The organism is Stenotrophomonas sp. 8(2023) (assembly GCF_030345295.1).
Taxonomy (GTDB): domain Bacteria; phylum Pseudomonadota; class Gammaproteobacteria; order Xanthomonadales; family Xanthomonadaceae; genus Stenotrophomonas; species Stenotrophomonas muris.
Genome location: NZ_CP128404.1, coordinates 541,122 through 1,002,494, shown reverse-complemented (window position 1 = coordinate 1,002,494; position 461,373 = coordinate 541,122). Strand labels below are relative to the sequence as shown.

Sequence of the window (461,373 nt, the reverse complement as noted above, 5' to 3'; positions counted from 1 at the left end):
CTGGTCGACCGTCCCGCTTCCACGTTCGATGGCCGTCCAACGACAGGATCTGCCCCACGTCGTGGCACCCCGCGCTTCCTGTCCACGCCCTGACCACTGGCCGTGCCGTGGCGATGCAACGACACGCTGGCACTCACTGCCTGTTGCTATGCTCGGGCCACAGGGGATTGATGCCCGCTATCGGGCCGGATGAGGAACATCAACATGCGGTATTTCATGACGAAGCTAGTGATCACCTCCGCCTTGCTGATCGGCAGCGGCACCGCAGTCGCACAGGGCGGCGGTGCGGCGCAGTTCGGCGCACTGGGAGGCACGCATGCAGGCAATGCCCTGGCGTGCGGCGCAACCCCGGAACAGGCCGCCAAGCTGCGCGCAAGCCACAAGGCACAGGCAAAAACCGTGTTCGGCGCCGAAGCAGGCTTCGACCAGGCCTATGACACGGCCGAAGCGCAGACACAGAAGAAGATCACCGATGCCTGGAAGAAGGGCCAGTACAAGCCCACCAGCGAAGTCTGCAACGAACTGATGAAGCAGGTGCGTTCATGACGCAGAAGTACGGATCGACGATGTCCGCAGTGCGCGCGAGCCTGTTGGCCGCCAGCCTGGTACTGGCACTGGGTGCCTGCAAGCGCGCTGGCGAAGCGCCTGCAGAGGGTGGCGCTTCCTCGGCCGCACCTTCCAGCACCGCAGCCGAACCATCACCGCAGGCGGCTGCGGCCACGGATGGAAGCCAGAAGGCCGCAGCGTTCAATGTTGCCGAGCTGCCCGTATCGCAGGCAACGATCGGCAGCTTCCCTTATCTCGGACTGCCGCAGGGCTACACCAGCCAGGACGTCGTAGACAGCGAATTCGATCGCGTACCGTTCTGGACCGGCGATCGCGTGGAATGGATTGAAGGCAAGGTTCATTCTTCGGTCCTGCAGAGCAGCAGCGATCACCCTTATTCGCAGCTGGAGCTCAGCCGCAATGTACAGAGCCTGGTCGAGGCCCTGGGGGGCAAGCGCATTTTCTCCGGCACCATCCCGGCCGATGCATCGCGTGACATCGGCAACAGCAAGGCGGCGACCACCTATGTCGGCGGCATCGGCGACATCTACAACGAACCCGCAGAAACCTATGTCATCCATCGCGAAGATCGCGATATCTGGATTCACCTGGGCTCGGGTGGAAACTCCGGCGGCCTGCTCGTCGCAGAGACAAAACCGGTGCAGATCACGGCCAAGGTCATTGAAGCGGACACGCTGAAACAGGCACTGGACAGCAGTGGCAAGGTATCCATCCAGGTGAACTTCGCAACCGACGCCGCCGAGATCCTGCCCGATTCGGAACCGCAGATCGCACAGGTCACCCAGCTGTTGAAGGCCGACCCACAGCTTCGCCTTTCCGTTGAAGGACACACCGACAACAGCGGCAGCCAATCGCACAACCAGACGCTCTCGCAGGCGCGTGCGGAGTCGGTGCGCACGCGTCTTGTCGGCGGTGGAATCGCAGCCGAACGCCTGAGCGCGAAAGGCTATGGGCAGAGCCAGCCGGTCGCCGACAACGCAACCGAAGAAGGGCGCCGCGCCAATCGTCGCGTGGAACTGGTCAAGCGCTGATATCACCACGACGTTACTGCGTTGAAGCGCTCCGGAAAAAGCACATGCCCTGCATGTGCTTTTTTCTTTTCCGCGCCGCACGGTCATTTGTTTTGCCGCGGATGCAACGAGATAAAAACACGCGGATCTCTCATCCCGTTCGAACAAGAAGCAGGCCGTGCACGCGCCCTCTGTAGCGCGCCAATATTCCGGCACCACAAGCCGCCTGCGTGACACAAATATGTCAGTTAAGTGTTAATTTCCTTAACGAAAAGCGGTGCATCTAGCTCAAATTTGACGTGATTATGTGCAGACAATTGTTAATCTGCAATGTGCATCACATTTTCAAATATTTCATTGCATATCGGAAAAACCTGACTTGTATCGTCAATTTTCTGTCGATAGGCTTGGCCCCGTTCTCGAACAAGCGACAAATTTTCGACGAACCAGGGTGTGAGCTTCCTGTCTTTACCTCGCCCTGCCATTAATCAGGATCCCCCAGCGGACACGCCGAATATCCCGCACACCCGGGAGGATTCCTGCCATCAAGGAGGAAATACATGGAACGCAGCCGTCGTCACATCCGTTTTTCCCGTAAGCAGGCCGGTCAGGGCATGACCGAGTACATCATCATCACCGCGCTGATCGCCATCGCCGCGATCGGAGCCGTCACCTTCTTCGGAGGCACGGTTCGCAGCCAGGTGGCAGGCATGTCGAAAGAACTTTCCGGCCAAAGCGCGACGCAGTCGATCAACCGCGCCAAGAACCAGGCCAACAGCGCCCAGCAGGAAGCTGACAAGACCAAGGGCATGGACGCGTACAAGAACAAGTAATACCCCAGCCCTGGCGGCATGAAGCCGCCAGGGCCCTCCCAGCATAATCTCCCTGCGCGCACCGCACGCGGCGCGCGACGGGCAGCCATGGCCTCCGGCCCAGGAATTCGTTATGCGCAGCGCATTGGCTTTGGCACGAAGCCGTGCGGCCCGGGGCGTTTCCAGCCACCGAACGGTCGCCGGCCAAGCAATGGTTCTCGGGCTGGCACTCATTCTGGTTCTATGCCTCGGGATTGTCCTGCTGTTCAACACAGGGCAGGTGGTGAACAAGAAGGTGGAGTTGGTCAATGCGGCTGACGCCGCCGCCTACAGCGTTGCGATCCAGCAGGCACGCGCACTGAACTACGCGGCCTACATGAACCGTGCCCGCGTTGCCAACGAAGTGGCCGTGGCACAGACGATCAGCCTCTATTCGTGGCTGAACCAGATGCACACCACCTCCATCGTCATCCGCACCACGCTGGATGTGCTCTCCGCCATTCCCTACATCGGCGTGGTGTTCAAGGCATTGGCAACCGCCTTCAAGGTCGCCGAACGCATTCTCAAGGTCACCCGCCAGGCGTTCCAGCCTGTCGCGCAGGCGGCCATCATCGCCATCGACAAGCTCAACATGATGTTCGCCGCCTCGGTGCAGCTCGTCATCGAGGGCGTATCGCGGCTGGACAGCTACACCATCGCCAAGGATGTGCTGCAGCGGAACTCACCGCAGGCACAGCTGGGCACCATCGGAACCGCGGTGCTCGGCACGCAACTGGCCACGGCCGAGAACCGGCTGCTGCAGCGCTACAGCATTCCCCGTACCGCCAACGGTGGCTCGGCCACGCAGCGCCAGGGCGCCGACCGCTTCCGCAATGTGGTGATGCAGTCGCGTGATGGCTTCAGCAAGAGCCGCAGCGATGATTTCCTCGGCTTCCTGGTGCAGTCCGGCGGCACCGACATGGTCGACTACAACCGATGGGCAGCGCTGGACACCATGGCCGTCGAGCTTCCGCTGCCATGGCCGCTTTCCGATATCGATATTCCGGTCGGCTGGGGCGGTGCGCAGGCCGTGGAAAGCTATCGCAACCAGCGCTTCCTCAACGGCTTCGGCAACGGCAACGGCTGGTACTCGGACTGGGACCGCCGCCGCTACCGCCCGTATGGCGAAGCGGTGCGCCGCAATCGTGGCGCGGCGTGGATTGTCGACCGCAGCCAGGATGCCAACGTGCGCTTCGCCAATGGCCAGCATCGCAAGGCCTTCTTCACCGGCTACAACGGCCTGCGCGACTATCACGACGTCAAGGCCGGGCAGGCACTGCAGCCCTACGCCGAGAATGATCGTGACCGCGACAAGGTCGGCCCGGTCTTCACCATCTATGCCGAGACCGCCGGCACCAGCGCGCGCACCACGTCCGGCGCCGGCATCGGCGCCCCGGCCGGCTCGCAGATGGAACTGCCGGACAAGATGGCCAACAACAAGATCGCCGCACTTTCCTCCGCGCAGGTGTTCTTCGACCGCCCGGTGCAGCTGCGCATGTTCAGCCGCGATGACCGCAAGCGTGAAACCGGAAACCTGTTCAGTCCTTACTGGCAGGCACGACTGGTCAAGACCGATGCCGCCACCAAGGCTGCCCTGGCGGCAGCCGGAGCCTTGATGCCATGACGTTTGCTGTTTTCAATCGCCTGCACCTGTCGATCGCCACACTGCTGATCAGCGGCTGTGGCAGCGCGGCGGACAACGGCGAGCCCGCCGCTGCCAGGAACATGCCGGGCATCCATCTTGACCAGATTGCCGAAACCCTGGTGGATGGACGCAACGCGGCGCGCACCAGCTACCAGCAGGCACTGAGCGACTGCCAGGCAGCAGGATTGCCGACCCGCGCACTGGATGACGCCGATGTCGCCCGCCTGGGAACCGTCCGTTACGAAGCCTGGCTTTCCAGCAAAGAGGAAGTGTTCCGTACCCGCGAATGGCGCCTGCTCAACGATGGCCCTGCGACCAGCTGCCAGTTCCGGCTGGAGGCCACCGGCCTGCAGGAGACCCAGAGCGCCTCCGGCGTGGAGCAGGTCGATCTGGCAACGGGAGAGCGTAGCCAGTCCCCTGCCGACAGCGACGGGCTCACCCGCTTTGCCGCCGAAGCCGACGAGGGCAGCGCCTCGCCGGGCTTCCAGCGCGCGGGCAACCGCAGGGTCGCTGGCCAGCCGTGCAACGTGTGGAAGGACGAGAACGGACGGTTCAGCCAGTGCGTGTGGTCGGCTGGTGCCAGCTGGGGCTTTACCCCCGGTGCGCTGAACGACTACCGGCCGAGCCGCTACGCCATTGTCCTGGAGCAGGAACCCCTCGACGGCAATGGCACCCGCCTGACCACGCAGCGCATGACGGTGGGCCAACCCTTTGAACGCGGCGACCTCGAGGTACCGCGCGAACCGTCCTCCCAACGATGACCTGCTGAGGTAGCCATGGACAGGGAACGCCCATTCCGCGGCGCGCGTCGCCAGCGCGGCCAGAGTCTCACCGAAGTCGCCGTGCTCTGCGCCGTGCTGGTGCCGATCTTCCTGCTGATCCCGATCCTGGCCAAGTACATCCACGCCCGCCAGGCCACCCAGCAGGCCGCGCGCGCGATCGCCTGGGAAGCCACCGTATCGCCGGACTACAAGCTGCCGGCCAGCGGCCGCCAGCGCGATCTTGCCGTCGACCGCTATTTCGGGCGTGCCAACGATCCCATCGTCAGCCAGGCGCAGACCGGCGCACGCGATGCCGCCGTCGGCGACGTCCTGATGAATACCTTCTCCAACCAGCCGCTGGTGCGGCGCGGTGACCTCGCCCTGGTCTCCTACACCAGCACGTCGGCAGGCGGCATGATGAAGAAGATCGGCGACGTGACCTCGATGTTCGGTTCGTTCCCGCCCAACCGCAACGGCCTGACCCAGGCCCAGCTGCGGTTGGATGTGCAGGATCTGAAAAGTGCCAACGGCAGTGCTGCCGCCTATCTGGAACCCTTCGATTCGCTGGGCCTGAAGCTGCAGGCCACCCATGTGGTGCTGGCCGACCCCTGGAATGCAGCCGGTTCCGGGCTCAAGGTCAACTCGTCACGCTCGGTGATCGCGCAGGTCAAGCCACTGGTGCCATCCCAGCACATGGCGGGCATCGCCAAGGCGTTTGACGGCCTCTCCGGCATTCCGATGATCGGGACGCTGAGCAGGCTTGATCCCGGTTACATCGCGCCCGACGTGGTGCCTGTCGACAAGTTGCCTGCCTATGCGCCGTCGCGTTGACCTGCTGGCGGCACTGGCCGCGCTGCTGTTCGCCTGGCCTGCGCTGGCCGCGTCCTGGCCGGACATTCCCGAGCCCGAGGGCGCGCAGAGCGAGTGGGTGGCCAAGGACATGCTCTACAACGGCCTGCCCATGCGCATCTCGCGCTTCACGTCCGCATTGCCGGTGTCGTCCATCGTCAGCTACTACAACCGCGAATGGCCCGGGCAGACCGTGATCAACGAGGTCGGCGGCAAGACCGTGATCGGCCACGCACACGGCGAGTACTACGTGACCATCGAGGTATCGGCCAAGGGCAGTGGCAGCCAGTCACAGATCGGCATTACACGCCTGCTCAAGCGCAAGCCCGATGCCGCGGCCGGCGCCGATTTCCCGAAACCGTCCGGGACGCAGGTGATCAATGACATCACCTACCTGGACACGCCCGGGCGCAGCCTGTCCATGGAAAGCACGCTGTCTCCGTTCCAGACCGATGCCTTCTATGCCAGCCGCCTCCCTGCGGACGGCTGGAGCCGAAGTTCCGGCCCTGCGGGCTGTTCGATGATCGCGCTGCAGTGCGTTGTCCGCTACAGCAAGGGCAGCCAGGAAATGACCATGACCTTCAACCGGCACGAGCAGGGAACCTCGATTGTCGTCAACCAGTCGCAGCACTGAGACCACCGCCATGAGAAAACGCATTCCCCCGTCCCTACGCCGCCAGCGCGGGGCCGCACTGATCGAGTACGCCGTGGTCGCTTCCGTCGGTGTCCTGGTCCTGGTCGCCGAGCCGAACATCGTGCTCGAGCTGATCGATTCACTGCGCAAGGCGTACCAGGGGTTCACCTACATGCTGTCGATGGGAGTCGTATGAAGGCGCTCCCGCTGAAAGCCAACCGCAACGTCGTCTTCATCATCATCGCCCTCGCGCTCGGCCTGTTCGCGGCCCTGGTCGCCGTGCGCTACGTGCAGAAGGCAGTGAACGAGCGTGCCGCTCCGCCGGTGGAAATGGTGCCGGTAGCCGTGCCCAAGACCGACATGGAGCCGGGCAGCATTGTCACCGTTGCCGACCTTGCAGTGCGCGAAGTCCCCGCCGACCTGCCGCCTGCCGATGCGATCACGCCGGACAATGTGTCCGAGTACAGCGGCCGCATGCTGCGCGCGCCGATCCGCGAAGGTGCACCGCTGGGTGCCAGTGCACTGGTACCGCTGTACGACCAGTTCTCGCGCGTGATCGCCAAGGGCAACGTGGGCTACACCCTCCAGGTGGACGAGACGAACTCGATCTCCGGCATGATTGCTCCCGGGGATCACGTCGACATCCTGCTCACCGTCGAGCAGGAACAGACCGGTGCCCGGGTGCTGCCGCTGCTTGAGGACATCAACGTTCTGGCAACCGGCAACCGCGTCGGCGAAACGCCGGCCTCGGAAGACCAGCAGGGCTATTCGAACATCACTCTGGAACTGACACCGGCACAGGCGCAGCGACTCACGGTCGCCGCCAAGGCCGGTTCGATGCGGGTGATGCTTCGCCAGGTGGAGGATCGTGGTGCGTTCGGCCTCAGTGGCATGACGCAGAGGGAACTGCTCGGCAACGGCACGCAGGGTCGTGCTGGCGTGCAATTCATCATTGGGGGCAAAGGGTCGACGAATGCGCAGCAATAATGGAATCCGCAGCCTCATCGCCGCCACTGCGGCCATCGCTGTTGTCACCTTGCCACTGCTGGCCGTGGCACAGACCACCGGCACCCAGCTGACCCCGGTACCGGTCATGGCCGCACCGCGCCCTGCTGTCCAGGCGCAACCGCAGCCCAACACCAACCATGCACCGGTACCCGGTGGGCAGAGCGCCTTCCCGGCGCCGGTTCCCGATCCCGCCTATCGCACCAGCGCGTCGGCCATGCCCGCGGTGCCACTGCCCACCCGCGCCCGGATCTATGCCGGCCAGGCCGCCGTCTACACGCTGCCCAGCGGGCTCAAGCGCGTGGCCGTCGGTAGTGGCGAGATGCTCGAGGTCACCAACGTCGGCCCGCGCGACCTGATCATGATGGGCATGAAGCCCGGCTCCACCACGGTTCACCTGTGGCTGCAGAACGGCAAGCAGCTGCAGGTGCAGGTGGACATCTCCGAGAACGATGCCGTCAGCCTGGCCGAGACCATCCGTACCCTGCTGGCCGACGTGGAAAAGATCAATGTGCATGCGGTCGCCGACCGTGTGGTCATTACCGGCCAGGACATCAACCCGGGCATCGGCAGCCGCATCGATGCGATCCAGAAGATCTACCCGACGGTGTTGAATTTCACTACCGCCGACCCGGTGGGCATGCGCCCGATGGTGCAGATGGACGTGAAGATCATGGAATTCGACACCAATGCGCTGGAAGAACTCGGCATCCAGTGGGACAACGTCATCCGTGGCCCGGTGGCGGGCATCGTCAAGGATTTCACCAACAACAACTACTACCGCATCAACCCCGAGCAGAGCCCGGCCAACGGCGTGCTGCTGCCGAACAAGCTGCAGGGAACCCAGGCCTTCTTTGGCATCGCCACGCAGATCGGCTCGGCGATCAACCTGATGATGAACAAGGGCAAGGCGTTCCTGCTTGCCTCGCCCCAACTCAGCGCCCGCAGCGGCGGGCAGGCCAAGTTCCTGGCCGGCGGCGAAGTGCCGATCCCGGTTCCGCAGGGCTTCGGCCAGGTCACGGTCGACTACAAGGAATACGGCATCAAGCTCGACATCGAGCCCCTGGTCAACTTCAATGAGGACATCTCCACCCGCATCCTGGCTGAGGTCAGCCGTGTCGATCCGACGGTGACCGTGCAGGGCGTTCCGGGCTTCACCACCCGCCGCACCGAGTCGGAAATCAATGTCCACGCTGGGGAAACCATTGTCATCTCCGGGCTGATCGACTCCAGCGCGCAGCAGGATGCCAAGCGCCTGCCGCTGCTGGGCGATATCCCGATCCTCGGAAAGCTGTTCCGCTCCGATGGCTTCCGTGGCAACCGTACCGAGCTGGTGATGTTCGTTACTCCGCGCGTGGTGACGCCGGGCTCGCAGGAAAACCTCGATGGCCTGGAGCGTGCGCGACAGATCCAGGAGCGCGGCCAGCAGGCCATGCCGCGCCGGAACAAAGATTTCGTGCAGTGACCGGAGCCGTCGCATGTTCAACATCCTCATCGACACACCCAACCGCGACCAGCGACGTGTCCGCTGCCTGCACCGTGAATGCGGGATCGGCCGTGGCGACGGCAACCTGGTGGTGCTGCAGGGCTGGAGCATCGCCCAACGCCATGCGGCGCTGAAGCGCGAGGACCAGGGCATCTTCATCGAGAGCCTGGGAGGCCGCTCGCCGGTACTGGTGAATGGCGAACAGGTCAAAGGCAGCCGTGGCCCGCTCACCAGCCGTGACCGCGTGCAGATCGGCGACTACCTGCTGCAGGTGGTGGACGACGACCCGCCGGCCGAACCCACCGCCGATGCTGGAAGTTTCAATGCGGGCGCGGCCAACGATGTACCGGTGGACGCCACGCCCGCACCGGCACCCGCACCGGCGCAGCCATCCAGCGAACGCCAGCTGGCGCGGCCGGAGCAGCTGCCGCCGGACATGGCGGTCTATCGTGCAAAGCTGCATGCCTCGCTGGTCAAGCAGATGGACCTGCGCCGGCTTGACGTGCGCAGCATGGACGATGAGTCGCTGCGCAACGCCACGATCAAGCTGATCGATGAGGTGATGCAACGGGAGTTCTCCGAGCTGCCCAAGACGATCAACCCACGCAGGCTGGCCAAGGAGGTGCTCGATGAGGCCATCGGCCTGGGCCCGCTGGAAGACCTGATCGACGATGCGACGGTGACGGAAATCATGGTCAACGCGCACGACCAGATCTTCATTGAACGTGCGGGCCGGATCGAACGGTCCCCCATTGTCTTCACCAGTGACCGCGCGGTGCTGTCAGCCATCGAGCGCATCGTGACGCCCCTCGGTCGCCGCATCGACGAAAGCTCGCCGATGGTCGACGCGCGACTGAAGGATGGCTCCCGCGTCAACGCCATCATTCCGCCGGTGGCGCTGCGCGGCCCGAGCATCAGCATCCGAAAGTTCGCCAAGCGCAAGCTGGAAGGAAAGGACCTGCTCACCTTCGGTTCGCTCAGCCAGCCGATGCTGGAATTCCTGATCGTTGCGGTGCGCGAACGGCGCAACATCGTCGTCACCGGCGGCACCGGCTCCGGCAAGACCACCCTGCTCAACATCCTTTCCAACTTCATTCCCGATACCGATCGCATCGTCACCATCGAGGACGCGGCCGAACTGAAGCTCGTCCAGCCCAACCTGGTTGCCCTGGAAGCGCGTCCTCCCAACATGGAAGGCAAGGGCCATATTTCCATCCGCGACCTGGTGCGCAACGCGCTGCGCATGCGCCCGGACCGCATCGTGGTCGGCGAGTGCCGCGGCGGCGAAGCACTGGACATGCTGCAGGCCATGAACACCGGCCACGAAGGATCGCTGACCACCGCCCATGCCAACAATCCGCGCGAGGCGCTGTCTCGCCTGGAAGTGATGGTCATGATGTCCGGCATGGAGCTGCCGATGACAGTGGTGCGCGAACAGATCTCGTCGGCAGTGGACCTGATCGTGCACCAGAAGCGCTTCCCCTGCGGTTCGCGCAAGGTCAGCCACATCACTGAGTTGACGGGCATGGAAAGCGGAACCATCCAGCTGCAGGATGTGTTCCTGTTCAAGGCACGCTCCACTGCCGGACGCGATGGCAAGGTGGTGGGCGAGTTCGTCGCGACCGGTGCAGTGCCGGAGTTCTATGAAGAGCTTGCCGAGCGCGGCGTCGCCGTTGACCTGGACATTTTCCGTACCGGGGGAAGGCGGAATGAGTGACATCCTGCTGATCGCCCTGCTGTGTTTTGCCTGCGTGACGGGCTCGGTGCTGTTGCTGGCGCGTGCCAGCTCCGGCTTCATGGACCGTTACCGCGCCAACTTCATGGACCAGGCGCGGGTCAATCTGGCCGACATGTTCCTGTTCGTCGACCCGCGCGTGCTGTTCAGGACCAATGTCCTGATGCTGCTGGCGATTCCCGTGCTGCTGTGGATCGTCACCGGCGGCAACCTGCTGCTGCCGATCCTGGCCCTGATCCTGCTGGCCATAGCGCCACGCAAGATCTACCTGTGGCTGAAGCAGCGCCGCCTCGACCAGATCCAGCAGCAGTTGCCCGACGGGCTGCTGATGCTGGCCGGCAGCCTCAAGGCCGGCGTCGGCTTCAATCCTGCGCTGGAAGCACTGGCCCATGACGGCCTGCCTCCGCTGGCCCAGGAGCTGGCACTGGTACTGCGCGAGCAGCACATGGGCGTGCGCACGGAGGAGGCGCTGGACAACTTCGCCGCCCGCGTGCCCATTGCCGACGTGAAGCTGTTCGTGGCCGCCGTCAGCATTTCGCGCGAGGTTGGTGGCAATCTCGCCGAGAGCCTCTCCACGCTCGCCGAAACGCTGCGGCGCAAGCTCATCATGGAAGGCAAGGTCAAGGCACTTACCGCGCAGGGGCGCCTGCAGGGCATCGTCATGGCGATGCTGCCAGCCGGCCTTGTCGGCTTCCTCGTGCTGTTCTATCCAGAAACGATGAACCCCATGTTCCACACCTTCATCGGCTGGTGCGTCATGGCCCTGATCGGGGTACTGGAATACCTCGGCTACCGCATGTGCCGCAAAATCATGACGATCGATATATGAACGCCCTGCTCATCCTGGTCGCACTGCTTGCCGCTGCCGCTGTTGGGCTGCTTGCATTCGCGCTGCGCGGACTGGTGCAGTCGGTCGAGGTGGACCAGCGCAACTACCAGGATCCGCTGCCGCTGCTGCTGCGCATCCTGTGGCCGCTGATTACGGTCGCTACGCGCCTGGCCGGGCCGCGCCTGTCCTCGGCACAGCTGGAGCGCGCGCATCGCAGCCTGCAGTCGGCCGGCCAGGACTTCGTGCTGTCACCGGAAGAACTGTATGGCGCACGCATCGTCTCCGCCGCCGTGGCCAGTACCTTCCTGTTGCTCACCATCATCCTGCTGGGCCGGTTCGGAGTCGGCTCCGTGCTGATGGCCCTGGCATTCGGCGCACCGTTCGGGTGGATGTATCCCACGCTGTGGCTGGGCGAACGGCGGAAAGCGCGCTCCAAGCATGTGATCCGAGACCTGCCTATCTTCCTCGACTTCATCACCATGGCCGTCGAAGCGGGCCTGAACATCACCGGTGCGATCGAACAGTCCGTCGACAAGGGTCCACCCGGTCCGCTGTCACAGGAGTTCTCGCGCATGTTGCGTGATCTGCGCGCCGGCCTTCCGCGTGCCGAAGCGCTGCGGCGCATGTCCGATCGCGCCGACATTTCCCAGGTGACCAGCTTCACCAGCGCTTTGATCCAGGCGGACCGGGTGGGTGCCAGCCTGAGTGACACACTGCGCTCGCAGGCCATGCAGCGCCGCGAAGAGCGCTTCCTTCGCGCCGAGAAGCTGGCCCTGGAAGCGCCGGTGAAGATGATGCTGCCGCTGGTGCTGTTCTTCTTCCCGCTGATCTTCGTCGTACTGGCCTACTTCATCTTCCTGCAGATGAAGCAGCAGGGCATCCTGTGAGTCCCCGCACATGAGAACCGGCGCCCTGATCCGCAACCACCAGCAGTTGCTCAGCTGCGTCTGGCATGCCGATCGCTGGCACCAGCGGCTGCGCGGCCTGCTGTTGCGCGCGCCACTCCAGCCTGGGCAAGGCCTGCTGATAACCCCCTGCTCGAGCGTGCACACCCTGGCCATGGGGTATCCACTCGACCTGTTGTTCCTGGACCGCGATCAGCGCGCCGTTGGCTGGCGCGAGGCCGTGCGCCCATGGCGCGGCGCCTGGTGCCGCGGCGCCTACTCGACGCTGGAAATGCCGGTGGACAGCCTCAGGCATATTGCTCCGGTGCTGGGCGAGACGTTCCAATGGTGCCCTTCTCCGCCTGCGGCACCGCCATCCACGAGGGCGTTGCAATGAAGCACATCCGCACATCCATCCGCCAGCAGCGGGGGCAATCGCTGATTGAATTCTGCATCGTGGTTCCGGCCTTCGTCTTCCTCATCCTGGTCATCTTCCAGTTCGTCCTGATCTATCGCGCCAAGTCGCTGCTGGATTTCGCCACGCTGCAGGCCGCGCGTGCCGGCGCGGTCAGTGGCGTCAATCATTCCGAGATGCGCAGCGCACTGGAAATGGCAATGGCTCCCCTGTACGCGACCTCGCCGGATGCCGCCGGTGCCGTCGCCGCCCGCGCCAAGGTCGCCCTGCTGTGGAAGAACCCGTTGCTGTCACCGAAGATCGAGGTCATTTCACCCAGCCGCGCGGCGTACAACGAGTTCCGCGAGCGCCAGTTCGATGGGCGCTATGCGCTGCCGAACGACAATCTTGCCTTCCGCGATGCACGTGTCGGCAGCAGCCGCGTCAGCGTGCAGGACGCCAACATCCTCAAAATCAAGGTCACCTATCCGATGCCCCTGATCGTTCCCTTTGCCGACCGGGTGATTGCCGGTCTTTCAGACCTGGTCAGCGAAGGCGACAGCTTCCGCCCGGCCTCGATGCTGATCGAGGACCCGATCACCGGCCATCGCCGCATGCCGATCGAGTCCTACGCGATCGTCCGCATGCAGAGCCCCGTGCATGACAGCAACAACCTGGCGCGCTGACATGCAGGTGCTGCTGGCCAGCCTGTTGATGGCAGCAACCTGGGCCGTCGCCGCGCAATCCACGGACGCTGCTGACAACGAACCTCCACAGGCGCGATTGCTGGCACGCGCCTATGGCCTGGGCCCACTCGGTCCAAGCTCGCCTGGTGGTGAGGTCGAGGTCGAGATCCGTTTGCGCGGGCCTGCCATCCGTATTGATTTCCGCGGCGACAATGCGCCCGATGCATGGCTGACCACCCAGGGCCAGCGCGGCCGGGCATGGCTGGTGAGCGAGCGCGGCAACTACACGCTGCCGGTCGCCGACGCCAGTGGTCCCTACTGGTACGATCCTGCCGCCCCATGCCACACGATCGGAGGGCGCTGCTCTCCCGCACCCGGCGAGTTCATCCTGGGTCGCCTCGCTGCCGGCTGGCGCTATGACAATGCGCAGGGCCCTGATGGCACCACCTCCGGCACGTTGTGGATCGATACCCGCACGGGCCTGCTGCTGGGTTACCGCGGACGCACCGGCAACCAGCGTACCGAACGCGGCCTGCGGGTTACCGAGGTCACATTCGATGAGGTGCCGTCGAGCCTGTTCGACCCGCCCGCCGGATTGCGGCGACGCACGCAGGATGCGGCGAACTGAACGAGGTGGTTGCAGTGCCGACACCGTGGCGCGGGAGGTCTCACTCCCTCCGCGCCGGTAGATCCACGCAGCGCGTGGATCTACCGCTGGCCCGCCCCGCTTAGAAGCCTACCCGCAGGTTGATCTGCCCGCCGACATCGCGGCGGCCATCACCGTGCTGGCCCTGCACGAACATCGACAGCTGGCTGTTGCGACCCAGGCCGACCGCCACGCCGAGCTGGCTGACCAGCGCATTGCGTGCCATCACCGCGCTGTAGACATCGAAGGCATCGCCACCGACCGCGAAGCGGTTGCGGCTGGCCACATCGGTGTCACCCGATGCATGCTGCCAGCCCAGGCCGACGGTCAGCTGCGCCGGGAAGCGCGCGCCGCTACCCACGTCCCAGCGGCCCCGCACGCCCACCGTGCTGACGTTGAGCGTGTCCTTGCCGCCTTCCAGCACCAGTGCGGCACTGCCACCCTGCTCCAGCGCACGATCACTGTCGACCCAGTGCCGGGTGAACTGCACGTACGGCTGCAGTTGGGTCCTGCCATGGGTCCAGGTCCAGCTGCCTTCGACCTGGGCGATGGTCACGTCCGAATCCTGGCGGCTGTACAGGGTCTGGTCCAGCAGAGGCACTTCACGCGTGGTGCGCGTGCGGTAGTCACCGCGCGACACGCTGCCACCGACCGCAAAGCCGTTGTTCCACTGTCCCTGTGCATACAGGCCGAACGTGTTGCCGCGCAGGCGGGCGCGCGAACTGCGATCGTACAGGCGCGTATCCAGCCGTTCGTTGCCGGCCGCCGCACCCAGCACCACGTGTTCACCCAGCTGCCAGTCCACACCCGCCATCACCGCATTGCGGTTGGAACGGATCTCATCGCCATTGCCATCGCCATCCTGCTTGAACACCTTGCCGCTACCAGCCAGCCAGGCCGAGGCACGCTCACCACGCACGGTCGGCAGCTCACTGCCCAGGCGCTGGCGGATGCCCTCTTCCAGGTAGTTGTCGTACAGCAGCACCGCGCGGCTGGCCGCGTGCACTTCGCCGGAGAGCTGGTCGAATGCGCTGCGCGCAGTGCTGGCGTCATACAGCAGCACCGTGTTGTACAGGCCCAGCGCCGCGCCACTCTGCGGCAGGCTGTCCAGCGCCGCAGCGGTGTTGTACTGGTTGCGCGTGTTGGCCACGGTGGTGAACGCCGCCGTCTGCGCCACGTCGATCTGCAGGTTGGCGGTGTTGGCGGTGTAGACCGGGGTGATGGTCAGGAAGGCCGACGGCGAGTTCGCCGAGGCGAACTGCCCGCTCACCCCACCGCCCGCGTTGATCACCGTGTACTGCTGGCCCTGCTGGTAGCTGGTGCTCGGCGAGATGGTGTTCACCTTTACGGTGCTGCCACCCACGTTGGCGCTGCCGCCCACCTGTACCGTATCGCTGCCGCTGGCACCCAGATCGATGCCCAGCGTGCTGCCCGGCGACAGGGTCAGGTTGCCACCCACGGTGATCGTGCCGGTGCCATTGCCTGTGCCGCTGCCCGGGCCATTACCCGGCGACAGCACGCCACCACTGGACACCGTCACGCCACCGCCGGTGCCACCAATGGTGCCGGTGCCGGACAGCGTGGTACCGCTGCCGATGGTCCACTGGCCGCCGATGGTGCCGGTGACATTCAGGCCGCCGCCGGTGACCTGGCCGGTACCGTTGAAGCCACCACTGTTGCCGCCGAGGTTCAGGCCACCGGGGCCGGCCTGCACGATGCTGCCGCCGCCGCTGATGCTGCCGCCCAGCGTGGTGGTGCCACCGGTGTTGATCACCAGGCCACCGTTGTTGGTGATGTTGCCGGTGATCGCGCCGCTGGCCCCACCGTTGCCGACCTGCACCGTGCCACCGGCGTTGATGGTGGTGCCACCGGTATAGGTGTTGTTGCCGGTCAGGATCACGGTGCCGGTGCCGGCCTGGGTCAGGCCGCCGCTGCCGCTGATGGTGCCGCCGACGGTGCTGTTGCCACCCACGTTGAACACCAGGCTGCCGTTGTTGCTGACGTTGCCGGTGATCGCACCGCTCGCGCCACCGTTGCCGACCTGCAGCGTGCCGCCGGTGTTGATGGTGGTGCCGCCGGTATAGGTGTTGTTGCCGGCCAGGACCACGGTGCCGGTGCCGGCCTGGGTCAGGCCGCCGCTGCCGCTGATGGCGCCGCCGACGGTGCTGTTGCCACCCACGTTGAACACCAGGCTGCCGTTGTTGACGACACTGCCGCCGATCGCACCGGTCGCGCCGCCATTGCCAACCTGCAGCGTGCCACCGGCGTTGATGGTGGTCGGGCCGGTATAGGTGTTGTTGCCGGTCAGGGTCAGCGTGCCGCTGCCGGCCTGGGTCAGGCCGCCACTGCCGCTGATGGTGCCGCCCAGCGTGGTGTTGCCGGCCACGTTGGACAGCAGCGTGCCATTGTTGGTGACATCACCGACGATCGAACCGGTCGCACCGCCATTGCCCAGCTGCAGCGTGCCACCGGCATTGATGGTGGTACCGCCGGTGTAGGTGTTGGTGCCGGTCAGCAGCAACGTACCGCTGCCGGCCTGGGTCAGGCCGCCACTGCCACTGATGGTGCCGCCCAGCGCGGTGTTGCCGGCCACGTTGGAAATCAACGCACCATTGTTGGTGATGTCGCCGGCGATGGCGCCGGTTGTACCGCCATTGCCCACCTGCAGCGTGCCGCCGGCATTGATGGTGGTACCGCCGCTGTAGGTGTTGTTGCCGACCAGGGTCAGCACCCCGCTGCCGGCCTGGGTCAGGCCACCACTGCCACTGATCGCGCCGCCGACGGTGGTGTTGCCCGCGACGTCGAAGACCAGGCTGCCGTTGTTGGCGACATTGCCGGTGATCGCACCGGTGGCACCGCCATTGCCCACCTGCAGCGTGCCACCGGCATTGATGGTGGTACCGCCGGTATAGGTGTTGTTGCCGGTCAGGGTCAGCGTACCGGCACCGGCCTGGGTCAGGCCACCGGTGCCGCTGATGGTGCCGCCCAGCAAGGTGTTGCCGGCCACGTTGGACACCAGCGCACCGTTGTTGGTGATGTCACCGACGATCGCGCCGGTCGCACCGCCATTGCCCACCTGCAGCGTGCCGCCGGCATTGATGGTGGTACCGCCGGTGTAGGTGTTGTTGCCGGTCAGCACCAGCGTGCCACTACCGGCCTGGGTCAGGCCGCCGCTGCCACTGACCACCGCGCCCACGGTTGCCGTCGTGCCCAGGTTGTAGACCAGGCTGCCATTGTTGGTGATGTCGCCCAGCACCGAGCCGGTGCTGCCGCCGTTGCCGATCTGCAGCGTGCTGCCACCATTGATGGTGGTGCCGCCGGTATAGACGTTGTCGCCGCTCAAGGTCAGCGTGCCGGTGCCGCTCTGCACCAGGCCACCAGTGCCACTGAGCACACCGCCGAAGGTGGTGCTGCCGTTGTTGCCGCCGGTGGTCAGGGTCGCACCGCCCAGCACCACGCTGGATCCGGTCACGCCGGCCAGGCCACCGATGCTCTGGCTGCCACCGGCACTGATGTCCAACGTGCCGGCACCGGACAGGTTCACCGTGCTGGCACCGGACAGGCTGCCACCGGCCGCCACCGCCAGCGTGCCGCTGTTGATGGTGGTGGTACCGGTGTAGGTGCTGGCGCCGCCCAGGGTGACGGTTGCCGCGCCATCTTTCAGCAGGCCGCCAGCGCCGCTGATCGGGCCATTCAAGGTCAGCGCGTTGCTGCCCGCCAGGGTCAGCGTGCCATTGGCCAGCTGCACGGTGTTGGCCAGGGTCAGCGCGCTGGTGCCGTCCAGGCTGGCGTTGCCGCCCACGGTCAGCGCGCCGGTGCCCAGCGAACCGTCGTTGCCCAGCAGCAGGCCACCGGCATTGAGGGTCACGCCGCCCGTGAAGACGTTGACGCCAGTCAAGCCCTGGATGCCTGCGCCGTTCTTTACCAGGCCACCGGCCCCTCCGATGGTGCCGGCGAACGTGGTATTGCCCACGCCATTGAGGGTCAGCGTGCTGCCGCCCAGCACAACGGTCGAACCCGCCACGCCTGCCAGCGAACCGATCGCCTGCGCACCACCCGCGCTGATGTCGAAGGTGGTACCGGCATTGGCCAGGTTCACCGCACCGGTCGCCGCCAGGCTGCCACCGGCGCCGATCGCCAGCGTGCCGGCGTTGATGGTGGTACCCCCGGTGAAGGTGTTGGTGCCGGTCAGCGTCTGGGTCCCCGAGCCTTCCTTGATCAGGCCACCCGAGCCGGCCAACGAACCACTGAACGTGCCATTGCTGGCATCACCGATCGTCAGCGTGTTGGCCCCCAGGTTCACCGTACCGTTGCCGACCAGTGTGCCGAACTGCTGCGTGCCGCTGCCCGCCGACAGATCGAAGGTCGCACCCGAGGCCAGGTTGACGATGCCACTGGCGTGCAGGCTCGCGCCAGCACCCAGTGCCAATGTACCGGCGTTGATGTTGGTGCCACCGGTGTAGGTGTTGGTGCCGTTCAGGGTCAGCGTTGCGGCTCCCTCCTTGGTCAGGCTGCCGGTGCCGCTCAGGTTGCCGTTGAGGGTGAGGTTGTTGCTGCCGAGGACGGTCAACGCGTTGTTGAGGGTGAAGTTGTTGGCGAGGGTGACCGCTGTGTTCGAATCGAGCGTCGCAGCGCCTGCGACCGTCACCGCACCGGTGCCCAGCGCAGCATTGTTGCCGACCACCAGGCCGCCGGCGTTGAGCGTTACGCCGCCGCTGAAGGTGCTGCCGCCGTTGAGCGTCTGCACGCCTGCGCCGTTCTTGACCAGCCCGCCGTTGCCACTGATCGCACCGCTGAAGGTGCTGTCCACGGTGCCGCCCAGGGTCAGCGTGCTGCCACCCAGCGCCACCGTACTGCCGGCGACGCCGGCCAGCGAGCCGATGGCCTGGTTGCCCGCCGAAATGTCGAACGTGCCGGCACCGGCCAGGTTCACCGCGCCGGTCGCGGCGAGGCTGCCACCCGCGCCGATCGCCAGCGTGCCGTTGTTGATGGTGGTACCACCGGTGTAGGTGTTGGCACCGCTCAGGGTCACGGTGGCCGCACCGTCCTTGACCAGGCCGCCGGTACCGGAAATCACACCGCCCAGTGTCAGCGCCTGGCTGCCAAGCAGGTCGAGGTTCGCGCCCGCTGCGAGCCCGATGTTGTTGGCCAGGTTGACGCCTGTCGATGCATCCAGCGTCGCGTTGCCGCCCACTGCCAGCGCACCGCTGCCGAGCGCAGCGTTGTTGCCGACCACCAGGCCACCACCGTTGAGTGCGACGCCACCACTGAACAGATTGGCGCCTCCCAGTGTGAGGACGCCGGCGCCATTCTTGACCAGGCCACCGGTGCCGGAAATCGCGCCATCGAAGAGGCTGTTGCCCACACCACCGAGTGTCAGCGTCTGTGCACCCAGGCTCACCGTCGAGCCCGCCACGCCGTTCAACGAGCCGATGGTCTGGTTGGCACCTGCGGTGGAGATATCGAAGCCGGTGCCTGCAGCGCTCAGCGTCACCGCGCCGGTGGCTGCAAGGCTGCCGCCCGGACCAATCGCCAGCGTACCGGCAGTGATGAAGGTGCCGCCGGTGTAGGTGTTGGCACCGGTCAGCGTCTCGATGCCCGTACCGACCTTGGTCAGGCCACCCGTGCCTGCGATCGAGCCACTGAAGGTGCCATTGGTGGCGCCGCCGACTTCGATCGAGTTGGCGCCGAGGTTCACCGTACCGTTGCCGACCAGGGTTCCGAACACCTGCGTGCCGCTGCCGGCAGACAGATCCAGCGTGGCACCTGTGGCGAGGTTCACGGTACCGCTCGCCGCCAGGCTGGCACCGGCCCCCAGCGCCAGCGTGCCGGCGTTGATGTTGGTGCCACCGGTATAGCTGTTGATGCCATTCAAGGTCAGCGTCGCGCTGCCGTTCTTGGTCAGGCTGCCGGCACCGGAAAGGACGCCGTTGAGCGTCAGTGCGTTGGTCCCGAGCACAGTCAGCCCGGCGTTGAGCGCGATGTTGTTGGCCAGCGTTGCCAGGCCGGTGGTATCCAGCGTGGCAGCACCGCCGACCGTCAATGCACCGGTGCCCAGCGCCGCGTCATTGCCGAGTACCAGCCCGCCTGCATTGAGGGTCACGCCGCCGCCAAAGGTGTTGGCACCGGACAGCGTCTGTACGCCCGCGCCCACCTTGACCAGCCCCCCGCCGCCACTGATCACGCCGTCGAACGCGGCGTTGCCGGCCGTACCGAACGTCAATGAGTTTCCGCCCAGCGCCAGCGTGCTGCCGCCCAGACCATTGAGTGCGCCGATGGTCTGGCTGCTGCCGGCACCGGAGATATCGAAGCCGGCGCCCGCGCCCAACGTGACGTCACCCGCCGCGGCCAGGCTGCCGCCCGTGCCCAGCGCCAGCGTGCCGGCATTGATGGTGGTACCGCCGGTGTAGGTGTTGGCACCGGACAGCGTCAGCGTGGTAGCGCCGTTCTTGATCAGGCTGCCATTGCCGCCGACCACGCCCGACAGCGTCAGCGCATTGCTGCCCGGCACCGTCAGTGCAACGCCCGAGCCCAGCGTGACCGCATTGCCGAGCGTCACTGCCGCGCCCGCATCCAGCGTGGTGCTGGTATTCACCGCCAGCGCGCCGGTACCAAGCGCACCATCCGCACCGACGACCAGGCCACCACCGTTCAGGGTCAGGCCGCCAGCGAAGGTGTTGGTGTTGTTGAGGGTCAGCAGGCCCGTACCGTTCTTGACCAGGCTGCCATTGCCGGCCACCACGCCACCGAGCGTGACATCGTTGCTGCCGCCCAGCGTCAGCTGCGTGCCCGCACCGAAGTTCACTGCATTGGCCAGGTTCAACGCCACCGTGCTGTCCAGCGTGGTGGTGCCACCGATGCCCAGCGCACCGGTGCCGAGCGCGCTGGCATTGCCGAGGATCAGGCCACCCGCGTTGAGTGCAACACCGCCACTGAAGGTGTTGGCACCGGACAGCGTCTGCACGCCGGTACCCGTCTTGACCAGGCCGCCAGTGCCACCGATCACGCCGGCAAAGCTGCCGTTGCCGGCGCCGCCAAAGGTCAGCGACTGCGCGCCCAGCGCCAGCTGGCTGCCTGCGACGCCGTTGAGTGCGCCGATGGTCTGCGCGGCACCGGCTGCGGAGATGTCCAGCGTCGCACCGGCACCGGCAAGATCCACCGCACCGGCCGCGGCAAGGCTGCCACCGGCCCCCAGCGCCAGCGTGCCGGCGTTGACGGTGGTGCCACCCCCGAACGTGTTGGCGCCAGACAGCGTGAGGCGCGCCGCGCCATCCTTGATCAGCCCGCCGGCGCCGAACACCGGACCGGTCAGCGTCAGGTCATTGCTGCCCAGCACGGTGAGGTTGGCGCCGGCGGCGAGGCCGAGGGTGTTGCCCACCGAAAGCGCCGCAGTGGCATCCAGCGAAGCGTTGCCGCCCACGTCCAGCTGGCCGGTACCCAGCGCCTGTGCGTTGCCAAGCTGCAGTACGCCCGCGTTGAGCCCGACGCCCCCGCTGAACGTATTGGCGCCGTTCAACGCCAGTGTCGCCGCACCGTTCTTGACCAGCCCGCCGGTGCCGCTGATGACGCCCCCCAGCGACACGTTCTGGCTGCCCAGCAGATCCAGCACCGCACCGGCGCCGAGGTTGACGCTGTTGGCCAGGTCCAGCGCCACCGAACTGTCCAGCGTGGTATTGGCCCCCACCGACAATGCACCGGTGCCCAGCGCGCCGGCATTGCCCAGCAGCAGGCCGCCGCCGTTGACGGTCAGCCCGCCACCGAAGCTGTTGGCGCCATTGAGGGTCAAGGTGGTGGCACCGTTCTTCACCAGCCTGCCCGCACCGGACACCACCCCACCCAGCGTGATCGACTGCGAACCCGGCAGCGACAACGCGGCGCCTGCACCCAGTGCCACGTTGTTGCCCAGGTTCAGCGGCGCACTGCCGTCGAGCGAGACGTTGCCACCGATGCCCAGCGTCCCCGTGCCGAGTGCGCCGCTGTTGCCCAGCAGCAGGGCGCCAGCGTTTGCGTTCAGTCCACCACTGAAGGTGTTGGTACCGTTCAAGGTCAGTGTCGCCGCGCCGTTCTTGACCAGGCTGCCGGTGCCCGTGATGTTGCCGGCCAGGGCCAGGTTCTGGCTGCCCGGCAGGGTCAGGACCGCGCCGAGGTTGATCGCATTGCCCAGGTTCAACGCTGCCGTGGTATCCAGCGAACCGTTGCCGCTGACCGTCAACGCCCCGCTGCCGATCGCACTGCTGTCGCCCAGCAGCAGGCCACCCGCCGTCAGATTCACGCCGCCACTGAAGGTGTTGGCGCCGCTCAGCGTCTGCACGCCGGTGCCCTGCTTGATCAGGCCACCGGTGCCGCCGATCACGCCGGCGAACGTCTGGTTCGTGGCATCACCGAAGGTGAGCGTGCTGCTGCCCAGCGTCACCGTGCTGCCGGCAATACCGGACAGCGCGCCGATGGTCTGGTTGCCGCCGAGCGAGATGTCCAGGTCCGCGCCAACGCCGGCCAGGCTGACCGCACCGCCGGCGGCCAGGCTTCCGCCGCTGCCCACCGCAACCTTGCCGGCATTGATCGCCAGGCCGCCGGTGAAGGTATTTGCGCCACCCAGCGTAAGCGTGGCGGCACCGTTCTTGACCAGGCTGCCGGTGCCACCGATGGCGCCGCCCAGCGTCAATGCGTTCGAGCCCAGCACATTGAGCGAGCCACCCGCGCCCAGCGTGATGCCATTGCCGACCGCAAGCGCCGCGCTGGTGTCGAGCGACACCACGCCACCAACATTCAGCGCACCGGTTCCCAGTGCTCCACCGTTGCCCAGCACCAGGCTGCCGGCATTGAACGCCACGCCGCCGCCGAAGGTGTTGGCGCCATTGAGCGTCAGCGACGACGCACCGCTCTTGACCAGGCCACCGGCGCCACCGATCACGCCGTTGAACGTCAACGCCTGGTTGCCGAGCAGATTGAGGCTGGCACCCGAACCGAGGTTGACCGCGTTGGCCAGTGCAAGCGCCCCCGTGGTTCCATCGAGCGTCACGTTGCCGCCGACACTGAGCGCACCGCTGCCCAGCGCAGCAGCATTGCCCAGCAGCAGGCCGCCGCCGTTGAGTGCCACGCCGCCACTGAGGTTGTTCACGCCCGACAAGGTCTGCACGCCGGTGCCCAGCTTGACCAGGCCACCCGTGCCTGCGGCGAACGTGCCGCTGTAGCTGGTATCGCCCAGCCCCGCGAGGGTGAGCGTGTGGCTGCCCAGGTTGACCGAACCGCCGAGGCCCGCCAGCGAACCGATGGTCTGGTTGGCGGCCGCCGACAGGTCCAGGGTGGTACCGACGCCGACCGTGATCGCACCGGTGGGTGACAGGCTGCCGCCCGCGCCCAGCGCCAACGCGCCTCCGGCCAGGTTGAAACTGCCGGTCAGCGCATTGGCGCCGTTCAAGGTGAGGGTGCCGGCGCCGCTCTTGGTCAGGTTGCCGGCACCGGAGATCGAACCGTTCAATGACAACGCATTGCTGCCGAGCAGGTTCAGCGAGCCCCCGCCATTGATCACCAGATTGTTGCCCAGGGTGAAGCCCGCCGTCGTATCCAGTGAAGCGCTGCCACCCACGGTCAGGTTGCCGCTGCCCAGTGCACCGGCATTGCCCAGTACCAGGCCGCCGGCATTGAGGTTGACGCCGCCGGAGAACAGGTTTGCGCCGCCGAGAGTAACGATGCCGGTGTTGTTGACCGTCAGCCCGCCAGTACCGGACAGCAAGCCCCCCAGGCTGAACGCATTGGTCCCTGCCAGGGACAGATTGCCACCAAGGCTGAAAGCGTTGGCCAGGTTCAGACCGGCCGTGGCAGAGGCGATGGCACCGCCGTTGGCGGTGAACAGCCCTGTGCCGAAGGAACCGGCATTGTTGAAATTGACCAGGCCATCATTGAGCGTGGTCGTACCTGCACCCGCCCACGCACCCTGCAGGTTCCAGGTGCCGCTGTTGACGGTGAGCTTCTGGAAGTTGAGGTACTGGTTCCAGCCCAGCGTGGTCACCGCTCCGCCGGTGCCGGACCCCGGACCGCTGACGACGTTCTGCAACACCAGCGTGTTGTTGGCCGCACCACTGCCGGTACCGGCATCGACCGATCCCGCAGCCGCAACCTTTACCCCGGTGACACCGGTAATCACGCCGGCAAGAGCGCTGCCGCCGCCGCTCACAACGCTGGAACCCGACACTGCGGTGAAGGTGTTGCCGCCGGTTGAATCACCCAGGTGAACGCTGCCACTGACCGCCCCCGCATTGAGGAACGTGTTACCGCCAGAAGCACCCAGGCCGACGCGTCCGTCGATGGTGCCTGTGTTGGCCACATTGGCGGCTGCACCACCATAGGTCACCACCGTGGTCGCGTCGGAAACGCTGCCTGCACCGATCAGCGACGTGCTGATCAGGCCGGCGTTGTTGATGGTGGTGGTGCCGTTGACATTCTGTGCCACCAGCGCCTGTCCACCGAAGCCCAGCAGCGTTGCGATGTTGACGACACCCTTGATCTGTCCGCTGGCGTTGTTGTTGACGACGATCGCGCTGTTGTTGGCAGAACCATTGCCGATGACCAGGCCGGGCGAGGCGAGGATGATCGAGCTCGGATCGATCGTGCCATTGTTGTTGACCGTCACGTTGTCGCCGGTCAGCGTTGCTGCGTTGCCGCCACCTACGATCGGCGGCGTACGCAGCAATGCACCCGCGTCGATGTTCAGCGTGAGGCCGTTGGTCGCGTTGGAGTAGTTGTTGATGCTGGTGGTGCTGTCGCAGTTTACGGTTGTGGTGCCCGTGCACGCTGCGAATGCCGATCCGCTGGCCAGTGTGGCGGCCAAAGCCGCCGCCAGCTGGTGCGCCCGCAATCGCGGCACCCGCCCTGCGCTGACCGCGCTTCCGCCGGGGTTCTGGGCGACCTCCGAAGCAACCTGCATTACCCCAAGGGCACGATTGAAAACCAGACGGTAAATGCGGTTCATCGGTAAATCTCCATGAAAAGACCGGATGGCACAGCTGGCAGGTTTTTTGGAGACAATGCGGCCCACCCCGGCTCCCCGAACGGGAACAAGGCCTGAAGGCATTAACTCCTGAAAATCTTCAAATCTTCACGCGATCGCACCCGGGGACAGGTGCGCCAGCGCGTCCGTCAAGGCGAAAACTCCCCGATTTCGCCCGACGAATGGCGGCACTGTGCGACCGACGGTGCCAGCGGCATGTGAATCACGCGCCCTATTTTTATGACGTGCGTCAAATAACAGGGGCGGACAAAATGGTTTTGCCGAAAATGCATATTGCTGCATGTGGCGGAGAATCCATTCCCCGCCATGAGTAAATAAATTCAGCTGCTGGAGAGTTTCATCAGCACCAGGCCGGAAACGATCAACACCGCCGCACCGATCCGCATCGGGCTGACTTGCTCGCCCAGGAACACAATGCCAACCACGAACGCCCCGACCGCGCCGATGCCGGTCCAGATCGTATAGGCGGTTCCCAGCGGCAGGCTGCGCATGGCCACCGCCAGCAACCAGAAGCTGGCGATCATGCCGATGATGGTGACCACGGTGGGGGTGAGCCGGGTGAAGCCTTCGGACTGCTTCATGGACACGGCCCAGACGATTTCCAGCAGGCCGGCAAACAACAGATAGATCCAGGCCATGACGGCCCTCCTCTTGGTAGGGCCAGGCCGTCCTGGTCATTGGTTCCCGATGTGGGGGAGGTCGTTCCTCCTGGCCGGCATTCTAGCAACGGGGGTGGGTACCGGCCGCTGCCGCCGGAAGCGGGTTACGGCCGATTCAGTGCATGAAGCTGGCGTCGATGGGCCCGTCTGCGCTAGAATGCGCGTCTGCCATCGGCCAGCCCGATGTGCAGTCCGGCTGTGGTCTCCGGCGCGCCGCGCGCTGTTTCCCCTGATCCGTGAACTGGCCGCCCACCGGGCGGCCAACGTCTCTATGGTGGCCCCGTCGGCCCCTCGCGACGCTAGGTCGAAAACCCCGCCAGGGCCGGAAGGCAGCAACGGTATCGATCGACGCGGGCGCCGAGGTCAGCCGGCGGGGCCACCGCCTTTTCCGCACTGGGCTCAGATCCCTTTGCATGGCAGAGGGATCTGACCCCGGCTTCGCATTCTTGGCCCGGCATGGCGCCGCGCTACCCTGCCTCGGGCGTGCCCTGGTGGAACACCATGCGCCATCTGTCCCCGTGCCGGCGCCACAGCGAACTGCGCAGCACCCAGTGCTGCAGCTGCCCATCAAGGTGATGGCGGCTGCGGTAGCGCACCTGGGCCAGGTCCTGCGACAGCAGCCAGACGGCGTACTGCTCCGATTCGATCTGCACCTGGGCACGCTCCAGCGGAATCTCCACCAGCGCGGCCGCACGGTCGTAGCACTGGCCGGAGCTGCCGATCTCGCTGAAATCCTCATCCAGCAATGCGGCCAGTTGCTCGCGGTCGGCACGCACCTGCGGCGCATGCAGTGCGCGCTCCAGCGCCTCCAGCCCGGCAGCCAACGCCGCATCTGCGGGCTGGCCGGTACCCCTCACGGCGGGTCCTGGGCCAGCACGTGCGGGGCGGTCGGGCTCGCCAGCGGCACGCACTGCCCCGGCTGCGCCACGCGGTGCCCACGCGCAGCCAGCGCCAGACCATCGGCCGCGCTGGCGTAGTGGTACAGCATCATCCGCGCCTGCAGTTCGGCGCTGTACTCACGCTCCAGATCGTCCACGCCGGTATGCGAGGGATTGCCGTGCAGGCCGCAATCGTGAGCGATCAGTTCGTTGTCACCGGCGAAGCGGGCCAGCATCTCCGGAATCGGCCGGGTATCGCCGCTCCAGGTCAGCGCGCCCTGCAGGCGCAGCCCATAGGCCGTCTCCGGCCAGTGGTGGCGCACCGGAAACACTTCCAGGCGCACGCCCTCGTGCCAGAACGCCTCGCCCACCACGATCAGCTGGAAGGCATCCCAGAAGTTCGCACCGCCCTCGGCCAGCACGTTCGGGTAATCCCCGATGCGCTTGTGCAGCAGCGGCACCACCGTGGCGGGCACGTACAGGCGCACCTTGCCGCGCCGGTGCGCATTGAAGAAGGTATCCACGAACAGGCGCTCGAAGCCGGCCACGTGGTCCAGGTGCACATGGGTGACGAACAGCGCCTGCGGCATCTGCCCGTAGTGCGCCTTGAACGCGGTCAGGCCTTCGCCACCACAATCGATGGTCAGCCATGGGCGCCCATCGCGCTCGATCACCGACATCGGCGACCCCAGCTCGACCGCCGACGCATTGCCGACGCCGAGGAAACGCAACGCCCAGTCCATCAGGTGCCCCGGTTCCAGGCCATGTCATAGGCACGGCGCAGCCGCGCGTAGTCCTTCTGCACGTCTTCCACGCTGCGCTCGCCGCGCAGCTTGATCAGCGAGCGCAGCAGGCGCTTGAGGTTGCGCTCGCGCCAGGCGGTCGCCGGGATGCGGATCACGCCGCGGTCGAAATCGATCAGCCAGCCATGGCCGCTACCATCGAACAGGATGTTGTGCGCGTTGAGATCGGCATGGTCCAGGCCGGCACGATGGAAACGGGCAATCAGGCGCCCGGTCTCCTCCCAGGGAGCCCCCCGGCCGGCCACCAGTGCGCGGTCGGCCAGCGAGCGCACGCCCTCGATCCGCTCCATCAGGATCGCCGCCCGGTAGCGCAGGCCCTCGCGCATGTAGAACGCGGCGATCGGCCGTGGCACCGGCAGCTTTTTCTCGCGCAGGGCGCGCATCAGGCGGAATTCGGCGAAGCTGCGGGTCCGGTCCGAGCCGCGCCAGAGGTACTGGTCATGGCTGATACGGGCCGCCATGCCGCCGCGCAGATAGTGGCGCAGCACGCTGGCACCGAACGGCGCATCGACGAACCAGGCGCTGCCGCGGCCGCCCTCGCCCACCGGCCGGGCCCTGCTGCCCCAGTGCTGGGGCGAGAACAGGCCGATCTCGGCTTGCCGCAGCCGCTCGCGGTCGAACAGAATGGCCCCGATGCCGCGACCCTCGCGGCATGGCGTCAGCGCTTCATTGGCGTCGAATGCGACCATTTCATTGAGTCTAACAACACATGGCATCAGCGTCCTCCTCCTTGTGCCTCCTGCGCCTGTCCGCACTTGGCGATGTCACCCACGTGGTGCCCCTGGTGCGTACCCTGCAGGCCGCGCGCCCGGACACGCCGATCCACTGGATCATCGACAAGGTCGGCCACAAGCTGCTCGACGGCCTGCCCGGCGTCACCTTCCATGCCTACGACAAGAAGAGCGGCATGGCCGGGGTCAAGGAACTGCGCAGGCAGCTGCCGCCGGGGCGCTTCAAAGCGCTGCTGCAGATGCAGGTCGCGTTCCGCGCCAACCTGCTGTCGGCCTTCATTCCGGCCGAGCGCCGCATCGGCTACGACCGCAGCCGCTCGAAGGACCTGCATGGGCTTTTCATCAACGAACGCATTCCCGACCGTCCGGGCATCCATGTGCTCGATGCCATCGGCAGCTTCTGCGAACCGCTGGGCCTGCGCCAGACCGAGGTCAGCTGGGACCTGGCCGTGCCGCAGTCGGCATATGAGTGGGCCGCCGCGCAGTGGCACGACGATGGTCGCCCGGTGCTGATGATCTCGCCGTGCTCCAGCCACGTGCGCCGCAACTGGTACGCCGACCGCTACGCCGCCGTGGCCAACCACGCGGTCACGCGCGGCTGGCAGGTGGTGCTGTGCGGCGGCCGCAGCGAACTTGAGCGCAGCATGGCCGACGCCATCCAGGCACAGCTGCACACGCCGGCGCTGGACCTGGTAGGCAAGGACACGCTGAAGCAGCTGCCCGCCCTGCTGGCCCGCGCCAACCTGGTGATGACGCCCGATTCCGGCCCGATGCACATCGCCAACGCGATGGGCGCCAAGGTGCTGGGCCTGCATGCGGCCAGCAATCCGAACCGCAGCGGCCCGTACTCGGATCGTCGCTATTGCGTGGACCGCTACGACGATGCGGCACGCAAGTACCTCGCCAAGCAGGCCACCGATCTGAAGTGGGGCACCAAGATCGAGTTCGACGATGTGATGGAACTGATCACCGTGGAAGACGGTATCGCTGCCTTCGAACGCTACGTCGCCGACCACCTGGGGTGAGCGGCAGGCCGCCCGGGATTACACGCGCTGCGCGTAATCCTGATAGGACTTCTCCTCCACGTACGCCGAGCCCAGCGCCAGGTTGATCGCCTTCTTGATGCGCGCGCGTTCGTCATTGCGCAGGTACACGCTGCGCGCCAGGTCGATGAAGCCCTGGTCGAACGCCTGCGCCTTCTCCTTCAGCCGGATGTCGTCCTCGATTTCCCACAGCTGCTCGTTGACCACCTTCAGCTCGGCACGCAGCCTGGCGATGTCCTTCACGGCCGCCGGGTGCGCCATCCAGGTCTGCTCCAGCGCCGACAGCTCCCTGCGCACGTTGGCCAGCTTGCCCTCGTCGCTGATGCGCTCGGACTTGATCTGCAGGATCGAAATCTTGTCCAGCAGCTCGCCGAAAGAAACGGGAACGAGGATTTCAGCGGTCATGGGGAAAAGCTCCAGCAGGTGATGCGTACATGGTAACCCGCAGCGTCCGCACGGATATCCCCGGTAGATCCACGTCATGCGTGGATGAGCCTGCCAGCAGGAACAGCATCCACGCACCGCGCGGATCTCAGTGATGCATCTGGAGGACCAAGCCCCTCTGTTGAGGGGCTGCCCCGACAGGGGCGGGGAGAGGCCGGCAAAGGGAGGGGCCCACGCGTTGCGCAGCAACGTGTGGGGCGACGCGCAGAGCGCGTCGCGTCCCGCGCCAGATCAGTACAGGGTCACTACGGCGTGATGCCCGCCGCGCATCCACGCACCGCGCGGATCTCCCGTGATGCATCTGGAGGACCAAGCCCCTCTGTTGAGGGCTGCCCCGACAGGGGCGGGGAGAGGCCGGCAAAGGGAGGGGCCCACGCGTTGCGCAGCAACGTGTGGGGCGACGCGCAGAGCGCGTCGCGTCCCGCGCCAGATCAGTACAGGGTCACTACGGCGTGATGCCCGCCGCGCATCCACGCACCGCGCGGATCTCCCGTGATGCATCTGGAGGACCAAGCCCCTCTGTTGAGGGGCTGCCCCGACAGGGGCGGGGAGAGGCCGGCAAAGGGAGGGGCCCACGCGTTGCGCAGCAACGTGTGGGGCGACGCGCAGAGCGCGTCGCGTCCCGCGCCAGATAAAGAAAAAGAGCTGCCTTTCGGCAGCCCTTTTTCTTTATCTGGCGGAGAGGGGGGGATTCGAACCCCCGAGGCGCTATAAACGCCTGCCTGATTTCGAGTCAGGTACATTCAACCACTCTGCCACCTCTCCGGGTGGTCCCCGGCGGACCGGGGACGCGCATCATACGAGGAAGTCAGGCCGACGACAAGTCATTCCGGTCAATGAAGTGAAAATTTCCTGGATGCATGCCTTGCCGGATGCCCGCAGCCCCCCGATGATGCCTGTCTCCCCAGCAATACCCCGCCCCTGCACACCATGATCGAATTCGGACACCTCACCCACCCCGGCCTGCGCCGCGAGCTCAACGAAGACACCTACTACGGTGACAGCGAGCTGGCCCTGTGGCTGGTGGCCGATGGCATGGGCGGCCACGCCTGCGGCGAGGTGGCCAGCGCGCTGGCGCGCGAAACCATCGTGCGCGAGATCCGCCGTGGCGCGCCGCTGGCCCAGGCCATCCGCACCGCCGACGAAGAGATCATCCGCGCCTCGCGGCGGCGCAACGACACCCTGCCGATGGGTACCACCGTGGTCGCCGCACGCGTGCAGGGCAATCGCTATGAAGTGGCATGGGTCGGCGACAGCCGTGCCTACCTCTGGCGTGACGGCCAGCTGGCACAGCTCAGCCAGGATCACAGCGTGGTGCAGGAACTGGTCGCGCAGGGCAACCTGACGGCCGAACAGGCACGCGCGCATCCACATCGCAACGTGGTCACCCAGGCGCTGGGCGTCACCGATCCGGCACATCTGAACGTGGCCACCACCAGCGGCGAGCTGCGCCCCGGCATGCAGCTGCTGCTGTGCAGTGACGGCCTGACCGAGGAAGTGGACGACCGCGGCATCGCCCGCACCCTCGCCTTCGAGGATGCAAGCGCACAGGAATGCGTGGACACGCTGGTCGCCGCCGCGCTCGACGGCGGTGGCCGCGACAACATCAGCGTGATCCTGGTGCGCTGCCATTAACCCGTAGATCCACGCCATGCGTGGAGGCGGTAGTGCCGGCCGCTGGCCGGCTCACCGGGAAACGTGTTCACGCAGATGCCGGCCAGCGGCCGGCACTACATCATTCCCGGCATTACGCGCTGGCGGGCTCTTCCACCTTCGGCCCATCCCACAGTGCGTGGCCGGCCTTCTTGCGCAGCCGCTCCAGCCGCGCGGCATGCGCTTCCAGCTCCGACGGCGTGGCCACTACGCGCGGGCGCGGCAGCAGCTTGCTGGTATCGAAGGCCTGCAGCGCCGCACCGGCGCCACCGCCATCGTCATCCCCCAGGCCGAATCCGATCTCTTCCTGCCCCGAGGTCAGCGCGATGTAGACGTCGCCCAGGATCTGCGCATCGAGCAGGCCGCCATGCAGCGCACGGTGCGAGTTGTCCACGCCCAGCCGCTTGCACAGCGCATCCAGCGAATTGCGCTGGCCCGGGAAGCGCTCGCGCGCCATCACCAGGGTATCGATCACTGTGCAGCGATCGGTGATCTTCCCGTACTGCGGGCCCAGCAGCGACAGCTCGTTGTCGAGGAAGCCCAGGTCGAACGCCGCGTTGTGGATGATCAGCTCGGCGCCATCGATGAAGGCCAGGAACTCATCGGCGATCTGCGCGAAGTCCGGCTTGTCAGCCAGGAACTCCAGGGTCAGGCCGGTGACTTCCTGCGCGCCCTGTTCGAACTCGCAGTCCGGCTTGATGTACTGGTGGTAGTTGTTGCCGGTCGGGCGGCGCTTGAACAGCTCCACGCAGCCGATTTCGACGATGCGGTTGCCCTTCTTCCATTCCAGGCCGGTGGTTTCGGTATCGAGGATGATCTGACGCATGGGCTCAGTTTACCGGGCTGGCGTCGCGGATCTGGATGGCCGCGTTGCGCGCCAGCGTATCCACCCGCTCGTTGTCCGGGTCACCGGAGTGGCCCTTTACCCAGCGCCAGTCGATCTGATGCCGCAGCGTCGCGGCATGCAGGCGCTCCCACAGCTCGCGGTTCTTCACCGGGTCGCCGCCGGCGGTCTTCCAGTTCTTGCGGATCCAGCCGGGCAGCCACTGCGTCAGGCCCTGCCGCACGTACTGCGAATCGGTATAGAGCACGATGTTGCAGGGCTCGGTGAGCGTCTCCAACCCGGAAATGGCCGCCATCAGCTCCATCCGGTTGTTGGTGGTGTGCGCTTCGCCGCCGCTCAGTTCACGCTCGTGGCCCTTGTAGCGCAGCAGCGCAGCCCAGCCGCCGGGGCCGGGATTGCCAAGGCAGGAACCGTCGGTGTGGATTTCGATGGTTTTCAATACAACTCCAGATCAGGTGGCAACGGTGCCGAGCCAACGCACCGGCAACGGTTTCGGCCCGGGCAGGGCCAGCGTGCGCTTTTCAGCATGGAACAGGCAGGCCGCGCGCAGCGGCGCCCAACCGCCCGTGCGGCGACTGCCTGCACCGCGCCAGAGCGGGCCGAGGTAACGCATATCGTCGCACTCCAGCCCGTGGCGGCCGAGCAGCAGGCGGATCCGCTGTGGCGTGCGCACCACCAGTCCGTGCTGGCGCCAATGCGTGCGGTAAGGGCTGAACGGGTTGAGGCTGCTCAGCCACAGGTGGCCGCCCGGCATCAGCACGCGCTCGCACTCGTCCAGCAGTCGCTCCGCATCGCCCGCGGTCACATGCTGCAGCACGACCGCGTTGACGCTCTCGCTGGCCAGCGGCAGCGGCAGCGCACAGCGGGTGTCGCCGGCATAGCCCTGGCCCTGCCGGAACAGCCGCAGCCCGCGCCCGCCCAGCTGCGCATCCTCCAGCCAGGCCGCACTCGGTGCGATCCACAGCCAGGGCTGCGTCGGCAGGACAGACAGCTGCGGCAGCAGCAACTGCCGCTCCAGCACGCGCAAGGAGCCCGCCGGTTCAGTGTCGAACCACGGGGCCTGGCTCGCTTGACGGGTGCTCTGCAGCGCGGGCATGGTCCAATTCTATGCGACTGACTGCCCTGCCCGCATTTGCGGACAACTACATCTGGACGTTGATCGACGACGCTGGCGCCGCCGTGGTCGTCGATCCCGGCGATGCCGCGCCGGTGCTTGCGCTGGCCGATCAGGGCCTGCGCGTGGACACGATCCTGCTCACCCATCACCACGATGACCACATCGGTGGCGTGCCCGCGTTGCAGGCACGTTTTCCCGGTGTACGGGTCATCGCGCCCGTCGAGGAGCGCATCCCTGCAGCGACCGAGCGGGTCGGCGAAGGTGAACGCGTTCAGGCACTGGGCCGGACGTTCCACGTACTATCCGTGCCCGGGCATACCCGCAGCCACATCGCGTTTCACACTGCTGAACATCTTTTCAGCGGAGATTCGTTGTTCAGCCTGGGCTGTGGACGCCTGTTCGAAGGTACGCCGTCCCAGCTGCTGGCATCGATGCGCAAGCTGGGTACCTTGCCCGCGCAACTGCTGCTTTGTTGCGCCCACGAGTACACCGTGTCAAATGCCGTCTTCGCGCGGCATGTCGACCCCGCCAACGCTGCCCTGTGGCAGCGCCAAGAGGAGGCTTTGGCCATGCGCCGCGATGACCGTTCCACCCTGCCGGTAACCCTGGCCAACGAATTCGACTGCAATCCGTTCCTGCGCGTGCACACGGCGCCGATCCGCGCGGCAGTGTCGGCGCACCTGGGCCGCGACGTCGTTGACGACGTCGACGTCATGGCCGGTCTCCGGCACTGGAAAGACGGCTTCCGCGCATGATGCGCCGAAGTCTGCCGCTGGCCCTGGGCCTGGTCCTGGGGCTGGCCGGAACCGCCGGTGCCCAGTCGCTGGGCGCGGGCATCGGCCAGAACCTGGCCGCCGCGGCGGCCCTGCCGCTGGATCCGGCCGCGTTGCCGGCCGCGTCGGTCCGCAATGGCCAGGAGATCTTCTCCAGCTTCCGCGACGGCCTGGCCGAGCCCACCTGCAATGCCGAGGCCACCAGCCCGCGCTGGCAGAAGCAGTTCGCCCACGCCCCGTCGCGCCTGGCCAACCAGGATGACGATGCGCTGGTGCTGTTCGGCTACGTGGTTGAAGAGCTGCGCAAGGCCAACCTGCCTACCGAATTCGCACTGATCCCGTTCGTGGAAAGCGGCTACCGGCCCAATGCCCGCAATGGCAGCGGCCCGACCGGCCTGTGGCAGTTCATCGCCACCACCGCGCGCAACCACCGCGTGCCCATGGCCAACGGCTACGACGGCCGCCTGTCGGCGGTCGATTCCACCCAGGCCGCAGTGCGCTACCTGAAGACCCTGCACGGCATGTTCGGCGGCGACTGGCGCCTGGCCACCATGGCCTACAACGCCGGTGAGTACCGCGTGTTGCAGTCCATGCGCAAGGCGGGCATGAACGCGCAGAACGCCAAGCCGTCGGCGCTGCCCGGCCTGTCGCCGGTCACCCATGCCTACGTCGAGAAGCTGCATGCCCTGGCCTGCGTGCTGGAAGACGTGGAAGACCAGCCGGGCGTGATGGCCTCGCTGGACCGCACCGTGCCGGTGCTGAAGGACCACACCCTGCCCGCCGGCACCAGCGTCCAGCAGTGGGCCGCACAGCGCGCCCTGGACCCGGCCAGGATCGCCCGCCTCAACCCCGCCCTTGCGGGCGGTGGCCGCGCCTCGTCGGGTACCACCCGCGTGCTGGCCCCTGTCTCGGCTGCCAATGCGACGGTGGCGGACACCGCATCCGCCCTGGTCGCCAGCGCTGCGCCGGTCGCCACCGCAGCACCGACGTCGCAGGTGGCCAAGACCGTCGCCGCGATCGCCGATCGTCCGCGCAGCCGCCGCCACACCGTGCGTGATGGCGAGTCGGCCTGGACCATCGCCCGCCGCTACGGCATGCCGGTCAAGGCCCTGTTGTCGCTGAACGGCCTGAGCGGCAGCAGCGTGCTGAAGCCGGGCGCCGTGCTGCGCGTCGAAGACTGACGCGTAGGCCAGGGCCCTCCTGTAGAGCCGAGCCCATGCTCGGCTTTTTTCTTGCCTGCGACTTGTCGGGGTTCATGACCAGCCGAGCACGGGCTCGGCTCTACAATTCGATTTCCAGCAGCGCCCGCACAAAAAAAGGCCCGGCAGTGCCGGGCCTTTCTCATGGATGCAGCCGCAAGGCTTACAGGTTCGCCTCGGTGGTCTGGATCACGAACTTCTTGCGCATCGCCTCGATGTAGGCCTTGGCCGCGGCCATGCCATCGATCTGGCTCAGCTGTTCCTTCAGCTGCTTCTGCTGCTCTGCAGTCACTTCCTTGATGTCGCCCGGATTGACCTTGTTCACCGCGAACAGCAGTGCGTGGCCATTGACGTCGACCTTGCCATAGCTCGGCTTGCCTTCGGCCGGCACCGGCGCACTGAAGATCGCGCGGTTGATTTCCGGGGTCGGCACCGGCTGGCTGCGCGGCAGGCCCGGCATCGGGCTCAGCTGCAGCTTCTCGCTGGCGGCCAGCGACTGCAGGGTGGCACCCGCCTTCAGCTTGGCCAGAATCGCATCGGCCGCCTTGTCGCTGGCCTGGCGCTGGCGGTCAGCGCGGATCGCGGCGATCACCTGGTCACGAGCCTTGTCCAGCGGCAGGGCCTGTTCCGGGGTGTGCGCAGCCACGCGGATGACCACGCTGTGGTTGGTCGCGCCCCCCAGGGCGATCGGGTCACTGGCGGTGCCGTCCTGCACCAGCACGTCGGAGAACGCCGCACGCAGCACGGCCGGGTCAGCGGCAATGCCACTGGCGGTCGCGCGGGTGATCGGGCCCAGCGTCTGCAGCGGCAGGTTCACTTCCTTGGCCGCAGCGGCCAGGTCGCTCGGGCTCTTGTTGATGGCATCGACCAGGCGACCGGCCAGCTCGTTGAAGCCGCGCTCACCGTCGGCCTTCAGCTGTTCGGCGGCCAGCGTGTCACGCACTTCCTCGAACGACTTGCCCTGGCCACCGCGCACAGCGGCCACCTTGATGATGTGGTAACCGAACTCGGTCTTCACCGGGCCGATCACGTCACCGGCCTTGGCCGCAAACAGCGCGTCCTCGAACGGCTTCACCATCGCACCGCGCTCGACCCAACCCAGGTCCCCGCCCTGGTCCTTGGAGCCCGGATCTTCCGAATTGGCCTTGGCCAGCGCGCCGAAATCGGCACCAGCGGCCTTGGCTTCGGCAGCGATCTTGCTCGCCTTGGCTTCTGCACCGTCACCGGTGATCAGGATGTGCGAGGCCTGGCGCTGCTCCGGCGAGGTGAACTTCGCCTTCTCGTCTTCATAGCGCTTGCGCAGGGTGGCTTCATCGGCCGCCGCCGGTGCCGGAAGGTTCGCGCCGTTGATCTCGACGTATTCCAGCGACACGCTCTCGGCCTGGCGGAAATCCTTGCCGTGGCTGTCGTACCACTGCTTGATCTGCTCATCGGTGACCGGCGCGGTATCGGCCGGTACGGGCGGCAACGCGGCCAGCTCGACGTCGCGGGTTTCGCCCAGCAGCTTCAACAGGCGCTCGGTCTCTGCCTGGGTGACGAAGCCGGAGCTCTGCAGGCCCGACGGAATCACCGACTGCTGCAGGCTCTCGCGCACCAGCTCCTGGAACTGGGTCGGCGTACGCGGCGGGTTGCCGCCGGCCAGGGCCAGGCGATAGTTGTTCTCGTTGAACTTGCCGTTCGAATCGAGGAATGCGGGCATGGTCGCGATGTACTCGCGCACCGCGCCGTCGCCGATCACCACGCCCGCCTGCTCACCGACCAGGCGCACGACCTGCTCGTCGATCAGCTGGTCGAGCACGGCCATCTTGTTCTCGGTGCTCTCGAACGCGCGCGGGTCGAAGTTGTCGCCCTGCTGCTGGCGCTCACGCATGCGCTCCTGCTCGAAACGCGTGCGGAAATCCTGCGAGCTGATCTCGTGGTGCTGCCACAGCATGCGCACCGGCCACCACGACGGCGCCGAACGCCACCAGGTCGGCGGCGCGGAAACCTTGGCCACGTTCTGTGCGCCAACGCCACCGAGGTAGCTGTTGTCGATCACGAACAGGAACGGAATCATCAGCAGCCCCAGGATCACAGTGACGATCCAGCCTGAGGTCTTGTCGCGGAGTTTCTGCAGCATGGTGAGGAATCACAAGGCCTTATTGGCGAGCCCGGCAGTGTAACCCGCTTCGCCGCAGGGACCAAAAGCAGCGCCAGCGCGGCCTGCGCCCACATCGGCAGGCATGCGCCATCCGCGTGTCGGCCATTTCCACCATGGCGCAAAGAAAAAGCCCCCGGCTTGCGCCGAGGGCTTTTGAAGTTGGCGGAGCGGACGGGACTCGAACCCGCGACCTCCGGCGTGACAGGCCAGCATTCTAACCAGCTGAACTACCGCTCCGCGCTTGAACTTTGCAGGCGCCCAGTATATCCGAAGACTGTCTGGAAACCCAGCCCGATGAACACTTTTTTCAAAGTTTTTTCACAGGGACTTAAGAATTCTGCAATGGCGGAGCGGACGGGACTCGAACCCGCGACCTCCGGCGTGACAGGCCAGCATTCTAACCAGCTGAACTACCGCTCCGTTCTTGCAAAAACCTTTTCGCCTTCCTTCCGAACCTGTCGGTGAGAAGACAAGGCCCCCAGCTTCAGGCCGGGGGCCTCGATGTAGTGGCGGAGCGGACGGGACTCGAACCCGCGACCTCCGGCGTGACAGGCCAGCATTCTAACCAGCTGAACTACCGCTCCGCGTTGTTACCTTTTTTGCTTTCAGCCGGCCTGGACCGGGAGAAAACAAAGCCTCCAGCTTTTGGCCGGAGGCCTCGTTGAATGGCGGAGCGGACGGGACTCGAACCCGCGACCTCCGGCGTGACAGGCCAGCATTCTAACCAGCTGAACTACCGCTCCACACTCAAACTTTTACCGCGGTGCTGTGGTGGGTGCTGAGGGTTTCGAACCCCCGACCCTCTCCGTGTAAAGGAGACGCTCTACCGCTGAGCTAAGCACCCCAGCGAGCCGCTTAGTTTACAGCATCCTTCAGGGCCTTACCAGCCTTGAACGACGGATTCTTCGAAGCAGCGATCTTGATGGTGTCGCCGGTCTTCGGGTTGCGGCCGGTGCGGGCAGCACGGTCGCGGACCTGGAAGGTACCGAAGCCAACCAGGGTGACCGCATCGCCGTCCTTCAGCGCCTTGGTGACGGCAGCAACGACGGCATCGACAGCGCGGCTGGACTCGGCCTTGGTCAGGTCTGCAGCTTCAGCAACGGCATCGATCAATTCGGTCTTGTTCATTCTCTACAACTCCTTTGGCGGTGGGTTCCGCTTATTCGACAGGGAAGCAACCGCACGCGCTCTGCATGCGGCCGCCATGTGGAAACGGTTCGCCGAATTCAGCGATCGCCAGACTGCGATCACTCATTCGCGAGTGCTGCTTTTATACCAGTGGCCCTACCCCCACGCAAGCTGGAAAGCCAGCAACGACGCGGGTTTCGGGCCATTGGACAGCGCGCGTCAATGCTTGACGCGCGCGTTTCCACTCGGTTTGGCCTTGCTGCGCACCGTGACACGTTGCGCACTCTTGCGCGCCTTCTTCGGTGCCAACGGACGCTCCAGCGCCAGGTCCAGGACTTCTTCGATGTACTTCACCGGCACGATCTCCAGATCGCGGGTGACGTTGGCCGGGATGTCGGCCAGGTCCTTGCGGTTCTCCTCGGGAATGATGACCGTGCGGATTCCGCCACGCAGTGCGGCCAGCAGCTTCTCCTTCAGTCCACCGATGGCCGTGACGCGACCACGCAGGGTGATCTCGCCGGTCATCGCCACGTCGGCACGCACCGGCACCTTGGTCAGCATCGATACCAGCGAGGTGACCATCGCCGCGCCGGCACTCGGGCCGTCCTTCGGCGTAGCGCCATCGGGCACATGCAGGTGCACGTCGTGCTTCTGCAGGAAGTCGCTGTCGATGCCGAAGCCGACGGCGCGCGAACGCACCACCGACAGCGCCGCTGAAGCCGATTCCTTCATCACGTTGCCGAGCTGGCCGGTCAGGATCAGCTGGCCCTTGCCCGGCACCAGCGTCGATTCGATCTGCAGCAGATCGCCACCCACCTCGGTCCAGGCCAGGCCGGTGACCAGGCCGATCTCGTTCTCTTCCTCGGCACGGCCGAAGTCGAAGCGACGCACGCCCAGGTACTTGTCCAGGTTCTTGCTGGACACGCTCACCAGCGCCTTCTTCTTCGCGCCCTTCTTCGCCTTCACCGGCTGCGGGCCGGCCAGCGCGATCTCCTTCACCACCTTGCGGCAGATCTTGGCGATCTCGCGTTCCAGGTTGCGCACGCCCGACTCGCGCGTGTAGTAGCGCACGATGTCCTGGATGGCGTCACTGCCGATCTCCAGCTCTTCGGGCTGCAGGCCGTTGGCCTTGACCTGCTTGGGCACCAGGTAACGGGTGGCGATGTTGAGCTTCTCATCCTCGGTGTAGCCGGGGATGCGGATCACTTCCATGCGGTCCAGCAGCGGGCCGGGAATGTTGAGCGAGTTCGAGGTGGCCACGAACATCACTTCAGACAGGTCCAGGTCCACTTCCAGGTAGTGGTCGTTGAACGCGTTGTTCTGCTCAGGGTCGAGCACTTCCAGCAACGCCGAGGACGGATCGCCGCGGAAATCCATCGACATCTTGTCGATCTCGTCGAGCACGAACAGCGGGTTCTTGCTGCCGACCTTGTTGAGGTTCTGCACGATGCGGCCCGGCATCGAACCGACGTAGGTGCGACGGTGGCCACGGATCTCGGCCTCGTCACGCACGCCGCCCAGCGACATGCGCACGAACTTGCGGTTGGTGGCCTTGGCGATCGACTGTCCCAGCGAGGTCTTGCCCACGCCCGGCGGCCCGACCAGGCACAGGATCGGGCCCTTCATCTGCTTCACGCGCGACTGCACCGCCAGGTATTCAAGGATGCGTTCCTTGACCTTCTCCAGCCCGTAGTGATCGGCATCGAGGGTGTCCTGCGCCACCTTCAGGTCCTTGCGAACCTTGCTGCGCTTCTTCCACGGCACGCCCAGCAACCACTCCAGGTAGTTGCGCACGACCGCCGCTTCGGCCGACATCGGCGACATCTGCTTGAGCTTGTTCAGCTCGTTGCGCGCCTTGGCCTCAACGGCCTTCGGCATGCCGGCCTCGGCGATCTTGCGCGCCAGCTCTTCCAGCTCGCCAGGCGCATCGTCCAGGTCACCCAGTTCCTTCTGGATGGCCTTCATCTGTTCGTTGAGGTAGTACTCGCGCTGGCTCTTCTCCATCTGCGACTTCACGCGGCCGCGGATGCGCTTCTCCATCTGCTGCACGTCGATCTCGCCGTCGACCAGGCCGACCAGCATCTCCAGGCGGTCACCGACGGCCAGCGTTTCCAGCAGGCGCTGCTTGTCGGCCAGGCGCACGCTGATGTGCGCGGCGATGGTGTCGGCCAGGCGCGCCGGCTCATCGATGCCCGACAGCGTCTGCAGCAGTTCCGGCGGCAGCTTGCGGTTGGTCTTCACGTACTGCTCGAACAGCGACATCAGCGAGCGGGCGATCGCCTCGACCTCGCGCGCTTCGCGCTCGTCGCTGGCGTCGATCTCCACGGCCTGGCCGTGCAGCGAGCCGTTGCGCTCGTCAACGTGGGTGACCTGCACGCGCGACAGGCCTTCGACCAGCACCTTGATGGTGCCGTCGGGCAGCTTCAGCAGCTGCAGCACCTGCGCCAGCGTACCGACCTGGTAGAGGTCGGCCGCATGCGGGTCGTCGGTTTCGGCCGACTTCTGCGCCAGCAGCAGGATGCGCTTGTCCGCCTCCATTGCCTGTTCGAGCGCGTGCATGGACTTGTCACGGCCGACGAACAGCGGAATGACCATGTGCGGGAACACCACTACGTCGCGCAGCGGCAGGACCGGCAGGTCGAGGGTTTCACTTGGGGAACGGGCCATGGGGGCTCCAGGGAAGGGGGAAAACCGCCTCCGGGAGGGCATCTTCCGGAGACAAAAAAAGCCGATGGCCCCGTTATGGGGCCATCGGCTTTCAGATGCAAGGCATTCCTTGAAAATCCTTTCCAATCAACAACCTGGAAGGATCACTCGGCGCCTGCGGCCTTCTGTTCAGGGACCGCCGGGGTCTGGTAGATCAGGTACGGCTCGGACTTGTGCTCGATCACCGATTCGTCCACCACCACCTTGCTGACGTTTTCCTGCGACGGCAGGTCGTACATGGTGTCCAGCAGGACCGATTCGACGATGGTGCGCAGGCCACGGGCACCGGTCTTGCGCTTGAGCGCCTTCCTGGCGATGGCCGACAACGCGTCCGGACGGAACTCCAGCTCGACGTTCTCCATCTCGAACAGCTTCTTGAACTGCTTGGTGATGGCGTTCTTCGGCTCGGTCAGGATCTTGATCAGGGCCGGCTCGTCCAGCTCCTCCAGGGTCGCCACCACCGGCAGGCGGCCGACGAACTCCGGAATCAGGCCGAACTTGATCAGGTCTTCCGGCTCGACTTCGGCCAGCACCTTGCCCACTTCCTGCTTGCGCTCGCTGCTCTTCACCTTGGCGCCGAAGCCGATGCTGCCGACGTCGGTGGAACGGGCCTGGATCACCTTGTCCAGCCCGGCGAACGCGCCGCCGCAGATGAACAGGATGTTCTTGGTGTCCACCTGCAGGAATTCCTGCTGCGGATGCTTGCGCCCGCCCTGCGGCGGAACGCTGGCCACGGTGCCTTCGATCAGCTTCAGCAGGGCCTGCTGCACGCCTTCGCCGGACACATCGCGGGTGATCGACGGGTTCTCGCTCTTGCGCGAGATCTTGTCGATTTCATCGATGTAGACGATGCCCTGCTGTGCCTTCTCGACGTCGTAGTCGCACTTCTGCAGCAGCTTCTGGATGATGTTCTCCACGTCCTCGCCCACGTAACCGGCTTCGGTCAGCGTGGTGGCGTCGGCCATGGTGAACGGCACGTTGAGCAGGCGGGCCAGGGTTTCGGCCAGCAGCGTCTTGCCCGAACCGGTCGGGCCGACCAGCAGGATGTTCGACTTCGCCAGTTCGACGTCGTCGTTCTTCTGCCGGCTCTCGATGCGCTTGTAGTGGTTGTACACGGCCACGGCCAGGGTGCGCTTGGCGCGGTTCTGGCCGATCACGTACTGGTCGAGGACCTCGAGGATCTCGCGCGGCTTGGGCAGCGAACTGCGCGCCGACTGCGCCTTTTCCTCAAGTTCCTCACGGATGATGTCGTTGCACAGCTCCACGCACTCATCGCAGATGAATACGCTCGGACCCGCAATCAGCTTGCGCACTTCATGCTGGCTCTTGCCGCAGAAAGAGCAGTAGAGGATCTTGCCGGTGTCCGTGGAACGACCTTGGCGGTCTTCGCTCATGCTTCGCTTACCCAGTTACCCCACCCGCTGAACGGGGGTTCGATTCGAGAATAGCACAGGGCCGAGGGGACACCAGTCCCGCCCGACCCTGCAGGAACGGGGCCTCCCTGGCCCCGTGAAGGCCGGTCAACCGGCCTGGATCGACTCATCCGGACGACGCTCCAGGACCTGGTCGACCAGACCGTAGGCCTGCGCCTCGAAGGCGCTCTTGAAGTTGTCGCGCTCGGTGTCGCGGGCGATCGTCTCCAGCGACTGGCCGGTGTGCTTGGCCAGGATCTCGTTCAGGCGCGAACGCAGGGTCAGGATCTCACGCGCGTGGATGTCGATGTCGGTGGCCTGGCCCTGGTAGCCGCCCAGCGGCTGGTGGATCATCACGCGCGAGTTCGGCAGCGCATAGCGCTTGCCGGCTTCGCCCGCGGCCAGCAGCAGGGCGCCCATCGAGGCGGCCTGGCCGATGCAGGTGGTGCTCACATTCGGCTTGATGTACTGCATGGTGTCGTAGATCGCCATGCCGGCGGTGACCACGCCACCCGGCGAGTTGATGTAGATGTTGATGTCCTTTTCCGGGTTCTCCGATTCCAGGAACAGCAACTGCGCCACCACCACGTTGGCCATGTGATCGTCGATCGGGCCCACGAGGAAGATCAGGCGCTCCTTCAACAGGCGCGAATAGATGTCGTAGGCACGCTCGCCGCGGCTGGTCTGCTCGACCACCATCGGAACCAGGTTCAGGGCTTTGGTTCGGTTGTCCATTACGTGAGGTACCTATCTTGGGGGGCAACAACCCCGCGCCGGCAAAGGCGCGGGGCATCCGGTGATCCGCCGGCTTACTGGCGGATCGCGTCCTGGAACGACAGCTTCTCTTCGGTGTGCTGGGCACGCTCGGCGATCCAGTCGATCACCTGCTCTTCCATCACACGGTTCTGCAGGCCAGACATCAGCTGGGGGTCGTTACGGTACATCTCAATGACCTGCTCCGGCTCTTCGTAGGTCGAGGCGATCAGACGCATCGTTTCGTTCAGGCGCTTGGCTTCCAGGCGCAGGTCGTTGATGCGGGCCACTTCACCGACCAGCAGGCCGACCAGCACGCGCTTGGCGGCGGCGTCCTTGAAGCCTTCGTGGGCATCGGCCGGGATCTCGCCGACGTTCTGGCCGTTGCGACGCAGCTGCTCGACCTGCTGGGCCAGCATGGCGCGGGCTTCGTTCTCGACCAGGCGCGGCGGCATTTCCACCGACGAGTAGGCCGCGATCAGCTGCTCGCCCACTTCGCGGCGCAGGCGGTTCATCAGCGCGCCCTTCAGCTCACGCTCCAGGTTGGCGCGGATGTCGCTGCGGAACTGCTCGACGTCGCCACCCTTCACGCCGAAGCTCTTGATGAAGGCTTCGTCGACCGCCGGCACGACCGGCTCGGACACGTCGGCAACCTTGACGGTGACCTGCACGGTCTTGCCGGCCAGCACCGGCACGCGCCAGTCAGCCGGGAACTCGACGTCCAGGGTCTTCTCTTCGCCCTTGGCCAGGCCGACCAGGCCCTTTTCGATGGTGTCGAACATCATGCCCTGGCCGAGCACGATCGAACCCTTCTCGGTGCCCTCGGCCGGCAGGCGCTCTTCGCCGGCCTGCGACCAGGTTTCCACCGCGACCAGGTCGCCGTCCTGCGCGCCACGGCTGACCGGGGCCCAGGTGCGACGCTGGTTCTGCAGGTTCTCGATCATCTGGTCGATGTCGGCGTCGGTGATCTCGGCGGTGTGGCGCACGACGGTCAGCTTGCTGACGTCGATGTCGCCGAAGTCCGGCACCACTTCCACGGTGGCCACGAAGGAGAACTCACCCTCGTCGCCCTTGTCGATGCGCGGGCTGCCGACGACGCGCAGGTCGTGCTCGCGCACGGCCGCGTCGAAGGTCTCGCGCAGCAGGCCGTCCAGCGCCTCGCCACGGACCTGCGCGCCGAAGCGCTGCTCGATCACCTTGGCCGGCACCTTGCCCGGACGGAACCCCTTGATGCGGGTGGTACGGGCGATTTCGCCCAGGCGGCCGGCGATGTGGCTCTGCAGACGCTCTTCCGGCAGCGAGAAGCTCAGGCGGCGTTCCAGGTTGCCGGTGGATTCGATCGAAGCTTGCATGTTGACTCCTGCCACCGGTGGCCCAGGCCCCCGGCTCGATGATTGGGATGAAACGGTTGTTAGGACACGACGTCTGGGACGCGCCTGCTTGCCGCAGCCCTTTAGTTTCGCCCAATTCGGCCTGCACTGCCAGCGCGTGCCGGTCAAGGGGGCGCCGATGGCCCGATCAGGGCGGGGACAGGCCGGCACTGGTGCGAAAGGGGGGACTCGAACCCCCACGCCTTGCGGCACTGGAACCTAAATCCAGGGCGTCTACCAATTCCGCCACTTTCGCGTGGCCGGCACAGGTGTTCATTGTCGCAGGCGGCGACTGGAATCGGAAGGCCTGCACAAAGCTGAATCCACTACGCTCCGCGCCATCGCTGCATCGCGGCCAGCCCGGCGGGTGCGCGACCGCCGGGCTGGCCGCAGCCTACTGCTGCGGTACCGTGCGGGCCGGCGCCGCGCCTGAGCCCGGGTCGACGGCCGCATCCACCTTCCGGACCTCCACGCCCCCATCGTCGGTGCGACGCAGGGCCACCGACGCCGGCGCAGCCCTGCGCACATCCACCGAACCGTCCGCATTGCGCTGTACGTCCACCGCGCCGGGCAGGACCTCCCCCTCCGCGGGCCGGGCCGGCCGCAACTGCATGGCGTCGTCGATCTGGCGCGCCGGAATGCGCTCTGCGCCCGCATCACGCTCGACAGCCTGCGCGGGATCATTGCCCGGCGTGCAGGCCGCCAGTGCCATCAACGCGAAGGGAACCCACACCGTGCCGTGCAATCGAGTGATCTCAGCCATCAACATCTTCCTTCCTGCATGCGCCATCGGCGCGGAAGATCTATTGGGTGCGATGCAGGACGCCATGCGGTGAGAAGCAGTGCACAGCATTGAAAGCACTGATGACGCGTATGCCCCTGATTTCAGCACTGCTTCAGTGGATCCACGCCATGCGTGGATGAAGCGCAACCCGGCGTGCGGGCAAGAAAAAAGCCACCTGGATGACCAAGTGGCTTTCGTCTGGTGGGCTGTCAAGGATTCGAACCTTGGACCTATTGATTAAGAGTCAACTGCTCTACCAACTGAGCTAACAGCCCGAAATCGGGGCGCGAATTATGACCCGATCCGCTCGGTGGGTGCAAGCACTTTCTTCAACATCGTTGAAACCAGCACTGCGATCCCGATGCGCTGCAGATCCACGCCAGGCGGGGCCCTGCAACGTGTGGCCCATTGAAACGAAAGGGTCACACCTATAAGAAAAAAGCCACCTGGCGTACCAGGTGGCTTCCGTCTTGGTGGGCCGTCAAGGATTCGAACCTTGGACCTATTGATTAAGAGTCAACTGCTCTACCAACTGAGCTAACGGCCCGTGAAACTCAGACGCACATTGTAGCGTGCTTTCTGTTTATTGCAATACCGTTTCGGCTGCGCCGATGCGGTTGAATCAGTGGGGTGGCTGAGGGGATTCGAACCCCCGACCACCGGAATCACAATCCGGTACTCTAACCAACTGAGCTACAGCCACCACTGAAACTTTCGCTCCACCGCCGATACCGCCAGCACTGGAACCTTGAAACCTTGCCTGGAGACTGTCACCGAAGTTCCGGTCCGCCGAAGCGAGTCCGATATTCTGGTGGAGTCTTTACGCTTTTGCAAGCACTTCTTCACATCCGCCGATGCGATCCCGCTGTCCCGCCAATGGCGCGCCCGACAGGAATCGAACCTGTAACCGCCGGCTTAGAAGGCCGGTGCTCTATCCAGTTGAGCTACGGGCGCCCGAACCGGAACGGTGTCCAATCCGACGTGACGTGGGATTGGTCGGGGTAGAGGGATTCGAACCCCCGACATCCTGCTCCCAAAGCAGGCGCGCTACCAGACTGCGCTATACCCCGGTCTTGCAATCCCCTCGGGTCAGGCCCGGGGAGTTGGTCATTGTCGCCAAGCGCGTTGGGAACTGTCAACGAAGGATGCGCAGTTCCGCGGCCTGCCACAACGCCGAAAGCAGTCATCGGCTATGCTCACGCCCATCGGCCGGATGGCCGTCCTGACCCTCATTCGCACGGAGAACACGCATGCGCAGCGGCAACCCGGCTCTTTCCGAGTCGACCTTCCTCGACCTCGCCAGCGGCTCGGTGGTGACCAGCCCCGACCAGGCAATGACCCTCAACGGCACCGTCAACAAGACCGGTTTCCTGCTGCTGTTGACCGTGCTGACGGCCGCTTTCGCCTGGAACCAGACCATCGACGACTACGGCCAGGTCATGGCCGGAGCCAGGTTGTATGCCATGGGCGGCGCCATCGGCGGCCTGGTGCTGGCGCTGATCACCATCTTCAAGAAGGAATGGTCGCCGGTCACCGCGCCGATGTATGCGCTGGTGGAAGGCGTGTTCCTCGGCGCCATCTCGGCCCTGTTCAACGCCAAGTTCCCGGGCATCGTGTTCCAGGCCGTGCTGCTGACCTTCGGCACCCTGTTTGCGCTGCTGTTCGCGTACCGCAGCGGCGTGATCAAGGCCACCGAGAACTTCAAGTTGGGCGTGGTCGCCGCCACCGGCGGCATCGCCCTGCTCTACCTGGCCTCGTTCGTGCTGGGCTTCTTCAACATCAACGTGCCGGTGATCCACGACTCCAGCTGGCTGGGCATCGCCTTCAGCCTGTTCGTGGTGGTCGTGGCGGCGCTGAACCTGGTGCTGGATTTCGACTTCATCGAAACCGGCGTGGCCCAGCGCGCGCCGAAGTACATGGAGTGGTATGGCGCATTCGGCCTGATGGTGACCCTGGTCTGGCTGTATGTGGAGTTCCTGCGCCTGCTGTCGAAGATCCAGCAGCGCTGAGTCCAGCCACGCCGAGAGAGACAAGCCGCGATCCGCAAGGGTCGCGGCTTTTTTGTAGAGTCGAGCAAGCCCACACGTCCCCTGCCCCCATGCCCGACACCTTCCACAGCTACCGCCCGGCAGAGGGCCACCGTCTGCCGCATGACCCGTTCAACGCCATCATCGGCCCGCGCCCGATCGGCTGGATTTCCAGCCGCGACGCACAGGGCACGTTGAACCTGGCGCCCTACAGCTTCTTCAACGCCTTCAACTACACCCCGCCGATCATCGGCTTCTCCAGCCAGGGCCGCAAAGACTCGCTGCGCAACATTGAAGCCACCGGTGAATTCGTGTGGAACCTGGCCACCTTCGACCTGGCCGAGGCGATGAACGAAAGCTGCCGTGCGGTCGCGCCGGATGTCGACGAGTTCGTCCTTGCCGGCCTGACGCCACTGGCCTCAACGCAGGTCACACCGCCCCGCGTGGCACAGAGCCCGGTAAGCATGGAATGCCGCTGCACGCAGATCGTCCGCCTGCGCGATGCCGCCGGCCAGGACACCAACGGCTGGCTGGTGCTGGGCGAAGTGGTGACGGTGCATATCGATGAACGGCTGCTGGTCGATGGCATCTACGACACCGCTGCGGCGGCCCCGATCCTGCGCGGCGGCGGGCCTGCCGACTACTTCCGCATCGGTGCCGGACAGCGCTTCCGCATGTTCCGCCCGACCTGACGTTCAACCGGTTACGACCGCGCCAGCAGCGCCGGCATCGACGACGCCAGCAATGCGATGCCCGACGCGGTCAACAGGCTCAGTACGATCTGCCGGAAGCGCGCCTCGCTGATGCCGATGTAGACGCGCGCACCCAGCAGGGTCGGCACCAGCATCGCCGGCGCCACGATGGCGAAGTACGGCAGCATCTGCCGGCTCACCAGGCCGCTGCCGACATAGGTGGCCATGGTCACTGCCAGCATCGCCAGGTTGAAGTTCTGGATGACCGCGCGCTGCTCGTCCTTGCCGAAGCCACGCAGCGTGCTCCACAGCGTCGGCACCGGTCCGGCGAAACCGCCGATGCCGCTGAGCACCCCACCTGCCATGCCGGCGATCGCGTCACCGATACGACCACCCACGCGGATCGGCGGCAATGATCGCGCCATCAGCATCACCGGGCACCACAGCGCAAGGAAGCCGCCCAGCAGCGCCTTGAACCAGTCCATGTCCAGGTGTGGCAGTACCATCACGCCGAGCGGAATGCCCGCCAGGCCGTTCAGCACGAACGGCAGCAGCAGGCGCAGGTTGAAGCCCCGCCGCACGGTGAACACGGCCACCAGCTGACCGACCAGCGCGCCGAACACCGACAGCGCAGCGGCCAGTCGCGGCTCCAGCCCCCATGCCCAGAACGACATCGCTACCATCCCGAAGGCGAAACCGGACAGGCCCTGTACGAATCCGGCGACGATCGCGCCAAGCGCGACCAGCAGATACACCGACTCCATCATCACCCCGGCTGCAACCGCGCGACTACCCTGCCGCGCTCTCCTGTGCAGCGTAGTGCGCCGCGAGATGCTCGACCAGCGCACGCACCTTGGGCGCCAGTGCACGTGCATGCGGGTACAGCGCGAAGTAGCGTCGCTGGCCCGCATGCCAGGCCGGCAGCACGCGGATCAAACGACCGGCGCGCAGATCCTCCTGCACGGTGAAGGCGGTGAACAGGCTGATGCCCATGCCGGCCAGCGCGGCGGCGTACAGTGCGGGCGTGGCATCCACGCGCAGGCGCTGCCCGGCTTCGATGCTCGCGGTTGCGCCGCGCGGCCCCTGCAACTGCCAGGGCGGCAGTGCTGGCGTGGGACTGAAACCCAGCAGCGTGTGATGAGCCAGGTCCGCTGCCTGCCGCGGCAGTCCGTGGCGTGCCAGGTAGGCCGGTGCGGCGACCAGGATGCGCGGGCAGCTGGCCAGCTCGCGCGCGACCAGCTGGCTGTCCGGCAGTGAAACCGCGATGCGCAGGGCCAGGTCGAAACCACCACCGACCACATCGACCAGCTGGTCATCGGCCGACAGGTCCAGCGTGACCTGGGGGTAACGCTGCAGGAATGACGGCAGCCAGTGCGGCAGCTCCTGGCTGGCCACCACCTGCGGCACGCTGATCCGCACGCTTCCACTGGGCTGCGCCTGCCCGGCACGGGCACGGTCGTCGGCTTCCTGCAGGCGGTCCAGCAGCGTTGCCGCCTCACGGTAGTAGTCGCGCCCGGCCTCGGTCAACGACAGCCGGCGGCTGTTGCGATCGAGCAGGCGCACCTGCAGGTGTTCTTCCAGCTGCCGCAGTTGCCGCGACATCGCCGAGTGGGTGGTACCGAGGCGCTCGGCTGCCGCGGTGAAGCTGCCCGCATCGACGATGGCGCGCAGTGCACGCAGGGCAGCGAAGTGATCCATCGGCGGGCAGCTCCACGTGGCGGAGCCCGCGGCATGCGGGCCCCGCCAGCTTATCAAGCGCCGTCGCCGGCCTTGCGCACCGGCAGTGCCAGGATCGCGTCAGTCGTCATGACATCGCCGAAGGCGTCCTCGATCTGGGCCAGAGCGGCTTCATGCAGCGTGCGATGGCCGATGCGCCGGCCGCCAGCCAGGTCCAGGTCACGGCTGGCGCTGGCATCGGACGAGACGATCACCCGGTAACCACGGGGCGCGGCCGCCGCGTCGCGCGCGGCACCAGCCACGCAGGCATGGGTCTGCAGGCCGGTGACGATCAGGGTGTCGATGCCGGCGTTCTTCAGCAGCGGGTCGAGCACGGTGGAGGACGCGCCGGCGAACACGCTGACATTGTCCTTCTGCACCACGGTCTCGCCCTGGCGCGGCTGCAGGTCGCGATGGAAGGCAGCATTGACGCTGCCCTGTGCGAACAGCGGCGCACCCGCCGGCAGCACGTGCTGCACATGGATCACGCGGATGCCATGAGCATCGGCGAATTCGACCACCCGCTTCGCCTGCCGCAGCGCGGCCACGCCATCGGGAATGACCATGCGGCCACCGGCAAAGCCCGGTGCGGCCGTGGCATCGAAGTACTCATTCTGGAAGTCGATGACCAGCACGGCGGTCTTTGCCGCATCCAGCGAGGTCGCGACCGGCGCGCCAGCCATGTGGCGGATGGTGGGATGGGCCGGCTCGGCGGCGGCGACCGGGGCGGTGGTGGCCATGCCGATCAGGCTGGCCAGGCCGAAGGCGGTGAGGTTCATGTTCGAGCTCCAGTGCGTTGGGAAGTGGGCACAGGATGCGGAGCGCATGACGCACGAACCAGCCGCGTAGCGGCACATGATCTGTGCAATGTACGCACAGACAATTTCCATGTAGAGCCACCCCATGGGTGGCTGCGGACCAAGGCCCCGTCATTCCACGCACGGCGTGGATCTACCGGGCCGGCCCACAACGCAACGGGGCGCCCGAAGGCGCCCCGCTGTGGATCCAACCGAGGTCGGCCGGCCGCTTACAGGCGGCTGGCGATGGCCTGGGCAAAGCTCATGGTGGTGCCGGTGCCGCCCAGGTCGCCGGTCAGCGAATCCTTGGCTTCCATGGTCGCCACGATGGCCTTGCGCAGGCGCTCGGCGTTTTCCGGCTGGCCGACATGGTCCAGCATCTGCGCGGCTGCCAGCAGCAGCGCGCACGGATTGGCCTTGCCCTGGCCGGCGATGTCCGGCGCGGTGCCGTGCACGGCTTCGAAGATCGCCGCGTCCTTGCCGATGTTGGCACCCGGGGCCAGGCCCAGGCCGCCGACGAGACCGGCGCACAGGTCGGAGATGATGTCGCCGAACAGGTTGGTGGTGACGATCACATCGAACTGTTCCGGACGCATCACCAGCTGCATGCAGCAGTTGTCGACGATCATTTCCTGGAACTCGATCTCCGGGTACTGTGCGGCGACTTCACGGGCGACGTTCAGGAACAGGCCCGAGGTCGACTTGATGATGTTGGCCTTGTGCACGGCAGTGACCTTCTTGCGGCCAGTGCTCTTGGCCAGCTCGAAGGCGTAGCGCACGATGCGCTCGGAGCCCTTGCGGGTGATGCGGGTGCCGGAGAAGGCGGTTTCGCCGTCGGCCGACACTTCCTGGCCTTCGGCCAGGTAGGCACCTTCGGTGTTCTCACGGACGGTGATCAGGTCGACGTTGTCGAAACGCGACTTGGTGTTCGGGAAGGTGTGGGCCGGACGCACGTTGGCGTACAGGTCGAAGTGGCGGCGCAGGCTGACGTTGATCGAGGTGAAGCCACCACCGACCGGGGTGGTCAGCGGGCTCTTCAGCGCGACCTTGTTGCGCGCGATCGATTCCAGGGTCACTGCCGGCATCAGGTCGCCGTGCTTTTCCAGGGCCACCAGGCCGGCGTCGGCGTCTTCGTACTCCAGGCCAGTCTTGAGCTGGTCGAGCACGAACAGGGTGGCGTCCATGATTTCCGGGCCAATGCCGTCGCCGCGGATGACCGTAATTTTCTGCGTCATTGATCGATGTTCCGAACAGGGGGAAAAACGCCGTCCGGACGTGCCCGGAAACGCCGGCGCAAAGGAAGTTTCACCGGCAATTATGCCTGAGCCGGGGCCGAGGTCCCAAATAGACCATGGTCCCAGTGCCCGGCCCGGGCAGAATTGCCCGCGCATTCCGCCTTATCCCCGCGCCTGTCGGCGCGCCCCCTTGAACAACAAGGGGGCTCCTGGGCTGTTGGATCGTGGAGAAGGCCCCTCGCGGGTGCGGTAATGCCGGCCGCTGGCCGGCAACCCCGGCCATGCCGGATTCAGGGAATACCGGCCAGCGGCCGGCACGCCCCTCAGTGCTCGTGCGCTGCCGGGGCGGCGGCGCCACCTTCAAGCTGGTCGAGGAAGTCGACCGCGCGGCGCAGGTGCGGGATCACGATCGATCCGCCCACCACCAGGCCGACCGAGAAGGTCTCGAAGAACTCCTCGCGGGTCACGCCGGCGTCCTTGCACTGGGCCACGTGATAGCTGATGCAGTCGTCGCAGCGCAGCACCATCGAGGCCACCAGGCCCAGCAGCTCCTTGGTCTTCACGTCCAGCGCGCCGGCCTGGTAGGTCTGCGTGTCCAGCGCGAAGAAGCGGCGCACCACCTGGTTCGGCTCACCCAGGATCCGCTCGTTCATGCGCTTGCGGAACTCGGTGAACTCGGCGATGCGGTCCTTGCTGCCGTCGTCGGCCGCGCTCATGCCTGGCCCTGCCCGGCCAGCAGCGGCTCGAGCTTGCCTTCACGGTGCAGGGCCATCATGTCGTCGTAGCCGCCGACATGGACGTCGCCGACGAAGATCTGCGGCACGCTGGTGCGGCGGGTCAGCGCCATCATCTTCTCGCGCTCGGCCGGGTCCAGGTCGATGCGGACCTCGGTCCACTGCTGGCCCTTGCTCTTCAGGAAGTTCTTGGCGGCCACGCAGTACGGGCAGACGGCGGTGGAATAGATGGTGATGGCGGGGGCACCGCCGGCGGTCTGGGCTGTCACGGGAAACTCCACGATGGATCGACGGTCTACATATGGTACCGGTGCGCTGGAATTTCCACGCCACGGCCGCAACACTGTGGATTAACGAATGGTTGCCCCCCGCCCTGCCACGCTTGGCGCGCCCCGCCCGAGGAACTCCTGCTTGCGAGCCCTGCTGCTGACTACCGCCGTCACCCTGGCCCTGGCCATGCCGCTGGCCCAGGCCCAGGAGAAGCTGCCCGACATCGGCTCCTCGGCCGGCGAGCTGCTGACCCCGGCCCGCCAGGCCGAGTACGGCGCGATGATGCTGCGCGAGCTGCGCAACTACGGCTACCTGCTGGAAGATCCGCTGGTCAACGACTGGCTGCAGACCATGGGCACCCGGCTCGGCTCCAACAGTGACCAGCCGCGGCAGCCGTACACCTTCTTCGTGATGAACGACCGCCAGATCAACGCGTTCGCCACGCTGGGCGGCTACATCGGGGTCAATGCCGGCCTGGTGCTGACCGCCGAGCGCGAGGACGAGGTCGCTGCGGTGCTGTCCCACGAAATCGCCCACGTCACCCAGCAGCATGTGCTGCGCGGCGTCGAGCGCGCCCAGCGTGACCAGATCCCGATCCTGCTGGGCATGCTGGCAGCGGTGGTGGCCGCCCAGGCCAGCAACAGCACGTCGTCCGGCAACGCGACGATGGCCGCGATCAGCTCGGGCATGGGCCTGATGCAGCAACGGCAGATCAACTACACCCGCTCCAACGAGTCCGAGGCCGACCGCCTCGGCATCCGCACCCTGTCGCGCAGCGGCTACGACGTGGATGCCATGGCCGGCTTCTTCGAACGGATGTCGGCGGCCATGCGTGGCAACGAAGGGGGCTACAGCGTGCCCGAGTTCCTGCGCACCCACCCGGTCAATATCACCCGCATCAGCGAAGCCAAGGCCCGCGCCGAGCAGATGAAGAAGGATACGGTGCTGCTGACCACCAGCACCCCCACCGGCGAGCGCAAGGAGCGGGTGGACCCGGCCGATCCCAGCCTGGGCGAGCCGCTGCTGCGCGGCAACAACCCGCTGCTGCCCAGCAGTGTGCTGCGCCTCCCGATCGGCCAGCTCAACCGTGGCGCCAGCGGCGACTTCGACTGGGCACGTGAGCGCCTGCGCGTGCTCAGCGCGGATTCCACCCCCGAGCTGGAACGCGAGTATGCCGACCTGGCCAAGCGGCAGAAGGACGGTCTCAACGATGCGCAGCGCTATGGCCAGGCGCTGGCGGTCATGCGCGGTGGCCGTGCCGGCGCCGGCCAGGCCCGGCAGACCCTGGCCGGCCTGCTCCAGACCCATCCCGGCAACCTGTGGCTGGCGCTGGGCCTGGGCGAAGCGGAATCGCGGGCAGGCCAGGCGGCCCAGGCCAACAGCCGCTTCGAGCAGCTGCTGCGCGAACACCCCAACAGCCGCCCGGTGGCACTGACCTATGCCGAGATCCTGAACGAACAGGGCAACCGCGAGGCCGGCCAGCGCGCGCAGGCGATGCTGCGCCCCCTGTTGTCGCAAAGCGGTAACGATCCGGTCTTCCAGCAGCGCTTTGCCCGCGCCAGCGAGCTGGCCGGCGACAGCGTGCGTGCCAGCGAGGCCTATGCCGAGGCCGCCTTCCTCAGCGGTCGGCCGGAACAGGCGCTGCTGCAGCTGCAGGCGCTCAAGCGCAACCCGGCGCTGGATTACATTGGCCGCGCGCGGGTCGATGCCCGCATCGAAGCGATCACCCCGACCGTGCTGGAGCTGCGTCGCCAGGGCGTGCAGGACCCGGACCTGGACCGGCGCTGAGCGCTGCATGACCGACCGATGGCAATCCAGGCCGGTTCCGGCCGGGCAGTCACAAACATGTCATCAAACCGTAGTCTACTGGCACCACTCCAGTAACCGAGCCCTACGGTGTCCTCGTGCAGAAACGCATCCTGATCGTCGATGACGAGCCCGCGATCCGTGAAATGGTCGCCTTCGCCCTTCGCAAGGGCGATTACGAACCGGTCCACGCCGGCGATGCCCGGGAGGCCCAGACCGCGATCGCCGACCGCGTTCCGGACCTGATCCTGCTGGACTGGATGCTGCCCGGCACCAGCGGCCTGGACCTGGCCCGTCGCTGGCGCAAGGAAACGCTGACCCGCGAAGTGCCGATCATCATGCTGACCGCCCGCGGCGAAGAGAACGACCGCGTCGGTGGCCTGGAAGCCGGCGTCGACGACTACGTGGTCAAGCCGTTCTCGGCGCGCGAACTGCTGGCGCGCATCCGTGCGGTGATGCGCCGTGCCCGCGAGGACGACGAGGACGGCAGCGTGGCAGTCGGCCCGATCCGCATCGACGGCGCCGCCCATCGCGTGTTCGCCAACGACCAGCCGGTGCCGATCGGCCCGACCGAATACCGCCTGCTGCACTTCTTCATGACCCATCCGGAGCGCGTCTACACCCGCGCGCAGCTGCTGGACCATGTATGGGGTGGCAGCGTGTACGTGGAGGAGCGCACCATCGACGTGCATATCCGCCGCCTGCGCAAGACGCTGGAACCGTTCAACGCCGAGAACATGGTGCAGACCGTGCGCGGCGCCGGCTACCGGTTCTCCACTGCCACCTGAGTCTCGTCGTGCCGGCACCGCGCACCTGCGGGTGCCGGTGCCGGCAACTCTGCTATAACCCTTGGTTCACTCCAGTGAACCGCCGCACCTCAACGACGAGACCGCAATGCCCCGCCACATCCGCTCTGCCTGGTTGAAGACCCTGGCCACCGTTGCCGCGGTACTGCTGTTCGCCGGACTGGTGGGGTGGTTCACGGGCCATCTGTGGTTGTGCATCGCGCTGGGCGCACTGGCCACCCTGGCCTGGCATTACTGGCGCCTGCGCAGCGTGCTGCGCCGCCTGACCGCACGCCAGCGCTGGGATACCGCCGAAGAAGGCACCGGCGTCTGGAACGAACTGGACCGCCTGCTGTATCGCAACCAGGTGGAAATGCGCGTGCGCAAGCGCCGCCTGCTGGACATGCTGCGCAGCTACCGCGCCGCCGCCGCCGCATTGCCCGACGCGGTGGTGGTGCTGGACCGCAACAGCCAGCGCGTGCAGTGGTTCAACGAAGCGGCCACCGCCCTGCTCGGCCTGCACCATCCCGGCGACCTTGGCGAGGCCCTGGTCGAACGCTTGCAACCGATGCCGCTGGCCCACTGGCTGGCCGGTGGCCGCAATGCCGAACCGATCCTGGACGTGCCCTCGCCGGTCGATCCGGCGATCCGCCTGAACCTGCGCCTGATTCCCTATTCGTCGGATTACTGGCTGCTGATCGCCCGCGACGTCAGCAAGCTGCTGCGCCTGGAACAGGTGCGCCGCGACTTCGTGGCCAATGTTTCACACGAGCTGCGCACGCCGCTCACCGTGGTCCACGGCTACCTGGACATGATGGATCCGGAGGACTTCCCCGGCACCGGCCCGATGCTGGAAGAAATGCGCAAGCAGAGCCAGCGCATGGCCCAGCTGGTGGAAGACCTGCTGACCCTGTCGCGGCTGGAATCGCAGGAGCACAGCGAGGAAGAGACCGTGGCCATGCAGCCGATGCTGGCGACCCTGCGCCGCGAGGCCGAGGCGCACAGCCAGGGCCGCCACCAGATCAGCATCGATGATCTGGCCGGTGTCGACCTGCAGGGTTCGAACAAGGAACTGCACAGTGCCTTCTCCAACCTGGTCACCAACGCGGTGCGCTATACCCCGGCCGGGGGCCGCATTGCGGTGGAGTTCCGCCGCGAAGGCGACGGCGCCGTGCTGGCGGTGCGCGATTCCGGCTACGGCATTCCCGCCACCCACCTGCCGCGCCTGACCGAACGTTTCTACCGTGTGTCCAGCAGCCGCTCGCGCGAGAGCGGCGGCACCGGGCTGGGCCTGTCCATCGTCAAGCACATCCTCGGCCTGCACCACGCACGGCTGGAGATTGAAAGCGAAGTCGGCAAGGGCTCGGTGTTCTCCTGCCATTTCGATGCCGACCACGTGCGCCCGCGCGAGTCCGCCCCCCTGACCTCCATCGAAGAATGACGCCATGAGCAGCCTCGGATCCCTCCCCCTCCCCGTGAGCCCGGACAACGATCCGTTGCGCGACCCGTCGCTGTACATCAACCGCGAGCTGTCGCAGCTGGATTTCAACTTCCGCGTGCTGGCGCAGGCCATGGACCCGCAGGTGCCGCTGCTGGAGCGCCTGCGCTTCATGTGCATTTCCTGCACCAACCTCGACGAGTTCTTCGAGATCCGTGCCGCCGCCGTGCGCCACGCGCAGGAATTCGGCCTGCCGCCGGCGCCGGACGGCATGAGCCCGCAGGCCATCCTCAACGCCATCCATGACCGCGCTGCGGAGCTGGTGGACCAGCAGTACCGCTGCTGGAACGAGACGCTGCGCCCGGCGCTGATGGAGGCCGGCATCGGCGTGCTCGGTCGCCATTCCTGGACCGACCGCCAGAGGCGCTGGCTGCGCGCCTACTTCCGCAACGAGATCATGCCGGTGCTGTCGCCGCTGGGCCTGGACCCGGTGCACCCGTTCCCGAAGATCCTCAACAAGTCGCTGAACATCGTGGTGGTGCTGAAGGGCACCGATGCGTTCGGCCGCGCCGGCCACCTGGCGATCGTGCGTGCGCCGCGCTCGCTGCCGCGCATCATCCAGCTGCCGGAGAAGCTCGGCGGATCGCAGAACTTCGTGTTCCTGTCCTCGGTGCTGTCGACCTTCGTCGATGAGCTGTTCCCGGGCATGGAAGTCCAGGGTGCCTACCAGTTCCGTGTCACCCGCAACTCCGAGCTGGTGGTGGACGAGGAGGAAGTGGAGAACCTGGCGCTGGCGCTGCGCGACGAACTGGTCGACCGCGGCTACCGGCCGGCGGTGCGCCTGGAGATCGCCCACGACATGCCGCGCGAGATCGTGCGCACGCTGCTGCAGAATTTCGGCCTGACCGAGAACGCGGTGTACCGCATCGACGGCCCGGTCAACCTCAACCGCATCATCCAGCTGTACGACCTGATCGCGCAGCCAGACCTGAAGTACCCGCCGATGACCCCGCGCACGCTGCGCGACAGCGACGGCATCTTCGAGACCACGGCGCGCCAGGACCTGCTGCTGCACCACCCGTTCGATGCCTTCACCGCGGTGCTGGACCTGATCCGGCAGGCGGCGATCGATCCCAACGTGCTGGCGATCAAGCAGACGCTGTACCGCACCGGCAAGGATTCGCTGATCGTCGACGCACTGATCCAGGCCGCGCGCAACGGCAAGGATGTGACTGTAGTGGTCGAACTGCGTGCGCGCTTCGACGAAGAGGCCAACCTGGGCCTGGCCGATCGCCTGCAGGAGGCCGGGGTGCAGGTGGTGTACGGCGTGGTCGGCTACAAGACCCACGCCAAGATGCTGCTGATCGTGCGCCGCGAAGGCCGCAAGCTGCGCCGCTACGTGCACCTGGGCACCGGCAACTACCACAGCGGCACTGCCCGCGCGTACACCGACATCAGCCTGATCACCGCCGATCCGGACATCGGCAATGACGTGCACCTGTTGTTCCAGCAGCTGTCCGGGCTGGCCTCGAAGATGAAGCTCAAGCGCCTGCTGCAGTCGCCCTTCACCCTGCACACCGGCATCCTCGGCCGTATCGAGCGCGAGACGCGCATCGCCGCCGCCGGCCGCCCAGCGCGGATCATCGCCAAGATGAACGCGTTGAACGAACCGCAGGTGGTGCGCGCGCTGTACGCCGCGTCGCAGGCCGGCGTGCAGATCGACCTGATCATCCGTGGCGCCTGCACCCTGCGTCCGGGCGTTCCGGGTGTCTCGGACAACATCCGCGTGCGCTCGATCGTCGGCCGCTTCCTGGAGCACAGCCGCGTCTACTGGTTCGGCAACGACGGCGCGCCGGAGATGTACTGCGCCAGCGCCGACTGGCTGGAACGCAACCTGCTGCGCCGGGTCGAGACCTGCTTCCCGATCCTCGATCCGGAACTGGCCAAGCGGGTGTACCGCGAGGTCCTGCAGAACTACCTGGACGACAACCTCAACGCCTGGGAACTGGACGCCGACGGCCTCTACCACAAGCGTGCGCCGGCGCACGACGAAGCCCCGCATTCTGCGCAGATGGCATTGATGCAGGGGCTGTAGTCCTGCCCCGGTGGACCCCGACCGCTGGTCGGGATTCGATCAGCGGTCGCCCGGGGTCAGATCCCTTTCCTGCGGGAAAGGGATCTGACCCCTTGCAATCCTGCTGCACGCCTCCTTCCAGAATGTGAAGGCCGCGCGGTGACGAGCACACCGCCGCTTCGGCTAACATTCGCCCATGCCGCATACCTCCACGACTCCGCCCGCATTGCAGGATGGCGACCTGCTGGCCGCCATCGACCTTGGCTCCAACAGTTTCCACATGGTCATCGCGCGCTACACGCTCGGCCAGCTGCGGGTGATCGACCGCCTGCGCGAGACGGTGCGCATGGCCGACGGGCTGGATGGCAAAGGCGGACTGTCTTCCGCCGCACGGCAGCGCGCGCTGGAATGCCTGGCCCGTTTCGGCCAGCGCATCCGCAATGTGCCGCCGCATCGGGTGCGCGCGCTGGCCACCAACACGGTGCGCCAGCTGCGTTCTCCCCAGTCGTTCCTGGTCCCGGCCGAAACCGCACTGGGGCATGCCATCGAAGTGGTCAGCGGCCGCGAAGAAGCCCGCCTGATCTACCTGGGCGTGGCCCACGCGCAACCCCCCAAGCCCGGCCAGCGCCGGCTGGTGATCGACATCGGTGGCGGCTCCACTGAATTCATCATCGGCATGGGCATGCAGACCCTGGAGCGCGAAAGCCTGCAGGCCGGTTGCATCGCCAGCACCCGGCGCTTCTTCCCCGGCGGCAAGCTCAGCAAGAAGCGCTGGAAGGACGCGCTGGCCGAGATCGGCCGCGAGTTCCAGCCCTTCGCCAGCAAGTACCGCGCGCTGGGCTGGCAGGAGGCGCTGGGTTCTTCGGGCACGCACAAGGCGATCAGCGAGATCTGCGCGACGATGAAGCTGAGCAAGGGCGCGATCACCGCCGAGGCCCTGCCGCAACTGCGCGATGAGCTGCTGAAGGCCAAGAAGATCGACGACATCCAGTTGCCGGGCCTGTCCAGCGACCGCCGCCCGATCATCGCCGGCGGCATCCTGGTGCTGGAAGCGGCGTTCCAGGCACTTGGCCTGCAGAAGCTGCTGGTCAGCAAGGCCGCGATGCGCGAGGGCATCCTCTACGACATCGTCGGCCGTGCCGGCGAGAACGACCTGCGTGATGAATCGGTAGCTGCGCTCAGCCAGCGCTACGGTATCGATACGGTACAGGCCGACCGCGTGCAGGACACTGCTCTGTCACTGCTGGAGCAGGTGCAGGAACGCTGGAAGCTCGATGCCGATGATGCGCGCATGCTCGGCTGGGCCGCACGCCTGCACGAACTGGGCCTGATGATTGCCCACAGCGGCTACCACGTGCATGGCAGCTACGTGCTGGAGCACTCGGACATCGCCGGCTTCTCCCGCCAGGAACAGCAGATGCTGGCCGCGCTGGTGCGCAGCCATCGCCGCAGCGTGACCAAGACCGCCTTCGACGCCCTGCCCGAGCGACTGCTGCTGACCGCGCGCCGGTTGGCGGCCCTGCTGCGGCTGGCGGTGCTGCTCAACCGCGCGCATGAGGACGACCCGCTGCCGGCGCTGGAACTGACCGCCGACGACAACCGGCTGTCGCTGATCGTGCCGCAGGCGTTCATCGATGCCCGTCCGCTGCTGCGCGCCGACCTGATCGGCGAGACCGACGGGATCGCCGGGCTGGGCATCCAGTTCCGTCCGTTCGTAGCCTGAATACGCCGTCGCCTGTTGTCCACAGGACAGCAGGAGTGACGCACTTCGCACCCCCACTTTGCGCAGTCTGGCGGTTTTTTGTGCTGCTTCGCATCACGACGGCACCGTATCGCGTATCGCACCTCTCACGTAAGCGCCTGCTTTTGTTCACGTTTTGTGAAGGATGGGGGTGTCCCGTGACATAAATCGATACGAACTCTTTACAGAGCATTAACTAACGAGACTACTATCGGGTCACCGGCTCGGTCATCAACCCAGCTGGCTCCTTCGACGCCCACTTTGGCGTCTTGTGCACGACCTGAGAGAGAGAGCTCGCCATGACTTCACGCACCACCGCACTGGGGCAGGCCATCCGCTATGCCCTGGCTACCACCGCAACGTTGGCCGCCCTGCCCGCGTTTGCCCAGGACGGCAGCAACGCAACGCCCACCAACCTCGACCGCATCGAGATCACCGGCTCGCGCATCCGCCAGGTGGACGTGGAAACCGCCCAGCCGGTGTTCGCGATCAGCCGCAACGACATCGAAAAGCAGGGCTTCAGCTCGGTTGCCGACATCCTGCAGAACGTCACCGCGATGGGCAGCCCGACCATCAGCCGCGCCAATGCGCTGACCGCGGGTGAAAACGCGGGTGGCACCTACATCGACATGCGCAACCTGGGCACCCAGCGCACGCTGGTGCTGGTCAACGGCAAGCGCATGGGCATCAGCACGTCCGGCTACCAGGACATCTCCACGCTGCCGGTGTCCGCCGTGGAGCGCATCGAGGTGCTGAAGGACGGCGCCTCTGCGATCTATGGCTCCGACGCCATGGCCGGCGTGGTGAACATCATCACCCGCTCCAATGTCACCGGTGTGACCGCCAACGTCTATCACGGCCAGTACAGCCAGGGCGACGGCGCACGTGACCGCTTCGACGTGGTCGCCGGCTGGAGCAACGATCGCGTGTCGTTGACCTTGTCCGCCGAGCATGCCGAAGAGAAGGGCGTGTGGGCGCGCGATCGCGGCTTCAGCAAGTACGGCATGACCGATCGCCATCCGTACGACAGCAGCAACTGGACCACGATCAGCCAGTACGGCCAGTTCACCGGTCTGCGCGGCCCGGGCTGTACCGCCACTGCGGGCTGCGGCTATTCCCTCAACCGCGGCGCGGATCCCACCAACCCGGCCAATTACCACCTCACCGATAGCACGCCGTTCACCGGTGACGTGAGCAACGCCAACGACCAGATGCACGTGATGTATCCGGTCAAGCGCGACTCGGTCTATTTCGACGGCCGCTTCAAGATCACCGACAACGTCAACTTCCGCACCGAGCTGGGCTACAACCAGCGTGAGTCCACCCGCCAGATCGCGGGCTATCCGCTGCAGTCGAGCACCGCCGGTGTCGGCTCGATGTCGATCAACAGCTACTTCAATCCGTTCGGCCGCCAGCACGGGTATGCCACCCCGACCGCCGTGGCATGGAACCGCCGCACCTGGGAAGTGCCGCGCGTGACCACCAGCGAGCTGAAGACCTACCGCGCGGTGGCGTCGTTCGACGGTTCGTTCGAGATCGGCAGCCGCTACTTCGACTGGGAAGTGGGTTACCAGTACAACCGCAATGAACTGGAATCGGTGGCGACCGGCAACCTGCACAAGGGTCGCGTCGCCGGCGGCGTCGGCCCGTCGTTCTACAACGCCGCCACCGGCAAGGTGCAGTGCGGCACCGCCGCTGCACCGATCTCCTATGACGTGTGCAAGCCGTGGAACCCGCTGGTGCCGTACGGCACGACGGCTGCCGATGGCCTGTACGGCAACGAAGAACTGCAGGCGTGGCTGTTCCCGGAAGAGATCACCAAGGGCCGTACCACCTCCAAGAACTTCTTTGCCAACATCGCTGGCAGCATCGTGACCCTGCCGGCTGGCGACCTGGGCTTCGCGTTCGGCGTGGAAAGCCGCAAGGAAGAAGGCAAGTACACCCCGGATGCCCTGGCCCAGACGGGCGCGACCACCAACCTGGCCGCGGGCCCGACCGGCGGTGACTACACCGTCAACGAGGCCTACCTGGAAGTGAACGTTCCGGTGCTGGCCGACCTGCCGGGCGCGAAGGAACTGACCTTTAATGGCGCCACCCGCTTCTCGGACTACAACACCTTCGGCAACACGCTCAACAGCAAGTTCGGCTTCAAGTGGAAGCCGATCGACTCGCTGATGGTGCGTGGCACCTGGGCCGAGGGCTTCCGTGCACCGACCATCAGCGACCTGTTCGGTGGTGGTTCGGAGACCTTCGCGCAGTTCAGCGATCCGTGCGACACCCGCTTCGGTTCCTCGGCCTCCAGCGCGGAAGTCCGTGCACGTTGCGCACGCGACATCGCCAATGCGAATACCTTCCGCCAGCTGCGCCAGGGTGGCACCCCGGTGAACACGTCGACGGACGCGACCCCGGTGCCGTTCACCTCCGGGTCGAACCCGCTGCTGACGCCGGAAACCTCGACCAGCAAGACGCTGGGCCTGGTCTGGAGCCCGAGCTTCATCCAGGGCTTCAACGCCTCGCTGGACTGGTGGAAGATCCGCATCGACAACACGATCATCGCCGACACGCCGACCCAGATCCTGCAGGACTGCTACGAATCGGGTATCGACGCGCGCTGCTCGCGCTTCCAGCGTGACCCGGTGACCGGCATCGTGACCAACCTGAAGTTCGGCAACCGCAACGCGGGCTTCATGGAAACCGAAGGCTACGATCTGGACGTGAGCTACCGTCTGGACACCCGGTTCGGCAAGTTCAACGTGAACTCGGCCACCACCTACGTGTCCAGTGCGACCTACCGCACCTCCAACGACAGCTCGATCGTCCCGATCGTCACCAACGGCATCGGCAGCGCTTTCCGCGTCCGTTCCAACCTGGTGCTGGGCTACGAGCGGGGCAACTTCGGCGCGAGCTGGACCGCGCGTTACTATTCGGGCGTGAAGGAAACCTGCTCGAACATCGCGCTGTACCCGGACGAGTGCTCGGATCCGGGTGTGTACGCACCGTGGTACAAGGGCGCACGCAACTACAACGAGCGCGGCGCGGTCACCTTCCACGACGTGCAGGTGCGTTACTCGCTGCCGTGGGACGCCACCGTGTCGGTCGGTGCCAACAACGTGTTCGAGAAGACCGGCCCGGTCATGTACAGCAAGCCGAACTCGGCCTTCTCGTACTACGGTGGTTACGATATCGGCCGCTTCATCTACATGAAGTACCAGCAGCGCTTCTGATCCATCGCGCTGTGACGGAAGCATGACGACCACGGCCCTTCGGGGCCGTGGTTTTTTATTGGCCGCCGCGCCCAGGCGCTGGCCGGCGCCACCGTCATCTGATGGTCGCAAAGCGGTCATGTCGGCTACATCGCCAGGCCCGAGCATGCCGGAAACCCGGAGGCCCGCCATGCGCTATGCCATCGTCACCGAGACCTATCCACCGGAAGTGAACGGCGTCGCCCTCACCGTGCAGGGGCTGGAACAAGGTCTGCGCGCAGCCGGGCACGAGATCGACCTGGTCCGCCCCCGCCAGTCCAGCGAAGCGCTGGATTCGGCACCCGGCACCTTGCTGGTTCCCGGCGCCGCCCTGCCCCGCTACCCCGGCCTGCGTTTCGGACTGCCGGCGCCGATCCGGCTGGGCCGCCATTGGCAGAAACAACGCCCGGATGCGGTCTACATCGCCACCGAAGGTCCGCTCGGCTGGTCGGCACTGCGCACTGCGCGCCGCCTCGGCATTCCGGTCGCCAGCGGCTTCCACACCCGCTTCGACGAGTACCTGCCCGACTACGGCGTGGCGTGGCTGCAGGCCGCAGCCATGCGCTGGATGCGCCGTTTCCACAACCAGGCCGATGCCACCCTGGTGCCGACCCGCGAGCTGCAGCAGTTCCTCGGCGAACAGGGCTTCGAGCGCGTGCGCCTGCTGGCCCGCGCGGTGGACAGCCAGCAGTTCGATCCAGGCCGGCGCGATCCCGCGCTGCGCGAGGAATGGGGCGTGGATGGCAACGGCCTGGTGGCGATCTATGTCGGCCGCATCGCTGCCGAAAAGAACCTCGGCCTGGCAGTGAAGGCATTCCGCCGGCTGCAGCAGATCCGGCCCAAGGCACGCTTCGTGTGGGTCGGAGATGGCCCGGCCCGCGAGAAGCTGGCACATGAAAACCCCGACTTCATCTTCTGTGGCATCCAGCGCGGCGATGCGCTGGCCCGGCACTTCGCCAGCGGCGATCTGTTCCTGTTCCCCAGCCGCAGCGAGACGTTCGGCAACGTGACCCTGGAAAGCATGGCCAGCGGTGTGGCCACCGTGGCCTTCGACTACGGCGCCGCGCGCGAGTACCTGCGCAATGGCGAGAACGGCGCAGCCGTGGACAGCGACGATCAGTTCATCGATGCCGCCGTGCGACTGGCCGCCGATGACGCGCAGCGCCGCGAACTGGGCGGCAATGCCGCACGCGCGATGAAGCGCCTGCATCCACAACAGGTGGTGGCCGAGTTCGATGCACTGCTGGCCGAACTGGCACAGTCGCGGAGGAACGGCCATGCGCACTACGCCGCTTGAGCTGCTGGCCGGGCGCGAAGCACGCTGGTGCCGGCGCGCAAACCACTACTGCCGGCGGCGCCGCGTGCGTCGCCTGTTCGCGGTCATCAGCCGGCTCGGCGATGGCGTGTTCTGGTACGTGCTGATGGCCGCGCTGGTGGTGCTGGACGGCTTCGACGGCCTGCGCGCCTCGGTGCACATGGCCGCCACGGGCCTGGCCGCGCTGCTGCTGTACAAGGTCCTCAAGCGCTGGACCCGGCGCCCGCGGCCCTACGCGGCCGACCTGCGCATCCGCGCCTGGGTGGTGCCGCTGGACGAGTTCAGTTTCCCCTCCGGACACACCCTGCATGCGGTGTCGTTCACCATCGTGGCACTGGCCTACTACCCGTGGCTGGCGCCGCTGCTGGTGCCGTTCACCTGTGGCGTTGCACTGTCGCGGGTGGTCCTGGGCCTGCACTATCCTTCCGATGTGCTGGCAGCCACCGCCATCGCCATCGTGCTGGCTTCGGCCAGCCTGACCTGGCTGCCGCTGCCGGTATAGCCCCGGGGTCAGATCCTTTTCCTTCGGAAAAGAGATCTGACCCCCACAATACCGGCGGCGCCACCATCATCATTGATGGCCTAGAATGCGGGCATGACCACGCTGTTCATTTCCGACCTGCACCTGGACCCCAGCCGTCCGGAGATCACCGACCTGTTCCTGCGCTTCCTGCGCGAGCAGGCGCCCGGCGCCGATGCGCTGTACATCCTCGGCGACCTGTTCGAGGCCTGGATCGGCGACGACACGCCCTCGCCCGCCGCCGATGCGGTGGCCGATGCGTTGAAGGTGCTGTCCGACAGCGGCGTGCCGGTGTACTTCATCCGCGGCAACCGCGACTTCCTGCTCGGTGAGGACTACGCGCGCCGTGCCGGCCTGCGCATCCTGCCCGACCCGTGCATGATCGAACTGTACGGCCGCGCGGTGCTGCTGCAGCACGGTGACCTGCTGTGCACCGATGACATTCCCTACCAGCAGTTCCGTGCACAGACGCGCGACCCGGTATTCCAGGCGCAGTTCCTGTCGCAGCCGCTGGCCGCACGCATCGCGTTCGCGCAGAAGGCGCGCGAAGCCAGCCAGGCGCGCCAGTCCGAGATGAAGCAGGACGATCGTGCGCAGTTCGAGTCGGTGACCGACGTGGCCCCGGCCGAAGTCGATGCCACCTTCGTGCGCCATGGCGTGGACACCATGATCCATGGCCATACCCATCGGCCGGCGATCCACACGCTGCAGGCCGGTGGTCGCGAGCGCACCCGCATCGTGCTGGGTGACTGGTACGAACAGGGTTCGGTGCTGCGCGTGGATGCCAGCGGCTGGACGCTGGATACGCTCGCGCGCGAATAACGGATCGCAAGGTGCCAACCAAGGTTGGCATCTACCAGAGCAGGTGCATGCGCCCGGGTAGACGCCGGCCTTGGTCGGCGCCTGGACAGTGTCAGCGGAAGGCCGCGATGGTGGCCTTGGTGTTGACCAGCACGCGCTGGTTGTCGGCGGTGCTGGCGTTGCCCATCGGGATGCCGTTGTAGCTGATGTTGGGGTTGGACCAGTAGTTCAGGCGCGGGCAGCTGCGGGTGCAGTTGTAGGCCATGATCGTGCGCCAGCCGGTGCCGGTGGCCGGCTCGTAGCGGTAGCCGTGGCCATAGGCATAGGGCGAGGTGCTCGAGTCGGTGGCGATGTCATGCCGCGCACTCTGCAGATGGCCGATCTCGTGCGCGAACGAGTAATAGCCGGTCGCGCAATCCCAGTACACGGCCGCGAACGCGGTCGACGCCGTCGAGCCGATGCCCGAGGCCAGGCCGCAGTAGGCGGTGTTGTTGATCAGCAGCACGCCCACATCAGCCGTGTAGGTATTCCGGCTGGTGTGGATGCTGTCCATGTAGCCATCGCTGGTGCCACGGAAACGCGCCAGGTCGGTATCGAAGCTGCCCGATTCGGTGTAACTGGTGGTTTCGTAGCGGGCCAGTTCCATGGTGATGCCGACGTTGCTGTTGACATAGCCCTGGTTCGATTCGGCCACGGCCAGCTGCACCAGTGACTGCATGTTGCCGCCATAGGCGGCGACGGCGGCATTGGTCGCCACCACCAGCACGCGGATGGTGGCCGGCGTGCCGGACGACGCCTGCGCGATGCCGAGGCGATCGTTGTTGCCCATCGGGATCTTCGGCAGCTGGTTGTAATCGGCCGGATGGTCGGCCGGCATCCGCGACTCGTCCACTTCCACAAGCACGTGGCGGTTGCCCAGCGGGCGCAGGCGGTACAGCTTTCCATCCTTGCGGATCGAGCCGGTGATGGTATCGCCCGAGCGCACCAGGATCAGCGAATTGCCGGGGTCGTCCTGGCCGTTGGAGGTGGCCGCGGTCAGCTTGTCCGAGGGCGAACGGAACTGGCCATACCAGATGCTGCCGCCATCGGGCAGCGCTTCAACCTTGCTGCGCACGGCCTGCACGCGCTGGCCGAGCAGTTCGAATTCCAGCTGCGGCTGTGCAGTCGCGGCTGCATCAACGCGCACTTCCTGTACCGTCGCGGTGGACGGGGTGGCCAGCAGCTTGCCCAGCGCGGGCTCACTGTTTGCCGATGCGCGGCTGATGACCGTCACCGGCTCGAACAACGGTGCCGCATGCGCGGCCGCCGCCACCGACAAACCCAACACCAGGCCACCTGCCGCTTTGCCAATCGATCTGGACAACATTGCGTCGCTCCTTGAATGATGTGAACAGCGTTGATGCAGCACGACCCGGTTTGCCGGGTTTGGCCATATGGCCTGCGCGGCTCGTGTGAATTCAATAGGCGAGTGGAGTGAAAGTCAGGATTTGTGATCGACCGCATCTGCGTTCAGTCAGGTCAAAAGCGTCACTACACTTCGCCAACACACCACTTTCGCGCTACCGTGACGCAGCCACGACGGGGAATGCACATGGCACCATCGCAGGACACGGACGAAGATGTCGGCTTGCTGCGGATCGGCCTGTTCTTCGATGGCACCCGCAACAACGCGCACAACCTCGCGCGTGGTCGACCACAGCAGCCGCGACCGCGCCCGGCGCAGCTGCGTGCGGATGATGATTCGACCTACCAGAGCCGGCTGACCAGCAGCTACGACAACGGCCTGACCAACATCGCACGCCTGCAGCAGCTGTACCCGGACAGCCGCCGCGATGCGATGGCCACGCCTTCGCTGTCGATCTACGTGGAAGGTGTCGGTACCCGCGATGACGCCGACGACGACCTGATCGGACTGGCGTTCGGTATCGGCGCCAGCGGCGTCCGCGCAAAGGTGCAGCGCGCGCTGCAGGTGGTGCTGCCGGCTGCGCTTGCAGAACTGTCCACGCGTTGGCGGCAACCGCTGCGTCGCGTGCAGCTGGATCTGTTCGGGTTCTCTCGAGGCGCTGCCGCCGCACGTGATATCGCCAACCAGCTGCAGGGCTGGGATACCACGCGTTGGCGGCAACTGCTGCAGTCGTCCGGCCTGGTCTGTACGCCGGACTTCGCCCCTGCCCTTCCGGTGCTGCGATTCATCGGCCTGTTCGATACCGTGGCTGCGGTCAGTGGTGGCCGCGCCGACGAACAACCGCAGCTTGCCCTGTCCAGTGGCATCGCTGCACGCGTGGTGCAGTTGACCGCGCGCGACGAGCATCGCCAGCACTATCCGCTGACCACGGTGGCACCGCCGTTCACCGAGATCGCTTTGCCCGGCGTGCACGCCAACATCGGCGGAGGCTACAACCAGCTGGAGGAAGGCCCCAAGCTGCTCAGCCGCCCACGTCGCCAGCAGCTGCGCCGCCCCGCCGTTGCCGACTACCAGATTCCCCCGCTGGCGATGCTGCAGGCCACCACGGCTTACGCTGAAACGCAGGCCGATGCCGAACGCTGGCGGCAGCAGCTGGGCGTGGACGAAAAGGAAGTGTGGGTGGATGTCTGGCACCAGTGGCAGCAGCAGCGCCGCGCCGGCAGCCGCAGCGTGCTGCTGTCCCCGGTGCTGTACGTGACTGCCGCCGTGGTACTGCGGCGGCGCATCGACTGGCGCTACCAGTTGATCGCGCTGCAGGTGATGCAGCAGCATGCCATCGATGCCGGCGTGACCTGGCGCGCCAGCGCTGCCGAGGTTCCCGGCTGGGAACTGCCGTCGGCCCTGCAACCGATCGCACGGCGGCTGGTGGCAGGGCAGGCGTTGACCCAGACCCAGGAGGCGCTGCTGCGCCGACGCTACCTGATGCAGTCGGCGCACTGGAATTTCGACGCGCTGGGCGACACCGCCCTGACCTATGCCGCCGATGCCGGCGTCAGCGAACTGCCCTACCGGCCCGGTCCCGGCCTGTTCTACATCAACCGGCCCACCGTGGATGGCAAGCGCGTGGTGCTGCCCAACGCATGAAAAAGGGGACGGAGGGGATTAAGTCGTTTGTGGCACAAACGACTTAATCCCCTCCGTCCCCTTTTGTTCAACCGGCCTGTTCGACCAGGTTGGCGAGCTCGTCGGCGTCGAAGCCGGCCAGCAGGCGCGCTTCGATGTTGAACGGCCCGTGCAGGTAGCCGCCGGCGTATTCCACCAGCAGCGCCTTGAAGCGCGCACGCGGCTCGACGCCGGCGCGATCGCAGTACCAGCGGTACCAGCGTGAACCGGCGGCAACGTGCGCCACTTCCTCGCGCAGGATCACTTCCAGTACGTCGGCGGTTTCACCATCACCGACATTGCGCAGCTTCTCGATCATGCCCGGTGTCACGTCCAGGCCGCGCGCTTCCAGCACGCGCGGTACCAGGGCCATGCGCGCCAGGCCGTCATGCGCGGTCTTTTCGCACATTTCCCACAGGCCGTTGTGCGCGGGGAAATCGGCGTAGTCGTGGCCATGCGCCTGCAGGCGCTCGCGCAGCAGCATGAAGTGCCGCGATTCGTCGTCGGCACAGCTGACCCAGTCGGCATGGAACGCTGGCGGCAGGCCGCGGAAGCGGTACACCGCATCCCAGGCCAGGTCGATCGCGTTGAGTTCGATGTGGGCGATGGCGTGGATGAAGGCGGCGCGTCCTTCCACGCCGCCCAGCCCGCGCCGGGGCACTTCGCGCGGATGCACCAGCACCAGCCGTGCCGGCCGGCCAGGCATGCGGATCGGTTCCGGCGGCGGCGCATCGGCAGCCACCTTCAGGCGGCCGGCACGGAACGCGGCGGCATACGCCTGGGTCAACGCGACCTTGCGCAGCGGGTCGGCTTCGGCCAGGCACTGCTGCGCTGCGCGCAGCAGGTCGCCACCAACGTCGGGTACATCGACCACGCCTGGACCTCAGGCGCGGCGCTTGTGCTTGGCGTCGTCCGAACGCAGCTGCTGGATGCGCTCGAAGTAGCCCGGCTCGATACCCGTCGGGTAGTGGCCGTTGAAGCAGGACGAATCGAAGTTGCGCAGCGCCGGGTTGCCCTCGCTCACCGCCGCTTCCATGTCCTCCAGATCCTGGTAGATCAGCCAGTCGCAGCCCAGGTGGGCCTCGATCTCTTCGACGGTGCGGTTGTGCGCGACCAGCTCTTCGGCCGCCGGCATGTCGATGCCGTAGATGTTCGGGTAGCGCACCGGCGGTGCCGCGCTGGCCAGGTAGACCTTGCGCGCGCCCGCATCACGGGCCATCTGCACGATCTGCTGGCTGGTGGTGCCACGCACGATCGAGTCGTCCACCAGCAGCACCACGCGGTTGCGGAACTCCAGGTGGATCGGGTTGAGCTTGCGGCGCACCGACTTCACGCGTTCGCCCTGGCCCGGCATGATGAAGGTGCGGCCGATGTAGCGGTTCTTGATGAAGCCTTCGCGATACTTCACCCCAAGCACGTTGGAGATCTCCAGCGCGGCATCACGCGAGGTATCCGGGATCGGGATGATGGTGTCGATATCGTGGTCCGGGCGCAGGCGCAGGATCTTCTCGCCCAGCTTGATGCCCATGCGCATGCGCGCCTTGTGCACCGAGACGTTGTCGATCATCGAATCCGGACGCGCGAAGTACACGTACTCGAAGATGCACGGGGTGTGCTCGGCAGGCTCGGCGCAGATTTCCGAGAACAGCTCGCCGCGGGCGGTGATCACCAGGGCTTCGCCCGGCTGCACATCGCGCACCCGCTGGAAGCCCAGCACGTCCAGCGCGGCCGACTCGGAGGCCACGATGTACTCGTCGCCCTCGGCATGGCTGCGCTTGCCCAGCACCAGCGGACGGATGCCGTGCGGGTCGCGGAAGGCCACCAGGCCCAGGCCCAGCACCACGCTGACCACCGCGTAGCCGCCCTTGCAGCGGCGGTGCACGCCAGCCACCGCGCGGATCGCGGCTTCCGGGCTCAGCTGGCGCTGCTGCTCCAGCTCATAGGCGAACACGTTCAACAGCACTTCGCTGTCCGAATCGGTGTTGACGTTGCGGCGGTCCTGCTCGAACACCTGCTGGCGCAGCGCCTCGGTGTTGATCAGGTTGCCGTTGTGGGCCAGCGCGATGCCGTACGGCGAGTTGACGTAGAACGGCTGCGCCTCGTCCATGCCTTCCGAGCCGGCCGTCGGGTAGCGCACATGGGCGATGCCGACGCTGCCTTCCAGGGTGGACATGGTGCGTGCATCGAACACATCGCGGACCAGGCCGGTGGCCTTCTGCACCCGCAGGCGGCTGCCATTGGCCGTGGCGATGCCCGCGGCATCCTGGCCGCGATGCTGGAGAACGGTCAAGCCGTCATACAACTGCCCGGCGACGTTCTGGTTGCCGACGATTCCGACGATGCCACACATGGTGCGAAGTCTCCGCTGGGCTGTGCCCAGTTACAAGGAAGGTGGCCGTACCTGGCCGCGGTGGTCGCCGCGCCTGCGGTCGACATTGGCCGGATCGCCCGGCTCGATACTGTCTGGCAGTGCTGGGGCGTCCGGGCGCACTTCGGCCGGATCGTATGCGTCGCCCTGTTCCGCTTTCGCGGGCCGCAGCCATCCGCTGCCCGCCACTACCTGGTTGAGGATGCCATTATCGCCTGCCGCGCCCGGCTTTCCCAGATCGGCGCCTGCGCTCTTCCCCAGCTCCATCAATGCAGATGGGGACAGCATGTCGGTCGGCAAGGTCTTGGGCAGCAGATCGGCGCCGGGCACCTGCCAGTGCGGCAGCTTCCCGTTCATCCAGGCCACGGCCGGGTTCAGCACCGGGCGGACCGCCGACCGCTTCCAGGAGGGTTCGGCGGTCAGCGGGGTGAAGCCGGCCAGCAGCACCAGGATCGCCGCGATCAGGCCGCCACGCACGGCGCCCAGCACGCCGCCCAGCAACCGGTCCAGGCTGGTCAGCATGCTGCGATGGATCATCGCCTTGATGACCATGCCGATCACCGCGACCACGATCATCACGCCAATGCCCACGCCCAGGTAGCCGCCAACGAAATGCTCGCCGCCGGGTGCGGCCGGGGCCGCCCACCAGCGTGCCGCATCGTTGCCGAAGGCGAAGGCCGCCCACGCGGCCAGCAGCCACGACAGCGTGCCGATGACGATTCCAACAAAGCCACGCAGCATCCCGAGCAGGGTCGAGGCGGCGATCACGATCAGCAGCACCACGTCGATCATGGCGCCCCGCTCCTTCGGCGGCGCTGGCAACGGGCCTGCGCGTGGATCATGGGTGCGGTCGGACCATGCCGGCCACGCCGACCTTGGCGGCGACCTGCGCCTTCAGCTGCTCGGCGTCAGCGCGGTTGGCCACCGGTCCGACGCGGACGCGATGCAGCGTGCCCTTTTCAGTGCGTACCTGCTCGACGAAAGCACTGAAGCCGGCGGCGCGGACCTTGTCGCGCAGCGCGTTGGCATCGTTGGCCTGGCCGAACGCGCCCAACTGCACGGCGAAGCCGACGCCACTGGCCGCCGGTGCTGTCGGCGTGGCAGGGGCCGGCTTGCTGGCGGCAGCCTCCGGCTTCGGCTCGGGCTTGGCGTCCGGCTTCGGAGCCTCGGGCTTCGGTGCCGGCTTGGGCGGCTCTGGTTTGGTGGTCGCCGTCGGCGTGCTTGGCGGCAGGCTTTCGCTGCGCACCGGGTTGCTGGTGGCCGACGGCGTGGTGGCCGCGGCCGGGGTGCTGGTGGTCGGCGCCGGCGTGGCGGCAACCGTCGCACTGCTGCCTGCCGCCGCATCCAGGGTGATGACTTCTGCCTTCACATCGGCGCGGATCTTGACCGCCTGCAGGCGCGCGGCTTCGGCCTGGGCACGGTCGGCATACGGCCCGACACGCACACGCCACGCCTGGCGCCCGCTGATGGTGGTGGTTTCGGCGAAGCCTGGCAGCTGCGAGCGCTGCAGGTAGGCGATCACCGCATCGGCGTCGGCCTTGCTGCCGTAGGCGCCAAACGTGACGGCGAAGTTGCCGGCGGCAACCGCCGGAGACGTGTCCACGGTCGGCGGCGTAGCCGGCGCGGCCGTCTCCTGCAGCGGCTTGGCCTGCCCGGTCTGCAGGCCGGTGGCTCCACCGGCCGGAGCAACCAGCGGCAGCTCACGGGTTTCGAACTGGCCATCGGCCGGTGCGTCCGGCGCGGCGATCGGCACCGAGGCCACACCGCTGTCCGGCGCCGGTCCCTTGACCAGCATCGGCAGGAAAATCACGGCCAGCGCCACCAGCACGATGGCACCAATCAGACGCTGTTTCAGAGGCGTATCCACGTGAGGCGGCAACTGTCCGGAGGTTGCGGTCGATTATACGGGTGCCGGACCGGACGGCGTCGGCGTTGGCTGAACGCGGATCAGGCGGCGCCCTGCAACCATTGCAGCGCGGCAGCGGCGGTATGGAAGGAGCCGAACACCAGTACGCGGTCACCGCGCCCGGCCTGGGCCAGTACCTGTGCCAGCGCCTGCTCGACGGTATCAGCGCGCTGGGCCTTGGCCGCCACCGTACCGACCAGGCGGGCCTGCAACTGGGCGGCACTCTGCCCGCGCGGGCCGCCCAGTCCGGCCAGGGTCCACTCGCCGACCACGTCCTGCAGCGCCTGCACAACGCCCGCCGCGTCCTTGTCCTGCAGCGCGGCGTACACCGCCAGGGTGCGCCCGGCCGACGCTTCGGCCTTCAGCGCGCGCGCCAGCTGGCCCGCCGCCTGCGGGTTGTGCCCGACGTCGACACGGACCTGCACACCGTCACGCTCGAACGCCTGCAGGCGGCCAGAGATGCGCGCCGCCGCGATACCAGCAGCCCATGCCGCACGCGGCACCGGCTTGTCCAGCGCGCGCAGCGCAGCGATGGCGGCACCCGCGTTGGCCAGCTGGATCGGGCCGGCCAGCGCCGGGGTCGGCAGTTCCATGCGCAGGCCGACATCGCGCCAGCGCCAGCGCTGGGCATCGATTGGTTCGTAGAAATAATCGCTGCCGCCGCGGATCGCGTTGGCGCCGACCAGGTAGGCACGTGCAAGCACGCTCGACGGCGGGTCGGTCTCGCCCAGGATCACCGGCTTCCAGCCACGGATGATGCCGGCCTTCTCGGTGCCGATCGCTTCGCGGTCCTCGCCCAGCCATTCGGCATGGTCGATGTCCACGGTGGTGATCACCGCCACGTCAGCGTCGACGATGTTGACCGCATCCAGGCGACCGCCCAGGCCCACTTCCAGCACCGCCAGGTCCAGCCCGGCGTCGGCGAACAGCTGCAGCGCGGCCAGCGTGCCGTACTCGAAATAGGTCAGCGTGATATCGCCACGCGCGGCCTCGATGGTGTTGAAGGCGGCGACCAGCGCCGCATCCTCCACATCGTGGCCGTCGATGCGCACGCGCTCGTTGTAGCGCAGCAGGTGCGGCGAGGTGTACGCGCCGACCTTCCAGCCGGCAGCACGCGCGATGGCTTCGATGAAGGCCACGGTGGAGCCCTTGCCGTTGGTGCCACCGACCACGATGGTGCGCTGGGCCGGCGCCCCCAGGCCCATCGCCGTAGCCACGGCGCGCACGCGCTCCAGGCCCATGTCGATGGTCGCCGGGTGCTGGCGTTCAATGTAGTCCAGCCAGTCGGCCAGGGTGGTCGGGGTGTTCGTCACGGCAGCGGTTCCAGCAGAAGCAGTTGATGCGAGGGGATGGATCAGAGTGCGCGGTGCTTGGCTTCGCCGAAGAACGGCGTGTGGTGGGCACAGTCGTTCAGGCGCACCACTTCCAGGCTGTCCAGGTCGGCGCCTTCGAGCAGGTTGAGCGTGGTCGGCGCCTGGCGGAAGGTCCACAGGCGGGAGATCGGCAGGCCCAGCACCTTGCACAGGATCACGCGGTTGACCGCATCATGGGCGACCACCAGCAGGGTGTCGTGCTCGCCGAGGCCTTCGGTGGCGCGGGCCAGGCCGCGCCAACTGCGCTCCAGCACCAGGCGCAGCGATTCACCGCCGGGCATCAGCACGGTGTCCGGCTCCTCGCGCCACGCCTTCAGGCGCGACGGGTCCTTTTCGTTGATTTCGCTGGCCAGCAGGCCTTCCCACTCGCCGTGGGCGATTTCCTGCAGCTCCGGCTCGGTCAGCAACATGTCGGCACGGGCGGCACCGAGTGCCACCTGCGCGGTGCGCTGCGCGCGTGACAGCGGCGAGGCGACGGCACGGGTGATGTCCACCGAGGCCAAGCGGGCGCCCAGGGCCTGGGCCTGGGCTTCACCGATCGGCGAAAGCGGGATGTCGATCTGGCCCTGGTAGCGGCCTTCGGCGTTCCACGGCGTTTCGCCGTGGCGGGCAAGCAGGATGCGCATGCGTGCAAGGGGTCCTGGGGGGAGGAGGTTCCGCGTTTCGTTCACATCCTGTGAAGTGCGCGGAACAGGGATGATACCCGTTCGGCGCACCGGGCCGTGCCGGGCATGAAAAAACCCCGCGACGTGGATCGCGGGGTTTTGGAAACTCCGGCTATCTGGTCGGGGTTGCCGGCCAGCGGCCGGCACTACCGCAACGGGTTTATTTCGCCAGGTTCAGTTCCTTCAGCAGCGCCGGCGCCGGCGCCACTTCCTGCATGATCCACTGCATGTAGCGGCTGTCGACCGCGATCATGCGGGTCATCACCGGGTCGAACACCCAGTTGGAGCTGACCGATTCCCAGTTGCCGTCGAAGGCCAGGCCGACCAGCTTGCCGTTGGCGTCCAGCACCGGTGAACCCGAGTTGCCACCGGTGATGTCCAGGTTGGACAGGAAGTTCACCGGCACCGAGCCCACGCGCTTGTCTTCCAGGCCGCCGTAGCGCTTGGCCTTGACCGCGTCGAGCAGGGCCTTGGGCGCATCGAACGGATCGACGCCGGTGTCCTTGGCGACGATGCCCTCCAGCGTGGTGAACGGGGTGTAGGCCACGCCGTCCCTGGGCTCATAGCCCATCACGTTGCCGAAAGTGATGCGCAGCGACAGGTTGGCATCCGGGTACACGAACTCGCCCTGGCTCTTCTTGTAGTCAGCCAGTGCCTGCAGGTACAGCGGACGTGCGGTCAGCGACTCGCCTTCGCGGATCTTCTTCTGCTCTTCCTGCTTCAGCAGCGACGGCATGATCGCCACCGCGTACTGGATGGCCGGATCGGTGCTGGCTTCGAACGCGGCGCGGTCGGCCTTGAACCACTTCAGGCGTGCATCCAGGCTGCCCAGCTCAGTGCCCGACAGCTTGCTCACCAGTGCCTTGACCGCGCTGGCATCGCTGCCGCCCAGCCAGGTGTTCAGCACGTCGTTGTTGCGCTGCGCGGCCGGCAGGGCGACGTACTGGTCCAGCCAGTAGGTCTGCAGCTGCTGGTCCATCTTCGCCACATAGCGGCGATCCATCTGCTTCAGGCCGCCTTCCAGGGTCGGCAGGTCGCGCTGCTGGTAGCCGACCTCGCGCTCGGCGTCCGGCTTGGTGCGCTCGATCGACAGGCGGTACAGGCCGATGGCGGCGTTGACCGCCGAGGTGTTGTTGAACTGGCCGACGAACAGATCGCGCTCGCGGGTCGCCTTGCTGGTATCCAGGTGCTTGACCAGCTGCGCGTGCGCTGCCAAGGCCGGCTTGCCGGCGGCGCCCTGCTTCTTCAGCCAGGCCAGCACGGCGGCTTCTTCAGCCTGCTTCTGGCCAGCAGCGTCGATGCGCTTGAAGCCTTCCAGCTGGCCGGCGTAGTTCTTGGCCACGTTGTTCATGCTGGCCGCGGTGGCGGCGTACTTCACCTTGACGTCGGCGTCGGCCTTGCCCGCCTCATCGATCATCTTCAACACTGCGTTGTAGTGCCTGGCGATGGTCGGGTAGGTCCAGCTGGCGGTTTCGTTGAACTCACCGGCCAGCGCGTAGCGGTTGGTGCGGCCCGGATAGCCCGCCACCATCACGAAGTCACCGGCGCCCAGCGGCTGGTCGGTGAACTTCAGGAAGTGCTTGGGCTGGTACGGCACGTTGTCGGCCGAGAATGCGGCCGGCTTGCCGTCCTTGCCGACGTAGGCGCGGTAGAACGAGAAGTCGCCGGTGTGGCGCGGCCACATCCAGTTGTCGACGTCGCCGCCGTACTTGCCGACGCTGCCCGGGGGCGCGTAGACCAGGCGCACGTCCTTGATTTCCATGTTGCGGAACAGTCGGTAGGTGTTGCCGCCGGAGAAGGTGTACAGGCGGCAGCGGAAGCCGTCCTCGGCTTCACACGCGGCGACCTGGGCCTTGTCGAAGGCGTCCAGCGCACGGCTACGGGCCAGCGGGTCGTTGCCGGCGGCGGCAATGGCGGCCTTGGCCTGGGCGGTGACGTCGGTGATCTGGTCGAGCACGTAGACGCGGGCGTTCGGGCCGGCGCTCAGTTCATCGCTGTGCTTCGGCGCGTTGAAGCCGTCCTTGATCAGGTTCTTCTCGGCGGTCGAATTCAGCTGGATCGCACCGTAGGCGCAGTGGTGGTTGGTGACCACCAGGCCCTGCGGCGACACGAAGCTGGCGGTGCAGCCGCCGAGGGCGACGACCGCGCCCATCGGGTCGCCGGTGAGGTTGGACAGCTGCTCCGGGGACAGCTTCAGGCCGGCCTTCTGCAACGGACCGGCGATTTCCGGCAGCTGCTGCGGCACCCACATGCCTTCAGCGGCATGGGCGACCTGGGCCAGCCCGAGGCTGGCGACGATGGAGAATGCAAGCAGGTTCGAGCGCATGGAGCAGCCCCTGGTAGTGGAACCCTCGATTGTAGCCCGCCGCCCTGCCCCGGCCCGAACCCCGGAAGTCATGGGCCTACTTCTTGCTCTGCCATGCGCACATCGGCCGCGCACATGGAATCGTCCAGAGGGGGCGTGGTCACCCTGGCCGGGACCGTTGGCGCCATGGGCCGGGCGCATGCGACTGGCGGGTTGGGCGGGACGCCCAACCCCGGTCTTGCCGTGTGCGCAGGATAGCGCGCACGAGCAAGGCGCCATCGAGCACCATGGATGGGCTTTTGCGTGTCCCGGCCAGGGTGATCGCGCGCCCTCCCCAGGACTCAAGGAGGCGCTGCTGTTTGCAGCACGTTCGAAACGCCCGTCGGCGCACGCCTTTCGTTCCGCCATTGCACCCGCAGCGCAACATGGGAAATCCGCGCGGCACCCTATAATCCGCGCTTTCCCCCTGATGAGTTCCACCCCGATGGCGCAGCAAACGATGAAGGCCCTGGTCAAGCGCGAAGCGGCCAAGGGCATCTGGCTGGAAGAAGTTCCGGTTCCGACCCCGGGCCCGAACGAGGTCCTGATCAAGCTGGAAAAGACCGCGATCTGCGGCACCGACCTGCACATCTACCTGTGGGACGAGTGGAGCCAGCGCACCATCAAGCCGGGCCTGACCATCGGCCATGAGTTCGTCGGCCGCATTGCCGCGCTCGGCTCGGCGGTGACCGGCTATGAGATCGGCCAGCGCGTCTCGGCCGAAGGTCACATCGTCTGTGGCCATTGCCGCAACTGCCGTGGCGGCCGCCCGCACCTGTGCCCGAACACCGTCGGCATCGGCGTCAACGTCAACGGCGCCTTCGCCGAATACATGGTGATGCCGGCCAGCAACCTGTGGCCGATTCCGGACCAGATCCCGTCGGAACTGGCCGCGTTCTTCGACCCGTACGGCAATGCCGCACACTGCGCGCTGGAATTCGACGTGATCGGCGAAGACGTGCTGATCACCGGCGCCGGTCCGATCGGCATCATCGCCGCCGGCATCTGCAAGCACATCGGTGCGCGCAACGTGGTGGTGACCGACGTCAACGACTTCCGCCTGAAGCTGGCCGCCGACATGGGCGCCACCCGCGTGGTCAACGTCGCCAACCAGTCGCTGAAGGACGTGATGAAGGAGCTGCACATGGAGGGCTTCGACGTGGGCCTGGAAATGAGCGGCAACCCGCGCGCGTTCAACGACATGCTCGACTGCATGTACCACGGCGGCAAGATCGCCATGCTCGGCATCATGCCCAAGGGCGCCGGCTGCGACTGGGACAAGATCATCTTCAAGGGCCTGACCGTGCAGGGCATCTACGGCCGCAAGATGTACGAGACCTGGTACAAGATGACCCAGCTGGTGCTGTCCGGCTTCCCGCTCGGCAAGGTGATGACCCACCAGCTGCCGATCGACGAGTTCCAGAAGGGCTTCGACCTGATGGAAGAAGGCAAGGCCGGCAAGGTCGTGCTCAGCTGGAACTGACCCGAAGGGTCAATTCCCCCGCATGTTTCCTTATCCCCGCGCCTTTGGCGCGCCCCCTTGAACAACAAGGGGACTCTTCCCCAGATGGGATCAAGAACACCGCGGAACTGAAAAAGGCGCCCGATGGGCGCCTTTTTCGCAATGCGTGCCAGGCAAGCTTGGCACCTACCGTAACGCCTGCGGCGTTACTTGCCCACGGCCACGGTCAGCAGCACCCGGCTGTGGGCCAGCTTGCCCGAGTTCTCGCGTCCATTGCCGTCGGTGCCGTAGTAGCCCAGGCCGACGTTGAACAGGCCGAACTGGCGGCTGACGCCGACGTTCCAGTCGGTATAGTCCTTGGCGATGCCGTCCTCGAAGGTGCTGCGACCGACGTTGGCATTCAGCGTGAAGTCCTTCGGCAGGCCCCAGCTGCCGCCCAAGCCGTAGTACCAGCCATCGGTGCCGCTGTTCCACTGGTCGTTGGTGTAGGCCACGGTCAGCTTGTAGGTGTCGTCGAGCGTGGTGGTGGTCACCAGCTCGTTGTAGTTCTGGTGGCTGGCACCGAGGTAGGTGTAGCGGTTCAGCAGCACGTCGAAGTTGACGCGCGAAGTGACGTCCACGCCGTAGCCGATCTGGTAGTCGATCTCGGTGTTCGGATCGCCCGGACCGAAGTCCACGCCCGAACCCCAGACACCGGCATACAGGCCCACCGGCGAGGTGTAGGTGAAGCCCGCCTGCAGGGTCGGCTTCTCGTCGGTCTGCGACACGCCACGGAACAGGTAGTCGGAAACGGCGGTGACATTCCAGCTGTACGGCGATTCGTTCTCCTGCGCGCTGGCGGCGAACGGGGCGGCCAGGGTCAGGGCAGCGGCAATGGCGAGGCAGGCACGGGCGTGCTTCATGAGCGTCTCCGGTGGGGGCGGTGGCGTGGCGTGGAAGGCGGGAGCGGCCGGAGCGCGACAGCTCCGGTTCACGAATTCTTAACCACTTTGCTATTGCGATGCAACATGCGCTGCCCATGGCGATGCCCCATCCAGCCCGGTTGATGACCGGCGATGCCCGGTAGAATCAGCGGTTTCCCCGTTCAGAGCCGTGCCCACGCCATGACCGACGTCTCCTCCGCCCTGACCCGCCACTACGCCGAGGAACTGGACGCCATCCGCGCCCAGGGCCTGTTCAAGTCCGAGCGGATCATCACCAGCCCGCAATCGGCCGAAATCACCCTCGACGACGGCCGCAAGGTGCTGAACTTCTGTGCCAACAACTACCTGGGCCTGGCCGACCATCCGGACCTGATCCAGGCCGCCAAGGACGCACTGGATACCCACGGCTTCGGCATGGCCTCGGTGCGCTTCATCTGCGGCACCCAGGACCTGCACAAGCAGCTGGAGAAGCAGATCGCCGATTTCTTCGGCAAGCAGGACACCATCCTGTACGCGGCCTGCTTCGATGCCAACGGTGGCCTGTTCGAGCCGCTGCTCGGCGAGAACGACGCGATCATTTCCGACGCGCTGAACCATGCTTCGATCATCGACGGCGTGCGCCTGTGCAAGGCCAAGCGCTTCCGCTACGCCAACTGCGACATGGCCGATCTGGAAGCGCAGCTGCAGGCCGCCGATGCCGCAGGCTGCAAGACCAAGCTGATCACCACCGATGGCGTATTCTCGATGGACGGCTTCATCGCGCCGCTGGACGAGATCACCGCGCTGGCGAAGAAGTACAACGCGCTGGTACACATCGACGAATGCCACGCCACCGGCTTCCTTGGCGCTACCGGCCGTGGTTCGGCCGAGGTCAAGGGCGTGCTGGAGAAGATCGACATCATCACCGGCACTCTGGGCAAGGCCATGGGCGGCGCGCTGGGCGGCTTCACCTGCGCCAGCGCCGAGGTGATCGAACTGCTGCGCCAGCGCTCGCGCCCGTACCTGTTCTCCAACTCGCTGCCGCCGCATGTGGTGGCCGCCGGCATCAAGGCGTTCGAAATGCTGGCTGCCGCTGACGACCTTCGCAGCACGCTGGCCGAGAACACCGCCTACTTCCGCGAGAAGATGACCGCCGCCGGTTTCGACGTGAAGCCGGGCGTGCATCCGATCAGCCCGGTAATGCTGTATGACGCACCGTTGGCGCAGAAATTCGCCGAGCGCCTGCTGGAAGAAGGCATCTACGCGATCGGCTTCTTCTTCCCGGTGGTGCCCAAGGGCCAGGCCCGCATCCGGACCCAGATCAGCGCCGCGCACAGCCGCGAGCACCTGGATCGCGCGATCGATGCGTTCACCCGCATTGGTGTCGAACTGGGCGTGGTCAAGGGCTGATCATGCCGGGGTCGGATCCCTTTCCTGCGGAAAAGGCCCTGACCCCGCTGGTCAAAGCGTGCCGACCAAGGTCGGCACCTACCGGGCTGGATGGCTGCCGACCACGGTCGGCACCCGCCGTGGCCTGAGGACGTGCCGGCCAGGGTCGGCACCGCCAGGCGTCACTTCTTTTTCTTCTTGCCCTTCGGCTCTTCCTTGCTGGCCACCACTACCGGCTTGGCGGCGGCGTCCTGGCCGTTGCCCTTGGCAACGCGGATGCCGTTGGCCTTCATCCAGGCATCGAACTCATCGGCGGTCATCTTCTTGTCGCCGTTGCTCATCAGGAAGCGGTAACTGCCGCGACCATCCAGCTCCGGGGTCTTCACTTCCACCACCGGGGTCTCGGCAGGCGTTTCCGCCTTGGCCACCTTCTTGTGGCCGCCACAGGCGGCCAGCAGCACCATCGGCAGCAGCAGGCCTGCGCAGCGCAGGGTTTGGTTGAGGGTCGGGTGGTACATGGGCAGGCTCCGTTCGGGAAATTCAGCAACCAGGCGCCCCCTACGCCTGGAACGGTGGCCGGCGACTGCCGGCCGCGGGCGATGATCAGCCCGGTGCAGCGGCCCCCAGCCGCTGCTGGTCGCTGACCTCCAGCACCCGCCATTGCCCCTTGCCGAGATCGCCGAGCAGCAGCCCACCGATCGCGACCCGGACCAGGCGCAGCACCTGCAGGTCGAAGGCCGCCAACAGGCGGCGGATATGGCGGTTGCGTCCCTCGTCGAGGACCACCTCCAGCCATGCGGTCTTGTCGCCACTGCGCAGTACGCGCACGGCCTGGGCGACGAGGAACTCGCCCTCGTCCTCGACACCGGCGCGCAGCGCGGCCAGGGTGTCCTCATCGGGAAGACGATCCACCTGCACGTGATAGGTCTTCTGCGGGCCGGTCTCCGGATCGGTCAGGCGCGCCGCCCACTGCGGATCGTTGCTGAACAACAACAGTCCTTCGCTGGCCTTGTCCAGGCGCCCGACCGGCGCGATCCACGGCAGGCCGGCACCATCGAAGCAGCGATACACCGTGTCGCGACCACGCTCGTCCTGCGCCGTGGTCACCACGCCGCGCGGCTTGTTGAGCACCAGGTACAGGCGCTGCGGCGCATCCATCGGCCGGCCATCGACTTCGATCGGCGGGTGCGGACTGGCAATCGGGAACTCGGGATCACGGATGATGCGGCCGGACACGCGCACGCGGCCATCGGAAATCCAGCGCGCGGCCTCGCTGCGTGAGCACACGCCGGCCTTGGACAGCACGCGCGCCAGGCCATGGCGCACGCCATTGGAGACATCCGGAACCGCACGCCCACGCGGTGCGTGGGAGCGGGCAGCGGGGGCAGCAGGTGGGCGGCGCGTGCGCAAGCCTCTGCTCCCCGCCGCGCTTACTTCTTGTCGACCGGCTTGGTCTCAGCCGGTGCTTCGGCCGCAGCCGGAGTGGCGGCCGGAGCCGGACGCGCCTTGACCACACGCACGCCACGCGCCTTCATCCAGGCGTCGAACTCTTCGGCGGTCATGCGCTTGCCGTTCTGGCTCATGTCGAAGCGCCAGGGCGTGTTGTCGAATTCGGTCTGCGGCTTGTAGGCCGCCGGATCGTTCGGCTTCACCGCCGGTGCGCTCGGAATGGCCTTGGCGATGTTCTGGCACCCATCGATGCGCAGGCGCTGCAGCACCTGGTCCAGCGACTGCGACGGATCGTAGTTGCTGCTCAGCACGCCGGCCGGCATGCCCAGCTGGTTGCCACGGATGTAGAGCTCGTCGGCCACCGGCGCGATGGTCGTGGCCGGCAACGGCAGCGGCGAGGCGCTGGTGTTGACCGAGCAATCGACCGCAGCGTGGGCGGCGGGAACCAGGGCCAGCGCCAGGAAGGCGGCCGATGCAGAGCGCAGCATGAAGGGCATCCAGGAAAGGAAGTGACGCGGCGAGTTTAGCAATGCCGCGACAGCTTTCAAGCGCCACTTTCAATGAATACGGCAACTCATTGGTTTTACGGGCAAAATCCCGACGAACGGTTACTCCCGTGCCTGAAACGCCGGGTTCCGGACCGCAGAAACAACAAGACCCGGCCGAAGCCGGGTCCTGCTGTGTCCTACTGGCAGAGCGTCAGAACTTAGTTCTGGACGTTCAGCTCGGTACGACGGTTCTTGGCGCGACCTTCCGGGTTGTCCGAACCATCCGGGTTGGTGTTCGGAGCAATCGGACGGCTCTCGCCGTAGCCGATCGGGCCGACCAGGCGACCGGCGTCGACGCCGTTCTTGGTCAGGTAGTTGTACACGGCGGTGGCGCGACGCTCCGACAGCTTCTGGTTGTAAGCGTCGGTACCCTTCGAGTCGGTGTGACCGGCAACTTCAACGCGCAGATCCGGGTAACGCTTCAGGATCTCGGTGGCTTCGCTCAGGATCGCCACGGCGTCCGGACGCAGGTTCGACTTGTCGAAGTCGAAGTTGACGCCCTTCAGGTCGATGGAGACCGGAACCGGGCAACCGTCCGGACCGATGGTCTGACCCGGCTGCGAGTTCGGGCACTTGTCGTCGCAGTTGTTGACGCCGTCACCGTCGTCATCCAGGTCGGCGCAGCTCGGGGCAACCGGAGCCGGAGCCGGAGCAGCCGCGACCGGAGCCGGGCCCAGCGGGATCACGACGCCGACCGAAGCCAGCACGTCGCCGAACCAGCTCTCGTCCTTGGCGGCGATGCTCTGGTCGTCGAAGTCAGCGCGGTAGGCCACTTCGGCGCGGACAGCAACACGCTTCTCGAAGGTGGTCTGCAGGCCGACGCCCAGCTTGGCGGCAACGTTGCCGTCCTTACGCTGGCGCGGACCGTTGTTGTCGATTGCAGCGTACTCTTCTTCCGACTTCTGGTAGCCCAGGCCACCGACGATGTACGGGTTCCAGCCGCGGCCTTCCTTGATGAAGTGGCGACGCAGGTCCAGCGAGACGCCGTACTGCGACCAGTTCAGGTCCTGGTTGCTGTCGAAGTTCGGGTTCTGGTAGTTCAGTTCACCGTCCAGCGACCAGTTCGGGCTGATGAACTTACCCAGGCCCAGGGTCACGAACGGAGCGTCATTGGTCAGACGGTCGCTGTCCTGGAAGTTGAAGCCGGCCGAACCGGTCAGGTACCAGCGGTCATCGAACTCCTGCGCCGAAGCTGCCTGGGCGAAAGCCAGGCCGCCCAGCAGCGCGGCAGTAAGGATCTTCTTGTTCATTGAGTACAGCTCCTATTTCGGGGGTATGAAACCGGTAGAGGCATGGGCCAGCACTAGTGCGTCGATGTACGACAGCCGATTCAGCACGCCACCGCCGCGAACATTATGCTCAGGCGGGTGAAGGCCATGTTAACAGTCCCGTAACATGTGAAGTGTTGCGCCCGACCGTCGACCGGTCCGACGTTGAAACCCTATACAGGATGATGAAAATCCGCAAGACCCACACGCTGCAAGGGTTTGACGGGGTTTAAGCGCGAAAACCGACATACTGCGCAGCACATTGCATCGCACGGTTCAGCAGGTTTGCGGAAACGTGAGGAACCTTATGATGGGATCACGAACCCAGCCGGAGCCGTGATGAAAGCCGTCGCCCTGAGTCGTGAATACGCACCTGCCCTGCGTGATGTCCTGCTGCCGCCGCCGCTGCCTCCTCGCGGCCGCGATCTGCTGGTGCGGATCGAAGCGGTATCGGTCAACCCCGTCGATGGCAAGCAGCGGGCCGCTACCGATCCGGCCACCCTTGAGGTTCCCCGGGTGCTCGGCTGGGACGCCGCCGGCGTGGTCGAAGCCATCGGTGACGAGGCCAGCCTGTTCGCCTCCGGTGACGAGGTCTACTTCGCCGGTGACGTTACCCGGCCGGGCTGCAACGCCCAGTACCAGTGGGTGGACGAGCGCCTGGTCGCCCGCAAGCCGACCACGCTCGATTTCGCCGAAGCCGCCGCACTACCCCTGACCACGCTGACCGCCTGGGAGCTGTTGTTCCAGCGCATGCCGCTGCACCTGGATGATCGCCGCCATGGCGGCCAGCACCTGCTGGTGATCGGCGGTGCGGGAGGCGTGGGCTCGATGGCGATCCAGCTGGCCCGCCATGCCGGCTTCGAGGTGATCGCCACCGCCTCGCGCGAGGCCTCGATCGACTGGTGCCGGCAGATGGGGGCCACGCATGTGATCGACCATCGGCAGCCGCTGCAGCCCCAGCTGCAGGCACTGGGCATCGACGCAGTGCAGGTGGCGCTCAACCTGGCCGACACCGATCACTACTGGGACGAACTGGGCCAGCTGCTGGCACCACAGGGCCATGTCGGCCTGATCGTGGAGCCGCGTGGCGCACTGCGCATCGGCGATCCGTACAAGGCCAAGTGCATCGGCATCCATTGGGAATTCATGTTCGCGCGCTCGCGCTTCGCCACCGCCGACTGCATCGAACAGCATCGCATCCTCAGCCGCGCCGCCAGCATGATCGATGCCGGCCAGCTGCGTGGCACGCTCAGTGAAACGCTGGGCACGATCAATGCGGCCAACCTGGACATCGCGCATCAGCGCCTGGCCAGCGGGCACACGGTGGGCAAGCTGGCGCTGGTGGGCTGGGACGACTGACGCCGTGATGTAGGCCGAGCCCACGCCCGGCTGCTACTCCTGCCGCCACCAGCAGAGCACGGGCGCGGCCCTGCTCAACCGCCCGCCTGCAGGATCGGCGCTGCCTGTACCAGCGGATTGGCTGGGATCTGTATCTATGGGCTCAAGGAAATCAGGGATACGGTGGAAACAGATCTCCCCTCCCCCGAGCCCACCATGCCTACCGCCCTGCCCCTGCGCCTGCTGCAACTGATCACCGGCCTGTTCCTGTATGGCTTCGGTGCCTCGCTGATGATCCGTGCCGCCATCGGCGTGGCGCCCTGGGACGTGCTGTCGCAGGGCATCGCCGCACAGACGCCGCTGTCCTTCGGGCTGGCGACCAATGTCATCGGCGCACTGGTGCTGTTGCTGTGGTGGCCACTGCGCCAGAAGCCGGGCGTCGGCACGGTGCTCAACGTGATGCTGATCGGTCCCTCCGCACAGTTCGGGTTGTGGCTGCTGCCACCGGCCATCGGCGTGGGCTGGCAGCTGGCGATGTTCTGTGCAGGCATGCTGCTGGTCGCGCTGGCCACCGGCCTGTACATCGGCGCCCGCCTCGGCCCGGGACCGCGCGATGGCTTGATGACTGGCCTGCATGCCCGCACCGGTTGGCCGATCTGGAAGGTGCGCAGCCTGATCGAAGGCAGCGTATTGCTGCTGGGCTGGTGGCTGGGCGGCAATGTCGGCCTCGGCACCCTCGCCTTCGCCCTGCTGATCGGCCCGCTGTGCGGCGTCACGCTGGGCTGGTTCGGGATCGGCCGCCCCCCGGTCGTACCCGCCGCTGCCCGGCAGCCGCAATCACCCTGAGCTGCCCCGAATGCCGGCCAGCGGCCGGCACTACCGCCCCCGGAGTTCGGGGGCAGCGCCGCAGGCGCGGGGGGGTGGAGGCCGGTAAGTGGGGCCCGCGATTCGCGCAGCGAAACGCGGGAGCGACAGCACGCATGTGCCGAGCGTACCCGGCCAGCGGCCGGCACTACCGCCCCCGGAGTTCGGGGGCAGCGCCGCAGGCGCGGGGGGTGGAGGCCGGTAAGTGGGGCCCGCGATTCGCGCAGCGAAACGCGGGAGCGACAGCACGCATGTGCCGAGCGTACCCGGCCAGCGGCCCGCACTATCGCCCCCGGAGTTCGGGGGCAGCGCCGGCGCCATCCAGCGGCCCTTGCCCCGGCCGCCGTTTCGCGGCACGCTTCGCGCTTCCGTACGCAAGCGTATCGACCATGTCGCCAGCCAACGAAAGCGCCTATCCCCATCTGTTCGCCCCGCTGGACTTGGGCTTCACCCAACTGCGCAACCGCGTATTGATGGGCTCGATGCACACCGGCCTGGAGGATCGCGCCCGCGACTTCCCGCGGCTGGCGGCGTACTTCGCCGAGCGCGCCGAGGGCGGCGTCGGCCTGATCGTCACCGGCGGCTTCGCACCGAATGTGGTCGGCTGGCTGAAGCCGTTCGGCGGCAAGCTGTCCTGGCCCTGGGAAGTGCGGCCGCACCGCCAGCTCACCGCCGCCGCGCACCAGCACGGCGCGAAGATCTGCCTGCAGCTGCTGCATGCAGGCCGTTACGCCTATCACCCCTTGTCGGTGGCACCGTCGAAGCTGAAGGCACCGATCAACCCGTTCACCCCGCGCGCGTTGTCGGCCAGCGGCGTCGACCGGCATATCGCCGATTACGCACGCAGCGCCAAGCTGGCCCGCGAGGCCGGCTACGACGGCGTGGAAGTGATGGGTTCGGAGGGCTACCTCATCAACGAATTCATCGCCCCGCGCACCAACAAGCGCACCGATGCCTGGGGCGGCGACGCGCGCCAACGCATGCGCTTCGTGGTCGAGATCGTACGCCGCATCCGCGAGGCCTGCGGCCCGGACTTCATCATCATCTATCGCCTGTCGCTGGTGGATCTGGTCGACGACGGCAGCAGCTGGGAAGAAATCGTGCAGCAGGCGCAGGCCATCGAGGCGGCCGGCGCAACGATCATCAATTCCGGCATCGGCTGGCACGAAGCGCGCATTCCGACCATCGCCACCTCGGTGCCGCGTGCTGCCTTCGCCGGGGTCACCGCCAAGCTCAAGCCGCATGTGAAGGTGCCGCTGGTGGCGACCAACCGCATCAACATGCCCGACGTCGCCGAGCGCATCCTCGCCAATGGCGGCGCCGACATGGTGTCGCTGGCACGCCCGCTGCTGGCCGACCCGCAGTGGCCGAACAAGGCCCGTGCCGGCCGCGCCGAGGCGATCAACACCTGCATCGCCTGCAACCAGGCCTGCCTGGACCACGTGTTCGAGAACAAGCTGGCCAGCTGCCTGGTCAATCCGCGCGCCGCGCACGAGACCGAGCTGGTCTATCACCCCACCGCCACGCCGAAGAAGGTAGCCGTGGTCGGTGCCGGCCCTGCCGGCCTGGCCTGTGCCACCGTCGCTGCCCAGCGCGGCCACCTGGTCACCCTGTTCGACGCCAATGATGAGATCGGCGGCCAGTTCAACGTGGCCAAGCGCATCCCCGGCAAGGAAGAGTTCCACGAGACCCTGCGCTACTTCCGCCACAAACTGGCCGAAACCGGTGTGCAGCTGCGCCTCGGCACCCGCGCCGAAGCCGCCCAGCTGACCGGCTTCGACGAGGTGGTGCTGGCCACCGGCATCACTCCGCGCAAGGTCGATTTCCCCGGTGCCGATCACGCCAGGGTGGTCAGCTACCTGGACGTGCTGCTGGGCCGGGTCGAAGTGGGCGCCAGTGCGGCGATCATCGGCGCCGGCGGCATCGGCTTCGATGTCGGCGAATTCCTCAGTCACGCCGGCGAGTCCCCCTCCCTCGACCCGCAGCGCTGGATGGCCGAATGGGGCGTGGACAGCACCTTCGAGGCCCGCGGCTCACTGGCCAGGCCGGAGGTTGAAACCTCGCCGCGCCGGCTGTGGCTGCTGCAGCGCAGCCCGGGCAAGCCCGGCGCGCGCCTGGGCAAGACCACCGGCTGGATCCATCGCGCCACGCTGAAGGCCAAGGGCGTGCGCATGCTCGGTGGCGTCGAGTACCTCGGCGTGGACGACGCGGGCCTGCGCATCCGCGTGGACGGCAGCGAACAGCTGCTGCCGGTCGACCATGTGGTGATCTGCGCCGGGCAGGAACCCAACCGCGCGCTGCAGGCCGAACTGCAGGCGGCCGGCATCAACGCGCAGCTGATCGGCGGTGCCGACGTTGCCGCAGAACTCGACGCCAAGCGCGCCATCGACCAGGGCAGCCGGGTTGCCGCCGGGCTCTGATGAGCGCCTGAATGGGGGACGGAATGTGATTTCCGTCACCCTCATTAAACCTGAATGTCAAGCCGAGCGGTTCACGATGCGTTCGGCTGCGCCCCCCTACCTTGCGCCATCTTTCCGCTCACCAGCCAGTTTCCGGTGAGCCGGCGCAGCCCCACGATCGGTACTGGTCGTTTCTTTTGGGGCTGCCCAACGGGGCGGCCCCGATGGCCGCCTCCCCATGACGCCAAGTCGTACCCCGCCTCCTGTCGCCCTGCGGCCGGAACCGGAGGGTGCGACCCATACGGAGCAAGGAGTTATATGAAACTGGCCTGGATTCTCTGGCTGTCGCAGTTGTTGCCGCAGCCGGCCGCTGATTCACTGTGTTTGAGCACCACCGTTTACCTGGAAGCCCGCGACCAGACCCTGCGCGGCCAGCAGGCCGTCGCCGAGGTCGCACTGCGCCGTCTCGACAGTGGCCTGTGGGGCGACTCGATGTGCCAGGTGGTCACCGCGCGCAAGCAGTTCGCACCGACCATCGTCTCCCCCGGCACCCAGTTGGGCAACGACGCGGCCTGGAGCGAGGCAATGAACGTGGCCTTCGACGCCGAGCGCAACTGGGCGCTGCCGGCCGGCGAGCGCCGCGAGATCGTGCCCGGTGCCAGCCACTTCGCCGCGCTGTCCATCGCCAGCCCGAACTGGCGCAATGCCTACCAGGTGGCCACCATCGGCGATCACACCTTCTATAAGGTGCAGAACCTCAAGCCGCGGCAGTCGTAACGATCCGTGCCGGCGGCAGCGTTGCCGCCTGCCGGCAGGCTCTGGGATAGTGGGCGTTTCCCGCCCGCATCACCTGGAGTTCCCATGAAGCTGTACAGCAAGCCCGGTGCCTGTTCCACCGCCGACCACATCGCCCTGCAGTGGACCGGCCAGCCGTTCGAGGTTGAACTGCTGAACAAGGACACCCTGAAGGGTCCGGAATTCCTCAAGATCAATCCGGCCGGTGCGGTGCCCGCGCTGGTCGACGGCGACTTCGTGCTGCTGCAGAACGCCGCGATCATGGGCTATATCGCCGACAGCTTCCCGCAGGCCGGCCTCGGCGGTGACGGCAGCCCGCGTCAGCGCGCCGAAGCCACCCGCTGGCTGGCGTTCGTCAATTCCGACGTGCACCCGGCCTTCTCGCCGCTGTTCGCGCCGGGCAAGTTCATTGCCGACGAAGGCCAGTACGACGCGATCCGCGCCGCCGCGCACAAGCGCCTGCGTGGCCTGTTCGAGACCGCCGACAGGCAGCTGGCCGACAAGCCCTGGCTGGCCGGCTTCCGCAGCTTCGCCGACCCGTACTTCTACATCACCCTGCGCTGGGCGGCCGGCACCAAGGTCGACCTGTCGGGCCTGGACAATCTGGCCGCCTACAAGGCACGCATGGATGCCGATGCCGGCGTGCAGGCCGCGCTGAAGGCCGAAGGCCTGGCCTGACCTTGGTCAGGGGTCAGAGCCGTTCGCGTGGCGGACGGATCTGACCCCACCGGCCACCAGACGGGGTCGGATCCGCCTGCGCAGCAGGCGGCTCCGACCCCTCGATATCATTCGCGCGATCAGCCGATCTGGCGGATCACTTCCCCCTTGGCATCGCGCAGGTAGGTCGGCACCACTTCGATGCGCAGCGCCCCCGCCACCGGGTAAACCCCGCGCTCGGCGCGCACCCCTGCCAGGGCCTGCAGGCCCGCCTCGTCCAGTGACCAGCGCGCGCTGTCGGCGGATACGTCCGCCGCTTCACCGCCCCCATGCGCGATGAACTCCCACTGCCGCTCGCGGCTGGCCAGTTCCAGCGATTTGCCGTGGCGCAGGCGCAGCGGCAACAGTTCGCACACGCTGGCGACCTGACCGGCGCCGAGCACCAGCGTGGTGACGCCCGCCTCCTGCCGCCAGTCCAGGGTCTCGATGAACAGCATGCCGGTGCTGGAACCCTCGCGTTCGCTGCCGGCCTGCACCCGCTGTGCCAGCGCAGGGTCCTCCAGCAGGTTGTCGCGATGCAGATCGCTGATCCACAGCGGCATCGCCGGCAGCAGCGCCTGCAGCACGCCACGCGTCGACCAGCGCTTGACCGCCTCCATCTCCTCATCGGTCAATCCGACCAGCTGCAGGAACTGCAGATGGCCGTTGGCCGTGTCCCGCGCCGGCAACTGCGGGTCCGCAATGAAGGCCAGATGGCACAGCCGCGTGCCGGTCTCCAGCGCGATCGGACCGTTGGCGTTGAGGTGATGGCCATCCTCGAACACGTTCCCACTGCCGAACACGTAACGCGCCAGGTTCTGCAGCAGGTTCATCGGCCACACCGGCGGGGTGCTGCCGGCGTTCTCACCGGCCTCGGCAGCCAGACGGAAGGTCAGCTCGAAGCCATAACCGCTGGCATCTGCATCACTGCTCTCCTTGGCGTACAGCTCGGAGAAGCCGTAGGTGATGTAATGCCAGTGCGGTACCGGCGCATCCGCCCAGTACACGCTGATGCCATCCAGTGGATCCTGGCCACCGAGCGTGTACGGAAGCGCGGTGCCGAAGTGGCGCGGCTCCTGGCCGGCATACAGCGGCGCCAGCGCCGCATTGATCGCGTCCCAGCCTGGGGTGTCGGTGTCGTCGTGGTCGTCCTGCACGCGGGACTCCTTGTAGGGAAGTGAACCGATCACTTTACGCGGTGGCTCAGGCCTGCACGACCTCACTGCCAGCGTTCAGCACCGCCGCCTGGGTTTCCTGCCACCAGCGCTGCGCCAATGCCGGGCTGCGTGCCTTGCCCACCGCCGCCAGCAACTCCGGGCACAAGCGCTCCAGCGCCAGCGCGTCGGTGCAGCGTTCGATCTTCAACTGCATGAAGTAGCCCTTCAGGCCCAGGTGGCGGCGCACCGCCTCGCTCATCGCGTCGTACAACTGCTGGTACAGCGCCGGGTCCTGTTCGCGCCCGGTGCTGATGCCGCGCGCCGGCGCCACCTCTGCGCTTCCGCCGATCACTTCGATCAGGCCCTGTGCTGACAATTGCTCCAGCGCGTCCGGTGGTGCCCGCAGGCCTTCGAACAGGCCACGCAGTTCGGTGTCGTTGCGATGGCCATCGACCATCAGCAGGATCGAACGCAGTGCCGCCGGCAGGCGCCGGCTACGGTCTTCGATTTCCTGACGGCCAGCAGCCGTCTTGGCGTGCAGCAATGCCATTGCCTCCCCCTCGCTCGATGCGCAATGCCGGCGCGCCCTCGCAGGCACGCCCCCCTGTGTTGCCATCTCCGGACGGCACGCGCGTTCCCCGGCGCGAGCCGCGTATTGCAGGTCGATGACAGGCCGAGCTTAGCGCAAGTACTGCGGGTAGTGCCGGCCGCTGGCCGGCAACCTCGGGGTGGATGGGGGTGCCGGCCAGTGGCCGGCACGACCGGATCAACGGCCCAGCGCCCGGCGGATCTCCTCCAGCGCGCCGGGGTCGTCCAGCGTCGACAGGTCACCCGGGTCGCGCTGCTCGGCCAGCGCCTGCAACGAGCGCCGCAGCAGCTTGCCCGAACGGGTCTTGGGCAGCGCGTTGACCACGTGCACGTGCGCCGGGCGGGCCACTGCGCCGAGCGAGGTGGTCACCGTGGCCATCATCTCGGCCACCACTTGCGCCGGATCCTCGCCATCCAGGCCCTGCTTGAGGGTGACGAACACCAGCGGCACCTGCCCCTTCAATTCGTCCTTGACCCCGATCACGGCAGCCTCGGCCACGCGCGGGTGGCTCGAAATGGCCTCTTCGATCTCGCGCGTGCCCAGCCGGTGCCCGGCCACGTTGATCACATCATCGGTACGGCCGAGGATGAAGGTGTAGCCATCGTCGTCGCGGATTGCCCAGTCCAGCGAGCTGTACAGCAGTTCCTTGAAGTGGCTGAAGTAGCTCTGCAGGAAACGGTTGTCGTCGTTCCACACCGTGCTCATGCAGCCCGGCGGCAACGGTGGCGACACCACCAGCACCCCCTTCTGCCCCGGTGCGACTTCCTCGCCGGTGTTCTCGTCGATCACCTTCATCCGGTAGCCGAGGTTGGGGAAGCCCGGCGAACCGAAGCGCACCGGCTTCATCTCCAGGCCCGGCAGCAGGGTCAGCGCCGGCCAGCCGGTCTCGGTCTGCCAGTAGTTGTCGATGATCGGCTTGCCGAGCGCTTCGCTGATCCAGTGCGCGGTCGGTTCGTCCAGCGGCTCGCCGGCCAGGAACAGGTATTTCAGCGCGCGCAGGTCGTGGCGATGGATGAAGTCCGCATCGTGCTTCTTCAGCACGCGGATGGCAGTGGGGGACGAGAACATCGTGCGCACGTTGTACTGCTCGCACAGCGCCCACCAGATGCCCGGGTCCGGGTTGGTCGGCAGCCCTTCGTACAGCAGCGAGGTGCAGCCGCCGATCAGCGGGCCGTACACATTGTAGGAATGGCCTACCGCCCAGCCGACATCGGACGTGGAGAACATCACCTGCCCCGGCCTGCAGTCGAAGACGGTTTCCATCGACTGTGCCATCGCCACCGCGTAGCCGCCGACATCGCGCTGCACGCCCTTCGGCTTGCCGGTGGTGCCCGAGGTATACAACAGGTAGCTCGGCTCGCTCGATTCCAGCCACTGCACCGGCACGTCGACCTCACCGATCTGCGCACGCAGCGCGGCGTACTCCACATCGCGGCCCGGCACGCGTGGTTCGGCGGCATCCAGTCCGCGCGACACGATCAGCACGTGCGGCGGTGGCGACGTGGCTTCGGCGCAGGCTGCATCGACCATCGGCTTGTACGGAATCAGCTTGCCACCGCGCATGCCGGCATCGGCGGCGATCAGCAGCTTCGGCTTGGCATCGTCGATGCGCAGCGCCAGGTTGTGCGCGGCGAAGCCACCGAACACCACCGAATGCACCGCACCGATGCGCGCGCAGGCCAGCATCGCGAACACGGCTTCGGCCATGTTCGGCATGTAGATCACCACACGGTCACCGTGACCGACGCCGAGGTGCTTGAGCACGGCAGCGAAGTCGTTCACTTCCCGATACAGCTGGCGATAGGTGATCTCGCGGGTGCTGCTGGTCTCGGTGGAAATGGCAACCAGCGCGAGCTGGTCGGCGCGCTCGGCCAGATGGCGGTCGACGGCGTTGTAGCAGAGATTGGTTTCACCGCCGACAAACCAGCGCCGGAACGGCGGGTTGCTGTAGTCGAGTACCTGCTGCGGCGGTTTGTGCCAATGGATGCGCTTGGCTTCCTCGCCCCAGAAGGCCTCCGGCTCGTCGATCGAGCGACGGTAGGTTTCCTCGTAGTTCATGACGCAGCCCTCCCAGACAAAGTCATGGGTTCGAGGATAGTCCGGCGCTGCCGCGCGGGCCGCCCTACCTTGGTAGGGGGTGGGGTTTTCATGCAGGGCTGCGCCCTGCACCCGCGGTAGTGCCGGCCGCTGGCCGGCAACCTCAGAAGCAACAGCCGAAGCAACAGCGGGTTTCCCGTGGGATGGCGAGGTGGGTCCGGTTGCGGGGGACACCGTGAATCCGTCCATGGAGGCTCGGTCGCCGCATCCATGCGGCTCACGCCCCGCAACCGGACCCACCCCGCCTTCGACAGACTTCCGCGATCTGTCGGAGCACGGGGTCGGATCCCCAGATTCAATATTCAATTCGATATCTGACAGAAAAATCGTGTCGACCAAGGTCGACACCTACCAACACCAACAGCGACAGCCGTTACCAACTGCCGCAGGAATCTGTCGGGGGTGGGGCGGTGTGGGTTGGCAGGACCGTTGGCGCCATGGATGGCGCCATCGAGCCCCCTTGGGTGAGGGCGCTTTGCTTGCGAAGCACTGCTTTGCAAGCGCCCGAACGCACAGCCGCCAGCGGCTGGGCCGGACCCCGGAGGGGGGTTTACGGCGTGTCCTGCCAACCCACACCGCCCCACCCAGCAAGCAGAAGACCAGAGCCGCCTTGGCCTTTGACGTTGCTCCGGTTCGTAGCAGGTGCAGGGCTGCAAGCCCTGCCGAACCCCTAGAACGGAGTGGCGGACTCGAACGCGAGCGCCTCGCCCGTCACCGGGTGGGTGAACCGCAGGCTGCGCGCATGCAGATGCACGCGCTGCGCAGGCGCGGCGTCATACAGCACATCGCCAACGATGGGATGGCCGAGACTGGCCATGTGCAGGCGCAGTTGATGGCTGCGGCCAGTAACCGGCTCCAGCGCCACGCGCGTGCGCTGCGCTTCGGCATCACGCGCCATTACGCGCCAGCGCGTCAGCGCCGGCTTGCCGCGTTCGTGATCGATCATCTGCTTCGGCCGGTTTGGCCAGTCCACGATCAGTGGCAGGTCCACATCGCCGGCATCGCCTTCAAGCAGCCCCTCCACGATCGCTTCATAACGCTTGCCGACCTGGCGCTGCTCGAACTGCATCGACAACGCCACCTGCATGTCCTTGCCGCGCGCATGCAGCAGCAGGCCGGAGGTCACCTGGTCCAGGCGGTGCACGGTCAACGCATCCGGGTACAGCGCCTGCAGGCGCGCGACCACGCAATCCTGGTTCTCGGCGCCGCGGCCGGGCACGGACAGCAGGCCGGCCGGCTTCTCGGCCACCAGCAGCGCGTCGTCGATGTAATGCAGGTGGATCATGCGGCTCCGTATCCGTCCAAACAGAAACGGGGAAGCCGAAGCTTCCCCGTTCTGCGTACCGACCAACGGTCGGTACCTACCTCGATGGGAATGTACCGACCAGCGGTCGACACCTACCTTGATGAAAGAGGTACCGGCTCGAGCCGGTACCGCCTGCATCAGCCCAGCAGGTGGGCAACGCCGGCGCGCTCTTCTTCCAGCTCGGCCAGGGTCTTGTCGATGTACTTCTGGCTGAAGTCGTCGATCGGCAGATCCTTCACCAGGGTGTACTTGCCGTTCTCGGTGGTCACTGCGAAGCCGAAGATCACGCCTTCCGGAATGCCGTAGGAACCGTCGGACGGCACGCCCATGGTGACCCACTTGCCGTTGCTGCCCAGCACCCAGTCACGCACGTGGTCGATGGCAGCGTTGGCGGCCGAAGCGGCCGAGGACGAGCCACGGGCTTCGATGATCGCCGCGCCGCGCTTGCCCACGGTCGGGATGAAGGTGTTGGCGTTCCATTCCTGGTCGTTGATCGCATCGGCGATCGACGCGCCATCGGCGGTGGCGAAACGGTAGTCCGGGTACATGGTCGGGCTGTGGTTGCCCCACACGACCAGCTTCTCCATGCCACCGACCGGCTTGCCGAGCTTGGTCGACAGCTGGCTCAGCGCGCGGTTGTGGTCCAGGCGCAGCATGGCGGTGAAGTTTTCCGGCTTCAGGTCCGGGGCCGACTTCATGGCGATGTAGGCATTGGTGTTGGCCGGGTTGCCGACCACCAGCACCTTCACGTCACGGCTGGCGACCTTGTTCAGCGCCGCGCCCTGGGCGGTGAAGATCTTGGCGTTTTCCAGCAGCAGGTCCTTGCGCTCCATGCCCGGGCCACGCGGACGTGCGCCAACCAGCAGGGCGATGTCGGCGTCCTTGAACGCGACTTCGGCATCATCGGTGCCGACCATGCCGGCCAGCAGCGGGAAGGCGCAGTCTTCCAGCTCCATCATCACGCCCTTCAGGGCGGCCTGGGCCTTGTCGACCGGCAGTTCCAGCAGCTGCAGGATGACCGGCTGGTCCTTGCCCAGCATTTCGCCGGAGGCGATGCGGAACAGCAGGGCATAACCGATCTGGCCGGCGGCGCCGGTCACGGCAACACGAACGGGTGCTTTCATGGGGGTTTCCTCTTGCTTGCAAGCGTTTGATGGGACGCCGCGGGCAGAGCCACGCAGGCCTGGCGGGCGGCGGGGAACAGGGAAACGGCCACCCGTGGGTGGCCGTTTCGAAGGGGGATCAGGCGGCGAGGTGCTTGTTCCACTCCGCGACGCGGTCGGCCTGGGCGGCCAGCACGGCGTCGACGTCGCCTTCCAGGGTAATCGAATGGATCACGTCGCCCTGCTTGACCGAATCGACGATCGCCTGGCCTTCCAGGACCTTGCCGAAGACGGTGTGGCGGCCGTCCAGCCAATCGGTCTTGATGTGGGTGATGAAGAACTGGCTGCCGTTGGTGTTCGGGCCGGCGTTGGCCATCGACAGCGAGCCGACCTCGTGCTTCACGCCATTCTTCTCGTCTTCGAACTTGTAGCCCGGGCCGCCGGTGCCACGACCCTGCGGGCAGCCGCCCTGGATCATGAAGTCGGCGATAACGCGGTGGAAGATCAGGCCGTCATAGAAGCCGTGCTTGACCAGGTTCACGAAGTTGGCCACGGTCAGCGGTGCCTTGTCGGCGAACAGCTCGACCTTGATCGGGCCCTGGGTGGTGTCGAAAGTGGCGATGAGGGACATGAAGATCCTTGATGCAAAGGGGAATGCGTCTAGCCACCTAGTTTACACCCGCCTCGTGTCGGCGGCGGCTTCGACCATTGGTGAAGCGCCCCGCTTCAGCCCCCGGACGGGGAGCCGCGCAGCCGGGTCCTGGCGGCCCCGGCCGGGGCGGCGGATGCCCAGCTGAATGGGCCCCGTGACAGGCGTGAAATCCACCTTTTCGCGAATCGTCAAGTTCGACGTATAATGTTGGACTTCTTTTTCCAAATCCGGCGCCGACTGGCCCCCTTTCGTATGTCCATCGAAAATCTTCGCAACATCGCCATCGTCGCCCACGTCGACCATGGCAAGACCACCCTGGTCGACCAGCTGCTGAAGCAGTCCGGCACCCTGTCCGAGCGTACCGTCCTCGCCGAGCGCGTGATGGACAGCAACGACCAGGAAAAGGAACGCGGCATTACCATCCTGGCCAAGAACACCGCCATCACCTGGGAAGACAAGAAGACCGGCATCAAGAACCGGATCAACATCGTCGACACCCCCGGCCACGCCGACTTCGGTGGTGAGGTCGAGCGCGTGCTGTCGATGGTCGACACCGTGCTGATCCTGGTCGATGCGATGGACGGCCCGATGCCGCAGACCCGCTTCGTCACCCAGAAGGCCTTCGCGATGGGCTTCAAGCCGATCGTCGTGGTCAACAAGATCGACCGTCCGGGCGCGCGTCCGGAATGGGTGATCGACCAGGTCTTCGACCTGTTCGACAAGCTCGGCGCCACCAATGAGCAGCTGGACTTCCCGATCGTCTACGCCTCGGCCCTGAACGGCTACGCCGGCCTGGAAGACACCGTGCGCGACGGCGACATGACCCCGCTGTACGAAGCGATCATGCAGCACGCCCCGCGTCCGGAAGTGGACCCGGACGGCCCGTTCCAGATGCGCATCAGCCAGCTGGACTACAACAACTTCGTGGGCGTGATCGGCATCGGCCGCATCCAGCGCGGCACCCTGAAGAAGAACATGCAGGTCGCCGTCATCGACCGTGAAGGCAAGAAGCGCAACGGCAAGGTCGCCCAGGTGCTGGGCTTCCTGGGCCTGGAGCGCATCGAGCAGGAGACGGCCGAGGCCGGTGACATCGTGGCCATCTCCGGCATTCCGGAGCTGACCATCTCCGACACCCTGTGCCACCCGGATACTCCCGAAGCCCTGCCGGCGCTGACCGTCGACGAGCCGACCATCTCGATGACCTTCCAGGTCAACAACTCGCCGTTCGCCGGCAACAAGGACCTGTCCGGTGGCAAGTTCCTGACCAGCCGCCAGATCAAGGACCGCCTGGACCGCGAGCAGGTCCACAACGTGGCACTGAAGGTCGAACAGCTGGAAGACGCCGACAAGTTCCTGGTCTCCGGCCGCGGCGAACTGCACCTGTCGGTGCTGATCGAGAACATGCGCCGTGAAGGCTACGAGCTGGCGGTGTCGCGCCCGGAAGTGATCATCAAGGAAATCGACGGCCAGATGATGGAGCCGATCGAGCAGCTGGTGGTGGACATCGAAGAAATCCACCAGGGCGGCGTGATGGAAAAGCTGGGTACCCGCAAGGGCCAGCTGAAGAACATGGAACCGGACGGCAAGGGCCGTGTGCGCCTGGAATACCAGATCCCGGCCCGTGGCCTGATCGGTTTCCAGAACGAGTTCAAGACCCTGACCCAGGGTTCGGGCCTGCTGTTCCACGTGTTCGACCATTACGGTCCGAAGGAGCAGGGCGCGATCGCCAAGCGCATCAACGGCGTGATGATCGCCAATGCGCCGGGCGTCACTCCCGCCTACTCGCTGGGTCCGCTGCAGGAGCGCGGCAAGCTCTTCGCTGCCGAAGGCGACAACGTGTATGAAGGCCAGCTGGTCGGCATCCACTCCAAGGACAACGATCTGACCGTCAACGCGATCAAGACCAAGCCGCTGACCAACATGCGCGCTTCGGGCAAGGACGACGCGATCCAGCTGACCCCGGCGATCAAGTACTCGCTGGAACAGGCCCTGGACTTCATCGAAGACGACGAGCTGGTCGAGATCACCCCCAAGGAGATCCGTCTGCGCAAGAAGTTCCTGACCGAAAGCGACCGCAAGAAGGCTTCGCGCGGCGGCTGAGCCAGCACCCCGTGGACCAGAGCGGCTACAACCCGGATCCGCACCGGCATCCGGGCCTCCACGTCATCGCCCTGCTCGAAGCGAGCAAGGCGATGCTGGCGCTGTTGGCCGCCACCGGGCTGGAAGTGCTCGGACCGCAGCCGCTGCGGCACGGCATCATGGTCCTGATCCGGCGTTTCAGCCTGGATCCGGACCATGGCACCCTGCCCTCGCTGCTGCACATGATCAGCCCCGACGCGGTCCACCTGGCCGCGGCGGGGATGATCGGCTACGGCCTGCTGCACCTGGTCGAAGCCTGGGGCCTGTGGCGGGCCAAGGCCTGGGCCTCCTGGCTGGGCTGCCTGACCGCCTCCCTGTACCTGCCTTTCGACATCTTCGCGATCATCCGCCATCCCGGCTGGCCATCGTGGACGATCCTGGCGATCAACCTGATCGTGGTCTACGTCCTCGCCCGCGACCTGCGCAAGCGCCACCGCTGAGCACCGGCTACACTGGGGATTGGAGCCGACCAAGCCGCCCCATGCGCCCGTCCTTGCCGCCTCTGCTGACCTGCCTGCTTGCCGCGCTGCCTGCGCTGCTTTCGGCTGGCTGCAGCCCGGCCGCGTCCAGCGCGCATGCGGCCGAACCCGCGAGCCGCAACGTGCCGTTCCCGTACGCCGAAACCGATGTCACCGACCTGCAGGCGCGGATGAGCGCCGGTGAGCTGGACAGCACCACCCTGACCCAGGCCTACCTGCAGCGCATCGCCACCCTGGACCGCACCGGGCCGCGCCTGCGCGCGGTGATCGAGCTCAACCCGGATGCACTGAGGGAAGCCGCTGCGCGCGACCGCGAGCGCCGTGATGGACGCCTGCGCGGCCCGCTGCACGGCATTCCGGTACTGCTGAAGGACAACATCAACGCCGCCCCGATGGCCACCAGCGCCGGCTCGCTGGCCCTGCAGGGGTTCCGCCCGGACGACGCCTACCTGGTGCGCCGGCTGCGCGACGCCGGCGCGGTGGTGCTGGGCAAGACCAATCTCAGCGAGTGGGCCAATTTCCGCGGCAACGATTCGGTGTCCGGCTGGAGCGCGCGCGGCGGCCAGACCCGCAATCCCTATCGCCTCAGCCACTCGCCCTGCGGCTCCAGCAGCGGCAGCGCGGTGGCGGTCGCCGCCAACCTGGCCAGCGTGGCGATCGGCACCGAAACCGACGGCAGCATCGTCTGCCCTGCGGCGGTCAATGGCATCGTCGGCCTCAAGCCGACCGTCGGCCTGGTCAGCCGCGAGGGCATCATCCCGATTTCCTTCAGCCAGGACACCGCAGGACCGATGACCCGCAGCGTCGCCGACGCTGCAGCCGTGCTGACCGCTATCGCCGGCCGCGACGATGCCGACCCGGCCACGGCGACCATGCCTGGCCGCGCGGTGTACGACTACACCGCGCGCCTGGACCCGCAGGGCCTGCGTGGCAAGCGCATCGGCCTGCTGCAGACACCGCTGCTGAAATACCGCGGCATGCCACCGCTGATCGAACAGGCGGCCACCGAGCTGCGCCGGGCGGGTGCCTTCGTGGTGCCGGTGGACCTGCCCAACCAGGGCGCCTGGGCCGAGGCGGAACGCACGGTGCTGCTGTACGAATTCAAGGCCGGGCTGGAGCGCTACTTCAGCACCCATCGCGCGCCACTACGCAGCCTGGCCGACCTGATCGCCTTCAACCAGGCGCACAGCAAGCAGGAGCTGGGCCTGTTCGGCCAGGAACTGCTGGTGGCGGCCGACGCTACCGCCGGCCTGGCCGACCCCGCCTATATCCGTGCACGCAGCGATGCGCGCCGGCTGGCCGGCGCGGAAGGCATCGACGCCGCCCTCGCCGCCCACCAGCTCGATGCCCTGGTGGCGCCGACCACCGGTGTGGCGTGGCCGATCCGCAGCGAAGGCGACGACTTCCCCGGCGAGAGCTACAGCGCCGCCGCCGTCGCCGGCTATCCCAGCCTCAGCGTGCCGATGGGCCAGATCAATGGCCTGCCGGTCGGCCTGCTGTTCATGGGCACCGCCTGGAGCGAACCGAAGCTGATCGAAATGGCCTACGCCTACGAACAGCGCACCCGCGCGCGACGCCCGCCGCACTTCGACACCGACACCCTGATCGACGCCGGCGAGCCGTGATCGTGTTTCTGTAGAGCCGAGCCCACGCTCGGCTTCAACGGAAAATCGAAAGCAGCCGAGCATGGCTCGGCTCTACAGCGGCTGGTCGGGCTCCACCGGCACGATCGCCGCCTCACCGTCTTCAGCCCCCGGCGAACGCACATCCGCAGTGCGCGCACGTGGACCGCGCGGCATGTCCAGTTCGTCTGCATGCTGCAGCCGCGCACGCACCTGCGGCAGCGACTGCGGATGCTCGCGCGCGAGGAAATCGAGCATGCGTTCGCGCACCAGGCAGCGCAGATCGAAGGCATCACCGGAGCTGCGCGCACTGACCAGCAGGCGCACCTGGATCGCGCGCTCGCTGGTCTCGGTCACCTGGGTCACGCAGACCCGGCCATCCCACAGCGCTTCACCGCGGCAGATGCGTTCCAGCTCGGCACGGATCGCTGCCACCGGGGCACGATAGTCCAGCCACAGGAACGCGGTGCCGAGCAGGTCGGCGCTGCGCCGCGTCCAGTTCTGGAAGGGGTTCTCGATGAACCAGGTCAGCGGCACCACCATTCGCCGCTCATCCCAGATGCGCACCACCACATAGCTGCTGCCGATCTCCTCGATGCGCCCCCACTCGCCTTCGACGATCACCACATCATCCAGCCGGATCGGCTGCGTCACTGCGATCTGCAGGCCGGCGATCAGATTGCCGAACACGGGCTTTGCGGCGATACCGGCCACCAGGCCGATCAGGCCCGCCGAGGCCAGCAGCGCGGTGCCGATCTTCTGCACCATCGGGAAGGTCAGCAGCACCAGCGATGCGCCCAGCACGATGATGCCGCCCATCAGCACACGGCTGAGCACCCGCGTCTGGGTCTGGATGCGGCGCGCTTCCAGGTTGTCGGAGACATCGATGGGATGGCTGCGCAGGATGGCACGTTCGCCCGCCGCCACCGCCCGCACCAGCAGCCAGATGAAGCACGCGGTCAGCGCGATATGCAGCACCCGTTGCAGGTTGCCCAGAACGGGATCCTGCAGCGGCGTGGCCTGCAATGCAGGGATCAACAGCAGCAGCGGCCATGCGGTGGCCATCGGCAGCCCGAGCACACGCCCGATACGCGCGCGCCGACGATCGCGCCCCTTCAGCCGATGGTAGATCCACAGGATCAGCCACGCGCCGATGCCGCCCACCACTACGGCCAATCCCAACGGCCATGCGTATGCCTGTGCGCTTTGCCAGTGCACCGTTGCCACCTCCACTCGAACAGCCAAGTGGACAGACTCGCGCATGGCGCATGAGCGCCACGTCAGTCGTTCGTAAGCAGCGTGTTGGTCGGCAGGGCTTGCAGCCCTGTACCTGCGGTAGTGCCGGCCGCTGGCCGGCAACCTCAACAGCAACAGCCGAAGCAGAAGCGGGCTTCCTGTGGGATGGCGGAGTGGGGCCGGTTGCGGGAGACGCCGTGAATCCCGCTCCGCGGTCCGGCCCAGCCGCTGGCGGCTGTGCCGGACCGCGGAGGGGGGTTCACGGCGTGTCCTGCCTGCCCACATCGCCCCGCCATCCCACGGAATGCATGCTGTTGCCGTTGCTTAGGCCGTTGCCGTTGCCGTTGCGTCAGCAGGTGCAGGGCTGCAAGCCCTGCCGCAACGCCCTTACCGCACCTGCTCCTGCTTGCGCACGATCGCCATCGCGATCTCCAGCGACTGCTCGTAGTTCAACCGCGGGTCCACCGTCGAACGATACGCGCGTTCCAGGTCGCGCTCGGTCAGTTCGCGCGCGCCACCGGTGCATTCGGTCACGTCTTCGCCCGTCAGTTCCAGGTGCACACCGCCCAGTCGCGTGCCTGCGGCCGCATGCAGATCGAACGACATCTCCACTTCGCCACGCACGTTGTCGAAGCGGCGCGTCTTGAAGCCATTGGCGGTGCTCTCGGTATTGCCATGCATCGCGTCACACACCCACAGCACGCGACGGCCATCGCGCTTGACCGCATCCAGCAGCGGCGGCAGCTTATCGGCAATCTGCGCTGCCCCCATGCGGTGGATGAAGCTCAGTCGCCCTGGCTCGTCATGCGGGTTGAGCACATCGATCAGGCGCAGCAGCTGGTCCGGCGTCACCGACGGGCCGACCTTGATCGCAATCGGATTGCGCACGCCACGCAGGTATTCCACGTGCGCGCCGTCAAGCGCGGCGGTGCGCATGCCGATCCACGGGTAATGCGTGCTCAGGTTCAACCAGCCCTGCTGGCGCGGCACCTGCCGGGTCAGCGCCTGCTCGTAGGGCAGCAGCAGCGCTTCATGCGAGGTGTAGAAGTCGATGCGGTTGAGGTTGTGCACGCGGGCCCCGGCCAGGGTTTCCATGAAGTGCACCGCATCACCGATCGACGCCACCATCTTCTGGTACTCGGCGGCCAGCGGCGAATGCCGCACCCACTCCAGGTTCCAGTACTCCGGATGATGCAGGTCGGCGAAGCCGCCATCGATCAGCGCACGCACGAAGTTCATGGTCATCGCCGAATGCGCATGCGCCTGCAGCATCCGCTTCGGATCCGGCAGGCGCGCCGCCTCGGTGAACGCCGGCGCATTGATCACATCGCCGCGGTAGCTGGGCAGGGTCACGCCGTCGCGGGTCTCGGTATCGGCCGAACGCGGCTTGGCGTACTGGCCGGCAAAGCGCCCGACGCGGATCACCGGCTGGCGAAGGCCATGCACCAGCACCAGGCTCATCTGCAGCAGCACTTTCAACCGGTTGGAAATCGTGCCCGATTCGCAGTCGCTGAAGTTCTCGGCGCAGTCGCCGCCCTGCAGCAGGAAACGCTTGCCTTCCTGGGCCTCGGCCAACTGTTGCTTCAGCGCCAGGATCTCCCACGAAGTGACCAGCGGCGGTAGCCGCTTCAGCTCATGCAGTGCAGCGTCCAGCGCCACCGGGTCCGGGTAGGTCGGCATCTGCAGCGCGGTCTTGCCGCGCCAGCTCTCCGGCGACCAGGCAGCGCCAGCGGCGGTCGCGGCAGGATCGAGGACGGGCGGAACGGCGGACAGGCTCATTGCAGACTTCCGGGGAGGGGGGCGGTCATGGTCGCAGAGCCAGCCGCTGGCGCAAAGGGCTGGGCACGCCCTGCACATGACTGAACGCCGGGGAAAGGGCATCGCGATCGGCCAGAAACCGCATGGCCACGGCCGCCCGGACAGGCGCATGATTCGCCACGCACTGTTACGAAGTAACACTGCATCCCCGTCGGCCCCTTCCACAGCCTATCTGCCATGAAGCCCTCCCTGCTCGCTACCGGCATTACCTTCGCCCTGACCCTGGCCAGTCTGCCCACCCTCGCTATGGCCGCCGATGCCGCCGCTCCCGTGAAGGACCTCGACACGGTCACTGTCAGCGCCCAGCTCGACCAGGCCCGCAATGCGCTGTCGCCGGACATCGGCAGCAGCCAGTACCAGATCACCGCCGAGGACATCCAGAAGCAGCCGCTGGGTGCCTCCGCGCCGCTCAGCCAGGTGCTGCTGCAGGCTCCGGGCGTGGTCCAGGATTCCTACGGTGGCGTGCACGTGCGCGGCGACCACGCGAACCTGCAGTACCGCATCAACGGCGTACTGCTGCCCGAATCGATCTCCGGCTTCGGCCAGACCCTGGATGCCCGCACCATCAAGAGCATCCGCCTGATGGACGGGGCGCTGCCGGCGCAGTTCGGCGAGCGCACCGCTGCGGTGGTCGACATCACCACCCGCAGCGGCGCCGAGCTCGGCAATGGCGGCAGCGCCGGTCTGACCGCAGGCTCGTTCGGCAAGATCAATCCGAATGCCTCGTGGTGGGGCAATCAAGGACGCTGGAGCTGGTTCCTGACCGGCAACTACGACCAGAACGAGGTCGGCCTGGAGAACCCGACCCGCTCGCGCAAGCCGCTGCACGACGACACGCACCAGGGCAAAGCCTTCGCCGACCTGACCTACCTGGTCAACGAGAACACCCGCCTGAGCGTGTTCGCCGGCTTTGCCAACAATCGCTTCCAGATCCCGGTCAATCCCGGGCAGACCCCGCAGTTCGGTTACCTGGACACGACCACCTTCGACTCCAGCCAGCTGGATGAAACCCAGCGCGAGACCACCCGCTTCGGCATGCTGGTGCTGCAGGGCACGCTGGGCGGCACCGCCTACCAGCTGTCCGCCGGGCAGCGCTACAGCGACGTGGCGTTCAACCCGGATGTCATCGGCGATCTGGTATTCAGTGGCGTCGCCTCCCAGGTCCAGCGCAGCAACCGCGCCAACACGCTGCAGGCCGACTTCTCCACCCCGCTGGGCAACGACCACACGCTGCGCTACGGCCTGTACGGCAACTACGAGAATGCGCGCGCCAGCAACAACAGCTGGGTGTTCCCGGTCGATGGCGCCGGCCAGCAATCCAGCACCACGCCACTGCTGATTCCAGACCGCAGCGCCTTCCACGCCAGTACGCTGGCGGTGTACGTGCAGGATGAGTGGAAGATCGGCGACGACTGGACAGTGAACTACGGCCTGCGTGGTGATCGCTACAAGGCCTTCGGCCGCACCGAGGGCCAGCTCAGCCCCCGCCTGGGCGCGGTCTGGAATGCCAGCGACAGCACCACCGTGCATGCCGGCTATTCGCGTTACTTCACGCCACCGGCCAGTGAGTTGATCGCCAGCAGCGATATCGCCCTGTACGACGGCACCACCAACCAGCAGCCGGGCGGCGGCAACAACATTCCGCTGGCCGAACGCAGCGACTACTACGACATCGGCGTCTCGCAGCAGCTGGGTGAACACCTGACCCTGGGCCTGGACGCGTACGACCGCCGCGTCGCGCGTCTGCAGGACGAAGGCCAGTTCGGCGCCGCCTACATCTACTCGACGTTCAACTACCGCCGCGGCCATATCCGTGGGCTGGAGTTCAGTGCCGACTACAGCAGCGGTCCGTTCAGCGCCTACTTCAACGCGGCGTACAACAAGGCCATCGGCACCCAGGTCATCACCAGCCAGTACAACCTCGATCCGGACGCGCTGGCCTATGTGGCCGACCACTGGATCCACCTGGACCACGACCAGAAGCTGACGTCGTCGGGGGGCTTCAGCTACGCCTTCGCCGGGCACAACCGGGTCGGTGCCAACTACGTGTTCGGCAGCGGCCTGCGTTCGGATATCGAGGGCGTGCCCAACGGCGGCGAGCTGCCGTCCTACCTGCAGGTGAACCTCAGCGCCGGGCATGATTTCAATGCCGACAGCGGCCATCCGCTGCACGTGCAGCTGGCCGTGATCAACGCATTGGATCGCAGCTACCAGCTGCGCGATGGCGGCGGTGTCGGCGTGTTCGCCCCGCAATGGGGACCGCGCCGCGGCGCCTACCTGAGCCTGCAGCAGGACTTCTGAGGAGACAGGGGTCGGATCCCTTTCCGCAGGAAAGGGCTCTGACCCCACACCGGAAATGGGGTCAGAGCCCTTTGCGATGCAAAGGGATCCGACCCCATCCTGCTTCAGCGCTTGACCTTGCGCAGCGACACCACCAGTGCCCACAGCGCCAGCAGCACGAACCACACGCCCGACCACATCGGCATGGTCAGGCCCAGGAACGTCCAGTCGATGTTGCCGCAGTTGCCGGTACCGGTCAGCACCGTGCGGAACACTTCCAGCGGCCCCATGGTCTCGCGCAGGAAGCTCAGCGGCGGGCCACAGGTCGCGCCCATCTCCGGCGGCAGCATCTGCACGTAGACGTGGCGCGCAGCGATGCCCACGCCGACGGCCGCCGCGATGAAGGCGAGCACGCCGTAGGTGGCGCGGCCGGGACGGTTGGACGGCCCGTGCAGCGCACCGATCAGGAACAACAGGCCCAGCGCGGCAAAAGCCAGGCGCTGGAAGATGCACAGCGGGCACGGCTCCAGGCCCATCTTCAGCTGCAGGAAGATCGCGTAGCCGAGCAGGCCCGCGCAGATCAGGAAGCCCAGGAAGAACTGGGCGCGGAAGGGCCAGCGCAGTGGATTCATCGTCAACGCTCGAATGGATCAAGGCGCCAAGCGTAACCGAGAGCGCGCCCCGTTCGAACCGCCACAGGTGACGCCTGTCGGAACGGTGCGGGTCGGATCCGTTTGCGAATGCAAAGGGATCTGACCTGCGGTGCTGCCTGCTCGGGGTCAGAGCCCTTTCCTGCGGAAAGGGATCCGACCCCTGGAAACGCAAAAGCCCGGCAGGAGCCGGGCTTTCGCTGTGTCGCGTTGGAGCGGTCCGATTACTCGGCCACTTCCTCGGCCACGACCGGACGGTCAACCAGCTCGACGTAGGCCATCGGTGCGTTGTCGCCGGCGCGGAAACCGCACTTCAGCAGGCGCAGGTAGCCGCCCGGACGGTTCGCGTAGCGCGGGCCCAGGATGGTGAACAGGTTGCCCACGGCTTCGTTGTCGCGCAGGCGGGCGAAGGCCAGACGGCGGTTGGCGACCGAGTCGACCTTGGCCAGAGTGATCAGCGGCTCGGCAACGCGGCGCAGTTCCTTGGCCTTCGGCAGGGTGGTCTTGATCAGCTCGTGCTTGAACAGCGAGGCGGCCATGTTCTTGAACATCGCTTCGCGGTGCGCGCTGGTGCGGCTGAACTTACGGCCAGACTTCTGGTGACGCATGGTGATATTCCTTGGTTAATGATGCGGCTGTGTGGATCGTTGTCGCCATCCTGGCGTTACTGCGCGGACTGCGGTTGGTCCTGGCCGCCCGTCCTGGACGACCTGCCCGCGAACCTGCGGTTCGTCGTGGCATGGTGTGTTGCGTTGAAGGCTCCACCGCGAGCGGTGGAGCCTCCAGGCATTACCGATATCAGCCCAGCATGCCGTGGCTGGCGACGCCGGCCGGCGGCCAGTTCTCCAGCTTCATGCCGAGGGACAGGCCGCGCTGAGCCAGCACTTCCTTGATCTCGGTGAGCGACTTCTTGCCCAGGTTCGGGGTCTTCAGCAGCTCCACTTCGGTCTTCTGGATCAGATCGCCGATGTAGTAGATGCTTTCAGCCTTCAGGCAGTTGGCCGAACGCACGGTCAGCTCCAGATCGTCGATCGGGCGCAGCAGCACCGGATCCACGCCGTTGTTGGCCGGCTTGGCCGCACCGCGGTCGCGGTGGGTGAAGTCACCGAACACCGACAGCTGGTCGCTGAGGATGTCGGCGGCGGTGCGCACGGCTTCCTCGGCATCGATGGTGCCGTTGGTCTCGATATCGATGACCAGCTTGTCCAGGTCGGTACGCTGTTCGACACGCGCCGCTTCCACTGCGTAGGCGACACGGCGGACCGGCGAGAACGAGGCATCCAGGACCAGGCGGCCGATGGCACGGGTTTCTTCGTCCGGACGACGACGCGCGGCAGCCGGCTGGTAGCCGAAACCACGTTCGATCTTCAGACGCATGTTGATCGCCGTATCCTTGGTCAGGTGGCAGATCACATGGTCGCCGTTCAGGATCTCCACATTGTGGTCGACCTTGATGTCGGCAGCGGTGACAACGCCCGGGCCCTGCTTGGACAGGGACAGGGTGGCGCTGTCGCCGGAGTGCATACGGATGGCCACGTCCTTCAGGTTCAGCAGGACTTCGAGCACGTCCTCCTGCAGACCTTCGACCGTGGTGTACTCATGCAACACGCCGTCGATTTCGACTTCCGTGATGGCGAAGCCCGGGATGGACGACAGCAGCACGCGACGCAGGGCATTACCCAGCGTATGCCCGTAACCCCGCTCCAAAGGTTCGATAACGACCTTTGCACGGGTGTCGGTAAGGCGTTCGATCTGCGGACCGCGAGGACGCAGAACCTGGTTGGCGGTAACCGTCATGTTGCGGGTTCTCCTAGTGAACCCCCGGCCGTCGCCGGGGGCTCTCCAATGTGAATTACTTCGAATACAGCTCGACGATCAGCGCTTCGTTGATGTCCGCAGGCAGATCCGAACGATCCGGAACAGCCTTGAAGATGCCGGTGAACTTGCCGGAATCCACTTCAACCCACGACGGGCTCAGGTCATGCTGGGCGGCGACGGTCAGGGCTTCCTGGACGCGCAGCTGCTTGGCAGCCTTTTCAGACAGGGCGATGGCGTCGCCAGCCTTGACCTGGTACGAAGCCAGGTTGACCGACTTGCCATTCACGGTGACGCCGCGGTGCGACACCAGCTGACGGGCAGCCGGACGGGTCACGGCGAAGCCCATGCGGTAGACGACGTTGTCCAGGCGGGTTTCCAGCAGCTGCAGCAGGTTCTCGCCGGTGTTGCCCTTCTTGGTCGAGGCCTTCTTGTAGTAGTTGCGGAACTGACGCTCCAGCAGGCCGTAGATACGCTTGACCTTCTGCTTTTCACGCAGCTGGGTGGCGTAGTCGGACAGCTTGCCCTTGCGGGCAGTGGCGCCGTGCTGGCCGGGCTTCTGCTCCAGCTTGCACTTCGAGTCCAGCGCACGCGCCGGGCTCTTCAGGGACAGGTCGGCGCCTTCGCGGCGGGCGAGCTTACAGGTAGGACCGATATAACGAGCCATTTCTTATCGCTCCCTTTAGACGCGACGCTTCTTCGGCGGACGGCACCCGTTGTGCGGGATAGGCGTCACGTCGATGATGTTGGTGATCTTGTAGCCGACGTTGTTCAACGAACGCACGGCCGACTCACGGCCCGGACCCGGGCCCTTGATGCGGACTTCCAGCGACTTCACGCCGTAGTCCAGCGCAGCACGACCGGCCTTTTCAGCAGCCACCTGGGCAGCGAACGGGGTCGACTTGCGCGAACCGCGGAAGCCAGCGCCACCGGAGGTCGCCCACGACAGAGCATTGCCCTGGCGGTCGGTGATGGTGACGATCGTGTTGTTGAACGAAGCGTGGACGTGGGCAACGCCGTCGGTGACGACGCGCTTGATCTTCTTCTTGGTCTTAGCAGCGGGCTTAGCCATTTCTCAGTCCCTTACTTCTTGATCGCCTTGCGCGGACCCTTGCGGGTGCGGGCGTTGGTACGGGTGCGCTGGCCACGCAGCGGGAGGCCACGACGGTGACGCAGGCCGCGGTAGCAGCCCAGGTCCATCAGGCGCTTGATCGCGATACCGATTTCACGGCGCAGATCGCCTTCCACGATGTACTTGCCGACTTCGGCGCGCAGGCGCTCGATTTCCGGCTCCGACAGATCGCGGATCTTGGTGGTCGAAGCAACGCCTGCGACTTCGCAGACCTTCTTCGAACGGGTACGGCCGATGCCGTAAATGCTTTGCAACCCGACCCAGACATGCTTCTGGGCTGGCAGGTTGACGCCTGCAATACGCGCCATGACGCGGTTCTCCAGCTGAGTGATGGCCGACAGCGCGCCTCGGGCACGCCAATCCGGCAGGATGGATCAAAAAAGTGAACTAGCGATACTAACAAGGTTCCGGTTTACATGGAAGCCCGTGAAACCATTGGTTTCATGAACCCGGCCTGGGGAGTGTGCCCAGGCTCCGGCGCCGGATGGGGTTGGACCTGGGGTTTCCCCCGGGGCCGCCCGCGCTACTCCAGCGCGGGACCACCTCATCACACCCCCACCCGGAACCGCTGCGGGGGCCGCCCTTCGTTTGTGTGGCCGGAGTCCGCGAAGCGGAGGGACCATCACGTCAGGAAGACGAAAGTATAACAGGCCTATCAGCCGCGGGCAAAACCGCCGCGGTTGCCACCCTTCAGGTTGGCCTTCTTCAGCAGGCTCTCGTACTGGTGGGACATCAGGTGCGCCTGCACCTGGGCGATGAAGTCCATCACCACCACCACCACGATCAGCAGCGAAGTACCACCGAAGTAGAACGAGGCGTTCAGCTGCGTGCGCATCAGTTCCGGCAGCAGGCAGACGATCACCAGGTACGCCGAGCCGGCCGCGGTCAGGCGGGTCAGCACGCCGTCGATGTAGTCGGCGGTCGCCTTGCCCGGACGGATGCCCGGAATCAGCGCACCGGACTTCTTCAGGTTGTCGGCGGTTTCCTGCGAGTTGAACACCAGCGCGGTATAGAAGAACGCGAAACCGGTGATCAGCGCAGCGAACACGATCATGTGCAGCGGCTCGCCCGGGCCCAGGGCGTTGGCGACCTTCTGCAGGACCTGGCCGAAGCTGCTCTGGTTGGCGGCCTGGCCGGACCACATGGCCAGGGTGGCCGGGAAGGCCAGCAGGCTCGAGGCGAAGATCGCCGGGATGACGCCGGCCATGTTGAGCTTCAGCGGCAGGAACGAGGTCTGGTTCATGTACGCGTTGCGACCACCCTGGCGGCGCGCGTAATTGACCGTGATCCGGCGCTGGCCACGCTCGACGAACACCACGAAGAAGGTGAAGGCGAGCACGACGATGGCGATCAGCAGCAGCTGGATGAACTGGATGTTGCCGTCGCGGTAGGCATCGAAGGTGTGGATGACCGCACCCGGCAGGCCCGCCACGATACCGGCGAAGATGATCAGCGACACGCCGTTGCCGATGCCGCGCTCGGTGACCTGCTCACCGACCCACATCAGGAACATGGTGCCGGCGGTCAGTGCGACCACGGCAGTGAGCACGAAGCCCATGCCCGGCGCATACACGACCGGAGCGCCCGACGGCGAGACCTGGCCCTGCAGGGCCAGCGCGATCGAGCCGCCCTGCACCACTGCCAGCAGCACGGCGCCGATGCGCGAATACTGGGTGATCTTGCGGCGGCCGGACTCACCTTCCTTCTGCATCGCCTTCAGGGCGGGGAAGATGTGCACGGCCAGCTGCATCACGATCGATGCCGAGATGTACGGCATCACGTTCAGCGCGAAGATGCTGAAACGGTGCAGGGCGCCGCCCGAGAACATGTTGAACATGTCCACGATGCCGCCGCCCTGCTGTTGCATCATGGCAAGCATGGCATCGGGATTGACGCCCGGCACCGGCACGTAGCAGCCGATGCGATAGACGATCAAAGCCCCGACGACGAACAGCAAACGTTGGCGAAGTTCAGTGAACTTGCCCATTCCGCCCGCGAGGTTACCGATGCCAGCTTGCGCCATGATTTTCTTACTCCGTTACGCTGCCGCCGGCAGCTTCGATTGCAGCCTTGGCACCCGCCGTGGCAGCAATACCCTTCAGGGTGAACGCCTTGGTCACTTCGCCCTTGACGACGACCTTGGCCTTCTTTGCGGTGCTCGGGACCAGCTTGGCAGCACGCAGGGCGGCGAAATCGATCTCACCGGCCGGCAGCTTGTCCAGCGCGTACAGCAGCACTTCAGCTGTGTCCTTGGCGATCGGCGAACGGAAGCCGATCTTCGGCAGACGACGCTGCATGGGGGTCTGGCCGCCTTCGAAGCCAGCCTTGATCTTGCCGCCACCCTTACGGGCGAACGAACCCTTGTGGCCGCGGCCGGCAGTCTTGCCCAGGCCCGAGCCGATACCGCGGCCGACGCGGGTGCGCTCGGTGCGGGCGCCCGGTGCCGGGCTCAGTTCATTGAGACGCAGAGTCATGGTCGATTACTCCTCAACCTGGACGAGGTACTGAACCTTGTTGATCAGGCCGCGTACCTGCGGGCTGTCCTTCAGTTCACGCACATCGTTGAGCTTGTTCAGGCCCAGGGCACGCACCGACAGGCGGTGACGCGACTGGGTACCACGCAGGCCACGCACCAGGCGGACCTTCACAGTCTTGTTGGACTCATTAGCCATGGTTGAGTTCCTCCACCTTCTTGCCGCGCTTGGCCGCGATGCGAGCCGGCGACTGCGCAGCAGACAGGCCCTTCACGGTGGCACGCACCAGGTTGATCGGGTTACGCGAACCGGTGGCCTTGGCCAGCACGTTCTTCACGCCAACGGCTTCCAGCACGGCGCGCATGGCACCGCCGGCGATCACGCCGGTACCTTCCGAAGCCGGCTGCATGAACACGCGGGCTGCGCCGTGACCATCCTTGATGGTGTGCCACAGGGTGCCGTTGTTCAGGTCAACGCTGACCAGGTTCTTGCGGGCCTGTTCCATCGACTTCTGGATGGCGACCGGCACTTCGCGGGCCTTGCCATAACCGAAACCGACCTTGCCTTCGCCGTCGCCGACAACGGTCAGGGCGGTGAAGGTGAACTGGCGGCCACCCTTGACGGTCTTGCTGACGCGGTTGACCGCGACCAGCTTTTCGATCATGCCGTCGTCGATCTTCTCTTCGCGGTTACGGTCGCGATCGCGACCCCGCTGCTGACGCTCTTCTGCCATGTTGATTCCTTGGTTGTTTGGGTATGTACGGCTCGAGGCCGCTTATGGTTGTGGAGTGACGCGTTGTTCCGGTGGGCCACTGCAGAAGAGCGGCGCCGTCCAGCCTCGCTCAGGCTGGCGAGCAGGCAGGCAGGAGGCCATCGACCCCCTGCCCTTGTCCCTTAGAACTGCAGGCCGGCTTCGCGGGCCGCTTCTGCCAGGGCCTTGATGCGGCCGTGGTAGCGGTAGCCCGAACGATCGAAGGCAACCTTCTCGACGCCGGCGGCCTTGGCGCGCTCGGCGACGATGCGGCCAACCTTGGCAGCGGCATCGGCGTTCTTGCCGTTCTTCAGGCCTTCCTTGACGTCGGTCTGGGTGGTGTTGGCGGCAGCCAGCACCTTCGAACCGTCAGCGGTGAAGACCTGGGCGTACAGGTGCTGGCCGGTGCGCAGCACCGACAGGCGGGCGACGCCGAGCTCACGGATGTGGGCGCGGGTCGACTTGGCGCGACGCAGGCGGGCGATGTTCTTGTTCATTTTGATTATTCCTTGAAAGCTGAAGGATGGGCTTCTCCCTGAGGAGTCCGCACATGGATGTGCGGGCTCTTGCGAGGGACTCGCACTTACGCCTTCTTGGCTTCCTTACGGATGATGACTTCGTCGGAGTACTTCACGCCCTTGCCCTTGTACGGCTCCGGCTTGCGGAACGCACGGATCTTGGCGGCGACTTCACCGACGACCTGCTTGTCAGCGCCCTGGACCAGGATCTCGGTCTGGGTCGGGGTGGTGATGGTGATGCCTTCCGGCGCCACGAACACGACCGGGTGCGAGAAGCCCAGCGACAGGCTCAGGTCCTTGCCCTGCATGGCAGCGCGGTAACCCACGCCAACCAGCTCCAGCTTGCGCTCGAAGCCTTCGGACACGCCCTTGACCATGTTGGACAGGATCGCACGCACGGTGCCGGTCAGTGCGACCAGCTCGGCGTTCTCGGTGCTCAGGGTGGCAACGCCATTGTCGACGTTGATGGCAATGCCGGCCGGCTTGGCCAGCGACAGGGTGCCCTTCGGGCCCTTGGCGGTGACGCTGTCCGACTGGACGTTCAGTTCAACCTTACCCAGGGTGATCGGCTTCTTGGCTACGCGGGACATAGTTCTACTCCTTTCGCCTTAGGCCACGAAGCACAGGACTTCGCCGCCGACGCCCAGCTGGCGCGCCTGCGCATCAGTCATGATGCCCTTGGAGGTGGAAATGATGGAGATACCCAGGCCGTTCATGACCTTCGGCAGCTCGCTCTTGCCGCGGTACTGGCGCAGGCCCGAACGCGAGAAGCGCTTCAGGGTCGCGATGACCGGCTTGCCTTCGAAATACTTCAGCACGATTTCCAGCTCGGACTTGTTGTTTTCCAGCTGGGTCACGCGCAGGTCGGTGATGTAACCCTCGTCCTTCAGGACCTGGGCGATCGCAACCTTGATCTTGGACGACGGGGCTTTCACCGTCTGCTTGCCAACTGCGGCCGCATTCTTGATGCGGACCAGCAGGTCGGCGATGGGATCAGTCATGCTCATATGAGTACCTTTGAGTGCACCGATATCCGCTTTCGCGAAAATCTGTTGTCTCCTGGAAACGGGCCAGGTCCCTTGATGCAGCGGGCCAGGCCCACTCCTACAACCCCGTCTGCACAGGGCAAGACGCGGGAGTATACGCCAAAAGAGCCCGACTTGCGTCGGGCTCTTCGGGTTTTTTCGCAGAAAGGAAGCTGAACAGCCCCCTCCCCCGGTTCAGCACCCCCGCAAGGGGGTGCTGAGCGCAGGGCCGGCTGGGATTACCAGCTGGCCTTGCGCAGGCCCGGGACGTCGCCACGCATGGTGGCTTCGCGCAGCTTGTTGCGGCCGAGGCCGAACTTGCTGTACACGCCACGCGGACGACCCGACAGCTCGCAACGGTTGCGCTGACGGCTCGGCGACGAATCGCGCGGCAGCTTGGCCAGCTTGGTTGCGGCGTCGATCTTCTCTTCGTAGGTCGCGTCCACGGAGGACACGATCTTCTTCAGAGCCGCACGCTTCTCAGCGTACTTCTTGGCCAGCTTTTCCCGCTTGATGTCGCGGTTGACCATGGAGGTCTTTGCCATTTCGGTTTCCTCGACAGATCAGTTACGGAACGGGAACTTGAACGCTGCCAGCAGCGCCTTCGCTTCCGCGTCGGTCTTCGCAGTGGTGGTGATGGCGATATCCATACCGCGGATCGCGTCGACGGCGTCGAAGTCGATTTCCGGGAAGATGATCTGTTCCTTCACACCCATGTTGAAGTTGCCGCGGCCGTCGAAGGAACGACCGGAAACACCACGGAAGTCGCGCACGCGCGGCAGCGAGATGTTGATCAGGCGGTCCAGGAACTCGTACATCTTGTGGCGACGCAGCGTGGTCTTGCAGCCGATCGGCCAACCATCACGGATCTTGAACGACGCAACCGAGATACGCGACTTGGTGACAACCGGCTTCTGGCCGGAAATCTTGGTCATGTCCGCGACGGCGTTTTCCAGGATCTTCTTGTTGGTGGCAGCCTCGCCGACACCCATGTTCAGGGTGACCTTGACGAGCTTCGGTACTTCCATCGGATTGGTGTAGCCGAACTGCTTCATCAGCGCCGGCACCACTTCTTCCTTGTAGATCTTTTCGAGACGGGAAGTCATCTTCACATTCCTCAGGCGTCGAGCGCCTCACCGCTGGAGCGGAACACACGCAGTTTGCGTCCATCCTCCAGCACCTTGAAGCCAACGCGTTCGCCCTTGCCCGAAGCCGGGTTCAGCACGTTCACGTTGGAGATATGGATCGAAGCTTCGCGCTCGACCACGCCGCCGGCAACACCTGCCTGCGGGTTCGGCTTGGTGTGGCGCTTGACGATGTTCACGTTGGCGACGACCACACGGTCGCCGTCGACGCGGACGACTTCGCCCTGCTTGCCCTTGTCCTTGCCAGCGTTGACGACAACCTGGTCGCCCTTCTTGATACGGTTAGCCATGATTATCTCCTGTCGCTCACAGCACTTCGGGAGCGAGCGAGACGATCTTCATGAACTTCTCCGAACGAAGTTCACGGGTCACCGGCCCGAAGATACGGGTACCGATCGGCTCCTGCTTGTTGTTCAGCAGGACGGCAGCGTTGCCGTCGAAGCGGATCAGCGAACCGTCGGCGCGACGCACACCCTTGCGGGTACGCACCACGACGGCGTCATACACTTCACCCTTCTTGACCTTGCCGCGCGGAATCGCATCCTTCACGGTGACCTTGATGATGTCGCCGATGCCGGCGTAACGGCGCTTGGAACCACCCAGCACCTTGAAGCACATCACCTGCTTGGCACCCGAATTGTCCGCGACGTCAAGGTAGCTCTGCATCTGGATCATGATTCAGACTCCTTATTCAGCCGCACGCGTGATGACTTCCACCACGCGCCAGTTCTTGGTCTTGGACATCGGAGCAATCTCGGTCACGCGGACGACATCGCCTTCCTTGCAGGCGTTGTCGGCATCGTGGGCGTGCAGCTTGGTCGAGCGCTTGATGTACTTGCCGTACAGCGCGTGCTTGACCTGACGCTCAACCAGGACGGTAACCGTCTTGTCCATCTTGTTGCTGACGACACGGCCTTCGACCGTGCGCAGCGTCTTCTTTTCAGTATTGTCGCTCATAGCGGCCATCCTTACTTCGTGCTGCCGAGCAGGGTCTTGACGCGAGCAATCTCGCGACGGACCCGGCGAATGTCGTGGGTCTTCGGCAGCTGGCCGGTGACCTGCTGCATACGGACAGAGAACTGTTCCTTACGCAGGTCGATCAGGTGGGCCTTGAGTTCGTCAGCCGACTTTTCACGGAGAGTTTTGATATCCATCAGCGCACCGTACGGGTCACGAAAGTGGTGGTGACCGAGAGCTTGGCGGCGGCCAGGCGGAACGCCTCGCGAGCCACTTCCTCGGAAACACCCTCGATTTCATAGATCATGCGGCCGGGCTGGATCTGGGCCACCCAGTATTCCACGTTACCCTTACCCGAACCCATTCGAACTTCGATGGGCTTCTTGGTGATGGGCTTGTCGGGGAACACGCGGATCCACATCTTGCCGCCGCGCTTGACGTAGCGGCTGATCGAGCGGCGGGCCGCTTCGATCTGACGCGCGGTCAGCTGACCGTGTGCGGTTGCCTTCAGGCCGTATTCGCCGAAGCTGACAGCGTTGGCGCTCCAGCTCAGGCCATCGTTACGGCCCTTGTGTACCTTGCGGTACTTGGTTCGCTTGGGTTGCAACATTGTCGTTACCTCGCTTCACGGGCCGGGCGCTGACGGTCACCACGGTCGCCGCGATCGTGACGATCGTTGCGCGACGGGGTGTCGTCCTGCTTTTCCTGGCCAACCTGGGAGAAATCGAAGACCTCGCCCTTGTAGATCCAGACCTTGATGCCGATGATGCCGTAGGTCGTCTTGGCTTCAGCGAAGCCATAGTCGATGTCGGCACGCAGGGTGTGCAGCGGCACGCGGCCTTCGCGGTACCACTCCGAACGGGCGATTTCAGCACCGTTGAGGCGGCCACCAACGTTGACCTTGATGCCCAGGGCACCCAGGCGCATCGCGTTGCCGACCGAGCGCTTCATTGCACGGCGGAACATGATGCGACGCTCCAGCTGCTGGGCGATCGACTCGGCAACGAGCTGCGCGTCCAGTTCCGGCTTGCGCACTTCGGTGACGTTGATGTGCGCCGGGACGCCCATCATCTCGCTCACTTCCTTGCGCAGCTTCTCGATGTCCTCACCGCGCTTGCCGATCACCACGCCCGGACGGGCGGTGTGGATCGTCACGCGAGCGGTCTTGGCCGGACGCTCGATCAGGATCTTGCTGATGCCGGCCTGGGCCAGCTTCTTGCGCAGCATTTCGCGCACTTTCAGGTCGGCTGCCAGGTAACCGGCGAACTCGGCCTTGTTGGCGTACCACTTGGAGTTCCAGTCCTTGGAAATGCCGAGGCGGATACCAATCGGATGAACTTTATGACCCATGGTCTTTTCCTTATCCGCTTACTTGGCGGCGCCCACAACCACAGTGATGTGGCTGGTGCGCTTGAGGATGCGGGTACCGCGGCCTTTCGCCCGCGCCATGAAACGCTTCAGGGTCGGACCTTCATCAACCATGATGGTCTGAACCTTCAGCTCGTCGACGTCGGCGCCCTGGTTGTTCTCGGCGTTGGCAATTGCCGACTCCACCACCTTCTTGATCAGGTGGGCAGCCTTCTTGTCCGAGAACTTCAGCAGGTTGACCGCACGTTCGGCCGGCAGACCGCGCACCTGGTCAGCGACCAGACGAGCCTTCTGCGGGGAGATGCGCGCAGTGCGCAGGATGGCTTTCGCTTCCATTGTCATCTCTCCTTACTTGCCCGACTTCTTGTCACCACCGTGACCCTTGAAGGTCCGGGTGATGGCAAATTCGCCGAGCTTGTGGCCGACCATGTTCTCGTTGACGAGAACCGGGATGTGGTTCTTGCCGTTATGCACGGCAATGGTGATGCCTACCATGTCAGGCAGGATCATCGAACGGCGCGACCAGGTCTTGATCGGCTTCTTGCTGCCCGCAGCGGCCTCCACCTTCTTGACGAGGTGGTGATCGACGAACGGGCCCTTCTTGAGTGAACGTGCCATGGTCGATTAGCCCCTACGATCGCGGACGATGAACTGCTGAGTGCGCTTGTTATGGCGCGTCTTGTAACCCTTGGTCGGAACACCCCACGGGGTGACCGGATGCGGGTTACCCTGGCCGGCCTTGGCCTCACCACCACCGTGCGGGTGGTCAACCGGGTTCATGGCAGCACCACGAACGGTCGGGCGGACGCCGCGCCAACGCTTGGCACCGGCCTTGCCCAGCTTTTCCAGGCTGTGCTCGTCGTTGCCGACTTCGCCGATGGTGGCGCAGCACTCGACCGGAACCTTGCGCATTTCACCCGAGCGCAGGCGCAGGGTGGCGTAGATGCCTTCGCGAGCCACCAGCTGCACGGCCGCACCAGCGGCGCGAGCGATCTGAGCGCCCTTGCCCGGCTTCAGCTCGATGCAGTGGATGGTGGTGCCGACCGGGATGTTGCGCAGCGGCAGGGTGTTGCCGGCCTTGATCGGGGCATCCGAACCAGCGATCACCTGATCACCGGCCTTCAGGCCCTTCGGGGCGATGATGTAGCGACGCTCACCATCGACGTAGCACAGCAGGGCGATGTGGGCGGTGCGGTTCGGATCGTATTCGATGCGTTCCACGCGCGCCGGGATGCCCAGCTTGTTGCGCTTGAAGTCGATGATGCGGTAGTGCTGCTTGGCACCACCACCGACGTGACGCACGGTGATGCGGCCGTGGTGGTTGCGGCCACCCGAGCGGCTCTGCGACTCGACCAGTGCGGCGTGCGGAGCACCCTTGTGCAGGTCGGGCGTAACCACGCGCACGGCCGAACGGCGGCCGGGGGAAGTGGGCTTGAATTTCATCAATGGCATGGGATGTACCTCAGGCCTTGGCCGTTACATCGATCGACTGGCCGTCGGCCAGGCGAACGTACGCCTTGCGCCAATCGCCGCGGCGGCCAGCACGGTTACGGAAGGACTTGTTCTTGCCCTTGACGTTGACCACGTTGACGGCTTCGACCTTGACGTCGAACAGCTGCTCAACCGCGGCCTTTACATCGGCCTTGGTGGCTTCGTTCGAAACTTCGAAGACATACTGGTTGGAGAGTTCCTGCAGGCGCGCGGTCTTTTCGGAGACACGCGGGGCACGCAGCACGCTGAAGATTTTTTCGTTGCTGTTCATGCCAGCCACTCCTCGACCTTCTTGACCGCGTCAGCGGTGATGACGACCGTGTCGGCACCCACCAGCGAGACCGGATCCAGACCCTGGACGTCACGCACCTGCACGTACGGCAGATTGCGGGCGGACAGGTACAGGTGCTCGGACGCTTCTTCGGTGACGATCAGCGGGCGCTTGCCCACTTCCAGGCCGGCCAGCTTGGCGATCAGACCCTTCGTGTTGGTCACTTCGACATCGAAGGACTCCACGATGGTCAGACGGCCCTGACGGTTCAGCTCGGACAGGATCGCGCACATGGCGGCACGGTACTGCTTACGATTGACCTTCTGCTCGAAGCTGCGCGGCTTGGCCGCGAAGGTGACACCGCCGCCGACGAAGATCGGAGCCGTCAGTGCGCCATGACGCGCGCCGCCGCCCTTCTGCTTCTTCGACTTCTTGGTGGTACCAGCCACTTCGGAGCGAGTCTTCTGTGCCTTGGTGCCGGCGCGACCGGCGTTGCGGTAGGCAACGACGACCTGGTGGACCAGATCTTCGCTGAAATCGCGACCGAACACGGCGTCGGAGACCGAGACCTTGTTGTTGCTACCCGTGATAACGAGTTCCATCGTCATCTCTCCTTATGCCTTGCTCGCCGGACGGACGATCACATCGCCACCCGCCGCGCCCGGAACGGCGCCGCGAACGGCGATCAGACCGCGCTCGACGTCGACCTTGACCACTTCCAGGTTCTGGGTGCTCTGCTGCACCGCGCCCATGTGGCCCGACATCTTCTTGCCCGGGAAAACGCGACCCGGGGTCTGGCGCTGACCCAGCGAACCCGGCGCGCGATGCGACAGCGAGTTACCGTGGGTTGCATCGCCCATACGGAAGTTGTGGCGCTTGATGGTGCCCTGGAAGCCCTTGCCCTTGGTGACACCCTGGACGTCGACGATCTGGCCGACTTCGAAGATGTCCGCCTTGACTTCGCCGCCAACGGCGAAATCGCCGAGCTGCGCGTCTTCAACGCGGAATTCCCACAGGCCACGACCCGCTTCCACCTTCGCCTTGGCGAAGTGGCCGGCTTCCGGCTTGTTGACCAGGGCAGCGCGACGCGCGCCGACGGTCACCTGCACGGCGCTGTAGCCGTCGGTTTCGACGGTCTTGATCTGCGCGATGCGGTTCGGGGTTGCTTCGATCAGGGTCACCGGGATGGAACGGCCATCTTCGGTGAACACGCGGCTCATGCCGGCCTTGCGGCCCACGAAGCCCAACGAATACTTCTTCGTCATGGTCGTAGTCCTCAGGTCAGCTTGATCTGAACGTCGACGCCGGCAGCCAGTTCGAGCTTCATCAGCGCGTCCACGGTCTTGTCATTCGGGTCAACGATATCGAGCACGCGCTTGTGCGTGCGGGTCTCGTACTGGTCACGCGCGTCCTTGTCGACGTGCGGGGAGACGAGAACGGTGTAACGCTCGATCTTGGTCGGCAGCGGGATCGGGCCACGCACTTGCGCGCCGGTCCGCTTTGCCGTTTCAACGATCTCGCTGGCCGAACGGTCGATCAGACGATGATCGAACGCTTTCAGCCGGATCCGGATCTTTTGGTCCGCCATGGCGGTAGGTTCCTTCGTTAAAAGAGCGACAGACAAAGCCTCTGGGTTGCTTTGCCCCATGAAATTCCTGAATACGGACGGCCCGCAGTCCTGCAGGCCGACAAGGTCACTCCATGGACCTCAAAAACGTAGGCAGACCAGTTTCCCGGCCTGCCCAGACGTAGAAGCATAATGGCACGCAAGGCAGCTGTCAACAGTCGCCTGTTGACGCCGCCTGAATGGCATTGACCCTTCCTGGTCCGGGGAACACAAGGCACATCCTGTGCCTGCTTTCCCATTTGATACGCCCCGATGCCCTACCCAGGCAACATCGGGGCGCAGATACTACCAGATTACTCGATGATCTTCGAGACCACGCCGGCGCCGACGGTACGGCCGCCTTCGCGGATGGCGAAGCGCAGGCCTTCGTCCATTGCCACCGGGTTGATCAGGGTGACGACCATCTTGACGTTGTCACCCGGCATCACCATTTCGACGCCTTCCGGCAGCGCAGCTGCGCCGGTGATGTCGGTGGTGCGGAAGTAGAACTGCGGACGGTAGCCGTTGAAGAACGGGGTGTGGCGGCCGCCCTCGTCCTTCGACAGGACGTACACTTCGCCTTCGAACTTGGTGTGCGGCTTGATCGTGCCCGGCTTGGCCAGCACCTGGCCACGCTCGACGTCGTCACGCTTGGTGCCGCGCAGCAGCAGGCCAGCGTTGTCGCCTGCCTGACCCTGGTCCAGCAGCTTGCGGAACATTTCAACGCCGGTCACGGTGGTCTTCTGCACCGGACGGATGCCGACGATTTCGATTTCGTCGCCAACCTTGATCACGCCGCGCTCGATACGACCGGTCACCACGGTGCCGCGGCCCGAGATCGAGAACACGTCTTCCACCGGCATCAGGAACGGCTTGTCGATCGCACGCTCCGGCTCCGGAATCCAGCTGTCCAGCGCGTCGACCAGCTTCAGGATGGCCGGCACGCCGATGTCGCTCTGGTCGCCTTCCAGCGCCAGGCGGGCCGAACCGGCGATGATCGGGGTGTCGTCGCCCGGGAACTCGTACTTGCTCAGCAGTTCGCGCACTTCCATCTCGACCAGCTCGAGCAGCTCGGCGTCGTCGACCATGTCGGCCTTGTTCAGGAACACGACGATGTACGGCACGCCGACCTGGCGCGACAGCAGGATGTGCTCACGGGTCTGCGGCATCGGGCCGTCAGCGGCCGAGCACACCAGGATCGCGCCGTCCATCTGGGCGGCACCGGTGATCATGTTCTTGACGTAGTCAGCGTGGCCCGGGCAGTCAACGTGGGCGTAGTGACGGATCGGGGATTCGTATTCGACGTGCGCGGTCGAGATCGTGATACCACGAGCCTTTTCTTCCGGCGCGGCGTCGATCGAGGAGTAATCCTTGAACTCGCCACCGAAGCGCTCGGCACCGATCTTGGTCAGTGCGGCGGTCAGCGTGGTCTTGCCGTGATCGACGTGACCGATGGTGCCGACGTTGACGTGCGGCTTGGTGCGCTCGAACTTACCCTTTGCCATTGTTCTATACCTTGATTGTTCGTAAGTGGTTTCAAGAGAGGCTGAGCGAGGCTCAGCCCTTCTTCATGACGGCTTCGGCGATGTTGGTCGGAGCCGGCTCGTAGTGATCGAATTCCATGGTGAAGGTGGCGCGGCCCTGGGTCTGCGAACGCAGCGCAGTGGCGTAGCCGAACATTTCACCCAGCGGGATCATCGCGTTGATGATGCTGGCCGAACCGTCACCGGTGGTGTCGGAACCCTGCAGCACGCCGCGACGACGGCTGACGTCGCCCATCACGTCACCCTGGTAATCCTCCGGGGTCACGATCTCGACCTTCATGATCGGCTCCAGCAGCACCGGCTTGGCCTTGGCGAAGCCCTGCTTGAAGGCCATCGACGAAGCCAGCTTGAACGCCATTTCCGAGGAGTCGACGTCGTGGTACGAACCGAACACCAGCTTCACCTTGACGTCCACGACCGGGAAGCCAGCCAGCGGACCGCTGGTGATGGTTTCGCGCAGGCCCTTCTCAACCGACGGAATGAATTCCTTCGGGATCACGCCGCCGGTGATGTCGTTGATGAACAGGAAGTCGTCCTTGATGGCCGGAGCCAGCTTCGGATCGGCACGGTCTTCAGCGGTGATCGGCGACAGCTCGATCACGACGTGACCGTACTGACCCTTACCACCGGACTGCTTGGCGTGCTTGTAGTCCGACTTGACGTCGGCCAGGGTGATGGTTTCGCGGTAGGCCACCTGCGGCGCGCCGACGTTGGCTTCAACGTTGAACTCGCGCTTCAGGCGATCGACGATGATGTCCAGGTGCAGCTCGCCCATGCCCGAGATGATGGTCTGGCCGGATTCTTCGTCGGTCTTGACGCGGAACGACGGATCTTCCTGCGCCAGACGGCCCAGGGCCAGACCCATCTTTTCCTGGTCCGACTTGGTCTTCGGCTCGACGGCCATCGAGATCACCGGCTCCGGGAACGTCATGCGCTCCAGGATGATCGGCGCGTCCACGGCGCACAGGGTGTCACCGGTGGTGGTGTCCTTCAGGCCCACGGCAGCAGCGATGTCACCAGCCAGAACTTCCTTGATTTCCTCGCGGTTGTTCGAGTGCATCTGCAGGATGCGACCGATGCGCTCCTTCTTGCCCTTCACCGAGTTCAGCACGGTGTCGCCACCGTTCAGGGTGCCCGAGTAGACGCGGAAGAAGGTCAGCGCGCCGACGAACGGGTCGGTGATGATCTTGAAGGCCAGCGACGAGAACGGAGCCTTGTCGTCCGACTTGCGGGTCATCTCGACGGTGTCGTCGTCAACGTCCACGCCCTTCACGTCCGGCACGTCGACCGGCGACGGCAGCAGCTGGATCACGCCGTCCAGCATGGCCTGCACGCCCTTGTTCTTGAAGGCCGAGCCGCAGTACATCGGCACGATCTCGGTGGCCAGGGTGCGGGTACGCAGCGCGTTGATGATTTCAGCCTCGGCCAGCTCCTCGCCGCCCAGGTACTTTTCCATCAGCTCTTCGCTGGCTTCGGCAGCGGTCTCGACCATGAACTGGCGAGCCTCTTCGGCAGCCGCCTGCAGATCGGCCGGGATGTCGCTGTATTCGAACTTCATGCCCTGCGAAGCCTCATCCCAATGGATGGCCTTCATCTTCAGCAGGTCGACAACGCCCTTGAAGTTGTCTTCAGCGCCGATCGGCAGCTGCATCGGCACGGCGACCGCGCCCAGCTTGGCCTTCAGCTGGCCGACGACCTTCTGGAAGTTGGCACCGGTGCGGTCCATCTTGTTGACGAACGCGATGCGCGGCACGTGGTACTTGTTGGCCTGGCGCCACACGGTTTCCGACTGCGGCTGCACGCCACCGACGGCACACAGGACGAAGACGGCACCGTCGAGCACGCGCAGCGAGCGCTCCACTTCGATGGTGAAGTCGACGTGCCCGGGGGTGTCGATGATGTTGAAGCGGTGCTCCGGCAGGGACTTGTCCATGCCCTTCCAGAACGCGGTGGTGGCAGCGGACTGGATCGTGATGCCACGCTCCTGCTCCTGCTCCATCCAGTCCATGGTGGCGGCGCCGTCGTGCACTTCACCGATCTTGTGGCTCTTGCCGGTGTAGAACAGGATGCGCTCGGACGTGGTGGTCTTGCCGGCATCGATGTGAGCCATGATGCCGAAGTTACGGTAACGCTCGATGGGAGTGGAACGGGCCACGGGAGCCTCTCAGATTTCTTGGATTTCGGATGGCCGAACGCCGCCTTTCGGCGGCCTTCGGATTGGCGCAGCCCTTCTGGGACCGCGAGGCAGCACGCACCGAAGTGGTGCTGCCCTGCCTGTTTTACAAGGCCGTCAAACTCACCAGCGGTAGTGGGCGAATGCCTTGTTGGCTTCGGCCATGCGGTGGGTTTCTTCGCGCTTCTTGATGGCGCCGCCACGGTTTTCCGAGGCGTCGATCAGTTCGGCAGCCAGCTTCTTCGGCATGGTGTTCTCACCACGCTTGCGCGCGGAGTCGATCAGCCAGCGCATGGCCAGGGCCATCTTGCGCGACGAACGCACTTCGACCGGCACCTGGTAGGTGGCACCACCGACGCGACGCGACTTGACCTCGACCGCCGGAGCGACGTTGTCCAGAGCCTTCTGCACCAGTTCAATGGCGTTGGCGCTGCTGTTCTTCTCGGTGATCACGTCCATGGCGCCGTACACGATCTTTTCGGCGACGGACTTCTTGCCGCTCTGCATGACCATGTTGATGAAGCGGGCGATGGTTTCGCTTCCGTGCTTCGGATCGGGCAGGACGGAACGCTGCGGAGTATTACCCTTACGCGACATAGTGCTCTCTCCTTATGCCTTCGGACGCTTGGCGCCGTACTTGGAACGGGCCTGGCGACGCTTGGCAACGCCGGCGGCGTCGAGCGAGCCACGAACGGTGTGGTAACGCACACCCGGCAGGTCCTTGACGCGACCGCCGCGGATCAGGACCACGGAGTGCTCCTGCAGGTTGTGGCCTTCACCACCGATGTAGGAAATCACTTCTTCCTGGTTGGTCAGGCGGACCTTGGCAACCTTGCGCAGAGCCGAGTTCGGCTTCTTCGGAGTGGTGGTGTAGACACGGGTGCAGACGCCACGGCGCTGCGGGCACTTGTCGAGCGCCGGCGAGGCACTCTTGTAGGTGGTCGCTTGCCGCGGCTTGCGGACCAGCTGGTTGATCGTCGCCATCAGTAGGTTCTTCTGATTGGTGGCCGGAAAATCCGACCAGAGATGCGGAAATGTTAAAGCAGGCCGAAATTCTGGCCTGCTGAGACAGACGATTGTAGCAACCTGCCAGGAAAGCAGTCAAACGCCTCCTGTCAAGCCCGTCCCTGATCCCGGGACGTTACTGGGGGGCCTCCATGTACCCCGTTCAGGTTGACAGGGTCGATCGCGGACGATCTCCCCTGCCCTTTCCCAATCCCATCGATGGACCGATGGGGTGGTCCGGCCTTGCGGCCGGACCGGCTACCTCATTCTTCGCCCGACGCCTGTTCAGCTTCGGCTTCAACCACCGGCGCCTCGACCGCGGCCGGGGTACCGGCCAGGGTCTGCATTTCCGACTCGGTGAGACCGGAAGCGCCGCGACGGCGGTTGCTGTGGTACGCCAGGCCGGTACCGGCCGGAATCAGGCGACCCACGATGACGTTTTCCTTCAGGCCACGCAGGTTGTCCGAGGTGCCGCGGACGGCCGCTTCGGTCAGCACGCGGGTGGTTTCCTGGAACGAAGCGGCCGAGATGAACGATTCGGTCGCCAGCGACGCCTTGGTGATACCCAGCAGGACCGGATCGAAGTGCGCCGGCAGCTCGTTGCGGGCCGACAGGCGCGCATTCTCCTCGATAACGCGCTGACGCTCCACCTGTTCGCCGTTCAGGAACTTGCTGCTGCCCTGATCGGTGATCTCGACCTTGCGCAGCATCTGGCGGGTGATCACCTCGATGTGCTTGTCGTTGATCTTCACGCCCTGCAGGCGGTACACGTCCTGGATTTCCTTCACCAGGTAGGCCGCCAGCGGCTCGACGCCCAGCAGGCGCAGGATGTCCTGCGGGCTCGGCTCGCCGTCCACGATGGTTTCACCCTTGGTGACATGCTCGCCTTCGAACACGATGACCTGGCGGTACTTCGGGATCAGCTCTTCGTGCTCCGAACCATCGGTGTCCTTGATGATCAGGCGCTGCTTGCCCTTGGTGTCCTTGCCGAAGCTGATGATGCCCGAACGCTCGGCCAGCACCGCCGGATCCTTCGGCTTGCGCGCTTCGAACAGGTCGGCCACGCGCGGCAGACCACCGGTGATGTCGCGGGTCTTCGACGCTTCCTGCGGGATCTTGGCGACGACGTCGCCCACGCCCACCGGGGCGCCGTCCTGCAGGTTGACGATGGAACGCGGCGGCAGCAGGTACTGCGCCGGCAGGTCGGTGCCCGGAATCGACAGGTCGTTGCCCTTGGCGTCGACGATGCGCACGATCGGGCGCAGGTCCTTGGCCTGGGTACCACGACGCTTCGGATCGGTGATTTCGCGCGAAGCCAGGCCGGTCAGCTCGTCGGTCTTCTCGATGACGGTGATGCCATCAACGAAGTCGATGAAGCGGATGAAGCCGGCCACTTCCGACACGATCGGGTGGTTATGCGGATCCCAGTTGGCCACGGTCTGGCCAGCCTTGATCGCATCACCGTCCTTGGACGTGATGGTCGCACCGTACGGCAGCTTGTAACGCTCACGCTCACGGCCGTGGGCATCGAGCACCGAGATTTCGCCCGAGCGCGACACTGCGACCAGCGAGCCGTTGGCATGCTCGACCGACTTGAGGTTGCTGAACTTGACCGAGCCGGTGGTCTTGACGGTGATGTTGTCGACCGCTGCAGCTCGCGACGCCGCACCACCGATGTGGAACGTACGCATGGTCAGCTGGGTACCCGGCTCACCGATGGACTGCGCGGCGATGACGCCGACTGCTTCACCGATGTTGACCAGGTGGCCACGGGCCAGGTCGCGGCCGTAGCAGCGCGAGCAGACACCGAACGCCGATTCGCAGGAGATGGTCGAGCGGACCTTGATGGTCTGCACGCCGGCATCTTCCAGCTTGGCGACCCAGGCTTCGTCGAGCAGGGTGTTGCGGGTGACGATCGGATCCTCGTCGTTGCCCGGCAGGAACACGTCCTCGGCAACCACGCGACCCAGCACGCGGTCCTTCAGCGGCTCGACCACGTCGCCGCCTTCCACGATCGGGGTCATGATCAGGCCTTCGGTGGTACCGCAATCCACCTCGGTGATCACCACGTCCTGCGCGACGTCGACCAGACGACGGGTCAGGTAACCCGAGTTCGCGGTCTTCAGCGCGGTATCGGCCAGACCCTTACGGGCACCGTGGGTGGAGTTGAAGTACTCCTGCACGTTCAGGCCTTCGCGGAAGTTCGCCTTGATGGGCGTCTCGATGATCGAGCCGTCCGGGCGGGCCATCAGGCCGCGCATGCCGGCCAGCTGACGGATCTGCGCCTGCGAACCACGCGCACCGGAGTCGGCCATGATGTACAGCGAGTTCATCGACTTCTGGTCGATGGTCTCGCCCTTGGCATTGACCACCTTCTCGGTACCGATGGTGTCCATCATCGCCTTGGCGATGCGCTCGTTGGTGCGCGACCAGATGTCGACCACCTTGTTGTAGCGCTCGCCGGCGGTGACCAGGCCCGACTGGTACTGCTCCTGGATTTCCAGCACTTCGGCTTCGGCCTCGGTGAGGATGCCCTTCTTCTCGTCCGGGATCAGCATGTCGTCGATGCCGATCGAGACGCCGGCGCGGGTCGCGTAGGCGAAGCCGGTGTACATCAGCTTGTCGGCGAACACGACCGTGTCCTTCAGGCCCAGCTGGCGGTAGCTGGAGTTGATCAGGCGGCTGATGTTCTTCTTGGTCAGCTCGGTGTTGGCCAGCGCGAACGGCAGGCCTTCCGGCAGGATTTCAGCCAGCAGGGCGCGACCGATCGTGGTGTCCACGATCGAGGTCTTGTTCTGCTTGTTGCCGTCTTCGTCGGTCACCACCTCGGTGATGCGGACCTTGACCTTGGCGTGCAGTTCCACCACACGGTTGTCGTAGGCACGCTTCACTTCGGCGATGTTGGCGAAGGCCATGCCCTCGCCCTTCTTGTTTTCCAGCGAGCGGGTCATGTAGTACAGACCCAGCACGACGTCCTGCGACGGCACGATGATCGGCTCGCCGTTGGCCGGCGACAGGATGTTGTTGGTCGACATCATCAGCGCACGCGCTTCCAGCTGGGCTTCCAGCGAGAGCGGCACGTGGACGGCCATCTGGTCACCGTCGAAGTCGGCGTTGAACGCGGTGCAGACCAGCGGGTGCAGCTGGATGGCCTTGCCTTCGATCAGCACCGGCTCGAACGCCTGGATGCCCAGACGGTGCAGGGTCGGCGCACGGTTCAGCATCACCGGATGCTCGCGGATGACCTCTTCCAGGATGTCCCAGACTTCGGCTTCTTCGCGCTCGACCAGCTTCTTGGCGGCCTTGATGGTGGTGGCCAGGCCACGACGCTGCAGCTTGGCGAAGACGAACGGCTTGAACAGCTCCAGCGCCATCTTCTTCGGCAGGCCGCACTGGTGCAGGCGCAGGTACGGACCGACCACGATGACCGAACGGCCCGAGTAGTCGACGCGCTTGCCGAGCAGGTTCTGGCGGAAGCGACCCTGCTTGCCCTTGATCATGTCGGCCAGCGACTTCAGCGGGCGCTTGTTGGTGCCGGTGATGGCACGGCCGCGACGGCCGTTGTCCAGCAGCGCATCGACCGATTCCTGCAGCATGCGCTTTTCATTGCGCACGATGATGTCCGGCGCGCTCAGCTCGAGCAGGCGGCGCAGGCGGTTGTTGCGGTTGATGACGCGGCGGTACAGGTCGTTCAGGTCGGAGGTCGCGAAGCGGCCGCCATCCAGCGGGACCAGCGGGCGCAGGTCCGGCGGCAGCACCGGCAGCACGGTCATGACCATCCATTCCGGACGGTTGCCCGATTCCAGGAAGGCCTCGATCAGCTTGATGCGCTTGGTGAGGCGCTTGAGCTTGGTTTCCGAACCGGTAGCGGCGATTTCCTCGCGCAGGCGGGTCATTTCCGACTGCAGGTCGATCGTGCGCAGCAGTTCGTACACGGCCTCGGCGCCCATGGCGGCGTCGAAGTCGTCACCGTGCTCCTGGCGGGCCTGCAGGTACTGTTCTTCGGTCAGCAGCTGGCGGCGCTCCAGGGCGGTCAGGCCCGGCTCGGTCACCACGTACGCTTCGAAGTACAGCACGCGCTCGATATCGCGCAGGGTCATGTCCAGCATCAGGCCGATGCGCGACGGCAGCGACTTCAGGAACCAGATGTGCGCGACCGGCGACGCCAGGTCGATGTGGCCCATGCGCTCACGGCGCACCTTGGCCAGGGTCACTTCGGTGCCGCACTTTTCGCAGACCACGCCGCGGTGCTTCATGCGCTTGTACTTGCCGCACAGGCACTCGTAGTCCTTCACCGGGCCGAAGATGGCGGCGCAGAACAGGCCGTCGCGTTCCGGCTTGAAGGTACGGTAGTTGATGGTTTCCGGCTTCTTCACTTCGCCGAAGGACCACGAACGGATCAGGTCCGGCGAGGCCAGCGCGATCTTGATCGCGTCGAAGTCCAGCGTCTGGCGCTGCTGGTTGAAGAGGTTGAGCAGGTCTTTCATGGTGTTCTCCAGAAGGAGGAATGCTGTGTCGATGGGCTTTCAGTTGACTGCCAGCGGCGCGGCGGCGGAGGCCGCCGCGCCGGCATGGATCAGTTGTCTTCCAGTTCCATGTTGATGGCCAGCGAGCGGATTTCCTTCACGAGCACGTTGAAGGATTCCGGCATGCCCGCGACCATCTCGTGCTCACCGTCGACAATGTTCTTGTACATCTGGTTGCGGCCCTGCACGTCATCGGACTTCACCGTCAGCATTTCCTGCAGGGTGTAGGCCGCGCCGTAGGCTTCCAGCGCCCAGACTTCCATTTCACCGAAGCGCTGGCCGCCGAACTGCGCCTTGCCGCCCAGCGGCTGCTGGGTGACGAGCGAGTACGGACCGGTCGAACGGGCGTGCATCTTGTCGTCGACCAGGTGGTTCAGCTTCAGGTAGTGCATGTAGCCAACGGTGGTGTGGCGATCGAAGGCTTCACCGGTGCGGCCGTCGTACAGCTGGGTCTGGCCGCTGCTCGGCAGGTCGGCCAGTTCCAGCATGCGCTTGATTTCCGCTTCGGTGGCGCCGTCGAACACCGGGGTAGCCATCGGCACGCCGTCGGTCAGGTTGCGGGCCAGGCGCAGCAGTTCCTCGTCGCTGAACTGCGACAGGTCGACACGATTGGCCACGTTGGTGTCGTCGTGGTTGTAGATGTCGTCCAGGAACTTGCGCAGGTCGGCGACCGCCGCCTGGGCTTCCATCATCGCCTGGATCTTGCGACCCAGACCCTTGGCGGCCCAGCCCAGGTGCACTTCCAGGATCTGGCCGATGTTCATGCGCGACGGCACGCCCAGCGGGTTCAGCACGATGTCCACGGTTTCGCCCGAGGCCATGTACGGCATGTCCTCGACCGGCACCACGTTGGAGACCACACCCTTGTTGCCGTGGCGGCCAGCCATCTTGTCGCCCGGCTGGATGCGGCGCTTCACGGCCAGGAACACCTTGACCATCTTCAGAACGCCCGGAGCGAGGTCGTCACCGGCGGTGATCTTGCCGCGCTTGTCGGCGAAGCGACGTTCGAACTCCTTCTCGTGCGCCTGGATCTGCTTCTGCGCGCGCTCGATGGCTTCCGAAGCGTCCTCGTCCTTCATGCGCAGGGCGAACCAGTCAGCCTTCTTCAGGCCGTCCAGGAAGGCGTCGGTGATCACGTCACCCTTCTTCAGGCCAGCGCCACCGTTGACCACCTTGCCCACGATCTGCGAACGCAGACGCATGTAGATGGCGGCTTCCAGGATGCGGAACTGGTCGTCGAAGTCCTTCTTGACGCGCTTGATTTCAGACTCTTCGATCTGGCGGGCGCGCTTGTCCTTCTCGATGCCGTCGCGGGTGAAGACCTGCACGTCGATGACGGTGCCGTCCATGCCCGGCGGAACGCGCAGCGAGCTGTCCTTCACGTCCGAAGCCTTCTCGCCGAAGATCGCGCGCAGCAGCTTCTCTTCCGGGGTCAGCTGGCTTTCGCCCTTCGGGGTGACCTTGCCGACCAGGATGTCGCCGGCACGGACTTCCGCGCCGATGTACACCACGCCGCTCTCGTCCAGGCGGTTCAGCGCCTGCTCGGAGACGTTCGGGATGTCGGCGGAGATTTCCTCCGGCCCCAGCTTGGTGTCACGCGCGACGCAGGTCAGCTCTTCGATGTGGATCGTGGTGTAACGATCCTCTTCCACCACGCGCTCGGAGAGCAGGATGGAGTCTTCGAAGTTGTAGCCGTTCCACGGCATGAACGCGATCAGCATGTTCTGGCCCAAGGCCAGTTCGCCGATGTCGGTGGACGGACCGTCGGCCAGCACGTCGCCGCGGGCGATGACGTCACCGACCTGGACCAGCGGGCGCTGGTTGATGCAGGTGTTCTGGTTCGAACGGGTGTACTTGACCAGGTTGTAGATGTCCACGCCTGCGTCGGTGGCGCCAACGATCTCTTCCTCGTTGACCTTGACCACGATGCGGGCCGCGTCGATCTGCACGATCTCGCCACCACGACGGGCATTCACGGTCACGCCCGAGTCACGCGCCACGGCGCGCTCGATGCCGGTACCGACCAGCGGCTTCTGCGCACGCAGGGTCGGCACGGCCTGACGCTGCATGTTGGCGCCCATCAGTGCGCGGTTGGCGTCATCGTGCTCCAGGAACGGAACCAGCGCGGCCGCGATCGACACGGTCTGCATCGGCGAGACGTCCATGAAGTGGACTTCCGCCGGCGGCTTCAGCAGCGATTCGCCCTGGAAGCGGCACGGGACGAACTGCTCGGTCAGGGTGCCCTTGGCGTCGGTCAGCGCGTTGGCCTGCGCAATGACGTACTCGTTTTCTTCGATCGCCGACAGGAACTCGACTTCGTCATAGACCTTGCCGTCCACGACCTTGCGGTACGGGGTCTCGAGGAAACCGTACTGGTTGGTGCGGGCATACACGGCCAGCGAGTTGATCAGGCCGATGTTCGGGCCTTCCGGGGTTTCGATGGTGCAGACGCGGCCGTAATGGGTCGGGTGCACGTCGCGCACTTCGAAGCCGGCGCGCTCACGGGTCAGACCGCCCGGGCCCAGGGCCGAGACGCGACGCTTGTGAGTCACTTCCGACAGCGGGTTGTTCTGGTCCATGAACTGCGACAGCTGCGAGGAGCCGAAGAACTCCTTGATGGCAGCGGCGACCGGCTTGGCGTTGATCAGCTCCTGCGGGGTCAGGCCTTCCGACTCGGCCATCGACAGGCGCTCCTTGACCGCGCGCTCGACGCGGACCAGGCCGACGCGGAACACGTTCTCGGCCATTTCACCGACCGAACGCACGCGACGGTTGCCCAGGTGATCGATGTCGTCGACCACGCCGCGACCGTTGCGGATCTCGGTCAGGACCTTGATCACGTCCAGGATGTCGGAGCTGTCGCCGTGGGCAGCGACCAGGCGCTTGGACTCTTCGTCGTTGCGCTCACCGAAGTACTTGCTGTCGTACAGCACGGCTTCGCCGGTGGTTTCCTTGCGGCCCACGCGACGGTTGAACTTCATGCGGCCGACCGCGGACAGGTCGTAGCGCTCGAAGGTGAAGAACAGGTTGTGGAACAGGTTCTGCGCGGCATCCTTGGTCGGCGGCTCGCCCGGACGCATCATGCGGTAGATCTCGACCAGGGCTTCCAGCTGGGTCTTGGTCGGATCGATGCGCAGGGTGTTGGACAGGTACGGACCACGATCCAGGTCGTTCACCCACAGGGTGCCGACCGCGTCAACGCCGGCCTTGCGGAAGGCCTGCAGCTGCTCGTCGGTGATCTCGTCGTTGGCCTGGGCCAGCAGCTCGCCGGTGGAGGCATCGACCACGTCGTGCGACAGGATGCGGCCGACGATGTAGTCGTCCGGCACGGCCAGGGCGGCGATGCCCGAGGCTTCCAGCTGCTTGATGTGGCGCGCGGTGATGCGCTTGCCGGCTTCCACGATGACCTTGTCGCCGTCGGCGAGGTCGAAGCCCAGGGTTTCGCCACGCAGGCGCTCCGGCACCAGCTCCAGCTGGACGCCTTCATCCGGATTGATGTGGAAGGTGTTGATCTCGAAGAACTCGGCCAGCATCTCCTCGTTGCTGTAGCCGAGCGCGCGCAGCAGGATCGACACCGGCAGCTTGCGGCGGCGGTCGATACGGGTGAACAGCGCGTCCTTCGGGTCGAACTCGAAGTCCAGCCAGGAGCCGCGGTAAGGAATGATGCGGGCGCTGTACAGCAGCTTGCCCGAGCTGTGGGTCTTGCCACGGTCGTGGTCGAAGAACACGCCCGGCGAGCGGTGCAGCTGCGAGACGATGACGCGCTCGGTGCCGTTGACGATGAAGGTGCCGTTCTCGGTCATCAGCGGGATTTCGCCCAGATAGACCTCCTGCTCCTTCACGTACTTGATGGCCTTGGTCGACGACTCACGGTCGTAGATCACCAGGCGCACGGTCACGCGCAGCGGGGCGCCGTAGCTCATGCCGCGCTGGCGGCACTCACGCTCGTCGAAGACCGGTTCGCCCAGCTTGTAGCCGACGTATTCCAGGGCAGCATTGCCGCTGTAGCTGGCGATCGGGAAGACCGACTTCAGCGCAGCGTGCAGGCCGTGGTCCGTGCGCTTGGCCGGATCGACGTTTTCCTGCAGGAATTCACGATAGGAATCCACCTGGATGGCGAGCAGGAACGGCACTTCGAGAATCGAGCGCTGCTTGCCGAAATCCTTGCGGATACGCTTTTTTTCGGTGAACGAATAGGACGTCATGAGGTCTTCCACCTTGTTGTGCGGATCGTGCGCCCACGATCCGAAGGGAACTTGAAATTGTCAGTTGGAAGTCGCTGGTATTGCCGGCACCAGCACGCCTTCTCCCGCTACTTCCAACTGCCAACTCGTCTGCTACCACTCCCCCGCTGCCGCGCCGTGCGCTGGCCTGCCGGGGTTTGACTGCAGCCCGTGTTGGGCTTTTTCCTGCTTTTGAAACAGTCGACTAACAGTCGACCCTACCGGTACCGCAACAACGACCAAAGGCCGGGGGCTTACGCCCCCAGCCTTGGCTGCATCGCCGTGAATCGGTGACGATGCAAGGTAACTGCTTACTTGACTTCGACAGTCGCGCCAGCAGCTTCCAGGTCCTTCTTCATCTTCTCGGCGTCTTCCTTCGAAGCGCCTTCCTTCAGGACGCCACCGGCTTCGGCCAGGTCCTTCGCTTCCTTCAGGCCCAGGCCGGTGATGGCGCGGACGGCCTTGATGACCTCGACCTTCTTCTCGCCGGCGGTCTTCAGGGTGACGGTGAACTCGGTCTGCTCTTCAACAGCAGCGGCCGGGCCAGCGGCAGCAGCCACGGCAACCGGAGCAGCGGCGGAGACGCCGAACTTCTCTTCGATGGCCTTGACCAGCTCCATCACTTCCATCAGGGACTTCTCGGCGATGGCGTCGACGATCTGTTCGTTGGTAAGGGACATGATTAATACCTTTGGATGATTTTCTGGGTTGAGGTTCCGTCAGGAACCACGGTAAGTCGAAACTCAGGCGGTCTCGGCGGCCGGCTCGGCAGCGTCGGCGGCGACATCGCCCCCCCCCTGCTTCTCGCCAACGGCCTTGATGGCGCGGGCAAACATCGTGACCGGCTCGGTCAGGACGCGGGCCAGCATGGCCAGGGCCTGGTCGCGGGTCGGCAGCGAGGCCAGCACTTCGACGTGGCTTGCCGGGAACACTTCGCCACCGATGGCGACGACCTTAGCCTTCAGCTTGTCGTTGCCCTTGGCGGCTTCCTTGATCAGGCGACCGGCAGCGCCGGGCTCCTCGAGCGAGAACGCGTACAGCAGCGGACCAACCATCTGGTCCTGGGCGACTGCGAACTCGGTGCCTTCAACGGCGCGCGAAGCCAGGGTGTTCTTGACAACCTTCAAGAAAACACCGGTTTCACGAGCCTGCTTGCGCATCGCGGTCATCTGGGCGACCGTGGTGCCAGCGTATTCGGCTGCGATCAAGGAGTGGGCCTTGGCGGCGACGTCTGCCAGCTCGGCGACTACTTCTTGCTTCTGGGACAGATTGAGAGCCATTGCACTCCTCCTATTGAACTCCGCTTACGGCTCCTGCCGTGTGCGGTCCTGTGCGGCATCCGTCCTGGACGCCGGGAACATCGGGATGATGTTCCGGGGGTGGGCCGTTCTAGACCTGGAGTGGGCCAACCTGGGAAACCCAGACGTGCGTGAACCAGAAAAACTCCAGAAGGGCACCATCTACGCAGGGTGATTCCGGGGAATCGATTAAGCGCTCATGACTGCTCCGGCGGCGACTCCTTGCCAGATCGAGCTTCCGTGCCCGTCGCCGGTATTGCCACGACCGCGCCTGCGGTCTTTGACGGCTACCGCAGGCGATGCACTGCCAGCGATGCCTTCAAATGTCACGGTCACGGCACCGAAGGTACCGTGACCGCTTGAAACAATTACTTCAGGGTCAGCGACGACTGGTCGACGGTGACGCCCGGGCCCATCGTCGAGCTGACCGAAACCTTCTGCAGGTAGGTGCCCTTCGAGGTGGCCGGCTTGGCCTTGATCAGGTCCAGCAGCAGCGCGGTCAGGTTCGACTTCAGCGCGTCTTCGGCGAAGTCGGCCTTGCCGATGGTGCAGTGGATGATGCCGGCCTTGTCGGTGCGGTAACGGACCTGACCCGACTTGGCGTTCTTCACGGCTTCACCCGGGTTCGGGGAAACAGTGCCGACCTTCGGGTTCGGCATCAGGCCGCGCGGGCCCAGCACGGTGCCCAGCTTACCGACGACGCGCATGGCGTCCGGGGTCGCGATGACGACGTCATAGTTCAGATCACCGGCCTGCATCTTCTCGGCCAGATCGTCCATACCGACGGCTTCGGCGCCAGCGGCCAGGGCTTCGTCAGCCTTGGCACCGGCCGGAGCGAACACGGCGACGCGGACCGACTTGCCGGTACCGGCCGGCAGCACGGTGGAGCCACGGACCTGCTGGTCGGACTTCTTCGCATCGACGCCCAGGCGCACGGCAACGTCGATCGACTCGACGAACTTGGCCTTGGTGGCGGTCTTCAGGATGTTGATCGCGTCCTCGAAGGCGTACGCCTTGCCCGGAACGACGGCGGCCTTGATGGCCTTCTCACGCTTGGTCTGTGCCATCTTATTAACCCTCCACCACGAGGCCCATGGAACGGGCAGAGCCAGCGATGGTACGCACGGCGGCGTCCAGGTCGGCGGCAGTCAGATCCGGTTCCTTCGCCTTGGCGATCTCTTCCAGCTGCTTACGGGTGACCTTGCCGACCTTCTCGGTGTTCGGGCGCTTGGAGCCCGACGAGATGCCAGCGGCCTTCTTCAGCAGGGTCGTAGCCGGGGTGCTCTTGGTGATGAAGGTGAACGTACGGTCCGAGTAGGCCGTAATGATCACCGGAACCGGCAGACCCGGCTCGAGCTTCTGCGTGGCAGCGTTGAACGCCTTGCAGAATTCCATGATGTTCAGACCACGCTGACCCAGCGCAGGACCGACCGGCGGCGAGGGGTTGGCCTGACCGGCCTTCACCTGCAGCTTGATGTAACCGACAACTTTCTTTGCCATGTGAGTGCTCTCCGGGTGCTAGCGCCTTTCGACAACAGGCTCCCCATCGGACCGGGAATCACGCGTCCCGGCATCGCGTTTTGAAATCATGCTGAAGGCCACCTTGCGGCGGCCTCGTCCTGCTGGCTTTCCCAGCAGGGAGCCGCGCACTATAACAGGTTTTTCCTTCACATGCCTGAAGCAGCAGGTAAACGAACGAAACCGGGCCAGGCCCGGTTTCTGGTCCGACGCCGAGCATGGCTCGACGCTACAGGCAGGTCAGACGGCCTTTTCGACCTGGCCGAACTCGAGCTCGACCGGGGTCGCACGACCGAAGATCAGCACCGAGACGCGCAGACGGCTCTTCTCGTAGTTGACCTCTTCGACGACGCCATTGAAATCGTTGAACGGGCCATCGGTGACACGAACCATCTGGCCCGGCTCGAACAGCACCTTCGGACGCGGCTTCTCGACACCTTCCTGAACGCGATTCAGGATGGCCTCGGCCTCGGAATCGGCGATCGGCAATGGACGATCGGCAGTACCGCCGATGAAGCCCATCACGCGCGGGGTTTCCTTGACCAGGTGCCAGCTTTCGTTGTCGATGCGCGGAATACCGGCTTCTTCGTGGGTCTCGATCTGGACCAGCACGTAACCCGGGAAGAACTTGCGCTCGGAGCGGCGCTTCTGGCCAGCGCGCATCTCGACCACTTCTTCGGTCGGGACCAGGACGTCGCCGAAGCGCTCTTCCATGCCGTCACGGACGATGCGATCGCGCAGGGCCTGCGCCACCGACTTCTCGAAGCCCGAATAGGCGTGAACGACGTACCAACGCTTCATGCAATTCTCCTTAGCGGCTCAGGAACCACTGAGTCAGTTTCTGGATCAGGAAGTCGAAGCCACCCAGCAGCAGGCTGAGGATGAGCACCACGACGATCACGACCCAGGTCATGCGGATGGCTTCCTGGCGCGTCGGCCAGACCACCTTGCGCAGTTCGAAGCGCGACTCGGAGAGGAATTCGCGGGTGTCGCGCCCCTTGCCGGTCAGCATGAACACGCCGATACCGCCAACCAGACCGACCACGACCGCCAACGCACGCAGCTGACCTGCCCACGCACCCAGCTGGGCGGCGCGACCAGAGTCGGCGGAGAACCAGAACCAGACGAACAGACCGGCCAGCACCAGCAGCGATGCGGCGACGTACTTGACGATATCCCCGCCGTGGGCGGAGTTGTCCTTGGAGTGTTCGATCTTGCTATTCATCCGGCTGTGTCTGCTTTAGCGGCGCAGGCCGCTGGGTAAGGTGGGCAGATGGCACGCCAGGAGGGACTCGAACCCCCAACCTGCGGTTTTGGAGACCGCTGCTCTGCCAATTGAGCTACTGGCGTACGTTGAAAACTTGCCTTCCCTTAGACGGCGAAGGCGGACCGAGGTTCCCGGCCCGCCATTCGCGTAACCGGCGGCGCTATGCAACCACCGGTACTGCAGGCTTACTCGATGATCTTCGAGACCACGCCGGCGCCGACGGTACGGCCGCCTTCGCGGATGGCGAAGCGCAGGCCTTCGTCCATTGCCACCGGGTTGATCAGGGTGACGACCATCTTGACGTTGTCACCCGGCATCACCATTTCGACGCCTTCCGGCAGCGCAGCTGCGCCGGTGATGTCGGTGGTGCGGAAGTAGAACTGCGGACGGTAGCCGTTGAAGAACGGGGTGTGGCGGCCGCCTTCGTCCTTCGACAGGACGTACACTTCGCCTTCGAACTTGGTGTGCGGCTTGATCGTGCCCGGCTTGGCCAGCACCTGGCCACGCTCGACGTCGTCACGCTTGGTGCCGCGCAGCAGCAGGCCAGCGTTGTCGCCTGCCTGACCCTGGTCCAGCAGCTTGCGGAACATTTCAACGCCGGTCACGGTGGTCTTCTGCACCGGACGGATGCCGACGATTTCGATTTCGTCGCCAACCTTGATCACGCCGCGCTCGATACGACCGGTCACCACGGTGCCGCGGCCCGAGATCGAGAACACGTCTTCCACCGGCATCAGGAACGGCTTGTCGATCGCACGCTCCGGCTCCGGAATCCAGCTGTCCAGCGCGTCGACCAGCTTCAGGATGGCCGGCACGCCGATGTCGCTCTGGTCGCCTTCCAGCGCCAGGCGGGCCGAACCGGCGATGATCGGGGTGTCGTCGCCCGGGAACTCGTACTTGCTCAGCAGTTCGCGCACTTCCATCTCGACCAGCTCGAGCAGCTCGGCGTCGTCGACCATGTCGGCCTTGTTCAGGAACACGACGATGTACGGCACGCCGACCTGGCGCGACAGCAGGATGTGCTCACGGGTCTGCGGCATCGGGCCGTCAGCGGCCGAGCACACCAGGATCGCGCCGTCCATCTGGGCGGCACCGGTGATCATGTTCTTGACGTAGTCAGCGTGGCCCGGGCAGTCAACGTGGGCGTAGTGACGGATCGGGGATTCGTATTCGACGTGCGCGGTCGAGATCGTGATACCACGAGCCTTTTCTTCCGGCGCGGCGTCGATCGAGGAGTAGTCCTTGAACTCGCCACCGAAGCGCTCGGCACCGATCTTGGTCAGTGCGGCGGTCAGCGTGGTCTTGCCGTGGTCGACGTGACCGATGGTGCCGACATTGACGTGCGGCTTGGTGCGCTCGAACTTACCCTTGGCCATGGCTGCTTATCTCGAATTCGTCTGAGAGGTGATGCTTAAGATGGTGCTCACGAAAGGAATCGAACCTTCGACCTCTTCCTTACCAAGGAAGTGCTCTACCGACTGAGCTACGTGAGCCGAGTTTTGCATTATGACATGAACTCGATAAGATTCAAAGTTCATTCAATGGAGCGGGAGACGGGAATCGAACCCGCACCATCAGCTTGGAAGGCTGAGGTTCTACCATTGAACTACTCCCGCGCCGGGAATGTCACAACGTGAAACTGGTGGAGGGAGGTGGATTCGAACCACCGAAGGCGTAAGCCAGCAGATTTACAGTCTGCCCCCGTTGGCCGCTTGGGTATCCCTCCTTACCACCCCATTCCGTTGCCGCCGAAGCGTTGCGGTGTGTGGTGGTGAGCCGCTTATTCTGCTGATGGGACGGGGGGCTGTCAACGCTTTTTTCCATCTTTTTCACACGTTGTCGCAAACCCATTGATACGCAAGGTTATTGACCGGGGACCGGCAGGGTCTCGCTGGCGAAAATTGCGACATGGGGGACTCCGTCGGCGCCGATCCAGCCCCGATACATGCCCTGGGTGTTGAACGGCGTGGCCATTCTGCCGTCCGCGGCAAGCACAATCGCACCACCGTCGCCGCCCATCTGCGGAATCGTCTCGTTGATCACGCCCTTGCCGGCCTGCTCCGGGCTCTGCCCCTGGTAGCGCATGCGCGCACAGATCTCGTGCGCGGCCGCGGTGCGGATGTAGTACTCGCCCCAGCCGGTGCCCGACACCGCACAGCGCGCATCGGCCCAGGTGCCGGCGCCGATGATCGGCGAGTCACCCACCCGGCCATAGCGCTTGTTGGTCATGCCGCCCGTGGAGGTGCCGGCGGCCAGCTGCCCCTGCGCATCCAGCGCGACCGCACCGACGGTACCGAAGTGCTTTGCGGTCTCCAGGTCGGCATGGGCCTGGCCATTGGCCTCTTCCTTAAGCGCGCGCCGCAGCTGCTGCCAACGCTTCTCCGTGCGGAAGTAGGAGGGATCAACCAGAGCAATGCCCTGCTCCACCGCGAAGGCTTCGGCACCCTGCCCTACCATCATCACGTGCCTGGACTTCTGCATCACGGTCTGCGCCAGCAGGATCGGGTTACGCACCCGCTGCACGCCGGCCACCGCACCTGCTGCCTGGGTGGCACCGTCCATCACCGCCGCATCCAGCTCGTTGTGGCCGTCATGGGTGAACACTGCGCCCTTGCCAGCGTTGAAGGTCGGATCGTCCTCCAGCACGGTGATTGCCGCAGTGACCGCTGCAAGCGCCGGACGACCGGCCGCCAGTTCGGCATGGCCTTTCAGCAGTGCGGCGCGCAACGCATCGCGCGCAGCCTTCTCTTCGGTCGGCGACAGGTCCTTGCGTTCGACGCCGGCGCCGCCATGGATGACCAGCAATGGCGACGCAGCCGGGGCGGCCTGGGCGATCAATGGCAAGGACAGCAGCGCGGACAGCGCCAGGCGCAGTTTCATCAGGTACGTCTCCAGCAGGACAAGGGAATGGATTGCAGGGTAGCGCCGGCCGCTGGCCGCAAGGGGCGCATCAGCTCAGGGAAAGTGAGTTGCCGGCCAGCGGCCGGCGCTACCGAAGCGTGAACTCGATCTCGCCGTCGCTGATGTCGGCCACGGCCTGGTAGTCGGCCTCGGCCTGGAAATCGTCCAGGCGCATGCGGCTGCCACTGGCGACCACGGTCACCGGAACGGCATGGAAGCGCAATGGTTCGCCCTCGACCAGGCGATCGGCATCACGACCGGGGCTGACCACCCAGACCTTGCCCTCGCCATCAGCGCTGTAGACCTGGGCCTGGCCATCGGGCTCCACGCACAGGGCGGTGTCCTCATCAACGCCGATGCCGACGATGTCAGGGTCGCCGCTGTCCTGCGCGGCGCGTGCCACGAACACGATGAGGCGGCCAAGGCGGTCACGCTTGTCGAAATGGGTGTCGGTGACCACGCGCTGCAGGTAGGGCATCTGCAGGAAGCCACTGTCCATGGTGACTGCGCTGCCCATCGGATCGGCCAGCGCACCGGCCGAGCTGATGCTGCCGCCATCCATGGCGCCATAGGCATAGCCGCCGAGGATGGCCAGGCCAGCGCTGGTACCGGCAATCGGCTTGCCGGCGCGTACATGGGCGTTGAGCGCGCGGTTGAGTGCGGTGCCCTTCCAGAAGCGGATGTAGCGCGACTGGTCGCCGCCGGCAATGAAGATGGCATCGGCCGCAGCGACCACGCGCAGCACGGCTGGATCATCGGCACCGCGGCGGCTGTCGAAGACCAGCGTCTGTACCGCGGTGGTGCCGCCGATCTCGCGGTACAGGCGGTCCTGCAGTTCATTGCCACCGGAGGCACGCAGGATCAGTACACGGCCATTGCCGGCCTGCTTCAACCACCACTGGAAGGCATCCGGCACCCACTCGCCACCGCCCATCAGCATCATCGCGGATGCACGCGGCCCGGGACGTGGGGCCTCAAGGTCGCCGACCTCGTAATAGGAAAAGCCCGGGCCCTGCAGATCCTGCGCGGGCGCGGCCGACGGCCAGGCCAGCATGAGCAGCGCCAGCCAGGCAACAGGGGTACGCAGGGTCCGGTGAACGCGTCGCATCTTGATCTCCCTGAACAAAATCGACTTGCAAGCGTTTTCACTCTTTGCCAGATAGGGACCCAGTAGTCAAGGACATAAAAAAGGCGTTAAATGCGCGCGCCCATTCCGGAAATCTGAATGGGGGACAGGCCCCTCCTCTGCGGGCCGGCTTCATTTCCGAGAATTCCTCATGCGTAGAAAGGCGATGGCGTGGTCGATCCAGCTAGCGTTGATGGGTGTGGCTGCTTCCGCGGCCGCCCAGGCTCCGGCGTCCTCTCCGGTACAACAACTGGACGCGGTGCAGGTCACCGGTTCGCGCATTCCGCGCGCCCAGGTGGAAGGCCCCGCCCCGATCACGGTGATCAACGCCGAACAGATCCGCTCCAGTGGCTTCACCAGCGTGCCGGACGTGCTGCGTGCGATGACCCAGAACGGCGGTGAGACGCAGAGCCAGCAGTCTTCCAGCGGCGCAGACTTCTCGCCGGGTGCCCAGCAGGTGGACCTGCGCGGCCTGGGCCCGAACCACACGCTGGTGCTGGTCAATGGCCGCCGTATCGCCGACTTCCCGATGCCGTTCAAGGGCCGCAGCAACTTCACCGATGTCTCCAACATTCCGCTGGGGATGATCGAGCGCATTGAAGTACTGACCGGCAGCGCCTCGGCCATCTATGGATCGGACGCGATCGCCGGCGTGGTCAACTTCATCCTGAAGAAGAAGGCCGACGGCACCACGATCGACATGCGCATGGGCACCACCACTGAAGGCGGTGGCGAGTCGTTCGACATGAGCATCGCCAGCGGTTTCAGCCGTGGCAACTTCAACGCGGTGTACAGCGTGGAACTGCAGTCGCAGACGCCGCTGTGGGCCTATGAGCGCGACATCCAGGACTCGACCCAGGACGGCCCCACCGAGGGTTCGCGCATCGCCCGCCGCGCCTACCTGCGCACCGACTACAACGATGACTACCTGGACCCGGGCGCGGCCACCTGCGAAGCGCTGTCCGGCCAGAACCAGGGCAGCACCTACCGCGCCTACCGCCCGCGCTATGGCTATTACTGCGGAAGCGACAGCTCGATCGGCTACGGCACCATCCTCAGCAAGCGCCGTGGTGCCAATGGCTACGCCTCGCTGAGCTACGACTTCGACAATGGCCAGCAGTGGTTCGCCGATGTGCAGCTGGGCTATCACACGATGTCGCTGATGCGCGACGTCACCAAGTGGGGCCGCATGGACGCCAACGGCGATGAGTCGGGCTACTTCAACAACGAAGCCACCGGCGAGATCGAGTTCTGGCAGCGCCAGTTCTCGCCCGAGGAAATGGGTGGCCTGCGCAATGCCATGGTGCGCAGCACGCAGAAGACCTTCAGCGTGACCACCGGCTTCAAGGGCAACCTGGCCGGCAACTGGGACTACGAAGCGGCATTGAGCCATTCGCAGTACCAGTCGCGGATCAGCTGGGCGCAGATCATCGCCGCCAAGGCCAATGACCTGTTCCTCGGCCCGCAGCTGGGCGTGGATGACGACGGTTTCCCGATCTACAACGCCGACCCGTCACGCCTGTACCGGCCGCTGACCCGCGCCGAGTACGATTCGATCGCCGCGCGTACCACCTACACGCCGAAGTCGCGCACGGAGACGGCGGCATTCACTCTGACCAATTCCGCGCTGTTCGGCCTGCCCGGCGGTGACGCCGGTTTCGCCGCGACCGTGGAAGTGGGCCAGCAGGCGTACTCGCTCAATCCTGATCCGCTGGCGACCCAGTACTACTATTACAGCTGGAAGGATTCGGACGGCCAAGGTTCGCGCAACCGCTGGGCTACGGCGGCCGAGCTGCGCATGCCGCTGCACGAAACGGTCAACCTGAGCGTGGCCGGCCGCTACGACCAGTACCGCTATTCCGGCCACACCATCGGCAAGGCGACCTGGAGCGGTGGCCTGGAATGGCGCCCGATCGACACGCTGCTGGTGCGCGGTTCGTATGGCACCGCGTTCCGTGCGCCGGACCTGCACTATGTATTCGCCGGCCCGGGCAACGATGAGACCACCGCCGAAGACCTGTACAGCTGCCGCGCCGACGGCGCCACCGACTGCGCCGACTACGAGCGCAACCTGATCCGCAGCCGCACCGGCAACCGCCAGCTCGACCCGGAAACCAGCACCTCGTGGAGTGCCGGCTTCGTCTGGTCGCCGGCCGTCGGCCTGGACCTGTCGGTGGACTGGTTCGACATCGACATGCGCGACCAGGTGCAGGACATGGACGTGCGCACGATCCTGGCCAACGAAGCGAACTGCCGTCTGGGCAGCGCCGACATCACCTCGCCGACCTGCGTGGATGCACTCGCCCGCATCACCCGCAGCAACGACGGGCGCCTGTATGGCGTGCGCGTGGCGCCGATCAACGTCGCCCGCGAATCCACCTCCGGCATCGACGTCGGCCTGCGCTACCGCCTGCAGACGGGCATCGGCGACTTCATCTTCAACGGCACCCACACCTGGGTGAAGAAGCATGACTTCCAGCGCTACCCGGGGGACCGCACCGAAGACCAGTTCGCAGTGAACAGCGGCTTCGACATCCCACGCACCAAGACCAGCCTGAGCGTGACCTGGGAAAAGGATGCGTGGTCGGCAACGGTGTACGGTTCGCGCCTGGGCAAGCTGCCGACCTCGGACAGCTACGACCAGGTGTTCGACTGGGACAGCGGCGACAGCCCGTACGTGAAGGCGACCTATCGCTACAACGCCTCGCTGCAGTACCGCTTCGACGACCACTCGCGCCTGTCGCTGTCGGTGGTCAATGTGTTCAACAAGATGCCGCCGAAGGACCGTACCTACACTGCATACCCGTACTACGACGTGTCCTGGTTCGACAGCGTGGGGCGCACGATCAACCTGCAGTACACCCACAAGTTCGGTGGCAGCGCGCTGTAAGCGCCCGGCCAGCGCCGATACAGGAGACCCCCGCTTCGGCGGGGGTTCTTTTTTTCCGCCGCCTGAACGGTACCCGCGCGCAGGCTCCGGCCCGACCGGCCAGCCGGGGATTTTAGGAAACAGCTGATTCCGCGCCGCGCGCGCCGCTCCCTAGCATCGTTGCATGTTCCGCTTCCCCCGCCCTTCGCTGCAGCAGGCCGTGCCATCGACCACCGCGTCGGTGCTGCTGCGCTGCCTGACCGTGTGCGTCTTCGTCTGCCTGGCCGCCGCGGCCGGCTTCTACCTGCTCACGGCATTCACCGAGGACATCTCGACCCATCGCCGCGAGATGAATGCAGCGGCCTACAGGGCCCAGATCTATTTCGACCAGCGCGAAGCCCTGCTGCGCTATCTGGGCGATTCGGTGGTGAGGGGCAACCCGGATGCACCTGCGGCGGACAGCGAAGGCATGCGCCAGGTGCCGCTGGATGGTGCTGGCGGCCAACCGGGCCAGCGGCTGCTGTTGTCAGCGCGCGCCGAACACACGCTGCAGGCACTGCAGACGCATCTGCTGCTGGTCGATGCGCACGGCACGCACTGGCTGGCCGGCGGCGAGGTCGACGTGGACCTGGCGCACCTGCCATCGCTGCGTGCGCTGCAGGCACGCAGCGGCAGCCTGGAGGCGGCCGACCCGGTGCACTGGCTGCGCCCGGGTGACAGTGGCGTTGCATTGGCGCAGCCGGTACAGGCCGGCCCGCATCCGACGCAGTGGCTGGTGCTGCTGCTCGATGGCGCGGCGGCGGCGAGCATGATCGACGGCCAGGGCATCGGCGGCTATGCGCTGCTCGACCGTGCGGGGCAGCCGGCATTGTCCAGCCAGACCCCGCGCCTGGATGGTGCGGGCTGGAAGACCCTGCGGGAACGCCAGGACGACAGCTTCGGCACGCTGTGGAGTGGCGGGCTTCCGCGCGGTGTAGCGCTGGTGAAAAGTGTCGGCAACGACGGCTGGCGGTTGGTCTACCACCTGCCGTCGCAACTGCTGCTGGGTGACCTGGCGGTGCCGCTGCTGGTCTGCGCGCTGTTGCTGCTGCTGGCCGGCGTCGCGCTGCGCCTGCTGCGGCATCGCGTGGACCTCCAGCTGATCCAGCCGGCCCTGCAGCAACAGCGCAGGCTGCTGGAGAACCTGGATTTCAGTTCGACGGTGATCGACATGGCGCCGGTCGGCATCTGCGTCCTGCGCCGCAGCGACCGCGCGCTGCTGCTCTCCAACCAGCTGCTACGCGACTGGCTTGGCGAAGAAGGCGAACACAGCGACTGGCAGGCGCCATGGCGCGGACATGCCGGCGAGCGCGGGCGTGGACTGGAATTCACCACCCGCGACGGTCGTCAGCTGCAGGTGCTGCACGCGGCCTGCCGCTACCAGGGCGACGACGTGCTGCTGTGCGTGTTCCATGACATTTCCCGGCACCGCCAGGCACAGGCCGCGCTGTCGTCGGCACGCCAGGCCGCCGATGCGGCCAACCAGGCCAAGAGCGCGTTCCTGGCCACCATGAGCCATGAAATCCGTACTCCGCTCTACGGCGTGCTGGGCACGCTGGAGCTGCTCGGGCACACCTCGCTGGACGCCCGGCAGTCGCAGTACCTGCGCACCATCGAGAGTTCCTCATCGGTCCTGCTGCAGTTGATCAGCGATGTGCTGGATGTTTCCAAGATCGAATCCGGGCAGCTCAGCCTGGAGCCGGCGCCGTTCTCGCCGCGCGAGCTGACCGAGAGCGTGCTGCGCAGCTTCGCCGCATCGGCCACCTGCAAGGGCCTGCAGATCCTGGTCTGCACCGACCCGCGCCTGCCCACGCGCGTGCTGGGTGATGCCGACCGCATCCGCCAGGTGCTGGGCAACCTGCTCAGCAACGCGATCAAGTTCACCGAGCATGGCCGGGTGGTACTGCGCGTGCGCCAGGTACAGCGCGAAGGTGAATCGAGCGTGCTGGCCTGGCAGGTCACCGATACCGGCGTGGGCATCGCCGCGGAGGAACAGGCGCGGTTGTTCGAACCATTCCGCCAGGTCCGTGGCGCGGCCAGTGCACAGGGCACCGGGCTGGGCCTGTCCATCAGCGACCGCCTGGTGCGCCTGATGAGCGGCGAGCTGCAGGTGGTGAGCGAGCCCGGCCTGGGCAGCAGCTTCAGCGTGCGCCTGCCCTTGCCGGTGCTGGCCGCCGCCGAGGATGGCCCGACCCTGCTGCCGGAGCCGCCGATCCTGGTGCGCGGCCGTGATCGCGAACTGGTCGACAGTGCCTGCGGCTGGCTGCGTCGCTGGGGTGCCAACGCACAGCCCCTGCAGGGCGACCCTGCACTGCTGGACCATGACGGCGCGATCCTGATGGACGGCGAGGCCGGGATGCCGCTGGCCTGGGCAGGCCCTCGCGTGGTGGCATCGATCGACGGCGGCGACCAGCCCACCGTTGCCGCCGATGGCAGCCTGGTGGTGACCCTGCATGGGATGACCGCGATCGGCAATGCACTGGCCAACGTGCAGCAGCAACGTGCGGCGCTGCCGGAAACATCGCGCGCGGCAACGCCGATGCCGCTGGGCCTGCACGTGCTGGCCGTCGAAGACAACCCGATCAACCGGGTGATCCTGGCCGAGCAGCTGCGCACCCTCGGCTGCGACGTGGAGCTGGCACAGGACGGCGTGGAAGCCCTGCAGCGATGCCGAGAGCAGTCTTTCGACCTGGTGGTGACCGACATCAACATGCCGCGCATGGACGGCCACGCGTTGGCCCGGCAGCTGCGCGAGGACGGCAACCCGGTGCCGGTGATCGGCGCCACCGCCAATGCCACTGCCGAGGAGCGCGAGCGCTGCCTGGCCAGTGGCATGCAGGGCTACCTGAGCAAACCCATCGACATCGCACGCCTGCGCAAGGCGCTCACCTCACTGCGCCAAGGAGACCTCGCATGACCCAGCGTGTCCTGATCCTGGAAGACCAGCCCTTCCAGCGTGGTTTCCTGGCCAATCTGTTCGGCAGCCACGCAGGCGTGCAGGTCGACGCCTGCGAAGACGTGGATGCGGCCATCGCGCTGTGTGCGTGCCAGCCCTACGATCTGGTGGTCAGCGACCTGCTGATGCCCGGGCAGGACGGCATCCAGTTCATCCAGGCGCTGGCGGCACAGCCGCGCCCGCCACGCCTCGCGGTGGTCAGCGCGGCCCCGCGGCGGATGATGACCTCGGCACGGCTGATGGCCGAATCGCTGGGGCTGGATGTGGTCGGCCTGCTGCCCAAGCCGGTGGCGGCCGCCGACGTGGACGCCCTGTTCGAGGCCTTGGCGCAGGCGCGTCCGGCCGCCGGCGAGGCCCCTACGCGCGCGGCGGCTGCGCCCGAACCGGATGCATCGCAGCTGCGCCAGGCCATGGCCGATGGCAGCCTGACGGCCTGGTTCCAACCGAAGAAGTCACTGCAGTCAGGACGCGTGGTGGCGGCCGAAGCACTGGTGCGCTGGCGACATCCGCAGCTGGGCACGCTGGCCGCTGGCAGCTTCCTGCCGGCAATCTGCCGCTACGGGCTGGAGGGCGATCTTCTGCGGATGATGCTCAAGGCCAGCATCAGCGCGCAGGCACGCTGGCGCAAGCAAGGGTTCCGGGTACCGGTATCGATCAACCTGCCCCCTCACCTGCTGGAGCAGTCGGACCTGCCCGACGAACTGCTGGCACTGACCCTGGCCAACGGCGGTACGCCCGGTGAATTGTGCTTCGAACTGATGGAAAACAGCACCACGCGGCACGTCAGCGACTTCTATGCCGGCGCCTGCCGCCTGCGCATGAAGGGCTTCGGCCTGGCCCAGGACGATTTCGGGCAGGGCCTGAGCTCGGTCCACAACCTGGTCAATACCCCTTTCACCGAGGTCAAGATCGACCGCGCGCTGGTCAGCGGATGCGCGCGCGACCCGGCCTTGCACCTGACCCTGTCGACGGTCATCGCGCTGGCCAACCAGCTGGGCCTGACCATCGTGGCAGAGGGCGTGGAAAGCGATGCCGACCTGGCTGCCCTGCGCCAGCTGGGGTGCAGCCAGGTGCAGGGCTTCCTGATCTCGCAGGCGCTGCCGTCGGACGAGTTCACCCGCCTGCTGGACGAAGAAGCGCCGCAGTTGGACGAGTCGCCGCGAGCCGCCCTGCGCTGACACGGATTCCACGTCCGCTTCACGAAATCATCAAGTGGCATTGACGATCCTGTCTGTGCAGCGGTGGCGGATGTCCCTCCTTTGCTGCCCATGGTGCCGCTGACCGCTCCCTGCCCTGAGACTTGCCATGCCGGCCGAGGCCGCTCCTGTACGCCGACTCGCTCGCCGCTCACTGCGCGTCCACGCCCTGCTGATCGGCGTTGTGGTGCTGGCCACGCTGCAGGCCGGACTGCTGCTGTCGGCCGGCTCGCAGCTGTTCAACGAAGAGCGCAGCAAGATCGAGTACCACTTCCGCCGCCTGGACGGCACGCTGCGCGAGCAGGAGCGCTTCCTGCGCCAGTGGCGGCTGCATGATGTCGGCACGCATGGGCAGCCGGTGGCCGATGCCAGCGTGGAGCTGCAACGCGGGCCCTTGTTCGCCAACTTTGCGGTGATCGGAAGCGAGGGGGCCAGTCTTTCGCCACCGACTGAACTGGGCGACCGTTTCCTGCGCTTCTACGGCACGTTCTGGTCGGCCTCGCGCTATCCACCGCCGCAATGCCTGCTGGTCGATGGCCAAGGCACGCGCGGGCTGCTCGCACCGGTACAGATCGCCGGTACCGACGCGAGCCAGAACAGCCCGCATCACCTGCGCCCGGCGATCGCCGACATCCACCGGGTGCTGGGTACGCGACCGGCGGTGCAACGTGGTGGCATCGTCTGGGTGGGCGTGCCATGGCGCGACCGGCAGACCTGGCTGCTGGCCATCGCCCACGCCCCGCAGGATGCGCGCCTGTGGGGTGAGGACGACAAGGACTCGCAGGCCGCACTGGCCTGCCTGCTCGATCCTGGCCGTGTCGATGACTATCGCCAGGTGCTGGGTGTCCCGGTGTTCCAGCGGCTGTCGCTGTTCGATGCCAACGGCCAGCGCCTGCTGGGCGATGCAGCCGATGCCAGCGAGGCTGGCACCTCCTGGCAGGCCGGCCTCGCTGGCCTGCAGTTCCGCATGCGCAGCGAGCGCGGCTGGCTGGCGGTCTACCACGTCGGCTGGCGGCAGGTGTTCCAGCACCCGCAGGGGCCACTGCTGGGCGCGACCGTGGTCGCCCTGCTGCTGGCACTGGGTGGCACGCTGGTGCTGCGCGCGTACCGGCGTTCGGTCATCGAGCCGCTGCGCAGCAACCACGCGCGCCTGCTGGAAAGCGAAGCCTTCAGTCGCACGATCCTGGACAACGCGCCGATCGGGCTGTGCCTGCTGCGTCGTACCGATGGCAATGTGCTGCTGGACAACGCCCTCGCCCGCCGCTGGCTGGGCGAGGACTATCATGCCGGCGGCTGGCATGGCCCGTGGCGGCGCAGCGTACTGGCTGCCGGCGGCACCACGCTGGGCGATGGCCTGGCCTACGCCACGCCCGAAGGCCGCCACCTGCTGGTAACGGCGACACCGGCGCGCTATCGCGGTGAGCCGGCGGTGCTGTGCCTGTTCATTGACCTGAGCAGCCAGCATGAAGCCGAACAGGTGCTGCAGCAGGCGCGCCGCGCCGCCGACCAGGCCAACCGCGCGAAGAGCCAGTTCCTGGCCACGATGAGCCATGAGATCCGCACGCCGCTGTACGGTGTGCTCGGCACGCTTGAACTGCTGGGGCTGACGCCACTGGATGCACGGCAGCAGGACTACCTTGCAACGATCCAGCGTTCATCCTCGACCCTGATGCAGCTGATCAGCGACATCCTGGATGTCAGCAAGGCCGAGGCCGGGCAACTGAGCCTGGAGCCAAGCCCATTCGATCCAGTGCGGCTGACCGAGGACGCGCTCGACTCGTATGCTGCCGCGGCCGCCAACAAGGGGCTGCAGTTCTACGCCTGCATCGATGCCGACGTACCGCCCGGGGTGTGCGGTGATGCCGCGCGGATCCGACAGGTGCTCAACAACCTGATCAGCAACGCACTGAAGTTCACCGACAGCGGGCGCGTGGTGGTCCGTGTTTCGGCACGCTGGCAGGAGCAACGCTGCTGGCTGCAATGGCAGGTGGCCGATACCGGTATCGGCATTGCCAGCGAACACCAGGCGCATCTGTTCGAGCCATTTTTCCAGGCCAACCCGGGCACCGATGCGATGCGCGGCACCGGCCTGGGGCTGGCCATCTGCGCGCATCTTGTGGCGTTGATGGAAGGCCAGCTGCGCGTGGTCAGCGAGAGCGGCCTGGGCAGCAGCTTCAGCGTCGAACTGCCGCTGCCCTCGGCTCCACCGGATCCACAGCAGGCCCCGCCGCCGCAACTACCCGCCGGCCTGCAGGTACAGGTGCGGGGCAGCGTGCGCGAACTGGTGCAATCGCTGTGCGAGCGCCTGCAGCAGCGCGGTGCACAGGCCAGCGTGTACCGGGAGGACAGCGCAGCAGGCCTGCCATCGTCCGCCGTGCTGCTCGAGCTGGTCCTGGACGACCCTCTGCCCGCATGGGCGGGTGGACCGCGCGTGATCGCCTGCCGCGAAGGCGGGGTGCGGCCACGGCAGGTCGATGGCGCCTGGCAGGTCGGCCTGCATCGATTCGACGCGATCGTGCTGGCCCTGGCCGCGGCCAGCGGCCAACCGCTGGCGGCCAGCGCCGAAGGGCGCCTGCCGGCGACGCGTCATTTCGGCCTGCAGGTGCTGGTCGCCGAGGACAACCCGATCAACCAGGCGATCCTGCGCGACCAGCTGGAACAGCTCGGCTGCCGCGCCGTGGTCGCCAGCGATGGCAATGAAGCGCTGGGCTACTGGCAACAAGGGGCGTTCGCGCTGGTGCTGACCGACCTGAACATGCCCGGGCTGGATGGCTACGGCCTGGCCCGTGCCTTGCGGGCACGGGGTGTCAGCGTGCCCATCCACGGCGCCACGGCCAATGCCGACCCGGCCGAACGCCAACGCTGCCAGGAATCGGGCATGCAGGGCGTGCTGGTCAAGCCGATCACGCTGGAAGTCCTGCAGCGCCTGCTGACCCGGATCACCGACGGCGATGCACCGGCCGTCGCGATGCAGGAGCGCCCTGCGTCCACTGCGTCGCACGACAAGGATCCCCCGCTGCAGGTTCCCGCGAAGATGCAGTCGCTGTTCGTACAGACCATGCAGGCCGACCTGGACAGCCTGCGACAGGCGATCGCCGCTGCCGATCCCGCCAGGGTGGCGCAGGTTCTGCACCGCATCCGCGGCGCGCTGGTGATCGTCGGTGCACCTGCGCTGGTGGACAGCGGCCTGCAGATCGAACAGTGCCTTGCCGGCGGCGATGACCTGGCCACCCAGGCGGCCGCTCTTGCCGGGTTCCAGCGACGCCTCGAGCAGCTGCTGCATCCGTTGCGCGACGCTGCATCCCCCTCCCTTCCCGACGACCCGACCCTGCCATGACCACACGGATCCTCATCGCCGACGACCACCCGATCGTGCTTGCCGGCATCCGCGACGTACTGGCCGGGGAACTGGACCTGGACATCGTGGGCGAAGCGGCCGATCCGGCGACGCTGATCGAGCTGATGACCCGGACCCGGCCACAGGCGGTGATCACCGACTACAGCATGCCGGGAGGCGATCGCTTCGGGGACGGCATCAAGCTGATCTCGTTCCTGCGCCGCAGCTTCCCGGAGACGCGCCTGCTGGTGCTGACGATGGTGTCCAATCCGTCGTTGGTCGCGGCGATGTATGCCGCCGGCGCCGGTGGCGTGGTGCTCAAGAGCCATGGATTGGGCAGCCTGGTACAGGCCCTGCGCGTGGTGCTGGCCGATCGCGTCTACCGCCCCCCGGGACTGCTGCCGGTAGCCGCGAGCGAACCGGCCGATGCGGATGCGGTCCGTGCGCGGCTGTCGCCGCGCGAGCTGGAGGTGATCCGCCTGTTCACCAGTGGCATGAGCGTGGGCGACATCGCACGCCAGCTGCAGCGCAGCGCCAAGACGGTCAGCACGCAGAAGATCAGCGCGATGCGCAAGCTCGGTGTGGACAGCGACCAGGCGCTGATCGAGTACTGCTTGCAGGCCTCGCTGTTCGGCTGAGGCCACTCCCGGCTGAATCCCGCCGGCCCTGCGACGGGGCCTGCAACCGCTTTAGGAAACGCCTGATTCCATCGGACAGTGCCGATTTCTAGGCTGGAGACATCCCGCCAAGGTGCGCCTGCCGGCTGTTGCCGCATCGCCGTGGGGGACGGAAGTCCGATGGCGCCTGCAATTGCCGTGGCGTGGGACTTCCGCAGCGACGCGGCCCTGCCGCGTCAGTCCGCGCAGCCTCGCTGCGCCCTGCCACAGGAAGTCCATCAGCATGAACGCCTCCCCCACACGGCACGGCCGTGCGTACGGGCGCGCGCACGGAAAGCGCGTACCCCTCATTCCCAGCCTGTTGGCCACTGCGCTGTGGGCAGCCCTGCCGGCGCATGCCGCAGACCTCACCGGCCCGCTGCTGGTCAACGACGGTGACACCCTGCAGCTGGGTGCCGACGACGTCCTCACCCACAGTGCGGGCAGCTTCGCACTTGCGGTCACCGGTACCGGCAGCAATGCGCTGATCGACGGCAGCCGCATCCACGTGACCGGCAATGGCAGCGGCGTGTCCGCTGCCAATGGTGGCCAGGTGCAGCTGCGCGACGCAACGCTGTCGATCGCACCGGCGACCGGGACGGGCTTCTATGCGCTGTATGCCAATGGTGCCGGCAGCGTGATCGATGCGCGCGATGTCGACATCGATGCCACGCGCAACGGCAGCGGATTCGGCAGCGTGCAGGCCTACAACGGTGGCGTGATCCACTATGCCGGGGGCAGTCTTTCAATGACCGGGACCGGTGGCACGCTGGCCGGTGCATCCGGCAAGGGCAGCGAGCTGCACCTGGCCGATCTGCGGATGAGCGCCGACGGCGGTGCCCGCCTGCGCGCCGACAGTGCCGGCCTGCTGACGATCCGCAACAGCCGCATCACCCTCGCCCCCGGTGGCATCCTTGCCGGCGTGGCGGCCAACGGCGTGGGCAGCCGCGCCGAGCTGTACGACACCTACCTGCAGGGCGGTTGGTTCGATATCGACAGCGGCGGCAGCCTGCTGCTGGAGAACGTGGAAGCCCATTCGGTGGGCGGCAGCATGCGCCTGCTCGGCAGCCGCATCAGCAAGACCTATTCCAGTGCAGTGATCAACGGCGGCAGCTTCTACACCGTCGGTGGCTATGGCGTGAACATCAACAGCTGGGGACAGTTGACCGCAAGCGATGCCGCGTTCGATGTTCGTGATGGCTACTCCGGATTCTGGCTGGCCAGCGATGAGTCGCGCCTGCAGCTGACCGACAGCAGCATCGACACCTGGACCGACACCTACGGTTATGGCGTTGAGATCGCCGGCGGCGTTGCCACCGTGCAGGGTGGCCGGATCACCACGCACGGTGATGCGACCTACGGCGTGCGCGTGACCGGCTCCACCGGCAGTACCGCCAGCCGCATCGAAGCCAACGGCAGCGTGATCGACGTGCGCGGCAACGGCGGCGGTGGCGTGTTCATCGGCGGCTCCACCGCCACCGCGCTGCTCGATACCGTTGCGATCCGCAGCGATGGCGAGAACGTGTTCGGCATCGTGCACATGAACACCGCGCGGTTGACCCAGGCCGACCGCCTGGACATCCGCATGACCGGCAGCAACAGCGGCGGCTACCGCTCCTACCTGACCGCGTTCGGCCCGTACTGGAACCGTGCCACCTTCAATGACAGCCACATCGAGACCGCCAGTGGCCCCGCGTTCTGGCTGCAGGGCAGCAATCACGCACTGACCGTCAATGGCAGCGACGTGACTGCGGGCGACGGCAGTGGCCGCTTGCTGCGGGTCAGCGACACCGTGTTCACCGACGGCAGCAGCGTGGCGACCAGCCGCATCGACTTCAGTGCCGACGCCAGCATGCTGCGCGGTGACGTGGTGGTCGACAGCGCAACGGCTGAGGTGCACATGGTGCTGGGCAACGGCACCACGTTCAGCGGCGCCCTGCGCAACGACTCCGGCTACCAGGTCGCACAGCTGGCGCTGGATGGCAGCAGCCAGTGGAACGTACGCGCCAGTTCCAGCGTCGGCACGCTCGAACACGCCGGCACCATCGCTTTCGATGCGCCGGCGGCCGGCGATTTCAAGACCGTTACCGTCAGCGGCGACTACGTGGGCAACGGTGGCCAGTGGATCTTCAACCGCGCGCTGGGCGACGACACATCGGCAGGCGACCAGCTGGTGATCAACGGCAACAGCAGCGGCACCGCCAGCGTGAGTGTGCGCAATGCCGGCGGCGCCGGTGCACTGACACAGGAGGGGATCCGCCTGATCACCGTGGCTGGCCAGTCGGATGCACAGTTCACTCTGCAGGGACGCGCGGTCGCCGGTGCCTACGACTACTTCCTGTTCAAGGGTGGCGTGTCGACCCCGGATGATGGCAACTGGTACCTGCGCTCGGAATACGTGCCGCCGGTCGATCCGCCGCAGCCGCCGGATCCCCCGATCGACCCGCCGCAGCCGCCGGATCCGCCGGTCGACCCGCCGCAGCCGCCGGAACCGCCGGTCGACCCACCGTCACCGCCGGAGCCGCCGATCGATCCGCCGTTGCCGCCGGAGCCGCCGATCGATCCACCATTGCCGCCGGAGCCGCCGATCGATCCGCCGCGCCCGCAGGTGGAACGCCCGGAACCGGCGGCCTACTTGGCCAACCGCAGCGCCGCGCTGGGCATGTTCCGGCACAGCCTGCACGACCGCGCCGGTGATCCCGCCGCCCAGGCCGGCACCCGCGGTGATGCCGTGGCCTGGATGCACCTTCGCAGCGCGCAGCCCGACAGCCACGACCGCAACCGCCAGGTCCAGGTCGATGGGCAAATCAGCAGCGTGCTGGTCGGCGTCGGCCGCCGCTTCGAAGTGGGTGGCACGGGCGAGCTGCAGGCCGGTGCGATGCTCGGCCACGGCCGCGCGCGCAATGACAGCCGCTCGCAGGTGACCGGCTACACCGCGCGTGGCGTGGTCACCGGCACCAGCGTGGGCGCCTATGCCACCTGGCTTCAGGATGCGCGCATGGAAGGCGGCGCCTATGTGGATGGTTGGCTGCAGTACGGCCGCTTCCGCAACAGCGTGCAGGGCGAAGGCCTGCAGAAGGAGCGCTATGACGCCCGCAACTGGAGTGCGTCGGCCGAGGCCGGCTATGTGCTGCCCCTGCGGCGCACCGCGCAGCGCGGCGTCTACCTGGAACCGCAGCTGCAGGTGGTGCACAGCCGCTATGACAGCGACCGCGTGGTCGAGGCCAACGGCACGGTGGTCGAGGACCGCGGCGGTGGCGACACCAGCACCCGCCTCGGCCTGCGCCTGTACCGCCGTGGGTTGAGCCCGGCGCAGGGCCAGGTACACCCGTACGTGGCGGTGAACTGGTGGTCCGGCGGCAATGGTGCGGGCCTGACAATGGACGGCGAGCGCCTGCAGCGGCAGTTGCCGCGTGACATCTACGAAGCCAAGGCCGGCGTGCAGGTGGATCTGTCCGGCGGCTGGCGCGGCTGGGGTGAACTGAGCCGGCAGAGCGGTGGCATGGGCTTCCACGACGTCGGTGCCCAGCTGGGCGTGTCGTACACCTGGTGACGCGGGACGTGCCCGGCAAGGGAATGCCGGGCACTTTTTCCACATGCGGCGTGGAAAGCGATGGGGGTTTGGTGTGGACAAGTGGGTTCGAGCGTTGCGGGGCAGGCGCTTCCGGGCGTGGTGAGTTTTTGTCCACGTCTGCAGTTCTTTTCCACAACGCGCGTGGAAAGCGATGGGAACTAGGTGTGGACAAGTAGTTGTGAGCATTGCACCGCAGGCGTTTCGAAGCGTGGTGAAAATTTGTCCACACCGCACCGCCAAGCCTCGTAGAGCCGAGCCCATGCTCGGCTGATGCCAACCTGAGCCGAGCGCAGGCTCGGCTCTACAGAGGCGCGCGGGGTTTTCCACACCCGACGTGGAAAGCGATGGGAGTTTGCTGTGGACAAGTACCGGCGAACGTCACACCGCAAGCGTTTCGCAGCCTGGTGTTTTTTTGTCCATCACCGGAAACGCGAACGCCCCGCACAGGGCGGGGCGTCCGGGGTCGATCCGATGCCGCAGGATCAGACGTTGAAGCGGAAGTGCAGGACGTCGCCTTCCTGCACGCGGTACTCCTTGCCTTCCAGGCGCAGGCGGCCGGCTTCCTTCGCGCCGGCTTCGCCCTTGTACTTGATGAAGTCGTCATACGCGATGGTTTCAGCGCGGATGAAGCCCTTCTCGAAGTCGGTGTGGATGACCGCCGCGGCCTGCGGGGCGGTGGCGCCCTTGCGCACGGTCCACGCACGGACTTCCTTCACGCCGGCGGTGAAGTAGGTCTGCAGGCCGAGCAGGCTGTAGGCCGCGTTGATCACGCGGTTCAGGCCCGGCTCGCTCAGGCCCAGGTCCGCCAGGAAGGTATCGCGGTCTTCGTCGTCGAGCTGGGACAGCTCTTCTTCGATCGCGGCCGACACCGGCACCACCTGCGCGCCTTCGGCGGCAGCATGCGCACGCACGGCTTCCAGGTGCGGGTTGTTGTCGAAACCGTCTTCCAGCACGTTGGCGATGTACATCACCGGCTTCAGGGTCAGCAGGAACAGGTCGCGCACCAGCGCCTTCTCTTCCTCGTCCAGCCCGGCCGAGCGCCCAGCCTTGCCCTCCGACAGTGCAGCCTGCAGCTTGGCCAGCACCGGCTTGCGCGCCGCCGCATCCTTGTCGCCGCCCTTGGCCGCACGCTCGGCACGGTTCAGCGCCTTCTCGACACTGTCCAGGTCGGCCAGCGCCAGTTCGGTGTCGATGGTTTCGATATCCGAGATCGGGTCGACCTTGCCGGCCACGTGCACGATGTCACCGTGCTCGAAGCAGCGCACCACGTGGGTGATCGCATCGACTTCGCGGATGTGCGCCAGGAACTTGTTGCCCAGGCCCTCACCGCTGGCGGCACCGGCGACCAGGCCGGCGATGTCGACGAACTCGACCGCGGTCGGGATGACCTTCTGCGGGTTGATGATGCCCGCCAGCTCGTTCAGGCGCGGATCCGGCACCGGCACGATGCCGACGTTCGGTTCGATGGTGCAGAACGGGAAGTTCGCCGCGGCGATGCCCGCCTTGGTCAGCGCATTGAACAGGGTCGACTTGCCGACGTTGGGCAGGCCGACGATGCCGCATTTGATACCCATGGGTGACAGCTCTCTGGGGTGAAAGTGATTGGGGAAACAGCGGCCTGGGCGCTGCTTTTCCAATCATTCTCCATATCGACCAGCGGTCGATACCTACCGCTCTGGTTGGCTCCGTATCGACCAGCGGTCGATACCTACCGCTCTGGTTGGTTCCGTACCGACCAACGGTCGGTACCTACCGGTTATTTCGGGGTGTGCAGCCGCTTCATCGCTTCGTTGAAATCGCCCTGCACCGCCAGCGGCAGCACGTCGATCGCATCGTCGATGGCGCGTGCGATCAGCACGTCATCCTCCTTGGACGGGCGCCCCAGCACCCAACCCACCACGCGGTCCTTGTGGCCGGGATGGCCGATGCCCACGCGCAGGCGGTGGAATTTGCCGTGACCCAGCAGGCGGATGGTATCGCGCAGGCCGTTCTGGCCGCCGTGGCCACCGTCGAACTTCAGTCGCGCCGCACCGGGCGGAAGGTCCAGCTCGTCGTGGGCCAGCAGGGTTTCCTCCGGCTCGATCTTCCAGAACCGCTGCGCGGCGGTGACCGACTTGCCGCTGAGGTTCATGAAGGTGGCGGGCTTGAGCAGCCACACCGTCTGCCCGGCGATCTCGACCTTGGCGGTCTCGCCGAACAACTTGCTGTCCACATTCCATCGCGCACCGGCTTTTTCCGCCAGGGCCTCAACGAAATGAAACCCGGCATTGTGCCGGGTCCGGGCGTGTTCCGATCCGGGATTGCCCAGACCGACGATCAGTCGCAGTCCTGCCATGGTTCCTTCCAGTACGGTGCCTGCCCGGAGGCAGGCACCGTAACGGTATTACTCTGCGGCAGCCGCTTCTTCGTCAGCCTCGTCGGCCTTGCCGGCCTTGGCGGTGACGATGGCGTCGTCGTGGTCCTTGCCCAGCGCCAGCGCCGGGATTTCCACGCCCTTCGGCAGCTTGATGTTGGACAGGTACACGACGTCACCGGCCTTCAGCTCGCCCAGGTCGACTTCGATCGACTCCGGCAGGTCCTTCGGCAGGCAGGTGATGGTCACTTCCTTCAGTTCGTGGGTGACCACGACGTCGGCAGCCTTGCCGGCCGGCGAGGTGTCTTCGTTGACGAAGTGCAGCGGGACCGAAGCGGTCAGGGCTTCGTTCTCGTTCACGCGCTGGAAGTCCAGGTGCATGATCAGCTGCTTGTACGGGTGGCGCTGCATGTCACGCAGCAGGACCTTCTGCACCTGGCCATCCAGGTTCAGGTCCAGGATCGAGGCATAGAACCACTCGTTCTGCTGGGCCAGCCAGATTTCGTTGTGGTCCAGGCTGATGGCGACCGGCTCGGCGTTGCCGCCGTACACGATGGCCGGGATCACACCAGCGTGACGCAGGCGGCGGCTCGCACCCTTACGCTGCAGTTCACGCTTGGTGACCTTGATTTCATGGGTCTTCGACATTTTCGACTACTCAGGTTGTTGCCGCGCCCTGCGGCGTGGCGGTTGAAGATGCTTCCGCGACCAGAAGCATCCGGGTATGTCCCCCCGTTGCCGGCAGGGACGAAAACTCAGTCGACGTACAGCGAGCTGACCGACTCGCCGAAGGCGATGCGGCGCATCGTTTCGGCCAGCATTTCCGCCACGCTCAGCTGGCGGATCTTGCTGCACACCCGCGCTGCGTCCTTCAGCGGGATGGTGTCGGTCACCACCAGCTCGTCGAGCTGGGAATTGGTGATGTTGTCCACCGCCGGGCCCGACAGCACCGCGTGGGTGCAGTAGGCGGCGACCTTGAGCGCACCGCGCGCCTTCAGGGCAGCGGCAGCGGCGCACAGGGTGCCGGCGGTATCGACGATGTCATCGACCATCACGCAGGTCTTGCCTTCGACGTCACCGATGATGTTCATCACGGTGGAGACGTTGGCGCGCGGGCGGCGCTTGTCGATGATCGCCAGGTCGGCGTCATCCAGGCGCTTGGCCACCGCACGGGCGCGGACCACGCCGCCCACGTCCGGCGAGACAACAATCAGGTTCTCGGTGCCGTAGGCGCGCCAGATGTCGGCCAGCAGCAGCGGGGACGCATACACGTTGTCCACCGGAATGTCGAAGAAGCCCTGGATCTGGTCGGCGTGCAGGTCGACGGTCAGCACGCGATCAGCGCCAGCGGTGCTGAACATCTTGGCCGCCAGCTTGGCGGTGATCGGCACGCGCGAGGAACGCATGCGGCGGTCCTGGCGCGAGTAGCCGAAGTACGGCACCACGGCGGTCACGCTGGCCACCGATGCGCGCTTGAGCGCGTCGATCAGCACCAGCAGTTCCATCAGGTTTTCCGCGCTCGGCGCGCAGGTCGGCTGGATCACGAACACGTCCTGCTTGCGGACGTTCTCTTCGATTTCCACCTGCACTTCACCATCGGAGAAGTGCGACACCAGCGCCTTGCCCGGGCGGACCCCCAGTTCCTTGCAGATGTTCTGCGCCAGACGTTTGTTGGCGTTGCCGGAAAAGACCAGCAGGTTCGGGGACTCTTGCATCATGATTGTCTCGGGCGGGGACGAGTGGCGGGGATCCGGAGTCGGCAAGGACCCCGATGGACCCTTGCTGCTGACAACACCGCGGTTGTTTCCACGTCCCGCGCGGGCGATGCGCTGGAAGGCGCGGACACAGCCGCTATTGGCAGGGGCGGTAGGATTCGAACCTACGAATGCCAGGATCAAAACCTGGTGCCTTGGGCCTCTTGGCGACGCCCCTGCATTGATAAATCAGTGTTGCTCGAGTGCATCCAGCAGTGGCGAACGCGCAACGCCCGCTGCCACCCTTGCCCGCAACTCCTTCGGCAACTTCGACCGCCCCTGCTCTGCAGCAGCCTGCGATGCGAACTCGACGAAACAACCACTTCCCGAACCGGTCAGCCGCGCCGCGCCGATGTCGCTCAACGCGGCAAGCGCTGCCTCGACGGCAGGCTCACGGCGGCGCAGCACCGGTTCGAACGCGTTCCCGACCAGGGTCCCGGAAGCGAAGTCCTCTATTTTCGCCACTGGGCTGTCGCGCGTCAAATCCGGGTCTGCAAACAGGACCGGCGTAGGAACATGAACACCCGGTTCAACCACCACATACCAGGCCGGCGCCAGCGTGATCGGCTGCAGGCGCTCGCCCACCCCTTCGGCCCAGGCGTTGTGGCCACGCACGAACACCGGCACGTCGGCGCCCAGGCGCAGGGCCAGCGCGGCCAGGGCATCCTCGTCCAGGCCGGCGCGCCAGAGCCGATTCAGCACCACCAGCACGGTGGCCGCATCGGACGAACCGCCGCCGAAGCCACCACCGGCAGGAACGTGCTTTTCGACGATGATGTCAGCACCTTGCGCGCCCTTCGCCTCATCCTGGAGCAGGCGCGCGGCCCGCACCGCCAGGTCATCGGCCTCGGCCACGCCGGCCAGGCCCTCGCCCTGCCGACGCACCTGACCGTCTTCACGCAGGCGCAGGCCGATGCGGTCCCCCCAGTCCAGCAGGCGGAATACGGTCTGCAGCTCGTGGTAGCCGTCGGCCCGGCGGCCAGTGATGTGCAGGAACAGGTTCAGCTTGGCCGGGGCCGGCCACCAGGACCAGCCCGCGTCGTCGCGCCCGGCGCTCATGGCGTGCCCTGCCCCCACTGGTCCACCAGCAGGCGCACCTTGGCGTCGCCATTGCTGGCCTCGATCCGTCGCGGCAGCGCCGGTCGTCCGGCGTCGGCCGGGTACCAGTCCAGGTACTGCACCTGCCAGCCCATCTGCTGCATGCGGCGCGGCCGGCCTTCACCGTCGCGCTCGACCTTTTCCGGACCGGCAGCATCCCCGGCCACCAGGCCGCGGATCCACTCCGGCAGCTGATTGACCGGGATGTCCCAGCCAGTCGCTTCCAGCAGCAGCTGCTGGGCGTCCTCGCCATCGCGCGGACCGCCGGACAGCCCTTCCAGGCGACCGGCTTCGGAATGGGTGTCGCCGGTCAGCTTCCAGCTCTGCCGGGTCACCGGCGCGCTCAGTTCGACCACGTAGCGGCGGCCGTCCTGCTTCCAGTCGATGCGACCGCTGCCGCCGTCCTTGCCCTTGCTGACCGCCACCCGCCCCTGGAAGGCCCAGTCCGGCTGTGCCTGCAGCGCGGCCACGCGCGCTGCCTCGGCCTGCGCCGCTTCAGCCGAAACAATCTCGACCACCGCTGGCGCCGGGGTCTTCTGCGTGCCGACACTGGTACAGGCGCTCACCGCCAGGGTCACGGTCGCCAACAGCAGCGGCCGGATCAGGGAACCACTCATGGATTGAATTTCTCACGGGCGCGCAGCAGCGCGCGGTTTTCAGGGTCGAGCTTGGCCGCTTCGTCGAAGAAGTGGCGGGCCTCGTCATGCTTGCCCAGCACCCACAGCACTTCGCCGACGTGGGAAGCGATCTCCGGGTCCTTGGCCAGGGTCCAGGCCCGGCGCAGCTGTACCAGTGCCTCTTCCTTGCGGCCCAGGCGATACAGCACCCAGCCATAGCTGTCGACGATGGCGGCGTTGTCCGGCTCGGCCACGCGGGCGCGGTCGATCAGCTCCAGCGCTTCCTGCAGGCGGCCGGTGCGATCGGCCAGGGTGTAGCCCAGCGCGTTCAGCGCCGGCACGTTTTCCGGGTCGGTCACCAGGATCTTGCGCAGGTCGGCCTCGGCGCGCGGGATGTCGTCGCGGCGCTCCCAGGTGAGCGCACGTGCGTACAGCAGGCCGTTGTCGTCCGGGTAGGCGGCCAGGCCGCGGGCCAGCGCATCCAGTTCACCGGCGCTGTCGTCACCACGCTGGCGCAGTTCAGCTTCCAGCAGGTAGGCGTCACGGCGCACATCGTCGTCGACCACCGCGTCGGACTGGATCGCGTGCACTTCCTCCAGCGCCAGCGGCAGGCGCCCGGCCAAGGCCTGGGCATTGGCCGCGCGCAGGCGCGCTTCGCTCAGCTCATCGCCACCGGGCACGCTGTGGTACCACTGCACCGCCTCGGGGTAACGCTTCAGGTATTCGGCGATCTTGCCCAGCAACAGGCGCTGCGCCGGATCCGGCTTGGCCGCCTGCCGCGACAGCTCGTTGTAGAGGTTGGACAGCGCCGCCTTGTCGCCCTGCTTGGCCAGCAGCGAGGCGCGCATGCCCCAGGTCTGTACATCCTGCGGGCCGAACGCCAACACGCGCTCGGCCGCAGCCGGCTGGCCCAGGCTGTCGTAGGCGATGGCCACCGCATTGCGCAGCTCGGGGTCCTGGCGGGTCTTCGGCTCGACGTCGTGCAGCAGCGACAATGCCTTGTCGGTCTCGCCCGCCTGCTGCAGCTGGCTGGCACGCAGCAACGCTACGCGCGGTTCTTCCGGGAAGCGCTTGACCACTTCATCGATCATGCGCCGCGCCAGCTCGGGCTTGTCCATGCGCAGGGCCAGGCGACCGAACTCCTGCCAGGCCTCGATCTTCGGCGGAATCGCATTGGCATCGACCAGCTCGCCGAGCACCTGCGCCGGCACCGCCGGGTCGCGGCCACCGCCGATCAGCGCGGCCAGGGCGAACTTCCAGCCGCGCTCGTCGGGGTCGGCCAGCAGCGCCTGCAGCTCGGTGCGGGCAGCCTTCACATCGCCCTGGCGCATGGCCAGCGCACCGGCGGCGCTGCGCATGGTCAACGAGCGCGGGGCGCGCTGCTGCCACAGGGCCAGGCCCTTGGCGGCGCTGGCATCATCGTTGGCCAGCATGGAGATACGGGTCGCGCGCTCGGCCAGGCCGGCGTCGCCGTCGGTCTGCTGCGCGGCCTGCAGGTACCAGCGCGCGGCCTCGGCCAGCTTGCCGGCCTGCAGGGCGAACTCACCGGCCATCACCGGTTCCAGCGCCAGTTCCTCAGTGGCCGCGGCCCGCACGGGGGCCTTGGCCGGCACCGCCGCCAGGGCCTGGGCGCAGGCCAGGGACAGCAGCAGAACACTGGGGATGCGAATCAATGCGGGCATCGTCGGCATCGGGGCCTTAAAATGTCGTCCAATGGCCAGCAGCTTATCGCAAGCAACTGAACAATGACCCTGTGGGTGCTCGGACTGAATCACCAGACCGCACCGGTGGAGCTGCGCGAGCGCGCGGCCTTCGCCGGTGAGGCGTTGCCGCGTGCGCTGGGCTCGCTGCGCGATACCCCGCAGATCGCCGAGGCAGTGCTGCTGTCCACCTGCAACCGCACCGAACTGTATGCCGTGGCCGAGTCGGCACAGGCGCTGGACCAGTGGCTGCACAGCCAGGCAGGAGACCTGCAGGGCTACCTGTACCAGCATGCCGATGCCGAGGCCGTGCGCCACCTGTTCCGGGTCGCCACCGGGCTGGACTCGATGGTGCTGGGCGAACCGCAGATCCTCGGCCAGGTAAAGGATGCCTGGTCGACCGCGCGTGACCACGGCCTGCTCGGCCAGCGCCTGGACCGCCTGTTCCAGCAGACCTTCTCGGTAGCCAAGCGTGCGCGCACCGATACCCAGGTCGGCGCCAACCCGGTGTCGGTGGCCTCGGCGGCGGTGCGCCTGGCGCAGAACGCCTTCGCGCGCCTGGATGACTCCACCGTGCTGCTGGTCGGTGCCGGCGAGACCATCGAGCTGGCTGCACGCCACCTGAGTGAGGGCAAGGTGCGGCGGCTGCTGATCGCCAACCGCACCCTTGCCCACGCGCAGGAACTGGCCAGCCGCCATGGCGGCGTGGCCCTGCCGCTGACCGAACTGGACCGCCATCTCGGCGAGGCCGACATCGTGTTCTCGGCCACCGCCGCGCGCGAACCGGTGATCCATCGCGAGATGGTGGCCAAGGCACTGCGCGCGCGCCGGCACAAGCCGATGCTGCTGTTCGACCTGGCCGTGCCGCGCGACATCGAAGCCGAGGTCGGCACGCTCAACGACGCCTTCCTCTACACCGTCGATGACCTGGAACGCGCGGTGGAAGACAACCGTCGTGGCCGCCGCGAGGCCGCCGCCGAGGCCGAGGCGATCATCGACCTGCAGGTGTCGCGTTTCATCGAGACCCAGCAGGCCAGCGCCCACCAGGCACCGCTGCGGCAGCTGCGTGCGTTCGGCGAAGCGACCCGCGCCGAACTGCTGGAGCGCGCACGGCAGCAGCTGGCCAACGGCAAGCCCGCCGACGAAGTGCTGGAACTGCTGGCCCATGGCCTGACCAACCGCCTGCTGCATCCGCCGACCGCCGCTCTGCGCGCGGCCGCGCTCAGTGGCGATGCCGACCTGACCCGCGCCGCCGAGCGCCTGTTCCCGGCCACGCCGGGTTACCGCCACCCACCCGTGAGACCCGATGACGCCGACCCTGCGCCGTAAGCTGGAAGCGCTGGCCGAGCGCCGCGAAGAACTGGAACGCCTGCTCGCCGAACCCGATGTGGTCGCCGACAACACCCGTTTCCGCGACCTTTCGCGCGAATTCGCCCAACTTGAACCGGTCGCTGCCGCGCTCGCCGAGGAAGCCCGTGCCAAGGCCGACCTGGCCGCAGCCGAAGGCATGCGCGCCGACCCCGACCTGCGTGAACTGGCCGACGAGGAAATCGCCGCGGCGCAGGCGCGCCTGCAGGAACTGGAACAAGAACTGGCCCTGCTGCTGGTACCACGCGATCCGCGCGACGAAGGCAACCTGTTCCTGGAAGTACGCGCCGGCACCGGCGGCGATGAAGCCGCGATCTTCGCCGGCGATCTGTTCCGCATGTACGCCCGCTATGCCGAGCGCCAGGGCTGGAAGGTCGAGATCGAATCGGACAACCCCGGTGAGCATGGCGGCTACAAGGAAGTGGTGGCGCGCGTGGTCGGCCGTGGTGCGTTCTCGCGCCTGAAGTTCGAATCGGGCACGCATCGCGTGCAGCGCGTGCCGGCCACCGAATCGCAGGGCCGCATCCACACCTCGGCGGCCACCGTGGCGATCATTCCCGAGGCCGACGAGGTCGATGACATCGTCATCAACCCGGCCGACCTGAAGGTGGATACGTTCCGCTCGTCCGGTGCCGGCGGCCAGCACGTCAACAAGACCGAATCGGCCATCCGCATCACCCACGTGCCGACCGGCGTGGTGGTGGAGTGCCAGACCGAGCGCAGCCAGCACGCCAACCGCGACAAGGCGATGAAGCGCCTGAAGGCGCAGCTGCTCGATGCCGAGCGCCAGCGCCAGGACGCCGCGCAGGCCGAATCGCGGCGCCTGCAGGTCGGCAGCGGCGACCGCAGCCAGCGCATCCGCACCTACAACTTCCCGCAGGGCCGGATCACCGACCACCGCGTGGAAGGCCTGACCCTGTACGACCTGCCCAACATCCTCGCCGGCGACCTCGACCCGCTGCTGCAGCGGCTCAGCCACGAACACCAGGTCGATGCCCTGGCCCAGCTGTCGGCGGGCTGAGCACGATGTCGGCCTGGCAGCAGCGACAGCACCTGCAGCAGGCGATCGCACGCCAGCCCGGCGATTTCGTCGCCTGGGTGATGCTGGCCGACCTGGAACTGGAAGCCGGCGACATCGCCGCCGGCGAGCAGGCGGCACGACGCGCGCTGCAGCTGCGCCCGAACCACCCCGAGGCCCTGGCGCGCCTGGGCCGCGTGGCCTGGATGGCCGGCGCGCACGCCGACGCGGCGAAGCTGCTCGGCCAGGCCTCGGCATTGGCCCCGCAGCACCCGGGCATCGCGCTGTGGCTGGGCCATGCGCTGGAAGACGCCGACGATGCCGAAGGCGCAGCAGCGGCCTATCGCCGCGCGCATGCGCTGATGCCGGAGGAACCCTACATCGCCGCGCAGCGCCTGGCATGGCAGCGCCGCCTGTGCGACTGGCAGGACGTGGACACGCTGGCTGCGCAGGTACGCGCCGCGCTCGCCGCCGGCCACGGTGCGGTGGAACCCTTCGCCTTCCTCAGCGAAGACGCCAGCGCGGGCGAGCAGTTGGCCTGTGCACGTGCGCGCGCCGCACTGATCGCCGCCTCGGTCCGGCCCTTGCCGGCAGTGACGGTACGCGCGCGCGGCCCGTTGCGCGTCGGCTTCCTTTCCAATGGCTTCGGCGCCCATCCCACCGGGCTGCTGACCGTGGCCCTGCTCGAACACCTGCGTCATGACCCGGCGTTGCAGCTGCACCTGTTCGCGCTGAACCGCGCCGATGGCAGCGGCATCCGCGAACGCCTGCAGTCCGCGACCCGGCTGCATGAGGTGGCCGCACTGCGGCATGCCGACATCGCGGCCCGCATCCGCGCACAGGGCATCGACCTGCTGTTCGACCTGCGCGGCTGGGGCGGCGGCGGCACGCCCGAAGTGCTGGCGATGCGCCCGGCCCCGCTGCAGCTGAACTGGCTGGCCTACCCCGGCACCTCGGGCGCGCGCTGGCTGGACGCCGTGGTCGCCGACGAATTCGTACTGCCAGCAGCGCTGGAACCGCACTTCAGCGAACGCGTCCTGCGCCTTCCGCGGGCCTTCCAGCCCTCGGACAACACCCGCACGCTGGAGCCGTCGCCGTCCCGCGCCGAGTGCGGGCTGCCCGAGCACGGCGTGGTGTTCTGCTGCTTCAACAACAGCTACAAGCTCAACCCGCGCAGCATGGGCCGCGCCTTCGCAGTGTTGCAGGCCGTGCCCGGCAGCGTGCTGTGGCTGCTGTCCGGCCCCGGCCAGGCCGACGCCCGCCTGCGCACCGCCGCGCAGGCTGCCGGCCTGGACCCGGCGCGGCTGGTGTTCATGGCCAAGCTGCCGCATCCGCAGTACCTGGCCCGCTACCCACTGGCCGACCTGTTCCTCGACACGCATCCGTACAACGCGCACACCACCGCCTCCGATGCACTGTGGGCCGGCTGCCCGGTGCTGACCTGCCCGGGCGACACCTTCGCCGCGCGCGTGGCCGGCAGCCTCAACCACCATCTGGGGCTGGCCCGGCTGAATGTCGCCGATGATGCGGCGTTCATCGCCACCGCCAGCGCACTGGGCAATGACCCCGCAGCACTGGCCTCGCTTCGCGCCGAGCTGGCGCAGGCGCGCGAACGCAGTGGCCTGTTCGACATGGCCGGGTTTGCCCGCGACCTGTCGGCCCTGCTGCAGCGGCTTGCCGGTGAACACGGCTGGCAAGGTGTCGACAACACCTGAGCGACCCCTGCGTTACGCTCGGGCTTCCTCCCCGCGTGGTGTGACGATGGCCAAGCTCAAGCGCAAGGACTACGACGAACTGCTGCTGCCGCTGCAGCTGGAACTGACCGCGATGGCGCGCTGGGTGCAGCTCAGCGGGCAACGCCTGCTGGTGCTGTTCGAGGGACGGGATACGGCAGGCAAGGGCGGCGCGATCCAGGCCATCAGCCAGCATCTCAATCCACGCCAATGCCGGGTGGTAGCACTGCCCAAGCCTACCGACCGCGAAGCCACGCAGTGGTATTTCCAGCGCTATGCCTCGCATCTTCCCGCCGCCGGCGAGATCGTGCTGATGGACCGCAGCTGGTACAACCGCGCAGGCGTCGAGCGGGTGATGGGCTATTGCAGCGAAACCGAGTACCAGCAGTTCCTGCGCCAGGCACCGGTGTTCGAGCAGCTGCTGGTGGATGACGGCATCCTGCTGTTCAAGTACTGGCTGTGCGTGGACCAGGAGCAGCAGGAGAAGCGCTTCGCCGAACGCCACCTCGATCCGCTGAAGGGCTGGAAGCTGTCCCCGGTCGACCTGAAATCGCGCAGCAAGTACAGCGCCTATACCGAAGCCCGCGAGGCGATGCTGCGCGCGACGCATCGCGAGGCTGCGCCGTGGACGCTGGTGGATTTCAACGACCAGCGGCTGGGGCGACTGACCCTGGTGCGCAACCTGCTGGACCGGTTGCCGGACACACGGGTGGATGCACCGTTGCCGGAGCTGCCGAAGCTGAAGGGCAAGCTGCATCGCGAGCACTACGATGTGCTGAAGCCCATCGAGGATTTCCCGGTCGAGGATTAGGGTTGTTCGGCAGGGTTGCACCCTGCACCTGCTCAACGCAACGGCAACGGCAACGGCAACAGCAACAGCAACAGCTGGCATCCGCGGGATGGCGGCGCGGTGGGTGGGCACGACCGTTGGCGCCATGGATGGCGACATCGAGCCCCCATGGACGGGTCTACGGCGTGTCCTACCCACCCAACCGCCCCGCCTCTGACAGATCCCTGCGGCTGTTGGTAGGTGTCGACCTTGGTCGACACATCTGTCAGATATCGAAATGGAACCGGGGTCAGATCCGTTTTCCTGCGGAAAGCGGATCTGACCCCATCGGCAATCCCATTGGCCTGGCGGGCGTCGGATCGTGTCTGGGGCAGAGCCCCCCCTGAGCCAGGGGGCGGCCGCGAAGCGGCGGGGGTTTGGGTGTTGGTAAGTGGGGCCCGCGGTTCGCGCAGCGAAGCGTGGGAGCGGCAGCGCGCATGCGATGGCGCGTACCGAGGTGCAGGGCCGCAGGCCCTGCCGACCCACCCACTACTTGGCGGCCGCGATCTGCTTTTCGATGTCGGCGGCGGTCACCGGGCCAAGGAAAGTGTGGGCCAGCTTGCCCTGCGGATCCAGCAGATGCGTCAACGGCAGGCCTCGCGGCGTGGCGAAGTCGGCCGGCGGATCGAACGGGTCCACGATCACGATCGGATAGGTCACCGGATGCTTGGTCAGGAACGACTGCATTTCCGGCACTTCGATGTCCTCGTAGGCCAGGCCGACCACCTCGATGTTGCTGCGCATCGCATGCAGCGCCGACAGCTCGGGCATCTCCTTGCGGCACGGGGCGCACCAGGTCGCCCAGAAGTTCACCACCACCCACTTGCCACGATGCGCGGCCAGATCGTAGTCGCTGCCATCCACCGCCTTCATCTTCAAGGTCGGGAATTCGGCAGTGGTGCGCTCGGCCGGGGTTTCATCGACCGGTGCCGGAGTGGTCGGCGTCGGCGCCTGTGCCGGCGGCTGGCTGCTGGCCGGTGTCGGCTCCTGGGCCGGCTTGCAGGCCGCCAGGGCCAGCAGCAGGGTCAACGGGAGCAGCAGCGGCAACGGCGTCTTGCGGGTCATGGCATGTCTCCAGAGTCGGTATAGATATCACTGACCTTGCGCTTCAGGCGTTCGCGCAGGGGCAGCCGCAGATCGTCCAGCGCCGCCAGTGCGGCACGGCCCAGGCTGTCATCACGGTACGGCAGGTGCTGCTCGGCCACCGGGATGCGCAGCTGGGTACATTCGTACAGATCGGCCAGGCTGACCTGGTCCAGGTCACGCGACAGCAGCCACTCGCCCCGCTCGTCGCGGCGCAGCAGGTCGATCTCCTGCAGGTTGCAGATCAGGTCCTGCAGCAGTGAATCGGTCAGCATCGGCTCCAGCCGCAGGATCTCGTCATCGGCCAGGCCCTTGCCCTTGGCCCGTGCATGCTGGAAGCGGCCAAGCAGGCGCAGCAGTCCATAGAACTCATACCCCTGCGGCAGGCGCAGTTCCACCGGCTGGTAGCGGAAGGCGGCCATCGAAGAAGCCAGCGACGCCCCCAGCAGCACCGCCACCCAGCACAGGTAGATCCACAGCAGCAGGATCGGCACGAACGCCACCGTGCCATACAGTTTCTGGTAGGACTGGAAGCTGCCCAGATAGGCACCGATGCCCCACTTCACCAGTTCCAGGATGACCGCCGCCAGGATCGCGCCGGGCACGGCATGCCGCCATTTCACCGTGTGGTGCGGCACCACCCGGAACATCAGCGTGATGCAGACGAACTCGATCAGGATCGGCGCCAGCCGCAGCGCCAGCTCGGCCAACCAACGGCCCTCCTGGGTACCGAACAACGGCATCGCGAACACCCGCGCCGATACCGCAAGCGATGCGGCGGCGAGCATCGCGCCCAAGGTCAGCACGGTCCAGTAGACCAGGAAGCGGGTCAGCTTGGGCCGGGTCGAGCCGACCCGCCAGATCTGGTTGAAGGTCTCTTCCACACTGTTGAGCGTGATCAGCAGTGAGGCCACCAGTGCGATGAAGCCGGCCGCCGTCAGCTGGCCGGCACTGGCCGAGAACTGCCGCAGGTAGCCCTCGGCCGCACGCGCCGCGGAGGGCACGAAGTTGGAGAATACGTAGTCGCTGAGCTGATCGCTCCAGCGGTCGAAGACGGGGAAGGCCGACAGCACACCGAATACCACGATCGCCAGCGGTACCAGCGCGAACACCGTGGTGTAGGCCAGCGCCGCCGCTGCCTGGAACAGGCGGTCGTCGAGGAAGCGATGCCACAGGAAGCGGCCGAAACTGATGGCCCGTGCGCGATCCCGCGCGCGCTCCATCCACAGGTTGAGCGTATCCAAAGGTTCCATCGGTGGAAGGGTACCCGATGCGGAATGCTGGCAGGATAGCCATACTGGTAGCCACACGACGAGGAGAAGCGGGCACGATGGGCGAGATTCTGGTGCTGTACTACAGCCGGGGCGGTTCGGTGGCACGGCTGGCGCGCCAGATCGCGCGGGGCATCGGCGAAGTGCCGGGCATGACCGCGCGCCTGCGCACGGTGCCGCCGGTGGCCGCCGTGACCCAGACCGCGCAGCCACCGGTACCCGACGATGGCGCCCCCTACGTGAGCGTGCAGGACCTGGTCGACTGCCAGGGCCTGCTGCTCGGCAGCCCCACCCGCTTCGGCAACATGGCCGCGCCGGTCAAGCACTTCCTGGATGGGCTGGGCGCCGAATGGGTCAATGGCACCCTGTCCGGCAAGCCGGCCGGCGTGTTCACGTCCACCGCCTCGATGCACGGCGGCCAGGAATCGACCCTGCTGTCGATGCAGGTGCCACTGCTGCACCACGGCTGCGTGATCGTCGGCATCCCGTTCACCGAACCGGCGCTGAGCCACACCACCAGTGGCGGCACGCCCTATGGCGCCAGCCACGTGGCCGGTGCCGCCGACGATCCGCAGCCGACCGACGACGAAGCGGTGCTGGCGCGCGCGCTGGGGCGCCGGGTGGCCGACATCGCGCAGCGGTTGGCCCGATGAACCGCGCGCCGCGCACGGTCCTGCTGCTGGCCCTGATGGGGCTGGCCGCGCTGTTCGCAGGCTGGTTCATCAATGACAGGCACTGGCTGGCCACCCAGCTGGTGTTCACCGCGCCACCGCTGGCACTGGCCATCGCCGTGCGCCTGGGCTGGCGCAAGGCCGGCTTCTGGGCCTCGGTGCTGGCGCTGGGCTGGTTCAGCCACGGCGTGATGAGCGCCTGGAGCCACCCGGAGACGCGCTGGCTGGCGCTGATCGAGATCGCGCTGGCGCTGCTGGTGATCTTCAGCGCCAGCCTGCCCGGCCTGCGCGCCCGCTTCGGCAAGCGGCGCTGACGCTGCGCGCCCAGGGCCTTATCATCTGCATTCCTGGCCCCGCGCCGCAGTCCCTGTCCTGGTTTCGCGCATGCACATGATGGAAGAGCTCCTGGTCGTCACCACCGGTGGCACGATCGACAAGATCTACTTCGACGACAAGTCGGACTACCAGATCGGCGATCCGCAGATCGGCATGATCCTGCGCGAGCTGGGCGTGACGTTCCGCTTCAACGTGATTCCGATCCTGCGCAAGGATTCGCTGCACATCAACGACGAAGACCGCGAGCTGATCCGCGCCACCATCGCCGCGCAGCCCACCCGGCACGTGCTGGTGACCCACGGCACCGATTCGATGGTGCAGACCGGCAAGGTGCTGGCGACGATCCCGGACAAGACCATCGTGATGACCGGTGCGCTGAGCCCGGCACGCTTCCGCGGCTCGGATGCGGAGTTCAACATCGGTTGTGCGATCGGTGCGGTGCAGTCGCTGCCGAGCGGCGTGTACATCGCGATGAACGGGCGGATCTTCGACCCGCAGCACGTGCGCAAGAACGTGGCGGCGAACCGTTTCGAGTCGGTCTGAGGAACAGCGTGCCGGCCGAGGTCGGCACCCACCCGGACAAAAACGCCCCGGCCGAAGCCAGGGCGTGCCCATGGAGAGGGACTTGGGCTCAGTACTGGGCGTTGAGGGTCAGGCCCGAGAAGGTGCTGTACGCCTTCACCCGCACATACCAGGTGCCGGCGGCAGGGCTGTTGATGGTGCAGGTCTCGCTGTTGCCGCTCAGGTACGGACGGCAGGTGTAGGTGGTATCGGTCGGGGCACTGCCCTGGCGCACGTACAGGTCGGCATCACCGCTGCCGCCACTGATTGCCACGCGCAACTGGGTGCTGCCGGCCGGAACGGCGACGGTGTAGTTCAGCTCGGCACCGGTCGCGGCGCCCAGGCCGGTCACCGGCACGTTGTTCTGCAGCACGTTGCCGCCCGGGTTCGGGCCACCGCCATTGATCGCCGCATCCACGGCCGCGTTGGCGTCGACAATGCCGGCGCCGCAGCCCCCCGAGCAGGCGCCCGGCAGCGGGCGTGCGGTGCTCTTGATGATGCTTTCGACCTGTGCCGGGCTCAGCGGGCTCGGCGCCACCGACTGCATCAGGGCCACCACACCGGCCACATGCGGCGCCGCCATCGAGGTGCCGTTGTAGGACGCATAGGTGGCGCTGCCCGGCGTGGTGGTGCCCGTGTTGAGGGTGGACAGGATGCTCTGGCCCGGGCCGGAAATGTCGATGCCGGCACCATAGTTGGAGAAGCTGGCACGAGCACCGGCCGAGGTCGTGGCCGCCACCGCGATCACGTTCGCGCAGTTGGCCGGCACCGACGAGGACACGTTGGTGTTGCTGTTGCCGGCGGCGACCACCACGGTGGTGCCGCGGCTGACCGCGCCGTTGATCGCGTTCTGGTAGGTGGCCGAGCAGGTGCCGCCGCCGCCCAGCGACATGTTGATGACTTCCGCCGGATTGGCATTGGCCGGCACGCCACTGACGGTGCCGCCGGAGGCCCACACGATCGCATCGGCGATGTCGGAGGTATAGCCGCCGCACTTGCCGAGCACGCGCACCGGGACGACCTTGGCGTTGAACGCCGTGCCGGCCACGCCGGTGCTGTTGTTGGTCACCGCCGCCACGGTGCCGGCGACGTGGGTGCCGTGCCAGCTGGAGTTGGACGCCGGGATGCCCGAGCCGCACTCGTTGGCGCCATACCAGTCGCCCTCGTCGTTCGGGTTGCTGTCGCGGCCACCGCCATCGCGCGCCATCGCGGCATCGCTGATGAAGTCATAGCCGGGCAGGATGTTGGCGTTGAGATCGGGATGGTTGGTGATGCCGGTATCGATCACGGCCACCACCACGCCGGTGCCGGTGGCCTTGTCCCAGGCCGGCCGCACGTTGATCGACGCGTTGGAGGTACCAAAGCCCCACTGTTCGCTGAAGCGGGTGTCATTCGGGGTCAGCGTCGCACGCATGATCTGGTCGACTTCGACGTATTCCACGTTCGGGTCGGCGGCCAGCTTGCGCATCAGCAGCTCGGATTCAGCCTGGTCAAGCGGGCGGTCGGTCCTGACCAGGGTCGGGCCGACGGCCAGCTTGCGGACCTGCTGCAGGCCCAGCGCACGGCCCTGGCTGCTGGCCAGGCCGGCGGCGGCACTCTTCAGCGAAGAGGCCAGTGCGGTGGTGTTGGCCACCGGCGCACTGCCGTCGCGGTACTTCACGATGAAGCGCTGGTGCGTCGGCGCGGACTGCAGGCCGCTGAGCTGGACGTCACCGGCCAGCGCAGGCGTGGCCAGCAGCAGCGATGACAGAACGGACGCACCAAGGACCACCCACACTCGACGCACACGCGGTTGCGTTACCTGGGACATCGTATTTCCCTTTCTAGTGGTGTGAATGCCGGAATCGGCAGAAGCACCGGCCCGAACCATGGGCTGGCTTGCGTTGGCGAGGTTCGAAGTCCGGCGAGTCAGCGGATCCCCCTATCGATCCGCCGTGTAGATGACGCTAATGACCAAAACCGGACACCACAAGATTTTCAGCGTCTTTTCAGCAAGATGAAATGTTCGTTCTGAGACTTCCCGGGTCGAGGGTTTGTGAAGGTGAAGGAACTTTCTCATCTCCTGCACACACCTGACTGGGTCATCACCTGTCCTGCGATGACTTTGCCGACATCGGCATCCGCCGATTCGGGGTCGGAGCCGGGGTCAGATCCCTTTTCCCACGGAAAAGGATCTGACCCCACCCACCTGTCCACAACGCAGAAAGCCCGTCACAGGGACGGGCTTTCCAGAAACGCAGCCGGGCGTGGGCTCGGCTCTACAGTTCAGCGTGAGCGATCAGCCCAGCTTGACCAGCCAGTTGTGCCGGTCCGGCAGGCGGCCGTACTGGATGTCGGTCAGTTCCTTGCGCAGCGACATGGTCACTTCGCCGGCCGGCGCGTTGATGTCGCCCACCGAGAAACCCTCGCCCTTCAGCTGGCCGATCGGGGTGACCACCGCCGCAGTGCCACAGGCAAACACTTCGCTGATCGCACCGGAGGCCACGCCGTCCTTCCACTCGTCGATGCTGACCTTGCGCTCTTCGACCTTCATGCCACGGTCGCGCGCCAGCTGCAGGATGCTCTCGCGGGTGATGCCCTCGAGGATGCTGCCGGACAGTTCCGGGGTGACCAGCGTACCGTCCTTGTAGACCAGGAACACGTTCATGCCGCCCAGTTCTTCCAGGTACTTGCCTTCGACCGGGTCCAGGAACAGCACCTGCGAGCAGCCCTGCGCCTGCGCCTTCTGCTGCGGCAGCAGCGAGGCGGCGTAGTTGCCACCGCACTTGGCGGCGCCGGTGCCGCCCTTGGCCGCGCGCGCGTATTCGGTGGACAGCCAGATCGACACCGGGGCCACGCCCTTGGCAAAGTACGGGCCGGCCGGGCTGGCGATGACGTAGTAGCCGGCCTTGTGCGCGCCGCGCACGCCGAGGAAGGCTTCGTCGCCGATCATGAACGGGCGGAAGTACAGGCTCGACTCGTCGGCCGACGGCACCCACTCGCTGTCGACGGCGATCAGCTGCTTCAGCGATTCGACGAAGATCTCCACCGGCAGTTCCGGCAGCGCCAGGCGCTGCGCCGAACGCTGCAGGCGACGGCCGTTGGCATCCGGGCGGAAGGTCCAGATCGAGCCGTCAGCATGGCGGTAGGCCTTGATGCCTTCGAAGATCTCCTGGCCGTAGTGCAGCACGGCCGCGGCCGGGTCCAGCTGCAGCGGGCCGTAGGCACGCACACTGGCGTTGTGCCAGCCGGCATCCTTGTCCCAGCGCACTTCCACCATGTGATCGGTGAAGTGCAGGCCGAAGCCCGGCTTCTCCAGGATCTTGGCGCGCTCTTCAGCGCTGCGCGGGTGGTCCGAACGGGTGACGGCGAAGCTGGGAATGGACTGGGACACCGGAGGATTCCTGTTCTGGTTGCGGGTAGTGCCGGGCCCGCGTCACTGCGGGCCCTGGGTCAAAGCATGCCGGTCTCGAGCCGCGCCGCCTCGGACATCATGTGCTGGTTCCACGGCGGGTCGAACACCAGGTCGACGTCGGCCTCGGCCACCGTCGGGATCATTTCAAGCTTGCTGCGCACGTCGTCGACCAGGATCTCGCCCATGCCACAGCCCGGTGCGGTCAGGGTCATCTTCACGTCGATCTCGCGCTTGCCTTCGTCCAGATGCTTGATCTCGACTTCATAGACCAGGCCCAGTTCAACGATGTTGACCGGAATCTCCGGGTCGAAGCAGGTGCGCAGCTGCTGCCACACCAGTTGTTCCACCTGCTCATCGGTGGCGTCGGCCGGCAGCTCGAGCGGTGCCGGCGCCTCCTTGCCGATGGCGTCGCCGTCCTTGCCGGCGATGCGGAACAGGTTGCCCTCGACGAACACCGAATAGCTGCCGCCCAGCGCCTGGGTGATGTACCCATAGCTGCCGGCAGGCAGGGTCACGGTATCGCCCTGCGGGACCATCACGGCCTCGCAATCGCGTTCGAAGTGGACAGGTTCGCTGCTACGGGAATACATGGGGACCGATATGGGGCCGTGGCCGGGGCCACGCAAGACGGCATTCTAGCCCAGCCGCCCCGGCACCGCCGGTGCACTGCGGCAAACCACAGTATCCTGTGGGTGATCTTCAGGGAGCTTCGATGTCCTCCATTGCCACGCGTGCCAGGACCGTCACCTGGCTCTGGTCCCTCATGCTGTTGCTGGGTCTGCTTGTTGCTCCCCTCGCCTGGATGGTCCTGGCGCTGATGACCGGCCGACAGGTCGGCTGGATGGCGGTAGTGTCCGCCCTGGAACTGGTGTTCATGCTGCGCCTGGGCACACTGGGCCCGGGCCGGTTGCGCATCGCCCTGGTCGTGCTCGGCACTCTGCTGGTGGCCGCCGTGGCCAACTGGGCCATCGCCAGCGCCTGGATGGGCGGCTCGATCGGTCTGGACCTGTGGGACGCCACCACGCGGATGGGCCCGCACCTGGCCTGGACCCTGATCACCCTGGCCAATGGCGCGATGGAATGGCTGTGGCTGGCCGTGGCCGTGGTCGTCGGCGCCTGGCTGGCGCGCTGAGCGCGTAGATCCACGCCACGCGCGGATGGGGGGGTAGTGCCGGCCGCTGGCCGGCAAAAGCGTGCGGACCAAGGCCCGCACCTACCAGAGGCAACCACCACGCGCGGATCCGGTAGTGCCGGCCGCTGGCCGGCAAAAGCGCGCGGCCCCAGGTCCGCACCTACCAGATGCAGCCGCCACGCGCGGATCCGGTAGTGCCGGCCGCTGGCCGGCAAAGGGGTCAGAGCCCTGTCCTGCGGAAAGGGATCCGACCCCGGTCTTCAATGCCCGCCGTCGAGCGCCTTCAGCTCGCTCACCAGCGAGGCGGCCGCTTCGGCGCCGTCGCCATAGAGCATGCGGGTATTGTCAGCGTAGAACAGCGCATTCTCGATACCGGCGAAGCCGGTGCCCTTGCCGCGCTTGATCACCACCACGTTGCGCGCGTTGACCACGTCCAGCACCGGCATGCCGTAGATCGGGCTGGCCGGATCAGTACGCGCGACCGGATTGACCACGTCGTTGGCACCGATCACCAGTACCACGTCGGTGTTGGTGAACTCCGGATTGATGTCATCCATGTCGGCGATCAGGTCGTAGGGCACGCCCGCTTCGGCCAGCAGTACGTTCATGTGCCCGGGCATGCGCCCGGCGACCGGGTGGATGGCGAACTTCACCTTCACCCCGCGCTGGCCCAGCCGCTGCGCCAGTTCCCAGATCTTGTGCTGGGCCTGGGCCACGGCCATGCCGTATCCAGGCACGATCACCACGCGTTCGGCGTAGGCCATCATCGCCGCGACATCCGAGGCTTCGATCGGCTTCTGCGCGCCGCTGATCGCCTGCGCTTCGCCACCAGCACCGCCGCCGAAGTTGGAGAACAGCACGTTGCGGATCGGCCGGTTCATCGCCTTGGCCATCAGCCGGGTCAGCAGGATGCCGGCCGCGCCGACCATCATGCCGGCGATGATCAGCGCCTCGTTGCCCAGCACATAACCTTCGAACGACACTGCCAGGCCGGTGAACGCGTTGTACAGCGAGATCACCACCGGCATGTCGGCACCGCCGATCGGCAGCGTCATCAGCACGCCCAGCGCCAGTGCCAGCACGAAGAAGGCAACGATCGCCCAGGCACTGAGCGTACTGGCCGCGATGATCGCCAGCACCACCACCGCCAGCGCCACCAGCAGGTTCATCACCTGCTGGCCGGGCCAGGTCACGCGCTTGTCCAGGCGTCCATCCAGCTTGGCCCACGCGATCACCGAGCCGGACAGCGACACCGCGCCGATCGCCGCGCCGACCACCGCCAGCAGCAGCATCGTGCCGGAGGGCTGGCGCGCGGCCAGGTCGGCCAGCGCCTGCGCGCTCCAGTGGCTGGTATCGCGGTGGGCCAGGAAGGCATAGCGCAGCAGTTCCACCGCACCGATCGCCGCCGCCGAGCCACCTCCCATGCCGTTGTACAGCGCCACCATCTGCGGCATGTCGGTGATGGCAACCTTGCCGGCCGACCACCAGGCCAGGCCCGCACCCAGCAGCAGTGCCACCAGGATCAACGGCACGTTGTGCAGTTCGGGCAGGAAGAAGGTGGCCGCGGTGGCCAGCAGCATGCCCAGCCCTGCCCAGCGGATGCCGCTGCGCGCGGTCAGCGGCGAGGCCATGCGCTGCAGGCCGAGCAGGAACAGCGTGGCGGCGACCAGGTAGCTGGCCTTGACCAGCCAGTCGAGCAGTTCGACGGTGCTGATGTTCAAGCCTGCGGCTCCTTCGGTTCGTCCTTGCCGCCCCTGGGCGCGCTCGGCTTGAACATTTCCAGCATGCGCGCGGTGACCACGTAGCCACCGGCGGCATTGCCGGCGCCGAGCACCACGGCCAGGAAGCCCAGTGCCTTCTCCAGCGGCGTCTGCGCATGCCCCAGTACCACCATCGCGCCGATCAGCACGATGCCGTGGATGAAGTTGGAGCCCGACATCAGCGGGGTATGCAGGATCACCGGCACCCGCGAAATGATCACGTGGCCGGCGATGGCTGCCAGCATGAAGATGTACAGCGCTACGAACCCGTCACTCACCGGCAACGCTCCTGCTCTGTCTTCGTCGGCCCATCATAACCATGGGCTGAACCCGGCGCGCACCCGGCGTCAACCGGAGCGCCGCTCACGCGTTGTCGATGGTGACCCCGAGCGAGGAACCGTACCCTGTGCTGGTGAGCAGCCCCGCCCCCCCGAGCGCCGAGACCGATGCCCTGCCGGCATCGCTGGAGGCATTCCTGGCCAGCGTCGGCCCGCGTGCGTTCCGCTTCGCCGAGGCCGGCCTGCGCCAGCGCGAAGACGCCATGGATGCGGTGCAGGACGCGCTGCTGCGCATGCTGGATTACACCGACAAGCCGGCCGCCGAATGGGCGCCGCTGTTCTGGAGCATCCTGCGCCGCCGGGTGATCGACCTGCAGCGCCGGCGCCGCTTCCGCCTGCCGTTCTGGCGCGACAACCAGGACGCGGAAGGCGGCGAGATCGACTGGGCCGATCCCGGCCCGGACCCGGCACAGGCACATGAGCAGCGCCAGCAGTACCAGCAGCTGGTGGACGCGTTGCGCACCCTGCCCGCCCGCCAGCGCGAGGCCTTCACCCTGCGCGTGCTGCAGGACCTGGACGGGGCCACCACCGCCCGCGCCATGGGCTGCAGCGAAGGCGCGGTAAAAACCCATCTGGCACGCGCCCGGCAGGCGCTGCAGGACTACCTGGAGACCCACCCGTGAACCGCTCCCTGCCTTCCGATGACACCCTGCGCCGCCTGCACGCGCAGTCGCTGCAGGCGCTGTCGCCGGCAACGCTGGCCCGGCTGCGCCAAGCTCGCCACGGCGCCACGGCCACCACCCATCGTGGGCGCTGGCGCTGGTGGCTGGCCAGCGCCTGCTCACTGGTGGTTGCACTGGGCATCGGCCTGCAGTTCACCGGCCATGGCACGCTTGCGGGTCCGCCGCCGGACCCCGTGCTTGCGTCAGTGGAAGACAACGGCGCGCTCTACGACGAAAATCCCGATCTGTACCTGTGGCTGGGCGATACCGACCTGGCGATGGAGTAAATCATGTCCCGACTGCTTGCCCTGCCACTGCTGTTGACCCTGCCGCTGCTGCCGGCCGTTCCGGTGCTGGCGCAGAACGCCACGCCCGCCCCTGCCGCACCGGTCGCGCCATTGCCTGCGTGGGAGCAATTGAGCGAATCCCAGCGAGAGTCCCTGCTGGCGCCGCTGCGCGACCGTTGGAACAGCGCTGATGCCGGCCAGCGCCAGCGCATGCTCTCGCACGGCCAGCGCTGGCAATCGATGAGCCCGGAGGAGCGCGACAAGGCACGCCGCGGCCTGCGCCGCTTCGAGCACATGAGCCCGGAACAGCGTGAACAGGCACGCGCCCTGTTCGGGCAGATGCGCAACATGCCGCCGGCACAGCGCGACGCGCTGCGCGAGCGCTGGTCGCAGATGACGCCGGAGCAGCGCCGGGACTGGGTGCGCGACAACCCGCCGCCGGCGAAGCCGCGGTAAGGCCCCGGGGAACGGGGTCAGAGCCCTTTGCTGACGCAAAGGGATCCGACCCCTGGCAGATTGCGGGAGATCGGGGTCAGATCCCTTTGCCAGAGGCAAAGGGATCTGACCCCACGTCATTCATGCCTGCCAGCGCGTCTTTGCCAGCAGCTCGTCGTCCCAGTCGAAACCGAGCCGCCCCTCGCGCACGAACAGCGCAACGAAGTTGAGCAGGTTGCGCGCATACATCTCACTGGCCTGGGTCGCGCCGCGACTGGCCAGGCCCAGCGGACCATCGATGGTCACGCCCTGGTGTTCGATGCAGTGCCCCGGCTGGGTCAGTGCACAGTTGCCGCCGCTCTCGGCCGCCAGATCGACAATGACGCTGCCGGTGGCCATGCCCTCCACCATCGCGGCGGTCACGATGGTCGGCGCCGGCCGACCGGGTACGGCAGCCGTGCAGATCACCACGTCCACGCCGCGCAGGTGGTCGGCCAGCCGACGCTGCTGCTCGGCGCGCTCCTCGTCGGTCAACGCACGCGCGTAGCCGCCTTCACCGGCCGCGCTCACGCCAAGATCGAGGAAGCGCGCACCCAGTGACTGGATCTGCTCGCGGGTTTCCGGGCGCACATCGAAACCTTCCACCTGTGCACCGAGGCGCCGCGCGGTGGCGATGGCCTGCAGGCCCGCCACGCCGGCACCGATCACCAGCACCTTGGCCGGTCGCACGGTGCCAGCGGCGGTGGTCAGCATCGGGAAGAAGCGCGGCGCGCGTTCGGCGGCAATCAGCGCTGCCTTGTAGCCGGCCATGCCGGCCTGCGAACTGAGTACATCCATCGCCTGCGCGCGGGTGGTGCGCGGTAGCTGCTGCAGCGGGAACAGCTGCAGGCGATCATCGGCCGCCAGCGCGGCCAGCGCCGGATCGTTGGCCGGTGCCAGCAGGCCAACCACGCTGGCACCGGGCCTGAGCTGCTCCAGCACCGTCGCAGGAGGTGCCTGCACGCACAGCAGGATATCGATCTCGGCCCAGCGGCCCGCGTCGAAGACACGTGCGCCGGCGTCGTCATAGGCGGCATCGGTGAAGCCGGCGGCCAGCCCGGCGCCGGCCTCGTACCAGACCGTAATGCCGAGGGCACCGAGCTTGCGCGCGGTTTCCGGTGTCAACGCCACGCGCCGTTCACCCGGCGCGGTCTCCTTGATCCCCAGCAACGCCACGGCCATGCAGGTCCCCGCTGATCGGTGAGTTTTCCCGATCCTAGCAGGCAGCCAGCACTCAGTGCAGTGTGGTGCTGCCCGGGTCGAGGCGGTCGATCACGCCCTGCATGGCGCTGTCGAAGGCGCCATCGTCAACGTGGGCACGCAGGCGGCCGAGCCGCACCATCACCGCCAGCTCTTCTGGCGAGGCCACGCAGAAGCGCACGCCGCGACGGTTGACGAACAGCAGGCGCGAGGAAATCGGGCTGACCCAGGACAGCTTGCCCGCCTGGACCTTGCCGTCCTTGTCGACGAAGTCCAACCAGTTGCCGATTTCCATGCGTCGGAAGCGGTCGGCATCGGCGTTGTCGAAATCGTCGGCATCGATCTGCCCGCTGAGTTCCACCGCTGGCGATTCGGCCACCGGCGGTGCCGGCAGCGCGACCTGCGGCAGCTCGGGCAGCGCGCGCTGCAGTTCCGGCCGCGACTCGGCGATGCCCTGCAACGTGTCGTGCAGGGCGTCGATCGCACCGGTAGCCGCATCGCCGTGCACACCGACGCTGGCAAACACCTTGGCCAGCACCGGCTGCCAGGCCTGCAGCCATGGCTTGCCGACAATCTGCCGGCGTGCCTCGGCCACTTCCTCCAGCAGGCCGTCGCCGAGGCTCAGTGCCTCGGCCACCGACGCGCCTTCTTCGCCCTCGCGCAGCAGCGCCAGGGTCAGGTGGTGCTGCCAGGGCTGGCGCAGGAACTCGGCAATGGCCGGCGGAAGGGTGGCATCACCGATGCGACGATCCAGTTCCGCACCGGCCCGGGTGCGGGCCATTTCCAGCTTTTCCTGGCCGCGTTGCGTTTCTGCGGCGCGACGCTCGGCGATTTCCACGCGGCGGCGATGCTGCACCAGGAACTCGCGGAATTCTTCTTCCAGGGTCAGGAAGATCGCCAGGTTTTCGTTGAACTCGGCCACCAGGCGCTCGATGATCTCCTCGACCTTGGCCATCAGCATGCGCTCGGCCTGGCTCTCGCCGGTGTTGCCCTCGCAGGCCTCGGCCAGCGAATTGAGCAGCTTGCGCGCCGGATGGGTCTTCTGCACGAACATGCGGCGGTCGAGCATGGCGACCTTGACGAAAGGCACGACCAGGCGGCCGATCAGTTCGCGCGAGCGGCCTTCCAGTTCACGTTCGTCCAGCATCACGTCGAACAGCATGCCGACCAGGTCGATGGCATCCTCATCCTGCGGGTCCAGCCGGGTCTGGCCCGGATCGACGCCGAGCTGGGTGGCGCTGGACAGCACTTCGCTCTTCAGCCGCTGCGCCAGCGATTCGCCGTCCTCGCCGATGGCTGCACGCAGCGTCGCGCTCGGCGTGGCCTGCAGCAGCGACAGCACCGACATCATTTCGCGCTGGCTGAGCGGGCGCTGCTGGCCGACCGCCACCTGTGCCGCAGACGTGGCGTCCTCACGCACATGGCGGGTCTGCTGCAGCAGTTCGTGCAACGCTTCCAGCAGCATGCCCTGCTGGCCGGCGTAGGCCTCGCCGGCGGCGCCATCATCGCCGCCCAGGTGCTGCTGCATATGCCCGCGGCGCTCGGACCAGCGGGCGGCAAAGCGCTGCGCCCAGGCCGGTGCGGCCTGCTCGTCATCGCTGAACCCCGGATCGACGCCCGCGCCGTGGCGATGCTCGACCAGGTCATCCAGCATCCCGGTCATGCGCGGATCCGGTGCCGGTGGTTGTGGGCGCTGCGGAGCCCCCATCTGCGACATCACGCCGGCTGCGGCCAGCTGCTCGTCCAGCTTCTCGTAGATGCGGCCGACCGGTGCACGCAGGTCGCGCTCGCACAGCTTGATCAGCACCAGATGCACTTCCGGGGCCAGTTCGCAGCCGGCAAAGGCCTCGTGGATGGCCACGCCCAGATGTTCGGGGCTGATGGGATTGTGGTCGGCGTCCAGTTCCACGCCGCCGATCAACCGGCCCAGGCGGCGGTCCAGCCGCGCCAGCACCGGCTTGAAGTCACGCAGCAATACAGTGGCGAAATTGCGCACCGCCAACCGCGATTCCAGTACGTGTTCGGCCAGCAGGCTCAGGCCATCCTCGGCCGGCCCGGACAGGGTCGCCTCGGCCGACAGCGGCTCACCGGCCGCCAATGCGGCCCACGCCTGCTGCAGGTGGCCGGCGAAGGCGGCAGCGATCTCCTCACGGCGGCGGCGCAGTTCGCGCATCGCGTCCAGGAACAGCAACTGCGACGAGCCGGCATTGCCGGCGCGGTCGAACAGGGCATCGTCGAAACGCGCCAGTGCGGCCCCGAAGGCCTGGCACAGCGCGGGCAGGACCATGTCCCGGGCAAGCTGGAGCTGGGCCGGGTCACGGCCCGGCGATCCCATCGGTGTGGGCACGCTCATCATTCGGGAAGGCTCCCCACCTTCTCTGGTACGACAGACAGCATGGACATCGCGACGACCGGCACACCCCATGTACCGGAACGTCGATGGTAGGCCGGCCAGCCCGTCACGGACAGTGAAACAGTCCTCACTTCAAACCTCATGACCGGCGGCCCGGCAAGAGGGGTATCGTAAGCCGTGCAAGGCCCACGAGGCGAGGGGAAGCGGCTGTCCGTTTCCCGCCAGTGGCATGATGTTCATCACAGTTTGGTATTCAGGGGCCGGACGCGACACAGACGGCGTCATTGACCACCCCGACTATAATCAAACACCCGTGATGACCGGTTCAGACTCCATGCCCGACCCCGCTGCCCTGCTCGCCCTGGATGCCCGCCGCTCAGTGCCTTCGCGGCAACTGGGCGAGCCCGGCCCGGACCCGGCCACCCTGCAGCGGATGCTGGCGTCGGCCGTGCGCGTGCCCGACCACGGCAAGCGCGTGCCGTTCCGCTTCCTGAAGATCGCCGGCGATGCACGTCACACTCTGGGCGACTTCCTGGCCAAGCGCAGCCGCCAGCGCGACCCGCATGCCGGCGAGGCCGTGTTCGAGAAGGACCGCCAGCGTTTCAGCCACGCCCCGCTGGTGATCGTGGTGGTCGCCAGCCCACGCCCGGACCCGAAGGTGCCGGAACAGGAACAGCTGATGACCGCCGGCTGCGTCTGCTTCGCCCTGCTGCAGGCCGCGCAGGCGCTTGGCTTCGGCGCACAGTGGCTGACGGCCTGGATGGCCTTCGATCCTGTCGTGCAGGCCCACCTGGGCCTGGTCGAGGGTGAACGCATCGCCGGCTTCATCCACATCGGCACCGCCAAGGCCGACGTGCCCGAGCGCGAGCGCCCCGACCCAGCGACCCTGCTGCAGGACTGGACGCCGCCGGCATGACCCTGCCGGCACCGCCGCCGTCGCTGTACCTGGTCGATGCCAGCATCTACGTGTTCCGCGCCTGGCACTCGCTGCCGGACCAGTTCCAGGACGCGCAGGGCTGGCCGACCAATGCTGTGCACGGCTTCGCCCGCTTCCTGCTGGACCTGCTGGAGCGCGAGCGCCCGCGGCACATCGCCATTGCCTTCGACGAAGCGCTCGACAGCGGCTTCCGCCACCGCCTGTATCCGGCCTACAAGGCCAACCGTGATCCGGCACCGGAAGCGCTCAAGCGCCAGTTCGTGCACTGCAAGGCGCTGTGCGCGGCGTTGGGCCTTGCCATCCTCGCCCACCACGACTACGAAGCCGACGACCTGATCGGCAGCGCACTGCACGTGCACCGCGGCAGCCATCGCGGGGTGATCATCTCCGCCGACAAGGACCTGTCGCAGCTGCTGCTGGATCACGACGAACAGTGGGACTACGCCCGCAACCAGCGCTGGGACGTGGCCGGCGTGAAGGCACGGCACGGCGTGCACGCGCACCAGATTGCCGATTACCTGGCGCTGTGCGGCGATGCGGTGGACAACATTCCCGGTGTCAGTGGTGTCGGCAGCAAGTCCGCCGCTGTGCTGCTGGCCCATTTCGGCAGCTTGGATGCGCTGTACGAACGCCTGGACGAAGTGCCGTTCCTGCGCCTGCGCGGTGCCGCCCAGATGGCGGTGCGCCTGCGCGAGCAGCGCGAGCACGCCCTGCTCTGGCGCCAGCTGACCACCATCGCGCTGGACGCGCCGCTGGAAGGCAGCCAACCCGGCCTGCTGCGCCAGACCGCCGACCCCGAGCTGCTCGGCGGCCTGTGCCAGACCCTGCGCTTCGGCCCGATGACCCGCCGCCGGCTGTTCGATGCCGCCGGCGTACCCGATATTCTTCCCACCCACAGCGAGCCCGCATGAGCCAGCGCAACACCGAAGCCCCGCGTGTCGTCTATGAAGGCAAGTACCAGCGCATGCTGGTACGCGGCACCTGGGAATACAGCGAACGTACCCATGCCGGTGGCCTGGCCGCGATCATCATCGCGGTGACCCCGGAGGACAAGGTGCTGTTCGTCGAACAGTTCCGCGTGCCGCTGCAGGCCCCCACCATCGAGATGCCGGCCGGCCTGGTCGGCGACATCCACGCCGGCGAATCGATCGAAGTCTCGGCCGTGCGCGAGCTGGAAGAAGAAACCGGCTGGACCGCCGATCACGCCGAAGTGCTGATGATCGGCCCGACGTCCTCCGGCGCCAGCAGCGAGAAGATCGCCTTCGTACGCGCCACCGGCCTGCGCCGGATCGGCGAAGGTGGCGGCGATGACAGCGAAGACATCACCGTGCACGAGATTCCGCGCTCGCAGGCGGCGGCCTGGCTGGTGCAGAAGATGGGCGAAGGCTATGAGCTGGATGCCAAGCTGTGGGCGGGCCTGTGGATGATCGAGCACCACCTGGACGGGCGCCCGCGTGGCTGACGCCGACCTGCACGTGCTGCCGGCGCTGCTGGGCGCCGACGACCCGGCGATCTATACCCTCCACCGGCCGCAGGGCGCCTCGCCGTACCTGCTGCTGGCCGATCACGCCGGCCAGCAGGTGCCACGCGCGCTGACCGGGCTCGGCCTGGCCCAGGCCGAGCTGGACCGCCATATCGGCTGGGACATCGGCATCGCCGGCACCACCCGCGCACTGGCCGAACGGCTGGATGCATGGGCGATCGAACAGACCTATTCGCGGCTGCTGATCGACTGCAACCGCCCACTGGCCTCGCCGACGCTGATTCCGGAGGTGAGCGACCACACCGTGGTCCCGGGCAATGCCAGGCTGTCGGCTGCACAGCGGCAGCAGCGCATCGATGCGATCCACGCGCCCTACCATGCGCGCATCGACGCGGAACTGGATGCACGCCGCGATGCCGGCCGCCCCACCCTGCTGGTGATGATGCACAGCTTCACGCCAGTGATGAACGGCACGCAGCGGCCGTGGCACGCCGGCGTGCTGTACCACCAGGACACGCGCTTTGCGCATGCACTGCTGCAGGCACTGCGCGATGAAGGCGACCTGGTGGTGGGTGACAACGAACCGTATTCGGTCAGCAGCACCAGCGACTACGCGGTACCGGTGCACGGCGAAGGGCGCGGCCTGGTGCACGTGGAACTGGAGATCCGCCAGGACCTGATCGCCGATGCCGCCGGGCAGCAGGCGTGGGCGGAGCGGCTGGCGCGGATCTTCAGCGCCTTGCAGCCACAGTTGCTGGCGTTCGGTTGAACGCGCGTGGTCCCATCCCGTATCGGTAGTGCCGGCCGCTGGCCGGCAACCTCAATGATCCAACCACCCCGGGGTTGCCGGCCAGCGGCCGGCACCACCGCAGGCGTGGCACATCCACCCACGGCAGCGCCTTCAATCATGCCTCGTTGACCGGGCGGACGGCAGCAGCCGATTCGACCGGCGCCGGGCGCAGGCCCAGCGCGATGGCCACGCCGAACGCGGCGAACAGCGCGGCGCCGTACTGCGCATTGACCATGCCCTGCAGCGCATCAGGGCTGGTTGCCTCCTGCGTGCCACGCGCGGCGTTGGCCACCATCACCAGTACCGCCAGTCCCAACGCACCGCCGATCTGCTGTGCGGTGGCGGCCATGCCGGACGCCACACCCTGCTGCGGCCCCGGCACGCCCTGCCCGGCCACGATCCACATCGCCGTCCAGCTCATGCCCTGGCCCACGCTGAGCACCACGATGCCCGGCAGCAGCGGCCAGTAGCTGGCGCCATGCGGCATCGCCAGCGCCACCGCAGTGATGCCGATGGCACCGGCCGCGAAGCCCCAGGCCAGCACCTGCCGTGGCGAACGGTGCCGCAGCATGCGTTCGGCAATGCGGATGCCGAACGTGCACACCACGGTCGGCAGCAGGAAGGCCATGCCGGCCTGCAGCGGGCTCCAGCCGTAACCATCCTGGAAGTAGAGCGCCAGGAAGTAGTACTGCACGCCATAGCTGCTCATGAAGGCGAAGGTCAGGCCGAGTGCCGCGCGCAGGCCCGACAGGCGCAACAGCGAAAACTGCATCAGCGGGTCACGGCTGCGTTTTTCGATCTGTACGAACACCGTCAACAGCACGGCTGAAAGCAGCAGGCAGATCAGCGTGGCCGGTGCCGTCCAGCCCCACTCCGGCCCTTGCACCAGGGTGGTGACCAGCAGGCTGCCGCCGGCGGTGACGGTGAGGCAACCGGCCAGATCGAAGGAACGGCCCTGCACACGCGGGCCATCGGCCGGCAACCACGCGCCGGCCGCGACTGCACAGGCGGTGGCCAGCGGAACGATCACCGCCAGCACCGCCGGCCAGCCGAACGCCTGGGTCAGCACGCCACCGAGCAGCGTGCCCAGCGCCAGGCCGGCCGCACTGGCCATGCTCCAGATCGCCAGTGCGCGGTTGCGCACCGGGCCTTCCGCATACAACGTGTTGATCAGCGCCAGCGTGGCCGGGAACAGCAACGCGGCACCGATGCCCTGCGCCGCGCGCGCGATGATCAACAGGGTGGCATTCGGCGCCAGCGCGCCGAACAGCGACGCCAGCGCGAACAGCAGCATGCCCAGCCGGTAGAAGCGGCGGCGGCCGATCAGGTCGGCGGCGCGCCCGCCCAGCAGCAGGCTGCCGCCGAACGCCACGGTGTAGGCACTGACTACCCATTGCAGCTGCTGCGCGTTGATCTGCAGCGCGCGGCCCATGTCGTGCAGGGCGACGAAGATGATGGTGGCATCCAGGGCGATGATCAGCTGGGCAGTGGCCAGCAGGGTCAGCGCCCAGCGCGGGTACTTGAGGGGAGGCATCGGCGGTCTGGTGCGGTGGGGGAGCGCAGTCTCATTGATGCGACCGAATCAATAAACCCCCTGCCAGCCATATCTGTCATGATTTTCATCATGAATGGAACCTCGATGGACCTCAATGCAGTGCGCATGCTGGTGCAGGTGGCCGAAGCCCGCAGTTTCACCGTCGCCGCCGGGCAGCTGGGCCTGAGCCAGTCCGGCCTGTCGCGCGCGATCGGCCGGCTGGAGGCCACGCTGGGGGTGAAGCTGCTGCAGCGGAACACCCGCAACGTGGCGCTGACCCCGGATGGCCGCCAGTTCGTCGATCAGGTGGCACCGCTGCTGTGTGGCCTGGAGGATGCCGAACGCCAGTTGGCCGACCGTCCCTGCACGCCCGCGGGCACCCTGAAGATCAGCGCGCCCTCGATGTTCGGGCGCAAGGTGCTGGTACCGCTGCTGGCGCCGTTGCTGCAACAGCACCCGCAACTGCAGGTGGAGGCCGTGCTCAGTGACCGTCTGGTCGATCTGGTCGAGGAAGGTTTCGATGCCGCTTTGCGCACCGGCGTCATCGCCGACCAGCGCATCGTCGCGCGCCCGCTGCGTCCGCTGCGCTGGGTGACGGTGGCCAGCCCCGCGTATCTGGCCCGCTGTGGCGCACCGGACGATGTGGCCGCGCTGCGGGATCACGCGTGCCTGGCGGTGCGCAACCTGCGCAGTGGCCGGCTGGTGGACTGGCAGTTCCTGCAGGAGGGCCAACTGCGCGACTTCACCCCACCGACGCGGATGGTGTTCGACAGTGGCGATCCGCTGGTGGAAGCGGCCATCGCCGGCATCGGCATCGTGCAGGTGATGGATTTCGCGGTGGCCGACGCGCTGGCTGACGGCCGCCTGCAACGCGTGCTGCAGCCGCTTGAAGGCCGCAGCCGCGCGCTGTCGCTGATCTACCCACCGTCGCGCCAGCACTCGCCGAAGCTGCAGGTGCTGGCCGACGCGTTGCTGGCCGGGGATTGGTAAATCCACGCCATGCGTGGATGAAGGTTTCGGCGCGTCAGAACCCTTGGGTACCGGTAGCGCCGGCCGCTGGCCGGCGAGCCACTTCGGGCGGTGGCGAAACGGACCGGCAAGGCATTGCCGGCCAGCGGCCGGCACTACCGATCAGGCGAAGCCATCGGTGGCGCGCACCAGCGCGTCCACGTTCTCGGCTTCGAACGCCGAATGGCCCGAGGCCTTGGGTACCGGTAGCGCCGGCCGCTGGCCGGCGAGCCACATCGGGCGGCGGCGAAACGGACCGGCAAGGCATTGCCGGCCAGCGGCCGGCACTACCGATCAGGCGAAGCCATCGGTGGCGCGCACCAGCGCGTCCACGTTCTCGGCTTCGAACGCCGAATGGCCCGAGGCCTTGGGTACCGGTAGCGCCGGCCGCTGGCCGGCGAGCCACATCGGGCGGTGGCGAAACGGACCGGCAAGGCATTGCCGGCCAGCGGCCGGCACTACCGATCAGTCGAAGCCATCGGTGGCGCGCACCAGCGCGTCCACGTTGTCGGCCTCGAACGCCGAATGGCCCGAGGCCTTGGCTATCCGGTAGCGCCGGCCGCTGGCCGGCGAGCCACATCGGGCGGCGGCGAAACGACCCGGCAAGGCGTTGCCGGCCAGCGGCCGGCACTACCGATCAGGCGAAGCCATCGGTGGCGCGCACCAGCGCGTCCACGTTCTCGGCTTCGAACGCCGAATGGCCCGAGGCCTTGGCTATCCGGTAGCGCCGGCCGCTGGCCGGCGAGCCACATCGGGCGGCGGCGAAACGACCCGGCAAGGCGTTGCCGGCCAGCGGCCGGCACTACCGATCAGGCGAAGCTATCGGTGGCGCGCACCAGCGCGTCCACGTTCTCGGCTTCGAACGCCGAATGTCCCGAGGCCTTGGCTATCCGGTAGCGCCGGCCGCTGGCCGGCGAGCCACATCGGGCGGCGGCGAAACGGACCGGCAAGGCATTGCCGGCCAGCGGCCGGCACTACCGATCAGGCGAAGCTATCGGTGGCGCGCACCAGCGCGTCCACGTTCTCGGCTTCGAACGCCGAATGGCCCGAGGCCGGGGTGATTTCCAGCTTCGCCTTCGGCCACACCTTGGTCAGGTCCCAGGCGTTGGCCAGCGGGCAGACCACGTCGTAGCGGCCATGCACGATCACGCCCGGGATGTCGGCGATGCGGTGCGCGTCGCGCAGCAGCTGGTCTTCCACCTCGAAGAAGCCACCGTTGACGAAGTAGTGGTTCTCGATGCGGGCGAAGGCCAGGGCGAAGTGCGGGTCTTCGTGGCTGTTGATGAAGTCGTCATCGACGTGCAGGAAACTGGTCGCGCCTTCCCACACCGCCCACGCCTTGGCGGCTTCCAGGCGGGTGGTTTCGTCGTCGCTGGTCAGGCGGCGGTGGAAGGCCGAGATCAGGTCATGCCGCTCCACCGACGGGATCGGCTTCAGGTAATGCTCCCACGCATCCGGGAACAGGCGGTTGGCGCCTTCCTGGTAGAACCATTCCAGCTCCCAGCGGCGCAGCATGAAGATGCCGCGCAGGACCAGTTCGGTCACGCGCTGCGGATGGGTCTCGGCATAGGCCAGGGCCAAGGTCGAGCCCCAGCTGCCACCGAACACCTGCCAGCGATCGACCTTCAGGTGCTCGCGCAGCTTCTCGATATCGGCGACCAGGTCCCAGGTGGTGTTGTCCACCAGGTCCGCGTGCGGGGTGGATCGACCCGCACCACGCTGGTCGAACAGGATGATGCGGTACTTGGACGGGTCATGGAACTGGCGCATCTTGTCGCTGCAACCACCGCCCGGGCCACCGTGCAGCATCACCACCGGCTTGCCGTCCGGGTTGCCGCACTGTTCGAAATACAGCGTGTGGCGGTCGTCGACCTTCAGGGTGCCGACGTCGTAGGGGGTGATGGCGGGGTACAGCGTACGCATGCTTGCAGCTCCAGGGTGATGCCCTGCCGGGGCAGGAGAACCCCCATTCTAGGCCGGTCGCCGGCCCAGGGTGATCCGGTCGCGCTGCTCCAGGTCCTGCACGGTCTGCACCTCGGCAAAACCGGCGGCGTCGAACAGCGCGCGGATCGCCGCGCCCTGGTCCCATCCGTGCTCGATCAGCAACCAGCCACCGGGCAGCAGATGCGCCTGGCTGCCGTCGATGATGCGGCGGATGTCATCCAGGCCGTCCACACCGGACGCCAGCGCGGAGGCCGGTTCGAAGCGCAGGTCGCCCTGTCGCAGGTGCGGGTCGTCGCTGGCGATGTACGGCGGATTGCTCGCAATCAGGTCGAAGCGCATGCCCTGCAACGGCGCGTACCAATCGTGCCCGCCCTCGGCGAAGCGGACGTTGCGCAGTTCATGGCGCGCAGCATTGCGCGCGGCCACGGCCAGCGCACCCGGGCTGGCATCGGTGGCCAGCACCTGTGCCTGTGGCCGCTCGCTGGCCAGCGCCAAGGCAATCGCGCCGCTGCCGGTGCCCAGGTCAGCCAGCCGCAGCGCACGGTCCTGCGGCAGGCGTTCCAGCGCCAGCTCGACCAGCAGTTCGGTCTCCGGGCGCGGGATCAGCGTGGCCGGATCGACCTCCAGATCCAGCGTCCAGAATCCGCGGCGGCCGGTCAGGTAGGCGACCGGCTCGCCGGCCACGCGGCGGGCCAACAGCGTCTCGAAGGCGGCCTGGTCGGCGGCGGCCAGCGGATCGGTGGCATGCGCGAACAGCCAACTGCGTGGGCGTTCCAGCACATGCAGCAGCAGCAGCTCCGCCTCATGGCGGGCTTCGACGCTGCCGAGGCGGACACTGGCCTCGGCCACGATCTGGCGCAGGGTGGGTTCGGTTTGGAAAGACATTCCGCAATTGTAGAGCCGAGCCCGCGCTCGGCTGCTTCTGGAGCAGCCGAGCGCGGGCTCGGCTCTACAAAATCGGAATCCGTTCAGGTTCCGCCGGACGGGATAAGGAGGGGCTATTGGCCCCAGGCAGCGGTCCGGCGAGATTTTCCTTGTCACACAGTCAGTTGCAGGATGAAAGCGGCCGGGTTCAGTGCCTGCTCAGTGCATTTTGATAGACTCCATCTATCAAATAGATGCAATCAATGCATTGTTCTTATCGCCAGCGAATGGGTAACCTAGCTCCTGTCGATTCACCCACTCCCCTTCACCAAGAGGAAAAATGATGTCCCTCATCAACACCCAGATCCAGCCGTTCGAAGCCAACGCTTACCACAACGGCGAGTTCATCAAGGTTTCCGACGCCAGCCTGAAGGGCCAGTGGTCCGTCCTGATCTTCATGCCGGCCGCCTTCACCTTCAACTGCCCGACCGAGATCGAGGACGCAGCTGACCACTACGCCGAGTTCAAGAAGGCCGGCGCCGAGGTCTACATCGTCACCACCGATACCCACTTCTCGCACAAGGTGTGGCACGAGACCTCGCCGGCCGTCGGCAAGGCCCAGTTCCCGCTGGTCGGCGACCCGACCCACCAGCTGACCAACGCTTTCGGCGTGCACATTCCGGAAGAAGGCCTGGCCCTGCGCGGCACCTTCATCATCAACCCGGAAGGCGTGATCAAGACCCTGGAGATCCACTCCAACGAGATCGCCCGTGACGTGTCCGAGACCCTGCGCAAGCTGAAGGCTGCCCAGTTCACCGCCGCCAACCCGAACCAGGTCTGCCCGGCCAAGTGGAAGGAAGGCGAGAAGACCCTGACCCCGTCGCTGGACCTGGTCGGCAAGATCTAAGGCAGTACCGGCCTGCCGTGGCCCCACGCCGCGGCGCGCCCTTCATCCCCGTGCCGGTCCCCCCGCCGGCGTGGGGGTGAACCCAAGACAGCCAACGCTCGCCCGCCTTGGCCAGCCAGCCCCTTCCACGGTCGCTGTCTTGGGTTCACCCCTACCCCCAGCTGGTCCGCTACCTTGTACAGCGGTGCCACGCCCTCTGTTTGCCTGAAGCCAGGAGAAGACCGATGTTGGACGCCAACCTGCAGTCGCAGCTGAAGACCTATCTGGAGCGCGTGACCCGCCCGATCCAGATCACCGCGCACGCCGACGACGGCGCCAAGTCGCAGGAAATGCTGGAACTGCTGCAGACCCTGGACAGCCTGTCGGACAAGATCTCGCTGCAGGTGCTGCGCGATGGCCAGGGCCGCGTGCCGTCCTTCGACCTGGGCACCCCGGGCCAGGACATCCACCTGACCTTCGCCGGCCTGCCGATGGGCCACGAGTTCACCTCGCTGGTGCTGGCGCTGCTGCAGGTCGGCGGGCACCCGTCCAAGGCCACTGCCGAGCTGATCGAGCAGGTGCAGAACCTGGAAGGCGACTACCGGTTCGAGACCTACTTCTCGCTGTCCTGCCAGAACTGCCCGGACGTGGTGCAGGCGCTGAACCTGGCCGCGGTGCTCAACCCGCGCATCCAGCACGTGGCCATCGATGGCGCCCTGTTCCAGGACGAAGTCGAGAAGCGCGAGATCATGTCGGTGCCGACCGTGTACCTCAACGGTGAAATCTTCGACCAGGGCCGCATGACCCTCGAGCAGATCGTGGCCAAGCTGGACACCAACGCCGGCAAGCGCGATGCCGAGAAGATCGCCGCCAAGGACGCCTTCGACGTGCTGGTGGTGGGCGGTGGCCCGGCCGGCGCTGCAGCGGCGATCTACGCCGCACGCAAGGGCATCCGTACCGGTATCGCCGCCGAGCGTTTCGGTGGCCAGGTGCTGGACACCATGGCGATCGAGAACTTCATTTCGGTGAAGGAGACCGAGGGCCCCAAGCTGGCCACGGCGCTGGAGCAGCACGTGCGCGAGTACGAGGTGGACATCATGAACCTGCAGCGCGCCAGTGCGCTGGTGCCGGCCGGCGAAGACGGCCTGGTGCAGGTGCAGCTGGAAAACGGCGCGGTATTGAAGTCGCGTTCGGTGATCCTGTCCACCGGCGCGCGCTGGCGGCAGATGAACGTGCCGGGCGAAGACCAGTACCGCAACAAGGGCGTGGCGTACTGCCCGCACTGCGATGGCCCGCTGTTCAAGGGCAAGCGCGTGGCGGTGATCGGCGGCGGCAACTCCGGCGTGGAAGCAGCCATCGACCTGGCCGGCATCGTGTCGCATGTAACCCTGCTGGAGTTCGATTCCAGCCTGCGCGCCGATGAAGTGCTGCAGAAGAAGCTGCGCAGCCTGGGCAACGTGACCGTGCTGACCAGCGCGCAGACCACTGAAGTGCTGGGCGACGGCAGCCGCGTCACCGGCCTGGTCTACAAGGACCGCGTCGGCGGCGATGCCCACCGCGTCGAGCTGGAAGGCATCTTCGTGCAGATCGGCCTGCTGCCCAACACCGAGTGGCTGAAGGATGTGGTGGCGCTGTCGCCGCGCGGCGAGATCGTCATCGACGACCGCGGCCAGACCAACCTGCCGGGCGTGTTCGCCGCTGGCGATTGCACGACGGTGCCCTACAAGCAGATCATCATTGCCATGGGCGCCGGCTCGACCGCCGCACTGAGTGCGTTCGACCACCTGATCCGCTCGTCGGTGAGCAACAGCAGCGGTGCCGTTGCTGAAGCAGCCTGATCCACCGTTCCCAGATCACCGGGAACATTGTCTGCCTGTCGGGTAACCACGCCGTCAGCCGGTCCGTTACCCCTGGGGTGTAAGGATGAACCTACGTGATCTGAAGTACCTGGTAGCCCTGGCCGACCACAAGCATTTCGGCCGGGCTGCCGCCTCCTGCTTCGTCAGCCAGCCCACGCTGTCGACGCAGATCCGCAAGCTGGAAGAAGAGCTGGGCCTGCCGCTGGTGGAACGCGCACCGCGCAAGGTGATGCTGACCCCGGCCGGCCAGGAAGCGGCGGCACGGGCGCGGGTGATCGTGTCCGAAGTGGAACAGCTGAAGGAAGCGGCGCGACGCAGCCGCGATCCGGAAGCCGGCACGGTGCGCCTGGGCATCTTCCCGACCCTCGGCCCGTACCTGCTGCCGCATGTGATCCCGCGCATCCGCGAGCGCTTCCCGGAGCTGGAACTGCTGCTGGTCGAGGAAAAGAGCGACGTGCTGCTGGACCGCCTGCGCGAAGGCAAGCTCGACGCCGCACTGCTGGCCCTGCCGGTGATCGACGACCAGCTGCATGCCGAATTCCTGTTCGAGGAACCGTTCCTGCTGGCCGTGTCCGGGCGCCACCCGCTGGCCCGCCGCGAACACCTGGACGTGCAGGAACTGGCCACGCAGAAGCTGCTGCTGCTGGAAGACGGGCATTGCCTGCGCGACCAGGCGCTGGAAGTCTGCCGCCTGTTCGGCGCCAACGAGAAGTCCGAATTCCGCGCCACCAGCCTGGAAACGCTGCGGCAGATGGTCGCCGCCGACGTCGGCATCACCCTGCTGCCGAGCCTGTCGGTGCAGCCGCCGGTGCCGCGCTCGAACAACATCCGGCTGCTCGATTTCACCGGCGAAGGCCGTCCCAGCCGCCGCATCGCCATGATCTGGCGCCGCAGCTCGGCCATGAACGACTTCCTGATGGAGCTGGCCGACCAGTTCAAGCGCCTGCCGCAGGCACTGTTCACGCTGGAGGCGCTCGATGCCGGCAGCGATGCACCGGCCCTGCCCGGCCCCGCGCTGAACGGCTGAGCCCCCGCAGCACCGGCCCGGAATCGGCAGGAGTCGATTCCGGCCGCATTTGTCCCCACAATACAGACAGGCGGCGCCAGCAGGTGCCGCCTTTTGCATGGCTTTCAACCAAGGAGCTTCACCATGAACACCGCCAGCGGCCTGCCGCCGTCGATCACCGTTTCTACCTTCGACATGGACCGCCTGGACGCCATGCTCGAATCCCCTGCGCTGAGCCAGACGCCTGCCGCGCTCGCGCTTGCTGAAGAACTCAACCGGGCCACCGTGCTGGCACCGGACCAGATTCCCGAAGGCATCGTCATGATGCATTCGCGCGTGGAGTGCGAAGATGAAGTGTCGGGCGAAAAGCACGTCCTGACCCTGGTCTTCCCCCGCGAAGCCAATGTCGATGAAGGCAAGGTCTCCGTGCTGGCCCCGGTCGGCAGTGCCCTGCTCGGCCTGGCCATCGGCCAGAGCATCGACTGGAACGCGCCCGGCGGCCGCAAGCTGCGCCTGCGCGTGACCGCGGTCCACAACGACCGCCCCTGATTACCGCTGCGCACCGCGCGCGATTCGATCCCCTTGCACCAGGAGCCGTAATGAGTACCCCGTCCAAACTGTCCCAGCTGCGCGAACTGTCCGTGGTCGTTGCCGATACCGGTGACTACGAGGCGATCAAGCGCCTGCAGCCGGTGGACTGCACCACCAACCCGACCCTGGTGAAGAAGGCGCTGGACCTGCCGGTCTACGCCGAACTGATCGAACGCGAACTGGCCTGGGGCCGCCAGCAGGCCGGCGACCGCGAAGCCGTGGTGCACGCCGTGGCCGACCGCCTGACCATCGGCGTCGGCGCGCTGCTGAGCACGCTGGTGCCGGGCCGCGTGTCCACCGAAGTGGACGCCGACCAGGCCCACGACACCGCCGCCACCGTGGCCAAGGCCCGCCAGTTCATCCAGATGTACGCCGATGCCGGCGTGCCGCGCGAGAAGATCCTGATCAAGATCGCCGCGACCTGGGAAGGCGTGGAAGCCGCGCGCATCCTGCAGGCCGAAGGCATCGACTGCAACCTGACCCTGATCTTCAACCCGACCCAGGCGCTGGCCTGCAGCGAGGCCGGCGCGTTCCTGATCTCCCCGTTCGTCGGCCGCATCCTGGACTGGTACGTGGCCAACGGCCAGACCCCGGCCAGCATCGACGAAGACCCGGGCGTGAAGTTCGTGCGCGGCGTCTATGCCGAATTCAAGCGCCGCGGTTCGAAGACGGTGGTGATGGGCGCCTCGTTCCGTTCGACCGCACAGATCGAAGCGCTGGCCGGCTGCGACCGCCTGACCATTTCGCCGGACCTGCTGGAGAAGCTGGACGCCGACCACGGCGCGCTGCCGCGCAAGCTGGTGGCCGGTGCCGCTGATGGCGCGGCGGTGCCCCCGATCGATGCGGCGAAGTTCGCGGCGGATTTGGCGGCCGATCCGATGGCGACCGAGAAGCTGGCGACCGGTATCGATGCGTTTGCCAAGGATCTGGAAGCGCTGCGCGAGCGGATCCGCGCGGCACTGTGAGGATTCCGGCCAACGGCTGAGCCCCTCGTGGCAGGTCGGTTGGTCGCAAAGAGCAAAAAGCCGCGCTGGGTCGGGCGGGTTGGGTTCGCGGGAGACGCCGTGAATCCATCCCTGGAGGCTTGGCCGCCGCATCCATGCGGCGGACACTCCCGCGAACCCAACCCGCCCGCCCTCTGACAGTTTCCGGTGGTCACCCGCCACGGAAGAAAGAAAGAAGAGCAACAGCGGGTCGCGCGCTTCGCTTGCTCGGAGCCGAGCATGGCTCGGCTCTACAAGGGCAATGCAGAACCAAATAAAAAGGACGCGGCGAACGCCGCGTCCTTTTTGTTTTCCATCAGTTCGTCAGTAACCCAATGCTCTTTCCCACCGTCACCGGGAAACTGTCGGGGGTGGGGCGGTGTGGGTTGGCAGGACCGTTGGCGCCATGGATGGCGCCATCGAGCCCCCAGGGACGGGTTCACGGCGTGTCCTGCCAACCCACACCGCCCCACCCAACAAGCAGCAACCCAGAGCCGCTTTGGCTTTGGCTTTGGCTTTGGCTTTGGCTTTCAGCCGTTGACGTTGCCCGCCGCAGGCGGACCACCGCGCGTCAGCGCGGCGCCTCCACATCCAACCCGATCGGGCAGCTCACGCCGGTGCCGCCGATGCCGCAGTAGCCGTTCGGATTCTTCGCCAGGTACTGCTGGTGATAGTCCTCGGCGTAGTAGTACGCCGGTGCCGGGTACACGATCTCGGTGGTGATCGGGCCGTAGCCGGCCGCATCCAGCTGGGCCTGGTAGGCCTCGCGGCTGGCCAGCGCGGCAGCGTACTGTGCCTCGTCGGTGGCGTGGATCGCCGAACGGTACTGGGTGCCGGTGTCGTTGCCCTGGCGCATGCCCTGGGTCGGGTCGTGGCTTTCCCAGAACAGCTGCAGCAGCCGTTCCAGGCTCACCACCGCCGGGTCGAACACCACCTGCACCACTTCGGTGTGCCCGGTCAGGCCCGAGCACACTTCTTCATAGGTCGGGTTCGGGGTGATGCCACCGGCATAGCCGACCGAGGTGCTGTACACGCCCGGCTCGGTCCAGAACTTGCGCTCGGCGCCCCAGAAACAGCCCAGCGCGAAGCGGATCTGCTGCAGGCCGGCGAAGCGGTCCTTCAGCGGATGGCTGTTCACGAAGTGCTGGTTGCTGTGCAGCGGCAATGGCTGCTCGCGCCCCGGCAATGCCTCTTCCGGGCGCGGCAGGCGCTGCTTGAAGGCCCCGATGCCGAGGATGCCCTGGCCAATTCCCAACATGATGCGCTCCTACGCCGGCAGTCCGGCCATATCGTCTGCATCGGAAATGGGGTCGGCGGCGGCCTGGCCCAAGTCCAGCGCCGCGATGATGGCCTCCGCCTGCGGCCGCGCCGCGTCGGGGATGCCGACCCGCAACACACCGAACAACGGCAGCTCGCCCATGCCCCCCAGCAGCTGCTCGCCGAACACGAAGGCGGGGATGCCGGCGTTCTCCAGCGCGTGCTTGACCAGATGGGCGTCGAACAGGTTGTCGGCCTTGTACACGATGTGCATGCGGCTCCTCCTCGGGGCAGGGCTCCAGCATACGCCCGGGGGCTGAATGGTGCCGAGGGTGGGATCCGAGGTTGCCGGCCAGCGGCCGGCACTACCAGAGGGTGGGGCCGGCATTGCAGGCAAGGGGAGTGCCGGCCGCTGGCCGGCATCCCCACACCCCACCGGGCAGCCCTGCCCCGTACGCGCTAGACTGTTGGTCTTTCTGCCTTTCTTTTCGCCGACTCATGTCCGAGCACACCCCCGCCAGCCCCGAGACCCCCGCCGACAGCCACGAAAAGCGCGATTTCATCCGCCAGATCGTGCGCGAGGACCTGGCCAGCGGAAAGCACCAGGCGATCAAGACCCGCTTCCCGCCGGAGCCGAACGGCTACCTGCACATCGGCCACGCCAAGTCGATCTGCCTGAACTTCGGCATCGCCGGCGAGTTCAGCGGCGTCTGCAACCTGCGCTTCGACGACACCAACCCGGCCAAGGAAGATCCGGAATACGTGGCCGCGATCCAGGACGACGTGCGCTGGCTGGGCTTCGAGTGGAACGAGCTGCGCCACGCCTCGGACTATTTTCAGGCCTATTACCTGGCCGCCGAGAAGCTGATCGAACAGGGCAAGGCCTACGTCTGCGACCTGTCGGCCGAGGAAGTGCGCGCCTACCGCGGCACCCTGACCGAGCCGGGCCGCCCGTCGCCATGGCGCGACCGCAGCGTCGAGGAAAACCTCGACCTGTTCCGCCGCATGCGCGCCGGTGAATTCCCGGATGGCGCGCGCACCCTGCGCGCGAAGATCGACATGGCCAGCGGCAACATCAACCTGCGCGATCCGGCGCTGTACCGCATCAAGCACGTCGAGCACCAGAACACCGGCAATGCGTGGCCGATCTACCCGATGTACGACTTCGCCCACGCGCTGGGTGATTCGATCGAAGGCATCACCCACTCGTTGTGCACGCTGGAATTCGAAGACCACCGCCCGCTGTACGACTGGTGCGTGGACAACGTCGATTTCGCCCATGACGACGCACTGACCCAGCCGCTGGTCGATGCCGGCCTGCCGCGCGAAGCGGCCAAGCCGCGCCAGATCGAGTTCTCGCGCCTGAACATCAACTACACGGTGATGAGCAAGCGCAAGCTGATGGCGCTGGTCACCGAACAGCTGGTCGACGGCTGGGAAGACCCGCGCATGCCGACCCTGCAGGGCCTGCGTCGCCGTGGTTACACCCCGGCCGCGATGCGCCTGTTCGCCGAGCGCGTAGGCATCAGCAAGCAGAATTCGCTGATCGACTTCAGCGTGCTGGAAGGCGCGCTGCGCGAGGACCTGGACAGTGCCGCACCGCGCCGCATGGCAGTGGTCGATCCGGTCAAGCTGGTGCTGACCAACCTGCCGGAAGGCCACGAAGAGCAGCTGACCTTCAGCAACCACCCGAAGGACGAGAGCTTTGGCAGCCGCGAAGTACCGTTCGCACGCGAAGTGTGGATCGACCGCGAGGACTTCGCCGAAGTGCCGCCGAAGGGCTGGAAGCGCCTGGTCCCGGGGGGCGAAGTGCGCCTGCGCGGCGCCGGCATCATCCGCTGCGACGAAGTGATCAAGGATGCCGACGGCACCATCACCGAGCTGCGTGGCTGGCTGGATCCGGAATCGCGTCCGGGCATGGAAGGCGCCAACCGCAAGGTCAAGGGCACCATCCACTGGGTCAGCGCCGTGCACGGCGTACCGGCCGAGATCCGCCTGTACGACCGCCTGTTCTCGGTGCCGAACCCGGACGACGAATCGGAAGGCAAGACCTACCGCGATTACCTCAACCCGGAATCGCGCCGCACTGTCACCGGCTATGTCGAGCCGGCCGCGGCCAGCGCCGCGCCGGAGCAGTCGTTCCAGTTCGAGCGTACCGGCTACTTCGTGGCCGACCGCCGCGACCATACCGCAGCCACGCCGGTATTCAACCGCAGCGTGACCCTGCGCGATACCTGGTCGGCCTGAGGGCCTGCGCGGGCGCCTGGATGGCGCCCGCACGACCGCGACGATGATCACCGCCCTTTCCGTCCTGCTCTGGTTCATCTCGCAGCATCCGCTGCTGACGTTCTTTGCAGCAATGGTGCTGGCCGGGCTGGTCTCGTGGTGGCGGCGCTTTCCGGGCTACGCCATCGTGGTGTTCCCGCTGGCGATGCTCAACATGTTCCTCGGCCACTTCCTCAACGCCGCCTTCCTCAACGTGGTGGGCGAGCGTGGTGAAGCGGTGATCGTCAAGACCGAGCGGACCAGCTCCACGCTCAACGAGCAGTACATCTGGCGCTACGAAGGGGTGCTGCGTACCGCCGAGGGCCGCGACGTGGACGTGGTGTTCCACACCAACACCGCTTCGCTGTGGCCGCTGGAAAACGCCATCCGTATCCCGGCGCGCGACCAGCCGTTCTTGGTCAAGTACACGCCGGGCTTCCCACGCAACTTCGTCATCCTCACCAACGAGTCACCGCACGGCGTCGCCCAGGCCCGGGCCAGCGCGCGCGAGCGGGTGGAGGTGGCGGCACGCAAGCTGCATTTCAGCCCGGGCAATGCCGGTTTCCGCGCGGACTATCGCCGCGAGCTGGAAACCTGGCTGCGCGACCACGGCAACGATCCGCAGCAGCAATCCGACGCGCAGCGATATCGCGCCGAGCTCGACGTACTCGACCGCTAGCCCCAGGCCCTGCCTGGATGTTCCGCCTTATCCATCCACAGGCCTGACATGACCACGAGCGCCACCGCCCTCCTCCCGCTGCTGCAGCAGGCCCTGCAGGACACCGGCACCGCCAGCCGCATCGACGGCAACGCGCTGCTGCTCGACAGCGGCCTGCGCCTGACCCCGCATGCAATGGCCGCGCAGGCGCGCGACAAAGGCGGCTGGCAGACCTCCACCGTCATTGAAAGCCAGCATCCGCAGTTGTTCGCCGATGGCCTGTTCGAGTACCAGCACGCAAATGGTGCCGATGAGCAGGCATCGCTGTTGTCCGGCTTCCAGGCCTGGGCCCGGGTGGACCTGGTGACCCTGCAGACCGCGATCGGCGCCCAAGACGCACAGGGCCTGCCGATGATGGGCCTGACCTATCCGGTCGGCGACGAGGGTGAGGAACATCAGCGCACCGTGGTGCTGGGGCCGTTGGCGCACTACCGTGCACAGGACGTGGATGCCTCCACCTGCAGCGAAGACGATCATGGCTCCTGCCCCTGCTGCCTGTTCACCCGCAGCATGGAGGCCTTCGACGAGCTGCTGAAAGCCCGCCATTTCCTCGCCATCCGCCTGTTCGCCTCGCGCGATGCCGACGGCCTGTGCGAGGCCGATTGCCGGGTCAACGGCCACGACTTCGCCGCCGCCCTGCCCCTGCTGCGCGCCTATGCTGCCAGTTGGCCGCAGGCCGGGCTGGAATTCCGCAAGCAGTACGTGGTGATCCGCACCGGCTCGCCGGGCTGAGCCCGGCCCACGCGCGGTACAGGCCGGTGCGGCTACACTGCGCGCCGGTTTCCCCAAGCAACCGCACTTTTTCCCATCCCACACGAGGCACCCCCGCGATGCTGTACGCGCAAGTCCACCTGACCCTTCCCGCCTGGATCCACGACCAGATCGACCTGGATCGTCGATATCCGGGCGATGAGGCCAAGGTCGCGCTGGCGATCGAGCTGTCGCGGCTGAACGTCGAGCACGCCAGTGGCGGTCCGTTCGGTGCGGTGGTGTTCGGACCGGACGACAAGGTCATCGCCGCCGGCGTGAACCGGGTGATGCCGCACGCGACCTCGCTGGCGCACGCCGAGAACATGGCCTACATGCTGGCCCAGCAGCGCCTGCAGACCCCGCGCCTGAACGCGGTGCTGTCGCCGGTCACCCTGGCCACCAGCTCGCAGCCGTGCTGCCAGTGCTACGGCGCCACCGTGTGGGCCGGCATCGACCGCCTGCTGATCGGTGCCAACTCGGCCGACGTCGAGGAACTGACCCCGTTCGATGAAGGCCCGCTGCCGGCCGACTGGGTGGGTGAACTCAACAAGCGCGGCATCGAAGTGGTGCAAGGCCTGAACCGCGACGCCGCGCGCAGCGTGCTGCGTGCCTATGGGGAAAGCGATGGCGCCCGTTACTGAAACCGGCATAGGCCTGCTGTGCCTGTGCCGGCAGGGCTTCGAGCCCGAGCTGGCCGGCGAGCTGCAGTTCCGCGCCGGTGAAGCCGGTTTCGCCGGCTATGCGCGCACCCAGCGCAATGACGGCTACGTGCTTTTCATGTGCGACGAAGCCGCCGCGCTGGCGCCGCGCCTGCGCTGGCGCGAGCTGATCTTCGCGCGGCAGAAGCTGGTGGTGCTGGCCGAACTGCCGCAGCTGGACCCGGCGGACCGGATCACCCCGATGCTGGAAGTGCTGGCCGATGCGCCGCGCTTCGGCGACCTGTGGGTGGAACACCCCGATTCGGACGCCGGCAAGCCACTGTCCGGTCTGGCCCGTGCCTTCGGCAATGCACTGCGCCCGGCGCTGCGCAAGGCCGGCAAGCTCACTGATAAGCCGAACAACCGCCTGCCGCGCCTGCACGTGGTGTTCGTCGACGGCACCCATGCCTTCGTCTGCGTGGCCGACCCGACCGACAGCGCGCCGTGGGCACTGGGCATCCCGCGCCTGAAGCTGCTGCCCGAGGCGCCTTCGCGTTCGGCACTGAAGCTGGACGAAGCACTGCTGACCCTGCTGACGCCGGAAGAACGCGAAGCACTGGCCAAGCCCGGCATGCGTGCGGCCGACCTGGGCGCCGCCCCCGGCGGCTGGACCTGGGTGCTGACGCGCCAGCACATGCACGTGCTGAGCATCGACAACGGCCCGTTGCGCCAGCATGTGCTGGATACCGGCCTGGTCGAGCACCTGCGCGCCGATGGCTTCCACTGGCACCCGGAACAGCCGCTGGACTGGATGGTCTGCGACATGGTCGAGCAGCCGCGCCGCGTGGCCGAACGCATGGCCACCTGGTTCCGCGAGGGCTGGTGCCGGCATGCGATCTTCAATCTGAAACTGCCGATGAAGAAGCGCTGGGACGAAACCCGGCTGTGCCTGGACCTGTTCCAGGACCAGGCCGGCAAGCCGCTGGTGGTCCGCGCCAAGCAGCTCTATCACGACCGTGAAGAGATCACCGTGCTGGCTTCGCCGCTGCGCTGATCCGTCATCGGCGGCACAGGTTGCCGGGAGTACGCTCCCGGTACCCTCTGGCAAGGAGCCTGTCATGAACCTTCCGCGTGCTGCGCTGCTGTTGACCATCCTGCTGGCCTCGCTACCGGCCATCGCCCAGCACGGCCCGTCCACGCCGGCGCAGAGCCAGCCGCTGGGCCCCACCGGCGGCGCGATCCGCCAGCAGCCGCTGGATGCCGGCCGGGTCAGCGGCAGCGTCGAGATTCCGCAGCCGGCCGGCGAAGCACAGGTGACCGTGCGTTCGCTGGAACCGAGCAGCGTGGTCGGCCAGTACCGCGTCCATTTCGCCGCGCTGGATGTGAACGGCGACGGTTTCATCAGCCGCGAGGAAGCACAGGCCAATCCGGCGCTGGCCGACGAATTCAATTCGCTGGACCGCAGGCACCGCGGCAAGCTGGACCGCACCGACCTGGCCGGCTGGCTGGTGGATTGAAAAAGGGGACGGAGGGGATTAAGTCGTATGTGCACAAACGACTTAATCCCCTCCGTCCCCTTTTTGCTTCAGACGCCGGCGGCGCGCTTCCAGAACGCCTGTACCAGCGGCGGCCATTTGCCGACACAGCCCAGCGCGCGGCCACGGGCCAGGGTCAAGTGCATCTCGTCGTTGGAGAACAGGCGGTTGATCGCATCGAAGCTGTAGGCGGCGATCTGGTTGTCGCTGCGCCGTTCGCGTGCCCAGCGCTGCAGGCGCTGCGGCGACAGCCGCGGCTGGCCACGGCGCTCGGCCGACGGCGCCAGCCACTGCTGCAGGGCGGCGACATCGCGCAGGCCCAGGTTCACGCCCTGCCCGGCCAGCGGATGCACCACATGCGCGGCATCACCCAATGCCAGCACGCGGCCGGCCACGTAGTGACGGGCCAGTTGGCGACGCAGCGGGAAGGCCGCACGCGGTGACGCCAGTCGCAGCTCACCCAGCCGTGCCGCGAAGGCGCGGGTCAGTTCCCGGTTGAAGGCGTCCTCGTCCAAGGCCAGCACACGTGCCGCCTCGTCCTCGGGCAGGGTCCAGACGATCGAGCTGCGGCGCTCGGCCACCGGCAGCAGCGCCAGCGGCCCGCCCGGCAGGAAACGCTGCCAGGCGGTGGCCTGGTTGGGAAGATCGCTGTCCACGTAGGCCACCACGCCACGCTGGTGGTAGTCATGCTTTTCAACCTCGATCCCGGCCAGTTGGCGCAGGGTCGATTCGGCGCCGTCGGCGGCCACCGCCAACGCCGCTTCCAGGCGACGCCCGTCATCCAGGCGCAGGCGCACGCCGTCGTCGTCCTGCTCCAGCGCGTCCACCCGTGCCGGGCAGTGCAGCTGCACGCCCGCCGCCGGCAACGCCGCCCACAGGCGATCCTGCAGCAGGCCGTTCTCGACGATGTAGCCCAGTTCACGACGGCCGAAGCGATCGGCATCGAACAGCAGATCTTCGCCACCGGCCGCATCCCACACCTGCATGCGCCGGTAGGGCCAGGCACGGGCCTGCGCGATCGCCGGCCACACACCGAGGCGGTTCAGCAGCTGAACGTTGTCAGCAGCGAAGGCGAACACGCGCAGGTCAGGCTGTGCGGCCTGCCACGGCGCGGGCTCACGACCTTCCACCAGCGCAACCGACAGGCCGGCATCGGCCAGCGCCAGCGCGCACGCGGCACCGACCACGCCACCACCGACGATGGCCACATCAAGGCGCATGCGCCGGCTCATGCGGCTTCTCCGCGGCACAGGCGCGGCACTTCGCCGCGGAAGCCCATCGCGCCACCGACCAGCATCGACTGCACCGAGGCGCGTTGCGCGGCCACCAGGCCGAGGCTGCGCAGCGGCCGCATCAGCGGTGCCGGATTGCTGGTCAGCCGTGCCAGGCCACCCGAGAACGCCACCGTCTGCCGTCGGTCTTCCTGGCGGCGCGCAACATAGGCGTGCAGCAGCACATCGCTGCCGGCATCCTCGTGCGCATCCTCCAGCAGTTCGGCCAGGGTCAGCGCATCGCGCAGGCCCAGGTTGAAGCCCTGCGCACCCAGCGGATGGATGGTCTGCGCGGCATTGCCCAGCAGCACCGTGCGTTCACCGGCCAATGCGCGCGCCAGCACCTGGATGAGCGGGTAAGCGCTGCGCGGGCCGGATTCGAGCAGCCGACCGGCACGCCAGCCGATCGCATCCTGCAGGCGCTGCAGCCAGGCCGCATCGTCCAGCGCCATCACCGCATCGGCCTGGTCCCGCGCCACGCCGTGCACGGTGCCGAAGTGGCGGTCGCCGCGCGGCAGCAGGGCGGTCGGGCCGGTATCGGTGAAGCGCTCCCAGGCCGTGCCATCCGGCGCGCGCTGGCTGCGCACGCGGGCTACGAACAGGGTCTGCTGGAAATCATGCCGGTCGACCTCGATGCCCAGCGCGCCACGCACACCGCTGGTCGTGCCATCGGCACCGACCACCAGCCGTGCCAGCAGTACGCGCTCGCCGGTCTCGTCGGCCACCCGCACCTGGCGGTAGCCGTCGACCACCTCGCCCAGGCCCAGGAACCGCATCGGCCGGTAGCGCCGCAGCTGCGGCAGCTCCTGCAGGCGCGCTTCCAGCGCCTGGCCGAAGTCACGCGCGACAACCACCTGGCCGAACCACGGCCGGTCGTAGTCGGAAGCCTCCAGCTGCACGCGGCCGAAATCGCCGGCGCGGCTGACATGGATGCGGCGGATCGGGCCCGGCGCCATCGCCAGCTTCTGCATGACCCCCAACGCGGTCAGCGCGTTGACGGTCGCCGCGGCGAAACTGAGGTTGCGCTGGTCGAACACCGCCGGCAGCTCGCCGGCCGGGCTGGCTTCGAGCAGGCCCACGTCGCGGCCCAACCGGTCCAGGGCAATGGCCAGGCTGGCACCGACCAGGCCGCCACCGACGATCAGCACGTCATGTCGTTCACTCATGGTGTTCATGATACGCGCTCGCCCCGCCCGGACACCCAACAGCCCCCGACCTGCGCCAACCGGCGCGGCGGGCTAGAATGAAACCTGAATCCGCTCCGGGCCCGCTGCCATGTCCGCCACCGCCAACCGTGCCTTCGTCCTGTCCGTACTCGTGCTGTTGCTGGCGGCGACCCGGGTCAACCACTTCGCGGCGATCCCGGATGCCTCCTGGGCGGTGTTCTTCATCGGCGGCTTCTACCTGGCTGGCTGGACCCGCTGGGCGTTCCCGCTGCTGATGGTGTTCGCGGTGCTGGTGGACTGGATCGTGATCCGCAGCAGCGGCCTGGATTTCTGGCAGCACTACTGCGTGTCGCCGGGCTACTGGCTGCTGCTGCCGGCGTATTTCTCGCTGTGGGCCGGCGGCATGCTGCTGGGCCGCAACTACCAGGGGGCACGCTGGCCGGTACTGGCCAAGGGCGCGCTGCTGCTGGTGGCCTCGGTGGCGGTCTGTCACCTGCTCGCGCAGGGCGGCTTCTACTGGACCAGCCGCAACGTGGCCGAGCCGACGCTGGCCGGCTGGGCACAGAACTACGCACAGTGGTTCGGGCCGTACCTTCGCACCACCGCCATCTACGTGGCGCTGGCCTCCGCCCTGCAGCTGGCCGTGGAGCAGGTACTGAAGCTCCAGCAGGCCCGCCGCGACATCCGGCACTGAGCCGCGCCATGGGTCATCGCCTCTCGCGCATCTATACCCGCACCGGCGACGACGGCAGTACCGGCCTTGGCGACGGCCAGCGCGTGGCCAAGGATGATGCCCGCGTGGCGTCCTACGGCACTGTCGACGAAGCCAATGCCGCACTCGGCCTGCTGCTGGCCACGGCGCTGCCCGACGACGTGCGCGCGCTGGTGGTGCATCTGCAGCACCAGCTGTTCGACCTGGGCGCCGAACTGTGCATCCCCGGCCACGCCGCGATCCACGCCGCCGATGTGTCGGCACTGGAACAGCAGCTGGACCACTACAACGCCAGCCTGCCGATGTTGAAGGAATTCATCCTGCCAGCCGGTGGCGAGGCCGCCGCACGCTGCCACCTGGCGCGCACCATCGTCCGCCGCGCCGAGCGCGAGACGGTCACCCTGGCCCGCCACGACGCCGTGCGCAGCGAGGCGCTGCAGTACCTCAACCGGCTGTCGGACCTGTTGTTCGTGCTGGCCCGGGTGCTGGCCCGTGCCGATGGCCATGGCGAAGCGCTGTGGCAGCCACAGCAGCGCCAGCGCTGAGTCGGCACGATGCTGGTCTTCACCCATCCGTCCTGCCTGCTGCATGACCCCGGCCCTGGCCATCCGGAGTGCCCGCAACGCCTGCAGCATGTGCTCGATGCCCTGCACGCCGCCTTCCCCGGCCAGCTGGACTGGCGCGAGGCGCCGCCGGCCAAGTTCGGCGAACTGACCCGGGTCCACGACAGCGCCCTGCTCGACTTCGTGCTGCAGCCGCAGACCGCGCCGCTGCGACAGCTGGACATGGACACCTGGACCTCGCCCGGCTCGGCCAGTGCCGCCGTGCATGCCGCCGGCGCCGGCGTGGCGGCGGTAGATGCGGTGATGCTGGGCGAGGACCCGCTGGCGTTCTGCGCGGTGCGGCCACCGGGCCACCACGCCACCAGCAGCACTGCGATGGGCTTCTGCCTGCTCAACAACATCGCCATCGCCGCCGCCTACGCCCGTGACCGTCATGGCCTGGAGCGCATCGCGGTGGTCGATTTCGATGTCCACCATGGCAACGGCACCCAGGACATCTTCCAGCACGACGCCCGGGTCTCGTACTACAGCACCCACCAGGCCGGGCTGTTCCCCAACTCCGGCCTGCGCCGCGACCGCGGTGCCGGCAACCTGATGAACATCCTGCTGCCCCCCGGCAGCGGCGGTTTCCGCTTCCGCAATGTGTGGGCCGACGAGATGCTGCCGGCCATCGACGACTTCCGGCCGCAGCTGCTGCTGATTTCGGCCGGCTTCGATGCCCACCTGCGCGATCCGCAGGCCGACCTGATGCTGGAAACCGACGATTTCGCCTGGATCACCCGCGAACTGCATGCGCTGGCGCGCCGCCATGCGGCCGGCCGGGTGGTCTCGATGCTGGAAGGCGGCTATGACCTGCAGGCCCTTGCCGAGTGCAGCGTGGCCCATGTCCGGGCCCTGCTGCCCCCCCCACCGGGCAGCGTCTCCGGATGAACCCGAACCGGCAGGATCCGACGCCCTTCATTGCCCCTATGCAAGGGATGGGGCAAGCTACCGTCCGTTTTCGCCCGAATCCGAACCGCGTGCGCCGAGCCCTCCGCCTGCTTCCCCTGCCTCTGAGCATCGCCATCTGCCTGCCGGCAATGGCCGATGAAAAGCCGCTCAACTGGGGCCTGTGCCCGGCTACCGACGTGATTCCCGCGTTCACCGATGCCCCTGTCCCGGTCCCGGTCCCGGGGCAGGACAAGGCCGCCGCCAGCGCCGCGCGCGAGCAGCAGCCGACCGACATCGAGGGTGACCAGCTGCTGGGCACCACCACCGTGCCGCAGTACGAAGGCAACGTGGCCCTGCGCCGTGGCGACCAGTTCGTCGGCACCGACAAGCTCAGCTTCGATACCGAGACCGGCAACTACATCGCCGACGGCAATGTCCGCTACCAGGACTCCTCGATCCGCATGGTCGCCAAGCGCGCCGAGGGCAACCAGGAAAGCGACACCCACAAGATCACCGACATCAAGTACCAGCTGGTGTCGCGCCGCGGCAACGGTGATGCCGAATCGGTCGACCTGCAGGGCGCGGTCGGCCAGATGCACCGCTCCACCTACACCACCTGCGACCCGTCGCAGCCGGTGTGGAAGCTGTCGGCGCCGCAGATCGAAGTGGACAACGACGAAGGCTTCGGTACCGCCCGCAACGCCGTGCTTCGCATCGGCAAGGTGCCGGTGCTGTGGGCGCCGTACTTCAAGTTCCCGATCGACGACCGCCGCAAGACCGGCCTGCTGTTCCCGCAGCTGGGCATGTCCGGCCGCAACGGTTTCGATTACGCACAGCCGATCTACTTCAACCTGGCGCCGAACTACGACGACACGTTGACCCCGCGCTACATGAGCCGGCGCGGCCTGATGCTCGACAACGAATTCCGCTACCTCTACAACGGCGGCCGCGGCGAACTGCTGACCGCGTTCATGCCCAACGACAAACTGCGCGACCGCGACCGCGGCCGGGTGATGTTCGGCGGCTACCACAACCTCGACGGCCACTGGCAGGCCCGCGCCAACCTGGCCTGGGTCAGCGACGAACGCTATGTGGAAGACTTCGCCAACCGCCTGGTGGGGGTCACCGCGTCGAACCTGCAGAGCACCATCGGCCTGTACGGCACTGGCAGGAACTGGACGGCCGGCATCATGGCCGACCGCTGGCAGCTGACCGACTACACCCTCAACGAGGGTGCGCTGGCCTACAACCGCCAGCCGCGCCTGTATTTCAACTGGGACAAGCCGGTCCTGCCGTGGCTGGAAACCGGCATCTACGCCGAAGCCGTGCGTTTCACCCACGACGACATCAACTTCAAGTACGGCGCTGATGCGGGACCCGACCTGCAGTACACCCGCAACGGCAGCCGTCAGACCGACGGCATCGGTGTCAGCGGCGGCTCGCGGCTGGATGTCAAACCCTACGTGTCGTTCCCGATCAGCGGCGCGGCCTGGTATGTCACGCCGACCCTGGCCTACCGCTATACCGGTTACCAGCTGGACCGTGGCCTGGTTGATGGCGTGAACGGCATCCGCGGCCAGATCCTGCGTTCGCAGGGCATCGACCCGAACACCGCCACACCGGAACAGCTGCGCGGCAACACCTCGCCCAGCCGCAGCCTGCCGATCGGCAGCATCGACGCCGGCCTGTTCTTCGATCGCGAGACCCGCATCGGTGGCAAGTCCTTCCTGCAGACCCTGGAACCGCGCCTGTTCTACCTGCGCACGCCCTACCGCGATCAGGACGAGCTGCCGATCTTCGACACCCGCGACTTCACCTTCAGCTGGGGCCAGCTGTTCCGCGATTCTCGCTATACCGGCGCCGATCGCCAGAACGACGCCAACCAGCTGACCATGGCACTGAGCACCCGCTTCATCGACCAGACCACCGGCAAGGAACGCTTCTCGGCCTCCATCGGCCAGATCCAGTACTTCGACGAATCGCGGGTGACCGTCACCCCGGGTGGCGCGCCGGTGGAGAAGGGCAAGTCGGCGTGGATCGCTGACGGCAACTACATGATCAACGACCGCTGGACCCTGGGTGCCACCTACCAGTGGGACCCCAAGTACAAGCGCGAGGATCTGGCCAGCGTCCGCGCCCGCTACCTGATGCCCAACGATGGCGTGATCAACCTCAGCTACCGTTACCGCATCAACTCCGGCGCCCCGGCCACCGCCAACAAGCATGACCGCACGCTGCTGGAACAGGCCGACCTGTCGTTCCTGTACCCGCTGAATGCGCGCTGGAGCCTGGTCGGCCGCTACTACTACTCGCTGCAGGACAAGGAACCGCTGGAGATCATCGCCGGCGTCCAGTGGGACAGCTGCTGCCTGGCCGTGCGTGCGGTCGCCCGCCGCTACGTCCGCAACCGCGAAGGCGAGATGAACAACGCCATCCAGCTGGAGTTCGTGCTCAAGGGCCTGAGCTCCCTGGGCCAGGACACGGACCGTACCCTGCGCCGTGCTATCCTCGGCTACAACCGCGACGACCTCTATCTCGTGCCGCCGAGCAACACCGGGGCGACCCGGGATGACTACGATCCGAACCTGATCCCATGACCAAGCGCTTCCCCGTTCTTCTCGCCTCGCTGCTGGCGGTGTCCAGCGTGTCCGCCCCCCTGCAGGTGCTTGCCCAGGAGGCGCAGCCGCTTGACCGCATCGCCGCCGTCGTCGATGAGGACGTGATCCTGCAGAGCGAGCTCCAGCGTGCGATCGCCAACATCAAGGCGCAGTACGCCGGCCGCGAAAACCAGCTGCCGCCGGAAGACGTGCTCAGCCGCCAGGTGCTCGAGCGCCTGGTGCTGGTCAAGCTGCAGGTGGCCCGCGCCCAGGGCAGCGGCATCCGGGTCAGCGACCAGGAGCTGAACCAGGCGATGAACTCCATCGCCCAGCAGAATGGGTCCAACCTGGACGCCCTGCGCCAGCGCCTGGCCCATGACGGCATCGACTTCAACGATTTCCGCGCTTCGGTGCGTGATGAGATCACCGTGCAGCGCCTGCGCCAGAGCTTCGCGCAGAGCCGCATCAGCGTCAGCGAGGGTGAAGTCGACGCCGCGCTGAAGCAGCAGGCCACGGTGGGCAACCAGTACCACCTGGCGCACATCCTGATCGCCCTGCCCGACGGTGCCAACGCCGACCAGATCGCCACCGGCCAGAAGAAGGCCGATGGTGTGAAGACCCTGCTGGACAAGGGCGAGCTGGACTTCAACGCTGCAGCCGTGCGCTATTCGGACAGCCCGAATGCACTGGAAGGCGGTGACCTGGGCTGGCGCAGCCTGGATGAAATCCCGCAGGCCTTTGCCCAGATGATGGAAAAGATGAAGCCCGGCGAAGTGGTCGGCCCGATCCGTGGCCCGAGCGGCTTCCAGCTGCTGAAGCTGGTGGAAGTGCGTGACGCCAGCTCCGCCGCCGCCGGTGAGCATACGGTCACCGAATTCCACGGCCGCCACATCCTGGTGCGCGTGGACGACCACCAGACCGACGCCGCCGCCAAGGCCAAGATCGACACCCTGCGTGCCCGCATCGCCGGTGGTGCCGAGTTCCAGACCGTTGCCAAGGAATCCTCCGAGGACAACAACAGCAAGGGCCAGGGCGGTGACCTGGGCTGGTTCCCGGCCGACGCGTTCGGTCCGGCCTTCGGCCAGCAGGTGGAAGGCCTCCAGGACGGTGGCGTCAGCCAGCCGTTCCGTACCGATGCCGGTTGGCACATCGTGCAGCGCGTGGCGACCCGCCAGACCGACGTGACCACCGACAACCAGCGTGCCCAGGTCCGCGAGACCATCGGCCGCCGCAAGCTGGAAGACGAGTACAACCGCTTCCTGCAGGAACTGCGTGGCGAAGCCTACGTCAGCTTCCGCAGCGGCGACCGCGCGGAAAACACCGCCACCCCGCCGCAGTCCTGAACGATGCGCCCCGAGCTCGCTCTGGTACCGGGCGAGCCCGCCGGGATCGGCCCGGAGCTATGTGTCCGCCTCGTCCAGCAGCCGCGTGAAGATTGCCGGCTGCTGGCCTTCGCCGATCCGGACACCCTGCACGCGGCCGCGGCCGCGCTGAACCTGCCCCTGCAGCTGCTGCCCGAGGACGCCGAAGCACGCGCCCCCGGCGATCTGCGCCTGCGCGCTGTCCGCAACGCTGCGCCCAGCCGCTTCGGCCAGGCCGATCCGGCCAATGCCGGCGCGGTCATCGGCGCGCTGCTCGGCGCCGGCCAGGCCTGCCTGTCCGGCGAACTGCACGGTGTTGTGACCGGCCCGGTGCACAAGGCGGTCATCAATGAAGGCGGCATCGCCTACAGCGGCACCACTGAACTGCTGGCCGACCAGGCCGGGGTGAAGGTGGTGATGATGCTGGCCAACCACATCGTGCGCGTGGCCCTGGCCACCACCCACCTGCCGCTGCGCGAGGTGGCCGATGCGATCACCGCGCCCGGCCTGGAGCACACGCTGCGCACGGTGCACGCCGCACTGCGCCGTGAGTTCGGCCTGCCTGCGCCGCGCATCGCCGTGCTCGGCCTGAACCCGCACGCCGGCGAAGATGGCCACCTGGGCCGCGAAGAACTGGATCTGGTCATCCCGCTGCTGCAGCGCCTGCGCGCGGAGGGCATGGACCTGGTCGGGCCGCTGCCGGCCGATACCGCCTTCCTGCCCGCCAAGCTGGCCGGCTTCGACACCGTGCTGGCGATGTACCACGACCAGGGCCTGCCGGTACTGAAATATTCCGGCTTCGAACAGGCGGTGAACCTGACCCTGGGCCTGCCCTATCCGCGCGTGGCGGTGGACCATGGCACCGCGCTGGAGCTGGCCGGCCGCGGCATCGCCGATCCCTCCAGCCTGCAGGCGGCAACGACGCTGTGTGCGCAGCTTGCGCGGCAACGTACACTGGGCGCATGAATTCCCCGCATTCCCCCTCCGGCCCGGTGTTCACCGCACCGGCCAAGAAGCAGCTTGGCCAGCATTTCCTGGCCGACCGCCACTACATCGACAAGATCGTGATGGCGGTCAACCCGAAAGACGGCGACCGCCTGGTCGAGATCGGCCCTGGCCAGGGCGCGATCACCCTGCCGCTGCTGCGCGTGCACCCCACGCTGACGGTGATCGAGTTCGACCGCGACCTGATCGCGCCGCTGACCGCCGCCGCCGAGCCGCTGGGCGAGCTGACCATCGTTCATCGCGACGTGCTGCGCGTGGACTTCACCGAACTGGCCGCCGGCCAGCCGATCCGCCTGGTCGGCAACCTGCCCTACAACATCTCCTCGCCGATCCTGTTCCATGCGCTGGAGCATGCCGCGGTCATCCGCGACATGCACTTCATGCTGCAGAAGGAAGTGGTCGACCGCATGGCGGCCGGCCCCGGCAGCAAGGTGTATGGCCGCCTCAGCGTGATGCTGCAGGCCTACTGCCAGGTGACCTCGCTGTTCGTGGTGCCGCCGGGCGCGTTCCGGCCGCCGCCGAAGGTCGATTCGGCCGTGGTGCGTCTGGTGCCGCGTGACCCGGCCGCGATCAACATCAACGACCACAAGCGCTTCGCCGAGGTGGTCAAGGCCGCCTTCGGGCAGCGCCGCAAGACCCTGCGCAATGCCCTGAACAACGTGGTGTCCGCCGAGCAGTTCATCGCCGCCGGCGTGCGTCCCGATGCCCGCGCCGAACAGCTGGACGTGGCCGAATTCATCGCTTTGGCCAATGCCTCCTGATTACACTGCCGGTATGGAAGACGCTGACGTTTATGCCATCTCCGTCGAAGTCGCGCCGCGCTTCCTCGACGATCAATCCGCGCCGGAAGACGGTCGCTTTGCGTTCGCCTACACGATCCGCATCCACAACCAGGGGCGGGTCGCGGCACGCCTGGTCGCGCGCCACTGGCGCATCACCGATGCCAATGGTCGTGTCGAGCATGTCGATGGCGACGGGGTGATCGGCGAGCAGCCGCGGCTGCGCCCCGGTGAAGACTTCCGTTACACGTCCGGTGTCATGCTGGGGACCGATCACGGGACCATGCAGGGGCACTACGACATGGTCGCCGACGATGGCACCGAATTTGCCGCGCCGGTCGCACCCTTCGTGCTGGCCGTGCCGCGTACCCTGCACTGACACGGAGGCCGAACGATGAGTGTGTGGGCGATCGGCGACCTGCAGGGCTGCTATGACGTCACCCAGCGATTGCTGGAGAAGATCCGCTTCGACCCGGCGCAGGACACCCTGTGGTTCTGCGGCGACCTGGTCAACCGCGGCGGGCAGTCGCTGGAAACGCTGCGGCTGGTGCACTCGCTGCGCGAGCACAGCGTGGTGGTGCTGGGCAATCATGATCTTTCGCTGCTGGCCGTCGGTTCGCGTACCGAAGAGGAACAGCGCAAGGTCAACCCGGACCTGCTGCGCATCGTGCAGGCCGAGGACCGCGACGAACTGCTGGACTGGCTGCGCCTGCAGAAGCTGGTGCACGTGGACCGCGAGCTGGGCTGGATGATGGTGCACGCCGGCCTGGCGCCGAAGTGGACCACGCAGATGGCCGAGAAGCATGCCGCCGAGGTCGAGGTGCAACTGCATGGCGCCGGCTACCGCAAGCTGTTCCGCAACATGTACGGCGACAAGCCGAGCTGGGCCCCGAACCTGTCCGGTTACGACCGCTCGCGCGCGATCATCAACGTGCTCACCCGCATGCGCTACTGCACCCCGCGGGGGCGCATCGGCATCGAGGACAAGGGCACGCCGGGCACGCAGGAGCAGGGGCTGTATCCCTGGTTCGAAGTGCCCGGCCGGGTCGAGCGCGACCTCAAGGTCGTCTGCGGCCACTGGTCGGCGCTGGGCCTGACCATCACCCAGGGCGTGCACGCCATCGACACTGGCGCGGTCTGGGGCGGCAAGCTGACCGCGCTCCAGCTTGATACCGACGAGCTGCGCGTGGTGCAGGTTCCGGGCCGCGACGTACCGGCACCCGTGCCCAACGCCCGCCCGCCGGCGCGACCGGCGCACGAGCGCCCCGGCGCCGCGACGCAGGGCAAGGAACAGGGCGGCAACGCCGCTGCCACCCCGGGCAACCGTGGCCCACGCCGCCGTCGCCGTCGTGGTGGCGGAGGGGGCGGCGCGGGTGGCGGCACCAACAACAGTCCCCCGCCGCAGGCGTGACGCGGCGCGGCTGGGCACCAGGGACGGTGCTGCTGCTGACGCTGGCCCTGGCCAGCGGCTGCCAGCCCGGCTCGCCGCCTGCTCCCACGGCTGCGGATGGTGCCGCACATGCGCCGACGCAGCCGCAGGCCCCTTCGCCGCCACTGGTGGCCGCAGCCCGCGCGCAGGTCGGCGTCACCACCCGTTACGATCCTGCTTACCAGGTACTGGCCTATCCTGGCGGCGACGTGCCACTGGATCGCGGCGTGTGCACGGACGTGGTGGTGCGCGCCCTGCGCGATCTGGGCCTGGACCTGCAGGCACGCGTGCATGAGGACATGCGCGGCAGTTTCAGTGCCTATCCGGCGATCTGGGGCCTGTCACGGCCGGACCGCAACATCGATCATCGTCGTGTACCGAACCTGATGCGCTGGTTCGAGCGCCAGGGCTGGCAGCAACCGGTCACGGCCCTCGCCGCCGACTACGCGGCCGGCGACATCGTTGCCTGGAAGCTCAATGGCAACGGCCTGCTGCACGTGGGCATCGTTTCTGACCGGCGCCTGGCCAACGGCACACCGCTGGTGCTGCACAACATCGCGCGCGGCACGCGCGAAGAGAACCTGCTGTTCCAGCACGCGATCATCGGGCATTACCGGATGCCGTAGGCAATCCTGTAGAGCCGAGCCATGCTCGGCTCCGGGATGTGTCCGCGGAAAGCAGCCGAGCATGGCTCGGCTCTACAGGTGCGTTGCGATCAGCGGCGCACGTAGTGCACGAAGCGGAACGCGTAGGCGTGCCGTTCGTCGGCAGGGTGCGGCTCGCTGCTCACTTCCTGCCAGTCCTGCACGTCCACTTCGGGGAAATGGGTATCGGCGGGGACTTCGGCATCGACCCAGGTCAGGTACAGGTCACTGGCCTGGTCCAGCAACTGGTGGAAGATCTCGCCGCCGCCGATGATGCACAGCTCGCTGGCGCCCTCGCCTTCGGCAATCGCCTTCGCCTCGTCCAGCGACGCCACCGCACGCATGCCCTCGAACGGCACCTGGCCGCTGCGGGTCAGTACGAGGTTGGTCCGCCCCGGCAGCACGCGGCCGATCGACTCGGCCGTCTTGCGCCCCATCAGGATCGGCTTGCCCAGGGTGAGCGCCTTGAAGTGCTTGAAGTCATCCGGCAGATGCCAGGGCATGGCATTGCCCTGGCCGATGCCACGGTTGCGGTCCAGCGCCACGATCATCGACAGCTTCAGGGCGCTCATACCGCCACCGGCGCCTTGATCGCCGGGTGCGGGTCGTAGCCATCGATGCGGATGTCGTCGAACTGGAAGCCGAACAGGTCGGTCACCTCCGGGTTCAACCACAGCTTCGGCAGCGCGCGCGGTTCACGCGACAGCTGCTCGCGGGCCTGCTCGAAATGGTTCGAATACAGGTGCGCGTCACCCAGCGTATGCACGAAGTCGCCCACGCCCAGGCCGGTGGCCTGCGCCACCATGTGGGTCAGCAGCGCGTAGCTGGCGATGTTGAACGGCACGCCGAGGAAGATGTCGCCGCTGCGCTGGTAGAGCTGGCAGCTGAGCTTGCCGTCCACCACGTAGAACTGGAACAGGTTATGGCATGGCATCAACGCCATCTGCGAAAGCTCGCCCACATTCCAGGCACTGACCACCAGCCGCCGCGAATCGGGGTTGCGCTTGATCTCGTCCACAAGCCACTGCATCTGGTCGATCTGGCGGCCGTCGGCGGTGGCCCAGCTGCGCCACTGCTTGCCGTAGACCGGGCCGAGGTCGCCGTTCTCGTCGGCCCACTCGTCCCAGATGCGCACCTGGTTGTCCTTCAGGTAGCCGATGTTGGTGTCGCCCTTCAGGAACCACAGCAGCTCGTGGATGATCGAGCGCAGGTGCAGTTTCTTGGTGGTGACCAGCGGGAAGCCTTCGGTGAGGTCGAAGCGCATCTGCCAGCCGAACACGCTGCGGGTGCCGGTACCGGTGCGATCACTCTTCTCGGCGCCGTGCTCGAGCACGTGCGCCAGCAGGTCCAGGTAGGGCTTCATGGCTTGCCCTCGGCAGCCACCGGCAACTGCGGCTGCAATACCGGCGCGCGGCGCGACATCACCAGCAGCACCAGGCCGAAGGCGATCAGCGGCAGGCTGAGGATCTGGCCACGGGTCAGCCAGTCGAAGGCCACGTAGACGCCGTTGTCCGGCATGCGCACGAACTCCACCGCGAAGCGGAACAGGCCGTACATCAACGCGAACAGGCCACCCACCAGGTAGCGGTGGCGCGGCTTGGCCGACACCGCCCACAGCACCACGAACATCACCAGGCCTTCCAGGAACGCTTCATACAACTGCGACGGATGGCGGGCGTACGGGTTCAATGCGCCGGTGGCGAACTGCGCCTGCAGCGTCGCGTGGTCGAGCTGGTTCAGCGGGGCCGGCAGGCCGGACGGGAACACCACGCCCCAGGTCCCGTCGGTGTACTTGCCCCACAGCTCGGCGCCGATGAAGTTGCCGATGCGGCCGAAGCCCAGGCCCAGTGGCACCAGCGGCGCCATGAAATCCATGGTGTCGAAGAAATGCAGCTTGTGCTTGCGCGACCACCACCAGCAGGCGCCCAGCACGCCGAGCAGGCCACCGTGGAAGCTCATGCCGCCGTCCCACACCTTGAACAGCAGCAGCGGGTTGTGCAGGAAATCGCCCAGCGCGTAGAACAGCATGTAGCCGATGCGCCCGCCCAGCACCACGCCGAGCATGGCGTAGAACAGCAGGTCGGAGAAGCCGTTGGCATCGACGCCCGGCAGGCGCCCCGCGGCAATGCGCGTGCGGCCCAGCAGCCACGCCGCGGTGAAGCCGAGCAGGTACATGATGCCGTACCAGTGCACCTTGATCGGCCCCAGCGAAAGGGCGATGGGGTCGATGTCGTGGAAATAGATCATGGAAAACGCCTGGCGGGAGTACGGGTATTTTAGCGTCCCTGCCCCGCCCGGGGCCGGGGCCGGCACGGGCGGAGGACCACGCCGCAGATCAGGGTTCAGTCCAGGATCTGGGGCGCGTCAGGCAACGCGTCATGCTCGGACCGCATCGAGGCCGGAAAGTGCCCTTCGATCAGGCTGGAGACCTCGTCGATGGCATCCTGCAATGCCTCGACCGGATGGGCGCCGCGCAGGCCCTCGCGCAGGTGGGTGCAGACCCGCTGCCACTGCGCCGGGCTGACCCGGCCGTGCAGGCCACGGTCGGCAACGATCTCGATCGCGTGATCGGCCAGCAGCAGGTAGATCAGTACGCCGTTGTTGTGGGCGGTATCCCAGGTTCGCAGGCGCGCAAAGGCATGCTCGGCGGCCTGGCGCGGGGTCACCCTGTGCCACAGCGCACCCAGCGGCAGGTCCGCTTCCACCGCGAACATCACCTGCCCACCGTGGCGCTGCTCACCGGCCGCGATGGCCTCGGTGATCGCCTGCAATGTGGCCGGCGGGAAGGCACGCCGCATCGAGGGCGAGAATACATGGCGGAACAGACGTTGGATCATCACCAGCCTCCCGAAGCGCCACCGCCACCGGAACGGCCGCCGCCACCGCCCCAGCCACCACCACCACCGAATCCACCGCCCCCGCCGAAACCGCCTCCGCCACCCCAGCCGCCACCGCCCCAACCGCCACCGCCGGCAAAGCGACCCGGGTGGCCGGACAGCATCGCCACGATCAGGCCGACCACGCCGGCCAGGCCACTGGCCAGCAGCGTGGAGGTGAACAGGAATGCTGCCAGCGCCGCACCCGCGCCGCCGAGCAGGCCGCGCAGCGGACGCGGCACGCGCGAGAACACGCCGCGCAGGATGCTGCCGGCGAACACGCCGATGAACAGCGCCAGGAACCAGGTATCGCCACCACCACCGGGCTCGCGCCCGCGATGACCGCTGACCGGTGCCGGCAGCGGTTCGCCGTCGATCAGCTTGACCAGCACCGCCGTGGCATCGGTGATGCCGCCGGCATAGTCGCCGCTGCGGAAGCGCGGGACCAGGTATTCCTGGATGACCCGGTTGGCGATGGCATCGGGAATGGCGCCTTCAAGGCCGTAGCCCGGCTCGATGCGCACGCGCCGGTCATCCTTGGCCACCACCAGCAGCACGCCGTCATCCACGCCCTTGCGGCCGATCTGCCATTGGTCGAAGACCCGCGTGGTGTATTGCGCGATGTCCTCCGGCTGGGTGGTGGGCACCACCAGCACCTGCAGCTGGCTGCCCTTGCGCTGCTGCAGCTCGATCGCCTGCTGCACCAGCGCCTGCTTCTGCGTGGCGTCCAGCGTGCCGGTGGTATCGACCACCGGCGAGTCCAGCGCAGGAATCGACGCCAGCGGCTGTGCCTGCGCTGCCAACGGCAGCCACAGCAGCAGGGCCAGCAGCGCAGTGGCCAGGCGCATCGGTCAATGGCCCGGCTGCGGCGCCGGCTGCTGCTGCGGCGCGTTGCCGAAATCGACCGCTGGCGCGTTGGAAATCTGCGCTTCGTTGTCCACCGTGAAGTTCGGCTTGGTCTTGTAGCCGAAGATCTTGGCGGTGACCACCTGCGGGAACGAACGGATGTAGGTGTTGTAGTCCTGCACCTGCTGGATGTAGCGGCCGCGCGCAACCGTGATGCGGTTTTCGGTGCCTTCCAGCTGGGCCTGCAGGTCGCGGAAGTTCTGGTCGGACTTCAGCACCGGGTAGTTCTCGGTGACCACCAGCAGCCGCGACAGTGCGCTGCCGAGTTCACCCTGGGCCTGCTGGAACTGCTTGAGCGAGGCTTCGTCGTCGGCGTTGACGTTGATCTGGCCGACGCGCGAACGAGCGTTGGTGACTTCGGTCAGGACACGCTCTTCCTGGCTGGCAAAGCCCTTCACCGTCTGCACCAGGTTGGGCACCAGATCGGCGCGGCGCTTGTACTGGTTGAGCACCTCAGACCAGCTGGCCTTGACCGCCTCATCCTTCTGCTGGATGGCGTTGTAGCCGCAGCCGGACAGCAGGGAGGCCAGCAGCATCAGGGGCAGGACACGGGTGAACAGGCGCATGGCGGAGGTTCCGGGTGGGCTTGGCGCCGAGCATGCCACGGTTCGGGTGAAAGACCGGCCATCGGGCACCGCCCCCTCCGCGGTGCTGTGTTTGCTGGATATCGGGGTTGGCCGGGAGGGTGGGTTGGCTGGGGGACGCCGTGAATACGTCCATGTAGGCTCGGTCGCGCCATCCATGGCGCTCACGCCCCCAGCCAACCCACCCTCCCGGCCACGGACAATTTCCTGCACACCGCGGGAAGATCAAAAGAAAAATCAAAAGCAAAAGCCGGTTCTTCAGGCATTCGTGTCGACCAAGGTCGACAGCTACCAGAGCGGGGCGCCGTTGCGACAGATCGCGGGAATCTGTCGAAGGCGGGGTGGGTCGGGTTGAGGGGGCGTGAGCCGCATGGATGCGGCGACCGAGCTTACATGGACGTACTTGCAGCGTCCCCCTCAACCGGATCCACCCCGCCAACCCACGGAATGCAGGCTTTTGCCGTTGACGTTGACGTTGATTCGGCGGGTGCAGGGCTGCAAGCCCTGCCGGAATCCAACACCCCTCAGCAGGCCTCAGCCACCGCAGTGCGGGGACGCCCCAGCCACGCCAGCAGCAGACCCGATGTCGCCAGCAGGCCACCGGCCACCGGAATCGCGGCATAGCCCAGGCCCGAGCTGATCACCGCACCGCCCAGCGCCGCACCCACCGCATTGCCCAGGTTGAACGCACCGACGTTGATCGACGACGCCAGGCCCGGCGCCTCGCTGGCCGCCTGCATCACCCGGATCTGCAGCGGCGGTACGAGGGCGAAGGTCGCCGCGCCGAACAGCAGCACACCGAGGGCGGCGGTGGCATGGCTCATGAAGGCCAGCGGCAGCACGAACATCAGCACCGCCAGGACGGCCAGCAGGATCCGTGTGGCGCCATCCAGCGACCAGTCGGCCATGCGCCCACCGATGCCGTTGCCGAGGGTGAAGCCGATGCCGATCAGCGCCAGCGAGATCGCGATGAAGGTATTGGAGGCGCCGGTCAATTCGGTCAGCACCGGTGCGACGTAGGTGTAGAGGGTGAACATCGCACCTGCGCCAAGCACGGTGGTGGCCATCGCCAGCAGCACCGGCGGCTGCAGGATCGCCTTCAGTTCGCGGCGCACGTCCGGGCGCGGCCCCGGTGCAGATGCCGGCAGCGCGAAGCCCAGCGCGGTGATTGCGATCAGGCCCAGCGCCGCAGTACCGGCGAAGGACAGGCGCCAGCCCAGCTGCTGGCCGACCCAGGTCGCCAGCGGCACGCCGCCGATGTTGGCGATGGTCAGGCCCATGAACATGGTGGCCACGGCGGCAGCCTGCTTTTCCTTCGGCACCAGGCTGGCGGCGACCACCGCACCGATGCCGAAGAAGGCGCCGTGGTTGAGGCTGGTGACCAGGCGCGACAGCAGCAGCAGCCCGTAGTTCGGCGCCAGCGCGGACAGCAGGTTGCCGACCACGAAGATGGACATCAGCAGCATCAGCGCGGTGCGCTTGCCGAAACGGCCCATCAGCAGGGTCATCACCGGCGCGCCCAGCATCACGCCCACGGCGTAGGCGGTGATCAGCATGCCGGCGGTGGGGATGCCAACGCCCACGCCGTCGGCGATGACCGGCAACAGGCCCATCGGGGCAAATTCGGTGGTTCCAATGGCGAAGGCGCCAACGGCAAGCGCCAGCAAGGCGGCTCTGGAATTCATGGGGGTTTCCTGGGGGGCGGGAATCGGGAGTGCGTAGCCTGCGCGCTTTGCTGCGCCGGATTAAGCCTCGGCCCGGGAAAACACTGTTGATCCTGATTCACAAGTGGAGGCCGGAACGCCGCCGCAAGTGCAAAAACCGCAGCGCCGTTCGTTGTAGAGCCGCGCCCCACAACGCAGAACCCCCGGCCAGGCCGGGGGTTCTGGGTGACACACGTGCCAATGACGCGCTTACCAGTTGCCGGCGCCCGGCACGTTGTGTTCGCGGGCGCGGCGGCGCATCAGCAGGTTCAGCCACTCCACCAGCACCGAGAAGCCCATCGCGGCATAGATGTAGGGCTTGGGCACGTGCACGTCCAGGCCGTCCAGGATCAGCACCGCACCGATCATCAGGATGAAGGCCAGGGCCAGCATCTTCACGGTCGGGTTGGCGTCGATGAAGCGGCCCAGCGGGTTGGCGGCCAGCAGCATCACCAGCACCGACAGCAGGATGGCCGCCACCATCACCGGGATGTGGTCGGCGATGCCGACGGCGGTGATCACCGAGTCAAGCGAGAACACGATGTCGATCACCGCGATCTGGGCGATCACGTAGCCGAACACGGCCGAGGCCTTGGTGGTGCTGGGGTCTTCGTCCTCGCCACCGCTGATCAGTTCCTTGATCTCCATGCAGCCCTTGATGATCAGGAACAGGCCACCAACGATCAGTACCAGGTCGCGGATGGAAATGCCCATGCCGGCCACGGTGAACAGGTTGGCCGCCATGTGCGCCAGGTAGGCCAGCGAGACCAGCAGGCCGATGCGGGTGATGCAGGCCACCGCGATGCCCAGCTTGCGTGCGAACGGACGACGCTCTTCCGGCAGCTTGCTGACCGCGATGGAAATGAACACCAGGTTGTCGATGCCGAGCACGATTTCCAGCGCGCTGAGCGTGAACAGGGTCACCCAGGCATTGGGGTCGGCGAGGAACTCAAAGGACATGGAAACTCTTCAAGGCAGTGGGGGAATGGGGTTTCAGCCGTAGCTGCCGGCCAGCGCGTGCGGAACCACGACCAGCGCCCAGCACAGCAGCACGTTCATCATCAGCACGAACACCGCTGCCGAGCCCATGTCCTTGGCGCGGCCAGCCAGCTCGTGGATCTCGCTGCCGTAGCGTTCGATTACCGCTTCGATGGCCGAGTTGGCAAGCTCCATCGCCAGCACCAGCAGCATCGAGCCGATCAGCAGCGCGCGTTCGACCGGGGTCTGGCCCAGCCAGATCGCGACCGGAGTCAGCATCACCAGCAGGTATACCTCCAGCCGGAACGAGGACTCATGCAGCCAGGCGGCGCGCAGGCCCTGCCAGGACCAGCGGGCGGCCTGGAAGATGCGGCGCGGGCCGCGGGGCATGTGGCCGAACTGATCAGCCACGGGTGGAACATCCAGCAACAGGGGCGCGGCGCAGCGACCGCTCAGACGCACGGCAGGAAATCATGGGTGCACAGGAATAGGCAGATGGCCGCCATTTTGCCACAAGGCCGCCAACCGCACCCCGCACCGGCCCGCTGAACGGCCTGCCAGGGGCAAGCACCGGGCTGGGCCGTGCTTCTATGATGGAGCTCCCCTTGCCTGCTGGAGCGCCTGATGTCCCGTCGCCGTACCTGCCTGCTGATGCTGGGCCTGCTGACTGCCGCACCGCTTGCCCAGGCCCTGAGCCCGGCCAGGCCGCCGCAGGTGCCCGAACAGGTCTCCAATGTGGCCTGGGCCGGCGACATGGCCCGCTTCGCCAGCGCCGACCAGGCCAACCCGCCGCCGCGTGGTGGCATCGAGTTCATCGGCAGCTCCTCGATCCGCTTCTGGGAGAGCCTGGCCACCGACTTCCCCGGCCAGCCGGTGTTCAACCGCGGCTTCGGCGGTTCGGAAGTGCGCGACAGCACCTGGTATGCCGGCCAGATCGTGGTGCCGTATGCGCCGTGCAAGGTGTTCTTCTACGCCGGTGACAACGACCTCAACAGCGGCCGCAGCGCCATGCAGGTGCGAGATGACGTGGTCGCCTTCGTGCAGCGCGTGCACCGCGACCTGCCGAAGACCAGGGTCGAGTACCTGTCGATCAAGCCGAGCCCGTCGCGTGCGCACCTGCTGCCGGCGATCAACGAAGCCAACGCGCTGATCAAGGCTGCGCTGGCCAGGCTGCCCAACACCGGCTTCACCGACATCTACACGCCGATGCTCGGCGCCGATGGACAGCCGGACGCGACGCTGTTCCGCGAGGACATGCTGCACATGACCCCGGCCGGCTATGCGATCTGGACCAAGGCGCTGGCGCCGAAGGTCAACTGCAACTGAGGCACTGTGGACGTCGGGCATGGCCCGGCGCTACCGCACCCCATCCACGCATGGCGTGGATCTACCGACATTTCAGCGGGATGGGGTCAGAGCCGGTTGCGCCGCAACGGGATCCGACCCCGGCAGGTCGCCGCGTTACCGGAAGACCACCGTGGCTTCGGTGCCCTTGCCCGGCTGGCTGGCCAGGCTGACCTTCCAGCCGAAGCGGTCGCACAGCCGGCGCACGATCGACAGGCCCAGGCCGGTGCCCTGCGGGCGGCTCGGCTCGGCGCGGTAGAAGGGTTCAAACGCGCGCGACAGCGCCTCGGCGGACATGCCGATGCCGGTGTCGCGCACCACCACCCGGTCATTGAGCACGTGCACGTCGATACGCCCTTCGTCGGTGTAGCTGCAGGCGTTGCGCACCAGGTTGCTGACCACCACCTGCAGCACCCGCGGCGGCGCGTGCAGCTGCACCGGGCCTTCGCTGTGCAGGTGCACTGACACCAGACGCGTACCCAGCAGTTCGTTGGCGTTGTCCACCTCGTAGCGGACGATGTCGTTGACGTCGAACAGCTCGATCTGGGGTTCGACGTCGGCCTCGCGGGCCAGGATCAGGAACGCGTCGATCACCGCTTCCATGTCACGGCCGGCGCGCTGGATGCGCTGCAGGCTGCGGCGCAGGCGCGGCTGCAGGGTTTCATCGCCCAGGGCCATGTCGCTGGCCACGCGGATGACGGTCAACGGCGTGCGCAGCTCGTGGCTCGCGTCGCGGGTGAAATTGCGCTCGCGCGCCACATGCGCGCTGACCCGGTTGGCCAGCGAATGCAGCGCGGCCGCCAGCTGCCGGGTCTCGCCCTGCATGTCCGCGGGCAGCTTGTTCGGTTCCAGGTCGGCCGCCTCCGGGTGTCCCGGGTCCCAGCGCGAGACGCGCCGTGCCAGCCAGTTCACCGGCGACACCAGGCGCTTGGAGGCCCGGTAGGTGACCCAGCTGGCGCCATACACCGCCAACAGGGTCAGCAGCACCGGCACGATGCCGAACCAGAACGCCAGCATCTCCGCACGCGAACGCAGGAACACCAGGTACAGGCGGCCGGCCGGACGCACATCGACCAGTACCAGCTGGTCATCCTTGGGCAGCTCGTGGAAACCGGGTTCCAGATTGCGCAGGTTGGCCGGCAACGACAGCGCCGACTGCCCGCTTTCCAGCAGGTAGCCGCGGACGTTCTGGGTGTTGGGCGGTGGCTGCACCGGCGAGGCCTCGTGCAGCGTCCAGTAATAGGCCGCTTCCTCGCGCAGGGCGGCGCCGACCAGGCTGTGCTTGATCACCAGCGAAACCAGCCAGGCACCGAGCAGGATGCCCAGGCTGGCCAGGACTGCCTGCAGGATGAAGGCGATACGGATCTTGCGCGGCAGGCCGTGCGGCATTGCGGGGTCCCGGTCAGAGCGCTGCGATTATAGGCAGCGCGCTGCGCCGTAGTCGTGCACGGAGGATGACCGGCGGCAGTGCCGGCCGGTCATCCGTGCCCGGTGCGGGGTCGTTGCCCGGCCGGGCCTGATGCTGCACCGGCCTGGCCCCGATCAGGCCATCGGCTGGGCGATATCGGCAATGCGGTAACCGGCGCTCTGCACGGTGTGCAGCAGCGGACGGTCGAACGGCTTGTCGATGATCTTGCGCAGGTTGTACAGATGGCTGCGCAGGGTGTCCGAATCCGGCAGGCCATTGCCCCAGATCTCGCGTTCGATCTCCTGGCGGGTGACCACGCGCGGCGATTCGCGCATCAGGATGGTCAGCAGGCGCAGGCCGATCGGCGACAGCTGCAGTTCGGTACCGGCACGGGTGGCCCGCATGCTGACCGGATCGAGCACCAGGTCGGCGACCTTCAGCACTTCCGAACCCACCTGGCGGCGTTCGCGGCGGATCAGCGCGCGCAGGCGGGCTTCCAGCTCCTGGATCGCGAACGGCTTGGTCAGGTAGTCATCGGCGCCGAAACCGAGGCCGGTGAGCTTGTCGTCCAGCGTGTCGCGTGCCGTGAGCATCAGCACCGGGGTGGACTTGCGCGCATCGTTGCGCAGGCGACGGCATACTTCGATGCCATCCAGGCGCGGCAACATGAGGTCGAGCACCACGACGTCATAGCTGTTCTCCGCCGCAAGGCGGTAGCCATCCAGGCCGTCCTGTGCATAGTCGACTTCGAAGCCGCGACCTTCCAGGTATTCCCCGATCATCTCGGAGATGTTGCGGTTGTCTTCGACCACCAGCACCAAGCCGGAGGTCTCCTTCGTCTGACGCATGTGATTCCCTCTAACTTCAGCTTTGTGAAACATGCCGGATCGACGGTGGACGCGATGTGAAGTTCCGTCAAGAGGGTTGTAAATCGTTCAGAGCAGGGGCCGCAGGAGTGGCCAGACGTTGTCCAGCACCCTCGATTGCGCCTGCGCCGTGGGGTGCAGGCCATCGGCCTGCATCATGCCCGGCTGCAGGGCCACGCCCTCCAGCAGGAACGGCAGCAGCGGCACCTTGTACTGCGTGGCCAGCGCCTTGTAGGCCGCCGCCAGGCGCTGGCGGTAAGCGGGCCCATAGTTGGGCGGCACGTCGATGCCCAGCAGCAGCACCCTGGCGCCGGCCTTCTGGCTGGCCTGTACCATCTTTTCCAGGTTGCCCTGCACCTGTGCCGGGGTCAGCCCGCGCAGCGCGTCGTTGCCGCCCAGCGCGATCACCACCACCGTCGGCTTTTCCTTCGCCAACAGGCCCGGCAGGCGGGTCAGCGCGCCGGCCGTGGTTTCCCCGCTCATGCTGGCATTGACGATGCGCGCCGGTGTTTTCGACTGTTGCCTGACCCGCTGCTGCAACAGGCTGACCCAGCCGGCGTCGGCAGGGATATTGTGGGCAGCACTGAGGCTGTCGCCGAGCACCAGCACCGTACCTGCCGGGTCTTTGGCTCCGGCCAGCCCGGGCAGCAGCAATCCCAGCAGCAGCACCATCATCGCGCCGGCTCGCCGGCTCCATCCCGTCTTGCGCATTGGAGTCTCCTCATCGACAGCCTGTCCCCCCGCAGCACGCCCGTCGCCATCGCCGTCGACCAGGTCGGTAAGTCCGTGCAGGGCCCGGAGGGTGAAGTCCACATACTGGACAACATCACCCTGACCGTCCATGAAGGCACCAGTGTGGCCATCGTCGGCGCTTCGGGGTCCGGCAAGACCACCCTGCTCGGCCTGCTGGCCGGACTGGACCTGCCCAGCCGCGGCCACGTCGCGCTGGCGGGCCAGAACCTGGGCGACCTGGATGAAGAAGCACGGGCCCAGCTGCGCGCGCGCGCGGTCGGCTTCGTGTTCCAGAGCTTCCACCTGCTGCCGGCGCTGACTGCCGCCGAGAATGTCGCGCTGCCGTTGGAACTGGCCGGACGCGAGGACCGCGCGCGGGTGGACGAGGTGCTGGCGCAGGTCGGCCTGGCCCATCGCGCCCGCCACTACCCGCGCCAGCTGTCCGGCGGCGAGCAGCAGCGCGTGGCGCTGGCACGTGCCTTCGTCACCCGCCCGCGCATCCTGTTCGCCGACGAACCGACCGGCTCGCTGGACCACGCCACCGGCCAGCACATCAGCGACCTGCTGTTCGAACTCAACGCCGGCAGCGGCACCACCCTGGTCCTGGTCACCCACGACCTGCGCCTGGCCCAGCGTTGCCAGTACATCCACCGCATCGATGACGGCCGCCTGCTGCCGGTCGAGCGTGGGGCACAGGCATGAACGTGCTGCGCCACGCGTGGCGCGCGCTGCGCCGCGAGGCGCTGGCCGGCGACCTGCTGACCGTGTTCGCCGCGCTGGTGCTGGGCGTGGCGGTGATGACTGCGGTGGGCACGCTGGTGAACCGGGTCAACCTGGCGCTGACCGGCAGCGCGGCGGAAATGCTCGGCGGCGACCTCGGCATCGCCGGGCGCGATGATCCGCCGCAGGCATTCGCCGACGAGGCGCAACAGCGCGGCCTGGCGCATACCCGCATCGCCAGCTTCGGCAGCGTGCTGTTCAACGGCGATGCCAGCCAGATGGCCAGCATCAAGGCGGTACAGGCGGGTTATCCGCTGCGCGGCACGCTGCGCGTCCGGGCCACGCCCGGCGGTGCTTTGATCGCCGATGCCGGCATGCCGCCCAAGGGCCAGGCCTATGCCGACCCACGCCTGCTGCAGGGGTTGGGGCTGAAGGCCGGCGATGACCTCGAGTTCGGCGCCGGCACGCTGCGCATCGCCGGCATCATCGAGGCCGAGCCGGACAGCGGTGGCGACCTGCTGACACTCTCGCCCACCCTGCTGGTCAACCGCGCTGATGTGGAAGGCACCGGCCTGCTCGGCCCGGGCAGCCGTATCAACTACCGGCTGATGTTCGCCGGCGCAGCGGAGCCGATCGCGGCGCTGCGCCAGTGGCTGCTGCCGCAGGTGAAAGGCCTGCGCCTGCTGAGCGTGGACGACACCCAGCGTGGCGTGCGCCAGGCATTCGATCTGGCTGGGCGCTTCCTCGGCCTGAGCGCGCTGCTGGCGGTACTGCTGGCCGGTGTGGCCACCGCGCTGGCGGCCAACCGCTTCGCCCTGCGTCGCATCGACCAGGTGGCGATCCTGCGCTGCCTGGGCGCACGCCAGCGCGACATCCTGCTGGGCCTGGCGCTGCAGCTGCTGATGCTGGCGGTGCCAGCCTGTGCGCTCGGCATCGGCATGGGCATGGCCGCGCAGGAAGGCCTGGTGCAGGTGCTGGGCAGCCTGGTGCCGCAGCGCCTGCCGCTGCCGGAAGCGATGCCGGCGCTGACCGGTGCCGGCATCGGCCTGCTGCTGCTGTTCGGCTTCGGCCTGCCACCGCTGCTGCGCCTGCGCGGGGTGCCGCCGATGCGGGTGCTCAACCGTTCCTTCGCCGCCCTGCCGCCGGCGTCGCTGCTGGCCTATGTGGCGGCGCTGGCGGCCAGCCTGCTGCTGGCGGTGCAGGTCACCGGCGATCTGAAACTGGCGCTGTGGGTGCTGGGCGGCCTGGCCGCGTTGGCGCTGGCGGCCGGTGCGGTCGGCTTCGTGCTGCTGCAGCTGCTGCGCGGCCTGCAGCACCGCCTGCATGGCAACTGGCGGTTGGGCCTGGCCGCGCTGACCCGGCGCCGGCTGCTGGCGGTGATGCAGCTGGTGGGGCTGTCGCTGTCGCTGTGCGCGTTGTTGCTGCTGGCGGTGACCGGACCCGGCCTGCTGCAGCAGTGGCGCGAGCGCCTGCCTGCGGATACGCCGAACTACTTCCTGATCAACATCCAGCCCGAACAACGCGACGGTGTGCTGGCCGCATTGCGTGGACTGGGCGCCGGCGACGCCAGTATCGAGCCGATGGCGACCGGCCGCCTGATCGCGATCAACGGCAAGCCGCCGCTGCGCGTGGACCAGGCCGCCGCCGAGGGGAACGGCGCGAACAACGGCCCGCGCGAGGACGACGACGAGAACCGGCCGCTGAACTTCAGCTGGCGCAGCAGCTTCCCACCCGCCAATGCGCTGCTGGAGGGCCGCTTCTGGCAGGCCGGCAGCACCGCGGCGGAAGCCTCGGTGGAAACCGGCTGGGCGCGGCGCTACGGCGCGCACCTGGGTGATCGCATTACGATTTCGGTAGGCGAGCAGCAGCGCGAGTTCACCGTCACCAGCATCCGCAAGGCGGACTGGAACACATTCCGCCCGAATTTCTTCGTGCTGTTGAACCCCAATGCGGTGGGCGATACCCCGCACAACCTGCTGTCGGCCTTCCATCTGCCGTCCGGCAACGCGGCCGGGCTGGGCGAGCTGGTGCGCGCGCAGCCGAACCTGTCGCTGCTGGACGTGGACGCGGTGATCTCGCAGGTGCGCGATGTGATGGAGCGCGTGGCGCAGGCAGTGCAGCTGGTGATGGTGTTCAGCCTGCTGGCCGGCGTGCTGGTGCTGCTGGCGGCGCTGCAGGCCACCGCCGGCGAGCGCCGCTACGACAGCGCGGTGCTGCGCACGCTGGGCGCGACCCGGCGCCAGCTGCGCGGCGCGGTGCTGGTGGAGTTCGGCGCGCTGGGCACGCTGGCGGCGTTGCTGGCGGTGGGCGCGGCCGCAGCGATCGGCGTGGCGGTGTCGCAGAAGGTGTTCGAGCTGCCCTTGCTGCCGCCGTGGCCGGGCCTGCTGATCGGCGGCGTGGTCGGCATCGGCTTGAGTCTGCTGGCGGGCTGGTGGGGTACGCGGGCGATCCTGCATACGCCGCCGGCATTGGCACTGCGCGAGGCCTGAATCGGTTGCGCCTCCGGATGGCGTGCCGAGCAAGCCCGGCCCCCACCGGCAGCCGGTGAATGCGGTGCCGGGTACCCCCGGCACCTCTCTCCATCGCGGCGATCAGCCTTCCTTCGGCGCCTTTTCCACGTACTTGGCGAACACCTCGTCGATCTGCTTGTCCTTCACCTTTTTGCCGGACTGGATCGCTTCGGCCTGGGTGAACAGCGGAATGATCATCGCCATGCCATCGATCTTGGTCTTCAGGTGCACGCCCGGGGCCTGGCCGAGGAAGCCGTCCCAACGCTGGCGCACCTTGGCCCAGTAGCCGGCAGTGGCCTTCCAGTAGTCACGCGCCGGGGTGAAGTCGACCTCAGTGGTCTTCACGTAGTCGTTGAAGCCGAACTCGCGTGCGATCTCCACCTGGCTGCCGTCCGCGTTGCGCTGCACCTTGGTGTTGAACTGCTCGTGGGTCCAGCCATTGGGCGTGAGCGTGTGGCGGTTGACGACGGCCAGCGCGTTGTAGTCGCTGCGCTTGGTGTACTCACGGCGCGGCAACGGGCGCCAGCTGAGGTCGCTGGTCCAGCTCGGCACGTTGTTGGTGTAGGTCCATTTGCCGGTGCCGCAGTAGCGCGGTGCGTCGCTCACTTCGTACACGCACTGGGTCCAGGCGCCCTGGTTCACCGCTGCGGGAATGCGGCGTACCTGCCAGGTCTGGTCGGCGCTGAACTCGAATCGGTTCGGTGCTTCGTAGACCCAGTCCTGGCGCCAGTGCTTGGTGATGTGGCCGCTCTTCTCGTCCAGCAGCAGGTGCTGCAGCACGATGCGCTTCGGCGTGTCCTCGACCACGATCACCAGTTCGTTGCCGCCGCTGCGCATCGCCGGGGCGCGCTCGTAGCCGGGCTTCAGCAGCACGGTCTCGTCGAATGCGAAATCGACGGTGTACTCGCCCTGCATGGCAAGGATGCTGTCGTGGTCGCGGGCGATGCCGGAGGGCTGCGCGCTGGCCACGCCGCTGGTGGCGAGCAGCAGCAGGACGCTGGCTGTCTGGAACTTCATCGGGGTCTTCCTTCGGGGTTGCAGATGCAGTGAGAGGCCGTCCGTGGCCGACAGGCGTTCCATCGGGAAAGGGTTACAGCCGGATCAGCGGCAGGTCGCCGGGAACCCGCGGCGCCGAGCGACGTGCAGCATCGGCGCAGCAGCAATCGTCGATCGCCAGCTCGCCTTCGGCACCTTCCAGCCGCGCGATGCGACGCGCGGTGGCTGCGCCCAGCGAGGACAACGTCGACAGGCTGGCAGCCAGGGTGCGGCCGTCGTCGGCGGCATGCAGGCGCAGCGCGCACAGTCGCCAGCGCTGGCCACCGAGATGGCCGGCCAGGCGCCGCCACAGGCGTTCGCCGACACTGCCCTCGCTGTCATGCTCCGGGCCCGGCGGCAGCGCCGCGACCAGCCGGTCCCAGGCCAGGAAATCGCTGTCGGGCAACAGGTACAGCCGCCACACGCAGCGGCCGCGGGCATCAAGGAAGCACAGGCTTTCGCGCACGCCCTCGCTGTCCACGCCCTGGCAGGCATGCACGCGTACTGCCTGGCGCCAGCCACCGAGCTCGTTGCCGTCGGCGCGGTACAGGCACAACACGGTGCCGAGCGTGGCCAGCTGTGCCGGCGTCGGCCAGGCCGCGCTGCCCTGCGCGGCGATGGCGTCGTTCCTGCGTGCGGACAAGGCTCGGCTCATGAGGTCACCAGGAAACGGCAAGGCTGGCGGAGAGGGTGCGGCCCGGGCTGGTATAGCGGTCCAGCACGCGGCTGCCCGGCGACAGCGTCGAACCCACGTTGGACCAGTCGATGTAACGCTTGTCGCCCAGGTTGAACACGCCGACGTTGAAGGTGGCGCCCGGGGCGAAGTTCCAGTGCGCCATCAGGTCGGCCACGCCGTAGCCGGCCGGGCGGTACACCGTGGCGGCGGTGACGCGGTCCTTGCGCTTGACGAAGGTACCGGCCAGTTCGACGCCCCAGGTGTCGGTGTCGTACATCAGGCCGACGGTGCCACGCAGCGGGTCGACCGAATCCAGCGGGGTGTCTTCGGTCCTGTTGTCGCCGCGCGACCAGGCCACCGAGCTGCGCAGGGCCCAGCCCTGCAGCGCCGGGCTGATCTGGCCGAAGTCGACGCCGGCCTTCATTTCGGCACCATAGATGCGCGCATCCGCGATGTTGCGCGACTGGAACACCATCAGGCCCTGGGCGTTGGTGCCGACCAGCGATTGCGACTCGATGAAGTCCTTGTACTCGTTGTAGTAGCCGCTGAGGCTGACGTAGGCCGCTGGCGACAGGAAGCGCAGGCCCAGCTCCAGGCCGTCACTGGTTTCCGGCTTCAGGTCCGGATTGGGAATGGCGGTGTAACCGAAGGCGAAGTTGGTGAAGCCCAGGTTGACGTCGTTGTACGGCGGCGAGCGGAAGCCATGCGAATAGCCGGCAAACAGCGACCATTCGTCGGTGAAGCGATAGACCATGCCCAGCTTCGGCGAGACGCTGGTCTTGGTCAGCCTGGCCACCGCAACGCCGGGATTGTCTTCGGCGAAGATGCTGTCCACCTCCGGCTTCAGCTCGTAGCGGTCCACGCGCACGCCCGGCACCAGCGACAGCTTGCCGTTGGCCATGCGCATTTCGTCCTGTGCGTACAGGCCCAGCTCGGTGGTCTTGCTGATCGGGAAATCGCGCACCGGGAAGGCGTCGGGCAGGATGGTGGTGCTGGTCTGGCCATTGGCCAGCACCTGGTAACCGTCGCGCTTCTGGCGGATCTCGGTATGCGCGCCCTCGAAACCGTAGGTCAGCGCGTGTTCGACGCTGCCGGTGCTGAACGCCTTGTTGAACTGCGCCTGCAGGCCGTAGACGCGCTGGTCGAAGTTGAACGCGCGGTGGCGGCGGCTGCGGTTGGCGCGGCCCTCATCCGTGATCTGGGTGGTTTCGCTGTGCTGGGTATACAGCTGCCAATGCAGGCTGTCGGCGAAGCCCTTGTCCAGCGCATCCATTTCATGGGCGAACGACACGCGGGTGCGGTTCTGCGTATCGCGCGCCTTCATGCCGGTGGTGGTGGTGCGGTCGATCGAGGACAGCACGTTGGTATCGGTGTTGTCTTCGTTGCCTTCCACGGTCAGCCGGAAGCGCTGGGCCTCGCTCGGCGCATAGACCAGCTTGGCCAGGCCACTGCGACCATCGCGGTCCTGCGGGTTGGGCGCGGTGCGGGTATTGTCGAGGCTGCGTACATCACCCTTGTTGCCGGTTTCCTGGCCCTGGCGATGGTTGATGTTGACCATGCCGCTCCAGTGTTCGCCGCCGAACGCGCTGGTCACGCCGCCGAGCAGGCCCTTCCACTCACCGTCGTAGCCGAACTTCAGGCCGACGTAGCTGTCCTTGCCATCCTTCAGATAATCGGCCGGATCCTTGGTGACGAAGGCCACCACACCCCCGAGCGCGTCGGACCCATACAGCGAGCTGGCCGGGCCGCGCACGATCTCCACGCGCTTGAGCGTATCCAGATCGGTGAAGTTGCGGTTGGCGTTGGAGAATGAGCCGATGTTGAAGCTGGTGGGCATGGCGATGCCGTCGGTCTGCACGCGCACGCGGTTGCCGTCCAGGCCACGGATGCGGATGCTGCCAAGGCCGAAGCGCGCGGCGCTGCGGCTGACCGACAGGCCCGGCTCGTAGCGCAGCAGATCCTTGATGTCCTGCACCAGGTGCCGGTCCATCTGCTCGCGGTCGATGACGTCCACGGTGGCCGCCACATCGCTCACCGCCCGCTCGGTGCGGGTGGCGGTGACCTGCACACGGTCGAATTCGCGCGCATCGGGCGCGGCGGTGGCCGCGGCAGCAGCATGGGCGGACAGCGGCAGGGCCATCCAGACGGCAAGGCAAAGGGCGGTAGGGCGGGTCATCGGGTTCGTTCGGTCAGGCAGGGGAACCCCCGGTTACCGGCACACCCGGAGGGTGCACGCGGTAGACCGAGGGGGAGAGAGCGGGAGCGGACGGGTCGCCCACCCTGCCGGCGCGGCCGGCAGGAGGGAGGGGGGCGGGCGACCAGGCCGCGATTACTTGGTCAGGATCAGCTTGTCGTTGCTGGTGTGCCGCAGGCGATAGAAGCGGTCGCCGTGCTGGATCAGGATTTCACGACGGCCCTTGAGCAGGGCTTCGCTGTCGATGACCTCTTCCGGCGGAACGACACGGACCGGACGATCGCGGAGGGTCAGCGTTTCGGGGCGCAGCAGTACAGGTTGAGCATTCATGAGCATCTGGACTCGTGCGAGGGACGAGTCAAATGATAATGATTCTCAGTTGACAATCAACAACCATTCTCAATTTGATTGATGAGATTAATGATCGAATTCTCAAATTCGATAGATCCTGTCAATCAAATGGCGACCCAGCCGTATAGAGTCGACTCTACCGAGGCCCCCGAGGCCCGGTCGGCCCCCGGGTTCAGGCGAAGGCGGCTTCGACGTCGGCCCAGCCGGCGGCGTCGACCTGCTCCAGCACCTCCAGCGCCTGCAGGTTCTGCAGCAGCTGGCTGACCCGGCTGGCACCGAGGATCACGCTGGAGACGTTCGGGTTGCGCAGGCACCAGGCGATGGCCAGCGTGGCCGGCGCCTGCCCCAGCGCACGCGCCACCTCGCTGAAGCGGCGCACCTGGGCCAGGCGGGCCTCGGCGTCGTCACCCAGCACCAGCGCCTGCAGCCATTCCATGCCCTCGCGGCCCAGCCGCGCATCGGCCGGAATGCCCTGGTCGTACTTGCCACTCAGCAGGCCCGAGGCCAGCGGCGAGAAGATGGTGGTGCCCAGGCCGGCACCGGCATACAGCGGCGCGTACTCGACCTCGACCCGTTCGCGGTGCAGCAGGTTGTACTGCGGCTGCTCCATCGACGGGCCCTGCAGGTTGCGCGCCTCGGCGATGTCCAGCGCCTGCTGGATCTGCACTGCCGACCACTCCGAGGTCCCCCAGTAGAGGATCTTGCCTTGCCGCACCAGGGTATCCATGGCATGCACGGTCTCGGCGACCGGCGCGTCCGGATCCGGGCGATGGCAGTAATAAAGGTCCAGGTAGTCCACCCGCAGGCGCTTGAGCGCCGCATGGCAGGCGTCGGTCACATGCTTGCGCGACAGGCCGCGCTGGGTCGGCCGTGGGTCCTTGGCGCTGCCGAAGAACACCTTGCTGGAGACGCAGATGCCGTCGCGCGGCAGGCGCAGGTCGGCGATCACATCGCCCATCACCTGTTCGGCGCGGCCGTTGGCATAGCCCTCGGCGTTGTCGAAGAAGTTGACGCCGTGGTCCCAGGCGGCGGCCACCAGGTTGCGGGCCTCGTCGCGCGGGATCTGGTCACCGAAGGTCACCCAGGCGCCGAAGGACAGGGCGGAAATCGGCAGGCCGGTGGAGCCCAGGCGACGGTATTGCATGCGAATCTCCTGCTGCGGGCCCGCATCCGGGCCGGGATCGAGCCCCATTCTACCTGCCGCCGCCGGCCGCAAGCCCTTGCCGTTGCTGGCCTGATCGGTACCGATAGATGCGCGCACGCTGCTTTTTCTTGCCCCGGCCCCTGCCCTGCACTAGGCTTCCCGTTTTTCGCGACGCCCCAGGGGAGTCACTCACATGGTCGAAGGTTTGGGCAGGATCGGCTTCGGCCTGTTCGGGTTGGCGGTGCTGATCGGCATCACCTGGTTGTTTTCCAACAACAAGCGTGCGGTTGACTGGAAGCTGGTTGCCACCGGTATCACCCTGCAGATCGCGTTCGCGGCGCTGGTGATCCTGGTGCCGGGCGGCCGCGACGTGTTCGATGCGCTGGGCAAGGGCTTCGTCAAGGTTCTCAGCTTCGTCAATGAAGGCTCGGGCTTCATCTTCGGCTCGTTGATGGACACCAAGAACTACGGCTTCATCTTCGCCTTCCAGGTGCTGCCGACCATCATCTTCTTCTCGGCGCTGATGGGGGTGATGTACCACCTCAACGTCATGCAGGCGATCGTGCGCGTGATGGCGTGGTCGATCACCAAGGTGATGCGCGTGTCCGGCGCGGAAACCACCAGCGTCTGCGCCAGCGTCTTCATCGGCCAGACCGAGGCGCCACTGACCGTGCGCCCGTACATCGCCAGGATGACCCAGTCCGAGCTGCTGACCATGATGATCGGCGGCATGGCCCACATCGCCGGCGGCGTGCTGGCGGCCTATGTGGGCATGCTCGGCGGTGGCGACCCGGCGCAGCAGGCCTTCTACGCCAAGCACCTGCTGGCAGCGAGCATCATGGCCGCACCGGCCACCCTGGTCGTGGCCAAGCTGCTGATTCCGGAAACCGGCACCCCGCTGACCCGCGGCACGGTGAAGATGGAAGTCGAAAAGACCTCCAGCAACATCATCGACGCGGCCGCTGCCGGTGCCGGTGACGGCCTGAAGCTGGCGCTGAACATCGGCGCGATGCTGCTGGCCTTCATCGCCCTGATCGCGCTGCTGAACGCCCCGTTGACCTGGATCGGCGAGGTGACCGGCCTGGCCGCTGCCATCGGCAAGCCGACCAACCTGTCGACCATCTTCGGTTACGTGCTGGCCCCGATCGCCTGGGTGATCGGTACCCCGTGGGCTGATGCCACCACCGTCGGTTCGCTGATCGGCCAGAAGGTCGTGATCAACGAATTCGTCGCCTACACCGAACTGTCGCAGATCGTGAACGGCCAGGTGGCCGGCGTGAGCCTGTCCGAGGAAGGTCGCCTGATCGCCACCTACGCGCTGTGCGGCTTTGCCAACTTCAGCTCGATCGCGATCCAGATCGGCGGCATCGGCGGCCTGGCCCCGGAACGTCGCCACGACCTGGCCAAGTTCGGCCTGCGCGCGGTGTTGGGCGGTACCATTGCCACCTTCATGACGGCGACCATCGCCGGCGTGCTGACGCACTTCAGTTGAACCCTTGGTTGAGAAAAGATTCCCTATGAGCAGCAGTGTCGTTGTCGTCGGTTCCTTCAATGTCGATCACGTGTGGCGGTGTGAGTCGCTGCCGGCACCGGGTGCGACCATTGCCGGCCGCTACAGCACCGGCCCCGGGGGCAAGGGCTTCAACCAGGCGGTGGCGGCCTGCCGCGCCGGTGCCGACACGCACTTCGTGTGCGCGTTGGGCGATGACGCCGGTGGCGCCACCGCGCGTGAACTGGCTGCGCAGGATGGCTTCGCGCTGATCGCCGAGGCCAGCAGCGAACCGACCGGCACCGCGGGCATCTACGTGGACGCGCGTGGCCGCAACACCATCGTGATCGGCCCGGGTGCCAACGCCGCGCTGGGCACCGATTTCCTGCAACAGCAGCAGGCCCTGCTGACCCGCGCCAAGGTGGTGCTGGTGCAGCTGGAATCGCCGGTGCAGACCATCGAAGCGGCGCTGGCCACGGCCCGCGAGGCCGGTGTCACCACCGTGCTCAATACCGCACCGGCCGATGCGCCCTCGACCATCGGCCTGCTCAAGCTGGCCGATGTGATCACCCCGAACGAAACCGAGTTCGCTGCCCTGCTCGGCCGCCATGTCGGTGAGCGCGTGGATGCCAACGACGTCGCCGCGCTGGATGGCGCCAGCCTGCACGCGCTGTGCCGCAAGCTGGTCGGCAACGGCACCGTGGTGGTGACCCTGGGTTCGGTGGGCGTGTTCGTGTCGCATGCCGACGAGAACCTGCGCGGCGATACCCAGCCGTACTACCGCGTGGGTGCCGAACAGGTGCAGGCGATCGACACCACCGGTGCCGGTGACGCCTTCAACGGTGCGCTGGCCGCGTCGCTGGCGCAGGTGGCCGACGCCCCGTTCGCCCGCCACGTGCGCTTCGCCAACCAGTTCGCCGGCCGTTCGACCGAGAAGGAAGGCGCCGCTGCGGCGATGCCGCGCTTCACCCCGGCCGACGCTGAAGCCAGGTAATTCAACGCCACGCGTGGATGACAAGGCCCGGGTGTGCAGACACCCGGGCCATTCTTTTGCCCATTGCCCAGCCCCTGCGACCGCCTGTCGCATTGCCCACATCCTGCCCCTCGCCCACCATCCGCGCAGCTTCCTCGCACGGGCAGGACATGGACGGATTCCCCTGGCTGCTGGTCGCGGCCGCCGGCAGTGCCGTGGCGGCGCTGCTGCATATCGGCTGCATCGCCTTCGGCGCCGCGTGGTACAGGTACTTCGGTGCCGGCCAGCGCGTGGTCCGGCTGGCGCATGCGGGGCACTGGTGGCCACCGCTGATGACCGCGGTCATCACTGCCGTGCTGGTGGCCTGGACCCTGTACGCACTGGCCGCCGCGGGCTGGCATTCGCCGCTGCCGGCCAGCCGCCTGGTCCTGCCCGGCATCGCCGCGCTGCTGTTGCTGCGTGCCGCGATGGGCTTCGGCCTGGCGCTGTTCCGGCCGGGGTACAACGGCACGCGCTTCTGGGCGGTCAGCTCGCTGGTCTGCCTGGGCCTGGGGCTGGTCTTCGCTCTGGGTACCCGCCAGGCCTGGCAGAGCCTGGGGTAGCCGCCCACCATCGCCCGCCCGTGGGGGCGGCGGAAGCAACCGTCAAGCATCTGCTGATGCCGGTACGGCATGAGGTCGGTGCCGATCGGCCTGAACCGGACCGCGCGCGGCACGGCCGCACCGCCGCCCGCACCCTACAATGGGCGCATGCAGATCGGCCCGTACACCATTGCCCCCAACGTCGTGCTGGCACCCATGGCCGGCGTCACCGACAAGCCCTTCCGCCTGCTGTGCAAACGGCTGGGTGCGGGACTGGCCGCCTCGGAAATGACCATCAGCGACCCGCGCTTCTGGAACACGCGAAAGTCGATCCACCGCATGGACCATGACGGCGAGCCAGCCCCGATCAGCGTGCAGATCGCCGGCACCGAGCCGCAGCAGCTGGCCGAGGCCGCGCGCTACAACGTCGACCACGGCGCGCAGATCATCGACATCAACATGGGCTGCCCGGCCAAGAAGGTGTGCAACGCCTGGGCGGGCTCGGCGCTGATGCGCGACGAGCAGCTGGTGGCGCGCATCCTCGAAGCCGTGGTCAACGCAGTGGACGTGCCGGTCACGCTGAAGATCCGCACCGGTTGGGACTGCGACCATCGCAATGGCCCGGTGATCGCCCGCATCGCCGAGGCCAGCGGCATCGCCGCGCTGGCCGTGCATGGCCGCACCCGCGACCAGCATTACACCGGCCAGGCCGAGTACGCCACCATCGGCGAGATCAAGGCTGCGCTGCGCATCCCGGTGATCGCCAACGGTGACATCGATTCACCGCAGAAGGCCGCCCACGTGCTGCAGCAGACCGGGGTGGATGCAGTGATGATCGGCCGCTCCGCGCAGGGCCGGCCGTGGATCTTCCGCGAAGTGGCGCACTACCTGGACACCGGCGAGGAACTGCCGCCGCCATCGCTGGCGGAAGTGCGCGACATCCTGCTCGGCCACCTGCACGCGCTGCATGCCTTCTATGGTGAACCGCAGGGCGTGCGCATCGCGCGCAAGCACCTGGGCTGGTACGCCAAGGATCGTCCGGAGAACGCCGCGTTCCGCGCGGTGGTCAACCGTGCCGAAGACCCGCAGGGCCAGATCGCGCTGACCACCGAGTACTTCGACCGCCTGATCGCCGGGGAACCGGCGCTGTCTTCGGCCGCCTGACCGCCCCCGCCGCGTCGCAACGTCGAGCCTGCTCGACCGAATTGAACTCCGAGAGCCCGCCTCCATGACCCCGCCGATCTCCTCTCCGACCTACCTGCACGGATTTTCCGGCACCGAACAGCAGCGCCTGATGACCCAGGCCCGGCTGCTGGAATCGAGCATCTTCGGCCAGATCGACTACAGCGGCGCGCGGCGCCTGCTGGAAGTCGGCAGTGGCGTCGGTGCGCAGACCGAGATCCTGCTGCGCCGCTTCCCCGAGCTGCACGTGACCGGCGTGGACCTGAGCGAAACGCAGCTGGCCACCGCGCGCGAGAACCTGGCGCGCACGCCGTGGTGCAGCGACCGATACACCCTGCAGCAGGCCGACGCCGGCGAGCTGCCGTTCGAGGCACGCAGCTTCGACTCGGCGTTCCTGTGCTGGGTGCTGGAACACGTGCCTTCACCGGCGCGTGTGCTGAACGAAGTGCGCCGCGTGCTGGCACCGGGTTCGCCGGTCTACATCACCGAAGTGATGAATGCCTCGTTCCTGCTCGACCCGTACTCGCCGCACATCTGGCGCTACTGGATGGCCTTCAACGACTTCCAGTACGACCATGGCGGTGACCCGTTCGTCGGTGCAAAGCTGGGCAACCTGCTGCTGGCCGGCGGCTTCCGCGACGTGCACACCGAGATCAAGACCATCCACCTGGACAACCGCGAACCGGCGCGTCGCAAGACGATGATCGCGTTCTGGGAACAGCTCCTGCTGTCGGCCGCCGACCAGCTGCTGCAGGCCGGCTCGGTGGACGAGGAAACCGTGGAAGGCATGCGCCGCGAGTTCCGCCTGGTGCAGAACGACCCGAACGCGGTGTTCTTCTACTCGTTCGTCCAGGGCCGCGCCACGGTGTATTGATCCGGTGTTCTGCTGCCGATCGGGGCCGTAGAGCCACGCCATGCGTGGATCCAGTGATCAATGCACGGCGGTGTGGTCGGCCGCGCCCGGCGCCGCCGCCGGCTCCTGCCAGATCCGCTGCCACATCGCCGCCAGGCGGCGACCGGCGTCGGCACGCGCGGCGGGACTGCTGTAGTCCACCCGCACCTGCTCGGGAACGATCGCCCGCCACTGCCCGTCGGCCTGCCCGGCCACGACGAAGTTGAAGGTGTAGTCCGGCTCCAGCCCCATGCGCAGGTCACTCAGCACCAACCGGCCGTCAACCACCTGCGCACGCATGAAACCGCGGTTGAACCACGTCAGCTGCTGCACCGCCGGGATGGCCTGCGCTTCGCGCAAGGCCTGTACGTTGGACGCATGGCCTTCGAACCGCATCGGCCGGTGGTCGGCCACCAGCGAGCGGTCACCCACCACGTAGCCATTGGGCGTCATCGCCACCACCCGCCACAGCAGGGTGTTGAACGGCATCGGTACCGAGAAGCGCGGCGCATCGCCCAGGCCCATCGCGGCCAGGCTCTGCTGTGCGGCACGGTCGACCTGTGACTTGGCGATCAGGCCCCAGCCCAGGTAGCCACTGCTGAGCAGCAGGGCCACGCCCAGCACCTTGCCCGCCCAGGGCCGGGCGCGGCCGAACCAGGCCAGCACGCAGCCCAGCAGAAGCCACACCGTATACCCCGGGTCGATGATGAAGACACTGGATCCCATGGTCGGATGCGGGCGCAGCGGCCACCACAACTGGGTGCCATACACGGTGAACGCATCCAGCACCGGATGGGTGACCAGCGCCAGCTGGATCGCCCAGAACCAGCGCAGCGGTGACTGCGCGACGCGGCCATTGCCGAAGCGCTTGAACAGCCACCAGATCAATGCCGCCACCCATGGCAGTACCAGCAGCGAATGACTGAAACTGCGGTGCTCGATCATGTTCGCCACCGGATCGGCTGCGGTGAAACCGAGCCACAGCGCGTCGAGGTCCGGCAGGGTGCCAAGCGCGGCACCAGCGAGCAGGGCCGCGCGGCGATGTCCGGGCGGGGCGATGGCAGCGGCGACGGCGCCACCGAGCACGATCTGGGTCAGGGAGTCCATGGGCCGATGCTAGCGGCTTGCGGGCGGTGCATGTAGAGCCGAGCCCATGCTCGGCTGCGCTTCGTTCGGCGCCACGTCAGCCGAGCATGGGCTCGGCTCTGCAGTAGGACAGACGCGGGTTACGCCGCCTGCGACAACCGCGCGCCTGGCAGTTCCACCAGGGTCTGGCCGTTGTGGTCGAGCAGGCGCAGCGCACCATCATGGTCCTCGGCCAGTGCGGTCAGGCTCTCCACCCAGTCGCCGTCGTTGGCGTAGACCAGGCCATCGCGTTCGACCAGCGCCGCGCGGTGGATGTGGCCGCAGACGATGCCATCCAGGCCGCGCCGGCGCACGTCGTCCAGCCCGGCCTGCACGAAGCGCTCGATGTAGCGTTCGGCGGCCCCGCTGCGCTTCTTCAGGAACTCCGACAGCGACCAGTAGCGCATGCCAAGCCGGCGCCGTACCGCGTTCAGCGCCTGGTTGCCGGTCAGGATGCGGTAGTACAGCCAGTCGCCGAACTTTTCCTGCAGGCCACCGAAATGGGTCACGCCGTCGTAGTCGTCGCCATGCGCGACCAGCAGCCGGCGGCCATCGGCGGTCACGTGGATGGCACGGCGGCGCACCTGCATGGCCGGCAACATCAGCCCGCACACCTGGCGCAGCGAGGCATCGTGGTTGCCGGGAATGTAGATGATCTCGGTCCCTGCACGGCGCAGCGCGTGCAGGGCCTGGATGACTTCGCTGTGCGACTGCCGCCAGTTGGCGCGGCGATGCGCCATCCACCACAGGTCGATGATGTCGCCGACCAGGTACAACCGCTCGCAGCGCAGCTGCGAGAGGAACCGCGCCAGTTCGGTGGCGTGGCAATGACGTGAGCCCAGGTGCACGTCGGAGACGAACACTGCGCGCCGGTGCGGCGACAGGTTCGCCAGCGTGCTCATGCCAGCGCACCCGCGTCGCGCAGATAGCGTTTGCGCTTGTTCGGCCGGATCGCGCACAGGTCCACTTCGATCAGGCCGTCGATCGAATCGCTGAAGTCCGGGTCCACACCGAAGGCGAGGAAGCGCGCGCCGCCGGGTTCGCACAGATCGGTGTACTGGCGGTACAGCGTCGGCACGCCGGTACCCAGTGCGGCCAGGTTGGCCCTGAGCACATCGAACGCGGCACCCGCATCCAGCTCGCCGAAACTTGGCGGTGCGGCGAAGTACTGGAAGGGGCGGTTCGATTCGGCCAGCCCGGCGGTTCCGCCGTAGTAGCGCTGGTAGTAGGCCACCAGCTGCTCGCGCGCATCGCGCGGCAGCGCTGCGCTGATCGAGACCGCGCCGAACAGGTAGCGGATGCCCGGCCGGCACTGCAGGTAGGCGCCGATGCCCTGCCACAGGTAGTCCAGGCTGCGGCTGCCCCAGTAATCGGGCACCACGAAGCTGCGGCCCAGCTCCAGGCCCTCGGCAATGTGGGTGATGGCATCGTCGGAATAGCGGAACAGCGACGCGCTGTAGAGCCCGGACAGGCCGTGCCGGGCCAGGGCCTGGGCGCCGCGCATGATGCGGTAGGCACCGGCAATGCGCTGCGCCGCCGGGTCCCAGATCACGATGTGCTCGTACTGTGGATCGTAGTCGTCCAGGTCGCGGCTGCGCCCGGTGCCCTCGCCCACCTGGCGGAAGGTCAGCTCGCGCAGGCGGCCCAGTTCCAGCAGCAGCGGTGAATCGGCGGTACAGGTCGCCAACAGGATCTGCTTGCCATCGGCGGTCTGGCCCAGCTGGGTGGCCGCGGCAATGCCGGCGGCGACCTGCGAAGGCGGCACCGGAGACGCCAATGGCTCGGGGCCTGCGCACGCAGCGGCATTGCCGGCCGCGCCGTTGCGGCCCAGCGCGTACAGCGCGCGGCGCACCGCCAGCAGCTGTGCGCCCGGGTCACCGCCCTTGCCCAGCTGCATCGGCTCGCCGATGCTCAGCCGCAGCGGGCGGCCACGACGGGCGAACATTTCGCGCGCCAGCAGCGCGGTGCCGGCCGGCTTGAACAGGGTCGAGGCGCCGTAGAACAGCGCCGAGTTGCGCGCTTCCACCCGCACCGGCAGCACCGGCGCAGCGGCCGCGCGGGCAAAGCGGACGAACCCGCGCTGCCAACGGCCATCGCGGATGCCGCGCAGCGACAGGCGCGAGACCTCGCCGGCCGGGAACACGATCACGCACTGCTCGGCGGCCAATGCTTCCTCCACCGCATGCAGGCTGCCGCGCCGGGCCTTGCCACCGAGGATGCGCACCGGCAGCAGCAGGTCCTGCAGCGGCGCGATCGCCCCCAGCAGATCGTTGGCCACGATCCGCACGTCGCGGCGGATACGGCCAACCGCGTCCAGCAGTGCGAGGGCATCCAGTGCCCCGGAGGGGTGGTTGGCGACGATCAGCAGGCGGCCGGTGGCCGGGATCCTAGCCAGCGCGGCCGGATCCACCTGGTACTGGCCGCCGATGAATTCCAGGCCGGCGGCGACGAAACCGAAGCCGCGCAGTCCTGAGCTGCGCTGCAGGAAGGCTTCGATCTGGTCCAGGCGCGACCAGCGCCCGACGCTGCGCAGCAGCGGCCGCGCCAGTTGGCCGCGACGGCCATGGAACCAATCGGGGAAACGTTGCTGGAGACGCTGTTCGAGTTCCTGCATGGCGGATCCACTGATGCCCGGCGGCCGGATTGGCCGACAGCCTGCGCCCGGCAGGCGGCAGCCAGATGGCGGTTTCGGGGCAGAACGATGACGGCCGGCCCGCCTTCGCGGCGAGGTCGCTGCCTGCGCGGTCGGGGCCGGCAGCCGTCCCGTCTGTTGTCACGCTGGTGGAACACTGGGCCTCAAGGCTGGGCCCCAATCCCCAAGGGACGGCCCCTCCAGGCCTACGCGGGCTTAACCACCGGCAACCGGCACAGGTTCACAATGCACAGGCGGCGCACCCCGTGTATCATGCGCGCCCATCTTTCCATCCGAATCAAGGGATATTACGCCTGATGTCCAGCTATCTCTTCACCTCCGAGTCGGTCTCCGAAGGCCATCCGGACAAGGTTGCCGACCAGATCTCCGATGCGGTGCTGGACGCGATCCTGACCCAGGACCAGCGCGCCCGCGTGGCCTGCGAGACCATGGTCAAGACCGGCGTTGCCATCGTGGCCGGTGAAATCACCACCAGCGCCTGGATCGACCTGGAAGCGCTGACCCGCAAGGTCATCACGGACATCGGCTACGACAGCTCCGACGTCGGTTTCGACGGCGCCACCTGCGGCGTGCTGAACCTGATCGGCAAGCAGTCGCCGCACATCGCCCAGGGCGTGGATCGCAAGAAGCCGGAAGAAATGGGCGCTGGCGACCAGGGCCTGATGTTCGGCTATGCCACCAACGAGACCGACAGCTACATGCCGGCCGCGATCCACCTGTCGCACCGCCTGGTCGAGCAGCAGGCCAAGATCCGCAAGAAGAAGAACTCGCCGCTGTCGTGGCTGCGTCCGGACGCCAAGAGCCAGGTCACCCTGCGCTATGAAAACGGCGTGGTCTCGGCCATCGACGCCGTGGTCCTGTCGACCCAGCACGCCCCCGGCATCAAGCAGAAGGACCTCATCGAGGCCGTCCGCGAAGAGATCATCAAGCCGGTGCTGCCGGCCAAGTGGCTGCACAAGGGCACCAAGTTCCACATCAACCCGACCGGCAAGTTCGAGATCGGTGGCCCGGTGGGCGACTGCGGCCTGACCGGCCGCAAGATCATCGTCGACACCTACGGCGGCTGGGCCCGTCACGGTGGTGGTGCCTTCTCCGGCAAGGACCCGTCCAAGGTCGACCGTTCGGCAGCCTACGCGGCCCGCTACGTCGCCAAGAACGTGGTGGCCGCCGGCCTGGCCGACCGTTGCGAAGTGCAGGTCTCCTACGCCATCGGCGTGGCTGAGCCGACCTCGATCTCGGTCACCACCTTCGGCACCGGCAAGATCAGCGACGACAAGATCGAGAAGCTGATCCGCAAGCACTTCGACCTGCGCCCGTACGGCATCATCAAGATGCTGGACCTGGTGCACCCGATGTACCAGCAGACCGCGGCCTACGGCCACTTCGGCCGCAAGCCGAAGGAGTTCAGCTACCTCAACGGCGAAGGCGAGACCGTCAACGCCACGGCCTTCTCCTGGGAGAAGACCGACCGCGCCGCCGCCCTGCGCGCCGATGCGAAGCTGAAGTAAGAAACACGAAGGGCCGCTCACGCGGCCCTTCTGCTTTCTGTAGAGCCGAGCCCATGCTCGGCTTTCTTTTTCCTGCGACAAGAGCAGCCGAGCATGGGCTCGGCTCTACAAGAGCTACGCCACGCCGATACAATCGCCGCATGTCGACCGAACTGAAAACCCACCAGCTGTCCATGACCGTGCTGATGTCGCCGGAGATGGCCAACTTCTCCGGCAAGGTCCACGGCGGCGCCATCCTGCGCCTGCTCGACCAGGTTGCCTACGCCTGCGCCAGCCGTTACGCCGGCAGCTACGTGGTCACCCTGTCGGTGGACCAGGTGATGTTCCGCCAGCCGATCGCGGTGGGCGAGCTGGTCACCTTCCTGGCCTCGGTGAACCATACCGGCACCTCGTCGATGGAGATCGGCATCAAGGTGGTGGCCGAGGACATCCTCAAGCGCAGCGTGCGCCACGCCAACAGCTGCTTCTTCACCATGGTGGCCGTGGATGAGGAAGGCCGGCCGACGCCCGTCCCGCCCCTGCAGCCGGCGACGTCCGACGAGAAGCGCCGCCAGGCCGCCGCGCAGATCCGCCGCCAGCTGCGCCAGGAAATGGAACAGCGCCATCTGGAACTGCTGGCATCGAATCCGCCGTCACCGGAGGAATGAGGTCGTGCCGGCCGCTGGCCGGCAACCTCGCGTGTGCTGCCGGACATCATGAGGTTGCCGGCCAGCGGCCGGCACTACCATTGCGAATTCGCCGGGCCATGCCCGGCGGATGCGGATCAACCGGTGTTCTGCACGCCCTGCGCAACACCGTTCACGCAGGCCACCAGCGCGCGCAGCAACCCGTCATCCTCGCGCCCGCTGGCCCGCCAGCGCTGCAACAGGTCCACCTGCAGCACGCTGATCGGATCGACGTAGGGATTGCGCAGGCGGATCGACAGCGCCAGCCGCGCATCGTGGTCGAGCAGCGTCCGCTGGTCCATCAGCGCCAGCAGCCAGTGCCGGGTGAGTTCCAGTTCGCGCTGCACCTGCGGGAAGAAGTGCCCGTGCAGTTCACCCGACAACAGCGAAAACTGCTCGGCGATGGTGATATCGCCCTTGGACAGCACCATCGCGATGTCGTCCAGGAAGGTGCGGAAGAACGGCCAGTCCCGCGCCATCTCGCGCAGGGTCTGTTCGTGGCCGGCAGCAACCGCCGCCTGCAGGCCACTGCCCACGCCGTACCAACCAGGAATCACCGCGCGCGCCTGGCTCCAGGCGAACACCCAGGGAATCGCACGCAGGTTGCCCAGCGCGGCGTCCTGGCCGAGCCGGCGCGATGGCCGCGAGCCCAGCGTCATGCGTTCGATCACGTCGATCGGCGTGGCGGTGCGGAAGTAGTCCATGAAACCGGCCTGGCCAACGAACGCGCGATACACCTCGCTGCTGGCCGATGCCACCGCGTCCATTACCGGTCGCCACTCATCCTCGCGCGGCTCGGCGGCACGCGGGCGCAGGCTGGCACGCAGCACCGCACCGGTGGCCTGCTCCAGCGAGCGCAGGGCCAGCGCACGGATGCCGTACTTGCGATGGATCACCTCGCCCTGCTCGGTCACCCGCAGGCGGCCATCGATGCTGCCGCGCGGCGATGCGTCCACCGCGTGCGTGGTCTTGCCGCCACCGCGGCTGATCGAGCCGCCACGGCCATGGAAGAAGGTCAGGCGGATGCCGGCCTCGGCCGCCACCTCCAGCAGTTCCACCTGTGCACGCTGCAGGCCCCAGCGCGATGCGGCGATGCCACCGTCCTTGCTGCTGTCCGAATAGCCCAGCATCACCATCTGCACGTCATCGCGTGCTTGCAGGTGCGCGCGATAGATCGGGTCGGCCAGCAGATCACGCAGGGTCACGGTGCCGCGCTTGAGGTCCTCCACCGTCTCGAACAGCGGCGCGATATCCAGCGGTACTGATCCGTTCTCTTCCACCAGGCCGCCACGGCGCGCCAGCGCCAGCACCGCCAGCACGTCGCTGCGGTCATGTGCCATCGAGATGATGTAGCTGCCCAGTGCATCGCCACCATGCCGCGCACGGGCATCGGCCAGCGCGGCGAACACGGCGTCCAGTCGCCGGTTGCCTTCGTCGTCGCCCTTCGGCAACGGCGCGTCACCACTGGCATGCGGCGCCAGCAGGCGCGCGCGGCCCACTGCATCCAGGCCGTCCCACGCTGCGTCGCCGCCCAGCACCGTGGCCAGCGCGCGCGCGTGCACGCTCGATTCCTGGCGCACGTCCAACCGCGCCAGGTGGAAGCCGAAGGTCTTCACCCGCCACAGCAGGCGCTGCACGGCGAAGCCACCGGCATGTTCGCCGCGGTTGGCGCGCAGGCTGTCGAGGATCAGCTGCAGGTCGTCGATCAGTTCGTCCGGACCGGCGTAGGCGCCTTCGCCGTCATCCAACGTGGCCTGCAGGCGTGCACGCATGCGGTCGTTGAGCAGGCGGTACGGCATGTCGGCATGGCGCGGGCGCGACTGCACCTGCGGCAGCAGCTGCTGGTAGTGCGCCACGCGCGCCTGCAGCGCCTCGCTCACGCCCACCCGCTCGGTGGACTGGCTGAGCAGGCTGGCCAGCTGCAGCAGTTCCTTCTGGTAGCGACCCAGCACGGCCTGCCGCTGCGCGTCCAGCGTAGTGCGGATGGTGTGGGCATCCACGTTCGGGTTGCCGTCCATGTCGCCGCCCACCCACGTACCGAAGCGCAGCAGGCGCGGCAGCGGCAGTTCTTCGCCGTAGGTATCGCGCAGCGCCTGCTGCAGCGATTCGTACAGCACCGGGATCACCCGGTACAGCACCTGCACCAGATAGAAGCCGACGTGCTCGCGCTCGTCATCGACGGTAGGCCGCACCGGCGAGGAATCGGTGGTTTGCCATGAAGCGGTCAGCGCCATGCGGAAGCGCGCAGCATCGGCGGCCGCTTCCCCCGGCGTGCGCTGGCCGTCGAGGTTGTCGACCAGGCTGGCCACCATCAGCTGCTCTTTCTCCAGCAGCGCGCGGCGCACCGCTTCGGTCGGGTGCGCGGTGAACACCGGTTCGATGTCGATGCGCGGCAGCCACTGCGCCAGCTCATCCAGGCCCACGCCCTGCGCCTTCAGATGCTGCAGCGCATCCTGCAGGCCGTCGGGCTGCGCCCCGGCGGTACCGGCACGCTGGTAATCTCGGCGGCGGCGGATGCGATGCACGCGCTCGGCGATGTTGACCACCTGGAAGTAGGTGCTGAAGGCCCGCACCATGGTCTCGGCCTGCTGCGGCGTGCGCCCGGCCAGCCCTTCGGCCAGCTCCGACAGCGGCGTCTGGTTCTCGCGGCGGGCAATGGCGCGGGTGCGCACGTCCTCGACATCGTCGAGAAAAGCGGCCGAAACCTGTTCGACCAGCAGGTCACCGACCAGTGCGCCGAGCCGGCGCACGTCATCGCGAAGCGGAAGATCGGGGGAAGCAAACTCGATGCTGCTGCGGTACTCGTTCATCGGCGACGCACAGGCCTCGGTCAACGGATCCAGACCCCAAGCCTATCCCAGATCGGGCGTCGTGCTGCGATGCAAGAATGGTTTCATCTGCACGTATCCATGGCGGACGCAGCCGAGCATGGGCTCGGCTCTACAAGCGTCATGGCGCGTGACACCGTGTAGCGCCCGAGCCCATGCTCGGGCGGCGGCGCAGCCGCACAGGCGGCCGCTGTTGCAGCGGCCACCCTCATGCACGTATCAGCGCTTCTTCTTCGCCGTGCCCTGCTCGGCCGGGCCGATGGTCTGCTCCAGCCAGCGCTCGCTCTCGGCCAGCATGGTCATGATCGATTCGCGTGCGCGGTAGGCATGCGATTCGTTGGGCAGCATCACCAGCCGCGCGGTGCCACCCAGGCCCTTCACCGCCGCGAACATGCGCTCGCTCTGGATCGGGAACGTGCCGGAGTTGTTGTCGTCCACGCCGTGGATGAACAGGATCGGATCCTTGATCCTGTCGGCGTAATTGAACGGCGCCATCTTCTGGTAGACGTCCTGCGCCTGCCAGTAGTTGCGCTCCTCGGCCTGGAAGCCGAACGGCGTGAGCGTGCGGTTGTAGGCGCCGCTGCGCGCAATGCCCGCCTTGAACAGGCGGGTGTGTGCCAGCAGGTTGGCCGTCATGAACGCACCGTACGAATGGCCACCAATGGCGATGTGATCGCGGTCGGTCACGCCACGCCGCACCACTTCATCCACGGCCGCCTGCGCATTGGCCACCAGCTGTTCGATGTAGGTGTCGTTCGGCTCCTTGTCGCCCTCGCCGATGATCGGCATCGACGGGCTGGCCAGCACCACGTAACCCTTGGCCAGGAACGCCTGCGGGCCCCAGTAGCTGACCGCATTGAAGCGATACGGCGAATCGGTCACCTGGCTGGCCGCGGCCGCGCTCTTGAACTCGCCCGGGTAGGCCCACATCAGCAGCGGGCGCGGGCCGTCGCGCTTCGGGTCGTATCCCGGCGGCAGCAGCAGGGTCGCGGTCAGGTCGACGCCGTCCTTGCGCTTGTAGCGGATCTGCTCCTTCTGCACACCCTTCAGCTGCGGCAGCGGATGCGCGAAATGGGTCAGCGCGCGCGGTGCGCTCCCAGCATCGACCAGCGACTGCACGTAGAAGTTGGCCGGCTCGTCCGGGCTCTCGCGGCTCAGCAGCAGCGAACTGCCCTGCTTGTCCAGCAATGCCACCGGCAGCGCATAGCTCGGCGCCTGCGAGTGGAACAGGCGCGTTGCCTTGCCCGTGGCGATGTCGAAGCGGTCCACGAACGGACGGTCGCCTTCCGGCGAAGCACCGGCGCCGGCCAGGTACAGGCTGCCGCCATCGGCGCTGGTCTGCAGCAGCGAACGGCCGCGCTCGTCGCTGGCCCGCAGCGGCCGGCCCGGATCGGCGTAGCGGTCCTGCGCATCGCGATCCCACAGCAGGCGCGGTTCGGCGCTGGCATTGTCCGGGGCGATCAGCCAGGTCTTGGTCCTGCGGGTCTTCCACCACGATTCGGTCAGCAGGGCCAGGTCGCCACGGCCCCAGCTGATACCGGCCAGGCGGCTGCCCAGCTGGGCCAGCGTCACCGGCGGCGTGTCGAACGGCGCGGCCTGCATCAGCACCGCATCGCGCACCTTGGCATCCCTGTTCGGGTCGCCACCATCCTGCGCTTCAGCCCAGACCAGGGTCGCGTCGGCATCACCACGCCAGCCGATGTCACGCACGCCGGTCACTTCGGCGTCGTTGCCGGTCGGCAGGCCTTCCACCAGTGGACGCACGGCCACGGTATGCACCAGCTTGCCGCTGGCACGGTCGATCACTTCAATGCGGCGCGGGAAACTGCTCACCGGCACCACGTAGGAATACGGGCGCTGCACCGGCTGGCGCAGCACGAAGCGGCCATCCGGCGACACGGAGAAGCCCATGAAGATGCCGGCCGCGCCGATCGGGCGGGTGCTGCCATCCAGGCTGACTTCCACCGGCTGTGTGGTGGCGTAGTAGTCGAACTGGCGCGCGTCAGCCTCGTTCTTCAGCAGGTCCTGGTAGGTACGGATCGACACCACGCCATCGCCCCGGCGGGTCTGCTGCACGGCCGGGCCGGTCGGGATGCCGTCGGTGGCCGGGGCCGCACCGAGGTTGGCCGGGCGGGTGAACACCACCAGCCCGCGGCTGTCCGGCAGCCACTGGTAACCGCTGCCGATCACCGTGTTCAGGCCGGCAAGCAGGCGGCGGGCGCTGCCGGCGGCCACGTCCACCAGCCACAGTTCGTTGGCGCCGCTGGTGGCGTCGACCTGGTTGAAAGCGAGCCACTTCTGATCCGGAGACCACATCAGGCTGGCGATCGACAGCGTGGCCGGCAGGCCGCTGATCTGCCGTTCCTTGCCATCGGCCACGTTCATCAGCCACAGCTTCTCGCCGAAGCTGAAACGGCTGTCGGAGAACGTGCGCGGGTTGATGCGCAGGCCGGCCAGCTTCAGTTCCGGCTGCGCCACCACCCGGATCGGCGGCAGCGACGGCATCTGCATCAACGCGGCCATGTCGCGGCGAGGCGACAGGTGCAGCGACGGCGCGCGCGGTGCGTCGACCACCGCCTGCAGCGCCGCCGAGGGCAGTTCGTAGCCATTGGCACCCTGGGCCTGTGCTGCAGCGGGCTGTGGGGCCACCGCCCAGGCCAGCGGGGCCACGGCCAGCAGTCCCATCGACAGGACCAGGCCGGTCCAGCGCCGCGTACGGCGCGCGTGCATGCTCATCGTTCTACCTGCGTGATGCGTGAAAGCACCGACCTTAACAGGCCGTGCACGCGCCCCCATCTGCCGATGGTTGGGTCATCCGGATGTCATGCCGGGGCCGCGATATAATGGGGGTTCTCCCCTGCCGAGGGGCGCTGCGACCGGATCCGATGAGGCCCGGCCAGGCTCGGTAAGGTGGCTTTGTAACAACGGCGCCCGGCTAGATGCGAGCACCCGCTCGCCCACAACCGGAGCACACGAATGAACGCTGTTGCCAAGACCTTCTCCACCGAAGGTGATTACAAGATCCGCGACATCACGCTGGCCGACTGGGGCCGCAAGGAACTGGACATCGCCGAGCACGAAATGCCGGGCCTGATGTCGATCCGCCGCAAGTACCAGGCCGAGCTGCCGCTGAAGGGCGTGCGCGTGACCGGCTCGCTGCACATGACCATCCAGACCGCGGTGCTGATCGAGACCCTGAAGGACATCGGCGCCGACGTGCGCTGGGCCTCGTGCAACATCTTCTCGACCCAGGACCACGCGGCTGCCGCCATCGCCGCCACTGGCACCCCGGTGTTCGCCTGGAAGGGCGAGACCCTGGAAGAGTACTGGGACTGCACCCTGGACGCGCTGACCTTCACCCTGGCCGACGGCACCCTGACCGGCCCGGAACTGGTGGTGGACGACGGCGGTGACGTGACCCTGCTGATCCACAAGGGCTACGAACTGGAGAACGGCAGCGACTGGGTCAACACCGCGTCCGCCTCGCACGAAGAACAGGTCATCAAGAACCTGCTCAAGCGCGTCGCCAAGGAGCGCCCGGGTTACTGGGGCCGCGTGGTCAAGGACTGGAAGGGCGTCTCCGAAGAGACCACCACCGGCGTGCACCGCCTGTACCAGCTGGCCCAGGCCGGCACCCTGCTGATCCCGGCGATCAACGTCAACGACTCGGTCACCAAGAGCAAGTTCGACAACCTGTATGGCTGCCGCGAGTCGCTGGCCGACGGCCTGAAGCGCGCGATGGACGTGATGCTGGCCGGCAAGGTAGCCGTGGTCTGCGGCTACGGCGATGTCGGCAAGGGCTGCGCCGCGTCGCTGCGTGCCTACGGCGCGCGCGTGATCGTCACCGAGATCGACCCGATCTGCGCCCTGCAGGCGGCGATGGAAGGCTATGAAGTCAACACCATCGAATCGACCCTGGGCCGTGCCGACCTGTACGTCACCACCACCGGCAACCGCGACATCATCCGCATCGAGCACCTGAGCGCGATGAAGGACCAGGCCATTGTCTGCAACATCGGCCACTTCGACAACGAGATCCAGGTCGACGCACTGGTGTCCTTCGCCGGCATCAAGCACGTCAACATCAAGCCGCAGGTCGACAAGTACATCTTCCCGAACGGCAATGCGATCTTCCTGCTGGCCGAAGGCCGCCTGGTGAACCTGGGCTGCGCCACCGGCCACCCGAGCTTCGTGATGTCCAACAGCTTCGCCAACCAGACCCTGGCACAGATCGACCTGTGGGCGAACAAGGACAGCTACGAGAAGAAGGTGTACCTGCTGCCGAAGAAGCTGGACGAAGAAGTGGCTCGCCTGCACCTGGAAAAGATCGGCGTGAAGCTGACCACCCTGAGCCAGGAACAGGCCGACTACATCGGCGTGCCGGTGGAAGGTCCGTTCAAGCCGGACCACTACCGCTACTGATCGTGCGCGGTGCCGGCCAGCGGCCGGCACTACCGGCGCAGGCGGGGTCGGATCCCTTTCCGCAGGAAAGGGCGCTGACCCCGGCAACAGATGCAGACAGAACGGGCGCCTTCGGGCGCCCGTTCTGCGTTGCGTCGCCCCGCAGCAGATCCGCGCGCCCTGTCACAGTGCCCTAAGAAGCCGCTTGCTAGTCTCTATGCCCCCATGGACTGCCAACTGCAGGCCATGCGCCGGGACGCAGACAGCAAAGGACAGGACATGCCGCGCAACAATGACCGAGTGACCCGGGCGATGAAGCCCCTGATGATCCTGTGCTGGGTGGCCCTGCTGGCCGCCTGCAGCCCGCCTGGCAGCGATGCCGGTGCCAGCGCGCCGGCAGCGAACACCGGCCAGGCAAGCACCGACGGCAAGGCAATCAGCACCCCGGCAGCGGCCACGGGCAGCAGCGCTGCCTGCGCCGAGGGGGCATCACAGGTGCAGACCCTGATCTGCAACGACCCCGCCCTGTTGCAGCAGGAAGCTGAGCTGGCCAAGGCTGAAGCCTCCGCACGCGACACCCTCGATGCCGCCGGCAAGGCCAAGCTGCAGGCCGAGCAGCAGCGCTGGATCCAGCATACGCGCGACCTGTGCGGTGACGCGCACTGCCTGCAACAGGTATTTGCCGATCGCCTCAAGGTGCTCTCGGCCACGCGCGACGGCCTGGTCGACCAGGACGCCTGCGAAGTGCCCGACGGCCAGCAGCAGTGCGTGGACCTGCTGGTGCTGCGCGACCCCAACAGCCAGTTGGCGAACTTCAACACGCTGCTGGGAGAAAACGGCCAGGAAGGCCGCCTGCTGGGCTGTACGGCCGCCACCAACGTGGGCGGTGGCCCCAACGCCGTGCTGGCGGCCAACTGCATCCAGGAAACCACCGCCGGCAAGCGCAACGTGCAGTTGTGCAGCAACCAGATGGTCGGCCAGTTCGCCCTCGAACCGGCATCGGCCGCCTACGGCACCCAGGCCGTCCGCCAGCTGCTCGGCTTCACGCAGCAGCACTGCGCCGGCTGACATCCGCTGGGTGCGCCCGGCGCTTTTTCCCACATTGAAGGACGATGACCATGGCAAAGGATTCCACCCTTACCCGCGAACAGCTGTCCACGCTGTTCCTCAACACGGAGCTGGGCGGCAACACCCGCCACCTGGACCACTTCTCATACGCGCAGAAAGGCGCAAGCACCTACTCGTTCGGACTGGTGCAGTTCGATGTCGGCGGCAATCCACAGGCCAGGCGTTTCCTGCGCGACAACGGCTTCACCGCCGCTGACATCGAACTGCTGTCCCAGCAGGGCGGATTGAGCACCCGGCAGCTGGCGGCGCTTGACGCCAAGTTGCAGGCCATTCCGCAGGCGAAGATGGACCAGCTCACCAACGACAAGCTGGACAGCGCCATCGAGCGCGTCGATGAAGCCATCGCCAAGGTGCGTGCCACCAACCCGGCCGCCGCCGATGCCATCGCGGCCAACCCCGAACTGCAGCTGGCCATGGCCGACTATGACAACCAGTTCGGCGGCATGGGCCCGCAGTTCATCAGCTATCTGGCCGGCAACGCGGAAAAGCTGCAGGGCGGTACGGTCCAGGCCGGCAATCCACCGACCCGCGGCGACGTGCAGAACTTCGTCGATGCCACCAAGTACGGCATCCAGTCGCCGGCCGCGGTGACCAGCCGCGATGAGCGCTTCGACCGGGCCATGACCCAGCTGGGCATCACCCCCACCCATGCCCCCTCGCACGGGTCGCCCGGCGCGCCCGGCGGCAACGGCGTACTGGTCAGCGGCGCCAGGGGCGATGAGGTAAAGGCGATGCAGCAGAAGCTGGCCGACCTGGGCTATCTGGGCAAGGACGGCAAGCCACTGGTAGCCGATGGCGATTTCGGGCCCGGCACCCTGGAAGCGGTCAAGCAGTTCCAGCGTGAGCACCAGCTCACCGTCGATGGCAAGGTCGGTGCCACCACCCTGGGTGCGCTCGACAAGGCCATCGCGCAACAGCAACAGCGGGCCGCCGAACCGACCATGGCCACCCCCGGCCACGCCGACAACCCGCGTTACCAGCAGGTCGTGGAAAAGCTGGAAACGCTGGAAGAACAACGCCGCCAGGGTGGCCTGGCGCCACTGTTCAATGACCGCAGCCAGCTCGAGAACGCCGCAGGCCTGGTGGCTTACGAGTCCAAGCTGGCCGGCATGAGCCAGGTCGATACCGTGCTGGCGCGGCCGGACAACCAGGGCGTGTTCGCCGTGCAGGGCCAGCTTGGCGATCCCGCCATGCACCGCACTTACGTCGACCTGTCGCAGGCGGCGAACCACACGCTGCAGGACAGCACGCGGCATAGCCAGGCGCTGGACAACGAACTGTCGCAGCGACAGACCCAGGAACAGATTCAGACGCAGCAGTCGATGTCGCGCTGACGCGGGATGCCGACGATCACAGCCGGGACGGGCGCCTTCGGGGGCCCGTCCTGCGTTGATGCGCGAGTTTCGGTCAAGGCAATATCCCTACCTCGCGCTAGGATGCGCCCATGACCCCGGCCATCAACCTGCTCAAGCGCGAGAAGATCGCCCACACCGTGCGCAGCTACGTGCACGACGCCCACGCCGAATCGTATGGCGGCGAAGCCGTCGACAAGCTCGGCCTCGACCCGGCCCAGGTGTTCAAGACCCTGCTGGCCAGCACGGAAGCACACGAACTGCTGGTGGCGATCGTGCCGGTCGCCGGCCAGCTTGACCTGAAGGCGCTGGCCGAAGCCGCCGGCTGCAAGAAGTGCGAGATGGCCGCCGCCGATGCCGCACAGCGCGCGACCGGCTACCTGGTCGGTGGCATCAGCCCGCTGGGGCAGAAGAAGCGCCTGCGCACGTTCCTGGACGCCAGTGCCGAAGCGCTGCCCGCGCTGCATGTCAGCGCCGGGCGCCGCGGCCTCGAGGTAGAACTGGCACCGGCCGACCTTCTGCGCCTCACCGCCGGCCACTACGCTGCCATCGGCAAGTCACGCTGATGCGCTGGCCGTGGTCTGCAGCGCCGGTACCCCGGCTCGACGATGCACAGGCCGACGTGCTGCTGCAGGACCTGCTGTCGCGCGATGCCACGCGCATCACCGATGCCGCCCGCACGGTGGCACGGCTGTTCAGCACCGCATCGTTGGACGCGTTGGTCGCACATGTGGATACGATCGAACGCGACTGCGAGGGCATCGCACTTGGCGGCATGCTGATCAGCAACCAGGCGCACCTGAAGGCGGCCCTGCAACGGCTGCGCTACTGGCGGGCGCGTGAGGGGTGCCTGTGCGCACTCTACCCTTCTTATGTGTTCTTCAACCCTGCACCGCTGCTGGAACAGGGCCACGTGCTGCTGCTCGGACGAGGCGAGGCCGAGGATGGCTGGGGTGAGTGCTACCGGGTGACGTGCACGTCCTGCACGCAGCCGTGGAGCGCCACCGAGCGCGAATACCACTACCCGTGGTGGGAGTGGAAGCGCCTCTGACAGTGATGCAGCCACGCACGGCGTGGCTCCGCTGCGGTACGTCCAGATCCATGCCATGCATGGATGACGCTCACTCCACGAATTCATACCGCATCGGCATGCGCACGAGGGTCAACGCCGGCACCGTACCCTTCGCATCGGCGCGGCTGAAACGCCAGCCCTGCAGCTCCTCCGCTGCAGCGTCATCCAGCAACGCATGACCGCTGGAGGTCTCCACGATCACGGCCGCAACGCGCCCCCGCGCATCGACCAACGCCTTCAGCATGCTGCGGCCGGACAGCCCCTGCCGCATGGCCTCCACCGGATAGCGCGGCGACACGCCGTGTGGAGGCAGCCAGGGAATACCTTCACCCGCGAACAGATCCCGTTTGCTGCGTGCCGTGCAGGGCGTCGGCAGGCGCAGCTGCAGGGATACCTGCACCTCATTCACGGTCACGTGCGCCGGCGCGGCACACGTGCGCCGGCGCGGCACAGGCATGCTGCACCAGCGCCTCCAGCATTCGTTGCTGCCGACGCAGCGCGTTGCCATTGGCCGCCGCCACTTCAATCACGCAGCGGCCGTCCTGCGGCTGCATCGACAGCGCGGTCACGCCCGCATCGCGCAGCCCGGGAAGGCGTGCCATGGGTTCGCAGGCCATCCCGGCAGAGGGCTTCGCGGCCAGTACCGGGGTGGCGGGCAGCGTGCCCGCCAGCAACATCAGGATCATCCTTGCCCAGACCGCCATGCCCTGCCCTCCTTGGGTTTGCCTGGCCCGATCATAGCGCGCGCCTGGGGTCGGATCCCCTCCTCAGGGAAAGGCTTCGACCGGGGGCTCGAATGATCGGGTCAGAGCCCTGCGATGCGGGGATCCGACCCCGGCCGCCAGTTGGCGTTGTTCTCCCAGAACTCCACCGAGCGCCGGTAGGCCTCCTTGTCCAATGGCACGCCGGAACCGCCCTCCTCCACGCCCAGCGCATTGCGCATCATGGTGATCGGCGCCATCGGCACTTCTTCCGGTTCGGCGGTATAGATGCAGCCGACGATGCCCCAGTCGGCTTCGATCGGTGAGCCTTCCCTGGCCAGCTGCTCGGCGTTGTACAGGATCACCACCAGGTAGTTCGCGCGCGGCGACTCCACGCCCTCGAACCAGCGCACCAGTACCGGCAGTTCCTCGCGGTTGCGCGCTTCGTAGCCGCTGCGCAGCTGGTGGCGGTTGGCCTCGGTGACCGGCACCGTCAGGCAGCGCGTGCTGGTCCAGTTCTCGTAGACGAACAACTTGCAGAACGGGGCGTAGCCGTCGAGCACCTTCAGCGGCGCGTGCGCATTGAGGTGTGCCTCGAACTGCTCGGCAGTGCAGTCCTGGATGGTATTGCCGCGTGGCACGCGCGGGAACAGGCGGGGACGGGCGAAATCGGTGAGGACGATGGACATGGCGCGGCGTGATCTGGGAATCCGCTGCACAGGGTAACCGCTGGCAGCACCTACAACGCCATCCGCTCGCGCAGCTCGCGTGCCTGCCGCCGCGATACCTCCACCTCGCTGCCATCATCCAGCGTCAGGTCATAGCCGTCGCCGATGCTGGGCGACACCCCACGGATACGGCGCAGGTTGACCAGTGTGTTGCGGTTGGCGCGGAAGAAAAGATCCGGCGGCAGGCGTGCTTCCAGCGCGCTCAGGCTGCGGGTCAGCAGTGCGTTCTGGTCGCGGAACCACAGCCGCGTGTAGTTGCCATCCACCACCAGCCGACGGATCTCGGAGACTGCCACGAACCAGCAGCGTTCACCCTCGCGCACGAACACCTGGTCGTGCGCGCCCAGCGTGCCGCGCGATTCCGGCACGTCGGCCGCAACCGCCTCGCACTGCCGCGCCCGCTCGAGCGCTTCCAGCAGCCGCGGCGCCTCCACCGGCTTCACCAGGTAGTCCAGCGCGTTGGCCTGGAACGCACGCACCGCATAGGTGTCGTAGGCGGTGACGAAGACCACGGCCGGCACCGTGTCCAGGCCGTCCAGCACGTCGAAACCACTGCCGGAGGGCATCTGCACATCCAGCAGCACCAGGTCCGGTGCCAGCGTGGTGATCGCCTCGCGTGCGGCGGGCACGTCGTCGGCCTCGCCCACGCACTGCACCCACGGCAGCGCCGACAGCAGCGTGCGCAGCTCCTGCCGGGCCAGCCGTGCGTCATCGACGATCAACACGCGCAGCATGCCAGTCATTGCGGAATCTCCAGCAGGGCCTGCATGCGGTCACCGGCCGGTTGCAGCACGAATCGGCCACGCATGCCCAGCTGCGCACGCAGGTAGGCCAGGCCGACGCCATGGCCATGGGTGGGTTCGCTGCCGGTTGGAAGTGGATTGTCCACCTGCAACCGCAGCACGTCATTGTCCAGCGTGGCGCGGATCTGCACCTCGCCGCCGCCGGGACGGCTGGCGATACCGTGCTTGATCGCGTTCTCCACCAGCAACTGCAACGCCATCGCCGGCAGCTGCGCCTGCGTGGCATCGGCATCGATCTGCTGCCGCACCTGCAGGCGCTGTTCGAAATGGACCGCCTCGATGGCCAGGTAATCATCGACCACCGCCAGTTCCTCGGCCAGCGTGACCTGCTCGCTGCGGTTGTGGGCGAGCGCCTGGCGCAGCGTGCGCGACAGGCGGGTGACCATGTCACGGGCCCGTTCCGGGTCTTCCAGGATCAGCGCACGCAGGTTGTTCAGCGCATTGAACATGAAATGCGGATTGAGCCGCGCACGCAGTGCGTCACGTTCCAGCGCACTGCGTTCGGCTTCGGCGCGCAGGCGTGCCAGCTCGCTGTAGCGTGCCCGCCGCAGGCCGTGCAGGCCCGCCCACAAACCGGTCCACACCAGCAGGAACAACGCGGTGTTCATCCAGTACAGCAGCACCGAAGACCACTGGTAATCCGCATGGCCGCCAGGCAGCTGCACCCAACCCAGCGCCAGCGCCGGCAGCAGCAGCGCCGCCGTTACCGCCTGTGCGACGCTGGCCCCGAGCACCACGCCGGCAGCCAGTTTCAGCACCAGGCTGCCCAGGCTGCCCTCCCACCAGCGCTGGCGCAGTGCAACCGAACGCAATGCGCCGCTGCACAGCCAGAGTGAGACCGCCACGCTGACGGTGATCAGCACGATGCCACTGAACACGATGCCGCCACCGATCCGCATGCCGACCCACAGCCCGTACAGCGCATAGCCGGCCCATGCCAGTGCATTGAGCGTCCAGAAACGGCGGGAAGGCGTGGTGGCGTCCATGCGGGCTCTCGGCGGTGGCAGGAGGGCGGACAAGGGTCAGGGATGCGCGGCGAGGAATCGCTGCACCTGTTCCTGCAACCAGCGCGGATCATCCCACATCAGGAAGTGGAAACCCTGCGCGCTCATCGCGATCTGCACGCCCTGCAGGTTCGCGTACTGGGCCTGGAACACCGCACGCGTGCCGTCCTCGGTGCCGCCCATCGGCTGGTAGCCGGCCCAGCTGCCGAGCACCAGCGTCGGCGCGGTGATCGAAGCGATGCTGTCGCGCAGGTCGGTGGTCATCACCGCATGCATCGCATCGGCCGTGGTCTGGCGGTCGCTGGCTTCGCCCCAGCGGCCCAGTTCGGCCTGGCGCCGCGGATCGCGGGTCATGCCCGGCAGGCCCGCCTTCAACTGCGCCTGCCATTGCGCGGCGTCGGCGGCCAGCATGCCCTTGCGCAGCTGGTCGGCCATCGGCCGCACGCTGTCAGCGGTGGCACTCGGGTCGCGCGCCGCCGGCAGGAACGGCAGGGCATCGACCACCACCAGTGCGCTGATCGCCTTCGGCTCGGCCTGCGCCATCTGCAGGCCCAGCACGCCACCGAGGCTGTGGCCGACCACCACCACCGGCCCCAGGTGCTGGTCATGCAGGTAGGCCAGCAGCTGCCCGCGCATCGCCGGCAGGAAGCCGGCCGGGCGCGGGTCGGCCGCTGCCGCGCCAGCAAAGCCCGGCAACTGCACCAGGTGGCACTGCACGTCCTTCAGGGCCAGGCAGGTCTCGCGCCAGGCCTCGGCGCTGCTGTTGAGGCCGGGGATCATCAGCAGCGGTCGCCCCATGCCGACCACCTCGACCTGTACCTTGCCAGCGGTCGAGCCGGTGGCGGCATGCGCGGAACCGGAGCCGAGCACGGCCATCGCCATGCCGATCATCGCCAGCCGGGCCAGGGCCTTCGTCGCGTACCAGAGTGCCAGGAAGATCTTCATCGTGTGCTCCTTCATCAGGTGGGGGGTGCCGGGATGGGAGCAGCGTGCGCCCGGCTACGGCAGCCAGGTTGCGATTCCGGAGCAACGGCCGCAGACCCGGGCAAACGGTCGCCGGCGGCGGACGGTGCCAGTCCATGCAGCCAACTAACATCCATCTTGATGAAGCGATATACTGACCCGCACCCGCCGCTGCCGCCCGTGCCATGACCGCCATCAGCTTCGAGTTCTATCCGCCCAAGACCGACGAACAGCGCAGCCAGCTGGACCGCGCCGCGGCCAGGCTGAAGGACTACGACCCCGAGTACGTGTCCTGTACCTTCGGCGCCGGTGGCTCGACCCTGAGCTATACCTCCGAGACCGTGCGCCACCTCAACCAGCACCACGGCTTCGAGGCAGCACCGCACCTGTCCTGTGTCGGCGGCACCCGCCAGGAAATCCGCGAACTGCTCAAGCTGTACCGCGCCATCGGCTGCCATCGCCTGGTCGCGCTGCGCGGCGACCTGCCCTCCGGCATGGGCTTCCCCGGTGACATGCGCTACGCCGCCGAGCTGATCGACTTCATCCGCGCCGAACACGGCACCGCCTTCCGCATCGAAGTCGGTGCCTATCCGGAGACCCATCCACAGGCCTCCGATGCACTGGCCGACCTGAAGCACTTCAAGGCCAAGATCGATGCCGGCGCCGACGCGGCGATCACCCAGTATTTCTACAACCCGGATGCGTACTTCCACTTCGTCGATGCCGTGCGCCGGCTCGGCGTGCAGGTGCCGATCACGCCCGGCATCATGCCGATCGCCAACTTCAGCCAGCTGCGCCGCTTCTCCGAGCAATGCGGTGCGGAGATCCCGCGCTGGATCAGCCGCAAGATGCAGGCCTATGGCGATGACGCCGAATCGGTGCGGGCGTTCGGTACCGAAGTGGTGGCCAAACTGTGCCAGCGCCTGATCGAGGGCGGCGCGCCGGGCCTGCACTTCTACACCTTGAACCTGGCCAAGCCGACCACGTCGGTGTTGAAGCTGCTGCACGGCTGAAAGCACGCCATGCCACCGCGATCGGCGCTACCCTGCGCCGATGAACCGGTTTTCCTTCCTGCTGTTGCTGCTGTCGTTGTGTTCGGTATCGAGCATTGTCCATGCGCAGTCCCCGCGCTTGAACCGCTGCACCGATGCGCAGGGGCAGAGCGTGTATACCGACCGCCCCTGCGACAGCGTTGGCGCCCGGTCGCGATTGCCACCGCCCGCGCCCACCGGCAGCACCCTGCCACGCGACACCCTGGGTGCGCGCTGCCCACGACGCCTGAGCGAGCTGGTGGACGCACTGCGCACCGGCATCGTCAGCAACGATGTGAACCGGCTGTCCTCGCTGTACCTGTGGGGTGCGGTCTCCGATGCCGGCGCGCAGCGCATCCTCGGCCAGTTGGAATCCTTGGCACGGCGGCCACTGGTGGACGTGGTGCCGGTGTATCCGCCACAGGGGCTGGCGTCCTCGCAGGAAGAGGGTCAGAGCCCTGCGGCGCAGGAATCCGACCCTGAGCCGCCAGCGCCACGGCATCCGGTCGGCCTGCGCCTGGAGCAGACGCTGCCCGGCAGCGCGTCGCGAGCGTCCACGGTGCTGGGATTGCGGCGGCAATACGGATGCTTCTGGATCACGTTGTGATCGGGAGGGGTCGGATCCCTTCCAGCGGAAAGGGCTCCGACCCCAGATTGCCGCGATGGGGTCAGAGCCCTGCTGCGCAGGGATCTGACCCTGCATGCCGGCTCACGCCGGCCACAGCCCACGAATCGCAGCGATGCCCTGCCCGCCATGCCGACGCACTTCGGCGATATGGCCGGCGGCCATGCCGCCCAACGCGTAGATCGGCAGCGATACCTGCGCGCGCAGCGCAGCGAAGGCCTCCCAGCCCAGCGGCACCGCCCCGGGATGGCTGGCCGTGGCCTGCACCGGGCCGAGCACCGCGAAGTCGCAGCCCAGCTGCTGCGCCGCCTGCAGCTGCTCCAGGTCGTGGCAGGACGCGGCGACCAGCTGTCCTTCCGGCAAGGGCCGCTCCTGCAGGGCCAGCAACTGCTCGCTGCCCAGGTGCACGCCCACGCCCAGTGTGCGGGCCAACGCGACATCGCGGTTGAGCAGCCACTGCACGCCGCGACGATGCGCGCGCACGGCCTGTTCGATCATCGCCTGCCGTTGCGGATGCTCCGGCGGCAGGCGCAGCTGGATGCGCTGCTGGCCCGCCGCCACTGCCTGCTGCAGCCGTTCATGCCAGTGCTGCACGCCGCCGGCATCTTCGGCCGGCGCCGGCGTGATGAGGTAGCGATCCGGTTGGCGCAGTGCGGCCACCACCGGCAGGTCGGCCGGCGGCATGGAATAGCGGCCCAGCTTGTCCTGCGCCACCCAGGTGATCGCCTGGCCCTCGCGCCCGCGCGGTGTGCCCTTCCAGCTGCGCACGTGGCGCACTTCCAGGGTCAGGTGCTTGTCCGGATAGCGCTGCGGCACATCCATCAGCCAGGGCCCGACATCGGCCTCGATGCCCAGCTCTTCGCGCAGTTCACGCACCAGCGCCTGTTCGGAGGTCTCGCCGGATTCGCGCTTGCCGCCGGGGAACTCCCACAGGCCAGCCATGTCGCGGTTCTCGGTACGGCGGTTGAGCAGCACGCGGCCACGGGCGTCGGTGATGACGGCGGCCACGACATGGATCGATCGGGTGGGAGAAACCATGGGGCCAGCATGCCCAGAACAGGGCGGCCAGCGCAATCACGAATCCGCGCCGGATCGCCCGCGCCAAAGCAGAAGGCCCCGCTTGCGCGGGGCCTTCCGGGGTCAGCTCAGCTGGCCGTGGCAGTGCTTGTACTTCTTGCCACTGCCGCACGGGCACGGATCATTGCGGCCGATCTTCGGCTCGTCGCGCTGCAGCGTGGCCACGCCCTGCTGGGCGGCTTCGACCTGCGCGGCTTCCTCGTCGGCGCTGTAACCGCCGGCATCCTGGTGCTGGAACTGCGACTGGCTCAGGCGCGCCTGCGCCTGCTGGCGCTCGGCCGCTTCCAGCGCCTGCACTTCCTCGTCGCTGCGGATGCGCACGCGGGCCAGCAGGGTCACCACTTCGCGCTTGACGTTCTCCAGCATGTCCGAGAACAGCTCGAAGGCTTCCTTCTTGTATTCCTGCTTCGGCTGCTTCTGCGCGTAACCACGCAGGTAGATGCCCTGGCGCAGGTAATCCATGCGCGCCAGGTGCTCCTTCCAGCTCTGGTCCAGCACGGTCAGCATCACGTGCTTCTCCAGCGCGCGCATGGTTTCTTCGCCCAGGCCGGCTTCCTTCTCGGCGAAGTGCTGGTTGACGCGCTCCTGGACCTTGGTGGCGATGGCCTCGGCGTCCAGTTCTTCGTGTTCCTTGACCAGGTCGGTCAGCGACATCTGCAGGCCGAAGTCCGACTCCAGGGTCGCTTCCAGGCCGCGCAGGTCCCACTGCTCGTCGATCGAGTTCGGCGGCACGAAGCGCGCCACGATGTCGAAGATCACGTCGTCGCGGATGCCATCGACATTCGCCTTCACCGACTCGGCATCCAGCAGCTCGTCGCGCTGGGCATAGATCACCTTGCGCTGGTCGTTGTTGACGTCGTCGAAGTCCAGCAGGTTCTTGCGGATGTCGAAGTTGTGGGCCTCGACCTTGCGCTGCGCCTTTTCGATCTGGCGGCTGACCAGGCGGTCCTCGATGACGTCGTCTTCCTTCATGCCCATCATGCGCATGGCCTTCTGCACCCAGTCGGAGGCGAAGATGCGCATCAGGTTGTCTTCCAGCGACAGGTAGAAGCGGGACGAACCCGGGTCACCCTGGCGGCCCGAACGGCCGCGCAGCTGGTTGTCGATACGACGCGATTCGTGGCGCTCGGTGCCGACGATGTGCAGGCCGCCCGCCGCCTTCACTGCCTCGTGGCGCTTCTGCCATTCGGCCTTGACCGCCGCCTTCTGCTCGTCGGTCGCGTCCTCGCCCAGGGCGTGGATCTCGGCTTCCAGCGAACCGCCCAGCACGATGTCGGTACCGCGGCCGGCCATGTTGGTGGCGATGGTCACTGCGCCCGGGCGGCCAGCGTTGGCGACGATGGTCGCTTCGCGGTCATGCTGCTTGGCGTTGAGCACTTCGTGCTTCACGCCGGCCTTGCTCAGGTGCTCGGACAGCATTTCCGAGGTTTCGATCGAGGTGGTACCCACCAGCACCGGCTGGCCGCGCTTGGCGCACTCTTCGATGTCGGCCAGCACCGCATTGAACTTGCCCTTGCGGTTGAGGAACACCTGGTCCGGACTGTCCTTGCGGATGGTCGGGCGGTTGGTCGGGATCACCACCACTTCCAGGCCGTAGATGCTCTGGAACTCGAATGCTTCGGTATCGGCCGTACCGGTCATGCCGGACAGCTTCTTGTACATGCGGAACAGGTTCTGGAAGGTGATGCTGGCCAGCGTCTGGTTCTCGCGCTGGACCGGCACGCCTTCCTTCGCTTCCACCGCCTGGTGCAGGCCATCGGACCAGCGGCGGCCGGCCAGGGTGCGGCCGGTGAATTCATCGACGATGACCACTTCGCCGTCGCGCACGATGTAGTCCACGTCACGCTGGTAGATCGCGTGCGCGCGCAGGGCGGCGTTGAGGTGGTGGACCACGGTCAGGTTCTGCGCCGCGTACAGGCCTTCGGTCTCGCCGTCGAGGATGCCGGCTTCAACCAGCAGCTGCTCGGCGTGCTCCATGCCCGCTTCGGACAGGTGCACCTGCTTGCCCTTCTCGTCGACCCAGAAATCGCCCTCGCCGTCTTCCGCTTCCTGCTTGACCAGGTGCGGCACGACGCGGTTGACGCGGATGTACAGCTCCGGGGAATCATCGGCCGGACCGGAGATGATCAGCGGGGTACGCGCTTCGTCGATCAGGATGGAGTCGACTTCGTCGACGATGGCGTAGTGCAGGCCGCGCTGGTAACGGTCGGCCTTGGACAGCGCCATGTTGTCGCGCAGGTAGTCGAAGCCGAATTCGTTGTTGGTGCCGTAGGTGATGTCGGCCGCGTAGGCTTCGCGCTTGTCGCTGTGCGGCATGCCCGGGTACACCACGCCCACGCTCAGGCCCAGCCAGTTGTACAGCTTGCCCATCTGCGCGGCGTCGCGGCGGGCCAGGTAGTCGTTCACGGTGACCACGTGCACGCCCTTGCCTTCCAGCGCGTTGAGGTACACCGGCAGGGTCGCCACCAGGGTCTTGCCTTCACCGGTGCGCATTTCTGCGATCTTGCCCAGGTGAAGCACCATGCCGCCGATCAGCTGCACGTCGTAGTGGCGCATGCCCAGCACGCGGCGGCCGGCTTCGCGGCAGACCGCGAACGCTTCCGGCAGCACCTTGTCCAGGGCTTCACCGCCGGCGATGCGCTGCTTGAACTCCGGCGTCTTGGCCTGAAGCTGCTCGTCGGAAAGCTTCTCGATCTCCGGCTCCAGCGCATTGATCTTGGCGACGATGCGGTTGAGCTGGCGCAGCTGTCGTTCGTTACGACTGCCAAATACGCGGGTAAGCAGGCTGTTGATCATTGAAGGAACCGGGTTGGATGGACACGACGCCCGGCCTCCCCCTTGGGATCCGTCCGCCGCAAACGAAACAGGGCGCCTGGCGCCCTGTCGATGGCAACACCCATTGTAGCTTGGGACGGGCGGCTGAGGTTTCAAGCGCCAATCCGGTCGCAATCGCCCCGGATTCGGCAAAGAAACACGGATGCGGGGTCGGACCCCTTTCGCCATGGCGAAAGGGCTCTGACCCCAGCCCTCAACCGAATCGGGTCAGAGCCCTTCCGCGGCGCGGAAGGAATCCGACCCGGGCATCAGCCGCGGCTGACGCGGCCGACCGGCGTGTTGCCGCCGTCGCCGAGGAACTTGCGCGGGTTGACCACGTTGCCGTTCTCCCACACCTCGAAGTGCACGTGGGCACCGGTCGAACGGCCGGTGGAACCGGCCTTGGCCACTTCCTGGCCGGCGCGGACCAGGTCACCGGCCTTCACCACCAGGCGCGAATTGTGCGCGTAGCGGGTGACATAGCCGTTACCGTGGTCGACATCGACGACGTTGCCATAGCCGCCCTTCACACCGGCGAAGCTGACCACGCCTTCGGCCACGGCCATCACCGGGTCACCGACCTTGGCGTGGAAGTCCATGCCCTTGTGGGTGGCGGCGCCGCGGCCGAACGGGTCGGCACGGGTGCCGAAGCCGGAGGTCACGTAGCTGTTGCGGATCGGCATGCGCGACGGCACGGCGTTCTGCTGCAGCTGGTGGTCGAACATCAGCGATTCCATCACCGACAACTGGCGGCCTGAAGCAGCGAAGCGCTGCTCCAGCACCTGTAAGTCGGCGTTGACGTCCTTGACCGGGATGTCGCTGGTCGGGCCGCCGGCGTCGCCATCACCGAGGCCGGGGGTCTCGTTGAAGTCGAATTCGCCATCTTCCAGCTTGCCCATCTGGGTCAGCCGTTCGCCGAGGGCGTTCAGGCGGGTGGCCTGCGCCTGCAGCTCGCCGAGGCGGGCGGCCAGCGCGTTGACCTGGGTCTGCGCATCGCGCTTGACCTTGGCCAGCTCCGCATCCTGGCGCTCGACCTTGGCCTGCAGGCGCGAATCATTCAGCGCACTGGCGCCAATGCCGCCGGCAAGGCCGATAATGCAGCCTACCCCGAGCACGCTGCCCAGCAGGGCGCGGGGGCGGTCCTCGAAATAGAACCGCAAACGCGTGATCGGCGACGCCTTGGCCTGTCCTTCACGCGTTTTGATTACGATCTTTTTGAATGCCATCAGTGAGTTTTCATGTCTGAGCCGAAATCCAGCGTTCGCCCCGCGTCAGTGCCGAAACCGGCGCTGGATGCGGTAATGGCGGACAAAAGCGGGAACCCGCTGCGTCGGGCCTTGTGGCTCGACGCGCTGGACCGGCAGTTGCGCCCCCAGTTGCCGCCACCTCTGCGCAGCCGCTGCCGGCTGGCCAATGTGGACGGGGAACACCTCGTTTTTCTCGTCGAGTCCCCGGTCTGGCATGCCAAGTTGCGGCTTGCCGAAGCCCAGTTGCTCGACGCGGCCCGTTCCATCGGGCTGAAGGCCACCAGGGTGACCATCAAGACTGCGTCCACCACTCCCTCACGCTCCCCAGCGATCGACAACCGGAATGGCCCCCACGCAGTTTCAGCCGCCACGCACAAAGGGCTACGCGACGCCTTGGCTTGCCTGCAGGACGTTCCCTCGAAGCCGAAGAAGCGGTCCTGATGGCAACGGAGCATCCGGCTCCGCTCCCCGTCGCGCGTGTCACCACGGCGTGAAACATTTCGGGGGCCGGGTCGCATCCTAGCGGCCATCCGGAGGCCTGTCGTTAGATTGAAGTTAAAACTTCGTTAAATTCAGGCTTCCGATCCAACAGGTTCACAAAACCGTGACCTTGAACCGGCCTTGACGCCTTTCAAGCACGCTGAATGCGTCGCAAGCGCCGGAAACAACGACGCCGCCCTGGAAGGCGGCGTTTTTATCTTGAAATTCAACGATCTACGGAATCAGGCGTAGGCCGGGGTGGCATATTCCACCGGATCCGGGGTGGTCGGCGAGTCGAAGCTGACCCATTCCCAGGCGCTGGCGTCGGCCATCAGGGCCCGCACCAGCTTGTTGTTGAGCGCGTGGCCGGACTTGAAGCCCTCGTAGGCGCCCAGCACCTGGCCACCGGCCAGGTAGAGGTCGCCAATGGCGTCAAGGATCTTGTGGCGCACGAACTCGTCGGCGTAGCGCAGGCCGTCTTCGTTGAGCACGCGGAACTCGTCCAGCACGATGGCGTTGTCCATCGAACCGCCCAGGCCCAGGTTGCGCTCGCGCATGTATTCCAGGTCGCGCATGAAACCGAAGGTGCGCGCGCGGGAGATTTCCTTGGTGTAGGCCAGCGTCGAGAACTCGATTTCCTGCCGCGACTGCTTGGCCGGGATCATCGGGTGGTCGAACTGGATGGTGAAGCCCAGCTTGTAGCCCTCGTACGGGGTGAAACGGGCCACCTTGTCGCCCTCGGTCACCTCCACGGTCTTGAGCACGCGGATGAAGCGCTTGGGCGCATCCTGTTCGATGATGCCCGCCGACTGCAGCAGGAACACGAACGGGCCGGCCGAACCGTCCATGATCGGCAGCTCGGCCGAGGACAGTTCGACGATGATGTTGTCCACACCCAGGCCGGCCAGCGCCGACATCAGGTGTTCGACGGTCTGGATCTTTGCGTCGTTGCAGGTCAGGCCGGTGCACAGGGTCACTTCGGTGACCAGTTCGGCCTTGGCCGGCACCTCCACCACCGGGTCCAGGTCCACGCGGCGGAACACGATGCCATGGTTGACCGGTGCCGGGCGCAGGGTCATGTAGACCTTGTCACCACTGTGCAGGCCAACGCCGGTGGCGCGGATCGTGTTCTTGAGGGTGCGTTGCTGGATCATGGGGGATGGACCGGAAGTGACACATTAGATTAACACGCGCACTCCCCTACCCCGGCTGAAACGCCAGTTGCAGCCACCGGCAGGATCCACCGGCACGCCGCTGGAAAGCGCGTGAAGCAGGGCGGCCGGGCCCATCCTGGCCCGGCGCCCGCGTTTTCAGGACATGGTGGCGCAACCCGGGGAGGACAACCCCGGGCCGCCCCGCTTAGTCCGCCTGGCGGCGCAGGAACGCCGGGATGTCCAGGTAATCGTTCGGCAGTTCCGCCGCCGCCGGGGCCGAAGCGGCCGGGGCCGAAGGGGCGGAGGCCGCTGCGGTATCGCTGCTGGCGCGACGCAGGCCCAGGCCCATGCCACCCACCGCCTTGGAGACGGCATCGCCGCCGTTGTCGAACTCGCCGAACTCCGGCTGGCCGGTGGTGGCGTTGCGGACCAGCTTGATCGGCGCACGCTCGCCCGGACGCTGGGTCTTGCTGGCCGAGACGCGGTTCAGGCCGGTGGCCACCACGGTCACGCGCACTTCGTCCTGCATGTCCGGATCGAGCACGGTGCCGACCACCACGGTGGCATCTTCGGAAGCGAAGCCATCGATGGTGCGGCCGATCTCGTCGAACTCGGCCATGGTGAAATCGGCGCCGGCGGTGATGTTGACCAGGATGCCGTTGGCACCAGCCAGGTTCACATCGTCCAGCAGCGGGTTCTGGATCGCCGATTCGGCAGCGGCCTGGGCGCGGTCATCGCCACGGGCGGTGCCGGTACCCATCATCGCCAGGCCCATTTCGGACATGACGGTGCGCACGTCGGCGAAGTCGACGTTGATCAGGCCCGGACGCACGATCAGGTCGGCGATGCCCTGCACGGCGCCCTGCAGCACGTCGTTGGCAGCGCGGAAGGCCTGGATCATGGTCGCGTTGCGACCCAGCACGGTGATCAGCTTCTCGTTCGGGATGGTGATCAGCGAGTCGCAGTGCTGGCTCAGTTCCTCGATGCCCTTCAGCGCCACCTGCATGCGGCGACGGCCTTCGAACGGGAACGGCTTGGTGACCACGGCCACGGTCAGGATGCCCATTTCCTTGGCCAGCTGTGCCACCACCGGCGCAGCGCCGGTACCGGTGCCGCCGCCCATGCCGGCGGTGATGAACACCATGTCGGCGCCCTGCAGCGCGTCCATGATGCGCTCACGGTCTTCCAGCGCGGCCTGGCGGCCGACTTCCGGGTTCGCGCCTGCGCCCAGGCCCTTGGTCACGTTGGTACCCAGCTGCAGCTGCAGCTTGGCACCACAATTCTTGATGGCCTGCGAGTCGGTGTTGGCAGTGATGAATTCCACGCCATCCACTGCCGAGTTGACCATGTGCGCCACGGCATTGCCGCCGCCGCCGCCCACGCCAACCACCTTGATCACCGCATTGGGTGCCATCTTTTCGATCAGTTCAAAATGCGCCATGTCCGTGTCCTCGTTGTATCCGCTTTGGCTGGCATGGGCATTCGGGCGTCCTGCCGTCCTGCTGCATGCCGACGTTGCGGCTGTGTGGGTTGTGTGTAGCCGGTACTGCGTTGTGATGCGGGTACTGCGGGTGTTGCGCCCGGGCGAGGCCCGGGTTTACGGGTTCCGCGTCAGAACTCGCCGCGGAACCAGGTCTTGAGTTTCTTGAACATGCTTCCGGCGCGCCCGGTGGGCAGCGACGGCCGCCGCGGGTGCTCGATCTGGCTGCCCATCAGCAGCAGGCCCACGCCGGTGGCGTGTACCGGGTTGCCGACCACTTCGCCCAGGCCGGTGACGTGCTGCGGGATACCCACGCGCACCGGCATCTGCAGCATTTCCTCGGCCAGTTCGACCACGCCTTCCATCTTCGACGCGCCACCGGTCAGCACCATGCCGGCGCGCACCAGCTCCTCGAAGCCGGAGCGGCGCAGTTCGGCCTGCACCATCTCGAAGATCTCCTCGTAGCGGCCCTGCACGGCCTGCGCCAGCGAATGGCGCGGCATGCGGCGCGGCGGGCGGTCGCCCACCGACGGCACCTGGATGCTCTCCTCGGCCGTGGCCAGCTGGGCCAGGGCGCAGGCATAGCGCACCTTGATCTGCTCGGCTTCCGGGGTCGGCGTGCGCAGCATGTGCGCGATGTCGTTGGTCACGTGGTCGCCGGCGATCGGCAGCGAGGCGGTGTGGCAGATCGCACCCTGCACGAACACCGCGATGTCGGTGGTGCCGGCGCCCATGTCGACCAGCACCACGCCCAGCTCGCGCTCGTCGGCGGTCAGCACTGCCACGCTGGAGGCCAGCGAGGACAGCACCAGGTCGTCCACCTGCAGGCCGCAGCGCTGCACGCACTTGCTGATGTTGGCCGCGGCCGACTGCGCGCACACCACCAGGTGCGCATGCACTTCCAGGCGCACGCCGGTCATGCCGACCGGGTTGCGGATGCCTTCCTGCGAATCGTCCAGCACGTACTCGCGCGGGATCGCGTGGAGGATCTTCTGGTCGGCCGGGATCGCCACCGCCTTGGCCGCGTCGAGCACGCGATCCAGGTCGCCCCAGGTCACTTCACCGTCGCGGATCGGCACGATGCCCGGCGAGTTCTTGCACTGCACGTGGTTGCCGGAGATCGAGGCGTACACCGAACGGATCTCGCAGCCGGCCATCAGCTCGGCTTCTTCCACCGCGCGCTGGATCGACTGCACGGTCGATTCGATGTCCACCACCACGCCGCGCTTCAGCCCGCGCGATTCGTGCGAGCCGATGCCGATCACTTCGATCGGGTTGCCCGGCGAATACTCGCCCACCAGCGCCACCACCTTGGAGGTGCCGATGTCCAGGCCAACGATCAGCGATTTGTCACCCTTGCGATTCATGTCCTTTCCTGCGTGCTTCTGGCCGGGGTCGCCGGCGTTTTCGCCGGCGTGGCCGGGGTACCCCAGCTCAGCGTGAAACCATTGGTGTAACGGAGGTCGGCGCGCTCGATCGGCGCGTCCTGACGGTTGAGCTGCGGCAGCACCTTGACGAAGCGCTGCATGCGCGAGCGCGCGTCGTCGCGGCCGACCACCACTTCGGTGCCGTTGCTCAGCACCAGCGACCAGCTGCCGCGTGCGTCCATCGTCACCCGGCGCACATCGACGCCGGCCGGTGCGAACAATGCACGCGAGTCGCTGTACAGCTTCATCACTTCCGCGGTCTGGCTGTCCGGGCCATCCAGCTCCGGCAGCGCCAGGTCGGACAGCTTCTTCGGCGTGGGGAACAGCTTGCCCTGCTCGGACACCAGGCGGTCGGTACCCCAGCGGGCGAACGGCTTGTGCTCGACCAGGGTCACTTCCAGCACGTCCGGCCACTGCTTGCGGACCTGCGCGCTTTCCACCCACGGCAGCTTTTCCAGGGCGTCCTGCGCGTCCTGCAGCTTGACCGCGAAGAAACCGGCGCGCGCATACGGCAGCAGCACCTGCTGCAGCTGTTCGGCCGGCACCCGCTTGAACTCACCATGCACGCGCAGCTTCGCCAGCGGCCAGCGCTCGGCGCCGACCCAGCCATTGACCACGGCCACCACCGGCAGTGCAACCACCGACAGCGCCAACAGCCAGACGAAGATGCGCAGCACCGCGTTCATGCGTGCGAGGCCTCCAGGGTCTGTTCCAGCACGCGCCACACCAGTTCCTCGAAACCGATGCCGGCCTGGCGGGCCGCCTTGGGCACCAGCGAATGGCTGGTCATGCCCGGCGCGGTGTTCACTTCCAGCAGGAAGAAACGGCCGCTGTCGCGATCGCGCATCACGTCCACGCGGCCCCAGCCACGGCACCCGGCGGCACGGAACGCGGCCAGCGCGATGCGCCGGATGTCCTCTTCGTCGCCACCGTCCAGGCCCGGACACAGGTACTGGGTGTCCTCGGCGATGTACTTGGCGTTGTAGTCGTACCACTGGCCCTTGGGCACGATGCGGATCGACGGCAGTGCGACGTCGCCAAGGATGGCCACGGTCAATTCGTCGCCGACCACCATCTGCTCCATCAGCAGCTGGCCGTCGTAGCGCGCGGCCAGGGCCACCGCTTCATCCAGCCCGGCGTCATCGGTGACCCGGCTGATGCCCACGCTGGAGCCTTCGTTGGCCGGCTTCACCACCACCGGCAGGCCGAGTTCGGCGGCATTGGCGTGCACGTCCTCGGCAGTGACCTTGCGGTACTGCGGGGTTGGCAGGCCCAGCGACAGCCACACCTGCTTGGTGCGGATCTTGTCCATGCTCAGCGCCGAACCCAGCACGTTCGAGCCGGTGTACGGCACGCCGAAGGCGTCCATCAGGCCCTGCACGATGCCGTCCTCACCGCCACCGTTGTGGCCGTGCAGGATGTTGAAGACGCGATCGATGCCACCGGCGGCGAGCGCGCTGGCGAGCGCCGGAATGCCGTCCACCGCGAACGCATCGACGCCACGCGACTGCAGGGCTTCGAGCACGTTGCGGCCCGAATCCAGCGACACCTCGCGTTCGCTGGAACTGCCGCCCAGCAGCACGGCGACGCGGCCGAACTCGGCCGGGTCGGTCACGCGCAGCGGCGGGAAGGTCAGCGTGCTCACGCCTGGCCCTCCCCCTTGAAACCTTCCACCGCGATATGGGTGGCCACGGCACCGATGTCGCCGGCGCCCATCATCAGCAGCAGGTCACCGTCCTGCAGCACGTCCGGCAGCACGCTGGCCAGCTCGGCGGCCTTGCCCACCACCACCGGCTCACTGCGGCCACGCGCACGGATGGCACGGGCCAGCGCATGCGAGTCGGCGCCGGCAATCGGTTCTTCACCGGCCGGGTAGACCTCGCTCAGCACCAGCGCGTCAACGCTCGACAGCACGGCGGCGAACTTGTCGAACTGGTCGCGGGTACGGCTGTAGCGGTGCGGCTGGAAGGCCACCACCAGGCGCTTGTCGGCCCAGCCACCACGAGCGGCGGCGAACACTGCCTCCAGCTCGCTCGGGTGATGGCCATAGTCGTCGATGATGCGGACCTTGGCGCCACTGGCGGTGGTCACCTCGCCCAGATCGTTGAAGCGACGGCCGACACCGGCGAAGCCCTCCAGCGCGCGTGCGATCGCGTCCGGGGCCACGCCCAGCTGCCAGCCCACCGCAGCGGCGGCCAGCGCGTTGAGCACGTTGTGCCTGCCCGGCAGCGCCAGCACCACTTCCTGGCTGGTGCCCTGCGGCAGGCGCAGGGTGAAGCGCATGCGCGACCCTTCCTGCACCACGTTCTCGGCGCGCACGTCGGCCTGCGGGCTCATGCCGTAGCTCATCACGTGGCGCGGGGTCCTGGCGGCCAGCGCGGCGACTTCCGGATCATCGATGCACAGTACCGCCAGGCCGTAGAACGGCAGGCGCTGCAGGAACTCGGCAAACGCCGCCTGCACGCGGGCGAAATCGTTGCCGTAGTTTTCCAGGTGGTCGGCATCGATGTTCGTGATGATCGACATCAGCGGGTTCAGGCGCAGGAAGCTGCCATCGCTTTCATCGGCCTCGGCCACCAGCCACTGCCCGCCACCCAGCTTGGCGTTGGCACCGGCGGCCAGCAGCTGGCCACCGATCACGAACGTCGGGTCCAGGCCACCTTCGCTCAGCACCGCAGCGGTCAGGCTGGTGGTGGTGGTCTTGCCATGGGTACCGGCCACGGCGATGCCGCGGCGGAAGCGCATCAGCTCGGCCAGCATCGCCGCACGCGGCATGATCGGAATGCGCTGGCTGCGTGCTTCCATCAGTTCCGGGTTGTCTTCGCGGATGGCACTGGAGACCACCACGCAGTCGGTGCCCAGCACGTTGGCCGCGGAGTGGCCGCGCATGATGCGCGCACCCAGGCTGGCCAGGCGGCGGGTCGCCACGTTGTCGGCGTTGTCCGAGCCGGACACTTCATAGCCCAGCGTCAGCATCACTTCGGCGATACCGCTCATGCCGGTGCCGCCGATGCCGACGAAATGCACGCGCGGGAACGCGCGCACCAGGTCGTTGGTGTCGTGCAGGCGGCGGATCATGCGCGGCCTCGCGCAGGGCAGGCGCGGTGGCATGCCTTCTTCATACAGCTTCCTCGAGAATGATATCGGCGATGCGCTCGGCGGCATCGACCTTGGCCAGGGCACGCGCGGCTTGCGCCATCTGCATGCGGCGGGCGGGATTTTCGGACAGATCGCGCAGCAGTGCGGCAATGCCGTCGGCCAGCGTTCCGTCCTGCTTCAGCAACACCGCCGCGCCGCGCTCGACCAGGTACTCCGCGTTGCGGGTCTGGTGATCGTCGACGGCAGCGGGAAATGGCACCAGCACGCTGCCGACACCGACCGCGCACAGCTCGGCCAGCGTGGACGCGCCGGCGCGGCAGACAACCAGGTCAGCCCAGGCGAAGGCTTCGGCCATGTTGGCGATGAACGGCGTGATTTCCGCCTGCACACCGGCCTTGGCGTAAGCCTCCACCGCTTCGGCATGCATCTTCTCGCCGCTCTGGTGGCGCACCTGCACCGGCAGGCCGGCGCCCAGCGCGGCAATCGCCTGCGGCACGCCGGTATTGAGGGCACGCGCGCCCTGGCTGCCGCCCACCACCAGCACCCGCAGCGGGCCTTGCCGGTCGGCGAAGCGCTGTTCCGGCGGCGCGATGGCAGCGATTTCCGCGCGCACCGGGTTACCGACGAACTCCTCGCCCTTGGCGAAGGTGCCCGGGAAACCGGTCAGCAGGCGACGCGCATAACGCGACAGGATGCGGTTGGTCAGGCCCGGCGCACGGTTCTGCTCATGCACGATCAGCGGCAGGCCATGCAGGCGCGTGGCCATGCCACCGGGGCCGGAGGCAAAGCCACCGAAGGCGACCACCGCGCGCGGCTGGCGCTGGCGGATGATGAGCCCGGCCGCGCGCAGCGCGCGCATCAGCCGCCACGGCGCCGCCAGCAGGGCCAGCTTGCCCTTGCCGCGCAGGCCAGTGATGGCCAGCGTATCGATGGCGATGTCGTGCTGCGGCACCAGGCGGGTTTCCATCGCACCGTCGGCGCCCATCCAGGTCACCGGCACGCCGCGCTCGCGCAGCACGCGGGCCACGGCCAAGCCGGGGAAGATGTGACCGCCGGTGCCTCCGGCCAGGATCATCACCGGGCGCCCACTCTCGGTGGCTGCACTCATGACAGCCTCCCGAAGGTCGGTTCGATGCGCGACTGCAGGCGGCTGGTGCCACGTGCGGCGCTCGCTGCAGCGGACGCGGGTGCGACCGGCTCGGCACGCGTCGGCACGCTGGCGTCCACCGCTGCGGCGGGCTTGTCCGACGGTTCGGCCGCGGCGTCTTCGGCGCCACCGATGCGCACGGCCTGGCGGCGCTCGGCGCGCTTGAGTTCATACGACACGCGCAGCAGCAGGCCCATCGCCACGCAGGTCATCAGCACCGACGAACCGCCGGAGGAGATCAGCGGCAGGGTCAGGCCCTTGGTCGGCAGGATGCCCAGGTTCACGCCGATCGAGACGAAGGTCTGCATGCTGATCCACAGGCCGATGCCGAAGGCGATGTAGCCGGAGAAGTGGCGCTTCATTTCCACGCAGCGCATGCCCAGCCAGAAGGTGCGGCCGACCAGCAGCGCATACAGCGCCACGATCACGCAGGTACCCAGGAAACCGAATTCCTCGGCGGTGACCGAGAAGATGAAGTCGGTGTGCGCTTCGGGCAGGTAGTACAGCTTCTGCACGGAGTTGCCCAGGCCGACGCCGGTCCATTCACCACGGCCCACCGCCATCAGCGCGTTGGACAGCTGGTAGCCGTCGCCCTGCTGGTCGGCCCATGGGTCCAGGAAGGAGGTGATGCGGCGCATGCGGTACGGCTCGATGATCGCCAGCGCGCTCATGCCGACCAGGCCGATGATCACCGGCATCGACATGCGCGGCATGTTCACCCCGCCCAGCACCAGCATGCCGGCGGTGATCGCCAGCAGCAGGGTCGAGGAACCGAAGTCCGGCTGCAGCAGCAGCAGCACCACCAGCGCACCGGCCACGCCCAGCGGCTTGAGCATTGCCGGCCAGGTCGCATTGACCTCGTCGCGGAAACGCACCAGGTAGCTCGACAGCCAGACGATGTAGAGCACTTTCACCGCTTCGACCGTCTGGAACTTGGAAATGCCCAGGTTGATCCAGCGGCGCGCACCGTTGACCGTGCTGCCCAGTCCCGGTGCGAACACCGCCAGCAGCAGTACGAAGCAGCCCAGCAGCAGCATCTGGTTGTACTGCTCGATCGACTTCAGCTCGGTGCGGGCGGCAATGACCGCCAGCACGATACCCACCGCCAGGAAGATCAGGTGGCGGTTGAGGTAATAGAACGGGCTGCTCATCAGCGCGATCGAGCTGGAGGCCACCATCACCACGCCGACACCGGTGAGCGCGATGATCGCGCCCAGCAGCCACTTGTCGTAGCTGCCTTCGATGGCTTCAAGGCGTGTTGCCTGGCGGGACAGGTCGTTCATCTCAGCGCACCTTCAACGTGGCCAGGCCGATCAGCACGAGCACGACGGAGATGATCCAGAAACGCACGATCACGCGCGGCTCCGGCCAGCCCTTCAGTTCGAAATGGTGGTGGATCGGCGCCATGCGGAACACGCGCTTGCCGGTCAGCTTGAACGAGGCGACCTGGATCATCACCGACAGCGTTTCGATGACGAACACGCCGCCCATGATCACCAGCACCAGCTCCTGGCGGGTGATCACCGCGATCGTGCCCAGCACCGCACCCAGTGCCAGTGCGCCGATGTCGCCCATGAAGACCATGGCCGGGTAGGTGTTGAACCAGAGGAAGCCCAGGCCCGCGCCGGCGATGGCCGCACAGATGATGACCAGCTCGCCGGCGCCCGGGATCTGCGGGATCTGCAGGTAGTTGGCGAACACCACGTTGCCCGAGGCATAGGCGAACACGCCCAGCGCGCAGGCCACCAGCACGGTGGGCATGATCGCCAGGCCGTCCAGGCCGTCGGTCAGGTTCACCGCGTTGGAGAAACCGACGATCCAGAAGTAGGCGATGGCCACGAAGCCGATGCCGGCCAGCGGCAGCGCGACCGACTTGAACATCGGGATGTAGAACGTCAGCGCCGCCGGCACGTCGGCCGTGTAGAACAGGAACAGGCCCGCAGCCAGGCCGAAGATCGACTGCAGCAGGTACTTCCAGCGCGACTTCAGGCCGTTCGGGTCACGGCGGACGATCTTGATCCAGTCGTCATACCAGCCGATGGCGCCGAAGCACAGCATCACCGCCAGCACCAGCCACACGTAGCGGTTGCGCAGGTCGGCCCACATCAGCACCGACAGGGTGATGGTGAGCAGGATCAGCGAACCGCCCATGGTCGGCGTGCCGGCCTTGGAGAAATGGGTCTGCGGACCGTCCTTGCGGATCGGCTGGCCGCCCTTGAACTGGGCAAGCTTGCGGATCATCGCCGGGCCCAGCCACAGCGACAGGAACAGGGCCGTCAGCGCGGCAAGGATGGCGCGGAACGTCTGGTAGTTGAACAGCCCGAACAGGCTCTCCAACTGCTGCAACCATCGAGCCAGTTCATACAACATGCGGGGATTCCTCTCCTTGCGCCAGCAGCGCTTTGACAATCGTGTCCATGGCGCTGCCACGGGAACCCTTGACCAGGCAGCGCACGCCGGCGTGCAGCTCGTCCTTCAGCGCCTGCGACAGCGCGTCGTGGGTGGCGAAATGGCGGCCGCCTTCGCCGAAGGCGGAGGCGGCAGCGGCGCTGAGCGGGCCCAGTGCATACAGGCGCTTCAGGCCGGCAGCACGTGCGCGGATGCCGGCCTGCGCATGCAGCGCTTCCGCGTCCGGGCCCAGCTCGCGCATGTCGCCCAGCACCAGCCAGCCCTCTTCCGGCGCCGCGGCCAGGGCATCGATGGCCGCGGCCAGCGACCCGGGGTTGGCGTTGTAGCTGTCATCCACCAGCACCGCGCCATTGCGCAGCTGATGGGCGATCTGGCGACCCGGCACCGGCTGCGCTTCGGCCAGGCCGGCGGCAATCAGCGCCAGATCGACACCGGCGGCCAGCGCCAGGCTGGCGGCGGCCAGCGCATTGCTGACGTTGTGGCGACCCGGCAGGCCCAGCACCACGCGCGCTTCGCCGGCCGGTGCGACCAGAGTGAACTGGCTGCCCTGCGCACCGGCGCGGATATCGCGCGCGGTCACGTCCGCCGAGTGTTCCAGGCCATAGCGCAGCACGCGGCAACGCGCCGGGGTGCTGATGAAATGCTGTTCGAACCAGCGGCCATAGGCATCGTCGGCGTTGATCACCGCCACGCCATCGGCCGGCAGCGCGGCGTAGATCGCGCCCTTGGTCACCGCCACGCCGAGCAGGCTGCCCATACGTTCCAGGTGCGCCGGGGCGATGTTGTTGACCAGCGCATAACGCGGGCGGGCGATCTCGGTCAGGTAGGCGATGTCGCCCGGCTTGCCGGCGCCCATCTCGTAGACGGCGTAGTCGGCATCTTCCGGCGCATCGATCACCGCCAGCGGCAGGCCGATCTCGTTGTTGCGGTTGCCCGGGTTGGCGTAGACCACCTTGTGCGCGTGCTGGGCCACCTGCTGCAGGATCGACAGCAGAAGGCTCTTCACGCTGGTCTTGCCATTGCTGCCGGTGATCGCGAACACCTCGGTGCCACGGTCACGCTGCATGCCGGTGGCGATCTTCGCCAGCGCCAGTTCGCTGTCGGCCACCAGCACCTGCGGCAGTTCGACCGGCAGCAGGCGCTCGACCAGCAGCGCACTGGCACCGCGCGCCTGCGCGTCGGCCGCGAAGTCATGGCCGTCGAACCGCTCGCCGCGCAGCGCCACATACAGACTGCCCGGACCGAGATTGCGGGTGTCATTGCTGACCGCATCGATGGCCACGTCGTCGCCGTGGATCTCGCCACCGGCCCAGTGTGCGATCAGCGAAAGCAGGGTGCGCTTCATGCGGCACCCTCCCCGGCCTGCGCGCTGAGCACACCGGCCTTGGCCGCCAGTGCGGCGGCGGCCACTTCGGTGTCGTCGAAGTCATGGCGCACGCCATTCACTTCCTGGTACGGCTCGTGGCCCTTGCCGGCGATCAGGATGATGTCGCCTGCACCGGCACGCTTCACCGCCAGGCCGATCGCACGCGCGCGGCTGCGCTGCACGGTCACGGCATCGGCGTTCTGGAAGCCGGCCAGGATGTCAGCCACGATCACATCGCCATCTTCGCCGCGCGGGTTGTCGTCGGTGACGATGACCTGGTTGGCCAGGCGCTCGGCAATCGCCGCCATCTGCGGGCGCTTGCCGGTGTCGCGCTCGCCGCCGCAGCCGAACACGCAGAACAGCGTGCCCTGCAGGTGCCCGTGGAGGCTGTCCAGCGCCTGTTCCAGCGCATCCGGGGTGTGCGCGTAGTCGACCACCACCGTCGGCAGGCCGTCTTCACCGCCCAGGCGGTTCATGCGGCCGCGGATCGGCTGCAGCGCCGACAGCACTTCGGCGATACGCGGCAGCGGCTGGCCCTGCGCGTGCAGGGTACCGGCCACGGCCAGCAGGTTGTCCACGTTGAAGCGGCCCAGCAGCGGCGACTGCACCGCCGCGCCCTGGCCGTCGATGACCAGTTCAAAGGCGATGCCACGACCGTCCAGCTGCAGCGCCTCGGCGCGCACGCTGGCGTCAGTGGCACCACGCGAGCTCAGCCCGATCGCCTGCACGCCGGCCGGCAGGCCCGCGAACAGCTGCCGGCCGAAGGCATCGTCCAGATTGATCACCGCGGCCTTCAGGCCCGGGCGATGGAACAGCCGCGCCTTGGCCGCGCCGTAGCTGGCCATGTCGCCGTGGTAGTCCAGATGGTCGCGGGTAAGGTTGGTGAACACCGCCACGTCGTAGTGCACGGCGTCCACGCGGCCCTGGTCCAGCGCATGCGAGCTGACTTCCATCGCCACCGCGCGCGCGCCGGCGTCGCGCAGCTGCGCCAGAAGCGCATGCATCTGCAGCACCAGCGGCGTGGTGAAGCCGGTCGGCTCGACCGCACCATAAAGTCCGGCACCCAGCGTGCCGATACTGCCACTGGGCGTTCCGAGCAGATGCCAGGCCTGGGCCAGCAGCTGCACGGTGGAGGTCTTGCCGTTGGTGCCGGTCACGCCGACCATCGCCATCGCCCGCGATGGCGCGCCATGGAACTGGTCGGCCATCGCGCCCATGCGCGCGCGCAGGCCCGGCACGGCGATCGCATCAGCCGGGGCCGGCAGATCGGCCGGTGCCGGCGGTTCGAACAGGATGGCACTGGCACCGGCAGCGCGCGCCTGCTCGACAAAGCCCAGGCCATGCGCGCCGAAACCGGCGATGGCGACGAAGGCATTGCCGGGGCGCACGGCACGGCTGTCCAGCACCAGGCCGGTCAGAACGGGATCGTGACCCGCCAGGGCCACGTCCGGAAGCAACTGCGAAAGCAACATCGAAGGACTCATTGCGTGCCTCCCGTAGCGGGCGGCGTCTGGGCTTGCGCGCTCGGCAGCGCAGCGTCGAATTCAGCGGCGGCATCGACCGGCAGCGCGGTCTCGGCCGGCGGCGCAGGCAGGATCGAGGCCGAATGGCCGACCTTGCCCGACTGCTGTGCGGCCAGCCACGACTGCAGGTCGTCCAGCGGCACGTCCATCAGGCGCAGGGTGCCTTCCATCACGTTGTGGTAGACCGGCGCCGACACCAGGCCGCCGTAGAACTTGCCGGCCTGCGGGTCGTTGATGACGATGACGGTGGCGAAACGCGGGTTGGTGGCCGGCACCACGCCGGCGAACAGCGCGTTGTAATGGCCGCGCTCATAACCGCCCGGGCCGGCCTTGCGCGCGGTGCCGGTCTTGCCGGCCACGCGGTAACCCAGCACCGCCGCCTGCTTGGCGCCGCCCTGGGTGACTACCGTTTCCATCATCGCCACCACCTGCCGGGCGACGTTCTCGTCGATGATCTGCTGGCCTTCATTGCGCTGGCCCTTGACGAAGGTCGGCGCGATCAGGCGCCCGCCGTTGGCCAGCGCCGAGTACGCGGTGGCAATCTGCAGCGGCGTGACCGACAGGCCATAGCCATAGGACATGGTGGTCTTGGTGGTACCCGACCAGCGTGCCGGACGCATCACCACGCCGGCCGATTCACCCGGGAAACCGCTGTGCGGCGCCGAGCCATAGCCGAAGCGGCGCACGCCGTCGTAGAAGGTCTGGTCCGGCATCTTCGCCGCAACCTTGGCCGCACCCACGTTCGAACTGCGGGTGATCACGCCGGTCACGTTGAGCACACCGTTGTTGCGCGGCACGTCGCGGATGGTGAAGCGGCCCAGGGTCATGTAGCCCGGGTTGGTGTCGATGATGGTGTCCTTGGTCACCGCACCGGCCTGCAGCGCGGTGGCGATGGTCAGCGGCTTCATCGTCGAACCCGGCTCGACCAGGTCGGTCACCGCGCGGTTGCGGCGCGTATCGGGGATCGCGCCGGTCAGCGAGTTCGGGTTGTAGGTCGGCAGGTTGACCATGGCCAGGATCTCGCCGGTGGTCACGTCCATGATCACCATCGAACCACCGGCCGCCTTGTTGGCCACCAGCGCGTTGCGCAGTTCCTTGAAGGCCAGGTACTGGATGCGGCGGTCGATGCTGAGGGTCAGGTCCTTGCCCGGCTCGGCGGCGCGCAGCAGATCGCTTTCGACGGTCTCGCCCTTGCGGTTGCGGATCACCCGCTTGGCACCGGCCTTGCCGCGCAGCCATTCGTCGAACGCCAGCTCCAGGCCTTCCTGGCCGCGGTCGTCGATGTTGGTGAAGCCCAGCACGTGCGCCATCGCTTCGCCCTGTGGGTAGAAGCGGCGGAACTCGCGCTGCGCGGCCACGCCCGGAATCTTCAGCGCGACCACCTTCTCTGCCTCGTCCGGATTGATCCGGCGGCGCAGGTACATGAATTCCTTGTCCGACTTCTGCGACAGGCGGCTGCTCAGCTCATCCACCGACATGCCGACCGCCTGGGCCAGCTCCGGGATGCGCTCGGGCGAACGCAGCAGGTCCTGCGGGTTGACCCAGATCGAGGCGACCGGGGTGGACACCGCCAGCGGCTCGCCGTTGCGGTCGGTGATCATGCCGCGCGAGGTCTTGATCGGCAGCTCGCGCAGGTAGCGGGCCTCGCCCTGGCGCTGGTAGAAATCGCTGTTGATGATCTGCACGTAGGCCGCGCGACCCACCAGCGACACCGAGCACAGGCCAAGCGCCAGCGCGACCCAGCGCAGGCGCTGGCGCAGGTTGAAGGCGTTGCGCGGGCGGTTGCGGCCGGTCTTGCTCATGGGCGCACCACCACGATGTCAGCGGCCTCGGGGAACTTCATGCCCAGCTTCTCGCGGGCAATGCGGTCCACGCGGTTGGCTTCGGCCAGGGTGGCCTGTTCCAGCTGCAGGCGGCCGAACTCAAGGTTGATGTCATCGCGCTTGCGCTCGGCACGCGACAGCTCGATGAAGGTCTGCCGGTGGCGGTGGCGCACGAACACCACGCCGATCGCCGAGGCGACGGTGCAGGCCAGCAGGATGATCAGCAGCAGCCGGCTCATGCATCGCCCCCCCGCTTCTGTGCCACGCGCAGCACGGCGCTGCGGGCACGCGGGTTGGCGGCCAGCTCTTCGTCGGTGGCCTTGATGGCGCCGCCGATCAGGTCCAGCGTCGGCACGAACGCAACCGCCTCGGGCAGCCGGCGGTTGGCCGGCGGCGCCTTGGCCAGGCGGTTCATGTACTGCTTGACGATGCGGTCTTCCAGCGAGTGGAAGCTGATCACCGCCAGGCGGCCACCGGGCTTGAGCCGTTCCACCGCCGCATCGAGCCCGGCTTCCAGATCGGCCAGCTCGCGGTTGATGTGGATGCGGATGGCCTGGAAGCTGCGCGTGGCCGGGTGAATCTTGTCCTTCCCACGCGGCATCACCGAGGCGATCAGCTCGGCCAGTTCGGCGGTGCGGGAGAACGGCTGCTTCTCGCGGCGGGCCACGATGGCGCGGGCGATGCGCCGGCTCTGGCGCTCTTCGCCGTAGGTCCACAGCACATCAGCGATCTCGCGCTCTTCGACGCGGTTGATCCACTGCGCGGCGCTTTCACCGCTGTCCGGATCCATGCGCATGTCCAGCGGGCCGTCCTTGCCGAAGCTGAAGCCACGTTCGGCCACGTCCAGCTGCGGCGACGACACGCCGAGGTCGAACAGCACGCCGTCCAGGCCTTCGGCCGTCGCGTCCCACTGCAGCAGCTGGGCGAAGCTGCCCCGGAAAATGGACACGCGCGGGTCCGGCGCGAAATCGCGCTCGGCAACGGCGATGGCTTCCGGATCCTTGTCCATGACCAGCAGGCGCCCCTCGGGACCGAGCTGGGTGAGCACGCCACGTGCATGACCGCCACGACCGAACGTGCCATCCAGATAACGTCCGTTTTCGATCACCCTCAGGCCTTCAAGGACCTGGGTGTACAGGACCGGCAGGTGCACCGCCGGCGACTGCGACACCGGAAGGTGACCGGCCTGCGCTTCTGGGCGCATCCGGGCACCCCGGCTCACAACTTCAGGTCGAGCAACCCATCACCCAGATCCTCGTCAGACAACGTCTGCTGGATCAGGGCCCGATGCGCCTGCTCGCTCCACAATTCGAACTTGTCGCCCATACCGAGCAATACCGCCTTCTTCTCAATGCCCACCGCACCGCGGTGGCTGGCGGGGATGCTGATGCGACCGTTGCCGTCCAGTTCCAGATGGGCGGCCGAGCCGACCAGCTTCTGCTGCAACAGGCGCACGACGCGCTGGGTGTTGGGCTTGGACATCACATCGTCGCGGACCCGCTCCCATTCCGACTCTGCATACAGCCACAGGCAGCCGGCTTCGAACGGGTTGTAGGTCAGCACGAGACGGTTGTTGCTGGCGCGCGCGACGAGGTCGCGGTAAGCGGTGGGAACCGCCATGCGCCCTTTGTCGTCAACTGTGATGGCCGTCTCGCCCTGGAACACGACGCCTGCACCTTGTCCTTCGCCCGGTGAAACATTGAACCACGAAAACCCACAAAACACCCGGATTTCCCTCTGATGCCCACCTTAGCAGCGGGCCGAGGGTTGTCAACAACTTTTCAGCGGGGAAATCGCCAGCCGCATCAATGGCTTGCAACAACCTTTAGAGAATTGTTCAAGGCTTATCCACAAGTTGCTGATCCGTCTCAATTTTTGAGATTGAACGGAAGTTCAGGGGCGTGGAGAGGGCGTGAAACATCGGCCGCGCATTCATCCGGAACGGGCCGGAAACGGCGCCGGACTGCGCAAACCGTGCACAATGAGGCCATGTGCCTGCTCGCTCTTGGCTGGATGCACCACCCGCGCTGGCGGCTGGTGATGACCGGCAACCGTGATGAGTTCCACGCCCGCCCGACGGCGGCGCTGGCCCCCTGGCAGGATGAGACGTCCGTCATCGGCGGGCGCGACCTGCGCTCCGGCGGTGGCTGGGCCGGGGTTGGCGCCTCGGGCCGGATGGCGGTGGTCACCAACGTCCGCGACCCGCTGGCGGCCCAGACCGGCCCGTCGCGGGGCGCGCTGGTGGCCGACTTCCTGCGCGGCCGCGACCCGGCCGCTGTGCATATCGACCGATTGGCGACCGTGGCTGGCGCCTATGCCCCGTTCAATCTGTTGCTGGCCGATAGCGACAGCCTGGAGTACCTCGGCAACCATCCCGCCGAACGGCAGACCCTCGGCCCGGGCGTGCACGGCATGTCCAACGGCGCGCTGGACGCGCCCTGGCCGAAGACCCGGCGGCTGATGGCGGCCCTTGAAGCCTGGCTTCAGAATGACGGGGTCAGATCCCTTTCGCACAGCGAAAGGGATCTGACCCCGGACCTGACCCCACTCTGGAATGCTCTGGCCGACGAACACCGCCCTGCCGACAGCGACCTGCCCGACACCGGCATCGGCCTGGAACGCGAGCGCTGGCTGAGCCCGGCCTTCATCCGTGGCGATGACTACGGCACCCGCGCCAGCACCGTGCTGCTGATCGACGCCGACGGCCATGGCGAGATCCACGAACGCCGCTTCGGCCCGCAGGGCGCTCCCAGCGGCCAGAGCCACGTCATTTTCTGACCCGGTCATGACGGCCCTTGGCCGGATGCTCTTGGCGGGGGGGGGGTAGTGCCGGCCGCTGGCCGGCAACCTCTGGATCTTCGGATGCAGCATGAAGTTGCCGGCCAGCGGCCGGCACTACCCGCAGCGTGCTGTCGCGATCCACGCGACGGCAGTCGTCATCGCAGCGGGCCTGAAACGTCATTCAGCTTCCAGCCGCGACCGCGATCCGTCCGCGCCACAGCGGTTTCAGCATCACAGCCAGCCGACTGTGCCCTTTTCGCAATCGGCACTGTGTCTATAAATGTCGCCCCTGACCTCCCAGGGTGGTCGCGCCCGGCATCGCGCCGCGCAATCGACCACAACCCTCAAGGAGGCCCCATGCGTCGCATTCTCATCCTGTTCGCCACCCACCTGCTTGCTCTCGGCCTGGGCTTCGGCCTGGGCATCTATCTGCTGCCGATCCTGATCGCCCCCGATGACCCGCCGGTCACGCAGGTGCAGGCCGCGATGAGCGACGCCACCTATCGCACCACCTTCCGTCGCGACCTCAAAGGCAGCGACGCGGTGCACTGGGCCGAAGGCAAGGTCAGCGTCAGCGCCACCCAGGTTGCCTTCGACGGCAAGATGGGACCGGGCCCGGACTACAAGGTCTACCTGGTCCGCGACTTCGTCGACAACAAGGCCGACTTCCTGAAGATCAAGGCGCAGGCCCAGCGCATCGGCGAGGTGAAGACCTTCAACCGCTTCCTGGTGGATGTGCCCGCGAACGTGGACGTGGACGACTACACCACGGTGGTGGTGTGGTGCGAGCGCTTCTCGCAGTTCATTTCCGCCGGGCAGTACCGCACGCCGGGCTGAGGACAGCATGGGGTCGGATCCCTTTCCTCCGGAAAGGGATCCGACCCCGCAATCACGGTAGCTCCACGCCATGCGTGGAAGAAGAAGGAGGCGGAGCCGGCCGATAAGCCGGGTTCTGTCGTGGACAGTCATTCCTCTAGGCGTTACGTCACCGCAACGCTCAAGCAACCTACCCGGATCCAACGCGGGCCGCGCCAAAGGATCCCTATTTGGTCTTGCTCCAGGTGGGGTTTGCCGTGCCGGTCTGTTGCCAGACTCGCGGTGCGCTCTTACCGCACCATTTCACCCTTACCGGCCTTCCGAAGAAGACGTAGGCGGTATCTTTCTGTTGCACTTTCCGTCGGCTTGCGCCGCCCAGGCGTTACCTGGCACCTTGCCCTGTGGAGCCCGGACTTTCCTCGGCACCCCCGAAGGGATGACGCGACTGTCTGGCCGGCTCCGCCAGCGCATATTCTAGCGTACGCAGGTCCTTCCTGCCGTGCTGATCGCGGCGTCCGGTTCATCCATCCACGCATGGCGTGGATCTACTGCAGTAGCGCCACGCCATGCGTGGCTGCAGCAATCCATCAACTACCGTACAACGCCTTGCGCGGCGCGCCGGTCAGTTCCGCGGCCAGTTTGGCGGCGGTGGACGGTGGCAGGTGCTCGCTCAGCTTCGCGTAGACGCGGCGGCCATGTGCCAGCTGCGCTTGTTCGTCATCACCCGCGCCCTGCACCATCACCACGAACTCGCCCTTGCGCTGGTTGTCGTCGGCCTCGACCTTGGCCAGCAGGCCCGCCAGGTCACCATCGAGCACGGTCTCGAACAGCTTGGTCAGCTCGCGGGCCAGCACCGCCGGGCGTTCGCCACCGAAGATCGCCGCCATGTCGGCCAGCGATTCGGCGATGCGGTGCGACGATTCGTAGAACACCATCGTGCGCACTTCGCCGGCCAGCGCCTGCAGGCGGTCGCGGCGGCCGCTGGCCTTGGCCGGCAGGAAGCCCTCGAAACTGAAACGGTCGCTGGGCAGGCCGGCCACGCTCAGCGCGGCGATGGCGGCGCAGGCGCCAGGCACCGGGCTGACCTTGATGCCCGCCGCGCGCGCGGCACGCACCAGGCGGAACCCCGGATCGCTGACCAGCGGCGTACCGGCGTCACTGACCAGCGCCAGCGACTCGCCGGCCTGCAGGCGCGACACCAGCCGCTGCGCCAGGGCCTCCTCGTTGTGTTCGTGCAGGGCGACCAGCGGTTGCTGGATGCCGAAATGGGACAGCAGCTGGCCGCTGCGGCGGGTGTCCTCGGCACAGATGGCCGCCACCGAACGCAGCACCTCCTGCGCGCGCGGGCTCAGATCGGCCAGGTTGCCGATCGGGGTGGCGACGACGTACAGGGTTGGGACACTCATTTCAGCGGTACTCACGGGGCAAGGGTAGAATCGTAGCGTGTACCCGGCCAAGGCCGCTGCCCTCATCGCATGGACCCGATCATGAACAAGCCCGCCGCACGGATCTCCGCCCTGTCGTTGTCGCTGATGCTGCTGGCCGGTTGTGCCACCACCAGCCTGACCAGCACCCCCGATTCGCCGGCCCAGGGCCAGGCGCTGGCGCTGATCGAACAGGGCAAGCCGCGCGACGCCGCACTGCAGCTGGAAGGCCTGGCCGCCACGCTGCGTGGCGGTGCCCGCAGCAACGCACTGGCCGATGCGGGCTGGGCCTGGCATCTGGCCGGTGACAGTGCCCGCGCGCGCAGCCTGCTGGGCCAGCTCACCGCCCGCCAGCTGTCCGGCGCCAGCCTGCAGCGCTACCAGCTGACCGGTGCCGAGCTGGCGCTGGCCGACAAGCAGCCGGCGCAGGCGCTGGCCCTGCTGAAGGATCATGCCGACAGCGTTGCGGTCGGCCTGCGCACCCGCTGGCTGCTGGCCCGCGCCCAGGCCCTGCAGGGCACCGGCGATGCCTTCGGTGCCGCCAACGAGCGCGCCCGTGCCCATGCCGGCCTGACCGGCAGCGCGCGCAGCGAGAACCAGGCCGCCATCGCCGGCCTGCTCGGCACCCTCGACGACGCCACCCTGCGCAGCCGTGCCGCCGCGCTGCCGGCCAACGACCCGCTGTACAACTTCGCCGGCCGTGCGCTGATCGCGCGCGGCCTGCCGCTGCCGCGCCCGTTCGACCGCGATGGCGCGGCCCAGTTCGACACCAGCAAGCGCCCGCCGGCGATGAGCGACGGTTACCGCCCGCCGGCCAAGCTGGCCGTGCTGCTGCCGCTCAGCGGCCGCCTGGCCACCGCCGCGCAGCCGGTGCGCGATGGCCTGTTGAGCGCCTACTACGGTGAAAGCCGCCGCCGCCCGGACATCAACTTCTTCGACACCGCCGGCACCCCGGCCGGTGCCCTCGCCGCCTATGACAAGGCGGTCGCCTCCGGTGCCGACTTCGTGGTCGGACCGCTGGGCCGCGACGAAGTGGACGCCGTGTACGGCCGCCAGCAGCTGCAGGTGCCGGTGCTGGCCCTGAACCGTGGCAAGGACGCACCGCCGGCCGGCAGCGCCGGTTTCTCGCTGGCACCGGAAGACGACGGCATCGTCGCCGCCGAATACCTGCGTGGCCGCGAACGCAACCGCGCACTGGTGATCAGCAGCAATGACGACACCGGCCGCCGTTCCGCCGCCGCCTTCGCGCAGCGCTTCGCACAGCGCGGTGGGCAGGTGGTGGCCACCTTCAACGTCAGCGATGCCGTTGGCGATGTCGGCGCGCAGGTGCGCAATGCCGGCCAGGTCGATGCGGTGTTCCTCGCCGTGCGTGCACCGCAGGCCCGCCTGCTGGCGCCGCAGCTGGCGCTGGCCGGTGCCGGTGGCGCCACCCGCGTCGGCACCTCGCAGCTGACCGTCGGCAGCGGCAAGGTGGAAGAAGACGTGGCCCTGGACGGCATCGTCTACCCGAATGAAGCCTGGAACGTGCGCAGCGTGTCCGGCCTGCCCTCGGCCAGCCAGGTGGCCAGCACCCTGCCGAGCGCACGCGGTGCGGCCGGCCGCCTGTTCGCGTTCGGCGCCGACGCCTGGAAGATCACCGCCTATCTGGACAAGCTGTCCAACGAAGGCGGCCTGGACGGTGCCACCGGCACCCTGTTCCTGGACAGCAACGGCAACATCCTGCGCCAGCCGGCATGGTCGACCTTCAATGGCGGCCGGCCGATGCCGATCGTCGGTGGTCGCTGAGCGCAGCCAACGTGGCTCGGCGGTGGAAGCCGCCGCCGAGCAGCATCTGCAACAGGCCGGACTGCAGCCGCGCGCGCGCAACGTGCGTTATCGCGGCGGTGAACTGGACCTGGTGATGGACGATGCCGGCATCGTGGTGTTCGTGGAGGTGCGCTATCGCGCGCGATCAGAGTACGGTGGCGGTGCCGCTTCAGTCGATGCGCGCAAATGCCGGCGCCTGGCGCATGCCGCGCAGCTGTACCTGCAGGACCACCCCGCGCTGGCCAATGCGCCCTGCCGCTTCGACGTGGTGGAAGCCAGTGGCGAACCGCCGCAGCTGCATTGGCTGCGTGACGCATTCCGGCTGGATGATTGCTGATGTGTACTGTCCGCCTTGGTAGAAGCCGACCTTGGTCGGCGCGTCTGTGCCAACCAAGGTTGGCCCCCGCCAGAGCGCAGCCTGGCCGGCACTACCATGGTGCGTGACTGATGCCTTCGATCATCACCCATGCCGCCGTGCCGCTGGCGCTGTGGTGCGCCGCTGATCGTGGCCGCATCCCGCCGCGCCTGCTGGTTGCAGGCGTGATCGCCGCGATGCTGCCCGATGCCGATGTACTGGCCTTTGCGCTGCACATTCCCTATGCGGATGCCTTCGGCCATCGCGGTGCCAGCCATTCGCTGCTGTTTGCCGGCGTGCTGGCGGCATTGGCGGCGGCGTTCGCATTCTTTGGTAGCGGCCGACCTTGGTCGGCACAGCACAGCCCCGGTAGTCGCCGACCTTGGTCGGCGCAGCACAGCTCCGGTAGTCGCCGACCTTGGTCGGCGGTTTCGTGCCAACCAAGGTTGGCACCTACCAAGGCAGGGCCAACGGTGGCATCGACCGGACAAGCCGCTGTATTCGTCTTCGTCTGTGCCGCCAGCCATCCGCTGCTGGATGCGATGACCACCGGCGGCCTCGGCGTCGCACTGGCCTGGCCGTGGAGCGAACACCGCTTCTTCGCGCCGTGGCGACCGATCCGCGTTTCACCCTTCGCCCCACAGTTCTTCAGCGCACGCGGCGTGGCTACCCTGCTCTCCGAACTGCGCTGGGTGTGGCTGCCGCTGGCCGGCGCCGTTGTCGCCTGGAAACTGATCCAACCCGCTCCTGCTGCCTCTCGAGATCCGTCATGAGTCCTGCCCTGCCTGCTGCCCTGGTCGCCGAACTGTCCACCCTGCTGGGCGCGGAGGGCTGGCGCATGGATGACAGCGCGCTGGAGGCCAACGCGCAGGACAATTCATGGCGCCGCCAGCGTCCGGCAGCCGTGGCGCTGCCCGCCGACGTCGAACAGGTTCAGGCACTGGTACATGCCTGTCGCGCGCATGGCGTGGCGCTGGTCGCGCGCGGCGCCGGCACCGGAACTACCGGTGCGGCCGTCCCGCAGCCGGGCAGCATCGTGCTGTCGTTCACCCGCATGGACCGCATCATCGAGATCCGCGCCGGTGATCGCTGCGCGGTCGTGCAGCCCGGCGTGCTCAATGGCACCCTGCAGCAGGCACTGGCCCCGCATGGCCTGTTCTGGGCGCCGGATCCTTCCAGCGCCGAGATCTGCAGCATCGGCGGCAACCTCGCTTGCAATGCCGGCGGCCCGCGCGCGGTGAAGTACGGCACCAGCCGCGACAACGTGCTGGGCCTGGTGGCGGTGACCGGCACCGGCGAGGTGATCCGCTGCGGTGGTGCCTACACCAAGGACGCCACCGGCTACGACCTCACCCATCTGCTGGTGGGCAGCGAAGGCACGCTGGCACTGATCGTGGAAGCCACGCTGAAGCTGACCCCGTTGCCGGTCAGCCAGGCCGGGCTGCGCGTGCTGTACCGCGATGCCGATGCTGCTGCGGCCGCCGTGTCGCGGTTGATGTCGCAGCCGGTGGTACCCACCCGCCTGGAATTCATGGACGCGCGCAGCCTGGAGCTGCTGCGGCTCAATGGTGCTGACGTGCCAGAGGCCGGTGCGATGCTGCTGGTCGAGGCCGATGGTGACCACGACACCCTGCCCTATCTGCTGCAGGCCCTGGCCAGCGCCGCCGAAGGCGACGGCATGATCGAGCTGGACGTGGCGATGGAAGGCCGTGCACGTGACCAGCTGTGGGCGGCGCGCAAGGCGCTGTCGCCTGCGCTGCGCAGTGTGGCGCCGGGCAAGATCAATGAAGACGTGGTGGTGCCGGTGTCGCGCATTCCGGAGCTGGTGGCCGGCGTGCAGGCGCTGGCACGTGACTACACGCTGACCATCGTCACCTTCGGCCATGCCGGCAACGGCAACCTGCACGTCAACATCCTCTACCACCCGGACGATGCCGACGAGAACACGCGCGCGCATGCCGCGCTGCCAAGGATCTTCGAGCTGACGCTGGCATTGGGCGGCACGTTGTCGGGCGAACACGGCATCGGCCTGGCCAAGCGCGATTTCATGGCGCAGGCCTTCACCCCGGAAACGCTGGCAACGATGCGCGCGATCAAGGCCGCGCTGGACCCGGACGGCATCCTCAACCCGGGCAAGGTGCTGCCGCCGGCATAGACTGCGCACACTCCTGCGCGCTCCTGTAGAGCCGAGCCATGCTCGGCTCCTCTTCGACCAGATCGCGATGACGCCCGCGCTGTGTGCGCAAGCCGAGCGTGGGCTCGGCTCTACAACGACGTGTCGTTCACCTTCGCGCTCCTGTAGAGCCGAGCCATGCTCGGCTGCTCTTCGACCAGATCGCGATGACGCCCGCGCTGTGCGCGCAAGCCGAGCGTGGGCTCGGCTCTACAACGACGTGTCGTTCACCTTCGCGCTCCTGTAGAGCCGAGCCATGCTCGGCTGCTCTTCGACCAGATTGCGATGACGCCCGCGCTGTGCGCGCAAGCCGAGCGTGGGCTCGGCTCTACAACGACGTGTCGTTCACCTTCGCGCTCCTGTAGAGCCGAGCCATGCTCGGCTGCTCTTCGACCAGATCGCGCAAGCCGAGCGTGGACTCGGCTCTACACCGTCTTGTCGGCTGCGATATCGATCAGGGTCTGCCGGAAGCTGGGCAGCAGCACGCGGTTGCCATGGCCGCTCAGGTGATCGTTGTCGAAGAACAACGGTTCGCCCTCTTCCACCGCCGAACAGGCCTGCGGCCCGCACAGCAGCGGCAGCGGATCCCACACGGTCATTGACGGGTAACGTGCCGCCAGGTCATCCAGCAGTGCCATCTGCGGCGCCCGCAGCATTTCCAGATCCGCACGCGGCATGCTCAGACCGCCGGCACACGCCGGATTGCGGCGGTTGAACCAGTCTGAACAGCGGTACGCACCGGCCTTGAACAGCGGCAGCGGTGCGTCGATCACCACCTGTACGCCCAGCTTCTGCAAACGCCCCAGCACGCGTTCGGCTTCGTCGCGTGCAGCCTGTGCATGCGCGGGCGTGCGCTCGGCCAGCAGCTGTTGATAGATCTGCTGTGCATCCTGCCGCTGCCAGTCGAACCCACGCAGTTCCGGCATGCGCAAGGCCGCCAGCAGCACGATGTCACCCGGGCGCGCCTCGCGTTCGATGGTCGACAGCGTGTCTTCAATGAAGTCCTGGCAGTCGGCCGGGCTGGCCCGCAGCAGGTTGACGAAGCTGCAGCCGCCGCGATCCTGCTGGCGCACCTCCATGCCGGTCTGCCGCGCGACCATGCTGGTCATGGTGCGATACGCCGCCGCATGCGAGTCGCCGGCCACGAACAGGCGCCGCCCTTCAAGCGCCGGCGCACTCACCGGTTCCAGCGGGCGCCACGCCGGGTAGCGACGCGCCTGCCATGCGTAGCCGTTGCGGGTGACGCTGAGCGAGACCTGCTCGTGGTACTCCACCGTGGCCCAGGCGCCGGCACCGCACAGCGCCACCAGCGGAAACGCCATCGCCAGCACCTTGGCCGGTGCCAGCCGCAGCAGCGGCGCCGCACTGCGCAGCGGGCGCTCGATGAAGTGGTAGGACGCGGCCGACACCGCCAGCAGCAGCACCGGATACAGCCACAGCGCGACGCCATGCAGGCCATAGGTCCAGCGCAGCAGTACCAGCAGCGGCCAATGCCACAGGTACAGCGAATAGGACAGCCGACCCAGGTAGGCCAGCGGTGCGCAGCCCAGCGCACGGGCGATGCGCGATGTCCCCGCTGTCGACACGCCCGCCAACAGCAGCAGGGTACCGGCCACGGTCGCCAGCACGCCCGGCACCGGCATCGCCAACTGCGGGGCGATCAGCACACCCGCGGCCAGCAGCGCCAAGCCCGCCACGGCAGCCGCGTCGCTGCCCTGGCGTGGCGTACGTTTATGCATCCACTGGTAGAGCAGCGCACCTGCGGCCAGCTCCCAGAACCGCGTCGGCAGCAGATAGAACGCCGACGCCGGCGCCGATCGCGCCTGCCAGCCCGCCCACGCCAGCGACAGCATGGTGAGCGCCGGCAACAGCCAACGCGCCCCCGGCCAGCGCTCACGCCCGCGCAGCCACACGAAGAACAACAGCGGGAAGACCAGGTAGAACTGCTCTTCCACACCCAGCGTCCAGGTATGCAGGAACGGATTGAGTTCAGCGCCGGGCGAGAAGTAATCGTCCTGCTGGCCGGCCAGCACGATGTTGCTCAAGCCGACCAGCGCGGCCCAGCCGGTCTGGTCGAACTGTTCATTGCGCCACGCGCGGGGAATGAACAACGCCGACAGCACGAAGGTCGCCATCAGCATCACCAGCAGCGCCGGCAACAGGCGCAGCACGCGACGCCGGTAGAAATCGAGCAGCATCGCACCCAGCGATGCTTGGGCGCGCGAGGCCAGCGACTGGCTGATCACGAAGCCGGATACCACGAAGAACAGGTCCACACCGGTGAAGCCGCCGGGCAGCCACGTCGCGTTGGTGTGGAAAAGGACGACGGCCAGCACCGCCAGTGCACGCAGGCCATCGATGGCGGCGTTGTGGGAACGTTCGGGAGAGGACACGCGGGCAACCGGCAGAAGACAGGGCGGCAGCATCGCCACCGTTTGCGCAGTCATTCAATGGACAATCGCGACAGACGTGGACAACGTTCAGGTCCAGTCCCGGATCGGCGCGGTTGTAGAGCCGAGCCATGCTCGGCTGCCCTTCGTCCAGAGCGCTGTGAGCCGAGCATAGGCTCGGCTCCACAGCAGCAACTGGGGGTCAGAGCCCATTGCCTTGGCAATGGGATCCGACCCCGCCGCAGGCGCGCTTACCAGGCCATGCGCAGGCCCAGCTGGCCGCCTACGTTGCGGTAGCCATGATCGCCGCGCTGCACGCTCATGCCACCCCACGCACCCCAACGCTGGCCCAGCCTCAGCTCGGCACCGGCCTGCACTTCATAGCGGTTGCGCGGCACGTCCGCACCCAGCGTGTCGCCGTTGAACTGCAACGTACTGGTGCCGCTGCCACGCAGCCAGTTTACGCCCAGGTAGGGCTGCACGGTGTTGCCGGCGGCCGTGCCGTGGCTGAACACACGCACGCCCAGGCGCCCGCTAAGGCCACCGGCGTCGGCATGGTCGACCACCGTACCGTTGCTCTCCACGTGGCGATCGGCGCGGAAATCGACATGGCTCAGCTGCAGTTGTGGCTGCACATACAGTGCGCTGGCGGTGTCCTGCCACACATTGAATGTGTAGCCGGACTCCAGTGACGCAGTGGCCATGCGCGAGTCGTAGTGCTCCGGCGCCAGGCCGATGCCCTGCACGCGGTTATCGAAGCGGCCGTACTGCAGGGCTGCATCCACATACGCGCCCCGCGTGCCGTCCGCTTCCTGCATCCAGGTGCCGTACACACCCACGGCGCTGCCACGCACCCGGCCCTTGGCGCTGTAACCGGTCAGATCGGACACTACGCTGCTGTCGGCGCGGCCGCTGCCCAGCATCACACCGGCAACCGCGTTGCCACGCTGCAGCAGGTCAGTGCCGATCTGCAACATCGAGGTGTTGCCATCAATCGACAGCTGGCCGCCGACCGCGCTGAAATCCGCCTGCTGCCGACCCACGCGTGCCCAGGCCTGGCGCTCGCCGTCCATCGAACGTGCGCCATTGCGCTCGTGCATGCGGTGCGCGAACAGGTTGATCGCCGCCGACTGGTTGGCCAGGTAAGCCCCCGCTTCCGGGCGCAGCACCGGTGGCGGCAGGATCGGATCGCCCGGATCAGTCGGATCAGTCGGATCAGTCGGATCAGTCGGATCGGTTGGATCCGGATCCGGATCCGGGCCCGGATCGACCACGCACCCCGGTGCGGCCGGGTTGTCCTGGCAGATATCGAACCACTGCGAACGCAGATACCAGTTGCCATCGGAAGGATCGGCCAGGCCGCCCTGGAACAGGAAGTACTCGTACGATCCGCCCACCGCGCGGCCGCTCAGCGTGTAACTCGCCAGCGATGCACCGTCGATCTCGATCAGCGCGATGCCATCCACTGTAGGTGCGCCTACGCCACCGATGTTCTTCACCGCGATCAGCGCGTCGCCGGAGCTGTCGCCGCGCACGTGCAGGCGGTCCATCGCGCTGTCATCGCCGGCCAGCGTACCCTGGAACAGGAACGTCGCCCCTGCGCTGTGCAGGTCGCCGTCCACGGTGAGCGTATTGAAACGGCCGCTGCCGTCGGACAAGGCCACGCCACTGTTGAGTACCTGCAACTCGCCCACCGTGGCATCACCGGTCAGCGTCCACTGGCTGCCGTTCTCGATCGCCATCGTCTGCACCAGATCCGACGAACCCTGCCAGAGCGAACCATCGGCCAGCCGTACATGCACGTCCGACTGTGGCGGCAGCCCAGCGTCCTCGTCCTCCGGGGTGATGGCGATGTCACCGTCCATCCGCGAGCGGCCCTCCAGCACCACATCGAAGCGCCCGGCCACTGCGGCATCCAGTGCCAAGGCGATGCCATTGCCGCCCGATACCACCGCACCATTGGACAGGGTCAGGCCCGGGTCGCGGCTGCTACGCAGCCATACGCCACCATGCTGGACGCTCACCAGCGAGCCGCCGTCGATACGCATCCGACCGTTGTCATTGATCACCGCCGCCCACGCGCCCTCGCCTTCGGTGCGTACATGGGTGTTGTTCAAAGCGATCTGCCCAGCACCACCGGCAATGACACCGTGCGAGGATCGGCCGACGGTCTGCAAGCGGCTGTCGACCAGCGTGACGGTCCCGCCGGTGCGCGCAATCGCCGCAGCAGACCCATCTCCTTCGGTCAGCACCTGGGTATCGACCGCCTCGATCACGGGCGGCCGCCCCGCGCCGCCCTGCGCATACAGACCATGGGCAGAACGCCCCCCTGTACGCAGGTCGGTACTGAAAAGCTGCGCGCTGCCGCCTCGTGCATCAAGGCCGAGCCCACCGTCTCCCTGGGCCACCACTGAAGACTCACTCAGCACCAGCGTGGAATCGTTCGGCATCCAGATGGCGGTACCTGCAGACGTTGCAAGCGAGCTGCGCTCCACTGTCACGACGTTGCCTCGGCCATTGATATCCAATGCGACCAGCTCGCTGCGGACACTGCTGTCACGCAGGTTCACGCTGCCATTGTCCATCAGCCTCAGTCCCGTATTGCCGGACAGCTCGCTGCTCTGCACGTCCAGCGCACCACCTGACTGATCGACGGCACGACCATGGGCGCCCTGCACGCTGATGCGGCTGTCGGAAACGTTTACGCTGCCTCCCATCGCCAGACCGACGGCGGCGTCACCGCGCATGTCGATGTCCACACCCTTCATCACCAGGCGCGCGCCGCGATGCGCCGTTGCGGCCACACCCGAATGACCCACGCGTCCAATGCTCGCGTCCTGCAGGACGACCTCGGCCGTGCCGGTCGCCAGGACACCATTGCCCGCGTCACCCGCCATGTCGATGTGGACCCCATCCAGCGTTGCTGTGCCCGCATTCGCATACAGACCGTAAGTACCGTAGCGGTTCACCTGCAACTGAGCGCCCTGAACCTGCAGCGTGCCCCCCATCAACCGCAGCGCATCGCCGCCAGTGCTGCGGACCTGCACGTTTCTCAGCACGGCATCCGCGCCCTGCACCTGTACCCCGTGGGCGCTGTTGCCGCGTGTCTCGATCACTGCATCGGCGGCCTCCAGTCGGGCGCCTGCGGCAACTGACGCGCCTGCTGCAGAGATGCCGGTGGTGCTCACCGATGCACCCTGCAACAAGATCAGACTGCCGGCGCCCTCGGCGTGCGCAGCGTGCGCTCCGCGTCCTTCTGTAGAGAGATTGACCGGCCCTGTCGGAAGAATACGGCCGCCGTTGATTGCGTAGAAGGCATGCCCCGACGGGTCGCCCGGCAGCACCGGCTCAGTGGTGTGGTAATCGCCTTCGGCAGGCATCTGGTCGTCGCCGTCGGCCACGATCTGCTGGGCCGAGGCGGGAATGCTGGCAAGCAGTGCAATGGCGAGGGCGGCGGCCAGCGCATGGTGGCGTGGGGTGGGTGTATGCATGGGGTTGCTCCTGAAAGGAGACGCCATGCTCGTCATCTCCGTTCACTGCCTCCATCGAATCACTTGCAACCCGCCTGCGACAGGCTGTCGCAGTGCTGGCTGAAAGCTGAAGGCGCTACCGGTGTTCAGTGTGCTTTACAACTTTTTGCATGGGTTCGGCCGGGCTGCGCACAGAGACTGGCGCCAGTAGAGACACGTGACTTCGTAATTGCCCACCCTTCACGCCACCATCACAGAGATGAAGGATATACGGCACTTCGTCTGAATGCGGTTGCGTCGTGTCGCGTCTCTCCCCCTTCTCCGACACAAGGATTCCCCATGAAGCGCACCGCCACCGCATCCCATCCTCTGACGCCGCGCCCGCTGTTCCGCAGCCTGTTGCTGGCGCTGGCGTCCCTTCCCGCCGGGGTCGTTTTGGCCGGCGATCTCGATGGCCAGACTGCGGAGGTCGGTGCTGGCGATCCGGTCGAAGCGTGGACGTTGAAGAACGGCTCGCTGCTGACCGTGAACGGAGGAGCGGCCCAGACCATTCTGGCCGATGACTCCCGCGTAACACTGGTTGCTTCGACGGTCTCGCGCAAGCCATCGGGCGACTACTCCCAACATGCCGTAAAGCTGGATGGAAATTCGCTGCTGGACGCGCGTGACAGTACTTTCGTGGGGAACCTGCGAGTACAAGATCAAGCGCAGGTTACGCTTTCCGACTCTCACGTTGTGGTCTCGCCCGGCGCAGGCCAGCAACCTGGTGACAGGCAGTCCGTAGGCCTGAACTTTTCCGGGATGAGCGTTGGCAGTGGGCGCATCCTGCTCGACGCAAGTACCGTCAGGGTTGATGCCCTGCCCACGAGCAGTGGCAATCCTCTCTCGGACGGCGTGGGGGCACTCATGACCCATGGCAGTCTCGTGCTGCACAACCGCTCCCGTATCGATGCCGAGAATCATGGTGTTGTCATCTCGCCACTCGCAAACGGACAGAACTTCGAGGTGCATTTGGACCGTTCAACCCTGTCGGCCAAGAGCGCGGCAGCCATCTGGGTCCATGGCCGTGCCAGTGATGCTCACATCGATGTCGCCGTTGCCAACGGCAGCCAACTGCATGGAGGGGATGGAATTCTCATCCAACTGAAAGGGCGGACCGCTGTCGCAGCTGGCCGCACCACAGTCGATTTCACTGTCGATGACTCGCGCATCGCTGGCGATGTGGTGCTGGACACGACAACGGTCCCCAACGGCATGATCAACGTGGAACTGCGCAACAAGGCACAGATCGACGGCCGCTTCTTCAACGTCACCTCGGCCAGCATCGACGGCGACAGCACCTGGCTGATGTCCGGCGACAGCACTGTCGGTCATCTCGCGCTGGGTAGCACCGGTACGGTGGCGCTGGGCAATGGCAGTACGTTCAACACGCTCACCGTGGATACCTTCGACGGGGCCGGTGGCACCCTGCTGTTCAACACCCAGCTGGGCGACGACAGTTCGGCCACCGACAAGCTGATCATCAAGGGCGACGCCAACGGCCAGGCCAACGTGCGTGTGCTCAATGCCGGCGGCGCAGGCGCCAAGACCGACAAGGGCATCGAGCTGATCCGTGTGGGCGGTGCGTCCAATGCGCAGTTCGACCTGCAGGGCCGCGCGGTGGGTGGGCAGTACGAGTACTTCCTGTTCAAGGACGCGACCAACGGCGGCTGGTACCTGCGCTCGGAACTTGCCGGGGCGCCGGATCCGTGTGTGATCGACCCGACGCTGCCGGAGTGTAAGCCGGTCGATCCGGTGGACCCGGTGGATCCGGTGGATCCGGTCGATCCGGTCGATCCGATCGACCCCACGCCGGTGCTGCGCCCGGAAGCCGGCGCGTACCTGGCCAACCAATTCGCGATGGACCAGCTGCTGCGCCATGGCTGGCGCGACCGCCAGGGCGGCAACACCTCCGCCATTGATGGCGTGCGTGGCTGGGCCCGCGTGGACGCTACACAGAGCAAGCTGTCGGCGGTGGAAGACCAGCTGGACCTGCGCGTGGACCGCTCGCGCCTGCAGCTGGGTGCGGACATCGGCGTGTTCGACAACGGCCAGGGCCGCGTGGGCGTGATGGGTACGCTGGCCAAGTCCGACGCCACTTCACGTTCACAGCTGACCGGCTACAGCGCACGCGGCAAGCTCAACGGCGGCGCGCTCGGCGTGTACGGCAATTGGAGCAACGATGCACTGTATGTGGATGCCAGCGTGCAGCGCGGCCACTTCCGCAACCGCGTGCAGGGCGAAGGCCTGGCCGAGGAACGCTACGACTCGGACATCTGGCAGAGCTCGCTGGAAGCCGGCTACCGCTTCGGCATCGGCCAGATCGGCAGCACCGCGCTGAGCCTGCAGCCGGAACTGCAGCTGGTCTACACCGACGCCAACACCGATCGCCACGAGGAAGCCAACGGCACGGTGGTGCGCAGCCTGGGCGACAGCGGTCTGTCCGGCCGCGTGGGCCTGCGCCTGCAGGGCGAAGGCCGCAGTGCCGCCGGCGCGTCGGTCAGCCCGTATGTGGTGGCCAACTGGTACCGCGACGGCGCCAGCAACGGCATGGCGTTCGACGATGAAGCGCTGAAGGCCAGCGTGCCGCGCAACCGCTACGAGTTGAATGCCGGCGCGCGCGTGGACTTCCGTTCCGGGCTGAGTGCGTGGGGTGGCTTCGGCGTGATGCGCGGTGACCATGGTTACCGCGAGGCGACGGCGAACCTGAGCATGTCGTACAAGTGGTGAGGTAGAAGCGCGTTCTACTTTCTGTAGAGCCGAGCCATGCTCGGCTGCTTCTCGATGAGATTGTGATGAGCCGAGCGTCGGCTCGGCTCTACACGAATGTCGCGATCGCCACGCTGTGGCGTGCGCCGCACGATTGCAACGCTTTCGAACTTTCCAACAATTCTCATTGGCGGCACTGGCGCTTCATGCAAATCATGTAGCGCCACCGACAATGGGTGGCACGGGCTTCCAATCCCGTTCGGTTAATGTCGTTTACGCTTGCCTGCCGGCGTCGCCCTTTCCTTGTTGGGTGGCGTCGGCAGGCATTCTGTCCGCGCACCTATGGCGGGCGGTGCGTGGGGGCCTCGTGCCCGCCGGCGTTTGACGACGTTAGCCACCGGTATTGGAACCACGCACCGTCCGCCACCCTCGCTGTTAAGCAGGGTGGCCCCTTGCCGCTTGCACAGGACGCCGCCATGACCGCTTCCCCTTACCCGCACCTGTTCGCCACCCTGGGCGAGGCCGCCACGCGCCTGCCCGATGACCTGGCCCGCACGCTGGAAGACACCTTCGTTGCGCTGCAGACCGGTAACAGCCCTGGCGCCATCACCCTGCAGGCCTGCCTGCAGTACATCCGCCAGGGCGATGCCGCCGACGGCCAGCCGTGGCCCGGCACCAACCGCACACCCGGGCAGCGCCTGGCCCTGGCGCGCATCGACCGCGCCAATGCGGGGCTGAGTTTCCTGCTGGAACTGCTGCACGCCACCGAACGCGTACGCGTGGACGGTGAAATCGATCAGCAGATGGGCGATGGCGCGCGCGAAGGGCTGCTGCTGGCCTGCCGTGGGCTGGCCGAGTATGTGGATGTGCAGTTGCGAGCAGCGTAAGCACCCAACAAGGAGAAGTGCGGGGTAGCGCTCAGTTCAGTTGCACGCTGCGTGCAATTGCAACGATTCCGATGGTTCATCATCACAGGAGCACCAATAGTGCGCACTTCTTTTCAGGGAGTGCCCGGATGCACAAGATGATGATTCCGCTTACCCGCTATGCCCAGTTCAGCGGGCGCGCCAGCCGCGGTGAGTTCTGGTGGTTCCAGTTGTTCGTCGTGATCGTGTTGATACCGTCGAATGTGCTGGGCTTCATTGCTGGCTACACCGGTTCAAGCACGCTGGCACTGATATCGACGGGCGTGGGCGCGTTGGTGTGGCTGGCGATCATCGTGCCGATGATTGCAGTTACCGTGCGCCGTCTGCATGACACCGACCGTTCCGGCTGGTGGTACCTGCTGATGCTGGTGCCGATCGTGGGCCTGGTGGTGCTGGTGTTCCTGCTGCTACCCGGCACGCCGGGCAACAACCGCTTCGATACAGCGGTTCCGCACGTGTAACCCGCCCGCGTTGGTGGGTGTCGACCTTGGTCGACACGCTGTTGGCACGGGCGGCTGACACATCCGTGCCAACCAAGGTTGGCACCTACCAGAGCAACACCGAGGTATTCCCGCCTGGGTAGGTGTCGACCTTGGTCGACACGCTGTTGGCACGGGCGGCTGACACATTCGTGCCAACCAAGGTTGGCACCTGCCAGAGCAACATCGAGGTGTTCCCGCCTGGGTAGGTGGCGACCTTGGTCGACACGCTGTTGGCACGGGCGGCTGACACATTCGTGCCAACCAAGGTTGGCACCTACCAGAGCAACACCGAGGTATTCCCGCCTGGGTAGGTGTCGGCCTTGGTCGACACGGTGTTGGCACGGGCGGCTGACACATCCGTGCCAACCAAGGTTGGCACCTACCAGAGCAACGCCGAGGTGTTCCCGCCTGGGTAGTTGTCGACCTTGGTCTACATGGTGTTGCCACCGGCCGCTGAAACATTCGTGCCAACCAAGGTTGGCACTACCAGAGCGCACCGATGCGCCTCCGCGTTGGTGGGTGTCGACCTTGGTCGACACGCTGGTTGGCACGGGCGTCTGACGCATTCGTGCCAACCAAGGTTGGCACCTACCAGAGCAACACCGAGGTATTCCCGCCTGGGTAGGTGTCGACCTTGGTCGACACGCTGTTGGCACGGGCGGCTGACACATTCGTACCAACCAAGGTTGGCACCTGCCAGAGCGCACCGATGCGCCTCCGCTTTGGTAGGTGTCGACCTTGGTCGACACGGTGTGGCACGGGCGGCTGACACATTCGTGCCAACCAGGGTTGGCACCTGCCAGAGCAACACCAAGGTGTTCCCGCCTGGGTAGGTGTCGACCTTGGTCGACACGCTGTTGGCACGCGCGGCTGACACATCCGTGCCAACCAAGGTTGGCACCTACCAGAGCAACATCGATCTGACCCCACCCCGAAGCTTGGCACCCAGCAGGGCGGTACCGCTGCGGCTACGCGAAGTGCTGGTAACCGCCGTCGGCGGCTTCGCCATCCACGTTCACGCCCTGCCCTTCGGCAATCCGACCGATGCGGGTGAGCGGCACGTCCAGCGATTCGGCGAGGTAGTGCAGTGCGTCGCGCTGGTCGGCGGCGGCGGTGAAGCACAGTTCGTAGTCGTCGCCCCCGCGCAGTGCGCAGTCGCGCGCAGTGTCGCGGCCGAGCAGCTCACGCAGCGCGTGCGAGATCGGCAGCGAATCGGCGTCCACATGCGCGGCCACGTTGCTACGCGTGGCGATATGACCGAGGTCGGCCAGCAGGCCGTCGGACACATCCACCGCCGCGTGCGCGAAGGCCCGCAGGCGCAGGCCCAGGGTCACGCGCGGCGTCGGCCGCAGCAGGCGCAGGCGCAGGCTTTCGTAGTCGGCCAGCAGCGTGGCGGTGGCGATGCTCAACGCACCTTGTTGCCACAGGCGCAGCGCGCCGGCGGCATCGCCCAGCGTGCCACTGATCCAGATGTCATCGCCTGCCTGTGCGCGGTCGCGCCGCAGGGCCTGGCCACGCCCGACCTGGCCCATCGCGGTCACCGACAGCGACAGCGGACCGCGCGTGGTGTCGCCACCGATCAGCGCGATGTCGTGCTGGTCGGCCAGGGCGAAGAAGCCATCGGCAAAGGCCTCGATCCAGTCTTCAGACGCTTCCGGCAGTGACAGTGCCAGCGTGCACCACGCCGGGCGCGCGCCCATCGCGGCCAGGTCCGACAGGTTGACCGCCAGGGTCTTCCAGCCGATGTCGAAGGCAGGCGTCTCAACCGGGAAGTGCACGCCGCTGTTGAGCGTATCGGCGGTGACCACCAGTTGCTCGTTGGCACGCGGCTGCAGCAGCGCGGCGTCGTCACCGATGCCGAGCAGGATGTCGTCGCGCTCGAGGGTGCGGGCGCGGATGCGGTCGATGAGGGCGAATTCGGCCAGGGACATGGGGCGTTCTGCTTTTTTGTAGAGCCGAGCCATGCTCGGCTGCAGTTCGATCACGCGCCGCATTGCCGAACGCAACCGTGCGCTGCACGGTGAGCCGAGCATGGCTCGGCTCTACAGAAATCGGGTCAGTGACCCGATTCGACCTTGCGCCATTCCACGGCGGCACGATCCAGCACGCCGTTGACGTAGGTGTGGCCGTGTTCGGAACCGAAGCGCTTGGCCGATTCGATCGCTTCGTTGATCACCACGCGGTATGGCACGTCCAGGCGGTAGCGCAGCTCGTAGGCGGCCAGGCGCAGCACCGCGCGTTCGATCGCGTCCACTTCCTCGATGCCACGGTCCAGGTACGGGCCGAGCGCTTCATCGATGTCACGACGGTTGTCGAGCACGCCGTGCAGCAGCGCCTCGAAGTACGCCAGGTCAGCGATTTCACGGGCCTGCTCGTGGGCGAACTGGGCGATCAGCGACTGTGCGTTGCCGCCGGAGATCTGCCAGGCGTAGATGGCCTGCACGGCACGACGGCGGGCGCGCGAGCGCAGCACCGGATCGACGCCATCGCGGCGGACGGGTTTACCGGAGGGCTTGCCCTGGGTGTTCTTGTTCATGGCAGTTGCTCCAGCAGATTGACCATTTCCAGTGCGGCGAGTGCGACTTCCTCGCCCTTGTTGCCGTGGCTGCCGCCTGCGCGGGCCTCGGCGTCTTCAACGCGTTCCACCGCCAGCACGCCGTTCAGCACCGGCACGCCGAAATCCAGCTGCACGCGCATCAGGCCTTCGGCGCAGCGGTCGGCCACGTGTTCGTAGTGGCGGGTGTCGCCACGGATCACGCAGCCCAGGGTGAGGATGGCGGCGTGTTCATGGGCGGCGGCCAGGCGCGCGGCCACCAGCGGCAGTTCCCAGGCACCCGGCACGCGGATCACGTCGATGTTGGCTTCGGTGATGCCGTTGCCGGCCAGGCTCAGGCGCGCGCCTGCGACCAGCGCGTCGGTGATGCGGGCGTTCCAGCGGCTGGCCAGGATGGCGAAGCGCGCCGACTCGGGAGTGCGAAGATCGCCTTCGTAGTGGCTCATATGCGGCTTGGGGACTCGATAAGGGGGTAATTCTAGCGTGGATGGGCCCCGGCCGTGGCTGGCGGGGGCCCGCAGGGTGTGCCGACCAACGGTCGGCACCCACCGGTGGCATGGGGTCGGCACCCACCGGTGGCATGGGGCCGGCACCCACCGGTAGTGCCGGCCGCTGGCCGGCAATCCCCCATTACAGGGTGACCGTCTGCACCACTTCCAGGCCGTAACCGGCCAGGCCAACCTGGCGGCGCGGGGTGCCCAGCACCCGCAGCTTGCCCAGGCCCAGGTCAGACAGGATCTGTGCGCCGGCACCGTTGCGGCGCCACTGGCCCACATCCTTGTCCTTGCCCGGCACCACCGGCGCCGGCTGCTGGCGCAGGCGGGCCAGCAGGGCTTCACCGTCGCGCGGGGCCGACAGCACCACCATCACGCCGGCGCCCTCGGCATCGATCGCGCGCAGGGCATCGGTGGCCGCCACGCCGAAGTCGTCGCGGCGCCAGTGCAGCAGGTCGGCCAGCGGGTTTTCCACCTGCACGCGCACCAGGGTCGGGGTGTCCGCATCCGGCGTGCCACGAACCAGCGCGAAGTGCAGGTCGTGGGCGATGCGGTCGCGGTAGGTCACCAGCTTGAACGGACCGAATTCGGTGTCGATCTCGCGCTCGTCCACGCGCTCGACGGTCTTTTCGGTGGCCAGGCGGTAGGCGATCAGATCGGCGATGGAGCCCATCTTCAGGCCGTGCTCGCGGGCGAACACTTCAAGCTCCGGGCGGCGCGCCATGCTGCCATCCGGGTTCAGGATCTCCACCAGCACGCCGGCCGGTTCCAGCCCGGCGAGCATGGCCAGGTCGACGCCGGCTTCGGTGTGGCCGGCGCGGGTCAGCACGCCGCCCGGCTGGGCGATCAGCGGGAAGATGTGGCCCGGCTGGTGCAGGTCCGACGGCTTGGCATTGGGCTTTACCGCGGTGCGGATGGTATGCGCGCGGTCATGCGCCGAAATGCCGGTGGTGACGCCCTCGGCGGCCTCGATGCTGACCGTGAAGTTGGTCTGGAACTGGGCGGTATTGGCCTGCACCATCGGCGCCAGGCCGAGGTCGGCGGCGCGGCTGCGGGTCAGCGGCAGGCACACCAGGCCGCGGCCGTGGGTGACCATGAAGTTGATGTCCGACGGCTTGACCAGCTCGGCGGCCATGATCAGGTCGCCTTCGTTCTCGCGGTCTTCGTCATCGACGATGACCACCATGCGGCCCAGACGGATGTCTTCCAGGATTTCCGGAATCGGGGCGAAGTTCATGCTGCGTCTCCCTGTGGGTGCTGACCGTTGCTCGGCACACCCATCAATCGCTCGACGTAACGGGCCACCAGATCGATTTCCAGATTGACCGCGCTGCCCACGCCGGTGGCGGAGAAGGCGGTGTTGGCCACGGTGTGCGGGATCAGGGCGACTTCGAAGCCTTCGTCGTCCACTTCGTTGACGGTGAGGCTGACGCCGTCCACGCAGATCGAGCCCTTCTTGGCGATATAGCGGCGCAGCGAGGCCGGCGCGGCGAAACGCCAGCGCTGGGCGCGCGCGTCTTCATGGATGGACAGCACCTGGCCGAGGCCGTCGACGTGGCCGCTGACCAGATGGCCGCCGAGGCGGTCGGTCGGGCGCATGGCGCGCTCCAGGTTGATGACCGCGCCCTCGCCCAGCTGGCCCAGCGTGGTCAGGCCCAGGGTCTCGGTGGAGGCATCGACCTGGAAGCTGCTGGCGTCGAACGCGATGACGGTGAGGCAGACACCGTTGATGGCAATGCTCTCGCCCATCTGCACGTGGTCGAACGGCAGATTCCCGACGTTGAAGGTGAAGCGGACATCGCCGCCGATGGATTCGCGTGCGGCCAGACGGCCGACGCCTTCGATGATTCCAGTAAACAAGTAACGTTCTCCGCGAAAAGTGAGCGAAAAACGCCGCAAGGCAAACAGGCGGGCGCAGGGCCGCGAAGGCCCTGTGGCACCGTCTTCTTTCATCCGGACTATGACCGTCGGCTCCGGCATTGGACCGGATCTGCTGACCCCCGGCCGTGGGCCGGGGCGCTCGCGGGCTCGTGCTTGCGCACCTACCGCCGGTGGGGAATTGCACCCCGCCCTGAAGACGTTTGTGTACCGGCGAACCGGCGCGGCTAGTGTACCAGCCCGTGCTGAACGGGGTGGGATGCCCGGGGTCGGATCCCTTTCCGCTGGACGGGGCTCTGATCCCGGCCCTCTCGAAATCGCTACGGGTCAGAGCCGTTTTCCGACGGAAAACGGATCTGACCCCGATCCAGGCCCGCTCGCACTCTGATGACCGGGGTCGGATCCCTTTCCGCCCCGGAAAGGGCTCTGACCCCGGGTCCCTCGAAATCGCGGAGGGGTCAGAGCCGTTTTCCGACGGAAAACGGATCCGACCCCGTTGCAGGCCCGCTCGCACTCTGATGACCGGGGTCGGATCCCTTTCCTGCGGAAAGGGCTCTGACCCCGGGTCCCTCGAAATCGCGGAGGGGTCAGAGCCGTTTTCCGACGGAAAACGGATCCGACCCCGATGCAGGCCCGCTCGCATTCTGATGACCGGGGTCGGATCCCTTTCCGCAGGAAAGGGCTCTGACCCCGGCCAAGCCAGACCAGCTTGTGACGGCCGTCTCTCGCATTTTGTAAAACTTTCATTAAAATCCGCAGCGGGCGACATGAGGTCGCCACGGGCAGCCGCGAGGGCAGGCCCGCCAATGGACTGAAATTCACAGGAATTCCCATGCGCAAGATCCTGATCGTGGCCGCCCTGCTGGCCGCTGCTCCGTTCTCGGCTTCGGCCGACGCCCTGAGCTACACCTCCGTGGAAGGCGGCTGGACCCAGGTCCAGGTTGACGACAACGTGCTGGACGACCCGAAGGTCGACGGCGGCTACCTGCGCGGCTCGGTCGCGCTGGCCGAGCAGGTCTACGTGTTCGGTGGCTGGTCGCGCACCAGCAAGACCCGCCACTACGGCGAAGACTCGCTGAAGCTGGAACTGAACCAGCCGGAGCTGGGTATCGGCTACCACATGCCGTGGACCGACCGCCTGGACTTCACCGCCGATGCCGCCTGGGTGCGCCAGAACGCCGAATCGACCCTGCGCTACGACGGCGTGCGTTACCACGGCAAGGACCACACCAACCTGGGCCGCGTCACCATGGGTATCCGCGGCAAGCCGTCGCGCATGACCGAAGCCTGGGCCAAGGCCGGCTACATGGATGGCGGCAACAACTACAAGGGCACCTGGGTCGGCACCGTTGGCGGCCAGGTCAACTTCACCAAGACCTGGGGTGTAGTGGGCGAGATCGCCGGCTACCGCGACGTCACCCAGTACTCGGTCGGCGTCCGCGCCAGCTTCTGATTTACCGATCGCTCCTCGTCGTGCGATCGAACGGGCCCCGCAAGGGGCCCGTTTTTTTTGGGCCCGCGCGCGCCGGCAGGCGGCCACAGGGCACCATCGGGCCTGCGCAAAGATGCGCTACGCTTGCGCGCCTCTGGAACAGGAAACACCGTCATGAAGACTCCCTTGCGTACCCTGCTGGCCAGCGCCCTGCTGGCGGCCCCGCTGCTGGCCGGCGCCGCCCCGGCCACACTGACGCCCGAACAGGCTTTCGACCTGTACGCACGCGTGCTGCTGGAAGATGACGCCGTGGCGACCCGCGCGCTCAACGATGCACTGAAGCCGGCGTTCGAAGGCCAGGACGCGGTGACCCCGAACCCGGGTGCGCTGGCCAAGGCGCTGGCCGAACCGTGGCAGGTCGTACTAGCCAGCACCGGCGCAAAGGCCGACGCGGCCGCCAGCGAAGCGCTGTATGCCAAGGCCCTGCGTGATTCGAAGTGCCGCGCCAGCAAGAGCGTGATTGAAGACAACGAGTACGTGGAAGACCAGAAGCCGGCGCGCATCACTTTCAGCTGCCAGGTGCCCGACCTCGGCAAGGTGCGCCCGCTGTTCGCCGCCAGCCTTGCAGCCGACGCCAGCCCGGCCGCGCGCAGGCAGTTCACCGACGCCTACACCCAGGCGCTGCAGAGCGGTGCGCGCGTGCCGGTCAGCGGCACCTTCACCCTGTACCCGGCCAAGGACAACGGCTACTGGTACAGCGGCAACTTCGACGATCTGGTGGGTACCGTGACCGGCGCGCTGGCACCGTTCGAGGACTGGATGCAGGACGCGCAGGCGGCCAGCGCACCGAGGGTGACCGGCGTACCCGGCTGTGACCTGCTGTTGCAGCAGCACCGCGCCTGCGTGGCGAAGATCGCGCCGGACCAGATCAGTGGCGTGGATGCCATGACCGAGGAACTGAAGGCCAAGGCCAAGGTGAAGTCAGCCGAAGACATGACGCAGGAATGCAAGGCACTGCGCCCGATCGCCGAGATGATGTGGACCGACGAATGCGCGTGAGCGGGATGTAACGCCGAGCCTACGCGCTGCCCAGCGTTGCCGACGGCAAGGGCAACTGCATTTTCAGAACCCTTGCATGGCCCTGCGCGGCCTGCATGGTCAATGCTGTTGCCCTCTTCCACCAGGGCAACCGCATGAAACACCGTATGACGTCGACCGCGCTCATGTTGCTGGCGCTGATGGTGTGCTGGCAGGCCGAAGCGTCCAGGTTCAAAGCCACGAAGATCATCGTCGTCCAACCCTCGGTCGCCTTCGAGTCAGCGCAGCTGAGCGACAGGCACCTGGATGCGTGGATGAGTGAGGATGATCACTGCCGCGACTTCCTGATGTACCACGACCAGTGTGCCGTGCTGGTACTGCCGGATGAGTACGACGACGGTTTTACGCGTCGCCAGTTGCGGTTCAAGGCGAGGCAACTGCCGGGCGAGGCGCTCGGCGCGTACTGCCGCGACCTGCATGTGCTGTGGAAGCAGCAATGGAAAGGCCAATGCCCCGTTGGCGAAGAAGACGACGAAGCGGCCTGACGCCATGGGCGTAGCCCCCTGCCCTGCGTCATTCCTTCATGGGCGCAGCAGCAGCCTGTTGTCCTCGCCGACCTGGCGCTGGTCAACCACGCGCAGGCGACGCTGCTGGTCCATGGCATCAATGCCGAGGCCAGCCAGCAGCGGGCGGCCGTTGTCGCCCAGCAGCGTGGGCGCCTGATAGAGCAGAAGCTCATCGACCCAGCCACCGCGCAGCAGCGCACCGGCCAGTGTCGCGCCGGCTTCGGTGTGCACTTCGTTGATGCCGCGCTCGGCCAGCAGCGCCAGCACCGCGCCCAGGTCCAACCGCCCCTCTGCGCTGGGCACGCTGGCGAATTCGGCGTCGGCCGCGTCCGGTGCGCTCACCGCCGCAGCGTGCAGGTACAGCGTCGGTGCCCCGCCCTCGCGCACGCGGCTGCATTCGAGCGAGCGCAGGCGCGAATCCAGCACCACACGCAGTGGCGCCATCACTTCGGTATCGGCCAGGCGCACGGTCAGCATCGGGTCGTCGGCCAGCACCGTGTCGGCGCCGGTCAGGATCGCACCGGCGCGCGCGCGCCAGTGCTGCACGTCCTCGCGCGCGGCCGGCCCGGTGATCCACTTGGAACTGCCATCGGCCATCGCGGTACGGCCATCCAGGCTGGCGGCCAGCTTCACCCGCAACCACGGCCGATTGCGCTCCACGCGCGACAGGAAGCCCTTGTTGAGCTCGCGCGCCTGCGCCGCCATCAGCCCTTCGGCGACGTCGATGCCGGCATTGCGCAGCAGATCGAACCCACCGCCATCGACCTTCGGGAATGGATCACGCATCGCCGCGACCACGCGCGACACGCCGGCTTCGATCAAGGCCAGCGCACACGGTGGCGTGCGCCCGTAGTGGGCGCAGGGTTCCAGGGTGACGTAGGCGGTGGCACCGCGTGCTTCGGTGCCCGCCTCGCGCAGGGCGAACACTTCCGCATGCGGGCCACCGGCGCGCTGGTGCCAGCCCTGCCCGACCACGCGTTCGCCATGGGCGATCACGCAGCCGACCATCGGGTTGGGGCGGGTGGTATAGGCAGCGCGCTCGGCCAGGCGCAGCGCGTTGGCCATGTGCAGGTGGTCGAGGACGGAGAACGGGGTGGTCATGCGGCCATGGTAACGCTGCCGGTGTTGATCCATGCCGTCAGTGCCAACCAACGGTTGGCACCCACCAGTGAATGCGGCCACCGGTGCCCACCAAGGTTGGCACCCCCAAGGCAGAGGCAGTCAGCCCTTCTTCTTCTTGGTCAGGGCGATCACATCGCCCAGCAGCTGCAGCTGTTCGGTACTGGACGGCAGGTCGCGCTCGAGCTTCTCGATCTCCTCGCGGAAATCGGCCACGTCCTCGAAGCTGCGGTAGACCGAAGCGAAGCGCACGTAGCCGACATGATCGAGCTTGCGCAGTTCGTTCATCACGAACTCGCCGACCTTGATCGAGGGCACTTCGCGCTCGCCGCTGATGCGCAGCTGGTGAACCACCGCACGCACCGCTGCTTCGATCTTGTCTTCGGCCACCGCACGCTTCTGCAGCGCGCGGTCGAAGCCAGCGCGGACCTTGCGCTGGTCGAACGCCTCGCGGGTGCCATCGCTCTTGACGATGGCCGGCAGCTTCAGTTCGACCGTTTCCAGGGTGCTGAAGCGCTCGCCGCAGGCTTCACATTCACGCCGACGACGGATCGTCGCGCCGTCTTCAGAGACGCGCGAGTCGATGACCCGGGTATCGGCATGTTGGCAGAAGGGGCAGTGCATGGAACGCCTGGCTCAGGAAAGTACCTATTGCCACGGTCATGGCAGCGTCGCAAAGGTACCTGAGAAAGGGCGCAGCGGCAAATGCTGTCTGCGCGGAAGTACCTGCATTTCGGCCAACCAGAGCGTCCAGTGAGGTCAGCAGGACCAGACGTTCAACCAGGTGCCGACGGCACCGGGGCCGCGCGTGCCCAGCGCAGCCACGCCAGGTGCCCGGCCATCACCAGCAGCGGCGGGCCGAACCCAAGGAAGGCCAGGGTCGAGATTTCCCCATGCTTGAAGGTGAAGTACAACGCGGCGGCGACCACGGCCAACGCGGCCAGCACCCCCAGCGCAAGGCCGACCCAGGCGACAACCGGTGATTGGCGCAGGCCGGCAACACCGCGCCACAGGAACAGGCCGCTCAGCCACAACCACGACAGCAGGCCGATGATTCCAGCCGACGACCACAGCAGCAACCACGTGTGCTCTTCGCCCGTCAGGTACTTGCCGTCCCATACGACCATCAGCCCCAGCACGGCACCCGTGCCGCCTGCCGCCACGGCGGGCAGGCCCACCAGCAGGCCGGCGATCGCCATCCAGCGTTTGTGCAGACGCTCATCCATGCGTTCGATCTCCTTCCATGGGCCACGTCATGCGCGGCGTTTGATCCACACCAGCATCGCAGCCGGCACCAGCATCGACGGGCCCAGCAGCAACAAGCCGATGCCTTCGGCATGCACGGCGATGCCCCACCACAGCGCCAGCCCCAGCGGGGGCAAGGCGGCGAGACCGCCCGCCAGCAGCATCCACCACCAGAGGCGGTGCACGTGCAGCCCGGCACGCCCCTGCAGCAGAAAACCCGCGCTGAGCCACAACCAGGCCAGGCAGCCGGCAATGCCGGCCAGGCCCCACAGCGGCATCACCGTCACCGAGGCCAGCGTGCCATGACCGAACTGGCCCAGCCCCATCAGCAGCAGCATCGTCGCTACAGCACCGCCCACCACCAGGCTGGGCAGGCCGAAGACCACCGCCAGGATGGCATACAGATACCGGGCGCGGCGCTCATCCACGCGGGCCTACTCCTTTGACCGTGCCGGGCCGGATGGCTCGCCCATGGCGTCGGCACGCAGCCGCAGGAGGATCAACATACCGGTGGGCACCAGCAGGGACGGCCCGGCGAACAGCCCGCTGAGCACGGACGGACCCAGCTCGGCGAAGTAGTACAGCGCCATCGCCAGCAGGGGCAGGCCCGCCAGCACGCCCAGGCCCAGCAGCAGCCACCAGCGGCGTGATGCCATGTGCAGCCCGCGTGCGCCATCGCGCAGCCAGACGATGCTGAGTGCGACCCAGGCCACGAGGCCGGCGATCGCGCACGATCCCCACGCGAACATGCCGGCGGCAAACCACAGTTTGTCCGCGTCCAGCGATACGAGCCCGATCACGCCCATGACCACGGCGATGCAGGCGCCGGCACCGCCGAAGAACAGGCTGGGCAGGCCGAACAGCACCGCCAGTGCGATGTACAGGTACTTGAGGCGGCGCTCATCCATGCGCGGGATTCCTGATGACGGGGTCAGAGCCCTTCCCTGCGGGAAGGGATCCGACCCCTGCGTCGATCCGGAAGGCGGGGTCGGATCCCTTTCCGCCAGGAAAGGGCTCCGACCCCACTCTCCGATCAGCCGTAGACCGGGTACTTGCGGCACTGCGCGCTGACGGCGTCGCGCACGCGGGCGATGACCGCGTCATCGTTCGGTGCGTCGAGCACGTCGGCGATCCAGTTGGCCAGATCCACGCAGTCCTGTTCGACGTAGCCACGGGTGGTCACCGCCGGGGTACCCAGGCGCAGGCCCGAGGTCACGAACGGCGAACGCGGGTCGTTCGGCACCGAGTTCTTGTTGACGGTGATGTGGGCCTTGCCCAGCGCGGCTTCCGCGTCCTTGCCGGACACGTCCTTGCCGATCATGTCCACCAGCATCAGGTGGTTCTGGGTGCCGCCGGAGACGATCTTGTAGCCACGCGCGATCAGCGTGTTGGCCATCGCCTGGGCGTTCTTCACCACCTGCTGCTGGTAGGCCTTGAAGCCCGGCTCCAGCGCTTCCTTGAAGGCCACGGCCTTGCCGGCGATGACGTGCATCAGCGGACCGCCCTGGATGCCCGGGAACACGATCGACTGCAGCTTCTTGACCAGGTCTTCGTCGGCGCCCTTGGCGATGATGATGCCGCCGCGCGGGCCGCGCAGGGTCTTGTGGGTGGTCGAGGTGACCACGTGGGCGTGTTCCAGCGGGCTCGGGTAGACGCCTGCGGCGACCAGGCCGGCGACGTGGGCCATGTCGACGAACAGGTAGGCGCCGACCTTGTCGGCGATGGCGCGGAAGCGCGCCCAGTCGATCACCTGCGAGTAGGCCGAGAAGCCGGCCACGACCATCTTCGGCTTGTGCTCCAGGGCCAGGCGCTCGACTTCGTCGTAATCGATCAGGCCCTGGTCGTTGACGCCGTACTGCACGGCGTTGAACAGCTTGCCCGAGGCATTGACCTTGGCGCCGTGGGTGAGGTGGCCACCGTGGGCCAGGCTCATGCCGAGGATGGTGTCACCCGGCTGCAGCAGGGCGAAGTACACGGCCTGGTTGGCCTGCGAACCGCTGTGCGGCTGCACGTTGGCATAGTCCGCATCGAACAGCTGCTTCAGGCGGTCGATCGCCAGCTGCTCGGCGATGTCCACGTATTCGCAGCCACCGTAGTAGCGCTTGCCCGGGTAGCCTTCGGCGTACTTGTTGGTCAGCTGGCTGCCCTGGGCTTCCATCACCGCCGGGCTGGTGTAGTTCTCGCTGGCGATCAGCTCGACGTGGTCTTCCTGGCGCTGGGTCTCAGCGGCGATGGCCTTGGCCAGTTCGGGATCGTAGGATTCGATGCGGACGTCACGCGGGAACATCGGGTACTCCAGCAGGCAGGGAAAAGGGGTACGGCTCAGCCCTCGATTGTAGCTCCGCACTGGCCCGCTGGGGCCGAAACGGACGGGGCCGGCATCCCCGAAGGAATCCGGCCCCGTATGGTTTCGATCGATAGTTGTGGGGTCAGAGCCCTTTCCGTTGGGAAGGGATCCGACCCCGGCCGCGATCCTCAGCGACTGAGCACGTACTGGGCGATTACACCGGTGGCGATGGCCACCAGCAGCATGTTGCCGCGATCATCCCGGATCCACTGATGGCCGTACGGCGGGCGGCGCAGGTTGTAGCGCGGGTAGTCGTTCACCACGTAGACCGGGCCGCGGTAGTAGTCGCGGTAGCGGTGGCCGACCTTCCAGCTATAGCCCGGGCCATAGGCCGGGCGATAGACCACGCGCGGCGGTGCCGGGCGGTAGTAGCGATCATGGTCACGGTGCCAGTCGCGGCGGTCGCGTTCCCAGTCGCGCCGGGCCTCGCGGCGGTCGCGCTCCCAGTCGCGGCGGTCCTGGCGCCACTCACGGCGATCCTCGCGCCACTCGCGGCGGTCGTGGTCGCGGCGATGGTCGTTGTCGGCGAAGGCCGGGGTCACGGCGCCCAGCGCCAGCACAGAGGCCACGGCGCCGGCCATTACTCGATTGATGCGCATGTCAGACCTCTGCTTGGGTGGGTGGTGAGCCCATATTGCGCAACCGATCTGAACCGTTTCCGGCTGGAAACGCTTCCCGCTGCAGGACTGTGACGGAGTATTCAGGCCACGGCCAGCCTGCGCGGCTCCGGCCGGGCGCGGGCCGGAACCGGTTCCGGCTATAATTGGCGGTATTCCATTCCAGTCTGTGCCCGCTGCCGCAACGGGATGTTCCCGTGACGGGTCGGGCGCAGGGCCGCGCCTACGGAGACCGCATGTCCTCGCAATACATCTACACCATGAACCGCGTGTCCAAGGTGGTCCCGCCCAAGCGGCAGATCATCAAGGACATTTCCCTGTCCTTCTTCCCGGGCGCGAAGATCGGCCTGCTGGGCCTGAACGGCGCCGGCAAGTCCACCGTGCTGAAGATCATGGCCGGCGTGGACACCGATTTCGAGGGTGAAGCCCGCCCGCAGCCCGGCATCAAGGTCGGTTACCTGGCGCAGGAACCGGAACTGGACCCGAACAAGACCGTGCGCGAGTCGGTCGAGGAAGGCGTGGGCGAAGTGCTGCAGGCCCAGGCCGCGCTGGAGGCGGTGTACGCCGCCTACGCCGAGGAAGGCGCCGACTTCGACGCGCTGGCCAAGGAACAGGAGCGCCTCGAGGCGATCCTGGCCGCCGGCGACGCGCACACCCTGGAAAACCAGCTGGACGTGGCTGCCGATGCGCTGCGCCTGCCGCCGTGGGATGCCAAGATCGCCAACCTGTCCGGCGGTGAAAAGCGCCGCGTCGCACTGTGCCGCCTGCTGCTGCAGAAGCCGGACATGCTGCTGCTCGACGAACCGACCAACCACCTCGACGCCGAGTCGGTGGAATGGCTGGAACAGTTCCTGGCGCGCTATACCGGCACCGTGGTGGCCGTCACCCACGATCGCTACTTCCTGGACAACGCCGCCGAGTGGATCCTGGAACTGGACCGCGGCCGCGGCATTCCGTGGAAGGGCAACTACACCGAATGGCTGGTGCAGAAGGATGAGCGCCTGAAGCAGGAAGAGAACCAGGAAAAGGCCCGCCAGAAGGCGATCCAGAAGGAACTGGAGTGGTCGCGCCAGAACGCCAAGGGCGGCCGCTCCAAGGGCAAGGCCCGTCTGGCCCGCCTGGAAGAGCTGCAGTCGCAGGATTACCAGAAGCGCAACGAGACCAACGAAATCTTCATCCCGCCGGGCGAGCGCCTGGGCAACATGGTGATGGAGTTCAAGAACGTCTCCAAGAAGTTCGGCGACCGCCTGCTGATCGACAACCTGTCGATGCTGATTCCGCCGGGCGCGATCGTCGGCATCATCGGCCCGAACGGCGCCGGCAAGTCGACGCTGTTCAAGATGATCACCGGCCAGGAGAAGCCGGATTCGGGCGAGATCGTGATCGGCCCGACCGTGCAGCTGTCCTACGTGGACCAGAGCCGCGACAAGCTGGAAGGCAACCACAACGTCTTCCAGGAAATCGCCGGTGGCCTGGACATCCTCAACATCAACGGCATCGAGATCCAGTCGCGCGCCTACATCGGCCGCTTCAACTTCAAGGGCCAGGACCAGCAGAAGATGGTCGGCTCGCTGTCCGGTGGTGAGCGTGGCCGCCTGCACATGGCCAAGACCCTGCTGCAGGGCGGCAACGTGCTGCTGCTCGACGAACCGTCCAACGACCTGGACATCGAAACCCTGCGTGCGCTGGAAGACGCGCTGCTGGAGTTCCCGGGCAACACCTTCGTGATCTCGCACGACCGCTGGTTCCTGGACCGCATCGCCACGCACATCATCGCTTTCGAAGGCGACTCGCACGTGGAGTTCTTCCAGGGCAACTACCGCGAGTACGAGGAAGACAAGAAGCGTCGCATGGGCGACGATGCCGCGCCGAAGCGCCTGCGCTTCAAGGCGCTGAAGTAAGAAAGGAAGAACGGCCGCGCTCTGCGCGGCCGTTCTGCATTCGGGTAGGTCACGACCGTTGGTCGTGACACCTTATTGTTGCGAGACGCCCCATGTCCCTGTTCGAACGCCTGTTCCAGCTGCAGCAGCACGGCACCACCGTGCGCACCGAGCTGCTGGCCGGTGTCACCACCTTCCTGACGATGTCCTACATCGTCTTCGTCAACCCGGAAATCCTCGGCACCACCGGCATGGATGCGGGTGCGGTGTTCGTGGCCACCTGCCTGGCCGCTGCGCTGGGTTCGGCGGTGATGGCGCTGGCGGCCAACTTCCCGGTCGGCATGGCACCGGGCATGGGCCTGAACGCGTTCTTCGCCTTCACCGTGGTCGGTGCCGCCGGCCTGCCGTGGCAGCAGGCACTGGGCGCGGTATTCATCTCCGGCCTGGTGTTCCTGGTGCTGTCGCTGACCGGTGTGCGGGCGTGGCTGGTGTCGGGCATCCCGGCCTCGCTGCGTTCGGCGATCGTGGCCGGCATCGGTCTGTTCCTGGCGATCATCGCGCTGCAGAAATCCGGCGTGATCGTCGGCAATGAAGACACGCTGGTGGCGCTGGGCCCGTTGAACACGGCGCCGCCGCTGCTGGCGCTGGCCGGCTTCCTGCTGATCGCGGTGCTGGAAGCACGCCGTATCCGTGGCGCGATCCTGATCGGGATCCTGGCGGTGACCGGCGCGGGCTGGGCATTGGGCGACGTGCAGTACCAGGGCTTGGTCTCGCTGCCGCCGAGCCTGGCGCCGACCTTCCTGCAGCTCGACCTGCCGGGCCTGCTGCACCACAACGGTGGCGCGCCGATCGCCGTGTTGCTGCAGGTGGTGCTGGTGTTCGTGCTGGTGGAAGTGTTCGATGCCACCGGCACCCTGTATGGCGTGGTCGGTCGCGCCGGACTGCTGAAACTGCCGGGCGCGCAGAAGCGTTTCGGCCGCGCGCTGCTGGCCGACAGCACGGCGATCGTGGCCGGTTCGCTGCTGGGCACCAGCAGCACTACCGCGTTCGCTGAAAGCGCCTCGGGCGTGCAGGTGGGCGGCCGCACCGGCCTGACTGCACTGGTGGTGTCGGCACTGTTCCTGGCCGCACTGCTGTTCTCGCCGCTGGCGGCGATGGTGCCCGGCTATGCCACCGCACCGGCGCTGCTGTTCGTGGCCGGCCTGATGCTGCGCGAACTGGTGGACGTGGACTGGAGCGACCTGACCGAATCGGTGCCGGCCGCACTGTGTGCCCTGGCGATGCCGTTCACCTACTCCATCGCTAATGGCCTGGCGTTTGGCTTCATCGCGTATGCGGCGCTGAAGGCCGGCACCGGCCGCTGGCGCGAAGTGCATCCGGCGGTGTGGCTGGTGGCGGTGCTGTTCGCGCTGCGCTACGCGTTGGAATAGTCGGGGCGCGATGCCGGCCAGCGGCCGGCACTACCGGATGGTGATTCACCTGCCACCCGGGGCACGATGCCGGCCAGCGGCCGGCACCACCCGGCGCGGGGTTCACCTCCCACCCACGGTGCTCTGGGATGATGCGGGCATGGTTCGGCCCGACCTTCCCACGGATCCGTCTTCGCCGTTGCGCCGCCGGTTGCTGCGCGCGGCAGTGCTGGCGCCGTTGGCCGCTACGCTCGCCACCCTGCCCGGCTGTTCGCTGCCGGTGCAGGTGGATGGCACCTTCCTGCAGCCCTGGCGCAGCCATCTGCAGTGGGGCCCGGCCGACTGGCAACGTTCGTTGAAGCTTGCCCACGCGCTGGGCTGCCGGCAGCTGGTGCTGCAGTGGACCGGCATCGTCGGTGGCAGCGATGGCGACTGGTCGCTGCCGGACAGCAACCTGCAGCAGCTGTTCACCGCCGCCAGCGAGAACGACATCCGCATCCGCGTTGGCCTGCCCTTCCAGCAACGCTGGTGGCAGGCCATCGGCGCCGACGACGCCACGCTGCAGGCGTTCCTGGCCGACAGCCTGGCGCACGCGCGCAGCTGGTTGGCACAGGCGCCGTGGGCGCAGCAGCCCGCCTTCGGCGGCTGGTACCTGCCCTACGAACTGGAGCAGTTCCACTGGGCCGATCCGGCCCGCCAGCAATGGCTGGCGCAGTGGCTGCACGGGCTGGCGCAGGCCGCCAGCGCGCGCGGCGGTGACTGTGCGATCTCCTGCTACTTCAGCCGCCTGCAGAACGACGGCGACCTGGTCGCGCTGTGGCAGGCGGTGCTGGCACGGGCCGCGCTGCGGCCGATGGTGCAGGACGGCGTGGGGGTGGCCGGCGCCGGCAACGTGCAGCAGCTGCAACCGCTGCTCGGCCATTTCCGGGCACAGGGCATCGGGTTCGATGCGATCGTCGAACTGTTCCGCGAACTGCCCGGCAGCCCCGCCGACGGCAGCGCGTTCAAGGGCGAAACCGCAGATGCCGCGCGCATCCAGCGGCAGCTGGCGTGGGCGCACGACAGCGGTGCGCAGCACGTGCTGGTCTATGCACTGGAGCCGTGGCTGACCCAGGACACGCCGCAGGCCGCGGCGCTGCGACGACGTTGGGGCCTGCCTCAGTAGGAGAGGATGGCGGTGGCGAACAGGCCCTTGGCGCGCTGCGTATCACCGCCGCCGATCGCGAAGCGGTACTGCACGGTCAGGTCCAGGTAGGAACGCGGCGTGTTGTAGTGGTCTTCGCGGAACCAGTAGCGCACGCCCACGCCCGGCCCTGCGCCGAGTGACCAGCTGCGCTGCGTATCGTTGAGCGCGAACGACTGCGCCGGGAACAGCGGGTAACGGATGTCGCGCACCCGCGAGCGCTGGTCGAGCCAGTCCGCCCCCACCACCACATACGGCGTGACCACCCAGTGGGTCTGCCCGGCACCAAAGCGGAAGCTGCGGCCGGCACGCAGTTCACCGGCAGCGAACCACTGTTCGCGATGCAGGCGCCCGTTGGCATCGCCCACCCGGCGCACCGGCGTGCCATTGGCATCGAGTGCGTCGAGGGTGAAATGCGCGCTGTTGTCATCCCACGTGTAACCGCCCTGCGCGTAGCCACTGACCATCCACCACTGATTCACGTCGGTGCGCAGGTCGGTGCCGTGGTAATAGCCGTAGGTCAGGTAGGACATCCAGCCACCGGAACCGCTGGCCAGGCGGTAGCGGGCCAGTGTGCTGGCTTCCAGTGGCGGGTTGCGGGCCAGCTGCAGGCTGCATTGCACGGCCGCCGAAGCGGGGTAGACATCGCCCGTGCGGGTGGCGCTGCCGAGGAACTGGCGACGCTCGATGCCGGCGCTCAGGCCGGTCTGGCCGAAGGCGTAGCGCAGGCCGAACGAGGCGATGGTGGACGGCCAGCCGGTGGTGGAACGCGAGCGGCTGAGCCGTTCGGCGCGCGCGCGTGCATCGGGCGTCGATTCGCCGGTGCACGGGTCCACGGCGCGGATCGACTCGTAGGTGCCACCCTCGTCGTACAGGGTGTTGAGCAGCCGCGCGTAAAGCTCCAGCGTGCCGTGCTGGTCATTGAAAGCCGGCGGGCGCCAGAACGCTTCAAGCGTGCTGAACACCGAATCACCCGGCGTACTGATCGCCGCGCCGCCGACATTGGTCGCCGCCTGGCGCGCGCCACGGAAGCCGGCCGAGGCGATCACGCCCCACTCGCGCGAATAGTTGGCGATGGCATTGCGCACGTTGTAGCGCTGGTGCGCATCCAGTGGCAGCTCGCCGGCATCGGCACGATCAATGGCCGTCCGCAGCAGGGTCACCGCCTGCGGGTGATCGCCGTTGGCCGCGCTGGCGTAGGCCTGGTCAAGCACCACGCCCTTTGGTGCCCTGCCGGTGGCCTCGGCGGCACGGAAGTCGGCCAGTGCGCGCGCCGGCTCGTGCGCCTTCTGGTTGAGGTAGCCGCGCTGCATCAGCGCCTCCGCATCGTCAGGGCGCTGTGCCAGCGCCGCATCCAGGCGCTGCCGTGCTTCGTCCTGCTGGCTGCGGTTGCCTGCCGCCAGCGTGGTGGTCAGCAGCCCCTGCAGGCTCGCGTCCTCCGGTGCGAGCTGCACGGCCTGCCGCGCCTCGCCGATGGCCTCGGCATAGTCCCGGCGCGCGTAGGCCGCGTAGGCACGCTGTGCGGCACCACCGTCGCCCTGCAGGTCGGCCGGCATCAACTCGCAACGGTTGCCGCTGTCGCCAGACTGGCAGTGCTGGAACGGCGCCGGATAGGTCTGCGCGCTCATGCGCGGACGCTCGCGACTGGAACGGACCGCCTTGGCGCGCTGCTCGATGCCCTGCTGCAGCAGCTGCTGCGCGCGTGCATCGCTGGCATCTGCTGGCAATGCCGCGCGCAGCGGCGCCAGCAGTGCACCCGCACGTGCGCGATCCCCAGCGGCCAGGGCCGCATCCACGGCCAGCAGGCGCACGTTGCGCTGCTGCATGGTTGACCCCGGCGCGGCGAGCGCGGCGTCGAAGTCTTCATTGGCCAGCAGGCTGTTGCCCTGGCGCTGGCGCAGGTAGCCGCGCATCACCCGCGCATTGAGATCCTGGCCGTCGGCCTGCAACGCCTGGTCGGCACTGCGCTCGGCGTCGGCCAGCTGCCCCTGCTGCAGCTGCGCGGTAATCAGCAGCAACCGGTACGTCGCCACCTCCGGTGCCAGCTCGACAGCGGCACGTGCCTGCGCAACGGCCGCGGCATCATCCTGCGTGGACAGCGACCGGTACGCCTGCTGGGCCTGCAGCAGCGCGCGCTGTCGATCCAGCGCCACGCGCCGTGCGCGCAATGCCTCGACATTCGGCGCGCCCAGCTGCAGCGCGGTGGCAATGGCGGCGTCGGCCTGTTCGGGCTGCTGCTGTGCTTCCAGCGCGGCCACCCACAGCATCGCCCAGGCGCCCTGCGTTGGCTGCTGCCGGAAGGCCTGCTCGGCCTTGCTGGCTGCCTCTCCCATCCGCCCGGCGTCATAAGCGGCGTAGGCCTCGGTGGCCAGCGCGTAGGCCTGCTGCCTGGCGCGGTCTGCGCCGCTGCCAGCCACGCGCGGTGGGGAGGGTGCGCGCCCGCTCCTGGCATCCGGAGGCGTGCTGCGCGCAGCGGTGGCAGCGGCCAGCGCCGGCAACGCCGGATCCTTCAACCCCGCATCCAGTGCACGACGTGCCTGCTGCTGGGCCTCCGCCGGCCGGCCCAGTTTCTGCAGCGCGTAGATCTGCAACAGGCGCAGCCGCACCACGTCCGGGCGCAGCCGGATCGCTTCGGTGGACTGCTGGTAAGCCGCTTGATAGTCGCCGCGCTCGTAAGCGGTGAAGGCCTGCTCGGCGACGCGATATGCAGCGCCGGACAGCGGCAGGGCCGCATCGGCCTGTGCCAGTACCGGCGTGGCGGCCGTGGCCAGTGCCACGGCAATGACGGAGGACAGCAGCGTGGTCTTCATGCCGGCAAGGCTCCGGGAGGCGGCGACTGCAGCACGGCCGCACGCCGGCGCTGTTCCTGCATGGCCTGGGCGACGGCGTCCTCGGTGGTGACGCCCTGCTTGACCAGGTAATCGCCGATGCGGCCATCGCGCTGCGGCTTGTAGGCATCCAGTGCGATCTCGAAGCGCGCGTGATCGATCAGGCGCATCTCCACCAGCAGGTCGCCCAGCAGGGGCACGTTGTCCAGCTGCCAGTGCCGGTCGCCGCCGATCAGGCGCAGGCCTGCGTTGATTTCGCTTTCGCGGGCAATGCTCTGTTCGATGTGCTCGCTGCGGGTTTCCTGCTTCAGCAGTGCCAACGCTTCTTCGGGCAATGGGCTGGCCACGGCCAGCCGCAGGGTGCCCTGCTGGCGCGGTGGCAGCGGCAACATGCGCCATTGCACGCAGGCATCGGCACTGACCGGGAAGTGGCAGGCGCGCAGGTAGTCCACGTCAATCACCGCACGAGGCAGGTCGCCCTGGAAGGCGATCGCCTCGGCCAGCGTTTCATCATCCAGCCACCCCTGGGTGAGCAGGATGCGGCCCAGTGGCTGCTGCCGGCCGGCATGCTGCTGGTCCAGCGCCTGCTGCAGGCGCTCCGGCTCCACCGCCTGCCAGGTGGTCAACAGCTCGCCGAGCTGCTTGCGCGTCTGCACCAGCTGCGCCGCATCCGGGAAGTCGTGCATGGTCTTGTCCCAGACCATGCGCTTGCCGAACAGCAGGTAAGCCAGGAACACCTTCCACGCACGCGCGGTGGCCATGAAATTGATCATGTTGCCGACCACCATTCGCGGGATCGACATCAAGGCATGCTCCCAGCCGTACAGCCGGTTGACGAAGTAGAAGCGCTGCACGACGCGGGTGGCCAGCGCGGCGGTGGTCAGCAGCGCAACGTTCATCTGCCAGGTACCGGCCTGGAACACGCTGGGAAACTGCATCGTCCACACCCCGGACATCTTCAGCAGCCAGAACAGCAGCAGCTGCAGGAAGATGAGGTAGGCAATGATGCTGACGAACGAGGTGATGATGCCCTTGCGGTCGCGCGCCAGCAGGTACTTGGTGGCCAGCGAGCCGCGCCAGCCCAGCGACTCCCAGCTCTGCAGGCCGATGCCCAGCACCCAGCGCGCCTTCTGCCGGTACGAGGCACGGAAGTTGTCGGGGAAGTACTCGCGCACGCACAGCGCCATCTGCTGGGTGCGCTCGCGCACCGGCCCCCAGCCGAACCAGGACGGGCGACGCACGCGGAACTGCACCGGGAAGCGGGCGAAGATCGACTGCATGCCCATCGCCGCCAGCCGCGCACCGACGTCATAGTCCTCGGTGAGGCTGTCGGTGTTGAAGGGCTGGTTGTCGGTCTGCGCGCTCAGCGCCAGCAGCGCGCGCCGCGAGAAGCAGGTACCGACGCCCGCCGATGGCACCATGCCGGAAACACTTTCACGCACGACCAGATCCTTGGCGTGCCATTCGGCGAATTCGTCCATGTAGACACCGGCAACCAGCTCATACCACTCGCGGTCCAGCGAGGTGACCGGCAGCTGGATCATGTCCTTGCGCGGCAGCAGGTAGTTGTAGAAGCGCAGTTCCATCGGATGCAGCACGTCCTCGCTATCGTGCAGGATCACCCCGGCGAACTCGATGTCGTGGCGCTTCTCGTAGTCGAAGATCGCCAGGATCAGCCAGTTCAGGCAGTCGGCCTTGCTGGTCGGCCCGTCGTGCGGCACTTCCACGCGGCGCAGGCGCTTGTAGCGGCGACGCATGCGCTCGACCTCATCGATGGTCTGCTGGTCGTTGGGATAGGTGCCGACGAACACGACGTACTCGCGGTAATCGAGCACGTTGATCATGTTCTCCACCATCTGCGCGATGACGTCGTACTCCATCCACGCCGGCACCATGATCGCCAGCGGCTGCTGCGGGCGCTGCAGCAGGTCGTCCTGGGTCAGCGGCCGGTAGGCATCGCGGCGCTTGATCGTGAGCGCGCGCCAGCTCTCGCGTACCCAGTACCAGACATCGATGAACAGGTCATCGAGGCTGGAGATCAGGATCAGCACGGCCACCGCCGCCGCCGTGGTTTCCAGGGCGGCGTAGTAGTTGGCCAGCTGGATGTTCCAGAACAGACCGTCCACGGTGGATCAGTGCCCTGTGTTGGCGGACTTGCGGCGACGCACCTGGGTGACGCGGGCGGCCAGCAGCGCGAACACGATCACGCCGACCAGCAGCAGCAGCCAGACCATGTGCCGTTCCCACTTCGATTGCGGGTTGCCGTCCTGCGCGATACGCGTGCCGTAGGGATCCTGGCGGTCGAATTCGCGCACGGCATCACTGCCGTCGAGCACGGCGAGATCGCCCCGCAGCAAACGGAATGGGGCGCCGAACGGCGGTGACTGCGCACCGAGGTCGCTGTAAACAACGCCCAGCCGGCCACCGGACGACCCCACCTGCACCACCGCGGCACGATCCAGCCCGCTCACATCCAACAGCGGTTGCGGCTTGCCGCCGATCAGCAGGTGGCCATCCTTCAGGCCGGCCACATCGACACCGGCTGGCGCCACGCCGAACGCCAGCCACGGCGCGCCCGGGCTGACCACGGCACCGGCTTCGACCACCTTCAGTTCCGATGCCTCCGGCGATGCGCCCACTGCGCTGGTCACCGCGATGACCTTGCCCAGCGAGGCCGGCGCATCCTGCAGCCAGGTGCCGGGCACGAACACCTGGTTGCCGCGCGACAGCTGGCTGCTGGCACCCACGAAGTCACTGCCCAGCGAACGCTTGGCCAAGGTCAGGTGGCTGCTGGGCAGGATCGAGACCGGATAGCCCGTGGCCGGATCGTGGCAGTAGGGACGCGCCGGCTGGCGCAGGAAGCTGACACGGATCTCGTTGCGTGCCGACAGCGCGTAGGCCGGCACCTTGGCCACCAGCCGTTGCGGCTGGCCGTTGGCCGACAGCACCTTGCCACCCAACAGGTAATCGTTGAGGTAGATCGTGGCGACCGCGCCCTGCCCGGCCGCGTTGGGGGCCGCCGAGACATCGATCACCACCTGCTCGGGCAGGCGGCCATCGGCCGACAGTGCGCCGAGGTCGAAGCTGGCGCTGCGGTCGGCGCGGGTCACCACATCCATGGTGCCGGCGATGTTGCCGAGCCGGCTCAGCAGTACCTGGTCACCGTCCAGTCTGGGCGTGCCCGCTGCGCTGACCTGCAGGCTGCGGCCCAGTGCATAGCTGCGCCACTGCTCGGCGAGCAGCCCGGCGACCTTGCCCGCCGCCGCCGGGTCGACCACCAGCGTCGGACGCCCGGCCACGGCCACCACGCTGACCGACGCGTTGGCGGCGGGCTTTTCCAGGCCGCCCATGCCGGTACCGCGCCACGCGGCGAACGCCGTGCCCGCATCGGCCCCCGCCGCACCGACCTGTACGGCCAGCGCATCCAGCGCCGCACGCACGCCGGCGCGCAGTGCATCGCTGCCGATCATCACATCGGCGGCCAACGGCCCGCTGTCGCGCAATGACAGCAGCGCGCCGACTTCGGCCAGATCCCTGATCGCATGCCCGCGCTCACCCGTGGCCAGCGCGGCGTAGGCCGGCACGCCCTGCAGGCTGGCCGGGATGCTGATACCGGCGAGGTCAACGCTGTCACCGACCTTGGGCAGGGCCACGACCTGCACCTGTTTGCCCCCGGCCTGCAACGCGGTACCGATGCGCCAGGCCGCATCGTAGGCCGGTGCCTGCAGCGCCTTGCCATCCACCAGCAGGCGCACCCGCGGTGGCAGCGCCCCCCACGCCTTGGCAACGGTATCCACGGCGCGGCCGTCGAAGCGGTAGCTGAAACGCGAGTCCGGCGACAGCCGCAGCACATTGGCCGGCGCGCTCTGGTCGGCGCACTGGTAATCGGACACGATCGACCACCAGCCGACGCCGACCCGTACGAAGCCGCTCTGGCGGGGTTCGCCATCGATGGCCAGCAGCTGGCTGGCATCGCCCTGGGCATCGGTGATCGAACGCGCCGCGATCGGGTCGCCATCGACCGACCACAGGCCCGAGGTGCGCCCGGCGTGGCCGCGCACATAGCGCCCATCCAGCTGCAGCTGCGCGTCGCGGGTGGCCACACCGGCCGGCACCGGCAGGTAGACCTCGCGCTGGCTCTCCTGCCCGCTCAGCACCAGTGGCTGGCGGAAACCGAGTTCGCGCAGGGTCATCTGCCGGTTCACCGTGCTGTCGCTGCTCCATTCGGTGAACTGGCCGGCGACGCTGTCGGCGGCATGGGCACTGCCAACCACGCCCGACAGGACGAACGCAGCGGCGGATGCAAACAGGGAAGAGCGGCCGGTCTGGGTCATGGCGTCACTTCGCGTGGATGGGGTGGACGGCGCCGCTGCTGCGGACGCCGGGCGAGAATTCGGGAAGGGGCGCACCGCGCAGGGCGGCGACGATGCGGGCGCTGGCGCGGCCATCCCCGTACGGGCTGGCATCGGGGTCGAAGCGGGCCGGCTGCGGCGGGCGTGCCAACACCGCGTTGACCGCATCGACGATGCGCGAGGGCGTGGTGCCGACCAGCGTGACCACACCGGCTTCGACCGCCTCCGGCCGTTCGGTGACATCGCGCATCACCAGCACCGGTTTGGCCAGCGCCGGGGCTTCTTCCTGCACGCCACCGGAGTCGGTGAGGATGACGTCGGCGCGCTGCATCAGGCGCACGAAGCGCAGGTAATCCTGCGGCGGCACCAGGTGCACGTTGTCGAGGTTGCCGAGGTGGGCATTGACCGGGCCCTGCACGTTCGGGTTGAGGTGCACCGGGTACAGCACCTGCAGGTCCGGCCGCCGTGCCAGCTCGGCGAGCGCACGGCAGATGTCCTCGAAGCCCTGGCCGAAACTCTCGCGGCGATGGCCGGTGACCAGCAGCAGCCGGCGGCCGGGGTCGAGCATATGGAAGGGTTCGTCGGCCTGCGCACGCAGTGCCGGATCGGCATCCAGCCGCTGCACGGTCTGCTGCAGGGCATCGATGACGGTGTTGCCGGTGACCAGGATCTGCCCGCCCAGGTGCTCACGGGCCAGGTTGGCGCGCGAGCCGGGAGTGGGTGCATACAACTGATGGCCGACCACATCGATCACCCGCCGGTTCATCTCCTCCGGCCACGGCCGGTGGATGTCGCCGGTGCGCAGGCCGGCCTCGACATGGCCGATCGGGATGCGGTGATGGAACGCGGCCAGGGCCGCGGTCATCGCCGTGGTGGTATCGCCATGCACCAGCACGTAGTCGGGGCGGACCTGCGTGTAGAGCGCGTCAAGCCGTTCGAACAGCCTGGAACACAGGCCATTGAGGGTCTGGTTGGGCACCATGACATCGAGGTCATGGTCGGCGGTGATCTCGAACAGCGCCATCACCTGGTCGAGCATCGCCCGGTGCTGCCCGGTGATGCAGACCACCGATTCGATATCCGCAGCGTGTGCCAGGGCGCGCACCAGCGGCCCCATCTTGATGGCTTCCGGTCGCGTGCCGAACACCGACAGGACCTTCACCGGAGCGCTCCCGAAAGCCGGCGCGGAAGGGGGCAAGCAGCAGTAGCCACGTCTGGATCCTTTCGGCGTTGCCGTCCAGCACCCGCAGGCAGGAGACGGTCACCTCATGAGGAAACTCCAAATTCGCGACATACATCACACTAAGGCGTCTGTATGCGCGTCGTGGCATCGATCTTCATCGTTGCAGGATCAAGACGCAGTCAACGCCGCCCGTGAGCCGGGCGACGTTGCGGCGGAGCGCAGCAGGGGCAGCCGCCGGGGCGGCCTTACTCGTACTGGATGGTGAACGTGGCCTGGCCGTTTGCGACACCCGCGCCCACCGTACCGGCCTGGGTCTGCACGTAGCGCGCGCGCAGCGGCAGCGCCATGACGCTGGTACCCGGCGCGGTGGTGCCAACGCTGATGGTCTGGCCAAAGCGCACTTCACGCTCGGTGCTGCCATCGCGCTGGACCATCTGGATGCCGATGCGGGTGGCACTGTTGCTGGCCGCGCTCAGCTTCAGCACGCCCGGCATGTTCGAGCTGTCCTGGTCGGCATCGAGGCGGATGCCGATCTTGCTCTGGTAGGCGGCAACGTTGCTGCCCTGGCAGTTCAGGCGGATCTCGAAGTCGCGATCAACGGCCTTGGAGCCGACACCAGTGAAGGTGGTGTTGGGCACACTGCCGAAATCGACGGCAATGTTGCGGCTGCCGGCCTGCACTTCACAGGTCGGGCTGACCACGGTGGTGCCCGAGCCCTTGAACGTCGAGGTCAGTACCGGGCGCCCGGGGCCATCGCCGTCGAAGTAGTAGTTGGTGAAGCGGCCGTTCGGCGCGATCACGCCCGAACCGGTCTGCGCAGCGGTCTTGATCAGCTGGATGCGGAACTGGCCACCGATGAGGCTGACCACGGAACCGCCACCGAAGTTGATCGAGTGCGGGTAGTAGGTCTGGATCGCACCCGAATCGCGGTACAGGCGGATGCCGACGCCTGCCACATCGGTTTCATAGACGTTCGAGAAGCCGGCCACGGGGCGCTTCTGCGCTGCGTTGACGTACTCACCGATCGAACGACCGCCGGTCCAGGAATCGCAGCGGGCAACGCTGTTCTGCTGGGTGATCGGTTCACTGATTTCCTTGATCACACCGCCGACCGGGGTACTGGGCAGGATCACGATCTGGCCCATGTCCATGGTCACGTCCTGGGCGATGAACCAGCTGTTCTGGATGCGGCAGGCGGCGCTGGCCTGCTGCGCCAGCAGCACGCCGCCCAGTACGGCCAGCGCGGCCAGCGCCTTGCGGCCACGGGAAGAAATCATCGGCATGCTGCCTCCAGCGGGATGAAGCCGGTCTTGGACGCATCGGCGCCCGCCGGTACCTGGTAATCAATGGTGCAGCGCTGGTCGGCACCGGCGCCCCACTCGACCTGCAACTGGCCCTGGTTCTTCTCGCTGCGCACGTACAGGCGGCCGCCCTGGCTGACCATGCCGACCGGCTGGCCCTGTTCGTCCTTGACCTGCGCACCGAACGGCATGCTGCGGCCATCGGCGTTGCGCACCTGGATCAGCAGCGCGTTGCCCTTGCGGGTGTCGAAGCGCAGGTAGCTGATGGCACCGGCGAACGGCGCGATGGACTGGCTGGTGCTTTCCAGTTCGACGTCGTGGGCCATGCCCTGCGGATCGAGGGTGACGGTGTTGAGGCGGTACGGCGACACGTACGGCACCACGGCGTAGCCGCGGCCATCGACGCGCAGGCCCGGCGCGTTGCTGACGATCGCATCGCGCGCGCCCGGCGCTTCGACCAGCACCATGGTGTCGCCGCGCTGCGGGGTGAAGGTGAAGCCGCCCGGATGCACGACCACGCTGCCGTTGGCACCGACCGACGCCTGGCGGAAATCACGCGAGTGGCTGTAGGTGGCGTTCAACGCCGAGTAGCGGCTGCGGTACTCGGCATTGCCGACCGCAGTGGTGCCACCCTCGCGGGAATCGGACAGGGCCACGCCGTAGCTGAAGTTGTTGTCGACGCCGGCCGAACCGGTGATGCCGACGCGGCTGTTGTCGTAGCCACCGCGGTCGCGCGCGCCAAGGTCGGCGCTGAACGACACCGGGTGGGTGCCCCGGCCCAGCGGCACGCTCATCGACAGCAGGTACTGGGTATCGGAACGGCCGAGCACGCCTTCTTCGGTGCGCAGCGCCGAGAAGCCGTAGTTCACCGAGCGCCAGGCGTTGTTGTAGCCCACCTGGTACTGCTTGGAGGTGCCGGAACGGTCGTAGAAGTCACGCACCGAGCCGGTCACGTACAGCGCACCGCCACGTCGGCCCAGCGGCTGGTTCAGCGTTACCTGGAACTGGCTGCGCTGACGGCCACGGGTGGTCGGATCGATGCCGCGCTTGTCCGAATCACGGCCATACAGCGCGTCCTGCAGGCTGTAGAAGCCTTCAGTGGAGTAGCGGTAGGCGGCCAGGGTCAGGTTGGTCCCGGTCTCGCCGATCATGTTGCTGTAGCTCAGCCGCACACTGGCGCCGGTATGGCTGCCGTAGTGGTCGAACGAGGTCCGTGCATGGGTGACGTCGGCAGCGAAGGCACCGACGCGCGTGGACAGGCCAACACCGTACAGCAGCGACAGGTAGCCTTCGCTCAGCGCGCTGCCGCCGTACAGGGTCAACTGGTTGCCGATGCCACGCTGGTAGGTACCCTGCACCAGCCACGGCTCATCGGCCAGCAGCTTGTTGCGCACCTGGCCGGCGGTCAGCGAGTAGCGCGATACGCCTTCGCGCAGCATCTGCGGCACAGAACCGAACGGCACCTTGAATTCGCGGCGGCGGCCGTCGGCCTCGATCACGCTCACTTCCAGGTCGCCGCCGTAGCCGGTCGGGTACAGGTCGTCGATGACGAAGCTGCCCGGCGATACGGTGGAGGAGTAGATCAGCTGCTGGTTCTGGCGCACTTCGATGCGCGCGTTGGTTTCGGCAATGCCGCGCACGACCGGCGCGTAACCGCGCAGCGAATCGGGCAGCATGCGGTCGTCGCTGGCCAGGCTGGCACCCCGGTAGCCGATCGAATCGAACAGCTCGCCCGTGGTGTAGGCCTCACCAATGGTGAGCATGCCGCGCACCTGCGGGATGCCGCGCTGCGCATAGGTGGCAATGCTCTGCCAGTGGCGGCCGTTGCCTTCGGACCAGGTCAGGTTGGAATCGTGGCGGAACTGCCAGCCTCCCAGGTTCAGGCCGGCGTTGAGGCCGAGGTATGCGCTGCGATTGCGCTGCCCCCCTTCAACGCGGCTGTCGCTGTCGATGGCGTTGAAGCTGTAGCCGACGAAGCCAGCGTTGATGCCGCGGTCCCACAGCGACGGATTGACGTAGCCGCGCGCCTCGCGGCGCAGGAACACCTGCGGGATGCTGAGGTCGTAGCGCAGGTTGCCGCTGTCATAGATGCCATAGGCATTGGCCATGCGCCGCTGTACCGGCACGCAGCTGGTCGTGTCGGTCGGCAGCGTCGGGTCCTGCTGCAGCAGCACGGCCTCGCTGTCCACACCCATTTCTTCCAGCATCGGCAGCGGCAGGCAGGCGTCGACGCGGCCCTGCTCATCGGCCTTGAACTGCAGATCGCGACGGCCCTGCCAGCCACCGTTGACGTAGACGTCGACACGGTAGGTGCCAGCCACCATCGGGTTGCCATTGGTGAAGGAGGCCAGGTCGACCTGCTTGGCCTGGCCGGAGAGGAAGCTGGAGTTGAACTGGGCCGACTCGGGTGCACGCGCATTGGCCGCACCGCTCTGCGCCATCAGCGCCTGTTCGCCGAGATTGGCCGGCGCAGCCAGCGCCCATCCTGGGCAGGCCACGCCAGCAACCAGCAGGCAGATCGCCTGGTGGATCGACAATGTCAATCTGTTTCCGATCACACTGACATTCCTTCAATTCGCCGCACGGCGGCGGTGGCGGGATGCGCAGGCCCATGGCCGGCGCGGCGCGTTCAGCCCCCGGTACTGCCGAGGCGGACCGTGTGCTCCACCCGACCGCCGTAATCGTTGATGGTTATGAAGCGCACCTGGTCGGAGCCCGCCGGTGCGGTGAACTCCAGGCTCTGCTTCGGCGCGACCATGGCGCCCTTGTCCTCGACGGTCTTCTCGCTGCTGCCGGTCACGGCATGCACTTCGGCCAGCGTGACGTGGAAGGGGCTGGGGTTTTCCACCCGCAGGCGATCGCCCGTGCGGGTCCAGCGCAACGCTGCCGGCGCGTCGTTGGCGACGCCCTTCAGGCCCTGCGGCCGGTAGAACAGTTTCAGGCGCGAACGGAACGCGACCTGCAGGTAATTCTGGTCGCCGCTGTCGGCGTTGTCGGGCGACGGCGGCACATCCAGCACGTTGAGCCAGAACACCGACTCACGGTCGGTCGGCAGCTGCGCACCGGAGAAGATCACGCGCAGCGCCTGGCTGCGGCCCGGCTCGACACGCGCGATCGGCGGCGTCAGTACAAACGGGGCGTCGCTGTTGTCGGCGGTCTGGTTGGCGTCGCCGCTGTCGATCCAGGCCTGGACCAGCGCCGGCGAATCGCCCACGTTGTCGACCTGCACGGTCACTTCGCGCGCCTGCGCCGGATAGATCACTCGCGTGCCGTTGACCACCACGCCGGCCAGAGCGTTCTGGCAGAAGGGCAGCGTGAACGCTGCCAGCAGCAGCGCCCGGGGAAAGATTGCTTTCATCGGAAGTACTACGCTCGAGGGGTGTGGCCAGGGGCCGCGAAGCACTGGCCGGCGCGTACGCCGGCCAATGCGGGTACGACGACGATCAGTTGTAGATGATCGTGTACTTGACGCTGCTGGTGACGTCGCCCGGGGTGGCGGCGGCAGTGGCGTAGTACTCAGCGTAGTAGTTCAGATCGGCCGAGCCGTCGGTGCCGACGGTGACCCACTGCGAGTTGGTCTGCGCCAGGCCAGCGCCAGCAGCCTTGATCGGCAGGAACTGGTTGTTCGAGCCCAGCAGCTGCAGCTGCACGTTGGTGGCAGCGTTGGCCGAGGCCTGGTTGACCAGGCGGCCGCTGTTGAAGTCGACGGTCGAACCCGGCTCGAAGTAGGTGGCGACGTTGCCGGCGCTGCACTTGGTCAGGTTGATGGCGAACGGGGTACGGCCCGCAACGGCACCGGCGGTGGCCAGGGTGTTCTTGGACACGGTCGGCAGGGTCACGGCGAAGTCCTTGCCGCCCGGGGTCGAGATGGTGCAGGTCTTGTCGGTCACCTTGCCATTGAAGGTGATGGTGCCGTCGGCGGCGTTGGCGGCCAGCGGAGCGGCGGCCAGCATCAGAGCGGCAATGAGGTTCATCTTGTGCATTCGCTTTTACCTAACCCTACTGAAGAGATGAGAAGTAGAGGAGGAAGCAAGGAGCACTGCCGGGCTAACAAGACCCATCCTTGCGTCTCACCTGTGGCCGGACTCGGACATACCTCTCCCTGAATCCGTGACGCAAGTATAGGCACAACTGTGATGAAAGTCTCATTATTTTTCTGAACGCCAATTCATTGACGCATTAAATGTGACGTGCTAGGCGAAATCACAGCCTCGGGGTGCGGGGGATTTGACGCGGGGCCCGGTCACGCTACAAACGACTGGGGATGTCGCATTGCGCGACGCGTTCGGCACGCGCGGAAACAGGCATTTTTCAGGGGGAATTTGGCTTCTTTGATGCGCATCACTCTTTCTTGGTGATGGCCCTAGCAGATTCGGAATCGTCCTATTAAAGGTTGATCGATCCTGTCGCTAACTAGGACACACCGAACCAGAGAACGTGTCATGAGGAACTCCATTCTGCTGTGCGTGGCCCTGATGTCCGTCAGTGCGCTGGCCCAGGCCAGCAGCGGCAGCATCCGTTTCAGCGGCCGTATCGCCGAGCCGGGCTGCACGACGAACCTGTCCCAGGGTGAGCTGAGCCTGGCGGCCTGCCCGCCGTCGGCCAAGGGTTCGACGGTGGCCGTGACGGCACTGGCCGATGGCCAGGCGGCGACGCTGCGTGACGGCAAGCGCCAGGGCCAGAAGCTGTCGGTGTCGGCCAGCGCGATGCGCGCCGGCGATATCGCCTTCTCCGAGCGCTACAGCGTGCAGGCTTCGAAGCAGCAGCCGCTGCAGGGCGCCTACCTGGTGGTCGTCGACTACCTGTAAGCCCTGCAGGCCGGTATTACTCCGGCTGCGGCAATTCGAACACCTGGCGCAGGTAGGCCAGGTAACCCGGGTCGTCGCACATGCTCTTGCCCGGCGAATCGCTGAGCTTGGCCACCGGCTGGCCGTTGCAGCGGACCATCTTGATGACGATGTTGAGCGGCGTCGGGCCCAGGTCATTGGTCAGGTGGGTGCCAACGCCGAACGCGACCTGGCAGCGACCGCGGAAGTAGTCGTACAGCCGCATCACCTTGGCGATGTCGAGCCCATCGCTGAACACCAGCACCTTGCTGCGCGGATCGACCCGGCGCTGCTGGAAATGCGCCAGCATGCGGTCGCCCCAGTCGAACGGATCGCCGGAGTCATGGCGCACACCGTCGAACAGCTTGCAGAAATACATGTCGAAGTCGCGCAGGAACGCGTCCAGGCCGACCACGTCGGACAGCGCGATGCCAAGATCGCCGCGGTACTCGCGCGCCCACGATTCCAGTGCCGCCACCTGCGAATCACGCAGGCGCGGGCCGAGCGCCTGGAACGCCTGCAGGTACTCGTGGGCCATGGTGCCGTGCGGGGTCATGCCATACAGGCGCGCGAAGTGGACGTTGCTGGTACCGACCAGCTGCGGGCCAAGCGCGTCGCGCAGCAGCGGCAGCAGGCGGGCATGCCAGTCACGCGAGTAGCGGCGGCGGCTGCCGTAGTCGGCGATGCGGCAGTGCTCGAAACCGGGGGTATCGCGCAGCAGCGCGGCCTTGGCCTGCAGGCGGCGCTCGCCTTCGGCGAAGTCGGCCGTGGTGGTGTTGCGGAACCAGACTTCGTTGATGATCGCCAGCAGCGGCACTTCGAACAGGATGGTGTGCAGCCACGGGCCGGTGATGTCCAGCTCGATCTCGCCGGGCACGGCCGTCGACGCACGCAGCTGGATGTACTTGCGGTCCAGATGGAACAGGCCGAGGAAATCGGCGAAGTCCGGCTTCACGAAGCGCAGGCCACGCATGTAGTCCAGTTCCGCGTCGCTGAAACGCAGGCTGCACAGGTGGTCGATTTCCTCATCGATCTGGGCGATGTAGCTTGCCAGGTCGATGCCGGGGGTGCGGCACTTGAACCGGTACTGCACCTGGGCGCCGGGGTGCTGGTGGAGCACCGCCTGCATCATGGTGAACTTGTACAGGTCGGTGTCGAGCAGGGACTGGATGATAGGCATGGGGCGGATTATGCGCCCGGCGGAGTGAACCGTGGGCGCGGCGAGTGGAGCCACACCATTGCGTGGATGACCCTTTCCATGCAGCCGAGCGTGGGCTCGGCTCTACAACGACCTGCGCAGCAGGCGCGGCACCAGCATCAGCGCATGCGCCCAGATCGCAGCCCATACCGCCGCGCGCACCGGCAGCGAACGCTGCCTGGCCTCGAACTTCTGGAAGTAGCGCCACAGCCCCCTGTGCTTGTGCCATTCCACGAAGAACGGCCGCGAGCGGCTGGAGACACCGCGCACATGGGTAACCTGCAGGTCGTTGGCGATCGCTACCACCGCGCCGGCTTCGCGCGCGCGCCGGCACAGGTCCAGGTCCTCGGCGTGCAGGCGATAGCCCGCGTCCCAGCCACCGATACGGTCGAACAGCGCGCGCGGCATCATCAGCAGTGCGCCGGACAGTGCCGGCACCCGCTGCAGTGCCTGGTGCGGCTCACGCGGAACCGCCAGCTTCGAGCCCTTGCCGGGCGAACGCAGCATCCTCAGGAAATCCGGGTCGCGGCGGCGCACCGCCTCGTCGGCATGGCCATGCTCGTCCACCTGTTCAACGCCCAGCAGGCAGTCGCCCAGCGCTTCGGCGCGGGAGCGCAGTTCGGCCAGCGTGTCCGGCTCGACCATCAGGTCCGGGTTGATGAAGGCCAGCCACGGGCTGTGCGAGTCGGCCACGCCCTGGTTGTTGGCGGCGGCGAAGCCGGGATTGTCCGGGTTGCCGACGAAGCGCACGCGTGGATCGTGGCTGGCATGCCGCTGCACGATGTCCAGGGTGCCATCCAGCGAACCATTGTCGATCACCCGGATCTCGGCCACATCCTGCGCCTGGCGCAGGCGCGAGAGGCAGGCATCGATGGTGCTCCCACTCTGGTAAGTGACGACGATGGCGGCGATGGCAACATTCAAACGGGTGGCTCCGGCACTGACGGGACGAACAGGTCGCCCTGTTCCTTCGGCATTATCGCCTGCCGCATGCGCTGCTGCAGGTCGGCGCGCAGCCCGTGCAGCGGGTCGTGCATCAGGAAATCGGCCAGCCGCGGTACCCAGGCCGGCCAGCGCGCGGCCAGGGCCTCCAGATCGCCATCGCGGCTGACCGCCTCCCCTGCCCGGCTGACGAAGGCGGTCTCGCACAGCACGTTGCGCCAGCCAAGGCCGGCCATGCGCAGGCTGAGGTCGACCAGTGCCGCGTTCCAGCCAGCGTAGCTGTCCACGTCCAGGCCGCCGGCACGACGGCGCGCGTTGCCGCGCACCAGCACCGCGTGGGTGACCGCCGATGGCAGCTCCGGGTGCAGCGTCGGCAGCGCCGCGCAGGTGTGCGCCAGCAGGACCGGGTCCTGCGGCTCGGGATTGATCTCGCCCAGCCGTGGCCACGCGGCGGTCTCGCCGGCATTGCACCAGGGGGTTGCGGTGGCGATCGCGGCATCGCGGGCGAAGGCATCCTGCAACTGCTGCAACCAGCCGGGTGATGGCACGCTGTCCGGCGCCAGCACGGCCACGTCCAGGCCATCGCAGGCGCGCAGCATCTCGTCCAGATGGGCGACTTCGCCCAGTGGCCGCGCGCGCCGGGTGTACTCGGCCTGCAGCGGCGTATGCGCCAGCCAGTGTTCCACCACCGCCTGCGCGCGTGGCCCGGTCTGTGCGTCATCGGCCAACCAGACCGCGGTCCCTGGCGCCGTGCCGGCATCCAGCGCGGCCAGGCAGCGGTCGAGTGCGGCATCGTCCACGCACAGCGGCAACAACACGATCGCCCCCATCCCGCCTCCGTGGTTGTCGGTGGCCACAGCGTAGCACCGGGAGGGTATCGGCCGGGTTGCACCCGGCACCCGCGCAGGCTGGAGCTGGAGCCGAAGCCGAAGCAACAGCAGAAGCCGGCTATCCGTGGGATGGCGGGGGGGGTCCGGTTGCGGGGGACGCTGCAAGTACGTCCATGTAAGCTCGGTCGCCGCATCCATGCGGCTCACGCCCCCGCAACCAGACCCACCCCGCCTTCGACAGATTTCTGCGATCTGTCGGCAAAGCCTGGGGTCAGATCCGTTTTCCAGAGGAAAACGGATCTGACCCCATTTTCTGATTTCGAAATCTGACAGACAGTCATCCACGCATGGCGTGGATCGTGTCGACCAAGGTCGACACCTACCAACAGCCGCGGGAGTCTGTCAGAGGTGGGTCGGCGTGGGGTGGCAGGACCGTTGGCGCCATGGATGGCGCCATCGAGCCCCCAGGGACGGGTTTACGGCGTGTCCTGCCACCCCACGCCGACCCACCCTCCCTCAGTAAACCCGCTGTTGCTGTTGCTTTCGCTTTGGCCGTTGCCGTTGCTCCGGCCTCGGCGGGTGCCGGGCGCCGCCCGGCCGTAACCCCTTACTTCTTCGCGCGCGGCTGGTTCAGCGGCTCCATCGCGCGGAAGCGCTTGCTGTACTCGTCGGTCAGGTTGCGCGATTCCTGGCTGTTGCGCACGATGGTCGGGGTCAGCAGCACGATCACTTCCGAACGACGGCTGGTGCGGGTCTTCTGCCCGAACAACGCACCGACCACCGGAATCCTGCTCAGCCCCGGGATGCCGCTGCTGCCGTCGGTGGCCGAATCGGTGATCAGGCCCGCCAGCATGATGGTGTCACCGCTCTGCACCGCCGCTTCGGTGGACAGCTTCTTGGTCGAGATGCGCGGGTTGCAGTTGCGCTCGGTCGGGTTGCAGGCCTCCGGCACGTCCGAGGCGCTGCTGACTTCCTGCACGATGTCCAGGAACACGGTGCCGTCGCGGGTCACGCGCGGGCGCACCTTGAGGATCACGCCGGTGTCGATGTACTGCACCGAGCTGTAGGTGCTGGTGCCCACGCCGGTGTTCACCGTGGTGGTGTTGATCGGCACCTTGTCGCCGACGTTGAGCGTGGCCTCGGCGTTGTTGCGGACGAACACCGACGGCGTCTGCAGCAGGCGCAGGTCGGTCACCTTGTCCAGTGCACTGACCACCGCGGCCGCGTTGTGGCCGGTGAAGGCCCAGCCCACACCGTCATTGCCGGTGACGCCGCCGGCGAAAGTGTTCCACGAACCACCTGCAGCCGGCGGCAGGGTCAGGCCCGCCAGGGCTCCGGTGAGCGCGCGACCAGCCACGGCATTGTCGAAGAACCAGTTCACGCCGTACTTCAGGTCACCGGTCAGCGCGACTTCGGCCACCTGTGCCTCGATGTGTACCTGCAGCGGCATCACGTCCAGCTTCTCGATCACCTCGCGGATCGAGCGCCACGCCTGCGGCGTCGAGCGCACCAGCAGGGTGTTGGTTTCCTCCACCGCCGACACGCCGACGCGGTCGCCCTCCACTTCCAGGCTGACACTGACGTTGCCGGGCTGGCGCTGCGGCAGGTTCAGGCTGCCATTGCTGCTGCCACTGCCACTACCACTGGTTCCGCCCAGCGTCGAACCCAGGTTGCTGCTGCTGTTGTCCATGCCACGGTCGCCGTCGCCGCCCAGCTGCGACGGAATGGCGCCCGGTGCCAGCGAGGCCGGGCTGGAGCCGCCGCGGTTGCCACTGCTGGCGAAGGCCTCGCTGAGGCGCTCGGCCAGGTCGCGCGCCTTGATGTAGCGCAGCTCGTAGGAGAACAGGCGGGCGCTGCCACCAGCGGTGTCGATGCGATCCAGCCACTGCTGGATCTGGTCCAGGTAGCGCACCTGCGGCGTGATCACCAACACGGCGTTGGCATTCTCCAGCGGCAGGAAACGGAACATGCCGGCGCTGGGCGTCTTGCTCTCTTCGCCGAACACCTTTTCCAGGTCGGCCGCGACCTGCTCGGCCTTGCCCGACTGGATCGGGAACACGCCCACCGACATGCCCGACAACCAGTCGACGTCGAAGATCTCGACGGTGCGCAGGTAGTTTTCCAGTTCCGCGCGGGTACCCCCCAGGGTGATCACGTTGCGGCCACTGTCCACGTTGACGATGGCGTTGGGGCGCGCGTACGGCTCCAGCACCTTCTTCATTTCGGTGGCGGAGATGAACTGCAGCGGGACCACACGGACTTCGAAGCCGCGCGCGCTGGCCGCGGGTGCCGTGCTTGGCGCGACCGTGCCGGCCAGCGCCTGGTCGGCGGCGACGATGTTGTAGCGCCCACCGCTGTAGACCATCCGCGCGTTGTTCCAGCCCAGCACCATCTCCAGCAGGTTCAGTGCCTGCGCCGGCGATACCGGCTTGGGCGTGGCCAGGGTGACCGTGCCCTGCACGCCTGGCGCGATCACGTAGTTCTGGCCAAGCATGTCACCAAGGATGGCCTTGACCACCGCATGCAGCGATTCGCCTTCGAAGTTGAAGGTCGCCTCGCCGGTACTGGCACCGTGCAGCGCCGGTGCCGGCGCACGCGCGGCCTCGCGGTTGATCATGGTGCCGGTGCCGCGGCGGATCACCGCCTGCGGTGCCCCCTGGCTTTCACGGGCGGCATCGGCAGCGACATCGGCTGCCTGGCCGGCGTCGGCGCTGGGCGACAGATTGCCGTTGCGCTGCACGTGCGGCGCGGACACCGTACTGCAGCCGACCAGCAGCGCGAGGGCAAAGGACCAGGGAAGAAAACGCAGGTTCATGCATTCACTCTATCGGTTGGTGCCATCGCCCGGGGGCGGCGACGGTTGTTGCTGCTGTTGCTGCAGCTGGCGGCGGCGGGCCTGGATGCGCTCGCGGATGGCCTGCATCTGCGCTTCACTGGGACCGTTGTTGTTGGCCGGTGGGGTTGTTGCAGCGGCCGCCGCAGGCGCTGGTGCATTGCCAGCGGGCGACGGCGATGGGATTGCCGCGGGCGGTGGCGGCGCCGGCGGAGCGCCCGCCGAGGGCGGCACCACGATCGCACCTGCAGGCGGTGCGCCGTTGGCACCGCGCAGCACCGTCGGCGGCTCACCGCCCTGGCCGTTGAACACCGCCAGTTCCAGGACCTGGTTGCCACCAGGGCCGATCACCGTCGCCTGGCGCGGCTGCAGCGCCACCAGCTGCCAGCCATCCACGGCTTCGCCGTTGAGGCGCAGGCGCAGCGAGCGGTTCTGTTCGGTGGTGAACGTGGCCATGCCGAAATCGCCGGTCAGCAGCACACCGGTGAGGCGCAACGCGGCGCTGGCCGCCGGTTCGCTGCCACCCAGCAGATAAGGCCGCGGCCTGCGGTCTTCGGCGAACAACGGGCGCTCACCGATCGCGCTGTAGCTGTCGGCGCTGGACATGCGCTCGGCCGCCAGCGGCGGCAGCGATGGCAGCGATGGCGCGGCGTCGGCATCACCGCCGGCACCCGGCAGCTGGCTGCCCAGCCCGAAGCCGGTCGCCAGCCAGACGGCGACCGCCCAACCGGCCAGCGCCAGCAGGAAGCCGGTACGCAGGCTGATCTGCTCAAGCTTCATCGGCCACCTCCTGCCCTTCGGACGGGGGCGCCGGCTGCGGCGCAGGTGCGGCCTCGGCCGGCGACGCGGACGGTGCCGGTGTCGCAGCGGGCGCCGGAACCGTGCCATCGGCGGCAGCGCCCGGCAGCAGATAGCCGGCCAGCTCGAAGGACACGTCCAGGCCCAGCCCCGATTCGTTCGGTGATTGCTGGAAGCGCTGCGCGATCAGGTTGAGGTTGTCGACGAACAGGCGTGGGCTGCCGGTTTCCAGGCTGTGCAGCACGGTGGCCAGTTCGGCCACCCCGCAGCGCAGGCGCACCTGCATGGCGACGCGCACGAACTCGGCGTCGCGCCGGTTGTCGGTCAGCGGCGTGCGGTTGCTGATGGTGCAGCTGCGGTTGCCCGGGCTGGCCATCGCCACCGCATCCTGCAGCCGGGCGCCCAATGCAGCGGCGGCAGCTTCGGCAGTGGCTTCGCGCAGGAAGCCTGGCCGCTGCTGCAGTGCCTCGCGGGTAGCGCGAAGGCGCTGTTCGATCTGCGGCTGCTGCTGCAGCTGCGCCTGCACGCGCGACTCGCGTTCGCGCAGGGCGGCGACATCGGCATCGATCGCGCGCAGCGGCTGGGTGAACCAGGGGTGCACCAGCAGCAGATAGGCCAGGCCCAGCACTGCCAGCAGCAGTGCCAGCGCCAGCCAGCGGTCACCGCGTGCGCTTGGCATCGGCATCGGCCGCCTCCGGGGTTGGTGCGGCGGCCGGCAACGGCTGCAGTTCGGCGGTCATGGTGAAGCGGTCGCGGCCACTGGCCGCGCCATCGGCCTGCAGCACCCCGGTCAGGTTGACCTTGCGCCACTGCGGTGCGTCCTGCAGCAGCTGCACCAGCTGCGACGCCTCGCGGCTCAGGCCGATCAGCTGCAGGTTGTTGTTCTCGATCGCCAGCTTCTCCAGGTAGGTACCTTCCGGCAGGCGCCGGGTCAGTTCGTTCCAGATTTCAACGGTGCCGGCGCGCTGGCTGCGCTGCTTCTCCAGGAATGCGGCGCCATCGATCAGCGCCTGCAGCTGTGCGCGTTCGCTGGCCACACCTCGCGCACTGCGCGCGCTGCGCTCGACCTGTGCACGCAGCTCATCGGCGGCGGCCTGGCGGTTGTCGAGCAGCTGCACCGCGGCCAGTACCAGCATCACGACGGCAGCCACTGCCAGAAGCAGGTTCCAGCGTCGCATCGGGTCTGGCCGCAGTTGGCGCTGTGCGGGCGGCAGCAGGTTCACCTGCAGCACGTTGCCCTGCGCATCGATGGCATCGACGCCCGCCAGCGCATCGGCCCATGGGCCCACACTGGTGCGCCATGCGTCCAGCTGCCGCAATGGCCACGCCACCAGTTCGACCTGCAGCTGGCCCTCGCCGCCCGCGCCGAGCTCACGCACGTCATAACTGACCTGGGATGATTCGAACGGGGTCTGCCGGTCGATCTCGAAACCGACCACGGCGCGCAGGCGGTCGGCCGCTGCAGCGGGCAGGCGCAGGCTACGCCGCAGGACGTCCGTCGCCGGCAGCAGCCATACCCGCGGCAGAGTACGCAGGCGAGGCTCCAGCACGCGGTCCAGCTCCACCGGCGACAGCGGCCACGGCAGGCGCGCCACCGCTTCGCGGCGTTCGCCGGCTTCACGCCAGACCTGCAGCTGGTCGCCCTCGTGCTGCAGCAGCAGGCGTGCCTGGCCCCAGCCCAATGCCCATTGCCAGCGCACCGGCACCCAGGCCAGCAGCGACTGCCGCCACCAGCGCAGGAAACGGCCGGCGCCCGGGCCGATCCGGCCCTGCACCTGCCGCAGACTGTCCTGCCACGCCGTCATCTTGCTGTCATTCCCTGCTCCCAGCGAAGCACTGTGTAAGTCCGCCCGGGAACCCCGCCCGAGCCACTGCGTACCACTGCCTGCAACACCGACCTGCGTCCACTGCCGTCGATGGCACCGGACTCGATACTATAGGTGCCGCTGCTGCTGGCAAGCGTTGTCGTGCCGCCAGCGGAATCTGCATCACGCTCCTGCTGTGCGCGCTGCGCCATCACGCTGTCCGCATCCAGGCCCAGCGCGGTCAGCACCGGCGCGCTGGCGAACTGCGGATCCGGCCGTGCCTGGCGGCTGTAGAGGGTCAGGTGCGGCAGCATCGCCCGGTACAGGGGTCCGCGCATGCCGAGGACCCGCTGCAGCTCGCCCAGGGTCTCGAAGCGCTTGTTGCGTGGGCCGTAGGGCAATCCGGCTGCGGCGTAGTCCGGCGCTTCGGCGCCACCGCCCGGTTGCAGCAGGCTGTCCTCGTCGCGCCAGTCGATGATGGCGCCGGCCAACTGCCGGGCCTGTGCATCGTCTTCGCCCAGCGCCTTGAGGAAGGCGGTCAGCAGTGCGGCGTCGGCCAGGTTCAGGTTGATCTTGCCGTTCTCGTCCAGCACCTTGATCTCGATGCTGGCGTCGTCGAACTGCCAGCGGTAGGTACGGCCATCGGCACGCCAGGGCGCCCGTTGCGGATCGGCTGACAGGCGCAGGAGGGCATATTCGAGGCCGGCGCGCGCACGTTCCTGCCCGCGTGCATCGTCATCCAGCACGCGCTGCTGCAGGTGCTCGACCCGTGCGCTCAGCGCGAACGCACCGACCAGCGCCGTCATCAATGCGATCAGCCACAGCACCAGCACCAATGCCGCCCCGCGCTGACGGCTCATCGCGTGCCTCCACTGCCACCGGCACGCAGCGCCACCACCAGTGGCGGCCACGGCGCGCCCCGGGATGGCACGATCTGGATTTCCACCAGCATCGGCAGGCGGCGGGTGTCATCCCAGCGCGGCAGCCAGTCGGTCACCTGCCCGGTGCTGGCATCGATGCCGCGATAGCGCAGCTGCACCGACTTCAGGTTGTCCACCAGCACCTCCGGCGGGCGCGGCGGATTCTCGGCGATGCGCTCGCCTTCCTGCAGCAGCACGAGGTCCAGCAGCAGGCGCTGTTGGCCACCGCGTCCGTCCACCTGCAGCGCGTGCAGGTAGGGGCCGCCATGGCCGAGGTAACCGGGCAGGTCGGCGGCGAACAGCATGCGTTGCTCCTCGCCCTGGAAGAAGATGGGTTCGCGGGTGGGGTCCGGGGCCTCCAGCGGGGTGCGCAGTGCACCCGCCAGCTGCCTGCGCAGCAACGACTCGACCGCGCGCATGCGTTCGCTTTCAGCGGCGATCTGCTCGCCGCGCTGGCTGACCGCCATCGCCGAGCGCACGCTGGCAAAGGCCAGTGCCAGGCCGCCGGCCAGCAGCACGGTGGCCAGCATCACTTCGACCAGGGTGAAGCCCGCGGCGCGCCGCTTCATCGCGCGTTCTCCAGGTCGGGCGGCAACAGGCGCAGGCTGCGCCAGTGCAGTTGTTCGCGCTCGCTGTCGCCCCAGCGCACCCGCAGCTGCAGCTCGGCCAGCCATGGGGTGCCCGCTGACGTGGCCTGCACGACGTTGCCGGCGCGTGGCTCGACCCACGGCTGGACCTGCAGCTCCCAGTGATAGCGCCCCTGTTCCCAGTCACCCTGCTGGCTGCCCACCTGCAGCGGCGCGTCGACACCGGCCTGGGCCAGCAACGACTGTGCATGCAGCACCGCACGCGTGCGCAGCTCGGCGTCACGTACCTGCTTCGCGCCACCGGACAGGCTGCCCAGCAGCAGGGTCAACGCCAGGCCCAGCAGGGCGAAAGCGATGATCACTTCCAGCAGGGTGAAGCCACGCGCGCGCCGCTTCATTGCGCCCGCCAGGGGCCGGAGCGGACCTCGCCGGTCAGCCAGCCGACGTCGACGCGCCATTCGGCACCGTCGCGCTGCAACCGGATGCGGCCGCCGCTGGAGCCACCATCGGGATGGAACTCGATCACGCCCTGCCCCGGCGCGGTGGCCAGCTGTGCGGCACCTTCGAACTGCACCTGCAGCTGTGCCGGCAGCTCACCGTGGCGCTGGTTGGCCCCCTCCCAGCGGCGCCGTGCCGGTTCGATCACGAAGCGCTGCGGTTCGCCGCGGGCGATCGCCTGCGCGCGCACCATGCGCAGCTGGCTGGCAATGTCCTTGCCGGCGCTGCGCAGCTGCATGCCGGCGAACCCGCGCGACAGGCCGGCGGCGGTGATCAGGCCGATCGCCGCGATCAATGCGATCACCAGCAGCATTTCCAGCAACGACAGTCCAGCCGCGCGCCTGCCGTGCAGGCGCGGGCGTGGCAACCGGCGCGGCAGGAAGTGCGTCATGCGCGGTTACGGCTGGTAGCGGATGTCAGCGTCGACGCTGCTGCCGCCAGCCTTGCCATCCTTGCCCAGGCTGACCAGCTCATACGGCTGGCCTTCGCCCGGCGCCCGGTACTCCAGTGCGTGGCCCCACGGGTCATTCAGGTCGGCGGGCTTGGCGTACGGGCCGAGCCAGCCGCCGACACCGGCCGGCGCCGTCACCAGGTCGTTGAGCGTGGCCGGCAGCTTGCCGGTGTCGATCTGGTAGTTGTCGATCTTGGAGGCGACGGTCTGCACCTGCGCCTTGGCGATGTTGGCCTTGCCACGGTCGGCGCCGCCCAGCACGCGGCTGGCGACCAGGGTCAGCACCGCGCCGATCAGCACGATGACGATGATGATTTCCAGCAGGCTCATGCCCGACTGGTTGCGCGCGGCGGTGAAGGAAAGGCGGATCGGTCGGCGACGGGCAATCATGGACGGTCCTTTCAGTTGCGGAGTATCGGAGTTGCAGGGAGTGCCATCGTCAACCGATGGCATTGGTCAGGTCATACAGCGGCACCAGCACAGCCACGATCACCGCGCCGACCACCGAGGCCAGCACCAGGGTGATCGCCGGCACCATCGCCGCCAGCATGCGGTCGATGCGCCGGGCGCTGTCCTGTTCGAAGGTGTCGGCGGCCTTGAGCAGCATGGTATCGAGTGCGCCGGATTCCTCGCCGACCTGGATCATCTGCAGCGCCAGGCGCGGGAACCGCTTGCCGCGCGACAGGGCCAGCGACAGGCCGGCGCCGTTCTTCACTTCATCCGCGGCCGTTTCGACGTCAGCGGCCAGGGCGCGGTTGCCCAGCACGTTGCGCGCGATGCCCAGTGCGCCCAGCAAGGGGACGCCGTTGCGCAGCAGTGTGCCCAGCGTGCGCGCCAGCCGGGCGGTTTCCAGCTCGCCGATGAGGCGACCGATGCCACGCCGCTGCAGCAGCCAGCCATCCAGCGCCAACCGGAACGCCGGTTGCCGCGCCTTGCGCTCGAAGAACAGCACCAGCACGCCGGGCACCACCAGCAGCAGCACCCACCAGTCACGCACGAACAGGCCCAGCTGCAGTACCGCGTTGGTGAACCACGGCAGCGCCACGTCCAGGCTTTCGTACATCTGCGCGAACTGCGGCACCACGTAGCCGAGCAGGAACAACAGCGCGCCACCGACCACCACCAGCAGGATCGCCGGGTAGACCAGCGCGTTGATGACCTTGCCCTGCAGCGCGCGGCTGCGCTCGAGGTAGTCGGCCAGGCGTTGCAGGGTTTCATGCAGGCTGCCACCGGCTTCGCCGGCGCGCACCATGTTCACGTACAGGCGCGAGAACAGCCCATGCTGGCGCTCCAGCGCGGTGGACAGCGGTGCGCCACCGCGCACCACGTCGCGGATGTCGGTGATCGCGCGGCGCGATCGTTCGTCCTCGGGCAACCCCAGCAGGATCGACAGCGCGCGGTCCAGTGGCTGGCCAGCACCGAGCAGGGTCGCCAGCTGCTGGGTGAACTGCAGCAGCGCGGCCCCCTGCAGCGGGCGCTGCTGCAGCAGGTTGCGCCAGCTGCTGCCGCCGATCGCGCCGGCGTCGGCCAGCTGCGTCTCCATCGGCAGGTGGCCCTGGTCCTGCAGGCGCGCGATCAGCTCGGCCTCGCTGGCCGCTTCCATCTGCCCATCGAAGACCTCGCCATGCGGATTGAGCGCCTTGTAGCGATAGTTCGGCATGTCAGCCCCGGCGTCCTGCACGCATCAGCTTTCCTCGGTCACGCGCAGCACTTCCTCGATGGTGGTCTGCCCGCTCAACGCCTTGGACAGGCCATCCTCGTACATGGTGCGCATGCCGGCCTCGCGGGCGATGCGCTCGATCTCGCCCATGCCATCGCGGCGCATCACCGCACGGCGCAGCGCATCGTTCATCACCAGGAATTCCATGATGGTGGTACGCCCCAGGTAGCCGGTCGGTGCCAGCGCAGACGGCTTCGGGCGGTACAGGTGGATCGGCCCTTCCGGCTGCAGGCGGCGCAGTTCGAACCGCTCGATCTCTTCCGGCGAGGCTTCGTAGCGCTCGGCGTGGGTCGGCTCCAGCCGGCGTACCAGGCGCTGGGCCAGGATGCCGTTGATGGTGGACGTGAGCAGGTAGTCCTCCACGCCCATGTCGAGCAGGCGGGTGATGCCACCGGCGGCGTTGTTGGTATGCAGGGTGGACAGCACCAGGTGGCCGGTCAGCGCCGACTGGATGGCGATGCGCGCGGTTTCCAGGTCGCGCATTTCACCGATCATGATGATGTCCGGATCCTGGCGCACGATGCTGCGCAGGGCATTGGCGAAGTCGAGGCCGATCTGCGGCTTGGCCTGGATCTGGTTGATGCCTTCTATCTGGTATTCCACCGGGTCTTCGACCGTGATGATCTTGACGTCGGCGGTGTTGAGCTGGCTCAGCGCGGTGTACAGCGTGGTGGTCTTGCCCGAGCCGGTCGGGCCGGTGACCAGCAGGATGCCATGCGGCTGTTCCAGCACCTTGCGGAACTGCGGCAGGAAGGCATCGGTGAAGCCGAGCCGGTGGAAATCGAACACCACCGTTTCGCGGTCCAGCAGGCGCATCACCACGCTTTCGCCATGCGCGGTCGGTACCGTGCTCACGCGCAGGTCCAGCTCCTTGCCCTGCACGCGCAGCATGATGCGGCCGTCCTGCGGCAGGCGGCGCTCGGCGATGTTGAGCCGGGCCATGATCTTGATGCGGCTGATCACCGCGGCGGTGAGGTTGGCCGGCGGGCTTTCGCCCTCCACCAGCACGCCATCGACGCGGTAGCGGACCTTCAACCGGCTCTCGAACGGTTCGACATGGATATCCGAAGCGCGCAGCTCCACCGCACGCTGGATCACCAGGTTGACCAGGCGGATCACCGGTGCTTCCGACGCAAGGTCGCGCAGGTGCTCGATGTCGTCGACCGCACCGCCCTCGCCATCCGCGGTTTCCACGATCGCACCCATCGCGCTGCGGCCCTGGCCGAACCAGCGCTCGACCAGGTCATCGATCTCCGCGCGCATGCCCAGCACCGGTGTCACCGGAACCCCAAGGGCCAACTGCACGGCCTGCTGTGGATAGGCGTCGTGGGCATCGGCCAGCCACAGCCGCACCCCGTGTTCATCCAACTCCAGCGGGCACACATGGAACTGCTTCAGGAAGCGCAGCGACAGCGGAAGTCCCTCGGCCAGCGCCTGCGGCGGGGCCTCCGGCACCTGCTTGCCCTCCAGCAGCGGCAGGCCCAGCACCTCAGCGCTGGCCTGTGCCTGGTCGCGTTCAGACACCAGGCCCAGGCGCACCAGCAGGCCCAGCAGGCTGCCGCCGGCCTCGGCATGCAATGGCCGCGCGCGTGCCAGGTCTCCTTCCTTGAGCCGGCCGCGCGCCAGCAACGCATCCAGGATGCGGCCTTCGGCGTCGTCGGTAACGGTTGCAGCGAGCGCGTTCACGTGACTCTCCTGTCAATCGGCCCGACTTTAGCAGTTAAGCCGTGATTTCCGCCGCCCTGCGGCCACCTTTCGTAAAAAGACGAAGCCCGTCACACAGGGTGACGGGCGTCGGCCGTTCAACTACGACACGAGGTGATTACTGCGTGGCGAGAATGCTCACGCCGTTGTATGCCGCTTCGCCCGCCACCTTGATGTAGTAGGTGCCCGCCACCGGCTTGTTCACCCGCACCGTTTCGGACGTGCCGGGACGGGTCGACTTGCCGTCGTTGTCGCTGGCGCTCGGCTCACGCCCCAGGGCAATGTAGACCGAGACGTTGCCGGTGCCACCGTAGGTGATCACGCTGAGCTGCTTTCCGGCGACGGCTTCGAAGCTGTACAGCTTGCTGCTGCCGGCAGCACCGTTCAGGCCGCCGACTGCGGCCTTGTTGGTCAGCGGCGTGGCCACCGGCCCGCAGTTCTCGGTGCACGGTTCTTCCAGTGCCTTGGCCAGCGCGGCCTTGGCATCCAGGATGCCGGTACCGATCGGGGTCGCCGCCGGGATGGCGACCGGGAACGGACGCGCCGTTTCCTTCAGCAGGGTACGCATCGCGGCCGGGGTCAACGGATCCTTGCCCTTGGCGATCAGTGCGCTCTGCACCAGTGCCGCAACGGCGGCCACATGCGGCGAGGCCATCGAGGTACCGCCCATGCCCATGTAGCCAGGCGTGCCCGATTCCGGCGTGGTGGCCGCATTGGAGCCGGTCTGCCAGATGTAGCCGCCCGGGTTGCCGTCGACACTGCCGCCACCGCCCGGACCGGACAGGTCCACGCGGGCTCCATAGTTGGAGTAGTAGGTGATGCCACCGGTGATGCGGGTGGCACCCACGGTCACCACGCCTTCGCAGCTGGCCGGCTGGTACTTGGACGCGTTGTCGGCTTCATTGCCGGCAGCCACCACCACCGTGGTACCGCGCGAGATCGCGCCGTTGATCGCGTCCTGGTAGGTGCTGGCGCAGGAACCACCGCCCCCCAGGCTCATGTTGATGATCTCGGCCGGATTGGTGTTGGCCGGAATGCCGGTCACGGTACCGCCGGAGGCCCAGGTCACCGCATCAGCGATGTCGGACAGGTAGCCGCCGCACTTGCCCAGCACGCGGACCGGCAGCACCTTGGCCTTGTAGGCGACACCGGCCATGCCGACGCCGTTGTTGGTCTGCTCGGCCACGGTGCCAGCGACGTGGGTGCCGTGCCAGGAACTGTCGTCGGCCAGCGAGCCGTCATAGCACTCGTTGTCGTTCTCGACCCAATCACCGTAGTCCTGCGCACCCGGCACGCGATCGTTGGTCGGGCGCCGCGAGGTCTCCGCATCGCTGATGAAGTCGTAGCCTTCCAGCAGGTTTCCGACCAGGTCCGGATGCTGCGGCAGGACGCCGGTATCGATCACTGCCACCACGATGCCCTCGCCCTGCGAGACATCCCACGCCGCCGGTGCGTTGATGCCGCCGACCGCATTGTGCAGATGCCACTGGTTCTGCTGGTAGAAGGGATCGTTCGGCACCAGCGCCGGCTGCACGTTGCCGGCACGCAGTTCGCTGCGGCGCAGTTTCACGTCGGCTTCGGCGTACTGCACCGACGGATCGGCCTTCAGTTCCTTCAGCACGCGCTGCAGTTCGGCCGGTGCCAGGCGGCCCTGCACACGGATGAGGTCCGCACCGGTAGACAGCTTGCGGACCACCTGCGGGCCGAGCGTGCTGGCGCGTGACGTGCCGCCGGAGAGACTGGCACGGGTCAGTGCGGACTGCACGGTGGACAGCTTCGCCGAGCGGTCGGTGGCGGCAGCAGCGCCGGCCCGGTACTTGACGATGATGCGCTCGGTACCCGGCTGGGCGGTGCTGGCCTGGCGCACCGGTTCACGGGTCGGCAACCCGGCGGCGTGGACGGCACCGACCGCCGTCATCGACAGCACGGCGGCGGCAAGCACATTGATGCGAAGGTTCTGCTTCTTGATCACGTCGAATTCCTCTTCTGGGTCATGGATCGAACCAACACTGCGGCCATCATTCCTTGACGACTCCCGGCCGGCCCAGCCGGGATTGCCGTGACCTCCCCCCAGGCCCTCACTGCAGGTACGGCGCCGGCGTGGGTGGCCGCCGGCGCGATGGAGTGGCTTACCAGCCGAAGCCGGCACCGACGCCGACCGAACTGTCGTCACTGCTGAAGGCGCCGCCGAAGGTGACCGTGGCGCGATCGCTGATCGCACGCTGGTAACCCAGCGACAACGCCGACTCGCCACCCTGGAAACCGATGCCGACGCCGACACGGTTCTGGGTGCGGATACCGGCGGCACTGGTAGCCATGTTGAGCATCGCTGCGCTCATCGCGCCCTGGCGGTCGATGCGGCGGTCCATGTGGCGCAGGCGTCCGTCGATCTCGCCCTTGAACACATCGAAGCTGTCGGCAACGGCCTGGACGCGACTGTCGGTGTAGCTGTTCGCCGTCGCCATGCCACGATCCAGCTGGCCCTTGTTGACGGCGTCGGTGGCGGTGGTGCCCGCGGCGACGTTGGTGACCTGGCGTTCGTTGCCTTCGCTGCCCACCGAGACCGTGTTGGCACGATCGGCAACCGAGCCCTGGCCCAGCGCCACGGCATTTGCCGCCGTGGCACTGGCGCCCTGGCCGATGGCCGTGGACGAAGCGCCGCTGGCTACCGCGCCATCGCCCATGGCCACGGCGTTGAAGCCGGTGGCCGGGGTGCCGACCGGAATGCCCGCCCCCGCCGCGGCCACCGTCGGCGTGCCCTGCACGCGTGCGGTACTGGCCGGCGCGGCATCGGCCGTTGCCGGTGCGTCGGCCACGCTGGCCTGCGGGCTTTCATCCAGCGAAGCACTCATTGCGCGCAGGCTGGACGCGCCTGCACGCGTGCCACCGGCAGTACGACGGTCAATCTCACTGACCTTGCGGTCCAGCGCGCCCAGCGCATCGCCGACATTGCTGTAGGTGGCGCCCTGGATCACGTAGTTCGGCGCCACGAACACACCCTGCATGCCGACGCTGGCACCACCGCCGAGGAAGCTGGCGGCATCACTGAGCGACTGGAACAGCTGCCCGCCATTGATCGCCTGGCGGCTGCCGGCGGCGATGTTGCCCGCGCCGACGTTGTCGATGGTGGTGCCCTGGAAGCCGGACAGGGTCAGGCGGTCACGGCTGGCGTCGTCATAGCCGACGGCGCTGGCCGCCGTGGTCTCGACCGTGGCGATGCGCGAGTCGAAATCACCGACACGGGTTTCCACGGCGCCCACGCGCTGGTTGGTGACGTTGAGCTGCGAGCCGGTGACCGCGTCGCTGCTGCCGGCGGCGATGCGGCCGTCGGCCACATTGACGATGCGGCGCGCGGCCGGGCCATCGGTGCCGTTGCCACCACCGACCGACACCACGTTGGCATCGAGCGCACGCGAGCCCGCACCCAGTGCCACCGAGTTCGCACCGGACGCGCCGGCACTGTTGCCCAGTGCAAGCGCACCGTTGCCGATGGCCATCGCGTTGGCACCCAGCGCATTGCTGCGTGCGCCGCTGGCACTGGCGGCCGAACCGATCGCTGCGGCATCGCTGCCGCTGGCACTGGCGGTACCCGCGCCGCTGGCCTTGACGTAGCGTGCGGTGCCATCGGCGGTCGCCGCGACCGCATCGAGCTGGCCACGATTGACTGCATCGGTGCGCTCGGTACCGGCGGCGACACGGGTGATCTGACGATCACTGCTGGCACTGCCGACCGACACGGTGTTGGCACGATCAGCCACCGAGCCTGCGCCCAGTGCGATGCTGCCGGCCGCCGAAGCGTTGGCACTGACACCCACCGCGGTGGCGTTCGCACCGGTGGCCTTGCTGCCGTAGCCCACCGCAGTACCCAGTCGACCACTGGCTTCGGCGTAGCTGCCCAGCGCCGAGGCGCCATCGGCCGAGGCAGTGGCGCGGAAACCGCTGGCCTGCGACTGCGTGCCGCTGGCCGTGGCCTGCGCGCCGCTGGCGGTGCTGTAGGCGCCCTTGGCCTGGGCGCCGGCGCCGGTAGCGCTGGCGCCGAGTTCACTGGCGCTGGCAGCGCTGCCCACGGCCACGCTGTCGACACCACTGGCCTGTGCGTTGGTACCCAGTGCCGCCGCGTTGCTGCCGGTCGCCAGGGCGTCGGCGCCTACCGCCGTGGCGTTGGCGGCCATCGCGTTGGCGCCACTGCCCAGCGCGGTGGCACCGTTGCCGATGGCGTTGGACGCGTTGCCGGCGGCCAAGGCGTTGTCACCGTCCACCAGGGCACCGGCCTCGCCATCGGCATTGCCGCTGGCCTGGAACTGGCGGCTGGTCCTGTCGGCGACGCTGGCAACGGCATCCAGCTGGCCCTTGTTCACCGCGTCGGTGGCTTCGGTACCGGCTGCCACATGGGTCACCTGGCGTTCGCCACCGGCCTTGCCGACGGCCACGGTGTTGTCACGGTCGGCCTTGGAGCCGGCACCGAGGGCGACACTGTTGCTGCCGTTGGCGGTGGCGTTGGCGCCCAGGGCCGTGGCATTGCTGCCGGCGGCCCACGAGTTCCAGCCGATTGCCGTGGCGTAGTCTTCGGTCGCCCATGCGCCGGCACCGAACGCCGCCGCACCGGTGCCACTGGCACGCGACGGGATCAGGCCGAAGAAGGTGCTGCCACCGATGGCCACGCTCTCCTCGCCGCTGGCCTCGCTGGACTGACCCACCGCCACGGCACCGGTACCGGCTGCAGCAGCACCGAAGCCGACGGCGGTCGTGTTGGCACCACTGGCCGCCGAGCCGTAGCCCAATGCGGTGCCGAGGCGTCCACTGGCCTCGGCATAGCCACCGACGGCAGTGGTGCCATCGGCAGAGGCGGCACTACGGAAGCCGCTGGCCAGGGCCTGCGTGCCGCTGGCGTTGGATTCGGTGCCGGTTGCCGTGCTGTACGCACCGCTGGCCTGTGCACGCGCACCGACCGCGCTGGCGCCGAGCTCGCTGGCGCTGGCACCGGTGCCGAGCGCAAGGCTGTCTTCACCGCTGGCCTGCGCTGTGCTGCCCAGCGCCGCCGCATTGTTGCCGGTGGCCAATGCATCGATGCCCACGGCCGTGGCGTTGGCCGCCAGCGCGTTGGCACCGCTGCCCAGCGCGGTGGCCCCGTTGCCGATGGCGTTGGCCGCATCGCCGGCCGCCAGCGCGTTGTCGCCCTCGACCAGTGCCCCTGTTTCGCCATCGGCGTTGCCGCTGGCCTGGAACTGCCTGCTGGTCTTTTCCGCTGCGGCGGCTACGGCGTCGAGCTGGTTCTTGTTGACCGCATCATTGCCCTGCGTGCCATCAGCCACGTTGGTGATCTGGCGGGTGTTGCCACCGCCGCCGACCGACACGGTGTTGTCGCGGTCGGCGATCGAATCGGCACCCAGCGCCACGCTGTTGGCAGCGCGCGATTCGGCGGCGTTGCCCAGCGCGGTGCTGTTGATGCCACCGGACCAGGCGCCGCCACCGACGGCGGTGGAGTAGTTGCCCGATGCTTCGGTGGCCAGCACGCCGAACAGCGATCCGCCGACGGCGACGCTGTTGGTGCCGGTGGCCAGGCTGCCCTGGCCAGTGGCGGTGCTGTAGGCACCGGAGGCTTCCGAATCACCGCCCAGCGCCACGCTGTTGGAGCCGGAGGCATTGGCGAAGTTGCCGAAGGCTGTGGCATTGAAGGCCGAGGCCTGTGCATAGCCACCGATGGCGGTGCTGTAGCCGCCGGTCGCCTCGGCACCGATGCCGAACGCTGCCGACGCGGTGCCACTGGCGACACTCTCGCTGCCGACCGCGGTGGCGCCGCTGCCACTGGCATTGCTGAAGTACCCCACTGCCACCGCCTCCTCGCCGGAGGCTTCGGACAGCACGCCGGTCGCGGTGCTGCCAGCACCGCTGGCGATGCTGGCCGCACCGAACGCCGCACTCTGCTCGCCACTGGCCTCGCTTTCCGCACCCTGCGCGGTTGCGTATTCAGCGGTCGCCTGTGCATTTGCACCGACCGCGCTGGCGTTGGCGGCGCTGGCCAGGGCGTTGACGCCCAGTGCCTGCGCATTGCTGGCCAGCGCGTTGGCGCCACTGCCGAGTGCGGTGGCCCCGTTGCCGATGGCGTTGGCCGCATCACCGGCGGCCAGCGCGTTGTCACCGTCCACCAGTGCACCGGCCACATCACCGCCGTTGCCGCTGGCCTGGAAGAAGCGGCTGGTGGTGGCTGCCGCGCCCGCCACGGCATCCAGCTGCGCCTTGTTCACCGCGTCGGTGGCCTGGGTACCGGCGGCGACGTTGGTCACCTGGCGTTCGTTGCCGGTGCTGCCGACCGAAACGCTGCGGGCGCGGTTGGCGACCGAGCCGGCGCCCAGTGCGACGGCGTTGCTGGCGCTGGCGTTGCTGCCGGCACCGAGCGCGATCGCGCTTTCACCACCGGCCACCGTGTTGGTGCCGATGGCGATGCTGTTGAGGCTGTTGCCCAGCGCCTGGAAGCCGAGCGCCACGCTGTTGTCGCCATAACCGAATGCGCCGCGACCGACGGCGGTGGAGCTGGTGCCGTTGGCCCAGCTGTTGTAACCGATGGAGGTCGCACCACTGCCACTGGCCCAGGCCGCGTTGCCAAATGCCGAGGCATTGGTGGCCGTTGCCCAGGCGCCGGAACCGAACGCACTCGCCCCGCTTGCGGTAGCCCAGCTGTAGCCACCGACGGCGGTGCTGTCGTCACTGCTGGCGAAGGCGCTGTCGCCAACCGCAACCGCGTAGCTGCCGGTCGCACGCGACTTGCCGCCGGCCGCGAAGCTGTTGTCTCCGCTGGCCCTGGCGGCGTTGCCGAACGCATTGCTGGCAGCACCGGTCGCCTGCGCACCACTGCCGACCGCTGTGGCGTCGGCGACGGCAGTGGTGCCGACCTGCTGTGCCGTACCGTCGGCACCGATGATCGGCTGGTTGTACTCGTCGTAGGCCTGGCCGAGGCCACCGATGGCAACACCGCCATTGCCGGTGGCGTTGCTGTTGCGACCCACCGCCACGGCGTCGTCACCGATGGCCGAGGCTGCTGCGCCCTGTGCAACCGCGCCGGCGCCGATCGCATTGCTCGACGAACCCGCCGCAACCGCACCTTCGCCCTCGGCCAATGCACCCGCATCGCTGCCTGCTTCCGGCTGGGCCTGGAAGAAGCGCGCTGTGCTGTCGGCGGTGCTGGCCACCGCGTCGAGCTGCGCCTTGTTCACTGCATCGGTGGCTTCACTGCCCGCGGCGACGCTGGTGATCTGCCGTTCGTTGCCGGCACTGCCCACGGCCACGCTGTTGGCACGCACCGCTTCGGAGTTGGCGCCGAGCGCAACGCTGTTGGCACCGCGTGCGGTGGCGTAGTAGCCCACGGCGGTGCTCTGCGCGCCGCTGGCCCAGGTCTGCGCGCCGAGCGCGCTGGCGTTCTCGCCCGGTGCGTAGGCGAAGTAGCCGACCGCAGTCGCTTCGGCGCCGGACGCTTCGGTCAGGCTGCCGTTGGCCACCGCGCGATCACCGCTGGCGATGGCGCCGGCGCCGACGGCGGTCGACGCTTCGCCGCTGGCCTGGGTCTGCACGAAGAAGCCCAGGCCTGGAATCAGATCGGCCGGGCCGCCGATGGCCACGCTGCTGGTGCCGGTGGCATTGCTCTGCGTACCCAGCGCGGTGGAGTAATCACCGATGGCATTGGCAACCGCACCGAACGCGGACGACTGCGCGCCGGCGGCATATGCGCCCACGCCAAAGGCAGACGCGGCGAAACCGCCGGCCTCGGCACTCGCACCCACCGCAGTACCACCGACACCGGCACTGGTGGCGCCGGTTTCCACCGGCACGCCGCCACTGGTGATCAGCGGATTGCCATCGGCATCCACCGCAGCACCACCGACGGCGACACTGCCTGGGCCGTTGGCCTGCGCGTTGTTGCCGAACGCGGCACTGTTCTGACCTGAGGCCAGTGCGTTGTTGCCCACCGCGGTCGCGTTCTGTGCGACGGCATTGGCGCCCGCGCCCACGGCGGTGGTGCCGTTGCCGATGGCGTTGGCCGCCTCGCCAGCCGCCAGCGCCTCGTCGCCCTCGGCCAATGCACCCGCATCACTGTTGCTGCTGCCCGTGGCCTGGAAACGCTTGGCGGTGGCATCGGCCACGGCGGCGACGCCCTTCAACTGGCCGACGTTGACCGCGTCGGTGTCTTCGGTGCCCGCCGCGACGCTGGTGATCTGCCGGGTCAGGCCGTATTCGGCGGCGCCGACCGACACGGTGTCGACACGGTCGGCCAGCGAGCCGGCGCCCAGCGCCACGCTGCCGGTGGCGACCGCCGCCGAGTTGGACCCCAGCGCGGTGCTGTACTCACCCACGGCAGTGCTGAACGCCCCCACCGCGATCGATGCTTCATTGGCGGCAGTGGCGCCGCGGCCCAGTGCGGTGCTGCCCGGGCCCATCGCCACGGCACCACCGCCGACGGCCGTCGCGCCATCGGCAGTGGCTTCGGACAACGCACCGAGTGCGGTGGCCGCGCCGTTCTCGCTGGCTGCGTACGCGCTGGCGCCGACGGCTGTATCGCCAAGCCCGAACGCGGCCGCGCTCTGCCCGACCACCACGCTGGCATCGCCGATGGCCAGGGCGCCCTGGCCGAAGGCACTGGCGCCGAGACCGGCGGCAATGGCCTGGGTTCCGATGGCGGTGGTGGCGTTGGCCAGCGCCTGTGCACCGGCGCCGGCCGCGACTGCGCCCTGCCCCTCGATCTTCGCCGCGTCGCTGTCATCGCCTGCGCCGTCGGCCTTGAAATAGCGGTTTCCATCGGCGGCGACATCAGCCAGCGCGGCCTGCGTGGCGCGCGCCTGCGCGTCCAGCTGCGCCTTGTTCACCGCATCGGTGCCCTGCGTGCCAGCAGCCACGTTGGTGATCTGCCGCTCCTTGCCGGCATCGCCGATGGACACGGTATTGGCCCGCGTGGCCTTGGAGCCAGCGCCCAGCGCCACGCTGTTGGCGGCGCTGGCATTGCTGTTGCTGCCGATCGCCACCGCGTTGCTGCCCTTGGCCGTGGCCGAGCCTTCGATCAGGCACTTTTCCAGCAGCTTGCCGCTGAATGCAACGCAGGTGGCGCTGCCGCCGATCTGCACCGACTGTGCCGTCGCGCTGCCGCTCATGCCCAACCCCAATACCAGGCCCAGTGCCACCGCCAGCAGTGCGGGCGTGGCCTGTGTCGCATCGCGGCGCTGGTCGACGACCCCGCCACTGCTGCTGTCGGAGGAGGCCAGTTCCGAGGCCACCACCAACTGACCCAGTGCTTTGTTCCAGACCTTGCGATAAATCCGATTCATCGGTACGGCTCCTGATTGGACTGGTTTTGGGCAAAGCAACGCCACCGCTGGGCTTTCCGGCCCAACGTCCCCTGGGGGCGTTTATTCGCGTGATTTACTGCGGGGTATTGCCGAACGGCGCGCAGCGACAGAAAACCGAGCGCGTGCGCCAACCGGTTACTGCGAAATGAATGATTCTGAAACGGGGTTCAAGTGTTAACGGCAACTTTGCAGATCGTCAAGACTTTGACACGACAAATCCTATTGCCGTGAAGCAGTTCACTATTTCACGTGTTTATAAAGGCATTTTGTTAGACATACGTGACGAACTGCTGGCGCATGAAAAACGGATGTAACTAGCGGCCAGATCAGCAATTTCACGCACACAAAGAAAAACCCGCCGACAAAGCGGCGGGTTTTTCCATACGCGGTGGCATTGCGGCCTGCGCGGAACGATGCGATCAGCCGCACCACACCCGCGCGTTGCGGAACATGCGCATCCACGGCGAATCACCCTGCCATTCAGCCGGTGCCCAGCTCAGGTTGAGCGCGCGCGGGGTGCGCTCCGGGTGCGGCATCATGATGGTGACGCGGCCGTCGGTGCTGGTCAGGCCGGTGATGCCGTCCGGCGAACCGTTCGGGTTCAGCGGGTACTGGCTGGCGACGTTGCCATGGCCATCGATGTAGCGCAGCGAGACGCGGGCGGCAGCCTGGTCGACGGCGTTGTCGAACACGGCCTGGCCTTCGCCGTGCGCTACCGCTACCTGCAGGCGCGAGCCGGCCATGCCACGCAGCAGGATCGACGGCGATTCCACCACTTCCAGCAGCGCGGTGCGGGCTTCGAACTGCTCGCTGGCATTGCGGCGGAACTGCGGCCAGTGCCCGGCACCCGGGATGATGTTCTTGAGCTGGCTCATCATCTGGCAGCCGTTGCACACGCCCAGCGCGAAGCTGTCTTCGCGCGCGAAGAACGCGGCGAAGGCATCACGCAGCGCGCTGCGCTCCAGGATCGAGGTGGCCCAGCCACGGCCGGCACCGAGCACGTCGCCGTAGCTGAAGCCGCCGCAGGCGACCAGGCCGGTGAAGTCCTGCAGCGCCACGCGGCCTTCGATCAGGTCGCTCATGTGCACGTCGAAGGCGCGGAAGCCGGCACGTTCGAAGGCGTTGGCCATTTCGATCTGGCCGTTGACGCCCTGCTCGCGCAGCACCGCCACGCGCGGACGCGCACCGGTGCTGATGAACGGTGCCGCCACATCCTCGTTCAGGTCGAAGCTGAGCTTGGGCTTCAGGCCCGGTGCGTTGAAGGCACGGGCGACCTCGCGCTCGGCATCGGCGTTGGCCGGGTTGTCGCGGCGCTTCTGCATCGCGTGGGTGACCGACCACCAGGCGTCGAACAGTGCGTCCCAACGCCATTCGGCCAGGTTCTCGCCACCCAGCGACACGCGCACCACCGGCGCGGTGGTCGGCTTGGCGATGCGCTGTGCGCATTCGGTCAGTGCGTGGCGTTCGACCAGGTCGGCGAACGCAGCGCGGTCTTCGCGCGCGATCTGCACCACCGCACCCAGTTCTTCGTTGAACAGGCTGCGGAACGGATCATCGCCCCAGGCATCGAGCGTGATGTCCAGGCCAAGGCGCGAAGTGAAGGCCATTTCGCACAGCGCGGCGAAGGCACCACCGTCGCTGCGGTCGTGGTAGGCCAGCAGCAGGCCGGACTGGCGCGCATCGCGGATCAGCTCGAAGAAGCCACGCAGGCGCTGCGGATCGTCCAGGTCCGGAGCGGCACCGGCGAAGGCCGGCAGATCGCCATGGTCGGCGTGCACCTGGGCCAGGATCGAACCGCCCAGGCGCTGCTTGCCGGCACCCAGGCCGATCAGCCACAGCTCGCTGTCCACGTCGCGGTCGAGCAGCGGGGTCAGCTGCTTGCGCACGTCGGCGACCGGCGCGAACGCCGAGATCACCAGCGACACCGGCGACACGCTCTTGTGCGCTTCGCCCTGGTCGTGCCACTGCGCCTGCATCGACAGCGAGTCCTTGCCCACCGGGATGCTGATGTCCAGCTGCGGGCACAGTTCCATGCCCACCGCCTTCACCGCGTCGTACAGCAGTGCGTCTTCGCCCGGATGGCCGGCCGCGGCCATCCAGTTCGCCGACAGCTTGATTTCATCCAGCGCATCGACCGGGGCCGCACACAGGTTGGTCAGCGCTTCGCCCACCGCCATGCGTGCCGACGCAGCGGCGTCGAGCAGGGCCAGCGGGGCGCGCTCGCCGATCGACATCGCTTCGCCGGCCACGCCATCGAAGTCGGCCAGGGTGATCGCCACGTCGGCCACCGGCAGCTGCCACGGGCCGACCATCTGCTCACGCGCGGTCAGGCCACCGACGCTGCGGTCACCGATGGTGACCAGGAAGTTCTTCGAGGCGACGGTCGGGTGCGCGAGTACGCGCAGGCCGGCTTCCTGCAGGTCCAGGCCGCCGGTCTTCAGCGCCGGCCAGCGCGGTGCCGGCGGGTGCGCGGTGTCGCGGTGCATCTTCGGCGGCTTGCCGAACAGCACGTCCATCGGCAGGTCGATCGGCGCATCGGCCGGGGTGTGGCCCGGCACGGCACCGTAGGCCACCACCAGGTGCTCCTCGGCGGTGGCCACGCCAACGGCAGCGAACGGGCAGCGCTCGCGGGCGCACAGCGCGGCGAACTCGGCCAGGCGCTCCTGGGCCACGCCCAGCACGTAGCGCTCCTGCGACTCGTTGCACCACAGCTGCATCGGCGACAGCGACGGATCATCGGTGGGCACCTTGCCCAGGTCGATGACACCGCCGACCTTGGAGTCGTGCAGCAGTTCGGGGATGGCATTGGACAGGCCACCGGCACCGACGTCGTGGAAGAACTTGATCGGGTTGTTGGCGCCCATCGCCACGCAGCGGTCGATGACCTCCTGGCAGCGGCGCTCCATTTCCGGGTTGTCGCGCTGCACGCTGGCAAAGTCCAGGTCCTCGGCGCTCTCGCCGGAGGCCACCGAACTGGCGGCGCCACCGCCCAGGCCGATCAGCATCGCCGGCCCGCCGAGCACGATGACCGCATCACCGGCCTGCAGCGGGATCTTGTCGACCTGCACGCGGTCGATCGCGCCGAGGCCGCCGGCCAGCATGATCGGCTTGTCGTACGCACGCACCAGATCGGCGCCTTCGGGCAGCTCGAAGCTGCGGAAGTAGCCGAGCAGGTTCGGTCGGCCGAATTCGTTGTTGAACGCGGCGCCGCCGAGCGGGCCGTCGGTCATGATTTCCAGCGCCGGCGCCATGCGCGGGTTCAGCGCGCGCGGCGCTTCCCACGGCTGCGGCAGCTCGGGGATGCGCAGGTGCGAGACCGAGAAGCCGGTCAGGCCCGCCTTCGGCTTGCCGCCACGGCCGGTCGCGCCCTCGTCGCGGATCTCGCCACCGGCACCGGTCGAGGCACCCGGGAACGGCGCGATCGCGGTCGGGTGGTTGTGCGTTTCCACCTTGATCTGGAACGCGCTGGGCACCTGCGGCTCGCGGCGGTATTCGCCACTGGCCGGATCGGGGCGATAGCGCGAGGCCGGATGGCCTTCGATCACCGCGGCATTGTCGCTGTACGCGCTGAGCGTGTGCTGCGGAGTCTGCTGGTGGGTGTTCTTGATCATCCGGAACAGCGAGCGGTCCTGCTCCTGGCCGTCGATGGTCCAGCTGGCGTTGAAGATCTTGTGGCGGCAGTGCTCGGAATTGGCCTGCGCGAACATCATCAGTTCCACGTCCGACGGCGACCGGCCCAGCGCAGTGAAACGCTCGCGCAGGTAGTCGATCTCGTCCTGGGCCATGGCCAGGCCGAGGCGCTGGTTGGCGGCCTCCAGCTGGTCCACCGGCACGCGCTCCAGTTCACCTTGGGCCGGTGCCGAGAACAGCGCCTGGCCCTGTTCCACGGTCTCCAGCACCGACTGCGTCATCGGGTCGTGCAGCGCCTTGACCAGCGCCTGCTGGGCGGCGGCATCGGCCGGCCAGCCCTGCACGTCGATGCGCAGGCCACGCTCGACCCGGCTGACTGGCTGGCCGGCACCGCGGACCAGTTCGGTGGCCTTGCTCGACCACGGCGACAGCGTGCCCAGGCGCGGCACCACGATGCGGCTGACCGCGCCGTCGGCCACGGCTTCGGCCTGCGGCGCCGCTTCGAGGATGCGGCACAGGGTGGTCAGGTCGGGGGCGGCGCTGCCTTCGGGCTGCACGAAGTAGACGTGCCAGGCACCACTGATGCGCAGGGAGGGAGCGATGGACTGCAGGCGGGATTCAAGACGTTCGCGGCGGAACGGCGACAGGGCGGGCGCGCCCTCGAGGACCATCATGTCCGGGGAACCGTAGTTGGGAAACGGGCCCGACATTGTACCGGAAGCGGGGGAAGGGCTCTGGCCGGGCGGCGCCCGGCACCCGCCAAGGCCAGGGCAACGGCAACAGCAACGGCCAAAGCAAAAGCGGGGTTCCCGTGGGGTGGCGGGGGGTCCGGATGGCGGGGACGCCGTAAACCCGTCCCTGGGGGCTTGGCCGCGGCATCCATGCCGCGGACACCCCCGCCACCGGACCCACCCCGCCTTCGACAGATTTCCGCGATCTGCGGTAAATCCACGCCATGCGTGCATGCTCTGCGGTAGTGCCGGCCGCTGGCCGGCAACCAGGGAACATCAGAAATCAGGCATTGGAGAGCGCAGCGACCGGCTTCTGCTTTTGATTTTGATTTTTTGTTCTGTCTTTCGTGGCTGGCTGCGCAGGAACCTGTCAGAGGCCGGGTGGGTGGGGTCAGGCGGGGTGTCCGCGGCATGGATGCCGCGGCCAAGCCCCCAGGGACGGGTTCACGGCGTCCCCGCCTGACCCCACCCACCCGGCCAAACCCATGAATTCGCGCCCGACCAGCCACGAGGGGGCTCCGCCGATGGCCGCCGACCGCGCGCAGCGCCGCTCTCCGCCCGAATCCCGGAACCATGCGCTTGCTCACGGATTGACCACGCGATTGATGACAACGTTGTCCCCACCTGGCGCCGGACTCTCTCCCCGGCCCCCCAGGTACCCCGTCCGCCCCCTCCGTCGCCTTCCCGGGCGACGCCCGGACCTGCGTCACGCGCGGCGCCATCGGGGCCCGCGCGCCCTTTGATCGGAGACTTACCCATGTACGACCCGATTGTGCGCAGTGCCGAACGTTCGACCCGAAGCTGTCGTCCCCGCCACCTGGCCTGGCTGCTTGCCCTGGCCGCCGGTACCGCCGCCCTGCCCGGCCTGGCGCAGGCTGCCAGCTGTGCCGGCGTGGCCCAGTGGGACCAGGCCAGGATCTACCGGGCCGGCGATACCCTGCAGAAAGGAGGCGTCCTCTATCGGGCGAACCAGGACATCTGGAACGCGCCGCCGGACCATCCGGCCGGTGCGCCCTACTACACCAACCTTGGTGCCTGCGATGGCAGCGGCAGCAACCAGCCGCCGGTGGTCAGCCTGACCTCGCCGGCCAACGGCGCCACCTTCAGCGCCGGCAGCACGGTCAACGTGACCGCTACCGCCAGTGACCCGGACGGCAGCGTCGCCAAGGTCGAGTTCTTCCGCGACGGCAGCTCGCTGGGCGTGGCCACCGGTGCGCCGTATGCGGCCAGCTGGGCCAATGCCAGCGCCGGCAGCCACACCCTGCGCGCGGTCGCCACCGACAACAACAACGCCACCACCAGCACCCCGACCATCACCATCACCGTCAACGCCGCCGGTGGCGATACCACCGCACCGAGCGTGCCGGGCGGGCTGGCGGCCGGAACGCGCACCGCCAGCAGCATCGCGCTCAGCTGGAGCCCGTCCACCGACAACACCGGCGGCAGTGGCCTGGCTGGCTATGACGTGTACCGCAACGGCAGCCTGGTCGGTTCGCCGTCCAGCGCCAGCTATGTGGATGGCGGGCTGACCGCATCGACCACCTACCGTTACCGCGTGCGGGCGCGCGACAACGCCGGCAATGCGTCGGCACAGGGCACCGAAATCAGCGCCACCACGCTGGCCGGTGACGGCGGCACCACCGGCAAGCGGGTCATCGGTTACTTCACCCAGTGGGGCATCTACGGCCGCAACTACCGGGTCAAGAACATCGACAGCAGCGGCTCGGCCGCACGCCTGACCCACATCAACTACGCGTTCGGCAACGTGCGCAACAACCGATGCGAAGTCGGCATCACCCAGCCGTCGGATCCGAACAGCGGTGCCGGTGGCGATGCCTTCGCCGACTACACCAAGGCCTTCAGTGCCGCCGAGAGCGTCAGCGGCAGTGCCGATACCTGGGACCAGCCGCTGCGCGGCAACTGGAACCAGCTCAAGCAGCTCAAGGCCAAATACCCGGGCATGAAGGTGCTGATCTCGCTGGGTGGCTGGACCTGGTCGCGCGGCTTCTCCAGCGCAGCGCGCCCGGAAAACCGCCAGGCCTTCGTCGCCTCGTGCATCGACGCCTACATCAAGGGCAACCTGCCGGTGACCGACGGTGCCGGCGGTGCCGGTGCCGCGCTGGGCGTGTTCGACGGCATCGACATCGACTGGGAATACCCGGTGGCCTGTGGCATCGAATGCGGCAAGCCGGAAGACAACGCCAACTTCACCGCGCTGATGGCCGAGTTCCGCCGCCAGCTCGATGCGGTGCGGCCGGGCCTGTTGCTGACGGTGGCGGTGGGTGCCGGCATCGACAAGATCCGTGTCACCGATCCGGCCGCATACCACCCGTACCTGGACTACATCAACGTGATGACCTACGACTTCCACGGCGCGTGGGATGCGAAGACCAATCACCAGTCGGCGCTGTTCGATTCGCCGAATGATCCGTCCACCGGCGACCAGAAGCTGTACAACAGCAACGACGCCATCGAGGCCTTCATCAGCCGTGGCGTGCCCGCCGCCAAGCTCAACCTGGGCATTGGCTACTACGGGCGTGGCTGGACGGGTGTGGCCAACGCCAACAACGGCCTGTACCAGATCGCGACCGGCGCCGCCCCGGGTACGTATGAAGCCGGCATCGAGGACTGGAAGGTGCTGAAGAACCTGGCGTGGCCGGGCTACACCGACAACACCGCCGGTGCCACCTGGATCTACAACGGCAGCACGCTGTGGAGCTTCGACACCCCGGCCAACATCACCCGCAAGATGGGTTACGTGAAGACCCAGGGCCTGGGCGGCGCGTTCGTCTGGGAGTTCAGCGGTGACGATGCGCAGGGCACGCTGACCAAGGCGGTCAGTGATGGCCTGAAGTAAGCAAAAGGCCGGGGATGCGACACGCATCCCCGGCTTCCTGCCTGTAGAGCCGAGCCCATGCTCGGCTGCTGTTTCCGCAGCCGAGCATGGGCTCGGCTCTACAGAAAAAGACCAGCGACGATCAGCGCTTGGCCGACAGCTTCTCCAGCGCGGCACGCAGCTGCGCCGGCGGCAGGTAGCCGCCCAGCTGGGTGCCATCCGGCGCGAAGATCGCCGGCGTTCCATTCACGCCCAGCTGCTGGCCCAGCGCGTACTGCATCGCCACCGGGTTGGTGCAGTTCCTGGCCGGCACGCTGCCACCGCGCTTGGCGTTGGTCAGGGCCTGGCGACGATCCGCTGCACACCAGACCGAGATCATGTCGGTGTAGTCCTTGCTGCCCAGGCCCATGCGCGGGAACGCCAGGTACTCGACGGTGATGCCGTTGCGGTTGAGTTCGGCGATGTCCTGGTGCAGCTTGCGGCAGTAACCACACTCGATGTCGGTGAACACGCTGATGGTGTACTTGGCGTTCGGCGCGGCAAACACGATGCGATCGCCGTGGTTGGCCTTGGCCAGCAGGCCGCGGCGGTAACCAAGCAGGCCCTCGCTGTTGGCCGGGCCCTTGGCGCGGGTGTCGTAAGGCTGCGACTGGAACAGGTAGCGGCCGTCATCGGACACGTACAGCAGCTGGCCGGAAACGACGACCTCGCGGAAGCCGGGGAACGGCGCGGCACCGATGTAATCGACCTGGAAACCCGGATTGAGCGCGGTCAACGCGGCACGTACCGCCTGGTCGGCCGGCGCGTTGGCGGCCGGGCTGGCCTTTGCCGCAGCGGCAGCAGGCGCCTTGGCGGCCGGCGGAGCCGGCTGGGCGCAGGCGGTCAGGCTGAGCGCACCGAACACGGCGGCGATGGCAAATCGGAGCATGGAGCGATCCGCAGCAGAAGAAGACCCCGGATTTTGACACAGCCGCCGGTACCGGGCCGCGACGCCCGGCACGGCCCCGGGCAGCGATTCAGCCCGGCGCTCAGCCGCGCGGATGGTGGCGGGCGTGCAGCTTCTGCAGATGCTCGCGCGCTACCAGGGTGTAGATCTGGGTGGTCGACAAGGAACTGTGGCCGAGCAGCATCTGCAGCGCGCGCAGGTCGGCACCGCGGTTGAGCAGATGGGTGGCGAAGCTGTGGCGCAGGCCATGCGGGCTGATCCGCGCCGGGTCGATGCCGGCCACCTGCGCATGGCGCTTGACCAGGTGCCAGAACGCCTGCCGGGTCAGCGCATGCAGCGTCGGCTCGATGAACAACGGGGTCTGACCATCCGCCAGGGCATGCACCTTGCCCTTGCCGACCAGCAGCGGGCGCGACTGCTGCAGGTAACGCTCCAGCCAGTGCTGCGATTCCTCGCCCAGCGGCACCAGCCGTTCCTTGCTGCCCTTGCCGGTGACCCGCAACACGCCCTGGCGCAGGTTGACCGCCGTGGCCGGCAGCAGCACCAGCTCGCTCACGCGCAGGCCGGCGGCATACATCAGTTCCAGCATGGCGCGGTCGCGCAGGCCCAGCGGGCTGTCGATGTCCGGTGCCGCCAGCAGCGCATCGATCTGGCTCTCGGCCAGCGCCTTGGGCAACAGCCGCGGCAGCTTCGGGGGGTCGAGCAGCGCACTGGGGTCTTCGCTGCGTTCGCCACGGCGCACGCCATCGGCGAAGAACGCCCGCAGCGCCGACAGCAGGCGCGCGTTGCTGCGCGGCGACCAGCCGTGGCGGGTGCGCCAGGCCAGGTAGTCGAACAGCCCGGGACGTTCGATGCCGGCCAGGCCACCGTCGCGTCCATCCATCCAGCGCGCCAGCCCTTCCAGGTCGCGCCGGTAGCTGTCCAGGGTGGCGCGGGCCAGGCCGTTCTCGGCCCAGATCGCATCGAGGAAGCGCTGGATGCGCACACTGTCGTCGGCGCGCAGCTCGGGCAGTTGCTGGACCAGCTGGCGGCGTTCGGCGGGGGTGGAAACAAGGGCCATGCATGCAGGATACGAGGGCCACTGCGGGCACGGCCAGCTTTGCGTATGCTCGGCGCATGTCCCGCCCTGCCACCGACACGGCCCCTGCGGCCGCTACCGAAACGCTCCGTCCGCGCGCGCTGCTGCCCTGGCGCATGCTGGCGATGGTCTACGACGCGCTGCCGGTGCTGGCGCTGTGGATGCTGGCCGGCACGCTGTTCACCCTCGCCTACACCTTCAGCGGCCACGCGCAGCGCGAGAACATCGCACCGTTCAGTATCTGGCAGTGGCTGCTGTGGGCGGTGTGCTGGGCGATCACGGGGTGGTATGCCACGGCCAGCTGGCGCCGTGGCGGGCAGACGCTGGGCATGCGGCCGTGGCGGCTGAAACTGCAGTCGCGCGATGGCACGTCGTTGCGGCGCGGCCAGCTGTGGCTGCGCTTCGCGGTGGGGACGCTGTCGCTGCTGCTCGGCGGCCTGGGATTCTGGTGGGCCTGGGTCGACCGCCAACGCCTGACCTGGCACGACCGCGCCAGCGGCACCCGCCTGGTGCGCATGCCCAAGCGGTGATGCACGATCTGTAGAGCCGAGCCCATGCTCGGCTGGCAGGCGGTGCGCAAAAAGCAGCCGAGCATGGGCTCGGCTCTACAGAATCCAGCACGCTGGGCCGGGATGCTGGTGGTCGTGGCACGGATGCCGAAGCGGTGGATTGCCCCGGTAGCGCCGGGCATGGCCCCGCGCTACCAGAATCAGCCCGACTTGCGCCGGAACAACAGTCCGGACACGGCCAGCATGACGATCGGCGGCAGCGCATAGGCAATGCGGTAATCGAACTTCAGCGCACCGGCCATGCGGCCGAAGAACAGCTGCAGCAGCCAGAAGCCCAGTGCAAACAGGATGCCCAGGAACAGGCGCTTGCCCATGCCGCCGCTACGCAGCGACCCGAACGCGAACGGCACCGCGGCCAGGCACAGCGCCAGCACGTTCACCGGGTAGAACCAGCGGCTCCAGTACACATCCTCGAAATCGCGCGCATCCAGCCCGTTGCGCTGGCGGTAGGCAATGCTGGTGCTCAGCTCGGCCACACTGAGGTTTCGCGGCTTGGCGATGCCGGTGGCCAGCGCCGCCGGATCCAGCTTCGAGTTCCACGGCTCACGCGCCACTTCCTGACGGGTGGCCGAGCGCTCGCCGAAGGTGTCGCGACGCACCCCGGTCAGCACCCAACCGTCCTTGTCGTGCTCGGCGGTGGCGGCATGGGTCAACGAGGCGATATTGCCGTCTTCGGCGATCCGGTACAGGCGCACGTCACGCAGGATCAGCCGCGTGCCCTTGTCGCCCACCAGCTGTTCCTCGCCGCTCTGGGCGTTGAGGAAGGTGTCGCCTTCGCGTGCCCATAGGCCGGAGTAGCGGGTGGTGGAGATGTCCCGCCCCCACTTGGCACTGGCCTTCAATGCATCGGCACGGTCCTGCCCCCACGGGCCCAGCGTCTCGGCGCTGAGCACCATCACTGCGGTCAGCAGCGACAGCGCGATCGCCACCGACACGCTCAGGCGCTTGCGCGACAGGCCCAGCGCACGCAGGGCGGTCAGCTCCGAGGTCGCGGCCAGCTGGCCCAGACCCATCAGCGCGCCGATCACCGCGGCGGTCGGGAACATCGTGTAGGCGCGGCGCGGCACCGTGTACAGCACCCAGGCGGCGGCATGGCCCAGGGTGTAGCCGTTCTTGCCGATGTCCTTGAACTCGCCGGAGAACGCCATCACCACGTCCAGGCCGACCAGCACCGCCCAGGTCAGCAGCACCGTGGTGAACACCGACTGGCCCAGGTACAGATCGAAACGCATCGGGCGCAGCCTCATGCGCGGGCTCCCTTCGAGCGGCCCAGGCGGCCATCACGTGCATACATCCAGATCGCCAGCGCCAGCAGCGGCACGGTCAACCACCACAGGCCGAGCGCGGCCGGAATCTTGCCGTTGGCGATCCAGCCACTGCCGATGAACATCAGGTTGGTGCCCACCATGTAGGCCATCAGGGCCAGCATCATGCGGCCGTAGCGCTGCTGGCGCGGCGAGCTGCGACCCAGCGGCACGGTCAGCAGGGCGAAGGCCAGCGCGATCAGCGGCGGTGCCAGGCGGCGGTGCAGCTGCGCCTGCGCCTGGGGGCGCTCATCGCCGATCAGCTGCAGGGTCGGCATCAGTTCCGGGTCGTCCTCGGTGCGGGTCTGTGCACCGTCGGGCAGGGCCACGTCGTTGCGGGCAAAGGTCGCCAGCCGGTAATCCAGCGCGCCGGCCACCGGGCCTTCCACCTGGTGGCCATCATCCAGCTCCAGGAAGCGCTGGCGGGTGCCCTCGAAGAACATGCGGCCACCATTGGCGGACACCACTTCCAGGCGGTCATCCTTCTGGCGCTGCAGGAACACCTTGCCCAGCTGGGTGCCATCGGGCGAGATCGAGGACAGGTACACCACGCCGCCATTGGGCAGCGGGGTGAAGCGGCCCGGCTCCAGGCCGGCCATCAGCACGCTGCGGTTGGCCTCGATGATCATCTGCTCGGCCATCCGGCCGGCCCACGGGCCCAGCCACAGCGAGCAGGCGCCGACCAGCAGCACCACCGGCACCACCAGCATCAGCAGTGGCCGCAGCAGCCGCTTGGGCCCCACGCCAATGGCGGTGATGACCGCCATCTCCGAGTCGCGGTAGAGCCGGGCCACGGCCAGCAGCAGGCCCAGCATCAGCGCCAGCGGCAGGATCAGCGGCAGGTAGGCGATGAACTGCAGGCCCAGCTGGGAGAACAGCAGCTTGGCCGGCAGGCGTCCGTCGGCGATGTTGCCGAGGATGTCCACCAGCACGCCGCCCACGCTGACCACCAGCAGGACGATCAGGGTAGCCAGGAAACTCTGGACGAAATCGCCCAGCAGGTATCGGTCGAGCTTCAGCATGGGGCGGTGGTTTAAACTCTGGGGTTCGTTCGCGGTGCCGCCCAGTCTACTGTCTGGGCGTAAACGGCCTGCGATTGTACGGACTCGCCAATGGAATCTGCTCAATGGCCCTCGAATTCACCCTGAACCACGTTGCTCCGGCCGCCGCCACCGTTGATTGCCTGGTGGTCGGCGCGTATGCCGACCATACCCTGACCCCGGCCGCGCAGGCCCTGGACGCCGCCAGCGGTGGCCGCCTGGCCGCCCTGGCCCAGCGTGGCGACCTGTCCGGCAAGACCGGTGCGACCACCCTGCTGCACGACCTGCCGGGCGTGACCGCGCCGCGCGTGCTGGTGGTCGGCCTCGGCGACGCCGCCCGCTTCGGCGTGCCGCAGTACCTGAAGGCCGTGGGCGACGCGGTGCGCGCGCTGAAGGCCGGCGCCGTCCGCAGCGCGCTGTTCACCCTGTCCGAACTGGCCATCAAGGACCGCGACGCGGCCTGGGCGATCCGCCAGGCAGTGATCGCCGCCGATCACGCCGCCTACCGCTACACCGCCACCCTGGGCAAGAAGAAGGCCGACGATGCCGGCCTGGCCCAGCTGGCCGTGGCCGGTGACGACGCCCAGGCCCTGGCCCAGGGCCAGGCCATCGCCGCCGGTGTCGAGTTCGCCCGCGAGCTGGGCAACCTGCCGCCGAACTATTGCACCCCGGCCTATCTGGCCGACGTGGGCGTGAAGTTCGCCGGCGAGCACGAGGGTGCCGAAGCCGAGATCCTCGACGAGCACCAGATGGAAGCGCTGGGCATGGGCTCGCTGCTGGCCGTGGCCCGCGGTTCGGCCAACCGCCCGCGTCTGGTCGTGCTGAAGTGGAACAATGGCGGCGACGCCAAGCCCTACGTGCTGGTCGGCAAGGGCATCACCTTCGATACCGGTGGCGTCAACCTGAAGACCCAGGGCGGCATCGAAGAGATGAAGTACGACATGTGCGGCGGCGCCAACGTCATCGGCACCTTCGTCGCGGCGGTCAAGGCCAAGCTGCCGCTGAACCTGGTGGTGGTGGTGCCGGCGGTGGAAAACGCCATCGACGGCAACGCCTACCGTCCTTCCGACGTGATCACCTCGATGTCGGGCAAGACCATCGAAGTCGGCAACACCGACGCCGAAGGCCGCCTGATCCTGTGCGACGCGCTGACCTACGCACAGCGCTTCGAGCCGGCCGCGCTGGTCGACGTCGCCACCCTGACCGGTGCCTGCATGGTCGCCCTGGGCCACCAGACCGCCGGCCTGATGAGCAAGCACGACGACCTGGCCAACGAGCTGCTGGCCGCCGGCGAGCACGTGTTCGACCGCGCCTGGCGCCTGCCGCTGTGGGACGAGTACCAGCCGATGCTGGATTCGACCTTCGCCGACGTCTACAACATCGGCGGCCGCTGGGCCGGCGCGATCACCGCCGGCTGCTTCCTGTCGCGCTTCACCGAAGGCCAGCGCTGGGCCCACCTGGACATCGCCGGCGTCGCCAGCGATGAAGGCAAGCGTGGCATGGCCACCGGCCGCCCGGTCGGCCTGCTGAGCCAGTGGCTGCTGGACCAGGTCGCCCGCGCCTGATGCCGTACCCGACCCTGGCCGGCAGACGCCGGCCGGGGCCTCGCCCGGCACTGCCGGGCCCTTGCCTGACCCGGACCCTGCCATGCCCCGCGCCGACTTCTACCTGATCGCCAAGCCCCGCTTCCTGACCGAGCCGTTGCGCCTGGTCTGCGAACTGGCGCGCAAGGCCAACGACGCCGGGCTGTTCACCCTGGTGCTGGCCCGTGACCAGGCCCAGGCCGAGGAACTGGACGAGCTGCTGTGGGCGTTCGACAACGATGCCTACATCCCGCACCAGATTGCCGGCGAAGACATGGACGAGGAAGAGGCCCTGGTGCTGATCGCCGTACCCGGCACCGACGCGCCGGCACGCCCGCTGGTGATCAACCTGCGCGATGAGCCCTGGCTGGGCCAGTGCGAGCGTGTGCTGGAAGTGGTCCCGGCCGATCCGGAAGCGCGCGAACCGCTGCGCGAGCGCTGGCGCCAGTACAAGGCCGCCGGTTACGACCTCAACAAGCACGACATGTGAGCCCGGCGAGGACCCCTTGATGCGCCTGCTGATCGCCCTGATTCTTCCCTGGCTGTCCTTCTTCACCATCGGCCGGCCGCTGGCCGGGATCGTCTGCCTGATCCTGCAGATCACCCTGATCGGCTGGCTGCCCGCCGCCATCTGGGCCGCCTACGCGGTCAGCCAGTACCACACCGACCAGAAGATCCGCCGCGCCCTCGGGTCGCGCTGATCTCCCTTCCGCCTTGATTACCGGTTCCCCCGCATGACCCAACTCGCCTCCAGCTACGACCCGACGTCCTTCGAGACCGACCTCTACGAGGCCTGGGAGAAGGCCGGCCACTTCAAGCCGTCCGGCACGGGCGAGCCGTACACCATCCTGCTGCCACCGCCGAACGTGACCGGCACCCTGCACATGGGCCATGCCTTCCAGCAGACCCTGATGGATGCGCTGGTGCGCTACCACCGCATGCGCGGCTACGACACGCTGTGGCAGGTCGGTACCGACCATGCCGGCATCGCCACCGAAATGGTGGTCAGCCGCAACCTGGCGCTGGAAGGCAAGGGCGAGACCCGCGATTCGCTGGGCCGCGAAGGCTTCATCGGCAAGGTCTGGGAGTGGAAGCAGCAGTCCGGCGACACCATCGAACGCCAGATGCGCCGCCTCGGCACCTCCGCCGACTGGTCGCGCAGCACTTTCACCATGGACCCGCAGCCATCGGCGGCGGTCAACGAGGCCTTCGTGCGCTGGTACGAGCAGGGCCTGATCTACCGCGGCCAGCGCCTGGTGAACTGGGACCCGGTGCTGAAGACCGCCATTTCCGACCTGGAAGTGGAGAGCGCCGAGGAAGACGGCTTCCTGTGGTCGATCGCCTACACGCTGGATGACGGCTTGAGCTACGAGCACGTCGAGCGCGATGCCGACGGCGTGGAAACCCTGCGCGAAATCCGCGACTACCTGGTCGTCGCCACCACCCGCCCGGAAACGCTGCTGGGCGATACCGCGGTGATGGTGCATCCGGAAGACGAGCGCTATGCGCACCTGATCGGCAAGAGCGTGGTGCTGCCGTTGACCGGCCGGCGCGTGCCGGTGATCGCCGACGACTACGTGGACCGCGCGTTCGGCACCGGCGTGGTCAAGGTCACCCCGGCGCACGACTTCAACGACTATGAAGTAGGGGTGCGCCACAGCCTGCCGATGATCAACCTGTTCACCCCGGTGGCGGCGCTGAACGAGAACGCGCCGGAACGCTTCCGGGGCCTGGACCGCTATGAAGCACGCAAGGCCGTGCTGGCCGAGCTGGAAGACCTGGGCATCCTGGTCGAGACCAAGGCGCACAAGCTGCAGGTGCCGCGTGGCGACCGAACCGGCCAGGTGATCGAGCCGTACCTGACCGACCAGTGGTTCGTGAAGATGGACGACCTGGCCAAGCGTGGCCTGGAACTGGTCGAGGACGGAAGCATTGCCTTCGTGCCGCCGAACTGGATCAACACCTACCGCCACTGGATGAACAACATCCAGGACTGGTGCATCAGCCGCCAGCTGTGGTGGGGCCACCGCATCCCGGCGTGGTTCGATGCCGCCACCGGCAGCTGCTACGTCGGTCGCAGCGAAGAGGAAGTGCGGGCCAAGCACAACCTGGGCAGCGAGGTGGTGCTGAACCAGGAAAGCGACGTGCTGGAGACCTGGTTCTCCTCGCAGCTGTGGCCGTTCTCCACCCTGGGCTGGCCGAACGAACAGGCCATGGCCGAGCGCGGCTTCGATCGTTACCTGCCGTCGTCGGTGTTGATCACCGGCTTCGACATCATCTTCTTCTGGGTGGCGCGCATGATCATGGCCACCGACAACCTGGTCGGGAAGATCCCGTTCAAGGACGTCTACTTCACCGGCCTGATCCGCGACGGCCAGGGCCAGAAGATGTCCAAGAGCAAGGGCAACGTGCTCGACCCGCTGGACATCATCGACGGCATCACCATCGACGACCTGGTCGCCAAGCGCACCGGCGGCCTGATGCAGCCGAAGATGGTGGAGAAGATCGAGAAGGCCACCCGCAAGGAATTCCCGGACGGCATTGCTGCCCACGGTGCCGATGCGCTGCGCTTCACCATCGCCGCGCTGGCCACCCACGGCCGCGACATCAAGTTCGACATGAACCGCGCCGAGGGCTACAAGAACTTCTGCAACAAGCTGTGGAACGCCAGCCGCTTCGCGCTGATGAACACCGAAGGTGCGGCGTTCACCGGCGTGCCGACCCCGCGCACCGATGCCGAGCGCTGGATCCTTTCGCGCCTGGCCGCCACCACCGCCGAAGCGCAGGGCCATTTCGCCGCGTACCGCTTCGACCTGCTGGCGCAGTGCCTGTACGAGTTCGCCTGGAACGCGTTCTGCGACTGGTTCCTGGAGCTGAGCAAGCCGGCACTGAACGGTGCCGACGCGGCTGATGCCGAAAGCACCCGCCACACCCTGCTGTACGTGCTGGAAGCGCTGCTGCGCCTGCTGCACCCACTCACCCCGTTCATCACCGAACAGCTGTGGCAGCAGCTGGCCCCGCGCCTGGGCCTGGCCGAAACCACGCTGTCGCTGCGGCCGTATCCGACCGCCGCCGAATTCGCCGGTGATTTCGCCCAGGCCGAGGCCGACGTGGAATGGCTGAAGGCGGTGATCAGTGCGGTGCGTCGCGTGCGCAGCGAATTGAACGTCGCGCCGTCCAGGCAGGTGCCGCTGCGGCTGCAGGCCGGCCTGGAGCAGGACCGCGTGCGCATCGAACGCTTCAGCGCCTCGCTGTCGTTCCTGCTGAAGCTGGACAGCATCCAGTGGCTGGCCGAGGGCGAAAGCGCACCGCCGGCGGCCGCCGCGATCGTGGGCGAGCTGAAGCTGCTGGTGCCGCTGGAAGGCCTGGTCGATCTCGATGCCGAGCGCGCGCGCCTGGACAAGGAGATCAAGCGCGTGGAAGGCGAGCAGGAAAAGAGCGAAACCAAGCTGGCCAGGTTCACCGACAAGGTGCCACCGGCGGTGGTCGATCAGGAGCGCGTGCGCCTGGTCGACTGGAACACCCAGCTGGCCGGCCTGCGCGAGCAGCGCGCGAAGCTGTAACGCCGCGCTCTGGTGCGTGCCAACCAAGGTTGGCACCTGCCACGGCGGGAGAGGTTGGCACCCACCGAAGCGGAATCGGAAACGCCGGGCGATGCCCGGCGTTTCCATTTGCCCCGCATGGCATCATCGGCGGATGCCGCTTTCCATCTTCCTGCTCGTCCTCGCTGCCGCGGCGCTGCATGCCAGCTGGAATGCGATCGTCAAGCGCGGCCCGGACAAGTTCCTCGGTACCGTGCTGGTGACCGGCAGTGCCGCGTTGCTGTCGGCCGCCGCCCTGCCCTTCCTGCCCTTCCCGGCCGCGCACAGCTGGCCCTGGCTGGCTGCGTCGGTGCTGCTGCAGGTGACCTACTACGGGCTGGTCGCGCGTTGTTACCAGCAGGTCGACATGAGCCTGGCCTACCCGCTGATGCGTGGCAGCGCGCCGATCCTGGTCGCACTGGCCGGCACCCTGCTCGGTGAGCCATTGCCCGCCGCAGCGTGGCTGGGCGTGGTGCTGGTGAGCACCGGCATCCTGTGCATGGCACTGGGTGCGCGCGGCGGCCAGCTGCGCCTGCCGCTGCTGACAGCGGCGATGATCGCCACCTACACGCTGGTCGATGCGCAGGGTGCGCGCCAGTCCGGCAGCGCGCTCAGCTACACGTTGTGGTTGTTCCTGCTGTCGGGCATCCCGCTGCCGCTGTGGGCGTTGTATACGCGCGGCGGCGCGGTACTGGACTATGCGCGGCAGCATTGGCCGCTGGGACTGGCCGGTGGCGTCGGCACCACCGCCTCCTATGCAATGGCGTTGTGGGCCATGACCCAGGCGCCGGTGGCAATGATCTCGGCGCTGCGCGAATCCTCGATCCTGTTCGCGCTGCTGATCTCGGTGTTCCTGCTGCGCGAGCGGGTGCCGCGCACGCGCTGGCTGGCAGCGTCGCTCATCGTGGGCGGCGTGCTGGCGTTGCGGCTGGCGTGAGCGACGCATCGGTAGTGCCGGCCGCTGGCCGGCAACCCGTCTGCGTTACAGCGGCGGCATTTCCTGCAGATCGCCGTCGACCAGCTCGATCGCCATCACGACCGCATCCTCGCGGCCCTGTGCAGCCGGGTAGTAGCGCGGGCGGCGGCCGATCTCGTTGAATCCTTCGCTGTGATACAGCGCCAGCGCCGGCGTATTGGACGGACGCACTTCCAGGAAGACGCGCTGTGCGCCACGGTCGGCGGCCAGCTGCACCAGCGCGCGCAGCAGCTGGCGACCCAGCCCGCGCGACTGTGCCAGCGGATCGATGCAGATGTTCAGCACGTGCGCTTCATCGGCGGCGATGCTGAGCACGCCATAGCCGACCAGCAGGCCATCGCGCTCCATCGCCAGGCCGGGATAGCCGGCACGCAGGCAGTCGATGAAGATGCCGCGGGTCCAGGGAAAAGGATAGCCGCGCAGTTCGATCGCCATCACCGCATTGAGGTCGCTCTCGCGCAGCGCACGCAGGCTGACCGGGCCGGGCCGGGTGACCGCGCTCATGGCGTGCCCCGCTTGCGCAGGGCACGCAGCTGCGGCCACAGCGCACGCTTGGCGGCCGGGTCGTGGCGCAGCTGGTCCAGCGGCCAGCTGTCCATCAACCGCTGCGTAGCCGGGTCATTCGGGTTGCAGCCGGACGCACGCAGCAGCGCGATCTGCAGGCGATCCGGCAGGCGGACCACCGGCTGGCGCGCGTTGCCGCTGGGCATCGGGCGCTCAGCCGCCGGCACGGTATCCGGGGCACTGACCGGCGTTTCGCGGCGCGGCGGTGCCGGGCGTTCCGGGCGGGCTGCGGGCGCCACCCCGGCATGCTGTTCGCGCGACGGCACGGGGGCCCGCACCGGTTCCGGCGGGGCGACGCTGGCCTCGGCTTCGGCCACGCTCAACTGCAGCGCGGCATCCAGCTCGGCAGCCAGCTGGCCATCGTGATAGACGGTGTAGCCCATGGCCTGCAGCCAGGCCTGCTGGGCCGGTGACCACAGCACGGGCAGGTCCTGGCTCACGCGGCCTCGGGCTTCTTGCGCAGGCGCTGCACGGCCCACATCACCGGGCCGGACAAGGCGTACAGGATGCCGACCGCGAACAGCACGCGCGGCAGGTCGATGACCGCAATCGCGATCGCCACCGGCACCAGTGCCAGCACCAGGAACGGCACGCGGTCCGAACGGGTGCCCTTGGCAGCGCCACCCTTGAAGCTCCAGAAGCGGATGCGGCTGACCATCAGCAGCGCAGCGATGATCGTCACCGCCAGCGCCACGTACCGCAGCTGGTTGCCGTCCCAGCCCAGGTTGCCGTCGGCGAACGCCCAGACGAAGGACATCATCAGGCCCGCTGCGGCCGGGCTGGCCAGGCCGACGAACCAGCGCTTGTCGACCACCGCTACCTGGGTATTGAAGCGGGCCAGGCGCAGCGCCGCGCAGGCCGCATACAGGAAGGCCACGGCCCAGCCGACGCGGCCGAGCAGCGGATCGTCGAACTTCAGCCACGACAGCGACCAGTGGTACATCACCAGCGCCGGAGCCATGCCGAAGCTGACCAGGTCGGCCAGCGAGTCGTACTGCACGCCGAATTCGCTGCTGGTACCGGTCAGGCGCGCCACGCGCCCGTCCAGGCCATCCATCACCGCCGCCACGAACACGGCGATGCTGGCATTGACGAAATCCCCGTTGGCCGCGGCGATGATCGCGTAGAAACCGGCGAACAGGCCGGCGGTGGTGAACAGGTTGGGCAGCAGGTAAATCGTGCGCGAGCGCGGCGGCGGTGTGATCGGGTCCATGGAATCCAGTTTAATCGACTTGCCAGCGGTCGGCGCCAATGCTGCAATCGGCGTTCTGCGCCCATTCCGTGGAGTCTGCCATGCGTGCCCTGTCCTGCCTTGGATGCCTGCTGCTGTTGGCCAGTGCCAACGCCTTGGCCGGCCCCGTCTACAAATGGAAGGACGCCCATGGCGTAACCCAGTATTCGGAGACCCCGCCGGCGGGCAAGAAGTTCGAGACCCGCGAGCAGGCCCGCACCCCGCAGGCCGCAGCCGGCACCGAGACCCCGGCCGCGCCGGTCCCCGGGCAGTGCAGCACGGCCCGGGCCAACCTGGCCCTGCTGGACGGTGGTGGCCAGGTGATGCAGGACACCGATGGTGATGGCAAGGCCGATACCCCGTTGACGCCGGAGCAGCACACCGCGCAGAGGGGATTGGCGGAGGCCGCCATCAAGGCGTACTGCCCACCGGCCGGTTAAGGGTATCGGCAGGGCTGCGCCCTGCACCTGCAGAGGCAACAGCAAGGGCAACAGCCGGCTCTGGGCTATCTGTGGGTTGGGCGGGGCGGTGTCGGTGGTAGATCCACGCCATGCGTGGATGAAATCTGTCAGATCTCGAATTGAATTCGGGGTCAGATCCGTTTTCCTGCGGAAAACGGATCTGACCCCAGGAGCCATTCCGACAGCTCGCAGGAAACTGTCGAAGGCGGGGTGGGTCCGGCGGCAGGGGTGTGAGCGCCATGGGCCCGAGGCATGCCTCGGGCGGGTTGGGCAGGACGCTCAACACCGGTCTTGCCGTGTGCGCAGGACAGCGCACACGAGCAAGCCGCGACCAAGCCCCCAGGGATGGGTTTACGGCGTCCCCTGCCGCCGGACCCACCCCGCCATCTCCCAGGAAACCCGTTTTTGCTGTTGCTGTTGCCGGCCAGCGGCCGGCACTACCCGCAGGTGCAGGGCGCAGCCCTGCCGATACCCCTCCCCCCGGCCGGGCTGGCAGAATAGAGGTCTCTGCCGTTATCCGAAGCCGACGATGCGCCTCTCCCAGTTCCACCTGCACACCACCAAGGAAACCCCCAGCGACGCCGAGCTGACCAGCCATCGGCTGATGCTGCGCGCGGGCATGATCCGCAAGCTGGCATCGGGCCTGTACACCTGGTCGCCGCTGGGCCTGCGCGTGCTGCGCAAGGTCGAGCGCATCGTGCGCGAGGAAATGGACCGGGCCGGTGCCGTGGAATTCCAGATCCCGACCATCCAGCCGAAGGAACTGTGGGAGCAGACCGGCCGCTGGCAGAAGTTCGGCCCGCAGCTGCTGAAGATCAAGGACCGCAAGGACCAGGTGTTCTGCTACAGCCCGACCGCCGAAGAAGCCGCCTGCGACTTCGCGCGCAGCGAGCTGTCCAGCTACAAGCAGCTGCCGGTGAACTTCTACCAGGTGCAGACCAAGTTCCGCGACGAGATCCGCCCCCGCTTCGGCGTGATGCGCTCGCGCGAGTTCCTGATGAAGGACGCCTATTCGTTCCACCTGCACGATGAGTGCCTGGTGCGCGAATACGAGAACATGAAGTCGGCCTACAGCCGCATCTTCACCCGCCTCGGCCTGGATTTCCGCATGGTGCAGGCGGACTCCGGTGCCATCGGCGGTGATGCGTCGCAGGAATTCCACGTCATCGCCGATTCCGGCGAGGACGCGCTGGTGTTCTCCACCGGCTCGGACTACGCAGCCAACATGGAAGCGGCGATTGCCGCCGACCCGGCGCCGCGTGCGGCCGCCACCGAAACGATGCGCAAGGTGGATACCCCCACCCAGAAGACCTGCGAGGACGTCGCGGCGCTGCTCGGCATCGACCTGCAGCGCACGGTGAAGTCGGTGGCGCTGATCGCCGGCGAAGGCAAGGCACAGCAGTTCGTGCTGGCGCTGGTGCGTGGCGACCATGAGGTCAACGAGATCAAGCTGGCCAAGGTCGCCGGCCTGGACGAGCAGCGCTTCGCCAGCGAGGCGGAAATCGCCGAGCACCTGGGCAGCGTGCCGGGCTTCCTTGGCCCGGTCGCGCCGGCCAAGGCCATCCGCGTGGTCGCCGATCGCGAAGTGGCGGCGATGGCCGACTTCGTCGTCGGCGCCAACGAAGCCGGTTTCCACCTGGCCGGCGTCAACTGGGGCCGCGACCTGCCGGAACCGGAAGTGGCCGACATCCGCAACGTGCGGGCCGGCGACCGTGCCGTGGACGGCGGTGAACTGAAGATCGCACGTGGCATCGAAGTCGGCCATGTGTTCCAGCTCGGCCGCAAGTACGCCGAAGCGCTGGATGCCACCGTGCTGGACGAGAACGGCAAGGCCGCGGTGATGGCGATGGGGTGCTACGGCATCGGCATCTCGCGCGTGGTGGCTGCCGCGATCGAACAGAACCATGACGATGCCGGCATCATCTGGCCGGACGCGATGGCGCCGTGGCAGGTGGTGGTGTGTGTGATCAACCCGAAGGGCGATGCGGCCGTGGCCGACGCCGCTGCCAACCTGCTGCAGGAGCTGCGCGACGCGGGCCTGGACGCTGCACTCGACGACCGCGGCCTGCGCCCGGGCGCGATGTTCGCCGACATGGAGCTGATCGGTATTCCGCATCGCGTGGTGGTCAGCGAACGCGGCCTGGCCGCTGGCACCTACGAGTACCGCTCGCGCCGCGCCAGCGACGCGGAGAACCTGGACAAGGCCTCCCTGCTGCAGCGTCTGCAGGGCTGATCAGGAAAAGACCGGGGCCTGCCCCGGTCTTTTTTTTTGCCCGCGCCCTTCCCCGATATTGCAGCGGACATAATCCGGTCAAAATCACCGCGACGGCGTCTGCATGCCGCCACGCCATGACCCGCCTGCATTTGTGCTGTGATTAATTCATCTCTATTCTGTCCGCCGACGCCATGGACTGGCTTGTCCCGTCCACACATTAGTTTCCGGAGTAACCGTAAATGAGCATTGACCTGACCGGCCTGTCAGCACGCGAGCTGGGCGCCCTGATCCGTACCGCCAAGAAGCAGCAGACCATCGTCGCCAAGCGCCGGCCGATCACCAAGGTCCGGGCCCAGCTGACCAAGCTGGCCAAGACCGAGGGTTACACCATCGAAGAACTGTTCGGCAGCGCCCCGGCCACGCGTGCCCGCAAGGCCGCCCCGGCCGCCAAGGCCCCGTCGAAGACCGCCGGCCGCAAGCTGGGCAAGGTTGCACCGAAGTACCGCAACCCGGCCAATCCGAAGGAAACCTGGACCGGCCGTGGCAAGCAGCCGCGCTGGATGGCTGAACTGACCGCCAAGGGCAACAAGAAGCCGGAAGATTTCCTGATCAAGAAGGCCTGAGGCCGGGATCAGGTTGGAATGAAAGACGCCGGCGGACGCCGGCGTTTTTCATTCTCCGGTGTGTGGACCGGGGTCCACACCCACCGACATCATCACAGGGTCTTGCGAGCGGGCATCAGCAGGTTGCCGAACAGCAGGCCGGCGACCAGCGCCATCACCACGTTGAGCACGGTGAGGAACACGCTCTGGCCGGCGCCGACATCCTGTTGTTGGACCAGGGTCAGAACACCGCGCAGGCTGGTGCTGCCGGGCACCATCATGATGATGCCGGGCAGGCGGATGATCGCGCCTGGACGCCCGATCAGGCGACCGAACAGATTGCCGCCCGCGGTCAGCAGCATCGCCGACAGGAAGATGCCGGCCGGCGCGCCCCAGGCATGGCCGCCGAACTTGGAGATCGCATAACCGGCCACCGAGGCGGCGATCACCCACGGGTAATCGCGCCGGTTGGCCTTGAACAGCATCGCGAACGCAAAGGCCGCGGTCAGCAGCGAACCCCACTCCACCCACGGCCCCTGCGGCCGCGCGGCGCGGATCACCGGATCCAGCCCGAGCACGTCGGCCAGGGTTACCGCGATCATCGCGCCGACGCTGAGCTTCATGATGGTGGTCAGCGCGCCGGCAAAGCGCGCGGTGCCCGACACCCAGTGCTGGCTGGCCAGCTCATTGACCGCATTGGTCAGTGACATGCCGGGCAGCAGCACCACCAGCGAGGCGATGATCACCGTATTGAGGTTGAGCGCGCCAATGAAGGACGCCACCAGGGTGGCGACCATGCCGGCCAGCAGCGCCGCCAGCGCCTCGGCCGCTTCGCGGGTGGCCGGGCGGCGGTCGGTGACCATGCCGAGCAGGCCGATCATCAGGCCGATGACACCGGCGGTGGCGATGTCCAGCCACGGCAGCTTCCACATGCCGGCCACGCCGGCCGCGCCGAGGGTGAATGACAGGATGGTGCGCAGCTTGCCGCGCCGGCCCGGATCCTTGTCCAGCTGGCGCAGCGCGGTATGGCCTTGGGCGATGCTCATCCGCCCGTTGGACACTTCTTCGGCGATATGGTCGGCGACGCTGAGCTTGTGCAGGTCGTTCTCACCGGGCGCCAGGCGGATCACGCGGGTGATGTCGCTGGAGCCGATCGCCTGCGCCGGATCGCTGAAGCTGAGGATGATACCGGTGGGATTCGACCACGGTTCACAATCCAGATCGAGCTGGCGGGCCAGTGCCACCACCGCCGTTTCCAGGCGCTGGGCCGTGGTGCCATAGCTGTGCAGGCGTCCGGCGATCTCGGAAACAAAGGCCACGCGCTGTGCGTAGGTGGCCTGGGGCGTGGGGATCGTGTGAGCGTCTGCGGACATGCGCCGTAGTATTACCTACGCTGGGGCCCACCGGAGAAATTCATCCGAGTTCGACGCGAAGCCCGATACAGAACGGTTATGCTGCGACCCGAATGGCCCACGTCACCCCGAACCTCGCCCCCCAGCTCGAACAGGATGCCCATGACCCGGGCCTGATCCACCTGTCCGGCACCTGGACCTTGAAGACCGCGCTGGCCGCGGCCGAGGTCCTGCACGGCGTTCCCGACAAGCTGACCGGCATCGATGCCACCGGCATCGAGCAGCTGGATTCGGCCGGCGTGCTGCAGGTGCTGCGCGTGGCCCACCGTGCCGATCTGCACGAAGACGCACTGCAGTTCCGCGCGGACCACCAGGCGCTGGTGTGCACCATCGAGGAAGTGGCCGACGACCGCCCCAAGCCCAAGCGGGATTTCGGCGTGCTGGCCGCGCTGGAACGGCTGGGTGTCAGCGTCCACGCCACTGGCCACAACATCAAGGCGCTGTGCAGTTTCCTCGGCGAGAACCTGGTCAAGGCGGCCCGGCTGGTCAAGGAACCCCGCCGCTTCCGGCTGACCGCCACCGTGCACCAGATGGAGCAGGTGGGGCTGGATGCGGTACCGCTGGTGGCGCTGCTGTCCTACCTGGTGGGTGCGGTGATCGCATTCCTCGGCTCGACCATCCTGCGCGACTTCGGCGCCGAGATCTACGTGGTCGAGCTGGTCAACATCGCCTTCCTGCGCGAGTTCGCGGTACTGCTGACCGCGATCGTGCTGGCCGGCCGCACCGCCAGTGCGTTCACCGCGCAGATTGGTGCGATGAAGGCACGCGAGGAGATCGATGCAATGCGCACGCTGGGCCTGGACCCGGTCGACCTGCTGGTGCTGCCGCGACTGCTGGCGTTGCTGGTCACCCTGCCCTTGCTGACCTTCATCGCGATGATCGCGGGCCTGGCCGGCGGCATCACCGTCGGCGCGTTCGACCTCGACATCCCGCCGCAGATGTACATCGCGCGCATGCACGAGACGATGGAAGTGCGGCACCTGCTGGTCGGCCTGTCCAAGGCACCCGTGTTCGCGCTGGTGATCGGCCTGATCGGCTGCCTGGAAGGACTGAAGGTCGAGGGCACCGCGCAGTCGGTCGGCGAGCGCACCACCTCCAGCGTGGTGCAGACGATCTCGCTGGTGATCATCATCGACGCCTTCGCGGCGTTGTGGTTCATGCACATGGACTGGTGACATGAGCACATCCGCCCTCCCCGACCCCATCGACATGCGCGACGACCAGGGCCACGAACTGGCCATCCGCGTGCGTGGTCTGGTCAACCGCTTCGGCAGCCAGACCGTGCACGAAGACCTGGACCTGGATGTGCGCCGCGGCGAAATCCTGGGCGTGGTAGGCGGCTCCGGTACCGGCAAATCGGTGCTGATGCGCTCGATCCTGGGCCTGCGCGTGCCCGATGCCGGGCAGATCGAAGTACTCGGCCGCGACGCGCGGGCCGACGACGCCGAGAGCCGCCTGCACATCGAGCGCAACACCGGCGTGTTGTTCCAGGACGGCGCCCTGTTCTCGTCGCTGACCGTGGGCGAGAACGTGCAGGTGCCGCTGAAGGAACACCACCGCGAGCTGCCCGAGCGCTGGCACTACGAACTGGCGCTGCTGAAAGTGAAGCTGGCCGGCCTGCCCGCCGATGCGATCAACAAGCTGCCCTCACAGCTGTCCGGCGGCATGCGCAAGCGCGCCGGCCTGGCCCGGGCACTGGCGCTGGATCCGCCATTGCTGTTCCTGGACGAACCCACCGCCGGCCTCGACCCGATCGGCGCGGCCGCGTTCGACCGCCTGATCAAGACCCTGCAGGAAGCGCTGGGGCTGACCGTGTTCCTGATCACCCACGACCTGGACACGCTGTACGCGATCTGCGACCGGGTCGCGGTGATCGCCGACCGCAGGGTGGTGGCCAACGCACCCTTGCCTGACATCGAGAAACTGGATCATCCGTGGATCCAGGAATACTTCCACGGACCCCGCGCGCGCGCCGCGCGTGGCGAACAGATCGAGAGTGCCTGAGCCATGGAAACCAAAGCCAACTACGTGCTGATCGGCGCGTTCACCCTGATCACCGGCCTGGCCCTGCTGGCCTTTGGCCTGTGGGCCGCCAAATACTCCTCCGACCGTACCTGGCAGGAGTACCGCGTGGTGTTCCGCGAAGCGGTGACCGGCCTGTCGGTGGGCAGCCCGGTGCAGTACAACGGCATCGCGGTGGGCTCGATCACCGAACTGAACCTGGTGCCGGACGACCCGCGCCAGGTAGTCGCGCGCATCCGCCTGAACTCCAACACGCCGGTCAAGACCGATACCCGCGCCAAGCTGGCGATCACCAGCCTGACCGGCCCGTCGATCATCCAGCTCAGCGGCGGCACGCCGCAGTCGCCGGCGCTGACCACGGTCAACAAGGACCCGGCACCGATCATCCCGACCACGCCCTCTGCGCTGCAGAACATCACCGACGTCGCCAACCGCATCGTCGAGCGCATGGACCAGATCCTCAGCGACCGCAACGTGGCCTCGATCAACGCGACGCTGGCCAACCTGGAGACGATCAGCGGCGGCCTGGCCGACCGTGACCAGGGCACGCAGGCGCTGCTGCTCAGCGCGCGCGATGCCGCCCGCAGCCTGGACACCACGCTGAAGACCACCAACGGCACCATCGAGCGCCTGGACAGGAACCTGGTGCAGCAGCTGCCTGGCATCATCGACAAGCTCGACGCGACCCTGGCCAAGCTCGACTCGGCCGCCGGCAACGCCGATTCGATCCTTGGCGAGAACCGCGCCGCGATCAACAGCTTCGCCAACGATGGCCTCGGCCAGCTGGGCCCGACGCTGACCGAACTGCGCGGCCTGATCCGCGACCTGCGCCGGGTCAGCGACCGCCTCGAGAACAACCCCGCGCGCTACCTGCTGGGCCGCGACGCACCGAAGGAGTTCGAACCCAAATGAGCCCGACCACCCTTCCGCGCCTGCTGCTGGCCGCTTCGATGGTCACCCTGCTGGGGGGCTGCTCCATCCTCGGCAGCAGCGAGAAAACCGCGGTGACGCTGTACTCGCCGTCCGTGCAGGTCAAGGCGGACCCGGCGTGGCCGCAGGCCAGCTGGCAGCTGGTACTGGCCAAGCCCAGCGCCGCGCGCATGGTCGACAGCCCGCGCATCAATGTGCGGCCGACACCGTCGCAGCTTGAGATCTACAAGGGCGCCAGCTGGGCGCAGCCGGCCACCGACATGATCGAGGACACCCTGCTGCGTGGCTTCGAGGATTCCGGCCGCATCCGCGGCGTGGCCCGCAGCACCGCCGGCATCCGCGCCGACTACAAGCTGTCCACCGATGTGCGCCGCTTCGAATCGGATTACCAGGGCCAGGCCACGCCCACCGTGGTGATCGAGGTCAACGCCAAGCTGATCCATGTCGCCGACCAGCGTGTGGTCGCTGACCGCACCTTCCGCCAGGCGCAGCCGGTCGGCAGCACCGACGTACCGGCGGTGACCGCCGCGTTCGAGCGTGGCCTGCAGCAGCTGGCGCAGGACGTGGTGGGCTGGACGCTGCAGAGCGGGCAGGCCGACCAGCCGACCGTTGCGCGCTGATCGCAGCATTCGCCGGGCATGTGGTTACGGGGTCAGGTCCCTTTCCGGCCGGAAAGGGACCTGACCCCTTCTTCGTCAACGCGGCGAAATCCAACGGAAGGTCAGGTTGATCCGCTCGCCGTGCACCCGCGCCATCTTCGGCAGCGCGTGCTGGTAGAAGCACTGGGTCTGTCCGGCCATCAGCAGCAGGTCGCCGTGGCCCAGCACGAATTCAGCCTTGCGTGCCGGGTCGTCGCGGCGTCGCAGCAGGAATCGGCGCGCCGCGCCCAGGCTCAGCGACGCGATCACCGGGGCCGGACCCAGCTCCGGCTCGTCATCGCTGTGCCAGCCCATGTAGTCACCGCCACCGCGGTAGCGGTTCAGCAGCACGCTGTTGAAGCGGCCGTGGCCTTCGGCTTCCAGGCGCCCGCGCATGGCCTGCAACACCGGCGGCCAGGGGCGCGGCACGAACTCGGCACCGGAATAGCGATAGCGGGCCTGCGGGTCGCCGATCCAGCAGCTCAGCCGCGGCGAGTCCACCCAGTTGCCGAACATGCGGATGCGATGGGTTTCCCAGGGCACTTCGGCCTGCAGCGAATACAGGAGCTGGTCGGCCTCGGCCGCAGCCAGCCATCCCGGCAGGTGCAGGACATCGGCATCGGGCAGGTCGTGGGGGAACAGCATGGTCACACGCTAGCACGCCGCCGTTTGCCGTCATGGCCGCCAGCACCGAAAATGGCGCCATGACCGTTGCCCAGATGCTGATTCCGTCCTACCGCCCGCTGTCGCGAGGCCTCGCCCGATGAGCCTGCGCCAGTCGCTGTTCCCGTTGCTGCGCGCCGTGTTCCGGGCCTTGCCGTTGCCGCAGGCGCAGCGCGACCGGTTGCGCACCCGGCTGTTGGCACGGCATGGCGACTGGGTGCCGCCGCCCCCCAAGGGGCAGCAGGATGAGGGGGGCGCGCGCGCCAGTGCCCAGCTGCGCTGGCGTGCCGATGAACCGGCGATCGGCCACGTGCCATGGCGTGAGGGAGCATTGCCGTCACCCATGCCGGCGACGCTGGTCGCTTTCTACCTGCCGCAGTTCCATACCTTCCCGGAGAACGACGCCTGGTGGGGCAAGGGCTTTACCGAGTGGCGCAACGTCACCCGCGCCCTGCCGCAGTTCGAGGGTCACATCCAACCCCGCCTGCCGGCCGACCTCGGCTTTTATGACCTGCGCAACCCGCAGGTGATGCGTGACCAGGCACGCTTGGCTGCGGAGTACGGCATCGGCGCATTCTGCTTCTACTACTATTGGTTCAGCGGCCGCACCCTGATGGAGGACCCGCTGCGTCAATGGCTGGCCGATGACAGCATCGACCTGCCGTTCTGCCTGTGCTGGGCCAACGAGAACTGGGCACGACGCTGGGACGGCCGCGACGACGACATCCTGATCGGCCAGCAGCACAGCGCAGAGGACGATCTGGCCTTCATCGCACATGTCGCGCCCTACCTGCGCGACCGCCGTGCATTGAAGGTCGAGGGTCGGCCGATGCTGCTGGTCTATCGCCCGAACCTGCTGCCCGACGCCCGGGCGACTGCCGAGCGCTGGCGCCGCTGGTGCCGCGACAACGGCGTGGGCGAGATCCACCTGGCCTACGTCCAAGGCTTCGAGCGACCGGATCCGCGCGATATCGGCTTTGATGCCGCCGTCGAATTCCCGCCGAACATGAGTAACCCGCGCTCGTTGTCGGCACAGCAGTGGCTGCTCAATCCTGCCTTCAATGGCGATGTACGCGACTGGCGCGAACTGGCTGCAGAAATCGCAGCGCGGCCGCTTCCGGATTATCCGCTCTATCCCGGCGTGAACCCGGGCTGGGACAACGAGGCGCGTCGTTCCGGCCGCGGCCGCGTGTACCTGCACGCCTCACCCCGTGGCTACCGCGACTGGTTGCGCACCACGATCCATGAACGCCTGGCCCTGGCGCCTGCGCGCCAACGCATGGTCTTCATCAATGCCTGGAACGAATGGGCCGAAGGCGCGGTGCTGGAACCGGATGCCCGGCTTGGGCATGCCTGGCTTGACGCGACGCGCCAAGCGCTGTCCCCGGCTTCGCCCGCCGGCCCCCTGCGGGCCTGCCTGCTGATTCTCATTGATGATCCCGGGCTGATCGCTACAGCTTGCGAGGCCGCCAGCGGCCTGGGCGTGAGCTACCGTGTTTTCATTCCAATGGCGCAGCGCCCTCATGACGCTGCGGTCGATATCATCGGCCATGCGGGCAATGCCCTGTCCAGCATCGTGCAGGTCCTGGAGGCTTTTGGTCCGGATCCATCGTTGCTGGCCTGCTGGCTGGACCTCCGCGGAAGCGGCGAGGCAAGACCGCAGCTACCAGGAACGGCCGATCTCGACGCTGTGCTTCAACAGTTCGATGAGCAACCTGCGCTGGGCATGTTCGCGGCATCCACTCCGGAGGCCGTCGCCGTTACACGCCGTCATCTCCGCTGGGCGGCGCGGCTTGGGATGGCCGACGCCCCTACACCGCAGACAGCAGGCACGATGTGGCTGCGGGCGTCGGCGTTGCGGTCACTGCTGGATGCGCACTGCTATCCCAGTGAGCTGGACAACGACAATGCACTTGATCCGGTCATGCAGTTGCTGCCGGACCTTGTTGCCAACGCCGGCTACGTCGTCGGAGGCGCACAACGCCAACCCTGAGGCTGGCGCTGCGCGGCAACATCATTGTCCTCAACGCCGGAACGCGACGCCGGTCTTTTCCTTCAGCTCTTCATCGCTGACACCCGGCGCGGCCTCCACCAGCAACAGGCCCTTTTCAGTCACGTCGAACACCGCCAGATCGGTGATGATGCGGTCGACCACGCCCACGCCGGTCAACGGCAGCGTGCATTCGGCCAGGATCTTGTGCTCGCCGTTCTTGGCAGTGTGCTCCATCAGCACCACAACGCGCTGCACGCCGGCGACCAGGTCCATTGCCCCGCCCATGCCCTTGACCATCTTGCCGGGCACCATCCAGTTGGCCAGGTCACCCGTGTCGGTGACCTGCATGGCGCCAAGGATGGCCAGGTTCACATGGCCACCGCGGATCATCGCGAAGCTGTCGTGGCTGCCGAAGTAGCTGGCACCGGCACGCGCCGTAACCGTCTGCTTGCCGGCATTGATCAGGTCCGCGTCGACTTCAGCGTCGGTCGGGAACGGGCCGATGCCGAGCAGGCCGTTCTCCGACTGCAGCCACACATCCACGCCTTCGGGAATGTGATTGGCAACCAGCGTCGGCAGGCCGATGCCCAGGTTCACGTAGGCGCCATCGATCAGCTCCTGGGCGGCGCGTGCCGCCATCTCGTCACGGGTCCACGCCATGTCAGTTGCCCTCCGCGCGGATGGTGCGCTGTTCGATTCGCTTCTCAGGATGCGCGTTGTGCACGATGCGGTGCACATAGATGCCTGGCAGGTGCACCTGGTCCGGGTCGATGGCACCGACCGGCACCACCTCCTCCACTTCCACGATGCAGACCTTGCCGGCCATCGCACAGGCCGGGTTGAAGTTGCGTGCGGTCTTGCGGAACACCAGGTTGCCGGCCTCGTCGGCCTTCCAGGCCTTGACCAGTGCCACATCGGCGCGCAGCGCCGTCTCCATCACGTAGTGCTTGCCGTCGAACTCGCGGGTTTCCTTGCCCTCGGCAACCACCGTGCCATAGCCGGTGGCAGTGAAGAACGCCGGAATACCCGCACCACCGGCACGCAGGCGCTCGGCCAATGTGCCCTGCGGGTTGAACTCCAGCTCCAGCTCACCAGCCAGAAACTGCCGTTCGAATTCCTTGTTCTCGCCCACGTAGGACGAAATCATTTTCTTGATCTGCCGGGTTTCCAGCAGCTGGCCCAGTCCGAAGCCATCGACACCGGCATTGTTGGAGATCACGGTCAGGCCCTTGACGCCACTGTCGCGCAGCGCAGCGATCAGCGCCTCGGGAATGCCACACAGGCCAAAGCCGCCCACGGCCAGGGTCTGTCCATCGGCGACCACCCCCTGCAGGGCCTCCGTCGCACTGGCGAAGCGCTTGCCGCGCTTTCCGCCGGAAGTCGATTGCTGCATTGCTCTACTGCCCTGCACGTTGAGGATGACCGCATTCTAGCCGGAGGCAACGAAAGAGCTGGATGCGCCGCAGCATTGCCGAGGCATCGCCAAGGGCTGCGTTGCATGGGGGTTTCTCCTGCCGGTGGTGGGCGCGGCGCCCGGCTCGCCCGCACTGATGGCCCGGACCTGCAACGAAGAGGGCCTGCTTCGCGGGACGGACGCGTGGCCGCTGGAAAAGGGTGAACGCTGCCTGTCAGATGTCGCGGCACGCAGCCATGCGGCGACAGGCGCGTCGCCAGGGTGAAATGCTCGGCCAGAAATTCCTGGCGGGGGGAAGCAACCGCGCCACAAGCCTGCGTCATCCCTGCAGCTGTCCGCGTCCGGCCATCGCCCGCCGGTCCTGCTCCGCCACGTCAAGTACGCCAGCAACGGCGTGATCGCGTTTGGCTGCCAGTGGCAGGAACTCCTGGGGCTGCTGCTGGCTCCCGGCCACTTGACGCAGGCTGGCCTGGCCGTGATCGCCCAGCCAGCGGCCGTTTACCCGCTTGCCAAGCGGTACGGGCGCCCCCGCGTACCCGATACCCTCAGCCAATCACCGGGAGTTGCGGAATGGAAACGATTCCCATACAGGACAAAGGCTACAATCAGTGGCTAAGCTCACATTGGATCTGACCGATGCCCCTGCCCGCCTTCAAGGCCTATGACATCCGCGGCCGCGTGCCGGAAGAACTGAACGAAGACCTGGCACGCCGGATCGGCACGGCCCTGAATGCACAGCTCGCTCCGGGCCCGGTGGTGCTGGGCCACGACGTCCGCCTGACCAGCCCCGCGCTGCAGGACGCGCTGGCGGCCGGCCTGCGCGGTGCCGGCCGCGAAGTCATCGACATCGGCCTGTGTGGCACCGAGGAGGTCTATTTCCAGACCGATCACCTGGGGGCTGCCGGCGGGGTGATGGTCACTGCCAGCCACAATCCAATGGATTACAACGGCATGAAGCTGGTCAAGGAGAACGCCCGGCCGATCAGCTCCGATACCGGCCTGTTCGCGATCTCCGATGCGGTCGCCGCCGATTCATCCGCGGCACAGCCGCCTTGCGCCGGCCAGATCGCCCAGCATGACAAGAGCGCCTACATCCAGCACCTGCTGAGCTACGTTGACACCAGCAAGCTCAAGCCACTGCAGATCGTTGTCAACGCCGGCAACGGCGGCGCCGGTGCCATCGTCGACCTGCTGGCACCGCACCTGCCGTTCGAGTTCATCCGCATCTGCCACGAACCGGACGGCAGCTTCCCCAACGGCATTCCCAATCCACTGTTGCCGGAAAACCGCGCCGCCACCGCCGACGCCGTGCGCGAACATGGCGCGGACTTCGGCATTGCGTGGGATGGCGATTTCGACCGCTGTTTCTTCTTCGACCACAACGGCCGCTTCATCGAGGGCTACTACCTGGTCGGCCTGCTGGCCAAGGCAATCCTCGCCCACCATCCGGGTGGCAAGGTCGTGCATGACCCCCGCCTGGTCTGGAACACCGTGGAGATGGTCGAACAGGCCGGTGGCGTGCCAGTGCTGTGCAAGAGTGGCCACGCCTTCATCAAGGAAAAGATGCGCGCGGAGGATGCCGTGTACGGCGGCGAGATGAGCGCCCACCACTACTTCCGCGAGTTCGCGTATGCCGACTCGGGCATGATTCCGTGGCTGCTGATCGCCCAGCTGGTCTCCGAAAGCGGCCGCTCGCTGGCCGACTGGGTTGAAGACCGCATGGCCGCCTACCCTTGCAGCGGTGAGATCAACTTCAAGGTTGCCGATGCCAAGGCTGCGGTCACACGCGTGATGGAACACTTCGCCGCGCAGTCGCCCGCGCTGGACTACACCGATGGCGTCAGCGCCGATTTCGGCGACTGGCGCTTCAACCTGCGCAGCTCCAACACTGAACCGCTGCTGCGCCTGAATGTGGAATCGCGGGGAGACGCTGCATTGATGCAGGCGCGTACCGACGAGATTTCCTCCCTGCTGCAGAAATAATCAAAGGAAGGCCATGAGCACTATCCAGCCTGTCATCCTGTCCGGTGGCTCCGGTACCCGTCTGTGGCCGCTTTCGCGCGAAGCCTATCCCAAGCAGTTCCTTCCGCTGGCCAGCGAACAGACGATGCTGCAGGCCACCTGGCAGCGGGTGGCGCCGATTGCCGCGCGCGGCCCGTTGGTGATTGCCAACGAGGAACACCGCTTTGTTGCCGCCGAGCAGCTGCAGCAGGTTGGCGCCGAGCCAGCCGCGATCATCCTTGAGCCGGTCGGCCGCAACACGGCACCGGCGATCGCGGTGGCCGCGCTGGAAGCCACCCGCGACGGCGGCGACGCGCTGCTGCTGGTGCTGCCCTCCGATCATGTGATCAACAACGAGACTGCATTCCGCAGCGCCGTCCAGGCTGCCGCCGCTGCCGCCGAAGCCGGAAAGCTGGTGACCTTCGGCATCGTGCCGACCGGCCCGGAAACCGGCTACGGCTATATCAAGGCCGCCGATGGCCAGGGCCTGCGCGCGGTCGAGCGCTTCGTCGAGAAGCCCGACCTGGGTACCGCCACCCGCTACGTCAGCAGCGGCCAGTACTACTGGAACAGCGGCATGTTCCTGTTCAAGGCCTCGCGCTACCTGCAGGAGCTGGAACGCTTCCAGCCCGCCATGCTCGCCGGCAGCCGCCAGGCCTGGCAGCAGGCGCGTCGCGATGCCGATTTCACCCGCCTGGACAAGGAGGCCTTCACTGCCGTTCCGTCCGATTCGATCGACTATGCGGTGATGGAGAAGACCGCCGATGCCGTGGTGATTCCACTGGATGCCGGCTGGAACGATGTCGGCTCGTGGACCGCGCTGCGCGATGTCTCGCAGCAGGACGGCGATGGCAACGCCCACCAGGGCGACGTGATTGCCATCGACTGCCGCAACACCTATGCCTACGCACAGCGCCTGGTGGCGCTGGTCGGGCTGGATGACGTGGTAGTGGTGGAAACCGACGACGCGGTGCTGGTCGGCAAGGCCGATCGCATGCAGGAGGTCAAGACCGTAGTGGCGCAGCTGAAGGCCGAAGGCCGCAGCGAGGCCACCTGGCACCGCAAGGTCTATCGCCCGTGGGGTGCCTACGATTCGATCGACAACGGCGAGCGTTTCCAGGTCAAGCGGATCACGGTCAAGCCCGGCGGCACGCTGAGCCTGCAGATGCATCACCATCGCGCCGAACACTGGATCGTGGTCAGCGGCACCGCTGAAGTGACCCGTGGTGACGAGGTGATCCTGCTCAGCGAGAACCAGAGCACCTATATTCCGCTGGGCGTGACCCACCGCCTGCGCAACCCGGGCAAGCTGCCGCTGGAACTGATCGAAGTGCAGTCCGGCAGCTACCTGGGCGAGGATGACATCGTGCGGTTCGAGGATACCTACGGGCGCAGCTGAGGTTTGCCCGGGTCAGAGCCCGTTGCTGCGCAACGGGCTCTGACCCGTTCCTGATCGGCCCGGCAGCGCTGCGTCGCCGGGCTTGGCCCGGCGCTACGGCCGTCAGGCCAGCTCCGCCATCACCCGCTTCAGGCCATCCTGCCAGCTCGGCAGCACGACGCCGAAATCCTGCTGCAGCTTGCGGTTGTCCAGCACCGACCAGGCCGGGCGCCTGGCCGGGGTCGGATACTCGGAACTGGGAATCGCCTCGACCGTCGGCACCTTGGCCAACACGCCGCTGGCCAACGCCTCGGCAAATATGGCCTCGGCAAAGCCATGCCAGCTGGTCCGGCCGCTGGCGGTCAGGTGCCAGATACCCGACAGCTGGCCCGGATGCTGCAGTGCCTGCGCGGTGACATCGGCGATCAGCGCCGCCGGCGTCGGCGTACCGATCTGGTCAGCCACCACACGCAATACGTCACGCTCTGCACCCACACGCAACATCGTGCGCAGGAAGTTGGCGCCGTGCGATGCATACACCCACGCCGTGCGGAAAATCAGATGGCGGCCACCGGCCGCACGCACCGCGTCCTCGCCATCGCGCTTGCTGGTGCCATACATGCCCAGCGGTGCTGTCGGCTGGTCCTCGCGGTAGGGCGCGCTGCCCTGGCCGTCGAACACGTAGTCGGTGGAGTAATGCACGAACGGCACGCCATGCGCCGCACACCAGCGCGCGATCACGCCCGGCGCCTGCGCATTGGCAGCGAAGGCCGCATCGACCTCCTGCTCCGCACGATCAACTGCGGTATAGGCGGCCGCATTGACCACCAGCGACGGCTGCACGCGGTCCAGCAATGCCGGCAGGCTGTCGGGCTGGCCGAAATCGGCCGTTTCACAGGTACTTCCGTCGGGCAGTTGGCCGCTGCGCGTGGTTGCAATCACCTTCCCCAGCGGCGCCAGCGCGCGCAGCAACTCCTGGCCCACCTGCCCGTTGCCACCGAACACCAGCACGGTCATGGCACGTAGACCGGCAGGCGATCTTCAGCAATGTCCTTCAGGAACGGTGCGTTCTCGTCCTTGGCTGACAGGGTCGGTGCGCTGACCGGCCAGTCCACGGCAATGCCGGCGTCATTCCAGCGCACGCCGGCATCGAAGTCCTTGAGGTAGACCTCGGTGCACAGGTAGCTGAACACCGCACGCTCGGACAGCACGGCGAAACCGTGCGCGAAGCCCTCTGGAATCCAGAACTGCTTCTTGTTCTCCGCGCTCAGCACCACCGCTTCCCACTGGCCGAAGGTCGGCGAACCGCGGCGGATATCCACGGCCACGTCGTAGACCTCGCCTTCCAGCACGCTGACCAGCTTGCCCTGCGGCCGCGGCCATTGGTAATGCAGGCCGCGCAGCACGCCCTGCGCAGAGGTCGACACGTTGCTCTGCACGAAACGGTCCGGCAGGCCCAGCGCGGCGAAGCGCTCGGCGTTCCAGGTTTCGAAGAAATAACCGCGGGCATCGCCGAACACCGCCGGCTCGATCACCACGCAGCCGGGCAACCGGGTTTCAATCACTTTCATGGAACGACTCCACGCACGGCGAGCTTATGCAGGTATTCACCGTAGCTGTTCTTGATCAACGGCGCGGCCAGCGCTTCCAATTGTCCAGCGTTGATCCAGCCCTTGCCGAACGCGATTTCCTCGGGACAGCAGACCTGCAGGCCCTGACGGGTCTGGATCGTCTCGATGAAGTTGGATGCTTCCAGCAGCGACTGGTGGGTACCGGTATCCAGCCACGCATAGCCACGGCCGAGCGCCTCCAGGTGCAGGTCGCCTTCGGCCAGGTAACGCTTGTTGAGATCGGTGATCTCCAGTTCGCCACGCGGTGACGGCTTCAATTCGGCCGCGTAATCGCAGGCCTTGCCGTCATAGAAGTACAGGCCGGTCACCGCATAGTTGGAGCGCGGCTTTTCCGGCTTCTCCACCAGATCGATCACCTTGCCGCCCTGGTCGAACTCGGCCACGCCATACCGTTCCGGGTCATTGACCCAATACCCGAACACGGTCGAGCCGTGCACGCGCTCGTCAGCACGCTTGAGCACCTCGCGCAGGCCGTGGCCGTGGAAGATGTTGTCGCCCAGCACCAGGCAGCTCGGCTTGCCAGCCACGAAGTCGCGGCCGATCAGGTAGGCCTGGGCCAGGCCATCCGGACTCGGCTGCACCGCGTACTGGATGTCCATTCCCCACTGCGAACCGTCGCCCAGCAACTGCTGGAACAGCGCCTGCTCGTGCGGGGTGTTGATGATCAGCACTTCGCGGATGCCCGCCAGCATCAGTACGCTGAGCGGGTAGTAGATCATCGGCTTGTCGTACACCGGCAGCAGCTGCTTGCTGACACCCTTGGTGATTGGATATAGGCGGGTGCCGGAGCCACCGGCGAGGATGATGCCCTTGCGCTGGGTCATGGTGTCTCCTGGGTTCAGTCCGTGGTGCCGATGCGCTGCAGGCGGTAGCTGCCGTCGAGCACGCCGTTGACCCAGTCCTGGTTGTCCAGGTACCAGTCGACGGTGAAGGTGATGCCCTGCTCGAAGGTGTAGGCCGGTTCCCAGCCCAGCTCGTTCTTCAGCTTGGAAGCATCGATCGCATAGCGGCGGTCATGGCCAGGACGGTCGGTGACATAGGTGATCTGGCTGCTGCGCGGCTTGCCGTCCTCGCGCGGACGGCGCTGGTCCAGCAGTGCGCAGATCGCCTGCACCACTTCGATGTTCTGCCTTTCCGAGTTGCCGCCGACGTTGTAGGTCTCGCCGACCTGGCCCTTGGCCAGCACGGTGCGGATCGCTTCGCAGTGGTCGGACACGAACAGCCAGTCGCGCACCTGCTTGCCATCGCCGTACACCGGCAGCGGTTCGCCAGCCAGCGCCTTGGCGATCACCAGCGGGATCAGCTTCTCGGGGAAGTGATACGGGCCGTAGTTGTTGGAGCAGTTGGTGGTCAGCACCGGCAGCCCGTAGGTGTGGTGGAACGCACGCACCAGGTGGTCCGAAGCGGCCTTCGACGCCGAGTACGGCGAATTCGGGGCGTACGGGGTGGTTTCGCTGAACCTGCCGGTCTCGCCCAGGGTGCCATACACCTCATCGGTGGACACATGCAGGAAGCGGAAGGCCGCCCCTTGTTCGGCCGGCAGCGCCTTCCAGTAGTCGCGTACCGCTTCAAGCAAACCCAGGGTGCCCACCACATTGGTCTGGATGAAGGCGCCTGGGCCGTCGATGGAACGGTCCACGTGGCTTTCGGCGGCGAAGTTCAGCACTGCATCGGGCTGGTGCTCGGTCAGCAGGCGGGCGACCAGCGCGCTGTCGCCGATATCGCCCTGCACGAACACATGCTGCGGGTTGCCGTCCAGGCTGGCCAGGGTCTTCAGGTTGCCGGCGTAAGTCAGTGCATCGAGGTTGATGACCTTGACGCCGCGTGCGACGGCCTCGAGAACGAAGTTACCGCCAATGAATCCGGCACCGCCGGTGACGAGCCATGTGGGCACTACCTGTTCTCCTGATTGGTACGGGTTGGGACGTGTCTGCAGCGAAGGGTTCGGAGGACCACGGGATATCAAGCGTTGATCCGGCTGGGCAAGCGTAGCCTGCCCGCGGCGGCAATGATGAACAGCGCCCCTGGGACCAGTGGCAGGAGGTAGCGTCCCTGCCCCTCGAACAGCAGGATCGACACCATTCCCAGGCCAAGTGTGGCCACGGCAAGCCAATGAACGGGCTGCCAGCGGCGCAGGTGGAGGCAGATGCGCAGCAGCGCAACCATCGTCCAGGCCGTCAACGCAATGTTGAGTGCCAGCGTCAACCTACCCAGCCACACCGGAGCACCGCCTCTCTCCAGGAACGGCCAATGCAGGAGGCTGCCGACATCGAACGATCCGCGCACGCGCAGCAGCGCCAACTCCAGGAAGCGGCCGGGGTGTTCGGAAATCCAACGGCGGCCAATTGCTGAGCCAATCACGTCGGCCGCAGGCGTCCAGTGGCGGAGCTTCCAGTCCTCGCTTTCTCCGCTGAAGAACCCTTGGGGAAATCCAGCATCGGCGAACCGGGCCTTGTCGTCAGCCTGGAGGGGGACATCCTTCAAGGGCATCCACCCGCCATGCGCATTGGCATCGTTGTTGTTGACCATCAGCACATACCCGCTGTTTGCACTGACGGGCACAAACTGGCCGAAAAGAACTGCGTTGCGCAGGGTCCACGGCCCCAGTACCAGCAGAAAACCCAGCACCACCATGCTGATCCGCCGCCAGGTGGCGATGCGCATCCCATCACGCAGGAGCAACGCCAGTGCCACGGCTCCCGGCAACGGCAGCATCTGTGGCCGGTTCAACGCGGTAAGTGCCAGCACGGCTCCCAGCAGCAGCCATCGGCCCGGAAAACGCACGACCGCCACAAGCATGCCGAACACGGCAAGGAACAGTGACAGCGATTCGGTACCCAGTACATTGCTGTAGGCGACCAGCGCCGGATGGAATGCCAGCACTGCCAGAGAGGCAACCTGCCAGGCCGGGCGCAGCTGGAGGCGCACCCCCAGACCGACCCACGAAACCAGCGTGCCGGCCCAGAGCAGGACATTGAGAATCTTGCCCGCGCCCACGTTCACGCCGGTGAGCATGAACCAGGCGCCGAGCACTCCGGGGTACAACGGAGGCTGGGACACATAGGGAATGCCTGAAATCCGGAAGCCGCCACCGCTGGCAACGCTGCTGGCAACCTCCAGATAGCGGCCGAAATCGGCAACGGGCTGCAAGGGGATCCATTGCACGAACAGCAGGCGCATGGCCACACCAGCAACGGCAATCGCCAGCAGCAGGCGGTATGGAGGGGGCGAGGTCAATGAAGGCATGTGGCGGGGCAGCGGAACCGGCCGCTAGAGTAGCCATTCAGGCGACGTGGATACAGGACGCCGTTTCACCATACGCATTCGCATGGTCGACAAAGGCCAGTTAGAATCGGGGTCCCACCCCCGAACCGGTTGCTGTGCGAGGACCGGACGTTCTCTCCGTTATTGAAGGACCCCGTACCAGATGAAAATCCTCGTCGCGTACAAGCGCGTGGTGGACTACAACGTCCGCATTCAGGTCAAGCCGGACGGTTCCGGCGTGGTCACCGACGGCGTCAAGCTGTCCCCCAACCCCTTCGATGAAATCGCCCTGGAAGAGGCCCTGCGCCTGCGCGACAAGGGCATCGCCAGCGAAGTCGTGGTCGCCACCATCGCCCCGGCCGATGCCCAGGCGCACCTGCGCAACGGCCTGGCCATGGGCGCCAACCGCGCCGTCCATGTGGTCACCGACCAGGCCATCCAGCCGCTGACCGCCGCGCGCACCCTGCTCAAGCTGATCGAGAAGGAACAGCCGGACCTGGTGATCCTGGGCAAGCAGGCGATCGACGACGACGCCAACCAGACCGGCCAGATGCTGGCCACGCTGTGGGGGCGCCCGCAGGCGACCTTCGCCAGCAAGCTGGACATTGCCGACGGCAAGGCCACGGTGACCCGCGAAGTCGACGCCGGCCTGGAAACGCTGGAAGTCGATCTGCCGGCCGTGGTCACCACCGACCTGCGCCTGAACGAGCCGCGCTTCATCAAGCTGCCGGACATCATGAAGGCCAAGGCCAAGCCGCTGGAGACCCTGCAGCTGGCCGACCTCGGCGTTGAAGCCGCCGACACCTTCAAGACCACCCAGTACGCCGCGCCGTCCAAGCGCAGCAAGGGTGTGATGGTCAAGGACGCGGCCGAACTGGTTGCCGCACTCAAGCAGAAGGGGTTGCTGTAATGAGCAGGATTCTCGTCATCGCCGAGCACCACGACGGCAAGCTCAACGCCGCCACCGCCAAGACCGTCAGCGCTGCTGCCGCCATCAGCGGCGCCAGCATCGACGTGCTGGTGCTGGCCGCCGATCCGGCTGCCGTGGCTGCCGAGGCCGCGAAGATCGCTGGCGTCGCCAAGGTCCTGACCGTGGCCAACGCTGCCAACGCGCAGGCCATCGCCCAGGTGCTGGCACCGCAGATCGCGCAGCTGGCCAAGGGTTACACCCACGTGTTCGGCCCGTCGACCACCTTCGGCAAGGACCTGATGCCGTGCGTGGCCGCCCTGCTGGGCGTCAACCAGGTTTCCGACCTGATGAGCGTTGAAGGCAGCCACACCTTCAAGCGCCCGATCTACGCCGGCAACGCGATCATCACCGTGGAAGCCCCGGCCGACCAGATCGTGGTCGCCACCGTGCGTGCCGCCTCGTGGCCGGAAGCCGCCCAGGGCGGCAGCGCGACCATCGAGGCGGCCAGCGTCGATGCTGCCCTGCCGACCCACACCCGCTTCGTCGGCCTCGCCGCTGGTGCCAGCGACCGCCCGGACCTGCAGAGCGCCAAGCGCGTGGTCTCCGGTGGCCGTGGTGTCGGTTCGGAAGAGAACTTCAAGGTCATCTTCCAGCTGGCCGACAAGCTCGGTGCCGCCGTCGGTGCCTCGCGCGCTGCGGTTGATGCCGGCTACGTGCCCAGCGACCTGCAGGTCGGCCAGACCGGCAAGATCATCGCCCCGGAACTTTACGTGGCCGTCGGCATCAGTGGCGCCATCCAGCACCTGACCGGTATCAAGGATGCCGGCACGATCGTCGCGATCAACAAGGATCCGGATTCGCCGATCTTCGAGATTGCCGATATCGGCCTGGTGGGCGATCTGTTTGCAATCCTGCCGGAGCTGGAAAAGGCGCTGTAGTCGAAACCTGCGTAGCAACTCGCAGGGTGGGCAGACATTGCCCACCCTGCCACTCGTCAAAACATGTCGGCATATTGCAACACGCCTTTTGCGCTGTCTTGATTCTGTAGCATTTCCCCTCCCATCGCTCCAACCGGAGGGAGAGAATGCAGATGGCGATGAAATGCCTGTTTTTTGCGGCATGGATCGGAATGCTCGCGTTGCTTGCGCGACATTGCACACATGGACAGCGATGGAAGCTGCTGGTCACTGCGCTCTGCGGAGCACTGCTGGCGATCTGGCTTTTCATTGATGCACTCAGTGGCAACGGCATCGATTACGCCGTGATCTATCATCTGCGCGCAGGCATGCGCGGCGCAGGCGCCGCTGATTTCAGCTTGCCCATCGGCCTGCTTTCGGCAGCACTGGTGGCATGCCTGGCCCTCGCTTTCATGCCCCGCCTGCATTCGGCACGGAGGTGGGCACCCGCCGGTCCCCTGTTCGCGGCTTCTCTGCTGGCGACGCTGGTTTTCAATCCGATCGTCTACGACGTCGCGACACTGGTACGCCAGGATCGGCAGGCACGTCTTGCACCGGCACAAGGGGACCAGTACGTACGTCCCGACGCCCCGCTCGGGAATCACCGCAACGTGGTGATTCTCTACGCCGAAAGCTTCGAGCGCACCTATCTCGATGAGTCGCGATTCCCTGGCCTTGCGCCAGAGTTGAACAAGCTGCGCAGCGAGGCCGTGGATTTCCGGCACGTGGACTCGCGCGAAGGCGGCACGTGGACGATCGCCGGCATGGTCAGTTCCCTGTGCGGCGTCCCCCTTTCCCTCAGCCAGGACGCCAATGGCTATGCAAGCATCGGCCGCTTCCTGCCTGGCGCGTACTGCCTGACCGATCACCTGCGCGAGCGCGGATACGACGTCGAGTTCATCGGAGGCGCCGCTTCTGATTTCGCTGGAAAGGGACAGTTCCTCGCCAGCCACGGCTTCGGCACGGTACGCGATCGCTCCTATTTCAAGAGCCTGAAGCTGGGCGACAACCGTTTCTCGCCATGGGGCGTCCACGATGATGTCCTGTTGGATGCGCTCTGGGACCGCTTCGCTGCGCTCTCGCAGCAGACCACGCCTTTCGCCCTCGTCGGCCTGACTCTGGATACACATCATCCAAGCGGACACATCCCCCATGCCTGCCTCGATGTCGCCTATGAGGGGCTTGGCCAGCGCAGGCCGATGCTCGACGCAATCCATTGCTCGGACCGACTGGTTGCTGATTTCGTACGCCGCATCCGCGCCAGTCCCTACGCTCGCAATACAATCATTGTTGTTGCATCGGACCATCTGGCCCTGCCCAACGACATTGCCGACCTGCTGCGAGATGCTGATCGCAGCAACCTTCTTCTCATGTTCGGCAGCGACCTGCGCGCGAGGCAGGTTGATCGACCCGCGACCACCCTCGATACGGGCGCCTCACTGCTTGATGCCCTGCAAGGGGGAGTGGCACTCGGCTTTGGCCGCTCACAGCTTTCCGTGAAGGGCGCAGGTACTTCATTGAGTGTCCGACCCGGTCGGGAACCAGATGCCAGCGAGGACCACCTGCCAGGTTTCATGGCCTATTCCAGCACGCTATGGGAGCTGGGCCGGATCGACGATCACCTGCAGTTGGTGGATGGCGTCATCCAGTTGGGTAAGCAGACGCTGACTCCGCCCTTGGCCATCGCTGCCGATGACCGCGGCCGAATTGCCCAGCTTGGCACGAACGGCATCCGCTCTGGCCACCTTCTGGCCGGCGGTGATTCCCAGCAGGTCCTCTACATTGATCGTTGCTTTGCGTTCGACGAACGGCAGCCCGCCGATGAGTGGTGCCTGTGGGGGAGCGCTGACGGAACGGCTCGCGTGGTGTCACAACAATCGCTCAAGGCCGGCGCGTTGGTGCCGGAACTGCTGCAGGCTGCACGCGAAGCGCCCCCGGCATCCCAGCTGCGCAACGATTTCATCATCCGCACCCACTTCGATGCGAGCCATACGATCGTCGGTGAAGCGATGGATGGAAAGCTGTTCTCGCAGGGTGCGGAAGGGACCTTGGCCTATGGCGCCTACCAGGATCTGTGCGCAGGCAACTACACCCTCAGCCTGCAGGGCGTGGCCCACCCCGCCAACGGTGCCTGGGCCGACGTCGTTGCCAGTTACGGGGCACAGACCTACGACCGCCATGCGCTGCTGGACACGGCCGATGGACGTGACGGGACGATGCTGGAAGCCAGGTATGTATTCCCTGAAGACCTGCCCCTGGCTGAAGTCCGTGTCGGCGTATCGCCAGACGCTGCGGTGCGACTGGATGGCTATACCCTGCTGCCTGCCTACGAGGCACTGCCTGTGGGATCGTCGGTGGATTTCAGCGCCGATGCCAGCAATCGTTTCATTTCCTGTGGCTGGCACGGTCCCTCTCCCCAAGGGCGCAGCGTTCGTGGCGCGGCCGCCTCGCTACGACTGCGCCTGCCATCCGAGCCCGCCCGGCTGCAGGCAGTCCTTTCACTGTCGGCGCAGTCACCTCGCGAGCTCACGGTGCTGGCCAACGACGCCCCGCTCGGCTTGCTTCAGATCGAAGCAGGGACGCGTGAATACCCCATCGACCTGGCAGGCCTGTCCAGCGCCGCCGGCGGGCAGCTCACCTTGACGCTGGTGCCTGGACAAACGACCTGCGCTACGGAGGACTGCGAGCTGATTACCCTGCACCGTCTGCACTTGGCCCCGGCTGCGACGGCTCAACCGGCTGCTCCAGCCTGTCCCGGGATGCGCTGCCTTCACGCCCCCGCGCTGGTACCTGAATCTGTCGCAATGTAACTCCCCCTCGTATACTCCCCGCACTATTGGATGAGGGGAACTGCGGCATATGTCGCATCACAATGATGTACCGGCTGGATCCGGTGAGTTGACGCCGGGAGCAGCCCTGTGCGTCGATCTGGACGGGACGCTGCTGCGTAGCGACCTGCTGTACGAATCACTGCTGGCCCTGCTGGCGCGCAACCCGCTGTTTGCTTTGCTGGTACCGTTCTGGCTGCTGCGCGGCAAGGCCTATGTTAAGCGCCAGCTCGCTTCCCGGGTGGCCTTGCAGGTTGAAACCCTGCCATACGATGAGCGTGTCGTGGCCATGCTGCGCGCGACGCCGCAGCGTCCGCGTGTCCTGTGCACCGCCTCGGACCGGCTGTTGGTCCAGCCGATCGCCGATCATCTCGGCGTTTTTGACGAGGTCATCGCCAGCGATGGGGCCCGCAATCTGGCCGGGCACGCCAAGGCTGAAGCCCTCGTCGAGCGCTATGGGGAACGGGGGTTCGACTATCTTGGCAACCACCGCGTTGACCTGCCGGTCTGGAAGCACGCCGCAGGTGCTGTCGTCGTCAACGCCACCGGATCGCTGGCAAACCAGGCCCGCGCGCAAACCCGGTTGATCGACCACCTGCCTGGACAGCCCGGAGGGCTCCGCACCTGGATCAAGGCCCTGCGGCTGTACCAGTGGCTGAAGAACCTTCTGGTACTGGTTCCACTGCTTACCGCGCACCGTCTGTTCGAACCAGAAGCCGTAGTAAACGCGGCGCTCGCCTTCCTTGCCTTCGGCCTGTGCGCATCCGGCGTTTACCTGCTGAACGACCTGCTGGATCTGGCGCCAGACCGGCAGCATCCACGGAAGCGGAAGCGACCATTCGCGGCCGGAACCTTGCCCCTGTTTCATGGCCTGGTCGCCACCCCCTTGTTGACACTGGCCGGTTTCGCACTGGCGCTGTGGACAAGTCCTGCGTTTGCACTGGTCCTGCTGATCTACTTCATCACGACCCTGGCCTATTCGTTCACGCTCAAGCGCATCGTGATGATCGATGTCGTGGTGTTGGCGGCGCTTTACACCGTGCGGATCATCGGCGGCGCTTTTGCAATCGATTCGCCACGGTCATTCTGGCTGCTCGCGTTCTCGATGTTCATTTTCCTCAGCCTTGCCCTTCTCAAGCGCTATACCGAACTAACCGCGGCTGCAACGCAGGGAAAGCAGAAAGCCTCCGGTCGCGGATACTCCGTGGCCGATCTGCCGCTGGTGCAGTCATTCGGGACAGCTGCGGGCTACATCGGCGTTCTGGTCTTCGCCCTCTACATCAACAGCCCTGACAGCCTCAGACTGTACGCCACGCCCCAAGTGCTCTGGCTGCTCTGTCCTGTGCTGCTGTACTGGATCAGCCGTGCCTGGTTTGTCGCCCACCGGGGCGACATGCATGATGACCCCATCGTGTTCGCAGCGCGCGACCGCGTCAGCCAGGGCGTCGGCCTCGCCGGGCTGATCATCGTAATGGCGGCGACACGCCACTGGTAATGCCTCCTCATCATTCCAAAGTTGATCGCATGTATCTCAAATTCATCCCACTCATTCTGTTCTCCGTAGCCCTCAATGCGAGTGCGCAGCTTTTCCTTCGCAAAGGCATGCCGAATGTTTCGCTGGTGACCAACCAGGGCGTGCTTGAGCTCGCACAGGGCGCCATCCGCGTTGTCCTCAATCCGTGGGTCTTCAGCGGACTGTCGTGCTATGCGATCAGCATCGTGCTTTGGATGTACGTCCTCTCCAAGGTCCAGGTGAGTTTCGCTTATCCCTTCCTGAGCGTGGGATACGTGATTGTCGTTGGTGCTGCATATCTGTTCTTCCGTGAACCGGTCAGCGTAATGAAGCTGGCTGGAATCGCGCTGATCTGTGCTGGCGTCGTTCTCGTCGCGCGTGGGGGCTGAGCCGTGACCAAGCATATTGTCATTGGTGGCTCAGGTTTCACCGGATCGCATCTCGTCCGGACCCTCCTTGCACAGGGCCAGCAGGTTCAGACCGTTGACCTGCTGCCTCTGCCTGCAGAATTCTCCGGCAGGGTCGTCCATCACCAGCTGGATATTCTGGATACTGCGGCGCTGTCGCGCGTGCCATTGGATGAAGGTGATGTCGTCCACCATCTTGCGGCAAGGCAATTCCATAACGCCGTGCCGGCAAAAGAGCAGGACGCCTGGTTCGCCGAGGTCAACGTTACCGGTACAGCCAATGTACTGAAGTGGATGCGTAAACTGCGCCAGCCACGCTTGATCTATACCAGCACGGACATGGTGTACGGGCTGCCGGAATCACTGCCTGTACCTCCAACGCACCGACGCAACCCGTTGGGGCCGTATGGACGCAGCAAAGCGGCGTCGGAACAGCTGTGCGAACAAGCACGAACCGAGGGCTACCTGATTACCGTCCTGCGTCCACGCATGATTGTGGGCCCCGGACGCTTTGGCATCCTGATCAAGCTGTTCCGGCTGATGGACCTTGGCCTTCCGGTGCCAACCATCGGCAGCGGTCGGAACCGCTACCAGATGATCGCCGTGGAGGATGTCGTCAGCGCAATTCTTGCTGCGGTCGAGAAGGGATTCCCCGCCGTCGCACTGAGCTTGGGATCGGGCGATGCACCACCAGTTCGCCAGTTGCTGCGCAATACGATCAAGCGCATCGGCTCGCGCTCGATTGTAGTGCCGGTACCCGCCAAGCCGTTGAAGATGACCCTGTCGCTTCTGGAAAAGCTGGGCAAACCGCTGCTGCATCGGGAGCAGTATCAGATCGCCGACATCAACTACGTGGTCGACATTGCACCTACGCAGGAAGTTCTGGATTGGCATCCCACACGCAATGACGAGGACATGCTCGTTGCAGCGTACGCACATTACCGGAAGCAGATCTGAATGATCTGCATGGAGGGACCTGGATGGGGTCGCCTCCGTATCACTGGCCTCGCCGGGGAAAAGTCCGGCGAGGCGGGATAGAGATCAGCGCGGCAAACCACCACGATGCTGCTCCAGCAAGGAAATGGCGATGACCTCCTTGCACGGGAGCCGCTGCGATCTACGTCGGGCCGGACGCACTGGCGGCGCCTGATCAGTCATCGCTATAGACGATGACCGCGCCACCCTTTGCATCCTGGAAGAGCCTCAGTCGCCCTTCACCCAGCCCGGTTTCATTCACGGCGTCACCTTCCACCGCCATCGCGCACACTTCTGCCTCGTGCGTCCGGCAATCAACAAAACTCCTGGCCCCGGTAGCCACCACCACCGAATTCATCAAGTATTCGTTGTTGAAAGTGGCAGCTGGCTCTTTGCCACCCGGCATGCGGCCGGAAACCGCCAGTACTGAATACCGGTCTGCCGGCAATGGCAATAGCGTGTGGATCTTCTCAAACAGGAAGGAGGTCGTTTCCACCTGGGTCTGGAGGAACGTACGGGCCTGTGCCTGGAATCCAATACCACCCGCCAGCAGGAGGAGGAATACGACCGCCCGTGAGATACGATTCCCACCTCCAAGAAGGCCGAAAAACAGCGCCAGTCCAAGTACCAGCGCGATCAGGCTGCGCGTGGTAATTACTGGTGCCAACGGAATCGAGAATGCGTGGAACGCCGCAGCGACCATTGCGAGCGTCAACAGGATCTGGACTGAACCCTTCCGGCGAACGGCGAATGGAACGAGCAGCAGCACGGTTGCCAACAGCAACCAACCATCCAGGTTCGAGGCCTTGCCAATGGAAGCTACACACTTCCCGAATGATCCAATGACGTAGCTTACGTTCTGCCATAAAGAGGGAAGATCCTTGGCCGGATGTGGCGATCGCCAGTCATCCACCTGCGGACCGAAATGCCCTGCCAGCAGCAGCAGCATCATCGACATGACCAAAGCGCCGAGTACCGCCCCTCCCACCCAGCTGAGCGTGTGTTGCAACCACAACCTCCATCGATCCCGAGCACTCCGCTGTTCGGACGCGAATTCGCCGATGAACAGGAGCGGGACCAGGAAGTAGTAGCTCTGCATCGTCCCGAACAGAAGGATCCCGAGCGCCGCATAGACCGCAACCGGTGCTATCGCCACTCGCCGCGTGACCACCTCGGCCAGGATCAGGACTGCAACTGCCGAGAACGCAGTGGCCGGCCACATGCTTTGTTCCACGACTGGCGGAGAGATCGAAACGACGGCCGAAATGATCAGTGCCAGTGCAACCGACAGGCCTGCGCGGCGCGCAATGCGATAGACCAGCAAAAGATGTGCGGCGATATACGCGGCGAACCAAGCCGACGCGTCAATACTGACAAGCACATCCTTGAAGATGTAGTTCAGCCACCGGCCATCCTGCAACAGCTTCAGCTGGAAATAGTGGTTGTAGTGAACTTCATCGTGACCGAACACATGCAGATTCGATAGTTGGCTATAAGCGGATGCCACGAGCAGCATGGACAGAAGCGCAGCCACCATCTTGAATCCGCCATGGCTCGGGGCATCAGTGCACATCGAGTGCAGCTGCGACCGCGCCCGCCCAGCCAAGTTACTCCAATCCATATCTTCCCCTAACTCCAGATTCGCCCAACTGAATTTGACCGGCCTAGCATCATCCAGGCCGAGGTACCGATGGCCGTGAACGGGCCCAATCGGCTCTTTGACTGCCCTGAAGACGTCGTATCCCGTGCGGAATGCTACTCGACTGGATGATGGCCAAGCCAATCCTTTGTGAGCCAACGGCATGGTTGGGCAGGCCCGCGCGGCTACCTGCAGCCGATCCAGCGAGCGATAGGGCACATTGCCCCATGGACAGTCTCGTGCATCACAGGACTTCACTCCCGATCAGGAATGCAGCAGCAGGTGCCTGAGCCTTTGCACGAATTGACGATGGTCATAGTGTTCCGCCAGGAACAGGCGCGCCTTGGTAGACGCGGCTGACCAAGCCTGGTCGTCTTGATCCAGCGCCTGGATGGCAGCAGCAAACTTCGACGGGTCATCGGTAGTCGGCAGTATATCCTCGACTCCAGCCAGGCCCTGCGCGGCCGCACCGGTCAAGATGATTGGAACACCCTGCCCTATTGCCTCGATCACCTTCCCCTTGACCCCGCCGCCGAAACGCAACGGCGCGATGACCAGGCGCGTAGACGCGTAACAGCGCTCCAATGCAGCATCATCGATGCGACCGAGAATACGCACCGTGTCAGAGGCATGCTGGGGCACACGGTAGTTCTCCATACCGGAGCCCACCACGGTGAGGACCGGCGCCTGTCCCCCCCGCTGAAGCAAGGGCAGCACCTTGTGCAGAAACCAGTCCAGACCATCTGCGTTTGGTGCATGCGCCATGCTGCCAACGAACAGCAATCCCGATCTTTTGCCCGGGCCGGGCGTGTGCTGCATGGATCCTGCATCCACGGTCCACAGCGGGAACATCTCGCCGTTCCCAGCCAAGCCGCGATCAGCAAGGTAACGGTTCACTGTTTCAGCCTCATCTTTAGAGGGATACAGAACTACGTCGGCATTTCTCCACGCTCGCTGTTCCACCACTCTCATCAACAGACACTGCCAATGATCGGCAAGGGTGGCCTTGGACGTAGCACGCATCAACTGCAACCGCAGATAGTGGATGTCGTGCCCGTAATAGAGATGAGTACCGGCAATCGCCGCGCGCAGGACCGGTAGATACATAGCCGCGATCAGTGGGCGGCTTGACACCGACCCGATGAAACTCCCTCCGAACGTCGCCAACCATCCGTCCAGTGCCCCCGTTTCCCGTCGACTCAATGGGGTGATGCCTCTCCCTTCCAGGGCAGCTCTCCCAGCTGCGGAGGGCTCAATCGTTGCCGACCAGAAGACGACCTCCATGCCGGCATCGACCAACAGGTCAGCGAAGCATGAGATCGCACGCGATCCCGCATCACGGTCAATCTCGGGAAAATCATGGTCCACGAGGAGCACACGCGGGCGTTCCGTCGACGGAACCTCCGCGGGTGTTCCTGTGGGCCGTGACATCGACCAGCGACCGTACAACCCAGGGCCGAACATCAGCATGGCTTCCAGCAGCCGTCGCTTGACCTTGCCCCACCCCATTGCCGTCTGTGCCTCGCTCAATGCCAGGACTTGAGGTCCACGAAGAACTCCGGATACCCCTTCCACTTGTCGCGGAAGTAGGCTGCGTTGCGGTTGAACAGCTGCTTGTAGCGCTCGCTGCCCTCGCTGGCGCCGGTAGTCTGGTGCGGCTGGTGACGGACACCGGCCAGGTCACGGAACGCCACCGAATAACCAGCCTTCTTCACCTGGAAGCAGATATCCGTGTCTTCGAAGCACGTAGGGTCGTAGAACACATCGAAGCCTTCCAGACGCTCGAACAGGTCACGGGCAATGAACATGCAGCTGGTCCCCAGGAAACCCACGTCATCGCGGTATCCCTTGATGCGGGCCTCGTTGTTCATGCCGCGATTGGGAAGGTAGTCGGAGATGGGTCCACCCAGGTCATCACGCGTGGCGTCGAACCATCCTGCATTCCAGCCGATGGTGCCGACACCGGGGTTGGCCGCCAGGATGTTCACGGCTTCACTGAAGCAGGACGGAGAGGTCAACCACTGGTCGGAGTCGAAGAACGCAATATAACGGCCGGTGGAATGCTTGACGCCCAGGTTGCGACCCGAGGAGCATCCATTCTCACTGTTGCGCACAAGCTTCACCTTGGCATGCCCTGCGTACAGCGATTCAACCAGTTCGGCGCCGCCATCGCTGGACTGGTTATCGACAACCACGATTTCCTGCAGCCATTCCCCGGCGTGCTCCAGCAACGTGCTCACGCAGCGCTCAATGATGCGGCGGTTGTTGTGGATCAGCACAACCACGCTTACCGACAGCGGATACTCCGGTTGTATCAACTGCTCGACATGGCCCAGCCAGGCGTGGCGGGCGATGAATGCGTAGTCTTCCGATGCAGTGGCGCCGGCCAGCTGTGCGGACAGCTGCGCGGCATCCACCCGATGCAGGTTGGGCGACGGTGCGAATGACGGCAGCGCATCGACAAACACCGGCTTCTCCAGCAGCAGCGCCGCCATTGACAGGTCGGCAAGGCGCGTGCGGTCCCCGGCCCCGCCGACGATGACAACCGCATGCGCGCCGGCGATCAGCGGAGCCATCTGCTGCGGCTGCCACGACCAATCGAGGGGACGTACCTGGCGGCTGTCGCGGCCATCCACGTTCATTCCCGTGACATGGAAAACGAGATCGGGGGACGCCTTCAGCGCGGCATCAAGCCAGGCGTCGCCGTCTCCGCCGAGGACAACGAACAGGACATGTTGTCGCCCGTCCTCATATGCCTGCGGCAGCCCATGACTGCGGTAGGAGTCGAAGATTTCATTGTCTCCAGCCGCGCCCAGGAAGCGCGACGGCAGGCCATCGACCTTCTGCTCCGGGGTTCCGGTGACAACGCGATCAGTAAGGACGCGCAGTTCCGCGGAGAGAGAATCCGCACCGAGTGCAGCGAGGTCGACGATCACTTCGGCACCGCGTTCACGTGCCGACCGGGCCAGGCCCAGCGCCTCCGGCGATGCATCGGCAAGCAGAACGCGAGTACCCTCGGCACGCACTTCCTGCAGCCAGGCGTGCGCATCGACAGCGAGACGCGCCGGCAGGCCGCTGCCGTCGTCCGGCCAGGCACTTCCATCCACCGCGGTGATGCGCACGAAGAAGCCGGCACGATCGCCCGCCTTCGCGAAGTGCATCGCCCGGTTGGGCCAGCCGTCGGTGGTCAACGTGTTGGCGATCACCAGCAGGCGTTCGCGGCGAACCGGTCGCACCATCGGCGGTGGCGGTTCCGCCATCTGTTGCGTGGCAGCGGTCTGAGGAACACCCAGCGTCTTCATGCGTCGCGGGATCTGTTGCAGTGCGACCTTCAACCCGTGCCGCCTCCAGACCGAAGCCAACTTGAAGGGGGCGGCCAGCAGGCGCACCAGGTCGCGGCGAAGCAACTGCAGGAACCTACGCAGGCGACGCCAGAGATTCAGCGCATCTGCGGTCTCCTGACGGCTGCGCGCCAGCTCGGCCTGCACCTGTTCGATTTGCTGCAGCAGGATCGCAATGTAGACCTCCTTGTCATCAATATAGGCCTGCTTGCCTGCCAACTGCTGCTGGATCTGCTGCAGCATCTGCGCACTTTCCTCCTTGACCTGCTGCAGTGCCTGCGCACTTTCCTCCTTGATCTGCTCCAGTGCCTGCGCACTTTCCTGCCTGATCTGCTGCAATGCCTGCGCATTCTCCTGCAGCTGGCCTTGAGCCGCATCCAGGCGGACCATGTCTTCATTCATCTTCTTTTGCTTCTCGACAAGTTGCTGCGTCAGGTTTGTGTTCTGCGTCGTCTGCTCGGCAAGCTGATGGTCCCGGAACAGCAGTAGATCGTGGGCGCGTTGGCTCTGCTGCCGGGTCTGTTCAAGCTCGACCAGTGCCTGTTGCAACCACAGTGACAACCAGTCTGTGGAGGTTGCGTCGAAGCGAAGGGGCACCGGCGGCAGGGAGGAGCAGCCGTCGAGCAGCTGCAGGTGCGCGCTGGCGGACACTTCCAGGCTGTCCACCACCTGCGGATCCGGCCGCCAGGCTTCGGTGACCAGCGATTCGATCGCCTGCACGAAGCGCTCCGGGCCATCGTCGGTCGACAGCCTCAGAATCGACGGCATTCCAGCCATCGCATGGGCATGCGACAGCTTGTCGTCGTACTCAAGGCCTGCGGTGGGCTTCCCCGCCAGCAGGGCAAGGATACTGGCATGCAGGCGCATGGACAGCACCGCGTCAGCGCTGGCGATTGTCTGCCAGGTCGCATCCGTTGTTGCCGGTGCGATCAGTTCATCATTGCTGCGCCCGGGTAGCTGCTGGCGCAGCGATTCGATCAAGGGCAGGTCGGACGTCGCACCACTGCCTTCGGTATGGGCCTGGAACGCCACCCATTGGATCTGCCATCCTGCAGGAACTGCAGTGCGCAACGCCTCCACCAGGGACGTTTTCCACTGCCCCTTGTCCCATTCACGCACCACCACCGCCAGTACCTTGTTCTGCGGCTGGCCTGCATCGTGCGCGGCCTGTTGCGCCGGCAATGGGTGATAGCGGCGGAACAACCATCCCGGATCGGCGGCAACGAGGATATCCCGATCCACGCCGATCTGGCGCAGCAGTGCCTTGGATGATTCATCCCGCACGGATACGGCGGCCGCATGCTGGAACAACTCGCGCACCAGGGTGCGTGCGCCCTCTGAACTCAGCGGCCCAACCCCCTGCCCCCATACGATTGTCGGCACTCCCAGTTGCCGCGCGAGCAGCATCGGCCGTGCATAGCCGGAAATGTCGTTCGCATAAGGGAGGTACACCGCATCGAGGTTGAAGGGATGATGGTCCTGGAAGATGCCGCCGCCCCCCATCACCAGTACGTCGCAATGCATCAATGCACGAGCGATGTCCCCGACATTGGCAAACTGCACGGCATCCACACCATGCATGCGACGGGTCAACGAGGGATCGATGCTGGCAACCACCGGCTCGCCGCCCAGTTCGCGGATGCGACGGACCAGCAGGTCCAGCAGCACCTCGTCGCCCACGTTGGGTGCTCCATAGAAACCCACGACCAGGGCCCTGAATACTGGCTTGGAGTGCGTCATCATGCAGTTCTCACTGGTGCGGTGAAGCGAGGGGCGGGAGCAAGCCAGCCATGACCGGAATGGGGCTGAGGCAATACATCCACATGGCCCGCGTAGGGCACGCGTGAGTGACGGTGGTACTCGCCCGTGTCGAGGTCACCGATGCCCAGTGCCAGCACATAGCGGTTGCCGGTGACATTCAACGTCAACTGCCAGTCGAAAACATAATCGCCCGGTTCCGTCGGCAGCGGCGAAAGGCTCATGTTCTGGGTGGTGCCAGCCCACAGGGCGATGTCATCCACGCTCTTCAACTGAATTCCATAGCAGGGCTGCTCGATACGCCGGCGTACATGGATGGCGACCTTCACCAGTACTTGTTCGCCATGGCCGAACGTCGTCCTTGGCTGCCCCTGCAGGTCGAGAATCTCCACGCCGGTGATTTCGCTTGCCGGCAATGCCGCAGCGTCTGCAGGCAGGCCATCGTCCTGCAAGCTGGCAAGGGCCTCGTCCGCATAGATCACGGCTCCGCCTTCTTCGTCCACCAGGTCGTCGGCATACTTCTTGACAACCTCGCGGCACGGTCCGTCCAGCACGACCCGTCCGCGACGCAGGTAGATGCCCCGGTCGCAGTATTCCAGCAGGGTATTGGTGGAGTGGGTAACCAGGATGATGCTGACGCCTTCAGACTGCATCTTGCGAATGCGGGTAAGGCACTTGGTCTGGAAGGCGGTGTCGCCCACTGCCAACGCTTCATCCACAACCAGGATATCGGGTGACACGTGGATCGCCACGGCGAACGCGAGCCGTACGAACATGCCCGAAGAGTAGGTCTTGACAGGCTGGTCGATGAATTCACCGATATCGGCGAATTTTTCAATTTCAGGCATGAGGCGGGTCATGTCCGCCGAACCCAGGCCGATGATGGCACCTGCCAGGTAGACGTTGTCGCGCCCGCTGAATTCCGGGTTGAAACCAGCGCCCAGTTCCAGCAGCGCCGATACCCGCCCGTTGACGGTCACGCTGCCGGTATTGGCCTGCAACGTACCGACCAGGATCTGCAGCAGCGTCGACTTGCCGCTGCCATTGCGGCCGATGATTCCAACAGTTTCGCCCGGCGCGATGTCGAAGTTGATGTCGTCCAACGCATGGAACACGCGCGCCGGCTGCGGCTGCATGCCCACCAGGCGCCGGAGCCGGTTTGCTGCCGGCTGCAACAGGCGCTGCGCCGGACGGTCGAAAATGCGGAAGACCTTGCCGACACCACGTACCGAAACCACCGGCGCAGCCGTCAACGGCGTATCTGCTGCCTGCATCACATCACCCCCGCATGCCGATAGGCGGCTCGCTTGGCGTCCAGGCTTGCCTGCTGTGAATACTCGCGCGCCATGAGATCCTGCCCTGCCGCCGACAGAGCTGCCAGTCGCGCTCGGTCCTGCGCGCATTCCAGCAATGTACGGGCAAACCCTTCTGCGTCATCACGCACCAGGATGTCCACGCCGTCGGTCGCGCCGATGCCCTCGCACCCCTTGCTGGTGCTGAGTACCGGGATACCGGCAGACATCGCCTCGACGATCTTGACGCGGATGCCGCCGCCGGACAGCAGTGGCACCATCAGCAGATGCGCTTTGTCCAGCAGCGATTGCAGGTCGTCGACGAAGCCATGCACGAGAACGTTGCGGCCGTCATGCAATGCCTGCAGCGCCTCCGGAGGATTGCCGCCGCAGAAGTGCAGAACAATCTTCCGCTCCTGCAACTGGCCTGCCAGCAGCGGATGGATCTTCTCGGCAAACCAGGTCACCGCCTCCGCATTCGGGTACCAGCCAAAGCCTCCCATCCACAGTACGTGGAAGACATCATCCGGCTTGTCTTCAAAACGCGTGGTACCCAACGGAAAGTGCAGCGGCATGAGGTAGCGCGGGACCTTGTCGGTAACCCGCGACATGTCATGGCGAGAGATGAAGGTCATCGCCGAGAACCCGAAGGCATTGTCGATCTCGACAGCCTTCGCGGCTCGCCGGCTTCGGCTGGCAACCCATTCCATGAAACGCAGCTTCCATCCGGTCAGGCCTGCCGGCATCCAGAACGGAAAAATGTCAGCTTCGATGTTGTGGCTCAGCAGGATGCCCGGCACCTGTGGCAAGAATCGACGGAAGAACGCCAGATGGGTCGAGTTGACCTCGATCGCATCGATGCCCTGTTCCCGGACGATGCGACGTGCAGCCGCAACGGCGCTGCGGCTGTAGTAGCTGGCATCGATGAAAGGCAGACCCTGCAGTGCCTGCCGCGCCATCGACAGGGCTCGCTGCACCTTGGGCAGCTCGAACGGCATCTTCGGACGAGGCTCGAGATGGACCGACCGGAACACTTTGTCGTAGAGCGCGCGATGCTGCTCGACTTTGCGTCGGTCGGCGTCGCCGCCGACGTAGCAGAACAGGTGGTAGTCGATCTCCTCGGCGAACGGCAGAACTGCGTTCACCGCATAGATGTCGCCCCCCGTCACCGCCGGCAGCGAAGGCGCCAGCATGAACACGAGGACTTGTTTCTTAACCTGCGGTTTCATCGAAGATATCCGAATCAAAATACGGTGAGAACCTGGTGAGGTACTGGATATCCCGGTTGCGTTCACCGATCTTTCGGGCGGGTACGCCACCCACCACCTCATACGGTGCGACGTCGCGTGCCACGACCGCACCCGCCGCAACCACGGCACCTTCGCCGATGGTCACGCCCGGCAACAAGGTGGCGCGGGCACCGATCCAGGCATGGTCCTGGATGGTGACCACGCCGCCAATCGCGGGAAAGGTCGGTGCGTTGTGGTCATGGTGCAGGCTGAGGATGCAGGTCTGGAAGGAAACATTGACGTTGTTTCCAACAACCACGCCTACCCGGCCATCCAGATACACCTCCCGGTTGATCACGCAGTTGTCACCGATGCTGACGTGCGCGCGCACCGGATAACCGGTGACGAACCAGCGCATGCTGACGTGCGTGTCCTTGCCGATCGCCACCTTGAGCACGCGGGTCAGATAGAACCGGCGAACACATTCGATCGGAAAGCGGGCAACGACATTGTTGCCGAGGTAGTACTTCAGCCCCATAAGCACATAGAAGAAACGCTGGCGAAGAAGCCATTGCTTCAGGCGACTCATCGTGCAAGCTCCTTCTTAAAGGACATCAGCGAATCCACACTTGGTGCGACGGAACCAGACCATTCCCAGCAGGCAGACCACAGACGCGGCAGCAAACTGCCCCGCCAGCTGCCACCAGTCCGGCAGCTGACCGAACACCGCGACGGCACGGGCCTGCTCGATGATCGTCGTAAGCGGATTGGCCAGGAAGAGCGGGCGGATGTACTCGGGAATCTTGGTGACCGGGAAGAACACTGGCGAAATGAACAGCAGGATCTGCGAGAAAACACCCACCACCTGGTTGACGTCCCTCAGGTAAACGCCCACAGACGCCAGTATCCAGCTGATGCCCAGCGCATACAGCACCAGGGGGACCATCACTACCAGAATCAACGGAAAAGTGACCGGAACACCGTTCCCGACGAACACCAGTGCAAGCGCCAGAACGCTCAGACTGATGAACCAATGGAACAGCGCCGATGAACAGGAAACGATCGGCAGAATGCCGATCGGGAACACGACCTTCTTGACGTAGTTGACGTTTCCCGTGATCAATCCCGGCGCGCGGTTGATGCATTCGGCGATGAATCCATGGAGGATCAGGCCGACGAACAACAGGATCGCAAAATCCGCCTGACGCTGTGGCTGATCGCCCCAGCGAACTTTCAGGATCACCGAGAAGAACAACGTGTATACGCTGAGCATCAACAGCGGATTGACGAAGGACCAGAACAAGCCGAGCACTGAGCCCTTGTAGCGGCCACTGACTTCACGCCGGGTGAGCTGGAAGATGAGACCAGCCAGATTCGAGGCACTCATGCGTCAGACACCATGGACAATCCGACGGTCACTGAAGTGCCCTCTCCAGATCCACCTGCAGATCCCCCAGCTCCTCCACGCCCACGCTCAGCCGCACCAGCGCATCGCTGATGCCCAGCTGTTCGCGGCGCGCGACCGGAATCGAGGCATGGGTCATCACCGCCGGATGGTTGACCAGGCTTTCAACACCGCCCAGCGACTCGGCCAGGGTGAACAGTTCGGTCTTCTCGCAGAAGCGCTTGGCCGCCTCGAACCCGCCCTTGAGCACGATCGAGACGATGCCGCCGTAGCCGGCCATCTGCTTGCCGGCCAGTTCATGCTGCGGGTGCGAGGCCAGGCCCGGGTAGATCACCTTCTCCACCGCCGGGTGCTTTTCCAGCCATTGGGCCAGCGCCAGCGCGTTGGCGCAGTGTGCCTTCATGCGCAGCGGCAGGGTCTTCAGGCCGCGCAGGGCCAGGAAGCTGTCAAATGGGCCCTGCACGCCCCCCACCGAGTTCTGCAGGAAGGCCATCTGCTCGGCCAGTTCGGCGTTGTCGCCGACCACGACCATGCCACCGACCATGTCCGAGTGGCCATTGAGATACTTGGTGGCCGAATGCAGGACCAGGTCCGCACCCAGTTCCAGCGGACGCTGCAGCATCGGCGAGGCGAAGGTGTTGTCGACCACTACGATCAGGCCATGGCGCTTGGCGATGGCGGCGACCGCGGCGATGTCGACGATCTTCAGCATCGGGTTGGTCGGGGTCTCGATCCAGACCATCTTCGTCTTCGACGTGATGGAGGCTTCGAATGCCGCCAGATCGGTCAGGTCGACGAAGCTGAAGTCCAGCCCGGCGGTGCGGCGACGCACGCGCTCGAACAGGCGGAAGCTGCCGCCGTAGATGTCGTCCATCGCCACCACGTGGCTGCCAGCGTCGAGCAGCTCGATCACGGTCGAGCTGGCCGCCATGCCCGAAGCGAAGGCAAAGCCGCGGGTACCGCCTTCCAGCGAGGCCACGCAGCGCTCATAGGCGAAGCGGGTCGGGTTGTGGGTACGCGAGTACTCGAAGCCCTGATGCTCGCCCGGGCTGGACTGGGCATAGGTCGAAGTGGCGTAGATCGGCGGCATCACCGCGCCGGTGCTGGGGTCGGGCGACTGGCCGCCGTGGATGGCCAGCGTGGCCAGGGCCAGCGCGCGGTCCGGGGAAGAAGCGTTGGACATGTCGTTTCCTGATTGGCGCCGATGACCGGCGCCGTCGAAGGAGCGGGAGTCTATCAGCGCGGCCTTAACGAGCTTTGACGCGGATAAACCGGGATTCAGCAGCGATCTGCGGCGATAAACGCCTTACTGAACGCGCCGACGCAGATAATTCAGCAGGTCGATGCGGGTGATCAGGCCGAGGAAGGCGTCGCCGTCCATCACGATCGCCACCTGGCCGCGGTCGAACACCGGCAGCAGGGCCTCGATCGGCGACTTCACGTCCAGCCGGTCCAGCTTGCTGACCATCGCGGTGGCCACGGTGTCGCGGAAGCGCGCCTCGTCGCCATAGACATGCAGCAGCACGTCGCTTTCGTCGACGATGCCGACCAGCTTCTCGCCGTCCATCACCGGCAGCTGCGAGACGTCGTACAGCTTCATGCGCTGGTAGGCGGTGGTCAGCAGGTCGTTCGGGCCGATCACCACGGTGTCGCGCTGGCCGTACGGGCGCAGGATCAGGTCGCGCAGGTCGCCGTGCTGCGGGCGCTGCAGGAAGCCGTTGTCCAGCATCCAGTAGTCGTTGTACATCTTCGACAGGTACTTGTTGCCGGTATCGCAGACCAGCACCAGCACCCTCTTCGGCGTGGTCTGCTCCTTGCAGTACTTCAGCGCCGCCGCCAGCAGGGTGCCGGTGGACGAACCGCCCAGGATGCCTTCCTTGCCCAGCAGCTCGCGCGCGGTGTGGAAGCTCTCGGCATCGCTGATCGCATAAGCCTTCTTGACGCGGCTGAAGTCGGAGATCGAGGGCAGGAAGTCCTCGCCGATGCCTTCCACCAGCCAGCTGCCCGACTTGTCGTTGAGCACGCCGTCGTTGATGTATTCGGCCAGGATCGAGCCGACCGGATCGGCCAGCACCAGCTCGGTCTTCGGCGACAGCTTGGCGAACGCGCGCGACAGGCCGGTCATGGTGCCGGAGCTGCCGCAGCCGAACACGATGGCGTCGAGGTCACCGCCCATCTGCTCGAGGATTTCCGGGCCGGTGCCGAACTCATGCGCGGCCGGGTTGTCCGGGTTGCCGAACTGGTTGATGAAGTAGGCGCCCGGGGTCTGCTCGGCGATGGTCTTGGCCAAGTCCTGGTAGTACTCCGGATGGCCCTTGGCGACGTCTGAACGGGTCAGGCGCACTTCAGCGCCCATCGCCTTCAGGTTGAAGATCTTCTCGCGGCTCATCTTGTCGGGAACGACGAGGATCAGCTTGTAGCCCTTCTGCTGTGCCACCAGCGCCAGGCCCAGGCCGGTGTTGCCGGCGGTACCTTCAACCAGGGTCGCGCCCGGCTTCAGGTCGCCACGCTGCTCCGCCGCCTCGATCATCGACAGGCCGATGCGATCCTTGATCGATCCGCCCGGGTTGGCGCTCTCCAGCTTCAGGTAGAGCTCGCAGACGCCGGTGTCCAGGCGCTGGGCCTTGACGATCGGGGTCTGGCCGATGAGTTCGAGGACGGAAGAATGGATGGGCATTCGGAGGACTTTCGATTCGCGCCACGCAGGGCCGGACCGATGATTATCCGACGGATGGCGCTGAATGTCAGGTCGGTGCAGGCATGCCGCCCGCCTGCCCCATGAAGGGATGCGGGCGGCCCCGGATCGACGAGGAGACCGGTACCGCCCGCATCGGTGAGTGGTGCCTGCTGGCCAAGGCACCACCGCCTGTGGTGCCTTGGCGCGGCCGCCTCATCGGCGGTGCCGCGATGCCGGGGCGGGGTCGCCCGGCGGGGCCATCGATGGCCGGGTCACGCCGTTCCGGGCGCGACGGGGTGCGTCAAAGCGTGGGGGACGTCGTTGGGAGCGGTGTTTCGTACATTCGCAGAAGGCGTTGCTTGGCCAGCAGCTTCTCACGCTTCATGCGACCCAGGGTGACATCATCGATCGGGAGTACACCCAACTCCGCGTCCATGCACTTCTTGTTCAACTTGCGGTGCTGGTCATGGAGTGCCCTGAACTCCGGATCACGCGCGCGACGGGCGTCGATCTCGCTCTGGGGCTGATCTTCAAACATGATGGACCTCCTTCGACAGATACACGAACGCCCCGGCCGCAAGGCACGGGGCGTTGTTCATGGAGGAGTGCCGGTCGATGGCCACCTGGACGCCTGCAACGACCTGCGGCACTGGCCTGCGCACGTCGATCTGCTGCGGTTCGCGCCCTGCTTGCATCGGCCCGGCCCTCCCATCGTCCGGTCCGCGGCATTGCGTCCCGGACGATTGACCCTACGCCTGCTCAGGGCGGGGTACAAGACCCCTGCGACAAAAAGACCGAACCCCGCCGGGGCGGGGTTCAGGCTGAATGCTCATTGCAACGAAAAACAAACAATATCAATGCATTACGGCGCGATGATGACCTCGGCCGAACGGGCCCGGGTGGAGGCTGCCTTCTTGCCGCTGACCTGGATCCGGTTGCTGGCGACACCACCCGCGACCAGGGCGTCGCGCAGCGCTTCGGCACGCTTCTGGCCCACGCCGTTGGCACTGTCGTAGGCCTCGATGCGCAGGCGGCCCTTCTTGCCGATGTTCAGGTACTCGGCGAGCGCCTTGGCCTGGTTGCGGGCGCCGCCAGACAGGCTGGACGCACCTGCAGCGAACGCGTCGCCCCCGAAGGTGAAGACCTCACCGCGCGCATCGAACTTCGAACCCGGCAGCTTCTGGCCCGACACCAGCTCGGCCTCCTCGCGGGCCAGCTTGGCGGCGTTCTGCTGGGCGGCGCTGAGGCGCTGCTGCTGCTTGCCGGCCACGCTGGTCAGGGCGTTTTCGGCGTCCTGGCGGGCCAGGGTTTCGGCCTCGGCGGCCTGGCGCAGGCGTTCGGCTTCCTCGGCCTGCATCTGCGCCTGCATGCGCAGCTGTTCGGCTTCCTGGCGGGCACGGGCGGCATCGCGGCGGCTGGCCTCGATCAGCAGGTCGCTGCGGGTGCGCTCCAGGCGGTCGACCTCGCGCGCGGCCATCGCCGTGCGCACGGCCGTCTCGGCAATCTCCACCCGGCGCTCGGCCAGGTAGGTGGCCAGCTCCTGGTCACGGCGCTTGGCCTTGTCCAGGGCCGCGATGGCCTGCTGGGCCTGCATGCGCTCGAAGGCGCCCAGCTCAGCGGTATCCGGGTTGGCCTGGATGGCCATCAGGCGCTGGCTCAGCTGCGCCACCATCGGGTTGTCGGCGGCCACGGCCAGGGTCGGCAGCGCCAGCAGCGCGGCCAGGGTTGCGGCGGTCATCGGCTTCACCGGCGGTCCTCCCCGGTCGACAGCTGGCGTTGCAGCTGGTTGACCTCGTTGCGGCGCAGCTGCAGCTGCGCGGTGACGGTGGCTTCCTCGCTGCGGACGCGGGCCAGGTCGGCATCGGCGGCGGCGCGCAGGGCCATCGCCGGGGCGTTCTTCCGTTCGCGGCGGTCGCCGGCGGCGCGCTGGGCCTGCTCCAGCCCCTGCCGGGCCAGACCGATCAGGTCCGGGGCGTACTGGTCGGCGTCGGCCTGGGTGGCCTTGTCGACCGCCTGCCGGGCCTGCGCCAGTTCCAGGGCGGCGTCCTGCGCCCAGGCGGGGGCAGACAGTGCGAATGCAAACGCCATCACATACAGGCCATGGCGCATTCGTGCGAAGCTAAGTCGTTTCATTGGGGAGGCCGTACCGGTTGTCGGTTCACGGCCATTGTCGTCAAGCCGACACCGTGCTGGCAACGGGCGTCGGCCGTTTCGTTGGGGAAAATTCGCAATGGATATCGGCTACTTCCTGAAGCTGATGACCGAAAAGAACGCTTCGGACATGTTTCTGACCACCGGGGCACCGGTCTACATCAAGATCGAGGGGAAGCTCTATCCGCTGGGCAACACCGGCCTGCCGCCGGGCATGGTCAAGAAAATCGCCTACTCGCTGATGGACGAAGGCCAGGTGCCGCAGTTCGAGCGCGAGCTGGAGCTCAACATGGCCATCGCCCTGCCCGATGCCGGGCGCTTCCGCGTCAACGTGTTCAAGCAGCGGGGCGAGGTCGGCATGGTCATCCGCGCCATCCGCAGCCGTATCCCGAGCATCGAGGAGCTGAACCTGCCGCAGGTGCTGAAGGACGTCATCATGACCCCGCGCGGGCTGGTGCTGGTGGTGGGGTCCACCGGTTCCGGCAAGTCCACCTCGCTGGCGTCGATGATCGACCACCGCAACAGCACCACCACCGGTCACATCCTCACCATCGAGGATCCGATCGAGTACCTGCACAAGCACAAGATGTCGATCGTCAACCAGCGCGAGGTCGGCCTGGACACCCACGCCTTCCACAACGCGCTGAAGAACGCGATGCGTGAAGCGCCGGACGTGATCCTGATCGGCGAAATCCTGGATGCGGAAACGATGGAGGCGGCGATCGCCTTCGCCGAGACCGGGCACCTGTGCCTGGCCACCCTGCACTCCAACAACGCCGACCAGACCATCGAGCGCATCCTCAACTTCTTCCCGGAAAGCGCGCACAAGAACGTGCTGATGAACCTGGCGCTGAACCTGCGTGCGGTGATCAGCCAGCGCCTGGTGAAGAACAAGGAGGGCCGTCGCCTGCCGGCCACCGAGGTGCTGATCAACACGCCGATGATCCGCGACCTGTTGCGTCGCGGCCAGGTGCACGAGATCAAGGCGGCGATGGAAGGCTCGCTGGAAGAAGGCATGGAGAGCTTCGACCAGTGCCTGTTCCGGCTGGCCAAGGCGGGCATCATCGAGCAGGAGGAAGCGCTGCGCGCGGCCGACTCGCGCGATGGCCTGGCCCTGAAGTTCCGTTTGTCCGAAGGCAGCAGCGGCGAGCACGACCCGTACGCCGATTTCTCGGCCGGCGCACCCAGCATCACCCACGGCTTCTGACCCCACGAAAAAGGGGACGGAGGGGATTAAGTCGTTTGTGCATTTGCGACTTAATCCCCTCCGTCCCCTTTTTTCTGAAGCGTTCATGGGCGGTCTCATCCAATGAGACCCCTCATCCGTAGGTTTCCTCAATGGAAACCATCCGCAAGCTGGCCATTCTGGCCGACGCCGCCAAATACGACGCGTCCTGCGCCTCCAGCGGCTCGGGCAAACGCGATTCGCGCGCCAGTGGCGGTATCGGCAGTACCGAGGGCATGGGCATCTGCCACAGCTACACGCCCGACGGCCGCTGCGTTTCATTGCTGAAGATCCTGCTGACCAACTTCTGCATTTACGACTGCGCCTATTGCGTGAACCGGGTCTCCAGCAACGTGGCCCGCGCGCGTTTCAGCGTGGACGAGGTGGTCACGCTCACCCTGGACTTCTACAAGCGCAACTACATCGAGGGCCTGTTCCTGTCCAGCGGCATCATCCGCAATGCGGACTACACCATGGAGCAGATGGTGGAAGTGGCCCGGCAGCTGCGCGAAGAACACCGCTACGCCGGCTACATCCACCTCAAGACCATTCCCGAGGCCTCGCCGGAACTGCTGGCCAGTGCCGGGCGCTATGCGGACCGCCTGTCCATCAACGTGGAACTGCCGACCGAAGCCGGCCTGAGCGCCTTGGCACCGGAGAAGACGGTGCACTCGATCCGTGGCGCGATGGGCGAACTGCGCTGGCGCATCGAGGAAGCCAAGGAGGCTCGCAAGTCCCCCGCAGCGGTGGCGCCGACGGCCAGCCGCAGCGCTCGCCCGCGCCCTCCCCGTTTCGCACCGGCCGGGCAGAGCACCCAGATGATCGTCGGCGCGGACGGGGCAAACGACCAGCAGATCCTGGCCAGCGCCGACAGTCTGTACGGCAACTACCGCATGCGCCGGGTCTACTACTCCGCGTTCAGCCCGATTCCGGACGCCAGCCGGCAGCTGCCACTGCAGCCGCCACCGCTGCAGCGCGAACATCGCCTTTACCAGGCAGACTGGCTGCTGCGCTTCTACGGTTACGGTGTGGAGGAGATTACCGACACCACCCAGGACGGCATGCTCGACCTGGATATCGACCCCAAGATGGCCTGGGCGATCCGCCATCCCGAGCGCTTTCCGGTCGATCTGAACCGGGCACCGAAGGAAATGCTGCTGCGCGTGCCCGGCCTTGGCGTGCGCAACGTCAAGCGCGTGCTGATGGCACGCCGCCACGGGCGGCTGCGCGTGGCCGACATCGCGCGCCTGAAGGCACCGATGAGCAAGCTGCTGCCGTTCGTGCTGCTGGCCGACCATCACCCGCGCAAAGCACTGGATGATCCGGCGGCGCTGCGCGCGCAGCTGGCCCCGCCGCCGCGCCAGGGTTCGCTTTTCGATGCCCCGTCTGCGTCCTGACGCGCAGCGTTGGTCGCTGCGGGTGGATCCGCCGTGGTCGCTGCAGGCCTGGCGCGATGCTGCGCGCGAAGCGTTGCTGCGCGGCGTTGCCCCGCCGCAGCTGGACTGGCTGGAAGGGAGTGACACGTCGCTGCTGGATGCGCCGGCCGTGCAGCAGGCCCCGATGCTTGCCGATGCCGGTGCACCCAACGTTCCACGTGACTTCCTGGAGCTGGCGGCCACCTGCCTGTGCCATCGCGATCCCCAGCGCCTGGCCGTGCTGTATCGCCTGCTGTGGCGCATCGCCCATGGCGAGCGATCAGTGCTGGGCAACCCCGCCGACGCCGATGTCCTGCGCGCGACAGCCCTCGCCCAGGCCGTCCGCCGTGACACGCACAAGATGAAGGCATTCGTGCGCTTCCGCGAGGTACCTGGCCAGCCCGATGCGTTCATCGCCTGGTTCGAGCCGCAACACCACATCGTCGACCGGGTCGCGCCGTTCTTCGCGCGCCGCTTCACCGGCATGCGCTGGGCGATCCTGACCCCTTCGCGCAGCGTCGCCTGGGATGGGCAGGCGCTTGCCTTCGGCCCCGGTGCACGGCGCGAAGATGCCCCGGCCGAGGATGCACGCGAGTCGCTGTGGCAGACCTACTACGCCAGCATCTTCAATCCGGCGCGGCTCAACACACGGATGATGATGCAGGAGATGCCGGCAAAGTACTGGCGCCACCTGCCTGAAGCACAGTTGCTGCCACGCCTGGTGCGCGACGCGGCCGACCGCGTGCAGGAAATGCATGACCGGCCGGCACAGGCACCGCAACGCAGGATTCCCCCGCGTGCGAACGCTGCGACGCCGGCAGCCGATGCCAGCAGCCTGGACAATCTGCGCGGACAGGCCAGTGCCTGCCGCCAGTGCCCGCTATGGGAGCAGGCCACGCAGACCGTGTTCGGGCAGGGGCCTGCCGATGCGCGGGTGATGGTGATCGGCGAGCAGCCCGGTGATACCGAGGATCTGCGCGGGCAGCCGTTCGCAGGACCTGCCGGCCAGGTGCTGGACCGCGCACTGGCGGAACTGGGAATCGATCGCGCCCAGCTGTACCTCACCAACGCGGTGAAGCACTTCCACCATGAGCGGCGCGGCAAGGTGCGGCTGCACAAGCGGCCGGAAAGCCGCCACATCCAGGCCTGCCGCCCCTGGCTGATGGGTGAGATCGCACGCGTGCGGCCCCAGGTGATCGTGTGCCTCGGCGCGACAGCCGCAGCCTCGGTATTCGGTCGTGATTTCGACCTCGCACGCGACCGCGGACGCTGGCACACCCTCGAGGACGGCACGCGCGGCTACGCCACGGTGCACCCGGCATGGGTGTTGCGGCAGGCCGACGATGCGCGCCGCGAGGAAGCCTACCGGGTGTTCCGCGATGACCTGGCCCGTTTGCGGCAGAAAGGGGACGGAGGGGATTAAGTCGTAAGTGCATATGCGACTTAATCCCCTCCGTCCCCTTTTTTTCAGGCGGCGTCGGGCTGGTTTTCCGGGCGTGCGCGGTCGAAGGCATCCACTGCCTGGCAGGCCGCTTCGATGCGGCGCAGGGTCGGGTACGGTGCCAGGTCCAGGCCGAAGCGGTGGGCGTTGTACAGCTGCGGCAGCAGGCAGATATCGGCCAGGCCGGGACGGTCACCATGGCAGAAGGCGCCGGTGTCACGGCTGTTGACCAGCAGGGCTTCCATCGCCGCGAAGCCCTCGGCGATCCAGTGCAGGGTCCACTGCGTGCGCGCATCGGCCGGCACCTGCAGATCGCGCTCCAGGTACTGCATCACCCGCAGGTTGTTGATCGGGTGGATGTCGCAGGCCACCAGCTGGGCCAGCGCCCGCACCCGCGCGCGGCCGGCGGCGTCGGCCGGCAGCAGCGGTACCTGCGGAAAGCGCTCGTCCAGGTATTCGAGGATCGCCAGCGACTGGGTCAGCACATGCCCCTCATGCAGCAGGGTCGGCACCTGCTGCTGCGGGTTGAGCGCCCGATAGGCATCCCGGTGCTGCTCGCCACCGTCGCGCACCAGATGCACCGGCCGGGCCTCCCAGGCCAGGCCCTTCAGCTCCAGACCGATGCGCACGCGGTAGGCGGCGCTGGATCGCCAGTAGGTGTACAGCACGATGCCGTCGTCGACCGGGATCTCCATGGCCGCCTCCATGCTCAGGGCCTGGCCGCCTGTTCGATGCGCTGCTCGATCGCACCGAAGATGCTGTTACCGGCGGCATCGAGCATCTCGATGCGGACCACGTCGCCGAACGACATGAACGGCGTGCTCGGCTTGCCGTCGCGCAGGGTTTCGACCACGCGCTGCTCGGCGAAGCACGACGCACCCTTGCTGGTGTCTTCATTGGCGATGGTGCCCGAGCCGACGATGGTGCCGGCGACCAGCGGACGGGTCTTGGCCGCATGCGAAACCAGCTGGGCGAAATTGAACTGCATGTCCACGCCCGCTTCCGGCGCACCGAACCACTGGCCGTTGATGTGGGTCAGCAGCGGCAGGTGCACCTTGCTGTCCTGCCACGCGGCACCCAGCTCGTCAGGGGTGACGAACACCGGCGACAGCGCCGAGCGCGGCTTGGACTGCAGGAAGCCGAAACCCTTGGCCAGCTCGCCCGGGATCAGGTTGCGCAGCGAGACATCGTTGACCAGGCCGACCAACTGGATATGACCGGCTGCCTGTTCCGGGGTCGCCGCCATCGGCACGTCGTCGGTGATCACCACGATCTCCGCTTCCAGGTCGATGCCGTAGTCCTCGCTGACCACCTTGACCGCATCGCGCGGGCCGTAGAAGCCGGCGCTGGTGGCCTGGTACATCAGTGGATCGGTGTAGAAGCTCTCCGGCACCTCGGCGCCACGGGCACGGCGCACGCGCTCGACGTGCGGCAGGTAGGCGCTGCCATCGACGAACTCATAGGCGCGCGGCATCGGCGCGGCCAGTGCCTGCGGGTCGAGGTCGAACACGCCATCGGCATCGCCGGCATTGAGCGATTCGTACAGGGCGTTCAGGCGCGGTGCGATGTGGCTCCAGTCCTCCAGGGCCTGCTGCAGGGTGGCGGCAATGCCGGTGGCGCGCACGCCGTGGCGCAGGTCACGCGAGACGACGATCAGGGTGCCGTCGCGGCCGCCTTCCTTCAAAGAACCAAGCTTCATGGGTGGGTGTCCGGAGTCGTGGGCAAACAAGTTTCAAGTGTAATCAAATCTGCGGCGACGCCAAGCTGCAGCGCGGCATCGGCCCACCCTACCGTAGTGGGGGGTTCGGCAGGGCTTGCAGCCCTGCACCTGCTCAATGCAACAGCAACGGCAACGTCAAAAGCGGCTCTGGCTTTCTACTGGTTGGGCGGGGCGGTGTGGGTGGGCAGGACACGCCGTAAACCCGTCCATGGGGGCTCGATGGCGCCATCCATGGCGCCAACGGTCCTGCCCACCCACACCGCCCTACCCCCGACAGTTTCCCGATGACGGATCGAACATCCCCATCATTCATCGTCGAAATCCGTCAGACACCGAAATTGATCGAAGGAGATTCGACAGATCGCGGAAAACTGTCGAAGGCGGGGTGGGTCCGGTGGCAGGGGCTTGAGCCGCATGGATGCGGCGACCGAGCTTGCATGGGTGAGGGCGCTTTGCTTGCGAAGCACCGCTTCGCAAGCGCCCGAACGCACAGCCGCCAGCGGCTGGGCCGGGCCCCGGAGGGGTACTGGCAGCGTCCCCTGCCACCGGACCCATCCCGCCATCCCACAGGAAATCAGCTTTTGCCGTTGCCGTTGCCCTGGCCTCTGCGGGTGCAGGGCGCAGCCCTGCAGAGACGCCCCTACCTGAACAGGCCTTTTTGCGCGAAGTCTCGAACATCGTTTAGACTTGCAGGGTCTGCAGCGGCCGTCCGTTTCCCTCCGGGATCGCCGGCGACCAGGGTCCGCCCTCTTCGCCCGCCCCCACTCCGACGCCGTTCGTCACGCATTCCAGCCTGCGCTTCGTGCCGGCTGCACCCAATTCTCGCAGCGCGGTTCACGGGAACGCTCCGAGTCAGCCGATCAGTTTGATCTGCCCCCGTCTGTCCGCTCGGACAGGCGTTTCTTGTACTTGGAGCAAACTCAATGTCTTTTGAATCGCTGGGCCTGGCGCCCTTCCTGCTGCGCGCGCTCGCCGAGCAGGGCTACGAAAACCCGACCCCGATCCAGCAGCAGGCGATCCCGCTGGCGCTGGCCGGTCGCGACCTGCTGGCCGGCGCACAGACCGGCACCGGCAAGACCGCCGCGTTCGGCCTGCCGCTGCTGCAGCACCTGGGCACCGCCTCGCAGGAGGTACGTGCCGGCCCGCGCAAGCCGCGCGCGCTGATCCTTGCCCCGACCCGCGAGCTGGCCACCCAGGTGCATGACAGCCTGCGTGGCTACAGCAAGTACCTGCGCATCCCCAGCGCCTGCATCTACGGCGGCGTCGGCATGGGCAACCAGCTGGACATCCTGCGCCGTGGCGTGGACCTGCTGGTGGCCTGCCCGGGCCGCCTGATCGACCACCTTGAGCGTCGCAGCGTCGACCTGTCCGGCATTGAAGTGCTGATCCTGGACGAAGCCGACCGCATGCTCGACATGGGCTTCCTGCCGTCGATCAAGCGCATCCTGGCCAAGCTGCCGAAGCAGAACCGCCAGACCCTGCTGTTCTCGGCCACCTTCGAGGACAACATCCGCCAGCTGGCGCTGGAGTTCATGCGCAACCCGGAACAGATCCAGGTGACGCCGAAGAACACCGTGGCCGAAACCATCACCCACCGCGTGCATCCGGTCGACGCCGGCCGCAAGCGCGACCTGCTGCTGCACCTGCTGGCGCAGGACAGCCGCGAGCAGACCCTGGTGTTCGCCCGCACCAAGCATGGCAGCGACAAGCTGGCCACGTTCCTGGAAAAGTCGGGCATCAAGACCGCGGCGATCCACGGCAACAAGAGCCAGGGCCAGCGCCTGCGTGCGCTGGGTGACTTCAAGGCCGGCCGCGTGACCGTGCTGGTGGCCACCGACATCGCCGCGCGCGGCATCGACATCAACGAGCTGCCGAAGGTGATCAACTTCGACCTGCCGATGGTGGCCGAGGACTACGTGCACCGCATCGGCCGCACCGGCCGCAACGGCGCGACCGGCCAGGCGATTTCGCTGGTGGCGCAGGATGAAGTGAAGCTGCTGCGCGCGATCGTGCGCCTGCTGGGCCGCGACATGGACATCCGCGATGTGCCGGGCTTCGAGCTGCAGACGCCGATCCGCTGGGGCAACAGCGCGCCGGGCAAGGCCGAGCACGATACCGGTGAGCGCGCACCGCGCAAGAGCCACGCGCGCCGTCCGCACGGCGATGCGCCGCGCCATGCGCATGCTGGCCCGAAGAAGGCCGGTGGTGGCCGCCGCGAGGGCGGTGGCAATGGCCAGCAGCGTGCCGGTGCGGGCGCGGGTCAGGGCCAGCGTCGTGGCGGTGGCGGCAATGGTGGCGGCCGTGGCCGCGGCCAGGGTGGCAACGGCGGCGGTCGCGCCAGCTGATCCCCGCTGACAGGGAGGGTGCTTCCCGCTGCGCGGGGGCTTCTTACCGAGGGACGGCGCTGACGCGCCGTCCTTTTTTGTTGCTGGCTACCGGGTGACAAAGCACGCGGTAGCAGTACCGAGGGCGGATGGACATGGGGGCAGCGCAGAACACGCTGTAAATACGTCCATGTAAGCTCGATGGCGCCATCCATGGCGCCAACGGTTCTGCGCTGTCCCCATGCCCATCCGCTTCAAGCATTGCCTGCGCCTTCTTCTCCCGCCGGGTAGCCGGGAGAAGAAAGATCAAATTCAAGTTCAAATTCAAATTCAAAGGCAAAAGCCGAAGTCGCAATTCCTGCCTTTGCTTTTGCTTTTGCTTTTGTATTTGCCCTTGCTCCCGCCTTGGGGTCTGATGCGTCCGCGCCCGCAGGAAACTGTCATGGGAGGCAGGGGGCCTCAGCCAGGACCGTTGGCGCCAAGGATGGCGCCATCGAGCCCCCATGGATGGGTTTACGGCGTGTCCTGGCTGAGGCCCCCTGCCTCCCAAGCACAACAGAAACTCGGCGCCAAACACCTCAACCCCGCGCTTTCGCCGGATTTACCAGATTCCCGAAGAAGATCGCGTTGATCAGCAGCCGGTCCGTGCCATGCCAGTACTTGCGATGCGCCGGATCATCGGCGAACAGCACCACGTTACCCTGCCCCTGCGCCGACACCAGCAGCCACGCGCTGCCCGCCACCCGCGTGCGGTTGCGCTCGGACAAGTAACCGTTCACCCGCGGCGGCGTGTCGATGCGTACCACCGTCGAGAACGGGTTCGCACTCGGCTGCAGCGTCACCGTGTTTTCCTTGTTGATCGCCAGTTGCCGGCGCGGCACGCCGAACGCCAACGGATGGCTGGTATCCACGTCGGCACTGAGGATGTTGCCGCTGACCCGCTCGATCGCGGCGATGTCGCGCTGGTCGCCGAACGCACGGCGGCTCTCGTCGGCAGTCTCTTCTTCCTTGCCGAGCTTCTCGCCGTCGGCCAGCTTCTGTTCGATCGCCCACTTCGAGGCGCTGCCGTAGGTCACCAGTGAACCTCCGGCCTGCACCCAGCGCTTCAGTGCGGCCACCGCCGTGGCATCGATGCCGGTGTAGGTGCCGCCGGACAGCATGATCGTGGTGTAGCGGTCCAGCGGCACCTTGCCCAGCTGCTGCGGGTCCAGCTTGCTGGCAGGCAGGTGCAGCTGCTGGTCGAGCAGGAACCACGCCGAACCGATCTCGGTGGCGGCCACGCCCTCGCCCATCACCAGCGCGACCGTGGGCTTGCGCAGCGCCTTGACGCCGTCACTGCCGAGGTCGATGCCTTCGCGGCTGCGGCCGCTGGGCAATGCGTGCACCTGCACACCCGCCTCGCGCGCGGCCGACGTCACTGCCTCAAGCAGCGCTGCGCCCTGCAGCGATTGCCCGGCCACCGGAATCACCAGGCTGCCGGCGGCGAAGCTGACCTCGCCCTGCGCGGTCGCGGTGGTGAACGGCTGGAACGCTGCACGTGCGCTCACGCCCTTGCCCTGCAGTGCAGCCAGCGCGCGCCCGGCGTTGTAGTCGCGCCAGTCGATCGCGTAGGCAAATCCGGCCTGGCTGCCCAGCACCGCGCCCTGCGCCGCCGGCAGCGCGGTCACGCGTGCACCGCCTTCGATACGGCTGCGGCTACCGGCGAAGGCCACGCCGTAGGCCGGTGCGATTGCATAGCTGGTGCTGCCGTAGAACACATCACCCTTGATCGGCGGCGTCTCGGCAAAGATCGAATGCACCAGGCGGAACTGCGCCTGTTGGACCGGCACAACGTAGGCGCTGCCGGCATCGAAGCGCTGGCCATCGACAGTGACGGCACGATCCAGCGCGCGCACCTCGACGCGATGCAGCAGCAACAGTTCCAGCAGGCGACGGGTCAGGGCCGGATCATGCGCATCACCGAACACGAAGCTCTTCACCGGCTGCTGTGCGGCCTGCTTCAGCGCGCTCTGGAAGAACTGCTTCTGCAGGTCGAACAGGCCGCTGCGCTCGGTCACTGCGCCGCGCACGGTGCCCAGCCCGGTGGCGACCTGGTTGCGGATGGTGAACGGGAACGTCAGCAGGCCATTCACCGATTCCTGCACGCGGCCGCGTGAGCTGGCCTGTTCGACGGTCACGCCGACGGCACCATGGAAGTCCGGGTAGGTCGAGCCGTATACCGGCGAGAAGTTGTCGAAGTTCTCGCCGGTGTAGTACAGCGAGCCCAGCGCATCCAGCGCCTGCGCGTGGTACCTGGCCAGGGTCTTGTTGAATTCGTACGACGCCGCGGGAATCAGCGGACTGTGCATGCTCTTCGGCGAGGGCTCGAAGTAGTAGGTGCTGTCCTTGCCCATTTCGTGGAAGTCGATCTGCACGTTCGGGTACCACTGGTGGAACACCTCCACCTTCGGCCGCGAGTCCTGCTGGGTCAGGGCCAGCCAGTCGCGGTTGAGATCGGTGAAGTAGTGGTTGGTGCGCCCTTGCGGGAACGGTTCGACGTGCTCCTTGTCGGCCGGGTCGGCCGAGGCCGGATCGGAGGCCCACGCGTTGTGCCAGTTGGCGGCACGATCGCGACCGTCCGGATTCTGCGCCGGGTCGAACAGCACCACCGCCTGCTGCAGCCACTGCTGGGTTTCGGCGCTGCGGTTGGCCACCAGGTAGTAAGCCGTCAGCATCGCCGCCTCGGCACTGGAGGTCTCGTTGCCATGCACGCTGTATCCCAGCCACACCACCACCGGGCTGTCGCCCGCCGCACTGCGCGGCTGCGCCGGATCGGCCAGGGTCGCGTGCTGCTGGCGGATCTGTTCCAACCGCGCGTGGTTGCCTGCGGCAGTGACAGTGGCGATCAACAGCGGGCGGCCCTCATAGCTGCGGCCGATCTCGCGCACGCTGATCCTGTCCGAGCGCCGGGCCAGTTCCTGGAAGTACGCCACCAGCTGGTCGTGCCGGGTGTAACGGCTGCCGATCGGATAGCCGAGGAACTGCTCCGGCGTGGGCACGGCGGTATCGAACGCCGCTGCATCGGCAGCCTGCGGAAAGAAGTAGGTGCTCTGTGCCTGTACCGGCTGCGGCTGGAACAGTGCGGTGGCGGCGGCAAGCAGCAACGGAAGAACGGCACGACGATGCAAGGACACAGTGACTCCCCTGGAACACAACGGCAGGCGGTCGCGCGACCGGTCCCCTGGGGAGACCGGTCGCAGCGGGTGGATCAGAAGCGGTAGTCGAAGCCCAGCGTGAAGTAGCGGCCGCGCAGGTCGTACTGGCTGAAGTCGTACGGCGCGCGGATGCCCGGGAACGAGGCATCGTACGGCGGCGTCTTGTCGGCCAGGTTCTGCACCTTGGCGTACACCGTCAGCTTGTCGATGCCGGTGTAGGCCAGGTACAGGTCGTACTGGCTGTAGCTGCCGACGCGCTGCTGCACGGCCTTGGCGGCGGTGCTGGCCTCCTGGCGGTAGCTGCTGGTGTAGTACCAGGTCACCGCGGCGTTGAAGTCGCCGTATTTCCAGTCCAGGGTGGTGGTGGCCTTGTCCTTGGGCAGGGTCGCGCCGAGGTTGCTGCCGGCGTAGTCGACCAGCGGGCCGCCGACCACGGTCGGGCGACGGTAGTCGCGCACGTGGGTGTAGGCGGAGGACACGGTGAAGTCGCCGAGTGCAGCGGTCGGGATGCGCTGGCGCAGCTCGACGTCGATGCCCGATGTCTTCAGCTCGCTCAGGTTCTGGTAGCGGTTGTAGACGGCCTGCAGCTTGCCGCGCTCGTCGCGCTGCACGGCGCCGGCCACGTTGTCGTTGACCAGGGTCTGGGTGTTGTTGGTGCCGACCAGGTTGTCCAGCTGGATGCGGTAGTAGTCCACGCTCAGGTTGGTGTTGGCCCATGGCGACAGCACCACACCGAAGTTCACGCTCTTGGTGCGCTCGGGCTTCAGTGCGTTGTTGCCAACGGTGAAGAAGGTCGGGTTCTGGCGCGAGCCCGGCACGTCCGGATCACGCGGGTCGGCCACGCTGCCGTAGGCGATGCTGGTGCTGTTGGAGTTCTCCGACAGCGACGGTGCACGGAAGCCCTTCGACGCCGAGGCACGCACCAGCAGGAAATCGAGCGGCTGCCAGCGCAGGCCGATCTTCGGCGAGAACGCATCGCCGAAATCATCGTAGTGATCGGCACGCGCGGCGGCGGACAGTTCCAGGGTCGAGGCCAGCGGCACGTTCACTTCGGCGTAGGCGGCACTGACCTGGCGCTGGCCATGTACTTCGGCGATGGCCGGGCGCACCTGCAGGCCGGCATCGATCTGCCACGGGTTGTTGGAATCGAGCTTCTCGCGGCGCCACTCGGCACCGGCGGCGAAGCCGATCTCGCCAGCCCAGGTGTGGCCCAGGCTGCCGGAAATCTTGGCGTCGACGCCCTGCAGCTTGGACTCGGCCGGACGCAGCGTGGCGATGTTGATCGAATCACGTACCGACTGCGGCGTGGCCGCCGGATTCAGCAGGTTGTAGCTGCCGGTGGCCAGCGCATCGGCCAGCGCCCAGCGATTGGCGAAGCCGCCGGACACGCTCTCACGCTCGCTGCTGCGTGCGCCGAATGCAGCCACTTCCCAGTCCCAGTTCGCAGTGGTGCCACGCAGGCCGAACACGCCGCGATAGGCGGTGGAACGGTTGGTCTTGATCGTGCCGCCGAGGTCGAAGAAGGTGTATTCGATCGGGATCGCACGGCCGTACGGGTTGTACGGATTGTTGGCCGGCAGCAGCGACGACACCGGTTCGGCCAGGCCACTGTTGGCGTTCAATGCGAAGCGGCCGCTCTCCAGGGTGAAGAACGAGCTGCTGCCGAACCACGCGGCACTCTTGATCTGGCTGTACAGCACTTCGCCGAAGGCTTCGACGTTGTCGTTCAGGCGGAAGGTACCGTTGGCATAGGCCTGGTAGCGCTTGGTCGAGGGGATCAGCGTGGTGAACGGGGCCTGGTTGAAGCCGCAGGTGTCGCCGGCCAGGCCGTCGATCGGCGCGCTGGCGACGCGGGTGGTACCGACCGGGCAGTTGCCGTTGGCGTCGAGCATCGGCACCGACACGCCGTTGACCAGGTAGCGCGCGCCCTTGGCCGACCAGCCGTTCCAGCGGCCACCGGGCTTGTCGGTGTAGATGCCGCTCCTGGTCAGGTTGCGTTCGTCCTGGTCCAGGCGTTCGCGGTTGTAACCCTGCAGGCTGAAGAGGATGTTGTAGCCATCGGTGTCGAGATCACCAAGGCCGCCGACGAACTTCAGGTTCTGCTCGTGCAGGCCGCCCTGGTCGGCACCGCCGAAGCTGCCGCCGATCTCGGCGCCTTCGAAGTTCTGCCGGGTGATGATGTTGACCACGCCGGCCACGGCGTCGGAACCGTACACCGCCGAGGCGCCGTCCTTGAGCACTTCGATGCGCTCGACCGCGACCAGCGGCAGCGCGTTGAGATCAACGAACGTATCGGACAGGCCACCGGCCGGGAAGCCGTAGTTGGCCAGGCGGCGGCCGTTGAGCAGCACCAGCGTGTTCTTCTGCGACAGGCCGCGCAGGCCGATGCCGGCCGAGCCGGAGGCCCAGCCGTTGTTGGTGGTTTCGTTGCTGGCGTTGCCGGTGTTGGCCGAGATCGAACGCAGCACATCTGCCACGGTGGCCTTGCCGGTCTGTTCCAGCTGCTGGCGGCCGATCACCTGCACCGGGTTGGAGGCCTCGGTATCGGTGCGCTTGATGTTGGAACCGGTGACACGCACGGCGGCCAGGGTGCTGGCTTCGCCACTGGCGTCGGCGGAGGTTTCGGCGGCGGCAGACAAAGGCGCGGCCAGAGCGACGGCCAGGGCCGCCACGAGCAGGGTGTGCTTGGGCATGACGATGTGGGGGAGGTGGTAAGGGCGATGAAGTTCCGCAGTAGTCCATGCCTGGCCCGTGTCCGGCCAATAACATCTCTTCATACGGATATAAGAGAAACTATCATCTCTTCATCCGGATGGAAAGAGTTACTTCACGAGAGCCCGGCATCCGCTCAGGATGGCCGGCCACCTGCGGCGTACAATTGCGCCATGGAAATCTTCAAAGTCTTCATGCTCGAGGCGGCGCACCGCCTCCCCAACGTACCGCCGGGGCACAAGTGCGCGCGCCTGCACGGCCACTCGTTCCGGGTGGAACTGAAGGTCGAGGGCGAGCCGGGTGCGCAGACCGGCTGGATCATGGATTTCGGTGACGTGAAGGCGGCCTTCCAGCCGATCTACGATCGCCTGGACCATCACTACCTCAACGACATCCCCGGCCTGGAGAACCCGACCAGCGAGAACCTGGCGGTGTGGATCTGGAACGAGCTCAAGCCCGGCCTGCCGGCGCTGAGCGAGATCACCGTGCACGAAACCTGCACGTCGGGGTGCCGTTACCGCGGCCCCACTGCCTGATCAACCCATTGATCTGAAAGGTGTTTCAAAGGCGCCCCGGGCGCCTTTGTTATTTTTGTTGCATTGCCGCATCAAGGGCGTATGCTGCAATGCATCAAGCCACTCCCTGACGCCCCCCATGGCCGCCGCCTTCAGCGATCGCTTCAGTGATGCCACCCGCCAGCTCGCCGCCGCGGCAACGCGTGCGAACCGGTTGGCGTTGGAGAACGCGGAAAGCATGTTCGGCGTGCAGCTGAAGGTGATGGAGCGCAACCTGACTGCGACCGGCGGCTGGCTGGGTGAACTGGCCCGCGGCGAGGATGCGGCCGGGACGCTCTCCAAGGGCGCGCAGCTGTGGCGGGACAACCTGCAGCGGCTGGGCCAGGCCCAGCAGGACGTGGTCGGTCTCGGCCTGCAGGCCAGCAAGGCTTGGTCCGAGCTGGTGCAGGGCTACAACGAATCAACGGCGGACGCGAACAACCACTGACGCGACGCAACACTCATTGCGTGGGTCCCTCCCCCCACGCAATCCGGACCCGGCAGATCCCTCCCTCTGCCGGGTCTTTTTTTGCTTGTCGTTTGGATACCGAAGCGCGTCTTCGTGCGACGTCTCTGCAGGCTGAAGGGCCCCGCCGGGGCGGGCAGGGGTCTGGGCAAATGTCCCCCGGCGCCGGCCGTTGGCCGTCACCTCCTCCTTTACTTTGCCCAGACCCCTGCCCGCCCCGACGAGGCTCGGCGTGCGGTGAGGAGAGCGCAGCACGCGCGGCCGCCTTTCAAGGAAGCGCCGACAAACTCCGAACGCAGGGCGGACGCCCTTGCGTACGAAGTAAAGGGGGAGGTGACGGCCAACGGCCGGCGCCGGAGGACATTCGTACGCAAGGGCCTCCGCCCTGCGCCGCGCAGATTGAACCCGCCGCACGCGATGCAGGAACGGCTCAGCGCCCGCGACCACCGTGCCAGTGCTGGTGCCACGCCTGGAACATCAACACGTTCCACAGGTGCGTGTGCCACTTGCGCTCGCCCCGCAGGAACGCCTCCCAGACACCACGCACGCGCGCCACATCGAAGCAGCCCTGATTGCGCAGCAGCTGCGGATCCAGCAGCGCCTCCGCCCAGTCGCGCAACGGACCAGCCAGCCAGCGCGCCATCGGCGGGCCGAAGCCGCGCTTGGGGCGGTACACCAGCGGTTCCGGCAGATAGCGCGCCAGCAGGTGCTTGAGGATCAGCTTGTGCTCGCCATCGTGGTACTTCAGGTGCTGCGGCAGCCGCCAGGCCAGGCGCACCACCTCCATGTCCAGCAGCGGCGCACGGGTTTCAACGCCCGCCGCCATGCCCGCGCGATCAACCTTGGCCAGGATGCCCTCGGCCAGGTCCATGCGGAAATCCAGCAGCTGGATGCGCGCCTCAGCCGGCAGCGCCGTGTCCTGCTGCTGGAAGATCGTCACCGGTTCGCGCGCGCCCAGCACCACCTGCGCCGGCTGCCGCCAGCGGGTCACGCGCTGCAGGTAGTGACCTTCCACATCATTGGCAGCCACCTCGGCCACCAGGGCGCGCCAACCACCGAGGCGGCCGCGCTCGACGTTCATGCGGTTGCCGCTGCGCCGCGCCAGGTCGCGTACCCAGTCCGGCAGGCCACCACACAGGCGCGCATTGCGCAGCGCGCGGCCATAGCTGGGGTGGCCGAAGAACAGTTCATCGCCACCGTCACCGGTCAGTGCCACCGGCTTGCGCGCCCCCAGCAGTTCACTGGCCAGCAACGTCGGCAGCTGTGAAGCGTCGGCAAAGGGTTCGCACCAGACCTGCGGCAGGCGCTGCAGCAGGTCCAGGCCCTGGCGCGCGTCCATGCGATGCAGGTGGTGCTGCACGCCCAGATGGCGCGCGACCTGCGACGCCCAGTCGCTCTCGTCATGCCCCGGATCGTCGAAGCCGACCGTCCACGCTTCGATCGGCAGAGTCGATTGTGCCTGCATCATCGCCGTCACCAGCGAGGAGTCGGTACCGCCGGACAGGAACGCGCCGCACGCCAGGGGCGAGTGCATGCGTGAGGCGATGGCCTTCTGCAGTACCGCTTCAAGCTGGTCGGTGGCCTGTTCCAGGCTCGGCGCCGGCTGCAGCGGCTCCTGCAGTGCACTCTGCATCGCGTCGCGTGCGCACCAGTAACGCGCGCCGCCCTGCGCGGCCTGGCTGGAGCAACCCGCGGCATGGTCGCTGACATCGATACGCAGCATCGCGCCCGCCACCAGTTTGTGGATGCCACGGTAGATGGTGTGCGGCGCCGGCACATAGTCGTGGCGCAGCAGCAGGCTCAGGGCATCCTGGTCGATGCTCGGCGCGAAGCCGGCGAAGGCCTGCAGCGCCTTCAACTCCGAGGCGAACAGGAACTGGCCCTGGTACCAGCCGTAATACAGCGGCCGCTCGCCCACCGGATCACGGGCCAGCCACAGCACGCGCGACTCCCGGTCCCAGACGCTGAAACCGAAGGCGCCTTCGATGCGCGACAGCGCCCGCTGCACGCCCCATTCGACGATCGCCTGCAGCAGCAGCCGCGCATCGCTGCAACTGCGGGGCAGATCGCGCAGCTGCGCCTGCAGGTCGCCGCGGTTGTACAGGCGGCCGTCCAGGCACAGCACGTAGCGACCGCAGTCCGAGCTCAGCGGCTGCAACGGCGTATCGGTCGGCGCCCGGCAATGGCCCAGCGCGAGGCCGGCCTCGGCGTCGGTCCAGTAGCCGATGCGGCCACGCCCACGCTGCTGCAGCGCGCGCAGCATCGGGGCCAGCTGCTGCAGCAGCTGCTCATCCTCGGCGGGCGGCAGCCAGGCCCCGACCACGCCGCTCATCGGAAGCCTCCGCACTGGCAGCGGCGGGACAGGTTCGGCAGGCAGGGGGCGGCGGGCGACATGGGGACGGCACGCGGAGCGGAGGAGACTCCATGCTCGGCGCGGGGGCGCGCGGCGTCAGTCGCTTTGCTGTCAGCGATCGTCACCAGCCGTATCACGAAGGTAACGTTTTGTAACAGCAACAGGCTATGCTGGCCGCCAAGTTGTTGCCGGGACTGAGACCCGGCCCGCGCGCCAGCAACCCCGGCTGAATGGCGCCCGCCCCCGGGACCCGGGCGGCCCGAAGGCTGGGATAGCATCGCCGCGCTCGTGCCGTGGCGGTACGTTTGCGCCCACGGAGGCCTTGGAAATGCTGGATATCGTACTGGTCGAAGACGATGCCCGCCTGGGAACGATGGTCAGCGACTACCTGCAACGGCATGGCTACCAGGTGGCCCACGAGCGCAGCGGCGAGCGCGCCGTGGCCCGGATCCTGGCGGAGAAGCCGGCCCTGGTGCTGCTCGATGTGGGCCTGCCCGACCAGGATGGTTTCGAAGTGTGTCGGCAGATCCGGCCCCACTATGACGGCATCATCTGCGTGCTGACCGCCCGTACCGACAACATCGACCAGGTGCTGGGCCTGGAACTGGGGGCCGACGATTACATCGGCAAACCCATCGAACCGCGGGTGCTGCTGGCCCGCCTGCGCGCCCACCTGCGCCGCCACCGCCGGGTCGAACCGCGTGACGGCAGCCTGCGCTTCGGCGAGCTGAGCATCGACCCGTCCACCCGCAACGTGCACCTGCAGGGCAGCCTGCTGGAGCTGACCACCGCCGAGTTCGACCTGCTGTTCCTGCTGGCCAGCAATGCCGGCCAGATCCTGGACCGCGACGCGCTGCTGCGCGGCCTGCGTGGCATCGCCTTCGATGGCCTGGACCGCTCAATCGATGCCCGCATCTCGCGCCTGCGCCGCAAGCTGGGCGACAACCCGGAGCAGCCGGAACGGATCAAGACCGTCCGTGGCCGCGGCTACCTGTTCAGCCGCTCGGCATGGGGATGAAACGCACACCGTCGGCGATGCGCGGCCACGCCTTCCACTTCCTGCGCTACGGCATCGGTTTCCTGGTCGCCCACCTGTTGTTGATCGTGCTGGGCCTGTGGGCCTGGGACGCCCTGCTGGAAGACCGCACCGAAGCCGGCCTGCAGGCCGAGATGCGCGGCACGCACGCGCTGCTGCAGCATCGCTTCGCCGAAACCCCGCGCGAGCAGTGGCCGGCACTGGCGCGCGAACTCGACGCCGATTTCGCCTACGCGCTGCGCATGGTGCCGCTGGCCGAGGCGGTGAAGGCCCTGCCGGCCAGCCAGCGCCCGCCGTTCAACAACGGCCGCGTACAGATCGACCTGGAGCACATGCGCAGCCTGCAGCGGATCGGCGACAGCGACTACGCCGTGATGCTGGGCCCGTTGGACGAGGCGCTGCCGGACGAAGGCTGGCAGGACAGCGAAGTATCCGGTGTGGCGATCCTGCTGCTGATCCTGATGGTGGCGGTGGCACTGCCGATGTACGTGATGGTGTACCGGCTGTGGCGCGACGTCTCGCAGTTGGCCCAGGCGGCCCGCCGCATGCGCGACGGCCAGCTGGACACGCGTGCGCCGCGCGCCGGCACCGCGCTGGTGCGGCCGCTGGCCAACGCCTTCAACCACATGGCCGAGCAGCTGCAGCAGCTGCTGGAAAGCCAGCGCGTGCTGGCCCAGGCGGTCGCGCACGAGGTGCGCACGCCGTTGGCACGGATGCGTTTCGGCCTGGCCGACCTGGAAGACACCGCGCTCGACGATGTGCAGCGCGATGCGCTGGGCGGGCTGCGCACCGACGTTGATCGGCTGCAGCACCTCACCGATGCCGGCGTCGAATACGCCGCACTGGGCCGCTGCCATCAGCTGACCCGCCAGCGCCTGCAGCTGGCGGCGCTGGTGCGCGGCGTGGTGGCCCAGTTCGCACCGTTGCCGATGCCGGTGCAGCAGGCGTTGTCGCCGGTGGGCCTGGTCAACGTCAACCGGCACATGCTGGAACTGGCGCTGCGCAACCTGCTCGGCAATGCGCTGCGTTACGCGCGTCGGCAGATCCGCATCGCCAGCACGGTCAATGACGGCTGGCTGTGCCTGCAGGTGGAGGACGACGGCCCCGGCATCGCACCGGAACTGCGCGGCCAGGTGCTGCAACCCTATGTGCGGCTGGACCCGGGCAGCCCCGGCTTCGGCCTCGGGCTGGCGCTGGTGCAGGTGGTGGCCGACAAGCATGGCGGCCAGGTCGAGGTGACCGATTCGGCGCTGGGCGGCGCCTGCATCCGCCTGCACCTGCCGCTGGAAAACGGCGGTGTCGTGGAGGCCGAGGCAGCCTGCTAGACCGCCGTTTCCGCGCGCGGCAAGGCAAACACGAACAGCGCGCCCCGTTCGCTGTCGCGCAGTTCGATGCGGCGGCCATGCAACTGCACGATGCGCTGCACGATCAACAGGCCCAATCCGCCGTTGTCGCCACGCCGCGCGCCGAGCGCGGCCGGTGCCTGGAACAGCTGGGTACGCAGCGCCGGGGCTACCCCGGGGCCATCATCGGCGACGCAGACCTCCACGCTGTCGGCGGTCGCGCGCAGGCGCACCTCGATCTGGCCACCCTCGGGTGCATGGCGCAGCGCGTTGTCGAGCAGGTTGGTCAGCACCCGCTCGACCAGGCCCAGGTCCGCACGGACCAGCGGCAGGCCGGGCGGAAACGCCGCGTGCAGCTGCTGGCCACGCGCCTGTGCCGCCAGTTCGAACTTCTGCAGCACGTCCTGCAGCAGCTCCGGCAGCGCGAACACTTCCCACTCCAGCCGCACTTCGCCGTGCTCCAGCCGCGCCAGTTCGAACAGCGCGCGCGCCAGCCGGCCGACCTTGGCGCTCTGAGCCAGCGCAATGCCGAGATAGCGGCGGCGCTCATCCGGTGACAGCGTGGCGTCCTTCAACGCCAGCGTTTCCAGGTAGCCGTGCAGCGACGACAACGGCGTGCGCAGGTCGTGCGAGATGTTGGCGACCAGTTCACGGCGCTGCAGATCCTGCTGGCGCAGCTGCTGCCACTGCTCGCCCAGCCGCTGCGCCATCTGCGCGTGCGCATGTTCCAGGATCACCAGTTCGTCGCGCTCACCAGCGCGCAGCGGCTCCGGCGGCGGCAGCGGCGTCGGCGCATCGATGTCAAAGGCCTGGATCCGCCGGGTCAGCCGCCGCAACGGACGCGTCACCCAGTAGAACGCGACCAGCCCGGCCAACAGGCCGAGGCTGCCGACCAGCACCACCGACCACAGCGTGGTGTTCCACTGGCTGCCGGCGGCAAGATCGTCGGCGAGCATCTGCCGGTGCTCGCCGACCAGCACCACGTACACATAGCCGGCCGGCCGGCCCTGCACGATCAATGGTGCAGCGCTGAACACCTTGCGGCCATCGGCGCTGCGCGGGTCATCGCCGAGGATCGGCAACGGTGCACCGGCCAGCAGGCGACGCAACGGCGCCACATCCACCCGGTTGCGCACCAGATGTCCACTGGGTGCATCGTGACCGAGGATGCGGCCCTGGTCGTCCAGCAGGTAGACCTCGACGCTGGGGTTGACCGCCATCAGCTGGCCGAACAGCGCGCGCACCGCCGCATCGCGCATGCCGCTGGTGTCCATCAGCTCGCTGCGCTGGGCGATGTGTTCGGCCAGGCCCAGCGACAGCCGCTGCACGACTTCCTGCTCGTGGCGGGTGTTGGCACGCATCTGCAGTGCCAACAGCGCCATGCAGCACATCAGCATCAGCGCGGCGGTCACCACCGCCAGCTTCTGCCACAGGTTCGGCTTGATCATGCCGCCGCCCCGGCCGGGTCGACCAGCTTGTAACCGCGGCCCCACACCGTCAGCAACCGCCGTGGGTTGGCCGGGTCGGGTTCGATCTTGCTGCGCAGGCGGTTGATGTGGGTGTTGACCGTGTGCTCATAGCCATCGTGCTGGTAGCCCCAGACCTGGTTGAGCAGTTCCATGCGTGCGAACACCTGGTCCGGATGACGGGCGAAGAACAGCAGCAGGTCGAACTCGCGCGGGGTCAGTTCCAGCGTGTTGCCATCCACCGAAGCGGTGCGCGCGACCGGATCGAGCTGCAGCCCACCCAGCTCGATCGCGCCGGCATCGATGCGCGCGCTCTGCGCCATCGCCTCGGCGCGGCGCAGCAGCGCACGTACCCGTGCCACCAGTTCCGGCATCGAAAAGGGTTTTGCCAGGTAATCGTCCGCGCCCAGTTCCAGGCCGACGATGCGCTGCGTTTCACTGCCGCGCGCGCTGATGATGATGATCGGGACATACCGCGCCATCGCGCGTGCGCGCTGGCACACCTGCAGCCCGTCCACGCCGGGCAGCATCACGTCCAGCACCAGCGCATCCCACGGGCCGTCCTGCTCGAGCAGGCGCAGGCCGGCATCGCCGCTGGCGGCATGGGCGACGTCGTAGCCCTCATCACCCAGGTGCATGCGCAGCAGGTCGGCGATGTGGGCATCGTCTTCAACGATCAGCACGCGTTTGGTCGACATCGGCAGCTCGGGGCCAGTGGGGAGGCTGGCTGCATTGTGGCGCGGGACGGCCGCCGATACCTCACGAAAAATTGAATCCTGCGTGAGGATTCGTTGACCCGGGCGGGCGCAGCATGGCCCCGTCGCCCCTTCCCGGAGTCCGCCATGTCCCTCTCCCGCCGCCATCTGCTGGGCCTGGGCGGTGTCGCCACCGCCGCCGGCCTGTTCGGCCTGGGGGCCTGCAGCCGCGCCGCCCCGGCCGCCGCCGAAGCGCGCCCGTCGCGACAGTTCGAGGTCATGCACAGCGATGCCGAGTGGCGCCAGCGACTGACGCCGGCGCAGTACGCGGTGCTGCGCCAGCAGGCCACCGAGCGCCCCTGGAGCAGCCCGCTCAACAAGGAACACCGGCAGGGCACCTTCGCCTGCGCCGGGTGCGCACTGCCGCTGTTCTCCTCGTCCACCAAGTTCGAGAGCGGTACCGGCTGGCCCAGCTTCTGGGCGCCGCTGCACAACGCCATCGGCGAAGACCGCGACGTCACCTTCGGGATGCTGCGGGTGGAGGTGCATTGCCGCCGCTGCGGCGGCCATCTCGGCCATGTGTTCAACGATGGGCCACGCCCCACCGGGCTGCGCTACTGCATGAACGGTGCGGCGATGGTGTTCGCTCCCGGCGCCACGGATGGCACTGCCGACGGCTGGCGGGTGCCGGTCGGTTCTTCCCCTGCTTCCGGAGCCTGACGATGCTGCTGTTGCTGCTTGCCTATCTGGGGGGCGCGCTGACCCTGCTCAGTCCCTGCATCCTGCCGGTGCTGCCGTTCGTGTTCGCGCGTGCCGATCGCCCGTTCCTGCGCAGCACGCTGCCGCTGCTGCTGGGCATGGCGCTCACCTTCACCGTGGTCGCCAGCCTGGCCGCGGTGGGCAGCCAATGGGTGGCGCAGGCCAACCAGGTCGGACGTTGGGTCGCCCTGCTGCTGATGGCGTTGTTCGCGGTCGCCCTGCTCTGGCCACGACTGGCCGACCACCTGCTGGCGCCGTTCCAGCGCATGGGTGCCCGCCTGAGTGCGCGCGCCGATGCGGCGGATGCCGCGGGGCACGGCGGCGCGTGGACCTCGCTGCTGATCGGCATCGCCACTGGCCTGCTGTGGGCACCGTGTGCCGGGCCGATCCTCGGTCTGGTGCTGACCGGCGCCGCCCTGCATGGCGCCAGCGTCGGTACCACTGCGCTGCTGCTGGCCTACGCACTGGGTGCGATCACCGCATTGGCGCTGGCGGTGTGGATCGGCGGCCGGGTGTTCCGCGCGATGCAGGCGCGGCTCGGCCTCGGCGATGTACTTCGCAAGGTGCTGGGTGTGGCCGCGCTGCTGGCCGTCGTGGCGATCGGCCTCGGCTGGGATACCGGCCTGCTGACCCGCTTGTCCACGGTCAGCACCGCGCGTATCGAGCAACGCCTGCTGGATGCAGTGCCCGGCGCGCAGCCGGCGGCACCGCCGATGATGATGGCCGGCGCCAATGCCGGTGCCGATGCAGCGCTGCCGGTGGAGGGCACGCTGCCCGCGCTGGACGGTGCCACTGGCTGGCTCAACAGCCCGCCGCTGAGTGCACAGCAGCTGCGCGGCAAGGTGGTTCTGGTCGATTTCTGGACCTATTCCTGCATCAACTGCCTGCGCGCGATGCCGTTCGTGCACGAATGGGAGCGACGCTACCGCGACCACGGCCTGGTGGTGGTCGGCGTGCACACGCCGGAATTCGCCTTCGAGCGTGACCCACGCAACGTGATGAAAGCGGTGCAGCAGCTGAAGGTCGAGTACCCGGTGGCGCTCGACAACCAGTACACGATCTGGCGCGCCTTCAACAACCGCTACTGGCCGGCGCAGTACTTCGTCGACGCGCAGGGCAATATCCGCGGCCACCAGTTCGGCGAGGGCAACTATGCGCGCTCGGAACAGATGATCCGTCGCCTGCTGACCGAAGCCGGGCAGACCAATCTGCCGCCACCGGCCGATCCCGCTGCCGCCGGCCTGAAGGGCGTGGCCGTGCAGGCCGACATGGGCAACCTGCGTTCGCCGGAAACCTACCTGGGCCACGCCCGCGCCGAGCAGTTCGCCTCGCCCGGCGGGCAGCGCAGCGACGCCGCGTTCGACTACACGCTGCCGGCCACCCTGGCGTTGAACCAGTGGGGGCTGTCCGGGCGCTGGACCGTCACCGATGAGGCCGCACAGCTGCAGCAGGCCGGCGGCCGCATCGCCTTCCAGTTCCATGCGCGCGACCTGCACCTGGTGCTGGCACCGAGCGAGGACGGCAGGCCGGTGCGCTTCCGCGTCTGGCTGGACGGCAAAGCGCTGCCCGCCACCGATGCCGGCAGTGATGTTGGTGCCGATGGCAGTGGCGTCGTCGACGAGCACCGCCTGTACCAGCTGATCCGCCAGCGCGGCGCAGTTGGCCCGCATCGCTTCGAGATCGAGTTCCTCGATGCGGGCGTGCAGGCCTATGCCTTCACCTTCGGTTGAACCGGGAGGACATGATGAAACTCTCCTTTGAACAAGGCATCGCCGCCGGTGTGGCCGGCCTGGTGGCCACGGCCTTGATCGCCGGTGTGCTGCTGGTTGACCACGGCGCGATTGCGGCGCCGATCGAAGCCAGCGCGCAGATCCAGGCACTGCCGGCCCCCACCGGCGATGCGGCGTTCCGCGATGACGCCCCCCACGCCAGCGTGGTGTTCGCCGGTGGTTGCTTCTGGGGCGTGCAGGGCGTGTTCCAGCACGTCAAGGGCGTGAGCAATGCCGTGTCCGGCTACATCGGTGGCAGTGCGGCCAATGCGCGTTATGAGCGCGTCAGCGGTGGCCAGACCGGGCATGCCGAAGCAGTGAAGATCGACTACGACCCGCGCCAGGTCAGCTACGGGCAGCTGATGCAGGTGTTCTTCTCGGTGGTGCACGACCCGACCCAGCTCAATCGGCAGGGGCCGGACCACGGCAGCCAATACCGCTCGGCGATCTTCAGTGACGACGCACGCCAGCAGGCTGCCAGCCGCGCCTACATCGCCCAGCTCGGCCAGGCCGGCAGCTACCGCGCGCCGATCGTCACCCAGCTGGTCAGCGGCCAGCGCTTCTACCCGGCCGAGAGCTACCACCAGAACTACATGACCAACTACCCGCAGGCGGCCTACATCCGCTACTACGACGCACCGAAGCTGGCCGCGCTGGGCAAGCAGTTCCCGGCGCTGTACCGGCGCGAGGCGGTGCTGGTGCCGATGCGGTAGCCGGCATTCCCCCTTGGCCTGACCGACGCTCGGCGGTGCTCTCTGTAGAGCCGAGCCCACGCTCGGCTGCTGTTGGCGGAAGTGCAGCCGAGCATGGGCTCGGCTCTACACACAGAAAAAGACGCACGGCCATCCAGCCGTGCGTTTGGGAAGTATCGGCCGTGCCCCGATCAGGCCCGGCCGACAACGACATGCTAGGCTCGCCATCATCATGGGTACAGCACCAGATGGTGGGAAATTCGATGGATACAGATGACCAGAGCGCGATGATCCCACCCCGCTACCAACGGCTGTCCGACGAGCTGGCCGAGGCCATCCACGGCGGACGCCTTCCGGTTGGCAGCCGCCTGCCTTCGCTGCGGCAGATGGCCCTGCAGCGCAGGCTCAGCCTGAACACGGTGATTGCCGCCTATCGCCAGCTGGAGGACGCCGGCCTGGTCATTCCGCGGCCCAAAGCCGGCTTCGAGGTGGCGCCGCGCTTGTCGGTGCCAGAGCGTTCGCTGCGTGATACCCCGTCCGCACCCACCGCACCACTGCAGCAGGTGCTGATGGCCCGCGTGCTGGAAGCACAGCGCCGCCCCGGTGTGATCGACCTGGCCTTTGCCGGTCCGCGCGGGCGCCAGTTCTATCCGGGCGCGCAGCTGGCCCGGCATACCGCACAGGTGCTGCGCCACGGCCAGCAGACGGTGGAGACCTACGCGCGCCCCAACGGCTCGCCACGGCTGCTGGCGCAGATCGTGCGGCGTGGCCCGCGCATGGGGCTGCACACCCACAGCGAACGCCTGCTGCTGACCCATGGTGCGATGGAGGGCCTGCAGCTGGCGCTGCGCGCGGTCACCCAGCCCGGTGATGCGGTCGGCATCGAGGCACCGTCCTACTTCAACCTGTATCCGTTGCTGGCCAACCTCGGCCTGCAGGCCATCGAGCTGCCCACCCATCCGCAGCACGGACTGGATGTGGATGCGCTGGACGCGCTGCTGCAGCACACACCGCTGGCCGCACTGGTGGTGATGCCGACCGTGCACAACCCGCTCGGCTGCACCATGCCGACCGCCGCCAAGCAGCGCCTGGCCGAGCTGGTCAACGCACGGCAGCTGCCGCTGATCGAGGACGCGGTGTACGCCGAGCTGCAGTTCTGCGAACCGCCGGCGCCCCTGCTGAAGGCCTTCGATCGCGACGGCTGGGTGATGGTGGTCGGAGGTTTCTCCAAGACACTGGCGCCGGATTACCGCATCGGCTGGCTGGATGGCGGCCGCTTCGCCGAGCGCATCGCGCTGCTGAAATTCCAGTCCACCGGCGGCGAGCCGCAGCTGCTCGGTGACGCGGTCGCGGCGTATCTGGAAGCGGGCAGCTACGAGCACCACCTGCATCGCATGCGCCGGCTGTACCGCGAACAGGTGGGACGGCTGCGCCAGCTGGTGGCCGAGCACTTCCCGGCCGGCACCCGCGCCACCGAACCGCAGGGCGGATTCCTGCTGTGGCTGGAACTGCCGGGCGTGGATACGCGCGAGCTGTTCGAGCGAGCGCTGCAGGAGGACATCGTGTTCATGCCCGGCCAGGTCTATTCACGTGGCGCGCGATACCGCCACTGCCTGCGGCTGTCGTGCTGCCAGACCCTGGATGCGCGCTTCATTGGCGCGGTGGAACGACTGGGCGCGATCGCGCGGGAGCTGGCGGCCGCAGCACGGTAGTGCCGGCCGCTGGCCGGCAACATCGGGATCACCGGGTGGATGCGGTGGCCGGCCAGCGGCCGGCACTACCCAGGATCACTCGAGCAGGTGCGCGCTCAGCGCTTCGCCATCCGCACCCGGCAGATGCGGCAGCCGTCCCCAGCACGGCATCGGCAGGCGCTGCTGCAACGTGGCGATGTTCTCATCCTGGCGCTGCATCGCCGGGTCGATGTGGTTGCCGATCCAGCCCAGGCACTGCACGCCGCTGGCCTGCAGCGACTGCGCAGTCAGCCGCGCATGGTTGACGCAGCCCAGCCGCATGCCCACCACCAGCAGCACCGGCAACTGCAGTGCTCGCACCAGGTCCAGCTGGTCCAGCGTGGCCGAGACCGGCGCCAGCCACCCACCGACGCCTTCCACCACCACGATGTCGGCCTGTGCGCGCAGTCGCGCGAACGCAGCCACGATCGGCGCCAGTTCCACCCGCACGCCGTCCTCGGCAGCGGCCAGCTCCGGTGCCAGCGGCTGCCGCAGCGCATACGGGTTCAGATCGGCATAGTCCGGCACCGGCCAGCTGGCCGCCTGCAGCGCCAGCGCGTCTTCGTTGCGCAGGCCCTGCCCCAGGTCTTCGCTGCCGCTGGCCACCGGTTTCATGCCCACCGCGCGCAGGCCGCGCCGGCGCAGCGCCTGCAGCAGCGCGGTGCTGGCCGCGGTCTTGCCGATCTCCGTATCGGTGCCGGTAATGAACAGGGCGGGCGGCAGCGTAGCGGGCAACGGCATCGATGGGCTCCAACAGGGCAACAGAGCGTGCATTATCGCCGGCCCGGCGCGCTTGCTAGACTGCGGGCATGTTCGCCAATGCCTCGCTTACCGGCAGCAAGCCGGAACAATACGCCCAGCTGCTGGAACAGGCCCGTGGCCTGGTCTACGCCGAGTCCGACCGCATCGCCAACGCGGCCAACCTCTCCGCACTGGTCTACCACGCCCTGCCCGACCTGAACTGGGTGGGTTTCTACCTGTACGACGGCACGGAGCTGGTGGTCGGCCCGTTCCAGGGCCTGCCGGCCTGCGTGCGCATCCCGCTGGACAAGGGCGTGTGCGGTGCCGCCGCCAGCCAGCGCGTGACCCAGCGCGTGGACGACGTCGATGCCTTCCCCGGCCATATCGCCTGCGATTCGGCCTCGCGTTCGGAACTGGTGGTGCCGCTGCTGCGCGGCGATGAACTGATCGGCGTGTTCGACATCGACAGCCCGAAGATCGGCCGCTTCGATGCCGATGACCAGGCCGGCCTGGAAGCCATCGCCCGCGTGTTCGTCGAGGCGCTGGGATGAGCGCACCGAAGCTGCGCAACATCGGCCCCAAGAGTGCAGCGTGGCTGCGCCAGGTCGGCCTGCGCAGCCGCGAGGACCTGGTTGCGACCGGCGCAGTCGGCGCCTTCGTCAAGGTCAAGCGCGCCGGCTTCAAGCCCAGCCTGAACCTGCTGTACTCGCTGGAAGGCGCGCTGCTGGACTGCCACTGGCAGGAACTGAGCGAGCCGCAGCGTGAGGCGCTGGTGCAGGATTACGAAGCACGCATCGCCGCGCATCCGCTGAAGGCGGCCGGCCCGGCGTCGGGTCCGGTGCATGAGCAGCGCTTCGATGCCGACGATGACGCGGAAGACAGCGTGACCGAGGATGCGGACGAGGATTGACTGCACCGGTAGTGCCGGCCGCTGGCCGGCAACTGCGTGGTCTTTTCAACGTTCCTGAGACTGCCGGCCAGCGGCCGGCACTACCGATGGGTTACGGCTGCTGCAGTTCCAGCAGCTCGCCTGCCAGCCCGGCTTCGCCACGTTCCAGCCGTACCCGCAGGCGCGTGCCGTGGTCGATGCGCAGTGCCCAGCACAGCGACATCGGCAGGCCGCAGACCTGCGACAGCACCATGCGCAGCGGGCCGCCATGGCTGACCACCAGCGTTGGCACCGGGTCGTCATCATCGAGCAGTCGATCCAGCGCGCGCGCGATACGCCGCTCGAAGTGGCCCCAGCTCTCACCGTTGGGCGGTGGGAATGCATGCGGATCGGCATGGAAGGCCGCCAGTGCATCCTCTGGCAGGTCGAACAGCGACTGCCCGTCCCAATCGCCGAAATCCAGCTCTTCCCATTCCTCCTCCGCTTCCACGTCCAGCCCGCGCGGGGTGGCCAGGGCCATCGCCGTGTGCAGCGAGCGCAGCCGCGGCGAACTGATCACCCGTTCCCAGGGCTGCGCAGCGTAGGCGTCGACCAGTTCCTGCGGCAGGCGGGCCAGCTGCGGTGGATCGCTGCGGCCATCGAGGAACTCATCGCGACCGTTGCCGGCATGGCGGACCAGGTCGAGGATCATGCGTGCGTCCTGTACAGGCAACGCGGGAACAGCGGAAAACGGGCGGACATCGGCAACGGCACCACGGGATCGAGGGACCATTCTAAGGGCACAGCAAAGGCAGTCGGGTACGCTCGACGCTACGGGCCGCCTGCGATGCCGTAGACTGCGCGCACTTCCAGGTGACCTGCGGCCACGGCCGGCAGGTTGAAACGGGAAGCCGGTGACGCGTGAATCCACGCCAGGCCGGCGCTGCCCCCGCAACGGTAAGCACGTCAGTTCCAGGCAACAACGCCACTGTGCCGCAGGCATGGGAAGGCGCCTGGACGGTGGCCTCGCGCCACCCGGCGGCAAGCCCGGAGACCGGCCCGGAAGCCTCAGGTCGCGGTGCGGTGGGCATGGCGCTGGATGACCGCAGCCTGCGCTGCGGCGTCGGCGCATGCCTGCCTTCGCGGCTCCTCCCCTTCGCCACGCGGGCGTGCGTGGCACCTGGAGTCCCCCATGAAGCTGCAGTCCCGAATGCTGTCCCTGGCCGTGCTGGCCGCCCTGCCCGCGCTGGCCCAGGCCGCCGATGACACCACCGCGCTCGACCAGATCCTGGTCACCGCCACCCGCACCCCGATCGCCCTGCAGGACAGCATCGCACCAGCCCAGGTGATCGACCGCGCGCAGATCGAATCCAGTCAGGCCACCTCGTTGCAGGAACTGCTGCGCGGCCGCGCCGGCATCAACCTGACCAATGCCGGCGGGCTCGGCAAGCAGAGCTCGCTGTTCCTGCGCGGCACCAACTCGGGCCACACCGTGGTGCTGGTCGATGGCGTGCGCATCAACAGTGCCGACCTCGGCCTGGCCATGTACCAGGACCTGCCGCTGGCGCAGATCGAACGCGTGGAAATCGTGCGCGGCCCGCAGTCCAGCCTGTACGGCGCCGACGCCATCGGTGGCGTGATCCAGATCTTCACCCGCCGCAACCAGGGCGATTTTGCTCCGCACTTCCAGCTCGGTGGTGGCAGCAACGGCCTGCGCGAAGCCAGCGGCGGCATCGGAGGTGGCACCGAACGCGGCTGGTTCGGCGCCGACATCGCCTACCAGCATTCCGATGGCGTCGATGCCTGCCGTGGCTCGGCGACGCTGTTCACCGGCTGCTTCGCTGACGAACCCGACCGCGACGGCTACCGCAACCTGTCCAAGAGCCTGCGTGGCGGCTACACCTTCAACGACCAGTGGAATGTGGAAGGCAGTGCGCTGCGCGCCGACGGCAAGAACCACTACGACGGCTATTACAACTACTCGGAAACCCGCCAGCAGGTGCTGGCCGGCAAGGTGCGCTACACCCCGTCCGGGCGCCTGGCGTTCACCGCCAACGTCGGCCGCAGCGACAACGAATCGGACAACTTCGGCGACTTCGGCGCACGCGGCAGCGCGCAGACCCACCGCGACAGCGCCTCGCTGCAGGGTGACTTCACCTTGACCGGAAGCCAGCTGCTGAGCACCGGCGTGGACTGGAGCGAAGACAACCTGGACGGCAGCAGCGCGGGCTACCTCGTCGACAGCCGTCGCAACACCGGCGTGTTCGTGCAGTACCAGGGCCGCTTCCGCCGCCATCAGCTGCAGGCCAGCGCACGCAACGACGACAACCAGCAGTTCGGCAACCACGCCACCGGCAGTCTCGGCTGGGCAATGCAGCTGGACCACGGCCTGCGCGTCAATGCCAGCTACGGCACCGCCTTCAAGGCACCGACCTTCAGCGACCTGTACGACCCGTGGAGCGGCGTGCCGACGTTGAAGCCGGAGAAGTCCAAGAGCGCCAACCTCGGTGTTTCGCAGCAGGGCCAGGGCTGGCATTGGGGCCTGGACGTGTACGAGACCCGCATCGATGACCTGATCACCTACGATGCGTCCACGATGAAAATGCAGCAGGTGGAGAAGGCGCGCATCCGTGGCGCCGAACTGACCGGTGGCGTGCTGCTGGCCGGCTTCGACCTCAACGCGCAGCTGAGCTACACCGACCCGCGCAACCGCACCCATGGCAGCACCCAGTTCGACAACTGGCTGCCGCGCCGTGCACAGCAGACCGCGCGCCTGGACGTCGACCGCCGCTTCGGCGATTTCCGCGCCGGCCTGACCGTGCAGGGTGCGGGCAAGCGCTATGACGATGCCGCCAACGCGGTGAAGGTCGGTGGCTACGGCACGCTGGACCTGCGCGCCGAGTACGCGCTGACGCCGGCGTGGTCGCTGCTGGCACGTGCCGCCAACGTGTTCGACCGCCGCTACGAGACGGTGGCGTGGTTCAACCAGCCCGGCCGCGAGTACCAGCTGAGCGTGCGTTACCAGCCGAAATGAAGGCGCGCGCCGGGCATCGCCCGGCGCCGATCTACTGTAGAGCCGAGCCCATGCTCGGCTCACGCAATGAAGCAGCCGAGCGTGGGCTCGGCTCTACACCCGAACGCCCGCGGCCAACCCCGGCAACTCACGCAGGTCGTCAATCACCGCCACCGCCTGTGCGGTGGCCAGGTCCAGGCCACGCGGATAACCGTAACGCACCAGTGCGATCGGCATGCCTGCCTCTTCGGCGGCGCGGTAGTCGGTCAACGAATCACCCACCATCAGGCAGGCATCCACCGCCAGCCCGAAGTGCGCAGCGATGTGCCGCAGCGGCTCACCGCTGGGCTTGCGCTGCGGCAGCGAATCGCCGCCCAGTACCAGCGCGAACGCATCACCAATGCCCAGGTGTTGCAGCAGTGGCGGCACCAGCGCTTCGGGCTTGTTGGTGCAGATCGCCAGCGGAACACCGCGTGCACGCAGCTGCATCAGCGCTTCGGCCACGCCATCGAACAGGCGCGGGCTGCGCAGCAGGCACTCACGGTAGTGCACCATGAACACCGGCATCACTTCGGCCAGGTCGACCTCACGACCCGCGGCATGCACGGCCTGCTCGACCAGGCGGCGCACACCGTCGCCGATCCAGCCCAGAACCGTGGCTTCCGGCACGCGTGCCATGCCGATGTCTTCCAGCGTGCGGTTCAGTGCTTCGGCGATATCAGCTGCGCTGTCGACCAGCGTGCCATCAAGGTCGAACACGACCAGCGGATAGGGATACGACAAGGGACGGCACCTGCACGACGTGGGGCCGCCCATTGTACGCCGCTGGTTTCTGCGCCGATCCGCCTCAACCGATCCGGCGTGCGCGGGTGGCCAGGAACGTGGGCAGGTAGCGGTCGATCAGGAAGCGCGGCTGCGGCTGCCAGTCTTCCATGAAGCGATCGATGACGAACCCCGCATCCAGCTGCCCGCCGATCAGTTCGGTCAGGCTGTGGCCAAAGGTCAGCGCATCGCCGCGGCCGAGTTTCGCCTCACGTTCTGCGGCGGGCAGGTCTTCCAGGTCCGAATAGGGAATGGCGTACTGCGGCCGGATCAGGCCCTGCGCATCGAGCTGCGGATCGCGCGCGCCGACGAACAGCACCGGGTTGTAGAAGCTGGCCATCAACATGCCATCGCGCGCCAGCACGCGGCGGCATTCGGTCCACACCGGGCGCACGTCGGGTACG

392 protein-coding genes, 17 tRNA genes, 2 other RNA genes, 3 pseudogenes and 3 riboswitches (1 of these 417 cut by a window edge) are annotated in these 461,373 nt (G+C 67.0%); of the genes and pseudogenes, 159 read left to right on the top strand and 255 right to left on the bottom strand.

Annotated elements, in window-relative coordinates; all coding sequences use genetic code 11:
- Positions 1-216: 216 nt before the first annotated feature.
- The 16 genes from QP609_RS04580 (at position 217) to QP609_RS04505 (ending at position 13,964) form a co-directional block, all read left to right on the top strand.
- Positions 217-546, top strand: a complete 330-nt coding sequence (locus QP609_RS04580) for a hypothetical protein (protein WP_126411778.1) — start codon at positions 217-219, stop codon at positions 544-546.
- Complete coding sequence (locus tag QP609_RS04575; protein WP_197620933.1) at positions 543-1,598, top strand: OmpA family protein; 1,056 nt, start codon at positions 543-545, stop codon at positions 1,596-1,598. The genes QP609_RS04580 and QP609_RS04575 overlap by 4 nt, the downstream gene beginning before the upstream one ends.
- A 539-nt stretch (positions 1,599-2,137) precedes the next feature.
- Positions 2,138-2,410 (top strand): hypothetical protein, encoded by a 273-nt coding sequence (locus QP609_RS04570; protein ID WP_014036176.1) that lies wholly within the window; start codon positions 2,138-2,140, stop codon positions 2,408-2,410.
- Positions 2,411-2,672: 262 nt separating this feature from the next.
- Positions 2,673-4,052, top strand: coding sequence for a hypothetical protein (locus QP609_RS04565; protein ID WP_289213870.1), 1,380 nt, complete (start codon positions 2,673-2,675; stop codon positions 4,050-4,052).
- Positions 4,049-4,834, top strand: coding sequence for a hypothetical protein (locus tag QP609_RS04560; protein WP_014646173.1), 786 nt, complete (start codon positions 4,049-4,051; stop codon positions 4,832-4,834). The genes QP609_RS04565 and QP609_RS04560 overlap by 4 nt, the downstream gene beginning before the upstream one ends.
- 15 nt (positions 4,835-4,849) lie before the next feature.
- Complete coding sequence (locus QP609_RS04555; protein ID WP_014036173.1) at positions 4,850-5,665, top strand: hypothetical protein; 816 nt, start codon at positions 4,850-4,852, stop codon at positions 5,663-5,665.
- Positions 5,649-6,317: a hypothetical protein gene (locus tag QP609_RS04550; RefSeq protein WP_014646172.1), complete on the top strand. Its 669-nt coding sequence runs from the start codon at positions 5,649-5,651 to the stop codon at positions 6,315-6,317. The genes QP609_RS04555 and QP609_RS04550 overlap by 17 nt, the downstream gene beginning before the upstream one ends.
- A gap of 10 nt (positions 6,318-6,327) precedes the next feature.
- On the top strand, positions 6,328-6,513 hold the full coding sequence (locus tag QP609_RS04545) for a hypothetical protein (RefSeq protein ID WP_014646171.1): 186 nt from the start codon (positions 6,328-6,330) through the stop codon (positions 6,511-6,513).
- Positions 6,510-7,304, top strand: a complete 795-nt coding sequence (gene cpaB / locus QP609_RS04540) for a Flp pilus assembly protein CpaB (protein ID WP_014036170.1) — start codon at positions 6,510-6,512, stop codon at positions 7,302-7,304. The genes QP609_RS04545 and cpaB overlap by 4 nt, the downstream gene beginning before the upstream one ends.
- Positions 7,291-8,787, top strand: a complete 1,497-nt coding sequence (locus QP609_RS04535; RefSeq protein ID WP_197574228.1) for a pilus assembly protein N-terminal domain-containing protein — start codon at positions 7,291-7,293, stop codon at positions 8,785-8,787. The genes cpaB and QP609_RS04535 overlap by 14 nt, the downstream gene beginning before the upstream one ends.
- A 13-nt stretch (positions 8,788-8,800) precedes the next feature.
- On the top strand, positions 8,801-10,525 hold the full coding sequence (locus QP609_RS04530) for an ATPase, T2SS/T4P/T4SS family (RefSeq protein WP_014646169.1): 1,725 nt from the start codon (positions 8,801-8,803) through the stop codon (positions 10,523-10,525).
- Positions 10,518-11,372, top strand: coding sequence for a type II secretion system F family protein (locus QP609_RS04525; RefSeq protein ID WP_014646168.1), 855 nt, complete (start codon positions 10,518-10,520; stop codon positions 11,370-11,372). The genes QP609_RS04530 and QP609_RS04525 overlap by 8 nt, the downstream gene beginning before the upstream one ends.
- A complete protein-coding gene (locus QP609_RS04520) occupies positions 11,369-12,259 on the top strand; it encodes a type II secretion system F family protein (RefSeq protein WP_014646167.1) in 891 nt (296 codons plus the stop codon). The genes QP609_RS04525 and QP609_RS04520 overlap by 4 nt, the downstream gene beginning before the upstream one ends.
- Before the next feature lie 10 nt (positions 12,260-12,269).
- Positions 12,270-12,653 carry a DUF192 domain-containing protein gene (locus QP609_RS04515; protein WP_041863110.1) on the top strand — a complete coding sequence of 128 codons (384 nt, stop codon included), beginning with the start codon at positions 12,270-12,272 and terminating at the stop codon, positions 12,651-12,653.
- Positions 12,650-13,336: a TadE family protein gene (locus QP609_RS04510; protein WP_032958205.1), complete on the top strand. Its 687-nt coding sequence runs from the start codon at positions 12,650-12,652 to the stop codon at positions 13,334-13,336. The genes QP609_RS04515 and QP609_RS04510 overlap by 4 nt, the downstream gene beginning before the upstream one ends.
- Positions 13,311-13,964: a hypothetical protein gene (locus QP609_RS04505; RefSeq protein ID WP_239683822.1), complete on the top strand. Its 654-nt coding sequence runs from the start codon at positions 13,311-13,313 to the stop codon at positions 13,962-13,964. Before QP609_RS04510 ends, QP609_RS04505 begins: the two co-directional genes overlap by 26 nt.
- A 100-nt stretch (positions 13,965-14,064) precedes the next feature.
- Here QP609_RS04505 and QP609_RS04500 read toward each other — a convergent pair whose 3' ends face one another.
- On the bottom strand, positions 14,065-24,951 hold the full coding sequence (locus tag QP609_RS04500; RefSeq protein ID WP_289213867.1) for an autotransporter-associated beta strand repeat-containing protein: 10,887 nt from the start codon (positions 24,949-24,951) through the stop codon (positions 14,065-14,067).
- Between the two features lie 359 nt (positions 24,952-25,310).
- Positions 25,311-25,628 (bottom strand): quaternary ammonium compound efflux SMR transporter SugE, encoded by a 318-nt coding sequence (gene sugE / locus QP609_RS04495; protein WP_005415486.1) that lies wholly within the window; start codon positions 25,626-25,628, stop codon positions 25,311-25,313.
- A 301-nt stretch (positions 25,629-25,929) separates the two neighbouring features.
- On the opposite strand from sugE, the gene ffs reads away from it, so the two are divergent.
- Positions 25,930-26,026: signal recognition particle sRNA small type (ffs, locus tag QP609_RS04490), an RNA gene on the top strand.
- Positions 26,027-26,116: 90 nt separating this feature from the next.
- Here the strand turns inward: ffs and QP609_RS04485 are convergent.
- From QP609_RS04485 to QP609_RS04475, 3 genes are read right to left on the bottom strand one after another with little or no spacing between them, the layout of a single operon-like run.
- On the bottom strand, positions 26,117-26,506 hold the full coding sequence (locus QP609_RS04485; protein ID WP_053495267.1) for a nuclear transport factor 2 family protein: 390 nt from the start codon (positions 26,504-26,506) through the stop codon (positions 26,117-26,119).
- Positions 26,503-27,270: an MBL fold metallo-hydrolase gene (locus QP609_RS04480; RefSeq protein ID WP_069117572.1), complete on the bottom strand. Its 768-nt coding sequence runs from the start codon at positions 27,268-27,270 to the stop codon at positions 26,503-26,505. Before QP609_RS04480 ends, QP609_RS04485 begins: the two co-directional genes overlap by 4 nt.
- The gene (locus QP609_RS04475; protein ID WP_032958195.1) at positions 27,270-28,019 is read right to left on the bottom strand and encodes a 3-deoxy-D-manno-octulosonic acid kinase; all 750 of its coding nucleotides are present in this window, start codon (positions 28,017-28,019) and stop codon (positions 27,270-27,272) included. The genes QP609_RS04480 and QP609_RS04475 overlap by 1 nt, the downstream gene beginning before the upstream one ends.
- Before the next feature lie 20 nt (positions 28,020-28,039).
- Between QP609_RS04475 and QP609_RS04470 the strand changes: the two genes are divergently transcribed.
- Positions 28,040-29,086, top strand: a complete 1,047-nt coding sequence (locus tag QP609_RS04470; RefSeq protein WP_197620936.1) for a glycosyltransferase family 9 protein — start codon at positions 28,040-28,042, stop codon at positions 29,084-29,086.
- A gap of 18 nt (positions 29,087-29,104) precedes the next feature.
- Here QP609_RS04470 and QP609_RS04465 read toward each other — a convergent pair whose 3' ends face one another.
- Together QP609_RS04465 and QP609_RS04460 are read right to left on the bottom strand one after the other, a co-directional pair.
- Entirely contained in the window at positions 29,105-29,509 is a 405-nt protein-coding gene (locus QP609_RS04465) for a DUF6165 family protein (RefSeq protein WP_014646159.1), read from the bottom strand.
- Positions 29,510-30,222: 713 nt separating this feature from the next.
- Positions 30,223-30,313 (bottom strand) — tRNA-Ser (locus tag QP609_RS04460).
- A 165-nt stretch (positions 30,314-30,478) separates the two neighbouring features.
- Between QP609_RS04460 and QP609_RS04455 the strand changes: the two genes are divergently transcribed.
- Positions 30,479-31,183: a PP2C family serine/threonine-protein phosphatase gene (locus QP609_RS04455; RefSeq protein ID WP_014036153.1), complete on the top strand. Its 705-nt coding sequence runs from the start codon at positions 30,479-30,481 to the stop codon at positions 31,181-31,183.
- Positions 31,184-31,295: 112 nt separating this feature from the next.
- Here QP609_RS04455 and dnaQ read toward each other — a convergent pair whose 3' ends face one another.
- From dnaQ to QP609_RS04440, 3 genes are read right to left on the bottom strand one after another with little or no spacing between them, the layout of a single operon-like run.
- A complete protein-coding gene (gene dnaQ, locus QP609_RS04450; protein ID WP_014036152.1) occupies positions 31,296-32,027 on the bottom strand; it encodes a DNA polymerase III subunit epsilon in 732 nt (243 codons plus the stop codon).
- Positions 32,028-32,031: 4 nt separating this feature from the next.
- Complete coding sequence (gene rnhA, locus QP609_RS04445; protein WP_014646157.1) at positions 32,032-32,484, bottom strand: ribonuclease HI; 453 nt, start codon at positions 32,482-32,484, stop codon at positions 32,032-32,034.
- 12 nt (positions 32,485-32,496) lie between these two features.
- Positions 32,497-33,141 carry a methyltransferase domain-containing protein gene (locus tag QP609_RS04440; protein ID WP_041863105.1) on the bottom strand — a complete coding sequence of 215 codons (645 nt, stop codon included), beginning with the start codon at positions 33,139-33,141 and terminating at the stop codon, positions 32,497-32,499.
- A gap of 11 nt (positions 33,142-33,152) precedes the next feature.
- On the opposite strand from QP609_RS04440, the gene gloB reads away from it, so the two are divergent.
- Positions 33,153-33,917 carry a hydroxyacylglutathione hydrolase gene (gene gloB / locus QP609_RS04435; protein ID WP_014646155.1) on the top strand — a complete coding sequence of 255 codons (765 nt, stop codon included), beginning with the start codon at positions 33,153-33,155 and terminating at the stop codon, positions 33,915-33,917.
- Complete coding sequence (locus tag QP609_RS04430) at positions 33,914-35,116, top strand: lytic transglycosylase domain-containing protein (RefSeq protein ID WP_197621615.1); 1,203 nt, start codon at positions 33,914-33,916, stop codon at positions 35,114-35,116. The genes gloB and QP609_RS04430 overlap by 4 nt, the downstream gene beginning before the upstream one ends.
- A 181-nt stretch (positions 35,117-35,297) precedes the next feature.
- Here QP609_RS04430 and QP609_RS04425 read toward each other — a convergent pair whose 3' ends face one another.
- The 18 genes from QP609_RS04425 to QP609_RS04340 form a co-directional block, all read right to left on the bottom strand.
- A complete protein-coding gene (locus tag QP609_RS04425; RefSeq protein ID WP_046429130.1) occupies positions 35,298-37,253 on the bottom strand; it encodes a peptidyl-prolyl cis-trans isomerase in 1,956 nt (651 codons plus the stop codon).
- Between the two features lie 181 nt (positions 37,254-37,434).
- Positions 37,435-37,511: transfer RNA gene (locus tag QP609_RS04420), tRNA-Asp, on the bottom strand.
- Positions 37,512-37,617: 106 nt separating this feature from the next.
- Positions 37,618-37,694, bottom strand: a tRNA-Asp gene (locus QP609_RS04415).
- An 87-nt stretch (positions 37,695-37,781) separates the two neighbouring features.
- A tRNA-Asp gene (locus QP609_RS04410) sits at positions 37,782-37,858 on the bottom strand.
- Between the two features lie 82 nt (positions 37,859-37,940).
- A tRNA-Asp gene (locus QP609_RS04405) sits at positions 37,941-38,017 on the bottom strand.
- Positions 38,018-38,043: 26 nt separating this feature from the next.
- Positions 38,044-38,118 (bottom strand) — tRNA-Val (locus QP609_RS04400).
- Between the two features lie 11 nt (positions 38,119-38,129).
- Complete coding sequence (locus QP609_RS04395) at positions 38,130-38,402, bottom strand: HU family DNA-binding protein (protein WP_004146343.1); 273 nt, start codon at positions 38,400-38,402, stop codon at positions 38,130-38,132.
- Positions 38,403-38,621: 219 nt separating this feature from the next.
- Positions 38,622-41,069, bottom strand: a complete 2,448-nt coding sequence (lon, locus tag QP609_RS04390; protein WP_014646100.1) for an endopeptidase La — start codon at positions 41,067-41,069, stop codon at positions 38,622-38,624.
- A 143-nt stretch (positions 41,070-41,212) separates the two neighbouring features.
- Positions 41,213-42,502 carry an ATP-dependent Clp protease ATP-binding subunit ClpX gene (gene clpX, locus QP609_RS04385; RefSeq protein ID WP_014646099.1) on the bottom strand — a complete coding sequence of 430 codons (1,290 nt, stop codon included), beginning with the start codon at positions 42,500-42,502 and terminating at the stop codon, positions 41,213-41,215.
- 126 nt (positions 42,503-42,628) lie between these two features.
- Positions 42,629-43,255 carry an ATP-dependent Clp endopeptidase proteolytic subunit ClpP gene (gene clpP / locus QP609_RS04380; RefSeq protein WP_019659528.1) on the bottom strand — a complete coding sequence of 209 codons (627 nt, stop codon included), beginning with the start codon at positions 43,253-43,255 and terminating at the stop codon, positions 42,629-42,631.
- A gap of 74 nt (positions 43,256-43,329) precedes the next feature.
- Positions 43,330-44,625, bottom strand: a complete 1,296-nt coding sequence (gene tig, locus QP609_RS04375; RefSeq protein WP_014646097.1) for a trigger factor — start codon at positions 44,623-44,625, stop codon at positions 43,330-43,332.
- 189 nt (positions 44,626-44,814) lie between these two features.
- Positions 44,815-44,899 (bottom strand) — tRNA-Leu (locus tag QP609_RS04370).
- A 138-nt stretch (positions 44,900-45,037) separates the two neighbouring features.
- Positions 45,038-45,406, bottom strand: coding sequence for a hypothetical protein (locus QP609_RS04365; RefSeq protein WP_014646096.1), 369 nt, complete (start codon positions 45,404-45,406; stop codon positions 45,038-45,040).
- 220 nt (positions 45,407-45,626) lie between these two features.
- Positions 45,627-45,702: transfer RNA gene (locus QP609_RS04360), tRNA-Lys, on the bottom strand.
- Between the two features lie 196 nt (positions 45,703-45,898).
- Positions 45,899-45,974 (bottom strand) — tRNA-Lys (locus QP609_RS04355).
- A gap of 79 nt (positions 45,975-46,053) precedes the next feature.
- Positions 46,054-46,130: transfer RNA gene (locus QP609_RS04350), tRNA-His, on the bottom strand.
- A 174-nt stretch (positions 46,131-46,304) separates the two neighbouring features.
- A tRNA-Arg gene (locus tag QP609_RS04345) sits at positions 46,305-46,381 on the bottom strand.
- A gap of 39 nt (positions 46,382-46,420) precedes the next feature.
- Positions 46,421-46,497: transfer RNA gene (locus tag QP609_RS04340), tRNA-Pro, on the bottom strand.
- 180 nt (positions 46,498-46,677) lie between these two features.
- Between QP609_RS04340 and QP609_RS04335 the strand changes: the two genes are divergently transcribed.
- On the top strand, positions 46,678-47,436 hold the full coding sequence (locus QP609_RS04335; protein ID WP_014646095.1) for a Bax inhibitor-1/YccA family protein: 759 nt from the start codon (positions 46,678-46,680) through the stop codon (positions 47,434-47,436).
- Between the two features lie 89 nt (positions 47,437-47,525).
- The gene (locus QP609_RS04330; RefSeq protein ID WP_014646094.1) at positions 47,526-48,146 is read left to right on the top strand and encodes a flavin reductase family protein; all 621 of its coding nucleotides are present in this window, start codon (positions 47,526-47,528) and stop codon (positions 48,144-48,146) included.
- Positions 48,147-48,157: 11 nt separating this feature from the next.
- Here QP609_RS04330 and QP609_RS04325 read toward each other — a convergent pair whose 3' ends face one another.
- The 6 genes from QP609_RS04325 to grxC form a co-directional block, all read right to left on the bottom strand.
- Positions 48,158-48,910 carry a sulfite exporter TauE/SafE family protein gene (locus QP609_RS04325; RefSeq protein ID WP_197621616.1) on the bottom strand — a complete coding sequence of 251 codons (753 nt, stop codon included), beginning with the start codon at positions 48,908-48,910 and terminating at the stop codon, positions 48,158-48,160.
- A gap of 25 nt (positions 48,911-48,935) precedes the next feature.
- Positions 48,936-49,844: a LysR family transcriptional regulator gene (locus tag QP609_RS04320; protein WP_164077915.1), complete on the bottom strand. Its 909-nt coding sequence runs from the start codon at positions 49,842-49,844 to the stop codon at positions 48,936-48,938.
- Between the two features lie 53 nt (positions 49,845-49,897).
- A complete protein-coding gene (locus tag QP609_RS04315; protein WP_014646091.1) occupies positions 49,898-50,641 on the bottom strand; it encodes a cysteine hydrolase in 744 nt (247 codons plus the stop codon).
- Between the two features lie 248 nt (positions 50,642-50,889).
- Positions 50,890-51,894: an isocitrate dehydrogenase gene (locus QP609_RS04310; RefSeq protein ID WP_014036138.1), complete on the bottom strand. Its 1,005-nt coding sequence runs from the start codon at positions 51,892-51,894 to the stop codon at positions 50,890-50,892.
- Between the two features lie 323 nt (positions 51,895-52,217).
- Positions 52,218-52,610 (bottom strand): carboxymuconolactone decarboxylase family protein, encoded by a 393-nt coding sequence (locus tag QP609_RS04305; protein WP_004154542.1) that lies wholly within the window; start codon positions 52,608-52,610, stop codon positions 52,218-52,220.
- Positions 52,607-52,897: a glutaredoxin 3 gene (gene grxC / locus QP609_RS04300; protein WP_004154541.1), complete on the bottom strand. Its 291-nt coding sequence runs from the start codon at positions 52,895-52,897 to the stop codon at positions 52,607-52,609. The genes QP609_RS04305 and grxC overlap by 4 nt, the downstream gene beginning before the upstream one ends.
- 88 nt (positions 52,898-52,985) lie before the next feature.
- Between grxC and QP609_RS04295 the strand changes: the two genes are divergently transcribed.
- The 9 genes from QP609_RS04295 (at position 52,986) to lpxH (ending at position 66,641) form a co-directional block, all read left to right on the top strand.
- Positions 52,986-54,686, top strand: a complete 1,701-nt coding sequence (locus tag QP609_RS04295; RefSeq protein WP_169410554.1) for a M48 family metalloprotease — start codon at positions 52,986-52,988, stop codon at positions 54,684-54,686.
- Between the two features lie 116 nt (positions 54,687-54,802).
- Positions 54,803-55,492, top strand: coding sequence for a phosphate regulon transcriptional regulator PhoB (gene phoB / locus QP609_RS04290; protein ID WP_005408258.1), 690 nt, complete (start codon positions 54,803-54,805; stop codon positions 55,490-55,492).
- Positions 55,493-55,598: 106 nt separating this feature from the next.
- Positions 55,599-56,930 carry a phosphate regulon sensor histidine kinase PhoR gene (phoR, locus tag QP609_RS04285; protein ID WP_046429124.1) on the top strand — a complete coding sequence of 444 codons (1,332 nt, stop codon included), beginning with the start codon at positions 55,599-55,601 and terminating at the stop codon, positions 56,928-56,930.
- Positions 56,931-56,934: 4 nt separating this feature from the next.
- Positions 56,935-59,022, top strand: a complete 2,088-nt coding sequence (ppk1, locus tag QP609_RS04280; protein WP_046429123.1) for a polyphosphate kinase 1 — start codon at positions 56,935-56,937, stop codon at positions 59,020-59,022.
- Positions 59,023-59,197: 175 nt separating this feature from the next.
- A complete protein-coding gene (gene ppx, locus QP609_RS04275; RefSeq protein ID WP_032955928.1) occupies positions 59,198-60,724 on the top strand; it encodes an exopolyphosphatase in 1,527 nt (508 codons plus the stop codon).
- Positions 60,725-61,041: 317 nt separating this feature from the next.
- Positions 61,042-63,966 carry a TonB-dependent receptor gene (locus QP609_RS04270; RefSeq protein ID WP_032955931.1) on the top strand — a complete coding sequence of 975 codons (2,925 nt, stop codon included), beginning with the start codon at positions 61,042-61,044 and terminating at the stop codon, positions 63,964-63,966.
- Positions 63,967-64,135: 169 nt separating this feature from the next.
- A complete protein-coding gene (locus QP609_RS04265; RefSeq protein ID WP_014646086.1) occupies positions 64,136-65,281 on the top strand; it encodes a glycosyltransferase family 1 protein in 1,146 nt (381 codons plus the stop codon).
- The gene (locus tag QP609_RS04260) at positions 65,262-65,801 is read left to right on the top strand and encodes a phosphatase PAP2 family protein (RefSeq protein WP_014646085.1); all 540 of its coding nucleotides are present in this window, start codon (positions 65,262-65,264) and stop codon (positions 65,799-65,801) included. Before QP609_RS04265 ends, QP609_RS04260 begins: the two co-directional genes overlap by 20 nt.
- A 93-nt stretch (positions 65,802-65,894) precedes the next feature.
- Positions 65,895-66,641, top strand: a complete 747-nt coding sequence (gene lpxH / locus QP609_RS04255) for a UDP-2,3-diacylglucosamine diphosphatase (protein ID WP_049407506.1) — start codon at positions 65,895-65,897, stop codon at positions 66,639-66,641.
- Positions 66,642-66,732: 91 nt separating this feature from the next.
- Here the strand turns inward: lpxH and QP609_RS04250 are convergent, their stop codons facing one another.
- Positions 66,733-67,986: a M12 family metallo-peptidase gene (locus QP609_RS04250; RefSeq protein ID WP_014646083.1), complete on the bottom strand. Its 1,254-nt coding sequence runs from the start codon at positions 67,984-67,986 to the stop codon at positions 66,733-66,735.
- Positions 67,987-68,211: 225 nt separating this feature from the next.
- Here QP609_RS04250 and QP609_RS04245 point away from each other — a divergent pair, with 225 nt between their 5' ends.
- Positions 68,212-69,669 (top strand): DUF2235 domain-containing protein, encoded by a 1,458-nt coding sequence (locus QP609_RS04245; RefSeq protein ID WP_197621745.1) that lies wholly within the window; start codon positions 68,212-68,214, stop codon positions 69,667-69,669.
- Positions 69,670-69,736: 67 nt separating this feature from the next.
- Here QP609_RS04245 and QP609_RS04240 read toward each other — a convergent pair whose 3' ends face one another.
- The 7 genes from QP609_RS04240 to QP609_RS04210 all read right to left on the bottom strand — a co-directional run bounded on the left by QP609_RS04240 (position 69,737) and on the right by QP609_RS04210 (position 78,325).
- On the bottom strand, positions 69,737-70,561 hold the full coding sequence (locus tag QP609_RS04240) for a ferritin-like domain-containing protein (protein ID WP_126411770.1): 825 nt from the start codon (positions 70,559-70,561) through the stop codon (positions 69,737-69,739).
- 9 nt (positions 70,562-70,570) lie between these two features.
- Positions 70,571-72,037: an amidophosphoribosyltransferase gene (gene purF, locus QP609_RS04235; protein ID WP_005408246.1), complete on the bottom strand. Its 1,467-nt coding sequence runs from the start codon at positions 72,035-72,037 to the stop codon at positions 70,571-70,573.
- A 30-nt stretch (positions 72,038-72,067) separates the two neighbouring features.
- The gene (locus QP609_RS04230; protein ID WP_014036126.1) at positions 72,068-72,847 is read right to left on the bottom strand and encodes a CvpA family protein; all 780 of its coding nucleotides are present in this window, start codon (positions 72,845-72,847) and stop codon (positions 72,068-72,070) included.
- 46 nt (positions 72,848-72,893) lie between these two features.
- Positions 72,894-73,922 carry an SPOR domain-containing protein gene (locus QP609_RS04225; RefSeq protein WP_075076711.1) on the bottom strand — a complete coding sequence of 343 codons (1,029 nt, stop codon included), beginning with the start codon at positions 73,920-73,922 and terminating at the stop codon, positions 72,894-72,896.
- Between the two features lie 80 nt (positions 73,923-74,002).
- Positions 74,003-75,274 (bottom strand): bifunctional tetrahydrofolate synthase/dihydrofolate synthase, encoded by a 1,272-nt coding sequence (folC, locus tag QP609_RS04220; protein ID WP_197621652.1) that lies wholly within the window; start codon positions 75,272-75,274, stop codon positions 74,003-74,005.
- Positions 75,275-75,315: 41 nt separating this feature from the next.
- Positions 75,316-75,960 carry a histidine phosphatase family protein gene (locus QP609_RS04215; protein ID WP_197621653.1) on the bottom strand — a complete coding sequence of 215 codons (645 nt, stop codon included), beginning with the start codon at positions 75,958-75,960 and terminating at the stop codon, positions 75,316-75,318.
- A 199-nt stretch (positions 75,961-76,159) separates the two neighbouring features.
- Positions 76,160-78,325, bottom strand: a complete 2,166-nt coding sequence (locus QP609_RS04210; RefSeq protein ID WP_046429104.1) for a S46 family peptidase — start codon at positions 78,323-78,325, stop codon at positions 76,160-76,162.
- 478 nt (positions 78,326-78,803) lie between these two features.
- On the opposite strand from QP609_RS04210, the gene tdh reads away from it, so the two are divergent.
- The gene (gene tdh / locus QP609_RS04205) at positions 78,804-79,826 is read left to right on the top strand and encodes an L-threonine 3-dehydrogenase (protein WP_032955954.1); all 1,023 of its coding nucleotides are present in this window, start codon (positions 78,804-78,806) and stop codon (positions 79,824-79,826) included.
- A 185-nt stretch (positions 79,827-80,011) separates the two neighbouring features.
- On the opposite strand, the gene QP609_RS04200 is transcribed toward tdh, so the two are convergent.
- A complete protein-coding gene (locus QP609_RS04200; protein ID WP_014646076.1) occupies positions 80,012-80,707 on the bottom strand; it encodes a TorF family putative porin in 696 nt (231 codons plus the stop codon).
- 201 nt (positions 80,708-80,908) lie between these two features.
- Between QP609_RS04200 and kbl the strand changes: the two genes are divergently transcribed.
- Positions 80,909-82,117 carry a glycine C-acetyltransferase gene (gene kbl / locus QP609_RS04195; protein WP_041863091.1) on the top strand — a complete coding sequence of 403 codons (1,209 nt, stop codon included), beginning with the start codon at positions 80,909-80,911 and terminating at the stop codon, positions 82,115-82,117.
- Between the two features lie 161 nt (positions 82,118-82,278).
- Here the strand turns inward: kbl and QP609_RS04190 are convergent, their stop codons facing one another.
- The 4 genes from QP609_RS04190 to QP609_RS04175 all read right to left on the bottom strand — a co-directional run bounded on the left by QP609_RS04190 (position 82,279) and on the right by QP609_RS04175 (position 85,343).
- Entirely contained in the window at positions 82,279-82,614 is a 336-nt protein-coding gene (locus QP609_RS04190) for a hypothetical protein (RefSeq protein WP_005415439.1), read from the bottom strand.
- Between the two features lie 85 nt (positions 82,615-82,699).
- A complete protein-coding gene (locus tag QP609_RS04185) occupies positions 82,700-83,422 on the bottom strand; it encodes a pseudouridine synthase (RefSeq protein WP_046429097.1) in 723 nt (240 codons plus the stop codon).
- Between the two features lie 104 nt (positions 83,423-83,526).
- On the bottom strand, positions 83,527-84,033 hold the full coding sequence (locus QP609_RS04180) for a hypothetical protein (RefSeq protein WP_014646073.1): 507 nt from the start codon (positions 84,031-84,033) through the stop codon (positions 83,527-83,529).
- 218 nt (positions 84,034-84,251) lie between these two features.
- Positions 84,252-85,343, bottom strand: a complete 1,092-nt coding sequence (locus QP609_RS04175; RefSeq protein WP_014646072.1) for an OmpA family protein — start codon at positions 85,341-85,343, stop codon at positions 84,252-84,254.
- A 357-nt stretch (positions 85,344-85,700) separates the two neighbouring features.
- Between QP609_RS04175 and QP609_RS04170 the strand changes: the two genes are divergently transcribed.
- The 5 genes from QP609_RS04170 to QP609_RS04150 all read left to right on the top strand — a co-directional run bounded on the left by QP609_RS04170 (position 85,701) and on the right by QP609_RS04150 (position 91,435).
- Positions 85,701-86,720 carry a zinc-binding alcohol dehydrogenase family protein gene (locus QP609_RS04170; RefSeq protein ID WP_032955885.1) on the top strand — a complete coding sequence of 340 codons (1,020 nt, stop codon included), beginning with the start codon at positions 85,701-85,703 and terminating at the stop codon, positions 86,718-86,720.
- 195 nt (positions 86,721-86,915) lie between these two features.
- Positions 86,916-87,545, top strand: coding sequence for a membrane protein (locus QP609_RS04165; protein WP_014646070.1), 630 nt, complete (start codon positions 86,916-86,918; stop codon positions 87,543-87,545).
- A 407-nt stretch (positions 87,546-87,952) separates the two neighbouring features.
- A complete protein-coding gene (locus QP609_RS04160; RefSeq protein WP_197621654.1) occupies positions 87,953-89,983 on the top strand; it encodes an NADPH-dependent 2,4-dienoyl-CoA reductase in 2,031 nt (676 codons plus the stop codon).
- 297 nt (positions 89,984-90,280) lie between these two features.
- Complete coding sequence (locus tag QP609_RS04155) at positions 90,281-90,739, top strand: cell wall hydrolase (RefSeq protein ID WP_004154513.1); 459 nt, start codon at positions 90,281-90,283, stop codon at positions 90,737-90,739.
- An 84-nt stretch (positions 90,740-90,823) separates the two neighbouring features.
- Positions 90,824-91,435, top strand: a complete 612-nt coding sequence (locus QP609_RS04150) for a glutathione S-transferase N-terminal domain-containing protein (RefSeq protein ID WP_014646068.1) — start codon at positions 90,824-90,826, stop codon at positions 91,433-91,435.
- A gap of 119 nt (positions 91,436-91,554) precedes the next feature.
- Here QP609_RS04150 and QP609_RS04145 read toward each other — a convergent pair whose 3' ends face one another.
- The 6 genes from QP609_RS04145 to QP609_RS04120 form a co-directional block, all read right to left on the bottom strand.
- Positions 91,555-92,610, bottom strand: a complete 1,056-nt coding sequence (locus QP609_RS04145; protein WP_049406569.1) for a suppressor of fused domain protein — start codon at positions 92,608-92,610, stop codon at positions 91,555-91,557.
- Positions 92,611-92,656: 46 nt separating this feature from the next.
- A complete protein-coding gene (locus tag QP609_RS04140) occupies positions 92,657-93,160 on the bottom strand; it encodes a hypothetical protein (RefSeq protein ID WP_014646066.1) in 504 nt (167 codons plus the stop codon).
- Between the two features lie 216 nt (positions 93,161-93,376).
- Positions 93,377-95,257, bottom strand: a complete 1,881-nt coding sequence (gene prpE / locus QP609_RS04135) for a propionate--CoA ligase (RefSeq protein WP_014646065.1) — start codon at positions 95,255-95,257, stop codon at positions 93,377-93,379.
- A gap of 709 nt (positions 95,258-95,966) precedes the next feature.
- Positions 95,967-96,581, bottom strand: a complete 615-nt coding sequence (locus tag QP609_RS04130; protein ID WP_032955877.1) for an RluA family pseudouridine synthase — start codon at positions 96,579-96,581, stop codon at positions 95,967-95,969.
- 158 nt (positions 96,582-96,739) lie between these two features.
- A complete protein-coding gene (locus tag QP609_RS04125) occupies positions 96,740-97,726 on the bottom strand; it encodes a malate dehydrogenase (protein ID WP_004153634.1) in 987 nt (328 codons plus the stop codon).
- 118 nt (positions 97,727-97,844) lie between these two features.
- Positions 97,845-98,336 carry a peptidylprolyl isomerase gene (locus QP609_RS04120; protein ID WP_005408225.1) on the bottom strand — a complete coding sequence of 164 codons (492 nt, stop codon included), beginning with the start codon at positions 98,334-98,336 and terminating at the stop codon, positions 97,845-97,847.
- Between the two features lie 273 nt (positions 98,337-98,609).
- Here QP609_RS04120 and typA point away from each other — a divergent pair, with 273 nt between their 5' ends.
- From typA to QP609_RS04105, 3 genes are read left to right on the top strand one after another with little or no spacing between them, the layout of a single operon-like run.
- Positions 98,610-100,457: a translational GTPase TypA gene (gene typA, locus QP609_RS04115; RefSeq protein ID WP_014646062.1), complete on the top strand. Its 1,848-nt coding sequence runs from the start codon at positions 98,610-98,612 to the stop codon at positions 100,455-100,457.
- A gap of 11 nt (positions 100,458-100,468) precedes the next feature.
- Entirely contained in the window at positions 100,469-100,936 is a 468-nt protein-coding gene (locus tag QP609_RS04110; RefSeq protein ID WP_032955872.1) for a DUF2127 domain-containing protein, read from the top strand.
- A 41-nt stretch (positions 100,937-100,977) separates the two neighbouring features.
- Positions 100,978-102,600 (top strand): amidase, encoded by a 1,623-nt coding sequence (locus QP609_RS04105; RefSeq protein WP_197621565.1) that lies wholly within the window; start codon positions 100,978-100,980, stop codon positions 102,598-102,600.
- A gap of 72 nt (positions 102,601-102,672) precedes the next feature.
- Here the strand turns inward: QP609_RS04105 and QP609_RS04100 are convergent, their stop codons facing one another.
- Both QP609_RS04100 and QP609_RS04095 read right to left on the bottom strand, forming a co-directional pair.
- Entirely contained in the window at positions 102,673-103,860 is a 1,188-nt protein-coding gene (locus QP609_RS04100; protein ID WP_169411760.1) for a mechanosensitive ion channel family protein, read from the bottom strand.
- A 360-nt stretch (positions 103,861-104,220) separates the two neighbouring features.
- Positions 104,221-105,612, bottom strand: a complete 1,392-nt coding sequence (locus QP609_RS04095) for a 3-deoxy-7-phosphoheptulonate synthase class II (protein ID WP_014646058.1) — start codon at positions 105,610-105,612, stop codon at positions 104,221-104,223.
- A 216-nt stretch (positions 105,613-105,828) separates the two neighbouring features.
- Here QP609_RS04095 and QP609_RS04090 point away from each other — a divergent pair, with 216 nt between their 5' ends.
- Positions 105,829-107,952 carry a TonB-dependent receptor gene (locus tag QP609_RS04090; protein ID WP_088375327.1) on the top strand — a complete coding sequence of 708 codons (2,124 nt, stop codon included), beginning with the start codon at positions 105,829-105,831 and terminating at the stop codon, positions 107,950-107,952.
- 104 nt (positions 107,953-108,056) lie between these two features.
- On the opposite strand, the gene QP609_RS04085 is transcribed toward QP609_RS04090, so the two are convergent.
- From QP609_RS04085 to QP609_RS03855, 47 genes are all read right to left on the bottom strand, one after another.
- Positions 108,057-108,563 (bottom strand): disulfide bond formation protein B, encoded by a 507-nt coding sequence (locus tag QP609_RS04085; RefSeq protein WP_005415421.1) that lies wholly within the window; start codon positions 108,561-108,563, stop codon positions 108,057-108,059.
- A gap of 242 nt (positions 108,564-108,805) precedes the next feature.
- On the bottom strand, positions 108,806-109,189 hold the full coding sequence (gene rplQ, locus QP609_RS04080; protein ID WP_005408217.1) for a 50S ribosomal protein L17: 384 nt from the start codon (positions 109,187-109,189) through the stop codon (positions 108,806-108,808).
- Positions 109,190-109,379: 190 nt separating this feature from the next.
- On the bottom strand, positions 109,380-110,378 hold the full coding sequence (rpoA, locus tag QP609_RS04075) for a DNA-directed RNA polymerase subunit alpha (RefSeq protein ID WP_005408216.1): 999 nt from the start codon (positions 110,376-110,378) through the stop codon (positions 109,380-109,382).
- A gap of 55 nt (positions 110,379-110,433) precedes the next feature.
- A complete protein-coding gene (gene rpsD, locus QP609_RS04070; RefSeq protein WP_004145446.1) occupies positions 110,434-111,063 on the bottom strand; it encodes a 30S ribosomal protein S4 in 630 nt (209 codons plus the stop codon).
- A 15-nt stretch (positions 111,064-111,078) separates the two neighbouring features.
- Positions 111,079-111,468 carry a 30S ribosomal protein S11 gene (gene rpsK / locus QP609_RS04065; protein WP_004145443.1) on the bottom strand — a complete coding sequence of 130 codons (390 nt, stop codon included), beginning with the start codon at positions 111,466-111,468 and terminating at the stop codon, positions 111,079-111,081.
- 11 nt (positions 111,469-111,479) lie between these two features.
- Positions 111,480-111,836 carry a 30S ribosomal protein S13 gene (gene rpsM / locus QP609_RS04060; RefSeq protein WP_004154500.1) on the bottom strand — a complete coding sequence of 119 codons (357 nt, stop codon included), beginning with the start codon at positions 111,834-111,836 and terminating at the stop codon, positions 111,480-111,482.
- 347 nt (positions 111,837-112,183) lie between these two features.
- On the bottom strand, positions 112,184-113,551 hold the full coding sequence (gene secY / locus QP609_RS04055) for a preprotein translocase subunit SecY (protein WP_005415420.1): 1,368 nt from the start codon (positions 113,549-113,551) through the stop codon (positions 112,184-112,186).
- Positions 113,552-113,558: 7 nt separating this feature from the next.
- On the bottom strand, positions 113,559-114,002 hold the full coding sequence (gene rplO / locus QP609_RS04050) for a 50S ribosomal protein L15 (RefSeq protein WP_004154498.1): 444 nt from the start codon (positions 114,000-114,002) through the stop codon (positions 113,559-113,561).
- A 6-nt stretch (positions 114,003-114,008) separates the two neighbouring features.
- Positions 114,009-114,200 (bottom strand): 50S ribosomal protein L30, encoded by a 192-nt coding sequence (gene rpmD / locus QP609_RS04045; protein ID WP_005408214.1) that lies wholly within the window; start codon positions 114,198-114,200, stop codon positions 114,009-114,011.
- Positions 114,193-114,735 (bottom strand): 30S ribosomal protein S5, encoded by a 543-nt coding sequence (gene rpsE / locus QP609_RS04040; RefSeq protein WP_005408213.1) that lies wholly within the window; start codon positions 114,733-114,735, stop codon positions 114,193-114,195. The genes rpmD and rpsE overlap by 8 nt, the downstream gene beginning before the upstream one ends.
- A 161-nt stretch (positions 114,736-114,896) precedes the next feature.
- Positions 114,897-115,256 carry a 50S ribosomal protein L18 gene (gene rplR, locus QP609_RS04035; protein WP_169411773.1) on the bottom strand — a complete coding sequence of 120 codons (360 nt, stop codon included), beginning with the start codon at positions 115,254-115,256 and terminating at the stop codon, positions 114,897-114,899.
- Positions 115,257-115,336: 80 nt separating this feature from the next.
- Entirely contained in the window at positions 115,337-115,861 is a 525-nt protein-coding gene (rplF, locus tag QP609_RS04030; RefSeq protein ID WP_014646052.1) for a 50S ribosomal protein L6, read from the bottom strand.
- An 18-nt stretch (positions 115,862-115,879) separates the two neighbouring features.
- Positions 115,880-116,278, bottom strand: a complete 399-nt coding sequence (gene rpsH, locus QP609_RS04025) for a 30S ribosomal protein S8 (protein ID WP_005408210.1) — start codon at positions 116,276-116,278, stop codon at positions 115,880-115,882.
- Between the two features lie 257 nt (positions 116,279-116,535).
- Positions 116,536-116,841 carry a 30S ribosomal protein S14 gene (gene rpsN / locus QP609_RS04020; protein WP_005408209.1) on the bottom strand — a complete coding sequence of 102 codons (306 nt, stop codon included), beginning with the start codon at positions 116,839-116,841 and terminating at the stop codon, positions 116,536-116,538.
- A gap of 18 nt (positions 116,842-116,859) precedes the next feature.
- Positions 116,860-117,402 (bottom strand): 50S ribosomal protein L5, encoded by a 543-nt coding sequence (rplE, locus tag QP609_RS04015; protein WP_005415416.1) that lies wholly within the window; start codon positions 117,400-117,402, stop codon positions 116,860-116,862.
- Between the two features lie 11 nt (positions 117,403-117,413).
- Positions 117,414-117,731 (bottom strand): 50S ribosomal protein L24, encoded by a 318-nt coding sequence (gene rplX, locus QP609_RS04010; protein ID WP_004154490.1) that lies wholly within the window; start codon positions 117,729-117,731, stop codon positions 117,414-117,416.
- Positions 117,732-117,747: 16 nt separating this feature from the next.
- The gene (gene rplN, locus QP609_RS04005) at positions 117,748-118,116 is read right to left on the bottom strand and encodes a 50S ribosomal protein L14 (protein WP_010483978.1); all 369 of its coding nucleotides are present in this window, start codon (positions 118,114-118,116) and stop codon (positions 117,748-117,750) included.
- A 12-nt stretch (positions 118,117-118,128) separates the two neighbouring features.
- The gene (rpsQ, locus tag QP609_RS04000; RefSeq protein ID WP_004154489.1) at positions 118,129-118,398 is read right to left on the bottom strand and encodes a 30S ribosomal protein S17; all 270 of its coding nucleotides are present in this window, start codon (positions 118,396-118,398) and stop codon (positions 118,129-118,131) included.
- Between the two features lie 11 nt (positions 118,399-118,409).
- The gene (rpmC, locus tag QP609_RS03995) at positions 118,410-118,595 is read right to left on the bottom strand and encodes a 50S ribosomal protein L29 (protein ID WP_004154487.1); all 186 of its coding nucleotides are present in this window, start codon (positions 118,593-118,595) and stop codon (positions 118,410-118,412) included.
- Positions 118,595-119,008 (bottom strand): 50S ribosomal protein L16, encoded by a 414-nt coding sequence (rplP, locus tag QP609_RS03990; protein ID WP_004154486.1) that lies wholly within the window; start codon positions 119,006-119,008, stop codon positions 118,595-118,597. The genes rpmC and rplP overlap by 1 nt, the downstream gene beginning before the upstream one ends.
- A 5-nt stretch (positions 119,009-119,013) precedes the next feature.
- Positions 119,014-119,748, bottom strand: coding sequence for a 30S ribosomal protein S3 (gene rpsC, locus QP609_RS03985; protein WP_004145350.1), 735 nt, complete (start codon positions 119,746-119,748; stop codon positions 119,014-119,016).
- An 18-nt stretch (positions 119,749-119,766) separates the two neighbouring features.
- Positions 119,767-120,102 (bottom strand): 50S ribosomal protein L22, encoded by a 336-nt coding sequence (gene rplV / locus QP609_RS03980; RefSeq protein WP_004145348.1) that lies wholly within the window; start codon positions 120,100-120,102, stop codon positions 119,767-119,769.
- A gap of 12 nt (positions 120,103-120,114) precedes the next feature.
- On the bottom strand, positions 120,115-120,384 hold the full coding sequence (rpsS, locus tag QP609_RS03975) for a 30S ribosomal protein S19 (RefSeq protein ID WP_005415413.1): 270 nt from the start codon (positions 120,382-120,384) through the stop codon (positions 120,115-120,117).
- Positions 120,385-120,390: 6 nt separating this feature from the next.
- Complete coding sequence (gene rplB, locus QP609_RS03970; RefSeq protein ID WP_004145339.1) at positions 120,391-121,218, bottom strand: 50S ribosomal protein L2; 828 nt, start codon at positions 121,216-121,218, stop codon at positions 120,391-120,393.
- A gap of 10 nt (positions 121,219-121,228) precedes the next feature.
- A complete protein-coding gene (rplW, locus tag QP609_RS03965) occupies positions 121,229-121,528 on the bottom strand; it encodes a 50S ribosomal protein L23 (protein ID WP_004145338.1) in 300 nt (99 codons plus the stop codon).
- Positions 121,525-122,130 (bottom strand): 50S ribosomal protein L4, encoded by a 606-nt coding sequence (gene rplD, locus QP609_RS03960; RefSeq protein WP_004145337.1) that lies wholly within the window; start codon positions 122,128-122,130, stop codon positions 121,525-121,527. Before rplD ends, rplW begins: the two co-directional genes overlap by 4 nt.
- Before the next feature lie 12 nt (positions 122,131-122,142).
- The gene (gene rplC, locus QP609_RS03955; protein ID WP_004145336.1) at positions 122,143-122,793 is read right to left on the bottom strand and encodes a 50S ribosomal protein L3; all 651 of its coding nucleotides are present in this window, start codon (positions 122,791-122,793) and stop codon (positions 122,143-122,145) included.
- A gap of 11 nt (positions 122,794-122,804) precedes the next feature.
- Positions 122,805-123,116 carry a 30S ribosomal protein S10 gene (gene rpsJ, locus QP609_RS03950; RefSeq protein WP_005408208.1) on the bottom strand — a complete coding sequence of 104 codons (312 nt, stop codon included), beginning with the start codon at positions 123,114-123,116 and terminating at the stop codon, positions 122,805-122,807.
- A 332-nt stretch (positions 123,117-123,448) separates the two neighbouring features.
- Positions 123,449-124,639 (bottom strand): elongation factor Tu, encoded by a 1,191-nt coding sequence (tuf, locus tag QP609_RS03945; protein WP_014036096.1) that lies wholly within the window; start codon positions 124,637-124,639, stop codon positions 123,449-123,451.
- A 52-nt stretch (positions 124,640-124,691) separates the two neighbouring features.
- A complete protein-coding gene (gene fusA, locus QP609_RS03940; protein WP_014646050.1) occupies positions 124,692-126,833 on the bottom strand; it encodes an elongation factor G in 2,142 nt (713 codons plus the stop codon).
- Positions 126,834-126,974: 141 nt separating this feature from the next.
- Positions 126,975-127,448 carry a 30S ribosomal protein S7 gene (gene rpsG / locus QP609_RS03935; RefSeq protein WP_004145321.1) on the bottom strand — a complete coding sequence of 158 codons (474 nt, stop codon included), beginning with the start codon at positions 127,446-127,448 and terminating at the stop codon, positions 126,975-126,977.
- Between the two features lie 12 nt (positions 127,449-127,460).
- Complete coding sequence (rpsL, locus tag QP609_RS03930; RefSeq protein WP_004145320.1) at positions 127,461-127,835, bottom strand: 30S ribosomal protein S12; 375 nt, start codon at positions 127,833-127,835, stop codon at positions 127,461-127,463.
- Positions 127,836-128,119: 284 nt separating this feature from the next.
- Entirely contained in the window at positions 128,120-132,343 is a 4,224-nt protein-coding gene (gene rpoC, locus QP609_RS03925; RefSeq protein WP_014646049.1) for a DNA-directed RNA polymerase subunit beta', read from the bottom strand.
- Positions 132,344-132,432: 89 nt separating this feature from the next.
- The gene (gene rpoB / locus QP609_RS03920; protein WP_014646048.1) at positions 132,433-136,587 is read right to left on the bottom strand and encodes a DNA-directed RNA polymerase subunit beta; all 4,155 of its coding nucleotides are present in this window, start codon (positions 136,585-136,587) and stop codon (positions 132,433-132,435) included.
- A gap of 329 nt (positions 136,588-136,916) precedes the next feature.
- Positions 136,917-137,285 carry a 50S ribosomal protein L7/L12 gene (rplL, locus tag QP609_RS03915; RefSeq protein ID WP_014646047.1) on the bottom strand — a complete coding sequence of 123 codons (369 nt, stop codon included), beginning with the start codon at positions 137,283-137,285 and terminating at the stop codon, positions 136,917-136,919.
- Positions 137,286-137,348: 63 nt separating this feature from the next.
- Positions 137,349-137,885, bottom strand: coding sequence for a 50S ribosomal protein L10 (gene rplJ / locus QP609_RS03910; protein WP_010480377.1), 537 nt, complete (start codon positions 137,883-137,885; stop codon positions 137,349-137,351).
- Positions 137,886-138,271: 386 nt separating this feature from the next.
- Entirely contained in the window at positions 138,272-138,970 is a 699-nt protein-coding gene (gene rplA, locus QP609_RS03905) for a 50S ribosomal protein L1 (RefSeq protein ID WP_014646045.1), read from the bottom strand.
- A 4-nt stretch (positions 138,971-138,974) separates the two neighbouring features.
- Positions 138,975-139,403 (bottom strand): 50S ribosomal protein L11, encoded by a 429-nt coding sequence (gene rplK / locus QP609_RS03900; RefSeq protein WP_004145248.1) that lies wholly within the window; start codon positions 139,401-139,403, stop codon positions 138,975-138,977.
- A gap of 258 nt (positions 139,404-139,661) precedes the next feature.
- The gene (gene nusG / locus QP609_RS03895) at positions 139,662-140,222 is read right to left on the bottom strand and encodes a transcription termination/antitermination protein NusG (protein ID WP_004154362.1); all 561 of its coding nucleotides are present in this window, start codon (positions 140,220-140,222) and stop codon (positions 139,662-139,664) included.
- A gap of 10 nt (positions 140,223-140,232) precedes the next feature.
- Positions 140,233-140,646 (bottom strand): preprotein translocase subunit SecE, encoded by a 414-nt coding sequence (gene secE / locus QP609_RS03890; RefSeq protein ID WP_004154361.1) that lies wholly within the window; start codon positions 140,644-140,646, stop codon positions 140,233-140,235.
- Positions 140,647-140,695: 49 nt separating this feature from the next.
- Positions 140,696-140,771, bottom strand: a tRNA-Trp gene (locus QP609_RS03885).
- 102 nt (positions 140,772-140,873) lie between these two features.
- Positions 140,874-142,064 (bottom strand): elongation factor Tu, encoded by a 1,191-nt coding sequence (tuf, locus tag QP609_RS03880; RefSeq protein WP_014036096.1) that lies wholly within the window; start codon positions 142,062-142,064, stop codon positions 140,874-140,876.
- A gap of 41 nt (positions 142,065-142,105) precedes the next feature.
- Positions 142,106-142,181: transfer RNA gene (locus QP609_RS03875), tRNA-Thr, on the bottom strand.
- 49 nt (positions 142,182-142,230) lie between these two features.
- Positions 142,231-142,304, bottom strand: a tRNA-Gly gene (locus QP609_RS03870).
- Between the two features lie 24 nt (positions 142,305-142,328).
- Positions 142,329-142,414 (bottom strand) — tRNA-Tyr (locus tag QP609_RS03865).
- A 137-nt stretch (positions 142,415-142,551) separates the two neighbouring features.
- On the bottom strand, positions 142,552-143,568 hold the full coding sequence (locus QP609_RS03860) for an isoaspartyl peptidase/L-asparaginase (RefSeq protein WP_197621254.1): 1,017 nt from the start codon (positions 143,566-143,568) through the stop codon (positions 142,552-142,554).
- Between the two features lie 109 nt (positions 143,569-143,677).
- Positions 143,678-144,697, bottom strand: coding sequence for a cyanophycinase (locus QP609_RS03855; RefSeq protein ID WP_197621253.1), 1,020 nt, complete (start codon positions 144,695-144,697; stop codon positions 143,678-143,680).
- A gap of 169 nt (positions 144,698-144,866) precedes the next feature.
- Between QP609_RS03855 and QP609_RS03850 the strand changes: the two genes are divergently transcribed.
- The 6 genes from QP609_RS03850 (at position 144,867) to QP609_RS03825 (ending at position 159,321) form a co-directional block, all read left to right on the top strand.
- On the top strand, positions 144,867-147,605 hold the full coding sequence (locus QP609_RS03850) for a TonB-dependent receptor (protein WP_197621252.1): 2,739 nt from the start codon (positions 144,867-144,869) through the stop codon (positions 147,603-147,605).
- Positions 147,606-147,768: 163 nt separating this feature from the next.
- Entirely contained in the window at positions 147,769-150,540 is a 2,772-nt protein-coding gene (locus QP609_RS03845) for a response regulator (RefSeq protein ID WP_197621251.1), read from the top strand.
- The gene (locus QP609_RS03840) at positions 150,537-151,757 is read left to right on the top strand and encodes an EAL domain-containing response regulator (RefSeq protein WP_032956914.1); all 1,221 of its coding nucleotides are present in this window, start codon (positions 150,537-150,539) and stop codon (positions 151,755-151,757) included. Before QP609_RS03845 ends, QP609_RS03840 begins: the two co-directional genes overlap by 4 nt.
- A 127-nt stretch (positions 151,758-151,884) precedes the next feature.
- Entirely contained in the window at positions 151,885-155,112 is a 3,228-nt protein-coding gene (locus QP609_RS03835; RefSeq protein ID WP_197621250.1) for a hybrid sensor histidine kinase/response regulator, read from the top strand.
- Positions 155,109-155,750 carry a response regulator gene (locus tag QP609_RS03830; protein WP_014036089.1) on the top strand — a complete coding sequence of 214 codons (642 nt, stop codon included), beginning with the start codon at positions 155,109-155,111 and terminating at the stop codon, positions 155,748-155,750. The genes QP609_RS03835 and QP609_RS03830 overlap by 4 nt, the downstream gene beginning before the upstream one ends.
- A gap of 262 nt (positions 155,751-156,012) precedes the next feature.
- Positions 156,013-159,321 carry an autotransporter outer membrane beta-barrel domain-containing protein gene (locus QP609_RS03825; protein ID WP_197621249.1) on the top strand — a complete coding sequence of 1,103 codons (3,309 nt, stop codon included), beginning with the start codon at positions 156,013-156,015 and terminating at the stop codon, positions 159,319-159,321.
- 503 nt (positions 159,322-159,824) lie between these two features.
- Here the strand turns inward: QP609_RS03825 and ychF are convergent.
- From ychF to QP609_RS03785, 8 genes are all read right to left on the bottom strand, one after another.
- Positions 159,825-160,916 (bottom strand): redox-regulated ATPase YchF, encoded by a 1,092-nt coding sequence (ychF, locus tag QP609_RS03820; protein WP_197621248.1) that lies wholly within the window; start codon positions 160,914-160,916, stop codon positions 159,825-159,827.
- A gap of 182 nt (positions 160,917-161,098) precedes the next feature.
- Entirely contained in the window at positions 161,099-161,677 is a 579-nt protein-coding gene (gene pth / locus QP609_RS03815) for an aminoacyl-tRNA hydrolase (RefSeq protein WP_049416981.1), read from the bottom strand.
- Between the two features lie 48 nt (positions 161,678-161,725).
- The gene (locus tag QP609_RS03810; protein ID WP_010481743.1) at positions 161,726-162,343 is read right to left on the bottom strand and encodes a 50S ribosomal protein L25/general stress protein Ctc; all 618 of its coding nucleotides are present in this window, start codon (positions 162,341-162,343) and stop codon (positions 161,726-161,728) included.
- A 107-nt stretch (positions 162,344-162,450) separates the two neighbouring features.
- Positions 162,451-163,410, bottom strand: coding sequence for a ribose-phosphate diphosphokinase (locus QP609_RS03805; RefSeq protein ID WP_005415400.1), 960 nt, complete (start codon positions 163,408-163,410; stop codon positions 162,451-162,453).
- Positions 163,411-163,550: 140 nt separating this feature from the next.
- Positions 163,551-163,627: transfer RNA gene (locus QP609_RS03800), tRNA-Gln, on the bottom strand.
- 11 nt (positions 163,628-163,638) lie between these two features.
- Positions 163,639-164,508: a 4-(cytidine 5'-diphospho)-2-C-methyl-D-erythritol kinase gene (gene ispE, locus QP609_RS03795; protein ID WP_014646034.1), complete on the bottom strand. Its 870-nt coding sequence runs from the start codon at positions 164,506-164,508 to the stop codon at positions 163,639-163,641.
- Positions 164,505-165,164 (bottom strand): lipoprotein insertase outer membrane protein LolB, encoded by a 660-nt coding sequence (lolB, locus tag QP609_RS03790; RefSeq protein WP_014646033.1) that lies wholly within the window; start codon positions 165,162-165,164, stop codon positions 164,505-164,507. Before lolB ends, ispE begins: the two co-directional genes overlap by 4 nt.
- Positions 165,161-166,846 carry a tetratricopeptide repeat protein gene (locus QP609_RS03785; protein ID WP_173390336.1) on the bottom strand — a complete coding sequence of 562 codons (1,686 nt, stop codon included), beginning with the start codon at positions 166,844-166,846 and terminating at the stop codon, positions 165,161-165,163. The genes lolB and QP609_RS03785 overlap by 4 nt, the downstream gene beginning before the upstream one ends.
- A 63-nt stretch (positions 166,847-166,909) precedes the next feature.
- Between QP609_RS03785 and hemA the strand changes: the two genes are divergently transcribed.
- The 4 genes from hemA to ppk2 are packed head-to-tail and all read left to right on the top strand — an operon-like array spanning position 166,910 to position 171,794.
- Positions 166,910-168,193 (top strand): glutamyl-tRNA reductase, encoded by a 1,284-nt coding sequence (gene hemA, locus QP609_RS03780; protein ID WP_014646031.1) that lies wholly within the window; start codon positions 166,910-166,912, stop codon positions 168,191-168,193.
- Positions 168,171-169,253, top strand: coding sequence for a peptide chain release factor 1 (gene prfA, locus QP609_RS03775; protein WP_014646030.1), 1,083 nt, complete (start codon positions 168,171-168,173; stop codon positions 169,251-169,253). The genes hemA and prfA overlap by 23 nt, the downstream gene beginning before the upstream one ends.
- A 5-nt stretch (positions 169,254-169,258) precedes the next feature.
- On the top strand, positions 169,259-170,965 hold the full coding sequence (locus tag QP609_RS03770) for a tetratricopeptide repeat protein (RefSeq protein ID WP_197621247.1): 1,707 nt from the start codon (positions 169,259-169,261) through the stop codon (positions 170,963-170,965).
- Positions 170,966-171,011: 46 nt separating this feature from the next.
- The gene (ppk2, locus tag QP609_RS03765; protein ID WP_032956942.1) at positions 171,012-171,794 is read left to right on the top strand and encodes a polyphosphate kinase 2; all 783 of its coding nucleotides are present in this window, start codon (positions 171,012-171,014) and stop codon (positions 171,792-171,794) included.
- A 507-nt stretch (positions 171,795-172,301) separates the two neighbouring features.
- Here ppk2 and QP609_RS03760 read toward each other — a convergent pair.
- A complete protein-coding gene (locus QP609_RS03760; protein ID WP_014646027.1) occupies positions 172,302-172,877 on the bottom strand; it encodes a TlpA disulfide reductase family protein in 576 nt (191 codons plus the stop codon).
- Entirely contained in the window at positions 172,874-174,148 is a 1,275-nt protein-coding gene (locus tag QP609_RS03755; RefSeq protein WP_032956948.1) for a YihY family inner membrane protein, read from the bottom strand. Before QP609_RS03755 ends, QP609_RS03760 begins: the two co-directional genes overlap by 4 nt.
- Before the next feature lie 77 nt (positions 174,149-174,225).
- Here QP609_RS03755 and wrbA point away from each other — a divergent pair, with 77 nt between their 5' ends.
- From wrbA to QP609_RS03740, 3 genes are all read left to right on the top strand, one after another.
- A complete protein-coding gene (wrbA, locus tag QP609_RS03750) occupies positions 174,226-174,819 on the top strand; it encodes an NAD(P)H:quinone oxidoreductase (RefSeq protein WP_014646025.1) in 594 nt (197 codons plus the stop codon).
- On the top strand, positions 174,816-175,151 hold the full coding sequence (locus QP609_RS03745) for a DUF2069 domain-containing protein (protein WP_014646024.1): 336 nt from the start codon (positions 174,816-174,818) through the stop codon (positions 175,149-175,151). Before wrbA ends, QP609_RS03745 begins: the two co-directional genes overlap by 4 nt.
- 79 nt (positions 175,152-175,230) lie before the next feature.
- Positions 175,231-175,716: an asparaginase domain-containing protein gene (locus QP609_RS03740; RefSeq protein WP_010481766.1), complete on the top strand. Its 486-nt coding sequence runs from the start codon at positions 175,231-175,233 to the stop codon at positions 175,714-175,716.
- Positions 175,717-175,804: 88 nt separating this feature from the next.
- Here the strand turns inward: QP609_RS03740 and QP609_RS03735 are convergent, their stop codons facing one another.
- The 3 genes from QP609_RS03735 to sufT all read right to left on the bottom strand — a co-directional run bounded on the left by QP609_RS03735 (position 175,805) and on the right by sufT (position 179,718).
- Positions 175,805-177,544 carry a S8 family peptidase gene (locus tag QP609_RS03735; RefSeq protein WP_046429039.1) on the bottom strand — a complete coding sequence of 580 codons (1,740 nt, stop codon included), beginning with the start codon at positions 177,542-177,544 and terminating at the stop codon, positions 175,805-175,807.
- A 468-nt stretch (positions 177,545-178,012) separates the two neighbouring features.
- Positions 178,013-179,107 (bottom strand): branched-chain amino acid aminotransferase, encoded by a 1,095-nt coding sequence (locus QP609_RS03730; RefSeq protein ID WP_014646022.1) that lies wholly within the window; start codon positions 179,105-179,107, stop codon positions 178,013-178,015.
- 59 nt (positions 179,108-179,166) lie between these two features.
- Positions 179,167-179,718: a putative Fe-S cluster assembly protein SufT gene (gene sufT / locus QP609_RS03725; RefSeq protein WP_005415385.1), complete on the bottom strand. Its 552-nt coding sequence runs from the start codon at positions 179,716-179,718 to the stop codon at positions 179,167-179,169.
- Positions 179,719-179,840: 122 nt separating this feature from the next.
- On the opposite strand from sufT, the gene QP609_RS03720 reads away from it, so the two are divergent.
- The gene (locus tag QP609_RS03720) at positions 179,841-180,260 is read left to right on the top strand and encodes a hypothetical protein (RefSeq protein WP_041863078.1); all 420 of its coding nucleotides are present in this window, start codon (positions 179,841-179,843) and stop codon (positions 180,258-180,260) included.
- A gap of 260 nt (positions 180,261-180,520) precedes the next feature.
- Here the strand turns inward: QP609_RS03720 and QP609_RS03715 are convergent, their stop codons facing one another.
- On the bottom strand, positions 180,521-181,981 hold the full coding sequence (locus QP609_RS03715; protein ID WP_197621246.1) for an NAD(P)(+) transhydrogenase (Re/Si-specific) subunit beta: 1,461 nt from the start codon (positions 181,979-181,981) through the stop codon (positions 180,521-180,523).
- Positions 181,978-182,298, bottom strand: a complete 321-nt coding sequence (locus QP609_RS03710; protein WP_014646018.1) for an NAD(P) transhydrogenase subunit alpha — start codon at positions 182,296-182,298, stop codon at positions 181,978-181,980. The genes QP609_RS03715 and QP609_RS03710 overlap by 4 nt, the downstream gene beginning before the upstream one ends.
- A 98-nt stretch (positions 182,299-182,396) precedes the next feature.
- On the opposite strand from QP609_RS03710, the gene QP609_RS03705 reads away from it, so the two are divergent.
- Genes QP609_RS03705 through QP609_RS03695 form a run of 3 tightly spaced genes read left to right on the top strand, consistent with a single transcriptional unit; the run spans position 182,397 to position 183,763 of the window.
- A complete protein-coding gene (locus QP609_RS03705; protein ID WP_080052964.1) occupies positions 182,397-182,981 on the top strand; it encodes an RNA polymerase sigma factor in 585 nt (194 codons plus the stop codon).
- Complete coding sequence (locus QP609_RS03700; protein WP_032956964.1) at positions 182,978-183,307, top strand: membrane protein; 330 nt, start codon at positions 182,978-182,980, stop codon at positions 183,305-183,307. The genes QP609_RS03705 and QP609_RS03700 overlap by 4 nt, the downstream gene beginning before the upstream one ends.
- A gap of 3 nt (positions 183,308-183,310) precedes the next feature.
- Entirely contained in the window at positions 183,311-183,763 is a 453-nt protein-coding gene (locus tag QP609_RS03695; protein WP_197621245.1) for a DUF3106 domain-containing protein, read from the top strand.
- A 120-nt stretch (positions 183,764-183,883) separates the two neighbouring features.
- Here QP609_RS03695 and QP609_RS03690 read toward each other — a convergent pair whose 3' ends face one another.
- Complete coding sequence (locus tag QP609_RS03690; protein WP_014646014.1) at positions 183,884-184,963, bottom strand: NAD(P) transhydrogenase subunit alpha; 1,080 nt, start codon at positions 184,961-184,963, stop codon at positions 183,884-183,886.
- Between the two features lie 52 nt (positions 184,964-185,015).
- Positions 185,016-187,337, bottom strand: coding sequence for a DUF1631 domain-containing protein (locus QP609_RS03685; RefSeq protein ID WP_041863077.1), 2,322 nt, complete (start codon positions 187,335-187,337; stop codon positions 185,016-185,018).
- Positions 187,338-187,668: 331 nt separating this feature from the next.
- Here QP609_RS03685 and QP609_RS03680 point away from each other — a divergent pair, with 331 nt between their 5' ends.
- The 4 genes from QP609_RS03680 to QP609_RS03665 are packed head-to-tail and all read left to right on the top strand — an operon-like array spanning position 187,669 to position 190,523.
- On the top strand, positions 187,669-188,250 hold the full coding sequence (locus tag QP609_RS03680) for a nitroreductase (protein WP_014646012.1): 582 nt from the start codon (positions 187,669-187,671) through the stop codon (positions 188,248-188,250).
- The gene (locus QP609_RS03675; RefSeq protein WP_049408486.1) at positions 188,247-189,182 is read left to right on the top strand and encodes a 5'-3' exonuclease H3TH domain-containing protein; all 936 of its coding nucleotides are present in this window, start codon (positions 188,247-188,249) and stop codon (positions 189,180-189,182) included. The genes QP609_RS03680 and QP609_RS03675 overlap by 4 nt, the downstream gene beginning before the upstream one ends.
- Entirely contained in the window at positions 189,179-189,733 is a 555-nt protein-coding gene (locus QP609_RS03670; RefSeq protein ID WP_197621244.1) for an NUDIX hydrolase, read from the top strand. The genes QP609_RS03675 and QP609_RS03670 overlap by 4 nt, the downstream gene beginning before the upstream one ends.
- Positions 189,726-190,523, top strand: coding sequence for an N-formylglutamate amidohydrolase (locus QP609_RS03665; RefSeq protein ID WP_014646009.1), 798 nt, complete (start codon positions 189,726-189,728; stop codon positions 190,521-190,523). Before QP609_RS03670 ends, QP609_RS03665 begins: the two co-directional genes overlap by 8 nt.
- 136 nt (positions 190,524-190,659) lie before the next feature.
- Here QP609_RS03665 and QP609_RS03660 read toward each other — a convergent pair whose 3' ends face one another.
- On the bottom strand, positions 190,660-192,078 hold the full coding sequence (locus QP609_RS03660) for an MFS transporter (RefSeq protein WP_197621866.1): 1,419 nt from the start codon (positions 192,076-192,078) through the stop codon (positions 190,660-190,662).
- 105 nt (positions 192,079-192,183) lie between these two features.
- Here QP609_RS03660 and QP609_RS03655 point away from each other — a divergent pair, with 105 nt between their 5' ends.
- Complete coding sequence (locus QP609_RS03655; RefSeq protein ID WP_014646007.1) at positions 192,184-193,068, top strand: LysR family transcriptional regulator; 885 nt, start codon at positions 192,184-192,186, stop codon at positions 193,066-193,068.
- Positions 193,069-193,551: 483 nt separating this feature from the next.
- Here the strand turns inward: QP609_RS03655 and QP609_RS03650 are convergent, their stop codons facing one another.
- From QP609_RS03650 to prmC, 5 genes are read right to left on the bottom strand one after another with little or no spacing between them, the layout of a single operon-like run.
- On the bottom strand, positions 193,552-193,692 hold the full coding sequence (locus QP609_RS03650; RefSeq protein ID WP_154583308.1) for a hypothetical protein: 141 nt from the start codon (positions 193,690-193,692) through the stop codon (positions 193,552-193,554).
- 31 nt (positions 193,693-193,723) lie between these two features.
- Positions 193,724-193,864: a hypothetical protein gene (locus tag QP609_RS03645; RefSeq protein ID WP_164177619.1), complete on the bottom strand. Its 141-nt coding sequence runs from the start codon at positions 193,862-193,864 to the stop codon at positions 193,724-193,726.
- Positions 193,865-193,895: 31 nt separating this feature from the next.
- Positions 193,896-194,036, bottom strand: a complete 141-nt coding sequence (locus QP609_RS03640; RefSeq protein WP_153643694.1) for a hypothetical protein — start codon at positions 194,034-194,036, stop codon at positions 193,896-193,898.
- Between the two features lie 31 nt (positions 194,037-194,067).
- Positions 194,068-195,009 (bottom strand): prolyl aminopeptidase, encoded by a 942-nt coding sequence (gene pip / locus QP609_RS03635; protein WP_014646006.1) that lies wholly within the window; start codon positions 195,007-195,009, stop codon positions 194,068-194,070.
- Positions 195,010-195,057: 48 nt separating this feature from the next.
- Positions 195,058-195,915, bottom strand: a complete 858-nt coding sequence (prmC, locus tag QP609_RS03630) for a peptide chain release factor N(5)-glutamine methyltransferase (protein ID WP_169412571.1) — start codon at positions 195,913-195,915, stop codon at positions 195,058-195,060.
- Between the two features lie 322 nt (positions 195,916-196,237).
- On the opposite strand from prmC, the gene ahpC reads away from it, so the two are divergent.
- The 5 genes from ahpC to QP609_RS03605 all read left to right on the top strand — a co-directional run bounded on the left by ahpC (position 196,238) and on the right by QP609_RS03605 (position 201,201).
- Positions 196,238-196,801 (top strand): alkyl hydroperoxide reductase subunit C, encoded by a 564-nt coding sequence (gene ahpC, locus QP609_RS03625; protein WP_005408159.1) that lies wholly within the window; start codon positions 196,238-196,240, stop codon positions 196,799-196,801.
- A gap of 224 nt (positions 196,802-197,025) precedes the next feature.
- Complete coding sequence (gene ahpF / locus QP609_RS03620; protein WP_014646004.1) at positions 197,026-198,618, top strand: alkyl hydroperoxide reductase subunit F; 1,593 nt, start codon at positions 197,026-197,028, stop codon at positions 198,616-198,618.
- A gap of 85 nt (positions 198,619-198,703) precedes the next feature.
- Positions 198,704-199,666, top strand: a complete 963-nt coding sequence (locus tag QP609_RS03615; RefSeq protein ID WP_014646003.1) for a LysR substrate-binding domain-containing protein — start codon at positions 198,704-198,706, stop codon at positions 199,664-199,666.
- Positions 199,667-199,789: 123 nt separating this feature from the next.
- Complete coding sequence (gene rnk, locus QP609_RS03610; protein WP_014036052.1) at positions 199,790-200,194, top strand: nucleoside diphosphate kinase regulator; 405 nt, start codon at positions 199,790-199,792, stop codon at positions 200,192-200,194.
- Between the two features lie 50 nt (positions 200,195-200,244).
- Positions 200,245-201,201 (top strand): transaldolase, encoded by a 957-nt coding sequence (locus QP609_RS03605; RefSeq protein WP_032956985.1) that lies wholly within the window; start codon positions 200,245-200,247, stop codon positions 201,199-201,201.
- A 589-nt stretch (positions 201,202-201,790) separates the two neighbouring features.
- Here QP609_RS03605 and msrA (QP609_RS03600) read toward each other — a convergent pair.
- Together msrA (QP609_RS03600) and QP609_RS03595 are read right to left on the bottom strand one after the other, a co-directional pair.
- Positions 201,791-202,456 (bottom strand): peptide-methionine (S)-S-oxide reductase MsrA, encoded by a 666-nt coding sequence (msrA, locus tag QP609_RS03600; RefSeq protein ID WP_032956996.1) that lies wholly within the window; start codon positions 202,454-202,456, stop codon positions 201,791-201,793.
- Positions 202,457-202,486: 30 nt separating this feature from the next.
- A complete protein-coding gene (locus tag QP609_RS03595; RefSeq protein WP_014646000.1) occupies positions 202,487-202,750 on the bottom strand; it encodes a DUF2007 domain-containing protein in 264 nt (87 codons plus the stop codon).
- A 224-nt stretch (positions 202,751-202,974) separates the two neighbouring features.
- On the opposite strand from QP609_RS03595, the gene QP609_RS03590 reads away from it, so the two are divergent.
- The 6 genes from QP609_RS03590 (at position 202,975) to QP609_RS03565 (ending at position 208,364) form a co-directional block, all read left to right on the top strand.
- The gene (locus QP609_RS03590; protein WP_014645999.1) at positions 202,975-204,723 is read left to right on the top strand and encodes a glutamine--tRNA ligase/YqeY domain fusion protein; all 1,749 of its coding nucleotides are present in this window, start codon (positions 202,975-202,977) and stop codon (positions 204,721-204,723) included.
- A 43-nt stretch (positions 204,724-204,766) separates the two neighbouring features.
- A complete protein-coding gene (locus QP609_RS03585; RefSeq protein WP_197621365.1) occupies positions 204,767-205,420 on the top strand; it encodes a hypothetical protein in 654 nt (217 codons plus the stop codon).
- A gap of 48 nt (positions 205,421-205,468) precedes the next feature.
- The gene (locus QP609_RS03580; RefSeq protein ID WP_075077070.1) at positions 205,469-206,191 is read left to right on the top strand and encodes a DUF6348 family protein; all 723 of its coding nucleotides are present in this window, start codon (positions 205,469-205,471) and stop codon (positions 206,189-206,191) included.
- Positions 206,192-206,289: 98 nt separating this feature from the next.
- The gene (locus tag QP609_RS03575) at positions 206,290-206,850 is read left to right on the top strand and encodes a nucleoside deaminase (protein ID WP_004154307.1); all 561 of its coding nucleotides are present in this window, start codon (positions 206,290-206,292) and stop codon (positions 206,848-206,850) included.
- On the top strand, positions 206,834-207,901 hold the full coding sequence (gene rlmM / locus QP609_RS03570; protein ID WP_169412716.1) for a 23S rRNA (cytidine(2498)-2'-O)-methyltransferase RlmM: 1,068 nt from the start codon (positions 206,834-206,836) through the stop codon (positions 207,899-207,901). The genes QP609_RS03575 and rlmM overlap by 17 nt, the downstream gene beginning before the upstream one ends.
- Before the next feature lie 64 nt (positions 207,902-207,965).
- Positions 207,966-208,364, top strand: coding sequence for an EF-hand domain-containing protein (locus QP609_RS03565; protein WP_197621366.1), 399 nt, complete (start codon positions 207,966-207,968; stop codon positions 208,362-208,364).
- A 68-nt stretch (positions 208,365-208,432) separates the two neighbouring features.
- On the opposite strand, the gene QP609_RS03560 is transcribed toward QP609_RS03565, so the two are convergent.
- Together QP609_RS03560 and ubiH are read right to left on the bottom strand one after the other, a co-directional pair.
- Positions 208,433-209,614, bottom strand: coding sequence for a UbiH/UbiF family hydroxylase (locus tag QP609_RS03560; RefSeq protein ID WP_049440151.1), 1,182 nt, complete (start codon positions 209,612-209,614; stop codon positions 208,433-208,435).
- A complete protein-coding gene (gene ubiH / locus QP609_RS03555) occupies positions 209,611-210,819 on the bottom strand; it encodes a 2-octaprenyl-6-methoxyphenyl hydroxylase (RefSeq protein WP_197557515.1) in 1,209 nt (402 codons plus the stop codon). Before ubiH ends, QP609_RS03560 begins: the two co-directional genes overlap by 4 nt.
- Positions 210,820-210,928: 109 nt before the next feature.
- On the opposite strand from ubiH, the gene QP609_RS03550 reads away from it, so the two are divergent.
- From QP609_RS03550 to QP609_RS03505, 10 genes and pseudogenes are all read left to right on the top strand, one after another.
- The gene (locus tag QP609_RS03550; RefSeq protein ID WP_053495544.1) at positions 210,929-211,513 is read left to right on the top strand and encodes a hypothetical protein; all 585 of its coding nucleotides are present in this window, start codon (positions 210,929-210,931) and stop codon (positions 211,511-211,513) included.
- Positions 211,514-211,521: 8 nt separating this feature from the next.
- Positions 211,522-212,076 carry a cob(I)yrinic acid a,c-diamide adenosyltransferase gene (locus tag QP609_RS03545; protein WP_014645991.1) on the top strand — a complete coding sequence of 185 codons (555 nt, stop codon included), beginning with the start codon at positions 211,522-211,524 and terminating at the stop codon, positions 212,074-212,076.
- 9 nt (positions 212,077-212,085) lie between these two features.
- Complete coding sequence (locus QP609_RS03540) at positions 212,086-213,024, top strand: histone deacetylase family protein (protein ID WP_014645990.1); 939 nt, start codon at positions 212,086-212,088, stop codon at positions 213,022-213,024.
- 89 nt (positions 213,025-213,113) lie between these two features.
- On the top strand, positions 213,114-215,621 hold the full coding sequence (gene lptD, locus QP609_RS03535) for an LPS-assembly protein LptD (protein ID WP_197621367.1): 2,508 nt from the start codon (positions 213,114-213,116) through the stop codon (positions 215,619-215,621).
- A pseudogene (locus QP609_RS03530) lies at positions 215,618-216,949 on the top strand (peptidylprolyl isomerase); the annotation flags it as partial. The gene lptD and the pseudogene QP609_RS03530, both read left to right, overlap by 4 nt.
- 18 nt (positions 216,950-216,967) lie before the next feature.
- Positions 216,968-217,948, top strand: a complete 981-nt coding sequence (pdxA, locus tag QP609_RS03525; protein ID WP_046428925.1) for a 4-hydroxythreonine-4-phosphate dehydrogenase PdxA — start codon at positions 216,968-216,970, stop codon at positions 217,946-217,948.
- Complete coding sequence (rsmA, locus tag QP609_RS03520; RefSeq protein WP_014645986.1) at positions 217,945-218,748, top strand: 16S rRNA (adenine(1518)-N(6)/adenine(1519)-N(6))-dimethyltransferase RsmA; 804 nt, start codon at positions 217,945-217,947, stop codon at positions 218,746-218,748. Before pdxA ends, rsmA begins: the two co-directional genes overlap by 4 nt.
- Positions 218,749-218,761: 13 nt before the next feature.
- Positions 218,762-219,145, top strand: coding sequence for a Co2+/Mg2+ efflux protein ApaG (gene apaG / locus QP609_RS03515; protein ID WP_008268668.1), 384 nt, complete (start codon positions 218,762-218,764; stop codon positions 219,143-219,145).
- A gap of 15 nt (positions 219,146-219,160) precedes the next feature.
- Complete coding sequence (locus tag QP609_RS03510) at positions 219,161-220,177, top strand: symmetrical bis(5'-nucleosyl)-tetraphosphatase (RefSeq protein ID WP_197621368.1); 1,017 nt, start codon at positions 219,161-219,163, stop codon at positions 220,175-220,177.
- Positions 220,174-220,821, top strand: a complete 648-nt coding sequence (locus QP609_RS03505) for a DUF1287 domain-containing protein (protein ID WP_134808531.1) — start codon at positions 220,174-220,176, stop codon at positions 220,819-220,821. The genes QP609_RS03510 and QP609_RS03505 overlap by 4 nt, the downstream gene beginning before the upstream one ends.
- 89 nt (positions 220,822-220,910) lie before the next feature.
- On the opposite strand, the gene QP609_RS03500 is transcribed toward QP609_RS03505, so the two are convergent.
- The 9 genes from QP609_RS03500 to QP609_RS03460 all read right to left on the bottom strand — a co-directional run bounded on the left by QP609_RS03500 (position 220,911) and on the right by QP609_RS03460 (position 228,297).
- Positions 220,911-221,402, bottom strand: a complete 492-nt coding sequence (locus tag QP609_RS03500; protein ID WP_049440214.1) for a dihydrofolate reductase — start codon at positions 221,400-221,402, stop codon at positions 220,911-220,913.
- Positions 221,403-221,407: 5 nt separating this feature from the next.
- On the bottom strand, positions 221,408-222,202 hold the full coding sequence (locus QP609_RS03495; protein WP_075077063.1) for a thymidylate synthase: 795 nt from the start codon (positions 222,200-222,202) through the stop codon (positions 221,408-221,410).
- Entirely contained in the window at positions 222,199-223,086 is an 888-nt protein-coding gene (lgt, locus tag QP609_RS03490) for a prolipoprotein diacylglyceryl transferase (RefSeq protein ID WP_046428907.1), read from the bottom strand. Before lgt ends, QP609_RS03495 begins: the two co-directional genes overlap by 4 nt.
- Before the next feature lie 95 nt (positions 223,087-223,181).
- Positions 223,182-223,676, bottom strand: a complete 495-nt coding sequence (locus tag QP609_RS03485) for a TPM domain-containing protein (RefSeq protein WP_197621369.1) — start codon at positions 223,674-223,676, stop codon at positions 223,182-223,184.
- Positions 223,676-224,563 carry a TPM domain-containing protein gene (locus tag QP609_RS03480; protein WP_197621370.1) on the bottom strand — a complete coding sequence of 296 codons (888 nt, stop codon included), beginning with the start codon at positions 224,561-224,563 and terminating at the stop codon, positions 223,676-223,678. The genes QP609_RS03485 and QP609_RS03480 overlap by 1 nt, the downstream gene beginning before the upstream one ends.
- Positions 224,564-224,566: 3 nt before the next feature.
- A complete protein-coding gene (locus tag QP609_RS03475; protein WP_049404134.1) occupies positions 224,567-225,187 on the bottom strand; it encodes a LemA family protein in 621 nt (206 codons plus the stop codon).
- Positions 225,188-225,729: 542 nt separating this feature from the next.
- Positions 225,730-226,890, bottom strand: a complete 1,161-nt coding sequence (locus QP609_RS03470) for an MFS transporter (RefSeq protein WP_197621371.1) — start codon at positions 226,888-226,890, stop codon at positions 225,730-225,732.
- Positions 226,891-227,118: 228 nt separating this feature from the next.
- Positions 227,119-227,868: a TerC family protein gene (locus QP609_RS03465; protein ID WP_005408127.1), complete on the bottom strand. Its 750-nt coding sequence runs from the start codon at positions 227,866-227,868 to the stop codon at positions 227,119-227,121.
- A gap of 33 nt (positions 227,869-227,901) precedes the next feature.
- Positions 227,902-228,297: a diacylglycerol kinase gene (locus QP609_RS03460; protein WP_014036025.1), complete on the bottom strand. Its 396-nt coding sequence runs from the start codon at positions 228,295-228,297 to the stop codon at positions 227,902-227,904.
- Positions 228,298-228,510: 213 nt separating this feature from the next.
- Between QP609_RS03460 and QP609_RS03455 the strand changes: the two genes are divergently transcribed.
- Positions 228,511-229,212: an SGNH/GDSL hydrolase family protein gene (locus QP609_RS03455; RefSeq protein ID WP_014645976.1), complete on the top strand. Its 702-nt coding sequence runs from the start codon at positions 228,511-228,513 to the stop codon at positions 229,210-229,212.
- Positions 229,213-229,347: 135 nt separating this feature from the next.
- Here the strand turns inward: QP609_RS03455 and QP609_RS03450 are convergent, their stop codons facing one another.
- From QP609_RS03450 to QP609_RS03440, 3 genes are all read right to left on the bottom strand, one after another.
- On the bottom strand, positions 229,348-230,619 hold the full coding sequence (locus tag QP609_RS03450; RefSeq protein ID WP_197621372.1) for a HAMP domain-containing sensor histidine kinase: 1,272 nt from the start codon (positions 230,617-230,619) through the stop codon (positions 229,348-229,350).
- Between the two features lie 153 nt (positions 230,620-230,772).
- Entirely contained in the window at positions 230,773-231,486 is a 714-nt protein-coding gene (locus QP609_RS03445; protein WP_002811889.1) for a response regulator transcription factor, read from the bottom strand.
- Positions 231,487-231,573: 87 nt separating this feature from the next.
- Positions 231,574-232,215, bottom strand: a complete 642-nt coding sequence (locus QP609_RS03440; RefSeq protein ID WP_032956728.1) for an arylesterase — start codon at positions 232,213-232,215, stop codon at positions 231,574-231,576.
- Between the two features lie 75 nt (positions 232,216-232,290).
- Between QP609_RS03440 and QP609_RS03435 the strand changes: the two genes are divergently transcribed.
- The gene (locus QP609_RS03435; RefSeq protein WP_075076551.1) at positions 232,291-232,938 is read left to right on the top strand and encodes an ATP-binding cassette domain-containing protein; all 648 of its coding nucleotides are present in this window, start codon (positions 232,291-232,293) and stop codon (positions 232,936-232,938) included.
- Positions 232,935-235,445: an FtsX-like permease family protein gene (locus tag QP609_RS03430; protein ID WP_197621373.1), complete on the top strand. Its 2,511-nt coding sequence runs from the start codon at positions 232,935-232,937 to the stop codon at positions 235,443-235,445. The genes QP609_RS03435 and QP609_RS03430 overlap by 4 nt, the downstream gene beginning before the upstream one ends.
- 102 nt (positions 235,446-235,547) lie before the next feature.
- On the opposite strand, the gene QP609_RS03425 is transcribed toward QP609_RS03430, so the two are convergent.
- The 5 genes from QP609_RS03425 to QP609_RS03405 all read right to left on the bottom strand — a co-directional run bounded on the left by QP609_RS03425 (position 235,548) and on the right by QP609_RS03405 (position 240,866).
- A complete protein-coding gene (locus tag QP609_RS03425; RefSeq protein WP_197621374.1) occupies positions 235,548-236,483 on the bottom strand; it encodes a DUF6607 family protein in 936 nt (311 codons plus the stop codon).
- Positions 236,484-236,556: 73 nt separating this feature from the next.
- Positions 236,557-237,156 carry a hemin transporter gene (locus QP609_RS03420; protein ID WP_032956720.1) on the bottom strand — a complete coding sequence of 200 codons (600 nt, stop codon included), beginning with the start codon at positions 237,154-237,156 and terminating at the stop codon, positions 236,557-236,559.
- A gap of 4 nt (positions 237,157-237,160) precedes the next feature.
- Positions 237,161-239,317, bottom strand: coding sequence for a TonB-dependent hemoglobin/transferrin/lactoferrin family receptor (locus tag QP609_RS03415; protein WP_197621378.1), 2,157 nt, complete (start codon positions 239,315-239,317; stop codon positions 237,161-237,163).
- 189 nt (positions 239,318-239,506) lie between these two features.
- Complete coding sequence (locus tag QP609_RS03410; protein ID WP_005412278.1) at positions 239,507-239,701, bottom strand: hemin uptake protein HemP; 195 nt, start codon at positions 239,699-239,701, stop codon at positions 239,507-239,509.
- Between the two features lie 193 nt (positions 239,702-239,894).
- The gene (locus QP609_RS03405; protein ID WP_014645969.1) at positions 239,895-240,866 is read right to left on the bottom strand and encodes an aldo/keto reductase; all 972 of its coding nucleotides are present in this window, start codon (positions 240,864-240,866) and stop codon (positions 239,895-239,897) included.
- Between the two features lie 193 nt (positions 240,867-241,059).
- Here QP609_RS03405 and QP609_RS03400 point away from each other — a divergent pair, with 193 nt between their 5' ends.
- From QP609_RS03400 to QP609_RS03380, 5 genes are all read left to right on the top strand, one after another.
- A complete protein-coding gene (locus QP609_RS03400; RefSeq protein WP_014645968.1) occupies positions 241,060-242,358 on the top strand; it encodes a nucleoside transporter C-terminal domain-containing protein in 1,299 nt (432 codons plus the stop codon).
- A 25-nt stretch (positions 242,359-242,383) separates the two neighbouring features.
- Positions 242,384-243,349, top strand: a complete 966-nt coding sequence (locus QP609_RS03395) for a ribokinase (RefSeq protein WP_014645967.1) — start codon at positions 242,384-242,386, stop codon at positions 243,347-243,349.
- Between the two features lie 149 nt (positions 243,350-243,498).
- Entirely contained in the window at positions 243,499-243,930 is a 432-nt protein-coding gene (locus tag QP609_RS03390) for a hypothetical protein (RefSeq protein WP_197621375.1), read from the top strand.
- 147 nt (positions 243,931-244,077) lie between these two features.
- Positions 244,078-245,073, top strand: coding sequence for a tRNA dihydrouridine synthase DusB (gene dusB / locus QP609_RS03385; protein ID WP_197621376.1), 996 nt, complete (start codon positions 244,078-244,080; stop codon positions 245,071-245,073).
- Between the two features lie 64 nt (positions 245,074-245,137).
- Positions 245,138-245,965, top strand: a complete 828-nt coding sequence (locus QP609_RS03380; protein WP_197621377.1) for a class I SAM-dependent methyltransferase — start codon at positions 245,138-245,140, stop codon at positions 245,963-245,965.
- A 57-nt stretch (positions 245,966-246,022) separates the two neighbouring features.
- Here QP609_RS03380 and QP609_RS03375 read toward each other — a convergent pair whose 3' ends face one another.
- From QP609_RS03375 to QP609_RS03365, 3 genes are all read right to left on the bottom strand, one after another.
- A complete protein-coding gene (locus QP609_RS03375) occupies positions 246,023-247,090 on the bottom strand; it encodes a metal-dependent hydrolase (RefSeq protein WP_046428852.1) in 1,068 nt (355 codons plus the stop codon).
- A 119-nt stretch (positions 247,091-247,209) separates the two neighbouring features.
- A complete protein-coding gene (locus QP609_RS03370; protein WP_005412268.1) occupies positions 247,210-248,010 on the bottom strand; it encodes a UDP-2,3-diacylglucosamine diphosphatase in 801 nt (266 codons plus the stop codon).
- On the bottom strand, positions 248,007-249,722 hold the full coding sequence (locus QP609_RS03365; protein ID WP_197621858.1) for a lysophospholipid acyltransferase family protein: 1,716 nt from the start codon (positions 249,720-249,722) through the stop codon (positions 248,007-248,009). The genes QP609_RS03370 and QP609_RS03365 overlap by 4 nt, the downstream gene beginning before the upstream one ends.
- Positions 249,723-250,057: 335 nt before the next feature.
- Here QP609_RS03365 and metK point away from each other — a divergent pair, with 335 nt between their 5' ends.
- Together metK and QP609_RS03355 are read left to right on the top strand one after the other, a co-directional pair.
- A complete protein-coding gene (metK, locus tag QP609_RS03360; RefSeq protein ID WP_010481882.1) occupies positions 250,058-251,269 on the top strand; it encodes a methionine adenosyltransferase in 1,212 nt (403 codons plus the stop codon).
- Between the two features lie 140 nt (positions 251,270-251,409).
- Positions 251,410-251,916, top strand: a complete 507-nt coding sequence (locus QP609_RS03355; RefSeq protein ID WP_010481883.1) for an acyl-CoA thioesterase — start codon at positions 251,410-251,412, stop codon at positions 251,914-251,916.
- Positions 251,917-252,032: 116 nt separating this feature from the next.
- On the opposite strand, the gene ppc is transcribed toward QP609_RS03355, so the two are convergent.
- Both ppc and QP609_RS03345 read right to left on the bottom strand, forming a co-directional pair.
- Positions 252,033-254,744 carry a phosphoenolpyruvate carboxylase gene (gene ppc, locus QP609_RS03350; RefSeq protein WP_289214009.1) on the bottom strand — a complete coding sequence of 904 codons (2,712 nt, stop codon included), beginning with the start codon at positions 254,742-254,744 and terminating at the stop codon, positions 252,033-252,035.
- A 237-nt stretch (positions 254,745-254,981) separates the two neighbouring features.
- On the bottom strand, positions 254,982-257,498 hold the full coding sequence (locus QP609_RS03345) for a prolyl oligopeptidase family serine peptidase (protein WP_197621404.1): 2,517 nt from the start codon (positions 257,496-257,498) through the stop codon (positions 254,982-254,984).
- 120 nt (positions 257,499-257,618) lie between these two features.
- A riboswitch (S-adenosyl-L-homocysteine riboswitch) is annotated at positions 257,619-257,702 on the top strand.
- Between the two features lie 36 nt (positions 257,703-257,738).
- On the opposite strand from QP609_RS03345, the gene ahcY reads away from it, so the two are divergent.
- From ahcY to QP609_RS03320, 5 genes are all read left to right on the top strand, one after another.
- Positions 257,739-259,184, top strand: coding sequence for an adenosylhomocysteinase (gene ahcY, locus QP609_RS03340; RefSeq protein ID WP_014645960.1), 1,446 nt, complete (start codon positions 257,739-257,741; stop codon positions 259,182-259,184).
- A gap of 258 nt (positions 259,185-259,442) precedes the next feature.
- Positions 259,443-260,231, top strand: a complete 789-nt coding sequence (locus QP609_RS03335) for a lysozyme inhibitor LprI family protein (RefSeq protein ID WP_049406088.1) — start codon at positions 259,443-259,445, stop codon at positions 260,229-260,231.
- Positions 260,232-260,281: 50 nt separating this feature from the next.
- On the top strand, positions 260,282-261,625 hold the full coding sequence (locus QP609_RS03330; RefSeq protein WP_142235447.1) for a peptidoglycan-binding domain-containing protein: 1,344 nt from the start codon (positions 260,282-260,284) through the stop codon (positions 261,623-261,625).
- A 110-nt stretch (positions 261,626-261,735) separates the two neighbouring features.
- Positions 261,736-262,209: a Cys-tRNA(Pro) deacylase gene (gene ybaK / locus QP609_RS03325; protein WP_014645957.1), complete on the top strand. Its 474-nt coding sequence runs from the start codon at positions 261,736-261,738 to the stop codon at positions 262,207-262,209.
- Positions 262,209-262,694, top strand: a complete 486-nt coding sequence (locus tag QP609_RS03320; RefSeq protein ID WP_197621405.1) for a hypothetical protein — start codon at positions 262,209-262,211, stop codon at positions 262,692-262,694. Before ybaK ends, QP609_RS03320 begins: the two co-directional genes overlap by 1 nt.
- Positions 262,695-262,764: 70 nt before the next feature.
- Here QP609_RS03320 and QP609_RS03315 read toward each other — a convergent pair whose 3' ends face one another.
- The 6 genes from QP609_RS03315 to QP609_RS03290 form a co-directional block, all read right to left on the bottom strand.
- Positions 262,765-263,130 carry an energy transducer TonB gene (locus QP609_RS03315; protein WP_289213866.1) on the bottom strand — a complete coding sequence of 122 codons (366 nt, stop codon included), beginning with the start codon at positions 263,128-263,130 and terminating at the stop codon, positions 262,765-262,767.
- Positions 263,117-263,419 (bottom strand): hypothetical protein, encoded by a 303-nt coding sequence (locus QP609_RS03310; protein WP_289213865.1) that lies wholly within the window; start codon positions 263,417-263,419, stop codon positions 263,117-263,119. The genes QP609_RS03315 and QP609_RS03310 overlap by 14 nt, the downstream gene beginning before the upstream one ends.
- A gap of 101 nt (positions 263,420-263,520) precedes the next feature.
- Positions 263,521-264,105 carry a DUF3228 family protein gene (locus QP609_RS03305; RefSeq protein WP_014645954.1) on the bottom strand — a complete coding sequence of 195 codons (585 nt, stop codon included), beginning with the start codon at positions 264,103-264,105 and terminating at the stop codon, positions 263,521-263,523.
- 50 nt (positions 264,106-264,155) lie between these two features.
- Complete coding sequence (locus QP609_RS03300; protein ID WP_014645953.1) at positions 264,156-264,887, bottom strand: LytTR family DNA-binding domain-containing protein; 732 nt, start codon at positions 264,885-264,887, stop codon at positions 264,156-264,158.
- A complete protein-coding gene (locus QP609_RS03295) occupies positions 264,884-265,933 on the bottom strand; it encodes a histidine kinase (RefSeq protein WP_014645952.1) in 1,050 nt (349 codons plus the stop codon). Before QP609_RS03295 ends, QP609_RS03300 begins: the two co-directional genes overlap by 4 nt.
- A 36-nt stretch (positions 265,934-265,969) precedes the next feature.
- On the bottom strand, positions 265,970-266,896 hold the full coding sequence (locus tag QP609_RS03290; RefSeq protein ID WP_197621406.1) for an alpha/beta hydrolase: 927 nt from the start codon (positions 266,894-266,896) through the stop codon (positions 265,970-265,972).
- Positions 266,897-267,099: 203 nt separating this feature from the next.
- On the opposite strand from QP609_RS03290, the gene metF reads away from it, so the two are divergent.
- Both metF and QP609_RS03280 read left to right on the top strand, forming a co-directional pair.
- A complete protein-coding gene (gene metF / locus QP609_RS03285; protein WP_014645950.1) occupies positions 267,100-267,927 on the top strand; it encodes a methylenetetrahydrofolate reductase [NAD(P)H] in 828 nt (275 codons plus the stop codon).
- A gap of 40 nt (positions 267,928-267,967) precedes the next feature.
- Entirely contained in the window at positions 267,968-268,552 is a 585-nt protein-coding gene (locus QP609_RS03280) for a DUF4124 domain-containing protein (RefSeq protein ID WP_075076538.1), read from the top strand.
- A gap of 102 nt (positions 268,553-268,654) precedes the next feature.
- Here QP609_RS03280 and QP609_RS03275 read toward each other — a convergent pair whose 3' ends face one another.
- The 3 genes from QP609_RS03275 to QP609_RS03265 all read right to left on the bottom strand — a co-directional run bounded on the left by QP609_RS03275 (position 268,655) and on the right by QP609_RS03265 (position 273,687).
- Positions 268,655-269,608, bottom strand: coding sequence for a Nudix family hydrolase (locus tag QP609_RS03275; RefSeq protein WP_197621407.1), 954 nt, complete (start codon positions 269,606-269,608; stop codon positions 268,655-268,657).
- 102 nt (positions 269,609-269,710) lie between these two features.
- The gene (gene secA / locus QP609_RS03270) at positions 269,711-272,443 is read right to left on the bottom strand and encodes a preprotein translocase subunit SecA (protein ID WP_014645947.1); all 2,733 of its coding nucleotides are present in this window, start codon (positions 272,441-272,443) and stop codon (positions 269,711-269,713) included.
- A gap of 287 nt (positions 272,444-272,730) precedes the next feature.
- Positions 272,731-273,687, bottom strand: coding sequence for a M23 family metallopeptidase (locus QP609_RS03265; RefSeq protein ID WP_014645946.1), 957 nt, complete (start codon positions 273,685-273,687; stop codon positions 272,731-272,733).
- 12 nt (positions 273,688-273,699) lie between these two features.
- Here QP609_RS03265 and QP609_RS03260 point away from each other — a divergent pair, with 12 nt between their 5' ends.
- A complete protein-coding gene (locus QP609_RS03260; RefSeq protein ID WP_032956682.1) occupies positions 273,700-274,149 on the top strand; it encodes a DUF721 domain-containing protein in 450 nt (149 codons plus the stop codon).
- A gap of 281 nt (positions 274,150-274,430) precedes the next feature.
- Here the strand turns inward: QP609_RS03260 and lpxC are convergent, their stop codons facing one another.
- The 15 genes and pseudogenes from lpxC to mraZ form a co-directional block, all read right to left on the bottom strand.
- Positions 274,431-275,342 (bottom strand): UDP-3-O-acyl-N-acetylglucosamine deacetylase, encoded by a 912-nt coding sequence (lpxC, locus tag QP609_RS03255; protein ID WP_049440195.1) that lies wholly within the window; start codon positions 275,340-275,342, stop codon positions 274,431-274,433.
- 205 nt (positions 275,343-275,547) lie between these two features.
- Complete coding sequence (gene ftsZ / locus QP609_RS03250; protein WP_005415297.1) at positions 275,548-276,783, bottom strand: cell division protein FtsZ; 1,236 nt, start codon at positions 276,781-276,783, stop codon at positions 275,548-275,550.
- Positions 276,784-276,953: 170 nt separating this feature from the next.
- On the bottom strand, positions 276,954-278,189 hold the full coding sequence (gene ftsA / locus QP609_RS03245; RefSeq protein ID WP_005408083.1) for a cell division protein FtsA: 1,236 nt from the start codon (positions 278,187-278,189) through the stop codon (positions 276,954-276,956).
- A gap of 71 nt (positions 278,190-278,260) precedes the next feature.
- Positions 278,261-278,935, bottom strand: a pseudogene (locus QP609_RS03240) (cell division protein FtsQ/DivIB); the annotation flags it as partial.
- On the bottom strand, positions 278,932-279,894 hold the full coding sequence (locus QP609_RS03235; protein WP_014645943.1) for a D-alanine--D-alanine ligase: 963 nt from the start codon (positions 279,892-279,894) through the stop codon (positions 278,932-278,934). The gene QP609_RS03235 and the pseudogene QP609_RS03240, both read right to left, overlap by 4 nt.
- Complete coding sequence (murC, locus tag QP609_RS03230) at positions 279,891-281,327, bottom strand: UDP-N-acetylmuramate--L-alanine ligase (RefSeq protein WP_014645942.1); 1,437 nt, start codon at positions 281,325-281,327, stop codon at positions 279,891-279,893. The genes QP609_RS03235 and murC overlap by 4 nt, the downstream gene beginning before the upstream one ends.
- Before the next feature lie 40 nt (positions 281,328-281,367).
- Positions 281,368-282,456: an undecaprenyldiphospho-muramoylpentapeptide beta-N-acetylglucosaminyltransferase gene (gene murG / locus QP609_RS03225; protein ID WP_197621408.1), complete on the bottom strand. Its 1,089-nt coding sequence runs from the start codon at positions 282,454-282,456 to the stop codon at positions 281,368-281,370.
- Entirely contained in the window at positions 282,453-283,778 is a 1,326-nt protein-coding gene (gene ftsW, locus QP609_RS03220; RefSeq protein WP_197621409.1) for a putative lipid II flippase FtsW, read from the bottom strand. The genes murG and ftsW overlap by 4 nt, the downstream gene beginning before the upstream one ends.
- A 1-nt stretch (position 283,779) precedes the next feature.
- Positions 283,780-284,865 carry a phospho-N-acetylmuramoyl-pentapeptide-transferase gene (mraY, locus tag QP609_RS03215; RefSeq protein ID WP_004154219.1) on the bottom strand — a complete coding sequence of 362 codons (1,086 nt, stop codon included), beginning with the start codon at positions 284,863-284,865 and terminating at the stop codon, positions 283,780-283,782.
- Positions 284,855-286,249 carry a UDP-N-acetylmuramoyl-tripeptide--D-alanyl-D-alanine ligase gene (gene murF, locus QP609_RS03210; RefSeq protein ID WP_126411734.1) on the bottom strand — a complete coding sequence of 465 codons (1,395 nt, stop codon included), beginning with the start codon at positions 286,247-286,249 and terminating at the stop codon, positions 284,855-284,857. The genes mraY and murF overlap by 11 nt, the downstream gene beginning before the upstream one ends.
- The gene (locus tag QP609_RS03205; protein WP_197621410.1) at positions 286,246-287,754 is read right to left on the bottom strand and encodes a UDP-N-acetylmuramoyl-L-alanyl-D-glutamate--2,6-diaminopimelate ligase; all 1,509 of its coding nucleotides are present in this window, start codon (positions 287,752-287,754) and stop codon (positions 286,246-286,248) included. Before QP609_RS03205 ends, murF begins: the two co-directional genes overlap by 4 nt.
- On the bottom strand, positions 287,751-289,595 hold the full coding sequence (locus QP609_RS03200; RefSeq protein ID WP_014645937.1) for a penicillin-binding transpeptidase domain-containing protein: 1,845 nt from the start codon (positions 289,593-289,595) through the stop codon (positions 287,751-287,753). The genes QP609_RS03205 and QP609_RS03200 overlap by 4 nt, the downstream gene beginning before the upstream one ends.
- Positions 289,592-289,855 carry a cell division protein FtsL gene (gene ftsL / locus QP609_RS03195; protein WP_005415286.1) on the bottom strand — a complete coding sequence of 88 codons (264 nt, stop codon included), beginning with the start codon at positions 289,853-289,855 and terminating at the stop codon, positions 289,592-289,594. Before ftsL ends, QP609_RS03200 begins: the two co-directional genes overlap by 4 nt.
- A complete protein-coding gene (gene rsmH / locus QP609_RS03190; RefSeq protein WP_014645936.1) occupies positions 289,852-290,820 on the bottom strand; it encodes a 16S rRNA (cytosine(1402)-N(4))-methyltransferase RsmH in 969 nt (322 codons plus the stop codon). The genes ftsL and rsmH overlap by 4 nt, the downstream gene beginning before the upstream one ends.
- Before the next feature lie 14 nt (positions 290,821-290,834).
- Entirely contained in the window at positions 290,835-291,281 is a 447-nt protein-coding gene (gene mraZ / locus QP609_RS03185; protein ID WP_004143635.1) for a division/cell wall cluster transcriptional repressor MraZ, read from the bottom strand.
- Between the two features lie 324 nt (positions 291,282-291,605).
- Between mraZ and QP609_RS03180 the strand changes: the two genes are divergently transcribed.
- Together QP609_RS03180 and QP609_RS03175 are read left to right on the top strand one after the other, a co-directional pair.
- Positions 291,606-292,394, top strand: a complete 789-nt coding sequence (locus QP609_RS03180; RefSeq protein WP_014645935.1) for an NRDE family protein — start codon at positions 291,606-291,608, stop codon at positions 292,392-292,394.
- Between the two features lie 360 nt (positions 292,395-292,754).
- On the top strand, positions 292,755-293,234 hold the full coding sequence (locus QP609_RS03175) for a DM13 domain-containing protein (RefSeq protein WP_289213864.1): 480 nt from the start codon (positions 292,755-292,757) through the stop codon (positions 293,232-293,234).
- Positions 293,235-293,322: 88 nt separating this feature from the next.
- Here QP609_RS03175 and rnpB read toward each other — a convergent pair.
- An RNA gene (gene rnpB, locus QP609_RS03170) (RNase P RNA component class A) lies at positions 293,323-293,674 on the bottom strand.
- A 126-nt stretch (positions 293,675-293,800) separates the two neighbouring features.
- Entirely contained in the window at positions 293,801-294,619 is an 819-nt protein-coding gene (gene rsmI, locus QP609_RS03165) for a 16S rRNA (cytidine(1402)-2'-O)-methyltransferase (protein WP_014645933.1), read from the bottom strand.
- Between the two features lie 81 nt (positions 294,620-294,700).
- Between rsmI and QP609_RS03160 the strand changes: the two genes are divergently transcribed.
- From QP609_RS03160 to QP609_RS03145, 4 genes are all read left to right on the top strand, one after another.
- The gene (locus QP609_RS03160; protein ID WP_197621216.1) at positions 294,701-296,422 is read left to right on the top strand and encodes a penicillin-binding protein activator; all 1,722 of its coding nucleotides are present in this window, start codon (positions 294,701-294,703) and stop codon (positions 296,420-296,422) included.
- A complete protein-coding gene (locus tag QP609_RS03155) occupies positions 296,412-296,780 on the top strand; it encodes a YraN family protein (RefSeq protein ID WP_041864068.1) in 369 nt (122 codons plus the stop codon). Before QP609_RS03160 ends, QP609_RS03155 begins: the two co-directional genes overlap by 11 nt.
- Before the next feature lie 110 nt (positions 296,781-296,890).
- Complete coding sequence (locus QP609_RS03150) at positions 296,891-297,571, top strand: metal-dependent hydrolase (RefSeq protein ID WP_197621217.1); 681 nt, start codon at positions 296,891-296,893, stop codon at positions 297,569-297,571.
- Positions 297,568-298,953 carry an FAD-linked oxidase C-terminal domain-containing protein gene (locus QP609_RS03145; protein WP_197621218.1) on the top strand — a complete coding sequence of 462 codons (1,386 nt, stop codon included), beginning with the start codon at positions 297,568-297,570 and terminating at the stop codon, positions 298,951-298,953. Before QP609_RS03150 ends, QP609_RS03145 begins: the two co-directional genes overlap by 4 nt.
- Before the next feature lie 443 nt (positions 298,954-299,396).
- Here the strand turns inward: QP609_RS03145 and QP609_RS03140 are convergent, their stop codons facing one another.
- Both QP609_RS03140 and QP609_RS03135 read right to left on the bottom strand, forming a co-directional pair.
- Positions 299,397-301,397: an acyltransferase family protein gene (locus QP609_RS03140; RefSeq protein ID WP_310758170.1), complete on the bottom strand. Its 2,001-nt coding sequence runs from the start codon at positions 301,395-301,397 to the stop codon at positions 299,397-299,399.
- Between the two features lie 215 nt (positions 301,398-301,612).
- Positions 301,613-304,852 (bottom strand): autotransporter outer membrane beta-barrel domain-containing protein, encoded by a 3,240-nt coding sequence (locus QP609_RS03135; RefSeq protein ID WP_197621220.1) that lies wholly within the window; start codon positions 304,850-304,852, stop codon positions 301,613-301,615.
- Positions 304,853-305,842: 990 nt separating this feature from the next.
- On the opposite strand from QP609_RS03135, the gene QP609_RS03130 reads away from it, so the two are divergent.
- The 3 genes from QP609_RS03130 (at position 305,843) to QP609_RS03120 (ending at position 308,966) form a co-directional block, all read left to right on the top strand.
- Positions 305,843-307,600, top strand: coding sequence for an autotransporter outer membrane beta-barrel domain-containing protein (locus QP609_RS03130; RefSeq protein ID WP_289213862.1), 1,758 nt, complete (start codon positions 305,843-305,845; stop codon positions 307,598-307,600).
- 455 nt (positions 307,601-308,055) lie between these two features.
- The gene (locus QP609_RS03125; RefSeq protein WP_197621222.1) at positions 308,056-308,466 is read left to right on the top strand and encodes a hypothetical protein; all 411 of its coding nucleotides are present in this window, start codon (positions 308,056-308,058) and stop codon (positions 308,464-308,466) included.
- Between the two features lie 128 nt (positions 308,467-308,594).
- Positions 308,595-308,966 carry a DUF805 domain-containing protein gene (locus QP609_RS03120; RefSeq protein ID WP_032956635.1) on the top strand — a complete coding sequence of 124 codons (372 nt, stop codon included), beginning with the start codon at positions 308,595-308,597 and terminating at the stop codon, positions 308,964-308,966.
- Positions 308,967-309,955: 989 nt separating this feature from the next.
- Here the strand turns inward: QP609_RS03120 and thiL are convergent.
- From thiL to QP609_RS03095, 5 genes are all read right to left on the bottom strand, one after another.
- The gene (gene thiL, locus QP609_RS03115; RefSeq protein ID WP_046428783.1) at positions 309,956-310,918 is read right to left on the bottom strand and encodes a thiamine-phosphate kinase; all 963 of its coding nucleotides are present in this window, start codon (positions 310,916-310,918) and stop codon (positions 309,956-309,958) included.
- A 125-nt stretch (positions 310,919-311,043) separates the two neighbouring features.
- Entirely contained in the window at positions 311,044-311,523 is a 480-nt protein-coding gene (gene nusB / locus QP609_RS03110; protein WP_005408062.1) for a transcription antitermination factor NusB, read from the bottom strand.
- Entirely contained in the window at positions 311,520-311,987 is a 468-nt protein-coding gene (gene ribH, locus QP609_RS03105) for a 6,7-dimethyl-8-ribityllumazine synthase (protein ID WP_005415267.1), read from the bottom strand. The genes nusB and ribH overlap by 4 nt, the downstream gene beginning before the upstream one ends.
- Before the next feature lie 184 nt (positions 311,988-312,171).
- Complete coding sequence (ribB, locus tag QP609_RS03100) at positions 312,172-313,272, bottom strand: 3,4-dihydroxy-2-butanone-4-phosphate synthase (RefSeq protein WP_111206811.1); 1,101 nt, start codon at positions 313,270-313,272, stop codon at positions 312,172-312,174.
- Positions 313,269-313,895 carry a riboflavin synthase gene (locus QP609_RS03095; RefSeq protein WP_197621223.1) on the bottom strand — a complete coding sequence of 209 codons (627 nt, stop codon included), beginning with the start codon at positions 313,893-313,895 and terminating at the stop codon, positions 313,269-313,271. The genes ribB and QP609_RS03095 overlap by 4 nt, the downstream gene beginning before the upstream one ends.
- A gap of 77 nt (positions 313,896-313,972) precedes the next feature.
- Positions 313,973-314,118: riboswitch (FMN riboswitch) on the bottom strand.
- A 627-nt stretch (positions 314,119-314,745) separates the two neighbouring features.
- Here QP609_RS03095 and QP609_RS03090 point away from each other — a divergent pair.
- From QP609_RS03090 to QP609_RS03080, 3 genes are all read left to right on the top strand, one after another.
- The gene (locus QP609_RS03090) at positions 314,746-315,366 is read left to right on the top strand and encodes a hypothetical protein (protein ID WP_197621224.1); all 621 of its coding nucleotides are present in this window, start codon (positions 314,746-314,748) and stop codon (positions 315,364-315,366) included.
- 153 nt (positions 315,367-315,519) lie between these two features.
- Complete coding sequence (locus QP609_RS03085; RefSeq protein ID WP_197621225.1) at positions 315,520-316,404, top strand: hypothetical protein; 885 nt, start codon at positions 315,520-315,522, stop codon at positions 316,402-316,404.
- 146 nt (positions 316,405-316,550) lie between these two features.
- The gene (locus tag QP609_RS03080) at positions 316,551-316,928 is read left to right on the top strand and encodes a hypothetical protein (RefSeq protein ID WP_289213861.1); all 378 of its coding nucleotides are present in this window, start codon (positions 316,551-316,553) and stop codon (positions 316,926-316,928) included.
- Between the two features lie 36 nt (positions 316,929-316,964).
- Here QP609_RS03080 and ribD read toward each other — a convergent pair whose 3' ends face one another.
- The 7 genes from ribD to QP609_RS03045 form a co-directional block, all read right to left on the bottom strand.
- The gene (ribD, locus tag QP609_RS03075; protein WP_142235471.1) at positions 316,965-318,050 is read right to left on the bottom strand and encodes a bifunctional diaminohydroxyphosphoribosylaminopyrimidine deaminase/5-amino-6-(5-phosphoribosylamino)uracil reductase RibD; all 1,086 of its coding nucleotides are present in this window, start codon (positions 318,048-318,050) and stop codon (positions 316,965-316,967) included.
- Positions 318,051-318,170: 120 nt separating this feature from the next.
- On the bottom strand, positions 318,171-318,692 hold the full coding sequence (gene nrdR / locus QP609_RS03070) for a transcriptional regulator NrdR (RefSeq protein ID WP_010481984.1): 522 nt from the start codon (positions 318,690-318,692) through the stop codon (positions 318,171-318,173).
- 152 nt (positions 318,693-318,844) lie between these two features.
- The gene (locus QP609_RS03065) at positions 318,845-319,294 is read right to left on the bottom strand and encodes a hypothetical protein (protein WP_197621226.1); all 450 of its coding nucleotides are present in this window, start codon (positions 319,292-319,294) and stop codon (positions 318,845-318,847) included.
- A 27-nt stretch (positions 319,295-319,321) separates the two neighbouring features.
- Complete coding sequence (locus QP609_RS03060) at positions 319,322-319,741, bottom strand: hypothetical protein (RefSeq protein ID WP_046428774.1); 420 nt, start codon at positions 319,739-319,741, stop codon at positions 319,322-319,324.
- 6 nt (positions 319,742-319,747) lie between these two features.
- Positions 319,748-320,221, bottom strand: a complete 474-nt coding sequence (locus QP609_RS03055) for a hypothetical protein (protein WP_142235430.1) — start codon at positions 320,219-320,221, stop codon at positions 319,748-319,750.
- Positions 320,222-320,346: 125 nt separating this feature from the next.
- Positions 320,347-321,600, bottom strand: coding sequence for a serine hydroxymethyltransferase (gene glyA, locus QP609_RS03050; protein WP_014645914.1), 1,254 nt, complete (start codon positions 321,598-321,600; stop codon positions 320,347-320,349).
- Between the two features lie 188 nt (positions 321,601-321,788).
- Complete coding sequence (locus QP609_RS03045) at positions 321,789-322,259, bottom strand: RcnB family protein (RefSeq protein ID WP_289213860.1); 471 nt, start codon at positions 322,257-322,259, stop codon at positions 321,789-321,791.
- Between the two features lie 254 nt (positions 322,260-322,513).
- On the opposite strand from QP609_RS03045, the gene ettA reads away from it, so the two are divergent.
- The 3 genes from ettA (at position 322,514) to QP609_RS03030 (ending at position 326,731) form a co-directional block, all read left to right on the top strand.
- Positions 322,514-324,178, top strand: coding sequence for an energy-dependent translational throttle protein EttA (ettA, locus tag QP609_RS03040; protein WP_005415249.1), 1,665 nt, complete (start codon positions 322,514-322,516; stop codon positions 324,176-324,178).
- A 92-nt stretch (positions 324,179-324,270) separates the two neighbouring features.
- Positions 324,271-325,587: an NCS2 family permease gene (locus QP609_RS03035; protein WP_014645912.1), complete on the top strand. Its 1,317-nt coding sequence runs from the start codon at positions 324,271-324,273 to the stop codon at positions 325,585-325,587.
- Positions 325,588-325,726: 139 nt separating this feature from the next.
- Positions 325,727-326,731 carry a DUF4434 domain-containing protein gene (locus QP609_RS03030; RefSeq protein ID WP_289213859.1) on the top strand — a complete coding sequence of 335 codons (1,005 nt, stop codon included), beginning with the start codon at positions 325,727-325,729 and terminating at the stop codon, positions 326,729-326,731.
- Here QP609_RS03030 and QP609_RS03025 read toward each other — a convergent pair.
- The 8 genes and pseudogenes from QP609_RS03025 to QP609_RS02990 form a co-directional block, all read right to left on the bottom strand.
- Complete coding sequence (locus QP609_RS03025; protein WP_197621227.1) at positions 326,725-329,559, bottom strand: hypothetical protein; 2,835 nt, start codon at positions 329,557-329,559, stop codon at positions 326,725-326,727. The two genes, QP609_RS03030 and QP609_RS03025, sit on opposite strands and share 7 nt — an antisense overlap.
- A complete protein-coding gene (locus QP609_RS03020) occupies positions 329,556-331,703 on the bottom strand; it encodes a glycosyl transferase family protein (protein ID WP_142235427.1) in 2,148 nt (715 codons plus the stop codon). Before QP609_RS03020 ends, QP609_RS03025 begins: the two co-directional genes overlap by 4 nt.
- Positions 331,704-331,709: 6 nt before the next feature.
- Positions 331,710-333,911 carry a hypothetical protein gene (locus QP609_RS03015; protein WP_197621228.1) on the bottom strand — a complete coding sequence of 734 codons (2,202 nt, stop codon included), beginning with the start codon at positions 333,909-333,911 and terminating at the stop codon, positions 331,710-331,712.
- Positions 333,908-335,091, bottom strand: a pseudogene (gene wecB, locus QP609_RS03010) (UDP-N-acetylglucosamine 2-epimerase (non-hydrolyzing)). Before wecB ends, QP609_RS03015 begins: the two are co-directional and overlap by 4 nt.
- Before the next feature lie 266 nt (positions 335,092-335,357).
- A complete protein-coding gene (locus QP609_RS03005) occupies positions 335,358-336,395 on the bottom strand; it encodes a fimbrial protein (protein WP_049442171.1) in 1,038 nt (345 codons plus the stop codon).
- Complete coding sequence (locus QP609_RS03000) at positions 336,386-338,950, bottom strand: fimbria/pilus outer membrane usher protein (RefSeq protein WP_049408715.1); 2,565 nt, start codon at positions 338,948-338,950, stop codon at positions 336,386-336,388. Before QP609_RS03000 ends, QP609_RS03005 begins: the two co-directional genes overlap by 10 nt.
- 92 nt (positions 338,951-339,042) lie before the next feature.
- The gene (locus QP609_RS02995; RefSeq protein WP_014645904.1) at positions 339,043-339,771 is read right to left on the bottom strand and encodes a molecular chaperone; all 729 of its coding nucleotides are present in this window, start codon (positions 339,769-339,771) and stop codon (positions 339,043-339,045) included.
- 85 nt (positions 339,772-339,856) lie between these two features.
- Positions 339,857-340,396: a fimbrial protein gene (locus tag QP609_RS02990; RefSeq protein ID WP_014645903.1), complete on the bottom strand. Its 540-nt coding sequence runs from the start codon at positions 340,394-340,396 to the stop codon at positions 339,857-339,859.
- A 459-nt stretch (positions 340,397-340,855) separates the two neighbouring features.
- On the opposite strand from QP609_RS02990, the gene QP609_RS02985 reads away from it, so the two are divergent.
- A complete protein-coding gene (locus QP609_RS02985) occupies positions 340,856-341,221 on the top strand; it encodes a hypothetical protein (protein WP_014645902.1) in 366 nt (121 codons plus the stop codon).
- 16 nt (positions 341,222-341,237) lie between these two features.
- Here QP609_RS02985 and pncB read toward each other — a convergent pair whose 3' ends face one another.
- From pncB to purL, 17 genes are all read right to left on the bottom strand, one after another.
- Complete coding sequence (gene pncB / locus QP609_RS02980) at positions 341,238-342,419, bottom strand: nicotinate phosphoribosyltransferase (protein ID WP_014645901.1); 1,182 nt, start codon at positions 342,417-342,419, stop codon at positions 341,238-341,240.
- A gap of 102 nt (positions 342,420-342,521) precedes the next feature.
- The gene (locus tag QP609_RS02975; RefSeq protein ID WP_014645900.1) at positions 342,522-343,361 is read right to left on the bottom strand and encodes a glycosyltransferase family 2 protein; all 840 of its coding nucleotides are present in this window, start codon (positions 343,359-343,361) and stop codon (positions 342,522-342,524) included.
- Entirely contained in the window at positions 343,358-344,209 is an 852-nt protein-coding gene (locus QP609_RS02970) for a glycosyltransferase (RefSeq protein ID WP_197621229.1), read from the bottom strand. The genes QP609_RS02975 and QP609_RS02970 overlap by 4 nt, the downstream gene beginning before the upstream one ends.
- A 607-nt stretch (positions 344,210-344,816) precedes the next feature.
- Positions 344,817-347,024: a type II secretion system secretin GspD gene (gspD, locus tag QP609_RS02965; RefSeq protein WP_014645898.1), complete on the bottom strand. Its 2,208-nt coding sequence runs from the start codon at positions 347,022-347,024 to the stop codon at positions 344,817-344,819.
- 9 nt (positions 347,025-347,033) lie between these two features.
- Positions 347,034-347,822, bottom strand: a complete 789-nt coding sequence (locus QP609_RS02960) for a general secretion pathway protein GspN (RefSeq protein WP_164077865.1) — start codon at positions 347,820-347,822, stop codon at positions 347,034-347,036.
- Entirely contained in the window at positions 347,812-348,519 is a 708-nt protein-coding gene (gspM, locus tag QP609_RS02955) for a type II secretion system protein GspM (protein WP_239510540.1), read from the bottom strand. The genes QP609_RS02960 and gspM overlap by 11 nt, the downstream gene beginning before the upstream one ends.
- Positions 348,500-349,645 (bottom strand): PilN domain-containing protein, encoded by a 1,146-nt coding sequence (locus QP609_RS02950; RefSeq protein WP_164077867.1) that lies wholly within the window; start codon positions 349,643-349,645, stop codon positions 348,500-348,502. The genes gspM and QP609_RS02950 overlap by 20 nt, the downstream gene beginning before the upstream one ends.
- A complete protein-coding gene (locus tag QP609_RS02945) occupies positions 349,642-350,505 on the bottom strand; it encodes a general secretion pathway protein GspK (protein WP_046428741.1) in 864 nt (287 codons plus the stop codon). The genes QP609_RS02950 and QP609_RS02945 overlap by 4 nt, the downstream gene beginning before the upstream one ends.
- Positions 350,502-351,134, bottom strand: a complete 633-nt coding sequence (locus QP609_RS02940; RefSeq protein ID WP_164077869.1) for a type II secretion system protein J — start codon at positions 351,132-351,134, stop codon at positions 350,502-350,504. Before QP609_RS02940 ends, QP609_RS02945 begins: the two co-directional genes overlap by 4 nt.
- Positions 351,131-351,550, bottom strand: a complete 420-nt coding sequence (locus QP609_RS02935) for a prepilin-type N-terminal cleavage/methylation domain-containing protein (RefSeq protein ID WP_032956500.1) — start codon at positions 351,548-351,550, stop codon at positions 351,131-351,133. Before QP609_RS02935 ends, QP609_RS02940 begins: the two co-directional genes overlap by 4 nt.
- Positions 351,547-352,041 (bottom strand): GspH/FimT family pseudopilin, encoded by a 495-nt coding sequence (locus tag QP609_RS02930; protein ID WP_046428736.1) that lies wholly within the window; start codon positions 352,039-352,041, stop codon positions 351,547-351,549. Before QP609_RS02930 ends, QP609_RS02935 begins: the two co-directional genes overlap by 4 nt.
- Positions 352,042-352,047: 6 nt before the next feature.
- Entirely contained in the window at positions 352,048-352,491 is a 444-nt protein-coding gene (gspG, locus tag QP609_RS02925; RefSeq protein WP_014645890.1) for a type II secretion system major pseudopilin GspG, read from the bottom strand.
- A 49-nt stretch (positions 352,492-352,540) separates the two neighbouring features.
- Positions 352,541-353,761, bottom strand: coding sequence for a type II secretion system F family protein (locus QP609_RS02920; RefSeq protein ID WP_032956504.1), 1,221 nt, complete (start codon positions 353,759-353,761; stop codon positions 352,541-352,543).
- A gap of 24 nt (positions 353,762-353,785) precedes the next feature.
- A complete protein-coding gene (gene gspE, locus QP609_RS02915) occupies positions 353,786-355,507 on the bottom strand; it encodes a type II secretion system ATPase GspE (RefSeq protein ID WP_014035931.1) in 1,722 nt (573 codons plus the stop codon).
- 136 nt (positions 355,508-355,643) lie between these two features.
- The gene (locus QP609_RS02910; RefSeq protein WP_164077871.1) at positions 355,644-357,497 is read right to left on the bottom strand and encodes a S8 family peptidase; all 1,854 of its coding nucleotides are present in this window, start codon (positions 357,495-357,497) and stop codon (positions 355,644-355,646) included.
- A gap of 157 nt (positions 357,498-357,654) precedes the next feature.
- Positions 357,655-364,836 (bottom strand): ESPR-type extended signal peptide-containing protein, encoded by a 7,182-nt coding sequence (locus tag QP609_RS02905; protein ID WP_197621113.1) that lies wholly within the window; start codon positions 364,834-364,836, stop codon positions 357,655-357,657.
- Between the two features lie 440 nt (positions 364,837-365,276).
- The gene (gene purL / locus QP609_RS02900) at positions 365,277-369,161 is read right to left on the bottom strand and encodes a phosphoribosylformylglycinamidine synthase (protein ID WP_197621112.1); all 3,885 of its coding nucleotides are present in this window, start codon (positions 369,159-369,161) and stop codon (positions 365,277-365,279) included.
- Positions 369,162-369,975: 814 nt separating this feature from the next.
- On the opposite strand from purL, the gene QP609_RS02895 reads away from it, so the two are divergent.
- Positions 369,976-372,075: a glycosyl hydrolase family 18 protein gene (locus QP609_RS02895; protein ID WP_289213858.1), complete on the top strand. Its 2,100-nt coding sequence runs from the start codon at positions 369,976-369,978 to the stop codon at positions 372,073-372,075.
- A gap of 121 nt (positions 372,076-372,196) precedes the next feature.
- On the opposite strand, the gene QP609_RS02890 is transcribed toward QP609_RS02895, so the two are convergent.
- Both QP609_RS02890 and xerD read right to left on the bottom strand, forming a co-directional pair.
- A complete protein-coding gene (locus tag QP609_RS02890) occupies positions 372,197-372,982 on the bottom strand; it encodes a thioredoxin fold domain-containing protein (RefSeq protein ID WP_014645882.1) in 786 nt (261 codons plus the stop codon).
- A 100-nt stretch (positions 372,983-373,082) separates the two neighbouring features.
- Positions 373,083-374,060 carry a site-specific tyrosine recombinase XerD gene (gene xerD / locus QP609_RS02885; protein ID WP_046428433.1) on the bottom strand — a complete coding sequence of 326 codons (978 nt, stop codon included), beginning with the start codon at positions 374,058-374,060 and terminating at the stop codon, positions 373,083-373,085.
- Positions 374,061-374,116: 56 nt separating this feature from the next.
- Here xerD and QP609_RS02880 point away from each other — a divergent pair, with 56 nt between their 5' ends.
- The gene (locus tag QP609_RS02880; protein ID WP_197621754.1) at positions 374,117-374,608 is read left to right on the top strand and encodes an RDD family protein; all 492 of its coding nucleotides are present in this window, start codon (positions 374,117-374,119) and stop codon (positions 374,606-374,608) included.
- A 179-nt stretch (positions 374,609-374,787) separates the two neighbouring features.
- Here QP609_RS02880 and lptG read toward each other — a convergent pair whose 3' ends face one another.
- Positions 374,788-375,894: an LPS export ABC transporter permease LptG gene (gene lptG / locus QP609_RS02875; RefSeq protein WP_032962258.1), complete on the bottom strand. Its 1,107-nt coding sequence runs from the start codon at positions 375,892-375,894 to the stop codon at positions 374,788-374,790.
- A complete protein-coding gene (lptF, locus tag QP609_RS02870) occupies positions 375,891-376,973 on the bottom strand; it encodes an LPS export ABC transporter permease LptF (RefSeq protein ID WP_032962260.1) in 1,083 nt (360 codons plus the stop codon). The genes lptG and lptF overlap by 4 nt, the downstream gene beginning before the upstream one ends.
- A gap of 104 nt (positions 376,974-377,077) precedes the next feature.
- Between lptF and QP609_RS02865 the strand changes: the two genes are divergently transcribed.
- The 5 genes from QP609_RS02865 to QP609_RS02845 all read left to right on the top strand — a co-directional run bounded on the left by QP609_RS02865 (position 377,078) and on the right by QP609_RS02845 (position 383,092).
- Positions 377,078-378,556: a leucyl aminopeptidase gene (locus QP609_RS02865; RefSeq protein WP_197574388.1), complete on the top strand. Its 1,479-nt coding sequence runs from the start codon at positions 377,078-377,080 to the stop codon at positions 378,554-378,556.
- A gap of 82 nt (positions 378,557-378,638) precedes the next feature.
- Positions 378,639-379,064 (top strand): DNA polymerase III subunit chi, encoded by a 426-nt coding sequence (locus QP609_RS02860; protein ID WP_014645876.1) that lies wholly within the window; start codon positions 378,639-378,641, stop codon positions 379,062-379,064.
- 19 nt (positions 379,065-379,083) lie between these two features.
- A complete protein-coding gene (locus QP609_RS02855) occupies positions 379,084-379,275 on the top strand; it encodes a YqaE/Pmp3 family membrane protein (protein WP_014035920.1) in 192 nt (63 codons plus the stop codon).
- Positions 379,276-379,308: 33 nt separating this feature from the next.
- The gene (locus tag QP609_RS02850; protein WP_197621753.1) at positions 379,309-382,137 is read left to right on the top strand and encodes a valine--tRNA ligase; all 2,829 of its coding nucleotides are present in this window, start codon (positions 379,309-379,311) and stop codon (positions 382,135-382,137) included.
- A gap of 133 nt (positions 382,138-382,270) precedes the next feature.
- Positions 382,271-383,092, top strand: coding sequence for an EamA family transporter (locus QP609_RS02845; protein WP_032962266.1), 822 nt, complete (start codon positions 382,271-382,273; stop codon positions 383,090-383,092).
- 45 nt (positions 383,093-383,137) lie between these two features.
- Here QP609_RS02845 and rimI read toward each other — a convergent pair whose 3' ends face one another.
- The 3 genes from rimI to pssA are packed head-to-tail and all read right to left on the bottom strand — an operon-like array spanning position 383,138 to position 384,908.
- Complete coding sequence (rimI, locus tag QP609_RS02840) at positions 383,138-383,635, bottom strand: ribosomal protein S18-alanine N-acetyltransferase (protein ID WP_014645873.1); 498 nt, start codon at positions 383,633-383,635, stop codon at positions 383,138-383,140.
- Positions 383,632-384,135 carry a hypothetical protein gene (locus QP609_RS02835; RefSeq protein ID WP_014645872.1) on the bottom strand — a complete coding sequence of 168 codons (504 nt, stop codon included), beginning with the start codon at positions 384,133-384,135 and terminating at the stop codon, positions 383,632-383,634. The genes rimI and QP609_RS02835 overlap by 4 nt, the downstream gene beginning before the upstream one ends.
- Positions 384,132-384,908, bottom strand: a complete 777-nt coding sequence (gene pssA, locus QP609_RS02830; RefSeq protein ID WP_005415206.1) for a CDP-diacylglycerol--serine O-phosphatidyltransferase — start codon at positions 384,906-384,908, stop codon at positions 384,132-384,134. Before pssA ends, QP609_RS02835 begins: the two co-directional genes overlap by 4 nt.
- 80 nt (positions 384,909-384,988) lie before the next feature.
- Between pssA and QP609_RS02825 the strand changes: the two genes are divergently transcribed.
- The 3 genes from QP609_RS02825 (at position 384,989) to QP609_RS02815 (ending at position 388,225) form a co-directional block, all read left to right on the top strand.
- A complete protein-coding gene (locus QP609_RS02825) occupies positions 384,989-385,366 on the top strand; it encodes a DUF4124 domain-containing protein (protein ID WP_197621752.1) in 378 nt (125 codons plus the stop codon).
- A gap of 550 nt (positions 385,367-385,916) precedes the next feature.
- Entirely contained in the window at positions 385,917-387,620 is a 1,704-nt protein-coding gene (locus QP609_RS02820; RefSeq protein WP_046428415.1) for a proline--tRNA ligase, read from the top strand.
- Positions 387,621-387,841: 221 nt separating this feature from the next.
- Entirely contained in the window at positions 387,842-388,225 is a 384-nt protein-coding gene (locus QP609_RS02815) for an H-NS histone family protein (protein WP_010480700.1), read from the top strand.
- A 92-nt stretch (positions 388,226-388,317) separates the two neighbouring features.
- On the opposite strand, the gene QP609_RS02810 is transcribed toward QP609_RS02815, so the two are convergent.
- The gene (locus QP609_RS02810; RefSeq protein ID WP_032957924.1) at positions 388,318-389,577 is read right to left on the bottom strand and encodes a threonine/serine exporter family protein; all 1,260 of its coding nucleotides are present in this window, start codon (positions 389,575-389,577) and stop codon (positions 388,318-388,320) included.
- Positions 389,578-389,669: 92 nt separating this feature from the next.
- On the opposite strand from QP609_RS02810, the gene QP609_RS02805 reads away from it, so the two are divergent.
- Genes QP609_RS02805 through QP609_RS02790 form a run of 4 tightly spaced genes read left to right on the top strand, consistent with a single transcriptional unit; the run spans position 389,670 to position 393,188 of the window.
- Positions 389,670-390,791, top strand: coding sequence for an ABC transporter permease (locus tag QP609_RS02805; RefSeq protein ID WP_014645867.1), 1,122 nt, complete (start codon positions 389,670-389,672; stop codon positions 390,789-390,791).
- 1 nt (position 390,792) lies between these two features.
- Positions 390,793-391,620: an ABC transporter ATP-binding protein gene (locus tag QP609_RS02800; RefSeq protein WP_142235417.1), complete on the top strand. Its 828-nt coding sequence runs from the start codon at positions 390,793-390,795 to the stop codon at positions 391,618-391,620.
- 3 nt (positions 391,621-391,623) lie between these two features.
- Positions 391,624-392,550 (top strand): MlaD family protein, encoded by a 927-nt coding sequence (locus QP609_RS02795; protein WP_014645865.1) that lies wholly within the window; start codon positions 391,624-391,626, stop codon positions 392,548-392,550.
- Positions 392,547-393,188: an ABC-type transport auxiliary lipoprotein family protein gene (locus tag QP609_RS02790; protein WP_014645864.1), complete on the top strand. Its 642-nt coding sequence runs from the start codon at positions 392,547-392,549 to the stop codon at positions 393,186-393,188. Before QP609_RS02795 ends, QP609_RS02790 begins: the two co-directional genes overlap by 4 nt.
- 75 nt (positions 393,189-393,263) lie before the next feature.
- Here QP609_RS02790 and QP609_RS02785 read toward each other — a convergent pair whose 3' ends face one another.
- A complete protein-coding gene (locus QP609_RS02785) occupies positions 393,264-393,851 on the bottom strand; it encodes an alpha-ketoglutarate-dependent dioxygenase AlkB (RefSeq protein ID WP_197621840.1) in 588 nt (195 codons plus the stop codon).
- Positions 393,852-393,969: 118 nt separating this feature from the next.
- Here QP609_RS02785 and QP609_RS02780 point away from each other — a divergent pair, with 118 nt between their 5' ends.
- A complete protein-coding gene (locus tag QP609_RS02780; RefSeq protein WP_197621841.1) occupies positions 393,970-395,862 on the top strand; it encodes a glycoside hydrolase family 99-like domain-containing protein in 1,893 nt (630 codons plus the stop codon).
- A gap of 30 nt (positions 395,863-395,892) precedes the next feature.
- Here the strand turns inward: QP609_RS02780 and QP609_RS02775 are convergent, their stop codons facing one another.
- Together QP609_RS02775 and QP609_RS02770 are read right to left on the bottom strand one after the other, a co-directional pair.
- Complete coding sequence (locus QP609_RS02775) at positions 395,893-396,522, bottom strand: CoA transferase subunit B (protein WP_169412128.1); 630 nt, start codon at positions 396,520-396,522, stop codon at positions 395,893-395,895.
- Between the two features lies 1 nt (position 396,523).
- The gene (locus tag QP609_RS02770; protein WP_053494809.1) at positions 396,524-397,255 is read right to left on the bottom strand and encodes a CoA transferase subunit A; all 732 of its coding nucleotides are present in this window, start codon (positions 397,253-397,255) and stop codon (positions 396,524-396,526) included.
- Positions 397,256-397,912: 657 nt separating this feature from the next.
- On the opposite strand from QP609_RS02770, the gene QP609_RS02765 reads away from it, so the two are divergent.
- Together QP609_RS02765 and QP609_RS02760 are read left to right on the top strand one after the other, a co-directional pair.
- The gene (locus QP609_RS02765; RefSeq protein ID WP_053494807.1) at positions 397,913-399,259 is read left to right on the top strand and encodes a phosphomannomutase/phosphoglucomutase; all 1,347 of its coding nucleotides are present in this window, start codon (positions 397,913-397,915) and stop codon (positions 399,257-399,259) included.
- 13 nt (positions 399,260-399,272) lie between these two features.
- The gene (locus QP609_RS02760) at positions 399,273-400,676 is read left to right on the top strand and encodes a mannose-1-phosphate guanylyltransferase/mannose-6-phosphate isomerase (RefSeq protein ID WP_053494806.1); all 1,404 of its coding nucleotides are present in this window, start codon (positions 399,273-399,275) and stop codon (positions 400,674-400,676) included.
- A gap of 102 nt (positions 400,677-400,778) precedes the next feature.
- Here QP609_RS02760 and rfbD read toward each other — a convergent pair whose 3' ends face one another.
- The 5 genes from rfbD to QP609_RS02735 all read right to left on the bottom strand — a co-directional run bounded on the left by rfbD (position 400,779) and on the right by QP609_RS02735 (position 405,466).
- Positions 400,779-401,672 (bottom strand): dTDP-4-dehydrorhamnose reductase, encoded by an 894-nt coding sequence (gene rfbD / locus QP609_RS02755; RefSeq protein ID WP_111205542.1) that lies wholly within the window; start codon positions 401,670-401,672, stop codon positions 400,779-400,781.
- Entirely contained in the window at positions 401,669-402,226 is a 558-nt protein-coding gene (gene rfbC, locus QP609_RS02750; protein ID WP_053494804.1) for a dTDP-4-dehydrorhamnose 3,5-epimerase, read from the bottom strand. Before rfbC ends, rfbD begins: the two co-directional genes overlap by 4 nt.
- Entirely contained in the window at positions 402,223-403,110 is an 888-nt protein-coding gene (gene rfbA / locus QP609_RS02745; protein ID WP_053494803.1) for a glucose-1-phosphate thymidylyltransferase RfbA, read from the bottom strand. The genes rfbC and rfbA overlap by 4 nt, the downstream gene beginning before the upstream one ends.
- A 14-nt stretch (positions 403,111-403,124) precedes the next feature.
- On the bottom strand, positions 403,125-404,180 hold the full coding sequence (gene rfbB, locus QP609_RS02740; protein ID WP_111205543.1) for a dTDP-glucose 4,6-dehydratase: 1,056 nt from the start codon (positions 404,178-404,180) through the stop codon (positions 403,125-403,127).
- 68 nt (positions 404,181-404,248) lie between these two features.
- Positions 404,249-405,466, bottom strand: coding sequence for a hypothetical protein (locus tag QP609_RS02735; protein ID WP_111205544.1), 1,218 nt, complete (start codon positions 405,464-405,466; stop codon positions 404,249-404,251).
- Between the two features lie 247 nt (positions 405,467-405,713).
- Between QP609_RS02735 and QP609_RS02730 the strand changes: the two genes are divergently transcribed.
- From QP609_RS02730 to QP609_RS02705, 6 genes are all read left to right on the top strand, one after another.
- A complete protein-coding gene (locus QP609_RS02730; protein ID WP_014035896.1) occupies positions 405,714-406,460 on the top strand; it encodes an electron transfer flavoprotein subunit beta/FixA family protein in 747 nt (248 codons plus the stop codon).
- Positions 406,460-407,398 (top strand): electron transfer flavoprotein subunit alpha/FixB family protein, encoded by a 939-nt coding sequence (locus tag QP609_RS02725; protein ID WP_014645853.1) that lies wholly within the window; start codon positions 406,460-406,462, stop codon positions 407,396-407,398. The genes QP609_RS02730 and QP609_RS02725 overlap by 1 nt, the downstream gene beginning before the upstream one ends.
- A gap of 146 nt (positions 407,399-407,544) precedes the next feature.
- Complete coding sequence (locus tag QP609_RS02720) at positions 407,545-410,226, top strand: sulfatase-like hydrolase/transferase (RefSeq protein WP_053494799.1); 2,682 nt, start codon at positions 407,545-407,547, stop codon at positions 410,224-410,226.
- Positions 410,227-410,332: 106 nt separating this feature from the next.
- On the top strand, positions 410,333-411,739 hold the full coding sequence (locus QP609_RS02715) for a UbiA family prenyltransferase (protein WP_053494813.1): 1,407 nt from the start codon (positions 410,333-410,335) through the stop codon (positions 411,737-411,739).
- Positions 411,740-411,768: 29 nt separating this feature from the next.
- Entirely contained in the window at positions 411,769-412,146 is a 378-nt protein-coding gene (locus QP609_RS02710; RefSeq protein ID WP_053494798.1) for an SMR family transporter, read from the top strand.
- Positions 412,147-412,149: 3 nt separating this feature from the next.
- Entirely contained in the window at positions 412,150-413,121 is a 972-nt protein-coding gene (locus QP609_RS02705) for an NAD(P)-dependent oxidoreductase (RefSeq protein ID WP_069118022.1), read from the top strand.
- Positions 413,122-413,314: 193 nt separating this feature from the next.
- On the opposite strand, the gene QP609_RS02700 is transcribed toward QP609_RS02705, so the two are convergent.
- The 12 genes from QP609_RS02700 to QP609_RS02645 all read right to left on the bottom strand — a co-directional run bounded on the left by QP609_RS02700 (position 413,315) and on the right by QP609_RS02645 (position 428,589).
- Entirely contained in the window at positions 413,315-414,676 is a 1,362-nt protein-coding gene (locus tag QP609_RS02700) for a glucosyltransferase domain-containing protein (RefSeq protein ID WP_140222887.1), read from the bottom strand.
- Positions 414,677-415,042: 366 nt separating this feature from the next.
- On the bottom strand, positions 415,043-416,308 hold the full coding sequence (locus QP609_RS02695) for a glycosyltransferase family 4 protein (protein ID WP_197621515.1): 1,266 nt from the start codon (positions 416,306-416,308) through the stop codon (positions 415,043-415,045).
- Positions 416,305-419,799: a polysaccharide pyruvyl transferase family protein gene (locus tag QP609_RS02690; protein ID WP_289213857.1), complete on the bottom strand. Its 3,495-nt coding sequence runs from the start codon at positions 419,797-419,799 to the stop codon at positions 416,305-416,307. Before QP609_RS02690 ends, QP609_RS02695 begins: the two co-directional genes overlap by 4 nt.
- A gap of 59 nt (positions 419,800-419,858) precedes the next feature.
- Positions 419,859-421,151 carry an ABC transporter ATP-binding protein gene (locus tag QP609_RS02685; protein ID WP_053494792.1) on the bottom strand — a complete coding sequence of 431 codons (1,293 nt, stop codon included), beginning with the start codon at positions 421,149-421,151 and terminating at the stop codon, positions 419,859-419,861.
- On the bottom strand, positions 421,151-422,398 hold the full coding sequence (locus QP609_RS02680; RefSeq protein WP_053494791.1) for a glycosyltransferase: 1,248 nt from the start codon (positions 422,396-422,398) through the stop codon (positions 421,151-421,153). Before QP609_RS02680 ends, QP609_RS02685 begins: the two co-directional genes overlap by 1 nt.
- The gene (locus tag QP609_RS02675; RefSeq protein ID WP_069118025.1) at positions 422,382-422,987 is read right to left on the bottom strand and encodes a DapH/DapD/GlmU-related protein; all 606 of its coding nucleotides are present in this window, start codon (positions 422,985-422,987) and stop codon (positions 422,382-422,384) included. Before QP609_RS02675 ends, QP609_RS02680 begins: the two co-directional genes overlap by 17 nt.
- Positions 422,988-423,002: 15 nt before the next feature.
- Complete coding sequence (locus tag QP609_RS02670; RefSeq protein ID WP_053494789.1) at positions 423,003-423,785, bottom strand: ABC transporter permease; 783 nt, start codon at positions 423,783-423,785, stop codon at positions 423,003-423,005.
- A 28-nt stretch (positions 423,786-423,813) separates the two neighbouring features.
- Positions 423,814-424,986 (bottom strand): cystathionine gamma-synthase, encoded by a 1,173-nt coding sequence (locus tag QP609_RS02665; protein ID WP_053494788.1) that lies wholly within the window; start codon positions 424,984-424,986, stop codon positions 423,814-423,816.
- A gap of 123 nt (positions 424,987-425,109) precedes the next feature.
- Entirely contained in the window at positions 425,110-426,480 is a 1,371-nt protein-coding gene (locus QP609_RS02660) for a pyridoxal-phosphate dependent enzyme (protein WP_014645842.1), read from the bottom strand.
- Positions 426,481-426,781: 301 nt separating this feature from the next.
- Positions 426,782-427,018, bottom strand: a complete 237-nt coding sequence (locus QP609_RS02655) for a YdcH family protein (RefSeq protein ID WP_005407964.1) — start codon at positions 427,016-427,018, stop codon at positions 426,782-426,784.
- A gap of 324 nt (positions 427,019-427,342) precedes the next feature.
- The gene (locus QP609_RS02650; RefSeq protein ID WP_014645841.1) at positions 427,343-428,227 is read right to left on the bottom strand and encodes an OmpA family protein; all 885 of its coding nucleotides are present in this window, start codon (positions 428,225-428,227) and stop codon (positions 427,343-427,345) included.
- Positions 428,224-428,589, bottom strand: a complete 366-nt coding sequence (locus tag QP609_RS02645; RefSeq protein ID WP_005415160.1) for a DUF4398 domain-containing protein — start codon at positions 428,587-428,589, stop codon at positions 428,224-428,226. Before QP609_RS02645 ends, QP609_RS02650 begins: the two co-directional genes overlap by 4 nt.
- Positions 428,590-428,710: 121 nt before the next feature.
- On the opposite strand from QP609_RS02645, the gene QP609_RS02640 reads away from it, so the two are divergent.
- The 3 genes from QP609_RS02640 to QP609_RS02630 all read left to right on the top strand — a co-directional run bounded on the left by QP609_RS02640 (position 428,711) and on the right by QP609_RS02630 (position 432,694).
- The gene (locus tag QP609_RS02640; protein WP_014645840.1) at positions 428,711-429,838 is read left to right on the top strand and encodes a PilT/PilU family type 4a pilus ATPase; all 1,128 of its coding nucleotides are present in this window, start codon (positions 428,711-428,713) and stop codon (positions 429,836-429,838) included.
- 131 nt (positions 429,839-429,969) lie between these two features.
- Positions 429,970-431,253 (top strand): putative DNA modification/repair radical SAM protein, encoded by a 1,284-nt coding sequence (locus tag QP609_RS02635; protein ID WP_032957890.1) that lies wholly within the window; start codon positions 429,970-429,972, stop codon positions 431,251-431,253.
- On the top strand, positions 431,234-432,694 hold the full coding sequence (locus QP609_RS02630; RefSeq protein WP_197621517.1) for a UdgX family uracil-DNA binding protein: 1,461 nt from the start codon (positions 431,234-431,236) through the stop codon (positions 432,692-432,694). The genes QP609_RS02635 and QP609_RS02630 overlap by 20 nt, the downstream gene beginning before the upstream one ends.
- A gap of 44 nt (positions 432,695-432,738) precedes the next feature.
- On the opposite strand, the gene maiA is transcribed toward QP609_RS02630, so the two are convergent.
- Together maiA and QP609_RS02620 are read right to left on the bottom strand one after the other, a co-directional pair.
- On the bottom strand, positions 432,739-433,407 hold the full coding sequence (gene maiA / locus QP609_RS02625) for a maleylacetoacetate isomerase (protein WP_032957926.1): 669 nt from the start codon (positions 433,405-433,407) through the stop codon (positions 432,739-432,741).
- Between the two features lie 14 nt (positions 433,408-433,421).
- Entirely contained in the window at positions 433,422-434,411 is a 990-nt protein-coding gene (locus QP609_RS02620) for a fumarylacetoacetate hydrolase family protein (RefSeq protein WP_014645836.1), read from the bottom strand.
- Positions 434,412-435,355: 944 nt separating this feature from the next.
- On the opposite strand from QP609_RS02620, the gene QP609_RS02615 reads away from it, so the two are divergent.
- Positions 435,356-436,777: a DEAD/DEAH box helicase gene (locus QP609_RS02615; protein WP_197621725.1), complete on the top strand. Its 1,422-nt coding sequence runs from the start codon at positions 435,356-435,358 to the stop codon at positions 436,775-436,777.
- A 557-nt stretch (positions 436,778-437,334) separates the two neighbouring features.
- On the opposite strand, the gene QP609_RS02610 is transcribed toward QP609_RS02615, so the two are convergent.
- Both QP609_RS02610 and QP609_RS02605 read right to left on the bottom strand, forming a co-directional pair.
- On the bottom strand, positions 437,335-439,929 hold the full coding sequence (locus QP609_RS02610) for a M14 family zinc carboxypeptidase (protein WP_197621726.1): 2,595 nt from the start codon (positions 439,927-439,929) through the stop codon (positions 437,335-437,337).
- Between the two features lie 74 nt (positions 439,930-440,003).
- Positions 440,004-442,643 (bottom strand): TonB-dependent receptor, encoded by a 2,640-nt coding sequence (locus QP609_RS02605; protein ID WP_197621727.1) that lies wholly within the window; start codon positions 442,641-442,643, stop codon positions 440,004-440,006.
- 192 nt (positions 442,644-442,835) lie between these two features.
- Between QP609_RS02605 and queD the strand changes: the two genes are divergently transcribed.
- Together queD and QP609_RS02595 are read left to right on the top strand one after the other, a co-directional pair.
- Positions 442,836-443,198 carry a 6-carboxytetrahydropterin synthase QueD gene (gene queD / locus QP609_RS02600; protein WP_014645831.1) on the top strand — a complete coding sequence of 121 codons (363 nt, stop codon included), beginning with the start codon at positions 442,836-442,838 and terminating at the stop codon, positions 443,196-443,198.
- Positions 443,199-443,316: 118 nt separating this feature from the next.
- Complete coding sequence (locus tag QP609_RS02595; protein WP_197621728.1) at positions 443,317-443,664, top strand: phasin family protein; 348 nt, start codon at positions 443,317-443,319, stop codon at positions 443,662-443,664.
- Positions 443,665-444,112: 448 nt separating this feature from the next.
- Here QP609_RS02595 and asnB read toward each other — a convergent pair whose 3' ends face one another.
- Positions 444,113-446,014, bottom strand: a complete 1,902-nt coding sequence (gene asnB, locus QP609_RS02590; RefSeq protein ID WP_197621784.1) for an asparagine synthase (glutamine-hydrolyzing) — start codon at positions 446,012-446,014, stop codon at positions 444,113-444,115.
- A gap of 349 nt (positions 446,015-446,363) precedes the next feature.
- Here asnB and QP609_RS02585 point away from each other — a divergent pair, with 349 nt between their 5' ends.
- Together QP609_RS02585 and QP609_RS02580 are read left to right on the top strand one after the other, a co-directional pair.
- On the top strand, positions 446,364-447,053 hold the full coding sequence (locus QP609_RS02585; RefSeq protein WP_014645829.1) for a winged helix-turn-helix domain-containing protein: 690 nt from the start codon (positions 446,364-446,366) through the stop codon (positions 447,051-447,053).
- Positions 447,050-448,396 carry an ATP-binding protein gene (locus QP609_RS02580; protein ID WP_069118028.1) on the top strand — a complete coding sequence of 449 codons (1,347 nt, stop codon included), beginning with the start codon at positions 447,050-447,052 and terminating at the stop codon, positions 448,394-448,396. Before QP609_RS02585 ends, QP609_RS02580 begins: the two co-directional genes overlap by 4 nt.
- On the opposite strand, the gene QP609_RS02575 is transcribed toward QP609_RS02580, so the two are convergent.
- A complete protein-coding gene (locus QP609_RS02575; protein ID WP_032959213.1) occupies positions 448,393-449,862 on the bottom strand; it encodes a HAMP domain-containing sensor histidine kinase in 1,470 nt (489 codons plus the stop codon). The genes QP609_RS02580 and QP609_RS02575 overlap by 4 nt on opposite strands.
- On the bottom strand, positions 449,859-450,578 hold the full coding sequence (locus QP609_RS02570) for a response regulator transcription factor (RefSeq protein WP_014645826.1): 720 nt from the start codon (positions 450,576-450,578) through the stop codon (positions 449,859-449,861). Before QP609_RS02570 ends, QP609_RS02575 begins: the two co-directional genes overlap by 4 nt.
- A 144-nt stretch (positions 450,579-450,722) precedes the next feature.
- On the opposite strand from QP609_RS02570, the gene msrB reads away from it, so the two are divergent.
- The 4 genes from msrB (at position 450,723) to QP609_RS02550 (ending at position 455,507) form a co-directional block, all read left to right on the top strand.
- Positions 450,723-451,295 carry a peptide-methionine (R)-S-oxide reductase MsrB gene (gene msrB, locus QP609_RS02565; RefSeq protein ID WP_032959218.1) on the top strand — a complete coding sequence of 191 codons (573 nt, stop codon included), beginning with the start codon at positions 450,723-450,725 and terminating at the stop codon, positions 451,293-451,295.
- 2 nt (positions 451,296-451,297) lie between these two features.
- The gene (locus QP609_RS02560; protein ID WP_126411688.1) at positions 451,298-453,064 is read left to right on the top strand and encodes a cytochrome c biogenesis protein CcdA; all 1,767 of its coding nucleotides are present in this window, start codon (positions 451,298-451,300) and stop codon (positions 453,062-453,064) included.
- A 14-nt stretch (positions 453,065-453,078) separates the two neighbouring features.
- A complete protein-coding gene (msrA, locus tag QP609_RS02555; RefSeq protein ID WP_041864052.1) occupies positions 453,079-453,816 on the top strand; it encodes a peptide-methionine (S)-S-oxide reductase MsrA in 738 nt (245 codons plus the stop codon).
- A 242-nt stretch (positions 453,817-454,058) separates the two neighbouring features.
- Complete coding sequence (locus QP609_RS02550; RefSeq protein WP_014645822.1) at positions 454,059-455,507, top strand: PLP-dependent aminotransferase family protein; 1,449 nt, start codon at positions 454,059-454,061, stop codon at positions 455,505-455,507.
- Between the two features lie 75 nt (positions 455,508-455,582).
- Here the strand turns inward: QP609_RS02550 and bioD are convergent, their stop codons facing one another.
- Complete coding sequence (bioD, locus tag QP609_RS02545) at positions 455,583-456,266, bottom strand: dethiobiotin synthase (RefSeq protein WP_041864050.1); 684 nt, start codon at positions 456,264-456,266, stop codon at positions 455,583-455,585.
- A gap of 68 nt (positions 456,267-456,334) precedes the next feature.
- Here bioD and QP609_RS02540 point away from each other — a divergent pair, with 68 nt between their 5' ends.
- Both QP609_RS02540 and QP609_RS02535 read left to right on the top strand, forming a co-directional pair.
- Positions 456,335-456,817: a GAF domain-containing protein gene (locus QP609_RS02540; protein WP_014645821.1), complete on the top strand. Its 483-nt coding sequence runs from the start codon at positions 456,335-456,337 to the stop codon at positions 456,815-456,817.
- Complete coding sequence (locus tag QP609_RS02535; protein ID WP_014645820.1) at positions 456,814-457,176, top strand: TfoX/Sxy family protein; 363 nt, start codon at positions 456,814-456,816, stop codon at positions 457,174-457,176. Before QP609_RS02540 ends, QP609_RS02535 begins: the two co-directional genes overlap by 4 nt.
- Positions 457,177-457,267: 91 nt before the next feature.
- Here QP609_RS02535 and QP609_RS02530 read toward each other — a convergent pair whose 3' ends face one another.
- Positions 457,268-457,846: a histidine phosphatase family protein gene (locus QP609_RS02530; RefSeq protein WP_049408270.1), complete on the bottom strand. Its 579-nt coding sequence runs from the start codon at positions 457,844-457,846 to the stop codon at positions 457,268-457,270.
- A 142-nt stretch (positions 457,847-457,988) separates the two neighbouring features.
- Positions 457,989-458,212, top strand: a riboswitch (cobalamin riboswitch).
- 114 nt (positions 458,213-458,326) lie between these two features.
- Between QP609_RS02530 and btuB the strand changes: the two genes are divergently transcribed.
- A complete protein-coding gene (btuB, locus tag QP609_RS02525; RefSeq protein ID WP_197621168.1) occupies positions 458,327-460,168 on the top strand; it encodes a TonB-dependent vitamin B12 receptor in 1,842 nt (613 codons plus the stop codon).
- A gap of 93 nt (positions 460,169-460,261) precedes the next feature.
- Here the strand turns inward: btuB and gph are convergent, their stop codons facing one another.
- Positions 460,262-460,930 (bottom strand): phosphoglycolate phosphatase, encoded by a 669-nt coding sequence (gene gph, locus QP609_RS02520; RefSeq protein ID WP_049441337.1) that lies wholly within the window; start codon positions 460,928-460,930, stop codon positions 460,262-460,264.
- Between the two features lie 64 nt (positions 460,931-460,994).
- Positions 460,995-461,373: the 3' portion of a class I SAM-dependent methyltransferase gene (locus QP609_RS02515; protein WP_014645816.1), read on the bottom strand. Its footprint extends 413 nt past the window's final position; only the last 379 of its 792 coding nucleotides appear in the window; its start codon lies beyond the right edge, outside the window — the gene reads right to left on this strand; its stop codon occupies positions 460,995-460,997.

Coding starts and splice junctions, on each gene's coding strand:
- QP609_RS04580 (WP_126411778.1), top strand. CDS start 217: ATGACGAAGCTAGTGATCACCTCCGCCTTGCTGATCGGCAGCGGCACC.
- QP609_RS04575 (WP_197620933.1), top strand. CDS start 543: ATGACGCAGAAGTACGGATCGACGATGTCCGCAGTGCGCGCGAGCCTG.
- QP609_RS04570 (WP_014036176.1), top strand. CDS start 2,138: ATGGAACGCAGCCGTCGTCACATCCGTTTTTCCCGTAAGCAGGCCGGT.
- QP609_RS04560 (WP_014646173.1), top strand. CDS start 4,049: ATGACGTTTGCTGTTTTCAATCGCCTGCACCTGTCGATCGCCACACTG.
- QP609_RS04555 (WP_014036173.1), top strand. CDS start 4,850: ATGGACAGGGAACGCCCATTCCGCGGCGCGCGTCGCCAGCGCGGCCAG.
- QP609_RS04550 (WP_014646172.1), top strand. CDS start 5,649: ATGCGCCGTCGCGTTGACCTGCTGGCGGCACTGGCCGCGCTGCTGTTC.
- QP609_RS04545 (WP_014646171.1), top strand. CDS start 6,328: ATGAGAAAACGCATTCCCCCGTCCCTACGCCGCCAGCGCGGGGCCGCA.
- cpaB (WP_014036170.1), top strand. CDS start 6,510: ATGAAGGCGCTCCCGCTGAAAGCCAACCGCAACGTCGTCTTCATCATC.
- QP609_RS04535 (WP_197574228.1), top strand. CDS start 7,291: ATGCGCAGCAATAATGGAATCCGCAGCCTCATCGCCGCCACTGCGGCC.
- QP609_RS04530 (WP_014646169.1), top strand. CDS start 8,801: ATGTTCAACATCCTCATCGACACACCCAACCGCGACCAGCGACGTGTC.
- QP609_RS04525 (WP_014646168.1), top strand. CDS start 10,518: ATGAGTGACATCCTGCTGATCGCCCTGCTGTGTTTTGCCTGCGTGACG.
- QP609_RS04520 (WP_014646167.1), top strand. CDS start 11,369: ATGAACGCCCTGCTCATCCTGGTCGCACTGCTTGCCGCTGCCGCTGTT.
- QP609_RS04515 (WP_041863110.1), top strand. CDS start 12,270: ATGAGAACCGGCGCCCTGATCCGCAACCACCAGCAGTTGCTCAGCTGC.
- QP609_RS04510 (WP_032958205.1), top strand. CDS start 12,650: ATGAAGCACATCCGCACATCCATCCGCCAGCAGCGGGGGCAATCGCTG.
- QP609_RS04505 (WP_239683822.1), top strand. CDS start 13,311: ATGACAGCAACAACCTGGCGCGCTGACATGCAGGTGCTGCTGGCCAGC.
- QP609_RS04500 (WP_289213867.1), bottom strand. CDS start 24,951: ATGAACCGCATTTACCGTCTGGTTTTCAATCGTGCCCTTGGGGTAATG.
- sugE (WP_005415486.1), bottom strand. CDS start 25,628: ATGGCCTGGATCTATCTGTTGTTTGCCGGCCTGCTGGAAATCGTCTGG.
- QP609_RS04480 (WP_069117572.1), bottom strand. CDS start 27,270: ATGGACTGGGCGTTGCGTTTCCTCGGCGTCGGCAATGCGTCGGCGGTC.
- QP609_RS04475 (WP_032958195.1), bottom strand. CDS start 28,019: ATGGTCGCATTCGACGCCAATGAAGCGCTGACGCCATGCCGCGAGGGT.
- QP609_RS04470 (WP_197620936.1), top strand. CDS start 28,040: ATGGCATCAGCGTCCTCCTCCTTGTGCCTCCTGCGCCTGTCCGCACTT.
- QP609_RS04465 (WP_014646159.1), bottom strand. CDS start 29,509: ATGACCGCTGAAATCCTCGTTCCCGTTTCTTTCGGCGAGCTGCTGGAC.
- QP609_RS04455 (WP_014036153.1), top strand. CDS start 30,479: ATGATCGAATTCGGACACCTCACCCACCCCGGCCTGCGCCGCGAGCTC.
- dnaQ (WP_014036152.1), bottom strand. CDS start 32,027: ATGCGTCAGATCATCCTCGATACCGAAACCACCGGCCTGGAATGGAAG.
- QP609_RS04440 (WP_041863105.1), bottom strand. CDS start 33,141: ATGCCCGCGCTGCAGAGCACCCGTCAAGCGAGCCAGGCCCCGTGGTTC.
- gloB (WP_014646155.1), top strand. CDS start 33,153: ATGCGACTGACTGCCCTGCCCGCATTTGCGGACAACTACATCTGGACG.
- QP609_RS04430 (WP_197621615.1), top strand. CDS start 33,914: ATGATGCGCCGAAGTCTGCCGCTGGCCCTGGGCCTGGTCCTGGGGCTG.
- QP609_RS04425 (WP_046429130.1), bottom strand. CDS start 37,253: ATGCTGCAGAAACTCCGCGACAAGACCTCAGGCTGGATCGTCACTGTG.
- QP609_RS04395 (WP_004146343.1), bottom strand. CDS start 38,402: ATGAACAAGACCGAATTGATCGATGCCGTTGCTGAAGCTGCAGACCTG.
- lon (WP_014646100.1), bottom strand. CDS start 41,069: ATGGCCCGTTCCCCAAGTGAAACCCTCGACCTGCCGGTCCTGCCGCTG.
- clpX (WP_014646099.1), bottom strand. CDS start 42,502: ATGAGCGAAGACCGCCAAGGTCGTTCCACGGACACCGGCAAGATCCTC.
- clpP (WP_019659528.1), bottom strand. CDS start 43,255: ATGGACAACCGAACCAAAGCCCTGAACCTGGTTCCGATGGTGGTCGAG.
- tig (WP_014646097.1), bottom strand. CDS start 44,625: ATGCAAGCTTCGATCGAATCCACCGGCAACCTGGAACGCCGCCTGAGC.
- QP609_RS04365 (WP_014646096.1), bottom strand. CDS start 45,406: ATGGCTGAGATCACTCGATTGCACGGCACGGTGTGGGTTCCCTTCGCG.
- QP609_RS04335 (WP_014646095.1), top strand. CDS start 46,678: ATGCGCAGCGGCAACCCGGCTCTTTCCGAGTCGACCTTCCTCGACCTC.
- QP609_RS04330 (WP_014646094.1), top strand. CDS start 47,526: ATGCCCGACACCTTCCACAGCTACCGCCCGGCAGAGGGCCACCGTCTG.
- QP609_RS04325 (WP_197621616.1), bottom strand. CDS start 48,910: ATGGAGTCGGTGTATCTGCTGGTCGCGCTTGGCGCGATCGTCGCCGGA.
- QP609_RS04320 (WP_164077915.1), bottom strand. CDS start 49,844: ATGGATCACTTCGCTGCCCTGCGTGCACTGCGCGCCATCGTCGATGCG.
- QP609_RS04315 (WP_014646091.1), bottom strand. CDS start 50,641: ATGAACCTCACCGCCTTCGGCCTGGCCAGCCTGATCGGCATGGCCACC.
- QP609_RS04310 (WP_014036138.1), bottom strand. CDS start 51,894: ATGACGCAGAAAATTACGGTCATCCGCGGCGACGGCATTGGCCCGGAA.
- QP609_RS04305 (WP_004154542.1), bottom strand. CDS start 52,610: ATGAGCGCGGCCGACGACGGCAGCAAGGACCGCATCGCCGAGTTCACC.
- QP609_RS04295 (WP_169410554.1), top strand. CDS start 52,986: ATGGTTGCCCCCCGCCCTGCCACGCTTGGCGCGCCCCGCCCGAGGAAC.
- phoR (WP_046429124.1), top strand. CDS start 55,599: ATGCCCCGCCACATCCGCTCTGCCTGGTTGAAGACCCTGGCCACCGTT.
- ppk1 (WP_046429123.1), top strand. CDS start 56,935: ATGAGCAGCCTCGGATCCCTCCCCCTCCCCGTGAGCCCGGACAACGAT.
- ppx (WP_032955928.1), top strand. CDS start 59,198: ATGCCGCATACCTCCACGACTCCGCCCGCATTGCAGGATGGCGACCTG.
- QP609_RS04270 (WP_032955931.1), top strand. CDS start 61,042: ATGACTTCACGCACCACCGCACTGGGGCAGGCCATCCGCTATGCCCTG.
- QP609_RS04265 (WP_014646086.1), top strand. CDS start 64,136: ATGCGCTATGCCATCGTCACCGAGACCTATCCACCGGAAGTGAACGGC.
- QP609_RS04260 (WP_014646085.1), top strand. CDS start 65,262: ATGCGCACTACGCCGCTTGAGCTGCTGGCCGGGCGCGAAGCACGCTGG.
- lpxH (WP_049407506.1), top strand. CDS start 65,895: ATGACCACGCTGTTCATTTCCGACCTGCACCTGGACCCCAGCCGTCCG.
- QP609_RS04250 (WP_014646083.1), bottom strand. CDS start 67,986: ATGTTGTCCAGATCGATTGGCAAAGCGGCAGGTGGCCTGGTGTTGGGT.
- QP609_RS04245 (WP_197621745.1), top strand. CDS start 68,212: ATGGCACCATCGCAGGACACGGACGAAGATGTCGGCTTGCTGCGGATC.
- purF (WP_005408246.1), bottom strand. CDS start 72,037: ATGTGTGGCATCGTCGGAATCGTCGGCAACCAGAACGTCGCCGGGCAG.
- QP609_RS04230 (WP_014036126.1), bottom strand. CDS start 72,847: ATGATCGACGTGGTGCTGCTGATCGTGATCGCCGCCTCGACCCTGCTC.
- QP609_RS04215 (WP_197621653.1), bottom strand. CDS start 75,960: ATGCGCATCCTGCTTGCCCGCCACGGCGAAACGCCGTGGAACGCCGAA.
- QP609_RS04210 (WP_046429104.1), bottom strand. CDS start 78,325: ATGCGCTCGAACCTGCTTGCATTCTCCATCGTCGCCAGCCTCGGGCTG.
- tdh (WP_032955954.1), top strand. CDS start 78,804: ATGAAGGCCCTGGTCAAGCGCGAAGCGGCCAAGGGCATCTGGCTGGAA.
- QP609_RS04200 (WP_014646076.1), bottom strand. CDS start 80,707: ATGAAGCACGCCCGTGCCTGCCTCGCCATTGCCGCTGCCCTGACCCTG.
- kbl (WP_041863091.1), top strand. CDS start 80,909: ATGACCGACGTCTCCTCCGCCCTGACCCGCCACTACGCCGAGGAACTG.
- QP609_RS04190 (WP_005415439.1), bottom strand. CDS start 82,614: ATGTACCACCCGACCCTCAACCAAACCCTGCGCTGCGCAGGCCTGCTG.
- QP609_RS04180 (WP_014646073.1), bottom strand. CDS start 84,033: ATGCTGCGCTCTGCATCGGCCGCCTTCCTGGCGCTGGCCCTGGTTCCC.
- QP609_RS04175 (WP_014646072.1), bottom strand. CDS start 85,343: ATGAACAAGAAGATCCTTACTGCCGCGCTGCTGGGCGGCCTGGCTTTC.
- QP609_RS04170 (WP_032955885.1), top strand. CDS start 85,701: ATGAAAGCCGTCGCCCTGAGTCGTGAATACGCACCTGCCCTGCGTGAT.
- QP609_RS04165 (WP_014646070.1), top strand. CDS start 86,916: ATGCCTACCGCCCTGCCCCTGCGCCTGCTGCAACTGATCACCGGCCTG.
- QP609_RS04160 (WP_197621654.1), top strand. CDS start 87,953: ATGTCGCCAGCCAACGAAAGCGCCTATCCCCATCTGTTCGCCCCGCTG.
- QP609_RS04155 (WP_004154513.1), top strand. CDS start 90,281: ATGAAACTGGCCTGGATTCTCTGGCTGTCGCAGTTGTTGCCGCAGCCG.
- QP609_RS04150 (WP_014646068.1), top strand. CDS start 90,824: ATGAAGCTGTACAGCAAGCCCGGTGCCTGTTCCACCGCCGACCACATC.
- QP609_RS04140 (WP_014646066.1), bottom strand. CDS start 93,160: ATGGCATTGCTGCACGCCAAGACGGCTGCTGGCCGTCAGGAAATCGAA.
- prpE (WP_014646065.1), bottom strand. CDS start 95,257: ATGAACTACGAGGAAACCTACCGTCGCTCGATCGACGAGCCGGAGGCC.
- QP609_RS04130 (WP_032955877.1), bottom strand. CDS start 96,581: ATGATCCACCTGCATTACATCGACGACGCGCTGCTGGTGGCCGAGAAG.
- QP609_RS04125 (WP_004153634.1), bottom strand. CDS start 97,726: ATGAAAGCACCCGTTCGTGTTGCCGTGACCGGCGCCGCCGGCCAGATC.
- QP609_RS04120 (WP_005408225.1), bottom strand. CDS start 98,336: ATGTCCCTCATCGCCACTTTCGACACCACCCAGGGCCCGATCAAGGTC.
- typA (WP_014646062.1), top strand. CDS start 98,610: ATGTCCATCGAAAATCTTCGCAACATCGCCATCGTCGCCCACGTCGAC.
- QP609_RS04105 (WP_197621565.1), top strand. CDS start 100,978: ATGCGCCCGTCCTTGCCGCCTCTGCTGACCTGCCTGCTTGCCGCGCTG.
- QP609_RS04100 (WP_169411760.1), bottom strand. CDS start 103,860: ATGCGCGAGTCTGTCCACTTGGCTGTTCGAGTGGAGGTGGCAACGGTG.
- QP609_RS04095 (WP_014646058.1), bottom strand. CDS start 105,612: ATGAGCCTGTCCGCCGTTCCGCCCGTCCTCGATCCTGCCGCGACCGCC.
- QP609_RS04090 (WP_088375327.1), top strand. CDS start 105,829: ATGAAGCCCTCCCTGCTCGCTACCGGCATTACCTTCGCCCTGACCCTG.
- QP609_RS04085 (WP_005415421.1), bottom strand. CDS start 108,563: ATGAATCCACTGCGCTGGCCCTTCCGCGCCCAGTTCTTCCTGGGCTTC.
- rplQ (WP_005408217.1), bottom strand. CDS start 109,189: ATGCGTCACCAGAAGTCTGGCCGTAAGTTCAGCCGCACCAGCGCGCAC.
- rpoA (WP_005408216.1), bottom strand. CDS start 110,378: ATGACGGTTACCGCCAACCAGGTTCTGCGTCCTCGCGGTCCGCAGATC.
- rpsD (WP_004145446.1), bottom strand. CDS start 111,063: ATGGCTCGTTATATCGGTCCTACCTGTAAGCTCGCCCGCCGCGAAGGC.
- rpsK (WP_004145443.1), bottom strand. CDS start 111,468: ATGGCTAAGCCCGCTGCTAAGACCAAGAAGAAGATCAAGCGCGTCGTC.
- rpsM (WP_004154500.1), bottom strand. CDS start 111,836: ATGGCGCGTATTGCAGGCGTCAACCTGCCAGCCCAGAAGCATGTCTGG.
- secY (WP_005415420.1), bottom strand. CDS start 113,551: ATGGCGCAAGCTGGCATCGGTAACCTCGCGGGCGGAATGGGCAAGTTC.
- rplO (WP_004154498.1), bottom strand. CDS start 114,002: ATGACTCTGCGTCTCAATGAACTGAGCCCGGCACCGGGCGCCCGCACC.
- rpmD (WP_005408214.1), bottom strand. CDS start 114,200: ATGGCTAATGAGTCCAACAAGACTGTGAAGGTCCGCCTGGTGCGTGGC.
- rpsE (WP_005408213.1), bottom strand. CDS start 114,735: ATGGCAGAAGAGCGTCAGCAGCGGGGTCGCGATCGCGACCGTAACCGC.
- rplF (WP_014646052.1), bottom strand. CDS start 115,861: ATGTCCCGCGTAGCCAAGAAGCCGATCACCCTGGGTAAGGTTGAACTG.
- rpsH (WP_005408210.1), bottom strand. CDS start 116,278: ATGAGCATGACTGATCCCATCGCCGACCTGCTGGTCCGCATCAAGAAT.
- rpsN (WP_005408209.1), bottom strand. CDS start 116,841: ATGGCAAAGACCTCCATGGTCAACCGCGACATCAAGCGGGAAAAGCTG.
- rplE (WP_005415416.1), bottom strand. CDS start 117,402: ATGACTTCCCGTCTCGAAAAGATCTACAAGGAAGAAGTGGTGCCGGCG.
- rplX (WP_004154490.1), bottom strand. CDS start 117,731: ATGGCTAACCGTATCAAGAAGGGCGACCAGGTTGTCGTCAACGCTGGC.
- rplN (WP_010483978.1), bottom strand. CDS start 118,116: ATGATCCAGATGCAGAGCTACCTTGACGTCGCGGACAATTCGGGTGCC.
- rpsQ (WP_004154489.1), bottom strand. CDS start 118,398: ATGAGCGACAATACTGAAAAGAAGACGCTGCGCACGGTCGAAGGCCGT.
- rpmC (WP_004154487.1), bottom strand. CDS start 118,595: ATGGATATCAAAACTCTCCGTGAAAAGTCGGCTGACGAACTCAAGGCC.
- rplP (WP_004154486.1), bottom strand. CDS start 119,008: ATGTTGCAACCCAAGCGAACCAAGTACCGCAAGGTACACAAGGGCCGT.
- rpsC (WP_004145350.1), bottom strand. CDS start 119,748: ATGGGTCATAAAGTTCATCCGATTGGTATCCGCCTCGGCATTTCCAAG.
- rplV (WP_004145348.1), bottom strand. CDS start 120,102: ATGGAAGCGAAAGCCATCCTGCGCACTGCGCGCATCTCCCCGCAGAAG.
- rpsS (WP_005415413.1), bottom strand. CDS start 120,384: ATGGCACGTTCACTCAAGAAGGGCCCGTTCGTCGATCACCACCTCGTC.
- rplB (WP_004145339.1), bottom strand. CDS start 121,218: ATGCCATTGATGAAATTCAAGCCCACTTCCCCCGGCCGCCGTTCGGCC.
- rplW (WP_004145338.1), bottom strand. CDS start 121,528: ATGAACAGCAACGAAAAAATCTTCAGCGTGCTGCGTGCCCCGCGTGTC.
- rplD (WP_004145337.1), bottom strand. CDS start 122,130: ATGGAACTCGTTATCACGGGTAGCAACAACAAGGTCTCGGTCTCCGAC.
- rplC (WP_004145336.1), bottom strand. CDS start 122,793: ATGACGAAGAAGTATTCGTTGGGCTTCGTGGGCCGCAAGGCCGGCATG.
- rpsJ (WP_005408208.1), bottom strand. CDS start 123,116: ATGGCGGACCAAAAGATCCGGATCCGGCTGAAAGCGTTCGATCATCGT.
- tuf (WP_014036096.1), bottom strand. CDS start 124,639: ATGGCAAAGGGTAAGTTCGAGCGCACCAAGCCGCACGTCAACGTCGGC.
- rpsG (WP_004145321.1), bottom strand. CDS start 127,448: ATGTCGCGTAAGGGTAATACTCCGCAGCGTTCCGTCCTGCCCGATCCG.
- rpsL (WP_004145320.1), bottom strand. CDS start 127,835: ATGGCGACGATCAACCAGCTGGTCCGCAAGCCGCGGCAAGCGACCACC.
- rpoC (WP_014646049.1), bottom strand. CDS start 132,343: ATGAAAGACCTGCTCAACCTCTTCAACCAGCAGCGCCAGACGCTGGAC.
- rpoB (WP_014646048.1), bottom strand. CDS start 136,587: ATGACGTCCTATTCGTTCACCGAAAAAAAGCGTATCCGCAAGGATTTC.
- rplL (WP_014646047.1), bottom strand. CDS start 137,285: ATGTCCCTTACCAACGAACAGATCGTCGACGCCATCGCCGAGAAGTCC.
- rplJ (WP_010480377.1), bottom strand. CDS start 137,885: ATGGCTCTCAATCTGTCCCAGAAGCAAGAAGTAGTCGCCGAGCTGGCA.
- rplA (WP_014646045.1), bottom strand. CDS start 138,970: ATGGCACAGACCAAGCGTGAGAAGGCCATCAAGGCCGCCGTCGTTCCG.
- rplK (WP_004145248.1), bottom strand. CDS start 139,403: ATGGCAAAGAAAGTTGTCGGTTACATCAAGCTGCAGGTGAAGGCCGGT.
- nusG (WP_004154362.1), bottom strand. CDS start 140,222: ATGAAGCGTTGGTACGTCGTTCACGCCTATTCGGGCTTCGAGAAGTCG.
- secE (WP_004154361.1), bottom strand. CDS start 140,646: ATGAATAGCAAGATCGAACACTCCAAGGACAACTCCGCCCACGGCGGG.
- tuf (WP_014036096.1), bottom strand. CDS start 142,064: ATGGCCAAGGGTAAGTTCGAGCGCACCAAGCCGCACGTCAATGTCGGC.
- QP609_RS03860 (WP_197621254.1), bottom strand. CDS start 143,568: ATGAAACTGCGCCTGGCGCTGTCCGCGCTGCTGTCCTTGCCATTGATC.
- QP609_RS03855 (WP_197621253.1), bottom strand. CDS start 144,697: ATGCGACGCGTTCACCGGACCCTGCGTACCCCTGTTGCCTGGCTGGCG.
- QP609_RS03850 (WP_197621252.1), top strand. CDS start 144,867: ATGCGTAGAAAGGCGATGGCGTGGTCGATCCAGCTAGCGTTGATGGGT.
- QP609_RS03845 (WP_197621251.1), top strand. CDS start 147,769: ATGTTCCGCTTCCCCCGCCCTTCGCTGCAGCAGGCCGTGCCATCGACC.
- QP609_RS03840 (WP_032956914.1), top strand. CDS start 150,537: ATGACCCAGCGTGTCCTGATCCTGGAAGACCAGCCCTTCCAGCGTGGT.
- QP609_RS03835 (WP_197621250.1), top strand. CDS start 151,885: ATGCCGGCCGAGGCCGCTCCTGTACGCCGACTCGCTCGCCGCTCACTG.
- QP609_RS03830 (WP_014036089.1), top strand. CDS start 155,109: ATGACCACACGGATCCTCATCGCCGACGACCACCCGATCGTGCTTGCC.
- QP609_RS03825 (WP_197621249.1), top strand. CDS start 156,013: ATGAACGCCTCCCCCACACGGCACGGCCGTGCGTACGGGCGCGCGCAC.
- ychF (WP_197621248.1), bottom strand. CDS start 160,916: ATGGGTATCAAATGCGGCATCGTCGGCCTGCCCAACGTCGGCAAGTCG.
- pth (WP_049416981.1), bottom strand. CDS start 161,677: ATGGCAGGACTGCGACTGATCGTCGGTCTGGGCAATCCCGGATCGGAA.
- QP609_RS03810 (WP_010481743.1), bottom strand. CDS start 162,343: ATGTCGAAGACCCATGAAATCAAGGTCACCAAGCGTGAACTGCAGCGT.
- QP609_RS03805 (WP_005415400.1), bottom strand. CDS start 163,410: ATGCAAGAGTCCCCGAACCTGCTGGTCTTTTCCGGCAACGCCAACAAA.
- ispE (WP_014646034.1), bottom strand. CDS start 164,508: ATGAGCGCCGGGCGCGACGACGCGGGCTGGTCCTGGTGGCCGGCCCCG.
- lolB (WP_014646033.1), bottom strand. CDS start 165,164: ATGAGTGGTTCCCTGATCCGGCCGCTGCTGTTGGCGACCGTGACCCTG.
- QP609_RS03785 (WP_173390336.1), bottom strand. CDS start 166,846: ATGCCCGCATTGATTCGCATCCCCAGTGTTCTGCTGCTGTCCCTGGCC.
- hemA (WP_014646031.1), top strand. CDS start 166,910: ATGACCCTGTGGGTGCTCGGACTGAATCACCAGACCGCACCGGTGGAG.
- prfA (WP_014646030.1), top strand. CDS start 168,171: ATGACGCCGACCCTGCGCCGTAAGCTGGAAGCGCTGGCCGAGCGCCGC.
- QP609_RS03770 (WP_197621247.1), top strand. CDS start 169,259: ATGTCGGCCTGGCAGCAGCGACAGCACCTGCAGCAGGCGATCGCACGC.
- ppk2 (WP_032956942.1), top strand. CDS start 171,012: ATGGCCAAGCTCAAGCGCAAGGACTACGACGAACTGCTGCTGCCGCTG.
- QP609_RS03760 (WP_014646027.1), bottom strand. CDS start 172,877: ATGACCCGCAAGACGCCGTTGCCGCTGCTGCTCCCGTTGACCCTGCTG.
- QP609_RS03755 (WP_032956948.1), bottom strand. CDS start 174,148: ATGGAACCTTTGGATACGCTCAACCTGTGGATGGAGCGCGCGCGGGAT.
- wrbA (WP_014646025.1), top strand. CDS start 174,226: ATGGGCGAGATTCTGGTGCTGTACTACAGCCGGGGCGGTTCGGTGGCA.
- QP609_RS03745 (WP_014646024.1), top strand. CDS start 174,816: ATGAACCGCGCGCCGCGCACGGTCCTGCTGCTGGCCCTGATGGGGCTG.
- QP609_RS03740 (WP_010481766.1), top strand. CDS start 175,231: ATGGAAGAGCTCCTGGTCGTCACCACCGGTGGCACGATCGACAAGATC.
- QP609_RS03735 (WP_046429039.1), bottom strand. CDS start 177,544: ATGTCCCAGGTAACGCAACCGCGTGTGCGTCGAGTGTGGGTGGTCCTT.
- sufT (WP_005415385.1), bottom strand. CDS start 179,718: ATGTATTCCCGTAGCAGCGAACCTGTCCACTTCGAACGCGATTGCGAG.
- QP609_RS03720 (WP_041863078.1), top strand. CDS start 179,841: ATGTCCTCCATTGCCACGCGTGCCAGGACCGTCACCTGGCTCTGGTCC.
- QP609_RS03705 (WP_080052964.1), top strand. CDS start 182,397: ATGGTGACCCCGAGCGAGGAACCGTACCCTGTGCTGGTGAGCAGCCCC.
- QP609_RS03695 (WP_197621245.1), top strand. CDS start 183,311: ATGTCCCGACTGCTTGCCCTGCCACTGCTGTTGACCCTGCCGCTGCTG.
- QP609_RS03690 (WP_014646014.1), bottom strand. CDS start 184,963: ATGGCCGTGGCGTTGCTGGGGATCAAGGAGACCGCGCCGGGTGAACGG.
- QP609_RS03685 (WP_041863077.1), bottom strand. CDS start 187,337: ATGATGAGCGTGCCCACACCGATGGGATCGCCGGGCCGTGACCCGGCC.
- QP609_RS03680 (WP_014646012.1), top strand. CDS start 187,669: ATGCCCGACCCCGCTGCCCTGCTCGCCCTGGATGCCCGCCGCTCAGTG.
- QP609_RS03675 (WP_049408486.1), top strand. CDS start 188,247: ATGACCCTGCCGGCACCGCCGCCGTCGCTGTACCTGGTCGATGCCAGC.
- QP609_RS03670 (WP_197621244.1), top strand. CDS start 189,179: ATGAGCCAGCGCAACACCGAAGCCCCGCGTGTCGTCTATGAAGGCAAG.
- QP609_RS03660 (WP_197621866.1), bottom strand. CDS start 192,078: ATGCCTCCCCTCAAGTACCCGCGCTGGGCGCTGACCCTGCTGGCCACT.
- QP609_RS03655 (WP_014646007.1), top strand. CDS start 192,184: ATGGACCTCAATGCAGTGCGCATGCTGGTGCAGGTGGCCGAAGCCCGC.
- pip (WP_014646006.1), bottom strand. CDS start 195,009: ATGCGTACGCTGTACCCCGCCATCACCCCCTACGACGTCGGCACCCTG.
- prmC (WP_169412571.1), bottom strand. CDS start 195,915: ATGTCTTTCCAAACCGAACCCACCCTGCGCCAGATCGTGGCCGAGGCC.
- ahpC (WP_005408159.1), top strand. CDS start 196,238: ATGTCCCTCATCAACACCCAGATCCAGCCGTTCGAAGCCAACGCTTAC.
- ahpF (WP_014646004.1), top strand. CDS start 197,026: ATGTTGGACGCCAACCTGCAGTCGCAGCTGAAGACCTATCTGGAGCGC.
- QP609_RS03615 (WP_014646003.1), top strand. CDS start 198,704: ATGAACCTACGTGATCTGAAGTACCTGGTAGCCCTGGCCGACCACAAG.
- rnk (WP_014036052.1), top strand. CDS start 199,790: ATGAACACCGCCAGCGGCCTGCCGCCGTCGATCACCGTTTCTACCTTC.
- QP609_RS03605 (WP_032956985.1), top strand. CDS start 200,245: ATGAGTACCCCGTCCAAACTGTCCCAGCTGCGCGAACTGTCCGTGGTC.
- QP609_RS03595 (WP_014646000.1), bottom strand. CDS start 202,750: ATGCACATCGTGTACAAGGCCGACAACCTGTTCGACGCCCATCTGGTC.
- QP609_RS03590 (WP_014645999.1), top strand. CDS start 202,975: ATGTCCGAGCACACCCCCGCCAGCCCCGAGACCCCCGCCGACAGCCAC.
- QP609_RS03585 (WP_197621365.1), top strand. CDS start 204,767: ATGATCACCGCCCTTTCCGTCCTGCTCTGGTTCATCTCGCAGCATCCG.
- QP609_RS03580 (WP_075077070.1), top strand. CDS start 205,469: ATGACCACGAGCGCCACCGCCCTCCTCCCGCTGCTGCAGCAGGCCCTG.
- QP609_RS03575 (WP_004154307.1), top strand. CDS start 206,290: ATGCTGTACGCGCAAGTCCACCTGACCCTTCCCGCCTGGATCCACGAC.
- rlmM (WP_169412716.1), top strand. CDS start 206,834: ATGGCGCCCGTTACTGAAACCGGCATAGGCCTGCTGTGCCTGTGCCGG.
- QP609_RS03565 (WP_197621366.1), top strand. CDS start 207,966: ATGAACCTTCCGCGTGCTGCGCTGCTGTTGACCATCCTGCTGGCCTCG.
- QP609_RS03560 (WP_049440151.1), bottom strand. CDS start 209,614: ATGAGCCGGCGCATGCGCCTTGATGTGGCCATCGTCGGTGGTGGCGTG.
- ubiH (WP_197557515.1), bottom strand. CDS start 210,819: ATGAGTGAACGACATGACGTGCTGATCGTCGGTGGCGGCCTGGTCGGT.
- QP609_RS03550 (WP_053495544.1), top strand. CDS start 210,929: ATGTCCGCCACCGCCAACCGTGCCTTCGTCCTGTCCGTACTCGTGCTG.
- QP609_RS03545 (WP_014645991.1), top strand. CDS start 211,522: ATGGGTCATCGCCTCTCGCGCATCTATACCCGCACCGGCGACGACGGC.
- QP609_RS03540 (WP_014645990.1), top strand. CDS start 212,086: ATGCTGGTCTTCACCCATCCGTCCTGCCTGCTGCATGACCCCGGCCCT.
- pdxA (WP_046428925.1), top strand. CDS start 216,968: ATGCGCCCCGAGCTCGCTCTGGTACCGGGCGAGCCCGCCGGGATCGGC.
- rsmA (WP_014645986.1), top strand. CDS start 217,945: ATGAATTCCCCGCATTCCCCCTCCGGCCCGGTGTTCACCGCACCGGCC.
- apaG (WP_008268668.1), top strand. CDS start 218,762: ATGGAAGACGCTGACGTTTATGCCATCTCCGTCGAAGTCGCGCCGCGC.
- QP609_RS03510 (WP_197621368.1), top strand. CDS start 219,161: ATGAGTGTGTGGGCGATCGGCGACCTGCAGGGCTGCTATGACGTCACC.
- QP609_RS03495 (WP_075077063.1), bottom strand. CDS start 222,202: ATGAAGCCCTACCTGGACCTGCTGGCGCACGTGCTCGAGCACGGCGCC.
- lgt (WP_046428907.1), bottom strand. CDS start 223,086: ATGATCTATTTCCACGACATCGACCCCATCGCCCTTTCGCTGGGGCCG.
- QP609_RS03485 (WP_197621369.1), bottom strand. CDS start 223,676: ATGATCCAACGTCTGTTCCGCCATGTATTCTCGCCCTCGATGCGGCGT.
- QP609_RS03480 (WP_197621370.1), bottom strand. CDS start 224,563: ATGCGCCTGGCCACTGCGCTGCTGGCCCTGCTGCTGTGGCTGCCGTTG.
- QP609_RS03475 (WP_049404134.1), bottom strand. CDS start 225,187: ATGCGCCTGTTCACCCGTGTCCTGCCCCTGATGCTGCTGGCCTCCCTG.
- QP609_RS03470 (WP_197621371.1), bottom strand. CDS start 226,890: ATGAATTCCAGAGCCGCCTTGCTGGCGCTTGCCGTTGGCGCCTTCGCC.
- QP609_RS03465 (WP_005408127.1), bottom strand. CDS start 227,868: ATGTCCTTTGAGTTCCTCGCCGACCCCAATGCCTGGGTGACCCTGTTC.
- QP609_RS03455 (WP_014645976.1), top strand. CDS start 228,511: ATGTCCCGTCGCCGTACCTGCCTGCTGATGCTGGGCCTGCTGACTGCC.
- QP609_RS03450 (WP_197621372.1), bottom strand. CDS start 230,619: ATGCCGCACGGCCTGCCGCGCAAGATCCGTATCGCCTTCATCCTGCAG.
- QP609_RS03445 (WP_002811889.1), bottom strand. CDS start 231,486: ATGCGTCAGACGAAGGAGACCTCCGGCTTGGTGCTGGTGGTCGAAGAC.
- QP609_RS03440 (WP_032956728.1), bottom strand. CDS start 232,215: ATGCGCAAGACGGGATGGAGCCGGCGAGCCGGCGCGATGATGGTGCTG.
- QP609_RS03430 (WP_197621373.1), top strand. CDS start 232,935: ATGAACGTGCTGCGCCACGCGTGGCGCGCGCTGCGCCGCGAGGCGCTG.
- QP609_RS03425 (WP_197621374.1), bottom strand. CDS start 236,483: ATGAAGTTCCAGACAGCCAGCGTCCTGCTGCTGCTCGCCACCAGCGGC.
- QP609_RS03420 (WP_032956720.1), bottom strand. CDS start 237,156: ATGAGCCGAGCCTTGTCCGCACGCAGGAACGACGCCATCGCCGCGCAG.
- QP609_RS03415 (WP_197621378.1), bottom strand. CDS start 239,317: ATGGCCCTGCCGCTGTCCGCCCATGCTGCTGCCGCGGCCACCGCCGCG.
- QP609_RS03410 (WP_005412278.1), bottom strand. CDS start 239,701: ATGAATGCTCAACCTGTACTGCTGCGCCCCGAAACGCTGACCCTCCGC.
- QP609_RS03405 (WP_014645969.1), bottom strand. CDS start 240,866: ATGCAATACCGTCGCCTGGGCTCCACCGGCCTGCCGATTTCCGCCCTG.
- QP609_RS03400 (WP_014645968.1), top strand. CDS start 241,060: ATGGTCGAAGGTTTGGGCAGGATCGGCTTCGGCCTGTTCGGGTTGGCG.
- QP609_RS03395 (WP_014645967.1), top strand. CDS start 242,384: ATGAGCAGCAGTGTCGTTGTCGTCGGTTCCTTCAATGTCGATCACGTG.
- QP609_RS03390 (WP_197621375.1), top strand. CDS start 243,499: ATGGACGGATTCCCCTGGCTGCTGGTCGCGGCCGCCGGCAGTGCCGTG.
- dusB (WP_197621376.1), top strand. CDS start 244,078: ATGCAGATCGGCCCGTACACCATTGCCCCCAACGTCGTGCTGGCACCC.
- QP609_RS03380 (WP_197621377.1), top strand. CDS start 245,138: ATGACCCCGCCGATCTCCTCTCCGACCTACCTGCACGGATTTTCCGGC.
- QP609_RS03375 (WP_046428852.1), bottom strand. CDS start 247,090: ATGGACTCCCTGACCCAGATCGTGCTCGGTGGCGCCGTCGCCGCTGCC.
- QP609_RS03370 (WP_005412268.1), bottom strand. CDS start 248,010: ATGAGCACGCTGGCGAACCTGTCGCCGCACCGGCGCGCAGTGTTCGTC.
- QP609_RS03365 (WP_197621858.1), bottom strand. CDS start 249,722: ATGCAGGAACTCGAACAGCGTCTCCAGCAACGTTTCCCCGATTGGTTC.
- metK (WP_010481882.1), top strand. CDS start 250,058: ATGTCCAGCTATCTCTTCACCTCCGAGTCGGTCTCCGAAGGCCATCCG.
- QP609_RS03355 (WP_010481883.1), top strand. CDS start 251,410: ATGTCGACCGAACTGAAAACCCACCAGCTGTCCATGACCGTGCTGATG.
- ppc (WP_289214009.1), bottom strand. CDS start 254,744: ATGAACGAGTACCGCAGCAGCATCGAGTTTGCTTCCCCCGATCTTCCG.
- QP609_RS03345 (WP_197621404.1), bottom strand. CDS start 257,498: ATGAGCATGCACGCGCGCCGTACGCGGCGCTGGACCGGCCTGGTCCTG.
- ahcY (WP_014645960.1), top strand. CDS start 257,739: ATGAACGCTGTTGCCAAGACCTTCTCCACCGAAGGTGATTACAAGATC.
- QP609_RS03335 (WP_049406088.1), top strand. CDS start 259,443: ATGCCGCGCAACAATGACCGAGTGACCCGGGCGATGAAGCCCCTGATG.
- QP609_RS03330 (WP_142235447.1), top strand. CDS start 260,282: ATGGCAAAGGATTCCACCCTTACCCGCGAACAGCTGTCCACGCTGTTC.
- ybaK (WP_014645957.1), top strand. CDS start 261,736: ATGACCCCGGCCATCAACCTGCTCAAGCGCGAGAAGATCGCCCACACC.
- QP609_RS03320 (WP_197621405.1), top strand. CDS start 262,209: ATGCGCTGGCCGTGGTCTGCAGCGCCGGTACCCCGGCTCGACGATGCA.
- QP609_RS03310 (WP_289213865.1), bottom strand. CDS start 263,419: ATGGCGGTCTGGGCAAGGATGATCCTGATGTTGCTGGCGGGCACGCTG.
- QP609_RS03305 (WP_014645954.1), bottom strand. CDS start 264,105: ATGTCCATCGTCCTCACCGATTTCGCCCGTCCCCGCCTGTTCCCGCGC.
- QP609_RS03300 (WP_014645953.1), bottom strand. CDS start 264,887: ATGACTGGCATGCTGCGCGTGTTGATCGTCGATGACGCACGGCTGGCC.
- QP609_RS03295 (WP_014645952.1), bottom strand. CDS start 265,933: ATGGACGCCACCACGCCTTCCCGCCGTTTCTGGACGCTCAATGCACTG.
- QP609_RS03290 (WP_197621406.1), bottom strand. CDS start 266,896: ATGAAGATCTTCCTGGCACTCTGGTACGCGACGAAGGCCCTGGCCCGG.
- metF (WP_014645950.1), top strand. CDS start 267,100: ATGACCGCCATCAGCTTCGAGTTCTATCCGCCCAAGACCGACGAACAG.
- QP609_RS03280 (WP_075076538.1), top strand. CDS start 267,968: ATGAACCGGTTTTCCTTCCTGCTGTTGCTGCTGTCGTTGTGTTCGGTA.
- QP609_RS03275 (WP_197621407.1), bottom strand. CDS start 269,608: ATGGTTTCTCCCACCCGATCGATCCATGTCGTGGCCGCCGTCATCACC.
- secA (WP_014645947.1), bottom strand. CDS start 272,443: ATGATCAACAGCCTGCTTACCCGCGTATTTGGCAGTCGTAACGAACGA.
- QP609_RS03265 (WP_014645946.1), bottom strand. CDS start 273,687: ATGGCATTCAAAAAGATCGTAATCAAAACGCGTGAAGGACAGGCCAAG.
- QP609_RS03260 (WP_032956682.1), top strand. CDS start 273,700: ATGTCTGAGCCGAAATCCAGCGTTCGCCCCGCGTCAGTGCCGAAACCG.
- lpxC (WP_049440195.1), bottom strand. CDS start 275,342: ATGATCCAGCAACGCACCCTCAAGAACACGATCCGCGCCACCGGCGTT.
- ftsZ (WP_005415297.1), bottom strand. CDS start 276,783: ATGGCGCATTTTGAACTGATCGAAAAGATGGCACCCAATGCGGTGATC.
- ftsA (WP_005408083.1), bottom strand. CDS start 278,189: ATGAATCGCAAGGGTGACAAATCGCTGATCGTTGGCCTGGACATCGGC.
- murC (WP_014645942.1), bottom strand. CDS start 281,327: ATGATCCGCCGCCTGCACGACACCAACGACCTGGTGCGCGCGTTCCCG.
- murG (WP_197621408.1), bottom strand. CDS start 282,456: ATGAGTGCAGCCACCGAGAGTGGGCGCCCGGTGATGATCCTGGCCGGA.
- ftsW (WP_197621409.1), bottom strand. CDS start 283,778: ATGAACGACCTGTCCCGCCAGGCAACACGCCTTGAAGCCATCGAAGGC.
- mraY (WP_004154219.1), bottom strand. CDS start 284,865: ATGTTGTATGAACTGGCTCGATGGTTGCAGCAGTTGGAGAGCCTGTTC.
- murF (WP_126411734.1), bottom strand. CDS start 286,249: ATGAAGCGCACCCTGCTTTCGCTGATCGCACACTGGGCCGGTGGCGAG.
- QP609_RS03205 (WP_197621410.1), bottom strand. CDS start 287,754: ATGAGTCCTTCGATGTTGCTTTCGCAGTTGCTTCCGGACGTGGCCCTG.
- QP609_RS03200 (WP_014645937.1), bottom strand. CDS start 289,595: ATGAGCAAGACCGGCCGCAACCGCCCGCGCAACGCCTTCAACCTGCGC.
- ftsL (WP_005415286.1), bottom strand. CDS start 289,855: ATGAGCCGGCTGCTGCTGATCATCCTGCTGGCCTGCACCGTCGCCTCG.
- rsmH (WP_014645936.1), bottom strand. CDS start 290,820: ATGCGCCCAGAAGCGCAGGCCGGTCACCTTCCGGTGTCGCAGTCGCCG.
- QP609_RS03180 (WP_014645935.1), top strand. CDS start 291,606: ATGTGCCTGCTCGCTCTTGGCTGGATGCACCACCCGCGCTGGCGGCTG.
- QP609_RS03175 (WP_289213864.1), top strand. CDS start 292,755: ATGCGTCGCATTCTCATCCTGTTCGCCACCCACCTGCTTGCTCTCGGC.
- rsmI (WP_014645933.1), bottom strand. CDS start 294,619: ATGAGTGTCCCAACCCTGTACGTCGTCGCCACCCCGATCGGCAACCTG.
- QP609_RS03160 (WP_197621216.1), top strand. CDS start 294,701: ATGAACAAGCCCGCCGCACGGATCTCCGCCCTGTCGTTGTCGCTGATG.
- QP609_RS03150 (WP_197621217.1), top strand. CDS start 296,891: ATGCCTTCGATCATCACCCATGCCGCCGTGCCGCTGGCGCTGTGGTGC.
- QP609_RS03145 (WP_197621218.1), top strand. CDS start 297,568: ATGAGTCCTGCCCTGCCTGCTGCCCTGGTCGCCGAACTGTCCACCCTG.
- QP609_RS03140 (WP_310758170.1), bottom strand. CDS start 301,397: ATGCTGCCGCCCTGTCTTCTGCCGGTTGCCCGCGTGTCCTCTCCCGAA.
- QP609_RS03135 (WP_197621220.1), bottom strand. CDS start 304,852: ATGCATACACCCACCCCACGCCACCATGCGCTGGCCGCCGCCCTCGCC.
- QP609_RS03125 (WP_197621222.1), top strand. CDS start 308,056: ATGACCGCTTCCCCTTACCCGCACCTGTTCGCCACCCTGGGCGAGGCC.
- QP609_RS03120 (WP_032956635.1), top strand. CDS start 308,595: ATGCACAAGATGATGATTCCGCTTACCCGCTATGCCCAGTTCAGCGGG.
- thiL (WP_046428783.1), bottom strand. CDS start 310,918: ATGTCCCTGGCCGAATTCGCCCTCATCGACCGCATCCGCGCCCGCACC.
- nusB (WP_005408062.1), bottom strand. CDS start 311,523: ATGAACAAGAACACCCAGGGCAAGCCCTCCGGTAAACCCGTCCGCCGC.
- ribH (WP_005415267.1), bottom strand. CDS start 311,987: ATGAGCCACTACGAAGGCGATCTTCGCACTCCCGAGTCGGCGCGCTTC.
- ribB (WP_111206811.1), bottom strand. CDS start 313,272: ATGAACTTCGCCCCGATTCCGGAAATCCTGGAAGACATCCGTCTGGGC.
- QP609_RS03090 (WP_197621224.1), top strand. CDS start 314,746: ATGCGCAAGATCCTGATCGTGGCCGCCCTGCTGGCCGCTGCTCCGTTC.
- QP609_RS03085 (WP_197621225.1), top strand. CDS start 315,520: ATGAAGACTCCCTTGCGTACCCTGCTGGCCAGCGCCCTGCTGGCGGCC.
- QP609_RS03080 (WP_289213861.1), top strand. CDS start 316,551: ATGACGTCGACCGCGCTCATGTTGCTGGCGCTGATGGTGTGCTGGCAG.
- ribD (WP_142235471.1), bottom strand. CDS start 318,050: ATGACCACCCCGTTCTCCGTCCTCGACCACCTGCACATGGCCAACGCG.
- nrdR (WP_010481984.1), bottom strand. CDS start 318,692: ATGCACTGCCCCTTCTGCCAACATGCCGATACCCGGGTCATCGACTCG.
- QP609_RS03065 (WP_197621226.1), bottom strand. CDS start 319,294: ATGGATGAGCGTCTGCACAAACGCTGGATGGCGATCGCCGGCCTGCTG.
- QP609_RS03055 (WP_142235430.1), bottom strand. CDS start 320,221: ATGGATGAGCGCCGCCTCAAGTACCTGTACATCGCACTGGCGGTGCTG.
- glyA (WP_014645914.1), bottom strand. CDS start 321,600: ATGTTCCCGCGTGACGTCCGCATCGAATCCTACGATCCCGAACTGGCC.
- QP609_RS03045 (WP_289213860.1), bottom strand. CDS start 322,259: ATGCGCATCAATCGAGTAATGGCCGGCGCCGTGGCCTCTGTGCTGGCG.
- ettA (WP_005415249.1), top strand. CDS start 322,514: ATGTCCTCGCAATACATCTACACCATGAACCGCGTGTCCAAGGTGGTC.
- QP609_RS03035 (WP_014645912.1), top strand. CDS start 324,271: ATGTCCCTGTTCGAACGCCTGTTCCAGCTGCAGCAGCACGGCACCACC.
- QP609_RS03030 (WP_289213859.1), top strand. CDS start 325,727: ATGGTTCGGCCCGACCTTCCCACGGATCCGTCTTCGCCGTTGCGCCGC.
- QP609_RS03025 (WP_197621227.1), bottom strand. CDS start 329,559: ATGAAGACCACGCTGCTGTCCTCCGTCATTGCCGTGGCACTGGCCACG.
- QP609_RS03015 (WP_197621228.1), bottom strand. CDS start 333,911: ATGACCCAGACCGGCCGCTCTTCCCTGTTTGCATCCGCCGCTGCGTTC.
- QP609_RS03005 (WP_049442171.1), bottom strand. CDS start 336,395: ATGCCGATGATTTCTTCCCGTGGCCGCAAGGCGCTGGCCGCGCTGGCC.
- QP609_RS02995 (WP_014645904.1), bottom strand. CDS start 339,771: ATGAAAGCAATCTTTCCCCGGGCGCTGCTGCTGGCAGCGTTCACGCTG.
- QP609_RS02990 (WP_014645903.1), bottom strand. CDS start 340,396: ATGCACAAGATGAACCTCATTGCCGCTCTGATGCTGGCCGCCGCTCCG.
- QP609_RS02985 (WP_014645902.1), top strand. CDS start 340,856: ATGAGGAACTCCATTCTGCTGTGCGTGGCCCTGATGTCCGTCAGTGCG.
- pncB (WP_014645901.1), bottom strand. CDS start 342,419: ATGCCTATCATCCAGTCCCTGCTCGACACCGACCTGTACAAGTTCACC.
- QP609_RS02970 (WP_197621229.1), bottom strand. CDS start 344,209: ATGGGGGCGATCGTGTTGTTGCCGCTGTGCGTGGACGATGCCGCACTC.
- gspD (WP_014645898.1), bottom strand. CDS start 347,024: ATGAACCTGCGTTTTCTTCCCTGGTCCTTTGCCCTCGCGCTGCTGGTC.
- QP609_RS02960 (WP_164077865.1), bottom strand. CDS start 347,822: ATGAAGCTTGAGCAGATCAGCCTGCGTACCGGCTTCCTGCTGGCGCTG.
- gspM (WP_239510540.1), bottom strand. CDS start 348,519: ATGCCAAGCGCACGCGGTGACCGCTGGCTGGCGCTGGCACTGCTGCTG.
- QP609_RS02950 (WP_164077867.1), bottom strand. CDS start 349,645: ATGACGGCGTGGCAGGACAGTCTGCGGCAGGTGCAGGGCCGGATCGGC.
- QP609_RS02945 (WP_046428741.1), bottom strand. CDS start 350,505: ATGAGCCGTCAGCGCGGGGCGGCATTGGTGCTGGTGCTGTGGCTGATC.
- QP609_RS02940 (WP_164077869.1), bottom strand. CDS start 351,134: ATGAAGCGGCGCGCCGCGGGCTTCACCCTGGTCGAAGTGATGCTGGCC.
- QP609_RS02935 (WP_032956500.1), bottom strand. CDS start 351,550: ATGAAGCGGCGCGCGCGTGGCTTCACCCTGCTGGAAGTGATCATCGCT.
- QP609_RS02930 (WP_046428736.1), bottom strand. CDS start 352,041: ATGACGCACTTCCTGCCGCGCCGGTTGCCACGCCCGCGCCTGCACGGC.
- gspG (WP_014645890.1), bottom strand. CDS start 352,491: ATGATTGCCCGTCGCCGACCGATCCGCCTTTCCTTCACCGCCGCGCGC.
- QP609_RS02920 (WP_032956504.1), bottom strand. CDS start 353,761: ATGCCGAACTATCGCTACAAGGCGCTCAATCCGCATGGCGAGGTCTTC.
- QP609_RS02905 (WP_197621113.1), bottom strand. CDS start 364,836: ATGAATCGGATTTATCGCAAGGTCTGGAACAAAGCACTGGGTCAGTTG.
- purL (WP_197621112.1), bottom strand. CDS start 369,161: ATGATGGTCCTCGAGGGCGCGCCCGCCCTGTCGCCGTTCCGCCGCGAA.
- QP609_RS02895 (WP_289213858.1), top strand. CDS start 369,976: ATGTACGACCCGATTGTGCGCAGTGCCGAACGTTCGACCCGAAGCTGT.
- QP609_RS02890 (WP_014645882.1), bottom strand. CDS start 372,982: ATGCTCCGATTTGCCATCGCCGCCGTGTTCGGTGCGCTCAGCCTGACC.
- xerD (WP_046428433.1), bottom strand. CDS start 374,060: ATGGCCCTTGTTTCCACCCCCGCCGAACGCCGCCAGCTGGTCCAGCAA.
- QP609_RS02880 (WP_197621754.1), top strand. CDS start 374,117: ATGTCCCGCCCTGCCACCGACACGGCCCCTGCGGCCGCTACCGAAACG.
- lptG (WP_032962258.1), bottom strand. CDS start 375,894: ATGAGGCTGCGCCCGATGCGTTTCGATCTGTACCTGGGCCAGTCGGTG.
- lptF (WP_032962260.1), bottom strand. CDS start 376,973: ATGCTGAAGCTCGACCGATACCTGCTGGGCGATTTCGTCCAGAGTTTC.
- QP609_RS02865 (WP_197574388.1), top strand. CDS start 377,078: ATGGCCCTCGAATTCACCCTGAACCACGTTGCTCCGGCCGCCGCCACC.
- QP609_RS02860 (WP_014645876.1), top strand. CDS start 378,639: ATGCCCCGCGCCGACTTCTACCTGATCGCCAAGCCCCGCTTCCTGACC.
- QP609_RS02855 (WP_014035920.1), top strand. CDS start 379,084: ATGCGCCTGCTGATCGCCCTGATTCTTCCCTGGCTGTCCTTCTTCACC.
- QP609_RS02850 (WP_197621753.1), top strand. CDS start 379,309: ATGACCCAACTCGCCTCCAGCTACGACCCGACGTCCTTCGAGACCGAC.
- QP609_RS02845 (WP_032962266.1), top strand. CDS start 382,271: ATGCCGCTTTCCATCTTCCTGCTCGTCCTCGCTGCCGCGGCGCTGCAT.
- rimI (WP_014645873.1), bottom strand. CDS start 383,635: ATGAGCGCGGTCACCCGGCCCGGCCCGGTCAGCCTGCGTGCGCTGCGC.
- pssA (WP_005415206.1), bottom strand. CDS start 384,908: ATGGACCCGATCACACCGCCGCCGCGCTCGCGCACGATTTACCTGCTG.
- QP609_RS02825 (WP_197621752.1), top strand. CDS start 384,989: ATGCGTGCCCTGTCCTGCCTTGGATGCCTGCTGCTGTTGGCCAGTGCC.
- QP609_RS02820 (WP_046428415.1), top strand. CDS start 385,917: ATGCGCCTCTCCCAGTTCCACCTGCACACCACCAAGGAAACCCCCAGC.
- QP609_RS02815 (WP_010480700.1), top strand. CDS start 387,842: ATGAGCATTGACCTGACCGGCCTGTCAGCACGCGAGCTGGGCGCCCTG.
- QP609_RS02810 (WP_032957924.1), bottom strand. CDS start 389,577: ATGTCCGCAGACGCTCACACGATCCCCACGCCCCAGGCCACCTACGCA.
- QP609_RS02805 (WP_014645867.1), top strand. CDS start 389,670: ATGGCCCACGTCACCCCGAACCTCGCCCCCCAGCTCGAACAGGATGCC.
- QP609_RS02800 (WP_142235417.1), top strand. CDS start 390,793: ATGAGCACATCCGCCCTCCCCGACCCCATCGACATGCGCGACGACCAG.
- QP609_RS02795 (WP_014645865.1), top strand. CDS start 391,624: ATGGAAACCAAAGCCAACTACGTGCTGATCGGCGCGTTCACCCTGATC.
- QP609_RS02790 (WP_014645864.1), top strand. CDS start 392,547: ATGAGCCCGACCACCCTTCCGCGCCTGCTGCTGGCCGCTTCGATGGTC.
- QP609_RS02785 (WP_197621840.1), bottom strand. CDS start 393,851: ATGCTGTTCCCCCACGACCTGCCCGATGCCGATGTCCTGCACCTGCCG.
- QP609_RS02780 (WP_197621841.1), top strand. CDS start 393,970: ATGAGCCTGCGCCAGTCGCTGTTCCCGTTGCTGCGCGCCGTGTTCCGG.
- QP609_RS02775 (WP_169412128.1), bottom strand. CDS start 396,522: ATGGCGTGGACCCGTGACGAGATGGCGGCACGCGCCGCCCAGGAGCTG.
- QP609_RS02770 (WP_053494809.1), bottom strand. CDS start 397,255: ATGCAGCAATCGACTTCCGGCGGAAAGCGCGGCAAGCGCTTCGCCAGT.
- QP609_RS02765 (WP_053494807.1), top strand. CDS start 397,913: ATGCCCCTGCCCGCCTTCAAGGCCTATGACATCCGCGGCCGCGTGCCG.
- QP609_RS02760 (WP_053494806.1), top strand. CDS start 399,273: ATGAGCACTATCCAGCCTGTCATCCTGTCCGGTGGCTCCGGTACCCGT.
- rfbD (WP_111205542.1), bottom strand. CDS start 401,672: ATGACCGTGCTGGTGTTCGGTGGCAACGGGCAGGTGGGCCAGGAGTTG.
- rfbC (WP_053494804.1), bottom strand. CDS start 402,226: ATGAAAGTGATTGAAACCCGGTTGCCCGGCTGCGTGGTGATCGAGCCG.
- rfbA (WP_053494803.1), bottom strand. CDS start 403,110: ATGACCCAGCGCAAGGGCATCATCCTCGCCGGTGGCTCCGGCACCCGC.
- QP609_RS02735 (WP_111205544.1), bottom strand. CDS start 405,466: ATGCGCCTGCTGTTCGTGCAATGGATCCCCTTGCAGCCCGTTGCCGAT.
- QP609_RS02730 (WP_014035896.1), top strand. CDS start 405,714: ATGAAAATCCTCGTCGCGTACAAGCGCGTGGTGGACTACAACGTCCGC.
- QP609_RS02725 (WP_014645853.1), top strand. CDS start 406,460: ATGAGCAGGATTCTCGTCATCGCCGAGCACCACGACGGCAAGCTCAAC.
- QP609_RS02720 (WP_053494799.1), top strand. CDS start 407,545: ATGCAGATGGCGATGAAATGCCTGTTTTTTGCGGCATGGATCGGAATG.
- QP609_RS02710 (WP_053494798.1), top strand. CDS start 411,769: ATGTATCTCAAATTCATCCCACTCATTCTGTTCTCCGTAGCCCTCAAT.
- QP609_RS02700 (WP_140222887.1), bottom strand. CDS start 414,676: ATGGTGGCTGCGCTTCTGTCCATGCTGCTCGTGGCATCCGCTTATAGC.
- QP609_RS02685 (WP_053494792.1), bottom strand. CDS start 421,151: ATGCAGGCAGCAGATACGCCGTTGACGGCTGCGCCGGTGGTTTCGGTA.
- QP609_RS02680 (WP_053494791.1), bottom strand. CDS start 422,398: ATGAAACCGCAGGTTAAGAAACAAGTCCTCGTGTTCATGCTGGCGCCT.
- QP609_RS02675 (WP_069118025.1), bottom strand. CDS start 422,987: ATGAGTCGCCTGAAGCAATGGCTTCTTCGCCAGCGTTTCTTCTATGTG.
- QP609_RS02670 (WP_053494789.1), bottom strand. CDS start 423,785: ATGAGTGCCTCGAATCTGGCTGGTCTCATCTTCCAGCTCACCCGGCGT.
- QP609_RS02665 (WP_053494788.1), bottom strand. CDS start 424,986: ATGTCCAACGCTTCTTCCCCGGACCGCGCGCTGGCCCTGGCCACGCTG.
- QP609_RS02660 (WP_014645842.1), bottom strand. CDS start 426,480: ATGCCCATCCATTCTTCCGTCCTCGAACTCATCGGCCAGACCCCGATC.
- QP609_RS02655 (WP_005407964.1), bottom strand. CDS start 427,018: ATGTTTGAAGATCAGCCCCAGAGCGAGATCGACGCCCGTCGCGCGCGT.
- QP609_RS02645 (WP_005415160.1), bottom strand. CDS start 428,589: ATGCGCCATGGCCTGTATGTGATGGCGTTTGCATTCGCACTGTCTGCC.
- QP609_RS02640 (WP_014645840.1), top strand. CDS start 428,711: ATGGATATCGGCTACTTCCTGAAGCTGATGACCGAAAAGAACGCTTCG.
- QP609_RS02635 (WP_032957890.1), top strand. CDS start 429,970: ATGGAAACCATCCGCAAGCTGGCCATTCTGGCCGACGCCGCCAAATAC.
- QP609_RS02630 (WP_197621517.1), top strand. CDS start 431,234: ATGCCCCGTCTGCGTCCTGACGCGCAGCGTTGGTCGCTGCGGGTGGAT.
- maiA (WP_032957926.1), bottom strand. CDS start 433,407: ATGGAGATCCCGGTCGACGACGGCATCGTGCTGTACACCTACTGGCGA.
- QP609_RS02620 (WP_014645836.1), bottom strand. CDS start 434,411: ATGAAGCTTGGTTCTTTGAAGGAAGGCGGCCGCGACGGCACCCTGATC.
- QP609_RS02615 (WP_197621725.1), top strand. CDS start 435,356: ATGTCTTTTGAATCGCTGGGCCTGGCGCCCTTCCTGCTGCGCGCGCTC.
- QP609_RS02605 (WP_197621727.1), bottom strand. CDS start 442,643: ATGCCCAAGCACACCCTGCTCGTGGCGGCCCTGGCCGTCGCTCTGGCC.
- queD (WP_014645831.1), top strand. CDS start 442,836: ATGGAAATCTTCAAAGTCTTCATGCTCGAGGCGGCGCACCGCCTCCCC.
- QP609_RS02595 (WP_197621728.1), top strand. CDS start 443,317: ATGGCCGCCGCCTTCAGCGATCGCTTCAGTGATGCCACCCGCCAGCTC.
- asnB (WP_197621784.1), bottom strand. CDS start 446,014: ATGAGCGGCGTGGTCGGGGCCTGGCTGCCGCCCGCCGAGGATGAGCAG.
- QP609_RS02585 (WP_014645829.1), top strand. CDS start 446,364: ATGCTGGATATCGTACTGGTCGAAGACGATGCCCGCCTGGGAACGATG.
- QP609_RS02580 (WP_069118028.1), top strand. CDS start 447,050: ATGAAACGCACACCGTCGGCGATGCGCGGCCACGCCTTCCACTTCCTG.
- QP609_RS02575 (WP_032959213.1), bottom strand. CDS start 449,862: ATGATCAAGCCGAACCTGTGGCAGAAGCTGGCGGTGGTGACCGCCGCG.
- QP609_RS02570 (WP_014645826.1), bottom strand. CDS start 450,578: ATGTCGACCAAACGCGTGCTGATCGTTGAAGACGATGCCCACATCGCC.
- msrB (WP_032959218.1), top strand. CDS start 450,723: ATGTCCCTCTCCCGCCGCCATCTGCTGGGCCTGGGCGGTGTCGCCACC.
- QP609_RS02560 (WP_126411688.1), top strand. CDS start 451,298: ATGCTGCTGTTGCTGCTTGCCTATCTGGGGGGCGCGCTGACCCTGCTC.
- msrA (WP_041864052.1), top strand. CDS start 453,079: ATGAAACTCTCCTTTGAACAAGGCATCGCCGCCGGTGTGGCCGGCCTG.
- QP609_RS02550 (WP_014645822.1), top strand. CDS start 454,059: ATGGATACAGATGACCAGAGCGCGATGATCCCACCCCGCTACCAACGG.
- bioD (WP_041864050.1), bottom strand. CDS start 456,266: ATGCCGTTGCCCGCTACGCTGCCGCCCGCCCTGTTCATTACCGGCACC.
- QP609_RS02540 (WP_014645821.1), top strand. CDS start 456,335: ATGTTCGCCAATGCCTCGCTTACCGGCAGCAAGCCGGAACAATACGCC.
- QP609_RS02535 (WP_014645820.1), top strand. CDS start 456,814: ATGAGCGCACCGAAGCTGCGCAACATCGGCCCCAAGAGTGCAGCGTGG.
- QP609_RS02530 (WP_049408270.1), bottom strand. CDS start 457,846: ATGATCCTCGACCTGGTCCGCCATGCCGGCAACGGTCGCGATGAGTTC.
- btuB (WP_197621168.1), top strand. CDS start 458,327: ATGAAGCTGCAGTCCCGAATGCTGTCCCTGGCCGTGCTGGCCGCCCTG.